At 46.0% G+C, this 461373-nt stretch carries 435 protein-coding genes, 7 tRNA genes, 18 pseudogenes and 1 riboswitch (2 of these 461 cut by a window edge); of the genes and pseudogenes, 213 read left to right on the top strand and 247 right to left on the bottom strand.

The annotated features are described in order from the left end of the window. Nucleotides 1-260 carry the 5' end (the start) of a methylglyoxal synthase gene (gene mgsA, locus HRE53_RS23650; RefSeq protein ID WP_235108190.1) on the bottom strand. The gene continues 1048 nt to the left of window position 1, outside the view, so only the first 260 of its 1308 coding nucleotides appear in the window; the start codon lies at nt 258-260; its stop codon lies off the left edge, out of view. 334 nt (nt 261-594) lie between these two features. Between mgsA and HRE53_RS23645 the strand changes: the two genes are divergently transcribed. Beyond that, nucleotides 595-1974, top strand: coding sequence for a pentapeptide repeat-containing protein (locus tag HRE53_RS23645; protein ID WP_235108189.1), 1380 nt, complete (start codon nt 595-597; stop codon nt 1972-1974). Next, nucleotides 1949-3739 carry a tetratricopeptide repeat protein gene (locus HRE53_RS23640; protein WP_235108188.1) on the top strand — a complete coding sequence of 597 codons (1791 nt, stop codon included), beginning with the start codon at nt 1949-1951 and terminating at the stop codon, nt 3737-3739. The genes HRE53_RS23645 and HRE53_RS23640 overlap by 26 nt, the downstream gene beginning before the upstream one ends. A 4-nt stretch (nt 3740-3743) precedes the next feature. On the opposite strand, the gene HRE53_RS23635 is transcribed toward HRE53_RS23640, so the two are convergent. From HRE53_RS23635 to HRE53_RS23600, 8 genes are all read right to left on the bottom strand, one after another. Then, nucleotides 3744-4475 (bottom strand): trans-aconitate 2-methyltransferase, encoded by a 732-nt coding sequence (locus HRE53_RS23635; RefSeq protein ID WP_235108187.1) that lies wholly within the window; start codon nt 4473-4475, stop codon nt 3744-3746. A 214-nt stretch (nt 4476-4689) separates the two neighbouring features. Beyond that, on the bottom strand, nt 4690-6030 hold the full coding sequence (locus HRE53_RS23630) for an adenylosuccinate synthase (protein ID WP_235108186.1): 1341 nt from the start codon (nt 6028-6030) through the stop codon (nt 4690-4692). Between the two features lie 169 nt (nt 6031-6199). Then, complete coding sequence (locus HRE53_RS23625; protein WP_235108185.1) at nt 6200-6952, bottom strand: BMC domain-containing protein; 753 nt, start codon at nt 6950-6952, stop codon at nt 6200-6202. Nucleotides 6953-7053: 101 nt separating this feature from the next. Then, nucleotides 7054-7599 (bottom strand): hypothetical protein, encoded by a 546-nt coding sequence (locus HRE53_RS23620; protein WP_235108184.1) that lies wholly within the window; start codon nt 7597-7599, stop codon nt 7054-7056. 72 nt (nt 7600-7671) lie between these two features. Then, the gene (locus HRE53_RS23615; protein ID WP_235108183.1) at nt 7672-10071 is read right to left on the bottom strand and encodes a ribulose bisphosphate carboxylase small subunit; all 2400 of its coding nucleotides are present in this window, start codon (nt 10069-10071) and stop codon (nt 7672-7674) included. A 226-nt stretch (nt 10072-10297) separates the two neighbouring features. Further along, on the bottom strand, nt 10298-10582 hold the full coding sequence (locus HRE53_RS23610; protein ID WP_235108182.1) for a EutN/CcmL family microcompartment protein: 285 nt from the start codon (nt 10580-10582) through the stop codon (nt 10298-10300). Between the two features lie 12 nt (nt 10583-10594). Beyond that, nucleotides 10595-10942: a carbon dioxide-concentrating mechanism protein CcmK gene (locus HRE53_RS23605; protein WP_212665525.1), complete on the bottom strand. Its 348-nt coding sequence runs from the start codon at nt 10940-10942 to the stop codon at nt 10595-10597. A 113-nt stretch (nt 10943-11055) separates the two neighbouring features. Then, nucleotides 11056-11364: a carbon dioxide-concentrating mechanism protein CcmK gene (locus HRE53_RS23600; protein WP_010469380.1), complete on the bottom strand. Its 309-nt coding sequence runs from the start codon at nt 11362-11364 to the stop codon at nt 11056-11058. A gap of 728 nt (nt 11365-12092) precedes the next feature. Here HRE53_RS23600 and HRE53_RS23595 point away from each other — a divergent pair. Genes HRE53_RS23595 through HRE53_RS23585 form a run of 3 tightly spaced genes read left to right on the top strand, consistent with a single transcriptional unit; the run spans nt 12093 to nt 16797 of the window. After that, complete coding sequence (locus tag HRE53_RS23595; RefSeq protein ID WP_235108181.1) at nt 12093-13994, top strand: NAD(P)H-quinone oxidoreductase subunit F; 1902 nt, start codon at nt 12093-12095, stop codon at nt 13992-13994. A gap of 44 nt (nt 13995-14038) precedes the next feature. After that, nucleotides 14039-15625 (top strand): NADH-quinone oxidoreductase subunit M, encoded by a 1587-nt coding sequence (locus HRE53_RS23590; protein WP_235108180.1) that lies wholly within the window; start codon nt 14039-14041, stop codon nt 15623-15625. Nucleotides 15626-15663: 38 nt separating this feature from the next. Continuing rightward, a complete protein-coding gene (locus tag HRE53_RS23585; RefSeq protein WP_235108179.1) occupies nt 15664-16797 on the top strand; it encodes a CO2 hydration protein in 1134 nt (377 codons plus the stop codon). A gap of 145 nt (nt 16798-16942) precedes the next feature. Here the strand turns inward: HRE53_RS23585 and HRE53_RS23580 are convergent, their stop codons facing one another. After that, the gene (locus HRE53_RS23580; RefSeq protein ID WP_212665521.1) at nt 16943-17200 is read right to left on the bottom strand and encodes a DUF3146 family protein; all 258 of its coding nucleotides are present in this window, start codon (nt 17198-17200) and stop codon (nt 16943-16945) included. Between the two features lie 198 nt (nt 17201-17398). On the opposite strand from HRE53_RS23580, the gene HRE53_RS23575 reads away from it, so the two are divergent. Then, a complete protein-coding gene (locus HRE53_RS23575) occupies nt 17399-18688 on the top strand; it encodes a hypothetical protein (protein ID WP_396133403.1) in 1290 nt (429 codons plus the stop codon). Between the two features lie 3 nt (nt 18689-18691). Here the strand turns inward: HRE53_RS23575 and HRE53_RS23570 are convergent, their stop codons facing one another. Next, complete coding sequence (locus tag HRE53_RS23570) at nt 18692-19846, bottom strand: murein hydrolase activator EnvC (protein ID WP_235111221.1); 1155 nt, start codon at nt 19844-19846, stop codon at nt 18692-18694. A gap of 382 nt (nt 19847-20228) precedes the next feature. On the opposite strand from HRE53_RS23570, the gene aroB reads away from it, so the two are divergent. Then, a complete protein-coding gene (gene aroB / locus HRE53_RS23565) occupies nt 20229-21347 on the top strand; it encodes a 3-dehydroquinate synthase (protein WP_235108177.1) in 1119 nt (372 codons plus the stop codon). On the opposite strand, the gene HRE53_RS23560 is transcribed toward aroB, so the two are convergent. The 3 genes and pseudogenes from HRE53_RS23560 to HRE53_RS23550 all read right to left on the bottom strand — a co-directional run bounded on the left by HRE53_RS23560 (nt 21340) and on the right by HRE53_RS23550 (nt 24388). Further along, a complete protein-coding gene (locus tag HRE53_RS23560) occupies nt 21340-22233 on the bottom strand; it encodes an alpha/beta fold hydrolase (protein ID WP_235108176.1) in 894 nt (297 codons plus the stop codon). The genes aroB and HRE53_RS23560 overlap by 8 nt on opposite strands. 201 nt (nt 22234-22434) lie before the next feature. Then, nucleotides 22435-22776 (bottom strand): DUF1815 family protein, encoded by a 342-nt coding sequence (locus HRE53_RS23555; protein ID WP_010471865.1) that lies wholly within the window; start codon nt 22774-22776, stop codon nt 22435-22437. 251 nt (nt 22777-23027) lie between these two features. Beyond that, nucleotides 23028-24388, bottom strand: a pseudogene (locus tag HRE53_RS23550) (ABC transporter ATP-binding protein). A gap of 108 nt (nt 24389-24496) precedes the next feature. Here HRE53_RS23550 and HRE53_RS23540 point away from each other — a divergent pair. Further along, nucleotides 24497-25969 carry a TM0106 family RecB-like putative nuclease gene (locus HRE53_RS23540; protein WP_235108174.1) on the top strand — a complete coding sequence of 491 codons (1473 nt, stop codon included), beginning with the start codon at nt 24497-24499 and terminating at the stop codon, nt 25967-25969. A 34-nt stretch (nt 25970-26003) separates the two neighbouring features. Here the strand turns inward: HRE53_RS23540 and proC are convergent, their stop codons facing one another. The 7 genes from proC to HRE53_RS23510 form a co-directional block, all read right to left on the bottom strand. Next, nucleotides 26004-26819 carry a pyrroline-5-carboxylate reductase gene (gene proC / locus HRE53_RS23535; RefSeq protein ID WP_255800948.1) on the bottom strand — a complete coding sequence of 272 codons (816 nt, stop codon included), beginning with the start codon at nt 26817-26819 and terminating at the stop codon, nt 26004-26006. Between the two features lie 123 nt (nt 26820-26942). Beyond that, nucleotides 26943-27539, bottom strand: coding sequence for a cell division protein SepF (locus HRE53_RS23530; protein WP_212665514.1), 597 nt, complete (start codon nt 27537-27539; stop codon nt 26943-26945). Between the two features lie 503 nt (nt 27540-28042). Continuing rightward, nucleotides 28043-28729 carry a YggS family pyridoxal phosphate-dependent enzyme gene (locus tag HRE53_RS23525; protein WP_235108173.1) on the bottom strand — a complete coding sequence of 229 codons (687 nt, stop codon included), beginning with the start codon at nt 28727-28729 and terminating at the stop codon, nt 28043-28045. After that, nucleotides 28729-28998, bottom strand: a complete 270-nt coding sequence (pipX, locus tag HRE53_RS23520) for a transcriptional coactivator PipX (RefSeq protein ID WP_235108172.1) — start codon at nt 28996-28998, stop codon at nt 28729-28731. The genes HRE53_RS23525 and pipX overlap by 1 nt, the downstream gene beginning before the upstream one ends. Nucleotides 28999-29515: 517 nt before the next feature. Then, a complete protein-coding gene (locus HRE53_RS23515) occupies nt 29516-30523 on the bottom strand; it encodes an anthranilate synthase component I (protein ID WP_396133402.1) in 1008 nt (335 codons plus the stop codon). A gap of 13 nt (nt 30524-30536) precedes the next feature. Next, the gene (locus HRE53_RS35280; protein WP_396133401.1) at nt 30537-30803 is read right to left on the bottom strand and encodes a hypothetical protein; all 267 of its coding nucleotides are present in this window, start codon (nt 30801-30803) and stop codon (nt 30537-30539) included. Between the two features lie 22 nt (nt 30804-30825). Further along, entirely contained in the window at nt 30826-31800 is a 975-nt protein-coding gene (locus HRE53_RS23510; RefSeq protein ID WP_235108171.1) for an energy-coupling factor transporter transmembrane protein EcfT, read from the bottom strand. A gap of 264 nt (nt 31801-32064) precedes the next feature. On the opposite strand from HRE53_RS23510, the gene HRE53_RS23505 reads away from it, so the two are divergent. The 4 genes from HRE53_RS23505 to HRE53_RS23490 all read left to right on the top strand — a co-directional run bounded on the left by HRE53_RS23505 (nt 32065) and on the right by HRE53_RS23490 (nt 37760). After that, nucleotides 32065-32661, top strand: a complete 597-nt coding sequence (locus HRE53_RS23505; protein WP_212665509.1) for a pseudouridine synthase — start codon at nt 32065-32067, stop codon at nt 32659-32661. Nucleotides 32662-32891: 230 nt separating this feature from the next. Next, nucleotides 32892-34988 carry a serine/threonine phosphatase gene (locus HRE53_RS23500; RefSeq protein WP_235108170.1) on the top strand — a complete coding sequence of 699 codons (2097 nt, stop codon included), beginning with the start codon at nt 32892-32894 and terminating at the stop codon, nt 34986-34988. A gap of 41 nt (nt 34989-35029) precedes the next feature. Beyond that, nucleotides 35030-36256: an FHA domain-containing serine/threonine-protein kinase gene (locus HRE53_RS23495; protein ID WP_235108169.1), complete on the top strand. Its 1227-nt coding sequence runs from the start codon at nt 35030-35032 to the stop codon at nt 36254-36256. Nucleotides 36257-36377: 121 nt separating this feature from the next. Then, nucleotides 36378-37760, top strand: coding sequence for a glycoside hydrolase 100 family protein (locus HRE53_RS23490; protein ID WP_315876649.1), 1383 nt, complete (start codon nt 36378-36380; stop codon nt 37758-37760). Between the two features lie 39 nt (nt 37761-37799). Here HRE53_RS23490 and msrA read toward each other — a convergent pair whose 3' ends face one another. Further along, nucleotides 37800-38411, bottom strand: a complete 612-nt coding sequence (gene msrA, locus HRE53_RS23485; RefSeq protein WP_315876647.1) for a peptide-methionine (S)-S-oxide reductase MsrA — start codon at nt 38409-38411, stop codon at nt 37800-37802. A gap of 185 nt (nt 38412-38596) precedes the next feature. On the opposite strand from msrA, the gene HRE53_RS23480 reads away from it, so the two are divergent. Continuing rightward, a complete protein-coding gene (locus tag HRE53_RS23480; protein ID WP_235108166.1) occupies nt 38597-38926 on the top strand; it encodes a hypothetical protein in 330 nt (109 codons plus the stop codon). A gap of 455 nt (nt 38927-39381) precedes the next feature. Then, entirely contained in the window at nt 39382-39834 is a 453-nt protein-coding gene (locus tag HRE53_RS23475) for an FHA domain-containing protein (RefSeq protein WP_235108165.1), read from the top strand. A gap of 703 nt (nt 39835-40537) precedes the next feature. On the opposite strand, the gene HRE53_RS23470 is transcribed toward HRE53_RS23475, so the two are convergent. Together HRE53_RS23470 and HRE53_RS23465 are read right to left on the bottom strand one after the other, a co-directional pair. Further along, nucleotides 40538-41269, bottom strand: a complete 732-nt coding sequence (locus HRE53_RS23470; protein WP_235108164.1) for a hypothetical protein — start codon at nt 41267-41269, stop codon at nt 40538-40540. A 460-nt stretch (nt 41270-41729) separates the two neighbouring features. Continuing rightward, nucleotides 41730-41960 (bottom strand): hypothetical protein, encoded by a 231-nt coding sequence (locus tag HRE53_RS23465; RefSeq protein WP_235108163.1) that lies wholly within the window; start codon nt 41958-41960, stop codon nt 41730-41732. A 112-nt stretch (nt 41961-42072) separates the two neighbouring features. On the opposite strand from HRE53_RS23465, the gene HRE53_RS23460 reads away from it, so the two are divergent. After that, nucleotides 42073-42474: a hypothetical protein gene (locus HRE53_RS23460; protein WP_235108162.1), complete on the top strand. Its 402-nt coding sequence runs from the start codon at nt 42073-42075 to the stop codon at nt 42472-42474. A 238-nt stretch (nt 42475-42712) separates the two neighbouring features. Here HRE53_RS23460 and HRE53_RS23455 read toward each other — a convergent pair whose 3' ends face one another. Genes HRE53_RS23455 through HRE53_RS23445 form a run of 3 tightly spaced genes read right to left on the bottom strand, consistent with a single transcriptional unit; the run spans nt 42713 to nt 44182 of the window. Further along, nucleotides 42713-43222 carry a hypothetical protein gene (locus HRE53_RS23455; RefSeq protein WP_235108161.1) on the bottom strand — a complete coding sequence of 170 codons (510 nt, stop codon included), beginning with the start codon at nt 43220-43222 and terminating at the stop codon, nt 42713-42715. Next, nucleotides 43222-43578: a hypothetical protein gene (locus HRE53_RS23450; protein WP_235108160.1), complete on the bottom strand. Its 357-nt coding sequence runs from the start codon at nt 43576-43578 to the stop codon at nt 43222-43224. The genes HRE53_RS23455 and HRE53_RS23450 overlap by 1 nt, the downstream gene beginning before the upstream one ends. Nucleotides 43579-43588: 10 nt before the next feature. Continuing rightward, nucleotides 43589-44182, bottom strand: coding sequence for a hypothetical protein (locus HRE53_RS23445; protein WP_235108159.1), 594 nt, complete (start codon nt 44180-44182; stop codon nt 43589-43591). A 370-nt stretch (nt 44183-44552) separates the two neighbouring features. Here HRE53_RS23445 and HRE53_RS23440 point away from each other — a divergent pair, with 370 nt between their 5' ends. From HRE53_RS23440 to HRE53_RS23425, 4 genes are read left to right on the top strand one after another with little or no spacing between them, the layout of a single operon-like run. Further along, nucleotides 44553-45680: a hypothetical protein gene (locus HRE53_RS23440; protein ID WP_235108158.1), complete on the top strand. Its 1128-nt coding sequence runs from the start codon at nt 44553-44555 to the stop codon at nt 45678-45680. A gap of 2 nt (nt 45681-45682) precedes the next feature. Next, the gene (locus HRE53_RS23435) at nt 45683-45868 is read left to right on the top strand and encodes a hypothetical protein (RefSeq protein WP_235108157.1); all 186 of its coding nucleotides are present in this window, start codon (nt 45683-45685) and stop codon (nt 45866-45868) included. Nucleotides 45869-45916: 48 nt separating this feature from the next. Beyond that, the gene (locus HRE53_RS23430; RefSeq protein WP_235108156.1) at nt 45917-46072 is read left to right on the top strand and encodes a hypothetical protein; all 156 of its coding nucleotides are present in this window, start codon (nt 45917-45919) and stop codon (nt 46070-46072) included. 2 nt (nt 46073-46074) lie between these two features. Further along, nucleotides 46075-46278 (top strand): hypothetical protein, encoded by a 204-nt coding sequence (locus HRE53_RS23425; protein ID WP_235108155.1) that lies wholly within the window; start codon nt 46075-46077, stop codon nt 46276-46278. A gap of 43 nt (nt 46279-46321) precedes the next feature. Here HRE53_RS23425 and HRE53_RS23420 read toward each other — a convergent pair whose 3' ends face one another. From HRE53_RS23420 to HRE53_RS23365, 12 genes are all read right to left on the bottom strand, one after another. Further along, nucleotides 46322-47008: a glycosyltransferase gene (locus HRE53_RS23420; RefSeq protein ID WP_235108154.1), complete on the bottom strand. Its 687-nt coding sequence runs from the start codon at nt 47006-47008 to the stop codon at nt 46322-46324. A 155-nt stretch (nt 47009-47163) separates the two neighbouring features. Then, the gene (locus HRE53_RS23415) at nt 47164-47307 is read right to left on the bottom strand and encodes a hypothetical protein (protein WP_235108153.1); all 144 of its coding nucleotides are present in this window, start codon (nt 47305-47307) and stop codon (nt 47164-47166) included. A 278-nt stretch (nt 47308-47585) separates the two neighbouring features. Further along, entirely contained in the window at nt 47586-48146 is a 561-nt protein-coding gene (locus tag HRE53_RS23410) for a terminase small subunit (RefSeq protein WP_235108152.1), read from the bottom strand. A 306-nt stretch (nt 48147-48452) separates the two neighbouring features. Beyond that, nucleotides 48453-48938, bottom strand: coding sequence for a Holliday junction endonuclease (locus HRE53_RS23405; protein ID WP_235108151.1), 486 nt, complete (start codon nt 48936-48938; stop codon nt 48453-48455). A 9-nt stretch (nt 48939-48947) separates the two neighbouring features. Beyond that, nucleotides 48948-49301, bottom strand: a complete 354-nt coding sequence (locus HRE53_RS23400; protein ID WP_235108150.1) for a hypothetical protein — start codon at nt 49299-49301, stop codon at nt 48948-48950. Next, the gene (locus tag HRE53_RS23395; RefSeq protein WP_235108149.1) at nt 49285-52191 is read right to left on the bottom strand and encodes a hypothetical protein; all 2907 of its coding nucleotides are present in this window, start codon (nt 52189-52191) and stop codon (nt 49285-49287) included. Before HRE53_RS23395 ends, HRE53_RS23400 begins: the two co-directional genes overlap by 17 nt. Next, a complete protein-coding gene (locus HRE53_RS23390; protein ID WP_235108148.1) occupies nt 52188-52340 on the bottom strand; it encodes a hypothetical protein in 153 nt (50 codons plus the stop codon). The genes HRE53_RS23395 and HRE53_RS23390 overlap by 4 nt, the downstream gene beginning before the upstream one ends. Nucleotide 52341: 1 nt before the next feature. Further along, nucleotides 52342-52626 (bottom strand): hypothetical protein, encoded by a 285-nt coding sequence (locus HRE53_RS23385; RefSeq protein ID WP_235108147.1) that lies wholly within the window; start codon nt 52624-52626, stop codon nt 52342-52344. Between the two features lie 221 nt (nt 52627-52847). Beyond that, a complete protein-coding gene (locus HRE53_RS23380) occupies nt 52848-53702 on the bottom strand; it encodes a hypothetical protein (protein ID WP_235108146.1) in 855 nt (284 codons plus the stop codon). A gap of 2 nt (nt 53703-53704) precedes the next feature. Next, nucleotides 53705-54805: a tyrosine-type recombinase/integrase gene (locus tag HRE53_RS23375; protein ID WP_235108145.1), complete on the bottom strand. Its 1101-nt coding sequence runs from the start codon at nt 54803-54805 to the stop codon at nt 53705-53707. 143 nt (nt 54806-54948) lie between these two features. Continuing rightward, nucleotides 54949-55020: transfer RNA gene (locus tag HRE53_RS23370), tRNA-Thr, on the bottom strand. Nucleotides 55021-55033: 13 nt separating this feature from the next. After that, nucleotides 55034-55115: transfer RNA gene (locus HRE53_RS23365), tRNA-Tyr, on the bottom strand. Nucleotides 55116-55311: 196 nt separating this feature from the next. On the opposite strand from HRE53_RS23365, the gene rplI reads away from it, so the two are divergent. Next, entirely contained in the window at nt 55312-55770 is a 459-nt protein-coding gene (gene rplI, locus HRE53_RS23360; protein WP_235108144.1) for a 50S ribosomal protein L9, read from the top strand. Nucleotides 55771-55840: 70 nt separating this feature from the next. Further along, entirely contained in the window at nt 55841-57199 is a 1359-nt protein-coding gene (gene dnaB, locus HRE53_RS23355; protein ID WP_212665503.1) for a replicative DNA helicase, read from the top strand. A 65-nt stretch (nt 57200-57264) separates the two neighbouring features. Here dnaB and HRE53_RS23350 read toward each other — a convergent pair whose 3' ends face one another. Next, the gene (locus HRE53_RS23350; RefSeq protein ID WP_212665502.1) at nt 57265-57738 is read right to left on the bottom strand and encodes a DoxX family protein; all 474 of its coding nucleotides are present in this window, start codon (nt 57736-57738) and stop codon (nt 57265-57267) included. A gap of 55 nt (nt 57739-57793) precedes the next feature. Beyond that, a pseudogene (locus tag HRE53_RS23345) lies at nt 57794-58262 on the bottom strand (DUF4079 domain-containing protein). 88 nt (nt 58263-58350) lie between these two features. Between HRE53_RS23345 and HRE53_RS23340 the strand changes: the two are divergent. Then, nucleotides 58351-59064: an HAD family phosphatase gene (locus HRE53_RS23340; RefSeq protein WP_235108143.1), complete on the top strand. Its 714-nt coding sequence runs from the start codon at nt 58351-58353 to the stop codon at nt 59062-59064. A 109-nt stretch (nt 59065-59173) separates the two neighbouring features. Here the strand turns inward: HRE53_RS23340 and HRE53_RS23335 are convergent, their stop codons facing one another. After that, nucleotides 59174-59443, bottom strand: coding sequence for a hypothetical protein (locus HRE53_RS23335; protein WP_235108142.1), 270 nt, complete (start codon nt 59441-59443; stop codon nt 59174-59176). 83 nt (nt 59444-59526) lie between these two features. Here HRE53_RS23335 and HRE53_RS23330 point away from each other — a divergent pair, with 83 nt between their 5' ends. From HRE53_RS23330 to HRE53_RS23320, 3 genes are read left to right on the top strand one after another with little or no spacing between them, the layout of a single operon-like run. Beyond that, nucleotides 59527-59931, top strand: a complete 405-nt coding sequence (locus HRE53_RS23330; RefSeq protein WP_235107816.1) for a transposase family protein — start codon at nt 59527-59529, stop codon at nt 59929-59931. Beyond that, nucleotides 59816-61048: an ISL3 family transposase gene (locus tag HRE53_RS23325; RefSeq protein ID WP_235108141.1), complete on the top strand. Its 1233-nt coding sequence runs from the start codon at nt 59816-59818 to the stop codon at nt 61046-61048. The genes HRE53_RS23330 and HRE53_RS23325 overlap by 116 nt, the downstream gene beginning before the upstream one ends. Beyond that, on the top strand, nt 61041-61196 hold the full coding sequence (locus tag HRE53_RS23320) for a transposase (protein ID WP_235108140.1): 156 nt from the start codon (nt 61041-61043) through the stop codon (nt 61194-61196). Before HRE53_RS23325 ends, HRE53_RS23320 begins: the two co-directional genes overlap by 8 nt. Nucleotides 61197-61237: 41 nt before the next feature. On the opposite strand, the gene HRE53_RS23315 is transcribed toward HRE53_RS23320, so the two are convergent. Further along, nucleotides 61238-61477, bottom strand: coding sequence for a hypothetical protein (locus HRE53_RS23315; protein ID WP_235108139.1), 240 nt, complete (start codon nt 61475-61477; stop codon nt 61238-61240). 61 nt (nt 61478-61538) lie between these two features. Then, a complete protein-coding gene (locus HRE53_RS23310; RefSeq protein WP_396133469.1) occupies nt 61539-61937 on the bottom strand; it encodes a macro domain-containing protein in 399 nt (132 codons plus the stop codon). Between the two features lie 86 nt (nt 61938-62023). Here HRE53_RS23310 and HRE53_RS23305 point away from each other — a divergent pair. Then, nucleotides 62024-63393 (top strand): annotated as a pseudogene (locus HRE53_RS23305) (ISKra4 family transposase). Between the two features lie 2 nt (nt 63394-63395). Here HRE53_RS23305 and HRE53_RS23300 read toward each other — a convergent pair. From HRE53_RS23300 to HRE53_RS23290, 3 genes are all read right to left on the bottom strand, one after another. Continuing rightward, nucleotides 63396-63551 (bottom strand): hypothetical protein, encoded by a 156-nt coding sequence (locus tag HRE53_RS23300; RefSeq protein ID WP_235108137.1) that lies wholly within the window; start codon nt 63549-63551, stop codon nt 63396-63398. Nucleotides 63552-63653: 102 nt separating this feature from the next. After that, nucleotides 63654-64001 carry a hypothetical protein gene (locus HRE53_RS23295; protein WP_235108136.1) on the bottom strand — a complete coding sequence of 116 codons (348 nt, stop codon included), beginning with the start codon at nt 63999-64001 and terminating at the stop codon, nt 63654-63656. After that, nucleotides 63926-64255 (bottom strand): hypothetical protein, encoded by a 330-nt coding sequence (locus HRE53_RS23290; RefSeq protein WP_235108135.1) that lies wholly within the window; start codon nt 64253-64255, stop codon nt 63926-63928. Before HRE53_RS23290 ends, HRE53_RS23295 begins: the two co-directional genes overlap by 76 nt. 158 nt (nt 64256-64413) lie before the next feature. Between HRE53_RS23290 and HRE53_RS23285 the strand changes: the two genes are divergently transcribed. From HRE53_RS23285 to HRE53_RS23280, 3 genes are read left to right on the top strand one after another with little or no spacing between them, the layout of a single operon-like run. After that, nucleotides 64414-64974: a hypothetical protein gene (locus HRE53_RS23285; protein WP_235107969.1), complete on the top strand. Its 561-nt coding sequence runs from the start codon at nt 64414-64416 to the stop codon at nt 64972-64974. Nucleotides 64975-65020: 46 nt separating this feature from the next. Next, entirely contained in the window at nt 65021-65152 is a 132-nt protein-coding gene (locus HRE53_RS34575) for a hypothetical protein (RefSeq protein ID WP_255800879.1), read from the top strand. Nucleotides 65153-65170: 18 nt separating this feature from the next. Further along, nucleotides 65171-65575, top strand: a complete 405-nt coding sequence (locus HRE53_RS23280) for a hypothetical protein (protein WP_235108134.1) — start codon at nt 65171-65173, stop codon at nt 65573-65575. Between the two features lie 393 nt (nt 65576-65968). Here the strand turns inward: HRE53_RS23280 and HRE53_RS23275 are convergent, their stop codons facing one another. After that, complete coding sequence (locus HRE53_RS23275; RefSeq protein WP_235108133.1) at nt 65969-66250, bottom strand: hypothetical protein; 282 nt, start codon at nt 66248-66250, stop codon at nt 65969-65971. A gap of 1080 nt (nt 66251-67330) precedes the next feature. Here HRE53_RS23275 and HRE53_RS23270 point away from each other — a divergent pair. From HRE53_RS23270 to HRE53_RS23230, 10 genes and pseudogenes are all read left to right on the top strand, one after another. Continuing rightward, nucleotides 67331-68992, top strand: a complete 1662-nt coding sequence (locus HRE53_RS23270) for a WecB/TagA/CpsF family glycosyltransferase (protein ID WP_235108132.1) — start codon at nt 67331-67333, stop codon at nt 68990-68992. A 6-nt stretch (nt 68993-68998) separates the two neighbouring features. Further along, complete coding sequence (locus HRE53_RS23265; RefSeq protein ID WP_235108131.1) at nt 68999-69346, top strand: hypothetical protein; 348 nt, start codon at nt 68999-69001, stop codon at nt 69344-69346. Nucleotides 69347-69392: 46 nt separating this feature from the next. Then, entirely contained in the window at nt 69393-71171 is a 1779-nt protein-coding gene (locus HRE53_RS23260; RefSeq protein WP_235108130.1) for a polysaccharide biosynthesis tyrosine autokinase, read from the top strand. Between the two features lie 153 nt (nt 71172-71324). Continuing rightward, nucleotides 71325-72083, top strand: a complete 759-nt coding sequence (locus HRE53_RS23255; RefSeq protein WP_235108129.1) for a bifunctional 2-polyprenyl-6-hydroxyphenol methylase/3-demethylubiquinol 3-O-methyltransferase UbiG — start codon at nt 71325-71327, stop codon at nt 72081-72083. Between the two features lie 287 nt (nt 72084-72370). Next, the gene (locus HRE53_RS35275; protein WP_396133400.1) at nt 72371-72838 is read left to right on the top strand and encodes an oligosaccharide flippase family protein; all 468 of its coding nucleotides are present in this window, start codon (nt 72371-72373) and stop codon (nt 72836-72838) included. 139 nt (nt 72839-72977) lie between these two features. Further along, nucleotides 72978-73811 (top strand): annotated as a pseudogene (locus tag HRE53_RS23250) (lipid II flippase MurJ); the annotation flags it as partial. Nucleotides 73812-73820: 9 nt separating this feature from the next. Beyond that, entirely contained in the window at nt 73821-74927 is a 1107-nt protein-coding gene (locus HRE53_RS23245; RefSeq protein ID WP_235108128.1) for a glycosyltransferase family 4 protein, read from the top strand. Between the two features lie 817 nt (nt 74928-75744). Continuing rightward, nucleotides 75745-76245: an O-antigen ligase gene (locus HRE53_RS23240; RefSeq protein ID WP_235108127.1), complete on the top strand. Its 501-nt coding sequence runs from the start codon at nt 75745-75747 to the stop codon at nt 76243-76245. Nucleotides 76246-76608: 363 nt separating this feature from the next. Continuing rightward, complete coding sequence (locus HRE53_RS23235) at nt 76609-77742, top strand: glycosyltransferase family 4 protein (protein ID WP_235108126.1); 1134 nt, start codon at nt 76609-76611, stop codon at nt 77740-77742. Between the two features lie 190 nt (nt 77743-77932). Next, the gene (locus HRE53_RS23230) at nt 77933-79045 is read left to right on the top strand and encodes an endo-1,4-beta-xylanase (RefSeq protein ID WP_396133468.1); all 1113 of its coding nucleotides are present in this window, start codon (nt 77933-77935) and stop codon (nt 79043-79045) included. A 374-nt stretch (nt 79046-79419) separates the two neighbouring features. Here the strand turns inward: HRE53_RS23230 and HRE53_RS23225 are convergent. After that, nucleotides 79420-81106: pseudogene (locus tag HRE53_RS23225) on the bottom strand (IS1634 family transposase). A gap of 266 nt (nt 81107-81372) precedes the next feature. On the opposite strand from HRE53_RS23225, the gene HRE53_RS35270 reads away from it, so the two are divergent. From HRE53_RS35270 to HRE53_RS23210, 4 genes and pseudogenes are all read left to right on the top strand, one after another. Further along, nucleotides 81373-81540, top strand: a complete 168-nt coding sequence (locus tag HRE53_RS35270) for a helix-turn-helix domain-containing protein (protein WP_396133467.1) — start codon at nt 81373-81375, stop codon at nt 81538-81540. A gap of 32 nt (nt 81541-81572) precedes the next feature. Continuing rightward, nucleotides 81573-82836 (top strand): annotated as a pseudogene (locus tag HRE53_RS35265) (type II toxin-antitoxin system HipA family toxin); the annotation flags it as partial. Then, complete coding sequence (locus HRE53_RS35260; protein ID WP_396133466.1) at nt 82822-83337, top strand: tetratricopeptide repeat protein; 516 nt, start codon at nt 82822-82824, stop codon at nt 83335-83337. The pseudogene HRE53_RS35265 and the gene HRE53_RS35260, both read left to right, overlap by 15 nt. Before the next feature lie 79 nt (nt 83338-83416). After that, entirely contained in the window at nt 83417-83761 is a 345-nt protein-coding gene (locus tag HRE53_RS23210; protein ID WP_315875893.1) for a tetratricopeptide repeat protein, read from the top strand. Nucleotides 83762-83806: 45 nt separating this feature from the next. Here HRE53_RS23210 and HRE53_RS23205 read toward each other — a convergent pair whose 3' ends face one another. From HRE53_RS23205 to larE, 3 genes are all read right to left on the bottom strand, one after another. Continuing rightward, nucleotides 83807-84733: a branched-chain amino acid ABC transporter permease gene (locus tag HRE53_RS23205; RefSeq protein WP_235108121.1), complete on the bottom strand. Its 927-nt coding sequence runs from the start codon at nt 84731-84733 to the stop codon at nt 83807-83809. A 287-nt stretch (nt 84734-85020) separates the two neighbouring features. Next, the gene (locus HRE53_RS23200) at nt 85021-85548 is read right to left on the bottom strand and encodes a hypothetical protein (protein ID WP_235108120.1); all 528 of its coding nucleotides are present in this window, start codon (nt 85546-85548) and stop codon (nt 85021-85023) included. Between the two features lie 231 nt (nt 85549-85779). After that, nucleotides 85780-86604: an ATP-dependent sacrificial sulfur transferase LarE gene (larE, locus tag HRE53_RS23195; protein WP_235108119.1), complete on the bottom strand. Its 825-nt coding sequence runs from the start codon at nt 86602-86604 to the stop codon at nt 85780-85782. 131 nt (nt 86605-86735) lie between these two features. On the opposite strand from larE, the gene rpsO reads away from it, so the two are divergent. From rpsO to HRE53_RS23175, 4 genes are read left to right on the top strand one after another with little or no spacing between them, the layout of a single operon-like run. After that, nucleotides 86736-87005, top strand: coding sequence for a 30S ribosomal protein S15 (rpsO, locus tag HRE53_RS23190; protein WP_212665495.1), 270 nt, complete (start codon nt 86736-86738; stop codon nt 87003-87005). A gap of 18 nt (nt 87006-87023) precedes the next feature. Next, nucleotides 87024-87647 carry a PAM68 family protein gene (locus tag HRE53_RS23185; protein ID WP_212665494.1) on the top strand — a complete coding sequence of 208 codons (624 nt, stop codon included), beginning with the start codon at nt 87024-87026 and terminating at the stop codon, nt 87645-87647. An 11-nt stretch (nt 87648-87658) separates the two neighbouring features. Beyond that, nucleotides 87659-88717, top strand: a complete 1059-nt coding sequence (gene aroF / locus HRE53_RS23180; RefSeq protein WP_235108118.1) for a 3-deoxy-7-phosphoheptulonate synthase — start codon at nt 87659-87661, stop codon at nt 88715-88717. 21 nt (nt 88718-88738) lie between these two features. Further along, nucleotides 88739-89338 carry a DUF924 family protein gene (locus HRE53_RS23175; RefSeq protein ID WP_235108117.1) on the top strand — a complete coding sequence of 200 codons (600 nt, stop codon included), beginning with the start codon at nt 88739-88741 and terminating at the stop codon, nt 89336-89338. A 28-nt stretch (nt 89339-89366) separates the two neighbouring features. Here the strand turns inward: HRE53_RS23175 and HRE53_RS23170 are convergent, their stop codons facing one another. Then, entirely contained in the window at nt 89367-90455 is a 1089-nt protein-coding gene (locus tag HRE53_RS23170) for a class I SAM-dependent methyltransferase (protein WP_235108116.1), read from the bottom strand. A gap of 261 nt (nt 90456-90716) precedes the next feature. Between HRE53_RS23170 and HRE53_RS23165 the strand changes: the two genes are divergently transcribed. Then, the gene (locus tag HRE53_RS23165) at nt 90717-92750 is read left to right on the top strand and encodes an NAD(P)/FAD-dependent oxidoreductase (RefSeq protein WP_235108115.1); all 2034 of its coding nucleotides are present in this window, start codon (nt 90717-90719) and stop codon (nt 92748-92750) included. A gap of 96 nt (nt 92751-92846) precedes the next feature. Here the strand turns inward: HRE53_RS23165 and HRE53_RS23160 are convergent, their stop codons facing one another. Next, nucleotides 92847-93077, bottom strand: coding sequence for a hypothetical protein (locus tag HRE53_RS23160; protein ID WP_235108114.1), 231 nt, complete (start codon nt 93075-93077; stop codon nt 92847-92849). 1084 nt (nt 93078-94161) lie between these two features. Next, nucleotides 94162-94305, top strand: a riboswitch (cobalamin riboswitch). A 576-nt stretch (nt 94306-94881) separates the two neighbouring features. On the opposite strand from HRE53_RS23160, the gene HRE53_RS23155 reads away from it, so the two are divergent. Beyond that, nucleotides 94882-96267 carry a hypothetical protein gene (locus HRE53_RS23155; RefSeq protein ID WP_235108113.1) on the top strand — a complete coding sequence of 462 codons (1386 nt, stop codon included), beginning with the start codon at nt 94882-94884 and terminating at the stop codon, nt 96265-96267. Between the two features lie 65 nt (nt 96268-96332). Here HRE53_RS23155 and HRE53_RS23150 read toward each other — a convergent pair whose 3' ends face one another. Then, nucleotides 96333-96485: a hypothetical protein gene (locus tag HRE53_RS23150; protein ID WP_235108112.1), complete on the bottom strand. Its 153-nt coding sequence runs from the start codon at nt 96483-96485 to the stop codon at nt 96333-96335. Between the two features lie 35 nt (nt 96486-96520). On the opposite strand from HRE53_RS23150, the gene HRE53_RS23145 reads away from it, so the two are divergent. The 4 genes from HRE53_RS23145 (at nt 96521) to HRE53_RS23130 (ending at nt 98721) form a co-directional block, all read left to right on the top strand. Beyond that, nucleotides 96521-96985: a hypothetical protein gene (locus HRE53_RS23145; RefSeq protein WP_235108111.1), complete on the top strand. Its 465-nt coding sequence runs from the start codon at nt 96521-96523 to the stop codon at nt 96983-96985. Nucleotides 96986-97233: 248 nt separating this feature from the next. Continuing rightward, nucleotides 97234-97533: a DUF1636 domain-containing protein gene (locus tag HRE53_RS23140; protein ID WP_235108110.1), complete on the top strand. Its 300-nt coding sequence runs from the start codon at nt 97234-97236 to the stop codon at nt 97531-97533. 85 nt (nt 97534-97618) lie between these two features. Beyond that, entirely contained in the window at nt 97619-98344 is a 726-nt protein-coding gene (locus HRE53_RS23135) for an IS1 family transposase (protein ID WP_235108109.1), read from the top strand. After that, the gene (locus HRE53_RS23130; protein ID WP_235108108.1) at nt 98257-98721 is read left to right on the top strand and encodes a hypothetical protein; all 465 of its coding nucleotides are present in this window, start codon (nt 98257-98259) and stop codon (nt 98719-98721) included. The genes HRE53_RS23135 and HRE53_RS23130 overlap by 88 nt, the downstream gene beginning before the upstream one ends. Nucleotides 98722-99063: 342 nt before the next feature. Here HRE53_RS23130 and HRE53_RS23125 read toward each other — a convergent pair whose 3' ends face one another. From HRE53_RS23125 to HRE53_RS34960, 3 genes and pseudogenes are all read right to left on the bottom strand, one after another. Next, nucleotides 99064-99600 carry a hypothetical protein gene (locus tag HRE53_RS23125; protein ID WP_212665484.1) on the bottom strand — a complete coding sequence of 179 codons (537 nt, stop codon included), beginning with the start codon at nt 99598-99600 and terminating at the stop codon, nt 99064-99066. 261 nt (nt 99601-99861) lie between these two features. Beyond that, nucleotides 99862-100779 (bottom strand): histone deacetylase, encoded by a 918-nt coding sequence (locus HRE53_RS23120; protein ID WP_235108107.1) that lies wholly within the window; start codon nt 100777-100779, stop codon nt 99862-99864. A gap of 93 nt (nt 100780-100872) precedes the next feature. Continuing rightward, nucleotides 100873-102103, bottom strand: a pseudogene (locus HRE53_RS34960) (RNA-guided endonuclease InsQ/TnpB family protein). Nucleotides 102104-102280: 177 nt separating this feature from the next. Here HRE53_RS34960 and HRE53_RS23110 point away from each other — a divergent pair. Further along, nucleotides 102281-102484, top strand: a complete 204-nt coding sequence (locus HRE53_RS23110) for a hypothetical protein (protein WP_235108106.1) — start codon at nt 102281-102283, stop codon at nt 102482-102484. Nucleotides 102485-102555: 71 nt separating this feature from the next. Here HRE53_RS23110 and HRE53_RS23105 read toward each other — a convergent pair. From HRE53_RS23105 to HRE53_RS23065, 9 genes and pseudogenes are all read right to left on the bottom strand, one after another. Further along, a pseudogene (locus HRE53_RS23105) lies at nt 102556-103493 on the bottom strand (IS5 family transposase). A gap of 62 nt (nt 103494-103555) precedes the next feature. Further along, nucleotides 103556-103963, bottom strand: coding sequence for a hypothetical protein (locus HRE53_RS23100; protein WP_235108105.1), 408 nt, complete (start codon nt 103961-103963; stop codon nt 103556-103558). A 42-nt stretch (nt 103964-104005) separates the two neighbouring features. Continuing rightward, nucleotides 104006-104212 carry a hypothetical protein gene (locus tag HRE53_RS23095; RefSeq protein ID WP_235108104.1) on the bottom strand — a complete coding sequence of 69 codons (207 nt, stop codon included), beginning with the start codon at nt 104210-104212 and terminating at the stop codon, nt 104006-104008. A 59-nt stretch (nt 104213-104271) separates the two neighbouring features. After that, nucleotides 104272-104511: a transposase gene (locus HRE53_RS23090; protein ID WP_235107289.1), complete on the bottom strand. Its 240-nt coding sequence runs from the start codon at nt 104509-104511 to the stop codon at nt 104272-104274. 174 nt (nt 104512-104685) lie between these two features. Continuing rightward, nucleotides 104686-105972, bottom strand: coding sequence for an ABC transporter substrate-binding protein (locus tag HRE53_RS23085; protein ID WP_235108103.1), 1287 nt, complete (start codon nt 105970-105972; stop codon nt 104686-104688). Between the two features lie 115 nt (nt 105973-106087). Then, the gene (locus tag HRE53_RS23080; RefSeq protein ID WP_235108102.1) at nt 106088-106852 is read right to left on the bottom strand and encodes a PspA/IM30 family protein; all 765 of its coding nucleotides are present in this window, start codon (nt 106850-106852) and stop codon (nt 106088-106090) included. 286 nt (nt 106853-107138) lie between these two features. After that, nucleotides 107139-108473: a TRAP transporter large permease subunit gene (locus tag HRE53_RS23075; protein ID WP_235108101.1), complete on the bottom strand. Its 1335-nt coding sequence runs from the start codon at nt 108471-108473 to the stop codon at nt 107139-107141. Further along, on the bottom strand, nt 108466-108930 hold the full coding sequence (locus tag HRE53_RS23070) for a TRAP transporter small permease subunit (RefSeq protein WP_235108100.1): 465 nt from the start codon (nt 108928-108930) through the stop codon (nt 108466-108468). Before HRE53_RS23070 ends, HRE53_RS23075 begins: the two co-directional genes overlap by 8 nt. A 182-nt stretch (nt 108931-109112) precedes the next feature. Beyond that, nucleotides 109113-110240 (bottom strand): TRAP transporter substrate-binding protein, encoded by a 1128-nt coding sequence (locus HRE53_RS23065; RefSeq protein ID WP_235108099.1) that lies wholly within the window; start codon nt 110238-110240, stop codon nt 109113-109115. A 353-nt stretch (nt 110241-110593) separates the two neighbouring features. Between HRE53_RS23065 and HRE53_RS23060 the strand changes: the two genes are divergently transcribed. From HRE53_RS23060 to HRE53_RS23045, 4 genes are all read left to right on the top strand, one after another. After that, nucleotides 110594-111157: a hypothetical protein gene (locus HRE53_RS23060; RefSeq protein WP_235108098.1), complete on the top strand. Its 564-nt coding sequence runs from the start codon at nt 110594-110596 to the stop codon at nt 111155-111157. 308 nt (nt 111158-111465) lie between these two features. Further along, on the top strand, nt 111466-112431 hold the full coding sequence (locus HRE53_RS23055; RefSeq protein WP_212665477.1) for a DUF1822 family protein: 966 nt from the start codon (nt 111466-111468) through the stop codon (nt 112429-112431). 37 nt (nt 112432-112468) lie between these two features. Continuing rightward, nucleotides 112469-115066 carry an ABC transporter substrate-binding protein gene (locus HRE53_RS23050; protein ID WP_235108097.1) on the top strand — a complete coding sequence of 866 codons (2598 nt, stop codon included), beginning with the start codon at nt 112469-112471 and terminating at the stop codon, nt 115064-115066. A 311-nt stretch (nt 115067-115377) separates the two neighbouring features. Further along, nucleotides 115378-116799 (top strand): sodium/glutamate symporter, encoded by a 1422-nt coding sequence (locus HRE53_RS23045; protein WP_235108096.1) that lies wholly within the window; start codon nt 115378-115380, stop codon nt 116797-116799. Nucleotides 116800-117064: 265 nt separating this feature from the next. Here HRE53_RS23045 and HRE53_RS23040 read toward each other — a convergent pair whose 3' ends face one another. The 3 genes from HRE53_RS23040 to HRE53_RS23030 form a co-directional block, all read right to left on the bottom strand. Beyond that, the gene (locus HRE53_RS23040) at nt 117065-117502 is read right to left on the bottom strand and encodes a peroxiredoxin (protein WP_212665473.1); all 438 of its coding nucleotides are present in this window, start codon (nt 117500-117502) and stop codon (nt 117065-117067) included. Nucleotides 117503-117546: 44 nt separating this feature from the next. After that, nucleotides 117547-119943: an HD family phosphohydrolase gene (locus HRE53_RS23035; RefSeq protein WP_235108095.1), complete on the bottom strand. Its 2397-nt coding sequence runs from the start codon at nt 119941-119943 to the stop codon at nt 117547-117549. A gap of 222 nt (nt 119944-120165) precedes the next feature. Next, complete coding sequence (locus HRE53_RS23030; protein WP_235108094.1) at nt 120166-121092, bottom strand: hypothetical protein; 927 nt, start codon at nt 121090-121092, stop codon at nt 120166-120168. An 86-nt stretch (nt 121093-121178) separates the two neighbouring features. Between HRE53_RS23030 and HRE53_RS23025 the strand changes: the two genes are divergently transcribed. Next, nucleotides 121179-121562, top strand: a complete 384-nt coding sequence (locus tag HRE53_RS23025) for a GFA family protein (protein WP_235108093.1) — start codon at nt 121179-121181, stop codon at nt 121560-121562. 18 nt (nt 121563-121580) lie between these two features. On the opposite strand, the gene HRE53_RS23020 is transcribed toward HRE53_RS23025, so the two are convergent. Beyond that, nucleotides 121581-122555: a CBS domain-containing protein gene (locus HRE53_RS23020; protein WP_235108092.1), complete on the bottom strand. Its 975-nt coding sequence runs from the start codon at nt 122553-122555 to the stop codon at nt 121581-121583. 57 nt (nt 122556-122612) lie between these two features. Further along, on the bottom strand, nt 122613-122966 hold the full coding sequence (locus HRE53_RS23015; RefSeq protein ID WP_212665469.1) for a recombinase family protein: 354 nt from the start codon (nt 122964-122966) through the stop codon (nt 122613-122615). A 406-nt stretch (nt 122967-123372) separates the two neighbouring features. Between HRE53_RS23015 and HRE53_RS23010 the strand changes: the two genes are divergently transcribed. The 3 genes from HRE53_RS23010 to HRE53_RS23000 all read left to right on the top strand — a co-directional run bounded on the left by HRE53_RS23010 (nt 123373) and on the right by HRE53_RS23000 (nt 124838). Then, entirely contained in the window at nt 123373-123672 is a 300-nt protein-coding gene (locus tag HRE53_RS23010) for a ferredoxin (protein ID WP_212665468.1), read from the top strand. A 14-nt stretch (nt 123673-123686) separates the two neighbouring features. After that, nucleotides 123687-124007, top strand: a complete 321-nt coding sequence (gene trxA, locus HRE53_RS23005; RefSeq protein ID WP_212665467.1) for a thioredoxin — start codon at nt 123687-123689, stop codon at nt 124005-124007. Between the two features lie 375 nt (nt 124008-124382). Further along, complete coding sequence (locus tag HRE53_RS23000; protein ID WP_212665466.1) at nt 124383-124838, top strand: CBS domain-containing protein; 456 nt, start codon at nt 124383-124385, stop codon at nt 124836-124838. A 22-nt stretch (nt 124839-124860) separates the two neighbouring features. Here the strand turns inward: HRE53_RS23000 and HRE53_RS22995 are convergent, their stop codons facing one another. Both HRE53_RS22995 and HRE53_RS22990 read right to left on the bottom strand, forming a co-directional pair. Further along, nucleotides 124861-126321 carry a tetratricopeptide repeat-containing serine protease family protein gene (locus HRE53_RS22995; RefSeq protein ID WP_235108091.1) on the bottom strand — a complete coding sequence of 487 codons (1461 nt, stop codon included), beginning with the start codon at nt 126319-126321 and terminating at the stop codon, nt 124861-124863. An 87-nt stretch (nt 126322-126408) separates the two neighbouring features. After that, nucleotides 126409-127947 (bottom strand): AAA family ATPase, encoded by a 1539-nt coding sequence (locus tag HRE53_RS22990; RefSeq protein ID WP_212665464.1) that lies wholly within the window; start codon nt 127945-127947, stop codon nt 126409-126411. A 176-nt stretch (nt 127948-128123) separates the two neighbouring features. Here HRE53_RS22990 and HRE53_RS22985 point away from each other — a divergent pair, with 176 nt between their 5' ends. Further along, the gene (locus HRE53_RS22985; protein WP_235108090.1) at nt 128124-129797 is read left to right on the top strand and encodes a TolC family protein; all 1674 of its coding nucleotides are present in this window, start codon (nt 128124-128126) and stop codon (nt 129795-129797) included. A 112-nt stretch (nt 129798-129909) separates the two neighbouring features. Further along, nucleotides 129910-130278 carry a hypothetical protein gene (locus HRE53_RS22980; protein ID WP_235108089.1) on the top strand — a complete coding sequence of 123 codons (369 nt, stop codon included), beginning with the start codon at nt 129910-129912 and terminating at the stop codon, nt 130276-130278. Here HRE53_RS22980 and HRE53_RS22975 read toward each other — a convergent pair. Further along, nucleotides 130238-131109, bottom strand: a protein-coding gene (locus tag HRE53_RS22975; RefSeq protein ID WP_235111216.1) for an IS630 family transposase whose coding sequence is annotated in 2 segments (ribosomal slippage) — nt 130238-130786 and nt 130789-131109 — 870 coding nt in all. Because the reading frame shifts where the segments join, the coding sequence is not laid out codon by codon here. The genes HRE53_RS22980 and HRE53_RS22975 overlap by 41 nt on opposite strands. Nucleotides 131110-131219: 110 nt before the next feature. On the opposite strand from HRE53_RS22975, the gene HRE53_RS22970 reads away from it, so the two are divergent. The 3 genes from HRE53_RS22970 to HRE53_RS22960 are packed head-to-tail and all read left to right on the top strand — an operon-like array spanning nt 131220 to nt 135370. Beyond that, the gene (locus HRE53_RS22970; protein ID WP_235108088.1) at nt 131220-133997 is read left to right on the top strand and encodes a CHAT domain-containing protein; all 2778 of its coding nucleotides are present in this window, start codon (nt 131220-131222) and stop codon (nt 133995-133997) included. After that, nucleotides 133957-134886 carry a tetratricopeptide repeat protein gene (locus HRE53_RS22965; protein ID WP_235108087.1) on the top strand — a complete coding sequence of 310 codons (930 nt, stop codon included), beginning with the start codon at nt 133957-133959 and terminating at the stop codon, nt 134884-134886. The genes HRE53_RS22970 and HRE53_RS22965 overlap by 41 nt, the downstream gene beginning before the upstream one ends. Before the next feature lie 52 nt (nt 134887-134938). Continuing rightward, nucleotides 134939-135370, top strand: a complete 432-nt coding sequence (locus tag HRE53_RS22960) for a hypothetical protein (RefSeq protein WP_235108086.1) — start codon at nt 134939-134941, stop codon at nt 135368-135370. Nucleotides 135371-135885: 515 nt separating this feature from the next. Here HRE53_RS22960 and HRE53_RS22955 read toward each other — a convergent pair. The 6 genes from HRE53_RS22955 to HRE53_RS22930 all read right to left on the bottom strand — a co-directional run bounded on the left by HRE53_RS22955 (nt 135886) and on the right by HRE53_RS22930 (nt 141955). Further along, nucleotides 135886-136563, bottom strand: coding sequence for a Uma2 family endonuclease (locus tag HRE53_RS22955; protein WP_235108085.1), 678 nt, complete (start codon nt 136561-136563; stop codon nt 135886-135888). A 75-nt stretch (nt 136564-136638) separates the two neighbouring features. Next, nucleotides 136639-138189: a lysine--tRNA ligase gene (gene lysS, locus HRE53_RS22950; protein WP_235108084.1), complete on the bottom strand. Its 1551-nt coding sequence runs from the start codon at nt 138187-138189 to the stop codon at nt 136639-136641. 195 nt (nt 138190-138384) lie between these two features. Then, nucleotides 138385-138720, bottom strand: a complete 336-nt coding sequence (locus HRE53_RS22945; protein WP_212665461.1) for a hypothetical protein — start codon at nt 138718-138720, stop codon at nt 138385-138387. Between the two features lie 513 nt (nt 138721-139233). Beyond that, entirely contained in the window at nt 139234-140475 is a 1242-nt protein-coding gene (locus HRE53_RS22940) for an ISAs1 family transposase (RefSeq protein WP_235108083.1), read from the bottom strand. A 543-nt stretch (nt 140476-141018) separates the two neighbouring features. Then, nucleotides 141019-141426: an ISAs1 family transposase gene (locus tag HRE53_RS22935; RefSeq protein ID WP_235111214.1), complete on the bottom strand. Its 408-nt coding sequence runs from the start codon at nt 141424-141426 to the stop codon at nt 141019-141021. Beyond that, nucleotides 141386-141955 carry an ISAs1 family transposase gene (locus HRE53_RS22930; protein ID WP_235108082.1) on the bottom strand — a complete coding sequence of 190 codons (570 nt, stop codon included), beginning with the start codon at nt 141953-141955 and terminating at the stop codon, nt 141386-141388. The genes HRE53_RS22935 and HRE53_RS22930 overlap by 41 nt, the downstream gene beginning before the upstream one ends. 239 nt (nt 141956-142194) lie before the next feature. On the opposite strand from HRE53_RS22930, the gene HRE53_RS22925 reads away from it, so the two are divergent. Continuing rightward, nucleotides 142195-143241, top strand: coding sequence for a hypothetical protein (locus HRE53_RS22925; RefSeq protein ID WP_235108081.1), 1047 nt, complete (start codon nt 142195-142197; stop codon nt 143239-143241). Here the strand turns inward: HRE53_RS22925 and HRE53_RS22920 are convergent. Both HRE53_RS22920 and HRE53_RS22915 read right to left on the bottom strand, forming a co-directional pair. Then, nucleotides 143225-144535: a CCA tRNA nucleotidyltransferase gene (locus HRE53_RS22920; protein ID WP_235108080.1), complete on the bottom strand. Its 1311-nt coding sequence runs from the start codon at nt 144533-144535 to the stop codon at nt 143225-143227. The two genes, HRE53_RS22925 and HRE53_RS22920, sit on opposite strands and share 17 nt — an antisense overlap. An 80-nt stretch (nt 144536-144615) precedes the next feature. Next, a tRNA-Leu gene (locus tag HRE53_RS22915) sits at nt 144616-144696 on the bottom strand. A 239-nt stretch (nt 144697-144935) separates the two neighbouring features. Here HRE53_RS22915 and HRE53_RS22910 point away from each other — a divergent pair. Next, entirely contained in the window at nt 144936-145556 is a 621-nt protein-coding gene (locus HRE53_RS22910) for an FMN-binding negative transcriptional regulator (protein WP_212665457.1), read from the top strand. A gap of 81 nt (nt 145557-145637) precedes the next feature. On the opposite strand, the gene HRE53_RS22905 is transcribed toward HRE53_RS22910, so the two are convergent. Both HRE53_RS22905 and HRE53_RS22900 read right to left on the bottom strand, forming a co-directional pair. After that, nucleotides 145638-147272, bottom strand: coding sequence for an alpha-D-glucose phosphate-specific phosphoglucomutase (locus tag HRE53_RS22905; protein ID WP_212665456.1), 1635 nt, complete (start codon nt 147270-147272; stop codon nt 145638-145640). Nucleotides 147273-147366: 94 nt separating this feature from the next. Continuing rightward, a complete protein-coding gene (locus HRE53_RS22900) occupies nt 147367-148362 on the bottom strand; it encodes a 2-hydroxyacid dehydrogenase (RefSeq protein WP_235111213.1) in 996 nt (331 codons plus the stop codon). 153 nt (nt 148363-148515) lie between these two features. Here HRE53_RS22900 and HRE53_RS22895 point away from each other — a divergent pair, with 153 nt between their 5' ends. Continuing rightward, nucleotides 148516-150429 carry an ABC transporter ATP-binding protein gene (locus HRE53_RS22895; protein ID WP_235108079.1) on the top strand — a complete coding sequence of 638 codons (1914 nt, stop codon included), beginning with the start codon at nt 148516-148518 and terminating at the stop codon, nt 150427-150429. Here HRE53_RS22895 and HRE53_RS22890 read toward each other — a convergent pair. Next, a complete protein-coding gene (locus tag HRE53_RS22890) occupies nt 150417-150893 on the bottom strand; it encodes a methylmalonic aciduria and homocystinuria type D protein (RefSeq protein ID WP_235108078.1) in 477 nt (158 codons plus the stop codon). The two genes, HRE53_RS22895 and HRE53_RS22890, sit on opposite strands and share 13 nt — an antisense overlap. 457 nt (nt 150894-151350) lie before the next feature. On the opposite strand from HRE53_RS22890, the gene HRE53_RS22885 reads away from it, so the two are divergent. Further along, on the top strand, nt 151351-153225 hold the full coding sequence (locus HRE53_RS22885; RefSeq protein WP_235108077.1) for a bifunctional diguanylate cyclase/phosphodiesterase: 1875 nt from the start codon (nt 151351-151353) through the stop codon (nt 153223-153225). Between the two features lie 63 nt (nt 153226-153288). Here HRE53_RS22885 and HRE53_RS22880 read toward each other — a convergent pair whose 3' ends face one another. The 19 genes from HRE53_RS22880 to HRE53_RS22800 all read right to left on the bottom strand — a co-directional run bounded on the left by HRE53_RS22880 (nt 153289) and on the right by HRE53_RS22800 (nt 176910). Continuing rightward, the gene (locus HRE53_RS22880) at nt 153289-155136 is read right to left on the bottom strand and encodes a VWA domain-containing protein (protein WP_235108076.1); all 1848 of its coding nucleotides are present in this window, start codon (nt 155134-155136) and stop codon (nt 153289-153291) included. A gap of 383 nt (nt 155137-155519) precedes the next feature. Next, a complete protein-coding gene (locus HRE53_RS22875) occupies nt 155520-155963 on the bottom strand; it encodes a YbjQ family protein (RefSeq protein WP_235108075.1) in 444 nt (147 codons plus the stop codon). 2 nt (nt 155964-155965) lie between these two features. After that, a complete protein-coding gene (locus HRE53_RS22870) occupies nt 155966-156313 on the bottom strand; it encodes a YbjQ family protein (RefSeq protein WP_235108074.1) in 348 nt (115 codons plus the stop codon). A gap of 291 nt (nt 156314-156604) precedes the next feature. Then, complete coding sequence (locus HRE53_RS35255) at nt 156605-156718, bottom strand: DUF6756 family protein (protein ID WP_396133399.1); 114 nt, start codon at nt 156716-156718, stop codon at nt 156605-156607. Beyond that, the gene (locus tag HRE53_RS35250; RefSeq protein WP_396133464.1) at nt 156687-156845 is read right to left on the bottom strand and encodes a DUF6756 family protein; all 159 of its coding nucleotides are present in this window, start codon (nt 156843-156845) and stop codon (nt 156687-156689) included. The genes HRE53_RS35255 and HRE53_RS35250 overlap by 32 nt, the downstream gene beginning before the upstream one ends. Nucleotides 156846-157024: 179 nt before the next feature. After that, on the bottom strand, nt 157025-158059 hold the full coding sequence (locus HRE53_RS22865; RefSeq protein ID WP_235108073.1) for a transposase: 1035 nt from the start codon (nt 158057-158059) through the stop codon (nt 157025-157027). A 94-nt stretch (nt 158060-158153) separates the two neighbouring features. Next, the gene (locus tag HRE53_RS22860; protein WP_235108072.1) at nt 158154-158408 is read right to left on the bottom strand and encodes a DUF6756 family protein; all 255 of its coding nucleotides are present in this window, start codon (nt 158406-158408) and stop codon (nt 158154-158156) included. Between the two features lie 201 nt (nt 158409-158609). Continuing rightward, the gene (ureC, locus tag HRE53_RS22855; protein WP_235108071.1) at nt 158610-160319 is read right to left on the bottom strand and encodes an urease subunit alpha; all 1710 of its coding nucleotides are present in this window, start codon (nt 160317-160319) and stop codon (nt 158610-158612) included. Between the two features lie 146 nt (nt 160320-160465). Further along, nucleotides 160466-162103 carry a response regulator gene (locus tag HRE53_RS22850; RefSeq protein WP_235108070.1) on the bottom strand — a complete coding sequence of 546 codons (1638 nt, stop codon included), beginning with the start codon at nt 162101-162103 and terminating at the stop codon, nt 160466-160468. Then, the gene (locus tag HRE53_RS22845) at nt 162093-163031 is read right to left on the bottom strand and encodes a response regulator (protein ID WP_235108069.1); all 939 of its coding nucleotides are present in this window, start codon (nt 163029-163031) and stop codon (nt 162093-162095) included. The genes HRE53_RS22850 and HRE53_RS22845 overlap by 11 nt, the downstream gene beginning before the upstream one ends. Continuing rightward, complete coding sequence (locus tag HRE53_RS22840) at nt 162973-163560, bottom strand: HAMP domain-containing sensor histidine kinase (RefSeq protein ID WP_235108068.1); 588 nt, start codon at nt 163558-163560, stop codon at nt 162973-162975. Before HRE53_RS22840 ends, HRE53_RS22845 begins: the two co-directional genes overlap by 59 nt. 13 nt (nt 163561-163573) lie before the next feature. Continuing rightward, nucleotides 163574-168391, bottom strand: coding sequence for a PAS domain S-box protein (locus HRE53_RS22835; protein ID WP_235108067.1), 4818 nt, complete (start codon nt 168389-168391; stop codon nt 163574-163576). 79 nt (nt 168392-168470) lie between these two features. Next, nucleotides 168471-171308 carry a GAF domain-containing protein gene (locus HRE53_RS22830; protein ID WP_235108066.1) on the bottom strand — a complete coding sequence of 946 codons (2838 nt, stop codon included), beginning with the start codon at nt 171306-171308 and terminating at the stop codon, nt 168471-168473. Between the two features lie 13 nt (nt 171309-171321). Then, nucleotides 171322-173190 (bottom strand): AAA family ATPase, encoded by a 1869-nt coding sequence (locus HRE53_RS22825; RefSeq protein WP_235108065.1) that lies wholly within the window; start codon nt 173188-173190, stop codon nt 171322-171324. A gap of 261 nt (nt 173191-173451) precedes the next feature. Next, complete coding sequence (locus HRE53_RS22820; protein WP_235108064.1) at nt 173452-173757, bottom strand: urease subunit beta; 306 nt, start codon at nt 173755-173757, stop codon at nt 173452-173454. A gap of 149 nt (nt 173758-173906) precedes the next feature. Further along, the gene (arsH, locus tag HRE53_RS22815; RefSeq protein WP_212665445.1) at nt 173907-174533 is read right to left on the bottom strand and encodes an arsenical resistance protein ArsH; all 627 of its coding nucleotides are present in this window, start codon (nt 174531-174533) and stop codon (nt 173907-173909) included. A 136-nt stretch (nt 174534-174669) separates the two neighbouring features. Continuing rightward, nucleotides 174670-175722, bottom strand: coding sequence for a hypothetical protein (locus HRE53_RS22810; RefSeq protein WP_235108063.1), 1053 nt, complete (start codon nt 175720-175722; stop codon nt 174670-174672). A 23-nt stretch (nt 175723-175745) separates the two neighbouring features. Beyond that, a complete protein-coding gene (gene ureA, locus HRE53_RS22805; protein WP_212665443.1) occupies nt 175746-176048 on the bottom strand; it encodes an urease subunit gamma in 303 nt (100 codons plus the stop codon). 13 nt (nt 176049-176061) lie between these two features. Then, nucleotides 176062-176910: an urease accessory protein UreD gene (locus HRE53_RS22800; protein ID WP_235108062.1), complete on the bottom strand. Its 849-nt coding sequence runs from the start codon at nt 176908-176910 to the stop codon at nt 176062-176064. Nucleotides 176911-177142: 232 nt separating this feature from the next. Between HRE53_RS22800 and HRE53_RS22795 the strand changes: the two genes are divergently transcribed. Continuing rightward, nucleotides 177143-177349, top strand: a complete 207-nt coding sequence (locus HRE53_RS22795) for a hypothetical protein (RefSeq protein WP_212665441.1) — start codon at nt 177143-177145, stop codon at nt 177347-177349. 77 nt (nt 177350-177426) lie between these two features. On the opposite strand, the gene HRE53_RS22790 is transcribed toward HRE53_RS22795, so the two are convergent. Further along, nucleotides 177427-178332, bottom strand: coding sequence for a D-hexose-6-phosphate mutarotase (locus HRE53_RS22790; RefSeq protein ID WP_235108061.1), 906 nt, complete (start codon nt 178330-178332; stop codon nt 177427-177429). A gap of 209 nt (nt 178333-178541) precedes the next feature. Between HRE53_RS22790 and chrA the strand changes: the two genes are divergently transcribed. The 3 genes from chrA (at nt 178542) to HRE53_RS22780 (ending at nt 181179) form a co-directional block, all read left to right on the top strand. Further along, the gene (chrA, locus tag HRE53_RS22785) at nt 178542-179771 is read left to right on the top strand and encodes a chromate efflux transporter (RefSeq protein ID WP_235108060.1); all 1230 of its coding nucleotides are present in this window, start codon (nt 178542-178544) and stop codon (nt 179769-179771) included. 285 nt (nt 179772-180056) lie between these two features. Continuing rightward, nucleotides 180057-180440: a pentapeptide repeat-containing protein gene (locus tag HRE53_RS34955; RefSeq protein ID WP_315875871.1), complete on the top strand. Its 384-nt coding sequence runs from the start codon at nt 180057-180059 to the stop codon at nt 180438-180440. A gap of 277 nt (nt 180441-180717) precedes the next feature. After that, entirely contained in the window at nt 180718-181179 is a 462-nt protein-coding gene (locus tag HRE53_RS22780) for a pentapeptide repeat-containing protein (protein WP_235108059.1), read from the top strand. A gap of 158 nt (nt 181180-181337) precedes the next feature. On the opposite strand, the gene HRE53_RS22775 is transcribed toward HRE53_RS22780, so the two are convergent. The 4 genes from HRE53_RS22775 to HRE53_RS22760 form a co-directional block, all read right to left on the bottom strand. Then, on the bottom strand, nt 181338-182987 hold the full coding sequence (locus tag HRE53_RS22775; RefSeq protein ID WP_235108058.1) for an L-lactate permease: 1650 nt from the start codon (nt 182985-182987) through the stop codon (nt 181338-181340). A gap of 173 nt (nt 182988-183160) precedes the next feature. Next, nucleotides 183161-183598 carry a DUF6918 family protein gene (locus HRE53_RS22770; RefSeq protein ID WP_235108057.1) on the bottom strand — a complete coding sequence of 146 codons (438 nt, stop codon included), beginning with the start codon at nt 183596-183598 and terminating at the stop codon, nt 183161-183163. Nucleotides 183599-183919: 321 nt separating this feature from the next. Beyond that, nucleotides 183920-184669, bottom strand: coding sequence for a response regulator transcription factor RpaB (rpaB, locus tag HRE53_RS22765; RefSeq protein WP_212665435.1), 750 nt, complete (start codon nt 184667-184669; stop codon nt 183920-183922). Nucleotides 184670-185039: 370 nt separating this feature from the next. Next, nucleotides 185040-186857, bottom strand: a complete 1818-nt coding sequence (locus HRE53_RS22760) for an S-layer homology domain-containing protein (RefSeq protein ID WP_235108056.1) — start codon at nt 186855-186857, stop codon at nt 185040-185042. 337 nt (nt 186858-187194) lie between these two features. Here HRE53_RS22760 and HRE53_RS22755 point away from each other — a divergent pair, with 337 nt between their 5' ends. The 3 genes from HRE53_RS22755 (at nt 187195) to HRE53_RS22745 (ending at nt 192596) form a co-directional block, all read left to right on the top strand. Next, nucleotides 187195-189402: an AAA family ATPase gene (locus tag HRE53_RS22755; RefSeq protein WP_235108055.1), complete on the top strand. Its 2208-nt coding sequence runs from the start codon at nt 187195-187197 to the stop codon at nt 189400-189402. Between the two features lie 214 nt (nt 189403-189616). After that, nucleotides 189617-189880 (top strand): hypothetical protein, encoded by a 264-nt coding sequence (locus tag HRE53_RS22750; protein WP_235108054.1) that lies wholly within the window; start codon nt 189617-189619, stop codon nt 189878-189880. Nucleotides 189881-189926: 46 nt separating this feature from the next. Beyond that, nucleotides 189927-192596, top strand: coding sequence for an ATP-binding protein (locus HRE53_RS22745; RefSeq protein WP_235108053.1), 2670 nt, complete (start codon nt 189927-189929; stop codon nt 192594-192596). Here HRE53_RS22745 and aat read toward each other — a convergent pair. Beyond that, a complete protein-coding gene (gene aat / locus HRE53_RS22740; RefSeq protein ID WP_315874877.1) occupies nt 192569-193150 on the bottom strand; it encodes a leucyl/phenylalanyl-tRNA--protein transferase in 582 nt (193 codons plus the stop codon). The genes HRE53_RS22745 and aat overlap by 28 nt on opposite strands. Before the next feature lie 293 nt (nt 193151-193443). Here aat and HRE53_RS22735 point away from each other — a divergent pair, with 293 nt between their 5' ends. Further along, nucleotides 193444-193773 carry a hypothetical protein gene (locus HRE53_RS22735; protein ID WP_235108051.1) on the top strand — a complete coding sequence of 110 codons (330 nt, stop codon included), beginning with the start codon at nt 193444-193446 and terminating at the stop codon, nt 193771-193773. Between the two features lie 30 nt (nt 193774-193803). Here the strand turns inward: HRE53_RS22735 and HRE53_RS22730 are convergent, their stop codons facing one another. Continuing rightward, a complete protein-coding gene (locus HRE53_RS22730; protein WP_212665429.1) occupies nt 193804-193950 on the bottom strand; it encodes a DUF2256 domain-containing protein in 147 nt (48 codons plus the stop codon). 238 nt (nt 193951-194188) lie between these two features. After that, nucleotides 194189-194261: transfer RNA gene (locus tag HRE53_RS22725), tRNA-Met, on the bottom strand. A gap of 211 nt (nt 194262-194472) precedes the next feature. Here HRE53_RS22725 and HRE53_RS22720 point away from each other — a divergent pair. From HRE53_RS22720 to HRE53_RS22705, 4 genes are all read left to right on the top strand, one after another. Continuing rightward, nucleotides 194473-195447, top strand: coding sequence for a cysteine synthase A (locus tag HRE53_RS22720; RefSeq protein WP_212665428.1), 975 nt, complete (start codon nt 194473-194475; stop codon nt 195445-195447). Between the two features lie 38 nt (nt 195448-195485). Further along, a complete protein-coding gene (locus HRE53_RS22715; RefSeq protein ID WP_235108050.1) occupies nt 195486-196490 on the top strand; it encodes a hypothetical protein in 1005 nt (334 codons plus the stop codon). Between the two features lie 261 nt (nt 196491-196751). Next, on the top strand, nt 196752-199019 hold the full coding sequence (locus tag HRE53_RS22710) for an EAL domain-containing protein (protein WP_235108049.1): 2268 nt from the start codon (nt 196752-196754) through the stop codon (nt 199017-199019). A gap of 87 nt (nt 199020-199106) precedes the next feature. Then, nucleotides 199107-199496, top strand: coding sequence for an MAPEG family protein (locus tag HRE53_RS22705; RefSeq protein WP_235108048.1), 390 nt, complete (start codon nt 199107-199109; stop codon nt 199494-199496). Nucleotides 199497-199606: 110 nt separating this feature from the next. On the opposite strand, the gene HRE53_RS22700 is transcribed toward HRE53_RS22705, so the two are convergent. Together HRE53_RS22700 and HRE53_RS22695 are read right to left on the bottom strand one after the other, a co-directional pair. After that, the gene (locus HRE53_RS22700; RefSeq protein WP_235108047.1) at nt 199607-200461 is read right to left on the bottom strand and encodes an SDR family oxidoreductase; all 855 of its coding nucleotides are present in this window, start codon (nt 200459-200461) and stop codon (nt 199607-199609) included. Between the two features lie 71 nt (nt 200462-200532). After that, the gene (locus HRE53_RS22695; RefSeq protein ID WP_235108046.1) at nt 200533-201306 is read right to left on the bottom strand and encodes a siderophore-interacting protein; all 774 of its coding nucleotides are present in this window, start codon (nt 201304-201306) and stop codon (nt 200533-200535) included. Between the two features lie 455 nt (nt 201307-201761). Between HRE53_RS22695 and HRE53_RS22690 the strand changes: the two genes are divergently transcribed. Next, nucleotides 201762-202646 (top strand): helix-turn-helix domain-containing protein, encoded by an 885-nt coding sequence (locus HRE53_RS22690; RefSeq protein WP_235108045.1) that lies wholly within the window; start codon nt 201762-201764, stop codon nt 202644-202646. A gap of 110 nt (nt 202647-202756) precedes the next feature. Here HRE53_RS22690 and HRE53_RS22685 read toward each other — a convergent pair whose 3' ends face one another. The 7 genes and pseudogenes from HRE53_RS22685 to HRE53_RS22655 form a co-directional block, all read right to left on the bottom strand. Further along, nucleotides 202757-203437 carry a TVP38/TMEM64 family protein gene (locus HRE53_RS22685; RefSeq protein ID WP_212665421.1) on the bottom strand — a complete coding sequence of 227 codons (681 nt, stop codon included), beginning with the start codon at nt 203435-203437 and terminating at the stop codon, nt 202757-202759. Further along, a pseudogene (locus HRE53_RS22680) lies at nt 203437-204190 on the bottom strand (TVP38/TMEM64 family protein). Before HRE53_RS22680 ends, HRE53_RS22685 begins: the two are co-directional and overlap by 1 nt. A gap of 29 nt (nt 204191-204219) precedes the next feature. Next, on the bottom strand, nt 204220-205215 hold the full coding sequence (arsS, locus tag HRE53_RS22675) for an arsenosugar biosynthesis radical SAM (seleno)protein ArsS (protein ID WP_235108044.1): 996 nt from the start codon (nt 205213-205215) through the stop codon (nt 204220-204222). Nucleotides 205216-205248: 33 nt separating this feature from the next. Further along, the gene (arsM, locus tag HRE53_RS22670; protein WP_235108043.1) at nt 205249-206217 is read right to left on the bottom strand and encodes an arsenosugar biosynthesis arsenite methyltransferase ArsM; all 969 of its coding nucleotides are present in this window, start codon (nt 206215-206217) and stop codon (nt 205249-205251) included. 357 nt (nt 206218-206574) lie between these two features. Then, entirely contained in the window at nt 206575-207786 is a 1212-nt protein-coding gene (locus HRE53_RS22665) for a glycosyltransferase family 4 protein (protein ID WP_212665418.1), read from the bottom strand. Then, nucleotides 207786-208706 carry a TIGR01777 family oxidoreductase gene (locus HRE53_RS22660; RefSeq protein WP_235108042.1) on the bottom strand — a complete coding sequence of 307 codons (921 nt, stop codon included), beginning with the start codon at nt 208704-208706 and terminating at the stop codon, nt 207786-207788. The genes HRE53_RS22665 and HRE53_RS22660 overlap by 1 nt, the downstream gene beginning before the upstream one ends. A 105-nt stretch (nt 208707-208811) precedes the next feature. Next, nucleotides 208812-209204, bottom strand: coding sequence for a hypothetical protein (locus HRE53_RS22655; RefSeq protein WP_235108041.1), 393 nt, complete (start codon nt 209202-209204; stop codon nt 208812-208814). Nucleotides 209205-209433: 229 nt separating this feature from the next. On the opposite strand from HRE53_RS22655, the gene HRE53_RS22650 reads away from it, so the two are divergent. Further along, a tRNA-Val gene (locus tag HRE53_RS22650) sits at nt 209434-209505 on the top strand. Between the two features lie 230 nt (nt 209506-209735). On the opposite strand, the pseudogene HRE53_RS22645 reads toward HRE53_RS22650, so the two are convergent. From HRE53_RS22645 to HRE53_RS22610, 8 genes and pseudogenes are all read right to left on the bottom strand, one after another. Next, nucleotides 209736-211152: pseudogene (locus tag HRE53_RS22645) on the bottom strand (ATP-binding protein). A gap of 12 nt (nt 211153-211164) precedes the next feature. After that, nucleotides 211165-212839, bottom strand: a pseudogene (locus HRE53_RS34950) (FAD-dependent oxidoreductase). 329 nt (nt 212840-213168) lie between these two features. Next, the gene (locus HRE53_RS22635; protein WP_235108040.1) at nt 213169-214071 is read right to left on the bottom strand and encodes a mechanosensitive ion channel family protein; all 903 of its coding nucleotides are present in this window, start codon (nt 214069-214071) and stop codon (nt 213169-213171) included. A gap of 87 nt (nt 214072-214158) precedes the next feature. Then, nucleotides 214159-214458 (bottom strand): hypothetical protein, encoded by a 300-nt coding sequence (locus tag HRE53_RS22630; RefSeq protein WP_212665412.1) that lies wholly within the window; start codon nt 214456-214458, stop codon nt 214159-214161. Nucleotides 214459-214688: 230 nt separating this feature from the next. Next, nucleotides 214689-215765, bottom strand: a complete 1077-nt coding sequence (locus HRE53_RS22625) for a HAMP domain-containing sensor histidine kinase (RefSeq protein ID WP_235108039.1) — start codon at nt 215763-215765, stop codon at nt 214689-214691. Nucleotides 215766-215803: 38 nt separating this feature from the next. After that, nucleotides 215804-217042, bottom strand: a complete 1239-nt coding sequence (locus HRE53_RS22620; protein ID WP_315876644.1) for a hybrid sensor histidine kinase/response regulator — start codon at nt 217040-217042, stop codon at nt 215804-215806. 8 nt (nt 217043-217050) lie between these two features. Next, nucleotides 217051-217482 carry a response regulator gene (locus HRE53_RS22615; protein WP_235108037.1) on the bottom strand — a complete coding sequence of 144 codons (432 nt, stop codon included), beginning with the start codon at nt 217480-217482 and terminating at the stop codon, nt 217051-217053. 212 nt (nt 217483-217694) lie between these two features. After that, complete coding sequence (locus HRE53_RS22610; protein WP_235108036.1) at nt 217695-218621, bottom strand: protein phosphatase 2C domain-containing protein; 927 nt, start codon at nt 218619-218621, stop codon at nt 217695-217697. A gap of 235 nt (nt 218622-218856) precedes the next feature. Here HRE53_RS22610 and HRE53_RS22605 point away from each other — a divergent pair, with 235 nt between their 5' ends. Genes HRE53_RS22605 through HRE53_RS22590 form a run of 4 tightly spaced genes read left to right on the top strand, consistent with a single transcriptional unit; the run spans nt 218857 to nt 222515 of the window. Beyond that, a complete protein-coding gene (locus HRE53_RS22605) occupies nt 218857-219297 on the top strand; it encodes a tetratricopeptide repeat protein (RefSeq protein ID WP_235108035.1) in 441 nt (146 codons plus the stop codon). An 8-nt stretch (nt 219298-219305) separates the two neighbouring features. Then, the gene (locus tag HRE53_RS22600; protein ID WP_235108034.1) at nt 219306-220268 is read left to right on the top strand and encodes a bestrophin family protein; all 963 of its coding nucleotides are present in this window, start codon (nt 219306-219308) and stop codon (nt 220266-220268) included. A 44-nt stretch (nt 220269-220312) separates the two neighbouring features. Further along, nucleotides 220313-221029 (top strand): response regulator transcription factor, encoded by a 717-nt coding sequence (locus tag HRE53_RS22595; RefSeq protein ID WP_212665407.1) that lies wholly within the window; start codon nt 220313-220315, stop codon nt 221027-221029. 37 nt (nt 221030-221066) lie between these two features. Next, entirely contained in the window at nt 221067-222515 is a 1449-nt protein-coding gene (locus HRE53_RS22590) for an ATP-binding protein (protein WP_235108033.1), read from the top strand. A gap of 15 nt (nt 222516-222530) precedes the next feature. On the opposite strand, the gene HRE53_RS22585 is transcribed toward HRE53_RS22590, so the two are convergent. Together HRE53_RS22585 and HRE53_RS22580 are read right to left on the bottom strand one after the other, a co-directional pair. Next, a complete protein-coding gene (locus tag HRE53_RS22585; protein WP_235108032.1) occupies nt 222531-223295 on the bottom strand; it encodes a sterol desaturase family protein in 765 nt (254 codons plus the stop codon). Between the two features lie 134 nt (nt 223296-223429). After that, nucleotides 223430-223672 (bottom strand): YqaE/Pmp3 family membrane protein, encoded by a 243-nt coding sequence (locus HRE53_RS22580; RefSeq protein ID WP_235108031.1) that lies wholly within the window; start codon nt 223670-223672, stop codon nt 223430-223432. 188 nt (nt 223673-223860) lie between these two features. On the opposite strand from HRE53_RS22580, the gene HRE53_RS22575 reads away from it, so the two are divergent. Next, nucleotides 223861-224262, top strand: coding sequence for a phage holin family protein (locus HRE53_RS22575; protein ID WP_235108030.1), 402 nt, complete (start codon nt 223861-223863; stop codon nt 224260-224262). A 204-nt stretch (nt 224263-224466) separates the two neighbouring features. Here HRE53_RS22575 and HRE53_RS22570 read toward each other — a convergent pair whose 3' ends face one another. Together HRE53_RS22570 and HRE53_RS22565 are read right to left on the bottom strand one after the other, a co-directional pair. Continuing rightward, nucleotides 224467-224676, bottom strand: coding sequence for a hypothetical protein (locus HRE53_RS22570; RefSeq protein ID WP_235108029.1), 210 nt, complete (start codon nt 224674-224676; stop codon nt 224467-224469). Next, nucleotides 224654-225760, bottom strand: a complete 1107-nt coding sequence (locus tag HRE53_RS22565; protein WP_235108028.1) for a phosphatidylserine/phosphatidylglycerophosphate/cardiolipin synthase family protein — start codon at nt 225758-225760, stop codon at nt 224654-224656. The genes HRE53_RS22570 and HRE53_RS22565 overlap by 23 nt, the downstream gene beginning before the upstream one ends. A gap of 550 nt (nt 225761-226310) precedes the next feature. Here HRE53_RS22565 and HRE53_RS22560 point away from each other — a divergent pair. Both HRE53_RS22560 and HRE53_RS22555 read left to right on the top strand, forming a co-directional pair. Continuing rightward, nucleotides 226311-227333, top strand: a complete 1023-nt coding sequence (locus HRE53_RS22560; RefSeq protein ID WP_235108027.1) for a transposase — start codon at nt 226311-226313, stop codon at nt 227331-227333. A 294-nt stretch (nt 227334-227627) separates the two neighbouring features. Beyond that, the gene (locus tag HRE53_RS22555) at nt 227628-228209 is read left to right on the top strand and encodes an HdeD family acid-resistance protein (RefSeq protein ID WP_235108026.1); all 582 of its coding nucleotides are present in this window, start codon (nt 227628-227630) and stop codon (nt 228207-228209) included. Between the two features lie 129 nt (nt 228210-228338). On the opposite strand, the gene HRE53_RS22550 is transcribed toward HRE53_RS22555, so the two are convergent. Continuing rightward, nucleotides 228339-228836 (bottom strand): universal stress protein, encoded by a 498-nt coding sequence (locus tag HRE53_RS22550; RefSeq protein ID WP_235108025.1) that lies wholly within the window; start codon nt 228834-228836, stop codon nt 228339-228341. A 261-nt stretch (nt 228837-229097) separates the two neighbouring features. Here HRE53_RS22550 and HRE53_RS22545 point away from each other — a divergent pair. The 10 genes and pseudogenes from HRE53_RS22545 (at nt 229098) to HRE53_RS22500 (ending at nt 239845) form a co-directional block, all read left to right on the top strand. Next, a pseudogene (locus HRE53_RS22545) lies at nt 229098-230338 on the top strand (IS256 family transposase). 268 nt (nt 230339-230606) lie between these two features. After that, complete coding sequence (locus tag HRE53_RS22540; RefSeq protein ID WP_235108024.1) at nt 230607-231707, top strand: site-2 protease family protein; 1101 nt, start codon at nt 230607-230609, stop codon at nt 231705-231707. A 138-nt stretch (nt 231708-231845) separates the two neighbouring features. Continuing rightward, nucleotides 231846-232223: a zinc ribbon domain-containing protein gene (locus HRE53_RS22535; RefSeq protein ID WP_235108023.1), complete on the top strand. Its 378-nt coding sequence runs from the start codon at nt 231846-231848 to the stop codon at nt 232221-232223. A gap of 320 nt (nt 232224-232543) precedes the next feature. Further along, entirely contained in the window at nt 232544-233152 is a 609-nt protein-coding gene (locus HRE53_RS22530) for a short chain dehydrogenase (protein ID WP_235108022.1), read from the top strand. A gap of 495 nt (nt 233153-233647) precedes the next feature. Beyond that, nucleotides 233648-235060 carry an MATE family efflux transporter gene (locus HRE53_RS22525; RefSeq protein WP_235108021.1) on the top strand — a complete coding sequence of 471 codons (1413 nt, stop codon included), beginning with the start codon at nt 233648-233650 and terminating at the stop codon, nt 235058-235060. 305 nt (nt 235061-235365) lie between these two features. Next, on the top strand, nt 235366-235947 hold the full coding sequence (locus HRE53_RS22520) for an Npun_F5749 family FMN-dependent PPOX-type flavoprotein (protein ID WP_235108020.1): 582 nt from the start codon (nt 235366-235368) through the stop codon (nt 235945-235947). Between the two features lie 167 nt (nt 235948-236114). Next, nucleotides 236115-236552: pseudogene (locus HRE53_RS22515) on the top strand (hypothetical protein). Nucleotides 236553-236689: 137 nt separating this feature from the next. Beyond that, on the top strand, nt 236690-237931 hold the full coding sequence (locus HRE53_RS22510; protein WP_235107866.1) for an ISAs1 family transposase: 1242 nt from the start codon (nt 236690-236692) through the stop codon (nt 237929-237931). Nucleotides 237932-238307: 376 nt separating this feature from the next. After that, the gene (locus tag HRE53_RS22505; RefSeq protein WP_235108019.1) at nt 238308-239093 is read left to right on the top strand and encodes an alpha/beta hydrolase; all 786 of its coding nucleotides are present in this window, start codon (nt 238308-238310) and stop codon (nt 239091-239093) included. 143 nt (nt 239094-239236) lie between these two features. Beyond that, on the top strand, nt 239237-239845 hold the full coding sequence (locus HRE53_RS22500) for an alpha/beta hydrolase (protein ID WP_235108018.1): 609 nt from the start codon (nt 239237-239239) through the stop codon (nt 239843-239845). A gap of 80 nt (nt 239846-239925) precedes the next feature. Here HRE53_RS22500 and HRE53_RS22495 read toward each other — a convergent pair whose 3' ends face one another. From HRE53_RS22495 to HRE53_RS22475, 5 genes are all read right to left on the bottom strand, one after another. Further along, a complete protein-coding gene (locus tag HRE53_RS22495) occupies nt 239926-241473 on the bottom strand; it encodes a metallophosphoesterase (protein ID WP_235108017.1) in 1548 nt (515 codons plus the stop codon). Between the two features lie 102 nt (nt 241474-241575). Then, nucleotides 241576-241863 (bottom strand): hypothetical protein, encoded by a 288-nt coding sequence (locus HRE53_RS22490; protein ID WP_235108016.1) that lies wholly within the window; start codon nt 241861-241863, stop codon nt 241576-241578. Between the two features lie 87 nt (nt 241864-241950). Next, entirely contained in the window at nt 241951-242487 is a 537-nt protein-coding gene (locus HRE53_RS22485) for a Dps family protein (RefSeq protein WP_212665392.1), read from the bottom strand. A 424-nt stretch (nt 242488-242911) separates the two neighbouring features. Then, nucleotides 242912-243145, bottom strand: coding sequence for a hypothetical protein (locus HRE53_RS22480; protein ID WP_235108015.1), 234 nt, complete (start codon nt 243143-243145; stop codon nt 242912-242914). Between the two features lie 14 nt (nt 243146-243159). Continuing rightward, nucleotides 243160-244107, bottom strand: a complete 948-nt coding sequence (locus tag HRE53_RS22475) for a transposase (RefSeq protein ID WP_235108014.1) — start codon at nt 244105-244107, stop codon at nt 243160-243162. A gap of 283 nt (nt 244108-244390) precedes the next feature. Here HRE53_RS22475 and HRE53_RS22470 point away from each other — a divergent pair, with 283 nt between their 5' ends. From HRE53_RS22470 to HRE53_RS22455, 4 genes are all read left to right on the top strand, one after another. Then, nucleotides 244391-244573: a CsbD family protein gene (locus tag HRE53_RS22470; RefSeq protein ID WP_212665391.1), complete on the top strand. Its 183-nt coding sequence runs from the start codon at nt 244391-244393 to the stop codon at nt 244571-244573. Nucleotides 244574-244949: 376 nt separating this feature from the next. Further along, a complete protein-coding gene (locus tag HRE53_RS22465; RefSeq protein ID WP_212665390.1) occupies nt 244950-245111 on the top strand; it encodes a DUF1328 domain-containing protein in 162 nt (53 codons plus the stop codon). A gap of 203 nt (nt 245112-245314) precedes the next feature. Beyond that, on the top strand, nt 245315-245572 hold the full coding sequence (locus tag HRE53_RS22460) for a hypothetical protein (protein WP_235108013.1): 258 nt from the start codon (nt 245315-245317) through the stop codon (nt 245570-245572). A gap of 82 nt (nt 245573-245654) precedes the next feature. After that, nucleotides 245655-246005: a hypothetical protein gene (locus tag HRE53_RS22455; protein WP_235108012.1), complete on the top strand. Its 351-nt coding sequence runs from the start codon at nt 245655-245657 to the stop codon at nt 246003-246005. Here HRE53_RS22455 and HRE53_RS22450 read toward each other — a convergent pair. Both HRE53_RS22450 and HRE53_RS22445 read right to left on the bottom strand, forming a co-directional pair. After that, complete coding sequence (locus HRE53_RS22450) at nt 245991-246275, bottom strand: hypothetical protein (protein WP_235108011.1); 285 nt, start codon at nt 246273-246275, stop codon at nt 245991-245993. The genes HRE53_RS22455 and HRE53_RS22450 overlap by 15 nt on opposite strands. Next, nucleotides 246272-247069, bottom strand: a complete 798-nt coding sequence (locus HRE53_RS22445) for a DUF1206 domain-containing protein (protein ID WP_235108010.1) — start codon at nt 247067-247069, stop codon at nt 246272-246274. The genes HRE53_RS22450 and HRE53_RS22445 overlap by 4 nt, the downstream gene beginning before the upstream one ends. 580 nt (nt 247070-247649) lie before the next feature. Between HRE53_RS22445 and HRE53_RS22440 the strand changes: the two genes are divergently transcribed. After that, a complete protein-coding gene (locus tag HRE53_RS22440) occupies nt 247650-248135 on the top strand; it encodes a response regulator (protein WP_212665386.1) in 486 nt (161 codons plus the stop codon). Nucleotides 248136-248193: 58 nt separating this feature from the next. On the opposite strand, the gene HRE53_RS22435 is transcribed toward HRE53_RS22440, so the two are convergent. Then, nucleotides 248194-248568, bottom strand: a complete 375-nt coding sequence (locus tag HRE53_RS22435) for a DUF2294 domain-containing protein (protein ID WP_235108009.1) — start codon at nt 248566-248568, stop codon at nt 248194-248196. A 284-nt stretch (nt 248569-248852) separates the two neighbouring features. On the opposite strand from HRE53_RS22435, the gene HRE53_RS22430 reads away from it, so the two are divergent. From HRE53_RS22430 to HRE53_RS22410, 5 genes are all read left to right on the top strand, one after another. Then, a complete protein-coding gene (locus HRE53_RS22430; RefSeq protein WP_212665384.1) occupies nt 248853-249035 on the top strand; it encodes a CsbD family protein in 183 nt (60 codons plus the stop codon). A gap of 176 nt (nt 249036-249211) precedes the next feature. Next, nucleotides 249212-250210, top strand: coding sequence for a TIGR00341 family protein (locus HRE53_RS22425; protein WP_235108008.1), 999 nt, complete (start codon nt 249212-249214; stop codon nt 250208-250210). A 99-nt stretch (nt 250211-250309) separates the two neighbouring features. After that, on the top strand, nt 250310-251329 hold the full coding sequence (locus HRE53_RS22420) for a YihY/virulence factor BrkB family protein (protein ID WP_235108007.1): 1020 nt from the start codon (nt 250310-250312) through the stop codon (nt 251327-251329). A gap of 61 nt (nt 251330-251390) precedes the next feature. Further along, the gene (locus HRE53_RS22415; protein WP_235108006.1) at nt 251391-252524 is read left to right on the top strand and encodes a TIGR00341 family protein; all 1134 of its coding nucleotides are present in this window, start codon (nt 251391-251393) and stop codon (nt 252522-252524) included. Nucleotides 252525-252587: 63 nt separating this feature from the next. After that, nucleotides 252588-255401, top strand: coding sequence for a hypothetical protein (locus HRE53_RS22410; RefSeq protein WP_235108005.1), 2814 nt, complete (start codon nt 252588-252590; stop codon nt 255399-255401). Nucleotides 255402-255406: 5 nt separating this feature from the next. Here HRE53_RS22410 and HRE53_RS22405 read toward each other — a convergent pair whose 3' ends face one another. From HRE53_RS22405 to HRE53_RS22380, 7 genes are all read right to left on the bottom strand, one after another. After that, nucleotides 255407-255907 (bottom strand): hypothetical protein, encoded by a 501-nt coding sequence (locus tag HRE53_RS22405; protein WP_235108004.1) that lies wholly within the window; start codon nt 255905-255907, stop codon nt 255407-255409. Between the two features lie 64 nt (nt 255908-255971). Continuing rightward, on the bottom strand, nt 255972-256226 hold the full coding sequence (locus HRE53_RS22400; protein WP_235108003.1) for a hypothetical protein: 255 nt from the start codon (nt 256224-256226) through the stop codon (nt 255972-255974). Between the two features lie 81 nt (nt 256227-256307). Beyond that, nucleotides 256308-256685, bottom strand: coding sequence for a hypothetical protein (locus HRE53_RS22395; RefSeq protein WP_235108002.1), 378 nt, complete (start codon nt 256683-256685; stop codon nt 256308-256310). Nucleotides 256686-256725: 40 nt separating this feature from the next. Further along, complete coding sequence (locus HRE53_RS22390; protein ID WP_235108001.1) at nt 256726-256959, bottom strand: hypothetical protein; 234 nt, start codon at nt 256957-256959, stop codon at nt 256726-256728. 984 nt (nt 256960-257943) lie between these two features. Beyond that, nucleotides 257944-258072: a hypothetical protein gene (locus HRE53_RS34545; protein ID WP_255800889.1), complete on the bottom strand. Its 129-nt coding sequence runs from the start codon at nt 258070-258072 to the stop codon at nt 257944-257946. A gap of 439 nt (nt 258073-258511) precedes the next feature. Further along, entirely contained in the window at nt 258512-259357 is an 846-nt protein-coding gene (locus HRE53_RS22385) for an IS4 family transposase (protein WP_235111169.1), read from the bottom strand. Beyond that, complete coding sequence (locus tag HRE53_RS22380; RefSeq protein ID WP_235107289.1) at nt 259339-259578, bottom strand: transposase; 240 nt, start codon at nt 259576-259578, stop codon at nt 259339-259341. The genes HRE53_RS22385 and HRE53_RS22380 overlap by 19 nt, the downstream gene beginning before the upstream one ends. 112 nt (nt 259579-259690) lie before the next feature. Here HRE53_RS22380 and HRE53_RS22375 point away from each other — a divergent pair, with 112 nt between their 5' ends. The 3 genes from HRE53_RS22375 to HRE53_RS22365 all read left to right on the top strand — a co-directional run bounded on the left by HRE53_RS22375 (nt 259691) and on the right by HRE53_RS22365 (nt 261571). Next, a complete protein-coding gene (locus HRE53_RS22375) occupies nt 259691-259897 on the top strand; it encodes a DUF1830 domain-containing protein (RefSeq protein ID WP_255801493.1) in 207 nt (68 codons plus the stop codon). A gap of 3 nt (nt 259898-259900) precedes the next feature. Then, complete coding sequence (locus HRE53_RS22370) at nt 259901-260302, top strand: hypothetical protein (RefSeq protein ID WP_235107999.1); 402 nt, start codon at nt 259901-259903, stop codon at nt 260300-260302. Between the two features lie 165 nt (nt 260303-260467). Then, nucleotides 260468-261571: a site-2 protease family protein gene (locus HRE53_RS22365; protein WP_235107998.1), complete on the top strand. Its 1104-nt coding sequence runs from the start codon at nt 260468-260470 to the stop codon at nt 261569-261571. Between the two features lie 489 nt (nt 261572-262060). On the opposite strand, the gene HRE53_RS22360 is transcribed toward HRE53_RS22365, so the two are convergent. The 5 genes from HRE53_RS22360 to HRE53_RS22340 all read right to left on the bottom strand — a co-directional run bounded on the left by HRE53_RS22360 (nt 262061) and on the right by HRE53_RS22340 (nt 268634). Continuing rightward, nucleotides 262061-263248 (bottom strand): peptidylprolyl isomerase, encoded by a 1188-nt coding sequence (locus HRE53_RS22360; RefSeq protein ID WP_235107997.1) that lies wholly within the window; start codon nt 263246-263248, stop codon nt 262061-262063. 260 nt (nt 263249-263508) lie between these two features. Then, on the bottom strand, nt 263509-263928 hold the full coding sequence (gene psbU / locus HRE53_RS22355) for a photosystem II complex extrinsic protein PsbU (protein ID WP_235107996.1): 420 nt from the start codon (nt 263926-263928) through the stop codon (nt 263509-263511). A 1164-nt stretch (nt 263929-265092) separates the two neighbouring features. Further along, complete coding sequence (locus HRE53_RS22350; RefSeq protein WP_212665373.1) at nt 265093-265479, bottom strand: VOC family protein; 387 nt, start codon at nt 265477-265479, stop codon at nt 265093-265095. 124 nt (nt 265480-265603) lie between these two features. After that, nucleotides 265604-267829, bottom strand: coding sequence for an ATP-dependent RecD-like DNA helicase (locus tag HRE53_RS22345; RefSeq protein WP_235107995.1), 2226 nt, complete (start codon nt 267827-267829; stop codon nt 265604-265606). A gap of 28 nt (nt 267830-267857) precedes the next feature. After that, nucleotides 267858-268634: a VOC family protein gene (locus HRE53_RS22340; RefSeq protein WP_235107994.1), complete on the bottom strand. Its 777-nt coding sequence runs from the start codon at nt 268632-268634 to the stop codon at nt 267858-267860. On the opposite strand from HRE53_RS22340, the gene HRE53_RS22335 reads away from it, so the two are divergent. Continuing rightward, nucleotides 268633-268806: a hypothetical protein gene (locus HRE53_RS22335; RefSeq protein WP_235107993.1), complete on the top strand. Its 174-nt coding sequence runs from the start codon at nt 268633-268635 to the stop codon at nt 268804-268806. The genes HRE53_RS22340 and HRE53_RS22335 overlap by 2 nt on opposite strands. Before the next feature lie 62 nt (nt 268807-268868). Here HRE53_RS22335 and HRE53_RS22330 read toward each other — a convergent pair whose 3' ends face one another. Both HRE53_RS22330 and recA (HRE53_RS22325) read right to left on the bottom strand, forming a co-directional pair. After that, entirely contained in the window at nt 268869-269243 is a 375-nt protein-coding gene (locus HRE53_RS22330) for a VOC family protein (protein ID WP_235107992.1), read from the bottom strand. Nucleotides 269244-269305: 62 nt separating this feature from the next. Further along, nucleotides 269306-270364 (bottom strand): recombinase RecA, encoded by a 1059-nt coding sequence (gene recA / locus HRE53_RS22325; protein ID WP_235107991.1) that lies wholly within the window; start codon nt 270362-270364, stop codon nt 269306-269308. Nucleotides 270365-270481: 117 nt separating this feature from the next. On the opposite strand from recA (HRE53_RS22325), the gene HRE53_RS22320 reads away from it, so the two are divergent. From HRE53_RS22320 to HRE53_RS22310, 3 genes are all read left to right on the top strand, one after another. Continuing rightward, the gene (locus tag HRE53_RS22320; RefSeq protein ID WP_212665368.1) at nt 270482-270685 is read left to right on the top strand and encodes a hypothetical protein; all 204 of its coding nucleotides are present in this window, start codon (nt 270482-270484) and stop codon (nt 270683-270685) included. A 101-nt stretch (nt 270686-270786) separates the two neighbouring features. Then, nucleotides 270787-271218, top strand: a complete 432-nt coding sequence (locus HRE53_RS22315; RefSeq protein ID WP_235107990.1) for a hypothetical protein — start codon at nt 270787-270789, stop codon at nt 271216-271218. Nucleotide 271219: 1 nt separating this feature from the next. Beyond that, on the top strand, nt 271220-276136 hold the full coding sequence (locus HRE53_RS22310; RefSeq protein WP_235107989.1) for a DUF5724 domain-containing protein: 4917 nt from the start codon (nt 271220-271222) through the stop codon (nt 276134-276136). Between the two features lie 113 nt (nt 276137-276249). Here the strand turns inward: HRE53_RS22310 and HRE53_RS22305 are convergent, their stop codons facing one another. Further along, nucleotides 276250-277290, bottom strand: coding sequence for a class I SAM-dependent methyltransferase (locus tag HRE53_RS22305; RefSeq protein WP_235107988.1), 1041 nt, complete (start codon nt 277288-277290; stop codon nt 276250-276252). A 471-nt stretch (nt 277291-277761) separates the two neighbouring features. Here HRE53_RS22305 and HRE53_RS22300 point away from each other — a divergent pair, with 471 nt between their 5' ends. Continuing rightward, entirely contained in the window at nt 277762-278700 is a 939-nt protein-coding gene (locus tag HRE53_RS22300; RefSeq protein WP_235107987.1) for a malate dehydrogenase, read from the top strand. A gap of 184 nt (nt 278701-278884) precedes the next feature. Here the strand turns inward: HRE53_RS22300 and HRE53_RS22295 are convergent, their stop codons facing one another. Beyond that, on the bottom strand, nt 278885-279283 hold the full coding sequence (locus tag HRE53_RS22295; protein ID WP_212665363.1) for a nuclear transport factor 2 family protein: 399 nt from the start codon (nt 279281-279283) through the stop codon (nt 278885-278887). A 408-nt stretch (nt 279284-279691) separates the two neighbouring features. Further along, nucleotides 279692-280169: pseudogene (locus HRE53_RS22290) on the bottom strand (hypothetical protein). A 344-nt stretch (nt 280170-280513) separates the two neighbouring features. On the opposite strand from HRE53_RS22290, the gene HRE53_RS22285 reads away from it, so the two are divergent. Further along, nucleotides 280514-280843 (top strand): DUF4112 domain-containing protein, encoded by a 330-nt coding sequence (locus tag HRE53_RS22285; RefSeq protein WP_235107985.1) that lies wholly within the window; start codon nt 280514-280516, stop codon nt 280841-280843. Between the two features lie 42 nt (nt 280844-280885). On the opposite strand, the gene HRE53_RS22280 is transcribed toward HRE53_RS22285, so the two are convergent. Further along, complete coding sequence (locus HRE53_RS22280) at nt 280886-281173, bottom strand: cell division protein SepF (protein WP_235107984.1); 288 nt, start codon at nt 281171-281173, stop codon at nt 280886-280888. Between the two features lie 96 nt (nt 281174-281269). Here HRE53_RS22280 and HRE53_RS22275 point away from each other — a divergent pair. Continuing rightward, nucleotides 281270-282326: pseudogene (locus HRE53_RS22275) on the top strand (IS630 family transposase). A gap of 175 nt (nt 282327-282501) precedes the next feature. Here HRE53_RS22275 and HRE53_RS22270 read toward each other — a convergent pair. Further along, nucleotides 282502-282765: a hypothetical protein gene (locus HRE53_RS22270; protein WP_212665359.1), complete on the bottom strand. Its 264-nt coding sequence runs from the start codon at nt 282763-282765 to the stop codon at nt 282502-282504. 267 nt (nt 282766-283032) lie between these two features. Between HRE53_RS22270 and HRE53_RS22265 the strand changes: the two genes are divergently transcribed. After that, on the top strand, nt 283033-284226 hold the full coding sequence (locus HRE53_RS22265; protein ID WP_235107983.1) for a virulence factor: 1194 nt from the start codon (nt 283033-283035) through the stop codon (nt 284224-284226). A 14-nt stretch (nt 284227-284240) separates the two neighbouring features. Here the strand turns inward: HRE53_RS22265 and HRE53_RS22260 are convergent, their stop codons facing one another. From HRE53_RS22260 to HRE53_RS22240, 5 genes are all read right to left on the bottom strand, one after another. Continuing rightward, nucleotides 284241-284711 (bottom strand): hypothetical protein, encoded by a 471-nt coding sequence (locus HRE53_RS22260; protein WP_235107982.1) that lies wholly within the window; start codon nt 284709-284711, stop codon nt 284241-284243. Between the two features lie 77 nt (nt 284712-284788). After that, the gene (locus HRE53_RS22255) at nt 284789-285172 is read right to left on the bottom strand and encodes a hypothetical protein (protein ID WP_235107981.1); all 384 of its coding nucleotides are present in this window, start codon (nt 285170-285172) and stop codon (nt 284789-284791) included. A 349-nt stretch (nt 285173-285521) separates the two neighbouring features. Further along, complete coding sequence (gene ubiG / locus HRE53_RS22250; protein ID WP_235107980.1) at nt 285522-286256, bottom strand: bifunctional 2-polyprenyl-6-hydroxyphenol methylase/3-demethylubiquinol 3-O-methyltransferase UbiG; 735 nt, start codon at nt 286254-286256, stop codon at nt 285522-285524. Between the two features lie 62 nt (nt 286257-286318). Further along, a complete protein-coding gene (locus tag HRE53_RS22245) occupies nt 286319-287020 on the bottom strand; it encodes a DUF547 domain-containing protein (protein WP_235107979.1) in 702 nt (233 codons plus the stop codon). A gap of 216 nt (nt 287021-287236) precedes the next feature. Next, entirely contained in the window at nt 287237-287392 is a 156-nt protein-coding gene (locus tag HRE53_RS22240; RefSeq protein ID WP_212665354.1) for a high light inducible protein, read from the bottom strand. Between the two features lie 142 nt (nt 287393-287534). On the opposite strand from HRE53_RS22240, the gene HRE53_RS34540 reads away from it, so the two are divergent. Then, complete coding sequence (locus tag HRE53_RS34540; RefSeq protein WP_255800885.1) at nt 287535-287663, top strand: hypothetical protein; 129 nt, start codon at nt 287535-287537, stop codon at nt 287661-287663. On the opposite strand, the gene HRE53_RS22235 is transcribed toward HRE53_RS34540, so the two are convergent. After that, nucleotides 287647-288057, bottom strand: coding sequence for a hypothetical protein (locus tag HRE53_RS22235; protein WP_235107978.1), 411 nt, complete (start codon nt 288055-288057; stop codon nt 287647-287649). The genes HRE53_RS34540 and HRE53_RS22235 overlap by 17 nt on opposite strands. A gap of 301 nt (nt 288058-288358) precedes the next feature. Here HRE53_RS22235 and HRE53_RS22230 point away from each other — a divergent pair, with 301 nt between their 5' ends. The 3 genes from HRE53_RS22230 (at nt 288359) to HRE53_RS22220 (ending at nt 291215) form a co-directional block, all read left to right on the top strand. After that, nucleotides 288359-289657: an FAD/NAD(P)-binding oxidoreductase gene (locus HRE53_RS22230; protein ID WP_235107977.1), complete on the top strand. Its 1299-nt coding sequence runs from the start codon at nt 288359-288361 to the stop codon at nt 289655-289657. Between the two features lie 277 nt (nt 289658-289934). Further along, the gene (locus tag HRE53_RS22225; protein ID WP_235107976.1) at nt 289935-290090 is read left to right on the top strand and encodes a hypothetical protein; all 156 of its coding nucleotides are present in this window, start codon (nt 289935-289937) and stop codon (nt 290088-290090) included. 108 nt (nt 290091-290198) lie between these two features. Further along, the gene (locus HRE53_RS22220; protein WP_235107975.1) at nt 290199-291215 is read left to right on the top strand and encodes a YihY/virulence factor BrkB family protein; all 1017 of its coding nucleotides are present in this window, start codon (nt 290199-290201) and stop codon (nt 291213-291215) included. 89 nt (nt 291216-291304) lie between these two features. Here the strand turns inward: HRE53_RS22220 and HRE53_RS22215 are convergent, their stop codons facing one another. Continuing rightward, nucleotides 291305-293047 carry a PAS domain S-box protein gene (locus HRE53_RS22215; protein ID WP_235107974.1) on the bottom strand — a complete coding sequence of 581 codons (1743 nt, stop codon included), beginning with the start codon at nt 293045-293047 and terminating at the stop codon, nt 291305-291307. Between the two features lie 300 nt (nt 293048-293347). On the opposite strand from HRE53_RS22215, the gene HRE53_RS22210 reads away from it, so the two are divergent. Both HRE53_RS22210 and HRE53_RS22205 read left to right on the top strand, forming a co-directional pair. Continuing rightward, nucleotides 293348-293665, top strand: coding sequence for an alcohol dehydrogenase catalytic domain-containing protein (locus HRE53_RS22210; protein ID WP_235107973.1), 318 nt, complete (start codon nt 293348-293350; stop codon nt 293663-293665). A gap of 2 nt (nt 293666-293667) precedes the next feature. After that, nucleotides 293668-294336, top strand: a complete 669-nt coding sequence (locus HRE53_RS22205; RefSeq protein ID WP_235107972.1) for an NADPH:quinone reductase — start codon at nt 293668-293670, stop codon at nt 294334-294336. A gap of 8 nt (nt 294337-294344) precedes the next feature. Here the strand turns inward: HRE53_RS22205 and HRE53_RS22200 are convergent, their stop codons facing one another. Together HRE53_RS22200 and HRE53_RS22195 are read right to left on the bottom strand one after the other, a co-directional pair. Further along, nucleotides 294345-294809 (bottom strand): N-acetyltransferase, encoded by a 465-nt coding sequence (locus tag HRE53_RS22200; protein WP_235107971.1) that lies wholly within the window; start codon nt 294807-294809, stop codon nt 294345-294347. Nucleotides 294810-294930: 121 nt separating this feature from the next. Beyond that, nucleotides 294931-295800, bottom strand: coding sequence for a methylated-DNA--[protein]-cysteine S-methyltransferase (locus tag HRE53_RS22195; protein WP_235107970.1), 870 nt, complete (start codon nt 295798-295800; stop codon nt 294931-294933). A 217-nt stretch (nt 295801-296017) separates the two neighbouring features. On the opposite strand from HRE53_RS22195, the gene HRE53_RS22190 reads away from it, so the two are divergent. The 9 genes from HRE53_RS22190 to HRE53_RS22155 all read left to right on the top strand — a co-directional run bounded on the left by HRE53_RS22190 (nt 296018) and on the right by HRE53_RS22155 (nt 304560). Further along, nucleotides 296018-296578 carry a hypothetical protein gene (locus tag HRE53_RS22190; RefSeq protein WP_235107969.1) on the top strand — a complete coding sequence of 187 codons (561 nt, stop codon included), beginning with the start codon at nt 296018-296020 and terminating at the stop codon, nt 296576-296578. A 46-nt stretch (nt 296579-296624) separates the two neighbouring features. After that, a complete protein-coding gene (locus HRE53_RS34535; protein WP_255800879.1) occupies nt 296625-296756 on the top strand; it encodes a hypothetical protein in 132 nt (43 codons plus the stop codon). Between the two features lie 18 nt (nt 296757-296774). Next, nucleotides 296775-297179, top strand: a complete 405-nt coding sequence (locus HRE53_RS22185; RefSeq protein ID WP_235107968.1) for a hypothetical protein — start codon at nt 296775-296777, stop codon at nt 297177-297179. Between the two features lie 390 nt (nt 297180-297569). Next, entirely contained in the window at nt 297570-297887 is a 318-nt protein-coding gene (locus tag HRE53_RS22180; protein ID WP_235107967.1) for a hypothetical protein, read from the top strand. Between the two features lie 85 nt (nt 297888-297972). After that, on the top strand, nt 297973-299358 hold the full coding sequence (locus tag HRE53_RS22175; protein ID WP_235107966.1) for a VWA domain-containing protein: 1386 nt from the start codon (nt 297973-297975) through the stop codon (nt 299356-299358). Nucleotides 299359-299633: 275 nt separating this feature from the next. After that, the gene (locus HRE53_RS22170; protein WP_235107965.1) at nt 299634-300251 is read left to right on the top strand and encodes an FHA domain-containing protein; all 618 of its coding nucleotides are present in this window, start codon (nt 299634-299636) and stop codon (nt 300249-300251) included. A 48-nt stretch (nt 300252-300299) separates the two neighbouring features. After that, nucleotides 300300-302435: a protein phosphatase 2C domain-containing protein gene (locus tag HRE53_RS22165; RefSeq protein ID WP_235107964.1), complete on the top strand. Its 2136-nt coding sequence runs from the start codon at nt 300300-300302 to the stop codon at nt 302433-302435. A gap of 110 nt (nt 302436-302545) precedes the next feature. After that, nucleotides 302546-303769, top strand: coding sequence for a serine/threonine-protein kinase (locus HRE53_RS22160; protein ID WP_235107963.1), 1224 nt, complete (start codon nt 302546-302548; stop codon nt 303767-303769). Beyond that, nucleotides 303727-304560, top strand: coding sequence for a tetratricopeptide repeat protein (locus tag HRE53_RS22155; RefSeq protein ID WP_235107962.1), 834 nt, complete (start codon nt 303727-303729; stop codon nt 304558-304560). Before HRE53_RS22160 ends, HRE53_RS22155 begins: the two co-directional genes overlap by 43 nt. Nucleotides 304561-304914: 354 nt before the next feature. Here HRE53_RS22155 and HRE53_RS22150 read toward each other — a convergent pair. Next, nucleotides 304915-305304 (bottom strand): annotated as a pseudogene (locus HRE53_RS22150) (IS1 family transposase); the annotation flags it as partial. A 678-nt stretch (nt 305305-305982) separates the two neighbouring features. On the opposite strand from HRE53_RS22150, the gene HRE53_RS22145 reads away from it, so the two are divergent. From HRE53_RS22145 to HRE53_RS22105, 9 genes are all read left to right on the top strand, one after another. Beyond that, nucleotides 305983-306735: a hypothetical protein gene (locus HRE53_RS22145; RefSeq protein WP_235107961.1), complete on the top strand. Its 753-nt coding sequence runs from the start codon at nt 305983-305985 to the stop codon at nt 306733-306735. Between the two features lie 195 nt (nt 306736-306930). Next, nucleotides 306931-307674, top strand: coding sequence for a hypothetical protein (locus HRE53_RS22140; RefSeq protein ID WP_235107960.1), 744 nt, complete (start codon nt 306931-306933; stop codon nt 307672-307674). 39 nt (nt 307675-307713) lie between these two features. After that, a complete protein-coding gene (locus HRE53_RS22135; RefSeq protein ID WP_235107959.1) occupies nt 307714-308619 on the top strand; it encodes a hypothetical protein in 906 nt (301 codons plus the stop codon). A 5-nt stretch (nt 308620-308624) separates the two neighbouring features. Further along, complete coding sequence (locus HRE53_RS22130; protein WP_235107958.1) at nt 308625-309662, top strand: hypothetical protein; 1038 nt, start codon at nt 308625-308627, stop codon at nt 309660-309662. Nucleotides 309663-309896: 234 nt separating this feature from the next. Continuing rightward, a complete protein-coding gene (locus HRE53_RS22125) occupies nt 309897-310187 on the top strand; it encodes a hypothetical protein (protein WP_235107957.1) in 291 nt (96 codons plus the stop codon). 836 nt (nt 310188-311023) lie between these two features. Beyond that, nucleotides 311024-311770: a hypothetical protein gene (locus HRE53_RS22120; RefSeq protein WP_235107956.1), complete on the top strand. Its 747-nt coding sequence runs from the start codon at nt 311024-311026 to the stop codon at nt 311768-311770. Between the two features lie 357 nt (nt 311771-312127). Further along, nucleotides 312128-313216 (top strand): vWA domain-containing protein, encoded by a 1089-nt coding sequence (locus tag HRE53_RS22115; protein WP_235107955.1) that lies wholly within the window; start codon nt 312128-312130, stop codon nt 313214-313216. A 338-nt stretch (nt 313217-313554) separates the two neighbouring features. Then, entirely contained in the window at nt 313555-314730 is a 1176-nt protein-coding gene (locus HRE53_RS22110; RefSeq protein ID WP_235107954.1) for a GUN4 domain-containing protein, read from the top strand. Nucleotides 314731-315015: 285 nt separating this feature from the next. Next, a complete protein-coding gene (locus HRE53_RS22105) occupies nt 315016-317571 on the top strand; it encodes an SPFH domain-containing protein (protein WP_235107953.1) in 2556 nt (851 codons plus the stop codon). Between the two features lie 635 nt (nt 317572-318206). Here HRE53_RS22105 and HRE53_RS22100 read toward each other — a convergent pair. Beyond that, nucleotides 318207-318575 carry a hypothetical protein gene (locus HRE53_RS22100; RefSeq protein ID WP_235107952.1) on the bottom strand — a complete coding sequence of 123 codons (369 nt, stop codon included), beginning with the start codon at nt 318573-318575 and terminating at the stop codon, nt 318207-318209. 72 nt (nt 318576-318647) lie between these two features. Between HRE53_RS22100 and HRE53_RS22095 the strand changes: the two genes are divergently transcribed. Further along, complete coding sequence (locus HRE53_RS22095; protein WP_235107866.1) at nt 318648-319889, top strand: ISAs1 family transposase; 1242 nt, start codon at nt 318648-318650, stop codon at nt 319887-319889. A gap of 11 nt (nt 319890-319900) precedes the next feature. On the opposite strand, the gene HRE53_RS22090 is transcribed toward HRE53_RS22095, so the two are convergent. Beyond that, entirely contained in the window at nt 319901-320887 is a 987-nt protein-coding gene (locus HRE53_RS22090) for a glycoside hydrolase family 113 (RefSeq protein ID WP_235107951.1), read from the bottom strand. Nucleotides 320888-321143: 256 nt separating this feature from the next. Here HRE53_RS22090 and HRE53_RS22085 point away from each other — a divergent pair, with 256 nt between their 5' ends. The 5 genes from HRE53_RS22085 to HRE53_RS22065 all read left to right on the top strand — a co-directional run bounded on the left by HRE53_RS22085 (nt 321144) and on the right by HRE53_RS22065 (nt 329079). After that, complete coding sequence (locus HRE53_RS22085) at nt 321144-321944, top strand: RNA polymerase sigma factor SigF (RefSeq protein WP_212665344.1); 801 nt, start codon at nt 321144-321146, stop codon at nt 321942-321944. A gap of 244 nt (nt 321945-322188) precedes the next feature. After that, nucleotides 322189-323595: a CHAT domain-containing protein gene (locus tag HRE53_RS22080; protein ID WP_235107950.1), complete on the top strand. Its 1407-nt coding sequence runs from the start codon at nt 322189-322191 to the stop codon at nt 323593-323595. A 72-nt stretch (nt 323596-323667) separates the two neighbouring features. Next, entirely contained in the window at nt 323668-324522 is an 855-nt protein-coding gene (locus tag HRE53_RS22075; protein ID WP_235107949.1) for a M28 family peptidase, read from the top strand. A gap of 831 nt (nt 324523-325353) precedes the next feature. Beyond that, entirely contained in the window at nt 325354-327156 is a 1803-nt protein-coding gene (locus tag HRE53_RS22070; protein WP_235107948.1) for a bifunctional diguanylate cyclase/phosphodiesterase, read from the top strand. Nucleotides 327157-327288: 132 nt separating this feature from the next. Further along, entirely contained in the window at nt 327289-329079 is a 1791-nt protein-coding gene (locus HRE53_RS22065) for an EAL domain-containing protein (protein WP_235107947.1), read from the top strand. An 83-nt stretch (nt 329080-329162) separates the two neighbouring features. Here the strand turns inward: HRE53_RS22065 and HRE53_RS22060 are convergent, their stop codons facing one another. The 5 genes from HRE53_RS22060 to HRE53_RS22040 all read right to left on the bottom strand — a co-directional run bounded on the left by HRE53_RS22060 (nt 329163) and on the right by HRE53_RS22040 (nt 334137). Further along, entirely contained in the window at nt 329163-330155 is a 993-nt protein-coding gene (locus HRE53_RS22060) for a diguanylate cyclase domain-containing protein (RefSeq protein ID WP_235107946.1), read from the bottom strand. Nucleotides 330156-331327: 1172 nt separating this feature from the next. Further along, the gene (locus HRE53_RS22055; protein ID WP_235107945.1) at nt 331328-331789 is read right to left on the bottom strand and encodes a GNAT family N-acetyltransferase; all 462 of its coding nucleotides are present in this window, start codon (nt 331787-331789) and stop codon (nt 331328-331330) included. Then, nucleotides 331786-332259 carry an ASCH domain-containing protein gene (locus HRE53_RS22050; RefSeq protein WP_235107944.1) on the bottom strand — a complete coding sequence of 158 codons (474 nt, stop codon included), beginning with the start codon at nt 332257-332259 and terminating at the stop codon, nt 331786-331788. The genes HRE53_RS22055 and HRE53_RS22050 overlap by 4 nt, the downstream gene beginning before the upstream one ends. A gap of 111 nt (nt 332260-332370) precedes the next feature. Continuing rightward, the gene (locus tag HRE53_RS22045) at nt 332371-332727 is read right to left on the bottom strand and encodes a Rieske (2Fe-2S) protein (RefSeq protein WP_235107943.1); all 357 of its coding nucleotides are present in this window, start codon (nt 332725-332727) and stop codon (nt 332371-332373) included. 219 nt (nt 332728-332946) lie between these two features. After that, nucleotides 332947-334137 carry a hypothetical protein gene (locus tag HRE53_RS22040; RefSeq protein WP_235107942.1) on the bottom strand — a complete coding sequence of 397 codons (1191 nt, stop codon included), beginning with the start codon at nt 334135-334137 and terminating at the stop codon, nt 332947-332949. Between the two features lie 531 nt (nt 334138-334668). Here HRE53_RS22040 and HRE53_RS22035 point away from each other — a divergent pair. Beyond that, nucleotides 334669-336390, top strand: a complete 1722-nt coding sequence (locus tag HRE53_RS22035) for a phosphatidic acid phosphatase (protein WP_235107941.1) — start codon at nt 334669-334671, stop codon at nt 336388-336390. Nucleotides 336391-336621: 231 nt separating this feature from the next. Here the strand turns inward: HRE53_RS22035 and hslO are convergent, their stop codons facing one another. Beyond that, nucleotides 336622-337521, bottom strand: a complete 900-nt coding sequence (hslO, locus tag HRE53_RS22030; RefSeq protein ID WP_212665337.1) for an Hsp33 family molecular chaperone HslO — start codon at nt 337519-337521, stop codon at nt 336622-336624. Between the two features lie 309 nt (nt 337522-337830). Between hslO and HRE53_RS22025 the strand changes: the two genes are divergently transcribed. The 3 genes from HRE53_RS22025 to HRE53_RS22015 all read left to right on the top strand — a co-directional run bounded on the left by HRE53_RS22025 (nt 337831) and on the right by HRE53_RS22015 (nt 341267). Further along, on the top strand, nt 337831-339567 hold the full coding sequence (locus HRE53_RS22025) for a hypothetical protein (RefSeq protein ID WP_235107940.1): 1737 nt from the start codon (nt 337831-337833) through the stop codon (nt 339565-339567). Between the two features lie 132 nt (nt 339568-339699). Beyond that, the gene (ctpC, locus tag HRE53_RS22020; protein WP_235107939.1) at nt 339700-340992 is read left to right on the top strand and encodes a carboxyl-terminal processing protease CtpC; all 1293 of its coding nucleotides are present in this window, start codon (nt 339700-339702) and stop codon (nt 340990-340992) included. 202 nt (nt 340993-341194) lie between these two features. Further along, nucleotides 341195-341267 (top strand) — tRNA-Phe (locus tag HRE53_RS22015). A 19-nt stretch (nt 341268-341286) separates the two neighbouring features. Here HRE53_RS22015 and HRE53_RS22010 read toward each other — a convergent pair. From HRE53_RS22010 to HRE53_RS21995, 4 genes are all read right to left on the bottom strand, one after another. Beyond that, a complete protein-coding gene (locus HRE53_RS22010; RefSeq protein ID WP_235107938.1) occupies nt 341287-343905 on the bottom strand; it encodes a CHAT domain-containing protein in 2619 nt (872 codons plus the stop codon). A gap of 128 nt (nt 343906-344033) precedes the next feature. Continuing rightward, nucleotides 344034-344366, bottom strand: coding sequence for a hypothetical protein (locus tag HRE53_RS22005; RefSeq protein ID WP_235107937.1), 333 nt, complete (start codon nt 344364-344366; stop codon nt 344034-344036). Nucleotides 344367-344928: 562 nt separating this feature from the next. Further along, nucleotides 344929-345843 carry a filamentous hemagglutinin N-terminal domain-containing protein gene (locus tag HRE53_RS22000; RefSeq protein WP_235107936.1) on the bottom strand — a complete coding sequence of 305 codons (915 nt, stop codon included), beginning with the start codon at nt 345841-345843 and terminating at the stop codon, nt 344929-344931. A 1035-nt stretch (nt 345844-346878) separates the two neighbouring features. Next, nucleotides 346879-347082, bottom strand: a complete 204-nt coding sequence (locus tag HRE53_RS21995) for a hypothetical protein (RefSeq protein ID WP_235107935.1) — start codon at nt 347080-347082, stop codon at nt 346879-346881. A gap of 655 nt (nt 347083-347737) precedes the next feature. Between HRE53_RS21995 and HRE53_RS21990 the strand changes: the two genes are divergently transcribed. Beyond that, a complete protein-coding gene (locus tag HRE53_RS21990) occupies nt 347738-349693 on the top strand; it encodes a hypothetical protein (RefSeq protein WP_235107934.1) in 1956 nt (651 codons plus the stop codon). A 1-nt stretch (nt 349694) separates the two neighbouring features. Here HRE53_RS21990 and HRE53_RS21985 read toward each other — a convergent pair whose 3' ends face one another. Then, complete coding sequence (locus tag HRE53_RS21985) at nt 349695-350285, bottom strand: hypothetical protein (protein ID WP_235107933.1); 591 nt, start codon at nt 350283-350285, stop codon at nt 349695-349697. Nucleotides 350286-350752: 467 nt separating this feature from the next. On the opposite strand from HRE53_RS21985, the gene HRE53_RS21980 reads away from it, so the two are divergent. Then, entirely contained in the window at nt 350753-351124 is a 372-nt protein-coding gene (locus HRE53_RS21980) for a cyclic nucleotide-binding domain-containing protein (RefSeq protein ID WP_212665326.1), read from the top strand. Nucleotides 351125-351138: 14 nt separating this feature from the next. On the opposite strand, the gene HRE53_RS21975 is transcribed toward HRE53_RS21980, so the two are convergent. From HRE53_RS21975 to psb29, 5 genes are all read right to left on the bottom strand, one after another. After that, nucleotides 351139-352224, bottom strand: coding sequence for a glycosyl transferase (locus HRE53_RS21975; protein ID WP_235107932.1), 1086 nt, complete (start codon nt 352222-352224; stop codon nt 351139-351141). Between the two features lie 9 nt (nt 352225-352233). After that, nucleotides 352234-352818, bottom strand: a complete 585-nt coding sequence (locus HRE53_RS21970) for a PAP/fibrillin family protein (RefSeq protein ID WP_235107931.1) — start codon at nt 352816-352818, stop codon at nt 352234-352236. Between the two features lie 113 nt (nt 352819-352931). Further along, entirely contained in the window at nt 352932-353567 is a 636-nt protein-coding gene (locus HRE53_RS21965) for a bifunctional 4-hydroxy-2-oxoglutarate aldolase/2-dehydro-3-deoxy-phosphogluconate aldolase (protein ID WP_235107930.1), read from the bottom strand. A 20-nt stretch (nt 353568-353587) separates the two neighbouring features. Continuing rightward, nucleotides 353588-354550 carry a DUF362 domain-containing protein gene (locus tag HRE53_RS21960; RefSeq protein WP_235107929.1) on the bottom strand — a complete coding sequence of 321 codons (963 nt, stop codon included), beginning with the start codon at nt 354548-354550 and terminating at the stop codon, nt 353588-353590. A gap of 25 nt (nt 354551-354575) precedes the next feature. Beyond that, nucleotides 354576-355319, bottom strand: coding sequence for a photosystem II biogenesis protein Psp29 (gene psb29 / locus HRE53_RS21955; RefSeq protein WP_212665321.1), 744 nt, complete (start codon nt 355317-355319; stop codon nt 354576-354578). A 375-nt stretch (nt 355320-355694) separates the two neighbouring features. Between psb29 and HRE53_RS21950 the strand changes: the two genes are divergently transcribed. Then, nucleotides 355695-356729 carry a hypothetical protein gene (locus HRE53_RS21950; protein ID WP_212665320.1) on the top strand — a complete coding sequence of 345 codons (1035 nt, stop codon included), beginning with the start codon at nt 355695-355697 and terminating at the stop codon, nt 356727-356729. A 36-nt stretch (nt 356730-356765) separates the two neighbouring features. Here HRE53_RS21950 and grxD read toward each other — a convergent pair whose 3' ends face one another. From grxD to HRE53_RS21935, 3 genes are all read right to left on the bottom strand, one after another. Further along, nucleotides 356766-357089 carry a Grx4 family monothiol glutaredoxin gene (grxD, locus tag HRE53_RS21945; protein ID WP_212665319.1) on the bottom strand — a complete coding sequence of 108 codons (324 nt, stop codon included), beginning with the start codon at nt 357087-357089 and terminating at the stop codon, nt 356766-356768. Nucleotides 357090-357146: 57 nt separating this feature from the next. Next, nucleotides 357147-357419 carry a BolA family protein gene (locus HRE53_RS21940; RefSeq protein WP_212665318.1) on the bottom strand — a complete coding sequence of 91 codons (273 nt, stop codon included), beginning with the start codon at nt 357417-357419 and terminating at the stop codon, nt 357147-357149. 98 nt (nt 357420-357517) lie between these two features. After that, entirely contained in the window at nt 357518-358162 is a 645-nt protein-coding gene (locus HRE53_RS21935; protein WP_212665317.1) for a hypothetical protein, read from the bottom strand. Between the two features lie 403 nt (nt 358163-358565). Here HRE53_RS21935 and HRE53_RS21930 point away from each other — a divergent pair, with 403 nt between their 5' ends. Genes HRE53_RS21930 through HRE53_RS21915 form a run of 4 tightly spaced genes read left to right on the top strand, consistent with a single transcriptional unit; the run spans nt 358566 to nt 362969 of the window. Continuing rightward, complete coding sequence (locus HRE53_RS21930) at nt 358566-359876, top strand: nicotinate phosphoribosyltransferase (protein ID WP_235107928.1); 1311 nt, start codon at nt 358566-358568, stop codon at nt 359874-359876. Between the two features lie 49 nt (nt 359877-359925). Next, nucleotides 359926-360558 carry a nicotinate-nucleotide adenylyltransferase gene (locus HRE53_RS21925; RefSeq protein WP_235107927.1) on the top strand — a complete coding sequence of 211 codons (633 nt, stop codon included), beginning with the start codon at nt 359926-359928 and terminating at the stop codon, nt 360556-360558. A 38-nt stretch (nt 360559-360596) separates the two neighbouring features. Then, nucleotides 360597-361250: an NrtR DNA-binding winged helix domain-containing protein gene (locus HRE53_RS21920; protein ID WP_212666205.1), complete on the top strand. Its 654-nt coding sequence runs from the start codon at nt 360597-360599 to the stop codon at nt 361248-361250. 9 nt (nt 361251-361259) lie between these two features. Continuing rightward, nucleotides 361260-362969: an NAD+ synthase gene (locus HRE53_RS21915; RefSeq protein WP_235107926.1), complete on the top strand. Its 1710-nt coding sequence runs from the start codon at nt 361260-361262 to the stop codon at nt 362967-362969. 39 nt (nt 362970-363008) lie between these two features. On the opposite strand, the gene HRE53_RS21910 is transcribed toward HRE53_RS21915, so the two are convergent. Further along, complete coding sequence (locus HRE53_RS21910; protein ID WP_212665313.1) at nt 363009-363437, bottom strand: phage holin family protein; 429 nt, start codon at nt 363435-363437, stop codon at nt 363009-363011. Between the two features lie 327 nt (nt 363438-363764). On the opposite strand from HRE53_RS21910, the gene HRE53_RS21905 reads away from it, so the two are divergent. Then, the gene (locus HRE53_RS21905; RefSeq protein ID WP_235107925.1) at nt 363765-364799 is read left to right on the top strand and encodes a TrkA family potassium uptake protein; all 1035 of its coding nucleotides are present in this window, start codon (nt 363765-363767) and stop codon (nt 364797-364799) included. Nucleotides 364800-364811: 12 nt separating this feature from the next. Here the strand turns inward: HRE53_RS21905 and HRE53_RS21900 are convergent, their stop codons facing one another. Together HRE53_RS21900 and HRE53_RS21895 are read right to left on the bottom strand one after the other, a co-directional pair. Beyond that, the gene (locus tag HRE53_RS21900) at nt 364812-365408 is read right to left on the bottom strand and encodes a biopolymer transporter ExbD (protein WP_235107924.1); all 597 of its coding nucleotides are present in this window, start codon (nt 365406-365408) and stop codon (nt 364812-364814) included. Between the two features lie 39 nt (nt 365409-365447). After that, nucleotides 365448-366119, bottom strand: a complete 672-nt coding sequence (locus HRE53_RS21895) for a MotA/TolQ/ExbB proton channel family protein (RefSeq protein ID WP_212665310.1) — start codon at nt 366117-366119, stop codon at nt 365448-365450. A gap of 300 nt (nt 366120-366419) precedes the next feature. On the opposite strand from HRE53_RS21895, the gene HRE53_RS21890 reads away from it, so the two are divergent. From HRE53_RS21890 to HRE53_RS21880, 3 genes are all read left to right on the top strand, one after another. Continuing rightward, a complete protein-coding gene (locus tag HRE53_RS21890; protein WP_235107923.1) occupies nt 366420-366722 on the top strand; it encodes a YkvA family protein in 303 nt (100 codons plus the stop codon). A gap of 42 nt (nt 366723-366764) precedes the next feature. Further along, entirely contained in the window at nt 366765-367202 is a 438-nt protein-coding gene (locus HRE53_RS21885; protein ID WP_212665308.1) for a thioesterase family protein, read from the top strand. A 485-nt stretch (nt 367203-367687) separates the two neighbouring features. Beyond that, entirely contained in the window at nt 367688-368989 is a 1302-nt protein-coding gene (locus tag HRE53_RS21880) for a hypothetical protein (RefSeq protein WP_212665307.1), read from the top strand. 149 nt (nt 368990-369138) lie between these two features. On the opposite strand, the gene bchI is transcribed toward HRE53_RS21880, so the two are convergent. The 4 genes from bchI to trxB all read right to left on the bottom strand — a co-directional run bounded on the left by bchI (nt 369139) and on the right by trxB (nt 373407). Next, nucleotides 369139-370152 carry a magnesium chelatase ATPase subunit I gene (gene bchI, locus HRE53_RS21875; RefSeq protein ID WP_235111211.1) on the bottom strand — a complete coding sequence of 338 codons (1014 nt, stop codon included), beginning with the start codon at nt 370150-370152 and terminating at the stop codon, nt 369139-369141. A gap of 149 nt (nt 370153-370301) precedes the next feature. Further along, complete coding sequence (lepB, locus tag HRE53_RS21870; RefSeq protein ID WP_235107922.1) at nt 370302-370898, bottom strand: signal peptidase I; 597 nt, start codon at nt 370896-370898, stop codon at nt 370302-370304. A 49-nt stretch (nt 370899-370947) separates the two neighbouring features. Then, nucleotides 370948-371919, bottom strand: a complete 972-nt coding sequence (gene sds, locus HRE53_RS21865; RefSeq protein ID WP_212665304.1) for a solanesyl diphosphate synthase — start codon at nt 371917-371919, stop codon at nt 370948-370950. Between the two features lie 117 nt (nt 371920-372036). Then, nucleotides 372037-373407, bottom strand: a complete 1371-nt coding sequence (gene trxB / locus HRE53_RS21860; protein WP_235107921.1) for a thioredoxin-disulfide reductase — start codon at nt 373405-373407, stop codon at nt 372037-372039. A 234-nt stretch (nt 373408-373641) separates the two neighbouring features. Between trxB and HRE53_RS21855 the strand changes: the two genes are divergently transcribed. Both HRE53_RS21855 and HRE53_RS21850 read left to right on the top strand, forming a co-directional pair. Beyond that, nucleotides 373642-373899 carry a DUF3082 domain-containing protein gene (locus tag HRE53_RS21855; protein ID WP_235107920.1) on the top strand — a complete coding sequence of 86 codons (258 nt, stop codon included), beginning with the start codon at nt 373642-373644 and terminating at the stop codon, nt 373897-373899. Between the two features lie 251 nt (nt 373900-374150). Continuing rightward, nucleotides 374151-375155 carry a phosphoribulokinase gene (locus HRE53_RS21850; RefSeq protein WP_212665301.1) on the top strand — a complete coding sequence of 335 codons (1005 nt, stop codon included), beginning with the start codon at nt 374151-374153 and terminating at the stop codon, nt 375153-375155. Between the two features lie 68 nt (nt 375156-375223). Here the strand turns inward: HRE53_RS21850 and HRE53_RS21845 are convergent, their stop codons facing one another. Further along, nucleotides 375224-375979 carry a metallophosphoesterase gene (locus HRE53_RS21845; RefSeq protein ID WP_235107919.1) on the bottom strand — a complete coding sequence of 252 codons (756 nt, stop codon included), beginning with the start codon at nt 375977-375979 and terminating at the stop codon, nt 375224-375226. Nucleotides 375980-376196: 217 nt separating this feature from the next. Between HRE53_RS21845 and folB the strand changes: the two genes are divergently transcribed. From folB to HRE53_RS21825, 4 genes are all read left to right on the top strand, one after another. Further along, nucleotides 376197-376556: a dihydroneopterin aldolase gene (gene folB, locus HRE53_RS21840; protein ID WP_235107918.1), complete on the top strand. Its 360-nt coding sequence runs from the start codon at nt 376197-376199 to the stop codon at nt 376554-376556. A gap of 225 nt (nt 376557-376781) precedes the next feature. Continuing rightward, a complete protein-coding gene (locus HRE53_RS21835; protein ID WP_212665298.1) occupies nt 376782-376940 on the top strand; it encodes a high light inducible protein in 159 nt (52 codons plus the stop codon). A 621-nt stretch (nt 376941-377561) separates the two neighbouring features. Further along, complete coding sequence (gene ftsH4, locus HRE53_RS21830; protein WP_235111209.1) at nt 377562-379457, top strand: ATP-dependent zinc metalloprotease FtsH4; 1896 nt, start codon at nt 377562-377564, stop codon at nt 379455-379457. Nucleotides 379458-379661: 204 nt separating this feature from the next. Further along, nucleotides 379662-380024 carry a hypothetical protein gene (locus HRE53_RS21825; RefSeq protein ID WP_212665296.1) on the top strand — a complete coding sequence of 121 codons (363 nt, stop codon included), beginning with the start codon at nt 379662-379664 and terminating at the stop codon, nt 380022-380024. Between the two features lie 125 nt (nt 380025-380149). Here HRE53_RS21825 and HRE53_RS21820 read toward each other — a convergent pair whose 3' ends face one another. Beyond that, the gene (locus tag HRE53_RS21820; protein ID WP_235107917.1) at nt 380150-380788 is read right to left on the bottom strand and encodes an FMN-dependent NADH-azoreductase; all 639 of its coding nucleotides are present in this window, start codon (nt 380786-380788) and stop codon (nt 380150-380152) included. A gap of 137 nt (nt 380789-380925) precedes the next feature. Here HRE53_RS21820 and HRE53_RS21815 point away from each other — a divergent pair, with 137 nt between their 5' ends. Then, entirely contained in the window at nt 380926-381342 is a 417-nt protein-coding gene (locus HRE53_RS21815) for a universal stress protein (protein WP_235107916.1), read from the top strand. On the opposite strand, the gene HRE53_RS21810 is transcribed toward HRE53_RS21815, so the two are convergent. Beyond that, entirely contained in the window at nt 381339-381731 is a 393-nt protein-coding gene (locus HRE53_RS21810) for a hypothetical protein (RefSeq protein WP_212665293.1), read from the bottom strand. The genes HRE53_RS21815 and HRE53_RS21810 overlap by 4 nt on opposite strands. A 557-nt stretch (nt 381732-382288) precedes the next feature. Here HRE53_RS21810 and HRE53_RS21805 point away from each other — a divergent pair. Continuing rightward, nucleotides 382289-382507 (top strand): hypothetical protein, encoded by a 219-nt coding sequence (locus HRE53_RS21805; protein WP_235107915.1) that lies wholly within the window; start codon nt 382289-382291, stop codon nt 382505-382507. 61 nt (nt 382508-382568) lie between these two features. On the opposite strand, the gene HRE53_RS21800 is transcribed toward HRE53_RS21805, so the two are convergent. Next, a complete protein-coding gene (locus tag HRE53_RS21800) occupies nt 382569-383063 on the bottom strand; it encodes a hypothetical protein (RefSeq protein ID WP_235107914.1) in 495 nt (164 codons plus the stop codon). 274 nt (nt 383064-383337) lie between these two features. On the opposite strand from HRE53_RS21800, the gene HRE53_RS21795 reads away from it, so the two are divergent. The 6 genes from HRE53_RS21795 to HRE53_RS21770 all read left to right on the top strand — a co-directional run bounded on the left by HRE53_RS21795 (nt 383338) and on the right by HRE53_RS21770 (nt 386623). After that, the gene (locus HRE53_RS21795; protein WP_235107913.1) at nt 383338-383559 is read left to right on the top strand and encodes an AbrB/MazE/SpoVT family DNA-binding domain-containing protein; all 222 of its coding nucleotides are present in this window, start codon (nt 383338-383340) and stop codon (nt 383557-383559) included. Next, nucleotides 383556-383969, top strand: coding sequence for a type II toxin-antitoxin system death-on-curing family toxin (locus tag HRE53_RS21790; RefSeq protein ID WP_315876638.1), 414 nt, complete (start codon nt 383556-383558; stop codon nt 383967-383969). The genes HRE53_RS21795 and HRE53_RS21790 overlap by 4 nt, the downstream gene beginning before the upstream one ends. A 145-nt stretch (nt 383970-384114) precedes the next feature. Further along, nucleotides 384115-384864, top strand: coding sequence for a class I SAM-dependent methyltransferase (locus HRE53_RS21785; RefSeq protein ID WP_235107911.1), 750 nt, complete (start codon nt 384115-384117; stop codon nt 384862-384864). Nucleotides 384865-384892: 28 nt separating this feature from the next. Then, the gene (locus tag HRE53_RS21780; protein WP_396133398.1) at nt 384893-385219 is read left to right on the top strand and encodes a DUF6984 family protein; all 327 of its coding nucleotides are present in this window, start codon (nt 384893-384895) and stop codon (nt 385217-385219) included. Nucleotides 385220-385309: 90 nt separating this feature from the next. Then, the gene (locus tag HRE53_RS21775) at nt 385310-386128 is read left to right on the top strand and encodes a TlyA family RNA methyltransferase (RefSeq protein ID WP_235107910.1); all 819 of its coding nucleotides are present in this window, start codon (nt 385310-385312) and stop codon (nt 386126-386128) included. A gap of 300 nt (nt 386129-386428) precedes the next feature. Continuing rightward, nucleotides 386429-386623, top strand: coding sequence for a hypothetical protein (locus HRE53_RS21770; protein WP_235107909.1), 195 nt, complete (start codon nt 386429-386431; stop codon nt 386621-386623). 228 nt (nt 386624-386851) lie between these two features. Here HRE53_RS21770 and HRE53_RS21765 read toward each other — a convergent pair whose 3' ends face one another. From HRE53_RS21765 to HRE53_RS21755, 3 genes are all read right to left on the bottom strand, one after another. Then, a complete protein-coding gene (locus HRE53_RS21765) occupies nt 386852-387310 on the bottom strand; it encodes a hypothetical protein (RefSeq protein ID WP_235107908.1) in 459 nt (152 codons plus the stop codon). A gap of 35 nt (nt 387311-387345) precedes the next feature. After that, a complete protein-coding gene (locus HRE53_RS21760) occupies nt 387346-387987 on the bottom strand; it encodes a DedA family protein (protein WP_235107907.1) in 642 nt (213 codons plus the stop codon). A 108-nt stretch (nt 387988-388095) separates the two neighbouring features. Then, entirely contained in the window at nt 388096-388422 is a 327-nt protein-coding gene (locus HRE53_RS21755; RefSeq protein ID WP_212665281.1) for a hypothetical protein, read from the bottom strand. A 406-nt stretch (nt 388423-388828) separates the two neighbouring features. On the opposite strand from HRE53_RS21755, the pseudogene HRE53_RS21750 reads away from it, so the two are divergent. The 5 genes and pseudogenes from HRE53_RS21750 (at nt 388829) to HRE53_RS21730 (ending at nt 395987) form a co-directional block, all read left to right on the top strand. Further along, nucleotides 388829-390248: pseudogene (locus tag HRE53_RS21750) on the top strand (IS4 family transposase). 1722 nt (nt 390249-391970) lie between these two features. Continuing rightward, nucleotides 391971-393017 carry a high light inducible protein gene (locus tag HRE53_RS21745; RefSeq protein WP_235107906.1) on the top strand — a complete coding sequence of 349 codons (1047 nt, stop codon included), beginning with the start codon at nt 391971-391973 and terminating at the stop codon, nt 393015-393017. A gap of 376 nt (nt 393018-393393) precedes the next feature. Next, nucleotides 393394-393609 carry a hypothetical protein gene (locus HRE53_RS21740; protein WP_235107905.1) on the top strand — a complete coding sequence of 72 codons (216 nt, stop codon included), beginning with the start codon at nt 393394-393396 and terminating at the stop codon, nt 393607-393609. Nucleotides 393610-393612: 3 nt separating this feature from the next. Beyond that, entirely contained in the window at nt 393613-395100 is a 1488-nt protein-coding gene (locus HRE53_RS21735) for a sodium:solute symporter family protein (RefSeq protein ID WP_235107904.1), read from the top strand. Nucleotides 395101-395123: 23 nt separating this feature from the next. Further along, nucleotides 395124-395987, top strand: coding sequence for an NAD(P)-dependent oxidoreductase (locus tag HRE53_RS21730; RefSeq protein WP_235107903.1), 864 nt, complete (start codon nt 395124-395126; stop codon nt 395985-395987). Nucleotides 395988-396014: 27 nt separating this feature from the next. Here the strand turns inward: HRE53_RS21730 and HRE53_RS21725 are convergent, their stop codons facing one another. The 5 genes from HRE53_RS21725 to HRE53_RS21705 form a co-directional block, all read right to left on the bottom strand. Next, nucleotides 396015-396305, bottom strand: a complete 291-nt coding sequence (locus tag HRE53_RS21725) for a cupin domain-containing protein (protein ID WP_212665273.1) — start codon at nt 396303-396305, stop codon at nt 396015-396017. 72 nt (nt 396306-396377) lie between these two features. Further along, nucleotides 396378-397607: a DUF1501 domain-containing protein gene (locus HRE53_RS21720; protein ID WP_315876637.1), complete on the bottom strand. Its 1230-nt coding sequence runs from the start codon at nt 397605-397607 to the stop codon at nt 396378-396380. A gap of 44 nt (nt 397608-397651) precedes the next feature. Beyond that, a complete protein-coding gene (locus HRE53_RS21715) occupies nt 397652-399127 on the bottom strand; it encodes a DUF1800 domain-containing protein (protein WP_396133397.1) in 1476 nt (491 codons plus the stop codon). A gap of 179 nt (nt 399128-399306) precedes the next feature. Continuing rightward, nucleotides 399307-401064: a bifunctional diguanylate cyclase/phosphodiesterase gene (locus tag HRE53_RS21710; protein ID WP_212665271.1), complete on the bottom strand. Its 1758-nt coding sequence runs from the start codon at nt 401062-401064 to the stop codon at nt 399307-399309. Between the two features lie 3 nt (nt 401065-401067). Continuing rightward, nucleotides 401068-401292 carry a hypothetical protein gene (locus HRE53_RS21705; protein WP_212665270.1) on the bottom strand — a complete coding sequence of 75 codons (225 nt, stop codon included), beginning with the start codon at nt 401290-401292 and terminating at the stop codon, nt 401068-401070. A gap of 276 nt (nt 401293-401568) precedes the next feature. On the opposite strand from HRE53_RS21705, the gene HRE53_RS21700 reads away from it, so the two are divergent. The 3 genes from HRE53_RS21700 to HRE53_RS21690 all read left to right on the top strand — a co-directional run bounded on the left by HRE53_RS21700 (nt 401569) and on the right by HRE53_RS21690 (nt 404097). After that, nucleotides 401569-402156: a pentapeptide repeat-containing protein gene (locus HRE53_RS21700; RefSeq protein WP_212665269.1), complete on the top strand. Its 588-nt coding sequence runs from the start codon at nt 401569-401571 to the stop codon at nt 402154-402156. A 346-nt stretch (nt 402157-402502) separates the two neighbouring features. Further along, on the top strand, nt 402503-403522 hold the full coding sequence (locus HRE53_RS21695) for a response regulator transcription factor (RefSeq protein ID WP_212665268.1): 1020 nt from the start codon (nt 402503-402505) through the stop codon (nt 403520-403522). Nucleotides 403523-403533: 11 nt separating this feature from the next. Further along, nucleotides 403534-404097, top strand: a complete 564-nt coding sequence (locus HRE53_RS21690) for a hypothetical protein (protein ID WP_212665267.1) — start codon at nt 403534-403536, stop codon at nt 404095-404097. Between the two features lie 18 nt (nt 404098-404115). Here the strand turns inward: HRE53_RS21690 and HRE53_RS21685 are convergent, their stop codons facing one another. After that, a complete protein-coding gene (locus HRE53_RS21685) occupies nt 404116-405363 on the bottom strand; it encodes a 4-hydroxy-3-methylbut-2-enyl diphosphate reductase (protein ID WP_235107900.1) in 1248 nt (415 codons plus the stop codon). Here HRE53_RS21685 and HRE53_RS21680 point away from each other — a divergent pair. Next, nucleotides 405362-405571, top strand: coding sequence for a hypothetical protein (locus HRE53_RS21680; protein WP_235107899.1), 210 nt, complete (start codon nt 405362-405364; stop codon nt 405569-405571). The two genes, HRE53_RS21685 and HRE53_RS21680, sit on opposite strands and share 2 nt — an antisense overlap. A 65-nt stretch (nt 405572-405636) precedes the next feature. Here HRE53_RS21680 and HRE53_RS21675 read toward each other — a convergent pair whose 3' ends face one another. The 5 genes from HRE53_RS21675 to HRE53_RS21655 form a co-directional block, all read right to left on the bottom strand. Continuing rightward, nucleotides 405637-406389, bottom strand: a complete 753-nt coding sequence (locus HRE53_RS21675) for an SDR family NAD(P)-dependent oxidoreductase (RefSeq protein WP_235107898.1) — start codon at nt 406387-406389, stop codon at nt 405637-405639. After that, the gene (locus HRE53_RS21670) at nt 406386-407120 is read right to left on the bottom strand and encodes a DUF4079 domain-containing protein (protein ID WP_212665263.1); all 735 of its coding nucleotides are present in this window, start codon (nt 407118-407120) and stop codon (nt 406386-406388) included. Before HRE53_RS21670 ends, HRE53_RS21675 begins: the two co-directional genes overlap by 4 nt. 61 nt (nt 407121-407181) lie before the next feature. After that, a complete protein-coding gene (locus HRE53_RS21665) occupies nt 407182-407634 on the bottom strand; it encodes a PilZ domain-containing protein (RefSeq protein ID WP_235107897.1) in 453 nt (150 codons plus the stop codon). Continuing rightward, nucleotides 407624-409279 carry a glycosyltransferase family 2 protein gene (locus HRE53_RS21660; protein ID WP_235107896.1) on the bottom strand — a complete coding sequence of 552 codons (1656 nt, stop codon included), beginning with the start codon at nt 409277-409279 and terminating at the stop codon, nt 407624-407626. The genes HRE53_RS21665 and HRE53_RS21660 overlap by 11 nt, the downstream gene beginning before the upstream one ends. 60 nt (nt 409280-409339) lie before the next feature. Further along, nucleotides 409340-409489, bottom strand: coding sequence for a hypothetical protein (locus HRE53_RS21655; protein WP_235107895.1), 150 nt, complete (start codon nt 409487-409489; stop codon nt 409340-409342). Nucleotides 409490-409784: 295 nt separating this feature from the next. On the opposite strand from HRE53_RS21655, the gene HRE53_RS21650 reads away from it, so the two are divergent. Then, nucleotides 409785-410198 carry a hypothetical protein gene (locus HRE53_RS21650; RefSeq protein ID WP_235107894.1) on the top strand — a complete coding sequence of 138 codons (414 nt, stop codon included), beginning with the start codon at nt 409785-409787 and terminating at the stop codon, nt 410196-410198. A 52-nt stretch (nt 410199-410250) separates the two neighbouring features. On the opposite strand, the gene HRE53_RS21645 is transcribed toward HRE53_RS21650, so the two are convergent. The 7 genes from HRE53_RS21645 to HRE53_RS21615 form a co-directional block, all read right to left on the bottom strand. Continuing rightward, complete coding sequence (locus HRE53_RS21645) at nt 410251-410634, bottom strand: N-acetyltransferase (protein WP_235107893.1); 384 nt, start codon at nt 410632-410634, stop codon at nt 410251-410253. Beyond that, the gene (locus tag HRE53_RS21640; RefSeq protein WP_235107892.1) at nt 410589-410852 is read right to left on the bottom strand and encodes a hypothetical protein; all 264 of its coding nucleotides are present in this window, start codon (nt 410850-410852) and stop codon (nt 410589-410591) included. Before HRE53_RS21640 ends, HRE53_RS21645 begins: the two co-directional genes overlap by 46 nt. A gap of 671 nt (nt 410853-411523) precedes the next feature. Beyond that, the gene (locus HRE53_RS21635) at nt 411524-412753 is read right to left on the bottom strand and encodes a transposase (RefSeq protein ID WP_315875807.1); all 1230 of its coding nucleotides are present in this window, start codon (nt 412751-412753) and stop codon (nt 411524-411526) included. Between the two features lie 146 nt (nt 412754-412899). Beyond that, entirely contained in the window at nt 412900-413109 is a 210-nt protein-coding gene (locus tag HRE53_RS21630) for a hypothetical protein (RefSeq protein ID WP_212665259.1), read from the bottom strand. 519 nt (nt 413110-413628) lie between these two features. Further along, complete coding sequence (locus HRE53_RS21625) at nt 413629-413862, bottom strand: hypothetical protein (protein ID WP_235107890.1); 234 nt, start codon at nt 413860-413862, stop codon at nt 413629-413631. Nucleotides 413863-414052: 190 nt separating this feature from the next. After that, nucleotides 414053-414556, bottom strand: a complete 504-nt coding sequence (locus HRE53_RS21620; RefSeq protein WP_235107889.1) for a TetR/AcrR family transcriptional regulator — start codon at nt 414554-414556, stop codon at nt 414053-414055. After that, nucleotides 414498-414692: a TetR/AcrR family transcriptional regulator gene (locus HRE53_RS21615; protein WP_235107888.1), complete on the bottom strand. Its 195-nt coding sequence runs from the start codon at nt 414690-414692 to the stop codon at nt 414498-414500. Before HRE53_RS21615 ends, HRE53_RS21620 begins: the two co-directional genes overlap by 59 nt. A 298-nt stretch (nt 414693-414990) precedes the next feature. On the opposite strand from HRE53_RS21615, the gene HRE53_RS21610 reads away from it, so the two are divergent. From HRE53_RS21610 to HRE53_RS21595, 4 genes are read left to right on the top strand one after another with little or no spacing between them, the layout of a single operon-like run. Beyond that, nucleotides 414991-415488, top strand: coding sequence for a hypothetical protein (locus HRE53_RS21610; RefSeq protein WP_235107887.1), 498 nt, complete (start codon nt 414991-414993; stop codon nt 415486-415488). Nucleotides 415489-415537: 49 nt separating this feature from the next. Further along, a complete protein-coding gene (locus HRE53_RS21605; RefSeq protein WP_235107886.1) occupies nt 415538-415981 on the top strand; it encodes a helix-turn-helix domain-containing protein in 444 nt (147 codons plus the stop codon). After that, entirely contained in the window at nt 415978-416673 is a 696-nt protein-coding gene (locus HRE53_RS21600; protein WP_235107885.1) for an IS630 family transposase, read from the top strand. Before HRE53_RS21605 ends, HRE53_RS21600 begins: the two co-directional genes overlap by 4 nt. 10 nt (nt 416674-416683) lie before the next feature. Beyond that, nucleotides 416684-417643 (top strand): hypothetical protein, encoded by a 960-nt coding sequence (locus HRE53_RS21595; protein WP_235107884.1) that lies wholly within the window; start codon nt 416684-416686, stop codon nt 417641-417643. 150 nt (nt 417644-417793) lie between these two features. Here HRE53_RS21595 and HRE53_RS21590 read toward each other — a convergent pair whose 3' ends face one another. Together HRE53_RS21590 and HRE53_RS21585 are read right to left on the bottom strand one after the other, a co-directional pair. After that, complete coding sequence (locus HRE53_RS21590) at nt 417794-418456, bottom strand: pentapeptide repeat-containing protein (RefSeq protein WP_235107883.1); 663 nt, start codon at nt 418454-418456, stop codon at nt 417794-417796. Between the two features lie 203 nt (nt 418457-418659). Beyond that, the gene (locus HRE53_RS21585) at nt 418660-419043 is read right to left on the bottom strand and encodes a VOC family protein (protein ID WP_235107882.1); all 384 of its coding nucleotides are present in this window, start codon (nt 419041-419043) and stop codon (nt 418660-418662) included. 162 nt (nt 419044-419205) lie between these two features. On the opposite strand from HRE53_RS21585, the gene HRE53_RS21580 reads away from it, so the two are divergent. Then, on the top strand, nt 419206-420309 hold the full coding sequence (locus tag HRE53_RS21580) for a hypothetical protein (RefSeq protein ID WP_235107881.1): 1104 nt from the start codon (nt 419206-419208) through the stop codon (nt 420307-420309). A 15-nt stretch (nt 420310-420324) separates the two neighbouring features. On the opposite strand, the gene dinB is transcribed toward HRE53_RS21580, so the two are convergent. Genes dinB through HRE53_RS21565 form a run of 3 tightly spaced genes read right to left on the bottom strand, consistent with a single transcriptional unit; the run spans nt 420325 to nt 422305 of the window. After that, nucleotides 420325-421386, bottom strand: coding sequence for a DNA polymerase IV (gene dinB, locus HRE53_RS21575; RefSeq protein ID WP_235107880.1), 1062 nt, complete (start codon nt 421384-421386; stop codon nt 420325-420327). Between the two features lie 16 nt (nt 421387-421402). After that, the gene (locus HRE53_RS21570; protein ID WP_235107879.1) at nt 421403-422020 is read right to left on the bottom strand and encodes an SOS response-associated peptidase; all 618 of its coding nucleotides are present in this window, start codon (nt 422018-422020) and stop codon (nt 421403-421405) included. Nucleotides 422021-422056: 36 nt separating this feature from the next. Further along, nucleotides 422057-422305, bottom strand: coding sequence for a hypothetical protein (locus HRE53_RS21565; protein ID WP_235107878.1), 249 nt, complete (start codon nt 422303-422305; stop codon nt 422057-422059). A gap of 58 nt (nt 422306-422363) precedes the next feature. On the opposite strand from HRE53_RS21565, the gene recA (HRE53_RS21560) reads away from it, so the two are divergent. Beyond that, on the top strand, nt 422364-423422 hold the full coding sequence (gene recA / locus HRE53_RS21560) for a recombinase RecA (RefSeq protein ID WP_235107877.1): 1059 nt from the start codon (nt 422364-422366) through the stop codon (nt 423420-423422). A 48-nt stretch (nt 423423-423470) separates the two neighbouring features. Here recA (HRE53_RS21560) and HRE53_RS21555 read toward each other — a convergent pair whose 3' ends face one another. Then, nucleotides 423471-424277 (bottom strand): RNA polymerase sigma factor RpoD/SigA, encoded by an 807-nt coding sequence (locus tag HRE53_RS21555; RefSeq protein ID WP_235107876.1) that lies wholly within the window; start codon nt 424275-424277, stop codon nt 423471-423473. A 209-nt stretch (nt 424278-424486) separates the two neighbouring features. Between HRE53_RS21555 and HRE53_RS21550 the strand changes: the two genes are divergently transcribed. Both HRE53_RS21550 and HRE53_RS21545 read left to right on the top strand, forming a co-directional pair. After that, nucleotides 424487-425698, top strand: coding sequence for a M48 family peptidase (locus tag HRE53_RS21550; protein ID WP_235107875.1), 1212 nt, complete (start codon nt 424487-424489; stop codon nt 425696-425698). A gap of 158 nt (nt 425699-425856) precedes the next feature. Further along, nucleotides 425857-427377: an SUMF1/EgtB/PvdO family nonheme iron enzyme gene (locus HRE53_RS21545; protein ID WP_235107874.1), complete on the top strand. Its 1521-nt coding sequence runs from the start codon at nt 425857-425859 to the stop codon at nt 427375-427377. Here HRE53_RS21545 and HRE53_RS21540 read toward each other — a convergent pair. The 4 genes from HRE53_RS21540 to HRE53_RS21525 form a co-directional block, all read right to left on the bottom strand. Continuing rightward, nucleotides 427372-428658, bottom strand: a complete 1287-nt coding sequence (locus HRE53_RS21540) for a serine/threonine-protein kinase (RefSeq protein WP_212665245.1) — start codon at nt 428656-428658, stop codon at nt 427372-427374. The two genes, HRE53_RS21545 and HRE53_RS21540, sit on opposite strands and share 6 nt — an antisense overlap. A 187-nt stretch (nt 428659-428845) precedes the next feature. Next, nucleotides 428846-430261, bottom strand: coding sequence for an undecaprenyl-phosphate glucose phosphotransferase (locus tag HRE53_RS21535; RefSeq protein ID WP_235107873.1), 1416 nt, complete (start codon nt 430259-430261; stop codon nt 428846-428848). A gap of 418 nt (nt 430262-430679) precedes the next feature. Beyond that, entirely contained in the window at nt 430680-430865 is a 186-nt protein-coding gene (locus HRE53_RS21530) for a DUF2949 domain-containing protein (RefSeq protein WP_010472536.1), read from the bottom strand. Nucleotides 430866-431000: 135 nt separating this feature from the next. Continuing rightward, nucleotides 431001-431198, bottom strand: a complete 198-nt coding sequence (locus HRE53_RS21525) for an electron transporter (protein WP_235107872.1) — start codon at nt 431196-431198, stop codon at nt 431001-431003. Nucleotides 431199-431482: 284 nt separating this feature from the next. Here HRE53_RS21525 and HRE53_RS21520 point away from each other — a divergent pair, with 284 nt between their 5' ends. The 5 genes and pseudogenes from HRE53_RS21520 to HRE53_RS21500 all read left to right on the top strand — a co-directional run bounded on the left by HRE53_RS21520 (nt 431483) and on the right by HRE53_RS21500 (nt 438628). Then, on the top strand, nt 431483-432106 hold the full coding sequence (locus HRE53_RS21520) for a class I SAM-dependent methyltransferase (protein ID WP_235107871.1): 624 nt from the start codon (nt 431483-431485) through the stop codon (nt 432104-432106). An 82-nt stretch (nt 432107-432188) separates the two neighbouring features. After that, a complete protein-coding gene (locus tag HRE53_RS21515) occupies nt 432189-435770 on the top strand; it encodes an eIF2A-related protein (RefSeq protein WP_235107870.1) in 3582 nt (1193 codons plus the stop codon). Nucleotides 435771-436163: 393 nt separating this feature from the next. Then, nucleotides 436164-437240: a phthiocerol/phthiodiolone dimycocerosyl transferase family protein gene (locus HRE53_RS21510; protein ID WP_235107869.1), complete on the top strand. Its 1077-nt coding sequence runs from the start codon at nt 436164-436166 to the stop codon at nt 437238-437240. Nucleotides 437241-437293: 53 nt separating this feature from the next. Next, nucleotides 437294-438350 (top strand): annotated as a pseudogene (locus HRE53_RS21505) (IS630 family transposase). Between the two features lie 47 nt (nt 438351-438397). Next, on the top strand, nt 438398-438628 hold the full coding sequence (locus HRE53_RS21500; protein ID WP_235107868.1) for a hypothetical protein: 231 nt from the start codon (nt 438398-438400) through the stop codon (nt 438626-438628). Between the two features lie 190 nt (nt 438629-438818). Here the strand turns inward: HRE53_RS21500 and HRE53_RS21495 are convergent, their stop codons facing one another. After that, nucleotides 438819-439130 carry a hypothetical protein gene (locus HRE53_RS21495; RefSeq protein ID WP_235107867.1) on the bottom strand — a complete coding sequence of 104 codons (312 nt, stop codon included), beginning with the start codon at nt 439128-439130 and terminating at the stop codon, nt 438819-438821. Nucleotides 439131-439460: 330 nt separating this feature from the next. Here HRE53_RS21495 and HRE53_RS21490 point away from each other — a divergent pair, with 330 nt between their 5' ends. The 4 genes from HRE53_RS21490 to HRE53_RS21475 all read left to right on the top strand — a co-directional run bounded on the left by HRE53_RS21490 (nt 439461) and on the right by HRE53_RS21475 (nt 442225). Next, on the top strand, nt 439461-440702 hold the full coding sequence (locus HRE53_RS21490; protein ID WP_235107866.1) for an ISAs1 family transposase: 1242 nt from the start codon (nt 439461-439463) through the stop codon (nt 440700-440702). Between the two features lie 184 nt (nt 440703-440886). After that, nucleotides 440887-441042 carry a hypothetical protein gene (locus HRE53_RS21485; protein ID WP_235107865.1) on the top strand — a complete coding sequence of 52 codons (156 nt, stop codon included), beginning with the start codon at nt 440887-440889 and terminating at the stop codon, nt 441040-441042. Between the two features lie 206 nt (nt 441043-441248). Then, nucleotides 441249-441716 carry an AAA family ATPase gene (locus HRE53_RS21480; RefSeq protein WP_235107864.1) on the top strand — a complete coding sequence of 156 codons (468 nt, stop codon included), beginning with the start codon at nt 441249-441251 and terminating at the stop codon, nt 441714-441716. A 173-nt stretch (nt 441717-441889) separates the two neighbouring features. Continuing rightward, nucleotides 441890-442225: a hypothetical protein gene (locus HRE53_RS21475; RefSeq protein WP_235107863.1), complete on the top strand. Its 336-nt coding sequence runs from the start codon at nt 441890-441892 to the stop codon at nt 442223-442225. A 246-nt stretch (nt 442226-442471) separates the two neighbouring features. Here HRE53_RS21475 and gltX read toward each other — a convergent pair whose 3' ends face one another. The 3 genes from gltX to HRE53_RS21460 all read right to left on the bottom strand — a co-directional run bounded on the left by gltX (nt 442472) and on the right by HRE53_RS21460 (nt 444549). Further along, nucleotides 442472-443929, bottom strand: a complete 1458-nt coding sequence (gene gltX / locus HRE53_RS21470; protein ID WP_235107862.1) for a glutamate--tRNA ligase — start codon at nt 443927-443929, stop codon at nt 442472-442474. A 104-nt stretch (nt 443930-444033) separates the two neighbouring features. Beyond that, nucleotides 444034-444107, bottom strand: a tRNA-Asp gene (locus tag HRE53_RS21465). A 94-nt stretch (nt 444108-444201) separates the two neighbouring features. Then, entirely contained in the window at nt 444202-444549 is a 348-nt protein-coding gene (locus HRE53_RS21460; protein WP_212665234.1) for a hypothetical protein, read from the bottom strand. Nucleotides 444550-444924: 375 nt separating this feature from the next. Between HRE53_RS21460 and HRE53_RS21455 the strand changes: the two genes are divergently transcribed. Then, nucleotides 444925-446040: an extracellular solute-binding protein gene (locus HRE53_RS21455; protein ID WP_235107861.1), complete on the top strand. Its 1116-nt coding sequence runs from the start codon at nt 444925-444927 to the stop codon at nt 446038-446040. On the opposite strand, the gene HRE53_RS21450 is transcribed toward HRE53_RS21455, so the two are convergent. After that, on the bottom strand, nt 446037-446714 hold the full coding sequence (locus HRE53_RS21450) for a hypothetical protein (RefSeq protein ID WP_235107860.1): 678 nt from the start codon (nt 446712-446714) through the stop codon (nt 446037-446039). The two genes, HRE53_RS21455 and HRE53_RS21450, sit on opposite strands and share 4 nt — an antisense overlap. 607 nt (nt 446715-447321) lie before the next feature. Between HRE53_RS21450 and HRE53_RS21445 the strand changes: the two genes are divergently transcribed. Next, nucleotides 447322-453441, top strand: a complete 6120-nt coding sequence (locus tag HRE53_RS21445; RefSeq protein ID WP_235107859.1) for a hybrid sensor histidine kinase/response regulator — start codon at nt 447322-447324, stop codon at nt 453439-453441. Between the two features lie 82 nt (nt 453442-453523). On the opposite strand, the gene larC is transcribed toward HRE53_RS21445, so the two are convergent. Then, complete coding sequence (gene larC / locus HRE53_RS21440) at nt 453524-454738, bottom strand: nickel pincer cofactor biosynthesis protein LarC (protein WP_235107858.1); 1215 nt, start codon at nt 454736-454738, stop codon at nt 453524-453526. 110 nt (nt 454739-454848) lie between these two features. On the opposite strand from larC, the gene HRE53_RS21435 reads away from it, so the two are divergent. Beyond that, on the top strand, nt 454849-455511 hold the full coding sequence (locus HRE53_RS21435; protein WP_212665230.1) for an L-threonylcarbamoyladenylate synthase: 663 nt from the start codon (nt 454849-454851) through the stop codon (nt 455509-455511). On the opposite strand, the gene cobT is transcribed toward HRE53_RS21435, so the two are convergent. The 3 genes from cobT to HRE53_RS21420 all read right to left on the bottom strand — a co-directional run bounded on the left by cobT (nt 455508) and on the right by HRE53_RS21420 (nt 458166). Further along, nucleotides 455508-456617 carry a nicotinate mononucleotide-dependent phosphoribosyltransferase CobT gene (cobT, locus tag HRE53_RS21430; RefSeq protein WP_235107857.1) on the bottom strand — a complete coding sequence of 370 codons (1110 nt, stop codon included), beginning with the start codon at nt 456615-456617 and terminating at the stop codon, nt 455508-455510. The two genes, HRE53_RS21435 and cobT, sit on opposite strands and share 4 nt — an antisense overlap. Before the next feature lie 3 nt (nt 456618-456620). Continuing rightward, entirely contained in the window at nt 456621-457268 is a 648-nt protein-coding gene (locus tag HRE53_RS21425; protein WP_212665228.1) for a DUF2232 domain-containing protein, read from the bottom strand. 196 nt (nt 457269-457464) lie between these two features. Further along, nucleotides 457465-458166: a Crp/Fnr family transcriptional regulator gene (locus HRE53_RS21420; RefSeq protein ID WP_212665227.1), complete on the bottom strand. Its 702-nt coding sequence runs from the start codon at nt 458164-458166 to the stop codon at nt 457465-457467. A 630-nt stretch (nt 458167-458796) separates the two neighbouring features. Here HRE53_RS21420 and HRE53_RS21415 point away from each other — a divergent pair. After that, a complete protein-coding gene (locus tag HRE53_RS21415; protein ID WP_235107856.1) occupies nt 458797-459219 on the top strand; it encodes an RNA-binding protein in 423 nt (140 codons plus the stop codon). Here the strand turns inward: HRE53_RS21415 and HRE53_RS21410 are convergent. The 3 genes from HRE53_RS21410 to HRE53_RS21400 form a co-directional block, all read right to left on the bottom strand. Continuing rightward, the gene (locus HRE53_RS21410; RefSeq protein ID WP_235107855.1) at nt 459216-459557 is read right to left on the bottom strand and encodes a 2Fe-2S iron-sulfur cluster-binding protein; all 342 of its coding nucleotides are present in this window, start codon (nt 459555-459557) and stop codon (nt 459216-459218) included. The genes HRE53_RS21415 and HRE53_RS21410 overlap by 4 nt on opposite strands. A 2-nt stretch (nt 459558-459559) precedes the next feature. Then, complete coding sequence (trpE, locus tag HRE53_RS21405; RefSeq protein WP_212665224.1) at nt 459560-461104, bottom strand: anthranilate synthase component I; 1545 nt, start codon at nt 461102-461104, stop codon at nt 459560-459562. A gap of 160 nt (nt 461105-461264) precedes the next feature. Continuing rightward, nucleotides 461265-461373, bottom strand: the 3' portion of a protein-coding gene (locus HRE53_RS21400; RefSeq protein WP_212666200.1) for a photosystem I reaction center subunit II PsaD. 311 nt of this gene lie beyond the right edge of the window; the window shows 109 of its 420 coding nt (coding positions 312-420); its start codon lies off the right edge, out of view — the gene reads right to left on this strand; it ends in the stop codon at nt 461265-461267.

The raw sequence follows: 461373 nt of genomic DNA, 5'->3' as shown, positions 1-461373 counted from the left end.
TGGGCATAGAGCGGATCGATGAGAAAAATAACGGCGGTAACTTTGCCCTCAGCCACCTGGGTTGCAATTTGGGCATCACCTCCCATAGGGCCTGACAGCATTCGCTCTACATCAAGGTCTGTAGCATCCTGAATCCGTTGCCCAGTCGTACCTGTGGCAATGATGCGATACCGACAAAGGACAGGTTGGTATTGCTTGGCAAATTCAACGATTTGATCTTTTTTCCGATCGTGTGCGATCAATGCGATCGTAGCTGCCATGCAATTGCCTCGTGCTCAAAACCTGTGTCTTTTGTTGATCATACGTTGTTCTATGAGCTTGACAGAATCGTTCAAGTGTCCAAGCTTATCAGTGGCTTATCTCCCGAAATTCGTATCAGTGATTCCCGCTTTACACAGCGATCATGCATGATCTGGTTGACCCATGATGAATCTAATTTTGTGTTCTTCCTGATGATGCTAGACCTTTGTCTAATCATTTGTAGCAAGCGAACATGCCATGATCTGTAGTTGATCTTTCCTAAAATCTGAGGTTCGGGTTTTGCGGATTAGCCAGATTGCAAAAACTTCATCAGGACTAGTGAGTGGAGTTTTTGTGCTCACCATTTTCGTGCAGTCAGTACAGGCTGCCAAAAGCGATCATGTTGATCAGCTAAAAGAAACACGTGAATGTGCCGACTGTCAGCTGGATAAGGCCAAATTAGGTGGAGCTGATCTTCGGAATGCCAACCTAAAAGGGGCCAATCTTAAAGAAGCAAATCTGCGGGGAGCCAAGCTAGATGGAGCAGATCTACTTCGAGCGGATCTCAAACAAGCCGATTTGCGGGAGGCGATCCTTTCTAGTGCCCAACTCACCCTCAGCAATCTAGAGGAAAGCCAATTGGGCGCAGCCATCTTATTCCGGGCTAACTTATCTCAAGCACGGCTGATACTCAGCAATCTGGAAAACGCTCAACTCCGTGATGCCAACTTGAGCCAAGCGAAATTAATGGAAGCCAATTTAGCTAGGGCTAACTTAGCTCAGGCACAGTTGAATCAGGCTGATCTGACCACTGCTACTTTATCTCAAGCTCGATTACAGAATGCATCGCTAGTAGGAGCAAAGCTGGTAAACGCCAATTTGGAAGGAGCATCTCTGAAGGGAGCCAATTTGATTGGAGCCGATTTGACTGGAGCCAATTTAGTAAATACTGATTTGAGAGACGCCAAAATTGATGACACCACAGTTTTAGATCCGAAATGGCGAGATGCTTGGGCGATTGTCAATCCGCAACCGATCAAGAAGCCAACTTCCACAGAAACATCTGAGGCACTCACTACGGGAGCATCTGCCGCACCGGTAAAAGGCAAAAATCTGAGTGGTGTGCATTGGGTGGGCATCAATTTAGAAGGGGCAGAGCTGGAAGAAGCGGATCTGTCCCAGGCTTATTTGTTTATTGTCAATTTGCAAGATAGTAACCTGCGAGCCACTAATTTTAGTAATGCCCGTCTCCGCTATACAAATTTTCGTCGAGCCAATTTAACCAATAGCAATTTACAAGGTGCCGATTTACGTTACGCCAATTTGGAAGGGGCCGATCTTAATCTGGCAAAGCTACACAAGAGCAAAATCAATATCAAAACTGTTCTGGCCGATAAATGGCGGCAGGTGTGGGAACTGGTCAACCAGGGAGGTAGAGAGCTAGAACTGAAAACGGCTGACTTAGTTCAAGCTGATCTCAGCCAAGTTGATTTTTTTCGAGCCCAATTGCCCGAGGCTAATTTAACCCAAAGCATTTTGGATGGGGCCAATATGACCGAAGCTAACCTGTTTCGGGCCGATCTAACGGGAGCCAGCCTCAAAGCCGTGACCCTCAAAAATGCCAACCTAGCAGAAGCCAATCTAGAAAATGCCAACGTTGAGGGTACCACCCTTACCGATGCCTACTTGTGTGGAGCCACGATGCCTGATGGAACAACCCACTCTTGTCCCTAAAAAAAGATTATTGATCATCTTTGGAAAAACTAGCCGTCAGTTGAATCTGGTACAGGGATATGGCATCGGGTCTAGTGCAAAATTACTGCTATGGGGAATAGCATCGCCCCTCCTACTGAGTGCCTTGCTACCCCAAAGCCTTCATGCCCAAGAAGGATTACAAGATTATGGTCATTGGGCAGGATTATGTCAGAGCCTGACCCAGCAAGCCCAAAATAACGAAGCTCTGAAGAAAAAGCAATATGATAAAAAGCTCAAAAATGAAAAATATGCAGAAGCTCTCAAAGCGTGTGATCAAGCGATTGCTTTAAATTCCAACGATCCGCAAACCTGGACCGATCGCAGCACGATTGTTTTTGCCCAAGCCAAGCATTCTGAAGCTGTAGCGGCCTTCAATCAGGTTCTAAAGCTTGAACCCGACAAACCTCAGATTTTAGCGAAGCGATGCATTAGCCTTTTTCAACTCAAAAATTATGAACCTGCTCTCAAAGATTGTGAATTAGCCTTGCAAGTGGCAGATCAACGGCTGCAATCGTTACCTGATCAGGCTTGGTATTACCGAGGAGCAGCATTATTTGAGTTGAAGCGATTTGACGAAGCCTTAGCTGCCTATGATTGGGCTACACATATCAATGAACATGATGGACGAGCATGGGCTGGCCACTGTCAGGTGTTGGCATCACAGAAGCAATATTCACGAGCGTTTCAATCCTGCGATCGCGCCCTCCAAGAAGACTGGCCAGACAACTCTGCTGCCATGGGTTGGTCCCAACTTGCCCAACTCCATCGACAATTAGGAGAGTATAATCAGGCCCTTGAAAACTATGACAAGGCTCTCGCTTTTGCCCCTGAGAATCCCAAGCTGTGGTCTCAACAGGGGATTTTGCTGGATCAATTGGGAGAACATCAACAGGCACAAGCTTCCCATGAATTTGCCGTTACCCTGGCCCCTAAATCTTCTGCGGCCCTAATTCAGCAATGTGCCAATGCCAATCAACTTCGCCAGTTTGAGACGGCCCTAGCCAGCTGCGAAAAAGCCTTCCAAGAAGGGGACGGAGATTGGGGAGAGGCAGGGCTGGACTTTGCCTGGAGCCAGCGGGGCACAGCACTGATTGGTCTTGGCAGGTTCAAGGAAGCCCTCACCTCCATCGATCGGGCGTTAGCCATCATGCCTAAAGATGCCCATGCTTGGAGTGCTCGGGCTTTATCACTGTGGCGTTTAGGGCGATTTGATGAGGCCTTGGATGCTGCGGAACAGGGCGTGGAGTATGATCCTCAATCTTCCCTAGCCTGGTTCAACCAAGGCCGGATTCTCGCGACTCTTGGCAAGTTAGAAGAAGCCGTTGCGGCTTACGATCGAGCTTTAAAGGGAGATGTCAATACCGGTAAGCAACCGACACTAGTAGAAATATGGATTAATCAAAGTGCAGCCTATTGGCGACTAGAAGACTATGGACAGGCCCTAGCTGCTGCGGATCAAGCTGTGGCTCTGGATGCCAAATCTGATCGCGCTTGGTATAACAAAGCTCTAGCTCTGATGGGCTTGCGGTCCTATAGTCGGGCGGTGGCTGCCTATAACAAAGCCCTCGCCTTTAATGAAAAAAATGCCGATTATTGGACAGGGAAAGGGATAGCCCTAAAGGCGCTGGGGAATTTTCCTGAAGCCTTAGCTAGCCTAGAACAAGCCCTTAGTCTCAATCCCAATCATTCCCTAGCTTTGCTGAATCAAGAGCGGGTCAAGAAGCGAATTCAGCCTTCCAAGTAGATGTTTAAGGTTTTCGAGCTGTGATAGCTTTACGTGCGATCGCAAGTTCGTATTCACCATAAGCATTGGAGATTTGAACTTGAAATCCTATCTGACTCAACTGTTCAGCAATCTCTTCGGCATTGTAGAGCTGTTGTCGGTGAATTTCTTCATCCCGCCGATACAGACTACCCTCTTGCCGAAAGGTGATGATCCGTCGCATCAGGATCATCTTTTCTAAATCCTCTTGTTTCTCAACCAGAACCATCCAGTCGTCCCCTTCTCGAAAGCCTTGACTAGTTTGTCCCACTTCCACCTGCCCAGACTCCACTAGATCAAACAGAAACAGTCCTCCAGACTCAAGGGCATCAAAGATTCGCTGGAATATAGGACCTAGGCGAGACGAATTGTGTTCTGCATCGAATAAATAATTTAGACCTTCCCCTAGGGCTGTCACCGCCTGACAGGTGGGTAGACTGGCCGTAAATAAGGACTCCACCCGAAATTCTGCAGTAGGAACTCGATTGCGGGCCAGCTCAATCATGGCTTCCGAAATATCAATGCCCACTACTTGATACCCTGCCTGAACTAGGTGATCTGCCCAGATGCCGCTCCCACAGCCTAAATCGACCACTAAACCCGATTCAATCTGATGTGCTTGAAAGCAGACCAAGATTTCGACAGCCGCTTGGTCAGCGAAATCGCCATATCCAATATCGTGGATATAGGCCAGGTCAGCTTTATACCAATCTCCCATACTATTTTCCTCAGGTATCTAACTCCTTAGGCGCCGAATCAGAAGGCACTACTGCCCAAAAACGATATAAACCGGATTCCTAAGTTATCCTCTTAGCCACCCAAAGGAGTAAGCCACTGCTTCTCAACAGTTCAAAAGATTCAGCATTGAGATCGCAGGCTAGTAAGTCTAGAGGTAATGGAGGGTGTTACTCAAGTAAGTTTTGGAGAATGGCCTAAGCAGACATTGCTTGGGTTTCACCATTGGAATAAAGTAAGGCTCGCTTCGGCCCATGAATGGGATCTTCCACGATAATGGTTTCGTCCCGCTCAGCCCCTAGAGACACTATGGCAATGGGAACTTCTACAATACCTGCCAAGAACTTGAGATAGTCCAGGGCTTTCGGGGGTAAATCGTCTAAGGTCCGGCAATGAATCGTAGATTGTTTCCAGCCGGGCAGTGTTTTATAAACGGGTTTGCATCGAGAAAATTGTCGAGCATTCGTCGGAAAGTCCTTCGACTCGTGGCCATCAATCTCATAGGCCACACAAACTTTAATCTCTTCCACTTCGTCTAGAATATCGAGCTTGGTCACCGCTAGACAGTCCAGACCATTAATGCGGACGGCATAGCGACCAATTACGGCATCAAACCAACCGCAGCGTCGTCGACGTCCAGTGGTCGTTCCAAATTCAGCGCCTCGCTCACAGAGGGCCACACCCATCTCATCGTGTAGCTCTGTCGGGAATGGACCTTCACCCACCCGAGTGGTGTAGGCTTTGGCCACGCCGATGACCCGGTCGATCATCGTTGGACCCACGCCCGTACCCACACAGGCACCGCCAGCTACTGGGTTGGAAGAGGTAACGTAGGGATAGGTTCCATGGTCCAAATCAAGTAACGTTCCCTGGGCACCTTCAAATAGGATGTTTCGGTGCTGTTGATAGGCATCGTAGATTTTTAAGGAACAGTCGGCAACGAAGGGGCGCAGACGATCCGCATAGACTTGATACTCGGCAATCACCTCTTCTGGATCTAGGGGAGGTAGATTGTAGAGTTTTTCCAGAATGACGTTTTTATAGTTAACGGTCCACCGCAACTGTTTTTTCATGCCTTCTGGATCCATCAGATCCAGGATGCGGATGCCGGTTCGCTCTGACTTATCGGCGTAGGTGGGGCCAATGCCTCTGCCAGTGGTGCCGATTTTATGGTCACCACGGCGCTCTTCCGAGGCCTGATCAATCAACCGATGATAGGGCATGGTGACATGGGCTGATTCGGAAATAAACAAATGGCTGGTACTAATTCCCAACCCATCCAACATATCTAGCTCTTCGATCAGAACTTTTGGATCGATCACAGTTCCAGAGCCGATGATGCAATCGGTGTTGGGGTAGAGAATGCCGGAAGGAATCAAATGTAACTTAAAGGTCTGGTCATCGACGACGACGGTATGGCCAGCGTTTACTCCGCCTTGATACCGTACGACCACATCTGCTGAACGACTTAGCAGATCGGTTATCTTACCCTTTCCTTCATCGCCCCACTGAGCACCAATTACAACTACGTTAGCCAAGGGATTATTAAAAAAACAACTATTTCACAAACAATAATTATCGGTAGTGGGGGAGACTTCTGTCAATCTCGCTGTCAGAATCTCTCCTGCCCACTGGGAGATAACCTTGCCTGCAGTTACAGATATATATTGCCCAAACCCCAGAGAGATTAATGCTTTAGACGCAAGTTCAAGCATCGGGTTCTTGCTCAATGGTGCGAGAGAGTTGTTCTAGATCCTCTAATGGCACCAACTCTTTTTCCTTCTCTTTAACCTTATTAGAGAAGATTAGGGGTAAGGGTTTTTCGACCCAGCAGCTCGCCACCGGTAACATTGCTTCGAGATCATCCATCACCCGAGGAATCACCATCACCGAATTTAGCTCGCCGATTCGCTCTGCTTCAAACATGCCCGCCTCAATAGCAACCGCAACATTGGCAACAGACCCTCGGACCATAGCAGTACATAATCCTGCTCCGATGGTTTCATAGGCAGAGAGTTGGACATTGGCCGATTTGAGCATCGCATCAGCTGCCCCCACCATGGCAGGAAAGCCTTTAGTTTCCAGAAGACCGATGGATTGGTTGCTCAAGCGAGAATAGCCCCGTTGCTGCTGAGCAATTTCCACCAGATGGCTGCCAATGGGAAACACCGCTTCTAAGTTTGGCATGGGTCGGGCAAGCACCAGTTTAGAGACGGTTTGCCCTAGCTTTTCGGCTAAGCGGCTGCCTTCTTCCACCGCCAGACGTACATCAGCAATATTGCCTCGCACAATCACGGTACATAGACCACTACCTATCTTTTCATAGCCCACCAAGGTTACTTCCGCAGCCTTGAGCATTGCATCTGCTGTCCCTACAATCGCCGGAAAACTTGGGGTAGACAACAAACCCAAGGCACTATCGGGTCTGCGTTTCCGTTTTAACTTTGATGCAGGAATCATATCGGTGAGCAATACTTTTGCGGAGACGTTGAACCTAAAAATTCTTCTGGTTTAGTCTCGTTCAGTTTAACAATAACCGCAATAGCTGATTTGCATAGGGATTACGGAGATGAGTTACGAGCAAACAAGACCTGCAGCATTTGCGTTACATAAGCTTGACCGATCACGTGAGACCTGGATTGTGGCCTGCCAGTTATCGGGGATGGGCTATGGCTTGGAGAAGGGCTTGACCATGCATAGATATTATCTTGAAGAGGTTGCGACGTCTCGCTGGCAGGAGCTTCTTCAAAGGAAGATCGGCCAGAGTCTCCCATTAATGAGCCTTCTGGAATGACCTGGTGGGCCACAACATCAGTATTGATAATGGTTGTGCAATCGCCAATACAGGCGTTGATGCCAATGGTGACCTTGCCTAGAACCAACACTCCCGCTCCTAAAACAGCATTGCTGTCGACGGTAATAGTGCCCTGAAACGCTTGAATGACAACCCCCGTCCCGATACAGGTCCCTGCTGCAATCACAATTTTGCTTTGGGGAGCAGCCTGCAAGATAGCACCGGGAGCAATTTTGGCGTGGGGATGGATGCTGACATCCCCAATCACACAAAAATGCGAGGTACTAACGGGTTGCGGGGGTGAGAGTTGCATTAGCAAGGAACCTTAGGTTCTTAGGCTATGAGTGGAAAAGTCGTTCAGACTAAGACCCTTTAGAAAGGACATCTAGCGAGCCGCCACAGGCTTTTGGATAACGGATTCTAAGACGCGTCGCTTGGCATCGGTATCAATACCGATTAAACGGACATATTCTTTTTGATGATCCGCCATACAGGTTTCTAACGCGGCAATGACCTGAGATTCTTGCTGGGTTTTAATAGGAGGACAGCTTTGCCAAGAACTGGTTTGGAACCGGCGCTTGTCCGCATATTCTGTACTAATTCGATAGCCTTGGGCCAAGAGCGATCGCACTTGCGCTACGGTATCAGCATCTAAACCACCACTATTTTGGGGGCTAAATCCACGTCCTCGAGAGCTTTGGGCCGCAGGGGCTTGATAAGAGCGAGAACTTGACGTCTTCACTGATGATTGAGTCGCAGTAGATCCGCCAGGACGTTGAATAATTGTTTCAGACATTCGCTTTTTAGCTCGCTTGTCGATGCCAATCAGACGAATATAATCATTGGGATGTTCAGCTATACAGGCTTCCACTCCAGCAATGACCTGAGATTCTTGCTGGGAAGCAATAGGGGTACAGCTCTGCCAAGAACTTGTTTGGAACCGACGCTTGTCTGCATATTCAGTGCCAATTCGATAGCCTTGGGCTAAGAGAGAGCGAATCTGATTCACTACCGTTCCATCCATGCCAACCGAAGGGGCAGGACGGTAGCTCGAACTATTACTTTCCACCTTGTAGCTAGAGCTGGAGCTGACTGATCTCGCTTTAGGAGCAGGTGTACTAGCCTTACTATTGTCGTCTGGGCGCTGAATGATGACTTCTAGGACCCGACGTTTGGCTTTCGGGTCAATCCCGATTAAGCGGACATAGTTGCCAGGATGTTCTGCAACACAGCTTTCCAAGGCGGCAATAACTTGAGATTCTTGCTTGGAATTGATGGGTGTGCAGCTTTGCCAAGAGCTAGTTTGGAATCGTCGCTTATCCGCATACTCAGAACCGACGCGATAGCCTTGAGCAAGGAGAGAGCGGACTTGAGCAATGGCATCTGCACCTAAACCAGTGCTGGCCCTACTGCTGGGGCTGCTGCTGGCATAACTTGTACTGGCATAACTGCTGCTTGAAGATGAAGCGGGTCGGGATGCTTTAGGGGCTGCAGTAGGCTGGTCACTTGGGCGTTGAATAATTGTTTCGAACACCCTTTGTTTAGCCTGGGTATCAATGCCCAGCAAGCGAACATATTCACCTTGATGTTCAACGATGCAGGCCTCCAAGGCTGCCACCACCTGCGACTCTTGTTGCGAAGCAATAGGAGAGCAGCTGTGCCAGGAGCTGGTTTGGAATCGGCGTTTGTCGGCATGTTCGGTCCCAATTCGATAGCCTTGACCGAGGAGGGAGCGCACATGAGCAATGATTTCCGCATCAATGCTGCCGCTGCTGCTGATATGGCTGGTAGTGTAATTTTTGATGGTCTTAGTTACAGAACTGATAGACGCCGACTTCACTGGACCATCCGGACGTTGAATAATAGTTTCCAACACTCGCTGTTTGGCTTGGGTATCAATACCAATTAACCGAACATATTCCCCTTGATGTTCCGACATGCAAGATTCTATCCCTGCCAAAACTTGTGATTCATTGGTACTAGTAATGGATGGGCAACTCTGCCAAGAGCTAGTTTGGAATCGGCGTTTGTCGGCATGCTCACTGCCAATTCGATATCCTTGTGCCAGGAGTGACCGAACTTGACTCACAATTGCAGCATCTAGGGTGGTATGGTTCATTGGCTTGGTATCAGTAGTAAAACGGTGTGATTGAGAAGGGCCGATATTGGTTCGGGCGGGTCGAATAGAGGTGTGTGGGCTAGCCCCGGAGACATCATCTTTTAGGGCTTCGTTAACGTGAATAATTTGCTGGGTAAATTTGCGATCGCTTGCCAATACGTCAGGTAGGAGGTTGGCCTGCTCCTGTTTCGTGATTACGGCACCAGAAGGCACATACTTGCCAGGTGGAATCTCTACCCCCTGAATCAAAGCGTGCATCATGATTACGCAGTTATCACCCACCTTGGCGTTAAAGATCGTCGAGCGAAAGCCGATAAAACAGTTGTCACCGATAAATGCAGGGCCATGCACCAGGGCCATATGGGTGACGCAACTGTTATTACCAATCCAAACTGCATAATTCTGGCCATCCTTACCGCGGACTTGCCCTGGCTCGATGGCATGAACGACTGCTCCATCCTGGATATTAACGTTGTCGCCAATGTGGAAGGGAAATCCTTGATCGGCCTGAATATTGCTGCCAGGCGCAATCAGCGCATTTGCCCCCACACGAACATCACCCATTACTTTTGCAAATGAGTGAACATAGGCGGAAGAATGCACCCGTGGATCGGGTAAATTCCCTGTCTGCATGGGTGCTGATGTCGATTGGCTATGGATTACCATAATGAACTCCCCTACACAAAACGCGATTGCGAGTGAGTAGTGACAAAAGAAGAGAAGGCTAACTAGGCTTAGAAATCAATCGAGATGCCTCAGGGACAACTTCAATGATCCAAACAGCCAAAGAAGTCAGCTGGGATGCCGACAATCTTATGTAAGACTTTAAGCAATCACACCTCCTAGAAGGTTGGAAAATGTATCCGAGCAACGGAATTCCAAAATAGATTACTTATTGTAGATACGTCCCCCCTGAGACCGAGACGGTATCAATAATGGCAATGACTAAGGCATCTAATGGCCGCCGTTCATATTCAGGCATTTGCCTAGCTGCACTGCCTTGAGTAATAAGTACCCACTCATCAACCCCTGCTCCTACACAATCGGCAGCTACATCATATTCAGGAAGCAATTGACCTTCATGATCAACTCGCTGTACCAACAAGAACTTGGTGCCCTGGAGGCTGTGAGCTTTTTGGGTACTAACTACGGTACCTAGAACTTTTGCGATTCTCACTCAGATTTGTGTCTAGGATTTACGAATAGGGAGCGCACGCGGTCCGTTTACACTTTCACGGAATTGCTCAACTTCCTCGGTATAGCGCATGGGCAACACATACTCGAGATTTTCGTGAGGGCGAGCAATGATATGAGTAGACAAAACCTGTCCACCATTCACACGCTTGACCGACTCAGTACCGGCAGCAACCGAAGCCTGAACTTCTGAAACGTCGCCCCGAACAATAACCGTGACCCGGCCACTACCGATCTTCTCATAACCGACTAAGGTGACACGAGCTGCTTTGACCATGGCATCAGCAGCTTCGACCACTGCTGGGAATCCGAGGGTTTCCACCATCCCAACTGCTATCGACATAGTTTATAACTCCATTCTTTCGCTTTTTTAAGGAATGATGTCTTGACCATAAAGGGGCAAGACTTTTATGAAATCACTCTGGGTGAATATTTACACCGAATGATTGATAGCTATTACGTTCGGAATTGTTCTACTTCTTCCGTGTAACTCATCGGTAGTACGTACTCGAGGTTCTCATGAGGACGAGCAATGATATGAGTTGAAAGAACTTCTCCCCCATTGACTCTTCTGACAGATTCTGTTCCGGCGGCGACCGAAGCTTGAACCTCAGAAACATCTCCTCTTACAATCACTGTGACGCGGCCGCTACCAATCTTCTCATAGCCCACCAGCGTTACACGAGCTGCTTTCACCATCGCATCCGCAGCTTCTACCACAGCAGGAAAACCTTTCGTCTCAATCATCCCAACCGCAATTGGCATCGCCACATCTCCTGTTATTGAACATTAAATATTATAGGTAGTTTTGCTACCTAAAAACTCTTACATGAAAGCTATTAAACAGCTTTATTTGGAAGCACTTTCAAGCTTGCAGAACTCAGCATATAGACCCGGGATCAGCTTTGTCAATATAAACGTGGATTATTTATCCAAATTGAATCAATAAATAAAACTGATATTCGATCGGGTCTTATAGATGAAAGAACTGGGATGTCTCCCTCGAAAAAATCAATGCATTGGAGATTTGTTTGTAGGGCATTGAAGAAAATCAATGGATAATCTGCAATCTTGAAAAAAGCCTATGGCAGCTAAATTGAGAGGTCATAGACTGCTTCTCTATCACCATACAGAAATGGTGCAAATTCACAGACAGTTTCTTCGAAATAAGACTTCAGCCATTGCTAAAAAGTGAGAAATACTATTTATAAATATCCATACATAGGATTGATAAAAAATATATTTATTGATATTTACCATATTTTGATACGATGAATGATATATGAAAAAATAAATCAATAATAGTCGTAATTTAAAAACAATTTTTATAAAGATTTTTTTTGCATATCTCTCTACTTCACAGTGCAGCAAAAATCTTTATGAGTCTTGAACTACTTTTATCTGAAATGCCTGACTATATCGCAGATAAAGATTTACAGTCTTAAAGGTTGTGAGTTAATCACCAATCGTTGCAAACCCTAATTGACTAAGTCGTGCTGTCGCAATTCCTTTTTGAACATATCTGGTGGATTCCCTTTTTTGGATTGCTAGGGGCTCTATTCTCTCTCCCCTGGTCAATGGGATTAATCCGGCGAAGTGGGCCCCGCCCAGTCGCTTATTTCAATATCTTGATGACGTTTTTAAGCTGCTTGCATGGCACGATTGTTTTTCAGCAAGTTCTAGGCCAACCTCCACAACAACTGGTCTATGAATGGCTGCAAGTTGCAGACTTAAATTTAACCTTTGCAATTGAAATTTCTCCTGTCAGTATCGGTGCCTTAGAATTAGTTACTTTTCTGAGTCTACTGACCCAGGTCTTTGCGATTGGCTATATGGACAAGGACTGGTCTGTCGCCCGATTTTTTGGACTGATGGGCTTTTTCGAAGGGGCGCTTGCAGGCATCGCCATTAGTGACTCGTTGATTCTTAGCTATGCCTTATTGGAAATGCTCACTTTTTCTAGCTATCTCTTGGTGGGCTTTTGGTATGCTCAGCCGCTGGTAGTCACAGCAGCTCGGGATGCCTTTCTGACCAAGCGAGTGGGTGACATTATCCTATTGATGGGATTAGTGGCTTTAACTAGCTATGGGGCTGGATTGACCTTTTCAGACTTAAGAGCATGGAGTGAATCCACTTCTTTACCTCCCCTAACGGATGCCTTACTGGGACTGGCCTTAATTGCGGGTCCTACGGGAAATTGTGCTCAATTCCCTTTGAACCTATGGCTGGATGAAGCCATGGAAGGTCCAAATCCAGCGGGGATAATGCGGAACACGGCTGTTGTCTCCATCGGAGCTTACTTCTTGATTAAGCTGCAGCCTATTTTTAGTCTGTCCCTCATTGCATCTGACACCTTATTGATTATTGGCGGCGTTACAGCTGTTGGCGCTTCATTGATTTCCATTGCTCAGGTAGATATCAAGCGAGCCTTATCTCATTCCACCAGTGCCTATTTGGGTTTGGTGTTTATTGCGGTGGGATTGGGGCACGTGAACATTGCCCTATCGTTGCTGCTAGCCCATGCGATCGCAAAAGCACTCCTTTTCTTCAGTATCAGTTCAGTCATTCTGGGCACGAATAGTCAAGACATGACAGAAATGGGAGGTCTGTGGTCACGGCTGCCTGCTACAACCACTGCTTTTATTGTGGGAGCTGGCAGTCTAATAGTGATTCTGCCGATGGGATTTTTCCGAATGATGCAGCAATGGCTTACTGGCGGGTGGAATATGCCGGTTTGGCTCTTTGTTTTGCTCCTCTTTGTGAATACCACCAGTGCCATCAGTCTCACTCGCATCTTTCGCTTAATCTTTCTGGGGCAACGCCAAGAAAAAACTCGACGAGTCCCTGAAGTACCCTGGTTGATGGCAGTCCCGATGGTGACCATGACCATTGCAGTGTTGGCTTTTCCATTGATGCCGTTGAAGTGGTCTTTGTGGCTCAACCCTATTCCCTCTGCTGCCGTCTTTAGCGAATCCTCCATTCCTTACGGCCTCCCTATTTTGGTAGCATCAGGTGTGATCGGTGTGGTATTGGGTTCTGTGTTTGAACTGAGACGTTCTTTATCACGACCGACCCAGTTCTTTTTACGCTTTTTTCAGGATCTGTTGGCCTATGACTTCTATATTGAGCGTGTATACGAATTCACTGTAGTTGCCGTTGTTCGCCTGTCTTCCGAATTCACAACTTATCTCGATAAATATGTTGTTGATGGAATAATTAATTTCATCGGTAAAGCCACCTTGTTAAGTGGACAAGGTCTCAAGTACGGTGTCTCTGGCCAATCTCAATCTTATTTGCTCACCATCATCGTCGGCATAAGTGCCATTTTATGGCTGTTACTGAGGGATGATTGGTCCACCATTGTTGGGTATTGGTCTGCACTCATCAGTCAATAGCAGTCATTCTCCAGTATTTCGTTTTAGGAGTTCGTCTTACCCCAATGCTCAGTGTTCTCGTATGGTTACCTTTGTTTGGAGTGCTGCTATTGGCGATTTGGCCCAAAAGCATCGATACCAAATATGCTCGCACCTTCACATTGGTAGTAGCAAGCTTGGTTCTAGCTTGGACAATTTATATCGCTATTCTGTTCAATCCGAAGCAAGTCACCATGCAGTTTGGGGAATTTGTGCCCTGGATTAAATCTCTCGGCCTCAGTTATCACTTAGCTGTAGATGGATTGTCTCTGCCCCTGCTGGCCCTGAACAGTCTCTTGACGCTGATCGCGATTTGGATTACGGAGCCTGATGTCAAGCGGCCCAGATTTTATTTCGCGCTGATGCTGCTGCTCAACTCCAGCGTGGCAGGTGCTTTTCTTGCCCAGGATGTCCTCCTCTTTTTCTTGTTCTACGAGTTAGAAATTATCCCCCTCTATTTCTTGATTGCGATTTGGGGTGGGGCACGCCGCAGTTATGCAGCCACCAAGTTCCTACTCTATACCGCTTTCTCAGGCATTGTATTGCTGGCAACATTCCTCGGCATTGTCTGGTTGTCAGGGGCCTCTAGCTTTGCCTATGAGCCTTTGCGAGCCATTATTGTGGGCGCTTCAGATACCCCTAGTGGCTTGACACTAAAACTCCAATTGATCTTGATGGTAGGAATCCTGCTGGGATTTGGTATCAAGATTCCTTTCTTTCCTTTACATACCTGGTTGCCTGACGCCCACGTAGAAGCCTCAACGCCCGTTTCTGTAATGTTGGCTGGCGTGCTGCTCAAGCTGGGAACCTATGGCCTGCTCCGCTATGGTGTGGGGTTGTTACCCGATGCCTGGGTGTATTTAGGACCCTGGTTAGCAATTTGGGCTGCGGTGAGTGCCCTTTACGGTACCTCTTGCGCCATCTCTCAGCAGGATATGAAAAAGGTGGTGGCCTATGCTTCCATTGCCCACATGGCCTTTATCTTGCTGGCCGCAGCTGCTTCCACTGAATTGAGTATGATTGCCGCCGTATGCCAGATGGTCAGTCACGGCTTGATTTCTGCCTTATTATTCATGCTCGTTGGCGTCGTTTATAAAAAAACGGGTAGTCGAGATATGTTTTTCCTCAGGGGCTTATTAAATCCTGAGCGAGGCTTGCCTCTGATCGGTAGCATGATGATTCTAGGTGTAATGGCCAGTGCAGGGATTCCTGGCATGGTGGGCTTTATATCTGAATTTCTCACCTTTAGGGGAAGCTATCCTATTTTCCCAGTTCAAACGCTGTTTTGTATGTTAGCAACAGGGTTGACTGCCGTTTACTTTCTATTAATGATTAATCGGGTCTTCTTTGGCCGGTTGCCGGATGAGTTAGACCGAATTCCTCCAGTTACATGGTCTGATCGCCTCCCGGCCGCAATTTTAGTGGCACTCATTTTCTTACTCGGGATTCAGCCCAACTATATTGTTCGTTGGAGTGAAACTCAGATCGCTGCTTTGATTCCATACAATCCCAGACCGCCACAAATTATGATCACCAATATCCCTGAACAATCAATGGCCAATGTCTCTAGCTCTATCGCGGCCTCTAGTCCACACATAGAGATTACTGATTAGCTTCTGCAACCTGTTTTTCCTTATATCCTCCATCAGCTATGGTAAGTACGCCTCAAATAGAGCCCTCTAAACACCAAATGGCAGAGTTCATTCATCGCTTGGAAGCGGGAGAAGCACTGCTAAGAGATTCCCCAGAACATGTCTTAGAAGTGGTGGGAATTCTGAAAAGCTATGGGGTTATTTTGGATGCCTATTCCAATAATCTGATATATATTGCCGATCACCAATTCTTGGTTCTTTTTCCGCTGTTTAAATATTTTAATGGTGAGATCAATCCAGGTAAGGTTTTGAAATTTCTCTGGCATGACCGGATTAATTATGAATATGCCGAATATTGCATGAAAGGTATGTTCTGGCACGGTGGGGGAGGGTTAGACACATACCTGGACTCCCCAGAGTTTATGGCAGCGATTAAACCTGCAATTAAGGCCAAATTCAAACTCAATCCAGTAATGTTGGGATTAGATCGTGCTTTTCCTGACTTTCTGCCCGAACAAATCCGACAGATGGCTTACTATAGCGGGTTAGGACAGTTTTGGCGGGTCATGAGTGATATGTTTATCACTCTCTCTGATCGCTACGATGCGGGTGAAATCAAAACGATTCCCGACGTTGTTGATCATATTTTGCAAGGTTTAGTGGCAGACGCGAGTCGCCCCATCACATATACGGTCAAAATTGGCGGTAAAGACTATGAAATTCTTCCCAAGTCTGCCAATCTAACTTTCCTAATGGATACAGCCGTTCCCTATGTTGAGGCAATCTTTTTCAGAGGTACTCCGTTCTCTGGAACGATTTCTTACAATGCCCAGGCCTATCAAATCCCCATGTTCCAGAGTGATTTTGCCTATGGCGCTCTCTATGCGGATCCGCTTCCGATTGGTAGCTCGGGTATTCCCCCGACACTGTTGATGCAAGATATGCGCCACTATTTACCTGACTACCTAATCGAGGTTTATCGCAAAACCTTGCGCAAGGAGGAAGACCTTAAAATTCAAATTTGTGAGACATTCCAAAAATCAATGTTTTGCGTGACAACGGCTGCTCTTCAGGGGCTAGCACCACATTCGTTGACCACTGATGATTTGGAAGAACAAAAAGCCAATCGCAAATATTTAGAAGGCTGGATGAATCGATTTACAAAATCTCGGATTCGACAGGCTAATGCCTAGTCCTCTTTCTCATCCCTTTAAGACTGAAGTCATCCTCAACCTGTTTAGGGGGTTGAGATTAGAGTACTCAGGTTGCAAGGTCGGCTAAAAATGCGACCATGCCTCTCGTCATTGATAGGAATATTCCGTTTGTTTGAGACTATTCCTAAATTTTGCAGCGCAATGTAAAAGAATAGTCACCACCAGGTTCTAATCGATAATCCTGCTGTTCGAGGAACCGGCCCAATGGCTCTTTAATCAAGGCTCGGCCTAGGGAAGGGGTAACCTTTAACTCACCTTGTCGGAAGCACCATTGAAACTGCCAAAGATAATTGCTGGCAGCAACTTCGCCTTCAATCTGTCCCTGTTGCCAGGATTGGTGAGTAATACGGACATGGGCAGTGGTTCGGGGAAGGGCACACACAAGTTAAGTCTGTTGGGTCTGGGGTTAAAGTCCAAGACTATTATCAATAAGTCTGGTGTGGCTGTCTACTGCGATACAGGGAAGCCGAACCTCAAACCGTACCTTTTGGCTAGAAAGGGTTTCTTATACTGAAGGAAGGGTGTCGAGAAGAAAACCATCCGTGCTGCATCAGTTGGCAGCTTCTTTATGAGGTAGGTCATGCCCCTAGATTCCAAGATAATGACCGCTGTTGAGCAACTCAACTATCGAGTGACCGTTGGCGATGTTGCTACCCAGGCGGGTCTAGATATTAATCATACAGAGCGGGGGCTATTGGCCCTGGCATCTGAAGTTTCTGGCAATCTTCAAGTCTCAGAAGCTGGAGATATTGCCTATCTGTTCCCCAAAAATTTTCGCTCAGTTCTTCGTAATAAATATTGGCGATTGCGTCTTCAGGCCCTGTGGGACAAGATTTGGCCTGCTATTTTCTACCTGATTCGGATTTCATTCGGGATTGTGCTGTTGCTGTCGATTGTGCTGATCTTTGTTGCGATCGCAATCATCTTAATTGCCATGAACAGCCAAGACGATCGCTCAAATAATCGTCGTTCCGGCAGTTTTATTCCCCGGTTCTGGATTACACCTGACTTGTTCTGGTTTTTTAATCCCAATCCTCGCTATCACCGGCAGCATGCCCGCAGTCAGTCTAAAGACCCTGATCAGATGAACTTCCTAGAAGCCATCTTTTCCTTCTTATTTGGGGATGGCAATCCCAATGCCAACTTAGATGATCGTCGTTGGCAGGAAATCGGAACCGTTATTCGCACTAATGGAGGGGCGGTCACGGGAGAGCAGCTTACGCCCTATCTGGAGGTCTCTGAAAGTCAGCGAGAAAGCGAAGACTATGTGATTCCGGTATTGACCCATTTCGATGGTCGTCCCGAAGTCAGCCCCCAGGGCGAAATTATCTATCATTTTCCGACCTTGCAAACGACGGCCAAGGTTCGTCAACAGCAGTCTAGTTCAACCTACTTACAAGAATATCCCTGGAAATTTAGTCAAGCTGGTTCCGGTCAGATCTTGATGGCGATTGGCTTAGGAAGTTTAAATTTAGTGGGAGCAGCAGTGCTCTGGTCTTTGCTGCGGGATGGCACTATTGCGATTCAACTTGGTGGGTTAGTGGGGTTTGTCTATTCCATCTTTGGTATTTTAGTGGCCTATGGTATCGGTTTCTTGGGCATTCCTCTGATTCGCTACTTTTGGGTGCAAATGCGAAATAGCAAAATCAACGAGCGCAATCAGCAACGCCAAGCTAGTGCAGTGTCCCTGTCTCGACCGGATGCAGCTTTGCAACAAAAAATGGGTTATGCCCAGACCTTTGCAACCCAGTCAGTAGTTTCATCAGAAAATCTGGCCTATACCACTGAAAAAGACCTACTAGAGCAGGAATATGAGCGTTCAGATGCCATTGATTCTGAATGGCAGGAGCGGTTGAATTCCTCAGAGTAGTGTCTACAAATAGGCCAATGGCTCCACGGGTTCACCCTGTTGTCGGACTTCAAAGTGGAGGTGGGGGCCAGTAGATAAGCCCGTTGAACCGATGGCGGCGACGGTTTGGCCTCGCTGTACGCCTTGCCCTACCGTTACGTACAGTTCACTGCAGTGGCCGTAGAGGGTGGTTAAGCCGTTGCCATGGTCGATAATAACCGCATTCCCATAGCCGCCATACCATTCAGCCACAATGACGGTGCCGCTGTCAGCGGCAAAAATGGGTGCCCCGGTTGGCGCGCCAAAGTCTGTTCCCGCATGAAATCGTCCCCTTCCAAAAATTGGATGAGATCGATAGCCAAAATTACTGGTAATGGGACCCACTACAGGTCTAACCATTTGTCCCGTCCCTAAAATACGCTGATAGCCCGGTGTATTAGAGCGGAAAGCCACTTGTTGTTCAGCGATGCGTTGGGCAATTACCTTAGAAATATTGTTGGCATCTTGGGATAATTGTTGCTCAGCCGCCTGTAAGGCTCGCCGATCAGTTTTTAACCGGGTTACCAATTGATTTTGGACGGAGGCCTGAGCTTTGAAATTGGCTTTTTGATAAAGGAGCTGTTCTGATAACAGGGAAATTTGGTTTTTCTGGATTTCTGCTAACAGCTTTTTGTCGTTAATCTTTTCTTTTTCATTTTTGAGGGCCAGTAGCGACGTGCGATCGGATTTATAAACGAGTTGCAGTTGATAGCGACGATCTAATAAGTCTTCTATGGATTTGCTCTGGAGTAAAGCAATCCAAGTGCTGGAGTCTCGCTGTCGTTGTAACACCCGGAGACGAGCAATGGTATTACCCTGCTTCTCCTTATAGGCCGTCTCAGCTTTGGTCAAATCCGCTTCTATTTTCTGCAGCTTTTCGTTAGCCTGCTGCAGCTTGTCTTCGTTCTCTTTGATTTGACCTTCCGTAACCTGAATATTACGCTCTAGTCCGCCTAATCGTCTTTTGGCTGCCCCTTCTAGATTCTCAATTTGCTGCCGTTGTTTTGTGACCTTCGACTTCTGTTGTTCAACTTGTATTCGGCGCTCCTGTAGATCATTTAGATCGGACGAATTTTGGGCTAAGGTCGGGTACCCGCCACGGGTGAAGAGAAATATCGCGAGGCTTATGCCCAAGATCACCCCCAAGATTCTGACCAGAGTTCTTGCAGCAGAGAGATTTCCCTTTCTGGAGCGAAAGTGGAGAGGAGGTCGCCGGTGCATTAGTTTTTGGAGAAGGAGTTTTAGCAAAATCTCTCAGACTTCGAATGCGATACGGGTAATCGGTGGAATCAGTAAAGATATTGCTCTTAGGCAATACTTATTCTTGGTTAAGGTACCCTAACTCTCTGATAAGTATTTAATGGATTGGGATTCTTTTCAACAATCTCATAGTTAGTTGCAAAATCAATTGACCTGTCCAATCCGCAATCGTTTAGATTGGAGATGAAATTTACCTCTGAAAGTTGCTAGTGACAGAAGGTGTTTCTGTAAGGCACACTGGCAAAGGAGTTCCAGGAGTGGCATGCAGCAGACATTTATTCCCGTCCCTTTACCGCAACAGACGTATCAAATTGCGATCGCATCCGGTGGCCTCACCCAACTAGGCCCCTGGCTCCAAGATCGATCCCTGCAGTCGGTGAAGCTGGGACAGAAGGTCCTGATAGTTTCTAACCCTCAGATTTGGAAACATTACGGGGATATTGTTCAAGACTCTTTAGCCAAGGCAGGCTTCCAGGTTGAGCATTTTCTCTTACCAGCGGGCGAACGCTACAAAACGCCTCGCTCTATTCAAAAGATTTACGATTATGCCCTTGACCTTAAACTAGAACGATCTTCCACCCTAGTCGCCCTTGGGGGAGGGGTAATTGGCGATATGACTGGTTTTGCAGCGGCTACTTGGTTACGCGGCATTAACTTTGTCCAAGTTCCCACCAGTTTATTGGCAATGGTGGATGCCTCAATTGGAGGTAAAACAGGCGTCAATCACCCTAAGGGTAAGAACTTGATTGGTGCCTTCTATCAGCCCCGGTTGGTGTTGATCGATCCCGATACCTTAACAACTTTGGCCAGTCGAGAATTTAGGGCGGGGATGGCTGAGGTGATTAAATATGGCGTGATTTGGGATTTGGAGCTATTTGAGCGGTTGGAGAGTTGCGATCGCACCCATCAATACCGCTACATGCCCACAGAAATCCTTACTGAAATTCTGACCCGCTCCGCTCAAGCCAAAGCGGATGTCGTCACCCAAGATGAAAAAGAAGCGGGGCTTCGTGCCATCCTCAACTATGGCCATACCATTGGCCATGCCATTGAAAGCCTAACGGGTTACCGTTTGTTTAATCACGGTGAAGCCGTTGCTTTGGGTATGGTCGCGGCTGCCGATATCGCCGTCCAGCTGGATTGGTGGTCTGCTGAAGACGCCCAACGCCAGCATCAACTGATTCAGAAAACAGGATTACCCACTGAGCTACCTGCTGACTTTGCCATCGAATCCGTGGCAGATGTGCTGCTGACGGACAAAAAAGTCAAAGATGGCAAAGTCCGGTTTATCTTGCCCACTCAATTGAGTGAGGTCAAAATTACGGACCAGGTGCCGGGTCAGGTGACCGTCAGGGCCTTAAAAGGAATGAAGGTTAGCTAAAAGCTGGCTTGCTCTGACGTAGAAAATCTAACAGTTCTCGATTCACAATTTTGGGGACTTCTTGCTGGATCCAATGGCCGCATTCAGGGACAAACTTGAGGCGAAATGGGGCCTGTACAAATCGTTCAAAACCCAATGCTAAGTTCGGACTCAAAACTGTGTCATCTTCCCCCCACAACACCAAAGTAGGGACTTGAATCGGCAAGAGTTTGCCATCCGAGTTGGATAACCAGTCTTGGGGAGATAGCAACTGCCGATAATAGTTAATCGCTGCAGACAAGACGCCCCGCTTTTCCAGAGCAGCCTGATAAATGCCTAAGGTCTCGGAGGAGAAGGCTGCTTTACGAATGGCTTGTTTCTGAAACCAGTCCTGAAGGAATTGGCGCAGGTTTGATTGAATTAACCATTCTGGCAACCCAGGGATTTGAAACGCCAGCAGATACCAGCTCCGCCGCAGCTGATCGAGGTTGCTAGAAAACTCCCGGAATAATCGCTGGGGATGAGGTGCATTCAGGAGAACTAAGTTCTGTAAATATTGAGGGAATTTTTGAGCCAAATTCCAGGCAATCATACCGCCGGTGTCATGGCCCACAATATGAGCGCAGCGATAGCCTAAATTCTGAATGAGGCCAACAATATCCTCGGTGAGGGTGTCGATGTCATAGCCGCTAGAGGGTTTGTCGGAATCGTTATACCCCCGTAGATCAGGGACCACAACCTTGAAGTGACGGGCTAAGACAGGGAGTTGGTATCGCCAAGAGTACCAAAACTCGGGAAATCCATGGAGAAGAATAACTAAATCGCCTTCACCTTGGGTGACGTAGTGGAGCCGAATTTTATTAGTTTGGATAAACTGGTGTTGCCAGCCAGAACTCTCAGTGGTCATACGTTACAGTGCAACCTTAATGGGTGGTAATTGAAACATGACAGCTTGCCATTGAGCCATTCTTGAATCCTCAAGATGACTACACAATTTACCCCCTGCTAACTAGGTATACAGCGTAACATTTCACCAACGAATTTGGACTAAATCATTGTTTAGACCAGCCCAAGGTGGGGACAAATTTGGCTAATTGGGTGAATAAGGTTATGACTCGGCCAGCACAGAAGATGGACTCTGAGCAGGCTGTTCATACTTGATTAAGTTGGCTAATTCTTGCAGTTGGCTAATGGCTTCAGCCCCTTCCAACTTCATGAGTTCGCGATCATCGCGCATTTCGGTCCAGGTGATTCCATAATCGGACACTAAAAACCGAATTAGATGGTTCTCTCCTAAACTCACCATGAAGGAGGCGCTGTTCATTTGGCCACCGCAGGTATAGCAAGATGCCACGTATCCTCGGCGCTCTAGCACAATGGCTAGGGCCTGAAGGTTCATGACTAAGTCTCGAACAAATTCACGGTGTTGATTGGCTAACCGGACAAACACAGGATTACCCTTCTGAGTGAGTACACATTCTAGCTTGGTTAATGGTTATTGACATACGCTATTTTTTAACTTGTCTTCTCTTGCTTATTGTTCCCAGGTTTGCAGGTTGCCCGATCGAGCAGTATTTCTGCTTTGTTTAGGTATAAATCGTTTACTAAAGATGCTGGAAGGTAACTTAATCGAGCCCAGCTTCTAGTTCCGTATAAAAACACACAGAGTCAAACAAAGTATGGATGGGAAACGAGCCATTTTTAATGGATTGGGGCTGGTGAATGGCTGGGGCGGATTGCCGCTTCGGTCTGTTCATCAAACAAATGAATCTTGTCCAGTTGAATCGAGAACCATAACTGTTCGCCAAGGCTGACTTGTTGATAGGGATTAATGCGGGCAATCAATGGGGCAGGTGAATGGGTCATTTGATGGTTCTGAGTCAACTGTAAAGAGAGAAAGGTCTCGTGGCCTAATGCCTCAACCAGTTCGACCTGGGTGGGAATATTGCTAGAGTTCGGAGAGGCCAAATCCAGATGCTCAGGGCGAATCCCCAAGGTGAGGGTTTGGCCTTGATAGTTTTGGAGAACCGTTTCCCATACTTCTGGCAAGGTGAGGGTGAATTGTGTGTGCTGTAAGCTGCGAGGCGACTTCACATGAACGGAGATAAAGTTCATGGGGGGAGAACCGATAAACTGGGCCACAAATCGGTTGATCGGCTGGTTATACAGGTCTAAAGGACTGGCAATTTGCTGAATTTGTCCGGCATTCATAACCGCAATTCGATCCCCCATGGTCATGGCTTCCGTTTGGTCATGGGTGACATAAACCGTTGTCGTTCCTAGCTGTCGCTGTAGCTTGACGATCTGAGCTCGGGTTTGAGTTCGCAGCTTGGCATCCAGGTTGGACAGAGGTTCATCCATCAAAAAAACCTGGGGCTCACGGGCCATGGCTCGCCCCAAGGCAACCCGCTGCTTTTGTCCCCCGGAGAGTTGCTTGGGTAGGCGATCTAATAAAGTCTCAATTTGTAAGACTTCGGCGACTTGATTAACGGTCTGCTCAATTAATTTTTTCTCGTTTGGAACGATATCTAAGGGACTTGGGTAGAATTCGAGTCGCGGATACCAAGCCAGATTCCAACTTTCTACGAAAAGATGCAGGAATAGAACGCCGTTTATGATCTCGTTGAGATTGGGTGCGACGGAGGCCAAAGGCCAAATTGTTGTAGACGCTCATATGGGGATAAAGGGCATAGCTCTGAAACACCATGGCAATGTCTCGGGCTTTAGGGGGGAGGTGATTGATTTTGCGATCGCCAATCCTGATACTGCCCCCAGTTAAGTCCTCCAAACCTGCAATCAGTCGTAAGAGCGTGCTTTTGCCGCATCCCGATGGTCCCACCAGCACCATAAACTCTCCATCGTCAACGGAAAAATTGATGCGGCGCAATACGGTAACGGTATCGTTTTTTGGTATCGCTCTCAGATGTAGTCTGGGTCGGTGTTGTTGATATTAAACTGGGCTCAACAGACGTGGTATTGGCTGTGCGATCGCCTTTACGAGCCGGGAAACTTTTATAGACATCCTCAAAGACAACCTGAGCCACGACAACATCGGTATCCATTACATCGCTCTCAGCCTATTGTGCTGCTCGATATCAGTCAAGGGAATTTACCGGTCAACCAGAAGGATTTGCTAAGATTCCTTCAGGGAAAACCATTATTGTGTCTGCATGCTGCTGACCGCCCAATTACTACTGAGTTACCAACGTTGTCATCGACAAGCATATCTGGATGTCTTTGAAGACAAAACTCAAAAATCTGCTCCCAGCGACTTTCTAAACAAACTTCGACAGGATCGCATTGAGCATCAACAGAACTTTTTTGCTCGTCAACCCTGGGTCCAACCTGACTATCCCAGATACGACTGGCAAGCAGGAGCCCAAGCCACGTTAGCGCTAATGCAAGCTGGCACTCCCTATATTCGGCGAGGTGTTCTATGGATGGATCAAGGCAACGGTGTTGCCTATCAGAGCATTCCCGATCTCCTTACTAAAATAGAGGGAACCTCTAACTTTGGAGATTGGCAATATGTGCCGACAGATATTCGCTTGAGTAAGCGTCCCAAGTTGGAATATCAAATTTTGGCAACATTCCATGCCCACCTGTTGGCGAGTATTCAAGGGGTCTGGCCAGAGGAGTCTTATCTGTACCTGCGGGAACGAGGGCTCTATGCCGTTAACCTGACGATTAACCAGCCAAAGCTAGATTTATTACTCCCTGAACTCATCAAGATTATCCAGACGCAACAAGAACCAGAAGTTTTTATTGTCAGTAATCGATGCAGCTTGTGTGGATGGCTACCCCATTGCTATCAAATTGCTCAACAAGATCAACATTTATCCCTTTTGCCAGGGGTAACCCCCAGTCGCTACCCCATTCTCCAAGCTCATAATTTAGCGAGTGTGGAAGACTTAGCGTTTGCCAATCCCACCCAATTAGCTGAGGTCACGGGATTTGGTCGAGAGGTTGCCAACAAACTGATTTGCCAGGCTCAGGCATTTGCTAAGCAAGCTCCTGTGATTTTCGCTGCCAGTGAGGTAAGTGTAATAGCCGCCCAAATTTCCCCTGCTCCCATCGAACTCTATTTCGATATCGAAGCAGAACCCAGCCTTAATTTGGCCTACCTACATGGGGTACTGGTTGTAGATCGAGAAAACCAGACCGAAACCTTTTATCCCCTTTTAGCCGATCAACCTCACCAGGAAGAGCAGGTGTGGCAGCAATTCTTAGATTTAGTGCTGACCTATCCCCATGCACCGATTTACCATTTTTGTGCCTACGAAGTGCAAACCGTTGAGCGCTTAGCGGCCCTATATGGTAGCCCCGATACAATTATCCAGCCTTTACTAGAGCGGTTTATCGACTTACATGCCCATGTGACCCACACGGTTGTGCTCCCAGTAGAAAGCTATACCCTGAAACTAATCGCTCGATGGCTAGGGTTTCAATGGCGAAATAGCGAAGCAAATGGAGCGCAGTCCATCTATTGGTATAGCGAATGGCTCTCTACTAGCAATCGTGATTTCCTCGATACGATTGTTGAGTATAACGAAGATGATTGCCAAGCCACCTATCACATCAAAAATTGGCTGGCTGATTTTTTGGCTTCCGAGTTGGCTGCTCCTGCTTTACAGTCTCCATAGTTTAGAGATTCGAACGAGGTGGAGCTATAGTTTCCTAGCCTTGGCCAAGTTCACAGGAACGATGGTAAGCGGCCTGAACGGCCTTGATTAAGGCTGAACGAAGTCCAGCTTGCTCTAGTGCCGCCACTCCAGCAATAGTGGTACCGCCCGGGCTCGTGACCTGATCCTTGAGTAGAGCTGGGTGCAGTCCCGTTTCATCCACTAATTTGGCAGTGCCTAACAGGGTCTGCAGGGCTAATTGAGCTGCAATGGGGCGAGGCAAACCCACTGAAACGCCACCATCAGTAAGGGCTTCCAGAACCAAGGCGACATAAGCCGGCCCCGATCCCGATAATCCCGTAACGGCATCCATTAATGATTCAGGTACAGTAACCGCCTGACCAACAGCGCTAAAAAACTGATGAGCGAGATCTAGATGCGTTTGATTCGCATGGTTACCAGCTGTGATCGCAGCCATGCCAGCACCAACAGTAGCTGGGGTGTTTGGCATTACTCGAACCACAGGGGATCCAGGAAAAGCTTTCTCTAACGCCGCTAAAGTGACCCCCGCCAAAATAGAAAGGACCAGACAGTCAGCGGGGATAGACGATGCGAGAGGAGCTGCTACCTTTGCAAATATTTGAGGCTTAATCGCCAACAGCAGTACTTGAGAGTTGGAGGCAACCGCATTGTTATCTGTAAACCCTTGGATCTGATAGGCCGATATCAGATCCTCTAATCGTTCTTTGGAGACATCACTAACCTGAACCTGCTCTGGCGAACAGATTTCTTGGGAAAGCAGTCGTGACAAGATAGCCTCAGCCATCACACCACCGCCAATGATGCCAAGCTGATCGCAAAACTGACTCACTAGAAAACCCCTAAGCCGAAGATGGCAGAAACAATGCACCAGTCTACCAAAGCACAGTCAAGATTCCTTGCAGTATTTAGTTTTGCGAAAACCTAAAATAGCCAGGGATAGCTATTGACTCACTTACTGAGCAATGGCCTGATTCATCTGCACATCATTTTTCCAAGATGCAGTGGCTGCAGGTCGTGAAAAATGGGGTGTAGTCGGTGCTTCATGAACAACACCAAGATGGGTGCTGACCTGAACACAATTAGGAGTGAATAGGAAGATGCTATCTCCAACACGCTCTTGATGACCGTCAATGGTATAGGTTGCACCCGCCACGAAATCAACGGCTCGCTGAGCCTGAATCGGTTCCATCATGGTCAGATTAAGAACCACAGACTTACGCTCACGTAGAGCTTGGATCACTTGGGGCATTTCTTCAAACGCTCGTGGCTCCATCACCAAAACTTCAGTGGTAGATCCCCATAAGCGACCCGCACCTGGCATACCCACAACATTACTAGTAGTAGAACTCACTTGAGACCCCTGTTCTTTTTCAGATTGACTTTTCAGTGCTTCACCCACTTCAACGGGGTCTTCGGAATACTCTGCTGAATAAGAATGATCCGAATACCCATCGTTTTGAATTTCGTCATATTCATCCACGTAATCATAATCGTCATCCGATTCTGGGATGCCGACGAAATCCTTTAATCTGCCAAATAAACTGCTCACGAGTTGGGCTCCATCTATGAAGGTTTTGAGGGTGTGAAGAACCTGATTTCAGAAAGACCGAACATTTGCTCAATCTAAGGTCATCAAGGAATTTTATTCGTAAAGATCTTTATTAAAATTAGATCTTCTCATCAAACTTGTATTTGTTTGATTTGTCAATACCACTGTCGCCTTAATTACCAAAAAGTGATTGTTATAGAAAAAAATCAACTCTTGGCGACAAATCCCATGGTATGGAAAATTTAGATTGAATTATACATCAAAGACCTAATTGCAAATCAGTAATTCGACTGTTGAAACTAAAATTTAAATTAAGAAATAATTTCCTTTACATAACCTATAAAATTTCCATCTTCTGCCAGGGACTTTATATCAACACTGTTATTTCAATAGATACTATCGCTATTCATAAAATAGTGATCAGCCCAGAAAAAACTTGTGAAGACGCTCTTGCTGATTGCTTCATCCTGAAAGCAATCAGCCTCACCCCCTAGAGGGATAGCTTAAGGCAGAGGTCGATCCCCAAAAAGGCTACGTCCTACTCGAACCATTGTTGCTCCAGCCTGAACGGCCAACTGATAATCCTTCGACATCCCCATGGACAGTTCACTCAAGGTGAAATTCTCCTGAGATGGCTGGGAAATATCTTGAGCTAGCTTTTGAATTTCGTGAAAAGCATTTAAGGTTTCTTGGCTCGTTAAACCCATCGGTAATATCGTCATTAATCCACGCCAGCGAAGATGGGAGCAGGCTTGTAAAGCGGGTAGATCTGTTTTGAGATCAGCAAACATCCACCCAAATTTGTCAGGATCTGAGAGGGGTTTGACTTGCAAACATAGCTGAGGTGAATGTTCTACCGATTCAACAATCCGATTGAGGCGCTGGGCTAAAGCTAAGCTATCCACAGAGTGAATCCAATCGAAGTGTCGAACAGCCAGTTTGGCTTTATTGCTTTGAAGATGACCGATGAGATGCCAAGTGAGCCCTGAGAGATCCTGCAACTCAGCTTGTTTCTGAATCGCTTCCTGTACCCGGCTTTCGCCAAAATCCCGTAGACCTGCGTCATAGGCCTCTCGGATCAAAGCAGCCGGCATATATTTGGATACAGCAATCAAACGAACGGATGGCGGCAAGGCCCCCTGAATAGAGATGACTCGATCCTTGAGAGTCAATGGCTGCGAAGAAGGCATTATTGAAAGGTTTGTTGGTGAACAAGCTGAAGTTGGTCATAGTCTTGGCGGGTACCAGACCGCCTCAGAAGTCTGAGACGACTTTCAACGGTGACTTTGGCCTCTTGCCGAGTGATGGGAGAAAATTCTAACTGCTCTTCAGAAGTGGTGACTATAAAAAATAACCGTTGGGCATAAAGTGTGGTGTACAACGCACTCCTAGCATCAATCATACACAGACTGTAGAGTAGACCAAAAGTTGGATGATTCAGATACGTTTCAGTGATCATTCGCGTATATAGGAGAGGCCAAAGCTATAGGAGTGATTCTATAGAACGATAACTACTGTCTAGAAAAATGCTGTGGACCCTGTCTAGGTAGCATTGTTTCTAAAGGATAGGGTAGTTTTAGGCGATGTCTATTTTTTCCTGAGGGTAAATCTTGATGATTGATGGACTAGGAATAGCTGAAGTTATTTTGTAGAAGTTAAATAGATCACTATTTCTTTAAGGATGACCGTCTCTTCTTAGTTAAAGTCCAGCAAGCTGAACAATCAACAAATTGTCGTCTATTATACTGGACGGCCTTCGCTAAGTTTTTACTGGTTTTTTGAGTATATTTACTGTCCCTTTAACTAAACCCCTGATACAACTCATTCTCAAGGCATTAATTAGAAGTAATCAAGCAAGATCTACTGACTCATCGCTTGAATTGCTTCCACCTGAGCTTTAGCTTTTTGTAAGGATTCTAACCATTCTTGTTTGGGGTCACTATCTGCCACAATTCCCGCTCCTACTTGCCCCCAAATTACAGAAGACAGGACAGAACTTTGTGAGGCTCGTGTTGGGGGGATGTATGGGGGGTAATCAGTAAGGTTCGGATCAAAATATTCAGATCTAGCTGTCCCCGGTAATCTAAATATCCGCAGGAGCCATAAAACAAACTCCGTCGATAAGGTTCTAACGTTTCAATAATTTTCATACAACGAACCTTGGGGCAGCCCGTGATGGTTCCTCCTGGGAAGACCGAACGAATCAACTCAACCGCAGAACGGGCAGGCTGCAGGGTACCAACAATATTGCTGACTAGATGAATCACGTGACTGTAGTATTCAAGGACTAGGAATTCATCTACAGTGACCGATCCCCAGGTACAGACTCGACCTAGATCGTTGCGTTCCAGATCGACCAGCATGGTATGCTCCGCTCTCTCTTTTAAGTTCTCACTTAAAGCTTGAGCTAATTTCTGATCTTCTTCGGGGGTGATTCCCCGGGCGCGAGTCCCTGCAATAGGGCGGGTCTCGGCTTGTGATCCTTTGAGCCGAACAAGCCGTTCTGGTGAACAACTGACGACCGCTCCCCATGGAGTTTGCCAGTAGCTGGCAAAGGGGGATGGGTTGATTGTTTGCAGTTGTTGATAGAGTTGCCAGGAATCGACGTTGGCCGTGACAGAAAACCGAGTAGAGAGATTGGCCTGGAAAATGTCCCCAGCTTGAATATGGGCTAGGGCCTGTCGCACCATCGCTTCATACTCAACTTGGCTAGTCAAAAACTGAAAGTCTGTCGCCTTAAACGGTTGATCGATGGGTTGTGGGGCATAGGATACTAACTGGTGTTCTAGTTGGTCTAGCTGGTGGGTATCCGTTACAGCTAACCAGAGAATCTGATGCTGATGATCCAAAATTGCAAAGTTTTCAGGTTCATACCAAAAGGCGATAGGGAATGGCAATGGATCAGGATTCAGTTGCGGTAAACGCTCGATTTCCCAAGCGAGGTCATACCCCAGCCAACCCAGCCACCCACCCTGAAAGGGCAAATCGTCAGGGATATCATCTGGGCATAAAGGCTTTTTTAATTTGTAACTGGTGTTCCAAGAACGGTAATATCTGCCCCAGTTCAGGTGTCCATAAGCGCAACGTGTCGGTATCGTTCCGAGGACCGCCTGCGCAAATTGAGTACTGACCGAGGGGATGGGGATAGGGGCTTTCGAGCAGGGTCGCAATCTCTTGATCAGCAAATAAGGCTGCAAAAATATCTGTACCACTGCGTTCGAGTAGTGGTTGAGATCGCCAATACCAAGGCTTTAATTCGTCCATGTAGAATATCAACGGTATGGGTTTAGGGAAGCATTCCGACCCAAATGCGTAAGCCGCAAACCAAGACCACTAAAACTAAAGCAAACTGATCCATCAACCGAATTTGGAGTTGATGCCACCTGACTTGGTGGTGATTAGGACTGGTAAAGCCCCGTACGGTCATGGCACTAGCCACTTGTTCTGCCCGTAAAAATAGATTCTCAATGAGGCGATCGGCCAACATCAGCCAGAGCTGGAAGGCCCCCCGTACCCCTAATTTCTTCCAATTAATGGCACGAGTACGAATAGCTCGAATCAAATTTTGGATTTCTTCCAGAACTAGGGGCATAAAGCGAAGCGCTAGGGTTAGGGTCAGGGTCACTTCAGTGATGGGAATACGCCACCGCTTCAAGGGTTGCAACAGAACCTCAATGGCAACGGTTATTTCTTCTGGAGCCGTTGTCAGGAGATATAGGGTTGTTCCATAAATTAAGGTAAATAGCCAAGTTGCCAACCTTAATCCTAATTCTAGGGATCGGCGAGTGATTCTGACGGGGCCACGATGAAAGAGCACATATTGATAGGGTGTGGGTTGAGGAAGAGAGGGAGGGAGATTTTCCTCTGAACCCTGCCAAAAAATCAGGGGTTGATACCAGGGTTGAGATTCTGTTGGAAGGGAAGAGGGTTCTTGCGTAAATGTCAGTTCTTGAGTCGGTAGTCTGGGTTGATAGGACACTGCCAGGCCATCTGGCATTAAGGTGGTAACGCTACAAACCAATAGACATAACAACAATAACCAGCCAATTTGCTTGCGCCAGACTCGCCATGGAATGGTCGCCGAAATGGTGAGTAGGATCAGTCCCAAGACTAAGGCAAACCGCCAGGGTAAATCTGCCAGTAATGGCGTGAGCAGGAACATCATCAGCCAAGCCAGTTTTACTCTGGGATCAAGCCGATGTAGCCAAGTTCGAGGTTGTTCCAGGTAAAGCCCAAGGGGAAGGGAGCGAAGCAGATCCATCTATGGCCTTCGAGACGCGTTAATCACCAGCCTATCCTAAGTGATTTCTAGGGTTAGGAGGTGTATTTACACTTTATAAATAGTGTTCTCAATCCAAATCTGGTGATATCCGGTACCAAGCCTCACTAAAGGATCCTAGGGATAGTGTGAGCTTGTGCCATTGCTTAAGATGTTTTGAGATAAAAGATGGCGTTCCCTATACATAGGGTAACCAGATGTATATCAGTGTGAACTGAACTTTGACGAACAGGATAGGAAACAGAAATGGCTTGGCAACATATATTGTTCTATAAGCCCTATGGGGTCCTTAGCCAGTTTACGGATCGGCAAGACACTGAGCATCCAACCTTAAAACAATTTATTTCAATCCCCGATATTTATCCGGTTGGTCGATTGGATCGGGATAGCGAAGGTTTATTATTGCTATCCAATCATGGTGGTCTCCAACATCAGTTGTGTGATCCTAAGTTTGGACATCCCCGCACCTATTGGGTTCAGGTGGAAAGAATTCCTGATACAGCTGCGTTACAAAAACTTCAGCAGGGAGTCACGATCCGCAACTATCGAACACGACCGACCCAAGCCTCACTCTTAACTGAGCCACCTTCTTTACCTCCCCGGACTCCACCGATTCGGGTTCGCAAGCATATCCCTACGGCATGGATAACGATGACCCTCTATGAGGGCCGCAACCGCCAGGTACGAAGAATGACAGCGGCTGTGGGTTTCCCGACCTTACGTTTGGTACGGGTTGCGATCGCACATTTGCAACTCAAGGATCTGCAGCCGGGCCAATGGCGTCACCTTTCGTCACCAGAAATCAATCAACTTCAATCCCTGACACACTTACCTCATCTCTAGCAAATGAAGCCAAAGCTGATCCATCGGCCTACTCAAAAAACATTTCAAATCTCAATCTACGGTTGAGGATAATTGTGAGTTGTATAGTGGGATCACCTAATAACGAGCTATATTTTGTCACAGCAAATGTAACGATAACTTCCGTAATTTAGCGGAGTGCAAGCTTCTCATTACTAGTTACCATTGCCATAGTTACTGTCCGCCACCCTAGGCAAACTGATTTTTTTCGGATGATTAAATGTCCCCAGTGTAATTACCACAACATTGACGATCATCGTTTCTGTCAACAATGTGGCACTTCCCTTACTCAAAAACACTGTGCAAGTTGTGGACATTTAGTAGATTTTGAAGTTACCCACTGTCCCCAATGTGATCATTTGACCGGAACCATTTGGTGGACTCTCATTACACCGCTCGTTAGCCTCGAACAATCCCCGAACCTTATAGAACTTTCTTCTATCGATACGATTCCCGTTGGAGAACCCGTTGCCCTTCTGGATGACGAACCCTCTACAGAAGAGCTGCTAGACTCCATTGAGCGTTTAGTAGGTGATCAGCCAGATCGATCAGACGCTGTGAAACTCGATCCACCTAGTGCCTCAACAGCAGTGTTACCGCAGCGGGGTGACTCAGATATTCCATCCATGTCTCCTGCTATCCAGAGTTTTGTGGATCAAAACCCTCGATATCAGCTCTTGGCATCAATGGTGCCTCAAGATCCGAAACTTGCGGAAAATGGCAACCTTGAGCTCACTATTCTAGATACGCAGCCGCTGCAGGTCTCGCCCCTGGCTATTATGTTGAACCAGTTAGAGGGAGCTATTAATCCTGCTGACATGGGTCAGCCAGAAACAATTAAAGATTTTTTAGAAGCGCAGCCTTTGCCGTTCCCGATCGTTCTAGAACCATACCTAGCCCTGAGGCAACAGTTTCCTCTCCTGCTACCCCATGTCCATGACGCTTGGCAGTCAGAACAACAGGCAGTCATTTTATTAGAGAACCGCGCTGATTTGCCGTCTTTAAAGGAAGTCATTGCCGAAGGTCAAACGAGTCCCACTCAAATTCTGTACTGGCTAGAACAAACTTTGAATTTTGCAGTGATTTGTTCTCCCTGGCAATGCTTGCCTAGCGTTCTCCACAAAGAAAACTTAAAGATCGATCAGGGACAAATCCTCTGCCTTCAGCAACTTCTATTTGAGCCCGGTCAGTTCTGGCCGGGTAAGCCTGAAAAGGGTAGTACCTCCATCCAATCCCCGACCTGGGACGATTTAAGGTATGTCTGGTTAGATTTATTGCAAGGATTGGGAGCTTCCCTCTCAGAGCAATTTCAGCCCTTGTTGATCAATTTGCAATCTGCTGAGAACGTTACTCAAACAGAGCTTCTGGAATACATAAATGAATTAAGTCAGCTTTTACCTAGTACCCAGCCTCCTACGACTCCTACACAGGTTCATCAATCTTCCGTTGCTGGAACGGGTGCTGTGCCAACCCTGATTTTGCCCAATCAGTTGGTTCATTTGGCAGCGGCAGGTCAAACGGATGATGGTCGAGATCGACATCACAACGAAGATTACTTTGTGATTGATCAACGGCTCCAACAAATTTGTAACCCCCACCAAAACCAAGTTTCTGGCCAAGGACTCTACATTCTCTGTGATGGTATGGGAGGACATGCTGGGGGGGAGATTGCGAGTTCTTTAGCGACAGAAACCCTAGCTCAATATTTTCAAGCCCATTGGCAGACTGAGTTTCCCGATACTGCAATGGTGAAGGATGCCATTTATGCTGCGAACCATGCTCTTTTTCAGTTGAATGAAGAGAAGGCTGGCAATAGTCGCATGGGCACCACCCTAGTGATGGCTTTGGTTCAAGATACTCATATTCAAATTGCTCATGTCGGTGATAGTCGTCTATATCGTCTGACCCATCAATCAGGATTAGAACAAATCACGGTTGATCATGAGGTTGGGCAAAGAGAGATTCAACGAGGAACCGATCCGACCGTGGCCTACGCCCGGCCGGATGCTTATCAACTCACTCAAGCTCTAGGGCCTAGAGAGAATGAGGCCTTGGAGCCCGATATCCAGCTCCTCACTGCCGCCGAAGATACTTTATGGTTGATTTGTTCGGATGGATTAACAGATAATCACCTATTGGAAGTCCACTGTGACCAATACTTATTGCCCATGCTTAACTCTCAAATCCCCTTGCAACAAGGGGTTAATGAGTTGATTATGCTGGCTAACGAACATAATGGTCACGACAACATCACGGTCATTGCCATCCTGATGAGAGTCCAACCTCAGCGATCTTCCCAGACCTATTAACGGGAACCTATTTAAAATCTTTGACTGATTAATTTTGCAATGTGGTTACATTAACCCTTCTTGACCCCACCAATAAGGCTCCTATCAAACAATGGCTGTTCACCACGTCTAAGCAGATTAATATTGGCCGTTCTTCCGATAATCACATTGTCCTCAGAGACATACTGGTGTCTCGGTATCATCTTGAACTGCGTCTGAGCAAACAGCTAGAGTCCTCCTTTACCTGGCAACTCCATAGTCTGGGCAGCAATGGAACGTTTGTAAATGGAAAACTGACGAACCAGGCAGAACTCAAAGATGACACAATTATTCAGCTAGGATTGACGGGGCCGATTTTGAGATTTCAGCAGCAACTTCCCTACCAGATTGGAGCCAAACGTCAATCGGCGACCACTCGTTCCCAGAATTCTTCCTGCTCCCATGAGGGTAATTTGCCAGGCAACCTTTTTTGCGTGCATTGTGGTCAATCCCTTAAGGTTCTCCAGACACTTGGTCCTTACGAAGTCATGAAGGTCATTGGCATGGGAGGCATGGGAACCACTTTCTTGGTGCGGCACCAGGATGATAAGAGTCAAAAACCTCAGCTTCAGGTGCTCAAGGAAATGAATGCCGATATGGAAAAAATTCCTAAGGCACAGGAATTATTCAAGCGGGAAGCTCGGATGCTGAGATCCCTCCAGCACTCTGGTATTCCCCGGTTATACGATTTCTTTACCGAGAACGATAAACAATATCTCGTGATGGAGCTGATTCACGGCCAAGATTTAGATCGGTGGGTAAATCAGCATGGCCCGTTACCACCGCATCAGGTGTTGCAGTGGATGATTCAGGCCTGTGACATTTTGGACTACATTCATTGTCATAATCCACCGATCATTCATCGAGATCTGAAGCCCGGTAATATTCTGGTGCGGAATCGAGATAGCCAAGTTTTTATTATTGATTTTGGAGCTGTTAAAGAAGCAAGCCTTGTCCCCGGAACCCGGATTGCGGTTGAGGGTTATAGTGCACCAGAACAGGGATTAGGTCGTCCCACGATTCAATCGGATCTCTACGGTATTGGTGCAACTCTTTTATTCCTGATTACAGGTCAAAGTCCACTGCAATTTTACAAAAACCTGGGTCATGGCTATCGGATTGAATTGGCGAATATCCTGAGCATTCCAACTCAGATCAAAGCCATTATTGAAAAAGTGACCCATCCCCATCCGGATCATCGCTTTCAAACTGCGAAGGAACTTCAGCAAGCTCTAAAAAACTGTCTATAGCTGCTGTTTACGCGGCTATAGTAATCCTCCTAACTCGATGGGTATCCTGAGTACTATCCAACGGGAGCATCAGTTTTGGAACCCTGTTCCCACCTAGACCAGCTGCGTCTGAGAGGGCATGATGTCTGAACTACCGATTATCCAAATGGCAGAAAAGCTCCATGAGTCTGCCATTATCTATTATCAGGATCGCCCTGTAGGTACGATTGCCGCTCAGGATTCAGACGCGGATGCCCTCAATTACGATCAGTGCTTTGTGCGGGATTTTGTCCCTTCCGCCTTCGTTTTTTTGCTGCAGAAGCGACATGATATTGTTCAAAATTTTTTGGTAGAGACGTTAGCTTTACAAAAGCAGGTTCGGCGAGTGGATGGTTTTGAGGTTCCTTTAGGACTGATGCCTGCCAGTTTTAAAGTGCAAACGGAAGCAGGGCGTCAATATCTCACTGCTGATTTTGGCGACCATGCGATTGGTCGGGTGACACCGATTGATTCGTGTTTATGGTGGATTATTGTACTGCGAGCTTATGTGAAAGCGTCTGGAGATACTGCTTTAGCAAAGCGGCCCGATTTTCAGGAAGGGTTACATCTAATTCTCAAGCTTTGCCTCAGTTCACAATTTGAGATGTCGCCCACTTTATTGGTGCCTGATGCAGCCTGTATGATTGACCGCCGGATGGGGATAGATGGCCATCCGTTAGAAATTCAAGCATTGTTTTATGGGGCCCTGCGGTCAGCCAGGGAATTATTGACACCCACCTCAGAAGGAGAGAATTGGATTCGCAAGATTAATGATCGCCTTCAGGCGCTCCTGTTTCGAGTGCGTAACTACTATTGGCTAGATCTAGACAAACTGAATGAAATTCATCGCTATAAAGGGGATCAATTTGGGGAGTCGGTGATGAATAAATTCAATATTTATCCGGATTCCATTCCTTACTGGCTAACGGAGTGGATGCCAGATTGGGCTGGCTATTTAGCCGGAAATCTAGGTCCTAGTCGGATGGATTTTCGCTTCTTTGCTTTGGGCAATTTAATGGCCATCATGACCTCTATGGCTGATTCCACTCAAAGCCAGCAAATCATGGATCTGATTGAACTACAGTGGGACGATTTAGTTGGGCGGATGCCGATGAAAATCTGTTTTCCGGCGGTTGAAGGGTTTGAGTGGCGGATTACGACGGGTTCGGATCCTAAAAATACCCCCTGGTCCTATCACAATGGCGGCAGCTGGCCCGTGTTGCTGTGGATGCTGATGGCGGCTGCCATTAAAACCAAACGTCAAAAATTAGGGGAACAGGCTTGGATGACGGCCTCCTACCGATTTGAAGAAGATGAATGGCCCGAATATTATGACGGCAAGAATGGGCGTTTGGTCGGTAAATCTTCTCGAAAATATCAGACCTGGACCATTGCTAGTTTTTTGTTGGCGACGTTGCTCCAAGACAACCCTGAGCAGATTGCTCCGTTTATCTTTGAGGAAGAGGATAGTACAGAAGCCAATTAGCTCTAATTGGTCTGATGCCTAGCTCCTATAGTTACTGTGCTAGCTATCTTCTTCTCCCCAGAGTTTGGTGAGTCGCTGATCTCGGCCACAGCTATACCGATAAAAGCGATACTTGTTGGAGTTGGTTTGATAATAGTTCTGATGATAGTCTTCTGCCGGATAAAAGGTTTGAGCTGTGACAATCTCCGTGACGATGGGCGTGGCAAATTTACCAGAGCTATCTAATTCAGCTTTAGATTTTTCGGCTAGGGCTTTTTGCTCATCTGAATGGTAGAAGACATTGGTGCGGTATTGGTCGCCGCGATCGCAAAATTGTCCCCCGGCATCTAATGGATCAACATTTTGCCAAAACGCCTCCAGAAGGGTTTCATAGCTGACTTTATTGGGGTCATATTCCACCTGCACAGATTCGGCATGACCAGTTTTTCCTGACGATACTTCTTTATAGGTGGGATTCAGTTTTTTACCGCCGGTATACCCTGATGTAGTGGATACGACACCATCGATGACATCAAAAGGCTTCTCCATGCACCAGAAGCATCCGCCTGCAAAGGTGGCCTTGGCGAGGTCTTGGGCTTCAGCCGCCATGCCTATGGGGCCTAGCCAAGTGATTAGAGACAATAATGCGATCGCAAACCAGCGTTTGATCATCTTTCGTTCCATCCGTCATGCCTTATCTATCGTAATCAGAACTGACCCAAGCTACACAAATTTGATCTAACTATCCTCAAGCACCAGCACGACCGAAGTACTGGTATTGTCATCCAGAGCAGCTTTCATGAAAGAATTTGAATTGAACCATTATGTAAATTGTCTCCTTCCCTCATCGAACTACTATGGAAAATCTTGAACAAGAACTAGAAGCTCTAAGGCAAGAAAATACACTGTTACAGGGGTTAATGACGGGAGGATACGCCTATTTCTTGCATCACTTTATAGTTGGGCATCAGAGTGAAATGGGGCTATCGGCAGAAGCCTGTGAGAAAATTGTGATAGATGCTCTACGGCGGGTCTTATCCACCCAGGATCGGTTTCAATGTGAATACCTGAGCGAGATTGAAGCTATTCTCAACAAAATGACAACTGTGGTACCCATGGAGCCTTATCTTCAAAAAGTTCCGCCGCCTGAAACGCCTGATCATCCAACAGCCAGTGACTCAAACTGAATAGGTTGTATAGAGTCGGAATCCCAACATAAATGTTGCCCATAATCTACAGACATGGCCATCGCTTGGCATTTGTTGATCATATTGATTTGCTCTTTCATGCTCTGCAAACTACAAGTGTTAGTGGAGTTGTACAGGGCTAATTTCAAGCCTATTGACCCTAAGAAATACACTATCCTATTTTTTTCGTATCATGGCCAGAATAAGCGAAATCATATGGATCTTGAGCTGAAGATTCCAAATGGGATAATCGTTTAACTTCTAAGAATGAATATAGTCTCAGTTTTTTTGAAGTCAGGCTTATATTTATGAGATGGCTTAAGAGTATTGACAAAAAATCTGTGATATAAATCACGTTCATTTTTGCTAAATATCACTGTAATAGAAAAACAGTTGTCTTACGTATTTCAAGCGAAAGAAAACTTAGGTATTTGGTATATACATATAGAAATAGTATGCGTCAGCAAACACATCACTTCAAGCAGCATCATTATCTTGTTGTTAATACAAAACCTAAAAAGATAGTCACATTAATGAATTGGAAATATACCATTGGTCGGGATTCATCTAATGACATAGTAGTGGCCAACGATATGATTTCACGTATCCATGCAACTGTAGAGAAGATATCTGATTTAAGTCAAGGAACCTATCAATATCAACTGATTGATGGAACAGTTAATGGTAAATCGAGTTTCAACGGTGTCTTTATCAATGGCAACCGTGTTCAGAGTCACACTCTAGTTAATGGCGATCGAATTTTATTTGGAGGAGTGGTCAAAGCGGTTTTCCATTCATCTAGTCGGCTCATAAATAAAGAGGAATTTTTTGCTGATTTTTCGCAGATCACTCAATATAGTTGCTCATCCCGATTAGACGAGAATGAGGCGACAACGATTATGTTGTAATTAGTAGGTAGAAATACATTAGGATAGATTTTTTTATTAAATTTACAATTATCTCTTTTGTGGTGACTGCCAGAAATTACAGTAATCAGCAAGTATTTTTCTATGTAAGAATTTCTTAATAAGCTCAAGGCAGGAATTAGACCAGTGTTCTTTTAAGCAAAAGACACTTTTTGGAATTTAATTCACCCAATTCCGAGACTGTCAATAACTCTTTTTTTACATCAATTGAAACCTATATCTTTTTATAGAAGTACTTCGGAGATGCTCTTAATCCAGGCTAGGATCTCATTATGAAATACCATCGCCGAAAGTGAGTATAGCTAAAGACAAACCCCAGCAAATACCACCTGCCGGGGTTCAGTGTATAAGAGCCACTTGCTTGAGACTATTTTATGTCCGGTTAAAGCTCAATCAGTTTAATACAAGGGTGTTTTGCCATTAAACTACCCGCTCAAGATTTGGGGAGCGGGACGAGAGTTGAACTCGTATATCCCATGTGTTGTTGAACTTTGGTTGATTCACAAGAGTGGATTTTAGATTAAGACTAGAGCAATAAACTGAGTTTGATTTTTTAGTCTTAATGCATCAAAAGCTGCTTTACCAATTAGCACACTCTCGCCTATCAGTGCGAGAGGGAGGATTTGAACCATCCAATCACCTTTAAGATACTGAATCTAAATCTATGCTCACACTCAATCTAACCTTACCTAAATAAATAGTCAAAAATGTTATTCGATATAGTTCTTTGACTTACTTCGATGCTATTTGCTTCTTCTCTAGCCTTGATTACAGCTTTTTGAAGTACATCAAGTCGAAGCCGCATTTCATCTAGTTCTGACTGTGGCAAAGCACCAGAGAACTTAACCAAAGACCAGGTCCCCTCAACCACATCGTTCGTAACTTCTTTGACTTGGGCAGGGTGATGTTCTGTTGCCTCAGCAGCAATCACAAACTCTTGCACCTTCTTTGTCTTAGTGGTCTCTCGGGGGCGAGTGACATAAAATCCTCGGTTAGAGTCATATTCCCAGTCCTCATCAATGGGCAAGGTAGGGATATGGCTGAGAAAGGTTCTGATATCGGTCAACTGCTTGTCTAAGAACATCAAGTATGTGACCGGGACATCGGATGCAATCACTGTGCCGTCATCCAAGGTTATGTTGGCTCTTGCTGAGGTATTAGCTTCATCTTGGGTTAAAGCACTATCAAATAAGTCCTGGCAGGCTTTTGAGAAGGCTTCTAGTGCCTCCCCTGCCTTATATGTGACTTTCTGAGATTCCGGGGGATAAACATGGCCTTCTTCATCCTTTGGTGAGTAGGTCCGCGATAAGCCTTGAAATAGTTCAGGTTTCTGAGTCTGTTTGTATATCTTTGTCTTCTCGTCTGCAGCTCTTTTTTTCACTGACTGCATGACAGCAATAAGCTGATTAAGCTTCATGAAATCACCTCTCGATTGTCAAAATTAAATATTTCTTGATTACTTCTGTAGGGATTAATGAAAGTCCCTGTTTCTGGAGACGCTACTAGTATTGCCAGGGCTAGACAACAAAACTCATGTACCTCCCGATAAATCTCAAGAGAGTATTGAAAAACTGATCAATTGCAGTCCTATACGAGGATCAATGTCATCTCGACAGCACTATGATGTTGACCTCGGGAGCAGCGTTTGAACAAATTAAAAAGAAGAACGACACCCAAGCCATTCATAAAAGCTGCTGAAACACTGAATCTATAAGGTTTGTAGTCAAAGCCCATGACCGGGATTGAACCGGTGACCTCACCCTTACCAAGGATGGCTCACTTTGGCCTAGGATGTTTACTCTATAAGGCTTCTGAGGATTTTCAATAAAGCGTCGGGGTAAATATCGGGGTAATTTGTGCTGTGTTAAGAGGATGATTCATCCCAATAATTCCTGCTGAGCCGCTTCAGTAATGACTCTACGCAACCATGTAGCCTTATGAGGTAGAGCCCTCACGGCTTGGTCCACCTCTACAGGGACAACAACCCCTAGAACCTTTTTTGATAGCTCTCCTTCATATCCATCCTGAGGCTTGTACTGCTTTGCGATGAACTCGGGAGTCTGCAAAGGGTTAGGGTTTCCCCCCTTATCTCCTTTTTTCTTGGGCATATGTCTTGCTCGAAAGATAGACATTCCCCATTTAAGCGGGTATTATTAATTTAAGCAAGCCCACCGTTTCAGTTTTGGGTTGCCTTCGCCACATATACAAAGATTTTCCACAATGCAATACACACTCTCAACGCTCAAGGCCACCGTTGTTGATGCCGCCATCGCTTCTGATAAGCAATGGACTGCTAAGGTTTGCGATCGCAAGTCCTTCGACAAAGCTGCTAAGGCATCCTTCCCTAACAGCAATATCGACTTTCGGGGTTATCATTCCTGGCTGATTGTTGCCCAGAACATGGGGGTTGATACTACCCCTTGGCAACAGCCTAAGACCACAGGGATGAAGCTCTCTGAGCTAAAGATCCAGGTCTATGCTCACTATCAGGTAAGTGATACCAAGGCCCTTAAGATCAAGCTGGATGAGTGGGGGATCCTATTTGGTAAGTTGACCTTCAAGGCTAGTTGGCAACAGCTATGGGATGAGGTGCAAAACACTCCGGCTCAGATGGCCGCATAGTCCATTATGTCTTGAGTACGACGCAAAACGGCTCGGGTATCCAACAGCAAAGGCGCTGCTAAGACTACTAATCCAGCAGCGCCCCCCTAGAACAAAAAGGAGTACCTAAGGTTATGCCTGAAACTAGGTGCCCCATCAGTAAGGGAGTCAACCTATGAGCAAGCTAAGTAGTGGGAATATCAGATACTAATATCTTGTTATAGGGTTTGTCTGGAAATATAGCTATATTTTGCTTGGCTCACAAGACAGGATAGCGGTCTAACGTCGCCTGTCCTAAGTCTTGGATATAGCTGAGATCATGTTGTAATTCAAATGCATTGTTGTCGCTCTTAGCGGTATTGCAAGCCCAGCAAATAACTTGAAGATTGTCTGCATCAAACATACGTTCAGGAAAACGTGCCTTATTCAATTTGTGATCTATCGACGCATAGTGAGGATGAAAATAGATAAACTGATTTTGATTTACTCGAACCTTATTGATAATCTCCTTGCCGTTGGCATCGGTATATTGATACCCTCGGGTGACTGCCTCATTTATAGTCCTAGCTCTATGCTCTGACCCGTGAGTCATCTTTTTGCCACAAAAAGGGCAAGGTTTACCTGCAAATTTAGCTCTCAATTGATTAGGGCTAATTTTCCCCCATTCCTTATGATTGATGCATTTTAGGTTTCGGCTATTGTGCCATACCTCGTTAATGTTTCCTCCGTTATAAAGAGCTGCGAGTTCTAGTTTTCTTTTTTTTGACATTACAAGAGTTGATATTTATTCAGGGTAGTTTCAGCTAAGTCCTTTATCTTTTGGCTTTTCCGGCGTAACCTAGTACGTCCCTCTTGGGCAGCCTGAGTAGCCTGCTTCGCTGACAGGAGTGACTGATCAATTGCTCCAACCAGATCACCTCTTTTAAGCTTTACCTCGAATATGGTTGTGGGTTGAGATGGAAGAATAATTACTTGCAAAATCTCCCAAGATTTTTGAACCCTTTCCCATCCAACGTTGTAGTAACCTTTATCGCGAATTGCCTTCTGGTTTTGCTTAGATAGATTTTTAAACGTGTCAGTATTCCGTTTTTGCCATTGGCGATAACTCAACCCATCGATATTCATGGTTCCGCTCCTATTGGATGTTGAACGTATCACGGATGACTTTCCATTTGTCAGGACCATAATTCATGGAAATATAATCCTTAACCTGAGATAAGTGGTGTCTCAATTCGTCAACTTTCTGTTCTAGTTCGTTAATTATTCGCTCAGCATCTTGTTCCATTGACTCGCTAGTATTTTTAATGGTTTTTATGGAGTCTCCCATATTAGAAATAGTATTGTTATAGTCTTCTTTATGGACTAAATCTTTCTCAAGAAGAACCTTCTTTCGGTCATCTCCTCCAAGAGAAAGGGCTCTCTTCAACCATCGGCCAGCTCGAACTATTTCTGACTTATCGATATTTAGAAATTCTTGCAGCTTAGTTTGTGCCTCTGTCAACTCATTCTCAACATCAGTCAATCTTTCGTTAATTCGCTGTGTATTCAGCCCTTGTTGACGTCGATTGTAGTTATTAGCTGACTTAATCAGCTCCAAAATATCTAAATGTTGTGATGCCTGAAATAGTTGCTCATCCGTCATTCTGGCATTTAAGGCGTACTGTGCAACTCCCGAAGCTTGCCTAATTTTCCTGAGCAGTTCTAGGCGTTCTTCCTTCGTAATTTCCACTATTTGAAATCCAAATCATGTGTGTCTGTGATGTTGCCCCCCTATACTCAATATGCCCATCAATTATGGCTTTTTAGTCAATTTAAGTGAACTCTTAGGTGGATTCTTATGAGAAATATGATTTTGAATATGCAACTCTTTTCGATTTTGGGCAACCTAATCATGAATCTCAAACTTGCTATATCTGGAATATCAGAAATAAAGCGAATTATTATATTTGGATGAATTTTTGCTGGTTTTTTTATACGTCATCGTGTTTTCTTCAATTAGTTCGATGTCTTAGGAGGCTTGTAATCTTACTGATTTATATAAGTTTGTAGTCCTGTCACTAAATAAAGAGAGAAAATCATTGGAGTCTATTACTACAACTTTGGAAATTCCTTTAGGGATTAAGGAAAAACTTGATCTTGGGATTTATGAACGAATAGGAGGAGTTATAAGACAATCTGGCAATAAGAAAGTAGTTGCTTGGCTTCGAGAGAACAGTAATAGCTCAAGTTCATTGCCACCCCCATTTCCAAACTCACCTCCATGTGTGTCTCACAGGCTTCTACAAGCTACAACTACAGTGAATGTTTTAAATTTAGGCTTATCAACAATGGGCTTCGCGGTAGTTTTAAAACAACTGCAAAACTTAGAAAAACGTTTGGAAGATACTCAAGATCTTCTAAGCAAGTTGAATCGCAAAGTTGATCTTACTTTCTATGCTAATTTCCGCGCAGCTCTTGATCTAGCTCTCAACGCCTTCACGATGTCCAGGGAAGACAATCGTAGAGATATGGCTATTCAAGCAATAAACCGGTTTTTAGAAGCTCAGCATATTTTCACTGGTGTACTTGATACTGAGCTTGCAGAAGGCAGTCAAATTGCAGATGAGTATTTGCTGACCTTGGGGTTAGCTTATGTTGCAGAAGTGAGGTGCTATCTCGAACTGGGCGAGTTTGATAGTGCTACACGTCGTTTCTATGAAGGGCAATCAGTGATTCGAAATCGTACCCAAAAATATGTAGAGCTACTGTTGACCTCTAACCCATCTGTTTATCTGCATCCAAAATTCCAAGATCAGATTGACTTATCAAAGCTGACCCAAATATATCGGTGGATAGATCCCACCATGGATGAAAATGCAGTCTTCAACTTATTACGCGATGGTATTTTTAAATGGCGAAACAACAGGGATAAATGGGTTGAATCTCTTCCGCCAGCTATCCTGATTAAGGAAGAAGTGGAAGGAAGTTGGTTTGGTCCCAACAACGCAGATCTCGGTCAAGAAGCGTTTAACCGGCTACCGAGTATTTTCGGGGTGATCGAGTCAACTATTGAAACTTGCCAAAGGTTTGCGACCTACCAGACAGAGATTCATGCAATGACTCAATTGGGAATTTCATTGAGTGATTGGGAGAAACTAGAACCGAGTGAAACAGACTTGAAGAATCATTCGGGAAATATCATGTTCCTTTTACCTGATGACTCTGTTCAAGTGACCTTAGAAGTTTGAGCATGGCACTCATTTCCAGACTCGTAGAGGCTTTTGATCAGGCCCGCGGTGTTGCGGAGAACGCCCAAAAAGAATTAAATAGGGCAGATAATAACACCCGCATGGATAACGGCAGCCTAGATTACGCCGACGATCGCGCCAGCCGAATCTTGTATACCTATCTCCATGAAGTGGGTCATCAGGTCTAGTTTTCAGGCTGGAATAAGACCATAGATCTAGGGTTTGATGCTAAACCCGTGTCTTGGTATGCCACATCAGACAATATGGAGCTGTTTGCCGAAGCTTTCGCAACCTGGGCCATCAATCCCACGGCTTACACTAAATACGATCCCAAAGGCGCAAGCCAGATCGAATCCTTGATCCAGAAAACCCGTAAGCGATACACACTTTAACCATGCCCTCAACCATTCAAGAACTAGTTGCAAACAGCGCTAGAATCCTAAACTCAAAAGACTATAGCCCCGAAAGTCGCCAGCGCTTAGAAGCGAATCTAGAGGCGGCTAAGTCTATCCCTAACGTGGGCACCAAAGGCCAGCTACTGGCAAATTACATCAATGCGTTTGACTTAGCCGCCGAAATTGCCAACGGGCTTGGATGAGGAACCAAACCCCCTAGAACCAACCCTAGGTCTGAGTAGCCACCTAATACCGTTCCACGGCCTTGGATCGGGCTAGTTGGCTTTTGCGGGCCTGGGCCTGTCGGTGAACTTGGGAGATCTGGCCCTCATGGATCCGGTAGTAATAAAGGGGGCTAGGCAAATGATAAATACCTAAATGCTCCCCCACTCTGAGACAAAGATCGTAATCCATGGCATAGGTGAACAGCGGATCGAGGCCCCCCACTTCCTCATAAATGGCCCGAGTGAATAAGCGGAAATGCTTCGTGATAAATTGCCCCATCAATCCCTTATAGGTGTATTGGTGGGGTAAATTTTGGCCCTTTGGTTCCCCATGGGGGCCGATCAGGTAGCGATCCGTGTAAACCAAATCAAAAGCCCCATCCGATAGGGTCGCCGCCGTCACCTCCACGGCATTGGGGGCGAGTAAATCATCATCATCCAGCCAGCCCACTAATTCCCCTGTAGAAAGCTCATGGCCCAGAATGAGGGACTGAACCCGCCCGATCCGTTCAGTGGCGCAAACGTCGATCCGATCGTCATAGTGGCCGTAACCTTCAAGTACCTCCATGGTGCTGTCCGTGCAACCATCGGCAATGATGACAATTTGCAAATTGCGATAGGTTTGGTTTACCGCGCTTCTCAAGGCTTGCCCCAAGTAGCGATCGCGGTTGTGAGTCGTCAGAATTAAGCTGATCTTAGGCCACGCCATAACCGCCCCCAAGCACTTCCACAATCGTATTGGTTCTAGGGGTACTGATCACCGGTTTAGCAGAGATCCGGCCCTGGTCGGATATCGCCCCCCAGAGCCATCAGCGCCACCCCCCCCGCCCCCCGGATCCCATGTAATGGGCTGAGGGTCCGCCGTCACCGTAAAGGAAAGGCTTTTCCGCTCATGTCCATGGGATTGGCCGTCAGCTCCGTGGCATTACTGCCAGAGGAATTGGCGTAGGTAATAGCCCATAGGTTATCGGCTACTTCTGGGCTGAGGGACCGAGCGACCCGCTTCATAAAATTCACTGTTTATTGCGGTATGCTTTTGTTATTTTGCGCAATTTTTTGTCAATTTGAAGTCTATGACGGTAGTTTTGGATCGAGCGCTGAGTGATAAGCAGTAGGACATAATTAATGTCACAACATTTTTGCTAAAACCCTGGCTTAGCAAGGAAATAGATTGTAATTACTTCTGCTTAAGTGCTTATTCCATTTTTTTGCTGCGTAGAGATCGCCAAAAATCATGGAATCACACAGCAACATTGCTGCTCGGTCGTGTGTTAATGCTATGACTCTCATGGGCTAAATTGGGCGCAATGGAATATATGGCCCGTCTCTGTTGGTTCAACAGTGCCGTACTGCTTTAACACCCCGATCGCTATGTCTAGTTCTCTAAACAACCCGAGATGATTTCCCAGCTCCTTCAAAGCACCCAGCTTTCCATGCATCTTAATTTGGATGCGTTCGGTGGAATGCGACCCTTGATTACTTCCCTGAGACCCTTTTGTCATAGTCATTGCCTGGATTGCAGCTTGGGCTTCTGGGGGAATGTCATCGCGAAACGTAATGTCTAGTCGCTCAATATTGACCACATCTGTGATGTTGGAAAATGCGATCGCACTCAGTTCTTGAAGAACTCTGTCAGCATCTACTCTGACACGTTCCTGCTGCTCTGCTCTCAACTCCTGTAAGTAGGCTTGTACCTTGTCAATACTTAACATTTGAGCAGATTGTTGCCGTACCGTTTTAGAGCTATACCCTGCTCTGATAGCGGCTTGAGTGCCATTCATATCTACAAGGTACTCTTCACAGAATCGCTTCTGTTTTTCGGTCAGTTTAGCCATAGTTTTTGCCATGGGGCTTGAAGTGGAGTTGACGCCTTTGACTCAGAACCGAGATCCGTTCCTAAATGACGACATTTATGGGACTTTGAAGAGCTTCAAAGCAATTCAATTTGGGTCGTTCCCAACCGCTGAATCATTTACTGAGACTAGGTAAGAGTGCTTCAAAGCAATTCTAGTACACCTAAAATTAGGTTGCGATCGCATGGAATTAATAGGTGTAAGATTCTATGTTCAGTGCATTACCCCTAGAACCACCAACGTCATGAGTCAAAGGGATGGTGTCGGTCAAGTGGTCTAGGATCCGGGGAGCTTGGCAACTCATTTCTGAAGCTCCCTAACGCCAAAGGCCATCAAGCACAAGGCATCAGCCATGCCATCATGGGGCTTCCTGCATCCAGGCTGGATTAACCCGATACCAGGGAATGCACGACGACAGTAGGCAATAGCGGCAGCTTTATCTTTTGAGGTCCCAGCCAAAACAGTTCGTTTCCATCGTTGGGGTGTGACCAATTCAACGGGAACTTTCAACGCCGCACAAACGCCCAGTAATCCACCATAGCCCAGCCCAAACTTGAAGGTCGAAGCAACACCCTGCTTAGGCATGGCACCGACTTTCTCAATGACGGCTAAGCGGGGGGCTGCTTCTTCAATCCAAGAGGCAAGGGTAACCAGGTCGAGTTCCTTCCCTGCAAGAGGCAGTGGTCGGGCAGTAGGTGAACTTCCACTGATGGCTATGCCTCCTTTGAGGCCAGGGTCAAGAGCGATGAGGGTAGGTTGTTCTTCGTATTGAGGATGCGATCGCATAGCAATACCTCACGTAACTTCTAACTGTTCAACTGGCCAAAAGGCAGCACCACATGGGCCTTCAAGCTCTGCCCAATCTTGATACTCCCCTTGACCACAATAGGTCTGATACAGACGTACCACTCGATAGGTCCGGCAAGTGCCTTTGAGTTGAACGGTATCGCCTACTTCAATGGGCTTGGTTTGTTCTAGAGGCTCTTGTGGTGGTGGTTTCCAGCGCTGAATTGCACTCAATGGCACTCGAAGTAATCCGTTCTTGGTTCGCAAAACAACCGACGCCCCCTCTAATCGAGTGATCGGATACCCAACGCCAGATCTTCCGTACGCGATCGCGCCGACTGGGGGGCTAGAAGGTATCGGCATCTCTAATCACCTCGTCAGCTTCGGAGCTTTCTACAGGCTGATCAGGCGTACTACAACTATCAGAGTCATCGTTTTCTGTAGTACGAAATTTTTCGTTTTGTTTTTCCCGGAAGTGTTCCAAAGTATCCTCAGCATCCTCGGCAGGATTGCCTGTATTTTTTGCTGGAATTGGGTTTTGGTGTGCCGAAGATAAATGTGCATCCTCGGCATTTTTATCGGTGGGTGCCGAGGATGTGTTTTTATCCTCGGCAAGCTTATTCCCTTGCTGTGTATAGTTTTCGCCGATAGGTGCCGAGGATGCTGAGGATGTTTCACCACACTTCTGAGTAAATTGAGTTTTTGGATTTTTGGATTCTGTGTAGTACGTTCGGTTCTTAGATCTTGTAACTTTCCATTCGACGTACCCTTTGCGGTCTTTGCCTGCTCGCTCGAACCGCAGGTGGTTTACAACCCGCCCTCTGTTTCTTCTCAAGTAATAACTGAGCAACCTGGAAGAAAGCTGCCCAGTCTTGCGGTCTAAGCAGATATCGAGCAACGATTCCCTCAAGTCCTGATGGGTTTCAGTGAGGATGGCTTCATTAATCCTTTTAAGGAGGCCCTTAGTCGTAAATGCATCCTCGTCAAAGTCGTCATACCAGCAGGTCAGTAACGCCTCTAACTGATTCTTGGATTCATCGCGGTTTGCCACCTCTGATTGGGTTTTTACGGGGTCTGCTTCCCCTAACCAGATCAATGCACCTCGGATAATGTCGGACCACTCCCCGAAGGTGACAAGCCGTTTGGGCTTGTCAGGGAGTCCAGCAAGGATGTAGGCCCTAGGAATCATCAGCAAAGCATCCACAAGCATCCCCCGGTTGTCGAGGGTGTATTGTTCAATCTCTCGCTCAAACTGGCGTTCTTCAGGCTTCTCTACTTGTGGGTCAAGCTCAGAGAGGATGACTCGGCGCGGCATATCTGAAGTGAACCCCAGGTTGTTACCACATGCGGTGAACAATGCTTGGGTGGAGACTTCGACCATCTTGGATGTTTGCAGCAATCTGTCCTTGAAGGTGGGTGCTGTTAAGACGGCCTCTAGTGAGTCGCCACCTAGCCTTGCGGTGACATTATCTAGATTGACGATCGGGCACCCCGTTGAGAGTATTCCTGTCAGCTTTTTACGAACCTCCTCACCGTCTGCACTGAACGGCACTACGCCAATGTCGTTGCGGCCCGTTAACAAGATGCTTGCGAGCGAAATCAAACATCCCTTCCCTGTCCCGGCAACGGTTGCACTGACGGCGTGAAGGGGAGCAAGGGCAAAGGTTTTACGCCAAATAGCGGTCAACAACATTGACAGGCCCGCTGACAAAGACGCATTGTGACCTGAGGTTTCCCCTTCGTTGAGCCGAAAAGGGAACTCCTTGAGTAAGTCTTTTAATACTGCCAAGGCACTAAGAGCGTCTTCTTTGGTGGGCTTTACTTTCTGCTCTGGGAATTCTGTGGGGTCAAACTGAAGCAGTAACCCGCTGCCAGGGTGATACCCTGGCTTGTCTATCACCTCGCCTGTTCGTGTGGGCGTCGGAGTGTAGCAGATACCCGAAATTTTCGGAAGCTTAGGCCATCCTGCTGCCTTGATAATGTGTTCGGCTAATGCCTGAGAACAATCGGTCGGTCGGTCATCCCACCAGGTCTCCTCCTTTCCCTTGCGAAGCGTCCACTTCGTAAATTTATATCGGCGGTTCGCCTCATGCTTGAGTGCACCCAAGTCAAGCGGGGATAACTCATCAACTTCCTTGCCCACAGAGATATGACGTTTTCGCGTATCGGGGACCGCCCTAGCGATTCTGACAAGCTGAGCATTGGCCCCGCGACCACTGACGTAAATCTTTTCGCGATCGCTTGAGGTCTCAGACAGCAAGGACAACAACCGATTCGCCGCATCGTCAATCCGACCTTGGTAGATGTCAATGTTTGGCTTGCTCTCGTTATCGGTGGCAGACTGGCCGTTTTGGCGATGCTTCTCTTGTTTCCTCAAGTCCCTCAAGGCAATATCCAGCGCGGCCTTAGCACATCTTTCTGTGATGATTTTGGCCTTGACCATCTCATCCCGACATTTTTTACACTCCGCTTCTGAGAGGTATCTGGGCGCAGAGCGGAGCCAGAATTTAGCCATCTGTCCTAAACGTTTTTTCCGGCCTGACCTTGCCTCGCCGGGAATCTCCCACTGCTGGGGAAGCTGGCGGAAAAAGTCAGCTAGAGATATGGCATCATCCATACTCAGCTTGATACCAGCCTTCAGAACTTCAACCCCGCCAGCTTTCGGCTCCCCTGGAATCTCTGGCGGCAGCAGGACTTTACCCGCCCCGGTTTTTTCAGCCAGCTTCACAAGGGCCATCGCCACTGATGGATTCGTCAAAGCATCTCTGTCAAATAAAGGAATCTGGTTACAGCCCTCTGCGATGGCCTTTGTGCAATTCACACCGATAATCGAGGCTGTGGGAAGCCCCATTTTGCAATAGGCAATCGCATCCTTAAACCCTTCAGTGATGAATCGAGCAACATTAGGGTCACCGTTGGAATACCAAACCTCGGCAGTTTGGCCTGCAACTGTAACGTACTTGACGGGCTTTATCTTCCCCTTTTCCCGCTTGAAGACGGGTGACTCGGGTCGAAACTGATATGATGCTGGACCCGCTGGCATTAATATTCCAGGTGGAAATTCAGGTGCCTCGATTGGGGTTCCATCCTCGTCTACGGCTCGATATCCTAGGTCGTAAGCCTCTTGCCCGGTAACGCTCCTAGGCAGTTGGTGAGATGAGTATTGGATTAGGTCGTCTAGCGATAGTCCTTCCGATTCAAAGTGTCTGATATGCTCTGGGAGAAGTTCGGGCTTGTGTGCTGTTTTACTCATTTTGCCACCCCCTCAACTTCAAGGATCACGTACCAAATCCAACGGTCTATCTGGAGGGAAGCTTTTAGGTTCCACGCCTTATCCAGTAATGCTTCTAGTTGTTCAAAAAACGGTGGGTTAGAATAGTTTTCAGCAGGAATATTTTTCATTTCAACCCCCCTTCGCTGCCCTTGCAGCTTTAGGGGGGTGAATTTGGGGCGGTTCTATTGACGCCAGATATTCTTCTATTAGTCGTTGGTGCTCTGGCCTATCACCACCGTGCAGAATATAGTCCCGAACCAGAACAAGATTCCAAAGGATTTTACGGGAACCAGGGCGGACCCAATACAAAGGACTGGGGAGCTTTTCACGCAGCTCTCGGTCAACATACTTGCCCGTCTCGAAGTGGCGTCTTAAGGTACGAGTCTCGACAAACGGGTAATCTGGACTAATCATATTCGTATCCTTTCTAAATAGTTGCTGCCTCTGTTGGGTAGTTGATTATTTGGTTAGGGGTTAGGGCCGATAGCTGGGACTTTGGCGAGACACGGCTATCGGCTTTTGGCTAGTAAGTTTTTTGGGATACCAGCAGGATAGGGTAGGTCTTAGATTTCGTTACCCCCCGATTTCGGGGCTTAGACTCTGAAACCCTTATTCTCAGGGAGTTATTTAGAATCTTAAGAAAATCCCTTTTTACGGCCTCGGCCCGACTTAAAACCTTGCTGTCCCTGGGATACACGGATTTCTCTGGGTAAATTCTTTTTAGGCTGAGCTGGACGAATATAGAGATTGCCCCCCTTCAAGTAGAGATAAGCTATTCCTGGCTGGGTTATCGCTTCCTTCAAATCCTTGTAACGCTCGATAAACTGCTGCCACTGAAAACGCCTAAAGTCTTTGCGGTCTCTCTTTAATTGATTAGACTCTTGGCGAAACTTCGCCAACGCCATCGCCGTTTCTAGCAGGCAAGTTAGGTGGGGGTAGCGACTGTGATCGGAGTCTGATGTCCTACTTTCGTATTGTTCCAAGGCAGCAATTTCTTGATCGAACTCTTTGCCTAGTGCAGTGGTGCCAACCCACTCAGTGGATTTAAAGTAGTGAAGCAAAAGCTCGACCATACAGAGCTTCCACCAAGACAACCCATCACTATAGGGCGGTATTTCAGTTGACCCAGACTTCTTGCTTTTATGGGCGAGGTCTAGAGTGTGGTGGGCCAAGTCAAACAGCGACAGGGCAAGTTTACCCCGCGCTTCCTCCTTCTTTACGAAGGGAAAGGTTTCCAGAAATTCAGTGCGGTTAATTTGTTTCGAGTGGTGAAAAAGCACCCAGAGTAAAGAGTTTTGAAAACTTCTTACGCAGCTTTTAAAGTAAATCTCCTCTCCTTCGCTCCTGGTAATAGAGGGCTTAAGGCGGATATTGGAGAGAGAAGCGGCTGCTTCTATTAGAGGCCGATCCGCAGTCCCAACAAAATTAATTTCAGCCTGTTCCACTTGCTCGTTGCCCACAATCTTGAAATTCAGACTAAGATGTTCCATGTTTAAAACTCCTGAAATACTGACTGGGACTGAATAACATGGGCATACGTGTCCAACAAAACACGCTTGTCGTGTCCGGTTTGCTCTGCTAAATCGATAGGATTCACCCCAGCCGCTAGCGCATGGCTAATAGCTGAATGTCTCATTGCATAGGGTTTGCGATATTTAACATGGCACTGTTCAAGTATTGTTTTCCAGGCTCGATTCCTGAAATTATGATCATCTATGGTTGACCCTTTCGGACTGGGGAATACCAAGTCTTTTGAGTTAGGCTGCATCTGCTCACGGCATTGGCGTAACATCTCAGATATCGATGGAGAAAGCACTATAGTCCTTGACTTGCCAGTCTTGGTTGATTTTCGATGACCCCGAGAGATAGACTCGCCAATCCAAACGCTCTTAAAGTCATCTGCTACTGAAGACCACCTTAGTCCTGCTGCCTCGCCTATCCGAACCCCAGTGTTAAACAGGAAAATCACAAAATTAGCGTAGTGGCAATAATACTTGTGCTCTATGAAGGCGTTGATAATAGCGGTGATCTCAGCTACCGTGAAAGGCTGAACGTGCTGGGTATCTTGAACTTTGACCTTGCTCAGGCAGTCTCCCCATGAATTGTCACTAACGTAGTACTTACCATTTGCCCAGTCCCAACAGCTTCTAAGTAAGAATAGGTAATGCTTAGCGGTCTGTCCTCCCATTCTCTCCAGTAACCAAGCCGTGAAATCTTGGGCTTTGGCACTGCTCACACTCAATCCACTGGCCACCCCAAAAAAGTAATCGAGGTGTTTTTGCAGTGCACTATACTTCTGCAAAGTATTTGGAGTGAGCGCCTTACCTCGCTTCATTGCACTAGTAAAGCGTTTGAACAGCTCGACCACGCTGATTTCTGTGGCTGTTTTGCCAATAGTTTTGGGTCGATACTTTAAAAGAGTGGTATCGAAATAGCCTGCATGGATGTCTACTTCGATCTGTGCGGTTCTTTGCTTAGCAATGGCTCGACCCGTGGGGGAATCAGGTACACCTACAGCCATGGTGTACCGCTTCCCTTGATAACGCCATCTCAGCCTGAGCCTTCCGTAATGGGATTCAATCGTTACTTTCATAGTCCGGGGTAAATATCGGGGTAAGTTTAAAACCCAAACAACCCTTAACGACCTATATTTGTTGCCTTATTGACATCAAAAAGGACTCTTAGAAGTTGTCTGGAACTCCCAAAAGCCTTACTAGTAAACGATTCCCTAACCAAAGCCCATGACCGGGATTGAACCGGTGACCTCACCCTTACCAAGGGTGTGCTCTACCACTGAGCCACATGGGCAAATTATTGACAATGGGCCGGGCTGGATTTGAACCAGCGTAGGCGTAGCCAGCGGATTTACAGTCCGCCCCCATTAACCACTCGGGCACCGACCCCTACTTTGTCAACAGTTTTGGATTCTAGCACATCTCCATTGCATCCACGCAACCAGTTTTTAAAAATCACCAGTTAATAGAACTCTCCAAATCAGTGGCTCTTACGATATTCGAAAATTGACATTGCCAAAGCACCTCCAAGTTGGGTATGATCAAGTGCTTTCACTGAAATTTATGTATCGACGCACTTAGGGCTATGGGAAAACGCGTTCAGCTCGTATTGAATGAAGATGTCAGAAAACTAGGTTATTCAGGAGACCTAGTAGAAGTTGCGCCTGGATTTGCCCGCAACTATTTAATTCCGAAGGGAATCGCTTATCGAGCCACTCCTGGTGTACTCAAGCAGATTGAGTATCGCAAAGCCGAAGAACTCAAGCGCTTAGAAGGCATTAAGGACGAGGCCGCGAAACAAAAAGTCGCCCTCCAAACCATTGGCACCTTCCGCATTGAGCAAAAAGCAGGCGAAGAAGAGATGCTATTCGGTCGAGTCACCTCTCCTGACGTTGCCGAACTCATCGCTAATGTCAGCGGTTTCGAAATCGATAAGCGGGGCATTGATATCCCCGATATCCGCAAGCTGGGAACTTACTCCGTGGATATTAAACTCCACCCAGAAATAATTGCTACTGTCAAAGTGGAAGTTGTTCCTCTATAAATACTAGGGTGCTGGCACCTCCCAAGTCAGATTATCCTCTAACTAAAGGGATTTACCTGTTGGCATACCTATGGTTTACGAGCTAGATTTTCAGCCTGCTAGCGATCGCTTACCCCCACAGAATGTTGAAGCCGAAGAATCCATTCTGGGGGGTATTCTTCTGGACCCCGAAGCCATTGGCCGAGTTGCAGATTTACTGCGACCCGAGACCTTTTATCTCAGTGCGCATCAAGAAATTTATCGTGCCGCACTGAATCTTCATGGCCAAGGCAGCCCCACTGATTTGATGTGTGTGACCGCTTGGCTGCAAGATCATGATCTCCTCGACAAAGTGGGAGGCCAAGGCAAGCTAGCTCAGTTGGTGGATCGCACGGTCAGCGCCATTAATATTGATCAATATGCGGCCCTGATCAAAGACAAGTTTTTGCGGCGGCAGTTGATCAAGGGAGCGACAGAGGTCATGCAACTGGCCTATGACACCTCCAAAACCTTGGAAACGGTTCTGGACGAAGCTGAACAACAAATTTTTAACGTTACCCAAGATCGGGTTCGGCAAGGATTGGTCGCCACGGAAGATATTTTGGCGAGTACCTTCGCTGATTTAGAACAGCGATCTTTAGGGCAAGTCTTACCAGGATTATCCTGCAACTTCTACGATTTGGATGCCATGACCCAAGGCTTCCAGCGGTCAGATTTGATTATTGTGGCGGGTCGTCCTGCCATGGGTAAGACGGCACTCGCCCTACAAATTGCTCGTCAAATTTGTGAAATCCATAATTTGGGCGTTGCTATCTTTAGTTTGGAGATGTCTAAAGAGCAGTTAGTTCAACGGATGCTGGCTGGAGAGGCCGGTATTGACAGTAACTACCTGCGGGCTGGACGGATTAATCAAACCCAGTGGGAACCCCTGAGTCGAGCCATTGGTAAGCTCTCTCAGCTCTCGATTTATATTGATGATTCGCCTAATCCCTCGATTACGGAACTGCGGTCCAATGCTCGACGCCTACAATCAGAGCATCCCGAAGGCTTGGGAATGATTTTATTAGACTATCTCCAGCTCATGGGCGGGGAGGCTACAGATGGGCGTGTGCAGGAAATTTCTAAAATTACCCGAGCTTTGAAAGGCTTAGCTCGTGAGCTAAATGTCCCGGTTGTGGCCCTATCTCAGCTTAGTCGGGGTGTAGAATCCCGGACCAACAAACGTCCTTTGATGTCTGACTTAAGAGAATCTGGTTCCATTGAGCAGGATGCAGATTTAATTGTTCTTCTGTATCGGGATGATTATTATGATCCTGACAGCGCGGAGAGAGGCATCTGCGAACTCAATATTGCCAAACACCGAAACGGTCCCGTGGGTACGGTAAAACTGCTGTTTGAACCCAAGCTAACCCGCTTTTTTAATTTGGCAAAATCGGAAGGAATGGGTTGATGCCTCAATGAAAAAGCACCCAGCTTAAGGACCGGATGCTTTTCAAATATTGGTAAAGGCTGGGATTAATCGTTAGATCCGTTGAGTTGCTTGCTGATCAGCGCATCGAGAGAATATTGCCCCCCGCCATTGACGAGAAAAAATAGAAACGCACAGGCATAAAGGGTGGCGGTTTCAAAAGACCCAATTTGCAGGCCATCGACTTTGAGGTGGAAGTAAATTGCCATGGCCATGGTGAAGAACAAAGACAAGGCTGCAGGCCGACTCAGCAGACCTAAAATCAGCAGAATGGAGCCGATGATTTCGGCATAGGCAGAGCAATAGGTGAGAAACACGGGAAATGGGAGGCCCATGCCATTAGCAACCACGTTGGTGGCAAACCCGTCCACATCGGCTAGCTTATCCAAGCCATTGTGAATCATGAAAAAGCTCACGACGACTCGCAAGATCGTCAAGGCTACTTGGAACCAAACGGTCGTGTCCGAGGTGGACTGAAATAAAAGTGTGAGCCAACGATTGGAACTTGCTGTAGAGGTCATATCTATTGAGGTTAGGTGAACTTATGTTAACAATATTATGTTGTGGCAAGGGTTTCTAGCCCTGTTCGATAATCCGTTGCACAATTTGCATACCGGTAAGCGCCTCCCAACCGAAGAGGCCTAGAATCAATATACTCAGCCATAAATGGACATTGCGAGCGGTTTGACTCCCCCGCTGCATCAGGGGAGTGAGACTGGCAAGAATTGCTACAAGTCCTGTCATGCCCAACCCTGCTAATAGGTGAGACTCCTACAAATAGCTTGCCGTTGTTGATATAGGTGACTCCCATACCGCCAATTGCCCCAAGGACCATGACTGATAGCAACAATGCCCCAATTTGGTGATGTTTGATATTGAACCGCTGCTTGATCAGGGATTTACGCAGATCTTTATCTGTGGTGGTGCGAGTGGTGCGAATCTTCAGCCCTAAAGTCATTGCATAGATACAGATGCCTAATAATGTCCACATCAGGACTGGATGAATGAAGGTATAGGTCCAGTACAAGAGTTTTGACAAAGTCATAGGGCAAAAGGCAGGCAGGATGCTTAAATAAACTTTATAAAAGTTAGCATGTTTTCTACGGTGTGTTCAGTTTTGGATCCTTTGCCTTATGAATGAACCAGCTTCTATTTCTCCTCAAAGTCAGGCCGTTGCGAATTCTACATTGCCTTTGCAAGCCCTAATTTTCGATATGGATGGGGTTCTTTGCGATACGATGCCCTATCACCTGGATGCTTGGCTGCAATATAGTGCGACGATTCCAGAATTAGCCGTGGCTAGCCGAGACCGTTTAGAGCAAATGGGGGGAAAACGGAATGAAGATCTGTTGCCTGAGTTGTTAGGACATCCTGTTTCTGATGCCGATATTCAGCGCTGGGGGTCTGAGAAGGAAGCCGTTTATCGCTCTTTAATCAAGGATGAGATTCAGTGGATGCCGGGGCTAATTTCATTTTTGCAACAGGCTCAGGCCGCAGGGCTCAAGCTGGGATTAGGAACCTCTGCCTGTCGGGAAAATGTGGACTTATTGATGGAGCAAGATCAACTCGGGGGCTTCTTTGCTGCCCAGGTGATCGAAACAGATGTGGAACGAGGCAAACCTGATCCTCAGTGCTATCTGTTAGTGGCAGAACGGTTGGGGGTTTCACCGGATCAATGTTTGGTATTTGAAGATGCGATCGCAGGTACGCAAGCGGCGCGAAATGCGGGAATGCGATGCTGGGGTGTCCTCACCACTCATTCAGCAGCAGAACTGAAACAGGCGGGAGCTGAGTACTGTATCCAAGACTTTACCGATCCAGCTCTTCTACAACTATTCGGACAATGAGCTTGGAGGGTTGATGAGATTATCAGTAGATGGAGAGAAACATCTGATATCGATTCGTAGCATGGATGTTTAAAAGTTTCGTTTCAGTCGATAACTTTTTGGCTCAGCGTCATAGGGATATGAACGCCCCTTTCTCGACTTGTGACCAATCGCCATCACCCCCCAAAATCAACCCACCTTTGTGCATCCCAAACCATCTAACAACTTCGTATGCAAAGACAATTCCCATATCGGATAATTGGCTTGCACCGAGTTCGATGCCAATCACAGCTTTGGTTTGCTCGATATGCTCTTTGAGATTAGGTTTCGAGTTGCCTAAGGTTGCTGTTGCTTCAGAAATTTCTTCAGACACTCTCTCTGTATTTGTCCAGCAACGCATGGTTAGGGCTCTTCCCAGCTTTTGGTGATGCGATGAAAAATCTGTGAAACCATTGAAGCTAGAGTCTTTGCAATATTCTGGCCATGGAATTACTCCAAGCTTTATTACCTAGCCCCAACGGGCTCCAATTGAACGACTATGAAATGGATGTAGAACACCAGCATTTGGAATTGAGTGTTATGTCCACCCAAACGGTGGCTCCATGCCCCTTGTGCGGTAGCGTGGCTCATCGAGTGCACAGTCGATATCAACGAACCCTTGCCGACTTACCCTGCTTGCACTTCAGCTTAAGCTTGCTCGTGCTAGTCTGCAAATTCTTTTGTCCGAATTCAGAGTGTCGCCGTCGTATTTTTTACCGAACGCATTCCAGAGGTGGCGGCACCTTGGGCCAGGAAAACCGTACGCCAGGTTCAGCATCTCCAGGAGATTGGGTTAGCCTTAGGCGGTGCTGCTGGTTCTCGTCTAGGCAAGTGTCTGGGCTATTTTAGCTGTGGCAGTACACTACTCAACCACTTAGAGCGCCTTCCCCTCCCTGAGTTCGAGGTTCCAAAAGTGTTAGGGGTAGACGACTTTGCGTTCCGAAAAGGCCATAATTACGGCACAATTTTAGTCAACTTAGAGACTCATCAACCTATTGCCCTGCTAGCAGATCGCAAAGCAGACACATTGGTCGATTGGCTACGAGAGCATCCAGGTATAGAAGTATTATCCCGTGACCGTTCCAAGACCTACAAAAGTGCCATGGATAAGGCTGCGCCAGACGCCAGACAAGTTGCAGATCGCTTTCATCTAGTCAAAAATTTGAGTGAAGCGCTTGAGCTTTCATTGGAAAACTACCATGCTGAGCTTAAAGCCGCTTCACGGGAGCAATACCCAGTCACTAGCTCAAATCTAGGGCATACTGCAACGGTTGTTGTAATTCCTCAATCGACTGCCACTGCAACCTTTCAAGAACGGGCACAGGCAAACCATCAAATTCGGGTACAACAGCAGCAAGAAATTAAAGCTCTCCGCGAACAACAATGGTCGACTGCAGCTATTGCAGACAAAGTCGGAGTGAGTGAATGTACTGTTCGCAAATATGGTACCCGACCTGATTTTCCAGAAACTTATAACCGACGTCCGACCTTGGGTAGGAGCCTACTCGACCCCTACAAACAGGAGGTTGTGGCTTGGTGGAATTCTGGAATAACGAACTCCAAAGTCTTGATGGTATTGCTCCGACAGAATGGCTATGAAGGCTCCCAACGCACTCTCCAGCGTTACCTTCGTGGGTTCCGCGAAGCTCAGAGCCTTCCTTCATATCGTGCTCCAGTGACAAAGTCCTTACCCACTGTCATTGATCCTCAAGCTCCTCCTTTTACACCTCGTCAAGCAGCCTATCTAATTGTGCTCAAAGAAGAGAATCGAGAACCCGAAAATAAAGAGTTGTTGGAATACCTGGTCAAACAACACCCGGACTTAGCAACCCTTGTTGATTTAGCTCATACGTTCCTTGAGTTGCTCAGACAACGACAGGCCGATGCTTTTGATTGTTGGTTGATGAAGGCATTGACCTGTCCAATTCAACCGTTGAAAAAAGTTTGCTGCGGGTCTCATGGATGACTATGCTGCAGTCAAAGCCAGCATGATGATGGAGGTCAGTAATGGTCCGGTGGAGGGACTCAACAACAAACTAAAAATGCTTAAGCGTCAGATGTTTGGCAGGGCAGGATTAACACTACTCGCCAAGCGACTAATTATGGCTTCATGAGAAAGAAGCAAATCTCTTTCTGAGTAAGGGTTTAAACCGAATCACCAAAAGCTGGGAAGAACCATGGTTAGTTGGCGTTCGCCTTCTGGACGATACTGTAATGTAAAACCGTCAGATGTTTTCACAATCTTGAATAGAGTTAGAGCAGGTGATACAAGATCATCAGCCACGTCATAATCTTCCGCCAATGACCAGTAATCATTTTGCTTAATCTCCCCTATGGATTCTGGGGTGACATCATCAATATCTTTAGTGCAGTAAATGATTACCCACGATGGCATATGCTTTTCCTACTAGATTTGAAATAAACGATGGGTCTGCTTAAAGTGACTACTAATTTCATCAAAATTGGTAGTCACTTTGCCACTTATTGAAAGCCACTAACATCTCCTGGGCTGCAAGATTAGGTTCAACACAACCGACACCTGTTCCCAGCCCTGGACAAAAGATTTTGCCAATATGTGGGTATTGTGAAGCTAAATTCAAGATGGCAATCATTGCATAAAAACAGTTGTTAGAAGGTATTGCTTCTGGCGTCACCATAGTTGGTGCAGCAATCAAATACGGTATGCGATGGTGATCTGTTTTTATGATTTCAGCACAACCAACGGGTAAATATCCTTCTGATCTTTTCTCGATGACCTTGTGCAGAATTGTCTGTATTTTTAATCCGAAGAACTTGATATATAAATCATCAATTCCTCCATCCATATATCCGTAACTATTGGCCGGGGAATCAATGGCGGGCGCTTTTGAAGGATGTAGGAGGGGTACTCTTCAAGAAAAAGGGACGAGATAATGATCCCGACCCCATTCAAAAAAGCACCATGACTTTACCCCAATTAGAGGCTCTATATCCAGAACATGCAGACTGGTCATCCTACTGCCAGCAATTGCACCAAGCCAGTAATCTGTCTGCGATGGTTCTCATTGCTCTGCAATTAGGACTCCTGTTTGCCCGCCTGACCTTAGAGAAAGCACTCAATACTCGTGCGCAATTTCCCACGATTTGGCCAGATTGTTCAGTCTGTGGACGACATATTCGCTCCAAAGGATTTCGGTCTCGCCAGATGAAGACGCTGGTGGGTCAGATCGCCTGAAAGCGAAGAGTCGGGCGTTGCCCCAATCAAACCTGTAAGGTGAGTCTCAGTGTGCCCTTAGATCAAGCGTTGGGTATTGCTCCTTATCAATCGAGTAGTGAAGAACTGATACGTTTGGGATGCTTGATGAGTATTGTCATGCCCTATGAACTATCGAGTTGGATGCTGCATCAATGTACCGGAATAGCGGTGAGTGCGAGTACCTTGTGGTCTTGGGTTGCGCATTATGGACAACAGTCTCAATCCCGATTAAGGCAACAACTAGAGCAGTTCCTCCGAGGAGTATGTCTGTCACCAGACACCTTGGAGGAGATGACCGCCATGCTCCGTCTTGCTATTGCTGCTGATGGGGTGATGGTGCCTTTTCGACCGAAGCCTAAAACCGCTAAAGGTAAAACTCGATGGCGGGAAGTGAAGGTCGGTCTATTTGCTCGCTTAGGACAGCATCTAACCCGGTCTGGAAAACAAGTGACTCGATTATGTCATCGTCGATTAGTAGCTGTTTTGGGGGGGATATTGATACCTTTATTCCTCTCATGCAGATGGAGGCTCAACGACAATCCATTGACACTGCTCCCCAAGTCATTTGGTTGAGTGATGGCGGACGGGGATTCTGGCGGGTCTACCGTCAGTGCTTTGCCCATTGTGCGATGGGTATTCTCGATTTCTATCATGCCGCTGGACATCTGTGGCGAGCGACTGTAGCCTTATTCGATTGTCGGTCCCCTGAGGCTAAAAATTGGTTCAAGAACTGGCGGTCTCTACTCAGACATGGGCAACATCACGCTGTACTTAAATCCTTGACTGCCCTGGTCACTACAGATATTCCGCAGGGCAAAGATTTAGAGACACTTATCCAGGTGCACACTTATTTCCAAACCCATCATCGACATATCCGCTATCAGGATTTTGAGAAGGACCAATGTCCACTTGGCAGTGGCATGATTGAGAGTGCTTGCAAGTGGCTGATTCAACAGCGCTTTAAGGGAGTGAGGATGCGATGGAGTGAGGATAGATTCAATCATCTCCTTCACCTGAGATTGGATTGGGTGAATCAACGCTTTGATACCTTATTCCCCCATGTCCCAACGAGGTAAATTCAGGTCTCCCACGACTGCCGAAAGCGCCCATCAATGGCCTCTTCAGCGATTAAGAGGATATCTCCGTAGTGAATAAATACCCCCTCAACATTGGCAAAAGAAGTTTGCCAAGCCGTGACTACAGCCGGATTTTGATCAACAAGATGGAGTTCCATAAGACAAGGGGCACAGAAAATTTTTTACCTGAATCAGTACTCTATGTTGTATCAGATGATGTAGGGGGTTAGACCGCCATCACCCTAAGAAGATGATGCTGGCTAGCGACTTAATCCATAAGCCCAATACATAAAATAGGCCGACACCGACAAGAGCAGACTGATAATTCCCCATCTCCACACGGATAGTCTTTTGTATTGACTGATGAGTAAACCACAACTTAAGGGAACCAGAGCGCCCATTTCAATGCCTAAGTTGTAATAAAAATAGTAGTTGGACAGGCTGGGCTTGCCTGCACTGGGAAGGAGACCGAAAGGGAGCTTGAATACATTGCTGGTGATGGGCCACTGTAGGGGCAAAGCAGTGACGCCAACTAAAATAAGCCGATGTGGGACAAACTTGCTAAGGTCAACTGTGCTGTTGCCTTGGAGAGGGATTTGCGATCGCATCCCAATACTCTCAGACAAACAATGGTGAGAGTGGGTAAAAGCAGAGCGCAGCAGAGGGAATGAGTAATGCGCAATCCTGCATTGGCACTGGGATATAAGAAAGGTACAACATAATCGAAGTCAGGTGCGATCGCAACTACAACTAGCCAGAACATCCACAGCAGTCTTGCCCAGACTGTTGCTAGAAAACAGGATTGCTTCTTTGTAATCCCCACCGTTAACCCAGCCAAGCTATGGCCAATTAATGAAGACATTATTTTTCGTCAATATACCGAGGTCTTACGGTGAAGTATGACTGTCGCAGATCTGATTGCCTGACAGAAGTAGGTCAAAGCCTTTATTTACATAGTTTATGAGAAAAGAGTGGAGAGACATGTGAGGCTAGATTTAATCACAAATCAGCGTTATTCAAATGTCAGGCCCCACCCAAATTTATCGTCAACTGTTTTCCTTTTTACGTCAACACAGCCATTATCGAGATTTGCGCCATCTCATTGCTCTGGGCTGGATGGTAAGCGCGTTAATCTGTAGTGAACGCTTAAGCTTATCTGCCTGGGAATCCTATGTTCCCTGCCGAGCCAGAAAAGCCCAAAGTGTCGAGCGTCGGTGGCAACGATTTATAGCCAATCAACGCATTGATATTAACAAGCTATATGTACCTCTAGTCCTGCTAGCACTTAAGAACTGGCACTCTCATCGTCTATACCTGGCAATGGATACAACGGTGTTATGGAATGAATATTGCATGATTCATCTATCCGTCGTCTGCTGTGGCAGAGCAGTACCGTTGTTGTGGAAAGTATTAGAGCACAAGAGTGCAGCTGTCGCTTTTGAGGAATATCAACCGTTATTGCGCCAGGCCCGTTGGTTATTGCGGCAGCATCCAGATGTCATGGTGTTAGCAGATCGTGGGTTTGCGAACCATCAACTGATGAGCTGGTTACAACAGAGCCATTGGCATTACTGTTTGTGATGTCCTTCTCCATGGTCCACGTCAATGTCCAAGAGAAGTCCGACAATTGTGGCCATCCAAAGGAGCAGCCCTCCTCTACCGCAATGTGGGGCTTTGGGAAGACGGCATCTATCGGTGCAATCTGGTGTTGGCTAATATCCGAGGAGTGAAAGAACCATGGGCGGTGATTCATCTGTAATCACCCACGCTACAGACCTTGTGGCAATATGCTTTGAGGTTTCGGGTCGAAGAATTATTTCTCGATAGTAAGTCTGGAGTGTTTGAGCTAGAAGAGTCGAAAATTCGCTGTGCTGATGCATTAGAGAGGCTTTATCTGGTTGCTGCTGTGGCACTGCTATTCAGCACGACTCAAGGAATGGCTGTTCACATTAAAGGGCTGCGCCAACAGGTTGATCCACATTGGCGGCGAGGCATTAGTTATCTCAAAATTGGATTGCGATGGCTCAAGGGGGTAGTCCATAAAGGACGGGAGTTGTTGATGCCAGTCCCCTTGCTCTGCCATGATCCACAACCGTGTTTTGCGTCTAAAAAAGCTCAAAAGAAACACTACAACAAAATCTGGTTCTCTCGCATCCGCTCTTTACAGTGCAAGGCTTTATGAGCAGGGGAAGGCGAAGATCTGTCAGGCAGTCAGGTCGCAGATACCCACCAATGACGAAGTATTTGTCCATCGTCCATATAGGTAGATTTTAGCCCAAGCAAAGAATCTAGAAATTTGGCCGTATTGATCAACTGCTATTTCCAACAACCGGGTTTGAGCATACTCAATCTCTTTTGAGTTGATGATAAACAGTAGAAGACAATTAATGATTTGCCGATAACTACTTTGACAGCAACCAGATACTCATTGCCCAACTCAACAATTTACTGCAGCGTTTTTTTGCATATGTAAGATATCCACCGTAATTAACTTGCCCTGTAACTGCAATGTCTCAAGCAGGATCTGAACAACATTGGATTCACTACTATCCTGCTGGATAAAGGCTTCAAATTTTCAGATGATGCTTGCTTCAATGGCAAAGAGACTGATTAGTCCTACAAATCTTTGCCTGCCCACTTCATCACTCAAACCTTTTCGATTACGCTTGCCATCCATGGCAGCGACATAATTATCAGGAGAGTGAGTTGGTTGCTGTACGAACTTCCAATGTTCCACGGTATGACACAAGAACACAAATTCTAAACCCATCATGACTCGTCGGAAAGTTGAGTGGGAAAAGGTTTTCAATCTTTTTACTCCTAAAACCCCACATAAAATCTGATAATGCTCTTCCAAAAAAGTTTGCAAGGGACGATACTCGATACCCTTGATAGCCTGCTAGAGTCTCTATCACCATGGGAGCATGTCACCTTTACAATCTAGTATTTATACTTATCCCAGAAATCCTTGCTAATCTTGCTTTCAGACATCAAATTTCTGATTACAAATTTTGTGCATCTGCAAAGGTGACATGCTCCCTATCACCATCAATAGCAGCAGCCAATAGCCATGGCGGAAATCAGGTACTTGATTGCAGATACCATTTAGGGTGCTCATCAGTTACACCACTACAAGGTTGAGTCGTCCTAATTTTTTTTTGCAGATAATTTAAAATAGCTCTACACTTACACAACATCATATTCAATTTAGACATCCTAGCTTAGCAGTCAAACCAGTTTTTTTTGAGCAATGCAACTGCCCCTTAGATCAGCAAACTTTATCTATACTGGCAGCTTCAATTCTGTAAAAAAACAACAAAGATATTGATATTTTTGTACTCTACAATACAAACAACAAAGTCATCTGCACTTCAAGAGCATCAATTTTTTTGTGACGAACTAGATTCGTTATTATAGATCAACAGTATCTTAGCTATCGTATGCATAAGCTATAGCTCCCAAAGCACGAAGTCGCCGTCTAGAATTGGAGGCAAAGCCATCTAGAATTGGAGATATAGTTGTCTCTGTTACAAGTTTAATTAGCACTTGATCCCTTTCGATGAGCTGATGAATTTCAAAGAGCTTTTCCCTCAATAGCATAAGCTTTATGTACAAATCCTTTGAAATCCTTTCCTGAAGGGATGAATACTGGTTTTGATTAGTCTTAATCAAAATCTTCTCCTAAATATACTGAACTTTAATTAGCTCAAAAATTCACAATGTGTTATTATCCTTTGCAAGGAAAGTTAATCATTCTTATATAAAACTGAATAAAATACTTCTAACTTCTAGAAGACTAGTTAGGGATTCATTTTCCTAAGTGTTCTGTCAACAGATTAGAGTTTCTTGAGCAGGTGGAGTGTGGCTAGGTTAAAGGGTTTATCTCATCACTTTAATTTCCTATTCTGCATCAATCTCCCCAAGGGAATTTCGCATTATGACAGAGAACACTTTGGGTCAAATTCTCGTACATAACCACTTAATTGATCAAAATACGCTCACTCGAGCTCTCAAACAACAGAAAAACTTTTTTGACCAATCCGATTGGAAACTCCTGGGAGAAATCTTAGTCGAATCTGGGGATATTTGCCGCACAGATTTGCAGGCAGCTCTAGATTGGCAATCTAAAGTATTTGATATTAAATTATTCGCACTTCACTCCCATCCTTCGGTGCAGAGTAGGTTAAAGCGATTACTTGATATATCAGGAGCCATCATCGGTATTACCTTGATGCTGATTTTGCTGCCCCCGATCACACTTGCTATCCTGCTTGACTCACCAGGATCAATTTTCTTCACTCAATATCGAGTGGGTTTGCGAGGAAAACAGTTTAGAATTTTGAAATTTCGCACCATGGTGCGAAATGCAGAACGTAAAAAGTTAGAGGTTGCTGGTAAACAGCATTACAAATTTTATGATGTTCGGAAAGATCCTAGGGTCACCAGAGTAGGCAAGTTCCTGCGCAAAACTCATTTGGACGAACTACCTCAATTTGTCAATGTGTTGAGAGGTGAGATGAGCTTAGTGGGGACACGTCCCCCCACATTGGATGAGGTCAAAGTCTACTCCAAAGAAGATTGGCAACGGCTATCCATCAAGCCAGGGATGACAGGACTATGGCAAACCAGTCAGCAGAAGTATCGTGCTGACTTTAAAAGGGTTGTCGAGTTAGATATGAATTACGTCAAACAGTGGCAATTAGGATTAGATCTTAAAGTCATTATCTACACTATTTTGCAGGTGGTATTTGGTCTTCAGTTGGGACGACACCTGAGCATAAGAGCCAGTATTGATCGTGATCAAGTAACGATTTTAAATCTGCCTATTGACAATCTTACTAAGCGACAATTTCTCCAACAACTGAACAGTGGAGTTGTATTTACTGCTAACGTTGACCATTTAATGAAGCTGCAGCACGACCAGGAATTTTGGCAGGCTTATAGCCAGGCCGATTTTAGAACTTGTGACAGTCAGATTCTCATGTATGCCTCTCAATTTTTAGGGCAGCCTATTCGTGAAAGATTATCTGGCTCTGACTTGTTTCCTGAATTTTGTAGTTTCCATAGAGACAACAAAAATATCAAAGTTTTTCTATTAGGTGGCACCAAAAATGTTGCCCAAAGAGCTCAAGCTAGAATCAATCAACGTTTAGGGCGCAATATTATAGTTGGGGCTCATTCTCCTTCTTTCGGTGTGGTGGAAAAGCCCCAAGAATGTTTAGAGATTGTTGACCAGATCAATCAACATCAGCCTACAGTCCTAGCTGTTTGCCTTGGTGCACCCAACCAAGAGAAGTGGATTTGTCGATATAAAGACCTATTACCTTCAGTAAAAATATTTTTAGCCATTGGCGCTACTGTAGATTTTGAATCAGGTAGCCAACAACGATCTCCACAGTGGGTTAGTAATTTAGGGTTTGAATGGCTTCACCGACTTCTGTCTGAGCCAGAACGTCTATGGAAACGATACTTAATCGATGATATGCCTTTTTTCTGGCTATTACTTAAGCAAAAAATGGGGTTCTATTCTCCACCCTTTTCTATTCACGAACAGAAGGAATATCCATTTAGGCCTACCACCTTAGAGAAGCGGATGTAACAACTGATGGAATCTAGAGAACAAGTCGATATTAATCTGAGTAAGTATTTAGAAAAGGCAAGGCAGAATTGGCGTCCTGTAGTCAGCATTTTCGGTGTGACGGTAGCATTTTCATTCCTCTATTCTTTCTTTATCAAGCCATCTTATATAGCAGAAGGGAAGCTTCGGTTCAAAGTTAATCCACCTCCCCTCTCAACAGAACTTGATGAAAAATCAGGAGAGTTAAGGCCTCTCGTTTCTACCCAAAATCCATTAAGTACAGAGATCGAAGTCATATATGCCAAGCCTCTACTACAAAATATGATTGATGTGCTTGGTTTAAAAGGATTCCCAGGGAAACACTCTTCGTCCTAAAGATGTCCTCCACAAACTCGATGTCGGCATCATTGCCGGAACAGATGTGCTGAAGCTCTCCTATGAAAGTGACCAACCGAAGGAGGCAGCTAAGGTCGTCAATACTCTGATGCGCCTCTATATCTTTAACAATATCCAAAGTCAGCGTTCACGAGCACTTTCAGCCAGAAAGTTTATTGCCGCACAGCTACCCCAACGAGAGTCAGTTGTCCGAGAAGCAGAAGAGAACTTAAGCCGTTTTAAAGAAAAGCATAATATTGTTGACTTAGAAGAAGAGGAAGATGCCACAGTTACTGCAATTTCAAAGCTCGACAGCGAAATTACGCTTGTACAGAGTGAGTTTGATGCAGCAATTGCACGCTCAGCAGCTCTAAGGAATCAGGTAGGCTTAAGCCCTCAAAATGCGATCACAGCGAATAAGCTAAGTCAATCGTCAGAAATCAAAGAAATTTTAAGGGAACTCCAAAGCGTTGAACGCCAGTTAGCTTTAGCTCGAAAAGATTTCCAAGAAGGGTTTCCTACTGTTGTTAACCTCAAAGAGAAGCGGTCTGCCCTCCGAAACTTACTCAGCCAAAAGAGCCAGAAAACCATTCAAATGGAATCCTTATCTGCAGCTGTGCGTGTAGACATCGATGACCCAGAACAAAATACGATACATGATTTTCTCTCAGCAGAAGTCCAGCGGCAAGCGGTTGCCAAAAAGTTAATCTCCTTAAGGCGTGGTCGCTCCTATTACGATCGTCGGACCCAAACTCTACCAAAACTGAGACAAATTCTGCGTGAACTTGAGCGAAAGTCTGAAGCAGCTCAATCAACCTATAAAACCCTATTGAAAAATTTGCAAGAACTCCAAGTCGCTGAAAACACGAATACAAGCAGTGCGCAGATCATCGAGCAGGCACTAACACCAACAGAAGGCACGACTCTCAAAAAGAAAGCTATAGTCATCGCTTTAGGGATTTTGCTAGGGACGTTTCTAGCCTCCGCTGCAATTCCTATATTAGCGATTCGTCAGCAATACCTTCTAAAGTCACAACGAAAAGTTCTTGAAGACACTATTGATTCTCTTCAAGGCCTTCTTGACTATCCCCTGTGGTCAGTCATCCCGCACACTGAGTTGAAACATCAAACTAGCGATCTCAACTCTGGTTCATTAATTTCCATACTGGGCGAGATGCATCACATGATCAGATCAAACCCTCAGTTATTGAACAATGATTCTTCACTTAAATCACTAATTGTCACAAGCATTGATGTTCAAGAAGGCAAATCAACAGTTGCCACCAATCTAGCAATCGCATTGGCTCAGTTAGAACAGCGAGTCTTACTCATTGATGCCAATATGCAGAATCCTAAACAGCACCAGCTTTTCGATCTCCCCAATGCACTAGGACTATCAACCGCTATTAAAGATACTTCGATTCGGCCTTCCGAAGTCAAGATGATTATTCATCGAGTATGGAGTAATCTAGATATTCTCACGTCAGGCTCCAAGCCAACTAGTCCCATGAGTACTCTCAGCAGTGAACGAATGAACCTGTTGTTACAGTATTTTGCCTGGCAATATGACTTCGTCATCTTTGATACATCACCATTATTGGATTTAGATGGCACTTCAGCATTAGCCACGATAGTAGATGGAGTACTTTTTGTAACTAATCCGACATTGACTCAATCAAAGGAACTAGAAATAGCTAAAGAAATTATCAACCAATTCAAACATAAAATTATTGGAACAGTAGTCAACAATGGAAAAACACAAGACTATTCCAAGGTATATTTACCAAGCTTTAAATTCAATTCATTCAAACATAAGGTTTATTAATTTAGCTAGTCAAACAAAATATTTAACTTCCAATCTCAAAAAGCTCTAAACCATTCTAATCAGGCTATTTATTTAATAAAAACTTAATTTTTTAACCTTTATATCTATACTCACTAATATTTATTTACTCCAAAAAAAAGGAGCTTCTTAACTATGGAACCAAAAGGGCATAAATTAATCCAGCGGTACAAAAAAAATTATAGTATCCCTCAAGAAGTTGAAATTTCAGAAAGTATGGTTTTATCTCATTGGGAACTAGAAAAAAAATTAACATCAGAACTTCTAAAATCATCCCCTGAAGAACGATGGTCCACTTTCGAACGTTGTTATACTCATCTATATTCAAACCTCAGTTGGCTGAATCAATGTACAGAACAAGATTCATCTCTTAAGCGGTCAGAAGAATGGAAAAATGTTATTGGAACTCCTCCACAACTAATTTACGAAATTGGTTCAGGGAAGGGAAAGCTTATTTCTTATTTAGCTAAGAGTGGTTTCATCTGCAAGGGAACAGAAATCACAAAAGAAAGAGGCAAAAAAAATTTAGCCACTTCTCATATAAATCTTTCTTGGGGCATATCAGACGGTATTCATTTGGATACATTTGAACCAAGCAAACAGTATGAAGCAGTAATTTCAGATCAGGTTATAGAACATTTACATCCTGATGATTTAGATGCACATCTTAAAAGTGTGTATAGCATACTAAAAAAAGGGGGAAAATATATTCTCAGTACACCACATCAATTTACTGGGCCACATGATATATCTAAAGTTTTTAAACATATTGAGCCCAAAGGTATGCATTTAAAAGAGTATACTTTCAAGAATTTATCAGATGCATTATCTCAATCAGATTTCTGTCAGATACATTATGCATTTACCCCCCATATTATTAAAGAGATTTCTTAGGGTATTAGGGTTTGCAGAAACCATAAAAATAGATACTTATTGTCTAAAATTTTTTCTTATTTGAAGAAAATATACTATCCAAAATACCCAATCATTTATTACGTCGCTTATTAAGTAAAATACTCAAGAAGCTAAATTTATTCTCTGACAATATTTGTTTAGTAGCCTATAAAATCTAGATACTAGTCCAATCCTACCCAGTCTATTTATTCAAAAGAGCTAATTATATTTCTTTTAGGCCAAAAAAAAATCTACTTTTAGTTAGTTTAGCAATAGTTTCCAAAGGCATGTTAATGGCAAAGAAAAAGTTATTAGTTAATTCATTTGCTCTTATAAGCAACAGAATTGTGCAAAGCGTAACTTCTTTCGTAGTCCTTGCTTTAATTGCCCGTATCCTTGGACCATTTTCATTAGGCCAGTATACGCTTGCATTCAGCTATTACTTTGTCTTCATGACGCTTGTTTCATCAGGCTTTAAAACACTATTTACTCGAGAATTATCTAAAGAATCTTCTGAAATATCTTCATATTTAGTGAGTGGTACATTCCTCCAATTCCTATTTAGCTTAATTGGCTATCTCTTACTTTTTCTAGTAGTTCACTTTATGCCATATACAAGTGATACTGAAAAAAATTTGCTATGTTATCGGGCTGGCCATCATCCCTTTTTTCTCTTTCAAATATTGTTGAAGCTATCTTTCAGGCTCAAGAGAAAATGCATTGGATTGCCATCTGTACAATCCCTGTCTATATAGTCCGGACAATCATCATCTATTTTGGATTAATATCTGGGCGTGGCATTATCCTAACGTCAGCTATTTTTTGTTATATCTGAATCTGCTATTTTCCTTCAGGAATGGTATCTAATACAAAAAATTCAACCGATTTAAATGGAATATAGACAGAGACTTTATTAAAAAAACGATAAAACTAGCTAGGACATTTTTAGCAATTGATGGAATCTCAGTGTTTAGGGAAAGGATGGAGATTTTTATAATCTCTCTCTTCAGCAATGAAAGTACCATCGGACTTTATGGCTCAGTCATGCAGCTAATTCAACCCTTCTCAATCGTGTCAGACAGTATCGTTTTAGCTGTCTTTCCAAAAATGTCTAAAATGTCATCGTCTCGCTCTAGAGCAAAAAAAGATTTAGCAGAAAAATACATCGAAATTCTACTGTTTTTAGCCATACCGATGTTTTTTGGTACATTATTTTTCAGTCGCCATCTCTTACTCTTTGTCTATAAAGATCTTGACTTTGCTAATGCATCAATTGCACTCTGTATCATTTCCTTTGGCATGGTAACAAGAGCATTTAACAAACCTCTTAGCTATACGTTAGTTGCGAATCACCTTGAAAAGGTCAACTTAAAAGAAGTCATCTATGGAACTATCTTGGGAGGGGTGATTAGTGTGATGCTGGTTAGTCAATTCCAATTAGAAGGTGCAGCCATCTCTGCCCTACTTGTTAAATTATTTGGAGTTGGGGTATATACATATGCCACATTTAAGCGGCTATTTCATCTAAATTTTTGGCAAGTTGCTAAACGCCCTCTTATCGTTGGCAGTTTAATGTTGATTTTATTTACGACACTAAATACAGCAAATATAGATTTTTTATCATCATTAACGATATCTATATTAGTTTATTGTCTAGTCATATTTTGCATTGCTTTTCAGTCTCTTAAAGCTTCTAATCAACTGTTTTCAAAGTTACTACATAAGTAATCAAGCATTATGAAAGTAGTATTCATTCATTTTTGTTTCGAAGACTATTCGATTGAACTCATCAATAGCCTAAGTGAATATGTCGATCTAACGGTTATCCAACCAGAGCATATCTATGCTAAGTGCCGACAGTATATTAAGTCCACAGTTAAAGTTGAGTATTTCAAGAAATATCGTATTCGAGATCCTCGCAACTTTTTTTCCATGACATCAATGATGAGAATGGTGAAAAAGATCAGCCCTGATATTCTTCATGTTCAGGAAACCAATGACCCCTGGTATGATTTAACCCTTTTCACCAATCGCTCTTACCCGTTAGTAACCACGATCCATGATGTTTACCGCCATCCAGGCGACCGTGATCTTATCCCTGGTTCAGATTTTACTCGTCGAATCGCTATTTTTCGGTCCAAGCAACTTATCGTCCATGGCGACAAACAAAAAAAACAATTACATAAACGATTCCCAGAATTGTCGAGTAGAGTCAATGTCATTCCTCATGGTGAACTTGGAACCTTATATAAGCAGTTTATAGATCAACATCACTCTATCCCAAGAGAGCAAAATTCCCTATTGTTCTTCGGACGTATTTGGCCTTACAAAGGCTTGAGCTACTTATTAGAAGCGATGTCGCTTGTTATTAAAGAGATTCCTGACGTCAAGCTGACTATAGCAGGCCGAGGAGAAAATTTAGACCAATATTCCCACATTTTATCTGACAAGAAGCATTTCACTGTACTTAATCGCTTTATTCCACCAGCAGAAGTCACCGAACTTTTCTTGCAGAGTACAGCAGTAGTTCTGCCCTATGTTGAAGCATCACAAAGTGGAGTGGCCTCACTAGCATTCGGGTTAGGTACTCCTATAATTGCCTCCAATATAGGAGGATTAAGCGAAGTGATTCATCATAGCAAAGATGGTCTATTAGTACCTCCTCGAGATGTTCACCAGTTGGCTAAATCAATTCTTTACTTACTTAAAAATCATCAGATTCAGGACCAAATTCAGGTTGCGACATCCGCTCGCTGCAAGACTGACTTGAAATGGTCAAATATCGCCAGCCAAACCCTTGATGTTTATCAAAAATTAGGCGGCGCAGCTACATTAAGTATTTAAATCAAAAAAATAAATTATAGATATTTTTCTACCAATATTTTGTAATTAGGCACCTCCTAACAATTCAAAAAACTACAAAAAGATATCTAATTTTATTCTAAAATTTTTCCAGATAATTCCATACAATCCTTACCAGAAAGAACCGAAAAAAATACTTCCCAATGAAAGACTATTTTATTGCTTTTGAAAAAAATATTCACAGTTTTTTTCCATCATAATTTACTCTGGCGGCTTCCTAAATTTAATATTTTCAGGTGGTGCAAACGAAGGAGATTTCAACCTTATTCAATCAACTAATTATTCTACACTCTTACTAGTATATAAGTTGATTTATGTCATTACTTTTGCTTTATTAATACTACGGTGGCGAAGAGTATTACTTATTCTTACTGAGGATAAACTAATTAGCCTTATAATCATTTTTGCTGTAGCATCTGTTTTATGGTCTTTTGATCCTCAGATAACCATTTTTCGTTCTATTGCTTTAGTTGGCACATCATTATTTGGACTCTATTTTGCTACTCGATATAGCTTAGAAGATCAATTACAGAATCTGGCTATAGCCTTTGGAATAGTCATTTTTTTTAGTTTTATCACTGCTATTCTTATACCTAAATATGGAGTCATGACTGGCGTACATGCAGGGGCATGGCGAGGAATATATATCCATAAAAAATGTTCTTGGAAAAAATGATGGCTCTTAGCTCATCAATATTTTTTGATTAGGACCAATAAAAAACAACTATAAAATAGCGAACTATTTAGGTCTATTTTTTATCAATATCTCTATTATTACTTTCTAAATCTTCTTCATCTATTGGTACATTCTTCTTTCTTTATATTATCTTTTTTAATAATAAGAGTTTTTCGATGGAAATATGAGTTAATGATTCCCGCTCTACTTGCCATTCTCTTAGTAGGAATGAGTGGATTTTTATTCCTAACTGAAAATATGGATTCACTTCTCATATCTGCAGGTAAAGATCCATCATTAACTGGTCGGACAGATTTATGGGTTTGGGCTCTTGATGACATTGGGAAACGCCCTTGGTTGGGTTACGGATATGGCGCTTTTTGGCAAGATTTCAGTAGCAAAGCAGCCCTAATTCGATACGCTGCTGGCTGGCAAGTGCCATCTGCTCACAACGGCTTACTAGATCTTTTATTAGATTTAGGAATATTAGGAGTTTTTATTTTGACATTAGGTATCTTTAGAACAACAATACAGTCTTTTTTTCTTACTGAGAAATACTTCATCAGCAACCTATATCTGGCCACTTTTATTTGTGATCAACATGATTTTGGCAAATATGACTGAAACAACTCTAATGGTAAGAAATGATCTATTCTGGGTGATTTTTATAGCTATTTCCTTTTCTGTACTTTCTCATCCTGAAGCGAGAAAAAAGAAAATCTTCATTTAGCAAGTTATTAGCCTAGTTACTAACTAATTTAGAAATAAAGATCCAAATTCTTCATAGTTTTTTTTAAAAACACAAATCATTCAAGAATTAATTAACATTTAAATCCTCCAATTCAACCAAAAGGATTTACCCATTATTTAGTAGGCTTGCAATTTATTTAATTATTTTTTACTCAGCCACTACTAATTTTGCATCGATAATTTAGCATCAAAAATAAATCCAATAATACGGATAAAAAACTTGGGGGAGTTGCAGTATTGAAATCTCAAAAAATCATGACAACAACATTCAATGGCATTCAAAAAAAGAGTCCTGTAAAATCCTGCCACCAAGCATTAATCCTCGGCCCAAGTCTTGAACAGAATGGCGGCATGGCTACAGTACAAAATTTGATTTTAGCCCATGCTCCTTCTCGATATACTCTCCGTCATATTTGTACTCATGATGAAGGCTCAGCTTTACATCGTGGGATCATTTTTTTTAGGGCCATAACTACTTTTTGGGGATCATTATTATCTAGAAAAGTCGATATAGTTCATATTCACGTATCCGAGCGGGGCAGCGTGTTGCGAACAGTTCTGCTTACAATCCTTTCATTTATTTTTAATCGACCTGTCGTTCTTCATGCCCATGGGGCTGAGTTCAAGCCTTTTTTCTCGAAAATGCCAGGATGGGTTCAAAACATTATCAGTGATATTTTTGGTCAATGTGATGGATTCATTGTTCTATCTGATTTCTGGCAAAACTTTTATATTTCCCAATTGGGTTTAATACCAGAGAGAGTTTTCACCTTACCTAATTCTGTTGAACTCCCTACTGAGATCCCATGTCGTCAGAATTCTATCCCCATTAATTTAGTTTTTTGTGGACGAGTTGGACATCGCAAGGGAACCTTTGATCTTCTCCAAGCTTTCGCTGGGCTGCCTCCTCATCTCCAATCCTGTGCCCATTTGATCATTGCAGGGGACGGCGAAATTGAACAAGGTCATCTTCTTGCAGGCCGTTTGGGATTGTCTGATCACGTTACTTTTTTAGGCTGGATTAATCCTAGTCAAAGAGACCAAATGCTAGCTAATGCCAATATCTTCATTTTGCCTTCCTACAACGAGGGGCTTCCTCTAGCAATATTAGAAGCCATGGCCTGGGGAATCCCTCCAATTACAACGCCAGTAGGTGGGATTCCTGAAGTCGTTGTGCCCAATCAGAATGGCTTACTAGTTACACCAGGCAATGTGAAACAACTATCTAAAGCAATACAATATTTATTAGAAGATTCTGAACTAAGGCTCAAATTAGGCAAATCAGCAAGAGCAACTGCTGAATCATTAGATATCAAAACTTACACTCATCGTTTAGGTCGCATTTACGATAGAGTCCTACAGCACTACTAAGCGATTTCAATGCAAATATTTCCTTTTCATCAAGGAAATATTTGCATTGAGTTCTGTAGTTTCATGATCAGTTTAAAACTCGTAACGTAATTGTAATTACATACTATCTAAGAGCCAGAAATGATTCCCTATTTAAAACAGAAGACGTCTTCTTAGGTTAGGTTTAGGGGCCTTTGCCACTCTAGGGACTATTTTAGGAAGTCGATCAATATTTCAAAATCACAAGCTATCAGCTCTGGATACTCCTAATCGTGATTTTTCAATCAAGGAGTGGCTCCCCCTAAAGGAGTTGGCTGCTGACAAAAACATCCTTTTTGGGGCATCGGCTCGCTACAACCAGGTCATTTCTGATGAACAGTTTGCAGCCTTATTTGCCCAAGAATGTAGTTTGCTAGTTCCTGAATGGGAGCTGAAATGGAGCGCTGGAGATCATCAGCTTCGTCCTAGTCCCAATGAGTTTGACTTTTCCGCTGCCGATGCAATGCTCAACTTTGCACAAACGCATAATTTACTTTTTCGTGGCCATGCTTTAATTTGGCATGAATCATTACCCAGATGGTTCCAGCAAGTTGTGAACCATCAAAACGCTGCGAATGTGATGAAACACCATATAGAAACGGTAGTGGGGCATTATAAGGGGCGCATGCATTCCTGGGATGTTGTCAATGAGGCAATTGAGTATGACCCATTAGCTAGTCAAAGGGCTGACGGTTTAAGACGAACGCCATGGTTTGAGTTTTTAGGCCCTGACTATATCGATCTTGCTTTTCGGATCGCAGCAAAGGCCGATCCTGATGCCTTATTGGTCTACAACGACTTTGGCATTGACTACAACACTGCAATGGATAAAGCCAAACGCCGTGCTATTTTAGGACTCCTAAAACGCTTAAAGGCAAAAGGTACCCCAATTCATGCATTGGGAATACAAGCCCATTTGCGAGGGGACTCCCTTGACTTTGATCCTAAATCCCTACGCCAGTTCTTGAAGGAAGTGGCTGCTTTGGATCTGAAAATTTTAATTACTGAGATGGATGTTAATGACTCAAAGCTACCTGCAGATATTCAGAGGCGAGATCGCATTGTCGCTGGGGTTTATGAGGACTACCTTTCAGTGGTGTTGGATGAGCCTGCTGTTATTGCTGTTATTACATGGGGGCTGAGCGATCGCTACACCTATCTATCTAAGTTTTTTCCTCGATCTGATCATCAGCCCGTACGCCCTTTACCATTGGACACTAACCTACAACCTAAGTTGGCCTGGAATGCATTGGCCCGTGCTTTCCAACAGACTCACAAGCGGTAGATCAACTTTAACCGTTAGGAAGCATATTACCTCAAATCAATTGAGCCATAAAGGTTGGAGCCTGACTGCCTGACATAAGTACCTCAAAGTCTTTAGATACGTAGCTTTTGGATGCTGAATAGCAGGGTGTATAAGGCTAGCTTTTGGCATTGTTCACACGTCAAACGCAACCTAAACGTATTACCAACTCTCTTGCCTTAGGGGCAGTGTTGCTATTCTTACAGTGCAAACCCTTACGAAGAAAAGGCTTTCAGAGATGTGTCAGGCAGTCAGGGTTGGAGCACTTACTCCAGACTCTCTAGCCTACTTATATTCAGTAATTTGCCAACACAACTCAAGTGCAAAAAGCATTTAACCTACATTCAGCAGGCTAGCTAGCAGAGCAGATAATATTTTTTACAGCCCTTCCCAAGGAACGGCAAGATAAGTTGCTGCCTGCTGTTGAGCTTGATGAGATGCTTGGCACCATCAAGCCAAACTAAATGGACGGCCTGAAAGCATTGGAGAATCCAACGTAACGTAGGTTTCGTAGTTTGTTTCCCCTTCTGATTAGGGAGAGTTGTTTGTACTTGTTCTAGTGCATTTCTTAACTGTCGTTGTCCTAAGCTGTAGACCATCAAACACAAGGCCATGATCATGGCTAAGGCAGCGATACGCCGAGGTGTCTTCAGGAAAACACTAGAGGCAAAGAAGAGTGGATCTTTGATAAAGCGAAAGCCTCCTTCACACGCCTGCTGGTTCTTATACTCGCGCAGAATATCATCATTGCTCCATTGCTCTTGTTCCAAGAGATTGGTGGCTAAGATGAAACGACCTGCTTGCCGCCGATAGCGTTCGATGACTGGCTCATTGAGGGTTAAGGTAGCCTCAATAGAATAGGTGTAGTGAGTCACAACCGTTGTTTTTGTCGGTCGTCCAGCCTTTGAATAATGAGGTTTTTTGTGGATTTTGAGATCGTCAAGGGTGTGATACCTGAGGATTTTGCCAAAATCTTGGGCTGCAGCTAAAGCATCTGCAGGGCACGAGAAGGTCTGTTTGCAGAGGGTTTTAAGTGCAGTAGTTTTTTGGCTAAACGCCTGATCAATCCGCTTTTGCACTTGTTTGAGTCCAGAGTCTCTGCGAGCTTTACTTTCAACCACCAGCCACCGTTGTTGAATCTCTCCATAGGTACTACATACTTCGACAAAGCTATAGCCGTTGAGAGCACTGGGGTGAAACTGTGAACCCGGCAGCCCTTGTAATAAGTCTTGGGCTGCCGTTGAACTTGCTGGAACTCGGCTAATCCAAGATGTACTTCCTAATGCTTGCAGATTGTCGGCACTGTAGAGGGCACTATCAGCAACAATCACCTCTGGCTGTTGCTGACTCCACTGTTGCTTAAATTCATGGATGATAGGCACAAACGTACTTTTGTCCGCATCATTACCGTTGCCCACTTGTAAAAAATAAAGGAATACCTCCGTCCCCACTCACCAGTAGGTTCAATACAAACTGCTTGAGATCATGACGATTGTCCCGTGAGTAGCCGTAGGTGATTTTCACGGGTATCGGCTCCTCTGATTCAGCCAGTGCAGGGGAGGGGGGACTCAGGTGCAGAGGGGGGGATTCGTCTGACGCCTCAACCTGTGGTTTATCTAAGTATTGCCCCTCAACACTAAGGCTTGTCGCATCTAGATGCGCACACCTTAGAGCTACATCGAATTTCTGAACGACTGCCATTGCCACACGGATAAATATCTGGGTCACACCATAGGCATAGAGCTTGTCGAGGACTCGACCGATACGGGTATCGTTGAGGTGCTCTGGCAGTACACCTTGACCGAGTAAGTGCTCGGTTGCTTTGCCTTCGAAAAACTCACTAAATAAGTACAATGGGGCACTCAAAAAGCCCATACCATTTAAAATCAGGGCTTTGACAACTTGACCACAACTAACATTCTCTTGCTCGTGAGTACCTAATAATCGATCCACTATTTCGACAATGCCGATCTCATCGACGATACCGGCGATAATACCGAGATGGTCAATATCCTGAACGTCTATCTCTTGAGGTGAATACATGGACTTGCGTTGAGGGACAACCTCAAAATTATCCCTTGATGGTTAGTACCTGCTGAATGTCGGATTTAATAGCTACAGCGCTTAAAATAATACATATACGCTTTAGTTACTATTTTTTGCATTCAATAACCACAGCGCTTAAAATAATACATATACGCTTTAGTTACTATTTTTTGCCAAAATGAATATTTCTTCGCCCACAGTACTGGCTGAATATGCCAGAGATCGCCGAAAAAGGATGGGACTCAACCAATCTGAAGTAGGAGATCGAACTGGGGGTCAGACAGGTAACCGTCTCGGCTTTTGAGAACCGCCCAGCCAGTACCAAACTGGAAACCCTATTCAAACTGTTATCGGCATTAGAACTTGAGCTGCAAGTCGTGCCAAAAGAGCAGGCTAGCAATGCCAGTCAAGGATGGGATGAAGAGTGGTAAAGGCCAAGGTGAGTGGAACTCTAAATGTCTTGATGAATGGTCGCTTGGTTGGTTTTTGGCATCAGAGCACAACGGGGGCGAATACGTTCGAATATGTAGAAGAATGGCTCGCAACCCCTGGTGCCCGCCCCTTATCCCTATCAATGCCTTTACGCAGTGAAGTGTACAAAGGGCAGCAGGTCTATAACTTTTTCGGAAACTTATTGCCGGATAGTACAGGCATTCGAAACAAGATGCAGAAGAGGTTTCAGACATCCACCAATCAACCCTTTGATTTGTTAAGTGCGGTAGGAAGTGATTGTGTAGGAGCAGTACAACTTTGCAATCAATTGCCGGGACTAAACATTAAGACGGTAACCAAGCAGGATCTCACAGAAGCTGAAATTGCCAAACATCTCAGGAAATATAAAATAGCACCTTTAAGCATGGCTAGGGAGAGAGACGATTTTCGGATCTCGATTGCAGGTGCCCAGGAAAAGACTGGGCTGCTCTGGCACAACCAAAAAATGGTGCTTACCCACTGGAACAACACCCACGAGCCACATTATTAAATTCCCGATAGGGATACGTGATGACGAGGAAGGCAAAGTCGATCTGAGCGAGAGCTGTGAAAATGAATGGCTCTGTTTGAAAATTGCTGAAGCTTTTGGGCTGCCTGTAGCAAAAGCTGATATCCAGACTTTTGAAGATGTCAAGGTCTTAGTGGTAGAACGATTTGACAGAAAGTGGTCAAGGGATGGGAGTTGGCTGATGAGGCTCCCCCAAGAAGATATGTGCCAAGTATTGGGGATCGCTTCTGATAGAAAGTATCAAGCAAACGGGGGACCAAGCATTGTCGAGATTATGAAGGTTCTGATCGGCTCCAAGCAACCCCAAGTCGATAGGGAGCAATTCTTTAAAACACAAATTTTATTTTGGCTATTGGCAGCAATAGACGGCCATGGCAAAAATTTCAGCGTTTACTTAGACCCCAATGCCAGCTATCGGTTAACCCCTTTATATGATGTGTTGTCAGTTTATCCATCAATGAAGACAAAAGAAATTCCTAAGCAAAAAGCAAAGATGGCGATGGCACTGAAGGGTAAAAAGAACCGCTATGTATGGTCGCAAATACAGCTTAGGCATTTTCTATTCACGGCTAAGGCTGCAGAGTTTTCCCAGAAGCAAGCAATCTCTTTATTACTAGAAATGCTGGAGAAGGCTGAATTCATTGCTCAACAAATTCAAAAGCAATTACCGAAAGATTTTCCTACACATATTAGCCAGCCGATTTTAGAGGGGATGACATCTCTTGCACAACACAATTTGCCAACTCTATACACATTAGTCGCAGATTACGCTGAAAAGGGAGAGTATGAAATTGCACTCGCGTTTTATACAAAAGCCCTCAACCTCAAAGCTGAAATTCGAGATAAATCGGGTACAGCTTCTCAAGTGGATACTTCTCAAATAGATATTTGGCATGGAATTGCCGACATCTATGCTCATCAAAAAGAGGGGGAAAAAGCACTTTCAGTCTACGAAAAAATTCTTAAACTCAATAAACAAATCGGGAACAGGAAAGATCAAGCAGTCACCTTACATCAAATTGCAAATGTCTATGTCAATGAAGGAAGGGAGGAAACCGCACTCTTAATTTACGAAAAATCCCTAAAGCTTGAAGAACAAGACATCAATCTACAGAGCAAAGCAGTTACCTTGCACTGCATGGCAGTTATCTTTGCTAAACAAGGAGCAATGGATAAAGCATTTGCTTACTTTGAAGAGTCTTTAGATATTAAAAAAACAGATAGGTGATTGGAAGGGAGAATTAGCAACATTTCACCAAGTCGCTAAGATTCACGCTGAACGCGGAGAGATAGAGAAAGCTCATTTATTGTATTTAGAGTGTTTAGACATTGAAGAAATCAACAAGGATTTGAGAAGTAAAGCAGACACTTTACACAGCATGGCACTCCTTCATATCCAACAAGGACGTGTAGAAGAAGCTCTCTCCCATTTTGAAAAGTCCTTGACTTTGAGTGAACAGGCCCAAAATTTAGAGGGTAAGGCTGTTACTCTCACGATGATGGGGCAACTATTAGCCAACTATCTATGTGATTTTGAAAAAGCAATACACTATCTCCAAGAATCTCTAAACATACTACGAGAACTGAAATCTTCTGATGTAGAAGATGTAAAGAGTATCCTCATAGATGTTCAAAAGATGGCTCAGATGTGAAAATGCTAGCCAACACTGTCACTGTGATTCAGATGATAATCCGACTCAAATTGTGCCTCTAAATAATCCTTGAGGGCGAACCAGTAGGACTAACACCATTGCTAAAAGCGCGATCGCAAGTTTGTATTCCGTGGGAAGCCAGTAAGTGCTTACTTCTTGGGCGATACCGATGACCATTGCACCTGCGATCGCACCATAGGGATTGCCAATACCTCCCAGCACAACCGACGCAAACATCGGCAAAATCAGAAACCAGCCCATATTCGGTCGCACCGCCGTAATCAGGCCATACATACCTCCACTCAAGGCCGTTAAGCCCCCAGCCAACACCCAGGTCCAGAGCACTACGCGACTGACATCAATACCTGAGACACTAGCAAGGTCAATATCATCCGCTACGGCTCGCATGGCCTTACCAATTTTGGTGTATTGCAACAGGCAGTGCAGACCCACCACCGCCAAAATCGCTAGACCAATCACGATCAAGCGGTAGTAGGGTATTTTGACCACGCCCAAGATTTCAGCAGCCTTGGCCACAGGCAAGTTATAGCTTTTATTACCTCCACCCCAGATAAAGATAATGCCGTTGCGGATAAACAGGGCAAGGCCAATCGAAATAATGATTAAAGTGGTGGATGTGGCTCTGCGATCTCGCATCTTGGACCAGATTAAAAACTCGCAGATCAAGAACCCACCAATCGTGACGATCGTCGCGAGAATAATCGAGATCCAAACATTGGCTTGGGCAAACAAACTATCTAACCAGTCCACCCCAAACACCACATGATTGAGAACTTGGGTATTAAACAGATAGGTCAGAAACGCCCCCGTGGTCATAAAGTCCCCGTGGGCAAAATTCGGCAAACGGAGAATGCCATAGGTTAGGGTCAGGCCAACTGCCGCTAAGGCAATAATGCTGCCCACGGCAATTCCGTTAATAAATAGCTGTGCCAGATCTAGAACTAGATCCATTCCTACTGTTCCTGCTATAAGTCCATGCTTATCGGAGTTCTTTGACTCGTTCCAGTTTAAGAACAAAGGCCATACTCACTAAGCAAGAAAATCATACAGCTTCAGGCTCCAGAACGGATGGGATTTGGATCTAGCTCAACAGTTAAAGACGCCAGACCAGTATCGTTTTTTCTGTTGACCCTACATAAAAGGGTGCAAAAAATAATGTATGGCAACCTATCGTTTTGACTACCCTTGGAGTAGCAGCTGAAACAGATCAGTTTACGCCCCATCAACAATGCCAGGCATCATGAACATCGATAGCGAACTAAAGGGCTATCGTCACTGATCGCAGTTAAAGTCTTTTGATCCTCCGAAAGCTGAAACTCTCTCTCAGTCAGCCATTTTTCGCCTTCACCGGATAATTCAACCTTCACTTTCAGGGTCGTCTGCCCATCACTGATAACCTCTTGAATTGGCCCTTGGCTTTCATAAAACTGAATCTGTTTAGGAGATATCTCAAGCCTAGTCTCACTGACCTGAGAACCACATTGCTCTAAGTCAGCCTGCCATACACCTTGAAACGCTTGAGGAACCTCCTGATATGGCTTTACTTGAGCCAAAGTACTGTTGGCCGTATCGGTCGTTTTTTCAGGTTGTTCTGGAACTACAGCATTGCCAGTACTGGGTGATTCAGTCCTGGGTGATTCAAGGCTTGGCGATGATGTCTCGGGGGTTTGACTTGTGGAACACCCTCCCATCAACACCATTAGAGAAGTGATACAGACGAGGGGAACTCCCCCAAAGTATTGGGATAAGCGTTTAGGATTCAGCATGGGTTGAAGATTTTATTTTTCCACCATAACAATATTGAGAAGAGTGATTGCAACTGTGATAACCAAGATTTTCTCAAAGGGATCTCGGCTGTGACTGTATCCTAGTGAAGAAAACAGGTGCAATACTGTCCCATAACTTTGGCATGAGAAATAAATTTCAGGTGCAATAAGTTAGGTGTAAACCACTATAAATTAGGTGCGAATATCTCTGTTTTTTGGAATTTAGAGCGTTTAAGGCATAGACGAAACTAAAGGCAGCTCCTGATTGAGTTTGCCACTGACAAAGCCTTCTAAATCAAGGGTGACGTAGATGAAACCATAGGTTTTAAACGCTGAAACCAATTGAGGGAGTTCGGTCTGATGGGTAAACGTTTGAATGTCAGCAGCGGGAAGTTCGATCCGAGCCGTATCACCTTGGGATCGCACCCTTAACGTCGACCAACCCAACTTGCGAAGATAGCGTTCTGCCTGGCCTACCCGTCGCAGCTTCTCAACCGTAATTTCTTCCCCATAGGGAAAGCGAGAACTCAAGCAAGGTTGAGCCGGTTTGTCCCACCAGGATAAACCCAATAGCTTCGAAATTTCTCGTACTTCAAGCTTCGTGATCCCCACCTCTGCCAGGGGTGATCTCGTGCCTCGCTCCTTCGCCGCCTGAATTCCGGGGCGGTAATCTTGGAGATCATCCGCATTCACCCCATCCACCACATAGGCATAGCCCAATTCTGTAGCCAGGGGCTTCAAAGTGTCATAGAGTTCGCTTTTACAGAAATAGCAGCGATTCACCGGATTCGTCGTGTAATTGGGATTATCCATCTCATGAGTCGCAACAACTTGATGGGGAATGCCCATGTCTGCCGCCTGCACCTGAGCATCTTCAAAATCTTCTGGCAGCAGTGACGGCGAATTGGCAGTAATGGCTAGAGCTTGATCTCCCAGCACATCAAAGGCCACTTTTGCCACTAAAGTGCTATCGATGCCCCCTGAATAGGCAATCAGGGCACGTTCCATTTGGGCAAAGAGGGTTTGCAGTTGTTGTAGCTTATCCTGAACCGTCATCAGCCCTATGTTATGACTCCTGTGTCTTCAGTCTAACGGTCCTCTAGGAAAAAGGTTATTTAGCAAAAACGGTTGAGATAACCAAGAGTGATTATGATAGAATTAGCGTTTTGAGAAATCACGGATCGCGTATGGCTTTGTTGCAAGAAAAGAAACACGAAATTATTGATGCCTATCAAGTCCATGAGACTGATACAGGTTCAGCAGACGTCCAGGTTGCCATGCTAACTGAGCGGATCAGCAAGCTGAGTGACCATCTCAAGACCAACAAAAAAGACCATTCTTCCCGCCGGGGTCTTTTGAAAATGATTGGTCAGCGTAAGCGCCTGTTGACCTATATCATGAAAAAAGATCAAGCCCATTACCGTGAGCTAATTAAACGCTTGGGTATTCGGGGTTAACGGTACTTTTTTTATCCCATGGCTCCCAAAACTGAAGGTAATAACGCCAATAACAAAACTGGCTTCGGTTTAGACTTAGCCGAGGCTTCGGCTACTGATAACAAGAAGAAAGCCAAATCTGCTCCTAATCTGTCTGCTAAAGCTTCTAAGTCGAAGAAAAAGCAGAAAAAAGCAAAAGGGTCAAAGCGAGACGCTCCTTCTTCTATTATTCCTAAAGTTGTTAGCAACCGGATGATTCGGCGTGTTGGGATCTTTTCTGGCATCCCCACACTATTCGCTTTTTTAACTATCCCAGCTAGCTATTTGGTCACGGAGCGAGGGTGGATAGATTTTCCCAGCACCGTAGTGTTATTTATTAGCATTACCTGCCTGGGACTCGGTCTCGTAGGCGTTAGCTATGGGATCATTTCTGCTTCCTGGGATGAAGGCCTCGACGGATCTGCCCTGGGGATTAGCGAGTTCAGACTGAACTTAGGCCGGATCCAAGAACGTCGCAAATTCCAAAAGGAAGATCGCAAGCGTCTCAAAGAAGAAAAAGCGCAAGCAGAAAAAGAAGCAGCCAAAGCAGAGAAGGCGTCTGCTAAAGCAGAATCAACCGAACCTACAGCCGAAGCCTCTGAAGAGGAGTCAGCTAGCTCGTAAGGAGTACCCCCATGATCATCGTCTTCAAAAGCGGTGCACCTGACGCAGAAATTCAGTCCCTCGATCAAGAAATGCGGGATTGGGGGCTGGCGCCAGAGAAAATTGTGGGGCAACATAAGGTTGTTATTGGCCTCGTCGGTGAGACGGCTGAACTCGATCCCGATCAAATCAAGGATTTAAATCCTTGGATTGAATCAGTGCTGCGGGTCGAGAAACCCTATAAACGGGTTAGCCGAGCATTTCGCCATGGAGAAGCTAGCCGCATAGAGGTACCGACCCCTAAAGGATCTGTGTTCTTCGGTGAGCAAGATCCAATTGTGCTCGTTGCCGGTCCCTGCTCTGTAGAAAATGAAGCCATGATTGTGGAGACAGCTCAACGAGTCTCTGCGGCCGGGGCATCTTTTTTGCGCGGTGGAGCCTATAAACCACGCACCTCTCCCTATGCTTTCCAAGGCCATGGTGAAAGTGCCTTAGGTCTGTTGGCTACCGCCCGTGAGGCATCAGGCCTGGGAATTATTACCGAAGTAATGGATACAGCCGATGTCGAGAAAGTGGCTGATGTAGCTGATGTGCTCCAGATTGGGGCCCGCAATATGCAAAACTTCCCTCTCCTCAAGGCTGCTGGAGCACAACCCAAACCCGTGTTATTAAAGCGAGGGTTATCCGCCACCATTGATGAATGGCTGATGGCTGCAGAATATATCTTGGCAGCAGGGAACTCCAATGTGATTCTGTGTGAGCGAGGCATCCGCACCTTTGATCGGCAACATTTACGGAATACCTTGGATCTCGCAGCAGTCGCCGTATTGCGCACCCTTACCCACTTACCCATCATGGTTGATCCCAGTCATGGCACGGGTTGGGCACAGTTTGTTCCGGCATTGGCAAAAGCTGCGATCGCAGTCGGTACTGATTCCCTAATGATTGAAGTCCATCCCAACCCAGCCAAAGCTCTGTCCGACGGCCCCCAATCTTTGACCCCCGATCAATTTGATGCCTTAACCCAAGAGTTAGGGGTGATTGGTCATGCAGTCGGTCGCTGGCCTCAAACCCTTGCAGCCAAAGCCTAAGACTGTTTTTAGGATGAAAAAATGGAATCTCCTAAAACCATCTACGAATTTTGGTTTGGACCCAGCCAGGATGACTTAGAAGTCGCCCAACAACAGTCCAAGCTCTGGTGGTCAAAAAATCCTGACGTTGATACGGAAATCAAAGCCCGCTTCTCTAGCTATCTAGCCAAGACTGCCAGAGGTGAACTAGAGGTATGGCAGCAGACCCCGCTCGGCACATTGGCATTGATTTTGTTGACGGATCAGTTCTCTCGCAACATGTATCGGGACACAGCAGAAGCGTTTGCTTATGATGCGATCGCAAGAACGCTCTGTAAACAAGGCTTAAAAGATGGGACCGATCAATCCTTACGTCCCATACAGCGAGTGTTTTTTTACATGCCTTTAGAGCACTCCGAATCCTTGGCAGACCAAGAACATTGCATTCAACTCTTCCAACGCCTTGCAGCAGAATGCGAACCACCCTTAAAGGATACCTTTGAGCGCTATATTGACTTTGCAGTTCGGCATCGAGATATCATTGACCGCTTTGGCCGATTTCCTCACCGCAACGCCATCCTTCACCGAAACTCAACCCGGACCGAAATAGAGTTCCTACAAACCCCTGGATCATCATTCTAGAAGTGTATGGTTGAGACCATCAGCCATACTAGGCAGGTTTACGAGCAGTAAAATATTTACTCATAAAATGTACGTCTGTCTCAATATCTACAAAACCCGCATTCTGAAGACGTTCGACAATATTATCGGTGCTGTAATGACGGTAGTAGGGTTCATGCATCATCGCTGGGAAGCCATCGATTGCTGTTTTAAGTTCTGGAGAATCATCTAGCTGAATGGAATCACAAATCACGAAAGTCCCTCCTGGCTGCAGTACTCGGAAACATTCATTCATCACGTTTTGTCGTGCTGGTGCAGGTAATTCATGGAACAGAAAAACGCTACTGACACCGTGAAAATAGTTATCCACGTAAGGTAAGGACTCGGCATTGGCCTGCAACAACTGAGGTAAACTGCCTCGATCCTGCGAGAGCAGTCGATTCGTTTTTTGCAAATAAGTGCGAGACAAATCTACACCAGATAAAGCGGCCTCAGAAAAAGTTCCCCGTAACTGCTTCAACGTCCGTCCAGCACCACTAGGAACATCCAAGATCCGAATCCGGCTGGCAGGAATAGCAGAGAATGTAGCTAATCCCTTTTTTAGCGGGGCCAGAATCCGACGGCGCATGGCATCAGCCGTACCGCCAAATAGGAGTTCAACCTGCAAATCATAAATTTCAGCAGATGTTTCACTCAGATAGCCATCGGTTTGGTGGTGAAAATTCTGAATATAGTATTGGGGATAGCTATCAACATCAATCCCAGGGGAAAAATCCTGGTAGTTTTTTTGATCAGCTCTTGCCCAAGTGTGAGGCGCATCTAACCAAACTTGAGGGTAAAGGCGAAAAAACTCTTCCCAAGGATTATCAAACAGCAAACTGATGGGATAGACCCCTAACTGGGCATCTTGCCAGTCTTTTTCCATCAAGTCTGCTTGGCGATGTTGGAGGTATGCAAGGGTCTCATCATCTAGGGAATCTACCTTACCTAAACCAGGATAGAGCGTGCTTTTTAGGTTGCCTAAGACTTGACGATGAACGGCACCAAATGCGTTCTTACCTCGTTGCATCGTCTCGTAAGCAAGTTTAGCTATAGGTTCAGCTACAGGCAGATCAAAAGGATTAGGTAAGGCTTGCATGGCTCTTCATAAAACTTTATATTTCTATTTATCATAATTCATTTTGCAAAAGCGAAATAACAAAGTACGCCAAGAGTCAAAATTAGCTTATGGTGTGGTTAGCTGTGCTATTTTATGAGCCTAGCGTCGATATCTCGTGGTTTTAATCCTTCACCCATCAGTGCAGAACAACCTATATTCTTGTTCTCAAACATCAATCTACAGCGCAGTTGCACATAAGGTTTATCGCCAATAAACCGTTTCTCTTCGATACATCAGGGTATGCAAGAACTTTCCTATTTAGAAATTCCCACGCCGAATACTGACGCTGTTAGACATTGGTTGCAATCTTCTTATACTTCTCCCTCAGGCCAAAAGCGGTCGACACCTTCCGGTTGCCGGTTACAGTTCCCAGGGCAGTCTAGCGAACTGGCCATCGTTGTATGGTCCCTGCAACGAACCACTTATCTCAAGGTGTTTCGCTGGGGTTCTGGGCCAATACCGCAGGAAAAGAAGCTGGTTAAAGGACTAGAGCAGGCGTTAAGAACCCACTTTCCCTATTACTACCCTAAGCCCCCCGCTATTGATTTAGAGCAAGAGTCGATCTTCGCAGCCTTAGCCAAGGATTATCCGCGTACCGTTCAATATTTTCAACGGTTTCCGAATGGTGAATATGATCTGACTCGGGCCTACTGGTGGGAGCAACGCTGGCGCGAAGGTGTCCAGCAACCCAAACAACCTCGGCAAGTGGTCTTTTCCAACGCCGAATCGAGTGCACCTGAGTATGATTTAGTTTATTTGGGCGGTGCCCTCGGGGTCATTCACGCTGCAGTCATGGCTCGCCTGGGATATCGCGTTCTCCTGATCGAGCGGTTACCGTTTGGACGGATGAATCGGGAGTGGAATATCTCCCGCAGCGAGTTTGCTAATCTAATTGACTTGGGATTGTTCACCCCTGCTGAATTTGAAAGTTTGATCGCCTCTGAATATGTAGATGGCTATCACAAGTTCTTTGATGCCAACAATCCATCCCAGTGCCAAGCCCCTGTCTTAACAACGCCGACGGTTCTCAATATTGCCATTGACTCGGAACAGCTGCTGCGATTATGCGGTGACAAGCTTAGACAAGCAGGGGGAGAAATTTGGGACCAAACCGAATTTCAGCGAGTGGATATAGGCGATGCAGCCTGTGTGCAGACCGTTCATCTTCCTAGTGGCACAGAGAAAACAGTCACAGGGCGCTTGCTGGTAGATGCGATGGGAACGGCCTCCCCCATCGCCTGGCAACTCAATGGGGGACGTTCCTTTGACAGCGTCTGTCCTACTGTGGGGGCAGTCATTTCTGGGTTAGATCGCGAAGTCTGGGACGCCCGCTATGGGGATGTGCTCAATAGCCACGGAGATATCTCTCGAGGACGGCAGTTAATTTGGGAGCTATTCCCTGGGAAAGGGGATGAGCTAACGTTCTATCTGTTCCATTACCATCAGGTCCATCCCGACAATCCCGGTTCTTTGCTGGAGATGTATGAGGACTTTTTTACAATCCTGCCGGAGTACCGCCGTTGCGATTTAGATGACCTGAATTGGATCAAGCCAACGTTTGGCTATATCCCAGGACATTTTAGTTTGGATAGTTCCGATCGCACCATCGCATTTGATCGACTCATTGCGATCGGAGATTCGGCATCCTTGCAATCTCCCTTGATTTTTACAGGGTTTGGCTCCTTAGTCCGCAACCTCCCCCGGTTAACGGACTTACTCGATACTGCTCTTAAACACGATTTGCTACAGGCAAAACACCTCAACCAAATTCGGGCCTACCAAAGTAATGTGGCCGTTACCTGGTTATTTTCACGAGGGATGATGGTACCCACGGGTAAACATCTGCCCCCTGAGCGCGTGAATTCTATGCTCAATACTTTCTTTGGCATCCTAGAGGAAGAAGATCCAGAAGTAACAGAGGCATTTATCAAAGATCGATTTGGCTGGCTTCCCCTCAATCGGATGGCTCTCAAAGCGGCTTTTATAAATCCCGCTCTACTCCTGTGGATTTGGATCGTAGTGGGTTCCAAAGACTTAATCCGCTGGCTTGGCAGCTATTGGAGTTTTACCGTCGATGCCTTCGGCAATGCATTGCTTCGGTCCTGGTTTCCGCGAATGATTCGCTGGCTGCAGCCTTTACTGGAAGAGCGTTTTCCCCAACTTTGGCTAAGCCTACTCGCTCGCAGTTATGCAGTGACCTATTCCTTAGGACAGGCCCGCGTGGAACAAGTCCTCAAGCCACAGCCTAAATCTGAACCTGCAATTGTAAAGTAGGTATTGACCGTAACAATTTCGCAGATATTACTCGATGAGCAGGGAGTATCTTAATAGTAATTTTTCTAATTTATATAACCCTAGTAAATAGGGAATTTAAGAGTTAAACTCACCTATAAACCAGCATCTTAGTTTCTTTTTTTTAACAGGTAATGATGCCAACCATAGGGTTGCAGAAATAGCACAAAACATCATCATTAGATCAATAGTTTTACACATTTCTGGAGGCCAAAACCCTTTTATCATTGCTATTAATAAAGCAAACTTAAAAGCAACATACTCTAAAACTACAATAGCAAATCCAACAACGGGAAGATGGGCTTTCATGTAAGCAATTCCAATAAAGATTCTGAATACGGTCATCCTGAATTACATATAGTCGCGAACCATAAAGGCCGACCAATTTGTACAAGAATGGCACCAGAACTAATACGCTGATGTATCAATTATTGCAATTCAGATACTATGAATAGTCTGACCTATTCTCTGAATAAAAACTAATTGAAAGTCAATAATGCTGGCTCAAAGAGATATAACAGAATTATTGTGCCATTTGATACTAAAAATAGCAGTAGAGAAAAATCTACAACCATTCATCTGCTCTTGAAATTCAGTTACCAGTATTGTGCCCTTAGTTTTTGGAATTATTACCTTTATAAGTTAACTTTTAAAAATAGTAATAGTATCTAAATAATTAATAGTTTTCGGCTCTCCCACAACCCAAGCGAGAAAAGAGATTCAGATAGATTGAATTTTTTCTTATAACAGGCAAGATTAATTTATTTAAGTCTTACTAGAGAAAAATTTATTATCAAATACATTCTCAAATACTTACCAAATATAAGATTGAGAGATTATTAGTCTTGATCAAAAAAAATATCAGCCGCAGCACCCATGCATCGGCCAAAAAAATCTGAGAGTTATATAGAGATATGGCAAAGATCCTAATAAAAACAGGTCATAGAGCTGAAATTCATGCCTGATATGGTCTTTCAGCGACAACTTAATTTCATTAAACGGGATGGAAGTCTATTTGGATATCTTTGCCAGTCTTTAAACTCAGTGTTTGATTGGAGCACAATCCTTATACTCTGTGGATGGAAAGCATGGGAACAGAACATAAATAGAGAGCCTAAAACTATCATCTAGATTCTCGACTTCACACTAAACAAGACCGATCTTGTACCGGAACTATTTTCTAGATTGGCCTTCAGTCTTGTGGCTTAATTCCGCTAGAGTCGGGATCATCGGCCATCACCTCATGGTAAGTTGTGGCACTCAATAGCCATTGGCAGCAGCTCAAATAAACATTGGGTAAAATGACCCAGAATACTTGAAAGGTGAAGCAGGCTAAAAGAACTCATCCCAGGCTAAAACATTTTCTAATCTTAATTCTTGTGGTAGTATTCAGAAACAATTTTATAGATTCGGTTCTAACGGGGTTCAGCCGTTAGAGGAAAAGGGGAAAGTTCGGTGTAAGTCCGGCGCTGTCCCGCAACTGTGATGAGGTGTTAGCCTCAAAGTCAGAATGCCCGCCGAGTTATTACTCACTTACAACATCTGCGAGGTATAGATGATGAATGTTTTAGTTTTGAATAGGTCAGGGTTTTATTGTCATTGGGGCATCACTCCAAAGCTTTGATGATGAAAAGGACCAGGGAATTGAACCAAAGTGTCATCCCTAAGTATCCAAGGCCGTTATTCTCAATATTTAACTCTTGAAAAGAGTTTTCCTGATATTTCAACCAGAGATCAGAATATTTAAGAACTAAATTTTTTCTAAAATATTCAATTGGAATCTTGGACACTCAGAGCTGACACTTTCTCCTATATAGCAAAAAAAACGGGAGCTACGGCTTAGGGTAATTTCGTAATTCATTACGACAAAAAGCAATGCATTTCAGATGTATTAGCGAGTTTTTTGAATAGTTATTCTCAAAAAAAACTTAGTTACTGAGAATAACTAAAAATTAGTCCTGCAAATATTTTGAGCTGTTAATCGTTCCATATCTATTTATAGATACAACCCTAAAAACTATTTTTTGATGACCTTAAGAATTCAAAAAATAGTTTTTAGAGTCATCAAACCATTGCATTGAAGTAAACATCAATTCTAATAAATATTTTTGCCATGACACAAACTCAACATCCACTCTCGGATAATCAAGTTATAGAACAGCATACAGATTCTGAAAGTAAACGAGCAAGCTCTATTTCTCAAAAATGCTTTCGGACTATAGAAACCACATATAGTAACAACATTGACTCGGATTACACCGAAAAGATTGCTGCACTTAGCCGTAACTTTCGCTATGCAGATAATCAAGAGCATTTTTGGACACTTCCTGCTCAATCATTGCTTTATGGCACGCCGCTATATGCAGAGGCATCTAGGACTCAAAAATTAGTGCTCAATCATTTAGGCTGGGCGGCTTCTTATATCAAAACAGCAAATACAGAATGCACTGCACTGGACTATAACCCAGTGACAGCTGATGTATTAGAACTGATGGGTGGCTATGACACGCTGGCAAAAGAAATTCAGATGGAAACTGAACAGGAAGTCGTCCACATCCGTGCTTTCCGTAAAATTGGCCTGACAACGATGGTGTCCTTGATTGATCGTTCTAGCCTGGATGAACTAGCCAAGTGGCGACCTCAAAGAACGCTGGCAACGACTTTTCAACTTAATATGGCTAAAAAACTAGCTATAAAACTTACGGACAGAAATCAGGCAAGCCATTACGCTGAAAAAATCAAGAAAAAGCAGAGAAATTCACGTGTTTTCAAATCTCCAATGGGAGGACTACTGGAAAATGCCATGGGGTCATTTACCCCCCTACACAGCCTGTATGGATTTGGGTGTGGGTCAGGTTCTCTCTTTATGGCTTGTCAATTTTACACATTACGGATGATGGCGAATTTGAAGTTGAAGGATATCGAACATCCCATTGCCAAATATGCTAAGCAGTTAGAAAATAATCATAAATTTGTGCCAGCTCCTACGGCTATCTCTCGGTACCATTTCTTAGATGAAGCTTTCCATACAACGATTTCTAAGCTATTGGGCAAAGACTTATATCAAGAATTTGAAGGTCCTAATCTTTACGAGAATTTGATTGCAAATTTTGTTATCTATATGATGCAAAGAAGCAGCTTTGGAAGCGTCTCTGCAGTCATTCCTGACAGCTCCTCTAGGGATGGATTAGATAATTTTGCACTTGTCTATTATTTACTCAGATCTCCTATCTTCGAATTTAGTCATCTGAACGCTAAACAGTGGATGAGACGTTGCTTCTGCGAGGAGCATGATGGATTTCACCAGAGCGTTAAAAACCGAACTCGATTGCTTAAAAGCTTGAAAATATTCTCTTCTGAGGTCAGCTATTTATGGCCTATTAACCGTGATATGACGGTTATGGGTAAACTTGGTTCGATTAACACTGCTCTCAAGCAAAATATCCGAACATTTGACCGCTTCTTTAAAGAATTAGAACAATTTAAGCAATCCCAATAAACTAGGCCAAAACGGCGATGGCTCACCCCCAACCCCAGATTCACACGTATCTGAACTAGTACAAGTTAGGCGACATCATTCAGAACATCAATCGGTTGGACGCAGATGTGATCGTCATCAAAAACAGCCATTTCAACAGCTGCACTCCGCAAGTGGTGATTGACTACAGTTTGAAAATACACCACGAGGAAGACGTGGCCACCTTTACTCAAAAACATAGTGGCTGTGGTCCAACAGTGACAGGAGGAAATTCATGTATCTATCAGTTGATGTTTGGCAGGGCTATACAGGCTACTGGCAGTCAGCATTTATTCGAGAAAATTTTCTATCTATAGGTCATGCTGCCTGGCAAGGATACCTGACTCAGTGGCGAGGACTAGTGGCCTGTGATGTGGAGGTTGTTGATGTCTCTACTCTAGACTGGCGTAGCGATCATGTGCGCTACAGCATTCAGTACATTCCAGTGCCTGAGGTACAACCCTACCTGAAAATCCATAACCTGGATACAGATTTCGTGCATCACTTGATGGAAGTGGTTAGGACCTACCCACCGGGTCAAGATATGCTCGTCGCCGTTTTTGGCAATGGGCAAGTAGATATCAATTGGTTGCAGAATTTAGCGATCTCCCCGCCCAATTGCTATCACGAGGTATGTAACCGCAGGTCAGAATTTACTCTGGAACCAAGCTCTGACAGGAGGTGTAAAGATGGTTGCTGACTAAATCATCATATCAATGGCCATATTCTCCAAGCAGTCGATCACGATGATCCTGCAACGGATACCATTTTTCTGCTGAAATCGGGTGATCGAGTTTCGTTGATATTTTTGCGACATTTACCCACTGCTCCCCCATGCAGCTATGAAATTATTTGCAAAGGTTGAGAAGAATATCACCTGCCAGCAGCAGACTTCTGTGAAACCAGGCTACTTCAGTTTGATTTGCCCTATCCTTCAAGGAGTGAAACATGACCCAAGCCACATTATTTATCTGTGCACTATGTCGCTTTTCTGCCACCGAGAAAAGTCGTGATGGAGTCTCAGGAGGACAGTACCTGATTGACCAGATGCAAGCTGCAATCTCTCACAATAATCTACAAGATGCCATTGATTTGCAGCCAGTGCGATGTATGGCCCAGTGCAGTCAACCTTGCAATGTGACTCTGGCTGCTCCTAGCAAGTTGACTTTTATCCTTAGTGGGATGTCACCGATTGAGTCAGTAACCACACTATTAGAGTTTTGCCAGCAATATACCGCCTGCCGGTAGTTAGGTGAGATTATCTCAGCCCCTCTAGCTAAGGGAGGCTCGAAAAAGGTATTGCTGAAGGGAGTTATTGAGCCAAGATACTCCCATGGAAGAGAAAAAAAGGCCATTACTTTCAGAGCTAGCTTGCGTGAACTCTAACTGTGAAAGCTATGGTCAAGCGGGCCTTGAGAATTTAACAGTACGTAAAGTCTACGGACAAGATCGAATACGGTATCTGCGCTGTCATAGCTGTGGAGCAGAGTTCAGTGAACGCAAGAACACTGCCTTTTGGAATACAAAAATCCCTGAATCTCGAGCAATAGAAGTAGGTCGTCAAATTGCAGAAGGAACGTCTATCAAAGGAACATCACGTCTGACCTACACCCATCCGGATACGGTGAAACGTTTGACCCTCAAGTTTGGTCAGCATGCCCAGGACTTTCATGAGCAGGAAGCTCAGCAACTGGATATCGACATACTAGAGATGGACGAACGTCATGGATACGTCGCCAGCAAAAAGCAGCAGTGTTGGGATGCGGTATCCATTGATGCCGCCAGTAAATTCATTGTCCACGTGGCAATTGGTCCCCGTAACACAGACCTGATAGAAAGGCTGATGCAAGGCAGTCACAGACGACTAGCTCATCCCCAAGACCTGGTGCTGATGACCGATGGAGAAGCGAGTTATCGCACTCTCTTTCCGGTCATCTTCGGGGTGTCTTACCTCCCCCCCGTCAAAGCACGATGGGTCGACCTCCCAACTCCAAGTATCGGATTCCTCGAACCCTTGCCCACGTCCAAGTCATCAAGCATCGTCAGGGACAAAAGTTAGAAGCTGTAGAGGTGAGCAAAGCTCATGGGAGCTGGCAACGGATCAATCAAGCGCTAGATGAAATAGGGTACAACATTCCCAACACCTCAACTGTGGAGCGTTTCAATGGCACTGCACGACGGATGAATGCTCATCAAGTCAGACGCTCACTTGCTTTCGCTCATCGCAGTAATACTCGTCAGGCCGTTGCTTGGTGGAGTGCTACAGTTTACAACTGGGTGAGAGTGCATCGCAGTTTACGAACTCCTCTAGAAGTAACCGAGGGTAAAAAGCGCTTTCAACAGAGAACTCCTGCCATGGCAGTTGGATTAACTGAACACATTTGGACCGAAGCTCAGATCCTCAGAGCACCGGTTTATATAGCTTCTCAAGAATAGGGGGCTGAGATAATCTCACCTAACTACCCGCCTGCCCTGATGGCAAAGTACCTTACCGAGAGCGATCATCAACCATTCATCAGGCGACAGCATTCATCTTGCCATCGCTACCTGGTGAATCAGATCAGGTTTAACGATGATGTTGAGGCTCAATTTCAAGTTGTTCACTGTATTCAAGAGGATATTAGAATATTCCAATGATCTGTTTTCACAAGGTCCTCGTGAGTTGGCGAAGGTATTAACAAATCAATAGTTCATAGCAAACCCAATATAGAAGCAAGTTTCGGCATAGATTTTTTATTTGTTCACTACTAGACCAAAACAATCAAGATTGTATGCTCATTATCTTAAATCCTTGGAAATAACGATGGTCTTGATGCGATCGCTATCTCGTACTGGATCTTGATACTTCTTATCAATTTCAAAAGAAATACCTTTTTTAGGATAAGACCACTGCCACGTATTAGTCGGTGAGCGCTTGGGGTTGCCGTAAACTTCTTTGATTTGTTTGCGTGTATCCCCTAACCCGATCCCTTGCTCTGTCTTACCTTTATAAGGGCAATTATCTTTGATGCAATTTACACGTATCTCTTTTAACGGCAAAGCTCCTTCTCGTTGTAATTGATTGCCCCGTTGTTCAAACAAAAATTGAAATCCTTGGGATTTATAGTTAATGGTGATGAGTTCCAAGGGGCTAGATGTACATACTCCGTTATCACATTTTGATTCAGTAAACCCACGCACTTTCCGTTTATAGTTCCGTCCTAGCTGGGCAGTGATTTCTCTCAGGGTAGTAGAGCGCAGGTTAATATCGCCAAAGCCAACTCCAGGCTTTAGGGTTGCATTGAGATACTTATTTTGAGCTTGAATTTGGGTCATTTCTTTGCACGAACTGATTAGAGGGATGCTGAGCAACGTGACAACGCAGAGTAAAGCTTTAGAATATTGCATCACTAATATGGCTGTAGAGGCAGCTTAATTCTTTGGGATTAGGATACCCATGTTTTTACTTGGATAAAGAATGACAAGTAGATCAAGCATTTTAGATAAGAAGCTCTGCTACTGCAAGTCACAGCAGGATCAGATTCAATTTAGAAAAATCTACCCTATTTCCGTTCGTTAAAAACAATGGCCGCCCAGTCATTTCAAACAGATTTCAATAGTGGAAAACACAGACTGAGCTAAAGCAGGTAAGTCATATCCGCCCTCTAAACCAAATAGTATCTTGGAGGTCAGTTGTAGGCAGTACTGAGTAAAAACACCATAATCTTGGGGCGCTAAATTAACTCCCGCTAATGGATCGGCGGCGTTGGCATCGTAACCAGCGCTGACCAACAGTAGATCTGGCTTAAAAACCTCAAAAAAAGGCATAATTTTGTTTCTAAATTGTGGCTCATAGTCCGCTAGGGTGCTGCCTGCCTGCATCGGTAAATTCAAGATATTGCCATGTAAACCGGTTTCACCCGCAGTCCCTGTACCGGGATAGCAAGGGGATTGATGAAGGGAGCAGTAGGCAATTTGGGGATGAGACTCAACAATCGCCTGAGTGCCATTCCCGTGGTGAACATCCCAATCAAGAATGGCGACTCGTTCTATTCCGGGTTGAGTGAGGGCGTAGTGGGCTGCGATCGCAGCATTCGAAAACAGGCAAAAACCCATGCCCGTCTCTTGTACAGCATGGTGTCCTGGGGGCCTTGCCAACACAAAGGCGGGGGATTGGTGGGCTAGCACCTGATCCACTCCATCTAACCAAGCATTCACTGCCAGCAAAGCCACTTCATAACTTTGAGGAGACACCACTGTGTCGGGATCGAGATAACTGCCCCCCGCTTCAGCCAAGGATTGAACTTGCTGGATATAGTCGGTGGTATGAATACGGTTGATCCAATTTAAGGGATCTCGTTGAGTTACAGGAGTTGGCGGTAGCCACTGTAATTGATCAGCCCAGGGTGCATGCTCTAGTGCTGTTTTGATCGCCGTTAAGCGTTCTGGTTTTTCTGGATGATAGGGACCCGTCAAATGCTCAAGAAAGCGATCTGAATAGACAATGGGTAGCATGCAGCTCATCCTTGATAAAAAAGGGGACCGAGTTGGGTAGTTAGGAATTGACATCCTCTCCCAGCAACCCTATCGGGTATGCAAGGAGATTCTTTAGATCGCTCCAAAGATTTCCTGCTTCAAAGCCAGTTGACTAGAATTCATTACTGAACCCCCCGTCACCTCGACTCCACAGGCATTTTCTATTCCCCGTTGCCCACGGGTACAAATGACTTGAGCCGCCGCAATATCTCTCGGCTTAATTGAGCCGCACTCTAAACAGTGAGATATCCTGACACTCAAATCCTTTTTCACCGTTGCTCCACAATCTGGACACTCCTGGCTAGTTCCTCTAGGATCAACCTTGCCGTAATAAACATTACGCTTCCAGCACACCCAAGGAAGGATCTGGTTGTTAAACTGCCCAAGGCCAGCATCTAATGTGTGTTTACCCAAAAACCCTTTCGCCATTATGCGGAAATCCAAGTCTTCAACGAAGATGGAATCTCCTTGGTCACAAAGCTGATGGGCGGTCTTGAAATGCCAGTCCTTACGAGTGTCGGCAATCCGTTGATGAACTCTGGCGATCTTCCTCAGCAGTTTGGACCGGTTAGTACTCCCCTTTTGCTTGGTCTTGAGTCTACGTTGCAGCAATTTCAGCTTGCGGTGCAACTCATTAAAAAAAGCGGGGATGTTTGATCTGTAAGCCATCTGAAGTAGATAGAAAGTATTCCAAGCCCACATCAACTCCCACCGGATGGCCATGAAAGGGCACCTCTGGAATATCCACATCAGCCTGTAAACTCAACATGACAAAGTACCCCGACGCCTTACGGACAATACGAGCTTGTTTGACTTCGCATATCTGGGGTATATCTCTAGACCATCTCACTTTGACCCAGCCCAGTTGCGGAAGCTTGATGCCTCTTACACTGAGAGGATGCTTGAGCATCTGAGGAAATACAAAGCTTCGCAGTCGAGCTTGGTTTTTGAATCTAGGTAGACCCGATTGCTTGGTCAGCCAACGCTCCCAGGATGCATCCAGTTGTCTCAAGACTTGCTGAAGCATTTGAGCATTGACGCTTTTGAGTTCGGCAATCTCTTTCTTAGCAAGGGTTAAACGTTTGGCTTGAAGGTGATAACTAGGAAATGGCTCATCACCTGACATGATGTACTCATGCCTAAGAGAACAAGCATTCACTGAGCATTTACGAGAATTAAGCCAGTCCTTACGCTCACGCAAAGCAAAGTTCCAGACTTTTCGACACATCGTTAAGGTGTGTTCAATTTCTATAACTTGCTCAGGAGTGGGTTCTAGTTTGAATTCCCAGGTCATGTTAAGCATGCCTACATAATACTATTTACTGTGTAGATACTGCACCTAGGCTCCTGAGCTTTGCCGAAGGGTTGTTCCTTTCAGTCACAATCCGCTACACCACCAACCAAACTTTTAGCTATGGTTGGAGTACTGCGAAGACTTTTGATAGGAACGGAAATCAACAATCCATCCTGAGGGGGCGACATGAAGGCTACAACCCAGCACAGACAAGCTCCATCGCTCTCATACCCCGTTGATATTCAGGCAGCTTATTGGGAGAGAGTTTCATTAGCTCATCCACCAATCGAGCCAGAACTCCATCCCCCGTTATGGCCCACAGATGAGCAGATAGTCCGACTCGGAATGCACTATGACGCTTGTTCGGTGAAGTGGTGGATTCGGGTCTAGTAATATAGCGCTGTAGGGCGTTGTTGCATAAGTGGAAGTGTGGACATCAATCCCCCCTTGTTGAGGTTGAATTAAGCAGCGACTGGAACACTGACAGGCTTACCGAGTTGAATCATTCGGTTCAGCATCGCGCATTGACACAATAATTCTGTCGCTTGATTTTCAAATTTACGGGACTGCACTTTACCTCCAAAAGCGGTTTTATGTCGAAACATCGTCGTTTCGGATAACGACCGACGGTGATAATGAGACTCCTGTTTCCACTTTTTGCGCCCCTGTTTATGGATAGCGCGTAAGGCTTCATCCCTCGGGTGTGGTGGTGCTTTACAGTTGCCATGCTGCCAAATCACCGCATTTTTTTCGCGGGGGGGATTACAGGCTGGGCTCCTCGCCCTGTGATGGTGTCATAGCATCCGCTTGTGTCATACGCCCCATCAGATGAAACCTGTTCAATCTCTCCGCCAATCTGCTCGAGTAAGTCCGGCAGGATCTCTGAATCCCCCCAGTCATTGGTGCTCACAACTGCGGCCAAGATTTCTCCAGTGGTTTCATCCACAGCCAAATGGAGTTTTCGCCAAGTACGACGTTTGCTAATCCCGTGTTGACGGACTTTCCACTCGCCCTCTCCATAAACTTTGACCCCGGTTGAATCAATCACAACATGACGGGCTTGCTCCCTGTTCAGAATCGGCAATGTGACCTCGAGTTTCCCCATGCGCCGAAAAACCGTGCTGTGGTCTGGCACGGGCAGTTCCAACCGCATCAACTCAAACAATGATGCGAGCAATCCAGTCGCTTGACGACCCGCTAGCTGAAACAGATTTTTTATCGTGACCACGCTCATAATGGCAACGTCTGAGTAGGTTCTGGGTGCCCCTAATTGCTCTGAAGGTTTAGTGTTAAGCCAGTGCTCTGTGGATGCTTCGCTCACCCAAAAGGTCAGGCTACCCCTTTGTCTCAAGGCCAGGTTGTACTCACTCCAGTTGCGGACACGGTATTGCTGCTTCATACTTCTGGCCCTGAACTTAACGAGTTTTGGAGACCCTCTCATTACACATCAGGGAATCCGACTTATGCAACAACGCCGCGCTGTAGTCCTTTTTGCTTGAGATTTTGCCCTTGCAGTGCCGCACTGGTATAGGCAATGGCAATCACAATAACGATAGCCACCAACCGTTCTTGCATGGCTTGAGAGCCTTCGAGACAATAGCCTCCTTGCTTGAAGTCCCGAAACATTTCTTCGATAGAGAAGCGTTTTTGGTAGCTGACGATAGCACTATTGAGGTCACAGAAGTTGGTGAGAATAAACCATGCTTCATCAGGTGCAAAGCCCTGATACCGTCGTTTCCACTTGGCTGCCACATTGAAAGTTCCAAAGCCTTTAGCCTGAGTGACGTGCACATCATTGAGAAATAGCTTTTGACCGGGGGTAAGGCCAAACTGTTGGAGTTGTTGAGTAAACTGCTGGGCCAGAGCCACTTCGGTATTGCGCTTGAGTCGCAGACAAAAGTAGACCTTCTGTTAGCCTAACCACTGCCCCAGCTTGACGGAACAAAACTCTCGGTCACCGAGGATGACCAGACGATAGGCTGATAAATGGCGGATAACTTTGCTTAAAACAGCGGTTTGCTCGTCATAGTTGCTGCTGCCTTTTTTGCAGAGGGCTTCACACCATACGGGAATAGTGCGATGTTGCCAGACCACGCTGACCATCAATAGATTAATCACTCCCCAACTCGTACGGTCGATGACGACATAAAGCTGGGAGCCTTGAGAATACTGCTGGCTCAGCCACAGCTTAACCAGCGGTAGCCAAAGCGTTTCAAGCTCAAGGGTCGGTAAGGATAAGAACCGTTGGATTTTTTTCGGCGACTGTCAAAAAGAATCGGCAGTGGCAGCCCTTCTGCTAGCGTCTCGATTTTGACGCAGCGAAGTGTTTGTAATAGATGAACGAGGATCTCTAGGAGAAGATACTGGGCAGGAGACAGTTGACGGCGTAAATGGGGTTGGTATAGTGGCAATATCATTGTCAATAAGGTGAGCTGGAGATACATCATTTGCAGCCCATCTTTTTTCTTGTCTATCGGGTTATTGCACGAATAGCAAGAAGTTTACGGCGCATGTCGCCCCTTCAACAATCCATCCTAATGTACCTATCTCTCGACTCATCTCTCAGAAAAATGACAGTCTATGAATCTGAGTTATTTCAAACTGATCAGGCGAAAGTGATATCCCTTGGCTGCGGGGCGAATTTGAACTAAGACACCGTTCCCGATCCGATCACCGGAGGGCAAGAATCGGACGTCTTCTGCAGATCCACTCATCTTGAAGTTGGCTGACCGCAATCGTTGCTGAAATTGCGGTCGACGGGTGGAATGCTGCCCCACTTTTAGAATGGCACTGAGGGCATCCATGGAGGCAAAGGTTCGCCAGGTGGGAACAACCTCAAACTGAGCTTTGACCTCCTTGGCAAAGGCTTGAGCAGTTGGCATCTCAGCATGATAGGGAACAGGAATAACAACGCCATTCAAATCTCCCTGACCAATTTCCAAAATCTTTCGGGTTTGTAGACTGGGGCTACCCATTAACACCATTCGCCATTTGTTCTCACGGGATAGATCTATCAAGCGATCCAATCGATCGATATGAGGGGTGAGGAGAACGGCATCTGCACCATCACTAATCAGCTTTGCGACCATATCCTTAGCATCAAAGGCAGGAGATGAAAAATCACAGTCTGTGGGAATATGTGTTCCCCCTTGCTCCAGTAGAGCAGCAATAAACTCATCCTTAAAAGAAAGGTTGTCGGCGGCATCCGAGTCATAACAAACTGCTACCTTTTTTCGCCGAACTTGGTGGACTGAATAGTGGGCAAGGGTATCGGTGAGATGCCGAATCTTGGGAGTGGTTCGAAAAATATATTCTCCAAGCCCCGACAGCTGGTTGGCAAAACTAGTAGGCGTAATCATCACCACTCCAGCCGCATTGAAAATAGGACCAGCATGCAACGCAGCATTCGAGGCATTCGGACCAATCACGGCTTTGATACTGGCATCTTTAACAATCTGCTGGGCAATGGTTTTTGCTAACTCTGGATCATTCTCATCGTTAAATATTTCAATGACCACCTTATTGGGGCCACGGTTATGGTCTTGTTGGGCCATAGCTAGCCCCCGTAGCATCTCTAGGGCAACTTCTCGGTTGCTCCCCAGGGGAACCATGGCAGCTACATGCAGCGGTTTTTGGTTTATCCACCGAGCATTTTCACCATAGATGAGGGGAATGGGATCAGAGGGAGAAGCCTTGCTGGCAAAAGTGAAATAAGTTGAAGCAGCATTATAGTTCCCGTCCGCAAATGCTTGAATACCTTGGCGTTCTGCTTCACTGGCATTGGCTTGACTAAAGCTAATTTGTCCCAGACTACGACGGTTCGCTAGACTATCTGGTTGCCGATCAAGCCAGTTGGGGGCATTAAGAGAAAATCCCATAACTCCCCCTATGCCTAGTAAATAGAGGATAGGTGGGATTTTAGGCAGGGCAGCTTTAAATTGCATCATATTCACCTACAAGGAGTTTCATTATTTTTTTCTGCGATGGGTGGCGTTATCCTGGTTCTGGCTCAGATTTTGCGGGACGGGTTTGCCGAATATCTGGGACTGCTTTTAAATGCGCCTCTTTTTGTCGACGCAGTTTTTGCAGCCGCTGCTCAATGGCATCAGCTTGGCTGGGCTGGTTTAGTTGTTGTTCAAATTGCTCGTGGGGATTTCGCGATAGTTCGAACTGGCTATTAATCTGGAGATGACGATTTTTGATGGCTTGCTCAGAATCATCAAACTGAGATCGAGCAGTGTCTAGGCCAAATTCACTCGTTAGGGTCATGACCTGGTTCAACGCTTCATTCATTTCTGAAATAGCTTTGAGATTTCCCATCTCCAATTTGCAAGCCTCTAGCTTTTCTCGCTCTGCTTGCAGTTTTTGTTGGGATTCCCGCTTCATATTCTGGGCTTGTTCAACTCGCTCTTGGAGTTGCGGCAGGAGTTGCTCTAAGGAGATCACTCTTGCGATCGCAATTCTAGTTGCCTCATCATTGCCCTGATCCATAGCCAAACCGGCTTGTTCTTCAGCATGGCTAAGTTCCTTTTTCTTGACTTCGTATCGCCCCTGAGCCTGCTGGTAAACAGCCATCACTCTAGAGACTGATTCAGTTAATTTTTGGACAGAACCCTGCATTTGAGCCAGGGATTCTTTTGCTGCTTCTAGGGTCACTTTCCCCCCAGACTCCAGGGGCTTTCCCCACAACCAATTCCACCAAGCTACAATCGTTCGCCCAGCAGTATCACCTAAAAACCAATAGAGGAAGTGCTTCATTATTTGTCTCCATATTTTTGATATTGGTAAGTTCCACTGCATTGAGCAGACGGCTAGCTTATTGATCTATATGGAAAAGATCTCCAGTTTCTGCAAATTTCTAAAATCAATAACTCAGGGCTTAAATCGATTTCAAATCTAGAGTACCGCCCATTAAAGCTAGCTATTCAAAGAGTGACTAAATACACGATCAAGCATCTACCTCAAGCAATTAAGACAAAGCACTAAACCAACTTCAAACTACATCAAGAATGAGATCTATTGACTCGTTATAGTTCAAGCAAATTCAACTTAGAATTGAAGGCAAAAAAGTGACTGTACTTGGAAAGATAATGATTAGAGCCAGGATGATTAGCTGCACACAGATAAACGGAATGGCACCCCGATAGATATCTTGAGTGGTCACTTCTGGTGGCGCAACCCCTCTTAAGAAAAACAGCGCAAACCCAAAAGGTGGGGTCAAGAATGAGGTCTGCAAATTAGCTCCAATGACGACACCATACCAAACCAAATCTAGCCCTAACGACTCAGCAACTGGAGCAAAAATGGGCATCAATATAAAGGCAATTTCAAAGAAATCAATAAAGAATCCCAACAAAAAGATGACCAGCATATTGACCAGTAGAAACCCGATTTTTCCACCCGGCAAATTGACCAATAGATCAAACAATAAGCGATCACCCTGTAAACCTCGAAAGACAAGTGAAAAGGCAGTGGAGCCAATCAGAATAAAGATCACCATGCAAGTAAATCGCAGGGTGGATTGACAGACCTCTTGCAGAGCAGGCCCATTCAATTGGCCATAAGCTTGGGCGAGAACCATGGTGCCGATACATCCCACAGCCCCTGCCTCAGTTGGGGTCGCAATCCCAAAAAAGATGCTGCCAAGGACCAATATGATCAAGAAAAGAGGGGGCAATACGGCTCTCAACACTTGTTGTCTAAGCCAGATACGATTCACTTTTGATGCTTCAGGAGGAAGCGCTGGAGCCATTTCTGGTTTTAAGTGAACCATGAGAAGCACATGGCCGACAAAAGCACCCACCATCATGAGACCGGGAATGACAGACCCCATAAATAGGTCTCCAACGGATATTCCTAGTTGATCGCCCAGCACAATCAGTACCAAACTGGGGGGAATGATTTGCCCCAAGGTTCCAGAGGCGACAATCACGCCAGCCGCTAATTCTTTGCTATAGCCGTGCTCCAGCATGATCGGCATCGAAATAAGGCCCATCATCACCACAGTGGCAGCAACAACCCCTGTTGATGCTGCCAGCAATGCGCCAACCAAAATAATAGCTATGGCTAACCCACCTCGGACACGTCCTAAGAGTAGTCCAATGGTTTCCAGTAGGCGCTTAGCAATCCCCGTTTTATCCAACATCGCTCCTAGAAAAATAAAATAGGGAATGGCCAGGAGCGTGTAGTTTTCCATAATGCCGTAAATGCGATAGGGCAAGGCTGTCAAAAAAGATGGGATCGAACACCCCCAAACCCCACCCCCAATAAAACCAAAGCCAATGGCAACCCCTCCCAAAGAGAAGGCAACGGGGTACCCCAAAGACAGAAGTGCCAAAGCCCCTGCAAACATCAGTAATCCAAATCCGCCTTCAGCCATGACGTTTGTCCTCGCTTGTGGGCAATTCAGCGCTGATGATTTCCCAGCTTTTAATCGCTTCCGAACATCCCTGGGCCAATAAGAGCAAGAAGCCAAGGATCATCAGTACTTTCGGGGGACATAGGGGCAACCCACCAGGGTTGGGCGAAACTTCCCAAATAGCACAGGCATTCCAGACGGAACGCCAAGAGACATAGATAACGGTGATGCTAAAGGGCACTAGAAATACCAGCGTGCCCAAGAGATTGGCAAGACCTTTTTGTCTCGGGTTTAAGTCCTTATAAAACACATCCACCCGGACATGCTCGTTCTGCTTTAAGGTACAGGCAGCCCCTAGAAATACGACCGCTGCAAATAGCTGCCACTGTAGCTCCAGAAGTGTATTCGACGATAAATTAGTGCCAATAATACGGCCCACATATCGACCCACTACATTCCAGGCTCCAATCAAAATCATGCATAAGACGAACCAGGAACTAAGCGAGCCAATACGGGTGCTTATTCCGTCAATTTTAAGTGACCAATATTTGAGTAATTTAAACACAGGGGTATCCTTCTCAAGTCCATGCCTTGAGTGTTCGATGGGTTGATTAAGCAATTAGCTGCGGTAAGACCCTTAGCTTCTAAGTCCCAATGTGGCTAGGGGCTAGCGACAAACTGGCTAAATTTCAATTCGTTGAGTTGATGCCATTGTGTGGCGCGATCGCAAAACCGTTTCCAAGGTTCATAAATTTTTCTAAATGTCTGATCCCGTTCTGCTTTTTCCTGGTACAGCTCAAATGTCTCTCTGCGAGCCGCCTGCAAAATATCATTGCCATAGGTCAAGACTTGAGTGCCGTCCTTTTGCAACTGGGAAACAGCTTTTTGGTTGAGAACCGTATATTGAGACAACATGCTGAGATTAGCTTCGTAGGCGGCTGTCTTAAAAATTTGCTGGTAGTCTGGAGGCAGTTTGTCCCAGGCTGAGCGATTGACCAGAGCATCAAGAGTCGCACCAGGTTCCCACCACCCAGGTGAATAGTAATATTTAGCAGCCTTGTTTAATCCCAACTTGGTATCGTCATACGGGCCAATCCAATCTGCCGCATCAATTGCCCCCTGCTGCAGAGCTAAGAAAATCTCGCTACCTGGAATCACTTGGACATTAACGCCAAGACGACTCATAATTTCCCCACCTAAACCAGGAATACGCATTTTCAATCCTTGGAGATCAGCAGTCGAGTTAATCTTGCGTTTGAACCAGCCCCCCATCTGCCCTCCCGTATTGCCCGCTGGAAAGTTAATCAGATTGAAGTCTGCATAAAGAGCCTGAATGGCCTCCAATCCTCCATGGTGATAGAGCCAAGCATTCTGCTGTTGAGCAGTCAGGCCAAAAGGCATCGTGGTGCCAAAGGCCAAAGCGAGTTGTTTTCCCAAATAGTAATAGGAAGCCGTATGGCCACATTCAACTGAGCCATCACTGACCGCATCCATCACCTTAAGAGCCGGGACCACTTCATCCGCCGCAAATAGATCGATCGTAAATCGACCATCGGTCATCTTGCTGATCTGCTGGGTAAAGGTCTGCAAGGTTCCAAAAATAACATCCAATGACTGGGGCCAACTGGTGATCATCCGCCATGTAATGCTCGGATTGGGAATCACCCTTGGAGAAGAAGCTGGTTTTCCACAAGCCGTTACTAACGTCAACGATGCCGCACCAGCCAGAAGATGCCGCCGATTTAGATTTTGGTTTTGAATACATGAAGTCCATTTTTTATTGAACATGATGGTTACAGTATCAATCGAGTTGAAAAGAATTTTCACTTCTGTATTTAGATATTGAATATGAGATATTTTTCTGCAAATTCTTTTCTTTGGACTCCTCGATATGAACTCAGAACATAAGCCATATTTCCAGGAGACTTAGAAACAGCTTTAAGTACAAAGTGCATTTCTTAAAACAGCACAGGTACGGTATGTTCATAATTTCTGATGCATGAATTTAATTTTTTTCTGCTCTACACAATTAATGAACTTTTGTAAAAAATGCAGAAGTTCTAGTTTATGAGAGCTAATAACTTACAGCGATGGCTGACATAGGCCTCTAATACATATTCTTAATTGCAGGACGCGACCCTATGCACACGAAATCTAGCCCCCAACCATTGCCCAGATTTCGTGTGCAAGAAGCCTCCCATCAAAGTCTGAATATCTCTATCCCAATGGATCAACAATTATTAGCATTACTTTTGCAAGCTCGCAGCCATTTACCGGGATCGATACCCCAACAGCAAGCATTAGCCCAACTCGCGCAGTTAACGGGGCGAACTCATGAGGATTCACTGGAGCGGCAGTTACTAGAACTAATATTGGAGGCTCGTAGCCATCCATCAGAATCGGTCAGCAGACAGCAAAGGCTGACAAGACTTATTATCATCATTGAGCAGTCAGGGCGACTCACTCGCTTAAGGAAGTATGCTCACAGCTATCCAACCTCCATGTTTACAGACCTCTACAACGAAGCTAAGCAGAAAGCATGGATGTATATCTGTAATAACCCTGAACTCTATCGACCCGAGAAACCTATATTGGCTTGGGTAAATAGCAATTTTAAATATAAATTTTTGGATGTTCTCAATGAACAAAAATTTCGACGCACCTGTTTCTATGACCCCTTCGTGCTAGAAAAAATTAGACTCTAAAGTTGACATTGAAGATTTTGAAACAACGGATTATTACAATCTCAGGTTGTTTCTAGAGACCGATCCAGAGCAAAAAACTTGCTGCCTACTGGGTGAGAAATCATCCTGATATCACATTCCAATTCCTAGCTATTTCTCGCCATATCCAAGGAGAAACCTGGACAGATTTATCGGCTCAAACGGAAATCTCATTTAGAACCTTATCCAGTTTTTTTCAACGAACCTTAAGAAAATTATTGCCTTATTTCAAACGATATCTTTAGAGCGACTTATCCTGCTCAAATTGTAATTTACTGTCTCAGCATCCTATGACCTCTGCAATTCCCTCCTTTGGCTTTCCAGTACCCTTGACATCTAAAGTCTGGGCAAAAGCACAAAGCCATATCCATCCAAAATTTGATGCGGATCACAATCAGCAAGAATTTCGGAAAAGATTGGCGCTCTACGCGGTCGATTTTTACCTGCGATGCATGGCTTTTAAAATTAAGCCTGAGGCAAGTGATAGTAATGACTCCATTCTCTCTCAATTCCTAGAGAGTGCAGATCTAATGGTTCAGGGCTATGGCAAGTTGGAATGCTGCCCAGTACTGGCTGGGGACACTAGCGTTCAAGTACCGATTGATGCTCAAGATGACCGCCTAGCCTATGTCGTTGTTCGACTTGAAGAGCACTATCAGCAAGCTCAAATTTTAGGCTTTAACTCTCAACCTGTCTCCTCCGATGGAGAAATTGATCTCCACCAAATTCAGCCCATTGACGAATTACCCCAATTCCTATTTGACTGCAAAACGACTGTTCTCCAAACAATATGGAGTTGGGCTCAGGAGCAAAGACAACAGCTTGCTGCACTGTCAGAACCGCTTAGAAATACTTGTTCAGATTGGCAGTTATCTCAGAATTTGAATTTAGCCTATATGCGTTTTGAAAGTGATGATGTGCCAGAACCTCTTAAGAGTCATAGTGAAGCCCCTGTATTCGTCTCCAAAATCGTGCAAGTACAAGACCTTGATTTAGAACTGGTGATGTATCTGGCCCCCAAACAAGAAGGCAAATTCCAAATCGAAATCATGGTTGAACCTGTAGTTGAGCAAGAATTACCAGATACACTTCAGTTAGCAGTTATTGATGAAGATGGACAAACCTTCCAACAGCTTTCCCTCTCCAGCCACGAAGGTGATCTAGTGACTCGTCCCTTTCTTGCTGCCCCTTGCGAACATTTTTCAGTAGACCTCATCTATGGCAGCGCAAAGCATACCGAGAATTTTGTGATCTGAATAAGGGGACTGATGTCATTACGAAAGTGTAGGTGAAATGATGCGGGTTGTGATATTGAGACTCCAAGGTCAGTTATCTCAGGGAATACAAGCCACCCTTGAATGGAGACAGGAGAATAGCCTCCACATTGAAGGCACTTTGCAAGGAACACTCCCCCCTAAAACAGATCTAGCAGCCCTCTATACAGACTGGCAAAAACACTATTTAGATTTGGGCTCAGCAACACGATTGGAGTTTGTGGCGGAGTCAGACCAGCACCTGTCTCAATTGCGAAACGCTAAAAAACAGTGCGTTCAGACTGCCCAGCAGCTTGAAGAACTCATGAATCAATGGTTAAACCATGATTCAGCCGACTTTCAGCGAATCACCCGTCAACTCGCTGAACTTTATGGCTCATCGAAAGACTTACGCCTGCTGATTCGCACCGATGATACTGAACTACAACGTTTACCTTGGCAGCTCTGGGACCATGTGCAGCGCAATCCTCAAATTCCAATTTCGTTAGGCCCTCTAGAATATCGGCAGGCCCAGCTCAAGGCTCTGGAAATCCCTGTTCGAGTATTAGCGATTCTTGGAAGTGATCACAATATTGACCTTGATCATGAGCAAGATATTCTTATGGGCATCCCTGATATTGACCTAACATTCCTCAAACAGCCAAGTCGAGATCAGGTCGCTAGGGCATTGAAGGATGAGAAAGGTTGGGACCTTCTATTTTTTGCTGGACATAGTCGTACAGAAGATCACCAGGGCGTGATTTCAATCAATGAAACCGATAGCTTAACGCTGAAGGACCTCCATCATCACCTCAGCATCGCAGCCCATCGAGGATTGCAAGTGTGTATCCTCAACTCTTGTGATGGCTTAGGACTAGCCCACCATCTTTCGGGTCTCAGCATTCCCTATATTGTTTATATGCGAGAGCCTGTCCCCGATCAAGTCGCTCACAAGTTTCTAGCCTCTTTCGTTCAGTATTTTTCCCAAGGCAATTCAGTGCACAATGCGGTGCTCTCCGCACGCCACGATCTAGAGTCAATTCAAGACCAGTTTCCCTACGCGACTTGGCTGCCCATCATTTTTCAACAACCTGGGGTGGAAACCCTCACTTGGCCGACGCCATCTTTTCCTAACAAACAAAGATTTTCGTTTCTAGGTTTCCGATTGAAATATTGGATTCTCTTAGCGTTAAGTCTTAGTGCCATGGTGGTCAGTATCTGGGCAACCAATGTCTGGACAGATACATCCCCACAACTCGGTGACTTTACGAGTATGGGTGAGGAGGTTTTAGGTCTTCGTCCGGGTCACAAGAGAAATGCTGCTGATGCCATAGCCCAAAAAAACTATCCGCAAGGTATCCAGAATCTGCTGGAGTCCTGGCAAGATGATGGCAATGATCCTGAAACGCTCATTTATCTCAATAACGCCATTCTCGATAACATGAACGCTGAATACCGCACTATTGCGATAAGTGTTCCGTTCTTGCATGATGCCAACATCCAAAAACTGACTAGCCATAAATTGGCCTATCGTCTGCTTAGGGGAGTCGCTCAAGCCCAGACAGAAGCGAACTTGAATATTTCAGATCTATCCACTCAGTTGGATATTCCGTTTCTCACCCCCAATCCTATTGGCAACAAGATCGGCCTGAAGGTTGTGATTGCAGATGACTTCAATAAGATTAAAAATGCTAAAGACCGAGCAATAAAGTTATCAAAAACTTCAGAAGTTTTAGGAGTTGTGGGTCACTATGCCAGTGACATGTCTAAACCTACCCTTGATATCTATAAACAACATCAATTACCCATCATTTCACCGGGTTCAACAGCCAAGGAGCTGGCAATCAAGGGGGATGGTTATTTTTTTCGAACTGTTCCTACCACCTCCGTGGAAGCAAGATCCGTAGCCAATTATCTTCTCAAGGTGATCAACAAACGCACCGTGAAGGTTTTTTATAATCCTGAAAGTCCTTTTACTCATTCATTCTGGGATGATTTCAAGGAGATCTATGAACAGGCAGGGGGGAAAGTGATTAGTCCTGTTGTACAAAATGATCCACTCTCAGATTTAGCCTCTTCCGAATTTGACCCAGTTGGAGCCATTGCTGCTCTAAAACAGTATGGAGATCCAAATGACATCCCGCTACTGATCGTCCCAGATGGTGAGGTATCTTTAGCTCAAGACAATGCATTCAAACTGATTGAAGAAAATTCAGGTCAACATCCTATTGTTGGTTCATGGGGATTAGACAATCCAAAGACGCTATCTGTTCTCCCCCAGTCGCTGCCACAATCCTTAGCTGTCTCTGTCCCTTGGCACTACGACGCAAGTCCAAACCCAGACTTTTCGAACCATGCAGACAGCCTATGGGGTCAGCAAGTCCAAGCCCAAACGGCATTGGCCTATGATGCGACTCGGGTCTTAATTCAAGCATTACGTTCACAAAAAGCGCCTAGCCGTCAAGGCACCCAATCGACGCTAGCAGCCCCAAACTTTAAAACCTGGGGAGCAACAGGCAATATTGAATTCGAGCCGAATGGTAATCGTAAGAATCCTCCTCAAGTCTTAATTCAACCCATGCAGTGCAACTCCAACAGTCTCGAGATAGAGTTTGTGCCCATCGACCAACCATGTTGAACCTTAAAGTCAAAACAAACCGATGGAAAAGTATCAAGCAATCTCGAAGTAATCTTGATGTTCTTTCCCGATAGAGAGAGGCCAATTTAGGAAACGATTGACGTTACGAGACTCGTACTTCGTCATAGAAGATATGCAAGATTCTATAAAGGTGGAAATCTTTTAGTCTCAAATAATTTGCTTATCGCGATGCTAATGGGACCTCTGAAGCACAGCACCAGTTATAGCTGCCCCAAACAATAAGTTCTAAAAAATAGACTGCCACTTCTTAAAACTTCTGAGCACCCAACTCATTCGCTAGTAGAGACGCCATGTTTAGTCTAAAAGACGTATTTTTTGCATTCGTGATTTTATCATTGCTATTACTAGCAGGTCGATACCTTAAACAGAAGATTCGTTGGCTCCAGCAACTGCACCTACCGGAATCGATTGTGGCTGGATTCTTAGGGTTGCTATTAGGCCCGCAAATATTAGGTGCACTAGTTCAGATGATTCTGGGAAAAGGCGCTTTCTTTGCGGATGGAATTTTCTCAGAACCGATCCGTGCCGTTTGGTCCCAGTCTCCTGGCCTATTCATTAATATCGTGTTTGCTGCCCTCTTTTTGGGAGAACAGATACCTAGCCTCAAGGAAATTTGGCGCAAAGCTGCCCCGCAAGTTGTTTTTGGCCAGAGTCTCGCTTGGGGACAATACGTTGTCGGGCTTCTAGTCACACTATTGGTACTTAAGCCCGTATTTGGTGCCCATCCTATCTCTGGAGCATTGATCGAGATTGGTTTTGAAGGGGGACATGGCACTGCTGGTGGAATGGCTAAAACTCTAGGGACGCTAGGATTTCAGGACGGAGGTGACTTGGCCTTGGGGTTAGCGACCGTAGGAATTGTTTCGGGCATTATTTCGGGAACTGCTTTAGCGGGTTGGGGACGTCGGCAAGGGCATATTCAATCTGTCACTAGGCGAGTTGGGGATGTTGAGGATATTCCAGAACTATCTGCCACGGAAACACCTGAAATCAGAAAGCGTCGAGCCAAACTGATGCAAGGATTATTGATTGATCCGCTTTCGATCAACTTTGGCATTGTGGGCATAGCCATTGTCTTCGGCTGGCTAATTCTGAATGGATTGACATGGCTAGAAGCTGCAACTTGGGGCCGATCCGGTGTTGAAGTCATGATCTATGTCCCCTTGTTTCCAATGGCTTTAATTGGGGGGATTTTAGTTCAGACGATTTTGAACCGATTAAACTTGAGTCCACTGATTATTAAGCCTTTAATGAAGAGTATTGCGGGCTTGGCTTTAGACGTTGTGGTCGCCACTGCTTTAGCCTCTATCTCATTGCAGGTTCTTGGCAGTAATTTAGGGGTTTTTGTGATTCTCAGCCTAGTCGGTATTACTTGGAATATCGTCTTTTTCCTTTACTACGCCCCTAAGATTTTTCCTGATCATTGGTTTGAACGAGGTATTGGAGATTTGGGTCAATCGATGGGCGTTACCGCAACGGGGATTCTGTTACTGCGCATGGTGGATCGTGACAATCGCTCTGGTGCCTTTGAAGGGTTTGCCTACAAACAATTATTTTTTGAACCTATTGTCGGAGGGGGACTCTTTACGGCTGCGGCTCCTGCTCTGATTGCTCGTTTTGGCCTGGTGGCAATCCTATTATTAACTACAGGACTACTCTTATTTTGGCTAGGGACTGGCTATATTTTGATCAAGCGTCGTCAATTGGAGTGATTCCTGGAACTAAGTCCCTATAGGTACTCATTAGAACTTAATTTACCAAATTAGGATATTTACTCCCTTCCCGCCATAAGATCGTGCATCTAAATATCATTGAAATTCTTATTTATCAAGAATCTGAATACCCAATCTTATGCTGGGATGGGATGGGAGTAAGCGAGATACAAGAAAAACGCCAAGAGCAAAGATGCTGTTTTGGCGTTTTTCTTGTATCACTGATAGTCTTTGCTACCGCAATATCATGGCCTTAAGCCAGACCTTAGAGACCTAAGTCAGCCAAAATATCAGTGGCATGGGTGTCTGTCTTAACGGAGTTATAAACTTTGTCAATTTGGCCTTGGCCATTAATCACATAAGTGACCCGCTGGGCGTACCCACCACCATCAACGTCGTAGGCTTGCATCAGGCTATTGTCAACGTCAGCTAATAGAGGAAAAGGCAGATTGAACTTACTGGTAAAGTCTTGGTGAGAACTTTCATCGTCACCACTTACACCGAAGACCACAATATCTTTGCCTTGGTAAGCACTGTAATTATCGCGAAAGCTACAGGCTTCTTTGGTGCAGCCTGGTGTATCATCTTTGGGATAGAAATACAGGACCACAGTCTTCCCGGCATAATCGGCAAGGGAAACCGTGTTGCCATTGGTGTCTTTAGTCGTAAACGCAGGAGCGGCAATGCCAGCGGTTAAAGCCATAGGGTTTCCTCACAAAAAACAGGATAAATATTTGGATGGTTCATTTATCCCTGGTTAAAAACCAGAGATACCCAAAGTAGTGTTACATATTTTTTTCTTACTTGGGGGGGGATGGTTGCCGTGGGGTAGGGAATGCGTTTGTGATGAAACTGCATCCATACTTCCACAAACACCTCTGCTAATACATTTAACTCGTCACGGGTCAGCTGAGAATCCACTAACTGATTATCCTGCCAGCGCCCTTTGAAGATCTTGTTAATGGTTTTTAAGGCTAAGTCGGGAGTGGCATCTTTGAGGGATCGCAACGCCGCTTCACAAGAATCCGCCAACATCACAATCCCTGTCTCTCGGGATTGGGGCACTGGGCCAGGATAGCGAAAGTCAGACTCTTGAACCGCATCAAGGTCAGGATTAGCAGCTGCCTGCTGTTGGGCTTGATGGTGGAAAAACGCAATCACCATTGTGCCCTGATGCTCGGGGATAAACGCTTGCACGGCTGCGGGCAAACGACATTTACGGGCCATTACCAACCCTTCAGAGACATGTTTCTTGATAATCTCAGCACTCTGCCAAGGATCATTAAGCAGATCGTGCTTATTGGTGGTGTCACGCTGGTTCTCAATAAAAAATTGCGGGTCATGCATTTTGCCAATGTCATGGTAGAGGGTTCCCGTTCTCACCAGTTCGACATTACAGCCTAAAGCGCTGGCCCCTGCTTCAGCTAAAGTGGCCACAAACATGGTGTGTTGGAAGGTTCCAGGAGCCTCCTTCGACAGACGCTTGAGCAAAGGTCGATTGGGATTAGCCAATTCTGCCAACCGAATGGGCGTCACTAGGTCAAACACATGCTCGATATAGGGACTGATACCCAAGGCGACAATAGTCCACCCTAATCCCACTAAGCCCTGAATCAGAGACAAACCCAAAATGCTATAGACTGGAGCCCCAGCTAGAGTCATCAGGATAAATAAGGCCACCCCTTGAGTAATGGCGACAATCACCCCCAACAGGGCAATCTCTTCCCGAGAACGCCGTTGACGAGCAACTAAACTGGCCACCAAACTGCCAGCAGCAATGGCCCCCAATTCGATAAAGCCACTATTGAGCCCTAAGGGAATCAGACCCGTGAGAATAACGACTACCGTTGCCCCTAAAACAGGCCCATAGAAACTGCCTACTAGCAGACCGACCGCAGGCAAACTGGTATATCGCAGAGCCGTCGTCCAAATCAGTAGGGATGCACTGGCCGACAGCATTAACACCAACAGATAGTCTCGTCGGTCAAATGCAAGACGACAGCGTCGTTGCACGACTAAAAACACCGCAATCCCCCCGCTGACTGCTGCCATCGTCCCAAACAAGCCCAGTAAGTTGATGCCCCGACGACTCAGGCCAAAATGTTCCAGTAAGGCAAAGTCAGCTTGGGAAATTCGCTCACCCGAGTTAACAATGACCTCATCTCTATTGATGGGAATCAGAATTGGGGGAATCTGCTCAGCAATAATTTCCCGCTGCCGCAAGGTGCCAGTGGGGTCAATACTGAGGTTGGGCTTGAGAACAATCGGCAATAATTTAATGCCCAGGGCTTGGACTTTGGCGGGATAGTCCTGGAGCTGGACCTTGATGGCACTCCGCATCACTGTCCCTGGCAATCCTGGCGGAATCCCTTGGGTAAGAATGCGTTTTAACGCAGTCCGCAGCCTTCTCTGAGCCATAGCCCACTCAGGTTCTGTAAATTCTAAGAGGGTCCGACTGGAGAATCCCTGTAAGCGGGGAGGAACAGCACCTAAAGCAGCCTGATAATCTTGCTGGGCTTGGGTGATGCTACGCATCAGGGCAGACCACTTCACCCCATCTTTTTCTTTGGCTCTATAGGTTCGCAGCGCTCTAATCGCCGCCTGTGCATTCTTAGTCTTCAACCAGGCCGTAGAGGTGGGAGTGGTCGCATTGACCCGCTTTAGCAGCGTCTGAAAGTCCCCGGTATTCTGTTGTCGCAGAAAATGTTGAACGGCAGGGGACAACGTCTGAATCGCTGTATAGGGAAATTCTCCCGCTGACCCTCGAAATTTTTGCACATCTGCCAAATAAGAATCCAAATCCGCTTGAATAGCAGCGGTTTGAGATGGGTTCACCATATACACGCTCACCGCATTCCGAAAGGCGGCTTCACGGGCTGCAGACGTCGCAATGGGATCGGGGGCTTGAGCAGACTCTGGGGCCTTAATCGTTTCCGGGGCAACGGTACCAATCATCAATTGCGGCTCGTTGTAGAACCGATGGCCGATCACGCTCGTTAAAGCGGCCACAGACACTACAAACAACAAGGGCGATTGCTGCTTGAGAGAACGACGAGCAGAACGGTTCGAAGGAATACGTGACGCGGCAGAGGAAGATAGCCAGCGGCTCAGACGCACCTGCTGAGAACGGAATAATTTCTTCATTGGATGGTTAGGCAACTAAGGCATACAGTCCATTCAATTGCGAAATATCCTGAAGTCAGAAGTCAGTAGTGCTCGCATAACGGTGTCCTTGATTTGTCCACAACTGTTGTTCAAGTCCTTCAATTATAGTCAAATCACTCTTTAATACTACGGTCGGCGGTTTTTGTGCCCCTAGACTGGAGCTTTGGTCAGCTTCAAAACCTGTGGGCCGCAAAGGCGGAACTACCCACGAGGCCGAAGGACACCCGGCGCAGACACCGCCGTTTTATCTAGTGGGAGGGTAGAGGCTTCATAGCTCAAATAACCTGACCAAGCCCCCAAAAGTTGATCCGCTTGGGCAAGGATAGATGCACGAGAACCTGAATGAGTCGAGAATGCCCTTTGCCAAGCCAACGGAATGCCATGTACACCGTTGAATACGCTAGATAAAGCACCAGCAATCAAGGCTGCAATCGTAGGGGATTGGGGTAAGGTCAGAGCCCGAGTCACCGTCAAGGCAAACGTATCTGCTGTACTTGACCAGCAGTAGCAGGCCATTGCTAGGGCAGTCCCCAAAGGTGAAATCCCTGAAGCGGGTTCTGGGTTGACCTCACGCCAGACCACCGAGAGGCTGGATTGTTTTTGTAGAAGAGTTTGCACTTGTTGAAGCTGACCATGCAAGTTCGTTCCCGAGAGGAAATCATGGGCCAGCAGTTGGGGAATCAGGGTTTGGGGACTGGCCTGTTCCTTGCAGAGGAGTGCGATCGCAACTCCAATACCCAACATCTCGGCCTGCAAGTCTGGCCTAGCTCCCCTCAGTCGATGGCCACAAATATATTCTTCGAGGCGAGGTAAATTCTCATGGTAAAACAGAGCTGCTGGTAGCATCTGGGCCATCAAGATAGCTAATTCAGTATCACCCTCAGAAGAGGGAGGGTCTAAAACAGGAACTGGAGGTTCATTTTGCCCTTGACTTGAATGGGCAATTACCTCAGACTTCCCGATGGCAAGGGCTTCGCACCATCTCCATGGCTCGCTTGGCAACGGAAGATCCTGCCCTTCAGCCAATGTGCTATTTCGGTGTGAATTGCCCTGTCTATGGCAATGGGCTTCTAAGACAGCGACTCCCAGAAACAATCCTCGAAAACGGTCAATCAATAACTGCTGCATGATCATCTGGGCAGCAAAATGCTGCCATTACTCAATCTTTGCACAGCATAAGATAGATCTATCGCCAGTAGACTGGGGAACGTTCCATGAAATATTTAGGCAGTTGCCATTGTGGCGCGGTTCAGTTCGAAGTTGAGGCTCCCAAAGACATCCAGGTCGATGAGAGCAACTGCTCTATCTGCTCAAAAGCGGGATTTTTGCATCTCATCGTCCCTCAATCCAAGTTCAATTTACTGCAAGGGCAAGATGCCCTCACGACCTATCGATTCAATACGGGCATTGCTCAGCATACCTTCTGCCGGATCTGTGGCGTCAAGCCGTTTTACATTCCTCGTTCTAACCCCGATGGCTACGATATCAACGTTCGTTGTCTCGATACTCAACCCAACTCTATGGAAGTGGTGCCCTTTGATGGCGTGAATTGGGAGCAAAATGCCCAAAAAGTTGCCCATAAATCCCAGGACAAGTGAGCCTTATCCCCTTGTTTACTAGCTCACTTCAGCGTCTTGATGACGCCAATAGGATTCTTTTTCCGTCTCTAGTTGTTGAATCGTTTGTTGCAAGGTTTCAATAATGCCGTACATCTCCAGAGGATCAAACACCTTTAATAGACTGGTTTGAGTCACAATTCCTAAATCTTGTCCCCAATTCCAGGACACCACTAAGCGCCGGACTCGTCTGCGCTGCATTTCTTGATGGGCAGACCAGAGAGAATCTCCAGGATTCAGTAAAAACAGCGGAGAACTCATGACCTCTGTCGCCATAATTCTGCCAATGTCAAACTGCATTGCCTGAAATTGAACGATATCTCGCTCTGTGACGATGCCAATCGGTTTAAGGCCATCATCTGGTGCAGGCTCTACAATGACGACGCAACTCACCCGATGTTTAGCCATCAATTGGGCCAGGCTCAACACCGAACAATGGGGAGGGGCGTGAATGACGGACTGTGACATCACCTCAGACACCCGGCGAAGCTTTAAAAGGTTAGCGGGCCTCAACACTCGTCGTAGACTACTGGGTTCCGTGATGCCCACTAGCTTGTTCTGATCATCCAGGATCGGCAAATGGCGAATTCGATACCGCCGGAACAGGAACATGACCGCAAAAATATCCTTAAAATCAGCCAAGGGTAAGGTCTTGACTGGATGGGCCATGACATCGGCAGCAGTGATGAGATCGCAATCCATTCCTGCGGCAGCAAATCGGACAATATCTCGCTCCGTCAAAATCCCCAAAATCTCCTGATCCTGCATAATCAGAGCACAAGTGGGTCGAAAAGCTTCCGTTTCTGAATCCGAAGAAGCTTGTGGAGGTGCTCCCAAATCGCAGGAACTGAAGGGAGTTTGGCTCATGCGAGCAATCACATCCACTAACGCCGTTTCTGGTGTCAAGGTTAAGGGCTGGTAATTGATGGCCTCCTCCAAATTGGGAGTACCCACCATCGGCTCATTTTGCTGCATCAGTACACACACCCAACTGGACAAATCCAGGTAACGAATAGGGGTTAAAAAATAGGATCAATCTGGTTTACGTTGCTTAGTCCCTCCTGAAATCCGAGCCGTTTTGCCATACAACCGATCTAACACTCGCTTCACAGAAATACGCTTCCACAAACGCCCTCGCTTGGTCTGATAACCATTGTGATTCAGCCAATCAGCAATCTGCTGTAGAGATTTACCAGATTTGTGGTGACGGCGAATCAGATCAATAATCTCCGTTTCCCGAGGATTAGCAACCAACTCCCCTTTATGGGAAAGCTGGCCAAAAGGGGGAGAACCATATCCTACATACCCACCCTGAGCCGCCTTCGCTTGGCGGCCTTCATTGAGCCGACGGCTCACTTCATTCACATGCCATTGTTCAGCAGACATAAGGGGTTCGATAGATCCAAAAGGAATGTTACAAGGAAACAGATTTACATTCTATAAGACAATGAATATACGCCCTAAAGGTGTATACTAAGGAAATGTTACAAGCCTTTCGCCAGAAACCTTATTGGTTATGAGCTTTAGAATAAAAAGGTCTTAATATTTTTTGGCTTCACACCTAAAGCAAAAGGCCAATACCCCTGGTGACATCTTAATTCAAGTTGAGTAACATCACTCCTCCATTCGCCGTATAGACGCAGTTAGAGCCTTTTTTCAATCAAAACCTAGGTGAAACCTTATGGGCACCCCAGCATCATGAGCTGCAGTTTCCATTATCGGCTCATGATACGACAGCAACCCTCTTGATCGTTGTTCACCTTAAATACCAAACTTACAAGGATTTCATTTAATGGCAACCTATAACGTCAGACTGATCAATGAAGCAGAAGGTATCGACGCCACGATAGCCGTTGAAGACGATCAGTATATTTTTGACGCAGCAGAAGAGAATGATCTTGATTTACCTGTATCTTGTCGATCAGGGGCTTGCTCTAGTTGTGCAGGCAAGGTCGTCTCAGGAAAAGTAGACCAATCCGATCAATCCTTTTTAGATGACGATCAAATGGATGCTGGATTCGTCCTAACCTGCGTTGCCTACCCTGTATCAGACTGCACCATTCAAACCCACCAAGAAGACGCACTACTTTAGGTTTTGGAAAGATTATGAGTACCGTAACTTATATACAAGACAACGAGTTCGAACAGTTACTCAAGGATGAGTCCATCATTGTGGTCGACTTTACAGCCACCTGGTGCGGGCCTTGCAAACAAGTCAGTCCAATGATGGACCAATTGGCAACCGACTATGACGGTCGGGCTAAAGTCACCAAAGTTGACGTTGACAAGAATAAAGGTATTGCCAAGCAATATGGCATTCGCAGTATTCCAGCAGTGCTAGTTTTCAAATCCGGCGAACTGGTCGAAACCCTAGTAGGCATGAGTCCCTACGAGAAATTTACCAGCGCCGTGGATAAACACCTTTAAACCGTCGATCCATCATCATCGACCCAAAAATAAGTATGAGTCAAATTAGAACGAATACGACCCAAACCGTTTGCTGCCCTCAATGTGGCTCCCCTGCACGGCGGCTACATTTTACGAGTTCGTATTCGACTCATCTTAAATGCCCTGACGGACTAGTTAACCAGGTTGAGTGTCCCAGTTGTGATTATTTGCTGGTATCTTGCGCTGTCAATGGTCAAGTCGTCGAGGCCTATGCAGAAGGGATATCAACCTATCAACACTCTACTCAACGCTCCCTAGACAAGCCTCCCTTGCCGATGAACTCATCTAGATGAGCAAGTTCAATAATCCTAGATACAACCTCATTGAATCGCAATTTTTCAGGAGTCTATAACCATGATGAAAGCCGAAGAAATCATGACCCGAGATGTCGTCGCTATTAGTGGCTCAGCGACCATCGGCGAGGCAGTCAGTAAGATGAAAGAGAAAAGTCTTCGAGCCTTAATCGTTGAGCCTCGATATGCAGGTGATCCCTATGGGATGGTGACCCAAACCGACATTGTCTACAAAGTCGCAGCCTTTGGTTATGACCCCAAAAAGATGAAGGTCTATGAAATCATGACCAAACCTTGTATTGTTGTTAATCCTGATCTAGGGGTTGAGTACGTCGCTCGTTTATTTGCCAATACAGGCATTCGCCGAGCCCCGGTTGTCAAAGATCATCTCCTCGGGGTTATTTCCATTAGCGACATCCTCAAAAAGAGTGATTTCGTTGAAAAACCCAAAAGCAATTTTGAACAATATTGTGAAGAGTTTCCCAATGCACCTGAAGCTCGGATGTACGACGATTAATCAGGGACAATACTCACAAAACTTATCGCCGCGACAGCTTTAAGATCATGGCACGGATAATCTCATTCAACTGATTATCCCCTTCCCGTTGAGCTTTAAACCCAGCAGTTTGTAGTAGGCGAAGGCCCGTTTGCTTATCGCCTCTCAAGCTGCTGAGTAGCCCCTTATGAATATCGGTGATTGCTGAGTTAAAAGGCAGTTGTCTAATTCGCTCCAGCTCGGCAATTGTTTGGGCATAGGTTGCCGGGTTGCTTCCGTTTGACTTATCCTGCAAAACCTGAACGGCACCTTTCATCACCTTCGCTTCCGCCAATCGGGGATTGAATGCGATCGCACGGTTCAGAGCAAACATTGCTCCCTGGTATCGCCAAAGCTGTATTTCTGACAAGGCTTGCCGATATAGAATTGTGGCATCCAAGGGACTGAGTGTTAAGGCTTTCCGGTAATCATTGAGCGACCCCGGAGTGTCTCTAGAATTGGCTTTCACCACTCCCCGCTGTACAAAGGCTTGGGTATAATCTGGATTTAGCTTGATCGCCTGAGACAGGTCTTCAATCGCCTTGAAAGAATCTCGCTGCCGATAGTGGCCAAGACTACGACCATAGTAAGCTTCCACATATTCAGGGTCTAGCTCAATGGCTTGAGAGAAATCAGCAATCGCCCCCTTATAATCTTTTCTCTTAAGTTTATCCCCCCCTTGTAAATAGAAATCTGCAGCAGAAGGTTCATTCGCATTTGGCCGCGGATCAAGGGTCCCTAGATTTAGGGATGTGAGGGTTGAGGGCAATGAATTGAGAAAAGTATTGATAGGAATCCCTAGGTTGAAGCCGGTTTTGATATAGATGTCGGGATTGGTTGCTTCATCTTGGGGTCGGATCGTTGCGGTGTCTGCCCGGCCGTGAATGGCCACCAATCGCCCTTGCTTATCCAAGACAGGACCACCACTCATGCCAGGTAAGGTGCTGTTGGAATAAACCAGTGCATATCCATCGGCCAGGGGCTTAGTCGCATTAGCCGTCACTTTCCCTTCTGTGAAGTTATAGATCGACTCCGTCAGAGCCAGGGTGAGTGCTGGAAAACCTGCAACGTAAATAGGGGTGCCTTCTGGCGCATCATTGACATTACCCATTGTGGCGACTGCATAGGTCTGGGAACTGGCAAATTGAACCACCGCAAGATCCACCCCTTGAAATTTTTGGATGCTGGAAGACGTGACTGTATGAGTTTGCTGATCAGGGGTTTGAATGTCGTAAGTATTGGGTAGGTCAACCACATGGGCCGCAGTCGCAACAGTGTAGGTATCACCTTCTTTTTTGACAATCACCCCTGATCCTAAACCGCCAGGACTGCTAATCCGAACTGTGACGTTCTTGGCCAGCTTACTCACTTCTGCTGCACTCAATGCTTGAGCTTGCGGCTGAACCCAGACTAATGCAGCTGTAGTACCTAAAAGGATGGTGGAGAGGTGAAGGGATTTATGCATACATCCAACAGACGAAAACGATAGAGAAAAGGTTCAGATGGGGGCTATCAGACCTGCAAAAGGGAAGGTCAAACTGATATTCAAGGGTTATCTCGCACTCATAAATCGATCTTGAGCTAGGTTGCGAAGCTGCTTCAAATGTTCTTGTCGCGAAACAGATAGCGGAATCATGCCTTGAATTTCCTGAACCAGTAACTCAGTATCCAACGGTTTTTCTACATAGAGAGCACGATAAAGGGCTGCCACGACGGCCTGCTCTATTTCAGCACCACTATAGCCTTCCGATGCCTGCAATAGGGTGGGCATATCAAAATGGCTGGGATCCTGTTTACGCAGCATTAGATGAATGCGAAAAATTGCCCCTCGTTCTTGCAAATCCGGTAAATCCACATAAAAAATCTCATCAAAACGGCCTTTACGTAAAAGCTCTGGTGGAATTTGGGAAATATCGTTGGCAGTGGCCACCACAAAAACCTCTTGGGACTTTTCCTGCATCCAGGTCAGGAAGAACCCAAACATTCGCCGACTCAGACCACCATCCGAATCAGACCCAGTTGCCCCTAAACTTTTTTCAATTTCGTCAATCCAAAGCACAGCAGGAGCCATGGATTCTGCTAAAGAGATGGCTTTGCGAAAATTCTTCTCAGATTCCCCCACAAATTTATCGTAGAGACGACCTGCATCTAACTTCAGTAATGGCATTTTCCATTCTCTAGCAATCGCTTTAGCTGCTAGAGATTTGCCACATCCTTGAATCCCCACAATCAAAATGCCCTTCGGCGGCGTCAGATTCAAGGCTTTAGCGGCGGGACTAAATCCGACCTTGGCCCGCCCCAGCCAGTTCTTGAGATTGGCAAACCCACCCCATTCCACACGATTGCCTTCGACAGGAAGATAATCAAGCACCCCACCAGCCCGGATCAGTTGGGCTTTTCGGTGGAGAATGCGTTCCACATCATCTGTGGTCAATTTGCCATCATCGAGAGCCGCATAGGCCAGCACTTGTCGGGCTTGTTTCAAGGTCATACCCGTCATGGCTTGAACCAGGGCCTGCATATCCTGATCTTCTAATTCGACGATGGTGCGGTGTTTGTGCCTCATGGTCCGCACCACTTCTTTGACGGTCCGAGAGAGTTCATCGCGATCAGGCAGCTTCAGGTCATACACCACAGCATCATGCTCAATTTCCCTGGGCAACTCGATATTGTCCCCGGTAAGAACAAAGGCAGAGCGTTTTTGGGAAAAGAGCTGAGCCGCTTCGCGAAAGTGGCGGGCTGTTTCTGGATCTTCAAAGTGTTTGCCAAAATCCTTAAGCCAGAACAAAGCCTTAATGGACATATCCTGGACATGTTTAAGGACGGCTAAGGGTTCGGCGGTATTCCCAATGGCGGCAGGTTTGAGGGTGCCTGGGGGAGCATATTCATTCACCCAAGGCGCATCAAAGGTGCCAGGAGAACGAATCAGTCCCTGAGCAATGCTCCATTCAAACATCGGAATAGACATTTCCTCTGTCGCTTTTTTAAGAAGGGTTTGGACTCGATCTTCCTCTAAGGTTTCAATCACAATGACGGGGTGATAGGACAGGATTAAGGTCTGAATGTCTCGTACACTTACGGATAAGGGCATAGCCAGAGCACCAACCAGAAAAGGATATTATTCTCAAGATTCCCGGATATCGCGGTTTTACTAAAGTTAAGCCGATGCAGCTTACTTGAATAAATGGTTTTCTGGCATATTTGCAACGCCAGCCAGAACTAGATTTGGTAGAGTACTAAACGGAGACAGCAGGTCTGGGAGCCATTATGCAACACCTATCGTGGATAAAATGGAGCAAAGTCGGTTGCTTGAGTGCAGCATTGGTGATGGGTGGATCGCTTGTTCCAATCCAGGCTCAAGAGGATATCCCATCTGCGAGTGATCTGAAGCCTTCGGAGATCAATGAGCAACCCCTGCGTCTACCCACAACGGATCCCAAAATACTGAATCCTGATCCAAAAGTGCTGGACGTACCCACAGCACCGGAAGATGTCACCATTGACCCGGACCTCGACCAGGCGATTACGTTAGAACAAGCCTTAGAGCTAGCTAAGCGCAACAATCGAGATTTGCAGGTGGTGGAATTGCAGGTACGCCAGTCCAGAGCAGCGTTAGCAGAAGCCAAAGCCGCAGAACTCCCAACCATCAGTGCTCAGGCGAGTCTCAATCGAACAGATTCGGCCACATCACGGATCATCAACAAGCAGCAGGTAGAAACCCAAGTCGAAGGGATTGAAGATCAAATTCAGCAGTTACAGGCCCAATTACCTGGGGCCAATGCAGCTCAAACAGCGATTTTGAATCAGACCATTCAAGGATTGCAGGCTCAAATTCAAACGGTTCGAGATCAGCCCTCTCTTTTTCCTTCTGTGAGCAATCTGTTCAACACTAGCGTTCAGCTGGATTACGATGTATTCACTTCCGGACAACGCCCAGCTAGCATTCGTGCTGCCGAGTCTGCCCTCAAGGCCGCTGAGAAGTCCCTAGAAACCCAGTTGCAGCAGCTACGCCTAGACGTCTCCAATGACTATTACGATATGCAGCAGGCGGATGAGTTAGTTCAGATTGCCAAGGCAGCCGTGAGAAATGCCGAAGAAACCTTGGATAATACTCGGGCTTTGGAACAGGCTGGTTTAGGCACTCGGTTTGATGTCTTGCGTTCAGAAGTGCAGCTGGCGAACCAACAACAACAGCTCTCTCAAGCCCAAAGCCAACAGCTCACTGCTCGGCGCCAATTGGCTCAGCGTTTAAGCCTTAATCCCAGAGCCACCTTATCGGCAGCCGACCCTGTCAAAATTGCAGGGTTATGGCCCATTTCTCTCACGAATACGATTGCCAAGGCCCAACAAAATCGGTCTGAACTAGGAGAAATCTTGGATCAGCGACAAATTGCCCAGCAGAATGAACGACTAATTAAGGGAAGTTTTGGGCCCCAGGTCAGTGTGGCTGCTAGTGGTAACTTTGCGGTTGATTTAGATGACCTGACAGAGGCTTTTGGTTATTCCCTAGGTGGGCAAGTCACCAAGTTGCTATTTGATGGAGGCGCAACCAAAGCCAACGCTAGACAGCAAGCCTTGGGTGCGAAAATCGCCGAAACTCAGTTTGCCAACTTTAAAAATCTGGTTCGTTTCCAAGTCGAGCAGAACTACTTTACCCTGCAATCCAGCTTTAAAAATATTGCAACCAATGAATGTGCGGTGATCCAGGCGGAGCAAAGTTTAGAGCTAGCTCGATTGCGCTCCAAAGCCGGGATTGGAACTCAACTCGAGGTCAGTAATGCTGAAACAGAACTGACTCGCACCCGTAGCAATCGTTTACAAGCGATCATTGATTACAATCGGGCTTTAATTGCATTGGAGCGATTTGTCGGTCATCGGCAACAGCAGGCCAGAGTCGGTGAAGTTCCCTCCCCTGGCGCACAACTTTGCAACCAGGCATAACGGGAAAACCCAAATTTCTTCCTCATTACTGCGTAATTTCACAATATTCATCAGATAACTAGACAAATGCGGGGTAGGTGCCGTATTGGATCTGCATGAATGAGGGTTGGGGATGATTCATAATCGATTGCTGGTGTCTTTGAATGGAGACAGGCTGCAGTTGTCATGGCAACGGGGACAGGAATATCCTCGTCAGGCCCCCGAAGTAGATTTCAACCATCCGTTTGAACCCAAGGTACTTGCAGATTTGCGCTGGTATCTAGAGCAATATTTGAGCTTTCCCTACGGATTAAACCCAGATAAAGCGATAGCCATTGAACAGAAGTTCCAGGACTGGGGACAGACTTTATTTGAGCTAATATTCCAAAGCACTGAAGAAGGCCGAGAGTTTTTTCAAGAAGCGACACGATCTGGGTTAGATATAGCATTCGCCACTCTAATTAGGACGCTAGGTACAACACATGTTCCATTGCTTCTCTAAGTGAACCGAAGTGCTCTAATTGGTGTCTAATTCGACTTTTAATCCAAGCCCACGACCGTTCAATCTTATTCAAATCAGGAGAATAGGGTGGCAAGTACCACACTTCACATCCTGCGGCTTCTACCAGTTGCTCAATTCGCCCTCCCTTATGGAAGGTGGCATTATCAATGACTAACTTCTGCCCCGGTTTGAGCATCGGTATCAAACAAGTCTCAAGCCAAATTTCAAATACGGTGCGATTGCAAGCCCCTTCAATCGTGAACGGGGCCATGAGCTGCTTTCCTCTCAAAGCTGCAATCATATTGACTCGTCCACTTCTGCTACCAGACTTTAAAGCATAGACCCGCTCACCTTTGGGACCATAGCCATAGTCATAGTCATACTCATCTCGATTGTCCATCCCTGACTCGTCAGCATAGACAATATCGTCTGGGTCTACTGTTGTTAACTTTTGGACGAACTCAGCCCGTTTGTGCTCATCACGTTGGCGGTAGCCATAGGTCTTTTTTTTCGAGTAAATCCAATATTCTTCAGCGCTCTTGAAATAGTACGCTCACTGATTTGCCCCTCCCACAACTCGGCCATCTGAGCTTGGGTTTTATAGCGATGTTCTTGAGCAAAAGCTCGAAACTTGTCCCAGTCTGTGATTTTGTGGCTATGGCCAAGGTGTTGTCTAGGGATGGGATGAAGATCACCTGTTTCTGCTTTGAGACGTTGCCATAGATTAATGGTGTTACGACTGATATGAAAGGTGTCACTCGCTTCTGAGGGAGGCATGCCATCAAGTTCAATAGCATCGATCACTTTGCAACGTAAATCGTAGCTGTAGATTTTAGGCCTCCATTGAAAGACATAACAGTATCTCTAGTTTATTATGTCCTGAATAAAATGGCGCTTGCTATACTTGCGAACTGGGGATCTCTTCAGACAATCCCCAAGTGTTGAACTTGCCTTGGGAATTGCTGTATTCCCCCAAAGATTTGTTTTTAGCACCCAAGCTGTCCGGGATGTACCGAACCTTAAGCCATCAGAAGGTACGAGCGGAAATGCCTGAATTGCCAAGGGATCAGCTCAATATCTTACTTGTGATTGCTCGTCCCTATGAACAGGATGTGGGGTTCCAAACAATTGCCCGTCCCATGCTGGACGCGTTGCGCCCCTTGCAGAAGTTTGTGAATCTGAAGGTGTTACGCCCCCCTAGTTTTACGGAGTTTGAAAAAGAACTAAACGCCAATCGACAGGGGTTTTATCACATCGTCCATTTTGACGGGCATGGCTCCTTTAATCCCAATGCTGGGCGACAATTTAATCTGATGGACGCTTCTGGCCAAGGGGAATTGGTGTTTGAAACCTTAGAAGGCAAAGCAGAGGTGGTCAGCGCGGACCGCATTGCCCAAAGTTTGACAGATTGCCGAGTACCCGTGTTTGTTCTGAATGCTTGTAAGTCGGCCCAAGAGGGGGAAGAGGAGTTTACTTCCGTGGCAACCCGGTTTATTTTCGCTGGGGCCAAGGGGGTCGTGGCTATGGCCTATAGTGTCCATGCCGAAGCTGCCAAACATTTTATGGCCCGATTTTATGGTGAGTTAGTCGGAGGGGCTAGCCTATCAACTGCCGTTGCAGCAGCCCGCATTTCTGTTTTAAACCAACCCGAACGGCTAAGCCCCCGTGGGCAAAGAACCCTAAAGGATTGGTTGGTGCCTGTGCTTTACCAACAGGAAGCCTATACACCCTTTACATCCCAAAACCCTACCCTTAGCTTTGCGGACTTGATGGCTGAGGCAGAGCAGGAGGAACAGGTCGAAGCCCAGGCAACAAATCTACCCGACGCGGGCACCTATGGATTTGTGGGTCGTAGTGCCGAAATTCTGGTACTAGAACGAGCCTTTCGGCAAAACAATGTGGTGCTGCTCAAAGGCATGGGCGGAGTCGGCAAAACTCAGTTGGCTTTGGGGTTTGCCCGCTGGCTAGCCGAAACTCAAGGCCGTGATGACGGTATTTTCTTTACGTCCTTTGAGCAGGGAGCGACCCTAAGCAATGTGGTCAATGAGATCGGACGTCAATTGGGAGGTGAACGCTTTGCCCAGTTGATGACAGACCAACAAGAACAAATAGTTCTGGAGTACCTAAAAACTAAGCCCTGTTTGTTGATTTGGGATAATTTCGAACCCGTCGCCGGATTTCCCGCCGGGAATCAGCCCCTTTTGCCAGACCCAGAGCGGCAGCGACTCCAGCAGTGGTTGAAAGCTTTACGAGGGGGAAAGTCTTGGGTGTTAATTACCAGTCGGCGGGAGGAGCCTTGGCTAGACTGTGGCTATCGGTTGGTACCCTTGGCTGGATTATCAAGGCCAAATAGCCGCTATCCGGGGTTATCAGACTCGGAAGCATTGGCGACTAAGATTTTGCAGACCGTCAATGTAGAACTCAAAGACTTAGCACCAGAATATTTAGAGTTATTGAAACTACTGGGGGGACATCCACTGTCTTTGCGAGTGGTGTTGCCTCATTTGCAGCGGCAAACTCCGGCAGCTTTAATAGAAGCACTACGACAGGGGCTAGATACCTTTGCCGGGGCCGAGGAGGAAGGTCGAGAAAAGTCTCTAACGGTGTCCTTGGACTATTCCTTTACGGCTTTATCAGAGCGAACTCGCCAACATCTACCCTTTTTGGCCCTATTTTCGGAACGTGTCGATGCAGATTGGCTGCATCTATTTTCTAGTGACCCTGAGAATGAATGGGGGCAGGTCTATCGGGCAGTATTTGGAGAAAATTTGCAGAAGACTGACTGGATAGCTATTTTTCAGGAAGCCGCCGCAGCTAGCATTGTAGAGTCTTTAGGGTCTACGATTTTTCAGATTCATCCAGCATTGCCTTGGTATTTACGGCAGCGTCTGAGTCAACAAGCTGCCAAGGTTGGTTTGGATGTAGCAGATGGAGGGATTGCAAACCTAGAAAAAAAGTTGCTCAGTTTTTACGGTGGTTTGGCAGACTACTACCGTGAGCAGTTGATCAGCAATGCTGAAGCAGCAAGCTTCGTCCTACGAGTAGAGGAACCTAACTTGTTGCAGCAGTTACGATTGGCTGAGCAGCAGGAGGATTGGGGCAATGCACAATCCCTATTACAGGCATTAGGAGAACTGTTCGAACGAATCGGACGTAAAGCAGAGTGCCGAGCATTGTGGGAAAGAGGATTGGCGGTGCTTGGCCATTCTTTAGCGAGTTCGAAATCAAAAGGTAAAGCAGCATTTGAGTTCTGGATGTATATCCGAGGTGAAGATGCAAAAGAAAAATTACTTGCTGCCCAGCTAGACGATGGAGCCGCTATTCTGCAAGAGATTTTGGATGAGTTGAATAGCCTAGATGATTCCTCAATAAATAGCCAAATTGCGAGTATCAGCCATAACCTCGGCTATGTAGCCGAGGAACAACGGCGATTTGACGATGCGATCGCACTCTACCAAAAATCTCTCAAAATCTGTGAAGATGCCGGGGACCTATACAGCGCGGCCCGTGATTATCACCACTTAGGCATCGTTGCCCAGGAACAACGGCGATTTGACGATGCGATCGCGTTCTACCAAAAATCTCTCAAAATCAAAGAAGATGCCGGGGACCTATACAGCGCGGCCAGTGATTATCACCAATTAGGCATCGTTGCCCAGAAACAACGGCGATTTGACGATGCGATCGCGTTCTACCAAAAAATCTCTCAAAATCTATGAAGATGCCGGGGACCTATACAGCGCGGCCCGTGAGTATCACCACTTAGGCATGGTTGCCGAGGAACAACGGCGATTTGACGATGCGATCGCGTTCTACCAAAAATCTCTCAAAATCTTTGAAGATGCCGGGGACCTATACAGCGCGGCCCGTGAGTATCACCACTTAGGCATGGTTGCCCAGAAACAACGGCGATTTGACGATGCGATCGCGTTCTACCAAAAATCTCTCAAAATCAAAGAAGATGCCGGGGACCTATACAGCGCGGCCAGTGATTATCACCAATTAGGCATCGTTGCCCAGAAACAACGGCGATTTGACGATGCGATCGCGTTCTACCAAAAATCTCTCAAAATCTATGAAGATGCCGGGGACCTATACAGCGCGGCCCGTGAGTATCACCACTTAGGCATGGTTGCCGAGGAACAACGGCGATTTGACGATGCGATCGCGTTCTACCAAAAATCTCTCAAAATCTTTGAAGATGCCGGGGACCTATACAGCGCGGCCCGTGAGTATCACCACTTAGGCATGGTTGCCCAGAAACAACGGCGATTTGACGATGCGATCGCGTTCTACCAAAAATCTCTCAAAATCTATGAAGATGCCGGGGACCTATACAGCGCGGCCCGTGAGTATTACCTACTAGGTAGGGTTGCTGAAGCACAAGAAAATTACTCTGAAGCCCTGAAGCAATATATTCAGACTCTCGCAATCACTTTAGAACACAATCAAGACTTGATTAGTTTTAGTCTTACAGCTCTAGGGGGAATGTTGAAGCAATTTGGTACAGATCAGTTTAAGTCTCAATGGAGAAAAATTACCCAAGCAGAATGCCCAGATGAATACTTCTCAGCCATTCAGGCTGCAAGTCAACAAAGCGAAACTTAATCAGGCTTTCAACGCAACTTGATTACACCAAATCTCTAAATTCAAAATACTTATGGACCATCAACTAACCACAGCCGAACTCCAAGAAACTAGCCAGCTTCTTCAAAATTACGCACCCGCTCAAGAAGCCCTCAACACCCTCAAACAACATCAGGGTAATCTCGACGCGAGTTTCAACGAATTATGGACCTCTGCCGTCAGCACCCCCGAAACCTTTGCTCGCGACGGTCAATCCCTCTGGCAAGCCACCCTTAGTGTCCTCCGCGATGAACTCTGCGGTGATGAAAGCTTTCGGTCCAAAATTTTGGACTACAACAAAAACCCAGGTAGCGCTTCCCTGTTAACGGGAGCCGTGATCACCTTAATCGAGCTAACCACTCTCCCCCTTAACCCAGCCATGGCAACAATTGTTGTCCTTTATATTCTTAAAGTGGGCCTTAACATTTTTTGCAAATACACAGAACCCAGTCCTAGTAAGACATAATTGGTGACTCACTCCACCTCTTCACCCGTGACTCCAATACCTGAAAGCATTAAATTAGTCGCCCATTTCTTCACATCCTTGTGGTTGAGATGGGCATAAAAAGTTAAGACAATGGATTCCACCACTCTAGTCCAAGAAGACCTTCTCAAGAGAGCGGAACCGGGCAACAAGTCTTACATCCAAGCCAAAAACCATGCTACTCACCACAAAGTTAGGAATGAAAATTGATTAATATCGAGATTTTCGCCATCTCATTTAGCAACCATCAGCGTTTGCACTCGCCCCCTAAATCCCCCATTCTGGGGGGACTTTGAGTCTATATCTAGGCTGAGTATAGAAATTAAAATCTCTAGGGCTGCTGAGGTTTAACTCTGTTGCAGGACTTGTGCGGGTTGATCAGGTAAGTCCCCCACTGGTGGGGGATTTAGGGGGCCATCAGTGGCGTTAAAGCTGTGGAAGATAGAGGGCAGAGCCGTGTTCAACCATAATTTCCGGTGTTATTGAGTTCATTATCCTTAATTTAGAACTTGACCCACAAAGTCCTGATACTCAACGGTACCTAATCCTTGCTGCAACACCGCCAATACTCGCGCCATATCGCCCGCCAGCAGAGCTGTTCTATCCAGCCATAGCCCTGGAAATACATGACTGCAAAAGATGTCCCGCTCATTCGTAGCCAAAGGGACATACTCATCTGCCGTTAAAACAAACCAATCAAGCTGCGCTTCCAGCGTCCGCCACACAATATATTCCTGAACCCCATTGCGCCGATACGCCCGCTTCTTATCATGCAAACCAATGGCAGCACTACTTGCTGCAATCTCAATCACCAGCTCTGGTGCTCCTTCAATATAGTCATCCTCACCTATCCTGGCTTGTCGCCCCGGTACAAACAGAACTGCACCGGGCTGCGGCTCATTATCAGGATCTAGACGTACGGTGGGTTCCACCCCCATCACCGTTCCAGGCGTTAAAGCTTTGTAGGTTCCTAACCAAGCAATAACATCACCATGAGGTTCACCATGGCTTTTAATTCTGAGGGGGGATGACATGTTGTAAACCACTCCTTCAATTAGCTCCGCTTTTCGCAATTGCGACATGGCCTGATAGCGGCGCTCAAACTCAGTTCGAGATAGGCGATCACCATTCTCCAAAGGCGGGATAACTAGTCGTTGTTGAGGAGTTGATACCATCTTTTGGGAGTTGGGAAGAAGGTCTTACTGTCTTCAGTTTAGCCTGGACAAAGACTTGGCAATTATCCTCGACAATTATTCTTCTTCAGATTTTTCGGGTTTTAAGAGAGGGAAAGCAATCACATCTCGGATGCTAGCAGCATCACTGAGCAGCATCGCTAAGCGATCAATGCCAATTCCTAATCCACCCGTGGGGGGCATGCCATATTCCAACGCCGTGATAAAGTCTTCATCAACTCCATGGGCTTCTAAATCCCCTGCTTCTTTACGAGCGGCCTGGGCTTCTAAACGCTGGCGCTGATCCACTGGATCGGTCAATTCTGAGAAACTATTAGCCGTCTCCCGACCGACGATAAATAATTCAAACCGCTCCACCAATCCAGGCCGTGACCGATGGGGTTTCGCTAAGGGAGAAATTTCGACTGGATAGTCAAGAATAAAGGTGGGTTGAATAAGAGTCGCTTCCACCTTTTGCTCAAAGGCTTCATTGAGGACATGGCCCACACTCTCGCAATCTGCCACTCCAGTGATGCCTGCCTTCGTGGCTGCTTTTTGGGCTGCTTCTACTGTCTTAAAGGTGGAAAAATCTAGTCCTGTTTTCTCTTGTACCGCATCATGCATGGTCACTCGTCGCCAAGGTGAAGTGAGATCGATGGTTTCACCTTGATAAGGCACTTGCAAACTGCCCACGGACCGTTCTGCCGCCGTACAAATTAACGCTTCCGTTAAATCCATCATGTCGTTGTAGTCAGCATAGGCTTGATAGACTTCGATGGTGGTGAATTCAGGATTGTGGCGGGTAGAAATCCCTTCGTTACGGAATACCCGTCCTAGTTCAAAGACTTTTTCAAAGCCACCGACAATTAACCGCTTCAAATGCAGCTCCGTCGCGATCCGCAGATAGAGATCCATCTCCATCGTGTTGTGATAGGTGACAAACGGACGCGCTTCAGCTCCTCCTGCTTCAGAATTCAAAACGGGGGTTTCAATTTCAATAAACCCCTGCTCATCTAAATAACGGCGAATACTGGCGGTAATTTGAGCCCGTCGTCGGAAGGTCTCCCGCACCGTGGGGTTGACGATTAGATCCACATAGCGTTGGCGATATCGCTTGGCAATATCTGTAAGGCCATGCCATTTATCGGGCAGGGGTAATAAAGACTTGGTAAGAACAGTGTATTCCCTGACATAGACAGAGAGTTCACCTTTATCAGTACGTTTGATCGTCCCTTGAACACCGATAAAGTCACCGACATCTGTCAGCTTTTTCAGGAGGTTAAAGGCTTGCTCGTTTTGCTCACCCATCTGCTCTTGGATACGCTTTTTTTCCAGGTAGAGCTGGATGGTCCCCGTTTCGTCCTGGAGTTTGAAGAAGGCTAACTTTCCCATGACTCGACGGGCGAGGATACGACCTGCGATCGCAACGTCAAAACTCTCCTCTTCACCATTAGCCAGATCTACAAATTTCTCTTGTAGGGCCTGGGCGGTATGGGTAGACTGCCACCGATAGGCATAGGGGGTTAAGCCTGCTTGTTTGAGCTGCTCAACCTTTTGCAAACGATTGGCTCTCACTTCTTCTAAAGTGGAGCCCTGGTTGGGTGACTCAGACGCCCGATCAGCAGCCATAAATAATCCTTAAATGAAAAACTTCAAACCAAGTTCTAGATCAAATCACAACTCATCCCTGTGGGATGAGTGCAATACCAGAGTCTCGATTATAGAGGAAGGATGGACTGCAGCTTTACCTAATCAATAACGGATGGTTTTTGCTCGTGAGATTGCTGCCCCCCTCTCAAATCATAGGGGGCTAGTTGCTAAGTTTTAGATAAAGCTGGCTATGTAATTGCGGATTTCTTCATCTGAACTCAGCCGCATTTGGTCGGAGTGATCATAAAAGTCAATCTGGGTAGTTGAGCCATCCTTCCGTTGGACCGTGAAGCCGAAGTCTTCCAGGCTAACGTCACGATGTTGCCATTGGTCAATAATGCTTAATTCAGGCGTCTCTAGGATAATTCGCTGAACCTGATGAAATTTACCGTAATATCCAAATTCAGCCCATGGAGCAGTAATAGGCGCAAATGCATATAGCCATATACCAAAGATGGATAGTATGGTGAACCCACACATCAACCTGAGTAAAACTCGTACCGTTTTCATGGTCAAAAACTAAAATTTTTTATCCCCATATATTCTTTAAAATAGCTTTTTTTTGATTGAAAAATATATCAATTAAACGGCAGAGCAATTTCTATCAGTTCATCCACAATTAATACAGACACTGCAAGAATCGGAATATATAGCTGATTTTGAACGCTCTCAGCATCCTATCACTGACGTTTTTTTAATATAGCCAAAAAACAAGCATAAATATCCCATAGAGAACACTACAAATATCAAAAGTCGTTGTCCCCCAAGCACCACTACCTGAACTATTGAAATGTTGGCTGAAAAAAGTCATGGCAATTAGCCAGCTGCCAGAATATATCAACACATCACATTGCGTGATTCTTTTCTTGCTTTTTTTTATTAAATGTATTGTTAATATACACGGCAACTTTATTCGCATTAGTGATAAACAGTAGAATTACTAATGTATAGACTAATAATATGATTCCAATACCTAGTATATTCATCCGTTTCTTATTTACCCCCAGGGTAAGCGCAAGAAAATCAAGCCTCTGAAAGGCTAGACTGTAAAGGAAGAGAAGCGCCTAGAACTTTGAGCATATACGCTTCATCCATGCTCGCCCGTTTTAGTTTTTGACGGGTACTTCGCTTAAAGGACGTTTCTTGATTGAGAAGGTTGATGCTCCAGCGTCTCAGGATGGCCATGTTTTCCGGCGCATGTCCTGTGCGAATGCGGCTAGCATCTTCGCCAAAGGTCACGTCTAAGACCCAGTGGAGTTGGTTCTCAATCGACCAATGCTGGCGGATGGCTTTGCCCAACTGCTGAGCATTTGGCGGTAGAGAACTGATATAAAACATCACCTCATAGGTGGTTTTGTTCCACAAGTGACGGGTTCGAGCGACCTTGACGATGGTTTGCAAGCCCTTCCACTGCGCCTGCTTGTACAGAGGACCCATCTGTTGAAGGGACACGGCCCAAACTTGTCGTTTTTCGCGACGATGGTGCCCTGCTTCCACCCGCGCATCATAGCTGTGCTCAATGCACTTAAACTCATTCGCTTCAGCCGTTTCAAACCATTGCTCAACCTGCTCAAACAGCGTGGGATGATTCTCCTTGAGGGCCAGCACATAGTCAGCCTCTTTAGCTTGAATGTGGCGGGCAATCTCGTGCTGAGTTCCCATTGCATCAATGGTAATAATGCACCCGGCAATGTCTAATAGCTCTAGCAGTGCTGGAATAGCGGTAATTTCGTTACTCTTGTCTGCAACTTTGACCTGTCCTAGAAATAACCGATACTCACTGGCCCAAGCACTGACCAGATGCAATGCGGATTGGTCTTGATTGCGATCATAGGAACCTCTGAGTTGTTTGCCGTCAATCGGTATCACTTGAGCGCCGAGGGTTGTCACTACCTGATCCAACCAGTGATTGAAACTCCGCTCAAAAACGGAGGGGCAAATACGCTCAAACACTCGTCGATAGGTGTCTGCTGTCGGCATCCCAGACGGTAGGCTCAGAAAACTCGACAACCAATCTTGATGGCTTAGACCATAGGTTTCAATGTCTTCCCACCCTTGTGCGCCACCTAAACTTGCCAATAGTCCAATCACGACGATGCTGACAAACGGATGCTGGACACCTTGGCCTCCCCGTGGATCAGGCAAATCTTCAAAACACTCGGACAACTGTTGATAAGCCTGATCGCAATCACTGGCAGGCAGGAGTGACGAGGATGAGTCAGTGGAAGCTGGTGAGGAAGGCGGCTTGCTGAATCCTGTAGCCATGGGGAAACCCTTTTAACAGAATGGAGTTCCATAGCATATTACAGCTTCATTTTTCTTGCGCTGCCCCTGTATTTACCCCTAATTCAATAGATTGCTTTTCTTAACACCCTAAACTTCTCACATCTACTAAAGGCACCACCAAGGCTGATGCAGAAAGAAGTAGAGATTTCTGGGATAGTCAATAGAATCATCAATCAAAAATACTCAATCACCTATTTCGGTTGCTGACAATATATTGGTCAATCAATTCAATTAACCAGAGCTATTCCCAAACCATATTGTTCCCTATATCTTTAAAAAAAATTCTGCTAGAGCAAAATTTTTTCTTCCAACTTCCAAGAATCTTTGAATCACCTCTGGCACACTTAAACCCAGGGCTATTTCATTCTAAAAACATCCATCAGAACTTCTAGTGATTGTTCACATCGCCGCTTTGCCTGAGCCATATTGGTAAATCCATATTCTCGATAAAGATTGAGTGATAGATTACGCGCTTGTACGAACAGGCCAATAAGGGGTGTGGTCCGAATCCTTGAAGCATCTTCACCTTGGGTGACATCGCGAACATAATGGACCTTGTTTTCTACTCCCCAATACCCCCCGAATTCTTTGTGCCAAAGGTTCTACCTCCTCCAGCAGTGACGTGATGTAATAGCGAGTCTCTTGGGTATCGACAATCATGTCGTTATAGATTTCAGAGCGTTGTGATTCAACCCGAATGAGTGTTTTGAGACCTGGCCATTGTCGAATATTACTCAGGTCACGGCAGATACTAACGGTTCGCTTTTCAATGCGGCCATGCCCTTTTTCCAGGGTTTCAACCGTTGATTCTGGCTTAAAATGCGCTTTCACATCAGTCAGTAATCCTTTCTGGTTGCCTTTGAGCGCCCCGAGATACTCATTGCCACTGTCAACAATGAGCTGAGCTGTTTTTTTGGGTGTTGATGGCATCAAAGGCAAAGACCACTCCTTTGAGAGCAAGCTGCTCAATCATTTCAGGCAAGGCCTTGATTTCATTGGTCTTCTGGTCCACTTCATAAGGGGGCAAGATTAAACCTCTCTCTACCACATAGCCTGTGACCATCATGATTGCGGGATGGGGCTGACAATAAGGATTGTCTGTTTCAGATAGGAACGAATGCTTGAGAACCTTGCCATCGGTCGCGACGGTTTCTCCAGACTGAGGAACGATCTCAAAGAAGTGGCTGAGGCATTGAGAAAATCGTTCTTCATCTGTTCGAAGCAATACCCGCCGAATCGTACTGTAAGACGGTAAGCATTGTTTGGGGGGATTGAACAATACCAACAATGGGTCATGGTAAGACTTGAGCCAATCACCAATGGCAAGAAAGCCTCGATTCCCTGCTGCAACGGCAAGGGTGAACAAGGCTAAACACAAGGTCTGTTTATGGCGTAAACCTGCGGTGCGACGAGTGTCTGGTAGGTCTGAAAAAGCATCTACAATAGCTAGCGATGACATAAGTTATGAAAGAAGTGCAGCCTGCATATCATCCCTCATTTTTGAATGAAATAGCCCTGCACTTAAACCTATCCTCCAGTAAAGTCTTAAATTCCAATAACTCATAAAGATTTACTACTGAATCTAGGCTATAGAGGCACTCGTTTTAGTAGCCTGAGAAGGTTGGATGTTCAGTAGGGTTGCAAGTGATGACGAGGGTATGGCGATGGTTTGGATGGATGATAGTCGTAGGAATGCTCATGCCAATCGCTTGGGCCAATCTAGGACCACCATCCTATGGAGGGCAGGTCACTGCCGAACCGATTGGTATTGAAGACATCGAAATCACCCGTGAAACCCTGACCATCGACCTCCGCCCCATCGCCCAAAAAGACTTAGCCCAGGTAGAAGCGGTCTATCATCTCCAGAATGAAGGGGACGAGAAACAGCTCGACTTACTGTTTGCCCTAGGAACATTAGGCACTGAAAACTTTCAGGTCTGGCTAAACGATCAAGTCATTACCAGTCAGCCTGCCCCTAATGCTCCATTACCTCAAAATTGGGAAGCACCAGAGTACACGCCAGGAATTGATCACCAGCCCTTAGATTATCTGCGCCATTCTACTCAGGTCACCCCAATGGCCTTAAGCGTCACGATTCCTCCCAGGAAGCAGAACCTCAAGGTTCAGTATTCAGCCCAAACCGCCACCCATTTGTTAGGCAAACCCACGATTTATCACCAATTTGCTTACGTCCTTGCCCCTGCTAAAGCCTGGTCAGCCTTTGGCGGATTAGATGTCACTATTTACCTACCCCCGAAGTGGCAAGTTGCGACAACACCTGAGTTCACGAGAAAAGGGGATGTTTTGACGGGTCAGTTTACTGAGCTGCCGGGTAATGAGATCGCACTCACAATACAGGCCCCCGTAGGATGGGCCTATTACCCCGTCAAATACGGCTCTCAAGTATTACTGGGCTTAGTTTGGTTAGGAGGCTTAGGCTTAGGCTGGCGTTTAGGACACACAAAGGGAAAGCAACTGACATCCCCAAAGCCTGCTCGTCTACAAGCATGGCCCTGGTCCTTGGGGTTTGGACTTGTTTGGGGCATGACCCTCTTAGGAGTCGGCTGGCTAGCCATTTACAGCCCTAATTGGATGCTACCGGCAGGCCAAATTAGCCGCTATGGATATGGTCAAGGCTTTGCCCTCTTAGGCGTAATGGGGTTAAGCCTACTCTCCGTTGTGCTTGGTTTTATTGTTGTTTGGGTAGCGGCCAACCGTTCTCAGCCATTTAAGAAGGCGAGCTAACTAGGGTTTGGGCCAACTTCAATGCTTCTTCTGATGTGGTGATGCTACCTTCTGCTTGAGCTAGGGCCAGTTGTGAGAGCAAACGCCCCACTTCTGGCCCCGGCGATAAGCTCAGGGACTTCATCAAGGCTGACCCCGATAACAGCGGTTGAGGGTGGGCTAAAGGGCTAAGGGGATTGAGATATTCTGCAATCCAAGGCTTTAAGGCTTGCAGACAAGCAGGAGTCTCAGCCCCTTGTAAGGGTTGCTGCATCAGTTCAGCCGCTAAAGCCACCATCACAACGGCGGGGAACGCGGCACCCGCGTCTTGGAATAGATAAAACTGATCAGCACGAAGGCAGTGTTCCTGCTGCAGAAGCTGTTTTAAACGGGGCCAACCATTCAACACCCGAGTAATCACATTGATTTCTCCTCGGCTGAACTTCATTTGTTTCAGGTTTGTTTCTGCCTGAGCTGGATGGTCAGATAGGAGTGATACCCATTTGGTAGTGGACAGGAGGGTGCGTTGGGCAGCTTCTTTTCCTTGGGCCCGTTCATTGAGTTCTTGAGACAAGGCAGTGGCTAAGTCCGGGACATATGTTTGGAGGAGTTTAGCAGACTCATCGATGACAGGTAATAAAGCAAGGCCCGTGGCTGAGGCCTGGGGAAACGATGTACTTAACAAACCATCTTGCCAAAGCTGGTGAACCCAAGGTGACGCCTTAGAATCGCTCAGCAGATAGCTCAGCTCCACTTTGATCCGCTCGGCAGCGATACCCTTTAATTTTGGAGTCAGTTGGCAAATGTGGGTTTGAGTCTGGGACTCGATGGTAAATCCCAATTGGGCTGCTTGCCGATAAGCCCGAAGCAATCGCAGGGGATCCTCTCCCAAGTTTTTGGCTGCGATCATGCGGAGAACACCAGCTTCGAGATCCTGCTGTCCTCCTAAGGGATCAATTACCGTATCGGAAAAGGGATGATATGCGATCGCATTAATCGTATAGTCCCGTCGCTGCAAGTCCTCTTCTAAGGAATCTCCCACCTGCAGCGCAAAATCTGCGGTTGCATCCGGGAAAACCACCCGAGCAATATCTCGCTCGGCATCGAGAAGCACAAACCCCGCATTGCAACTTTGAGAAACCCTATGAGCCGTTTCTACCGCAGACTCAGGCAAGACAAAATCCAAATCTAAATAGGCAGTCTGTCGATTCAGTAACGCATCCCGAACACATCCCCCCACTAAACAGGCAGATTGGGGCAAATCGCTAGCTGGAAAGGGCCAAGTTTGAGGAGCAAGGACTGATTGGATAGACATGCAGAATTAGTAATATGCTCGCAAGCGCCACATACAGAAAGCTCCAATAAGGAACTTACGAACAGACAATCAATTTTGAATGGGCAGGGAGAGACTCGAACTCTCATGACCGAAGTCGCCACATTTTGAGTGTGGTGCGTCTACCATTTCGCCACCCGCCCTGGGCCTTGAAGGCAAAGTTCCACCATTATACAAGAACCCATCAGCAATGCAACGGTTTTATGAAATTTATCCCAAACCCTGTGGGTGTTGGTATCTCAAGCCCTTGATGTACCAGCTAAAAATCCTCTGGTTATATCAGTATTCGTCATGATGTCAGAATACTGATATAACCAGGCTAAAATCTGCCATCTATGATGGAGCAGTGGCTATTCTTTTGCTGAAAAACGGCAATATTGACATGCACAGGCCAACTGCCTTTCAAGAAGACAATATTGATAAGTTAGTCGCCTTTATGCAAGCTCACAGCTTCGCGACCCTCGTATCAACCGTGGAGGGTGTACCGTTTGCCTCCCATATTCCCCTAGTTGTCAATGAATCAGACGGTGTAGTGACCTTAGTGGGGCATCTGGCAAAAGGGAATCTCCACTGGCAAGCCTTTGACATCGCTGAATCCCTAGCAATTTTTTCTGGAGTCCATGCTTACATCTCTCCCACCTTGTATGAGAAGGATGAGAGTGTGCCTACGTGGAATTATATTGCAGTCCATGCCTATGGCACCCCTAACATCATCACCTTCAAAGATGCACCAGAGCTAATGGATCAGATGATCGATGAAATGGTAGATACCTACGAAGCCAGCTATAAATCTCAGTGGCACAACTTGTCTGAGGCCTTTCGCACCGGCATGATGAAAGGGATCGTCGGCTTTGAGATGGTAGTGACCCGACTAGAAGGCAAGTATAAACTTAGCCAAAACCGTAGCTTAATTGAGCAGCACAATGTCTCAGATGCCCTGCTACAAAGCTCTGATCCCAATGCTCAGGCAGTGGGGCAGGAAATACAGCAAAACCTTGAGTAAGTCCATCGCTCAAAGCGACTCTCTCAATGGGCAAATCGCTCCAAGGACAACTCATGGCATTGGAGCGATTAGACACATCACTTAGGTAATCACCGTCGGCTTATCTCGTCCTGTAAGGGTACGGATCTGAGCCACTTCATCAGCCAGGGTAATTAATGGAGCCAGGGCATCTTGCGGGTCCAGTCCTTGCTTGCTGACATCGGATTCATAGCTTTCTACATACAACCGTAACGTTGCCCCTTGAGTGCCTGTACCGGAGAGTCGAAAGACAATACGAGAACCATCGGTAAAGCCAATGCGAACCCCTTGCTTTTTGCTGACACTACCATCTACCGGGTCTGTATAGCTAAAGTCGTCCGCATATTCCACTTCATATTGGCCCAGCTTTTGACCTTTTAAAGTGGCCGTCTTATCCCGTAAATTCGCCATTAAGGTATTGGCTTTTTCAGAGTCAACTGCTTCATAATCATGGCGCGAGTAGTAATTACGGCCATACTCCTGCCAGTGCTCCTTGACGATGTCCTCCACCGACTGCTGCCGAACGGCCAAGATATTTAGCCAGAACAGCACCGCCCAGAGACCATCCTTCTCACGCACATGATTCGATCCCGTGCCAAAGCTCTCCTCTCCACAGAGGGTTGCCTTGTCAGCATCCAAAAGGTTACCAAAGAATTTCCAGCCCGTAGGAGTTTCATAGCAGTCAAAGCCTAACTTGGCCGCCACCCGGTCCACCGCCTGACTCGTTGGCATAGACCGCGCCACCCCTGCCAGACCATTCTGATAACCTGGCACAAGCTTAGCGTTGGCCGTCAGAATCGCCAGACTATCGCTAGGGGTCACAAAGAAGCGTTGCCCCAATACCATGTTGCGATCGCCATCCCCATCCGAGGCAGCTCCAAAGTTAGGTGCATTCTCCCCAAACAGTTCTTCAACCAACTCATGGGCATAGACCAAATTAGGATCCGGGTGACCGCCCCCAAAATCTTCCAAGGGTTTGCCATTCATAACGCTATCTGCCCCCGCCCCAAGCCGATCGGCAAATAGAGCATGGGCATAAGGCCCCGTAACCGCATGCATGGAATCGACGATGATGCTAAATCCGCCGGAGGTCAACAACTGTCGAATCCGATCAAAATCAAACAAAGACTCCATCAACTGGGCATAGTCTTGGACCGCATCAATCACCTCAACCGTCATCTCGCCTAATTGAGACGTTCCCAATTGATCGAGATTGACATCATCCGCCTCGGTGATGCGATAGACATCGATTTCCTTACTGCGAGCATAAATCGCCTCGGTGACCTTCTCGGGGGCCGGTCCACCATTGCCAATGTTGTACTTAATACCAAAATCACCATCCGGGCCGCCGGGATTATGACTCGCGGATAAGACAATCCCCCCATAGGCTTTGTTCTTGCGGATCACACACGAAACCGCAGGGGTCGACAAGATGCCGTTTTGCCCTACCAGTACCTTGCCAAAGCCATTAGCCGCAGCCATTTTCAAAATAATTTGAATCGCATGTCGATTGTAGAAACGACCATCACCACCCACCACTAGGGTCTGGCCTTGGTAGTTTTCTAGGCTATCGAAAATGGATTGGGTAAAATTCTCTAAATAATGAAACTGTTGAAAAACTGTTACCTGCTTTCGCAGTCCTGAAGTTCCTGGTTTTTGGTCCGAAAACGGTTGGGTATAGACGGTGTTGATACTCATGAATATTGGCACTAATGAGAGTTGATTAAATCTAGATAGCGCTAGTTGATAGCCGCTGAAATATAGGGGTAACCGTTGATTAGGATACCCCGGTCTAGGTCAATTTGACCTGATTGATGCAAGGATGCCCTGCTGCAAAATCTGCAATATTGCTCAATGTGGTGCTAGCAATATTTTCTAGAGCATTCCGAGTAAAGAAGGCTTGATGGGCCGTGATCAAAACATTGGGAAAGGATTGTAGGAGTTGAAAGTGATCGTCCTGAATCACCGTATCAGACAGATCTTCAAAAAATAGGTTTTCTTCTTGTTCATACACATCAATCCCTAAATAGCCCACTTGCCCAGATTTAATCGCATCAATCACAGCGGGGGTATCAATCAGTCCACCTCGGCTAGTGTTAATCAACATCGTTCCAGGCTGAAATGCCCCTAAGGTCTCAGCATTAATGATGTGGTAGGTTTCCGGCATCAGGGGGCAATGCAAAGAAACTATCTTGGATTGGGCCAGTAAATCTTCCAGCGCCATGTAAGTTACCCCCAGCTCAATACAAGTTGGATTTGGATAGGGATCATAGGCCAATAGCTGACATCCAAACCCCCTCATAATTTGGGCAAAACATTCACCAATTTTGCCCGTTCCTACAATCCCTACTGGACAGTTATGGAGATCAAACCCAAGCAGCCCTTCCAGAGAGAAATTATCATCCCGAACTCGGTTATAGGCTCTGTATAGCTTCCGATTAAGCATCAAAATCATGCCCACTGCATGCTCAGCCACGGAATAGGGTGAATAAGCAGGGACTCGGACAACAGTAATCCCCAGTTCAGTCGCCTTGGCTACATCAACATTGTTAAAGCCTGCTGATCGCAGAGCCACGAGTTGGGTGCCTTGAGTTGCCAGAATTTCAAGGGTTTCCGCATCCAAATGGTCGTTGATAAAAACACAAACCACGGGAAAGTCTTTGGCCAGAGGAGCAGTTGCAGTGGATAACCGAGGTTCAAAAAAAACAAGCTCATGACCATACTCGATATTGGCAGCTTGAAGAAACTGTTGGTCGTATCGTTTACTGCTAAAAATGGCAATTCTCATCATTCTCTCCCTCAGAGACCTATCTGCTCCAATCGTTGTCTCTGCTTGTAACTTAGCAATTAAAAAGCCTTTCCAGGTTAAGGGCATCCAGGACAGAGCCATTGACCTTTATGAATGTGCAACTTCGTAACATTGCACCCTACACTGTGACGTATGACCTCTTCCTCAGCTTCCACCTCATCCCCAGGATCTAAACGTCGCCCTCAAGGCGATTGGCGACTGATTCTAAGGGTCGTTCCCTATGCTCGACAGTACCGCCGGGAACTGTTAACGGTGTTTAGTCTGTTGATTCCCTTATCCGTAGCGGGAGCAATCCAACCCATCCTGGTGGGTCAAGCCATTTCAGCCATCCGTAGTGAATCTCAGCTCTATGATGCAGTGGCCTGGTTTTTCAACGGATTAGCCAATCTTGCATTGCCAACTTTGATTAATGGCTGGGTTGAGGGACTTGCCGTCTTGGTACAAGGATTAACCCTACCCGAAACCATTAACCTATTGACCCTACTGTTACTGATCACGGTGGTTATCCGGTTTGGACTCCAGTCAAGACAAGGGTATTTAGTCCAAAAGGTGGGGCAAGAGATTACAGCCGATATTCGCAATGATTTATTTGCCCATGTCCTGTCTTTAGCGGTCCGCTTCTTTGATCGCACCCCCGTTGGTCAACTCATTACCCGCTTAACCAGTGATGTGGAAGCCTTAGGAGATGTATTTTCGACCGGCGCAGTGGGGATTGTCAGTGACTTATTCTCCATCTTCGTCATTGTTCTTTTTATGTTTCTGCAGCAATGGCAATTGGCATTGATGCTGGTGCTATTGATCATTCCAGTCACGGGGCTGATTATCTTTTTTCAACATCGCTATCGAAGCGCTAATTACAAAGCTAGAGAGGAATTATCAGCCCTCAATTCCAATCTGCAAGAAAACATTATGGGCATTAGCATTGTCCAATTGTTCCGGCGCGAATCCTACAATTCTGATCTATTTCGTACAATCAATCAGCGCTATGTCTCCGCTATTGATCACACCATTTTCTACGACTCAGCGGTTTCAGCGACCCTAGAGTGGATTGCCTTTATTGCAGTAGCAGGCGTGCTCTGGATTGGAGGGATTCAGGTGGTGGGGGAAACCCTTACCCTAGGGACCCTATCTACCTTTATCTTGTATTCCCAACGCTTATTTTTCCCTTTGCAGCAGTTGGCAGAAAAGTTTACTGCCATTCAAGCGGGTCTAACAGCAGTAGAGCGCATCAATGATTTAATGAACCAGCCCGTTGAGATCCGCGACCCAGAACATCCCAAGATTTTGCCCGCCCATTCCAACCATCAGCCTTTGGGGGAGGTCAAGTTTGCGGATGTATCTTTTGCCTATAAAGAGGAAGACTGGGTACTCAAAGACTTGGATTTTTGCATCCATCCCGGCGAGAAAGTAGCCATTGTGGGTCCCACAGGTGCAGGAAAAAGCTCTATCATTCGTCTGCTATGCCGTTTGTATGAGATTTCCAAGGGCCAGATTCTAGTGGATGGGGTAGATGTACGGGACTTACCCCAGGCAGAGCTACGACGCCATGTCGGTGTCATTCTCCAAGATGGATTTCTATTTGCGGGGGATGTCAAAAGCAACATCTCCCTAGGAGAAGAGTATTCCCTAGAGGCAGTCAAAGCAGCAGCCGAGCAGATGAATGTAGCTCGGTTTATTGAGGCGCTGCCGGATGGCTATCACACCCTGCTGCGAGAACGAGGGACCAATCTTTCGGGGGGTCAGAAACAACTCCTAGCATTTGCCAGGGCTGCCATTCGGAATCCACGAATTCTCGTACTAGACGAAGCGACGGCTAGTTTAGATGTAGGTACAGAAGCGGTGATTCAAGAGGCATTGGAACGCCTACTCGAAGGGCGAACCGCCATTATTATTGCCCACCGATTATCGACCATTCGCAATGTTGATCGCATTCTGGTTCTGAATCGAGGGCATTTGGCGGAGTCAGGCAGCCATGACCAACTGATGGAACAGGATGGACTCTACGCCAGCTTGTATCGGTTACAGCTTCTAGGTCAGCAGGTGTAAGCAGCTAAGACTTTTTCCACCACGGACTGGGTCACCTCTGGGGATGCAGACGATAGTAACACTGACGGGAATACGGCATTGCCCCAATGAGGATGTTGAATAATCCAACATCCTCCTGTTTCTATCAGGGGATATCCCAAACTCGTTTGCACAACGGCAATATCATCTAATCGTACAGGCCCCGGCTGGGAAAGGATGGGATAGCCTGTACGGGGATCGAAAATCTCAGCTCGATATCCCAAATGCTGCAATGACAACACAATCAATCTTCCTATTTGCACAAATTGAGATCGCAACTGCTGTTTATGAAATTCTGTTTCTGCTGTTTTCTCTACTAAGAGGACAGGGCAGTGTTGGAATACAATTAGGACCGATAGGACAGGGACTAACCAGTCGGGAAGCAGCTGACAGACATTTGAGCTAATAAATTGACTGGGAATATGGACGGAATATTCGATGCCCATAGGAAGAAACGGTTTGCATCATTTCTATTAGCATACTTCCAAACCTAATTCATTGACCTCAATCGTTCACAAACTGTCTATCTCAACAATTCTTGCCAGTGATCAGATAGATCTAAGGTCGCTGTGTACCGTTATTCAAATCTCCTCAAAGTCACTAAAAAACGATATCGTTCAAGCTTGATTATGCGGCTTAAGTTAGCGATCTAGGCTAAAACACTTGAATATTAATTGGCAAAATATTATTTTTTAACAAGTGGATAAAACTTTAGCGAATTATCGTGGGCATCATTATTTGTAACGACAACTCACGTTTAAGGGCATCCTTTACACTGTTGTTATGGATAGCTTATTTCTATATGCATGCTTTGCTATTCAGTTGTGGATCTGATCGCAGAATATCGACATGAGATATTTTAATCAACACAATAGAGTTGGGTAGCATTGCTTCGGTAAAAGTTTGAACCATTCCAATCAACCACATCTTCAGACGATTCAAGCCGCTCTCCAACGAGATGTAGATCGGAGATTGGTGAGTGAACGATGGCGAATTGTTCAAGGCTCAATTGCATTGATGGTGGCCTTCACCGTCGCTGTTTGGCCTCAAGTCGACACGAATCTGTTCATCGTTTGGATCAGTGGCTATGTCATTTGGATAGGTGTCACCTTTTTTGCCCATTCAGGCCGATGCTTGGTGGGCTGGCGAGATCGGTACCAAGCCCCCATCTTAGTTAATGTGATTAGTGCTAGTCGAGGGATTTGGATCTGTGGAATAGCATTAGCAAACTGGCCAGCCTTTATCCAGGGAGAGGAATTTTTTTGGACGTTAACAACCTTGTGGGCTATTGTGCTGGCAGCTCAGACCATTATGGTGACTGTTGCTAATGAGTATTTCATTCAAGCAGTGCTAGCAACTGGGATTATCCTGATGGCTGCCTCTACTCAGTGGCTTCTGAGTATCAGTACGATTTTTTTTCTAATCCCGGCAGTCAAAGCATTAGATTCGGCTCGGCAGGTTCGCATGAATGAGGTGGAGTTACGCACCACGCTGACCTACCAAGCTCGTAACGATAGTTTGACGGGATTGCTCAATCGCGTGGGGCTCGCAGAACAATTTTCTGGACTCCCCCCCGGACCTAAAGCAGCCATGTTTGTTGATCTCGATCGGTTTAAAGAGGTCAATGATCGGCTCGGACATACTGTAGGTGACGAACTGCTAGAACAAGTAGGTCATCGAGTACTGAAAGTTATCAGCCATCGCTCTCATTTACTAGCCCGGTTAGGGGGAGATGAATTTTTTCTAGTGTTGCCGGGATGTCCTTTGCAAGACTTACTTGCGATCGCAGACACTATCCTCCAAACCCTAGAACAACCATTCACCGTAACGGCTGGCCAAGCCTACATTTCTGCAAGTATCGGGACAGCCACGGCGAGTGCAGATGTTGCCGACTTAGAACAGCTCATTAAAGATGCGGATCAGGCCATGTATCGGGCCAAGCAAACTGGGCGAAGGCGGGTCATTTACTATGATGAGTCTTTGCATCAGGATACTCAGGAACGTTTAGGACTAGAAAGTAGCCTCAGACAAGCGGTAGCAGAAAAAAAGATCGTAGCTTGGGGACAACCGATTATTGACTATCAAACTGGTTCAATAGCCAAAGTTGAGCTACTGGCCCGCTGGCAACTTGATCAAAAAAATATTCCTCCTGATTTATTCATTGGCATTGCAGCCAATATCGGTCTAACTAGCGACATTGCCAAGCAGATGGTTAGCCAAGCGCAGAAATGTCTGCATCAGTGGCAAAAGATTCCAGCATTGAAAGAGACCTGTATTACCGTCAATGTGGAATCGCAGGATTTAGTTGAAGGACTGATTGTTGATTATCTGGAAAACTTAGTTTTTACAGAACAAGTTGATCCAGCCAAACTGATTCTGGAAATCACTGAGCGAGGACTGATTGAAGCCGAATCTAAAGCCAGATTCCAAATCGATCGACTCCACACTCTGGGTGTTCGGGTCGCCATTGATGATTTTGGGGCGGGGTATTCCTCTTTGCGCTCCGTAATGACGCTTCCCGTCGATCTACTCAAATTTGATCGATCCCTAGTAGCAGGTGCGACTCAAGATCAGCGTATGAAAAATGTATTGTCCGCCATGGTAGAAATGGCGGATAGTTTCAAAATCACAGTAATTGCTGAAGGAATTGAAAAGCCTGAAGATATCGAGGTGATGAAACAGCTTAAGGTCCATCTCTTGCAAGGCTTTTACTGTGCTAACCCCATGCCTTTAAAGAACTTTTACCACTTTGTGGAGAGCTTTTCGCCTCGTCAATAGCTGGCAGTTTCTTTTATCAAACAGATTTCTATACATTTGAGAGATTGGTACGGTTATCAAAGCCTAACTGCTGACAGCAGGTTGAACAAATCGCTTAATTTCACCGCAAGCAATATAGGATTTTCCATTCGGGCCAACCTTAATTTCATCCACCACATAAAGCATGCCTTCCTCACGAACAGAACGAGGAAATCTCATATTCCAATCTGGCTCATAATTATCGGCAACAACCCTAGCTCGCAACTTGCTGCCAGCTTTCACGCATTGCACCAGCACGCCATCCCCCACAACATCAGTGGTTGGCAAATCTGCAGCACTAGCTGGCCCACGAGAGGCCTTACCGGTCTTGGGGGGGCTGGATCGATAAGACGTTGCAAAGTTATCCACTTCTCCAGCTTTGGTTAAGCGGACAATTTTTCCTTGGACTCGATAAAAACTACCATCCTTAGATAGTTCCAAGCCTTCAACAACATAACGAGCACCCTCCGCTCGGATTGCTCTGGGGAATTGCACATTCTTATGGGCATCGTAGCTGTCAGACAAAGCTTTGATTCGCAACTTCCCGCCCTGCCGGAAGCACTGCAGCTCTACGCCAGACCCCACTTCATTCACCACAGTCATGGCAGATACTTCATCGCCAATCTCTACCCCTCGACCGACTAGATCTTTGCGGTTACGAGTGAGGGTCTGATAGCTCTGGTCTCGAAGTTCCTTACGGCCTGAATTTCCCAAGCCTCTTTGGGCAATCCGACTGGCGAAGTATTTCAGTTGCTCAATTTCTTCAGCAATTTCAAAATTCTCGTTCAGCCCTTTCTCTTCCAATTCTTGAGTCAGGGTCTGGAGTGCCTGTTCTGCATCTTGGACTTTACCCTGTTCTGCAAGCTCTAGGGCTGTTGCCTTCGCCCTGGCAATCATCAGATGACTCAGTTCTAGGATGATATTGCTAGACGCCGCCATGGCGGCTTCCTCAACAGTGCCCAGCTTAGCGACAACCTCGGCAGATCCAGTTACCTGCTGCACCTCACCATTCTGAACAGTATTGGCGCTGTAGTGCAGCGTCATCACCGTAAATTCCCCTGGAGGAATGGCAGCCAGAGATAGACTCAGTCCAAGGCATCTATCCTCGCCCTCATATAGGTCTCCTAGGGTAATTTCTGTGTTTCCGCCGTCAGTCTGATTCACTTTTGCCAAGCTGAGGGTGTCCACTAAACTCACCCCATCCGCGAGTTCAAGGGTAACGACGAGGTCTTGCCCCACAACGGACCGCAAACTCGCCAGTTCAATGTTAAAAACCTCTGTGGCCTCATCAATACTCTGAATAAAGTAGAAGTTGCCATTGGCCGCTCTGGCCATGCTAATAAGGAGATCCTCATTGAATCTTTGACCAAATCCCAGCGTTGAGGTTACGACCCCTTCAATCGCCTTTTGTCCGGCTGTGGCGGTTAGGACTTTGGGATCGCGAATCCCCATATTGGCCAGGCCATCAGTTAATAGTAGAACCCGGTTAATCTTCTGGGGGTCAAAGTTATCCTGCACATACTCACAGCCCTTCAACCATCCACCTGAAAGGTTAGTAATACCGCCAGCTCGCACCTGTCGAATCGAGGTTTTCAAAGCAGTTTTATCGTCCACAGCATGTGGAGGGACTGGAGTATCGACTTTGTCGTCATAGACAACCACCGAAAGGGTATCCGTAGGTTCTAACTGATCCACCACTGATTCAGCAGCATTGAGGGCATGGTGCAGGGGCCAACCCGCCATGGAGCCAGACCGATCGATGACTAAGGAGAGATTGAGATCACGACGAGGGGATTGAGGCAAATCAGCCCCAAAACGGAGGAGTACATTAGCTTTGAGATCAGTATTTCCTGGCAGAATCGCCTGTTCGAAATCGTAACTCAACTTAAGCATTAGCTATTTCTCTCCAAATTTCTGACGCGATTCTGTAGGCAAATACACTGCCATCATGCTTGCGGGCATAGGTCTAAGATACCCAGCTATGGGAGAGTTTCAAGCCTTTTGGACAGTTCCAAGCAGACGAAAACGATTCGTTGGCAATATTTCTAGCAATATGGAGCTGGTCCTTAAACACCAATCCCCAAATCAGATTGGAGCCCCATAGAGCATCTTTAGACTTTAGATATGTCTATGTTTCACCCAAACGTAGTGAAACACATTTGAATCTTTTATCTGATATTTCTCATGAAGTAGGGTCATTATGTATCTCTTTGAATCACCAGAGATCAGGTCATTCAAGAGAACATCACTTGGCAACACATTATCCCCCCACGGTTTTATCTCAACCCAGTCCCGTAGGCAAAAACTTCAATCGATAGAATACCCGCATCCCCATGGCTATTGCCAATCGTCGCAGTTTCGATCCGCACATTAACCACTTTTTTAGCTCCCCAGCGAATTGCATCTTCTTTCATTCGCAGTAAAGCTTCACGCCGTCCTCGATCCAGCAAGCTGTCATAAGCAAAAATTTGCCCACCCAGCAATTTGCTGAACTGAGCTAGAAAGGATTTGTAGTAATCCGATGAGATAACAACACTCCCAACAAACAACTTCGCTCCCTTGGCATCGGGTAATGGCTGCTTCGCTCCGATGTTGTAAATAGGCACGCGTTGGGTTCGATGCTCGCGCACCTTGATATTCGCATAATGATTTTGCTCAATAATAGATCCTGCGACATAGCCTAGAAGCAACAAGCCAAGTAGGATAAATAGTTCAAACATGGTTAGTCCACTCTGACGGCAGTGCCATAGGCAAACAGTTCAGCTGCACCTTGAGCAACTGAGGAGGTGGAATAACGAACGTTCACGACTGCATTTGCTCCCATTTGGGCCGCCTGCTGCAACATCCGATCCGTGGCTTCTTGGCGGGCTTCTTGCAGCAATTCGGTATATCCGTGCAATTCGCCGCCGACCAGGTTTTTGAAGCCAGCAGCGATATCTCGACCAAGATGCTTGGCACGAATGGTGCTACCTTGAACGAGTCCAAAATGCTTGGTGATGTCTCGACCTGGAACTCCTTCAAGAGTCGTGATGATGATTGCACCACGGGATGATGGGCGTTGGTAAGTCATAAAAATAAGTTTTAGAGCGTTTTGATAGGTCTTATCTACGATCCTTAGACAAACAACAAGACCCATCTCAATAATGCCCATGGGACAAGTTATCCCATCAGTAGAGGCTCTCTCTGGTATATCTATCACATTAAATTGGGTGGACGTTTGACATCACACTCGCATCAAGTACTCAGCCCGAATTTCAAATAAGAATTCTGTACCAATAAATTTGCAGCAAAGGTTGATCATCTAGCATTTTCTCTAAAAAATACTACACTCAATAGCTGCTAAATAAATACCTTTTCACGACTACTTTAAATTTTTAATTTTGTTACTCATAATCTGTCCTACTCCGATCAAGCTGCCATAGCGATTCTCACACAAAATCCACTCATATTTTTTTTGAGACGATGTAATATTCAAAACAATACATTTCCTCTAGAAGATCGACAATTATATTAATCTTTCCATCGTACAGCCAATAATTTCCTTTACGCTTTGTCCTATGCCAGTCTTCAGCCATGAACCAGACCCACTCATCTTGAGAGATCAGTTCCTGACTGCCTGACAGATCTTCGCCTTCCCCTGCTCATAAAGCCTTGCACTGTAAAGAGCGGATGCGAGAGAACCAGATTTTGTTGTAGTGTTTCTTTTGAGCTTTTTTAGACGCAAAAACACGGTTGTGGATCATGGCAGAGCAAGGGGACTGGCATCAACAACTCCCGTCCTTTATGGACTACCCCCCTTGAGCCATCGCAATCCAATTTTGAGATAACTAATGCCTCGCCGCCAATGTGGATCAACCTGTTGGCGCAGCCCTTTAATGTGAACAGCCATTCCTTGAGTCGTGCTGAATAGCAGTGCCACAGCAGCAACCAGATAAAGCCTCTCTAATGCATCAGCACAGCGAATTTTCGACTCTTCTAGCTCAAACACTCCAGACTTACTATCGAGAAATAATTCTTCGACCCGAAACCTCAAAGCGTATTGCCACAAGGTCTGTAGCGTGGGTGATTCATCTGTAATCACCGCCCATGGTTCTTTCACTCCTCGGATATTAGCCAACACCAGATTGCACCGATAGATGCCATCTTCCCAAAGACCGACATTGCGGTAGAGGAGGGCTTCGCCTTTGGATGGCCACAATTGTCGGACTTCTCTTGGACATTGACGTGGACCATGGAGAAGGACATCACAAGGGACACGCAGACAGTAATGCCAATGGCTCTGTTGTAACCAGCTCATCAGTTGATGGTTCGCAAACCCACGATCTGCTAACACCATGACATCTGGATGCTGCCGCAATAACCAACGGGCCTGGCGCAATAGCGGTTGATATTCCTCAAAAGCGACAGCTGCACTCTTGTGCTCTAATACTTTCCACAACAACGGTACTGCTCTGCCACAGCAGACGACGGATAGATGAATCATGCAATATTCATTCCATAACACCGTTGTATCCATTGCCAGGTATAGACGATGAGATTGCCAGTTCTTAAGGGCTAGCAGGACTAGAGGTACATATAGCTTGTTAATATCAATGCGTTGATTGGCTATAAATCGTTGCCACCGACGCTCGACACTTTGGGCTTTTCTGGCTCGGCAGGGAACATAGGATTCCCAGGCAGATAAGCTTAAGCGTTCACTACAGATTAACGCGCTTACCATCCAGCCCAGAGCAATGAGATGGCGCAAATCTCGATAATGGCTGTGTTGACGTAAAAAGGAAAACAGTTGACGATAAATTTGGGTGGGGCCTGACATTTGAATAACGCTGATTTGTGATTAAATCTAGCCTCACATGTCTCTCCACTCTTTTCTCATAAACTATGTAAATAAAGGCTTTGACCTACTTCTGTCAGGCAATCAGGATCAGTTCTCTCAAAATTTTAGGTACATATTCTGGGTGTATGCTAAAGCATTCTCCCTTAAAGGAATTCCACAGCCATTTCTCATAAATCCCTTGCTTTCCCAGTACAGTAAATTTATTGAGAATATTGATGAGAATATCCTCACACTCATATATGCCAAACGCTTTAAAATCTTCAACAGAAATATTTAAACGATTCACAGCTTGTTCTATATCTAATCGAAAATCTTTTCGCTTAGCCATGCTGATCATTCTAAAAGTCTAAATACTAATAAGAATTAACTAAAAGCAGGAAAATAAATATCTTCAAAGCAACAGCAAGCTAAAAATAAAATTGAGTTTGGGGCGTCAAATCTTTATCATTTCGAGGTTCAACACAACAACAAAAATCACTCTCAAAAAAAGGTAAAGCTTCACTCTTGAAAACTCCACTCTAATCCTGATTTAAAACAAAAAGTACCGTTGTGCCATTGGCAACACCGTAGCAGGCTCACAGGTCAGAAGCTCTCCATCGGCCCTCACCTCATAAGTTTCTGAATCTACATCAATTTTAGGAAGTGCATCATTCAGCTTCATGTCCGACTTACTGAGATTGCGCGTATTAGAGATGGCAACAACGTTTTTCTGCAAGCCAATCTGATCAGGCACACCTTCCTCTAGAGCAGCTTGGGAGACAAACGTAAGAGACGTGGCTGCAATAGCACCTCCAAATCCACCAAACATTGGTCGCATATGCACAGGTTGCGGTGTAGGAATACTGGCATTGGCATCCCCCATCTGAGACCAGGCAATAAAGCCGCCTTTAATTACCATTTCGGGTTTGACGCCAAACATAGCAGGCTTCCAAAGACAGAGATCGGCCAGTTTACCCACTTCCACCGAACCGACATGGTCGGCAATGCCATGGGTGATGGCAGGATTAATCGTGTACTTAGCGACGTAACGCTTAGCTCGGTGATTGTCGTTACGGTCTGAATCTTCCGAGAGTGGCCCCCGCTGCACTTTCATTTTGTGGCCCGTCTGCCAGGTGCGAATAATCACTTCGCCCACCCGGCCCATGGCTTGGGAGTCGGAAGCAATCATACTAAACGCCCCCAAGTCATGGAGAATATCTTCAGCAGCGATGGTTTCCCGACGAATTCTGGATTCAGCAAAGGCCACATCTTCAGGAATACCAGCATCAAGGTGATGGCAGACCATGAGCATATCTAAGTGCTCATCCAGGGTATTGACGGTGTAGGGACGGGTCGGATTAGTGGAAGAGGGAAGGACATTGGCTTCTCCACAAACCTTGATAATGTCAGGAGCATGACCTCCACCAGCGCCTTCCGTGTGATAAGTGTGAATGACCCGGTTTTTGAAGGCTGTAATGGTGTTTTCTACAAACCCCGCTTCATTGAGCGTGTCCGTATGAATAGCCACTTGAACATCGAACTGATCGGCCACATTCAAACAAGTATCAATAGCAGCAGGGGTCGTTCCCCAGTCTTCATGGAGTTTCAGGCCCATGGCTCCGGCTTTGACCTGTTCCACTAACGATGCAGGCTGGCTAGAATTGCCTTTTCCCATAAACCCCAGATTCATGGGAAAAGCATCGGCGGCTTGCAACATGCGGTGAATATTCCAGGGGCCAGGGGTGCAGGTGGTGGCGTTGGTGCCTGCTGCAGGGCCTGTTCCACCTCCGAGCATGGTGGTGATACCAGATGCGATCGCAACTTCAATTTGCTGAGGACAAATAAAGTGGATATGGGAGTCAATCCCTCCCGCCGTCAGAATCATCCCCTCTCCAGCGATTGCCTCTGTTCCCGGACCGATCACAATATCAATATCATCTTGAATATAGGGATTGCCTGCCTTACCAATGGCAGCAATCCTGCCCTCTTTAATGCCAATATCAGCTTTAACAATGCCCCACCAGTCCAGAATTAGAGCATTGGTAATCACCGTATCCACCGCACCATCAGCATTGGTAATCGGGGATTGGCCCATACCGTCTCGAATCACCTTACCCCCACCGAACTTGACCTCATCACCGTAGGTAGTGTGGTCTTGCTCCACTTCAATAATCAGCTCAGTATCAGCCAGACGAATGCGATCACCCACCGTGGGGCCATAGGTTTCCGCATAGGCGCGGCGGTCCATTCGATATGCCATAGCTGCCCTTTATGAAGACTGATTCAGTAAATTCTAAATCGAACGGTAACGTTTGATCGCTGCAACCTTTACAAATATCGATATTGGGCTGCACTGACAAAAGCTTTTTTCCGAATTAGACCCTCTAACCAGAGGAGTTAGTCAATCTAGGACTCGTAGGGAAGCACAATCCTAAACGTTGTCCCTTGTCCGATCTGGCTATCAATCTTGATGGTCCCTTTCAAAGATTGAGTCACAATATTGTAGACAATATTGAGCCCCAGTCCAGTGCCCCCCCGATTGCGAGCAGTCGTAAAAAAGGGTTCATACACCTTAGGAAGATTTTCAGTAGGAATCCCACAGCCATCATCACGATAGGTCAACAGGACTTGATGGTCCTGCTGTTCAATTTGAATCTGAAGTTGTCCAGCCTCTCCGGGCTGATACCCATGTTTGATGGAGTTCGTGACTAGATTTGTAATGACTTGGGCAAACACCCCCGGATCATGAGTGAGGACAATAGAATCATCCCCTGCCAAGTCCAAGGTGAGTCCTGACCGTCTTGCTTGGGGCTGTAAGCTAGTCACCACTTCTCCCACATAGTCTTTCAGATTAAACGTCCGCAATTCGCGATGGGATTGATCCACCGCAACTTGCTTAAAACTTTGAATCAAATCGCCAGCTCGACCCAGATTACTATTAATTAACTTTGTGCATCGACTGACAACATTGAGATAGTGACTGAGGGTTGACCGCTTAAGTTGACCGTTTTCAGCAGCATCCACAAATATTTCACTTTCATCAGCAAGGGTTGAAGCAACCGTGATGGTATTGCCAATCGGCGTATTAATTTCATGGGCAACCCCTGCCACTAGCGCCCCTAAAGCAGCCATTTTTTCGGCTTCAACCAGACTAGCTTGAGCTGACTTCAGTGTTTCTAGAGTATTTGAGAGTTCTTGAGTACGGTCTTGAACCCGCTGGTCTAGTTCGGTATTGAGCTGATGGAGTTTCGCTTCTGCTGCTTTACGATCGCGAATATCCCGACAATGCATCACGTAATATTCACGATTAGAAAATTGAAGATGGTTAAGAGCAATCTCCACAGGCAGCCCTTGGCCATCCTTGGTGAGTAACTGAGCTTCAAACCTCAAATACTGTTGTTCTCTAGCTTTCTGTTGAAAGTCGTTCCATTCAGATTCATTACAGTCGGCCTTTAAGTCGGCGCTAGATAGTTGCAATAGCTCCTCTAAGGAGTAACCCAGCAATTCACAGATTGCCCCATTAGCATAGGCAATACTCGCATCCAGGTTGAACCAGAGAATGCCATCTACAGAATGATCCACCGAGAATTGGGTGAGGGACAGTTGCTGATTGAGCTGCTGAAGTTGTTCTGCTTTTTCGTGCTCCACATCATAGAGCTGACTGACATGGCAAAGCTGTAAATGCGTCTTGACTCGGGCTAAGAGTTCAGCTTCTTGAAAGGGTTTGCTGATGTAATCAACGGCACCGATATCAAACCCGCGAAGAATGCTCTGGGTATCTGAGCGAGCTGTAATAAAGATGATGGGAATGTTCACCGTGGCAGCATTCGCTTTGATTTGCCGACAGACTTCAAATCCATCCATCACCGGCATTTGAATATCCAAAAGGATGAGGGCAGGAGGATGAGTCTGGAGGCGTTTGAGGGCCCGCTCCCCACTAATGGCAGCGGCAACCCGATACCCTGCAGAAGACAAGGTTTCAGAAATCACTTCTAAATTGGCGGGGGTATCATCCACCACCATAATTTCAGCACTACTCTCCATCTGTTTGCTCCTGGACCAAGTATTCCTGAAGTAAGGTTTCTATTTCTTCCGTACGATACTGTTTCGCTAACTTCAGCATAGGTTCAGCAAAAGGGAGATACTGAACATCTGTTTCAACCAAATGCTCCAAGTGTTCCCTTAGATCACTGACATTATCCATCTGGGCAAAAGTAAGCAAGGTTTGCAATATTTGTGATGAGGGCATCACCATTTGAGAAGCAGCAATCGCCTGCTGCTCAAAGCCTCCAGGGTGATCCTCATAGACCCAATCCAAACTTAATTGCTCAGCCAGCACTTGGAACAATGCCTGAGCATCAACCGGCTTAGTCAGGAAAGTATCCCCCCCTTGTTCTAACGACAGTTTCTGATCGGTTGGTCCGACAGATGCCGAAGAAACGATCACTGGAATCCGTTTAAAAGAAGTGAAAGCTGCATCATGGCGCAAGTGCTGTAGAAATTCAAAGCCATCCATCACCGGCATTGCCAAATCTAGAATCACCGCATCGGGTTGACAGACTTGAAGTTTTTCTAGGCCATCCTCTCCATTCATTGCTTCCACAATTTCAAAATCCAGCTGGGCCAGCAAGTTCTGAATAACGGCTCGATTTTCCCAGCGATCATCAATCACTAACAGGGTACGACGATCTCCTAGATAGCTAACGATTGGCTGGGAAGGCAATTCAGTCACTTCAATTGCACCCTCTTGAGCCAGTGGAAGCGTCACACAAAAGGAGAATTCACTGCCAACCCCCAGCTGGCTCGATACTTGTATCTCTCCACCCATGAGTTGCACAATCCGTTGGCTAATCGCTAATCCCAACCCAGTTCCTTCCGTATGATTTCGTGAATCACCAACCTGTTCAAAAGCCTTAAAAAGCCGAGACAACTGTTCGGTAGCAATCCCAACCCCCCGTATCAATGATTGCAAATCGGAGCGTTGCTTGACCCTCATGAGACTCAAGCTGCAGCACCTGAAACGTTACACTGCCTTGTTCAGTGAACTTCAGGGCATTTCCCACCAAATTAATCAACACCTGCCTAAACCGCTTCTCGTCTATCTCTACTCCTTTGGGAAGGTTGTTATCCAGTTGAAACAGAAGGTCAATGCCTTTCTGGGTCGCCTTGAGATGGAAAATATCTACCACTGAGGATAGCAATGTCAACAAATCCGTAGGATGCGGGTTGAGTTCTAACTTGCGGGCTTCTATTTTTGATAAGTCGAGGATGTCGTTGATGAGGGTTAATAAATGCGATCCACATTGATAAATCACCTCTAGGCCTCGCTGATCCTTGGGAGAAATTTGGTCAGAACGATTGAGGATTTGGGCATAACCAAGGATGCCATTTAGAGGCGTTCTCAGCTCATGGCTCATGTTGGCTAAAAACTCGCTTTTGGCCTGGTTCGCACTATCTGCTATTTCCTTAGCCTCTGCTAAAGCAAAATTGGTTTGTTCCAAAGCTGCCGTTCGTTCAGAAACCCGTGCTTCTAGTGCTTCGTTGATATTTTTTTAAGGTTTTTTCAGCTTCTTTGAGCTGAGTGATATCCTGAATCGACCCCAAAATACCAATCACATTGCCTTCTGCATCATTTAGGGGAGATTTGTTAGTTTCAAGCCAAGTTTGTTTACCTTCTGCATTCAATTGGGGCTCAATAATACCAAGCTCTGCTTGGCCGGTACCCATGATCCGGCGATCACATTCTAAGAAAAAGGCGGTCTCTTCTGGCTTCCACGGCAAATCTTCATCTCTTAATCCGTTAATTTCATCTGGATACTTCAATCCAGCAACCCGAGCAAAACCTTGGTTACACCCTAAATAAACCGACTGTCGATCTTTCCAAAACACTAATTGTGGAATAGTATCCAGAACCAATTTCAATAATTGTTTGGATTCATAAAGCTCCTGCTCGGCGACTTTTCGATCTGTGATATCAGCAGAAATTCCAACCGTCCCCGCTAGCATCCCCTGGTCGTCTTGGAAGGGAGTTTTCGTCGTTTCTAGCCAGCCTAGAGAGCCATCTAATCGGAAAAACCGTTCCTCGACAATTTTGCGCTGTCCAGAGACCATAACTTTGAGATCATCATCTCGATAATGGATAGCCAAGTCTTGGGGCCAAACCTCAAAATCGGTCTGACCAATAATGTTTTCAATCGGCATCCCACAGGCCTTTGTAAAGGGGGTGTTCACAGCAATAAATCGGCTATCCGCATCTTTTAGCCAAGCAATTTGGGGAATATTATTCAGCAAGGCTTTCAGCTGAGCTTGCTGTTGAATCAGGGCTTGTTCAGCCGCTTTGCGATCGCTAATATCTACTGCAATTCCGACAGTCCCGGCAAATTGTCCTTCAGGATCACGGAACGGTGTTTTTGCCGTTTCCAGCCATCCCCAGCTGCCATCTCCCCGTCGAGCCCTCTCTTCCACTACTTTGCTGACACCTGAATTTAGGACCTGGAAATCGTCTTTCTGGTAACCCTGGGCAATCTCTACGGGAGAAAAGTCGAAGTCAGTTTTGCCCACCATCTCAGCTGGGGAGGAATTGAGCATCTGCGCTAAGGGTTCATTTACAGCAATAAAGTGACTTTCTGCATCTTTGATCCAGGCAACATGGGGGATATTATTGAGTAGGGCTTCTAAGTGATTTTGTTTGAGAATGAGTTCCTGTTCCGCAGCTTTACGAGCACTAATATCTCGTACTCGAACAAAGTTATATTCTTCTCCTTCAAACTCTAAGTAATTGGCAACTATTTCCACCGGGAACAATTGCCCATCTCTAGTTTGATGGTGGGACTCCAAACTCACACTCCCCTGTTCTTTGATTGCCTGCCAATGGGGCTGCCAAAATGTTTGAGGGATGGTGGGATTAACATCAAATACGGACAATAACATCAGCTCATCACTGGTATAGCCATGCATGCGTGAAGCAGCATGATTGGCATAGGCAAAGCCACCCTCAGGCTTAATCCAGAAGATACAGTCGGCAGCATTGTCGACAGAATATTGGGTGAACTGCAATACTTTCTCAGCTCGTTTGCGATCGCTAATATCTTGAACTTCTGCAAAAACGTAGCCAACTCCCTCATACTCCAGGTAGTTACCCATAATTTCTACTGGAAAAGTTGAGCCATCTTTGGCTTGATAAAGGGATTCAAACCGTTCATATCCATTTAGACTGAGCTGTTCCCAACGATTTGGCCAGGTCTTTGCAGGAAACGAGGGATCGATATCCCAAATAGACATCTGCTTCAGCTCCCTAGGGGTATAGCCTAAGATGGCACAGGTCGAGCGATTAACATTAATTAGACCGCCCTCTTGATTAATCCAGAGAATGCTAGTAGCCGTATTCTCTGACGCAAATTGAGTGAGGATACGCTCTTTTTCAGCAGATTTACGCTCACTAATATCTTGTACTTGAGCAAACAAATAACCAATGCCCTTGTACTCTACATAGTTACTAGTGACTTCTACTGGAAAGATAGTTTTATCTTTAGCTTGATGAAAAGATTCAAATCTTGAATAGCCTTTATTGCTAACCTCAGCCCAATAACTAGGCCAATCTCTTATAGAAAACTCAGGTGTAATATCCCATACAAAAATATTTTTCAGCTCGTCTTGGTTATAGCCTAAGTGAATACAAGCAGCCTCATTCACATTGACAAACTGCCCATCTGAATTAATCCAAAAAATGCCAATAGCTGTATTTTCAAGAGCAAACTTTGTGAGAATCAGTTCTTGTTCTTTAGCTTTGCGCTCACGAATATCTCTGATAATTTTAGAGGCTCCGATCACCTCTCCCTGACTATCAGTCAATGGAGAAATAGTGACTGAAATCTCAATCGGATACCCTGCTTTATGCATTCGAATCGTTTCAAAATGCTCAATACACTCTTTATTCTTAAGTCGAGCAATAATTTCGATTTCTTCCTCTAGCCGATCCCGTGGGAAAAGCATCACAATGGGCTGGCCAATCGCTTCGGCTGCGGTATAGCCAAATAAATCGATGGCCGCTTGGTTCCAACTAGTGATGGTGCCATCTAAGTCTTTGGTGATAATGGCATCCTCAGTAGACTCAACGACTGATGCCAATAGCCGAGAGTTTGCTTCAACCTGTTCGCGCTCAAACTCTAGCCGCTTTTTCTCGGTGATATCTTGGATCATCCCCAAGCAATATTGGGATTTTCCATCCGGTAGCTTTACGAGAGTAACCGTTGTTAAAGACCAAACAATCGAGCCATTTTTGTGGATATATCTTTTTTCTATAGAGAAATCTTGAATTTTCCCTTGATATAAGTCCTGAATTAACCGCTTCGATTCAGGCCGATCTTCTGGGTAAGTTAACTCTGAAACGGACATTTGTTCCAGTTCCCTGTGCGTATAGCCAACCAGATCACAATAAAAATCATTGACTTGCAGCAGTTTCCCAGTCTTCATTTCACTTTCAACAATACCCAGAGCGGCTTGATCAAACCCTGCATTCGCTCTCGCCTCACTGATCTGTAGAGCGAGCTCAGTCTGTTTTCGCTCCAGTTCCAAGCGTTTTTTCTCGCTAATATCATGCACTAGCCCAACGCTATAAACGGCTTCGCCATCTTGCAGCTCAACGGAAAAGACCGTTGTCTCAGCCCAAAAGTAGGTACCATCCTTCCGCAAATAGCGTTTTTCCAGAGTGAATTTCTCAATTTCCCCTGAATAAAGCTTTTGCATCATCTCTTTAGATGCAGGGATATCATCTGGATGAGTCAGCTCAGCAACCGTCATACCCAAGAGTTCAACCCTGGTGTAACCGATAAGCTTACAAAAATGGTCGTTCACTCGAATACATTGTTTGGTGCTCACCTCTACTTCTAAGAAACCCACGGCTGCTTGCTCAAAAGTAGATTTGGCTCGGGCTTCACTTAGCTGGAGCGCCGTCTCCATTTGCTTGCGATCGCTAATATCTCGCATAATAGTCGAGAAATTTTCTATTTCCCCTGCCGGATTTTGATGGGCAATGATAACTTGAGAAACAGGAACTTCTCTACCTTTGGCATCTATAACGACCGTTTCTCCTAACCAGGTGCCTTCTCTGGCTGCGGTAGGAAATGCCTCTTCTGTAAATATTTGGTGAACCCACTCTGGATGAAAGGAAGCGAGGGAAATTTGTTCTTTTTCTAGCTCTGAAGCATCAGGCAAATCCAGTAATTCCGTGAGCCTTTGATTGTTCCAGATGGTATTTCCCTGAGGGTCAGCAATGCCAATATAATCTGGAGTGGCTTCTAGAATTGCATTGAGTCTTGCTTGTTCCTGTTCACGTTGTTTGCGATCGCTAATATCAAAAATCACTCCTTCGAAATATTGGAGTTGATCGGTTTCATTAAAAATGCCTTTCCCCTTTTCAGTGACCCAACGGGTTGAGCCATCTCGATGGATGATCCGATACTCCATCGTGAAGGATTGGTGCTCAGCAACGGCTTGGGACGCAAGTTGATCCACTAGGGCAACGTCTTCAGGGTGGATAATGCTGGCGTAGCTACGATGTCGGTTATTGATAAAGTCAGCAGCAGGATAACCGGATAGGTCGGCAATGGCATCACTGACAAACTCTAGCGTCCAATCGATATCATACTGGCTGCGGTAAACTGCACCATCAAGGTTGGAAAGTAGGTTACGGAATTTAGCCTCACTTGCCCGTAAAGATATTTCAGCGGCCTTGCGAACGCTAATATCTCGAATAATGCTGTGAACGATCAGTTCTCCCTGATACTGAATCGGCGTCAGGGAAACTTCTGCCCAAAAGGTTTCTCCATCGACACGTTGATGGAGCCACTCAAATTGGGAACTTCCCTTTTGGAGCGTTTCCTGCATGATGGTTTCAACCTTATCTGCTGAGCGTTGACCGTCGGATTGTCTCTCCGGTGAAAGCTGGTGGGGCTGTAGTGCTACTATTTCAGTCTTATTGGCATATCCGAACAGATCAATGGCTGCCTGATTGCAATCGATAAACCCTTCTTCACCGAGTAATACGACAGCATCCACTGCTTGGTTGAATAACGTTTGCAGACGTTGTTCTGACGCGGCCAGTTGGGCAGTGCGATCTTGAACACGGACCTCTAGTTCTAAGTTAAGCTGTTCTAACGCCTGCTGCGCTTGCTGACGCTCTAATTCAGCCGCTGCCCGCTCCCCAAAAACTTGCAGGACCATACGGGCAAATTCTATATTTTCAATGGTTTCATAGTCTAATACACAAATCACGCCAATCACTTGCCCTGTGCGATCTTTCAAGGCAACGCCCAGATAGCTGTCAACCCCCATCTCGACTAAATCAGGGTCAAGGGGAAAGGCCTCCTGTACCCCACAGGGACAATAGTGATTGCCCTGCTGAATCGAGGCTTCACAGGGGGGTATGAGCCCTGGGATAGGTCAATTTTGCCTGTAACTGATTATTGGTATACCAAGCTAAGGTTTCTAAGGTATCTCCACGGATTTGGGATATCAACACATGGGCACATTTCAGGGCATTTGCCATTTGTTCTGCCAGAGTGGGAAACACTGCTTCTCCCGTCACTGACCCAGTGCTGAACAGTAGGTTTTCCAAAATATATTGATTTTTCTGGAGCGCTTGAGTTCGCTCATCAACATGGTGTTCTAATGTTTGATAAAGTCGAGCATTTTCTAGCGCGATGGCAGCTTGAGAACAGAGAAAATTGAGTACGGTGATGCGATCGCGCGTAAATACACCAGACGTAGATTGATTCTGCAAATACAGCAACCCACTGAGTTCTCCCTGATACCGAATCGGTAAACACACAACACTCCGAGGCTGATGCACCTGAAAATAATCGTCCACGATCGGCAAGTCAGTCTTGAGATCATCAACGACCAGTACTTCTTGGGTATTTTTGACATACTGAATCAATTGAGTCGGTAAATCAGAATCCTCTGCCAAAGGAACAGAAGACAGATGAGTATGGTCAGGGGTAGCCGTGGCCCGAATCTGCCAGCTCCCCTCTGACTCAGGCAACAACAGAACCAGCTGATCTGCGCCAGAATTTTGCAGCATCATTGGCGCTAGTCGTTCTAGCAATTCATCAAAGTTGAGACTTTCCGAAAGGGCTTGGCTGCTTTTGAGGAGCGCAGTTAAATCAAAAGCTGTATTGATACTGGTGGAAGGAGACTGAACCGAAGCAGAAGAATGAATCGAAAGGTTCAGCCGAGCCAGACTCGCTAAAGAGTCCCAAGGATTGATGGGCTGAGGAGTAGGTTGCAAGATCGGTTTCAGTAAATCAGGGTAGCGCTGTTCCAGGGCGTTCGTTTTTGCTTGGGCTCCCCAACGGGCATAGCAACCGTAAGCATCTTGCATAAAGCCTGCAGCTACCTTTTCTTTACCCCAGTTGAGATAAAATTTAGCCGCTAGCTCATGGGCAAGGGCTTCGTCCTGGAGATATTGATTCTCTTTAGCCCCCTGAATGGCTGCTTCATAACCAGCAATGGCTTCAGCATAATTTTGTGCTAAACGATGCTGCTCCGCCAGCACCAGCTGATATTTGTGCTGAAAGTTTTCGGGGGCAAACTTGGCCAGCTCAGATAAGAACTCCTTCGCAGCATTAATGCGGGTGTGGTTCGACGTTCTATCCAGGTTGGCGGCTGTTATTCCCCGATAGAACGGCAACAGCTTCGCCTGATAGCCAGCAATAGAAGATTGATAGGTTGCAGCTTTCTGAAAAGCACTCTCTGCTTTTTCCCATAGGTCTAGATAGACAAACAAAATACCTTTTGCCAAATAGTAGGCATATAGAGCCGTCCCTGCCTGGACTTCTTCAAGTTGAGCGACGACCCCAGACTCATCAAAGTCTTCTGACTTAAACTCGGTAACACGACTGGATTGACCCGAGAGATTGAGGGACAACAGGTGCCAAAACTGTACATAGGCCCATGAAAAAAACAGTCTTTTTGATTGGAGCCAACTAATATACGTTTTTTGAATGTCTAGGATCTCTTCCAGAGGTTTGCCACTCATCCAAAGATACGTGCAATAGTTATTGGCACAATATCCTGAGAATTCTAGATCACCCACGTCTAAGCCGTTCTGATAGCCTCTGGCCAAAGGCTGCAAACAGTTTCGTAAGGGGGTTTGAATAGATGCCACATAGGAGAAGTGCACCATATCGACCTTGGTACGCAAGAGCTTGCTATTGAAGTGGTTCAGCAAGACTTGAGAGACTTGGCCCGCTGCATCAGCAGCCCCATAATCCTCCATATTGCCTAACAGCATGCCGTAATTCGCAAAGCCAAAGGCCGACAGTTCCGAGTAGCCAAACTGCCGGGAAAGATCCACCAAGGTCAGGATAATTTGGAAGAATAGGGGCGGATTGGTAAAAATGGCAGAGCTACACATCTCCAGCAAAATTCCCATCTTCAGGGTGATGTTGCCCTCCATCGCTGGAATTTTCTCAAGTTGACTTGTGAGCAACTGAGCTTTGATGCGATCATTTTCGGCAAGGCTGACTAGATGGATTCCTTGGCTAGCCAGAACAGACACTCCCCGATCCAGCGCCTCCACAAACCGCTGTTGAGCAACCCACACTCGAATGGTTAGGGCAGTGATATGAAGCTGTTGATGTTCATTCAGGCGGGACAGGGGAAGTGTTTCCAGTAGTTCTGTCGCTTGATCCCATCGACTATTGAGATATTCAGCTTCAATCGATGCGCAATCAAGCTCGAACTTTAAGTCTTCATGGGTAATGCCGTAGTCTTCATAGAGACTCCTTGCTTTAGAGAAATAAAGGCTCGCAGTGTCATAGGCAAGGGTAGAAAGTGCCTGTTGACCCGCCTGAAGATTCAGAGAAAAGAGTAGAAATTTCTCCTCTGGTGTACTGAGGATAGATGAACCCTGGTTATAGTTCTCAACAATCAGAAATAGCTGCCGCTGGTCCTCTTTAGAGCCATGCTTTTGTAAGAGTTTACGGGCAATCTCTAGTCTGAGTAATAGGGCATCCTGTTCATGACTGGCCAACTCATAGGCAGCTTGCTGAACTCGATCATGGAGAAATTCATAGGCGACAGGAACCGTTGTAGAGGGTTCCTGTGGAGTACCCTGAAAAAATTTGTAAGTGCTATTTTTCGGGATGACGATTCCCATCTGCAAGCTGGGCCATAGGCTATCGGCCAGATCTGCATGGGATTGCTGAGTGATAATCCCTAAGGTGGATAAATTAAACGAATCTCCCAAACAAGCTGCGATATTAAGTATTTTTTTGATTTTTTTCAGGTAATTGTTTTAATCTTTCGATTAAGAACTCTACAACATTATCTGTTAAGGCTAGTTGTTGAACCTTTGCTAAATGACAGAGCCAATGGCCAGCATCGCCATCAAAGTAAATACAGCGCTGATCGTATAGCTCCAATAAAAATTGAGTCGTGAAAAATGGATTTCCACCTGTTTTTTGATACAGCAGCTGAGATAAGGGCGTAGCAATGTTAGGCGCACATAGGAGCGTCTTCGCCACTAACTGATTGACATCAGATTGAGCCAACGGTCCCAGGGTTAATGTATGCAGGAGTCTTTCCTGTTCTTGCAGCCCCTGCAATGTCAGCATCAAGGGATGGGCTGAACATACTTCATTGTCCCGATAGGCCCCCAGCACCAATAGATGGCCCGACTCTGATGCATCAAACAGCAGCGTTAACAAATTCAAAGACGCTGAATCTGCCCACTGCAAATCATCCAAGAAAATCACCAAAGGATGCTCTGCACTGGCAAAAATCTGCATAAATTTGCCGAACAGCACATTAAACCGATTCTGAGCGGCCATACCCGATAGCTCAGTCACCGCAGGTTGTGCACCGATGATCTGCCCTAACTCTGGTATGACGTCGATCAGAACCTGAGCATTCTCTCCCAAGATATTTAAAATTTTGGCTTTCCAATCTGCCAAAGCCGTATCCGATTCACCCAGTAACTGCCCCACCAAGCTCTGAAACGCTTGCACAAAAGCTGAGAAAGGAATATTGCGGTTGAATTGATCGAACTTACCCTTAATAAAGTAGCCATTTTGGCGGGTAATGGGTTTGTGAACTTCGTTGATCACAGCGGTTTTACCGATGCCAGAGAAGCCAGCCACCAACAGTAGCTCTGAACTACCCTGAGCAACTCGGTCAAAGGCATCCAGCAGGGTTTTGACTTCAGCTTCACGGCCATAAAGTTTTTCGGGTATCAAGATGCGATCGCAGACATCCCGCACCCCCAATTCAAAAGGCTCAATCTCTTCTCCCTCAGTCAACTGAGTCAGACAAAGTTCCAAATCATGCTTCAATCCCAAGGCACTCTGATAGCGATCTTCTGCGTTCTTCGCCAACAACTTCAGAACAATATTTGCAATGGGTACTGGCACTTTAGGATTGATGTCTGTTAGAGGAGTGGGCACCCTAGCAATCTGGTCATAAACCAACTCCATCAAGTCTTCTGACTGAAACGGTAGCTGTCCCGTTAGCACCTCATACAGCGTTACCCCCAGACCATAGAAATCGGTCCGATAATCTACACCTCGATTCATGCGTCCCGTTTGTTCAGGAGCAAGATAAGCCAAGGTCCCTTCTAAAACATTAAGGCTCTGAATTTCTTGGGTTTCCCTGGGAAGTAAAGAGGCAATTCCAAAATCAGTGAGCTTTATCTGTTTGCTTTGAGGATGAATAATGATATTTGCAGGTTTAATATCCTTATGAATAACCCGTTGTTGGCATAAATAGTGGAGCACATCAGTGAGTTGAAGAGCAATGTGCAAACCATCCGTCAAGGAAACAGGAGACTTGAGAAAATCGGCTAAAGAAATGCCTTGCATATCCTCCATCACCAAGGCATAGGTGCTATCAAAAGAGTCCAAGCTCAGCATCTGGATAATGCCAGGATGCTGAAGATTACGACCAATCGTAAATTGATTGCGAAAAGCAACATGCTCAGCAAACGGCCAAGGCTGAAATGGAGCCGTAGTTTTAATGACCACAGGCAACTGATCCGCTATCCTAATCCCTCGATAAACTCGCGTTTGCTTACTGTCGTACAAAACTTCCAAAAATTTGTACTGAGGTAAGTATTGGGAGATAGCGGGCTCCATCTGGAACTGGCTCCTTAACAATGCACCGTTCTATTGAGGATGCCCCACAAAAAACAATTCTGTTAGGGGTTCCACCAACAGAATAACGAATCATGAGAGGATAATGGTTTTCCTCTGGCTAATAACTTTAAGTCTGAAAAACTAGTTGAATTCAAACTCAGATAGGCAAGGAAATCTTTATCAATCTCTATTTGTCAATAAAGAGATATAAAATAGAGAGTTAAAGACAATTTGATATCTAATAAATTCAACCGAAATAGACTATAAACTACCTTGAATTTCGCCATTAAATCCGAACACTTTTCGTTGCCCGACCAAAGGCACCAAAGTAACATCCCGCTGGTCGCCTGGTTCAAAGCGCACGGCTGTTCCCGCAGGAATATCTAGCCGCATCCCTTTCACTTGTTCCCGATCAAATTCGAGAGCTGAATTCACTTCATAAAAGTGAAAATGAGACCCTACCTGCACCGGGCGATCGCCGGTGTTTGCAACAGTCACCTTCTCCGTTGCCCGGCCTGCATTAAGTTCGATATCGCCTGTTTCAGGAAAGAGTTCACCAGGAATCATGATGGGGCTGCCTGAAGTATACTTTCTAGCTACTTTACGGTACTTTTTCCCTGAGGTCTAGAACTTGTTTTAGAAACCTGTTCTATATTTTTTGAGCCATTCGCAAATGGCGTTGGAAGTTTGCTCAAGCATATGCCAATGGAATGTAATTAGATTTTAGAGATGTCTGCCTGTTGCTGAGCCTTGCGTTCACTGTAGCGATCCGTGAGGTCATCCACTTTATCGCGAAGCAGCAAAGTAAACCGATACAGTTCTTCCATCACATCCACCACACGATCACGATAAGCCGAGTCTTTAAACCGTCCATCCTCATGAAATTCCTGATATGCCTTGGGAACAGACGATTGATTAGGGATGGTAAACATTCGCATCCACCGACCCAGCAGCCGCATTGTATTGACCGCATTAAAAGACTGGGAACCCCCGGAGACCTGCATCACTGCGAGTGTCTTGCCTTGGGTTGGCCTTACAGCTCCCAACTTCAAAGGAATCCAGTCAATCTGGGTTTTCATCAACCCAGAAATATTTCCGTGGAGCTCTGGACTAGACCAAACCTGACCCTCTGACCATTGGACGAGGGTCAGCAGCTCCTGAACTTTGGGATGGGAATCGGATTCAGCACCATGTAATGGCAGTCCCCGAGGGTTAAAAAAGCGCACTTCTGCCCCCATCTCTTCAATAATGCGAGATGCTTCTTCTGCCAGAAGACGGCTGTAGGAACGCTCTCTTAGAGAGCCATACAGAAATAAGATCCGAGGTGGATGATCAAAGCTCATCTGTTATCTAAACCTGAAGAATATAAAAGTTACAGAGATCCTAAAGTTTGAAAGCCCACCTTTGAAAACGGTGGGATGAAGAACGAGTTTGTGCGATTACGCGCCATCAGTCTTTCCCTTCAGACTCAATATACATTCAGTGCTGACGCTTTCTTTTGCGGCGCTGCTTTTCTAACCGTTGCAGGATCGTCGCAATGCCAAACACACCACAGAAACTGATCGCCAACAAGATGCCAAATAGCTGCCAAGGGTTAGGTCCAGCGCTGGATAGGTTTGCAGGAATGACCGTTTGGCATAAGGGATAGAGGAAATTTCGGCCGCCCAGATCATCTGGACTAAGTTTCGGCAGCGGCTCAGCAGCATCCCCCAAACTGCTATTCATAATGGCTGCCGAGTCAATTTGGGAGACTAATTTCAGGGTCTTGGTAGGCTGTTGACAGTCAATCAGCATCGAATTGCCAGGGATCTTATCCGTATCAAAGTTACGTTGGGGAAACTCGTTCGGGTGATCTAACGCTAGAGCATGACCCACCTCATGAATGAGCAAAGACTCAAAGTGGTTACAGCCGGAAATAGGGGTTTGGGTATCGAAAAAGTAGCAACTACGATTGTTGAAAACGATATCAGCACTGGTAATGGTTTTGCCAGAAACGGGCTGTCCCTGCATACCAATGGGAGTTTCATTGGTGAACCAAAAGCTAGTGTAGGCCCCAAAGTTTGCAACTAGGGGATAGTCTTCAGGGCTGCGGACAAACAGATCAATCTCTGCCCCAAACCCTCGCCACGGCTCCCGCGCTCCATCTGGGGGGATTTGGGCAGCTAGGCTGGTCACTGGCGTAAATTGAAGGACAGGATGATTGTCTCCCCAGTGATCTAGGGCTTTTTGAATCTCCGCTTCGATTTGGGCACAGGTCGGCGGTTGAGGATCTTGAAATAGGGGAATGATCTGGGAGCAAAAGTCGGATGCGATCGCATATTCCAATCCCTCTCCCAGTCCTCGCACGTTAGACAAAACCGAACCCGGCACATTACTCCAGCGAGCCGCATCCTGCAGATCATCCGCAAAGTTATTGGGCGTATTGTTGGTAAGGGCATTATCCGTGACAAATCCAAAGGCTGGCCCACTGAGTAGAAGCCAACAGCAAAACATGATGCTTAACCAACGTTTCCATCCCCCTTGATTGGGCATTGTCCCCCTCGTTAGCCGTCAAATTAAGGAATAGGATGATGAACCGTCACGAGCTTGGTTCCATCAGGGAATGTGGCTTCCACCTGAACTTCAGGAATCATCTCCGAAATTCCATCCATAACATCGGCCCGACTGAGCAGCGTGGTGCCATAGCTCATTAATTCAGCAACGGTCCGTCCCTCTCGTGCCCCTTCTAAAATACCCGCAGTAATATAGGCCACCGCCTCAGGGTAATTGAGCTTTATCCCTCGGTCCTTCCGCCGTTCTGCTAGCAGTGCCGCTGTAAACACCAGCAATTTATCTTTTTCCTGGGGAGTGAGTTGCATGGATTACCTCGTTTTAGAGTGGCCAAACACGGGGGGGACAGGCAGGGCGTCCCAAATGGGTGGATCGCAAGAGATTCCACACCTGTATAAACCATTGGCGGGCCGCTTGACTAGAGGGACCACGATATCGACAGATCAACCCCAAGGGTAAGCGAGTGATCCCCCCCTCAGCAGCATCTGTGGGCTGCCAAAGTTCACGAGCTGCCTGAATCGTCTTGGGTTCTACCGCCTGCCCGACCCAAAGAAAGCTGCCAACGACCGGTTGTCCAGCCAATCCATGGGGGCTATACCAAATCTCTGGTTGTCCCGGCAACCACTGGCGATCAATCCAAAGAGGAGTGCCTTGCTGCCAGATTTCAGTCTGGGATCGCCAATCCCCCTGGGTAAACTGTTCACCTCGGGCACTGCGACCAAATCGAGTCATCTCCCAACCGCAGTAAATAGCGTCTGGCCCCAGATCAACTCGAAAGGATTGGCGAAACTGCGCTTGATCAAAGACGATGGTTTCTAAGGGCAGCCATTCTAGAACTGCATTGGCAGCCAGCTCACAGTGAATCGTTTGTTGAGCAGCATACCCATTAGAACGATAGACTTTGCCAGCCGATGTTGTCGTCAGCAAGGCGTGGGATTGGGGCTGTAGATCAACATGAATGGAGAGACGATCTCCTCCCACCATTCCCCCTGCGGTATGCATCATCACACTATGACAAACTGGCCCTTCGGGATAAAAAGGGCGTTGCAGATTGAGAGGAGCTTGATGATAACTACTTTGAATCTGAGTTTGGTGAGCTGTTTTCTCATAAGTCAAATTCAGGCGACCATGCCAGCTCGCTGAGTCTGGCTGTCTAGCAAGTTGCTGCATTCAATGATTAGGGCAAGATTTATAACTATCAAGATAGATAGGTTTTCAATAACTTATCACTAAATTTATATGACCGAATCTTTTCTATTTGAATGATGGGACAATCTCATCCTCAATTTAGTTCTTGAATGGAGTTATTACGTTTTCTAAAACCTATCCCTTCTTGGTTTTAACTCTGATCAATAACTGTCATAATGCTTACGCTCACGTTGTCTTACTAGTCCGTCTGTCTATGTCAGATCAAGATAAATACTCTGTTTCGCCTGCCCGAGATACTGAGAATATTCGTAAGAATTACAATGACGATGCCCACAAGATGCGGGCAAAAGCGGCTAAAGCACGAATTAAAGCCAAGCAGAAGGAGGAAAAGGATGCCCGGCAAAGAGCTGCCATTGAAAAGATCCCTCCAGAGCATCGCATTTTGGAAGATTCCCTTTAAATCCATGACATCAGCAGGGGAAGTGTGAATGCGATCTCATTCACACTTCCTCAAGTTTTAGCGCTATCCTCAACCCGTTAAACTTGGACGATTCGATAGTCTGCAGATAGGCTGTTGGCAGTCCCCGGCTGAATCTCAATCACCTCATTCGCTGCATTTGCGGTCTCTACACAGACAAATTTTTGATAATCATCATCCTGTAAGTCAGCCATCTTGGCGGCATTATCCACCCAAGGATTCCAAACCACAGCCGTTTGACTCCCTGAAGCCGTAATTTCGATGCGGCGGTTAAGAGCTGGATCTGCAATCGCTAAGTCTGAGGAAGCCCCTAAATAAATCCGATCCACCTCTTCAGCGATCGTAATCTGGCCAGCTTGCTGTTTTTGCAGTCCCCCATCGACTTTATCAATGTAGGCCTTATCCTCCAGACCTTGAATACTGAGGGGCGCAATATCTCCCACTTGAAAATAGGTATGAAGGGCCTGAGTAATCGAAAACGGCTGATCACCTGTATTGCGAGTTACCAGTTCAATAGTAAGGGTGGAACCTACCGTAAATTCAATGGATAGTTCGAAGGATTGGGGCCAAATCTCTCGGGTTTCAGGGGTATCCACTAATCCCAGTTTGACCTTGGTCTCTTGATTGGGTGTGGTAGACGTGGATTTCACAGCCCACAACCGATTGCGCACAAATCCATGACTGGCTCGCCCTAAACCCTCGGGGTCAGGGCCAAACCAAGGCCAACAGATGGGGGCTCCTCCTTTAATGGCTTTGCCTGCCTGGTAATAGGCTTTCTCGCTGAGAAACATCAAGTCTTCAGGGGCAGAAGCAGGTTTGTAGGACAAGACTTGCCCAGCATAGATAGAGATCACCGCTTGGGCATGAGTGTTATTAATCTTGATGACGGGAAGATCGCCCTTGCCAAGGCTGAACTGAAGTTGATCGGCAATACCATAGTCCGAATTGAGCTGCTCAATATTCATAGGGGAATGCTGTCGAAGTTGCTAAAAAATATAGGGAATGTCAGGATTGTCAGGCTCACCAGTCGGCTTAGTGAGATCCTGGTCCTGGCACTAAGACTGTACCGGACTTTCACCTCATTAACCGTAATTTAAGCTGACCCTTGTACAAGTGGAAATGGCTTTTTATAAGCAATAGTTACAAGCAGTTTTCACAGTAGTGGTGTTGCCAGATGATTCAGTCAGAGATCGAGTCTGTTCCTGTACAACCCCTATCCCAACGCCTGATTGAATTAGCCAAGGTGTTCTTGAAACTAGGAACTATCGGCTTTGGCGGCCCCCAAGCTCATATCGCCATGGCCAATGACGAAGCGGTCGTTCGCCGCCAATGGCTGACGCCGGAACAGTTCACGGAAGGGTTGGCCGTTTGCGAAATGCTGCCTGGTCCTGCATCAACCCAGATGGGTATTTATATTGGCTATGTTCGGGCAGGGCAACTAGGAGCATTAGTATCCGGCTTCTGCTTTATTGCACCTGCCTTTTTAATTGTGGTGGCTTTAGCTTGGGGTTATTTTCGCTTCCAAGGACTGCCTCAGATTAATGATATTTTCTTGGGGGTTTCACCGGTGGTGATTGCCATTATTCTGGCCTTTTGCTGGAAGTTGGCGAAGAAAACCCTAAAGGATTTTGTGGGGATTGGCATTGCGATCGCAATCTTTATCCTCACCCTCACCACCTCCATCAACGTCTTAATCCAATTTATTTTGGCTGGACTTATAGGGCTCTGGTGGTTCCGCCCCCGAGGAACGGATCATTCTATCCGGGGTTGGTGGATACCGCCTACTCCTTTGTTACTGGCTACTCTACCAGTGGACACCCTGACCCTCTCTAGCTTTTGGGGACTCGAACGAATCGGTGAGTTCCTCCTCCCTCTAACAACCTTTTTCCTTAAGGTGGGCAGCTTTATCTTTGGGGGTGGTCTGGTCATCATTCCTTTACTGGAATTTGAAGTGGTCGAAAAGTTGCACTGGTTAACCCAAACGGAGTTTATCAACGGCGTTGCCATTGGTCAGTTATCGCCAGGACCTGTGGTGTTAACAGCAGCATTTGTCGGCTTTAAGGTGGCAGGTGTATTGGGAGCCTTGGTCTCAACGATTGCCATTTTTGCCCCTTCGTTTGCCTTTATTATGTTGGCGGCTCCTTTGCTTGTGCGAGCCCGAGAGAATCCCTGGATTCGGGCTTTTTTAAAGGGAGTTACGCCTGCAGTACTGGGTGCGATCGCAGCCGCCACCATCCCCCTCCTCAGAACAACCTTGACTCAACCAACCCTGTTCTATTCCATCACTTCTGGGGTAATTGGACTCCTCGCCTTAGAGGCCTTGATCCGCTACAAAGCTCCCACCTGGCTTCTAGTCCCCCTCGGTGCGGGTTTAGGATTAATAGTGGGAGTCATGCCTGCCTAGATTAAGACTGCTTATGGAAGATAAGGTTTTGGGGACAAAGACCTTTGAGTAAGGTTTATGACAACAGATACGGCTATTCAATCCAAAGACTCAACAGGGTTTAGTCCAGAAAAAACCAACGTTCTAAGCATCAACAAAAATTAAACCAACAGAAAAATCGACGGTAATTGGCTCAATATCAATCAAAATAAAGATAGAGCTAATATAAAACCTCTAAGAATATGAAAGCCAAAAAAACTATTACAGCTCTATGAGGCTGGAGAACGAGATTTCCAAGACATTAATTTGCACGGAGAATCGCTTAAAGGCCAGAATTTATCAGATGCGAACTTTTGTGGTGCAGATATTCGGGGTACAGACTTCAGTCAGGCATGCCTTAAAGGTTCAAGTTTCAGACTAGCAAAAGCTGGCTTGCAAAATAACTGGCTTCATATCTTCGGTATCACTGCATACTTATTAACAGGCTTAAGTGGCCTATTAGCAGAAGGAATTAGTGCTTTAGTTTTCACTAATTCTTTTGGGTATTGCCTAGTAATTTATATCATCCTAATCACTCTTTGGATATTCGAAATTCAGAAAGGATTTAAAACATTTCTTTTTAGCTTTATTTCATCTTTATCTATTTTTTATCAATGTTTTTTATCTTTGTCTATATTTTCTTACCAGTAGTAGATCAAGAGACAAATAAAATCTCGATCATCATTCTTTTGTCAAGCACTATTCTCAGCTTTTGTATTTTCTTCGCGTTCATTAAATTCAAGTCCTTGAAGACATACCATCGAAGACTGCATGAGTCGATGTTTTTGTATGCTTTCTTGCTCCTCCCTACTTTTTTTTGAACTGTTTACCAAGAATCCTGACAAATTCATCTTAGGTTGTATTTATTTTTTTTAACAGCTTTTGGATATCATTTTTAATCTCTACTGCCATTACATGGATAATTTTTTTGTATGGGCATTCCATTCTTTTTTTTTCCTATATTCTTCAAGATGATATTGGAGTTGCAACCGCTATTTTAAGTAGTTGTATAGGTATTGCCGTAGCATTTACTGCCATTGATAATGCAAGTTTGTTTTCACTACTTCTTCCATTAACAGTAATTACTCTTAGTATTTATATGACAAGGGGATTCCTATCCATACAATACAAAGATTCCCCTATTGAATCTCTTGCAGTTGCGATCGCTTGTATGGGTGGTACCTCTTTCCGAAAGGCTGACTTAACAGATGCGAGTTTTAGCCAAGCGGATTTAGGATGTACTGATTTTAGGCAGGCAAAATTAACACCTACAGTTCTCACTCAAACAAAGAATCTAAATCGGGTCCGTTCTTCAGATTCTTATTATCAAATTTGTCAAAATTACTTCGGTCTATTCATACAGATATTGACAGACCAAAAAACTCCCTAGCAGTGGGTGATGACTAGTTTTGATTATTGTTTGTTCAATCGAGTGCAGCCCACTTCACTAAATGCCCATATACTGCCAACGGCTGAGGGCTTAACATTTTAGATTGAGCTATAACTCTCTCTAACAAGAGATTTGAAGCTCATGAAAAAAGTAAACTTTCAACTCGTTCTGAGTATAACAGCACTTACTAGGGGAGATAGCAGAACAATTAGTCCACCTAAAATACCCGCAAAAATCAAATAGTACAGCGTTGGAAAAAAGACTTTTCGAATCAGCAGTCCTTCACATCCTGCCAGACCAACGGTCGCTTCAGCCGTGACAATATTGGATACACAGATCATATTGCCAGCGGAGGCTCCTACACACTGCAGCCCTAGGATGATCGCCGTAGATACATCAATTTGGGATGCAACCCCAAATTGAAACAGCGCAAACATCATATTGCTAACGGTGACGCTCCCGGCCACAAAGGAACCCACCATCCCCACCATCGGGGCGAAAAACGGCCAGGATTGTCCGGCAAGGGTTGCCATACCGTCCGCTAGGGCCAGTGGCATACTCGCTAGACCAGCAGAATTGATACCTGTATTGATAAACACTCGCGCCATTAAAACTGCTGAACCCAGAGCCAAAGCCGTCTTTTGCAAGATCGGTAGAGTTCGCATCACAGCCCGCTGCATTGATTGCATAGACATCCGATGCAGGAAAAAAGTGATCATTACCACCAGGATAAAGACCGTCGGGGGAAGGTAGAGAGGCCGGGTCGCAGCACTGACTTCTGTCCCCAAAATATGGGTCCAGGTTAAGGACAGAGACTGCAGCCCCCTGCGAATGGGCAAAAACTCCAGACGCGACAATAGCAAAAACAACCCCAGTAACCCATAAGGCAACCAAGCTTGGCGAGCAGTCAGCATACTTTTGGGTAGGGTGTTAGACAAGGACACAGCCTCTGATTCGCGGGGAAAACCCCAAAGGGTTTTAGGGGTAAACAGCCCCCTCCGAGCAGCGGGAATCACAATCCCCAAACCAACTAACCCCCCGATCAAGGTGGGAAATTCCGGTCCTAGAAAGTAAGCCGTTAGGGTATAGGGAACGGTAAACGCGAGTCCTGCAAATAAGGCAAACTTCCAGGCCCTTAAGCCATCTAGAACAGATCGACCCTCTCCAAATCCAGCTGTTAGCACCATCACTAAAACAAGGGGTAGAAAAGTGCCGACCACGCCATGAATCACACCCGCCCATTGCCCAATTAAGGTCAGATACTCCGGTTGAGTTAACCCTAAATCAACCAGCTGTTGATTAACTGCAGGCACACCGTCTAAGCCCGCATCAATACCAATAATGATCGGCGTCCCCACGGCGCCAAAGGTCGAAGGTGTACTCTGAATAATTAACGCAGCCACCACGGCTGCCATCGCCGGAAAGCCAATGGCAACCAATAACGGCACGGTAATCACGGCAGGAGTGCCAAACCCGGAAGCCCCTTCAATAAAACTGCCAAACAGCCAGGCAATGACAATCACCTGCACCCTGGGATCTCGGGAGATCCCTAATAGACTTTGGCGAATGGTTGCGATCGCACCCGATTCTTGCAGGGTATTGAGCAACAAAATCGCACCGAAAACGATATATAAAATCTCTGTCGCTGCCACCAATCCCTGAATACTAGACGCGGCAACTTCCACTCCAGGAACTCGCCAAACTCCCAAAGCAACACCAACCGTCACCAGATAAGACAAGGGCATGGCTTGACTCGCAGGTCGTCGAGCAACCACTAACAGCAAGAATACTGTTGCAATGGGAATCAACGCGACCAACGAGTATAAGAAATATCATTTGGGTTTATCCAACCCATGCTGGGTTGGATGACATAAAGGGCTAAGCACCTAATAAAGCAGATGTATCTGTCTGCTCACCGTCTTGAATAAATAGGTATGAAGTCATTAAATAGGTATGATATGGAGCCACAAAAGCGACCGACCTAATTATGGGCGTAATTGCCTAGAATTTCGGCCAACCCAGGAACAGCTGCTTCCACATCACCTTTCACCGATTTTCGAACTTTTTTATAGGTCGCAATGACAATCTTATTCTTAGCCACACTCAACTTGTGATCCGTCACGCCTAGCAATACATCTGCAGTCTCAGCAGAGTTTTGACTCAAGTGCCCCACCGGATCTCCAGATTGTAGTCCTGCAGCCCACATTGGATCAAGCGCGTCTAAAGCTTGAGGCACTAAGCTTTTCAGGGCTCGAGGAATATACCCTGGTCCAATTCCTTTTAATGCTTTATAAGCAGTCTTAATGGCTAGGCCAGACATTCCCTTTTTGGCTGCGACTTGCTGATCCATGAGTTGAGCACAATCGGCAGCAATACTAGCCTGAGTTTCTTCGTCTTGGACTTGATCTCTCAGCGTCATAGTTGCAATTCCTTAACTCCGAATTTTTCTTTGGTAAATTTTGCCTAGGATAACAAACCGTTGTCTATTCTCAGAAAACTTTGCAGTTAAGCTCAATATTTTTGAGTCAATTCAAAATCGGCCCTTCCTGTTTTAAGCAAGTTTACCCAGTATAGCCAAGGCCCATCATGGCCTTCAAGCCAATATCTAGAGGCAAAAATTCGAACCATAGTTCATTTTCAGAGAAAGAACTAATCGCCTTGAAAACCGTTTTTAGGTATACAGAAAAAATTCCGTCACACCACTATCGATACAACGGAGCAACAGGATGAACTAAATCTATCAGCACATCACTTGTTCAGGGGATTTTTTTCTCATTTTTTGAAAAAAATAGCCAATCCCCCAATCTGTATGAATGTACTCGGGTTGTTTGGAACTATCACCGATCTTGGAACGCAGCCGGGACACATTCACATCTACCACCCGTAAATCTGCATAGTGGTTGGCAGAATAGCCCCACACTTGCTGCAAAATATCTGAGCGAGAAACGGTCTGTCCAGCTTTGGATACCAATAGCTTGAGGACATCAAATTCGATGCCAGTTAGCTGAATTCTTTGGCCGTGTAAGTACACCTGTCGCTTATGGGTTTCAATCCGCAATGGACCAATTTCCATAATCACCTGCTCAGCAGCATGACTTGCACCTGCTTTGCCTTGACCGGGAACTGTACGCCGTAAAATAGCCTGGATTCTACTTTCTAGCTCCTTAGGAGAAAAAGGCTTGGGTAAATAGTCATCTGCACCTAATTCCAATCCCTTGATGCGATCGCTCACTTCCCCTAGAGCCGTCAACATAATAATAGGAACGCCGGTTGTTTCGCGAAGAGTCTGGCAAACCTGCAGCCCATTCATTCTGGGCATCATCACATCTAAAACAATCAAATCAGGTTTTTCAGCTTCAAATTGCTCTAGTGCCTCAATCCCATCAGCAGCAACCACAATTTCGTATCCCACCATCGATAAGCGGGTTGCCAAAATACGACGAATCGTTGCTTCGTCGTCAACAATCAAAATTTTATGTTGCCTACCCAAGGGACCTAAATCTCCAGACTATTTTAAAAACAAATTGATAAGCGCAAAAACGAACGACACGTCAGCAACTCCAATGGATGTTGCTTAAAAACATGCTGACTAGGTGAACAAAGTGGAGAACCGGTTATAAATAATTATAATTTATAATATAAGTTAACATTCTGCAAGAATAAATGCCTCCTTTCATATTGACCCTAAATACACTAGAACCCTTTCCCCAAAAGAAATTCAGGGCTGATCTGCATTATTTGTAATGTAGATCAGCCCTGATAGCTTCAATGTTCAATTATGAAAATCTTGACAAGGTAGCTGCCCAAGCCACCACAGGGATTGCCCCCTATCGAAAGGCAGATTGAGCAGCCAATTAACTCTAGTTATTGAAGTTATTTAAACTCAAGGGAGCACGAAACTCCATTTGTACAGATGTTGGGTTAAACAGGATTACTGATTTACCCGAACCTTTGCCGCCAAGCAGGCTCCCCAGCCCTAATAGGCCGCCACTTGACTGCTCTTCGCCAGAAGCACTGACACCACGAAGAGATTGACTTGCCTCGGAAGACGCAATCACGTTCCCCTGAAAATCAGTTGGACTTAAAGAATTTAAGGAGGATGGAGAAATCCCCTTCGAAGCAGCAGTGATGGGATAAGTTTGAGTCCCAATCACAATTTCATTGGCAACAAATTGAGCACCTTCTTTGCCATTGACAGTCATAGGTATGATTTGGCCTCTGACTAAACTTCCTTCCGGCACCAAAACTTCATTTTGATTGTTATAAAGAGATCTCCCCGTTTTCAGTTCAACTGGAACCGTTTCACCCGGAACCATGATATACCTGGCGTTATCTGTCTGGGAGGCCAGGTCAACCTTGGTCCCGGTATCAACCAGATAGAGATTGGTAGAGTTAGGATCTACAAATGCTGTGGTTGAACCGGGTAAAAACTCAAAATCAGCATTGAGTTTCATGCCAATAAGATCGGGCTCGACCAGAATGACTTCGTCCGTGTTGTCAGACTGACCCAGAACTTGTTTACCTAAGGTTTGTCCCGTCTGAATCACACCCGGAAGTAAACTACCTGCCCCAACTTCACCACTAATTGCTAAATCTAAAGCAGCTGATGCCGCTACGGTGGAAATACTTCCAGTTAAGTCAGCGACGCTGAGAGAACTCTTTTTACGGGCCGCAATGGGGACTGAAGAAGCATTGACGGTATAGGGCGTATTACCAATGAGTATTTTGTTGGCGGTAAATTGAGTTCCTGTCGTCTTATCGATGGCAAAGGGCTGGAAACGACCAACAATCTTACTGCCTTTTGGAATAACAACCTGTTGACTAGTATTCACCACATCTTCGGCGACAATAAACGTGGTTTCCACATTTTCGCCCACGGTCATCACTAGATTGGCACCCGAGTCTGCCCCCTCTAGCTCAACGGGAATTTCAGTACCGACGGCTAGGGTGCCTGTCCCAGATTCTGTAGGTGTCGCAGGCAGAGATCCGCCCTGAACGATATATTGCGACGCGGGGAAGTTGCTGCCAATCGGTGCCAAGCGTCCCTGACTCACTAACGCTTGATAAATAAAGGCGGCAATATCGGCCCGAGTTGCTTGTTGATTCGGGTTTAAGTTAGCTGCATTCGGATAATTAACAGGAATATTGCGTTGCGTCGCCGCAGCAACACCCGGTTTAGCATAGTTAGGAATTTGGGCTGCATCGTAGAAACGGAGCAAGGTGCTATCCACCCCCCCCACGGGTTGAATCTTTAATCCACTGGCAATGGCCACCAAAGCCTGGACCTTAGGAATTTCCTGATCCGGTTGGAAGGAGCCGTTGGTATAGCCCGACAAGAACCCAGTGGTATAAGCATAGTCAATGGCGGGTGAAGCCCAGTACCCATAGCTCACATCCTTAAAAGGGCGTGAGGGGCGAGTCGCAGGAGACTTAAAGGCTTGGCGGACAATAGCAGCAAACTGAGCCCGTGTCACTGGCTGGTCAGGTCGGAAGGAGCCATCGGGAAAGCCGCTAATAATATTTTTTTGAGCCAGGGTATCGATGAACGGTTGAGCCCAATTGCTACTAACATCCGTAAATTGGGACTGAGCAAAGGCAGAGCGCGTAGGAACAGGAGCAACAGCGATCACTGAAGTTAGACAAGCGACAGCCACTGCACGCTGAGGAGCACTAAACATGTTTCTAACACCTTTTTTAGGACTGGATTGAACAGGTTGAACTGTGTATTCCCCAGGTCAATAAAATCCCATTCCAGTTTTGACGAAAGGTAATGCAGGGGGTTCCTGCATTGTTGTGAAATCCATACTCAAGTTTCATGACTACTCGTGGGACGTATTTTTTCAGACCGCAACACCATTTTCTGTTGGAACAGAGTCCAGTAAGCTGAGTGACAAATTCCAATATCCAAAGCTGTAGTCTAAAGAAAGGATCGCTATCTTTAATAGATCAGTGGCCTTGGCATAGTTCCTCGGTGGACAAACTTGAATCACATCCTTTTTACGGGGTTCTGTTGCAATGGGTTCCTCCATTCCTCACAACATCATTCCCAATGGGTATGAACTCCTCGAAATTCTGCATGAGGGGAAAAATACGCTGGTCTATAGAGCCCGGCGCTTGAAGGAGAAAACCTCCGTTGTCATCAAAACGACGCCTCCTCAGATGGCCTTGAGGTTTTCAGATCACCTTGCTTTTCGGAATCAATTCACCATCGGCCAGACTCTGAATCATCCTGGGATTATCCAGATTCTGGCATTAGAGCCTTGCCACCAAACCTATGCCTTAGTCATGGAAGACGTGCAGTGGACTCCCCTGTCTGAGATGCTGCAGTCTTCTATCTCCTTAAAGGATGGGTTAACCATTGCCCTGCAGCTCGCAGATATTCTGCATTATCTCGGTCAACAGCGTGTCCTCCACAAAGATATTAAGCCCGGTAATATCCTGCTTCATCCCCAAACCCTTCAGGTTAAGCTGATTGATTTTGGGATTGCCTCACTTCTACCTAAAGAGACTCAAGAGATCAAAAATCCCAATGCCTTGGAAGGCACCTTAGCTTATATCGCTCCTGAACAAACAGGACGCATGAACCGTGGGATTGATTTTAGAAGTGATTTTTATAGCTTAGGCGTCACACTATTTGAACTGTTTGCCGGGCAGCTGCCTTTTCAGGCGGATGAACCCGTGGTTTGGCTGCATTGCCATATTGCTCAGATCCCCCCTTCCCTAACGGAATTTGGCGTGCCAGGGGCTGTGGCAAATCTTGTTGCTAAGCTACTGGCTAAAAATGCTGAGGATCGCTACCAAAGTGCTTTGGGATTGAAGCATGATTTGGAATGTTGTCTGACTCAGGTGACTGCAGGAGAAGAAATTGAGCCCTTTAAATTGGGGTTGCGAGATGTTTGCGATCGCTTCTTGATACCGGAAAAACTCTATGGCCGTAAAGCTGAAGTCAAAACCCTGCTGGATGCCTTTGACCGAGTTGCTCAGGGGAGTTCAGAGCTAATGTTGGTGGCAGGCTTTTCTGGGATAGGCAAAACAGCAGTCATCAATGAAGTCCACAAACCGATTACCCAAAAAAAGGGCTATTTCATCAAGGGAAAATTTGATCAGTTCAACCGCAATATTCCTTTTTCAGCCTTTGTGCAAGCGTTTCGTAGTTTAATGGGCCAACTGCTAGGGGAATCAGATTCGGATTTAGCGCATTGGAAGACCCGAGTTCTAGAGGTTGTGGGGGAAAGTGGCCAAGTTCTGATTGATGTCATTCCTGAACTAGAGCACATTATTGGCAAGCAACCCACCGTACCAGAACTCTCAGGAACCGTAGCCCAAAATCGGTTTAATTTACTTGTTGGCCAATTCACTCAAGTATTCTCCACTCAAAACCATCCCCTAGTCATTTTCTTGGATGACTTGCAATGGGCAGATTCAGCCTCCTTAAACCTTCTGAATCTATTGATGGGTAAATCAAAAACAGACTATTTGCTAGTACTTGGAGCCTACCGAGATAATGAGGTATTTTCTGCCCATCCACTGATGCTGCAATTGGATGAGCTGAAACAGCAGGGTTCTTCGTTCCAAACATTAGCTCTAGCGTCCTTAAGCCAAAATGACATCAATCATTTGGTAGCGGATACACTTCTGTGTGCGCCTGACATTGCTTTACCACTATCTGAGCTGGTGTATCAAAAGACCCAAGGAAATCCCTTTTTTACTACCCAATTTTTACAAGGACTGCACAGTGATCAGCAAATCACTTTTGATACTGAAGCTAGATATTGGCAATGTGACCTGACTCAGGTGCAGCAGTTAGCACTCACAGATGATGTAGTCATGTTTATGGTGGGGCGATTACAGACTTTACCAGCGTCCACGCAGGAGGTGTTAAAAATTGCGGCTTGTATTGGCAATCAGTTTGATTTGGATACCTTGGCTTTGGTCTGTGAGGACAATAAAGAGCAGATAGCGACAGATTTATGGCCAGCCTTAAATGATGGCTTGATTCTTTCACAAAGCGAAGACTACAAGTTCTTCTCAAACAACAATAATGATACTGACATCGGAATTAAACAGGACATAACCGTCAGCTATCACTTTATGCATGATCGTTTCCAACAAGCTGCTGATGCTCTGATTCCTGAAGAAGATAAAAAGGAATATCACCTAAAGATCGGTCAGCTTTTATATAAAAAGAGGATCGATCAAGATCAAAAAAATCAGCATTTTTAATATTGTTAATAGCCTCAATCAAGGGATTAACTTAATTGATGATCCATGCCAACGACAACGGCTAGCCCAACTCAACCTAGAAGCAGGTCAAAAAGCAAAAGCATCAATTGCCTATACAGAAGCTGTCTCGTATTTTGAGAGTGGGATTAAACTACTGAGTGATCAAGGGTGGAAGACTCAATATGTTCTCATCCTTTCTCTCTATTCAGAGTTGGTGGATGTTCATTATTTAAGGGGCGACTTTGAAGCCGTCGAGACGATCAGCTCTAGTGCATTAGAACATGTTTCTGTGATTGCGGATACGCTTCCCATTTACATTGCCCAAATTGCGAGTGACCAAGCCCAGGGAAAGATGTTGTCAGGTCTAGAGTTGTCCCTCAAGGTCTTGAAGTCACTGGGCATTCAGATGTCAACAGAAATCAGTAACGATACTATCCAGAAAAAAACTGAGTCAAACTCTATCAGAATTTCAGTCTAGAACGATTGATGAGTTTATTGCTCTACCCCAAACAAGCGATCCTCAGTTGCTAAGAACTCAAGATTTGCTAACCCTGATGGTGGGATATGCCTATAAGTCAAAGCCTGAACTTTTACCGATCATTATTTGCAAGCAAATTTCGCTCTTACTACAACACGGTAATATCCCAGCTTCTGCTTCAATTTATGCACTTTTTGCCATGCTGTTGTGTGGCTTTCAAAAGTTTGAATCCGGTTACTTTGCAGGGGAAGTAGCTCTAGCAGTAATGGAGGCTTTCCCTACTAAGCAATTTGAAATGCGGGTCAGGAACCTGATTTATGCCTATGTTACTCCTTGGAAGGGGTTGCTCAAAGACTGCATCCCTCCGTTAAAAAATGGATTCAGCATTGGTATTGAATCTGGAGACATTGAATATACAGCCTATGGTATCCAACACTATGTTCAATTCCTCTTTTTTTCAGGTGTTAATTTAGCCACTATCGACCAAGAGAACCAGACCTATAGCAAAGTCCTAGAAACCTATCGGCAGGACGGAATATTATGGAGTCTCCAAATTTTCCATCAAACAGCCCTAAATCTTATCAACCTTAGCGAGAAACCTTGGGAACTTGAGGGAACTATTTTTCGAGAATCTGAATGCCTACAAAATTGGCAGGAAAACAATTTCGACGTTTTGATTGCAGCACTCTACATCAATAAATTAGTTGTCAGCTATCTATTTGGCAAGCCTTTATTAGGGATTGGCTTTGCAGAAACTGCCAATAAATCGAATAGCGGATTAACAGGGGAATTTCAAATCTCTTACTTATACTATTTTCGAGCACTCTGTTGTCTAGCTATCCTCAATCAAGGTACTGCTGAAGAACGCACCCATAGCTTATCTCAAGTTGATAATGACATCAAAAAATTGGACCTGTTTTCGCACCATGCTCCGATGAATTTCAAGCATCAGGTGGACTTGGTTAAAGCTGAAAGACATCGAGTATTGGATCAAAAGCTGGAGGCAATTGATGCCTATGAGCTTGCTATTGCCGGTGCGAAGGAAAATGGTTATGTCCAAGAAGAAGCACTAGGGAATGAACTAGCAGCAAAGTTCTACCTCGATTGGGGCAAAGATAAATCTGCCACAGCTTATATACAAGAAGCTTACGGCTGCTACGCTCGCTGGGGAGCAAAAGCCAAAACTGATGATCTTGAACAGCGTTATACTGATTTGCTCCAACCTATTCTTCAGCCAAGATCGCAGTCGCTCAATCCACTTGCGACCTTGGCCAGTCTTGTTGATACCAATCTATCGATTCATTCTTCAGCTACTTCGAACCGAACCAACCTCAATACTAGTCTCGACTTTGCAGCTCTTCTTGCAGGAGCCCAAGCTCTCTCAGAAAGCTTGAATCTAAGTGAACTACTAGAAAAACTCACCCAGATGATGTTGCAAAATTCTGGAGCAGATAGCTTAGTATTGCTCCTACCAGAAACAGATGACTCCTGGCATATCAGAGCCACTGCTATCCCTGAGACGACGCAACTCACGAACGAACCTCTCGTTGGCAGCTCCAACTTACCCGTTCAACTCATTCAATACGTCCAACATACGCAAGAGGTTCTGGTTGTTGATGACTTAGATATCGACTTACCCATTCTTGATGATTATCTACAACAACATCACCCTTGCAGTGTTCTCTGTTTACCTATTCGATATCAAGGCAATCTCAGTGGCTTGTTGTATTTGCAGAACCAATCTACGGCGGGGGTATTTACTTGCGATCGCATCACCGTACTCAACTTCCTCTGTTCCCAAGCAGCCATCGCGCTAGAGAATGCTCGACTATTCTCCAAAAGACTAGACATAGAAGCTGAACTGCAACAGCTGAATGCCCAACTGGATCAGCGGGTCAAAGAGCGCACCCAAGAACTCTCAGAAACCCTAGAAACGTTAAAGTCAGCTCAAGTCAGTCTGATCGAAGCAGAGAAGATGGCTGCGTTAGGCACTTTAGTTGCTGGGGTAGCCCACGAAATCAATACCCCCATTGGCACTAGCATCACCGTTGCCTCTACCCTCGCAGCTGAGAGTGAACAATTTCTGCAAGCAGCTGAGAACGGTCAACTCAGGCGGTCGACTCTCAATCAATATCTAGAGGTGGTCCGCCAATGCACCCAACTACTGAACAGTAATCTCAGCCGAGCTGGAGATCTGATTCAAAGCTTCAAGCAAGTCGCGATTGATCAATCCCATCAGGAGTTACGCACCTTCAACTTGAAAGCTTATGTGGAAGAAGTGGTGACCAGTCTTCAGCCCCAGGTTAAGCATTCTGGTCACCAACTGAGGGTGTCTGGAGATGAGTGGATCACCCTCATCCATGATCCAGGAGTAGTAGCTCAACTGATTACGAACTTGGTAACTAACTCCATCAAACATGCCTACGCCGAAGGTGAAACAGGGCAGTTACAGATTCAAATTAAACAGCAAGAACAACGGGCCTTTATGACATACAGCGATGATGGCTGTGGTATTCCGCCAGCAAATCTTTCTAAAGTGTATGAACCCTTCTTTACCACCGCTCGTCATCGAGGGGGGACAGGATTGGGACTCAATATTGTCTACAACATTGTGACCCAGTCTCTTCAAGGCACCATTCAGATAGATAGTCAGGTCGGGCAAGGCACCACATTTACAATCGCAATCCCCTATAAACCCGACTTAAAAGCCCGCTGAAGCTGAATCGCAGCTTGAAGGTTTTGCTGGTACTCTTTTTCAGAAATGGTGTAAGCCCCAAATCGTTCCAAATGAGGATTGGTGATTTGGACATCAAACAAGGCAAATTGTTGCGATCGCAAATGATTCACCAACATCACCATCGCGGCTTTGGAGCCTTCGGAGATATGGAAAAACATCGATTCACCAATAAATACCCCACCAATCACTAATCCGAGGATGCCCCCTGCCAATTGATCGTCTTGCCAAGTTTCATAGCTATAAGCCCACCCAGCTTTATATAGCAACATGTAGATCATCTTCAGTTCATCAGAGATCCAGGTCGAGTCACGATTAGCACAGCCTTCGACCACCCCAAAAAAATCGCGATTGATCGCTGACGTAAATCGGTTTTGGTTCAGACTCCGGCGGAGGGATTTTGGGTAGCGAAACCGATCATCCAACGGCATAACGGTCCGGGTCTGACTGGAATACCATCCCAACCCATCACCGTTATCCATCAGAAAATAGCCTTGACGGTACCCTGCAATGATCTCAGCCGGATCAATCTGCATCATCTTTGACATCGAATCAAACTGAAGTCACCTGCTACGGACATTTCCTCTTCAACATTTTAAGGAAATTACCGAAGGACATCGACTGATTCAGCATTTTTTGCCGACTCTTTAGATGAATTTCAGAAATGAGAGACGAACTTATACAACTTAAACCCAGACTCAAACAAGAACAAAAAACTGACCCTGCAATACTCAGAACATCACAAAAGCCTCCACCACGATTAGAACCCTTATAGCAGCCTGATTCAGGCTCCATCTCGTCTTCATCCACCTCTACAGGACTGATTAGCATGATGCCTCAACACCAACTTTTAGCCACCACCGGTTATTACATTCGTCAGTTGATTAAACAACAGGGTCAGGAGTTCAAATCCGCCGTTGCTCATGGGACTCAGCTTATTGCTGATACCACCGCCGATATCAATCGCATTATTGCCAGTCTCTACCCTAATGAGACAGAAACCACTCAAATGATGAGTGAACTAGAACTGCTAGTCAAAGTCCATCAGCATCTTTGCAGCCAAAACAGCCTCTATGCCAGCACAGTTGAACAGCTCCAAGACATAGAAGCCAGAATCTTTCGTATTCTAGGACTCAGCCGAGTGGGTTATGCCCACTGAATTTCTCAAAGAATTGGGTAACCCATGGAGTTAAGACGATGACTGACGATTTCTGCGGCATCTCTCAGAACAGTAAATAACGTCGTCCCAGCAATTTCGCCATTTTTTGCGCCAGGTAAACGGCAATCCACAAACTGGGCAAATCTTAGTGGGTAAGTCGCGTTTTTGGGGTGCCATGCTGAGTTCATCACAAAATTGAATGGGGTTCAATCCTTGAGAAGTTGCCGACGGATCATTTCCTTCTCTTTGATGGGGCAGGAGTTCAAACCCGAATCAGCGAAAACTGTAGAGTAGGAGTCTTGATACTGCCTAGCCTAATTGTAATGAGAGAAGCCTCACAGAACGATGATTTCTGCTGAACCCTATCTGAAAGCAATCTTCCAAACAAGCCTCCAGCTCATACAAATTTTAGAAATGGCTCAAGGCAGATTTGAACTGCCGACCTTGGGCTTATGAGTCCCCTGCTCTAACCACTGAGCTACTGAGCCAGATAGTCGGTTGGTGAGAATGACTGAAACGGGTTAGCTTTCATCAAACACCGACAGTTTAGTAGCGTAACATACACAGCAGACCCTTTGCACCCTCGGTTTGGGGAATTTCTCAATTTTGGCAAACACCGGGGTAGCAGACCCATAACCCTTGGTCACAGCCGTGCATGTCGTGGGAAGATAGGCAAATATGTAAATCTTTTCCGCGACCATGGACATTAAACACGGCTTTGTCGGCGCAGTTGGCAACACTCCCCTCATTCGCCTCAATAGTTTCAGTGAGCAAACCGGCTGTGAAATTTTGGGCAAAGCTGAGTTCTTAAATCCAGGCGGTTCCGTCAAGGATCGAGCGGCTTTGTTTATGATCAATGACGCCGAAAAAAGAGGGGTGCTTAAACCCGGCGGTACAGTTGTGGAAGGCACGGCAGGCAATACCGGAATTGGCCTCGCCCATATCTGCAATGCCAAAGGCTATAAATGCTTAATTGTCATCCCTGAAACCCAGTCCCAAGAGAAGATGGATGCGTTGCGGCTATTGGGGGCAGAAGTGCGGGCCGTGCCAGCGGTTCCCTATCGTGATCCCAATAACTATGTCAAACTATCGGGTCGGATTGCCGATGAGCTAGACAATGCCGTATGGGCCAACCAATTCGATAATTTGGCCAATCGTCTCGCCCATTATGAGGGCACAGGCCCCGAAATCTGGCAACAGACCGATGGCAAGATCGATGCCTGGGTCACTTCAACTGGAACTGGCGGCACCTATGCCGGGGTAGCCCTCTATCTCAAAGAACAAAACCCCAATCTCAAAACTATTTTGGCGGACCCCATGGGCAGCGGTCTCTATAGCTATGTCAAGACTGGAGAAATTAAGCCGGAAGGCAATTCCGTCACTGAGGGCATTGGCAACAGCCGGGTCACGGCTAATTTGGAAGGGGCTCCCATCGATGATGCAGTTCAAGTGGATGACCCTGAAGCGCTGCGGGTCATTTATCAACTTTTGAGAGAAGATGGCTTGTTCCTAGGGGGATCTGTAGGCATCAATGTGGGCGCAGCGGTGGCCCTTGCCAAGGAGATGGGACCTGGGCATACCATCGTCACGGTGCTGTGTGATAGCGGCACTCGCTATCAGTCTAAGTTGTTTAATCCAGACTGGCTGCAGGCCAAAGGACTCAGTCCTGATTAAAAGACTAGCGGTCTAAACCCAAGTTAGAGCATATCTTCATGGATCAGCGTTGGAGCTGGATTAAGCAGCTATGGACGAGCTATAAGGCCGTCTTTTTTGCCGGATTGCTGATGGCGGTTTTGGCCTTTTTAGGGAAAGCCTTATTTGAGCATTGGCAGGCGATTGCAGCCATTCAAATTACCCTGTCGGCTTGGGCTAGTGTTGCGATCGCAACCGGTATCACCCTGTTTGCCTTTACCGGGACGGGATGGGTCTGGGGATGGATTCTAGAAGATTTGGGGCATCCCGTCAGCAATGTTTGGGCAACCCAGATTTACCTGACCACCAATATTGCCAAATACTTACCCAGCAATTTGCTCCATCTCTATGGTCGAACCTTAGCTGCCCAAAATATAGGTATTCCTCTAACCGCTGCCTCCCTCAGTGTCATTCTCGACACCCTCTTAATGATTTCAGCAGGGTTAATTCTCGGTTTGTTAAGTGTGCCTCGGGGCGGTCTATGGACTGCAGGCTTGGGACTGCTAGCCGCATTAATTATTGTCCATCCTAGAATTTTGCGGTTTCTGATTCGACGGCTGTCTCAACTCGGAGCCGTTATTTCTAAATCCAAACCCAAAAGGAAAGCCAAGCCCTTCCTGCTCAAGCACTATCCCTGGCGGCCTTTACTCGGTGAGATTAGCATTATTGTCCTTAGGGGTCTTGGATTTGCCCTCACCGTCCAAGCCCTCACTCCAGTCGAGATTGAAGCCATTCCGCGTCTGATTAGCATTTTCAGTATTGGCTGGCTGCTAGGATTTGTCACCCCTGGAGTTCCAGGCGGAGTCGGCGTATTTGAACTCACCGTCTGCCAACTGATGATTCGTCCCGGCGTCCTGACTGAGACCTCCACCCTGTCCTACGGATTGGCGTTGGGCAGTGTCGCTTTGTATCGATTGATGAACACCCTTGCCGAAGCCTTGGGGGCAGGTCTAGCGTGGTTAGACACTAAGCAATCTCAAACTGCAACAGCCCCTATTCTCCGTTCTAATCCTAAAAAACCATAGCTCCACATAGCTTTGAAGCCTTAAAGCTCTTATTAAAAAAGTGGTTCAATCGGGCAGATTGCTAGTTCTAGAAATCGAGCTTAACAATACGAAATATTCTGTTTAAACATGTCCGTATATTTGCTGAGGACAACCACCTAAATCAACTCGTACCCTTTGAGGGAAGACGATTTATTCAGCCAGTATTCAGAAATATGCGTGAATTTACGCTATTTCAATCGGTATAAATCATCGTTTATCTGTGCTTGGAGTAAATTCGGTGTGACGTCCCCTCCGCTCTACGAGATCGTGAAAAGCGACCAACAGGCCAACTTAGATCATCTGACAGCTGCCTGCCCTGCGGTCATGTACAGCAGCTGTCCCGGTGCCTTTGATTTAACGGCTGTTTCCCAGAGCGTTACATCCCTATTTGGCTATACCGATCAGGATTTACTCGCAGAGCCAACCCGCTGGCTATCCCTGATCCATCCTGACGATCGGTCCCTGGTATTAGCAACCCTCAGCCAAGGCACGTTAGATATTTGGCAAGAGTGCGAGTACCGCTTTTTTCATAAACAGTTAGGGTATCGCTGGGTTCAAAATATCTTTCAGCTCGTGTCTAAACCGACAGGGCCAGGATTAGAGCTGATTGGTTGTTGGCTGGATCGCACCGAACACCTCCAGCATCGATTAGCCCAACAACAGCGGGATGCCTTACTAACCGCCGTAGCTGAAGCCAGTCAATATCTGCTCACGGGCTCCCACTTCAATACAGCGGTCACCAAAGCCCTGGCCGTGACCGGTAATGCAGCGCAGATCGATCGGCTCTATGTTTGCGAACTCCATACGTCTAAGACTGGCGTGCTCACCCCCCAACTGCGCTATGCCTGGGTGAAGAAGACCGAGTCGGCTTCCAGTTTACAGCTGCCCTGGACCGTTCCCGCCGATGTGATCGGGCAACGACGTTGGTACCAGTCCTTGGTTCGCCGTCTACCTTTTTCCCAGCTGACTCGAGATTTTCACGAAATTGAGCGATCGCATCTGAAACGAGCCGACATTTGCTCTGTTTTTCTCCTCCCCATCTTTATCGAAGATCAGCTCTGGGGATTTATGAGCTTTGAGAATCGCCATATTGAACGTCAATGGTCTGCCCCAGATATTTCTCTGTTACAAACCTTGGTGGCGAGTCTCAGTGGGGCTTTAAAACATCATCAGAAAGAGAGTGAACTCCTCCATCATGCCTTCCACGATCCCTTAACGGGCTTACCGAATCGCGCCCTGTTTACGAATCGATTAGAACAATCCCTCAAACAGCTGAAGCGCTATCCCGACTATCTGTTTGCCGTACTGTTTTTGGATTTAGATCGGTTCAAAATCATTAATGACAGCATGGGCCATGGGGTTGGCGATCAGTTGCTGATGGGCATTGCTGAACGGTTGCTGTCCTCTTTGCGTCCAGGCGATACGGCCTCTCGTTTAGGAGGAGACGAATTTGTGATTTTGCTCAATGGTCTCCAAAACCAAGAAGACGCCTCTGCGACGGCAGAACGTCTCCGCCAACAGCTGACCTTACCCTTTAATCTGGGGGTACATGAGATTTTCATTGACGTTAGCATTGGCATCACCCTCAGTAACTTTGGGTATCAAGATTCCGAGCAAGTGTTGCAAGATGCAGATGTGGCCATGTACCAGGCTAAGTCAGCGGGTAAAGGCTGTCATAAGGTCTTTAACACCGGCATGCAGTCCCAGACCATGGCGAGATCGCAGCTAGAAACAGAAATGCGGCGGGCCATTGAACGCCAAGCCTTTGAGATCTACTACCAGCCCATTGTCTGCCTGAAGACTGGAGCGATTGACACCTTTGAAGCGTTAATTCGGTGGTACGACAGCAACCATCAACCCATTGCTGCCTCCGATCTAATTGGCATTGCCGAAGAGTCTGGGATGATTCAGGATTTGGGATTATCGGTATTGCAGCAGGCCTGTAATCAGCTGCGTCAGTGGCAGCGCCTTCCAGATTATGAAACCCTGCGAATTAGCGTGAATTTATCGGCTAAACAGCTGTTTCACAGTGATTTAGTCACCAAGGTAGCGGATATCCTGACTGCGTCTCGCATCGATCCGACCCATCTCAAGCTAGAGCTGACGGAAAGCACGATTATTCGCAATGATCAGACGACGATTACTTTACTGAAACAGCTGCGAGATCTGGGATTAGAACTCTATCTCGATGATTTTGGGGCGGGATATTCTTCTTTAAGCTATCTGTATAGCCTGCCCATTAAGGCCTTAAAGATTGATCAAACTTTTGTCCAACGAATCGATATGGGGGCAGAGGGACAAGCGATTATTCGTTCGATTCTCTTACTTGCCAATAATTTAGATCTGAAGGTAGTTGCGGAAGGAGTGGAGAATAAAACCCAGCTCAATTACCTCAATTCCCTCGACTGCACCCACGGCCAAGGCTTTTTGTTTGCTCCACCCCTAACGGCGAGGGGCGCGACTTCCTTGTTGCGATCGCAAGATCGATTCGAGTATCAATCCGCCTAAAAACCAACCCTTCTCTTGGCATAGAACACAAATATTCCATTGCTCAGTACCATTAGTGCTATGGTATTTGGCTTAAATTAACCTGCGATGACAACTGTACTATTTTGTGCCCTGGCTCTCGCCATGTGGTCTCTCCCCCTCAATTACATCCCCACCCTGGCACGGTTTGCAAAAGGTGGAATGGAATGGGCCGCAAGCAATCGGGACACCATGCCTGAGATTCCACCCTGGGCTCAACGGGCAGAGCGGGCTCAGCGCAACCATTATGAAAATTTACCGATGTTGGTGGTGACGCTACTCGTTGTCCAGTTATCTGGGGCAGCCAACCCATTGATTAATCTGGCAGCAATAATTATGGTTTCCTGCAGGATCTTCCATGCCTTTGCCTATATTATTGGCGTACCAGTATTGCGTTCGTTAGGGTTTGTAGGGGCTATGTTGTCCTTATTTGTAATTCTGTGGCAGCTCTTGGTGTAGCCCACCATCGTCAATCACTCGCTTCATTGATTTTCTAGATGGCAATTAAACTACATCGCCAACCTACTCTTAAACCTGGTAGGGTAACAAACCCTTGAATGATTCCAGGTTTAAGACATTTGCTTTAAGCCCATAAAATAATCTCTCCAACTTTGGTGTTTTCTACCTGCAGCGGCAGAGAAATCACTGGGATTATCCGCCTTACCGTCATGAATACCTTCATAAATTCCTGCAATCACAGTCCCCATAAACTCACCTAATTCAGCCATGCGATCGCATCGATAGTCCTCTATGGTCATGGCACGGTAGTTCAGTTGAGTACCGAAGGCCCAATTTAAATACCCAGCTAGTTCAGATTGGGTAATGGCTTCACCATGCAAATTATAGATTTCGCCATTGTGCTTGTCCTCAGTCAACATGCGGGTATAGGCATAGGCCAACTCTGAGCGAGTGGTATAACCACACTTACCCTCTCCAGCGCAGTTCGTAATCTCCCCGGCTTGTTGATAGGTCTCGATGTAGTCCACATCAGGCTCAATGTAAATGCCATTGCGGCCAATGACCCATTGCAAACCACTATTGCGAACATCTTGTTCAGTTTGGCGATTACTTTGAATAACCGGACTAAAGGTTGTGCCTTCATCAGCACCCTGAACACTGGTGTAAACAATTTTGGTAACACCTGCTGCTTTAGCCGCTGCAATGACATTACGATGTTGGCCAATGCGTTTATCAGGGGCATCCATACCGGAGACTAGCAGTAACTTATCTATCCCCAGCAGCGAGGATTCTAACTCCGCTAGATTATTGTAATCGCCCTTGCGAACCTCTACGCCTAGATGAGCTGCCCTAACGGGTGTCCGTGCCAGACCCACAACGTTTTCCTGACCCATCACTAAGCCCGTAGCTTTAACAATTTCGCCACCTAGTTTTCCACTGGCTGCTGTGATCGCAATTTTTGTCATCGCTCTTCCTTCTCTTAAAATCCTTCGGAAACAATGCTCACGCTTGAGCCGTTTGGTAGCACTTTTTGTATCTAAGATTCACCATAATCATGGTCTGGGTGATTGCTTGTATCTAATTTCCAATATCCTCGGGAAACAAGTCTATCTTTACTAACGCCCTGTTGATTCAATAGGTGTGAGCGCATCCGGCGCATCGCATTCGCTTCACATGCAATCCACCAAAAGACATCATCCAAGTCTTCTATACCAACCAACACATTCGGTAGATACTTTTCCAGGAGTAGGCCTGGCTCTGCAGATTGCTCTTTGCGAAATAGCCAGGTTGGCTGAACCCCAATTTTGGAACTGAGGGATCGCTGTTCATGAACATCTTCGACTTCGCAAATGACGATGGGGCTACAGTTGGCCGGAAGTGATTCCAACAGGATACCTGCAGCAGGCATAGCAGACTCATCCACCAACATGACCATTACTGCGGCATCTGGAATATCCATTCCTCCTCCTGGTCCAGCCACAGTGATGGTCTCACCCACCTGGGCCTGGGCTGCCCAAGTCGAGGCCAAGCCGCTGCCATGAAGCACAAATTCCACCGTCAGTTCATGAGTCTCGGAATTAAAGTGCCGGGGGGTATAGGTCCGCATCTGGGAGCGCATTTTCTTGGGGTCAACGGGGTCATTTGGATCAACGCCAAACAGCAGCTTAATATGTGCCCCCGGACGAGGGGTGTTAAAACCGACTAGGGGTTCACCACCCAGCACGATCCGTCGCACTCGAGGCGTAACTTGATCAATTTTTTGGACAGTGACCTGCCGCATCTGACGGCGATGTTTTGGGTTAAGGATCATATTTTTGGTTTACGAATTAACAGTTCTAAGAAGCAGTCGTTATCTCAGGCACACGATTATGGTGTTGGCGAGTCAACATCATGCTTTGATAAAGCGGGCGTTTTGGAACTTTGCAGAGTTATGAAATCAGGGCCCATTCTGGCGACAAGAATGGTCGGTAGATGTCCTCTCATCTGTTGGCTATCACTAGCCCTCAAAACATCATTACCGAATCCAAACTTGCCGTTTTTATTGGTCCTGAATATATTGATTGGGATTAATGCAAGGAATAGGTGCTTGATCTCCAGAATCTAAACTGTTTAGGAAGGCAATACCCTTTTCTTTAGGTGTTAGCGATTCCAGGTCAATGCTCTAATGGATAAACCTGAGACTGGCGTGGGCTTGATTTAGTTACCATCATAAATAACCGAGCCAGTATAAGAAAGAGTCAAATCTGCTAATATTTAGGGTCAAAAATGGACATACTGTCCCTGGCGAATGTGCAATGGTCGCCTGCGGTCAACAGTCACTTTGAAGTACTGCGCTTGCAGAATTTATACAACCGAGAGCTGCCAGAGGATCACGATCCTTGGCAACCGCACCGCCTTCACTTCCATGCTTTAATTTTGTTTACCCAGGGCCAGGGCACCCACGGCATTGATTTTATTGAATATCCCGTCAAGGCAGGGACATTAATTCATGTTTGTGCCAATCAGGTACACTATTTTGGTCATGCCCCAGAATTAGATGCCTTTATGGTCGTGTTTGTGCCTGCTGCCTTGCCGACCCATTTATTAGGACTATCCACCAATATTTCCAGTCCCTTATCCTGGTCTACCATTCAGCATGTTTGGCCATCCATTACATCTCTTGAATTGAAGCAAGCCCAGATGCTCCAACAACACATTGAAGTATTGGAAACTCATCAAACAATGGACAGCCAACTGCGGCCCGCTGCGCAATATCTATTGTGGTCTGTCATTGCTTTTGCATCCCAGGCGGCAGTGGAATCAGACAAACATCACTCGGCAAAAACAATAGATCCGCGATTTCTAGAGTTTGTTGAGTTGCTGGAGCAATCCTATGAGTCCTGTCGCAATATGAAATGGTACGCGGCACGGATGAATTGCTCGGCTAAAACGCTGTCTCGCATCTGTAGGACAGCGGCTGGCAAATCACCTAAGGCGATTACGGACGAACGGGTGGCTGTTGAGGCCCAGCGACGCTTACTGTTTGGTCAAACGACGGTGAAAGAGGTGGGAGCTTCGTTGGGATTTGAGGAGACGACCAATTTTATTAAGTTCTTTAGACGACTGGTGGGTCAGAATCCTGATGAATTTCGGTCAGCTTCAAGATTTTAGGCTCTAGCTTATGCCTTTGGATGAGGAAAGCTACTTAATCCTTTACTGATCTCGAACTCAAGTTACTGACAGCTATCTTATGAGAAAAATTAGGCGGATGTCGAAGCCCTTCAATTAAACGATCGCTTCTGGCGGAGTAGCAAAGGCATTGCCGACAATATCGCTAGGCAGGTACAGGCAATCACTAAGGGCCAAGGGCCTTTGCCATGCATCGCCTCATTACCAGCGACACCGATCCAGGTATAGGCAATCACACCGGGGATAATGCCAATAAGCGTTCCCAAACTGTAAGGAAACCAGTGAATGGTGGTCATGCCAAACAGAAAATTCACCAAATTAAAGGGTGAGATCGGGGCAAAGCGGACGATCAGGACAAAGCTAAACGGATGCTGGAGGACCGCCTGATTGAAGGAGCAGAGAAGCTTGCGATCGCGCACGCGTTTCTGTGCCCAATCTAAGAAGAGATAGCGAGCCATCCAGAAGGCTCCCAGGGCTCCCAAGGTAGCTCCGACTAGGGATAAGACACTTCCCCATAGCAGGCCAAACAAGATACCGCCCACAATCGTGAGAATAACACCAGGGACACCCAACATCGTGGCGACGATATGCAGCAGAAGAAAGATGATGTAGCCCCATAAACCATGGGATTGCACAACCTCTACTAAATGCATCTGGTCAAACAGCAAGGGACCATACCGAATGACTAGGGGAAGCAACAACACCCCTACCACCCCTGCTAGTAATCGTCTGCGACCTTTCACTTGCCGTTGGCGTAGTCCTTCTTGCAGCATTAGCTTAATTCTTGCTCTACCACAGAGCCGGTTTCAGGAACGGCTTCTGCCAGCGCTTTTCGGGCAACTTTAGTCACATAGACCGTCACTAAAACCGTGGCAAGAAAACCGATAATGCGGATGGCCCAAGTAATGGTGGGGTTAGAGGGTTGATCTCCTGTACCGATTGTGGCGATATTCCCCGCTAGAGATCCTAGATAGACATACATAATGGTGCCAGGAATCATGCCCACAGAACCAAAAAAGTAATCTCTTAAAGAAACCCCCGTAACCCCCATGCCATAGTTGAGTAAGTTAAAGGGGAAAATGGGGGATAGCCGGGTCAGTAGAACAATCTTGAACCCTTCTTTGCCTACTGCCTTATCAATCGCTGCAAATTTATCATTGCCTTCAATTTTTTTAGAGATCCAACCTCGAGCGGCATATCGCCCCACCAGGAAAGCGAGAGTGGCCCCAATCGTGGCCCCAATAAAGACTAAAAAAGATCCTTGAACCACTCCAAAGACAACCCCCTGCTCCTAGAGTCAAAATGGACCCCGGCAAAAAGGCAACGGTGGAAACAATGTAAATCCCAATAAACGCGATCGCACCGACAGGACCTAATTCTTTCACCCATAACAGGGCATCCCGAAGCAGTTGCTGGGGATTGAAACCACCCCCATCTGCGGCCCAAGCAGGAGATGCCGTAATCACCAAAAAGGCTAAAGCTGCTAATAAAACAGGTTGGATTTTTTTCCAGTGACGAACATTCATAGATTTACCTTTAAAAAATGTGTGTGATGTCATAACAAAGAACCGCCACAGCTCGAACCACTACCCGCAGTGCAGCCATAGCAATAGGGCGCCGTTTTTACGTCCTCAATTAAATCGAGACTGCCAGCGTCCAACAGCTTTTTCACCGTTAACCGCTCCCCCTTAGGGGTGGTAGCTGGAATCTCCTCCATTTGGTTGAAATCGCAGTCATAGATATTGCCCAGATAATCGACGGATAGCTCATTGCGACACATTAAATGCTCTATCGTCGAGTCATTAAAATGGCCTTCCAAAAACTGAAGATAGGGCTGATGAAGCTGACGATGTTGCAAATGAAACTTGGTGCGACCGATGGGGAGATTGGTAATCGCAAATAGATGATTAAAGGTAATTCCGAACTGCTCCCCTAAGTGCTGTTTATAGGCCTGTTCTAAGGGCTGCTGATCCGGGGCTAGGGCAAAGTCCAGGGTGGCGGGCACCTGGGGGTTATACACCAGGTCCAACAATAGATTCGGATCCGAGCCATAGCCCAACTGATTCAACCGCTGCAGCGCTTTGATTGAGCTGTCAAAGACGCCATCACCCCGCATTTTGTCTACATTTTGCTCCAGATAACAGGGCAGGGAGGCCACCACTCGCAGTTGATGCCGGGCAAAATATTCGGGTAAATCTTCAAAACCCGGTTCAAAGTAAATGGTTAAATTCGAACGGACGATGACTTCCTTGTTGTGGGAGCGAGCTGCCTCTACTAGGGGACGAAAGCCATAATTCATCTCCGGGGCACCCCCCGTTAGATCCACGGTTTCAATCTGAGGGAATTGATGAATCAGTTCAACCAACTGATCACAGACGTCTGGGGATAACTCCTCTGTCCGTTTCGGACTGGCCTCCACATGGCAATGGCTACAGGCCAAGTTGCATCGTCGCCCCAAATTGATTTGCAGCACCGTAATGGGCTGCTTGATGAGGGGAGCAGCTAACTTCTGGGTAAACGGAGTGAGAGAGGGGGTAGTTGAAACAGTCATATCAGCTCGATCCACAACAACAAACGGCTTAGCTTAGCAACATCCTCCACCGTCGTAATACCAAGTGGACTCGGTGACCTTAATTGCTTGGGGATGAGCTTTCGCCAATTTAGCTGCTGTTTTATCGCAAACGGCCAGGGGGATCCCTAAACTCAAAATGTGACCAGCTTGATCATCGAAATACTCATCGGGTCCTGTATAAACCGCCATCTTGCCTGTGAAGACACAAGCTCCATCATCGGCAATATCGACTTTAAAGGAAACGGAATCTAGGCTTTCTAGGAGTAAATGCTGGTCTAGCTTGTAGTTGGCTTGATCGAGTAAGCGGTAGGGGCGACGGGCTCGGATCTCAACTTGTCCAAATCCAGCATGGATAATTCGCTGAACGTACTGTTCATAAGTTAAGGCACCGGACAAGCACATGGCCCGCAGCCGATCATCTCGCTGCAGATGCTCTGGAATAGGGCGAGTGGAAATGGGGTCACTCATGACTAAGCGGCCACCGGGCTTCAGGACTCGATAGGTTTCCTGGAGGGCACGGGATAGATCTTCGGGCTCAAAGATATTGAACAGACAATTCTGAGCCACCAAATCTACGGAGTTATCTGGGACGGGCAGGGCAAAGGCATCCCCTTCTTTAATCGTGACAAAGCTGGGGTCAAACCACTCATTATCTTTAGCAGCAATCTCTAGGTTCCGAGCAGCCGCTTTACGCATTTCATCCACTGGATCCACCGCAACCACGGCTCCAGGGCGACGGGAAAAGTAGGAAAATTGCAGGGCTTCCAATCCTCCCCCGACACCGACATAGAGAACCGTTGGATCACCCGACAATTCAGTGGGATGGACGGTTGTGCCACATCCATAGTTCATTTCCTGCATTTGCGGAGGCACCACCAGGCCCGGCAGTTGCAAAGGAGTGCTTTGGACACAACATAAGCCCACGTCTGGGGTTTCAGCGACTTGACTGTAAAACTCTGCTGCGGATTCTAAATACGTCATAGTGGTCAATGATGGATTTGTAATGAATGGTCATTCATGGGCACTATGCCATGTTTATCTGTTTTTTGCAGCTGCCAGTCATCAAACAAGAGAATTTCAGCTGGTCGATAAGATGGATAGAGTGCATGGGCCATTCGAGTTAGGGAGCTAACCCTTATGTTCTCAGACCCATTAAAACTAAGCGGCATGAGTTTTCCCTGAGAGTTCCCCTATTCTTGGATAAAAGTCTGGTCCGTTTGCCTGCCACGCTTTTTGCCCAGACATTGTCACGATTGCGGTTCCAATGCCAGGGACAGTTCTCACTAGGCTCTCCAGGCCAAATGTCTACCGAAAATCTCTTCGCTTTTGAACTGAAATCTAACGGGTTAACCAGTCGAGATGCTGGGGTAAGAGCTTCACCAAGTCATAGGTTTTCTGAATGGTCCGACGGGCATTGGCTCGGAGTTCGGCCATGCCGTCTGGGTGATTGAGGGCTTCCTGGATGCGATCGCACACCTGTTGCGGCGAGAAAAAGTCCACGAGCAGGCCATTCTGGCCATCTTTAATCACCTCTTTGACCGGAGCTGTATCGGAAGCCACCAGTAGGCAGCCAGCGGACATGGATTCCAGCATGGACCAAGACAGCACAAAGGGCCGGGTTAAATAAACATGTACCGAAGAAGCTTGTAAAACCTGCAAATACTGGTTGTAGGGCAACCGACCCGTAAAATGTAGTCGCGATAAATCGAGGGACAAGGTTTCCAGCATATGCTGCTTATAGGTTTTGCCATTCGGCAGCTTTTTACCGTAGGCCACTCGGTCAGCCCCTACCACCACCACATGGCAATTGGGCCGCTTTTGCTGCAGCAGGGCAATAGCCTCCATAAACTGGGGAAACCCCCGATAGGGCTCCATGCCTCGGGCGACATAGGTAACGATTTCATCCACCGCCGACAAATCCAGATTCACGTCGGGTAAAACCAGCTTGGCACCCGGTTTAGGCTGAAAATACTCCGTGTCGATGCCGTCATGTAAAACCTTGATCTTGCTGTGAAATTCTGGCGGAAATTGGTGGCGCTGCCATTGGGTGGGAGAGAGGCCATAATCACAGCTCGCCAAATCTAAAAGTATGGGTGCATTCTTGATGCGAATCCGAGCCTCCGCATCGGCGTCGAGGGGATCTGCAGGGTCAAAATCGGCATCGGTGCCGTGGGCATGGTAGTACCACTCAAAAAAGCAGCAGAACTTGGCCTTGGGGAAAATATCTTTTACAAATAACCCCGGTCCCCAACCGGAATGGGCATAGACCACATCCGGTACAAAGCCTTTGTCACTGAGCTGCTGGGCAATTCGATAAACGGCCTGTCCCTCCAACACGGCACTTTCAAGGGGACGGACATAATGGTGGGTTTCGGGTCGCACTTCCCGAGACGGTTTGTACAAAATTTTCTGTACCCCTTGAATCTGCCCCTCCTCCCGAGCCGTCCCATACACCACTTGATGCTTTGGACTTTCGGCTAACACCATCGCCAAATGCCGAAACTGAGCGGGAAAATTGGGATGGAGGAACAGAATTCGTTGAAGCGCCATTAGGTCAATATCTGTTGAAGGGCCGAGTCAATCGTCTCATATTTATATTGAAATCCATCGGCCTGAGTTTTCTCTGGTCGTACGTTTTGTCCTTCCAGAACTAGCTGGGCCGCTTCTCCCAAAAGCAACTCCAGGGCAACGTCCGGGACGGGTAACCAGGAGGGACGATTCAGGACTTTTCCCAGAGAATCACACAGCTCAGTCATGCGCACAGGATTGGGAGCGGTGGCATTATAAATTCCAGACTTACTAGGATCAGTGAGGGCCATAAGGATGAAATTGACCAAGTCATCTAAATGCACCCAAGAGAACCATTGCTTACCACTGCCAATGGGGCCACCGGCAAACATCTGAAACGGAGGTAACATTTTGGCTAAGGCTCCGCCATCCCCCAAAACAATGCCGATCCGAAAAATCACTAATCGTGTGCCAGCATCCGTAGCGGTATGGGCCGATTTCTCCCAGGATTGACAAACCTCCGCTAAGAAATCATCGCCAGAACTGCTCGATTCATCAAAGGTGGCCGTTTCACTGGTGCCATAAAACCCAATGGCAGACGCGTTCACCAAAACCGATGGCTTATCTTCCGCAGCGGCAATAGCCTCCACCAGTTTCTGAGTGCCCACCGCACGGCTGTTAATAATTTCTTGCTTGCGGCTAGTCGTCCAGCGATCGCCCACAAGGGGTTCTCCAGCCAGATTAACCACCCCGTCCCACCCCGACAGGACTTTTTGCCAATCGCCTGAAGCTTGGGGCTCATAGCCGTGAATTTCTACGTTAGGGAATGTTTGGGAGGGGAAAAGCTTAGCCGCTTTATCGGGACTCCGGACCAATGCCAAGACCTGATGGCCTTCTTCTTTCAACCGTTCAATAAGGCGTTGACCTACGAATCCGGTTGCACCTGTTACGACTACTTTCATGGGGATGCCAGCTGCTTGTTCCCTCTGATCATACAGAAGGCTAGCCCTGAGAACACAAGTCAGATAAACCTCAAATTTTCAGCACTAGGCTCTCTGGTACCGCGATTAGTGGCCTAATCGATTCCGCTCAATCCAATGCATAGCGACACTCCAGGATTCAGCATTAAAGGTTTTACCAGAGCAAGGATCGGCAACATGCCACCATTCCTCACCCCTAGAAGTGATTCGACGCTCTAAGCTGAGCTGTCTTCGAGAGGCTATTCCCTTAGCTATGCGTTGCCAAAACTGCCTAACATTGGGTGGCCGATGAGAGGGAGGCGAAATATCAGGCCCATGAGATTCAAGCTGGATCCGTTCATGGGTGAGTAGTTCCAGCAAATGTTCGTCATGGTTGGCTGCCGCAACATCCATCCGATTTTGTAAATTTGCCATTATGTTGGCTTGTCGCTGGGTAAATGCCGACGATAAACCTTTTTTTTTGGAGATTTCAGTATTCATGAGCTAAATCCATCACAAGCCGCTTCTTTATAGGCTAATCAGTCTCTTTGTATAATCCAATACACTTCAACAAAAACTTAAATTAATTTACCTATCCTTAATTTAACTAGCCAAAGAATTTTTTACCCTTAAACTCTATTGAGTTCAAAGGCCAGAGAATGATGCTTTGGAGCAATCGTTGCTGGCTATTGCTCTTTAAGGAATGACTATGTTAGATTTGTTGACCCAAGGGCGATTAGCACAGGGGTAGCGCGCTTCCTTCACACGGAAGAGGTCACTGGTTCAAATCCAGTATCGCCCATTCCCAAAACCAGTCGGCATAAACCACTGTTATCGGAAGTTAGGTCCACCTTTTTCTGTTGGGCTTATACTCAATCTGGATTGCCTAATTGTGTTGTTGCTGACCTGTTTGTCCATAACTTTTGCGCTACAGACTTTTTCTTCTAGCTCTATCTACAACGTAGAGAAGCCTATCAGAAGACCCTGCAATCCCACTAGGGCAAATTAAGCAGTGAAGGACTCATAAAAGGTTTATTGAGGGAGTGGCAGTGCGATCGCAAAGCAGGTACGCCCTACCTCAGATTCCACCATCAGGCTGCCGCCATGACGATTTTCAACGATCCGACGGACGACATCCAGCCCTAAACCTGACCCTTTACCCATAGGTTTGGTGGTGAAAAAAGGTTCCAAAATGCGGGTGTTGATCTCGGGGGGGGATACCCGGACCATTATCTTCAAGCTCAACTCGGATACAGCCATTCTTTTGGCACGTCCGAATCGTAATTTGGGGGGGGGGAACAGAAGGCGATGGGTTTTCTGCTAAAGCATCGACTGCATTGTCCAAGAGATTGGTCCACACTTGGTTCAGTTCACTGCCAAAGGCCATAATTCTAGGTAGGTTTGGGTCGTAGTGACGCTCAACCTTAATGCCATGCTTGAGCTTAAAGGCAAACAAGCGTAGGGTATCCTCAATACCACCGTGGATATTTACCTCCTGCTGTGCCGCTCTATCCATATAGGAGTAAGATTTCATGGATTGCACGAGGGTCGAGATTCGCTCTGCGCCATCTAAACCTCTGGCAATCATCCCCATGACATCAAAGGAGAGGGCTAACCACCTCAGCCCCATATCCCTTAGTTCAGTGTCACTGTCGCGCCAGCGGTCCATGAGTTGCTCAAGCACTTCAGGCTCTACTTCGCCTGCTGCTAGGGGTTCAGCCAACTTCCAAGCTTCATCCACTCCATAGTCCTCTAGCCAGTCCGTCAGCGCATCTTCCCGATCGCTCAAGACTAGGGGATCGTTTTGAGGGTTGGCAATGGCATCAAACCCATGATCTCGTAATGTTAACCACTGCTGAGTATGTTCATCGTTCACCTGGTGTTGGCCATACACCATATTCATCCGCTGTAATTCTAGAATGGCTGGCTTCGCGTCCTTGAGTACCCGCACAAGGGCAGCTGCAGGGTTGTTAAGCTCATGGGCAAGTCCTGCAGATAGCGTTCCTAGGGCCGCCATTTTTTCTCGGCTTTGAATAAAAGATTCTAGACCGCGCAAGCGTTTCCCCATGGTGCGAAAGATGGCTTTTTCAAAGTCACGACAGCTATGGAGAACCTCTAAAAAATCAGGACAATTGAGTCGATACAAGTCGGTGTTGGTATCAGCCGTTAACGTGACCGGGACGATATCCTCGGTCAGGCATTGAATTTCTCCAAAGAAAGAAGGACTCTCATGACGGCCCAAAGGCATATTTGCGCCATTGCTCGTGCGGCTAATGGTGATTTGACCACTCAGTTGAATAAAAAAGCCCTGGGGAGGCTCACCCTCACGCACGAGAACTTCACCTGGCGTAAGTTGGATGTGTTGAGTGCGATCGCAGATCCAATTCAACCGCTCCGGCGGCAACAACTGAAAGGGTTTGATTTGCAACAAAGCTTGTGAACACAACATGGCAATCCCTAGCTATACATTGGCCAAATGACGGTGAACAAACTGGACACAGATGGACCCTTCTCCCACGCCAGAGGCAACCCGCTTCACCGAACCATGCCGAACATCCCCCACGGCAAAGATTCCTGGCACATTGGTTTCGAGTAAAAACCGATCTCGATCCAAAGACCACGGGGTCTCCTGAGGAATATCTGGGCCTGTGCAGATAAAGCCCCGCTGATCGCGATGAACCATTCCCTCTAACCAATCGGTACTGGGCGTTGCACCAATAAAGATGAAGAGAGAATTGGCATCAAAGGTTTTGACCTCATCCGTTTGAGAATCTTTGATCAGAAGCTGCTCTAGGCGCTCATTCCCTTTGGCCTCTACTACACTGTGAAACGGCAATACCTCAATATTTTCAGTGTCTGCAATCTGATCGATCAGATACTGGGACATACTCTTCTTTAAGGACTCCCCCCGCACCAGAATATGCACTTTGCGAGCATATTTAGAGAAATACATGGCTCCCTGCCCTGCTGAGTTAGCTCCCCCGACGATATAAACTTCCTCATCTTGGCAAGCGGCAGCTTCTGTCTGAGCCGCACCGTAATAAACCCCCGCCCCAGTGAACTGATCAATTCCAGGAACAGTCAGTCGCCGCCAAGAAACCCCCCATGGCCAAAATGAGGGCATGGCAGCTAATCTCGCTGCCATCGGCAAGGGCAATGATTCGATAATTATCTTGGATGCGAATCCCCGTCACTTCCTGAGGCGTGAGGATTTCTACTCCAAAGCGTTTGGCTTGGGTCACTCCGCGACGGGCTAAGTCGCCCCCGCTCAATCCGACGGGAAAACCGAGATAATTTTCGATGCGAGAGCTAGTGCCCGCTTGTCCTCCTGGCGCTTCCCGTTCAACCATGACAGTATGTAAGCCCTCCGATGCTCCATAGACGGCTGCGGCCAAGCCAGCAGGACCACCCCCCACAATCACCAAATCGTAAAAGGGTTTCTCAGCCTCTGTTTGCATCCCCACAGATTGGGCCAGCTTTGTCGTATCAGGTTTGATCAGCTGCTCGCCATTGGGGAGTAACACTAAGGGTAGGCATGGAGAATCTGCTTTTCCAGCACAAGAGACCAGTTGCTGAGCCTCTGGATTGTTCTCAACATCCAGCCAACGGTAGGGGATTTGGTTGCGTGCTAAAAAATCCCGTAGGGCATGGGACTGGGGAGACCAGCGATCGCTAATCACCTTCACCCCTTTGAATTCTGGCTTAAAGGTTGCCAGCCAGTCCCGAATCAAATCATCTAAGACTGGGTAAAGTTTTTCCTCTGGCGGATCCCAAGGTTTGAGGAGGTAATAGTCTAGCTGAGCCTGGTTAATGGAATCAATGGCCGCATTGGTATCGGCATAGGCCGTCAGGAGTGCGCGCTTCGCCAGGGGGAAAAGCTCACTGGCTTGTTTGATAAATTCCACCCCGCTCATGTGGGGCATTCGCTGATCCACCAAGAAGAGAGCGACAATATCACCCCGCAGCTTGAGCTGTTGAACCGCATCTAGAGCGGTCCCCCCTGAGTCAGCCCGAATAATTCGAAAACGATCGCCATACTGTTTACGGAGATCCCGAGCAACGGCTTGTAAAACCGCAGGATCATCATCCACAACCACGATGATAGGTTTTGAAGTCCCAACTTTTTGTTCAGCCATTTCAAAGTTTATGCTGATGTTTACAGAGTCTTAGATACATTCAGCCCCCTTAATCAAGAGCAAGAGGGAATGAAAAGGTTTGCCGCGACAGCCCAGTACTCATAAAGCAGGGGCATCAACAGTATAAGTTGGCTGTCTTTCATCCAAACTGACTTTTTCTATCTTCCGCCGAGCAGATACTTCAAGCTTTTTATGACAGCAATACGTCAAAGCCAAGGCAAGATAGGGCTTTAGCTCTTTGAGATTGAGACCTCAGTACAGGACAAACACTCCACAAAGGATTGTGGAGTGAAGGAGTTACTAAAACCAGGGCATTTGAGAGCAGCAACTTAAACTTTGGATAACATACGGTTATTGCTATTCTCGTTCGTTGGCATGTAATCGTTATAGTGATCTTGGTTGTAGTAATACAGGGTTCGAATCGGATAGGGAATGCTGATATCGGCTTTGTCAAAGGCTTTTTTAATCGCAATAATGGCCTTGGTTTGAATCCGTCTGACCTGAGCTTGTTGAGGTTCTGTCCAGTAGCGAACGATAAAGTCAATAGAACTGTCTCCAAAGCCCACCAAGTCAATTTCAGGTGTCGGCGAAGGCAGCACTCCTTCCAACTGTTCTATGGTTCTTTGTAAAAGGTCAGCTGTATCTTCCAGGGAAGTATTGTAATCAACCCCAACCCCTAGATCTGTTCTCCGACTGGCATAGGCTGTCTGCACTTGCACCGCACTGGTAAACACGTTGGCATTGGGAATCAGAATCCGTTCCCCTTGATAGGTGCGAATCTGGGTCGTTCGGAAATTGATTTTCTCGACGGTGCCTTCAAAGGTATCAATAATGATTTGGTCATTGATACTGAAGGGTTCTTGCAACAGTAATAAAATACCTGCAAAAAAGTTCTTGATAATGTCTTGAAAAGCAAAACCAATCGCCACAGAACCTAGACCAAGGGTGGCAATAATATCTCCTAAATCTAAGCCAGGAAATGCCAAAACACCGGCAAACACAACCCCAATCACCCAGGTCATCACATAGGCAGATTTTTCTAGGAGAATTTGAATGGAATGACTGCGAAAGGCAGTCTTGCCTGCTTTACCCGCTACCTGATGCGCGAACTGGGCCATGTACCGGGTGAGGAACAGAACAATGACAGCCGTTAACAACGCCGGGAAAATTTTTACTGCACTTGCTAGCAGCTCTTTTAAGCTTGACTCAATAGTCTTAAGAATATCGGACATTATCGTGATTGACGTCTACCTACATATTGCTTGCATGGGGGCTGCTGATTGATCCAGAAGCGACTAATAATTGATACTGTAATTCTTCTACTGAAAATTTGCTAAAGCAGCTTCAAAAGATTTTTGCAATTCATGTCCAGCTTTTTCTAAACCATGCTGAATCTCTTCCCAAGCACTTTCGCTCGAACTGTGAAGTTCGGTGAGTTGGGCCTGCATAGCATCGCGTTTGACCAGGGCTTCTTCCATCATGGAGTGGTATTCCACTTGGGCACTTGCAGCCACTTGATCAGCTTTCGCTTTCATTTCTGCTAACTGGGCATCATATTGATTCAGTTGCGCTTTAACTTTTTCGATATAGGCTTGTCGGGTATCAGTCGTCAGTGGCATGTGAAAAGCTCCTGTTGATCATAAATTTGACATCCTTTCTTGTCTCAATACTGACAACTCATCGATGAATGCCTTAATCAGAACTGATCGATCAGCAGTGAGTTTTAGAGACTTTGTTAAGAACCAGAAAGGGTTATTACTACCGTATCAACGACGACTGGGAAAGCCTTCTATCTCTAGATAGACTCAGAACTATACCTATAGGCATAGATTCCAGATAGCGGCTCTCCCTAGGTTGAAGGGAGGGGTAAGGAAATTGTGAAGGTACTGCCTTGGCCAGGTTGCGATCGCACTGACAATTCACCCTCATGAGCTTGAACCACTTGTTGGCACAAATGCAGTCCGAGGCCATGACCAGAGCGATTATGTTTGGTCTGTTTGAATCGCTCAAAAATCTGGGCTTGATCGGCTTCGGCAATCCCAGCTCCCGTATCCTGAATCTCGATCAGCAAAGTCTCTGGATCAGAAGTACCTGACACCGTCACAGATCCGGTGTCCGTAAATTTGATAGCGTTGCTGATTAAATTGGTGAAGACCCGGCGAAGCTCCATGGGATCGCAACGCAATTCCCTTACCTCCGTCTGCCAATCGCAGGTTAACTTCAGCTGCTTTTCTAAGGCCAGGGGATTGAGTTCTGTAACCACCTCAGTTACCAGCGCCTGCACATCAACGGCGATAAAGCTGAGGGTCTTTTCTCCCATTTCGTAACAGTAGACCTCTAACAAGTTGTTGAGCATTTGCAGCAGATTTTGGTTGCTGCTGCTGACCCCAGCTAAGGCTTCCTTGACTGACGGAGGGATCTCTCCAAACACGCCCTGCTGAACCAAATCCACCATGCGATCGCAAGCTATTAACGGCGTCCGTAAATCATGGGTGAGACAGGAGATAAAGTTCTCCTGTTGGTCAATGGACTGTTTGAGGCGCAGGAGCGATCGTACCCTTGCCTGCAGTTCGTCTAGCTCTACTGGTTTACGAATAAAGTCGTCGGCCCCAGCATCGAGTCCCTTGACTACGCTTGAACGCTCATGGGCAGAAATCAACAGAATGGGAATGTAGGGGAGCTGAGGATCATTGCGAATTTCCTGGGTGACCTCATAGCCACTCATCCCCGGCATCATCACATCCAAAATCACTAAATCCGGTTGGGATTTTTGGATTTGTGCCAGGGCTGCAGGACCATTATCCGCCAGCTCCATCCGATAGCCAGCGCTCTCCAACATCATTTTGAGCAGCATCAAATTATCGGGCCGATCATCAACGGCCAGAATATAGCGATTAGACAATGAGGCAGGCGAAGGTGGCGGCATAAGATTAGCAAACAGTTATTTCTCAAAAAGCGCCAGCCCTAAATCATAGGCGATTTGGCTTTGGGCAAGGCTCGCACTTGCAGGGGCAATTGAACGGAAAAGGTTGACCCGACTCCGGATTGACTGATGACTGAAATCTGACCCTGCATCGCTTTAACCAGAGATTCAGTGATCGCGAGGCCTAGCCCCGTGCCGGAATGATGGCGAGTTAAGGATTGATCGGCCTGGCAGAAGGGATCAAAGATGGTGTCTAACTGCTCAGGTGTCATGCCAATACCCGTATCAATCACCGCAATGGTGATCTGGTCAGGATGGGGCTGTTGCAGTTGGAGGGTCACTTCTCCCGTTTCTGTAAACTTGATGGCATTGGAAATTAGGTTCACCAACACCCGCCGTAGACATTCCGGATCATTGGTTAATTGGATAGATTGCAAAGCATCCGGAATGTCCGCCTTTAAAGTCAGAGCCTTTTCTACAGCCAGGGCTTGGAGTTCTTGAACCGTTGCGAGGATTGGAACTGCAAGCTGAAAGGTTTCCGGGTGCAGTTCTAGGCGATTCGCTTCAATCTTCGAGAAATCCAACACTTCATTGACCATAGTCAACAGATTACGGCTGTTGTCAAAAATCCGCTGCACCATATCCAACTGCTGCTCACTCAACGGGTCCGGGTACTGGCGCAACAGTAATTGAGAGAATCCCATAATCGCATTCATGGGCGTCCGCAGCTCATGGGAGATCGTGGCAACAAATTCAGATTTGAGGCGATAGGCTTTCATCAGTTCTTGGTTTTGCGATTCAATCTGCGATCGCTGATGGGCCAGTTCATCATTTTGCTGCCGTAATTGATCATTGGTAATTTGCAATTTCTGCTTCGCAGCTCGGGCAGCATGTTCAGCCCGATGGAGACGAATGGCACTGCGAATCGTTCGAGCCAAGGTTGCGGGTGAAATCCGATGTTTGGCTAGATAATCGGCGGCTCCAGCTTTCATCACATCCACGGCAATTTGCTCATCCCCTTGTCCCGTTAACACCACAAAGGGGGCATCTATCTGAAGCTGTTGCAGTTGCTTGGCTAGGACTAAACCATCCTGATCCGGCAACAAGTAATCCACAAAGATACAGTCAAACTGATGGGTTTTGAGAATGGACAGAGCCGTTTCTCCATCTTCCGCTTCAGACAAATCAATCTCTAAATCCGTCTTGCGCAAGGCCCGGCGAACAGCCATCCGATCAACCGTATCATCATCAATCACTAGGATTTTGAGGGTCTCGTCCATCACGCTCACTACAGCATTTCGCAAAGGGTCCAGTATTTATTGAGGGTGGTCATCACCTCTGCAAAGTTGGAGAACGTCACGGGTTTAAGGATATAGCCCGCCACATTGTAGTGGTAGGCCTCAATGCGATCGCGATCTTCATCCGAGGTAGTCAGTACCACCACTGGAATCGATTTCAGGTCCGGATCGCTGCGCAAAACTTCTAAAAATTCCAACCCATTCATTTTTGGCATGTTGAGATCCAGCAGAATGAGGCGGCGATGCTTGGGTACAGGCGGTTTCTCCCCTTCCTTCCCTCGCAGCATGGACAAGGCTTCGAGTCCATTATTGGCGACATACAAGGGATTAGAAATCATGCCTTTCTTAAAAGCTCGTTTGACGTTCATCACGTCTACCTCGTCATCTTCTACGAGCAAAATATTGAGTGCTTTGTCATTCATCTCTGGCTCAAGCCACCTTGTACTATCAATTCAGTTGTAACAGACCTAAATTATAGGAAGTTCCTTTTAGACTATAGGACTGCTGCTGGGTTGTAACTCTACAAAAAGGTAGAGATTCGTGGTTTTGCCTGGCGAACAGAACGAAAATCCTATTTGCGGGGTTTTTCAAGCACGACCCTCATTGTTAAGTTCTCTATCCAAGAGATGGGGGTTCAAACCGATGATTGCTGAGGTCGTAACCGAACAGCAACCGCGGTGATGTTGTCGTGACCATTTTTCTGGTTGGCTAATGTCATCAGTTGATCTATACCATGGGCCAGATCGGTACGGAAATCTAACAGTCCCATTAAATGACTATGGGTATGGTTTTCCAATAAATCATGATCGCTGAGGCCATCAGAGCAAAGGAGAAATACCGTATCTTCTTCCACCGCTAGGGTTTGAGACTGAGGGCGGAGGGACTCTCCCGACCAAGGTCCTAGGGCTTTGGTGAGTTGCGGCCCATAGGCTTGCGCTTCTTCTAGGGAATAGCCCCGCTGCAACGCCCGCTGATAGGCGTTGTGATCGGTGGTTAATTGCTGCAATCCCTTTCGGGTCAATCGATACAGACGACTGTCACCGATATGGACATATCTAATGTGGGAGTTATTCACCATCACCACAACGGCAGTCGTTCCCATGCGGCCCGACCCTGCCCGCTGCTCTCTCTGGTTGCGTTCATACACTGCTTTATTGGCCGTATTCATGGCCAGTTCTAAACCAATTTCAGTGGGTAAATGACGCTGCCAGCGGCTATTCAAATAACTTCGTAGGGTTTTAGTGGCCAGTTCACTCGCCACTTCCCCTTTGGCCATGCCCCCCATGCCATCACAAAGGATATAGAGACCTCGATAGCTGCCATCTGGTAGATCAGGGGTGCAAAAATGTTGCTGATCAATCGAAAAATAATCTTCGTTGTGGGTGCGCTCACGCCCAACATCAGTCCGGCCAATGGACTCTAAACTTGACAAAGACTGGGATGAAGATAATAGCTGCGTCGGCCGTTCTGACCATTTCTTGAGTGCCTCCTGATAGGAAACGCTCCCCATTTTAGGTGTAGATTTCTGAGGATGAGTCAAGAGCTGATTGTTATCTTTCATAAGTTAAGGCCAAATTTGATACTTCTATTCAACAAGAGTTGCCGCAGAATCCCATCTACCTCCAGCCATAACTTGTTGTCTGGTCTATCCTCCCTAAGGTAGAGATCTCGATCAAAGAAGAGTTCAAAATTATTCCCCGTCTCTATCTCCAGAGAGAGGCCTACTCCTATCTTCCAGTGGATGTATTGAGTGGCAGATTTTTCTAAGGTTGTATCAGTAGTTACACGACCCATTTATGCCTTTGAGATTATTACCGACTTTGTGTTTAGTTATTTCGATCAACACTGTCTTGCCTGCTGTCGCAACTGCGACACCGAGTGAGCAGCATCGCCAGTTTGACCTACCCACCTATGTTCATCAGCCTTTACCCCATACCCTACAGACAGCTCAGGACTGGCAAACGGTGGGTATCAATGCCTTGATTGCTCAAGATTATATTAATAGTCTCCAAGCCTTTAACAAGGCCGTGGATTTATCCGCTGGACAAAACCCCGAGATTCTGGAGCAGCAAGGGTGGGTTAACTATTTGCAGGAGCGATATGAACTTGCGATCGCAGATTTAAACCAAGCCGCAGCCCTCTACCAAGACCAATCCCAGACCACCCACTCTCGTAACGTCCGTCGAATGCGGTTGTTTATCGAAACCCAAGCCGCACAACAGGATATTTCCAGCTAAACGAAACTATGGACACTCCCACCCAATCGAATTGGCTAGCTACCACCTTCAGACTCGACGGCTCCGTTGCGGGCATTATCCTGCCTCGAATCCTGGCCTTTGCCGGGTTCACCTTCGCCATCTGTAGTCTTGACTATTGGGACTACCCCATTTACCTAAAAGAGATTGGTAACCTCACCACCAACGTGGTCTACAACCTGGTCTTGGGTTTACTGCTCGTGTTTCGCACCAATACGGCCTACGATCGTTTTTGGGAGGGTCGCAAAGCCTGGGGAATGCTGGTGGTTAACAGCCGCAACTTTGCTCGACAGGTTGCCTTACTTTGGCCCTCTCCCAAAACGACCCCCTCAACAGATCGAGATACCTTACTCAATCTACTGGTCGCCTTTGCCCTAGCCACAAAACTGCACTTGCGATCAGAGCCCATCGGCAACCAACTGCAAGACCTGATTACACCTGAGCAGGCTCAAATTTTGGCAGATGCCAAACATCCTCCCTTACAAATCACGTTTTGGATCGGGATGCACCTACAGCAGGCCCTACAACAAGGTCATATTGATAGTAACCAAGCCTCCAATCTTGATCAATCTTTGAGTCAAATGATTGAAGGAATGAGTAGCTGTGAGCGCATTCGTTCCACCCCCCTCCCCATTGCCTATCGAATTTATTTGAAACGGTTGATTCTGATTTACTGTATCGGTTTACCCTTTCGTTGGGTGCCTGACATTCATGGATGGGCATTGCCCATGGTGGCAGTGGTTAGCTTTATCCTGCTGGGCCTGGAAGAAGTAGGACGAGAACTGGATAACCCCTTTGGGCAAGATGCCAATGATTTACCCATCGATGACATTTGCCAAACGATTGCTGACAATGTTGATCAAGCCAAAGCAATCAATGCCACAATCAGCGAATCACCTTTGATTCCTCAAGACCGTCCCAATCAGTCTGACCTCTCCTTAACAGCTTCCTAGTCCGTTTCTAGCTCCTCTTATTCATCCATTAACAAGGCGAACTAATGACTAAAATTCAGGTTGTTATTATTGAAGACCATGATCTCAGCCGTGTGGGACTGACGGCGGCGCTTCAGCATAGTGGGGTAGTGGATGTACTCGGATCGGCGGCCAATGGTCGCCAGGGACTGGAGATGATTCAGCAATATAAACCCGATGTCGCCATCTTGGATATTGGCCTACCCGACATCGATGGCATTGAAGTAACCCTACAGCTCAAACAAGTACAGCAGGCAGACGAAACCTTGCAAACCAAGGTGCTGATGCTGACGGCTAATACCAGTGAAGATGCCGTACTCGCAGCCTTTGCCGCTGGCGCAGATTCCTACAGCCTTAAGGAAGTCAGTGTCGAGGACTTACTCAGCGCTATTCAGCTCACCCATGAGGGCAACGCTTGGATTGATCCCAACATTGCCCGGATCGTTTTGCAGCAAGCGAAAGCGTCAAAAGAAAATCTTCAAGATGTTGAAGCCGAAACCACGGTAATTAAAGCCACTGATCCGGAATACCAAGCCATCTTAGAAACAGAACCGTTAACGGATCGCGAATTAGAAGTTTTAGAACTGATTGTGGCAGGATGCAGTAATGCCGCCATTGCCGACAAACTCTATATTTCCGTGGGCACCGTCAAAACCCACGTGCGCAGCATTTTGAATAAACTATGTGCCGATGACCGCACCCAAGCTGCCGTCAGAGCTCTCCGCTCAGGCTTGGTCAATTAACGATTCTCCAGCAGGACTGATCTAACGTTGCAAAACTATGGCAAAAGCTGAGCAAGCGCCTAAAGCCAAGAACCCAGCCAAGAGAAAATCCATTCTCCACTACTGGACTAATCTGTCCCTAACTCGCCAAGGAACGGTTATTTTAGCCATTCCTTTAACCTGTCTGCTGATTACCATGGCAGCCTGGATCGGCACCCGCAAGAATGAAGAATTTACCTATCAGCAAATCGTCCATACCCAGAAAGTCCTGCGGACCAGCGATCAACTTTTAAACGTTTTGATCAATGCGGAAACAGGAATTCGGGGCTATGGTCTCACCGAAGACCAAAAATTTCTGACGTCTTATCGAGAGGCATTACCCGACATTGAACCGACGGTGCAGGAATTATTTCAACAGGTTCAGGGCAATCCAGAGCAACGCCAACAGGTTACTGGGCTGAAACTTTTAATCCAACAAGAACTCGATATTCTTGCTAAAACCCTAAAACAAATCGAAAACGATTTCCGATTTGCGCCCCAGGCCCCTCGACTCGGGGTTTTAGTGGAACAAGGCAAAGCTCGTATGGATGCGGTCCGACAATCCCTTCAAGATTTTAAAGAGACTGAACAGGAATTATTAGTAAGACGCCGCACTCGTCTGAACCAAGCTAGATTTGTCAATGATGCCCTATTGGGGGTGTCTGGGGTGATTAGCCTATTGGGATTTGCTGCCGCTTTATCTTTGTATCGGCAAACGGAAAAACAAATGCTGCGCCGCGGGAATGAATTGGCGGCCACTAACCGAATTTTAGCCACAGCAAATCTCACTTTAGCTGAGCGCAATAAGGAGCTAGACCAGTTTACCTATGTGGTTTCCCACGACTTGAAAGCACCTTTGCGGGCAATTGCGAATCTCTCGGAATGGATTGAAGAAGATCTTGAAGAGAAACTAGATGAAGAAAATCGCTACCAGATGAACTTGCTGCGTAAACGAGTTCATCGCATGGAAGCGTTGATTAATGGGCTGCTGCAGTTTTCTCGGATTGGGCGACGGCAATCCACTATAGAAACGATCAGGGTCGAAGACCTGCTCTCTGAGATCATCGATTCGTTGGCTCCCCCTACCGAATTCAAAATTGAGATCATGGGGCCAATGCCCACCCTACAGACGGATACCCTCCAATTACAGCAAGTTTTTAGCAACCTCCTGAGCAATGCCATCAAACATCATCACCAATCCGAGGGGCATATTTGGGTCTCAGGGACAAAGCAGCCTGATTGCTATGAGTTTGTGGTTAGTGATGATGGTCCAGGGATTGCCGAAGATTACCACGATAAGATCTTTAAAATCTTTCAAGTCTTAGATAGTCGAGATACCACTGAAAATACTGGCATTGGTCTATCAATTGTCCAAAAAATCGTCAAGTCAAAAGGCGGAAGGATTCAAGTAGAGTCGAAACCCAATCAAGGGACAACCTTCAGGTTCACTTGGCCTAAAAGGGAATAGTCTAGGGATATCTGATCAAGACTCTAATCGTTGCGCTTCGTAATTATCATCCTGAGTGCCTAGCAGTTTATCCCAAAAGGTGAAATACAAACCATAGTGCCGTGTGTATCGGTTGTGGTGAACCAAATGGTGGGTTGAACCAATGCACCATCCTCCCCACCAACGGCTGAGGCGAGAATCTGGAATAATTTGAAACCCCAGATGATTCCCCACAGCCCAAACCGTCATTGTGGTCAAAAGCGCCAGGAGAACACCGTAATGCAAGGGAACTACGAAGGTAATCGCAAACAAGAACAACGCTTGAAAGACTGCTTCTAGAGGATCAAAGGCAAAAGAGGTCCAAGGGGTAGGGATTTTAGACTGGTGATGTCCTTGGTGAAATCGCTTGAACAGGGATGGTAGATGAAATAACCGATGCATAAAGTAGAAGTATGTATCTTGAAGGATCAACACTCCCACATAGCTAGCCACCAAGTAGGCTAAATCTTGAACTTCTAAATGGGTATAGACTTTTGTCAGTTTCAACTGGTAGCAACCCATAAAGCAGGCTGCACTCAGTGCAAAGAAAATAGCTGACAGAGTAGAAAGCTTAATATCTTCTGAAATGGCTTTCCTTATTTGTTGCTTATTGCCAAACCAAGACTCGAAAAGCTGATTGCCCAACAGCAAATGTAATAGCCAATGGGTGCCGCCTGCGACAATGAAGTATCGGCCTAGGATAATGCCACAAAAGACAAACCAATAAACCCAAAAATTTAACTGTAAATTCAAACTATTCAATAGTATTGTTTAGCTCCACGCTGATATGCCTCATAGGGCAAAGATTCGTTAATAGCCAGATTTCATTTTCCACAACGGAGGGGTTGAATCTAGCTGAGGCATTCGGTAGATGCATTGTGCAGAAAATTCTGTTGCTAAATCCTGGCTCTCTCCCCTTGTTTGGAGAGAACCCAAACAGCATGGATTGAACCAGGAACCCATCCCACGAGGGTTAGCAAGATATTGATGAATAAGGTGCCACCCATACCTTCATTCAAAAAAATGCTGACTGGAGGGAAGACGATAGCAAGAACAACGTTTAAAAGACTCATGATTTTTAGGATGTAAGGAATATTTTCAATATCCCGAGTATCCAATTTTGAACGCCCATCGGGCATCTACCTAAAGACCGACCTCTCTCTATTCCTCAAGGATAGAAAGTGACTTCAGTAGTCAGACTATTTCTTGCGGACGAGCCACCGAAAATAGGTTCACTCTCAAGGTAGATACGGGAATAACGGTTGCTCTCCTATGCTGACAATCAAATCCCGTTCATATCCTTCATTCAAAAACAAGGAAATAAATTATGCTCGCTCGTTATGATTCCAAAAATATGCTGATCGGCTCTGCCCTGACCATTTTGGCTACAGCCCTCAGTTTATTAGTCGTGGATATCGTTTTCCCGGGGATTGATCTCTCTACATTTCCAGCCGCACTCGTGGGGGGAGGGGCCATTGGCATTGTGAACGCTGTCGTTAAGCCAGTGATTTCCTTATTGTCTCTGCCCTTAACTTTTTTGAGCTTAGGAGCGTTTTCACTGATTGTAAATGGCTTCTGCCTATGGTTGGCGGCTTTATTGGTGCCTGGATTTAAGGTCAGCGGGCTTCTTTCCTTCCTCCTGGCACCTGTCTTGCTCTCCTTCGTTAATACATTGCTCAGTAAGTACTTTGCTAATAAATTTCCCAGTTATGTAACGGATGAGAAGTAATGCATCCTGGTCAACCTACTGAGTAACTGCTTTTCCCAGGATTAGTCCTGAACAAGCCTGAAGACTTATCAAGGCAACTTTTACAGCATGGCAAGAAACTTCTTCTTATTCATGCCGTCCCGGTGGCAGTAGAAGCAAGGACGAAGCAGGCGACCTCAAACTAGACAGCGGCAGTCCCCCTATCGGTAATGGTTTTGCCCACCTCTAAAGTTGCCATTGAATAAACCGAACCAAACTGCCGAACAACCGATGCCGCCACCAAGAGCGCTGTTGCCAATCCTTAAAGCTCATGGTCTGACTTTGGGCAAATGCGTCTACAAACACTTGTTCAACTGACTGTTGAAGCCTGGGCTCGGCAGTGGAAATATCTAGTTCCTCATTATGAAAGAAACTACGGGGGGTCGAAGTTAGCACTGCCAATATTGACCCATCGGTCATCAATCAGCAGCAGCTTGGCATGGGTCATATTGGGAAGATATTCGTAAATTTCAATGCCGTTTTTGAGCAGATCGCCACATAATTCATAAGCGGCATAGTAAACGTATTTTTTATCGATATTTTCAAGGGTGGATGTGAGGATGCGAACATCCACGCCAGACTGTTTGGCTTCGATCAGGAGTTCACGGGTGTTTCGATCTGGAATTAGATAGGGACTCGCTAACCAAATCCGCTTTCTGGCAGCCACAATCGTATTTTCTTTCAGCGCTCGAATCGGAGAAAAACGGTAGGTGGGATTATTCCCGGGTGTCACCAGCATCAATGTTGGGTCCTGAGCTGGATCAGTCTGAAAGATCTCGGCTCTGAGATTGGCCTCGCCACCGCTGTAGGTCCAATGCTGAATAAACATGCCCTCTAAAATGGGTACGATCTCTCCTTCTAAGCAAACCTCAATGTCTAGCCAGGGAGAAGTTTGTTCGTCTCCGTCCCAATGATCAGAGATACCTGCACCGCCAATCAACCCAACATTTCCATCAATCAGCAGTAACTTTCGGTGGGTACGACCGGCAAAATTAGAGGGTGCCCGCCAGTCCAATCGATTGAAGAATTCCACCTGCACACCCGCGGATTGGAGTCGCTGCCAATAACGCTTGGGTAGGGTATGGGCACCGTAAGCGTCAATCACGAGCTGTACTTGTACACCTGCGGTTGCCCGCTCCGCTAGGGCTGCGGCAAAATCATTGGCTCGACGCCCCGGTGTCATAAAAAACGTCTCAAAATGAATCGTCCGTTGGGCAGTTTTAATGGCCTCTAACCGAGCCGCCTGAATCTGATCGGGTTTGGACCAGAACTGGGTGATCGTTCCTGAGGTGATCAAAGAGGTAGACAAACTAGCCAGCACCATTGGAAATCTAGATTCTTCTGGGCTGGGACCGTCTTCGACTCGATAGGTTACGGGTGTGCGAAATGCCCCTCGAATATACAAGCTGACTAATATCACCCCGGTCAATCCGAGGAGAAACCATAAGAGCGATCGCAAAATCAAAACCAACGTTGACATATAAGGTATTGCTAGCAACCAACCCTAACAGTCTCTACCTCTTGACGTACAAGAACATCCGTAGACTTGGGCTTATTCCTAGGGCCAGACTGCAGTTAACCAATATTCGGAAATCGATAAACTGTAGCCCTCTCTAAGGCTTTAGTTAAGAGCAATAAAACGAATGCCCACCTAGAAAAGGTCCTGGACGGATAGGGCTTCGCATTTAAGCTATAGAACTTTTCGCTCCGACCAATCTTTAGCCGAGGTCTGATCTTGATACCAAGCTGTGCCTGAAGGTGTAACTCTCAAACCTGATTGCCTGACAGAAGTAGGTCAAAGCCTTTATTTACATAGTTTATGAGAAAAGAGTGGAGAGACATGTGAGGCTAGATTTAATCACAAATCAGCGTTATTCAAATGTCAGGCCCCACCCAAATTTATCGTCAACTGTTTTCCTTTTTACGTCAACACAGCCATTATCGAGATTTGCGCCATCTCATTGCTCTGGGCTGGATGGTAAGCGCGTTAATCTGTAGTGAACGCTTAAGCTTATCTGCCTGGGAATCCTATGTTCCCTGCCGAGCCAGAAAAAGCCCAAAGTGTCGAGCGTCGGTGGCAACGATTTATAGCCAATCAACGCATTGATATTAACAAGCTATATGTACCTCTAGTCCTGCTAGCCCTTAAGAACTGGCAATCTCATCGTCTATACCTGGCAATGGATACAACGGTGTTATGGAATGAATATTGCATGATTCATCTATCCGTCGTCTGCTGTGGCAGAGCAGTACCATTGTTGTGGAAAGTATTAGAGCACAAGAGTGCAGCTGTCGCTTTTGAGGAATATCAACCGCTATTGCGCCAGGCCCGTTGGTTATTGCGGCAGCATCCAGATGTCATGGTGTTAGCAGATCGTGGGTTTGCGAACCATCAACTGATGAGCTGGTTACAACAGAGCCATTGGCATTACTGTCTGCGTGTCCCTTGTGATGTCCTTCTCCATGGTCCACGTCAATGTCCAAGAGAAGTCCGACAATTGTGGCCATCCAAAGGCGAAGCCCTCCTCTACCGCAATGTCGGTCTTTGGGAAGATGGCATCTATCGGTGCAATCTGGTGTTGGCTAATATCCGAGGAGTGAAAGAACCATGGGCGGTGATTACAGATGAATCACCCACGCTACAGACCTTGTGGCAATACGCTTTGAGGTTTCGGGTCGAAGAATTATTTCTCGATAGTAAGTCTGGAGTGTTTGAGCTAGAAGAGTCGAAAATTCGCTGTGCTGATGCATTAGAGAGGCTTTATCTGGTTGCTGCTGTGGCACTGCTATTCAGCACGACTCAAGGAATGGCTGTTCACATTAAAGGGCTGCGCCAACAGGTTGATCCACATTGGCGGCGAGGCATTAGTTATCTCAAAATTGGATTGCGATGGCTCAAGGGGGTAGTCCATAAAGGACGGGAGTTGTTGATGCCAGTCCCCTTGCTCTGCCATGATCCACAACCGTGTTTTGCGTCTAAAAAAGCTCAAAAGAAACACTACAACAAAATCTGGTTCTCTCGCATCCGCTCTTTACAGTGCAAGGCTTTATGAGCAGGGGAAGGCGAAGATCTGTCAGGCAGTCAGCTCTCAAACTCGTGAAACCCAATACTGAGTTGGCTTAGCAAATAATTAGAATTACACTCTTAGGTGGTAATTGGTATGAGGAGCCCAATAAGCCACCCCAACGACTGCTTATCGAAGCTTAATCTCCTTCTTAGGTCAGACCCTTAGCCCATAGCCTGTCTCTCTAGGGGTAGATTCGAATCCAAACCATTTCAGAGATGATAGTTACAGCTTGTTAAGCGGAATTGAAACTCAAATTTCGCAGTACAAAAGGATTTTTACATGAGTAACCAAGATATACAAAACAACGACCCCTCATTAGGGAAATGGTCTATTGCCCTGGGGGCATTGCTCGTCGTCTTAGGAGTTGTGGCTATTGCCATGCCCTTTGTCAGCACCCTAGCCACTGAGCTAGTCATTGCGAGTGTCTTTTTTAGCAGCGGTATTATTCAACTGATTTATGCCTATCGGTCTCGCGCGAATGTCAAAAGCTTAGTCTTTAAGCTCTTGCTAGGTGCAGGCTACATTGGCTCTAGTGCATTGCTGCTGTTTTATCCCCTTCAAGGTGTCCTCAGCCTGACCCTTGCAATTGGATCTTTCATTCTCGTAGAAGGTATTTTGCAAGCCATCATGGCCATCAGAATGCGCGAAGAAGAGTCTGGCTGGTATTGGACCCTCGGTAGCGGTTTGTTTGCTGTGGTGTTTGGTGTTTCCATTATGTTGGGCTGGCCTGCTGACTCTGCCTGGATTTTAGGTCTCCTCGTGGGCTTAAACCTGATCTCTGATGGTTGGCCTATGGTGATCTTTGGCCTAGCTGGAACCGATCTGTTTGGTTCAGGTCCTCAGCAACCCCAAGCTAGCTAGGAAAGGGCTGATGTCATGCATCTGTTAAACTCTTCCCTTCTGTCTGCCACCAACCTTCAAGGTTGGTGGCAACGAACTATAGCACCGGAGAATCCTACTGAATCACCTTAAGACTCCCAAAGGCTACAGTTAGTCGGACACGTCCACAACCGTTTCTTCTCCCTGAATCACCAAGACGGAACAAGAGGCATGGTGAACGACGTGATTGCTGACACTTCCCAATATGAGTTCAGTTAAGCCAGTGCGGCCATGTCGTCCTACAACGATTAAGTCAGCCTGCCAATCCCGAGCGCGATCGCACACTTGATACCCTGGATTTCCCAACTCAGCTTCAAAGGTTGCCTTCACACCTTGCTGTTCTGCAATTTGGCAAAATTCCTGGAGCCATTGTTTTGCGTCTGCAAGTTGCACCTCCCAAGCTTGCTGAGCCATCTGCAGATCCACCACAGATGGAGAGATGTAACCAGTATCGAGAGGCGTTCCCGACGATGCACTAATATCCGCTTCAATAGTATGCAACAGCAATAACTCAGCTTGGTGAAGTTGAGCCGTTTCCAAAGCCTGCTCATACACAATCGATCGCAAAGATGAAGCATCTATTGCTGCCAGAATGCGAGTGTATCCCATCAGGATTTCTCCCTTATAGCAATACCAACAGTCTACGAAGTTTTTTGGAGGCAATCGATAAAGTTGATCAGTCTAGGATTGGAGCACAATTCTCTAACAGGATTAGCTGGCAATGTAGCCAAACTGAAAGCTTGACCGCTAGAGCCTGAGATATTTACAGGGGAAAGTCCTCAATTCTGATCAACGGATTGACTTTCTGCAGAGACTGATCAGAGTTTTGTGTAAGCGGTCTAGAATCCAAACACACCAGGAGACCGCATCATGTCTAGAAAGAAACAAGTACCCAATCGAGTTGATGAGCTATTGGATGAACTCATTGGAGAGAATCCACAGCCAGAGGATATTCTGGGCGAATCAGGACTGCTCAAACAACTCAGCAAACGCCTAGTGGAACGAGCCTTGGCAGGTGAATTGACTCATCACCTGCATCAATCCTCCGTCGATGAGCGTTCTCATGGCCCTAGAAACAGTCGCAATGGTTACTCGAAAAAGACCGTCCAGACTGAACAAGGAGAGATGGACCTATCGATTCCTCGCGACCGTTGCAGTGAGTTTGAGCCTGTCCTCGTGCCCAAAGGCCAGCGACGTATCGCGGGACTCGACGAGAAAATCATCGCCTTATATGCTCGTGGCATGACCACTCGTGATATTCGAGTCTCAATTGGTGGAGCTGTATGGGGGCCAATATCTCTGAGGGTCTGATTAGTGACGTCACCAATAGTGTCATGGAGGAGGTTAAAGACTGGCGCTCAAGACCATTGGATGAGGTGTATCCGATTGTCTATCTCGATGCCCTGTATGTGAACATCAAAGTCAATGGCCAAGTCAGCAAGCGAGCCGTCTATGTCGCGCTAGCGGTAACTGTGGAGGGAAACAAAGAGCTGTTGGGATTATGGATAGGGGCTGCCGAGCGGGAGGGAGCAAAATTCTGGCTTTCAGTGCTCACAGACCTTAAAAACCGAGGCGCTCAGGATATCTTGATTGCTTGCTGTGATGGTCTCAAAGGCTTTCCCCAGGCGATTGAATCGGTCTATCCCGATACTCAAGTTCAAGTTTGTATCGTTCATCTCATTCGCAATAGTTTGCGCCATGTGCCTTGGAAGGAAAGTCGAGCCGTAGCTGCAGACCTCAAGCCCATTTATCAAGCGGCCACTTTGGAGGAATCTGAGGCTGCCTTGGATGCGTTTGCCAACAAATGGGACCAGACGTATCCTGGCATCAGCCAAATCTGGATACGGCATTGGGATAATATTGCTCCGTTGTTTAAGTACCCAATGGCCATCCGAAAGGTTATCTACACCACTAATGCCATTGAGTCGCTCAATCGCTCACTGCGAAAGGTGATTAAGACCAAAGCTGTCTTCCCGAATGAAGAGTCTGTCTACAAATTGATGTTTCTGGCGATGAGGAATATCTCGAAGAGATGGACCAGACCGATTTTGAATTGGAAGGCGGCGCTGTCCCATTTTGCTATTCTGTTCCCAACACGATTCAACTATTGAATACGTTACGGCTTACACAAAAATCTAAACACTCTCTTCTGCACTCTGCTCAACCCATTGATTGGCCCAGTACAGTCTGGCAAGTCTCTCTTAAGGGCGTTGAGTTAGATCAGCGCTGGGCAACTGAACCACCCCACAGGAGAACCGAACGCTTCAGGGCGGTTACTACGGAACAGTGAAAGTTTACACTTCGTTACAATTGTAGGTAAGGAGCAATACCGCAGACCTTTCGAGGAGGATTGCTCATCCATCGATTAGGAGTCTTTACATGAACAGTAACTTTAGATTAGGTAGCCTCTTTGGCATCCCTTTCTATCTCAATGCATCATGGTTTCTGGTGTTGCTATTTTTTTCCTGGACCTACGGCAATGGTCTAGCAGCACAGTTTCCAGAGTTAATCGGGATTGGACCCTGGCTCCTGGGCTTTGGAACAGCAATTCTACTGTTCAGTTCAGTACTCGCCCATGAACTCGGTCATAGCCTGGTGGCGATGCAGCAAGGGATTGAGGTTAAGTCCATCACCCTATTTCTGTTTGGTGGACTCGCTAGTCTAGAGGAAGAATCTAAAACACCTGCAGGGGCATTTGCCATTGCGATCGCAGGTCCTGCCGTCAGCGTCCTCCTTTGGGCTCTACTCTCTTATGCAGGCCTGCAGCTACCTATTAGCGGCCCGATTGCTGCCATCGTTGGGTTTCTCGCCACGATTAACCTCTTTCTAGCCTTGTTCAATATGATTCCAGGCCTACCCTTAGATGGTGGCAATGTCCTGAAAGCAGCCGTGTGGAAGATTACGGGCAATCGTTATCGAGGTATCAGAATTGCAGCTCGCGCTGGACAGGTTGTGGGTGGCGTTGCGATCGCATCCGGTATCCTAAGCCTCAGTGTCTGGAATGCCCTGATTGGTTGGTTCTTGTACCAAAATGCAGGGCAAGCATTCCAATCTTCTAAGCTTCAAGAAGAGCTGAGTCGATACACGGCAGCAGATGTGGTGACTGAAGGTGAGTTTGTGATTGGCCAAGATGATTCCCTCCGACAGCTTGCCAATCAGGCTATCCCTTATCAGGGTAAGGTTTCTAAGTTTCTCGTCGTCGATGAGCAAGGACAGCTCGTGGGGTCCGTCAACTTAGAAGATCTGAATACTGTTCCCACTATGCAATGGCCCCAGGTGTCAGTCCAAGAAATCTTACAGCCAACGGTACTCCCCCCAGTTGTACAGTCCAATCAATCATTGCTCGATATTGTGGCTCTTCTGGACAAGGAGAAACTGCAGACCATAGCGGTGGTTAACGACAGTGGGGCGCTGATGGGTTTGCTAGAAAAAGTAGCCATCCGTCGTCTTCAGCAAGGTATGGCTGCAGCATCAGCTTGAACGCTCTCCTCTACTGCCCGGTACGGTTACTGCAACAAACCCATTTATCTCCTTTGGCTGAGTCGTCAACTCTAAACTCAAACAAAACAATCCCTTTAGGAACGGTTTAACAATGGGACTACAGGCTGAGGGGGCGACATGAAGGCTACAACCCAGCACAGACAAGCTGGAATGCATGTCCAAAGTCTGGGCAAGCTAGAGAGAGGAAAAACCAGTAAGCTCAATCGCAAAACGATCAATGGCTTGTCCTATGCTCTACAAGTCCCTGGAGAATATTTGGATAGCGTGTGCAAGGGAGCTTCAATTGACACGGTTAATGCTGTCAAATTTTGTCCGAAGTGTTGGGTCCCAGGAACACCTCCTGATGCTTTGTGGACCAATGTTAGAGCTAAGTTCTGCTTTGAGTGTGGTGAGCGTTTACGGAATCGCTGTGATAGCTGCAATGAGCTAATTACATCGCGAAAACATCGGTTTTGTCCGTTTTGTGGTCAGACGTATAAACTCACAAAAACTTAAATTCTTAAGTCTGGAAAGTACTTCTAAATATAGTTCACAGCGATTCTGCGGTGAAAATTGTGCTTATGTCGGCAAGGGGGTAACCCCCCATTACCCCTTGCATCTTTTAGCAACTCATTATAGACTACCTACATACAGGTAGGAAAATAACCTCAAGCCTATCATCTAGCTGTTCAATGAGTCTTGATGTTTCCATTCATGATTAAGTTGGGCAGTATATTTTTTGGTTATATTATCTACATACATATAGGTCAGTCTTGATATACTCTAGTTAAGAGCTGATCTCACAATCGAAACAAAATCTAAAGGAAACTAAAACAATGAAAACGGTAATTCTGATTGGTGCCAATGGCAAAATGGGACAGGCTGCACTAACGGGCTTAGGTAAGCATCGTGTTATCACAGCCTCCCGCTCTGGCAAAGGTTGTGACTACAAAGTTGACATCACAAGTGAAGAATCCATCAGGGCACTATACCAAGCAGTCGGCGGCTTTGATGCTGTTGTGAATACTGTTGGATTCTGTGAATATGAGATGTTCGTAGACATGACAGAACAGCAGTGGATGACTACTGTGATGAGTAAGATGATGGGACAAATTAACTTAGTCCGAATCGGACAAGAGTATATTGCGGACGCTGGATCATTTACGCTGATTAGCGGCATTTTGAATACTAAACCGATTCCATTTGCAATTGCAGATGCAACGACTAGCGGTGCAATAGACACTTTTGTGAAGTGTGTCGCCTATGAGATGCCTAGAGGAATCCGTATCAATGTCGTCAATCCCACGGTTCTGGTAGAGGCTTGGGATGTATACGGTGAGATAATGCCAGGTTTTCAACCTGTTCCTGGGAAATTGGTTGGCAAAGCTTTTGAACGCTCTGTTGATGGGTTTATTACTGGAGAAGTTCTCTTTGTTGATGCCTAATAAGCGTCAACAAAGCTTACTCTTTTGGATGTCTAACCACCTTTCAAACAATATCAGTTTATGGCAGTTACGATAGTTTCAACCTATAGTCCAACCGCAACAAGCCAAGGAAAAATGGATTAGTCAACTGCCTGGATTCATGCAGTAAATCTAGACAGTTATATAAACGCACGGTTGTAGATCGAGGCAATTGAGTCTTACCCAAATTATCTCTTACGGCTAGGGTGACGCTCGATAAAAAATGAAAGGTCCTGAACCTTCCATAATCTTGAACAATCTACTTCTTTGGAGACATATTAACTATGGCTATCACCAGCTTCAAAAACAACTTAAAGAGTTTCGAGCCATTATGAGCCAAGGTTTGAGCTAAAAGAATATCAACATTTTGCAGACACTCTCATTCTGATCAGCCAATCCTGGCAGTTTTGTACAGACCACTATTTGTGATTTGGGTAGTCAAAAATTTTCTAAACTGTTTATCAAGAATCTACAGTAATGACCAGCAATGTAATCAATAAATCGAGTATTAGCCTTGAGGTAAAAGAATTTTTGAAACTATCTGTCCCGTTAGCGTGTGCACAAATTGCTCAGGCTGCCGTTGGCTTCGTGGACACGATTATGATGGGGCATTTAAGTATCGAGAGCTTAGCAGCAGGTGGTTTAGCAGCAACAACGTTTCAATTGATCCTGAACACTTTCAGCGGTCTGGTCATGGCTGTTAGCCCTTTAGTTGCGGAAGCATATGGGGCGCGCCAAACCCAGAAAATCTCACATATTGCACGCCAGGGTCTATGGCTATCGATTTTCTTGGCAGTCCCCTTAATGATATTAGTTGGAAATTTGGAATCATTTCTGTCTTTATTTCAGCAACCTTTGGATATTATTTCACTGGCGAATCCTTATCTAAAATGGATTTTATGGGGAATTTTTCCAGCCTTAGGTTTTGCCATGTTACGAGGATATGTCTCGGCTCTTGCCCATGCTCATATTGTTACTCCCATTGTCATTATTGGAACAATATTCAATATAACGGGAAATTATGTCTTAGGATTTGGGAAATTTTCGTTTCCAAGAATGGAACTAGCGGGCTTCGGCTTAGCCAGTGGATTAAGTTTTTGGTTAATATTTGCTATTTTCTTAGCTTATACCTTGAAACAAGCAGACTTGAAAAAATATAATTTCTTAAACGATTTTGTTCATATTAGTCCTTCATTAATTTTACGTTTAATACGCATTGGGAGTGGCATTGCCGTAACGCTTGCGTTGGAGTATGGGTTGTTCGCAATAATCACTTTTTTCATGGGACTTTTAGGTGCTCAAGTCCTAGCTGCGCATCATATTGTTTATCAAACAATGCTTCTTCTTTTCATGATTCCTTTAGGAATGTCCTACGCAGTAACGGCACGGGTAGGACAATGGGTGGGGAAAAAAGATTTTAGAAGCGCACGTCTGGCAGGATATATTGCTATTGTAGCTGTTTCACTTCTAATGCTTTCTACTGCAGTTATATTAGTGAGCTTTCCTAAGCAGATAATTAGCATATTTATAGATGTTAATAATCCTGAAAATTTAAGCACTATTCTCATTGCATTGCCAATGCTATATATTGTTGCTTTATCTCAATTGTTTGATGGAGTTCAGCGAGTTGCAATGGGAGCACTGTATGGTCTTCAAGATACTCAGGTGCCAATGTTACTCAGTGGCCTTTCTTTTTGGGTTGTGGGTCTAAGTGGAAGCTATGTATTAGGATTCACATTACAGCTAGGAAGTATTGGCTTATGGATAGGACAGACTATTGGAGTTGTGTTTGCGAGTATCCTATTTACATGGCGGTTTACGCGATTAACTCAACTGATAATTGCTTCCAGTGACGAGCGTAGTTCAGGACCTGATGCTCTCGTAATATAGGTGAATTGTTATTCCCGACAGCAATGGTGACGATAGCTATAAGCTACTGATGCCCACCACCTATGTCATAGAGGAGTCTGGTCAGATTCGCTATGCGTTTGCTGAGGCTGACTATTCTTCAAGATGTATTGGCTGTCGTTAAAGTAATCACATTATAGCCAGACTACAAACTTAAATAATGACAACCTGTTTGCTATTAGAACCGAAAGAATTGCGATCGTTGCCTTCTGTTAATTTCTAATATTGTCGAACTTACCCTAAGACAAAAATCGTTTTTCATTGTCCATTGTTCGTTATCAACTGTTATGCTTCCTCCCTATAGATCGCATTTGTCCAGTGCCATTGACGGCAATCGTTCCAACCCCTATTCTCGCTTTTTTCAGCTAGCTACCGTAACCCCAGCGGGCTATCCTAGTAACCGTACGCTAGTGTTTCGGGGCTTTTTAGAAGACGATAACAATAGCCTAAAAATCGTTATCGATGTACGTAGTGCTAAGGTTCAAGATATTGAACGGCAAGCAGTAGGGGAAATATGCTGGTATTTCACCGAAACCCGCGAACAGTTTCGGATTCAAGGTGTTCTACGCTTGGTGAAAGCTCAAGATAAAGATTCAGATTTACTTAAAGCCCGTAACATAGCCTGGCAAGAGCTTTCTGACGCGGCGCGATCGCAATTTGCTTGGTCAGATCCAGGGCAACCCGCAGCGGACCAGTCAACCTTTGATATCGAACCACCTGATCCTATTCTGCCCCCAGATACTTTCGGCTTGTTGTTATTAGTTCCCCAAAAAGTAGACCATTTAAAATTAAGAAGCGATCCGCACCAACGCTGTATTTACCAGTTAGAAACAGATACTACCTGGTCGAGCCAATGGGTTAATCCTTGAGGGACTATAGGTCATAGATTCAGGGGTTATGCTATTTGTCCAATTTCTATTTCACCTTCCAGATATTTTGATATTGTTTCGTCAGTCAACTAGTACGCACAGTACCCAGATAATTCTAAGTAAATAATTCTAACTATACGTCCAGTGTTGTTTTCTGTCCGTTTGCTATCTCAACGCCTTGGTGGTGCGGACATCACGATGACCATCCTCAGATAGAGGGATTAGAAATTAACCTTGATGGCGGCTCTGCAGTGCGCAGTAACCGCACACAATTTATCAAGCGTATGGTTGAGTTTGTCCAAACGACGCGATTGTTGGTTCATCTGATTTATTATCCGCCCTATCACAGCAAATACAATCCGATTGAGTGATGTTGGGCAGCCTTGGAACACTATTGGAATGGCACTATCCTCAACTCCATTGATGCGGCTGTCCAGTGGGCATCGAATATGACCTGGAATGGATTGAAGCCTTTGGTTCATGTGGTTGAGGAAACCTATGAAAAGAACATTACTGTGCCCTCAAATGAGCTAGAAGTCTACAAACAACAATGGCTATGTTCTGAAACGTTACCCAAATGGGATATCAAGATTGCGCCTAATTGATGGGTACATTATTTCTTTGTAGATCCCTTAAACCTTTGTTTTCTATTCGGGGATAGAGTGTAATGGATCAGGGGCAGCGCAAGAAAAATGAAGCTGTAATATGCTATGGAACTCCATTCTGTTAAAAGGGTTTCCCCATGGCTACAGGATTCAGCAAGCCGCCTTCCTCACCAGCTTCCACTGACTCATCCTCGTCACTCCTGCCTGCCAGTGATTGCGATCAGGCTTATCAACAGTTGTCCGAGTGTTTTGAAGATTTGCCTGATCCACGGGGAGGCCAAGGTGTCCAGCATCCGTTTGTCAGCATCGTCGTGATTGGACTATTGGCAAGTTTAGGTGGCGCACAAGGGTGGGAAGACATTGAAACCTATGGTCTAAGCCATCAAGATTGGTTGTCGAGTTTTCTGAGCCTACCGTCTGGGATGCCGACAGCAGACACCTATCGACGAGTGTTTGAGCGTATTTGCCCCTCCGCTTTTGAGCGGAGTTTCAATCACTGGTTGGATCAGGTAGTGACAACCCTCGGCGCTCAAGTGATACCGATTGACGGCAAACAACTCAGAGGTTCCTATGATCGCAATCAAGACCAATCCGCATTGCATCTGGTCAGTGCTTGGGCCAGTGAGTATCGGTTATTTCTAGGACAGGTCAAAGTTGCAGACAAGAGTAACGAAATTACCGCTATTCCAGCACTGCTAGAGCTATTAGACATTGCCGGGTGCATTATTACCATTGATGCAATGGGAACTCAGCACGAGATTGCCCGCCACATTCAAGCTAAAGAGGCTGACTATGTGCTGGCCCTCAAGGAGAATCATCCCACGCTGTTTGAGCAGGTTGAGCAATGGTTTGAAACGGCTGAAGCGAATGAGTTTAAGTGCATTGAGCACAGCTATGATGCGCGGGTGGAAGCAGGGCACCATCGTCGCGAGAAACGACAAGTTTGGGCCGTGTCCCTTCAACAGATGGGTCCTCTGTACAAGCAGGCGCAGTGGAAGGGCTTGCAAACCATCGTCAAGGTCGCTCGAACCCGTCACTTGTGGAACAAAACCACCTATGAGGTGATGTTTTATATCAGTTCTCTACCGCCAAATGCTCAGCAGTTGGGCAAAGCCATCCGCCAGCATTGGTCGATTGAGAACCAACTCCACTGGGTCTTAGACGTGACCTTTGGCGAAGATGCTAGCCGCATTCGCACAGGACATGCGCCGGAAAACATGGCCATCCTGAGACGCTGGAGCATCAACCTTCTCAATCAAGAAACGTCCTTTAAGAAAAGTACCCGTCAAAAACTAAAACGGGCGAGCATGGATGAAGCGTATATGCTCAAAGTTCTAGGCGCTTCTCTTCCTTTACAGTCTAGCCTTTCAGAGGCTTGATTTTCTTGCGCTTACCCTGTGTAATGGATGCCCCCAGCAGAAGTAAACACTGCAGAATTATTGACCCGTCACCTTTTGGAATCACTTAGTTTTAAGCGGCTTTAGCCAAGGTGAGAAGGTTCTCTCGTCTATGATTTCCCGATAGGAACTGTAATCCTCTCGTTTCAGAACATCACTCTTCATAAAGGTTACGTTGATACATCTTCCCAAAGGCCGAATTTGAGAGAACGTATCCTAGCCCCAGAGAGGATTGAAATTCCTAGGCAACCCATAACAATGAACAACAGATAAACCGGATCGAACCACAGTTGCATTGCTAGCAACTTAGATAAATCTGTTCGCTTCAGAAGCTAAGCTCATTGTAAGGAGTCTCCATATGAAAACTGCGTTCCAAGCCCTACTCTCTTGGGGAGTGATCGGTCTAACAACCATTAGTACTTCATTTTTTGCGACTCAAACACAAGCTGCTGAGAGTATATTTGTCCGCTATAAAAACACCGAAGTAACAGTGACTCGCAGCGAACTGGATGACTTCAGCAATACGGGAGAACTTCCTACATCGTTGAAAAAGCTACTAGAAACCGATCTAGAACTCCCAGGAATTGTCCGTAAAGCACTTTCTGAACAAATCACTGTACCTACTTTTTTACAAAGTTTTCTGGAAGGCTCTAATGGAGAATTTCTACTCTTCAAGCTTGATCAGACTATTTCTAGCACATCTGGCAGAACAGAAGATGGGCTCGAATCCCTGAAAACAGCGGTCCTTAACTCCATTGAGGATGAGCGAATTTCCTTTATGGAAATTATCGATAAATATCCCCAGAACACCATTCGAGTTGATGTAACCAACTTAGAAGGCACTTACACCCAAGTCAGCGGTTTTGTCGAAAAAACATTACCGGCTCTAGAGGTTGCAAAAGACGTATTGTCAGACTTTGTTTGCGATTGTAAAACAACACAAGCGTCCTCCAGCAAAGATTCACAAGCAACCTATCAAGCCGAGAAGGTGTCTGATAATTGTGCAGAAGAAAAACCCACAATGACTGTGTCGGTAAACAGCAATTCACCAGAAGAGCAATCCAGTGCCAAGCCTACTCCGTCAATGCCTCAAGCTCCGACCTCCACAACTCAAACACCTGCTAGTTCAGCTCAAGCTCAATAGATCTTGAAGGGAATATTTGAGCATCGTCCCCATGAGTGCTCTTCTTATTCCCCTGTTTTGTTGCTGAAAGGATTCACTACTGTTTACGGAGTCGATTCATGACCACTTGGCATTCGGTATTTCAAAAATTTAGGCGTTGGAGGATGGTTAAAGGTCTCACTTTTTCTGCTGTCGCCTCCATCTCGGCGACTGGTTTGATCGCACCGACTGCATCTGTGCAGGCTGCAGAAAAAGTTGTCTTTACTTACAATCAGTTTGGTCAATCTCTGAGTATTGATGAGTTAGAAACCTTTGCTGAGACTGGCAAAGCATCTTCCAAACTCAAATTCTTCCTGAATGTATCAGGGCAAGATCCAGAAACCGCCCGCCAATTTATGACCAAAAGTCTCAAGGTCAACTTGCGTACGGCTGATAAAATTTTGACGATATTACCTGGAGAATATGCCCTCTTTCAAGCAGGGCAAGTCATTCATACCCCCAGCCGCAAAGCCAATATGCAGGCCCTTCGGTCAGCTATCCTGCTCTCTCTAAGTGATGATAATCAAATTTCTTTTTTAGAGTTTTTGCAGAAGTACCCCACCTCCCAACTCACCGTTGATGGTGTTCGAGTGGCTAAAGTGGCTGGAACCATTGATGGCCTCATCGGCACTGCCGAACAAGCATCGGATGGCACCGGACCTCTAGCTGTGGCGAAAGATATTTTGAGTAGTTTTATCTGCGACTGCCAGACTAATCCAGCGGCGATTCGCTAACCCAGCCGGTTGCAATAAGCCCCCAAAGAAATAGCCGAATATTGGTTATTCCTTTGGGGGGCTTGGTTTAGCAGTTAATCTCAGCCGATTTCAATTGCATCCATGACATGATTTTGCCACTGATGCTGAAATCGTTCAGCAACTAGAGGTTGAAGGATGATTTTGGGAGGTGTTCCGGCTTTGACATCAATCCGCAGGCCAGAATAGGGTCGATGTTTTTGAGAGCCATGTCCATATCGTCCGATGTAGAATTGCGATCGCGCCACAATACGCTCTGTTTCTCCATCTAGTTTTTCCGTTAACTCAGGCCCTTCAGACCGCTGACGGCGCAGACTAAAACCGCTACCACCGCAAATCACCCAATTGAGATGTGAATCTGCATGCCCCGTATTTTCCGTCTTCAGGTACTCCAGGCAATGGGCATGTCCATTGATAATCAAATCGACTAGAGGTCTACCCTTTATAAGTTCAGTCACCTCACTTTGGACTTCATTGAGAACCCACCGGAGATTTTGCCGCACGGCTAAGGTTTGTCCCTGATACCACTTTGTGGCTTCGGTCACATAGGGAGGATGGTGGAAAAACAAAATTCGGCCCCGGACCTTCGGATCCTGCCAGGATTGAATCAGCTGCCGCTTCAGCCACGTCAATTGCTCAATATCCACAACAGACTCGGTATCATTCGTTAACTGCTTATCAATATCTAGAAGTTGCTCTTCAATTTGTTCGACCTTGCTATAAGCTTCCTCAACATCTAAATGGGCTGCTTCAACTGCCGACCTCAATGCTTCTGTCTTTTTCTGCATCAGGACTTGGCGGGTTTTCAGCAGTTGTTCCTTCAGTAACTTTCCCGCTGGTGTATTGGGTAAACATTGGGGGGCATTAAACGTATTGGAATCAAGGGCAAAAAAATCAATCCCACCCTGGCGAAATTGATAGTACCGATTGGGGAGCCGTGTGAATTCGCCTGGTCGATATCGCAGACATTTCTCAGACTCTGAGGAGGACGTGTAGTGGGTGTCCAGATGTTGTTGTATGTCCGAGTCACTCAATCCTTGCAGGTAATCCAAAAAAGCTCTGGCAAAAACATCTCCCTTATGTGAACCATGCCAACCCACATCTAAATCAAATTGGCGCTGGAATAGTTTGCGCAGGGGCGAAGTCACCTTCGACATCAACCCCCATATCCAGGGCAAATCATAATAATCGTGATTACCTGGTACAGGGAAGAATGGGAATTTAAATACCATCTGGTCGTAGTCAATCGTGTCGGGTTGATGTCCCCCCACTAACCACTCCCGATAGGGATCGATAAAATTCTCGGCATATTGCTCGTTGGAACCCACGAGATAGACAACATCTCCGGTATGCAGGGCAAAGTTAGCCCCTTCTCCCTGATCCAACAGTAGTTCCATGACTCGTCGTTGGGGACTATCCCCGCGATATTGGCCTGTGCCACTATCTCCGAGTACCAAGAACGAGAAATCTTGATGATCCGATTCCTCATTCTCCAACACCACTTTGGTTTGGTCGATATTTTTACTCGAAATTAAAGGGTGTTGCCAGCACACCCTTTTCTTCATTTCATCAATTTTGAGTTCAATCGGTGGATCAGAAACAAACTGCATCGGTTATTTTTTGGGTTCCTTTCCTATCAAGGAGAATATTCAGGTTTTAATATTGGGCTATTCCAGCACCTGCGAATCTAAGAGGGGAATACTCGGAGCATCTTAGCCAACCAGGAAAGAGTGGATCTGATGTGCGATCGCAACCAGAAATACGACGAGTCCCAACCCTCTACGGAAATAGTTAACCCCTTCAAAGGACTCTTGCAAGGCCCAAATCACTATTGCAACGAAAGCCACTAACTCTAATCCCAGATTAATCGGCTCACTCGTCAATACCAATTGCAGCAGGCTGGCTCCAATCCAGACAGAGAGGGTCAAATTTGGAGGCTGAGCAATCACAATTTCACCGTTCTGATCACGGAAGATGGTGTCAAAGAGTGCAGTATCCATGGGTTTCGAGTATCTATATCAAAAAACTTCAGCAGGCTTAGTACTGTCCCTATGCCTGAACGTCAAATCAAGCATAGGGACATCAATCTATTGGACGCTAGCATGCAGATCCAAACCAGAACGAGAACCGCTTGCATCGACTTGTTCTCCTTCAATAAAGGATCTCAGCATCCAAGCCATCTCTTCATGCTCTTCCATTAAACCCGTTAAGAAATCAGCCGTTCCCTCATCATGGAACTGCTCAGAGCACTGATCGAGATGCTCTCTTAAATTACGAATAACCTGCTCATGATCATTCACCAGGCGAGCCACCATATCCGTTGCTGTAGGTAGGTCACCAGGATGTTCATTGAGGGTTGAGTTATCGAGAAATCCTTTGGCAGTCCCTAGAGGGTATCCTCCTAACGCCCGAATCCGCTCAGCACAAGCATCAACATTGGCGGTAAGGATTTCATAATGTTCTTCCCAAAGCTTATGTAGAGTCATGAATTGGGGGCCAACTACATCCCAGTGATATTTCTTGGTTTTGATCACGAGTAGATATAAATCAGCTAAGTCTTGATTTAAAAGTTGAATAACACCTTGACGCTGTTCAGTAGTCAAACCAATGTTATAAGAACGCATATTTATTTTTTCCTTTGTTGTCTCTAGTAGCTAGTAAATCAAGAAAGGCTGAATCATTCTTCTCTCACAGGGAAGGTATTGATTCTCTAGCTACTCTACCGAAAGGTATAGAGCGATTGATTAGGATGTGTGAGAAGTGATTAGAGTTTCAGAGATCAGGCTAAACGTTTAACCATGAGTATCGGAATAAAAGCTTTACTGAGCCTTCCGTAACGTATTCAGACACACGACTTGGCAAACTTCTTTATTTTTATAGAGGGATAATTAGGTCTAGGCTGGCATTATCACCTCCACAACTTGCTCGACAGATTGGCCTTGTTCAAAGAGTGATTGACAAAACTGTACGAGCGGATGCAAAACCTCACGAGTCAATCCGTAGAGCTTCTGGCCAATGCTTGGCGTTTTACTTGCAAAGCTAAATTTTTCAGATGTTCCCCCCAGCGACAGGCGCATCCTGGAGCAACGACTGCGCCAGACAACTTAAAGCGATGTGGCGTTTGACCGCATCCTCGTTGCGTAGCTGAGCCGATTCCAGGCCACAGATGCCTTTGGTAAACTCATGAAAAACTTCACAGGGCCAGCGATAGCTCCAGGTGATGGCAATGCGCGAGACATCCCAGTGCAGCGCGTCAGTCACTAAAAAGCGAGGGGGTATCATTCAAATCCTCCGTTTCATGAACAATGACAATCCGTTTGCGTCCGATTTTTTTTGAGGCGTACGACTTTGCTAAAGGCCCAAATCTCCTTCACTTCGCCATTGCGTTGATGAATGCGGTAGTGCCGAAACGACTGGCCAGAGGTGCTACGAAGTTGTTGAGCCACTGCGTCAATGCGAGTCCATTGGTTGAACCAAAGCACGGAACGATTACACGCCAGCTCACTCACCCAATGCTTGCCGAATCCTTCAATGACGGTCGTTAAGTCCGCTGCGCATACGCCTGCATCAAAAGCATAATCCGCTGTCGGAAACTGCCCTTCCCCTTCAATTTGCTCAATCATGGCACTCAGCAGTTCCGTTCGCGTTTGATAGGCGTCACGATTATGCTGGTAGGCCACCAACTCACTCAATCGCTCCATCGCCGCTGCGATAGTTTCATACTCGCCTTGACGGGTCATCTTCAGATACTCCAGTTCTGCGGCTTCCCACTGGGCCGCTTGCACGGCGACGCCTATCCCATCTTGTCGCACTCGATTTGCCGCCACTGCGGTCAGAATCGTCTGATAACAGCTCATGCAATTATCAACATAATCGTACTGACGTTTGACCCCAAAAATCTGTTTGCTCCGTTCGTGATGTCCCAGTGTCCAATCTAGGCTAATCACTACACGTGCTCTGGGGGCATAATGCTGTGATACCTGTAGACGGTGGCGCACCATCAATGCCTCCTGCTCCCATGGCGATTCAAACACCCCGGCGTGCATTGCTCGACGACCTGAAAGGGGCTGCTCGGTTGTCGAGACAAACTGACTGTGAATCCCTTGCAATGTTTTGTTCTCACTGAGTAGTAAGCCACTGAGGTATCGGCTCACATGCTCAAATCCGGCTTGTCGAGGAAATAAGTCGCGGTAAGCGCTCATGCCCTGCTTAATCGTGTTGGGGATGCCGACAAAAGGAAGCATTGTTGACGTTGCTCATTACGCTACAAACCTGAAACAAGCATGACGCAACTAACACCATTAGCGACATAAATTGATGGCCTCAATGGGAAACTTTGCCAAGTCGTGCAGACAAACGAACTCAAGCGAAAATCCTAGAGAACTTGAATCGCCATTAATCCCTCTATAGGTAGACGTTCTTGCTTATAGCAACCGTCCTTTAGGCAGACGAGTTTTGGGGTGAGCTTCCCTAGTATTGAAGGTGTTCACACCCACAACGACACAGCCTTTAGGAGGCACAACTATTATGAGTACCGAAGATAGAGCTAAAGCTACAGCTAAGAACATTGAAGGAAAAGCCCAGGAAGCTCTGGGAAACGTAACTGGCGATCCTGAAGACCAAGCAGCGGGTAAAGCTAAGCAAGCAGAAGCAGGCGTCCGCCATACAGCAGAAGACGCTAAGGACAAAGTAAAAGAAGCCATTGACTAACGGTTGCTTCCGTTTAGTTATTTAGTTTCTGGTATTTAGGTCCAGTGTGCCAAACCAGCCTCTGGACCTTTATTTGATAACGGTTTATCACTCACAAAATATTACTTGATTACACATCTGCCTCACGTCTTACATTTCGACAAAACGTCATGAGGCTCCAATCAAGTTATTCGCAGCAATTCTATCAGCGATCACAATATAGTCGTTGAGCTGTGCTGCATAGACACGGGGGCAAGGACAAAAGCTATTTTGGCACACCACGATGCTGATAGTTATGGGGGAATTGTTGAGAGTCCAGAATGGGGTCATGCATTGGTATCAGACTTCATCTAGATGGGCCTAAATTCACTCACATTTAACGACAGGAGAACATTTCATGCTTAGTTGGAGCCTGACATTTTTAATCATTGCCTTAATTGCAGCCTTTTTGGGATTCGGTGGCATTGCTGCGGGTGCAGCTTCCATCGCTAAAGTTCTTTTCTTTGTTTTTCTAGCCTTATTTATCTTTTCTCTTATCACTGGAAGAAGGCGTGTCTAGACTGCTCCAGCCAAAGTTTCTAGACGTAATGGGTTATCTAAAGACAGTTTAAACTCTGCCTTTTGGCAGACCACAAAGGGGGACAGTATCTCCCCCTTTAGGCAGATACCCATCAAACATCCCTCCCCTACAGTTGAGTTATATCTTTGAGGAAGAAATAATGAGTCAATTCGATAGAGAAGAAGCTCGATACGAGCAAGGTTATGCAGCAGGAAGTCGAGCGAGTCGAAGCAATCCTGCCACAGGAATTTTCATCGGTGTTTTTGCCGTCGCGGTGCTCGGTATTGGTGGATGGATGGTATTTGCCCAAACGAGTCAAAAAATCAGGTGGGGATACCGACATCATCAACGTACCTAAGCCTGATGCACCTGAAATTAACATCGATGTTCCTAAGCCCGAAATCAACCTACCCAAGCCAGACATTGATGTGTCTAGCCCCAGCAATGAAAAGTCTGAATAGAACCAACAAGCTAAATCAGTTTGATCAAATCTAAATTGTGTTCCCCATTGATTTAGTGATTGTTTTTTAAGGAAATACCCCTATGTCTAATACCCATTTAAACCAGCCTCGAACAACGTCTACCGATGAAGAAATCATCATTGATCAAGAAGTTCGCCATACTGATGGGACCGTGCGTCGTCGACGAGAAACACTACGCAGTGATGATCCAGCAGTAGAGGAGCGTATCGAGCGGGCTCGATTACAAACGGAGCGCCAGCTCCAAATCCGAGATAACGATAATGCGGCGCGGGGCCTTCTGGTTGGCATCATTGCCACAACCTTCCTAGGTTTAGGCATTTTAGCCTGGTACCTGTTTACCAATAACCAGAATACTGAGGTAACGCCAGTTGTGGTTCCGGCCCAACCCTCTGAACCCTCAACACCCCCCTGATATCAATATCACCTTACCTAACCCACCTGCGGCGGAAAGCACCACGGAAACTGCGCCGACCCAGCCCACCATTATCCAAACCCAACCCGCACCTCCCCAGCCATTACCATCAACGCCGCCTACTAGTGAAGTCGCTCCGGCAACCAACTCCGAATCCACTGCCCCAGAGCCAGCGAATTCCGCCGCCCCCCAATGAACCCACCAGTAATGAACCCACGAGTCCTGCGCCTGCTGAATCCTCCACCACCGCTCCATAGTGATTGAGGTCAAGGTAGTTCAATCTGACGATACCGGGCTTGGAGTCCCATATGGACCCCGTAAGCTATCAACCCTACGGCCACCAGTGACAACAGCCCTGGTCCGTAGGGTTGTTGTTTAATGGTTACCAAAGCCCCCTCTGATGATCTGACTTTGTCTGCATCAAAGGCATGGGCCGCTTGCATGACATACCCGCCAATAATGGCAAAGATGATCCCTCTTGCTAAGTATCCTGCCCGACCAATCGCTACAACAACGGTACGCTGCTGGGTATTCATGGTGCCCAGCTTGAGTCGCTGGCGGAAATCAGCCTTCAAGGTTCGATAGAAAAAGGTGATACCGATGCCCAGGACACCGATGCCGACACCGCCCACCAGCCATTGACCAAAGGGCCAGGATAAGACTTTTGCGGTCCAGAATTGGGTCTGTTCTGACTCCTCCTTCACCCCTTGAATAATCTCCACGGCGGTATAGGCCAACGCACCATAGGCCAGACTACTCATGCCACAGCCCGCCCGCTTGAACCAGTGCTTGAGGCTCTTGCCGTCAGACTCTGGGTAAAGTACGGCTTGGATCAAACGCCCAAAGGAGTATCCAGCTAGCCCAACGGCAACAATGATCAGTAAAAGGTTGCCTAAAGGTTGATGTGCGATCGCACGTAGGACTCCCTGGGTATCCTGGGCTTGTTGACGATAGGTTAAGGCAGCTTGAACTGCCAGAATGCCTAACAAAATATAGACAAACCCTTTCATCAGAAAGCCAAAGCGAATCCACCTTTCAATCCAGCGAGCGGGTTTACCTTTCATGAAGGATGGATTGGTTTGTCAATCAAGGGGAAAGGAACAAAATTCATCTCAGTAGAAAAGCGACTGTTGAGTATGTGGATTGAGATATCTCTGTGGGAGAGAACATTCTCCGTGATTTCTCCATCCACTATATCCTCAGAAAGATGTAGAGATTGCCTAGGCTCTCTAATTCAAGAAGAAGATCGCATCGTTTTCTGGAGAAGAATCGTTATGGCAAGTGGAGAAATCTAGCAATAGCTAATAACCTTTCCCTCATTGCCCAAGTATCAACCGAGACCACAGAAGATAAAGGCTTCCAAATGTTTTAGCTTCTATTTTTTTGTTGGAGTGTGGCAAATACTATAAAGATATTCACCAAGTATTTTATAATTAATTTATAATTCAGATAATCAGGCTTTGGCTTTGCTAGCTTGATTCTCTCTTTCCTCATTACAGTCAGAATATTTTTGAGCAAAGAGCCTTCGCCCAGTAAAGCCTAAAACGGACCAATCCACCCTAAGTGCCTTTCTGCCACTCATGGAATGCTTCGTTCTCCTATTTGAGGAGACAGTCATTCTCGGTACTTGTCCCGGTGGAGCATATGGATTTTCTTTCTTCTATCCCTGATCAAGATATTGCCTCTAGTACTGGCAGCAGTTTCTCTAGGAAGCGGCGCCCCTTAATTTTGGTTGTTGAAGACGATCAGGATAATCTATTGCTGCTATATCATCTGGTCACAAGCTTGGGGTGCAATGTGTTGCTAGCCCAAGAGGGACGGGCTGGTCTGGCTATCATTCAAGAAACTTGGCCAGATCTGGTGCTTCTTGATATTGTTATGCCTCACATGAATGGCTTTGAAGTTCTCCAGCACCTGCGGCAGCTTCCTGAAGCTCAATCCGTCTCCATTGTTGCAGTCACGGGTCTGGCGAGTTCAGAAGAGAAACATCAACTGTTGCAATCTGGATGTTGTGACTATCTCTGTAAACCCTATCTTATTGATGATCTACAATCCTTGATTTGCCGACACTTGGGGTTTCAGACCATGCCCCAACTGATTGAGCCATTCAATGTAGCGATTAGAGCTTAATTCTGACCAGAGGGAAAAATGTATGTGGGAAGAAGATCAGGGTTAACCTCCGCCCATCTTAATTTGAACTGCGGAGAGTGGGCATTTCCTCTAGCACCGCAATAATACCTGTTAGTCCTGACTCTAGAGTCACATCGCTGAGCAAGTCTGTGACATTAACCCCTGCAATGTCTTCTACCAAACTTTTCAGTTGTGGCTTCATGAAATCATCCAGATTAGTCCGCACCTTCTCAGCTAAGTCCTCTTGTCCACCTTGGGCCAAGATTTGCTCAGGCTGGGTCAAGGAATCTTCCAGAATAATGATAAATTTCTCCCCACAAAGCTGGCAGCTGACTTTGCTAGGTTTCTGACCTAACTCATGGCGATATAACGCCTGCACTTTTTGGGCAAGAGAGCGCTCTAGTTGTCCTCGCGTGGGTGTGTCTGATGCCATTACCGATTTACCTCCAAAGCAAGTTGAGACTTAGAACGCTACTAGTCACTGATACGGATTAATTCAAGCTGCTAGATGATGTCCAGTTTAATTGTAGAGACAACCGTAGCATCTTCGATCAGTTTGGGTTGAGGAGAGGGAGCCAGTAGGGGTGAGAGTCTCTCAGGATCGATATCTACCTTTAGGAATACTCATCAACCCATCTTGGGGTAGAGTCCCAGCCAGTGGACCGACTGATAGATTAATGACATCGCCAAAACTACTGACAATAAAGGAGTTCCACAATGAGTATTGAAGATAGAGTAAACGCCACGGTTAAGAATCTAGAAGGTAAAGGCCAAGAAGTCATGGGTGACCTCACCGGCAATCCTCAAGACCGTGAGGAAGGACGAGCCAAGCAGTCTGAAGCTGCAGTTCAACATACCGTTGAAAATATCAAAGATGACATTAAGCAAGCCATCGACTAGCAGATGTGGCTGATTTTAGATGACAGTTTTATGTCTGTGTCTCTCAATTCTAGGTAGCACGATGCTACCTAGAATTTTTATATCGGGGCGATCTGCTTATGGGGTCTAAACCCCATCAACATAGAGCAGCTTTTTGAGTCCTCAACACTTTTCTAAATTAATTTAAGTGCTTTTTTATGAACCTGCGATTGCTGGAAATTGATACCTCGAACACGCAACAGGATCAGGTCTTGGCCTTGTTAAAAGCGTTCCCTTGCCTAGACGTTTGGCAAAGTTCAGGATCTGAACAAATCAGTATCCGAGTCACATTGCCAACGACTCAAGTGGAAGCGGTTCTCAATCAATTACGGGAGCATCTACCTGAATTGGGTAACCCCAGAGTAATGATTTTGCCTATCGAAACAATGTGGCCAATGCCAGACTTAGATGCTCCTTGCAACCAAGCGACTGCACGACTCAGTCGAGAGGAAATCTATACCAATGTTGCCCAACCGCTCCAATTATCTTGGACTCAGTTGGGTATGGTGACCTTGTCAACGCTGATTGCAGCCATTGGACTTTTAAAAAGTAGTGAAGCCATTATTATTGGGGCGATGGTTTTAGCTCCTTTGCTCCAACCGATCTTAGGGGTGGCAGTGGCCGCAGTGTTAGGGGACTCTGTCTTGGCCAAACGGTCGATCAAGATTGGCAGCATCAGCATCGGTCTCGCTTTAGGTCTATCGATACTGCTGGGAATCGTGTTTCCCATCTCAACCGATCTGCCAGAGATCATGGCACGGGTGAGTGTTGGTCCTTTGGATGTGGGGTTAGCGATCGCAGCCGGTATCGCCAGTGCCCTGTCGTTGACAACGGATAATCAAAACGCCATCGTGGGGGTGATGGTGGCTGTCGCTTTACTACCACCGCTAGTTGTCTTGGGGTTACTCTTAGGATCCGGTGAATGGACCTTAGCCCCAGGCGCACTCCTATTAGTGGTGACCAATATAATCGGCTTGAATCTGGCAGCAACCACAACTTTGATGGCCCAAAATATTCAACCCCAGTCCCAGCGATGGCAGGCGCAGCATTATACCCAATGGGTGATCGGGATTGGTATGGTGTTCGTTTTAGGGATTATGAGTATGGTGACTTGGCAACATTCTTCGATTTTGGGTGCGTTCTTGCAAAGGATCTAATTGATTCAGTCTTGTTAGAACTGTCAGGTTCGGCCTATGGCCTAGGTAAAAACAGGTAGTAATCCTCAGTACCAACTTCTATACATCAGGGAATCAAGCATGTCCGTCGATAGCATATTTTGGCTACTCAAGATGACCGGGCTAGAGTGGCAACGGGATAAAGCCTCCAGATTAGCCGCAGCCTTGGCTTACTACACGGCATTTTCACTGGCCCCTGTTTTAGTAATCGTGATTGCGATCGCAAGTTTAGCCTTTGGCCAACGCATGGTCCAAGGAGAAGTGATGGAACAGTTCAACAACTGGCTAGGACCTGATGGGGCTGCCGTCATTCGCGTGATGATTCGGGGAACCCAAATGCAAGGATCAGGAATTAGGGCCACTCTGAGTAGCCTGGCATTACTATTTGTGGGGTCAACGGGATTATTTACCAACCTCAAGGATGCCCTGAATACCATTTGGCGAATTCAGCCCAAACCGGATCGAGGTTGGCAGGGATTTATTCGCGATCGCATCTTGGCATTTGTGATGGTTCTCGGGGTAGGGTTGATCTTGATTCTGACCCTAGGGATAAGCACGGGGCTGACTGCAGTTGGCAATAGCGCTAGTACTTATATCAGTCATTGGGTTTATATCGGGCGGGCGTTAGATGCTGTTTTTTCATTTAGCATCATTACCTTGATCGTGGCCTTAATCTATAAAATCTTGCCAGATGTCAATATTCAATGGAGCGACGTTTGGATTGGGGCATCCCTGACCTCTTTATTGTTTGCTTTAGGCAAATTCTTAATCAGCCTTTATCTGAGTAAAAATAGCCTCAGTTCGACCTACGGAGCCGCAGGGTCTTTGGCTGTCACCCTGTTATGGGTTAATTACTCCGCGCAAATATTCTTTTTTGGTGCCGAGCTGACCCAAGTGTACACCAACCGATTTGGCTCTCAGATTCGTCCAGCACGCTATGCCACAGCCCTGCAAGCCCCAACCGATTGGGTAGAGTCAAGCCGCTCCCAGGCCAAACGGCAGAAGTCTCAATCACCTTCTAAACATGGACCCATCCGCAATTTGTCTCTATGGGGAAAGACGTTCTTTAAAAAACTATTGAATCGAAAGACTCATCGATAGCATCACGGTCGATCGAGTAGAGATATGCTCAAGGTTAAGCCCCCTTAAGGATCTTTGATCCATGACTAAATTCCCATCAAAGCTACGCACCTATTTCTATAAAAGTCGTAGAGGACTAGTCTTAGCAAAAAAAGAAGTCTTTGAATTTTGGAATCAAAATAGCGGTGATTGGAGTTGGGCTGCCGAGAAACCCAGACCCATAGCAGCCGTCAATCGGAGTTTGTGGAAAACCTCCGTACCTTCCCTCAGCTTCTATGCCATGTTGGGATTGTCGAGTGTGATTGCCACCCTTGGACTACTGTCAGGTAGTGCCGCCGTGATCATCGGAGCCATGATCATTGCGCCATTGATGGGATCTATCCTTGGCATTGCCTATGCCATTGTCGTCGGGAATCGTCGTTTATTAAAGCGATCTGCTCTCACAACCTTCAAGGGGATTTTGCTGTCAATTCTAGCCGCAGTCTTGATCACATTATTGTTTGGCCTCACCCAATCTAATGCAGAGATCCTAGCTCGGGTGAGACCCACACTGATCGATCTAGGAGTAGCGATAGCTGCTGGAGCCGCCGGAGCGTTTGCCATATCTCGTCGTCAAGTCGAAAATGCCCTGTCTGGGGTTGCTATTTCCGTGGCGCTGGTCCCACCTCTCAGCGTGATCGGCATTGGGATTGCTTGGTGGAATCCCCGAGTGGCCTTGGGAGCTAGCGTTCTCTTTGCCACCAATTTGACGGGCATTATTTTTAGTGGGGCGTTAATCTTTCTATGGCAACAGTACGGTTCCATTGAACGGGCAAAAAAAGGGTTAGTGGCAGGTTTTCTGACCCTATTTATACTGGGTATCCCGTTGGGCTGGTCACTGCGCAACATTCTGATTGAGGAGCGGGTACATCGGCAAATTGTTCTCATTCTTAGCCGCCAAACCCTAACCTTTGCAGATACAGAGATTAGAAAAGTGGATGTGCAACCTCAGCTCAATGGCGTCTATGTGGAATTAGAGGTGGCGGCCAAAGCGAATTCTATCTCCCAATACCAAGTCACACTGGTGAGGAACTTATTGACCGAGCAGTTGGGCCAACCCATTCAATTGAAAGTACGGGTGGTCCCCATAGAAATCTTTGAAGAACTATCCAACACGCCTACCCAAGCAACTTTTGCAAGTTCAATCTCGGCATGTCCCTCAGACGGCATCGGATGATTAACCCTCGTTTACACAATCCCCTGGCATCGCCTGCGTCACCAAAGAACTTTAGAGATAGACATGATGAATAGATTAAATATAGTCTCGCCTATCCCACCCATAGAAACAGTTACTGTACTTTCCAGTGGACGGATCATCATTGTGATCTTGGCAGGACTTCTATTTGGTCTGGCCTTCCAGTTATTACTGGCCAACTTGGGCATTGCCATTGGATTATCTGTCTTTAACCTCCGCCCTAATTCCCAACCTGCAGATAAGTCTTCTGAAGGAACTGGAGAATCTAGCTTTGAGGTGATCGCCATTATCGGTATAGCCGCAGGCTTAGGGATTATGCTCTCCATCGATGGGGTATTGTTTGCCGCCTGTTTTCTGGCTGTCAAGCTCAGTCAGATTACTGACCCCTGGTTAGGTAGCGTGTTAGGGGGATTAATTTGGTCTGTTTATCTGATTTTGCTGACTTGGCTGAGTACATCGGCAGTAGGCACCATCGCTGATGCCGTATTGGGGTATACCCGGACGGGATTGCGGCGGTTGTTTGGGGCGGTGAGTCAGCTATTCACCCCTGAAACATCCGGCTCCAGCCAGCCAGATTCAGTATCAATCGAAACGGCTAGGCAAGCCTTATTCCAAACCATTGAAGAGATGGATGTGACCCTGATCTTGGAGAATGCCCTAGCAGAGCTAAACCCCAAAAGTCCCTCACAACAAGCACATCTCTCGCAGATAATAGAAGAGGTTATCGCTCAGTCTGAGCGTAACAATGGCATCGATCTCGATCAGATCATCCAGTCGCTGCAGGCGCACATTGAGCTACCCGAGACTGATCTGGAGCAACTGCGCCACCAGATGCAAGCGCTAGAGCAGGATCTAAACGATCGCACCCTGCAACCCGATGCATTGGCTGACTTGAAACACTTCCTGGCAACTGCTGATCCATCCGACCTAAAACCAGAGTCACTAGAGACCAAGCTCGTCCAAATCGAAACGTCTGATTCTTCTCAGCCTTGGAGTGGGCTGAAAAATGTAGACGTCAAAGGACTGTTCCGTACAGCCCTCCGACGGGTCGATTTGTCTGATTGGGATGTCCAGCGAATTTGGCAGTTATTGCAATCTACCCAAGAAAAGCTGACAGGGTCTACGCAGCCTGAGCAGCCCGTGAACATCATTCAGCTTGATGTTGAAGACTATCTCTTACATACTCCGGTTTGGAATTTGAAACCAGAGGTGATTGACGTTGATTTTAAAGAAGTGATTTATGACCCTGAAGCTGATCCAGTGCTGATTCACCAGCAATTGACGCTCCTCAACCCTAATCAAATGCGGTTGTTTCTCCAGGAACGAAAAGATCTATCCTCTGTTCAACAATCTGAAATTGCTGATGCTTTAGATCGAGTCCGACAAAGTGTTTTAGAGCAGGTGCAGCCCTCTCCAGAGCTGAATGATGCTTGTCCAGATACATTACATCAACTTCAACAAAAACTGGAATCCTATTGCCGTTATACGTCTATCAGCAAACTGAGTCCAGCAGGCATTGCACAGAAGTTGCCAGACCTCATCGAAGAGATACAGATTCCCGCGACAGTTCTAGCTCAGGAAATGCCAGAACTAGATATCAAACCCTTACAAGCAATCCTAAAACGACGTAAAGGCTTAAAGCCAAACCAGAGAAAGGCACTATTAGCAGCAATGACTGAGACATGGCAACGGCTCTTGCCAGACTCCGGGGTATCTCCCACTTTGCCCCCTCCATTACAAAAGCAGATCGGGGCAATCATTGCAGAACGGTTGCAAAAAGCGGAGGCAGAATCTATGACGTTAGAAGACCTAAAGCCTCATCTAGTGGAACTCATAGATCGGCCTGCATCGGGTTTAACGACCCTCAATCAATATCTAGGTCAACTGGATTGGATGGCTTTAGCCCAAGACCTGCGCCAGGAGTATTCCCTCAACCCCCAGCAGCTTGACTCAATCCTGACTGAATTACAGGAAGAGTGGCAGCAACTCGCGAAGGTTCCCCGTCGGTGGGCTAGGCGCACCCAACATACCGCCCAAGATTGGCAAACCCAACTGCAGCGATATCTCAAATATCAAGATCGATCTGCTTTAACGGAGATCGAATCTCTAGAACAAAACTTACGGACTCTAGTGGATGGGATTAAAGATGGGGTTGTAGATTCTAACAGGAAAGAACAATCCTCCGGGACATTGCCCCAGCTTCCTAAACAGTCCGATATCATTGCCGTTCTTGAAGACCGAAAGGATTTGACGGTTGCCGAGATTGAGCAAATTGCTGGGCGAGTAACATCAACCTGGAAGACAGTTGACGACGAAGTCCACCATCTACAGGAAAAAGCTCAATCATCTCTGAATACTGTTGCGACTAAAGTCCAAGAGATATTGAACTCGATTTCTGATTCAACTCCTGACCCAGAAAAGCTGCAAGAAAAACTGAGTCAATCCTTGCCCAATGTAGAGATAAAACCATTAGGGGAGAGTCTCCAATCTTGGGTTCAAAAAGCGCCAGTGGCACTGTTAGAAGAATCATCTTGGCAGCAGATTCGCGATCGCATCACCCATACCACCCAAACCACCTACCACAAACTCATCCACACCCGTGACGATCTAGAAGATACGGTCAAACATCAGCTTTCTCAGCAAGCCGATGCCCTCCAGGATCAATTATTAGAGCAGGTCGATCAACTGCAAACCGATCTGCAACAACAAGCCACAGAACTCAAGCGGGAAACACAACGTCAGGCCGATAAAGTGCGTCAGTCAGCTGCGATCGCAGCTTGGTGGCTATTTGCCATTGCCTTAACCTCAGGGATGACTTCAGCCCTATCAGGTTTTTTGGCCATCAGAGGGTTCAAATAAAAGTCCTACTGTTGTAACCAGGCAGAAGGGACACTCTGCCATTGGGCAGGGAGCTGGTCTTGGCGATTCACTGCAACTTGTTTACAGGTCGCCAATAGACGCTGGTCATTTTGGCTCAAGGTATTAATTGGATGCAGAGAAGATAAATCGATATTAACGGTCGCTTGCTCCGTCTGCATTGCCGCTAGCATAACGCCAGACAACGCTTCTGACTTGGAGTTGAAGTTACCAATAAGGCACCGGAACTCAGAACGAGGATAATAGGAAGCGCCCACTACCGTATCTCCAAACTGTTCGAACACCACATAGCCTTGTTGCAGTTGATTAGGCTGCTTGACTTGCCCATACAAATAAGACTCATCGCTAGTTTCGACCATAGGCTGATTGGGCTGAACTGCCTGACTAGGAAGAGCTTGAGCACTTGCCATGTTCACTCCTAAGCTTAGAGCGATGAAGGTTTTGGTTAGGGTATAGCGCTGGGAATTCATCAGAGGGAAAAATTGCATGATTTGAGAAGGACGGATTTATCGGTACTTTTTAGAGATCGTTGGCATCAGGGAGTGACCGCGACTACAAGCTAGAAGGGCTCTCTGGGGCAATCTCTATACCAGGTAAGACCATGACCGTCTGCTGATCTGCGATCAAATCACGCAATTCATCAATTTCTACACCAATACTTTGGCAGGCGTCTTGTACGGCTGCTATAAATTCCTCAGTCTTCTCGGGGTAACCGCATCGTTGAGCTGCAAGTTTAGACCCTTTCTTTGCATTTGCTTTGGCACAGTTAATGAGTTCAATGCCTGTTAACGGTGATGAGGCTGCCATATATTTTCTCCTAGAGGACGACAATGCTCCCAGCGGAATAGCTTGGGAAACTTCGAATGATTGAAGGGGGGTGAAAGATGACTATGCAGCCGCTCTTAAGCTAGCTCCAGTCATGATTTCCACTTCTGACTCAGATAAGTAAAACCAAGGCTGTTCAGAAGTATCCAACGTCATTCCTTCTCGCTTGTTTTGAATGGGTATTTTGCGATATTCACCCAGTAAATTTAACGGTTCAGGGGTTGGCATTAACCAACAGGTCCGATCTGGATCAATTTGATAGTCTTGCGTTACACCTGCTGCGATCACTTCCAATTTTTTAATGGGTAAGGTTTCATCTACCTGATCAGAGTTTTTGATGATGACCACATCAAAATCAGGCCTGCGACAAATCGTCAAGGTACAAGATGATATCCGCTGATCTATCCCCATAAATGGATAGGTTATTTGTTCAAAAAACATGGAAATTTCTATCTCTAATTTAATAATCAGTTGCTTATGATCACGAGTTAATTTGAGGAATGATGAGTGCAGTCGTGGGTGGCTCCTGAAGCACGGGTGAAATTTCAATAGCAACCTCTCGGTGCTTAAAAATGTATTCACCACAATCTGCCAGATCATCTAAACCTATCCAGGTCAATCCAAGTTCTGAAACAACCCAAACGATGATTGAGATCAATAATCTCTTCCACCGAATATGGGTCATTGCCATCGAATATTGGATTCCTAGTTGCACCTGGATTTAACTCCATTCATACTGTTGCCCTTTAAGACTAAGCGTTTTGCTTATGCTCTACATCAGGCCCGAGAGGGAGTTGATGGAGAAGATATCTCTATCTAAAGACTTAGAACTAAATAAGTTGAGGGGAAGAAACAGTGTCAGTACTAATTGCGATTTGGATCGTTGAATGAGTATTTACTCAGTAGTGAGATCGCGAAGAGAGGACTGATCCTTGGCAATGGCATTCTCAATAAAAAAATGGCTCTGAAGCATTGATGTCTATGCCATTTAGGGCTTTTTATGATAACTGCGATCGCAAGTCGTATTCTTATCACACCTTTCCCCATAGAAATGATTCCAAGGGTATCAACAGTGTATTTTGCAAACTTTTGCGATGAATTTGGCCCCGGTAGTGACCCCGATGTATTGTTGAGAACACCTAACAGAACTACTGTCAGGCGGATCTAACTACAAGTAACACTTCCTTCACACGGAAGAGGTCACTGATTCGAACCCAGTATCGCCCATCATTTTTGAACTATAGCTGCATAGGCTTTCAGACAGAACACCCCACAAAGAATTGTGGAGTGTGCAGAATGTCCAAACAAGGATATAAGCGAGAAGCCACTTAAATCTTGGATAACAGATGATGATTGCTGTTCTCGTTGGTTGGCATGTAATCGTTCAGGGTCTTCACACAACTACAAAGCGCATGGAATACCGTATGGAAAGTTGAGGCAAATCTAGGAAAAGGTTTATGGGGATTTCTGCGTCAGCGGTTTTTATCCTTCTTCAGCAGATAGATGGGGATAATCGGAGCGGACCCACTGTCAATGAAGGGCTAACCCTCTGATAGGGTGGAGGGCCCTATGAGCTTATTTTTAATATGTACCAGGATGAGGTCATACCGAAACTGATGCGCAAGTTGATTGAGGACCACTTTCAGGGGCTTATGCTTGGATGAGATCTGCACCATCAGCATCAAGATAGCTTGAACATCTAGATAGGTGGCGCGTTATACAACTGTTGAGTCCAATCGATAGGTTGGAACTTCTCCTTGTCGGCGACCCATTGTTCTATGGCACGATGGATGAGGCTCTCTGCGCCAACTGGATGAGATCTTTTCATGGATGGAAGCGTATCGCGCTTCGGTTCAGTGTTGTGGCTACAAGATGAGCTTGCTAACTTTACTTTACTCATGGAGTGTTGTCTTTTGTGCTCAAGGGATCGCTTGTTATCCGTTTATGGGCATCATTGACATTGGTATTGAGATCGCTGCCGTGATTCCTTCCTGCCTGATTTACTCCAAAGCCACAGCTACTTAGCCATGCATCCGTCTCCATCCCCTCGGTATCGTCGCTCCTTGCACAAACCCGTTCGACGAAAGACCAAACCCAAAAGTCATCCTATTGAATGTCTGTATCGGAATGAGACAGCGCAACCTCAAATTCTCAGAATTAGCAATCTGCCCTGAGGGGGCGACATGAAGGCTACAACCCAGCACAGACAAGCTCCATCGCTCTCATCCCCCGTTGATACTCAGGTAGCTTATTGGGAGAGAGTTTCATTAGCTCATCCACCAATCGAGCCAGAACTCCATCCCCGTTATGGCCCACAGATGAGCAGATAGTCCGACTCGGAATGCACTATGACGCTTGTTCGGTGAAGTGGTGGATTCGGGTCTAGTAATATAGCGCTGTAGTCCTTTTTGCTTGAGATTTTGCCCTTGCAGTGCCGCACTGGTATAGGCAATGGCAATCACAATAACGATAGCCACCAACCGTTCTTGCATGGCTTGAGAGCCTTCGAGACAATAGCCTCCTTGCTTGAAGTCCCGAAACATTTCTTCGATAGAGAAGCGTTTTTGGTAGCTGACGATAGCACTATTGAGGTCACAGAAGTTGGTGAGAATAAACCATGCTTCATCAGGTGCAAAGCCCTGATACCGTCGTTTCCACTTGGCTGCTACATTGAAAGTTCCAAAGCCTTTAGCCTGAGTGACGCGCACATCATTGAGAAATAGCTTTTGACCTGGGACAAGGCCAAACTGTTGGAGTTGTTGAGTAAACTGCTGGGCCAGAGCCACTTCGGTATTGCGCTTGAGTCGCAGACAAAAGTAGACCTTCTGTTGGCCTAACCACTGCCCCAGCTTGACGGAACAAAACTCTCGGTCACCGAGGATGACCAGACGATAGGCTGATAAATGGCGGATAACTTTGCTTAAAACAGCGGTTTGCTCGTCATAATTGCTGCTGCCCTTTTTGCAGAGGGCTTCACACCATACGGGAATAGCGCGATGTTGCCAGACCACGCTGACCATCAATAGATTAATCACTCCCCAACTCGTACGGTCGATGACGACATAAAGCTGGGAGCCTTGAGGATACTGCTGGCTCAGCCACAGCTTAACCAGCGGTAGCCAAAGCGTTTCAAGCTCAAGGGTCGGTAAGGATAAGAACCGTTGGATTTTTTTCGGCGACTGTCAAAAAGAATCGGCAGTGGCAGCCCTTCTGCTAGCGTCTCGATTTTGACGCAGCGAAGTGTTTGTAATAGATGAACGAGGATCTCTAGGAGAAGATACTGGGCAGGAGACAGTTGACGGCGTAAATGAGGTTGGTATAGTGGCAATATCATTGTCAATAAGGTGAGCTGGAGATACATCATTTGCAGCCCATCTTTTTTCTTATCTATCGGGTTATTGCACGAATAGCAAGAGGTTTACGGCGCATGTCGCCCCTTCAGCAATCTGCCCCATATGCATTGGGAACGAATGGTAATGCCAGGGCAATGCACCACTTTTCAAACCTTATCCACCGCAGAATTAGAAGTGATTGCCGGACCCATGACAGCAATGATTGCTGATCGAATTCCCTGCCGGGTATTGAGTTTGCGATCGCTAAAATCAACACCGCCTCACCTGGTATCTCAGCCTGTGTCTTGTGAAAGTTCATGAAATATGACGACCTTTCCACTCAAAACACACCTAGCACTTCTCCTCATGAGCTTTATTACGTGGGGATTTTTCGTTCTACTCGGTTTACCTGACTATTATCAAAGCTGGCCCTTCTCTGCAAAGGTTGCTATCTGTATTGCAGTCACGCTTGTTTACTTGCCATTAGCACCCTTCATTTTGAAGCGAATTGATAATCAGGATTTCGTCAAGAATTCTCTCTGGCTGGCTCTCTACCTAACCTTGCCACTATTTATTTATGACTATGTGTTGATCGTCTTAATCGGTGGAGACAATCTGTCGTTTGTGTTTCGATACTGGTATCTCTCTTTCTTTTATTTCTCGTTCTGGATTCAGTTTCCTTTGACTGCTCGCTACATCATGAATGAGCGATTAGACAGCCCTTGAATGGGGAAATAGTGGTCCTTGATTAAAACCGAATAGGACAACCGAACGATCTAGGGTGGGTAGTACGGCAAGACAGAAATTTACATTTCGTTACAATTATAAATAAGGAGCAATACCGCTGACCTGGCGAGGGGTGTTGCTCATAAATCGATTCGGAGTCTTTTCATGAACAGTAACTTTAAGTTAGGTAGCCTGTTTGGTATCCCTTTCTATCTCAATGCATCATGGTTTCTGGTGTTAGCGTTTTTCTCTTGGACCTATGGCAATGGCCTAGCAGCTCAGTTTCCAGAGTTAATCGGGATAGGACCTTGGCTTCTAGGGTTAGGAACAGCACTTTTGCTGTTTGGTTCGGTACTCGCCCATGAACTCGGTCATAGCCTGGTAGCGATGCGGCAAGGGATTGAGGTTAAATCCATTTCACTCTTTCTGTTTGGCGGACTCGCTAGTCTTGAAGAAGAATCTAAAACACCCGCAGGGGCGTTTGCTATTGCGATCGCAGGTCCTGCCGTTAGCGTTCTCCTTTGGGCGCTACTCTCCTATTCAGGCACGATGCTATCCCTCAGCGGCCCGATTGCCGCCATCGTTGGGTTTCTCGCCACGATCAACCTATATCTAGCATTGTTTAATATGATTCCAGGTCTACCTCTAGATGGTGGAAATGTTCTAAAAGCAGCGGTGTGGAAGATTACAGGCAATCGCTATCGAGGGATTAGAATTGCAGCACGAGCTGGACAGGTTGTGGGTGGTGTTGCGATCGCATCCGGTATCCTGAGCCTCAGTGTCTGGAATGCACTGATTGGTTGGTTCTTGTACCAAAATGCAGGGCGAGCGTTCCAATCTTCTAAACTTCAGGAAGAGCTGAGTCGATACACTGCAGCAGATGTGGTGACCGAAGGTGAGTTTGTGATTGAACTCAATGATTCCCTCCGACAGCTTGCCAATCAGGCTATCCCTTATCAGGGTAAGGTTTCTAAGTTTCTCGTCGTCGATGAGCAAGGACAGCTCGTGGGGTCCGTCAACTTAGAAGATCTGAATACTGTTCCCACTATGCAATGGCCCCAAGTGTCAGTCCAAGAAATCTTACAGCCGACAGTACTCCCTCCAGTTGTGCAGTCTAATCAATCATTGCTGGATATTGTGGCTCTTCTGGACAAGGAGAAACTACAAACCATAGCGGTGGTTAACGAAAGTGGGGCGCTGATGGGTTTGCTAGAAAAAGTAGCCATCCGTCGTCATCTTCAGCAAGGTATGGCTGCAGCATCAGCTTGAACGCTCTCCTCCGCTATTTGCCCGGTACGGTTACTGAAAAATTACAACCCTTCGCTAGTCATATAGCCCAGCCACAGTTCCCCAGCCAGCTCTTTCGTAGACCTGCCTGGGGATTGCCCTTAGCTAGTATTTAGCACTTGGCATTCTAATATCCGCTCAAGCCATTTCTAAGTAGATTTGCAACTTTGGTATAGCTTGAATCCTTTATGCACAGGGACGACAGGCTATACGCCAAATATCAAAATAGGTTCCCGTCGTCTCACAAGAACAAGATGAAGCTGAATAGGCGAGTATGGTGATCACTATTGAAACCAAAACAATCCAGAAAACGACGATACTCACAACAGTAAAAACGGAAGAGTAACTATTATCACCGCTATAAATGATTGAAAAGTTTGATTGTTGATTATTCATGATTAAAGTTATTGATTATGGATAACGAATAAATTTTGATGTAATCAATTCAGGTCTTGGCAATGGCAAAAGGGATTAAGCCAAGGACATAGGGGTGTTTTGCACTAGAATCCAATCCAGATAACGTAAAGTGAAACCATTGGGTGGAGAAATATCAACGACCCTAGCGGAACGCAGATGATCGCCATGTTGTAATTGAGCCAATACGTCTTGACCAGCAACCACATAGCCAAAAACGGCATATTGACCATCCAGCAGATTTAATCCTGCAGGAGTCAAATCGGGCTCAAATAAGTGAAAGAAAAATTGAGATGACCCACCGTTCGGGTCACCAGCAGGATGGCCCATAGCAACCGTCCCATAAGCAGAAAAAGGAAGCACAGGATCAGACAGCCCTAATTCTTCTAAAGTAGACCCATAGACTGGTTCAGAAACTCCCTTGACCATGACCTCCAAAGGAATAGAGCGATACTGACTGGTCTCCGGATCCACAAATCCAGCTTGTGGTCCTTCTGGATTTCCAGCTTGCACCACATAAGCCTCATCTTCACGGGTAAACGTTAGATCGTCATAGAACTCTCGCTGGACGAGATCCAGAAAGTTACCTGCAGTAATGGGGGCGTTATAGCCATCCACCATCATGGTGATGGGTCCCTTGCTAGTGTCGAGAACCACGACGGCTCGGCCGTTTAACTGGGGTAGAGTTTGATAGTCATTCGGTATGTTGACAGGAAATTGTGACTCCATAGAAGCTGCCAGTAAATCTATCGAATTCCAGGCTTGTGTACGTTTAGCCACAAATTGTTCTTTATTTTGTTGGTCAGACAGGATCTTTAGATCCGCTAGAGCTGCGTTAATTTGATTCATGCGGACCAAAGCCTGGGGCCAAAAGGGAGTAGGAATCGCGGCAAGAAAATCGGATGCGTCTTGATTAAAGGTTTTAATCGCCTTTGTGACCTTATTCTCAATCTCAAACCATTGTTTGGGTTGTAATCGAGCTTCTGGATCATCAAGCTGTTGAGGCATCTCTTCTAAGTATTGATGAAGGGTTTGAATGGCCTCGTTATCCACAGGTAAAGCCAGCCTCAGAATACTCATGGGATTCGTTGTTGCATTTCCGGTCGGTAAAGCCGCCCAACAAAATTCTGAAGTATGATTCAGCCAGCCTAAAGAAAGAACGGTCCCAATCAAAATGATGCCGATTACAAGTCTCGTCAGTTGATGGCAGATGACTTGCCAACCTTGCCTAGAAAATACTTGCATGGTGGATTGCCTCCACTATTGGAAACAAACGGGCAATAAAGGCTTACCCGTGCTCAACCGTTTCAAGCGTTACTTTCAGGGGTGAATGCACGGATGGAACTGGGAGCATGTCACCTTTGTAAGCTAGTATTTATACTCATCTCAAAAATCCTTGCTAGCCTTGCTTTCAGGCATCAAATTTTTAATTCCAAACTTTGTGCATTTGCAAAGGTGACATGCTCCCGATGGAACTCCCCTAAATCCCATCCGTACATTCACACTTAGGAGCGACGAACAGGATAATAAGCTCCTGGGTTATAACGATCTTGGCCGCCGATTAAAGCTGGATCTGGGGCCGTAATCGTAAAGTCACCGAGGTGCTGCTGCAGCATTTTCTTTTGAGTATCCGTTAAGCCATCAATATTTAAAACTTCTTCGACACTACTGTAGGGAGCGTTCTGAACCACTTTACCGGCGATGGTAGGGTAAAGCCCCTTATATTGGCTAAAAGCAATGACGTTGGTATTATTCAAGTCAATTTTTTGACCAAAATCTGTTTCCAGTTTGGCATCAACGGGATTTCGGTAAGTCGTAGCTAAATTAATATCCAATGCACTGGCAGGTTGTAGCCAACCCGTCAAACTCAAACAACTGGCTAAAACTAAAGCCAATACAGAAAAACGGCGAATGAATAGTCGCATATGAATAAATTCCTTCCTATTAAACAGATGTAAACGAGCGAGCAAAACTGAACAACTCAAAATCTAGATGTTCGGAAATATGAGCATTTAAACTGTCTTGGTACTGAATAAGATCAGTAGAAGGTCTGCAAGACTATAGATGAAGCAAGGTTTTCACTAACTTCGAATAGTCTAGGATGGAATATTTTTTCGTGATAATTAACCGAAAAATATTCAGATATGAATAGGGAATATTGCATAGAAATACAACATTCTCAAGCGCTTACTTAAGGAAAGCAAACTATGTTCAGCACTTCCTGATTGCTATAGGGGGGATATAACAATGGCAGGCAGAAATCCTATGAGTAATTATGATTGGCCTAGACTATCAAGTTTAAATCCCAAAGCTTGCACTAAAATGGCTGCTGGATTTTGGGAGAATCCTTAATGGAGAAACAAAGCCATTTCCTCAAATAGAATAAGCAATTGCCCATGAGATCTATTCTCTAGAGGATAGGGCCTATTAACCTAGATAGAGCCAAGGTTTGACTATAGTTGTTTTCTCTTAAGTGCTGTAAAAAGGGGAATCTATAAACTTTTTAAGAATACTACCAAAGGCATGGCTATTATTTTTCATAAATTATCAAAATTAAAAAACTGAAAATAGTTTTCACTCATATAAAAAATTTACATACTAGAATCAGTAAACTACCTGACTGCCTGACATAAGTACCTCAAAGCCTTTAGATACGTAGCTTTTGGATGCTGAATAGCAGGGTGTATAAGGCTAGCTTTTGGCATTGTTCACACGTCAAACGCAACCTAAACGTATTACCAACTCTCTTGCCTTAGGGGCAGCGTTGCTATTCTTACAGTGTAAACCCTTACGAAGAAAAGGCTTTCAGAGATGTGTCAGGCAGTCAGGTAAACTACTTGCCATATCGTTATTTGGGGTCAATCCTAGTCTGGAAAGCTTAATTTATTCTGACTAGGTATTATTAGTGAAGAATCTACATGCGTCTTCAATCCCTAACCCTTAGATCAGGAAATTTAATCTGACGATACTGAGTCTGGAGTTCCATATGAACTTCCTAAGCCGCTGCCAACAATCCCGGTCCGTGGGGTTAATAAAGTGATGAGTGATTTAAGCTTTGCCATGGATGGACGATTAGCTTATTTCAACCATTAATGAATCTCCTCACGCACCTGAAAAATATTCCCTTCTGGATCACAAGCATTACAAACATGAAAAGCTGGGCTACTCCATTGCTCAGTGAAGACTTCACCCCCTAACTCTGCTGCGGCTTGCCTTGCATCAGAAAGACTGGAAACCGTAAAGAAAAACTTGAGTGCTGTTTGTTCTCGTGGTTCTGGAGGAGAAGAAATAGTGATGCCCTTCGCAATATGCTGAGGTATGGCATGAATAATCAGCTGAATATCAGAAGACTGCAAAACAACATATTCATCTGACTGATGGACAGCAGATATTTTTAAGACCGTTTCATAGAAATTCGCCAGGCACTTGAGATATTTGGCATATACAAACAGACCGGCTTTTGATGGACCTGGCATACAAAATCCTCCAACTACAAATGGATCAATCCGATGAGACACCAACCTTCAGCAATTATTCCTCCTCTGATAAAAAATTTACTGGTAAAAGCTCGTGCTGTTCTCTCCAGTTACACCTGATGCACTACCTAAGGCTTAACCGTTGATCTAGCAAGGTATATCGCTGCTTATCCTTGACCTGTCGAATCGCCATACTGATCGCATTCTTGGGGCCAACTAGAATCGCCAGTTTCTTAGCCCTCGTCAAGCCCGTGTAGAGCAGATTGCGGCTTAACATAATGTAGTGCTGCATATACATTGGCAAAATCACCACGGGATATTCCGACCCCTGGCTTTTATGAATTGTGACGGCCCAAGCCAATCCGATTTCATTTAAGTCCGCCAGATCGTAGGCAACAGACCGCTCTCCATACCGAACCGTCACGGCTACCTCTTCCAGATTAATCGCCTCGATCACCCCCATATCGCCATTGAAGACCTCGCGGTTGTAATCATTGACCTGCTGAAGCACCCGATCACCCACCCTGAGAGTCAATCCCCCTCTCGATATTTCAGCTTTATTAGGACTGGGGGGATTGATCAAGCATTGGAGAACTTGGTTGAGTCTGCGAGTTCCCACCTCCCCTCTAGTCATGGGACAAAGGACTTGCACATCCTGCACCGCCACATACCCCAATTGCGGCATCAGGTCGTTGATCAGTTCTTGGATGGCCTGCTGACCATGTTCTGGTTCAGGTGCCCCAATCCACAAACAATCCGTCTTTGGGGTCAGACTCACGGACTCTAGATGGGGGAACTTGCCTTGGTTAATCTGATGAGCATTTTGAATGATGTGACTGGCTTGGGCTTGGCGAAAAACCTCCTTTAGTTCCAACACGGGAATCCGCTGAGACGTCATGAGATCCAGCAGAATATTGCCGGGTCCCACACTGGGTAGCTGATCCGTATCACCGACCAGCAACAGTTGAGCGTTGGTATCAATCGCTTTAATTAAGGAATTAGCGAGGAATAGATCCAGCATGGAAGCTTCATCAATCACCACTGCATCGGCAGGGATAGGGCAGTCTGAATCCCGCTGAAACTTCATTGTTTTAGGGTCAAATTCCAGAAGACGATGGATGGTTTTCGCTTCATGGCCCGTCACTTCACTCAGTCGCTGTGCGGCCCGGCCCGTAGGAGAAGCCAAGACAATTTCTTTTCCCATGGCCTTCCAGAGGGCCACAATGGTCCGAGTGGTGAAGGTTTTCCCTGTCCCTGGTCCTCCGGTGAGGATCACGACTCGCTGGCTAGTAGCTAATTCGACTGCCTGCTGCTGTTGTTTCGAGAGAGAAACAGTTGTTTGAGCCATAAAGCGATCGAGCCAACTGCGAACTCGCCCCTGATCTACTTCAAGGGGATGAGCCAGCATTTGGAGTAATCGTCGGGCAAGATGAAACTCAGCTCGAAAGAAGGAAGGTGCATAGCAAAGTAGCTCTACTGAATCATCCTGTTCGAACTGTTCAACAATCAGCTCAGCATCCGCGATCATGACCTGGATTAGGTATGCCACTTGATCAGGCTTGGGTTGATATTCGGGAAGGGTCAACCGCTTCACGGCTCGATCGATCAGGTCGGGTTGAGGTAAATAGCAATGCCCTTCATCGGCGGATTCGCTCAGGACATGTAACAGACCACTACGATAGCGATACTCTGAATGGGGAGAGATACCCAGGTTACGGGCAATTTGATCGGCAGTGACAAAGCCAATACCATAAACATCGGTTGCAAGTCGGTAGGGGTTCTGGGTAACGATGTCGATGGCTTCGTCCCCATACTGTTTAAAGATTTTGACGGCATAGGTTGTGGAGACGCCATGGCTCTGGAGAAAGACCATCACCTCTTTAATGGATTTCTGACTATCCCAAGCCGTCTGAATCAGTTTGACTCGCTTCTTGGCAATGCCGGGGACTTCAACTAGGCGCTCAATCTGATTCTCGATAATATCCAGGGTCTCTAGGCCAAAATGAGCCACGATGCGCTTGGCGGTCACTGGACCAACGCCTTTGATTAAGCCACTCCCCAGGTACTTTTCAATCCCCGTAAGGGTAGCTGGTTTGGTTTCTTGATATTGTTTGACCTGAAATTGGGAGCCATACTTAGGATGGTCCCGCCAAATCCCCTGAACTTGCAGGGTTTGGCCCGCTTGGATATTGGCAAAGCTGCCCACAATCGTAATCAATTCGCGGGTTCTAGGGGCTTTGAAGCGGGCCACGGTATATCCCGATTCGTCGGAATGATAGGTTAGCCGCTCTACGACCCCTTGCAGCTGTTCAGTCGGGGGATTGTTAGGATGGGCGACCTCGTAGGACATGAATCAAACACGCTGACGTGCTAAAAGTTTAACGGGTCAGCTCAAATAAATAGGAATGGGCACCGGTTGGATCTTCTATGCAGGCAAAAAATCCCGTCTCTGGTATTTCCGTTTTGGGCATCACAATCTTTCCTCCCAAGGATTGGGCCTTTTCTGACCATTGTTCCACTGAGGTGACGGAGAAATAGTTCATCCAGAGGGGAGGCATCTTGGGCACATCCGGCGGTCGCTTCATAATGCCGCCCACATCCTCGCCATTCACCTTGACGGTGTAATAGTCGCCACCATTCATGGACATGGGCGCAGAAAACTGCCAGCCAAAGAGTTGGGAGTAGAACGGTAAAGCGGGAGTTGGATCATCGACTAGGAGTTCCATCCAGCAAATCTCTCCCGGCCCCTTGCCCATCATATTCAGATCATCACTGTCCTGCTCAGGGGTGAACACGTGAAAGGCGGAGCCGACCGGATCATTGATCACGGCTGTGTGGCCCACGGAGGGAATCTCAAAGGTGGGGACACTGACTTTGCCCCCCAATTTCTCTGCCTGCTGACAGGCTTGATCGACATTGGCAACGGTGATGTAGGCGATCCAGTGGCTGGGAAATGGAAAGTCGTTCTCGATGGGAACTGGATTGGCAAATCCACCTTTCCCCGCAGCATAAATCGTGGCATTGTCATGGCCTGGAATTTCCATTTCACTCAAATGCCAATCAAAGAGCTGATGATAAAAATCATTCGCTTTTGATACGTCCTTCGTCATTAAACTCCACCAGCAAAAACTGCCGATTTGATCCTGTAAACCCATGGAAGTCTCCTTTTACTTTTTTAGTAAGGGGAAAATACTGTGGTTTGCTTGTGTGATTGCGAATGATGGGTGCCGTAAATTCAGCCAGAATGATGCTGCCTTCCTGATCTCTACAGCCGTCGTTGATATTTACTTCAGCTCTTCAGCTTTGGGTAGAACTCAACATCCTTAAGAGATTCGGGATTGTCTTCTCAATGTCGTTTTCTCTTCTTTGGCTTAATGGATGGCCTTAGGCTAAGGCATATGAAAGACATTGAGTTTATTGCCGTCTAGATCCCGGAAGTAGCCCGCATAAAATCCCTCTAAGTCTCCCCTCGGACCTGCTGGACCTTCGTCTTGGGCACCCAGTTCAATGGCTTTTTTGTAGATTTCATCCACTTTGTCATTACTTTCAGCCATTAGGGCGATCATGACGCCGTTCCCGACGGTGGCAGGCTTGCCATTGAAGGGTTTGGCAATACAAACACCAGCCTGCTCGGGTCCTGCACTCCAGGCAATAAAACTGTCGGATTCCATAAACCTTTTGCCGCCGAGCAATGCTAGCAGAGCATCATAAAACTCGGCTGCTTTAGCGATATCGTTTGTACCTAAAGTCACATATCCAATCATTGAATTTTCCTCAATGTAAGAATCAAGTGGAATAAATTGCGCTTCGAAATAATAGCCAGAGATTAAGTAGCGCTTTCTTCCTCGACCTCCACGGCTGTGATTGAATTTGCAGAGACTTCAGCCCCTAACTCCAGCTTCTGGCGCACCTGCTGCTCGATATCTTCGGCGAATTCGGGATTCTCGATAAAGTACTGAATCGTGTTTTCTCGTCCCTGGCCAATATTGTTGCCATCGAAGCTATACCAAGCTCCTTTGCGAACAATCACATCCGTTTCTTCGGCCATATCAACCAAACACCCGGTGGTAGAAATCCCTTGGCCGAACAGAATGTCAAACTCGGCAATCCGAAACGGAGGGGCAACCTTATTCTTAGCAACTTTTACTTTGGCTCGGATTCCAAACATATCCGTGCCTTTTTTCAAGGTTTGAATGCGACGAATATCGAGGCGAACGGAAGCGTAGAATTTGAGGGCATTCCCGCCTGTGGTGACTTCAGGATTACCGTAGGTAACACCGATTTTTTGACGCAGCTGATTCAGAAAGATAACAGTACTGCCAGACTTGGAAATATTGCTAGTGATTTTGCGCAGGGCCTGACTCATTAATCGGGCCTGCAAACCCATATGGGAGTCACCCATATCTCCTTCAATTTCTGCGCGGGGGGTGAGGGCAGCGACGGAGTCGATCACTACGAGATCAACGGCACTGGAGCGCACCAGTTGATCGACAATTTCTAGGGCCATTTCTCCCGAGTCGGGCTGACTGACCAGGAGTTCCGAGACATCTACTCCTAGGGCAGCGGCATAGACGGGGTCTAAAGCATGTTCAGCATCGACGAAGGCAGCGACGCCACCATTTTTTTGGATTTGTGCGATCGCATGTAACGCTACGGTTGTTTTTCCCGAACTTTCAGGGCCATAGATTTCGATCACCCGGCCTCTTGGCAGTCCACCACCCAAGGCTAGATCTAGGGTTAAAGCCCCTGAGGAGATGGTTTCAATCTGCATCCGAGTGGCATCCCCAAGACGCATAATCGCCCCTTTGCCAAAGGTGCGTTCCACATTTTTCATCACCAAGTCCAGGGCTTTTTGCTTTTCCGAAGCGTCAGTATGGGTGGCCATGATCGGGATCTCCAAAGGGATAATTTGAGGTTGTTCGACTAGTATAGTATACTTGTACTAATTCTGTGTCAACAGAACAAAAAAAGTTTCTCTTTTCCTCCTCGTAGGGAGGGTTGAATGGCAATAGACTCCATAACAGATTTATTTGGATTTCCGGGTGGATGGCTGGTGGGTATCTCCTATGCATTGGAATGGGGATATCAATGTTGGGTGATCACCCCTGAAGGACAGGTCCATACCGATGGTGAATTCTATGAGAGCAATCTGGGAGCATTATGGGCGGGGCGGTTCTTGGTTGAACATTCCTTGGAAGTAGATTGAGCACTTCCATTTCCTAGCAATATTCTGTGTTTTCCACTGATGACAATTTAATTTGTGTTAGCTATAGTACATTTGTTTCATTCATTCTCCTTCTGATCACAATGACCTTCTGTATCAACGTTGAGGGCAAAGTTATTGGGAAACGTCGCCCCATCTTCTCAGACTGGTCCGTTCCTATACCTCCGTCTCAACTAAACTCGCCCTTCACTTTACGTGTTCTGATCACCTGCGTCGTCAGAGCTGAAGTACAGGCCTTCCAACAGCGGCAAACGGAGCAGAAGCTGCAGCAGTTCCTGAGTAAGGATGCGATCCATCAGAGCCTGGTTGAGGGCAAAGTAACCCTAGGCGATCGCGACTTTGAGCAAGTCGTGGATCAAGAAGCGGCTATCGAGACCGCCATTATGGGCTTTATCGACGGGTTGTACTACGTGTTTCTCGATGATGTACAGCAGGAAGAGTTAGATGCCACTGTGCATCTCAAGCTCGATAGCCGCTTAACGTTTATTAGACTCGTTGCACTGGTGGGTGGATAACATGCTTAAACGTGAACTTGCTCAGGAGTCTCTCAAGAAATTCCGGGTTGAAACCTGGCTGGATCGTCGCAGAACGGAACTGGCTGCATTACCTGAGAACTTGAATCATATTGGGCTAAGAATGCTCCACCTGGAAATCTCCCCCAACGAATCGAGCAATCCCTATGATCGAGAACCGTATTGGCAACCGTTTCAGGACGCGGTTGAGCTGGCAGAAGTAGAGCGCAGCCAACTTTTTGAGGTGTTATTCCCTCAAATTAGTGACTATGTACTGCGGGCTTACGACCTGATTCTCTATCAGGTGGGTTACACTCGCAGAGGCTTTCGGTCGGACCATCCTGAGCACTATAAGATTGCCCATCGAAATTTTATTCAGTCGTTACTGGGAGTTATCCGAGGTTTTGAACAGTCCCTGGACTGGTATGCGGCTTGGGCACCTTATCTTGGCTATGGTAATGATCTCGGGTACCTGTTCGCGGCAGCCATCAACCAAGGCGATACCTTAGGCGATCAGATTTTCGAGATTCTCTGTGACTCTGCTCGGGGTGATCATGAGATTGGTGCCATGGGACGGCACGTGACTCGCGCCCTGCTAGTCGCCAATCGGCCCGACGGCTGGGAGCTGATTGAAAATCTACTAGTGGCTGCCCAACGCCAAGAAGGGCTACGACAAACCATTTTAGAAACCATTGACGAAGCTCATTCTCAAGCCTTTCAGCGTATCGTCCGCGTTATCCTAGACCATAATCTTGTGCGCTTTAGCGCCACGGTTCGGGCCGTGGATGTGTGGTTTGGCCTGGGTTGGGAGGTGGAGCACCAGCGTCGGGTGCAAGAGAGTTTAGAACTCCTTCTCCAACTGTTGGAGTATCCCAACCAACGAACTGAGTTGCTCCAAAGTGACGACCCTAACCAGGTTTACATCGCCCTCTGGTCTCTGGCTTTTGAGAATGTCGATCTAGCGATTCCACCTGCGGTTGAACTCTTAGAAACGGGGACCGTCGAACAGCGATTTGTGGCGGCTTACCTGCTTCGTCAATTGGATATCAGTCAAGCCCGAGCGGCCATCACCCCGAGTCTTGACGACTTGAATATCCAAGTTGCGGTTCAGGCCTATCTGTCGTTGAGAGGAAGGGCTGACTTTGAAGCTTTAGAAGCGTTTGTCAGTCGCTTCTCTGCCAAGGAAACACTCGTTGAACCCTTGGTATGGTCATGGATGAGTTACACCATTACCCTCCAAGGGATAACGGCTGACCTGCTTCGCAGTTTAGGCGATCGCCCGGTTGAACGTCTGATCCCTTATCAAACAATGATGGGGGAATGGGGTCGCATTCAAGTGGGGAAACTGCTGATTGCCAAACAGACTTGGGATGATCAGGCTCAGGACGTTATTTTCGAGCTGATTCGCGATCGCAGTAGCTATGTCCGGGAGCAAATCATGAAGGCTCTTAACGCTCACCGCTACTGTCCGACTTCCACTGAGGCCCAAACCCTAGAATCTATGCTGCATCGCAAAGCAGCAGACCTGAGAAGAGGTGTTCTGTCCTTGTTGTTGAAACAAGAAGATGATGCTGCTATTGAGAGTGCCCAACGTCTTCTGAATACGTCTAAAGCCCCTCAGCGAAAAGCCGGGTTAGAACTGCTTGTTCAGCTCCAGCAAGCGGAGCGGGGCCAGGTCAAACCCGTCGCTGAAGCCTATGCCAGCCAGCGTCCCAAACGGACGGCGAGTGAGCAAGAGTTGCTTGATCAGCTGATGGCGGATCAACAGGATATTCCTACCTTGGATGATGCCTTAGGTTTGGCGGCCTGGGAGTTGCGATCGCATCCCCAATACCCCGAGCAACCCGAACATCCCATTCCCTTAGTGTCAGAGGCAGCCCAGGAAATACTGACCGCTTTAAATGCGCTGATCCAAGCGCATCGCACTGACGGGGTTGTGCTTGATCACGACTACCCTCAGGAAGAATTATTGGGGAATATTCACTGGTTTCCATCACCCGATTTAAAGCTATCTCAGGAGGAGAATCTGAAAAGATTTCCCCTGGCAGAGGTTTGGCAAACATGGCTAGAAAACCGCCCAGAATCCCTACGAGATCCAGACGAGTTGGAAATCATTCGGGCCATTGCGGCTTGCCATGGTGCGGGCAGCATGGCATTTCACTACAACTTTTGGATGGATCAAGGATGCAACGAACCACCCAAATGGCAACTTAAACTTTTTGAACGTTGGGTTACCCCGATTAATCTAACCTACCCGTGGATATCCGATCTTCTATCTTGGCTCATTTATCTGGAGCCACCTCAAAATTTAGTTGATGCCCTGTTAAATGCCGCTCAATATACCCTCGCCATCATCCATCAACAGAGGGCAGGCAAGCAGAAGGAGTGGCGTAATTCACGATTGTTGGTATGGCTGAATTTAGCCAGAGCCCATTTCCATGATTATTCAACGCAATGGTCTGTGGCCCAGATTCGACACCTATGGCAGCTCCTGCGCTGGATTGATGAACCTAGGGATGATAGTGTCCCTCATTGGCAAGTCAAATCTGGAGAAACGCACTATAGTTATGACCGCTTCGAAACCACTAAAGAAGAGGGATTTATTCAGCGCCTTCGACCTGAGTTGCGAGAAATTTCCCTAGCCTATGGTGCTGAAGCTGCCACGGATGCAGATTTCTGGGATTACTTAATCGGGGCGCGCCCCATGTCTTTACAGTTTCACGAACTGCGAAAGTTGACCCAACGGAAGCCGCATCGATACATTCAGGCTAATCAAAAGATCGGTCAGATCGTGAATCAATGTTGCGATCGCATCCTTACAATCGAACTAACCCGAGGAGAACTGCCCACAGCAGCCACTGAAGTTGTCAAGAATCTAAGTTCAATCGAGGGCATTGCAACTCTAGTGAGCCTCCTCCAAAAGTTTGATCATGAAAAATTTGTCCGAGGCTGGGTGTCTGACAGCAAAAGTCGAGCTGCGGTATTTAGCCATCTTTGTCGGAATTCTTTTCCAGGAGAAGACGAAACCCCCCAGGATTTTGCCAAGGCCATTAAAGCCACCTCAATCCCCTCCCAGCAGCTTGTAGAGCTGGCCATGTATGCACCCCAATGGGTGAATTACATTGAACATGCCTTGCGATGGAAAGGATTTGCCGAAGCGGTTTGGTGGTTTCATGGCCATACCAAAGATGAGGCTTGGCAGGTTGACGCTGATATTCGTGACCTATGGGCCGCTCAAATAGCAGAACGGACCCCTCTTTCTAGTCAAGATTTGTTAGATGGTGCCGTAGATGTGGCTTGGTTTCAGCGCATTCGCAAAGGCATGAAGTCGGATCGCTGGACAGCCTTAAATGAAGCAGCCAAGTACACCTCCGGCGGCGGTGGCCATAAGCGAGCACAACTCTTTGCAGAAGCCATGACCGGGGCAACAGATCGAACTGATCTGATTAAACGGCTGCAAACCAAGCGCCATCAGGATAGTGTGCGGGCCTTGGGCCTACTGCCTTTAGCGAGAGGAAAAAAGCGAGACAAAGATCTCCTGGAACGCTATCAAATTATTCAAGAATTTCTGCGGGAGAGCCGTAAGTTTGGCTCCCAGCGTCAAGCCAGTGAGAAGCTAGCAGCTCGAATTAGTATGGATAACTTGGCGCGCACGGCTGGGTATCCTGATCCGCAGCGACTGGAATGGGCCATGGAAGGGATGGCGATTCAGGATTTGGCCGCTGGTGCTGTTTCCGTAGATGTTGATTCGGTCGCCGTCAGCTTAAGCATCACCCCCAATGGCAAACCCCAGATTTCTGTCCTAAAAAATGGCAAATCCCTAAAATCGGTCCCGGCTAAACTCCGCAAACATCCAGAAATTAAAGCCCTGCAGCTTCGCAAGAAAGAAATTACCCAGCAGGCTAGTCGCATCACTCAATCCCTAGAACAATCTATGTGCCGGGGCGATCAGTTTACTGGCACTGAGCTAAAGCAACTCCTAACCCATCCCCTGTTAAAACCCGTATTGCAGCGCCTGGTTTTTATTGAGGTGGATACCGGGGTCGCGGGATTACCCCGAGTGGACGGATTACTCAACCATGACGGTCAAACCGTGGTCATCAAAGCGTCCATGAAGCTACGTATTGCCCACCCTGTTGATTTAGCCGAACGGGATGATTGGCATCTCTGGCAGCAATACTGTTTCCAGTCAGAGCTAGTCCAACCCTTTAAGCAGATTTTCCGAGAACTCTATGTTTTGACTACGGCGGAACAACAAGGCCGTGGTTCTGGCTCTTGTCGATATACGGGGCATCAAGTCAATCCCCGTCAATCCTTGGCCCTCCTGGGCAAACGGGGCTGGGTCGCCCATCCTGAAGAAGGGATTCGGCGCACTTACCATGATGAGCAGATCGTGGTTTGGCTCGAATTTGAAGAGGGATGGTATACGCCGACGGAGGTGGAAGGGTTTACCCTGGATCAGATTTGCTTTTGCGATCGCACCACCTACAAGACCCTGGAATTATCCGCCGTTCCCTCCCGTCTCTTTAGCGAAGTGATGCGAGATATGGATCTAGTCGTCAGCGTGGCTCACCAAGGCGGCGTCGATCCAGAAGCCAGTGCCTCAACGGTCGAGATGAGAGCTTCCCTTCTGCAAGAAACTAGCCGCCTGCTCCAGCTCAATAATATTCAACTGAAAAATGCTCACGCCTTAATTGAAGGGAAGATTGGCAGCTATAGCATCCATCTGGGTAGCGCAATGGTTCATCGTCAGCCAGGAGGTGCAATTTGTGTGGTGCCCGTTCACAGTCAACATCGGGGGCGACTCTTTTTGCCCTTTGCCGATAATGATCCGAAAACGGCAGAAGTGATCTCCAAAGCAATTATGCTGGCTAAAGATCATGAGATTAAAGACCCAACGATTTTGGAGCAGATACTCTGATTAGACATTCCCCTCGACCTGAGAGGGCGAAGAGTTTTGCTTCCGTAAATCAGATATAACTGCTCCTCTTTTTGAGGTTATGGCCCATGTGGTCTCTGACCTTTACGATCCTCTCATTTGTGTTTTACAGTCTCTGGTTTCTCCATCACGACCCGATGGAGTTCAGCTTCATGCTGCTGGAAGAACAGCCAAGCGGTGGGAAAAAAAGTCATATAACGATTGAAGATTTCTAGCCCCACTAACTCAATCGCTGTATCTTGTTTTTTGGCTAGTCGTTGATACCATGCTTGCAAGGTCGGTTGGTAGTCATGGATTGAGTCATGGGTAATATGGAATCCCACCTCCTGAGCCATTTGAAGATGAGTTTCATGCATAGACAATAGAGAGCCTGGAAAGAAAAGTTGCATCAAAACCATTGATGTTGGATAGGGCTCACGCTCAAGAGAGAAGAACTGATGTACAGCTAAGCCACCAGGGACCAAAGCATCATAAATTTTTTGGTATAGATCTTTGAGTTCATGGGGCCGGACATGCTCTAAAGCCCCAATCGAAAAGATGCGCTCATAAGGGGCTTCTACAAAATCATTCGTAATGAAATTAGTGAGAGAAACATTCAGTCCTAACTGTTGTTGACCATAGGTTAGCTGCTCTTTTGACAAGGTGTAGCCCGCTAATTGCCCCTGATGTCCTGAATCTTGGAGAAACTTCAGCATTGCCCCCCAACCACACCCTAGATCTAGAACACTCTCGGTCCCCTGCAGTTGCATCAAAGATAAAAGATATTGGGCTTTATTCGTTTGTGCCTCTTCTAAAGAATCTTGTTCCGATTGGAATTCCGCACAGGTGTAAAACCGATATCTTTCATCTAAAAACAGGGCATAAAAATCATTAGAAACATCGTAATGAGTTTCAATACCGCTGGCATGATCGTGATCCAGCATTCTATTTAGATAGGACATGCGTTGTGTCTTGAGCGGATACGTTCTGGCAAGCCACTCCATAAATGACGATCGGGGTTGGGTCCAGAAATCCCAACTCTCAGACTGAGTTAAGGGTTGAGGAGAATGAATTTTATATTCTGCGACTGCATACATCAACCCACAGGTGAAGAGATCAGAAATACACTTGGGATATTGCTTAAGAGTAATAGTCATTATTGCTTACCTAAATACTTCAGACGGTGAAAAACCAACTTAGAAGCCAAGCAATTTGCAATAGTCAGGAAAAAGTTTAGAAAAACGTGAATTTTATAGTTTTAGCGGTTCTGATTCCAAAGATTCAATTCAAGATCTGAACAGGTTGTTAAGACTGGATTGTCTCTAGGATCAAAGGTAAGCCAGGCTTCTCCAATACCGAAAACTGTCATGGTTTGATCATCTCTCAGCAATGCTTACGGCAGCAATTGCCATTCTTTCAGGCCATCCGAGAGCCTTTTCTCTCTGACGGACTGACCCAGCGCATTTGTGAGACTGCATCGTCCGTGCAGCTATAGTCAAAGTTATGGAGATAATCATGTCAGTTTCGATCCCCTCTATAAATTCATCATCTTTTAATTGCAGAATTATGCAGTTAACGAATCGATTCAAAGCTGAAATAAAATTACGTTCCCACCGCAAAGTTGTTGTATGAAAATTTCTGTAATCGGTATCGGTAAAGTTGGTTCAACCATCAGTTTTGTCCTAGCAAAAGAGGGTCTAGCTTCTGAGTTAATTCTCTATAACCGCACCAGGGATATTGCCCATGCCGAAGCCATTGACATTCAGCAAGCAGTAGCGCTGACGCCCTACAGATTAGAGGTCCGAGATGGTGACCTGGAGGATACGGCTGAGTCCGACATTATTATCATTGCGGCGAGTGCGCCCATGCCCAAGCAAATGCAGGCCCGCAGTACATTGCTGGTAAAAAACACTCAAATCATGCACACCCTGATCCCACCTCTTCTCCAGCACAGTCCGAATGCCATCTTTATCAATATCAGCAACCCCGTGGATGCGCTAACCTACGAGATTCTGCAAATTATCCAGCAGCAAACCGATCACAACCCTTGGCAACGTGTGATCGGCACCGGCACCTTGATAGACTCTGCCCGGTTTCGTGACCTGTTATCTGCCCAATTGGGAATCCATTCCTCAGATATCAACGCCTATATTTTGGGGGAGCATGGAGACAGCCAGTTTGCTGCCCTCAGTTCTGCCATGATTGGCGGTGAATGTATTGATGCCAATCCATCACGCCAACAGATGGTAGTCGATGCCAAGCGATCTGCTTGGACCATTTTCCAAGCCAAAGGCTATACCAATTACACCGTATCTTTGGCAGTCGAAATGATTGTGACCAGCATTGTCGAAGACTTGCGACACACCCTACCCGTTAGTGTCTTGATTGATGGGTATTGTGCTGTTGCAGATTGCTGTCTTAGCGTTCCATGTATCGTGGGTCAAGAAGGGGTGCATCGTCGGATTAAAACCCAACTGAATGACGAAGAAGTCCTGGCCTTTCAGAAATGTGCCCATCAGGTTAAACAGCAAATCCAAGCGTGTCACCGACCTTCAGCAGAGGATTGAACGACCTCCAAAGACGATGACGTACTGATGGGAGATGGTAAGAATATATCGGGAACTGGAAGCAGGCGGAGCTGATTAGAACGCTGACCACTATCTAATTAGGTGACGGCTCAGACTAAAGAATTCTCCTGACTCTAAGCTACGTTAATATCACACAGCACCTGAGATCTAAAACAGTCACAAATTACTCAAATAGCAAACTATTATCCGTATGAAGTCGGACAGAAGTAACATCCCCTGAACTATTCCGATCCATTAATGCAATCGCCCGGAGGGAAAATGCCTTGCCATCCAGTCGTTGATAGTGGTTCATGGCTTCAAGCATGAAGGATGAATCAGTCCCATATATATTCAGAAGATCATGTTCTAAGTCACTAAAGAACTGCCAATATCTGGATAAACCGTTTAGAACAGCCTTTTTACCTTCAATAGGTGCTGCGTTATTCATGATCAAAACGCAATCTTCAGAGAGGAAGGTCTTATATCGATCGACATCCCGTGCATCAAGGGCATCGAGGTAGGAAAGATACCACTCATAACATTTGGTCGAAAGCTGGTTAATTTTTAGATTGTCAGTCTTCATGAACGATCTCCAGACGACTTTTGGCCTCACCAGCATTTTTATCGATACTGATTCAGGCTGCAGTGATCTGCATCTGTGTCCAAGATTTTATGAAGTTGAAAAATTTCTTGTTATAAACCGCGTCCAGCTCGAAAGCAGGAGTTTCTTTAGATGTCTATAGACCTTTAAGGGTTATGGTTTAGGCTACTTAAATGAACGTGGTTTATTTTCTTATTCTCAGTATTTTATTCCTATTTTTTAGCCACTTTAAGCGTTCTAAAGAGAACGAATTCTTAAGCACACCCATTCCCTTCTTTTTCTGCTTCTGCCCCATAGTCAGGTTCTTTCTCCATAGGGCCACTGCGAATCACCTTTCCAGCACAACAGCAACAATGTCGGAGAAATACTCGGTGGCAGTTTGTCTAGTTTTTACTTGGATTGCAACGCATGATCCAAAGTAGCTCTTGCCGATTCAGCTTGCATTCGGGTTTCGCGATATTGAATATTGGCTTGAGCGAATTTTTTTCAGCACCTTAAACCCTTCCTTCAGCTGCAACACGTCTTCCTCTGAAATAGGGGCATCCGAAAAGAGTAAGTCGACGATTGCCCGAGTTTCTAATGCCTTTTGCCGCAGCTCCTGCATCTTGAGTTTTGAAGTGGCTAGGAGATTCAAGATTTGCACGGCTTGCGCAACTTCATCTTCTTGGGGAGAAAGCTCTGTCGGAATAGTCTCCTGTACCTCAATAAAATCACTAGGACTAAACCCTTGCTCTAGAGTTGTTTTAAGTTTTCCACTATCCATCAATTCCATCAGTTGAGTCATGGCTTTCTCCCGGGCCTTTTTTGAATCCTTCCCGGAAATTTTGATAACTGCTTCAGGGTCTTCTTTGAGGGTATATTGCACCATGCCAATTCTATCTCCATAAACAATACATGCGTACTATTTTACTAGAAAAAAAGTATTAATTACGCAAAAGAGTGCGGCCTTATGGCAGGAGGATGATAACAAGCCATCCAACATTGATGAGTCAGTACTTTGAGAAAAAGCTGAGAACAAGAAGTTCACACAAATAATTGTATGTCCGAATCCAACCCCCTAAACTCCAAATCACAACCCGTATCAGACAAGGTCCAGAAACTTCATCGTCTGGCCTTTTTACTAGACAACTCCATCTCTATCCCTGGTACCAAACTCCGGTTTGGTCTTGACCCCTATCCTAGGTCTGCTAGGGATTGCAGGGGGAAGTGGTGATGTTGTGGGGGGGGGGTGCGGTCGGAGCCTATATTATCTATCAAGCGGCCCAGATGGGAATGCCAAAGGACGTAGTTTGGCAAATGGTGATTAATATACTGCTCGATTCTTTAGTTGGCATTGTGCCAGGAATCGGTGACCTCCTCGACTTTACCTGGAAAGCCAATACTCGAAATATGGCTTTAGTCGATCAACACCTAGTGGTGTCATCAACACCCAAGAAAGGCAATCCTCTGTTTGTATTAGGCATTACCCTGTTGACTGTTCTTATTGTGCTTGGATGCGCTTTTTTGACGTTGCTGTTGATTAAAACAATTTTTCAGCTTTAGAACTACTTTATAAATGGCCTCTGAGAATGTAGATCTAAAAGTTTAAGCTGCTAGATGTTTTCTAAAAGCTGACACTTCAATATCAGAAAGGCTATACAAAAAGACACCATTACCAACATTTACGACTTGTCCAGATAGAATATCGACGCTTCCAGACAGAACATCAATAATACGTTGGGCTAGGCAGGGAGATACTTCAGACACATTTAGCATAATTAACTGACCGTGCTTCAGTTGTTCAATAACCTGTTGAACCTCTTCAAAAACTTTAGGTTTAACCAATCTAATCTGTTGCGTAGAAGAACCGAAGAGAGGAATAACGTTACTCATGATCAGAGTTGTTATACTGCAGACGACTTGTGACTTAACATAGTAGCGGAGAGATTTGGCACACTGGGAGTATCCCCCACCTACTCTCTTACTTGCATGATTAAAATTGATTTCACCGCAGAGGAAATCCAACACCTCAACTACGAACGCTATCATCATCCTCACCCACGGGTGCAGCGACGGATGGAAGTGCTCTACTTGAAAAGTCAGGGTCTTCCCCATGCCCAGATTTGTCAGCTTTGTCAGATTAGTCGTCCGACCTTAGCTAAAACCCTTCGTCAGTATCAACAAGGCGGAATTGAAGGACTGAAGACCCTGGAATACAAAGGTCAACCTAGTTCACTCAATGCTCATAGCGATAGTGTGAGAGCCTACTTTGAGCACCACCCGCCCCGCACCAGTGCAGAAGCCCAAGCAGTCATTGAACAATTGACAGGCATTAAGCGTTCTCCAACCCAGATCAAAGCCTTCCTCAAGCGCATTGGTTGTCGCTATCGAAAAGTGGGGTATGTGCCGGGAAAGTCGAGTCTGCCCGAGAAAATTGAGGAGCAAGAGCAGTTTCGACAAACTCGCCTTGAACCCTTATTAGAGGAAGCTCAACGCCAAGAGCGTCTTGTCTTTTTTGTGGATGCTGCTCATTTTGTTCACCGGGCTTATCTGGGGTTTCTCTGGTGCCTTCGTCGGATCTTCATCCCGTCTCCTTCTGGCCGTCAACGATTCAATGTTCTGGGTGCACTCAACGCTGTCACCAAAGAAGTCACCAGTATCACCAACCACACCTACATCAACTCTCATAGCATGTGTCTGTTGCTAGCCAAGCTGGCACTACTCGACCCAGTCATACCCATCAGCGTCATTTTAGACAATGCCCGATATCAAAAAATGCCAGCTGGTGACTGACTTTGCTGAGATCGTCGATATTGAGTTAGTCTATTTGCCCTCCTATTCACCCCATTTGAATTTGATTGAGCGGCTTTGGCGCTTTGTGCGCAAGGAATGTCTCTACTCGAAGTATTATGCCGATTTTCACTCTTTCAAAGGGGCCATTCAACATTGCATTGATCAATGCAATGGAGAGCACAAGGCGAAACTAACAAGCCTTCTATCACTCAAGTTTCAGTCTTTTAAAGAAGTTAATATCTTAGCCGTCTAGAGTATACCTGAATAATATAAGTATTAATGTTCCCGTTCTATGACTCACTCGCCTATGAGCTGTAATTCTTGCATCATAAATTCATTCTACGGCTCTCGCTAAGTATTCCATCACTTCACCCAATGAGTTATTTAACTTGATGCCGACATTCTTAAACTCCCACCACAAGGGCAAGCTATGAGGTTTGTTGGGTCGCCGATCTCACCGAAATTTCTTCAGTTTTAGGGACTTTCTTTTTACGAGTCTTGGACTTCAGGTATTTTGGTATCTTGAGAGAACGCTGAATCGTCAAAGGTTTAGGCTGGTTTACTGTGAAACGATGATAGCGAGTGGGTAAATCATAGGGAAACTGTTCGCGGCAGTGATCACAATACCAATGCAACTGGTTTTTATGGATGTGCAGCAAAAGATCGCCTGAGCAAATAATGCAGTCAGACATAGTGAGAACCTGAGTGGAAAAAGCTTGTAGGACTCCACCCTAACAAAAGCTTACAGAATCTGCATTAGAGCTTTTTTCATCTCATCAAATATATATTCTGATGGGTTGCCATTGAGGGAACTTAGGTTGTTTGGACGGCTCAGATCACGAATGCATCTGATATCTGTCCTCAGTAACAGCAAGTTAGGATAAGGCTGAATGCTCCCTCTACTGAAATCGAAGCAGTACCCTGCGGTTGCTTGCAGTGGATAAGTTAAGGATGAGAATATGCAACTGCTCTCTATAGAAACCACTCCCAGCCCAAATTGCATCAAGCTCAACTTGAATGAATGTGTCAGTGATAAAGCATTAACCCTCCAGAAAGGTGCAGACCCAATAACGGCCCCATTCGTTGCTCAACAATTATTAGCCATAGAGTTCGTCCAATCTGTCTTTCTTATCCAGGATTTCATCACCTTAACTCGCAAGGGAAATGCAGATTGGCAGACTATTTTGGCGAAGGCGGCTCAAATCATTGGTGTTTCAGAGGAAGCTGATTCAAAGTTATTAGCTCAGGTTTCACAATCCCAGGAATCCACGATTGGCAACAGCCCTTCTCCTCCCCCCTCAGACTTAGGTCATGTCGAGGTTGCTGTTCAGATGTTTCGTGGTATTCCAGTGCAAGTGCGAGCGACTGCTGCAGATGGTCAACAATCACGGGTGGCTCTGCCAGAACGATTTAACCAAGCTCTGCAACGAGTGATAGGGAAGACTCAAGCCGATTATATTGCTGAGCGTCACTGGGAACCATATCAAGCCCCAGCTGGCCTTGCCAACGAGGTAGCAGTGCAGGTTGCAGAAGAGATTACCCACCTGATTGACCCAGAGGATCTAGCTCAGATTGAAGCTGTCGCTATTACGAATACATCTCCAACCGCATCAGTCAACCTAGCGGAAGCACAGAAAACCCTCTTAGCCGAACTGAGTCACTCGAACTGGAAACATCGGCTCAAAGCCCTCCAACAAATCGAGGTAACTCCAGAGACGTTTACGGCTGTAATAGCTGTCCTTGATGACGAACAGAGTACAGTCCGTCGCTGGGCAGCGGCGCTCTTAGGTGCCAGTGGTATGGCGGTTGCTGTGGAGCCATTGAGTCAGGTTGTCCTTACTGACCCCAATGCTATGGTGCGTCGAATAGCGGGGGATGCCTTAAGTGACTTGGGGGATAGTACTGCCATGTCAACCATGTGTCAGGCCCTAGCAGATTCCTCAAAGTTGGTTCGTTGGAGAGCAGCTCGATTTTTGAATGAACAAGGTGATCGAACTGCGGTTGATGCTTTACACCAAGCAGTTGAGAACGAAGTGGAATTTGATGTGCGTGTGGAGATGATGGCCGCATTGGATCGGATTGAAGGGGGAGGTGAGACTCAATTGCCAATGTGGATGCGAATCACGCAAGGAGAGGCGACAAAATCTACATAACGAAATATCCAGGGCTATCTGTATGGTTTGTTGATCTTTCGGGTCGGTTCTTCCCAAATCGATTGGAGTCGTTTTAGACCTTTCCCATTAATTGTGATTTCGCCATCTATCAGCTTGAATTCACCGTTAGCAAAGGTCGAACCAGCAGCCCAAAGAAGACTAATGAAACTGTCACATTCAAGAAACGAAGGCACATAATTCACCAGACCATCATTGGAAAATATCTCATGAATTTTCGTCATAGTGTCAGGATACTGAGCTTCAAGTGCCTGGATGTAGAGAGAAAGTAAGGGCATGGGATCATCGGCCCTAAAAATGGCATAGCAATTGCAGGTGGAGGTCGTCACCATCCAAGTGGCAATCTTCTTAGGATCTGTGGTTTTGTCTCGTGCCATCTCCAAAACGAGATCAACCATATTTTGTCTGAAGGGAACATCAAGCTGAGTCTCTAGATTTTTCCAGACGGCTAGGGTATTTGGGTCCATTAAAGGTTAAGTTTGCCTGTCCTATAGTATTGAGTTCATCGACTCAAGAAGCAAGATCCTGAGCCTGAAGTGGATTTCTAAATTTTAGTAATAATTTCAGCACCCGGAAATTTATTCAGAACGGGTGTCTTTCCTTCACTATTGGATATCCAGCCCAGTAGCTTGTCGTGTTCATACTGTGGATAGTTTCTACCTGGATCAACCATCACTGATATGGGATTGAGGTAATAGCGGAGTATTGTTTCGTTAGAGCTTGCTGGAAATAGCCAATCTGGTTCATTGGATACTTGGAGATCGTCTAAGAAGTCCTCTAGCTCAGTAGTCCAGTCTATTGCATCATCATTTTCGAAGTTATCTAGTCTCGATGCACCCATAGTTATGCCGTTGTGTGGTTCAGAGATAATAACAGGAATAATCCAAGTAAGCCGCCTATTCCTCCTCAACACCCTGCCAGCATCCAACTCATTTCGGGTTCAAACTATAGGCTAACTTATTTGAAATTTTTTCCCTGCATGGTATTTAAACGATGCAGACTAAAATAACTCCAGCTTTTAGTTTGAGGTTCGATTAGGAGTACAGATATCTCAATCTTAGAAATGGATTTCAACAAACATAATCCTTGAGCAGTTTGAGACATTCGTCTTCCCCCACTTGCACATCGGCAGTCGAGGACCTCAGCCAAAGCTCTCTTTGTATATATTTCAGGTCAATTAGACAGAAACTCAAAATCGGTTGTGTGAATAAAATGGGAATAATTGCAGATAGCGCCCCTATCTCTCCTAGCCAATATCTTCCGATTACGAGACATCTCTAACTGATTTGTGCAGTACCGATATACATTACTTCGGTGTTGTGATCAAACTGAACCTGAAACCCACCCGTCTTCAAAAAGTGAATCAAATTGGATATTTGAGCTAGGGGCGTTCGGCCAAATAGATCAAATCCCTGTAGGGTTACTTGAGAAAACTCAGCTTGGGTGAGCAGATGATGCAGTTCCTCGGGGGGGACAAACTGATGCCAGTCATGAATGCCTCGGGGAATTTGCCGCAGCACATCCTCCAGCAGCCAGATCATCAACCAGCGAGACTGCCAAGTCCGGTTAATCGTGTCAAAGCAGAATAGCCCTCCTGGCTGCATAACCCGACTAATCTCCGTCACCGTGGCGATAACACTCTGGACATGTTCCAACACGTCCACACAGACGACAACGTCAAAGGAATCATCTTCAAAGGGCAGGGTTTCCCCTAATCCAACATGGTAATCAATGGTCAGCCCCATCTCTTCTGCATGGCTCTTCGCCACTTCAATGCAGGCGGCAGACGGATCCATTCCAGTCACCCTTGCCCCTCGCTGGGCCAAAAATTCACAGGTATAGCCGCCACCGCAGCCCACATCTAAGACCCTCAATCCCTGCCAGTTGGGGATAAAGCGATCAAAATACTCAAACCGCAGAGGATTCAGCTTACTTAGGGGAAAGATGGTTGCCGTCTCGCTCCACCATTGAACCGCCTGTTGGTCATAAAAGGCGAGGTTGTTGCGCTCCATAACTCTCTGTCACTCAGGTCCTTAATAATATTTGATCTTGAACCCAGCTGAATGAGCCATCTTTACGCAGACTGACATTGATTTAAATCCCAGCTATAGGGTAGGTAAGCCACGGTTACTGAAGTGGACATCTGGGCTTTGGAATAGCGAGAGATATAGGTAGGAATGGAGTCCGCCACTGCCAGGAAGTCCGTCTCATACCATTTGAAAATTTTGCTGCAGAACAGGGTTTGGCTGGCAGCATCGTAGCGGACTTTGTCGGGGTTATTGATAAACCGTTCGCCGTCTGCTTCCAATTGAGCGGTCAGCCTATCTGGAACATAGGCCTCTGGTCTCAACAACGGACAGCCTACCGATGCACAAACTAAGGCAAAGTGCATACGTGATTCGGGATATTGCTGGCGGAGAATCCTATGCTCAATGGTATTGAGGCTAAGGGGGTGATCGTTCAGGGTATAGACCGTTTGAGTGAAAAATCGTAGAAAGGTTAGCCAGTTGGGAATGCCTAAAACTTTAGGCCGAATGGAGTCGATGGGGTATTGATAGAGCACCTGTCGGATGGTCAAGGCATTGTATAGATTCAGGAGAAAGGCAATTGCCTGGGTTGGGTCCAATTCCTGCCAATCGACGTTACTGACATCCGTTAGCCACTGTTCGAGTTCTGAGAGGGATTCTTGCTGCCAGGAGCCATAGGCGACTTGGCCTTGGTCATTGACATACTTCCGCAGCAGGTTGTCCCAGGTTGCCAAATTCAGTGGGGTCATGGGTTATGGGTGTCCTCGTTTAGTGGGGTAGCTTCAACTGGCCTACTGCAATATTGTTGTGAGGACAGTATCGTTTTTCTTAGATCATTCAGGGGAGGAGGATGCGATCGCACATACAATACCAGCCCAGGGACAATAAAATAGCCCCAGCTCAAAACTGGGGCCATATAACAAGGAAGAAGAAATTAAAGACTATTAGTGACAGTCAAATAGAAATTAATTAACGAAGAACCAAGCAGAAAGCTGGCCAATGATTCCTTTGCCTGTTACAACTTCGGTGACCAAAGCGATGAAAAATCCATACATCGCTAGACGACCACTGAAAGTCTCTGCATAACTGGTGAAACCCCAAACTGGATTCTTAGTGCTCATGTGTTTGACTCCGTAAAAAAAATGCTTGTATAAATTAATGTAACACAACGTAAAGTTTTATCAACACCTTATCGAACTTTCTTTTTTGCCCAATCCATTTGAAAAGCTCTGATGACGCTAGAGCAAGTCTGCAACCCTTTGAATGCAGGATCAGAAGCATACTCAAGCCGATGGCCGTCCGCCACGACAAGCCCGCTGTACCTCGAAACAGCCGTTATCCAAGTCAGAGGTGGGTATGAAATACGGCAGATTGCCTAGCTATCAATTATGAGTTTTAAGCCATGAACGGGACAAACCGGAATTTCTGCTTCTCGACTCTGGCGATACCAATCCTGATTACAGTTTTCGACTGGGCAGACATACCGAGGACTTTCAACGGAATGCTCTAGCCCTGAAAGAGGGTAATAAATTCTCAGGGCTTTGAGAATATCTTCAGCAGGATAGCTTTCTTCTAGATATAGCCGAAGCCAGTCCCGAGTTGATTCATGCTCAGATAAAAGCTGGGAGAGTTCAGTATGACTCCCTTGCTTGAGTGAAGCCTCAGACAGTAACCCTTCCAACTTCCTCTCTAACCGCTGAGCATTGGGAGCATTCAGGAGGTCCACCAGATAGGGTTGGATTGCTCTAGCTGCTCGATAAATCTCATCTGCTGAATAGTTCATCATTCGCTATGCTCGACGATAGTTGAATGGTTCAGATAGCCTCAAATTGGCAACGCTGATGGAGTGATTGAGAACTGTATTTTTTTAACAATGAAGATGACAAAAATATTGTCAGACTAACTTACTTCTGCTGATTCTCTACAGAAAATAACGAGTCAAGACACTGCTCTCGAATATATCAGATACCTAGGCTAAACCAGGATTCGCCCCAAATAGAGATATGGAAAACATTAGGTAGCTCTCGCAACTCAGCAGAATTTATCCCGGATAATGGCCACGATGGCTATCTCAGGGACATAACACGATGACGGCGATCCAAACCACTGCAGAAACGACCAGTCAACCCTCCATTTCCCATCAAATCGTGATTGTGGGGGGTGGTTCTGCAGGCATTACGGTTGCAGCCCAGTTACTACAGCATCTGCGGTCCCTCGATATCCTCATTATTGAACCCTCTGATCAGCACTATTACCAACCGGGTTGGACCCTAGTTGGGGGTGGCTGCATTCCCTTTGAAGCCACCGTTCAACCTCAGCAAAAACTGATTCCACCGGAAGCAACCTGGCTTCAAGATACGGTAGACCAGTTCGATCCTGAACATAATCGCCTACATACCCAACAAGGCACACAAGTCACCTATGACTACCTGGTGGTTTGCCCTGGGATTCAGATCAATTGGGATCAGGTCAAAGGGCTGCAAGAGGCACTTGGCAAGGGCGGGGTATGCAGCAACTATGCCATCGGAGGTGCCGCCTATACCTGGGAAACCATCCAACAATTCCAAGGAGGCAACGCCATTTTCACCTATCCTGCAACCCCCATTAAGTGTGCAGGAGCGCCCCAAAAAATCATGTATCTAGCGGAAGAAGCCTTTGGCCGCAGGGGAGTACGACAGAAAAGCCAGATCAGCTATTGCACGGCAACCGGAAAAATCTTTGGGGTCGATGCATTTGTGCCAGCGTTGATGAACGTTGTGGATCGTAAGGGCATTGATCTAAAAACCAAGCATAATTTGAAAGAAATTCGTTCAGATGAGAAAGTTGCCATCTTTGAGGTGAGTCAAGATACAGAGACAGAAACGATCTCCATGCCCTATGACATGCTTCATGTGGCACCCCCCATGAGTGCCCCAGATGTGATCAAAAATAGTCCTCTGGCGGTGGAAGGTCCTGGAGGCTGGGTTGATGTGGATAAATACACCACCCAACATCATCAATATCCGAATATTTTTAGTTTGGGGGATGCCTCTTCCTTGCCCACATCCAAAACCGCAGCCGCCATTCGCAGAGAAGCCCCGGTATTGGTGCAGAATTTGCTGGCCCAGATGAATCAAACCCCACTCACGGGTCAATACAATGGCTATAGCTGTTGCCCGTTAATCACCGGATATGACAAAACGATCCTGGCGGAGTTTGATTATGAGGCTCAACCTTATCCCAGTTTCCCCGTAGATTCGACCAAAGAACGCACCAGTATGTGGTTATTAAAGCGACATGTTTTGCCCTGGGTCTACTGGAATCGGATGCTCAAGGGACAAGAACATGAAGGCGATATCCTCCGCCGCGTCCTACCCGAGCAAATGTTCGATCACAGCAAGAACTGAACGACCCCAAACCCTAGCCCCCCGCCCAACCCAAATAATCCTCAATTCGCTTCAACCTTTTCCAGGATGCGCTTCAGATTGCTGCGTATCGGTGGGTTCTCCTGCAGTTCGTCGGGATAAGCGGGGGCAAGAGGCTTAAAGGCCGACTGTGGTAGCAATGGAAGTTACCCCTGCCAAACATCCAAAGAATCAGGGACGGTTTTCTTCCAATCTGCCGGGGATGAATGGGCGTTAGCGCCTGGAGTCTGGCTGTTAGTCTTCCCCCCATGTCATCGAAGTGAACCGGACAGCAATCGTCACATGGATGGCTCAAAACCTGGAACCTCCCCTCCAAAGGCGGCGGCAGATTCAGGGCCATACCCAGTGGCTCTTAGGTATGAGGATAGTTCTGATTTTGGGAATTATGGGTGTGGTGACTTGGCAGCCAATCTGAAAAATGTTCTTGCCCAGGTAAGCTCAGCCCCCCCCGTCCCCAGGGATAACCATTTGGCTCCGGCCTTCCCTTGCTCTAACTGTCGTCAACTCTCGCAGGAAACACAGCATGCCCTTTGATAGCGTATTTTGGTTGCTTAAGGTGACCGGGCTAGAGTGGCAACGAGATAAAGCCTCTAGGCTGGCAGCAGCCTTGGCCTACTACACCGCTTTTTCCCTGGCTCCTGTTTTAGTGATTGTGATTGCGATCGCAAGTTTGGCATTTAACCAAAGCACCGTCCAGGGGCAAGTCATGGCAAAATTCACAGAATGGTTAGGACCCGATGGTGCAGCTATTATTCGGGTGATGGTGCGGGGAACCTACCTACAAGGATCTGGGATTAGAGATACCCTAGGGAGTCTGGTTTTACTATTTGTCGGATCCACCGGACTCTTTACCAACCTCAAAGATGCCTTGAATTCCATCTGGAAAATTCAGCCCGCCCCAGATCGAGGCTGGAAAGGATTTGTGCGGGATCGACTCTATGCCTTTGTGATGGTTCTCGGTGTCGGGGTGATCTTAATCTTGATCTTAGGACTGAGTACATGGCTGACGACGGTGGGTAACAGTGCCAGCAACTACCTCAGCTCTTGGCTCTATGTGGGGCGACTCTTGGATGCAGTATTTTCCTTAAGCATCATCACGTTTATCGTCGCCTTAATCTATAAATATTTGCCGGATGTCGATATCCAGTGGAGTGATGTCTGGATTGGGTCGTTCCTCACCTCTCTACTCTTTTCTGTGGGTAAATTCTTGATTAGTTTGTACCTGAGCAGAAACAGTCTCAGTTCCACCTATGGCGCAGCAGGCTCCCTGGCCGTCGTTTTATTATGGGTCAACTACTCAGCTCAAATTTTCTTTTTTGGCGCAGAGCTGACCAAAGTCTATACCAATCGTTTTGGTTCCCAGATTCGACCGGCCCCTTACGCCACCGCACTGCTTGACCCTATCCGTCAGCAGGAATCTTCTCAACCCAATCCTCAAACAGCATCCTCAACGGCTGGTAACGCTCCCCTCCAGCCGTTGCCAGACCTTGGCAAGCGGTGGTTAAAAAAAATATTTCATCGCAATGCGTCCCGTTCTTAGGCTAAGAAATTCTTCCAGGCATCACGTCCGGCGAGAGCAGGAGTTCGCCTCTTCTCAGCCTCTTCTGAAAGAAGTAGAAATCTAAACCTTCACCCCTCCACCCAGGAATCGGCTGTGGGTTCAAATGCAATGCCGACACAAGCATCTGGCAAGGGAAAGGCCCGCAAGCACAGAACTCGTGTTGCCCCTGTCGGTAGCAAAATACTGGCATTGCCCAAGGTGCGGGGTTGCTGACTCCGCATCACTTGCAAGAGTGCTAAGAGGTCATTGGGATGATTTTGGACATAATCTGGAAAAATGGAACCCATTGAATCACCGATTTTGTCCTGGAGTTCCACCTCTAACAACCGCTCTGCTGCTGGATTAGCCACAAGCAGCTCAAAGGCGTCGATGGAGGTTAAATTTTGAGAATGCCAAACGAGGAAACCGACTTGAATACTTTTGATAATTTTTTCGTAGAGTTCAGTTTCTGCTTGGGCATCCTTGACCTGCTGGCGAGCCGTCTGTTCTTGGACCACTAACGCTTCGTTCTGGTGATTGGCTGCTGTCAACTGGGAGTCTTGGGTGTTGACACGAGATTCTAACGCTTGGTTTATTTCGGCGAGCTTTTGTTCTGCCTGCTTTTGACGGGTAATATCCTGGTGCAACCCCAACATGCGAATAGGTTGTCCATTCTTATCCCGTTGGGTTTGCGCCCGAGACAAAATCCACTTATAGCTGCCATCCTTACATCGCATCCGAAATTCAGATCGATACAGATGCTCCTTTTGCTTAAAATGGGCTTCCAGAGCCGCCGCTGCATGCTCTAAATCATCTGGGTGCACCAAGGACCGCCAGCCTTCAAAGCTGTTCTCCACCTCATGTTCTTCGTAACCTAGGGTCTGCTTCCAGGGCAGGGAGAGAAACGCTTTATTGGTGATGAGACTCCAGTCAAAAATACCGTCTCCAGCCCCTTGCAACGCCAATTGCCAGCGCTCTTCGCTTTCTTGTAGTTCCCGCTCAGCTTGTTTGCGTTCAGTTATATCCTGGAGAACAACCACGGCTCCCAAAGTCTGACCATCTTGGGCCACGATGGGATCTCCACTCGCCAACACCGTATGGGGTGGTCCGTCTTCAGGCTTGATCACAACCTCGACATTTTGCACCGACTCCCCTAACAGCGCTTGATACAAAGGGTTCGCATCCCGTTCGAGGGGGGTAATGCCGTCCGTTCGATACAAATGATAGTAATCCGCCCATTGTTCTGCCGGCATTCGACGAAAGGGTCTTTGATGGATTTCTTGGGTGGCACGGTTGGTTAGGGTCAAGACGCCTTGGGAATCACAGGCCACAATGCCATTGGAAAGATTATCTAAAACGGCTGCCAAAAATTGCTGACCATAATCCAACTCAGGGGGAACCGTTGCTACCGCTTCTACTGACTGCATCGTCCCCACCCAGCCGATCTGCGGGGATTGCTCATCTTGTAGCGGCTCCCCCATCACTAGCACTCGGCTAACCGTACCGCATCGTCGCACCAAATTAAGATGAAGGGTAAAGGGCTGCTGTTGTTGGCAAGATCTTTGCCACTGTTGCCGACTGTCCTCATCGTCTTGTTCGGCAACCTTGTTCCAAAATGCTTCTCCCAGGGACAGTTGGGGAGAGTATCCGGTCAAAGTCTGCCACCGAGCACTCAGGGAAATAAGGTTTCCTTGGCTATCTGCTTGCCACACCACAACGGGCAATGCATCTAGGATTTGTTGTTGCGGGTTGGGCTGAGTTTGAGGGTTATCTTGCCCTGGCTGTGATGGGTCTGGAGGCGAAGAGGGAGGGGTTTGAGAATCGGAGGTCATATTCTTATCGAGGCGCTAGTTAAAATTCTCCATCCAAACCCTTCACCCTATGGGAAATTACCTGAAAATTCTTTATCTTCTAGAGTCAATTAGTAACATTAAGCAACACAACAAAATCTCTCTCCTTAGGTTCATAAAGCAAAAGTGATATTGTCATGGGGATGATATAATTTCCCTCGATTTATAACATCAAGTAAATAGAATTATTCCGGCAAAAATGCACATTTACACCGATTTATTGAGTCTTTATTCATTAAAATCAATCTCAATAGAGCATCAAAGTCAAGGTCAAGAGATGATATGAAGGCGATTTGGTACGAGGAACCGGGAGAGGCAGCCGCCGTTTTGCAATATGGCGACATTGAGCAGCCCCAACCTGGCCCTGGTGAAGTCCTTGTTCGAGTCCACGCTTCTGGGGTGAATCCTTCAGATACTAAATTTCGTAGCGGCTGGATGGGGGCTGAAGCAACCCTATCCTCGAACGATTCCCCCATAATGATGGAGCAGGCATCATTGAGGCAGTGGGAGAGGGGATTCCAACCTCACGAGTCGGAGAACGGGTCTGGATATATGAAGCCCAAAGAGGTTCTGCCTGGGGAACTGCAGCGGACTCTGTAGTGGTGCCGACCCATAAAGCCGTGCCGCTACCGGAGTCTTTCGGCTTTGCAGCAGGGGCCAGTTTGGGTGTACCAGCGATGACGGCTCACTTTTCGATCTTTAGTGACGGTCCCATTGCGGGCAAAACGATTCTGATTCATGGCGGTGCGGGGGCAGTGGGAATGTATGCCATTCAGCTGGCTAAATGGGGAGGTGCCCAAACGATTGCCACGGTGAGCAATGAGGAGAAGGCTGAGACTGCAACCCAATACGGTGCCGATCATGTGCTCAATTATCGCCAAGAGGATATCGTCACGAGGGTGCAAGAATTAGTCGGCAAACGGGGGTGTGACCGGATTGTCGATGTGGCTCTGGCGGCCAATATGGATATCAACGCCAAGCTTGTGGCTCGCAATGGGGTGATTGCGGCTTACGAGTCGGGAAATGCTCCCCAGGTCACGATTCCCTTCTACGATTTGCTCTACAAGAATGCAGCCCTGCGAACGGTGTTGGTCTATGCCATGGATGAGGAAGCCCATACCGCAGCGGCCAGAGATATTAATCGGGCTATGGTTGACGGTGCCCTTCGGGCTAAGATTGCAGCCCACTATCCCTTAGCTGAAACGGCTCAAGCCCATGATGCTCTGGATAGCGGCCAACTTATCGGCAAGGTTGTGATTGATGTGGCCTAAGTGCTGTCCTAGTTCACGGTCTTAAGGGCCTTGCGAAACACGATTTTGTCATCCCCTGCATCATAGAATTCACGAATTCTGGCTTCTTCTTCGTAACCGCAGTGGCGATAGAACTGGCAAGTGGGTTCAAAGTCAGGAACACCGGATGTTTCGACTAGGAGCAAACGCACGTCTTGGGCGGTCAGGGTCTGCTCGACATGGTGAATCAGGGCGGTGCCTCGGTCTTGCCCCTGTCTCTTCGGGTGAATCGCTATAAACAGCAGGTTCCAGGTTCCGGTGGTCATCCGTTCGGGGGCGCAGTAAGCCACTCCTACTGGACCCTGATCATCGTCGGTAAACCACAGTTCGCTATTGCCGTTGAAGTGGTCCGCCAGCATTTCTCCCAGGGTCTCTATTTCGTCTGGCTGAAACCCAATGGCTGCGGCAATGGCCAGAATTGCAGGTTTATCTTCAGGCTGAGTTGGTCGAATCATGGCAAGCTCCGGTTGAGTTGAGGTTTACACAAAGGCCCACGATTTCTTTTTGCCAAGGTCAATGCGGTCAAAACACGCTAGGTCTTCCCTACATCATGGCAGGGTGTGGAAGATGTCAGGTTTACCCCTCTATTTGACTGGCTTCCCAGCCGAGCAGGGCTGCTTTTCGATCGCATCCCCAGCGATAGCCGCCCAGTTCTCCTGTTCCCCGAATCACTCGATGACAGGGAATCAGGTAGGCGATGGGATTGCGACCGACGGCATTGCCAATGGCGCGAGCGGCGGTGGGTTTGCCAATGGCGGTGGCTAAGGTTTGATAGGTGGTCAGGTCACCTAGGGGAATTCTTAGGAGGGCTTGCCAGACTTGCATTTGAAAGTTGGTGCCTTTGAGATGAAGGGTTAAGGGTGAGGGTTGAGAGGCATGGAAGATTTGATCGCACACGTTACCCGTTGCGGTTTGATCACGGGTGATTTGGGCCTGGGGCCAGTCTGTCTGGAGTAGCTGGAGGGCGGTGTGTTTATCGGCATTCTGCAGAAACTGGATGTTGCAGATGCCACGGGGGGTGAGGGCGATTAGGCAATATCCAAAGAGAGTTTTATGGATGCCGTGGCGGATCTGTAGCCCCGCACCACCGGCGCGGTATTCGCCGGGGGACATGGCTTCTAGGGTGACAAATAAGTCGTGGAGTCGTCCTGGGCTGGATAGTCCTGATTCGGCGGTTAGGGCTAGCAGATTTGGAGACTGCTCGATTTTCGATTTTGCATAGTCTAGGGTCAGGTATTGGAGAAACCGTTTGGGGCTGATGCCTGCCCATTGGGTGAATAATCGCTGAAAGTGGTAGTCGCTTAAGTTGACGTGCTGGGCGATGGTGGAGAGGTTAGGTTGCTCTAGGTGATGTTGGCGGATAAAGGCAATGGCATCGGAGATGCGATCGTAGGTATCTACTTTACTATCAACTATTGCTGCTGAAAAAGCAGGGTGACTACACATAGTTCTTCATACCCAAACGTGAGTTCGATGCTAAACAATAGCCGCAGGCAAAGATTTTATTGCTAAAGAATTAAAACTTATGGACGGTTTCATTGGATGGTAGGAGTAAGCCTGATTGCCTGACAGAAGTAGGTCAAAGCCTTTATTTACATAGTTTATGAGAAAAGAGTGGAGAGACATGTGAGGCTAGATTTAATCACAAATCAGCGTTATTCAAATGTCAGGCCCCACCCAAATTTATCGTCAACTGTTTTCCTTTTTACGTCAACACAGCCATTATCGAGATTTGCGCCATCTCATTGCCCTGGGCTGGATGGTAAGCGCCTTAATCTGTAGTGAACGCTTAAGCTTATCTGCTTGGGAATCCTATGTTCCCTGCCGAGCCAGAAAAGCCCAAAGTGTCGAGCGTCGGTGGCAACGATTTATAGCCAATCAACGCATTGATATTAACAAGCTATATGTACCTCTAGTCCTGCTAGCACTTAAGAACTGGCACTCTCATCGTCTATACCTGGCAATGGATACAACGGTGTTATGGAATGAATATTGCATGATTCATCTATCCGTCGTCTGCTGTGGCAGAGCAGTACCGTTGTTGTGGAAAGTATTAGAGCATAAGAGTGCAGCTGTCGCTTTTGAGGAATATCAACCGTTATTGCGCCAGGCCCGTTGGTTATTGCGGCAGCATCCAGATGTCATGGTGTTAGCAGATCGTGGGTTTGCGAACCATCAACTGATGAGCTGGTTACAACAGAGCCATTGGCATTACTGTTTGTGATGTCCTTCTCCATGGTCCACGTCAATGTCCAAGAGAAGTCCGACAATTGTGGCCATCCAAAGGAGCAGCCCTCCTCTACCGCAATGTGGGGCTTTGGGAAGACGGCATCTATCGGTGCAATCTGGTGTTGGCTAATATCCGAGGAGTGAAAGAACCATGGGCGGTGATTCATCTGTAATCACCCACGCTACAGACCTTGTGGCAATATGCTTTGAGGTTTCGGGTCGAAGAATTATTTCTCGATAGTAAGTCTGGAGTGTTTGAGCTAGAAGAGTCGAAAATTCGCTGTGCTGATGCATTAGAGAGGCTTTATCTGGTTGCTGCTGTGGCACTGCTATTCAGCACGACTCAAGGAATGGCTGTTCACATTAAAGGGCTGCGCCAACAGGTTGATCCACATTGGCGGCGAGGCATTAGTTATCTCAAAATTGGATTGCGATGGCTCAAGGGAGTCGTCCATAAAGGACGGGAGTTGTTGATGCCAGTCCCCTTGCTCTGCCATGATCCACAACCGTGTTTTGCGTCTAAAAAAGCTCAAAAGAAATATTACAACAAAATCTGGTTCTCTCGCATCCGCTCTTTACAGTGCAAGGCTTTATGAGCAGGGGAAGGCAAAGATCTGTCAGGCAGTCAGGGAGTAAGCAATCAAGCCTCTGAAGTCATAAAAAAAATTATTAGCATAATTAATCTGGTTTGAATATTAATGGTATTAAGAAATTAGTAGGCTGTTTTTCTCATAAAGATTCTTTACACTATATTTAGTGTAATTCTCTCAGATTTATTGTATTTGTCTGAATCTTCACTTACTAGATAAAGTCAAACTGAAATATTCCTGTAATAATTACACTGCTATATTTGCATTTCAAAACATAATAAAGTTGTACTTCTCATCTACTTTCAAAGCCAATTCAGCAAAAAAATGGTTAAATATTATTTCGAATTAAAGATAAATAGCAGTACACCTCATGAAGGATTCGTCTATGGATTAGACTTGACGAACTACCAAGAAGATAATGTTGACACTATTTTTTCTCCCGAGATCCGATTGAGTATGTGTGATGCTTTACAGAAAAAGTCATCCTGCAAAATCAGTAATGAACATCTCAATTCAATGATCCAAACCTGGAAAAAAGATATTCGTGAAGGTTATCGAACAACAACTATGACGATTGAATTACCATCTTTGCTCGCAGATCAGCTAAGAAACTTAAAAGACAACGGTAATCAAGAAAAACCAAAAATTTTACAACCGAATATCTCCACAGTAAAACCTAAGTTTGGAGCATTACCTCCACTAGAGTTCACATAAGTTATTTCACCAAATAGCTTTACCTAACTCCACGTGAAAATTTGTGGATATCAATCAGCAAACATAGGAGCTAATCTAAATTCTTATGCTAAATGTTCAGCTCAGTTCTCATCGAGAAATGTTACCAGCAGAAACAGCTGACCAAAAGCTTTTCGTAATGTTAAAGTTACGGCCTACCAATGAAGCCTCTGCTGCTAAACCTTCTACAACGTTTGTTTTCCTTATTGATACCAGTGGCTCGATGTATGAGGTAGTTGCAGGTGACAGAAAGCCTACAGGCAAAACCTTAACGATGGATGGTCAGAAATATTCTGAAGTTGTAGGTGGCAAAACTAAAATTGACATCGTCATCGAGTCGTTATTGACTCTAATTAGGTCAAGCAAGCTTGATGAGAATGACAAAGTTGCAATTGTCCAGTTTGCTGATGAAGCAACAATATTGGCGGGATTGACGCCTGCAACTCAGATCTCTAAATTAGAGTCTGCGATAAAAAGGTTGCGTGACTTTTCCGGAGGAACTGTTATGGGAGAAGGAATGCGTCAAACCTTAGACATTTTTTCTAATCAGCAAGGCATGGCTAGCCGACGTACGCTGATATTTACTGATGGGCAAACTTTTGATGAAAAAGACTGTAAAGAACTAGCTCGAACTTTTGCAGCTCAAAATATTCCAATTACTGCATTGGGGGTGGGAGATTATAAGGAGGATTTATTGATTGACCTTAGTGATGAATCTGGAGGTCGTTTATTCCATGTGGTGGGTAAAAATCCTGCAGGTACCCAAGTTTCCATAGAAAGTTTACCGAAAGAAATTATTGAGGAGTTTAGCCGAGCTCAAAGAGATGTCATCACTAATCTTGGGCTAACTGTCAAAACAGTAAAAGGTGTTGATTTGATACGTGTGTTAAGGGCTTATCCAGATCAAGCTGAATTTTCAATCGGGAAAGCGCCACACATTATTGGCAATGCATCTGCAAATGATGAAACGGTTTTCATTTTGGAATTTAATATTGCAAGTCGTCAGGCCTCTCGGGCAAGAATTGCTCAAATAGGTCTGACCTATGATGTTCCAGGTCAGAACCGTCGTGGCGAACTTCAGCCTCAGAATCTTATTGTCCAATTCACTTCTGACCAGGGAGGGATTACGCAGGTAGATCAAGAGGTTATGGACTATATGCAGCAATGTAATATTGCCAACATCGTTGGGCAAGCAACAAAAATCGCTGATAAAGAACCTCAAAAAGCTCAAGAGCTTCTTGAAACTGCACATCGCATGACTGTGCGAATTGGGAATAAAGAATTAATGGAATCTTTGGGTAATGCTCAAGATGAACTTCGTAAAACTCAGAAAATCTCATCTGGAACGCGCAAAACTATAAAAATGGGTTCTAAGGGAAAAACAGTTCGTATGGGTGGTGATATAAATAATGAACTTTCAGACGACCAAATTCGTGAGGCGTCAGGTACTTGATACTATGATTTATGGGATGTCTTTTTCTGATTAAAATCAAAGTTAAACATAGCTTTTGATAAACTCGCTAGTTGCTTATTCTGTTTATTGTTAATAGCCTTTATTACTCAAAAAGCAAAAAAATTAGTCAGCAGTTTATTAAATACTGAATTAGGTTGTTGGTTCCTTAAGATAAGATTTTACATTGTTAAATTTTATTGCAGCAAAAAAATTAATACCGAAACTGTTGAACTGACTAAAGCTTAAATATTTTCCTTAGAGGAGCATTTTGAATTATGTCCGTTACTTGTTCCGCCTGTGGATATGATAAGAACCCTGATGGCAGTGAATTTTGTGATGCCTGCGGCTCTGAATTAGTTACTGATGATACTCCTGAGATATTAGATGAGAGTTTTCCTATACCGCCTACGCAAGAGATTGATTCAGTAGATACGTCTTCTACCACCCCAGAGTCTTCTGTCATTTCACCTCAGATTCCTAACCCTGGTATACCAAGCCCTTCCATACCTACCGAACCGAGTTCCATACCTACCAAACCGAAGCCTCTAGGAGGTGGTTTAGCTAAGTTATTGGCTAAACAAGTAGGTGCACCTGTTCCAGAGTTTGCCATTGATAATGGTAGTGCCATGATTGGTATGTTTGATCCTGATATAGGGCCGGTGGAGATTGATTTAGAAGGCTTTTTGGGGAACGAGACAGTTTCCCGAAACCATGCAGAAATTTACCAGGAGGCTGGTGAGTGGAAGATCAAAGATTTGGGTTCTACAAACGGCGTATTTATTAAGCCATTAGGACAAAGCCGCTTCAATTCTAGGATCACTGTACCTACAGAGATTAATTCAGGTGATGAAATCGCGATTGCTAAAGTAAGATTTCTCTTTGAATGCCCATAAGTGATAGTGGCTACTTGTAACTTAATTTAGTATGTAGCGTTTTATCTCATGCCACCACAGACTATTTCCCAAAATCCCCCGCTGACTATTCAAGTAGGACAATGCTTTTTTATTGACACCTTTGAAATAAATGTATTGTCATATTTAGGGCAGCTTTCTGATAAAGTCTGGTTTTTTAAGGTCAGATTTAAGTATTCAGGAGAAAATGATTTTTCTGAAGATACTGGGCTCCTACGAGTGGGGGAATTAGATAGTAGTCTCTCACAAGAAGTCAATATTAGAGAAGCGCTAGAAAATTACCAGATGATTGCACCTTTATTAGTATATAAACAGCAGGATGCAGTTGTTTTGACTTCGCCAATGTCTACCGCTTCCTCTTTAGACGATCATGTTTTTGACAACTTAGGTATTTTAGATACAGCTTCATCACCTGAGACTTCCGAATCTACATGTAACTTTACTTCGAATAAGAACCTAAGCAAAGTTGAGGAACCTTCTTCCGCTGTAAAAGCTTTAAAGACTCAAATACAAAGTCCAGAGCTTTCAAGATTGGAGAATTTTGAACCTATAGAATCCAGCCCAGAATCTTTAAAACCAATTGCCTCTGGTCCAGAATTTTCTGATCCAAAAATATCTTCAAAGGCGAACATTGAACAGCCTGAGCGTGACCATTATTCTTATCAAGAAAATTCAGAATTCTATGTAACTGCTGATGACATAAAAACTAGTGTTGATCAACTACTTGATGATCGAAAACTTCCTCTATCTGAGATCGAGAACGAAAGCAAAGGTGAATCAACAGGTTCTGTTCATTCTGATCGGGAATATCTTGAAGAGGAAGAATATCCAGTCGAAGATACAGTTATCGATACTCTTAACCAAAAGTTAATTTTACTTAGTTTATATCCTGAAGATTGTGGAACATTAGATGATTGGTTTAAAAACCAACATTCACTCGATGAAAACTTGTCAATCATCATCCAGATATGTCAGTTTTTTAGGCATATTTATCAACGAGGCTGGTGCTTTATTCATCTTTCACCTCAGCTGATTGAAATTTCAAAGCCTATAAAATTCTACGACTTAACGGGTGCATATGCGATAGATCAATATCTGGATTCTGGATTACAAGGCCCCTACTGTGCACCTGAACTTTGCTACAAAAAAGTTCCAGTTAATGAATCATTGAGTAGTTATGCAATCGGAGCATTACTTTATCAGCTGCTTTACAATCGGCCCTATTTCCCCGAACAATCTGAAAAATGCATACTAGAACCTATTCCTCGAGTTTACCAATTACTAAGAATTTGTTTGTCCTGTACCCCAGAGGAGCGTTTTTCGCTTACACAACTGATTGAACTTTTAATGAAAACTCGTCAGATTCTTCGCTTAGGGGGAATTACCTGGGAAATTGCTCACCGTTCAACTGTGGGGTTGTCGCTAACCAGACTACAAAATGAAGATAGTTATGGTGTAAAGCAACATCAACTTGGAAATTCAACGACACTAATGCTGGGTGTTTTAGCAGATGGAATGGGGGGTATGGCCGGAGGAGATATTGCCAGTAAGTTAGCTGTGCAAACGTTTTTAAAAGCACATGTTCCAGAGGAGCTGAACTCTGACTTTGACCAAGCTACTTGGTTAGATGAACTATTCCAAAAGGCTAATGATGAGATAGCAGAGACTGTTCGTGATGGTGGTTCAACTTTAAGTGTAGTTTTAGTTATCAATAAAACCTTGACACTGGCCCATGTTGGTGACAGCCGAATTTATCTACTTCGCAAGGGGCGAATTTGCCAGTTAAGTGAGGATCACTCTTTGGTTTCTATGCTAATCGCTAGTGGCGAAATTACTCCTCAAGAAGGCCTAGAGCACCCAGAGAGGAATGTTCTCACCAAATCATTGGGTTCAAATAGGAAACTAGCAAATGGATATATTCAAACTCTGAAGCACTGGGGAGGAAATATTTCAATATCGCTTCAAGATGGAGACACTCTATTATTATGTTCAGATGGTGTGTGGGATTTGATTAAGGATGGAGATCTTTTGGACATGTTTGGAGAACAAAGTGCTCTTCAACCAAGTGTCAATAGTGTCATTGATACGGTTCTTAAAAGGGGGGCTTCTGACAACGCAACTCTACTTGCACTAAAACTAAATCATAGAAAAACTACGCCAGACTAAGACTAGTTCAAGCAATTATTGTGGCTTTATTAGGAATACTTCCATTAGAAAAAAATATTGAATACAACTTAACTCTCTAATGTGGAAAGGGTCTAATGTCTCTTATATGCTTGGTTTGCGCATCTTCTAATGATGATCACTTAAAAACGTGTCAAACCTGTGGTGCACCTTTACAATCTAGCGCTAACAGCTCTATTCTACATTGCTTACCTAGTGACTCATATTTACTGAACGGTAGATATCGAGTAGATAGTCAACTAGGTGAAGGCGGTTTTGGAATTACGTATCGTGGGACCGACTTAAAAACTTCGCAGAAAGTTGTAATTAAGGAACTTTGGCCTGAAAAAGGTGGGAGACACGAGAAAACCGTTATTTGGCCAATGTCCATATCGCCTAAAGAAAAAAAGCAACAGCTTAAAAAATTTCAGATCGAGGCAGAATATCAACATCAATGTAAGCATCCCTGTATTGCTGAGGTTTACTCTTGGTTTGAAGAAAATGATACTGCCTACATTATTATGGAGTTTATTTCTGGTCAGTCTTTATTCCAAATTCTGCAAGCAGATGGTGCTCTACCAGAAGAAAGAGTAAAGCAATATTTCCTCCAAGTAGGAGAAGCTTTAAAAGTCGTTCATAACCATAACTTCTTACATAGAGATATAAAACCCGATAACATTATAATTAACACCGATGATAAAGCTGTATTGATCGATTTTGGCTCTACGCGAGAATTTATTGCTGGGCAAACCCACGAAATGAGCCAGACTTTGACAAAGGGATATGCTCCTCTAGAACAATACAGCTATCGAAGCAAGAGGTGGCCGGCTACAGATTTTTATTCTTTGTGTGCATCTATGTATGAGCTTCTCACGGGTAACCTCCCTACTGAAGCAGTCTTACGAGTACAAGAAAAATCAGACCCTTTGATTCCACCGAGTAGGTATTGTCCCAGTATTAGTCCATTGATGGAGAAGGTGATCTTAATCGGCCTAAATATGAAGGTAGAACATCGCTTTCAGGATGCTGATGAAATAATTGCAGCTTTGAAAGGTCAGTTTATTGCACCTATCCACAAAAAAGCTCGTGAGTTAGCGAACAAAAACAAAATAATAGAGGCTAATCGAGCTTATGAAACATTTCTTTCTAAAGAGCCAGGCAATGCTGAAGCAATTGTTGAAATGGCAATGCTTCAACTCTATTTTGATATTTCAAGAGCTGAGCAGACTGGGCATCGAGCGATTAAAGCTGCTCCTAATGATGGCAGAGGGTTTGGTGTTTTGGGATTAATAGAATGCCAAAAAAAACAACTGGGAAAAAAGCATCTAAATATTTAAAGAAAGCTGTTCAATTAAAACCAGACGAAGTTTGGATGAGAGCGAATTTAGCTTGGGCATTAAGTGAATTAGGGCTTTTGCAAGAGGCAGAAGCAATGAATACTCAAGCCTTGATAATTGAACCAACAAATATTTTTGCCATGGGGGTACAGGCTTGGATAAATAGTCAGAGCAAGCAATGGAAAACTGTTATCCGCTATGCTAAACCCGCTATTTTTAAAACTAAACAATCAGCACCTGATCATATTCGCGCTCATCAGCAGTGGATCTATCCCTTGCTGATAGTGGCATTGAATAATGTAGTCACATCTAAATCTAGAAATAATGAAGTTGATAGATTTATACAGGATTTTATTACTCAAAATCCCAATAGTGCTCAAGCTTGGAGCTTAAAGGGATGGCGAGATTTTTGTAATAATATAGACAGCGCCAAAGTCGATTTTGAAAGAGCATATCACCTTGATGATACACCTAACTGGGCAATTGCCAATCTAGGTATTGCCTATGAGAGAATTGGAGACCTCACACTTGCAATTCTAGCTTATAAAGCATTAGTTCAATTAGAACCAGGTAATGATTTTGCCTATCTTAGGCTTGGAACTGTTTATGCTCAGAAAAGTAATTGGCAATTGGCATGGAATTTTCTAAGCCAAGCTATTCAACTTAATCCAGATTCAGCCATTGCTCACCATAACCTAGCTTGGGTATCGCTTCGATTACCAAAGATAAAAACCAACAAAAATTCTCAAGATATTATTTCTTTATATAAAAAAAGCAGCTTCTTTATATAAAAAGGAACAGAATTTTCAAATTGCAGATTTAGTTAGAAAATCATTATTTGAAGTGGGTTTAGAGGTGTAAATTGAGGGTACTGTTCATTTAAGAAGTGACTGCTAAGAGGATTGTGCCTGACTGCCTGACATAAGTACCTCAAAGTCTTTAGATACGTAGCTTTTGGATGCTGAATAGCAGGGTGTATAAGGCTAGCTTTTGGCATTGTTCACACGTCAAACGCAACCTAAACGTATTACCAACTCTCTTGCCTTAGGGGCAGTGTTGCTATTCTTACAGTGCAAACCCTTACGAAGAAAAGGCTTTCAGAGATGTGTCAGGCAGTCAGGGATTGTGCATCAACAAAGTGTAGGCTAGGAAGCTAAGTCTCGCCATTTCCACTCATGCTCCGTCAGTCCAGCACGTTGGGCAGCCGTATTCTTGAATCGTAAGTGGCACTAGATCCAGTTGAAATAGGTCAGCACCAGTCCTTGCATCATCGCACTCTGTTGCCAGACTTTGCCAAATTTATTCTGTCGTCGATGCCAACACCCGGTCTGTTGACGCACTATTCCATTGGGCCGCTCTAACCGTTGAGTCAAGACTTTACTTACTTGATGAATCGCCTCATCGGGTAATTGTCGTGAATACCCTTCCCAGTCATCGGTTTGCCAATGGTGAAAGGCGCTTTTACCTTCAGCATTCTCAATTAATTCTTGAGCGAGTTCGTTGGTATGCTCGCCAATATGGCTACTGAGCATAAGCCTATCAAGTTATAGGCTTGAAGGAAATTCTCTCTCTGATGTTGATGCGCTGTTATAAAAAATAGGCAATGATTGAGAACGTAATCATAGGAGTTGCAGCCGATGCATGTGTACCATTAACCACTGGTTGATAACAGTAAACGAGCTGACTGCCTGACACATCTCTGAAAGCCTTTTCTTCGTAAGGGTTTGCACTGTAAGAATAGCAACGCTGCCCCTAAGGCAAGAGAGTTGGTAATACGTTTAGGTTGCGTTTGACGTGTGAACAATGCCAAAAGCTAGCCTTATACACCCTGCTATTCAGCATCCAAAAGCTACGTATCTAAAGACTTTGAGGTACTTATGTCAGGCAGTCAGGTAAACGAGTTTGCTTCTCTCCTTTCGCAGAGAAAAATTTAACAATTATCAGACTCTTTAAGTTAGTGCCATTGATCCAAAGTTTTCTGCACCACAAATCGCAATCTCAGTTGATATATTTTTTTTATGTTTAAGATAATCTATCGTTTTTTTTCAATATTTATATTTCGAGGTAATTTTTTATTTTAGTGATGCAATTCAACTATGAAAGTAGTGTAGCATCTTAGTTAAAACTATTCGTGCATTAAATATTTTAAGGTTTCTAAGCGAGATCTTTTGCACATCTAGGAAAGCTGCTATTTTTTGCTTGGGGATAATAATTTGGGAGTTGTTTATATTGGTGACCGTGCAGCTGGTAAAACCCACCTAGCAATGGAGCTTACAAATCCTAATTATCAGTTCGTCAATACCACTAACTTGGATTATGAAGTACTGAAGGCTAGTCTATATAACGAGGATTATGGTGGAACAAAGCCAACAGACGCAGCACAACCAGCCTATGACTATTATTTAGAAATCAATGTCAAACTACCAACTGGAATCAAACAAATCAAAGTGGACTGGATCGATACTCCAGGAGAAATCTGGCGCAAATCTTGGCAAACAGGTAATCCAAATCAGTGGCAATCTTTTCTAAAGAAAGTACAAGTTAGCGAAGGTATTGTGTTGGTGATGTCTCCTTATCGAGAAATAATTAAACCAGATGTTGGTGACATTGATGACTTTATCACACGCCATCAATGGTGTACACGGTTCGCTCGTTGGGTAAAGTTTTTTCAGCAAGATTGCCCTCGAGCCAGACATATCCTACTCTGCCTTAATAAAGCAGACTTAATAAAAGGAACTAATCTTACTGAAGAAGCTCAAAAATTATGTTACTACCCAGATGGGTCTCGAATGAATTGGCAGTCTCGGCACATGCATGTCTTAAATCGATATTTTAGGCTTGTAGAGCCGCAAATAAAAGCGATAAACCAAAGCACATCTGGCTTGTCTGTCCGCTGCTTTATTACTAGTGTTTATAATCGACAGTTACTAGAGTTACCTTGGATATATTTAGGTAGCTATATTTAGAAAATTTTCTATGAAAATATTTGGTTTTAAATCCCTCAGTGGCTACTAGTAATAACTTAATATTTAGCACTAAATACTTTAGGTTTAATTTAAGTTGAGGTATGCATGGGGAATATACGAGTTATTGGGCCAAGGAGTTCAGGGAAAACAACTTACCTAGCAGGCTTAGCGTACTGGCCTCAAAATAAAAGTGCTGTGGGTGATCGTCGTCTTTTTGAAGTTGTCCCCCTAAACGACGAAACCGAAAAGCTAGGCTCCATCGCTGAAGATTTAATTGTACAAGGCCTTGATTTAGAACCAACCAGAGTAAAGGACGTATATGGCTTGAATTCCTACTCCTTTCGAATTGAGGTTAAACAACGTTTCAATGCCGACAAAGAAATAAACTTGGTCGCTAAAGATTATCCTGGAGAAATCTTTGAACTTCTTGAGTCTGGTCATCTTGATGGGCTGTGTGAACAATTTCTTAAAGAATGTTTGGAGAAAGATGTAGAAGGATGCCTCATCTTGCTCAATGACTGGGGAGCCAAAGCAGATAAGTTTTATTGTCGAGCCTTATCACAGTTTTTGAAGTTGATGGATCAATACGAAAGACGTCAAGATTTGCGTTTAGCTGTCACCATGAGTAAGTGTGAACGAGGCGAGCTTTGGCCAGGAAGGCTCGATCCAGAAATAGATATTTTTGATTCTCATTTACCTGATACAAAAGACTTGTTGCAAACAAATATATCCCGGAAAAATCTTCAGTTTTTTGCTTTATCAACTTTTGGTGTGCTGGACCGCAATGACCCACGACCTAACCGAATAGAAATGATTGGAACAGATGGGAGTAGAGCTGTTTTGCGAGAAACAGGTCAAAGAAAAAGCTGGAAACCCTACGGCATGTTGGATCCACTCTACTGGCTGAATACGGGAATCCGAAAAGAGTTTAAATACTAGTGCCTTATCGATAATTACTCTACCGTAAAAAATGAAGTCATGACAGCCGATGAAAAGAATTTTGAACCTCAATTATCTCAACAAGAAAGTATAACTATTCGCGTAATTGGAGATCGGGGATCGGGTAAGACAACATACATGGCCTCTTTAGCATATTGGCCAAACGCAAGCTCGAAAAGCACTGTTCAAAATGTGATTCCATTTAATGAAGAAAGTAATGAACTAGTCAGAAAAGCTCAAAACATATTGGAGCAAGGTTTATCTCTAGAGCCTACACCCCTAGATGCTGATGTTAGCAATGTCAAAGACTATACCCTCGTTATAAACTTACAAATACCCACTCGTTTTAGTGGTTTTAAATTAAGGGGGAAGAAACTTCTCCCTTTAATGATTAGCTGCAAAGATTATCCTGGTGAGTTTTTCTCTGACTTAATTCAAAAAGATAGTCACAATCCACAGCTCAGAGCTTATTTAAATGACTGTACAGAAGCTCAGGGAATTTTATTTTTGGTAGATGGAATGGCTCATCGGAAAGATGTGGAATATGCTAAAGAGTTAGGCTCTTTCTTAAGACTAATAGGAAATCTTGATAACGCTGAGCGAAAGCGTCGAATCGCATTTACGCTTGGGAAGTGTGAACAGTCTGAACTCTGGGTCAATATTCATAAACCTATCTTTTTAGCATCTAAACGCTTTCCAAAAACTTATCAGGTTCTGCAAGATTGGCAGAACAACGGATTTGGGGATTTTGAATGTTTCACAACTTCTGCTTTTGGAATGTTAGGTACTGCCTACCCCAAGCCTAATGCAACGTTAGTGAATCGTCATCGAGATGGTGTTGTTTGTGTGATTAAAGAGCCTTCTAAATGGAGACCTTTGGGGCTAGTTAACCCAATTTACTGGCTTTACACCGGAAAACATCATAAAGAATTACTTGAGGGTTGAAGCCTATGCCGTTAGTTGAAATACATGAGTTTAGTACAGGCATACATGTGCAAGACCTGGGCGATGGTCAATGGGTTTCACGTGGTTTCACTGGTAGCTATATGGGCAATACCCTTAAAGCGAAAGGAGAGCAGATCCCAATTGAGGTTGAGCAAGCAATCTCCAACCGAGAATTTGCAGTATCTGAAGGTGCATTTACGAATGAACCCGCCATTATCGCTAGGGAAATCCCTGAAAGCCCGTGGTCAGTTGTTGCAGTTATTAGTCGGGGTGAAGATGATAAAGGTCGGAGTGCATCATTTTACCGATATTTTCTATGCTGTGAGCCTGAAAATGGCTATGCACATAATGAAGATGGGATCTCATTCATTTTAGAGTGGATGAAGCGGCAGAGAATGAAGCTTAAGAGATGGCCTCAATTCGCTCCATTAAATACAAGGATAGACATTGAGCATGATCTAGAAATTTCTCATCAACTCAGTGAAGAAAAGAGTTATTACTATTCCCAAGAGCTATTAAACACATCAATTCCATACATTTGGAGACCTAATCTAGATTGCGTGCCGATTATCCTACATGTTTTATCGAAGTTGAAAGCCCAAGAGGCAAAAGCTCCAGTCTCGTGGGCCTACAGGGTAAGTGCATTAGAAAAACCCTGGTCCTTTACGATTGTTTTTCCTTCAAGTACTAAATCTGAGGAGATTATTAAGCGAGCTATCCTTAATGCACCAGCTGATAGGACAACAAGAAATGTAAATGAAGATGCTTTGAATAAGGCAATTAAAGAATTAACTGACTCATCAAAAGTTAAGCTAGAAGATATTAAAACCATATTAGAAGCAGCCACAAACAAAGATATTCCAGAGAAACTTTGGTCTAGTTTGTTTGACAAGCGTGGTGCTCATAAGGCTATTAGCCTAAAAATTCATAATCCTAATACGTTGCGACTCATTTGTCTGAGGGCAATTATTCTCCCTAAAACGCTCCCCAATTACTTACAGTGGGTAAATTTCACTGACTCCAACAACAAAAAAATTAGATGAAGATAAATGTATTCTTGCTGAATTTCAAACAAAAAATTTCAACCATTGCGAGAGAAAATCAGCTGAATCAGGTATTGGAAAAATTAATAGATAAATCTATAATTGAAGTTGTAATACCAAACTTGCTCAACAGAAATTTGTCTCCAGGAGTAACATGTAAGTTATTTTTAGTCAAAGACAGTTTATGGGGTAGCAGAGTTCCACATTTTTTAAAATGAAATACTTCTTCAAGATGTGAAGTTAATCCATCATTTCTACACCCCAGATTATCAGAAAAAAAAAGATTTTCCTGCTGTTCAACTTAGCAAAGACACTTTCTGGAAAGGTGTTCGCAATTATTATCTAAGCCTTCAAAAGGATCGTTTATATAAAGATGCAGATTACACCTCACTTATTGAATTACTAGTATTAATAGGTAGTGATAAATCTACAAAATATAATTCTCAAGATCGATTTTTAGCGTATAGACTAGCCGCATATTTTAGTCAAATAACTTCCAATGAGGTTAAGCAAAATATTTTTTAGAAAAGCATTTCCAGATCTGTCTGGAAATACTACCGCCTTTATAATCCCTATAAGAAGAAGACCCTCTCGACATAAGGTTATCCTAAAACTTATGATTGACTTCTTTGTGGCTATAGGGAAATTTATTTACAAAATTCATAAGTTTTTTTATGGTAAAAATTTCTAGATACAAGGCTTTATTAATCTCTTTTACAACCTTCATTATAGGGATAAGCCTTCCTGTCATTTCCCCAAAAAATCTATTCATTCCTTTATACTCCTTCGCTAAAGGATAAGGCGGCAGTATCTCCTGACGCTTCGCCTGGTTCTAACAGACAAGATTCTATTAGCAATCAATGGAAGCAAAAGGCGCTCCAAGATTACGATAATACAATTACATCACTGAAAACCATCATTGATAATATTTATGATGACACCAGCTTGGCGAGTAAATACCCAGGGGATGAAAAAAGCTGCAAAGGATAAGATTGTATTAGAACTAAAAAAAAATATTATTTAAAGAGAATTCAAGTAAAGTAAACTTTGCTCAAATAGTTAAAAAATGAGAACAAAAGAGGACGAGAAGTTCTAATTAAGGCTATTTGGGACTTCCAAAAAAACACTAAGTTAGAGGCTGATGGAATCATTCAATTAAATAGTTCCACCATGATAATACTTGAACGGGCCTTAGCAGATTTAAACAAATAGTAAATTTCATGATGAGAATCTACCTTTATTGCATGGCTGGAATATGCTCCGCTCTATGTGGTTGGAACATTGGTCAATTTTTTCTCACTGATCTCAAGCTATTCACCTTAATACCGGAAGTTATCCTATTTCCTTGTATTGCTGCCTCTTTGGCTGTTGGTCTTATTACTAATGAGGTATTCATAAGTAACCCAACACGACCTAAACTTAACTTTCGTATTCTCAAAATTTGCATTATTATTGCAATTGGTTTAGGGCTGTCCATTGGCCTGTTTGCTGGTGGGCTAGTACAATTACTTTTCAGTCCTTCTTTAAACATTCCGAATAGCATTATTCGTATTTTTGGGTGGTTTGTAATAGGTATTGCTGTCGGCTTCTCAGAAGCCCTAACTTGGCGATGGAGAAGCATAGAGGCCGGTAATAAATCGCGTTTCAAAAAAAGGCTGATCACCAGTGTTGTGGGAGCAAGTGCCTCAAGTGTTATTGCTGCACTTCTCTTTGAAATACTCCGATCTCAGGTTGGTGAAGTTACGGATACACTTAGAAACTTAGAAGATCCTGTTGGGTTTTCAATTTTAGGACTGCTACTAGGACTGACCTTTAGCTATACTAGTTCTCCGAGCTACATGGCTGCCTTGAGAGCAGGAGCGGGTTTCGAATATCGACAAATTAATGACGATGTTGTCGACACTGTTGGACTTGACCCCTCTGCAATAGCCTATCCTTATATTAGTAGTTCCTCAGAACTGAAGTTTGTTAGCCAAGTTGCTGACAAAGACCGCATAGAAGAAGGCTTATCCATTCAGCTTCCTGATTCTGGAACCATCCGCATTGGCTCTGCAACTAAAAAAAGAACCAGACATTTATTTGCCAGGCATCCCATTGCATATAGCTGATATTGAAATTTATCCTCGTTTTGCCATATTAGAACCAAATCAAAAGTTCTACAACACTATTGAAATAAATGGTAGCTTTCTAAGATCTCGGCAAAAAATAAAGCTCAAGCACAACAGTATACTAACTTTTTATACTCTCGATAATTCAGGAGATTATGTTCAAAAATTATACAGATTGGTTTACTACAACCGCTTTTTGGATCCTCAAGCTTAGCATCCTGTCATCTACATGGACGGTATATTTCTCAGGAGGTGTCCTAGCAAAAGTTCAGGAAGCTAAGATTATTGGTTCCCCCTCAGGTTCAGCAAAATATCGTTACCCTTCGAGTCAGCGCTACGCAAGAGGAGCAACGCCCTATGTTGCTCTTAAATCGCGACAATTTTTCCATCACCTTAGATGACCAAGATATCCCAATTCATAATTGGAAAAGCCCTGAAGAAGCTGCCCCACCACCCGCTTGGATAATTTTTTTAGTAGACTTTAGTGGCAGCATGAATAGGGAAGATGGCAGCAATATTACTAAATTAGATGGAGCCGAAAGTGCTATTAAGCAATTCAACCAAAGCCTGGTTGAACGCGCTAAAAATGCAGATATACATGTTTCATTGGTCCCCTTTGGTTTGTCTAGCGATAAATGCAGCCAGGGATATCCTGTTAACGCAAAAACCCTCGATAAATTCGTAAAAGCAACTCAAGGTAATCTTAAAAATCTACTTTTAGAAAGATTTTCTACCAATGAACCTTGCGCTTCGACTGATCTTTACAGTCCTTTATTAGAAGCAACCAAATTTTTAACTAATCCTGAAGAAGAACGTTTTAACCCATCTGATGGCTCTAATAAACCTAATCCTAGACTGTCAATCATTTTGCTATCAGATGGCTATCATAATAATGAGGAAGTCGACAAAGACAAGACATTAGAGGCACTCAAAAGGCTCACTTCCCAGAAAACAAATTTTGTTATCCATACTTTGGGGTATGGGCTTACACCAGAAGAACTCCAGAAGAAATATAAGCTGACACAGCCTGCCAACATTGATCATGTTAGAAGCGGAAAAGTTCCAGAACTGGAGTTTGTTGATCGTGGAGCTCTGGAGCAAATCGCTGATCTAACAAAGGGTATTCATGAGTTTTCAGGTGATGCCAAGGAAATATCTGAAGAAATGCAGATATTTCTAGATTCGATATTAGGCGAGTATGAGATTAGCTATATTCAATCCAATCCTGAACGAGGAGCTCGGCACGAAGTACAAGTGACCATTGACGATGATCAAGGAGAAGCCATAGCTTCTGTTCCCAAGCCATATCGCATTAAGGTGTTTGGTAGATCCCCCACTGCATTAACTCGGCTAAGCATATTAGGTTTAACTTTAGCAGCTATTGGACTCTTAGGAGTATTACCATTTTGGATATGGGCTAAGAAACTTAAAAACAGTTTAGAGTAAGAAGGCAATTGTTACAGTCTGCTTAGGGTGGTAATCAGAAATAATGTAATCACTATCTACAAAAGTATGGTTAAAAGTCTATAGAAACTAAGCCTCTCACAATTAAAGCCTCATCATACTGCAGTTGATAAGATGAAAAAAAAGCTTTTAGTAAGATCTCTCAAAGACCTATTTAGAATGTTGGAATAGATTTTGTTAAATATGATTTAAATCGCTGAGAATTATCTCTAAAAAGGGTAGCTAAATTCTCTCGATTTTCTTTAATTTTTTAACCTTTCTCTCTATATTAGTTCCATATATCAACAGCCTTACATTTTCAATGAGTGGAATTTTAATCTGTGTTTCCAGCTAGTATAAGTAACCACCTAAGCTCCCCACAAAAAATATTGATTCTTACAGCAATTCCTAAAGGTCTGAGATTAGGTTTAGAGGTACGTGAAATTGAAGAAGCAATTCGTAGATCTATACAAAGAGATCGCTACAGTATTTCGGTTCGCACAGCTTTACGCCCTAAAGATTTGCGCCGAGTAATCGCAGAGGATCAACCCAATATAGTCCACTTTTGCGGCCACGGACTCGCAAATGGCTGTTTACTGTTAGAAGATGATGCCGGCCGCTCCAAACCCATTACTCCTGCATCTCTTGCTTCATTATTCAAACTTCATTCTCAGTATGTGTATTGTGTGATCCTTAACGCTTGCCATTCCGAAAAAGCAGCAGCTGCCATCAGTCAGCATATCAGTTATGCAATTGGAATGAATCAATCTATTCAAAATGACGCTGCTATTGCATATGCCCAAGGTTTTTACGATGCAATTGGATACGGTAGCTTAGATAATTCTCAACTAATTGAGCGAGCTTTTCAGGAAGGCAAGGTCGCCGTTCAACTAGACGGAATAACCGGACATATAGCTCCTGTCCTAAAATGCAAATCTCACAATCCTATTTCTATCGTTAAGCCTCTAACTCCTGAAAGAGTAGACACTCCATCTCTTGAAATTCCTGCTAACGAGACATCCCCTTCAAAAACATATAAAATAACATCAAGGTCCTATTCTAAGCTGCGTCAGTATCTAGAAAACGCTAATTGGAAAGCAGCTAATGAAGAAACCTTCAACATTCTTCTTGCGATTGCTAAACGAGATGCCGAAGGATGGCTCAGAAGCCATGACATTGAAAATATTCCTTGCTCAGATCTGAAGAGGATAGATCATTTATGGTGTAAATTTAGCCTTGGCAAGTTTGGACTAAGCGTACAAAGAGATATTTGGCTAGCCCAAATATCTTCCTCAAGTGACTTTAATGGAAGCCTTTTCAGAGCATTCGGACACTTTGTTGGTTGGCGAGTAGGTGAAAGTTGGCTGACCTACAAAGACTTAAATTTTTCTCTTGAAGCACCTGCTGGCCATTTCCCCATCATGAGATCTTCTTACGGTGATGGCCAAAGCAATTGGTTTGGTTCATGGAGAGACAACTTCAATGAATTTATTCATTTAAGTAGTAAATGTTTGTGACCACTACAGATAACAATATGTTAAATAAACCAACCAATTTTTTTATTAATATTTCATATTTAGAATCAAGGCTATCATAGGAAAAATCCAGTACATTCAAGGGTACCTACAGATATAGATTTGCTTAATTATCTTGAAGACAAGAAAAAAATCCCCCCCCTGATAGTATTGTTAACACAGTCGAACTTCCACCAATTTAGGTTGGGTTCTGAAGTGCCCTTAGCAAAAAAATATATTAACCTTTAGAAAAAATCATTTTCAAGATTTTAATAGGGAGATTAAAATATGGGTGTTTCTATCCCTGGCATCGTTGAAATTGATGCAAACGAAGTAGGTATTGTTCGAAAAAAATTTGGGCCTAAACTTTCTCCTGGGCAGTACATTGCTTTGATGGGAGAAGCTGGATATCAAGCAGATGTCTTACCTCCTGGCACACACTTTGGGTATTTATCTGTAAAGTATGAAATCCACAAAGTCCCGGTAGTTAGTATTGCCCCTGGAGAGATCGGAGTTGTTATTGCTAAAGATGGAATAGCTATCCCACAAAGGCGAAGTCTTGGGAGAGTGGTTCAATGCAACAATTTTCAAGATGCCCGTGCGTTTTTAGAAAATGGTGGGGAAAAGGGACGTCAGCTTGGATTCCTACCAACAGGCAATTATCAAATTAATACTGAGTTATTTACTATCGTCACTTCTGAAAATGCTATCCAACACGGAATGGATCCTTGCAGCTTGAGGGTATGCGTTGTCGAACCGGACAAAATTGGTATTGTAAGAACATTTAATGGATTACCCATTCATACAGATGAAATAGCTGGCCCCAAAGTACCTGGCCATGACAATTTCCAGAACGGACAGCAATTTATTGAAGCTGGTGGATATAATGGCCTGCAGGAAGAGACTCTTCCTACAGGTGAGTGGAATATTAATCCTTGGTTTGCTGAAGTTGAGCAAGTCCCAGTTGTAAAGATTGAACCGGGTAGAGTTGGAGTTGTTGTTTCTCACACAGGGAAGACCTCTGCCACGGCTAGTGATGAACCTGTTAATGATGGATGCAAAGGAGTTCAAAAAAATTACCTACTTCCTGGTAAACACCGAATCAATACTAGAACCAAGGACGTAATTATTGTTCCTACTCATGATATTACTCTTGATTGGTCAAATAAATCTAAATCACCAAGCAATTATGACTCTAGTTTACGTTGTTTGAAATTACGCTCCCAAGATGGTTTTGGTTTTGATATTGAAGTAACTCAGGTTGTAAGAATCGATGGGGCAGATGCTCCAAAAATGATTTCTCGCATTGGTTCTCCTGCTACTCGGATAGGTGACCCAGCAGACATCATAGAACCTAGCTTGATCAAGCTTTCATCGATCAGAAATTTGGTGGTTAGGGTGCTGGAGCCCATGGTAGGGAACTATTTTCGAAATTCAGCCCAATACTACAAGGCAATTGATTTTCAAAGTAAGCGCACAGAGATTCAGAAAAATGCTGCAGATCACATCAAGGTCGAACTGAATAAATACGGTGTTCAGGCCGTTGGAACCTTTATTAATGAGATTGATCTTCCTGATACTTTAGAAGCCATCCTAACTGAGCAGGAAGAAACTTATGTCAGAATACAAGGCCAGAAAATAGCGTTAATTGAACAGCAAAATCGCCAGCAACTAGAATATCACCGAGCCTTAGCAAATAGCCAAGCACAAATTGTTCAATCTCAAATTGAAGCCAATTCTATTCGGCAAATGGGTGCGGCAAAGGCAGATATTTTAAAACTTGAGGTTGAAGCTGTTGGCGGCTTCCGCAATTTTTTAGAACAAAAAAAAGTTGAAAATTGGTCAAAAATTCAGTTGCCAAGCGTTCTAGTCAATTCAAGTGGTGATCGCGCAAATTCGTTAGATGCAGTCATTACTCCAATGCTTATGGGAGCTACTACTACGGCTACACACTCTACAAGCCATTCTCAGCCTCAGTTACCCAACTCCTCTTCATCCCCCCCCCGGTTAGGTGCCTCATTAACGCGCTGCCCTATCGTGATACTTATTGACACGTCTTTATCTATTTCAGATGATTATCTTGAACGTCTAGAAAGAGGTCTTAATATTTTTGAGCAAGAGTTGGGCGAGGATAATATCACTCGTCGATGCACTGAAGTTAGCATTATTACATTTGGTGGTAGCGTTAACATTTTGCAGTCTTTTTCCAATCCTGGAAGCTTCTTTGTACAGAAACTGGAATCTCAGGGCAGTGCAATTGTCGGTCATGGTCTCGAAATAGCATTGAAAAATATTGAGCATCGCAAAAGTATCTATAAAAATCAAAACGTTCAACATTATCAACCTTGGTTGATACTTATTTTAGGTAGTTCCTCAACTGATGATTGGCAAGGTCCGGCACAAGAAATTCGCCAAGCTGTCTCAGCAAATGAACTCAACTTTCTCTGTATAGGAACACAAGAGGCTAACATAGATATTCTAGAGCAAATTTCACCTCCATCATTACCTCCATCAATACTTGAAGAGTTGAAGTTTGAACCACTTTTTTATGGCTTAGCTGATCTAATGAAGCGAATTTCAAACCATCAACGGAAAAACCGTCTACTGGAGCAGTTAGCTAATGCAGCAAAACAAGCTGCCGATAATTTACCACCCGATCAAGCTGCAGAACTATCTCAATGCGTCGCAGAACTAATGACCGAAGCCTCACAAATTAGACCAACAAAAGAAGGTTATAGTACTAGTGCCGCTGGATTATACAAAACTGCCAGTAAACTAGGAGAAACAACATTTGCAATTTCAGAACTTATTCCGCATATTACAAAATCTTTGGGGCTTAGCTAAGACGAGAAATATAGTCAGCTAATCTACAGAACTCTCCGATACTTGAATTGAGAATATGGTCCATTACCTAAATAATTCTTCTCTATAACATTGAGTCAAAAGGTATTTTTCTATTAAATTAAGAGGCTTTAATAAAATCAATCAGCGCAAAGCTAAACTATGGAACTGATCAGTTACTAAGTGGTGAATTCAAAAGCTCAGCTTTGTTCAGAGCTGGTCGAGAATAGGTAACACTTGCATGATAAACCAGGCCATTTTTAGAAATGTCCCATTCAGGGTTTATGCCTTTCCCTAAGCTCTTTTGCAGAGTTTGAACTCTAGCAGTTCTATCCAGTGAGGCTGCTTTTCTTCTGTCATCATTTCTCTAGGACTTATACTCATCCTATCTTTACAACCACTATTCATGAATTTTCTGTGGTTAAAAAAATTGGAGAAGTCCTGAATAGGGTGTGCCAAGTCAATTGCTCATAGAGAAATAATTGCGCAGCCTAGAGTTGAGATTCTTTACCAAAGAACTTACTCTGGGTTTATGTTTCATACCTCTTGGATCGTTTCATGGAACAAATATTGATTGTAAGAGCCCCACTGAAGTTGGAGGTTCTGTCCTTATGCTCCTCTCTCCCCTAATTTTGAATCTATTTCAAAAATTTCTGTAATGTCTTTTGCAATGGATCGACTGGCGAATCGTTCAATATCAAAACGAATGGCTCCAAAGACTGGTGATCTGGTTGGGTAGATATTTTCCAGTACAGAATGCCCTGTAACAATTTGGGGTAGTGCTTTTTAACAGTTTGATAGAGGGCCTGCACCGCCAACACCCGTTCCTGATCATTCGTGGGCTGCATCGTCCATAAAATCACCTCTTGTTGCCCTGGCTTTCCGACTAAGGAAAAGCCGCGATAATTCCAAGGAGCGAGAGTATTTTGGTCCCAGCGAGTATAGCCCAACTCCGTAAAGATCACAGGTTTTTTCCGAATCGACTGGTCTCGGCGAAAGGCATCCATATCCAGGGGCAGCGCAAGAAAAATGAAGCTGTAATATGCTATGGAACTCCATTCTGTTAAAAGGGTTTCCCCATGGCTACAGGATTCAGCAAGCCGCCTTCCTCACCAGCTTCCACTGACTCATCCTCGTCACTCCTGCCTGCCAGTGATTGCGATCAGGCTTATCAACAGTTGTCCGAGTGTTTTGAAGATTTGCCTGATCCACGGGGAGGCCAAGGTGTCCAGCATCCGTTTGTCAGCATCGTCGTGATTGGACTATTGGCAAGTTTAGGTGGCGCACAAGGGTGGGAAGACATTGAAACCTATGGTCTAAGCCATCAAGATTGGTTGTCGAGTTTTCTGAGCCTACCGTCTGGGATGCCGACAGCAGACACCTATCGACGAGTGTTTGAGCGTATTTGCCCCTCCGCTTTTGAGCGGAGTTTCAATCACTGGTTGGATCAGGTAGTGACAACCCTCGGCGCTCAAGTGATACCGATTGACGGCAAACAACTCAGAGGTTCCTATGATCGCAATCAAGACCAATCCGCATTGCATCTGGTCAGTGCTTGGGCCAGTGAGTATCGGTTATTTCTAGGACAGGTCAAAGTTGCAGACAAGAGTAACGAAATTACCGCTATTCCAGCACTGCTAGAGCTATTAGACATTGCCGGGTGCATTATTACCATTGATGCAATGGGAACTCAGCACGAGATTGCCCGCCACATTCAAGCTAAAGAGGCTGACTATGTGCTGGCCCTCAAGGAGAATCATCCCACGCTGTTTGAGCAGGTTGAGCAATGGTTTGAAACGGCTGAAGCGAATGAGTTTAAGTGCATTGAGCACAGCTATGATGCGCGGGTGGAAGCAGGGCACCATCGTCGCGAAAAACGACAAGTTTGGGCCGTGTCCCTTCAACAGATGGGTCCTCTGTACAAGCAGGCGCAGTGGAAGGGCTTGCAAACCATCGTCAAGGTCGCTCGAACCCGTCACTTGTGGAACAAAACCACCTATGAGGTGATGTTTTATATCAGTTCTCTACCGCCAAATGCTCAGCAGTTGGGCAAAGCCATCCGCCAGCATTGGTCGATTGAGAACCAACTCCACTGGGTCTTAGACGTGACCTTTGGCGAAGATGCTAGCCGCATTCGCACAGGACATGCGCCGGAAAACATGGCCATCCTGAGACGCTGGAGCATCAACCTTCTCAATCAAGAAACGTCCTTTAAGAAAAGTACCCGTCAAAAACTAAAACGGGCGAGCATGGATGAAGCGTATATGCTCAAAGTTCTAGGCGCTTCTCTTCCTTTACAGTCTAGCCTTTCAGAGGCTTGATTTTCTTGCGCTTACCCTGCATCCATATCCCCCAGAATTTTCCGCCATCCTGACGAGAGCTGCTGCTTCAACTGTCGTTGATTTCGGAATTGAGGTTGCGATCGCAACGGGAAATACGCATTCACCCCAATCACATCCAGGGCATCCCAAAACCCCACCGACTGATATTGATCAAAGTTTGCTGCATAGGTCAGTTTGCCAGAATAGATCTGGCGAGTATGCTGAATCAGTTGCCGCCAGTGCTGATCTAAGCGTTGACGACGACGGTTGATCACATCGGTCTGATCCGTTTCCCCTTGATAACTCACCTGCTTTGCCCAAGTCTGCCAAGCCAGTAACCGCTCTTCCAAAAACGCCTCCAGAGTGGGAAATTGATATCCCCCCTTAAGCTGTAGTTCCGCAAAAGGAATCCGGTCTTTATACTTCAACAGGTTATGGATCAGCGCTCGCTGCTCAATCGGATCGAGATAGTAACGTTCTAGATCGGGTAAAGACCGAACGGGCAACGTAGAGGTTAGGGCATTCATTTCACTGCCCAGTCCCAGCATATCGACCCCTTCCGCTTCGGCAATCTCAGCCCATTGGGTCACAAAAGCAGTGTAGGTCTCAAACCAGTCAGCCAGTTGGGCGTCCGTCTTTGGCATCGTCAGTCCATGCCAAATAAAATTATTTTGGGGATAGGCATGATCTAAGGCAAGCCGCAAAATCAGTACGACATTCAGTCCTGCAGCTTTAGCCGCCCGAATCTCTTGCAGCACCCCCTCATCTTCAGGGTCATATCTAAGATTGGCCGAATTCCATTCGCCTTGGGTGGCATAGACCGTCACCTCCACTGTATTCATTTCCGCTGATTTCAGTTCCTGTACCCAGACCGATGCATTCGGCTCATTCACCTGTGTTCCCCCCAAATAAAATGACCAGACCGGACTAGGCTGGCTCAAAAAAATCACAATGGGCACTAAAAAGGCCAGAATTAACCAGCGAAACCTAAACTTCATTAAAAATTTTTTTTCCTTGCGTCTCCTTTATTCTATACAAATAGAATTATTTGCTGATCCCTCTATGCCAGTTCTCATAAGCTTTTCAGGATTCTCTTATTTTCAGCTCATGATTCATATGCATGCAAAGCTCCGTAGAAATGCGGAAAAATCAAAACTCAAAAAGTTTGATATTCCCGTGTTTTAACGATGGTTTTCCGAGTTCAAGATCTTCATAATGATTTTCAGATACAGGAAAACAGGACTTTATAAAACGATGGCTTATCAAACTTCTCTTCAATCGCAAACCATGGAACTTTTGGTCGCTTATCGTCAAAAGCCTTCCGTTAAATTAAGAAACCGTCTTGTGCGATTGAACATGGGTCTGGTTCGCAAGGTTGCTCACCGTCTAACCCATCAGTGCGCTGAGCCCTACGAAGATCTAGAACAATGCGGATTTCTAGGTTTGATTACTGCCATTGAGCGATTTGACCCCTCCCAAGGATATGCCTTCAGCTCCTTCGCAGTACCTTACATTCGCGGCGAAATTCTCCACTTCCTCCGGGATCGAGCTAACACGGTTCGTATTCCCCGCCGCTGGCAACAGCTCAGCCGCGATGCTGCCAAAGCCAGACAAGCACTCACCATGGAATTGGGTCGTCAGCCTAACGATCAAGAAATCGCTGATGCCCTCAAGCTCTCCATGCAGGAATGGCGCTCTGTTAAACTCGCCACCACCAATCGCGTCCCCCTCAGCCTCAATGCTCGGGTCTCCTCTGGTCACTCCCAATCCGATTCTGCCATGACCCTGGGTGACACCCTTATGGATGTCCACAGCCAAATTCTTCAGGCTAACCAAGAAGACCGCATCGAACTCCAACAAGCCTTAAACCAGCTTGAAGATCGGACTCGGATCATGATTGAGTCAGTCTTTTTCCAACAGCTCTCCCGCCAAGAAGTCGCTAAGCGCATCGGCGTCAGCTCCGTCACCGTTACCCGCAACATGAAAAAGGGTATCGACAAGATGATCGATTTGCTCCAACAGCAACAGCCCAACGCACTGCAAGCTGAGCACTAAACTTTCCCTCTCTAAACTTTAGGACATGTTTCCCTATAGGCTTAAAGCCTATAGGGAATTTCTTTGTGTCCATCCACAATCCCACTCCCACTTCGTGTCCTTCCTAGATCAAGATTTTCAGGGGTATCCATTCCATCCATTGAACACCCACGATCTGGCAATTCCCGCACTATCAGCTTTTGGATCGTCTAGCCCTACCTTTACCCTTAAACTGAGGAGTACGACTTTTTACGGGGTGTAGAATATGCCGAGACAGAATCCAACCCTTGCTAAATCCAGACTAGGGGGGATGCGATCGCACCCACGTTTCTTCCAGTGCCAAGGTAAATTCCCCCACCTCATTGGACTGATCAGCCTCTGCAGTATCTGGGCCTATTCCTTGCCAAGTTCTGCTCAATACAACCGCCCAGTTATCCCTCCCAAAGCGACCCAAAACTTCTTAGCTATGGAGCGTAGCTTCGAAAAAGAATTTGAAGCCTATTTTGGCGAAGATCTAGCAGAAGTCACCCAAGATCCCGCCGATGTTGCCCAAACCCTTAGCCGCATTAGCCAAACCACTGGAACCCATCCAGGGGTATTGTGGATCATTCCTCGTGAGGATCATCTACATCTAGTCTTGCTATTACCCGGCGGCCAGCCCATTGTCCGCGACCTATACGATGTCCCTCGCTCAAAACTTCTAAAAACCGTCGCTACCTTTCGAGATCAAGCACAAGATCCTGGCAAGTGGGATCTAGAATCGGCTCAACAACTTCACCAATGGCTGATTGCCCCCTTTGAGAAAGATCATCTCCAAGCTGCCAACATTGATACCTTATTGTTTTGCTTAGGCAGTGGACTCCGAGGCTTACCTCTAGCTGCCTTACATGACGGTGAGCAGTATCTGGTCGAACAGTATAGCCTCACCAATATTCCGGCATTCAACCTGATTCAAACCGAATATATCCCTCGTAAGCGGGGAAAAATATTAGCAGGTGGAGCTTCCGAGTTCTTGCAACTAGAGTCTCTACCGTCCGTCCCCACGGAAATTTCAGCCATTTTGACCTTCCTTCAGGAACGTCTACCAAACCAAGCCCAGTGGCAGGGCCAAGCCTTACTCAATCGCAATTTCACCCTCAAAAACCTCAAAACTCAGTTAAACGAGCAAACCTACAATATTATTCACCTCGCCACCCATGCCGAATTTAATCCTGGCCAGCCCCGTCAGTCATTTATTCAATTCCGGGATACCCAACTTCGACTAGACCAAATGCACACACTGGATTGGTCCCGACCCAGCCTCGATCTCTTAGTACTGAGTGCTTGTAAAACAGCCTTGGGCGACAAAACCGCTGAGTTAGGATTTGCTGGTATCGCCCTCAAAGCAGGCGTTAAAACAGCCTTAGGAAGTCTCTGGTATGTCAGTGATGTCGGCACCCTAGCCATTATGAGCGAGTTTTACCAACAACTCCCCCGCCACAAGACCAAATCAGAAGCTCTGCGTCAAGCTCAATTGCGAATGCTTCGAGGTCAAATTCGGGTCCAAAATGGACAACTCACCCTTTCCAACACTCCCTTACCTCTACCGAGTGAAGTCTCCGATATTACCGATATCGACTTCACCCATCCCTTCTATTGGTCAGGCTTTACGATGATCAGTAGTCCTTGGTAATTGACATCCTCTCCCACCAAGCTTTTAGCTATGGTTGGAGTACTGCGAAGACTTTTGATAGGTTGATGGTCTATGGGTAGTCCTTTACAAGAACGCCTCTCACAACATTTATCCCACCTAACCCGGGAACGCGACCCCTATCTCTCAACAGCCGGACATTTTTTCGTCAAAGAATACATCTACCAAGAACTCAGCCAATGGGGGGCGGTGCGTCGGCATACCTTTAGAACACTCAAAAAAGTTGCCAAAAGCGTTCATGAAAACCTAATCTTGTCCTTACCCGGCACCCAGTCCCTACCTCCAATTCTCATTGGAGCCCATTTTGATGGCGTCCCCGGCTCTCCCGGAGCAGATGATAATGCAACCGGGGTCGCAGTCCTTCTAGAACTAGCCCAGCATTTCCATCACCATCCGGCTCGTCATCCCATCCAGATCATTGGTTTTGACCTAGAAGAATATGGACGATTAGGGAGTCAAGCCTATGCCCAAGAACTAAGGCAAACCAAAACCCGCATCACCACCATGATCAGCTTAGAAATGCTGGGCTATATTGACTCAAGAGAGCATACTCAGCGATATCCGGCGGGGCTTGAGTATTTTTATCCTTCCACTGGTAACTTCATTGCCCTACTCGGCAATCTTCGCTCCATTCCCACCATGTTTAAAATGTCCACTCACCTAAAGCGCAGTGGCGCTCCTTGTGAATGGCTTCCCGTCCCCTTACGCGGCACTCCCATTCCAGATACCCGCCGTAGTGACCATGCCTCCTTTTGGGATTATGGGTATTCCGCGTTGATGGTGACCGATACGGCTGATTCAAGAAATCCCCACTACCACAAACCCAGTGATACCATTGCCACCCTCAATCTAGATTTCCTCGAGTCAATCTACAATGGCTTGGTTCAAGCTATCCAAACTGGAATATAGACAAGTCATTCTTGACCAGAAAATTTGACTAAATGGATAAAGCAGCATGAGAGTGAGATTATTTTTTAAACTCGTTCTACAGATAAATTCAGAGCACAAAGAGCCAAAGAAAATCTTAAAACAAGCATGCATAGATCTATTTTTATTTGAGCGCTTGAATTTCATACTAGCCATCTAACTAGATTATACAAGGTGACTTGTTGTCGTAGCCTCACACAATAAAAAAGCCCAATACGAAGGCAGAAAATGCAGTTCAAAACTATAGAAAGAATCTCGCCAAGTCAGTCAAAATTCTCCGAAAAGCTAATATTCAATCCTTAGTTTTGGTGATTTTCATGCTACTCATACTTTAAAAAACAAAGCAAGTAACTCCCTAAAATCTAAACACCACACAGCAATATTCACATCTCTATTTAGCTACATAAAAAATCAAATAGATTCATTGCCTTATAGCAGTTTCCGAGATCTTTTCGAACCATTTTGATCATTAAATCTCAGAGTCTTACTAGAATTTCTCCTTCACCCAGAAGTAATGGGGATGCTCTAGCGATAGGAATACTGTGAGAAATATAGCTTGACCGGTAGCCGTTCTATCACCATTCAATTTGATTCTTAATCTGAAAATTTCTTGTCAAGCTATCAGACTAAACAAAATAAGTAGTATCACTGAGGCCAGCTAACTATTTTTATGAGATCAAGCGACTAAAGTAGTTGCTTCCACGGAGAGAATGGCGAGGAAGCAATATAAATAATTGCGTACTACTTCGGATATATTCCTCTTGATATTGCGTTATACCTTAAGACATTATTACGAAATCTAGGTTCATTCCAATGTATGCAGGCGGAACTCAAATTTTGATGATTGAGGATGATGATCAAGATGTAGAAATTGTTAGAGAATTGCTGAGTATCAATCAAAATTCAGTCACCCTCAAACATCGTCGGACACTTTCCACAGGGATCACGTTTCTGCATGAAACCAACACAATTGACTTGGTCTTATTGGATCTGTGCTTATCAGATACGCAGGGTCTCGAAACATTTCATAAGATTCACGAGATGTTCCCAAGTATCCCACTAGTCATCCTTTCTGGGAATACAGATGAAACGATAGCCATAGAAGCAATGCAGGATGGGGCTCAAGACTTTCTAGTCAAAGGGCGATTTAACAGCACCCTCCTCTCCCGCACGATTCAATATGCGTTAGAAAGACAAAAACAACAATTAGAGCTGCAGTATAAAAATGCAACATTATTAGCCCTTTCAGAACAACTAGAAGTTGCCAATCATGAACTAGAACGCTTGGCGACCATGGATGGGCTAACACGGGTTTATAACCGACGCCAGTTTGATTCTGTTTTTCAAAGAGAATGGCATCGTTTATATCGCGAGGAACAACCGTTATCAGTGATTCTTGGCGATGTGGATCACTTCAAAGCCTATAACGATACTTACGGTCATCAAGCAGGAGACCAGTGTTTACAGCAAGTTGCTCAAGCCATTGCTAGAGTTGCTAAACGCCCCGCAGACTGTGTAGCTCGCTACGGTGGTGAAGAATTTGTAGTGCTGCTTCCTCACACGGATTTATCAGGAGCAATACACGTTGCAGAGGCTGTTCGGACAGAGGTTGAGGAACTCAATATTCCCCACCGTAATTCATCAGCTAGTCATCACATCAGCCTCAGTTTGGGCGTTGCGAGTCTTGTTCCAAGCGAAGATATTCCCCCCTCATATCTGATTGAATCTGCAGATCAAGCCTTATATGCAGCTAAGGATCTCGGTCGCAACCGGGTCACTGCTCATACATCTGATTGCACAAATCCCTTACAACCCACTAACCACACATTGTTGTGGACCAGAAGGATAGAGCAAGCTTTAGAAAAAGATTATTTCCGGCTCTATGCTCAACCCATCCACCCACTCAATCAGAATCGAGAGAAACAATGTTTTGAGATTTTACTTCGCTTATGCGATCAGCCTGGCACAGTCATTACTCCAGGTGTATTTTTACCCATCGCAGAACAAAAGGGCTATATGAATCAAATTGATCATTGGGTCATTGAGCATTTATTTGCAGATCTACATGAAATTCAAGCAAATATGCAGCAAAATGCTCAATTTTTCATCAATTTATCCGCTATAAGCTGTAATAATGGCCAGCTTATGGAATTTTTACAGCAACAGCTTACCCGCTTCGATTTACATCCAGAAGAATTTTGTTTTGAAATTACTGAAAGCGTTGCACTGAAAAACATATCCAATGCAGCTAAACTCAGTAACGAGTTGAAAGCAATCGGCTGTCAAGTTGCTTTAGATGATTTTGGCAATGGATTATCCTCATTCATGCATCTCAAATCCATTCCTGCAGATTATCTCAAAATCGATGGCTCTTTCGTCAAGGATATAGACTCTGATCCAGTTGCCATGGAAATTGTCGGAGCCATCCATAGACTAGCCAAAAGCATGGGGATGCAAACGATAGCAGAGTATGTGGAATCTGAGCCTATCCTCGACAAAATATCCAGTTTTGGTATCGATTATGCTCAAGGTCATTATTATGCCCAAGCCCAACCACTTATTGAAACCTTAGTGGCTTCCCAATCTATTCCATATCGCCAAGGAGCTGAAAATTAATCGTTCCAGTGAGGAAGGATTAGTATCTTACTGAAAAAATGCATCAAAAAAACTGAACAAAAAAAGAAAATAAAATCCAAGTCTTTTTAATTTTTTTAATTAAATGCAGAGTTGCATTTAAGGGGGGAGCAAATGCGATCAACAAAAACACATGTATTAATGATTGAAGACGACGAACAGGATGCAGAGATCGTTCGTAGTTTTCTAGATAACTTGCCTCAACTACCATTAATACTTCAACATAAGCATACTTTATCGGAAAGCATCAATTTCTTACACAATAATGAGTCCATTGATCTAATCCTACTAGATCTCACGTTATCTGATGCTAAAGGTTTAGACACATTTCATCAGGTCCATCAAGCTTTTCCGCAAAAACCTCTCATTATTCTGAGTGGTAATTCAAACCAAGCCGTTGTTCAAGAAACACTGAAAGAGGGAGCAACAGATTTCTTAATCAAAGGTACTTTCGATAGTTCTGCTTTGTGTTACTCCATTCAACATGCTTTAGAAATTCAGAAACAAAAACTAGAACTAGAGCTCCAGAATAATGCCCTTCAAGCATTATCAAAGCAACTAGAAATAGCTCAGTCTGAGATCAAGAAGCTTGAAACGATTGACTCTCTTACCAATTTTTATAACCGAACTCAGTTTGACGACGTTTTCCTATCTGAATGGAAAAGACTACAGCGCGAAGAACAACCATTAGCCCTCATTCTCTGTGAGCTAGATCCGATTGAAGCTGAGATCGATCCAGTTTCTACAACCTGGGAAGATCATATTTTGCATCAAATCGCTGAGGTGATGTTCCACATCATTAAGCGTCCAGCAGATTGTGTCGCTCGATATAGTGAAAATCAATTTGTGATCTTGTTACCCAATACCGATATTTTGGGAGCAACCTTCATTGCTGAAGCCATCCGCATTCAAGTCCAAAAACTGGGTGCAGATTATCTCTCAACCTCACACCATCAACCTACAACCCTCAGTTTTGGCATCACAGGCCATGTCCCGAGGTATCTAGAAGCACCCTCTTTATTGATTGAAGCTGCGCACCAAGCATTGATAGGAGCTAAAGCCCGCGGACGACATCAGGTCAATTGGCAAACGATTCGGGATGCTAAGTCTGAGTTATACACTCGCCAAACATTACATTGGGTGGGCAAGCTACACCAGGCATTACAAAACGATCTATTTAAGCTATATGTTCAGCCCATTCATTCATTGAATAGAGTAAGTAGCATAGAGAGTTTCGATATTTTACTGCGACTCTGCGATCAATCCGGTCGAGCTTGTGCTCCCGAAATGTTTCTACCTATGCTTGAACAGTATGATTTTATGGCTCAGATTGACCAGTGGATGATTGAGCACTTGTTGTTAGAACACACACAGATTTATGCACATAAGAAGTTTGAAGCTATTTACTTTATCAAGCTCTCTGCTGCAACCTGTAAGGCGGGAAATCTATCTGAGCTGGTCCAACAACAGCTCAATCTATACGACTTTCCAGCTAGTCAACTTTGCTTTGAAATCTCAGAATCAGTTGCATTGAAAAATTTATCCTCGGCAGTAAAACTTTCACAATCCCTTAAAGCGTTAGGTTGTCAGATTGCTTTAGATGATTTCGGTGTAGATTTCAAAACTTTTAAACAGTTGAAACCTATAAAAGCAGATTATGTAAAAATCAATGGAGAGCTGGTTGAAGGTATTACTGAAGATCCCATCTTGCATGGAATTTTAGAGTCAATCAAGCGAGTAGCTGATGTCATGAATTCCAAAACCATCGCCAAGCAAGTTAGATCAGAAATGACCCTTAACGCACTAGATAACCTAGGAATTAACTATGCCCAGGGAAATCATTTTGAGCGAGCCCTTCCCCTCAAACAGTATATGAGCATGCAACCTTCATCTATGGCCCACTAATTTACTTAGAATGTCTTTCACCCTAAGAGATATTTAGAAGGCAGCCCAGTTATCCCCTTTCAATTCCAAAGAAAAGTCAAAAATTATGTTTGGATCAATTCAAGAGTATGAGTTCGATTACGGCCTTGTTTTTTTGCTACATATAGAGCTTGATCTGCCAGCTCAATCAACTGAGATGGGGCTGTCGCTTTGCTTGGAATGATACAAGCTACTCCTAAGCTGAGGCTAACATAATGACTGACAGAGGAAGAGCTATGGGGAATACTGAGGGCTTCGATTTCCGATCTAATGGTTTCAGCGACATGAAGCGCTCCAGCTTGATCGGTGTTAGGTAGCACCACCACAAATTCTTCTCCACCATAACGAGCTACACAGTCTGCAGAACGCTTAGCTACAGCAGAAAGGGCTCGGGCAACCTGCTGTAGACATTTATCACCCGCAGGGTGCCCATAGGTGTCGTTATACGCCTTAAAGTGATCGACATCACAGAGAATCAGGGATAGAGGTTGCTGTTCTCGCATCATTCGAATCCATTCTGCCAGAAATATCGAATCAAATCGACGTCGATTATTGATGTGAGTCAAACTATCTATCGCTGATATTTTTTCGAGTTTATGGTTAGCTACTTTGAGCTCTTTTGAAATTTTTTCTAAGACCTTATTCTTCTCTCTTAATTCCAACCAAAGATTCTGTCTTTCTAGAGCAAATTGAATTGAGCAACGTAGGATGGTAGCATCAAAATGCCCTTTAAATAGACAATCTTGTGCACCTTGTTGCAATAGATATAATGCTCTAGATGGATCTAAATTACCACTGAGAATGATCAGAGGCATTTCTGGAAAATTCAGTTGAATTTGTTGAAAAGCTTCTAGATTACTGGCATCCGTTAAAGATAAATCAAGAAGCACAAGGTCAACGGCAGGTTCATGATGAAGTCGAGCTATCCCTTCTGCGAGTGAACTCCGATGCTCAAGAGCTGTAGGGAAACTATGACGGCCCTCTAGTAATTCTCTGATGATTTCTACATCCTGCTCATCGTCCTCAATCATTAAAATCCGGGTATCACTGAGCTGCACCACCTTCCCCCTTGAATTAAAAATGACACATAGATAGCTGGGTGATTTCCCAAAAGGAACTATTTACTCACCATTCCTTTCACTTTAAGACTCAAACAGTTTTGACGCAATGATCGTTATTAACTATTCATCGAAAGTTATACTAAAGTTTTTAACTTTATAATTACCATAGGCTAGAGAATTTACCATTCAATTACAACATCGACAGTATTTAAAATTACGATTCTCAGAATCGCCATGATTAGATTTTCAAACACTACTGCTTACACTTTTCTGCTGTCTATACTCACTCAAAAAAAACTTATGGATCGATCTCTACTATAAATCCAAGAAGACTCTGAAAACAATAAAATTACACGACAAAAAATTGCAACTAAATCAAAAGCATTCAATAAGATTAAACAAATTAAATAGGCTCAGAAAACCAGCCTATACTGCAAAAAACAAAACACTCCACAAAAAAAATCTATAGCAAACAATATAGACTCGACAAATATACCAGCATATATTATTGAAATTCATTTTCATTGGTTAAATTGTACAGAAAAAATAAACTCTTTATATATCTCAGAACAGATATAATCATCTACTTTATAGCAAAAGATAAGCAGCTAAAAAACTAATCTAGCTGGCTACATGTCAGATGAATACTCTTTCTTGGGAATCTTACGACTACTACTCATGTAGAGCAATGTAAGTTGATATAGCGATCTGACGTGAGTTGTGAGAATTATATTCAACCTAAATGGATACTGGTAAAGATTTCAGCCTCTCTACATCTCACGATTGATTTCAGATTGCTATAGTTACTTCCCCCACCTAAATGAAGAGAGAAAAGGAAGCAGAATTACTAAGTGAATTTCTTAAGCAGCTAAACAAGCCAAATTATGGCATCCGTTCCCATACCAATATTGTCATCTCATGCTACGTTGTTGCGTTTGCACTTTTCATCATTAGTGGATATGTTTTCGAGAGAGGAAGTTACATAGCTAATTTAATGCTTGTTTTCGGTGGGCATTTTTGGGGTACAGGGTGGGTTTTTCACAGAAGTATCTCCCAATGGAAAGCACTGGCTCCTCATATTTCTACAACATCCATTGATGAGCGAATGCGTGAACTGGAGTTATGATCCACTACTTCACGCGATGCTGTTGAATCACTCACTGATAGATTCACAGGTTTAGCTCCACTAAATACCGTTGAAACTCAACACCTTGACGATCCACTACTTCCATATCGTAAATTTGAAAACCTAATTTCTGAAATAGTCCCAAACTGAATGCACTCGCTTCGGCATACAATCGCTTGAGCTTAAACTCACGAGCCTGTTCCAACACTGCTTGCATCAAAATTGACCCCACACCCCGACGAAGATAGTCTTTCCGCACATAGGTCGACACCACATGCCCCTCTTCTCCAATCCCTGCAAATCCTAAAATTCCAGAGTCATCTTCAGCAACAAAGGTAGTTACCCCCAAAATAAACTGCTTAAATTGGTCAGCATCCCTGGAAAAAGAAGCCCATATTTGAGTTTGAGCATGGGTGTAGTATTCAGGTGCATTGACTAAAACAGTTTGTCGATAAAGCGCTGCTAATTTTGGTAAATCAGACCCTTGAGCATAGCGAACAATCATGATTGAGGCTGATACACAATTTGAAATCGCTCGTAAATCAGCAGCATGTCGAGGGAAGGTTCTTTGCCAATTTTAGGTAACACTCGAGAAAAATACTGCCAATGATCTCGCCGCCATGATGCTAAGGTACGGTCACCTTCTCCTTCGGCAAAGGCCATTGGTTCATCAATTTCACTGAATACTTTCACTTCCACTGCCGTTGTTTCAATAATACAAATAGGTGTTTGATTACCGTCTAAGACTACAGTGTGCAACCCAACTTCTGGGAGAGCACTATGTTCAGCTTGCCATTCCCATAATGCACAGCAAGTTGCGGTTTTCACCCCATCCAGTACCAATTGTCCCAGTTCATTGGCTAGCTCCGGAGTATCTCCAAACTGTTCCACCAAATAATTGGGGTTGATCTGCTCACTTGAAGACGATGTCTCTAGATACTGTCGCCAATAATGCTCAATACTTGGCTTGTTCATACTTTGACGATTTATTTAGATCCCGTGTAAGAAGCTGGCAAGCTAAGTATTGAGCCCGTTATCTTTCAACACAATTTAGGTTACTGAAATATGAGAGCCTAACCTAGAAATTTATTCAGCTACTTCTACCCAAATATCTCCTTCTTCCACACGGGTCGGATATACCTGTACTGGCTTTTCCTTGGAGATAGCCCCCAGGAGCTTGCCAATCCCTGGTGGCCAGGGAATCCAAGATTTGGGTGCCCCCGTGGTGAGATCAAACGCACTCCGATGTAGAGGGCAGACAATTGCCCCATCTGCAGTAATTTTTCCTTTATTGAGTGGGGCTTTTAAATGTGGGCAAGCATTCTTAACTGCACAAATGATTCCACCATAATTCACCAGAAGAATCTTTTCTTTCCCAACTTTAACGATTTGACGCTCCCCCTGGTCGAGTTCGCTTTCCGACAAAACCTTAACCCAACTCATAACAGCCTCCAGAGATTAAACAACAAATGTCTAGGGAGTGATGTGGTCTTGAATCCGCACGAGGTTATAACTCTGACCTGATTATCCCAGCCAGATCGAAAATGAGGTTTTTACTGCCATAAAAATCAATAGAAAGCTGTCACCCATTCCGTCTCATCTGTGATCGTGGTTAACACCAAGGTCTTGTTTGCAACGATCAAGGAATTAATAGGTATGAAGTCAGGAACGAGCCACTCTCAGACTAAATAGCCGATTGATACTATAAACAATCCATCGCCAATATCGGTGCATTCCCCAAATCACCAAGGGAGTCAACAGCGTTGCCAACAACATCCCACCTGCCACTAAGCTCAAATCAACGTTAAACACATCCCGAGCAATGCGAACGAGATCATGATCAATCCCTGCTTTACCTTGGTTATAGATAGCACGAGTCGTTTGGTCAAAAATGAGTCGCCAACTGAATTGAATATCGTAGAAGGTAACATAGGCCGCCAGCATGGCATACAGCGGTCGCTCGACAGAATAACGGCAGGCATATCCACTGATTGCCCGGGCCAAAAAGATTCCGGCAAAAATTAGTTCAAATCCATGTCCCATCGCAACAACAAAGAACTCATGGATACCTGTGAACGCAAAAAGCGTATATGCGATCGCAACTCCCAACAACACTCGCGCCGTCAAATAATTCTGCCAATACATATAAAACAGATACCCAAATCCGCAGTAAATCAAACCGATTAAAAACGGCATCCGCTCAACATTGAAAGTAAAACCACCTCCATGCATAAAATCGAATGCAGGAATCGCCGGATATCCAAAGATCCAGTTGGTTAAGGTGTGGCCCAACTCATGGACTAACGTGATTACAGGGCTCAGAAGAAAGGTCACTTGCTGAGATGCAACAATAAGAAGTGCCAAAACGATACCAGCTGCGATCGCTTTCCATCCTTCCGGCTCAATAGATTGTGGTACCCACAGATCATCTGACGAGTGGGTTGGCTCCCAACTCGTTTTATCCAACCTAGGCCGTCGCCACAGCTCCCCATTCGCCGCTTGATGCAGTGTTGGCATCTGTTCATCACTCGTTAAAAAGCTTAACTGCCAACACCAGGAAGACTCTCTAGCCCCGTCCTCTTGACCGGATATCAACAGAAATTGTGCTCCCGGCAAATGCCACTGAATAATTTCACGGCAGCACAGCATCACCGAACTTTTTTCATCCGGTGACCGTTCTCCTTGTAAATACACATGTAGTTCATCTCCTTCCGACCAAGTTTCAGATTCAATCTGCTTATGAGCCAAAGTCTGATTTAAGAGCTGGGTCATCGCTTCTACGGATCCACTAGCAGCAGATGCTCTTAAATCAGCGAGTGACTCGGAAGACTGTAAACCATCAGTAGAGGACATAGGTGTCTGAATAAATGCTGCAGTTAGTATTCCCCAGACAGGCTATACCAGTGCTAACGATCACAGCTTTGCTGTCTAGTGGCTCACGAATTCATGCGATGGGTGTCACAGCAAAACAATATAAATAGCTAGAGAATACAACTTAATTCAGTCAGTAACAGACAAAATTATTTCTTGCGTAAAATGACTATTTACCACCGATAATTCCATAGAAGTCTTAACTACGTCAATAAATAATCAATCATTCTTTTCTCACTAAAAAAGAGAAATATTCAAGTTTTTGTGTACTATCTTATACCTGACTTCAACTAAATAAAGAATGCCTTTAGCTAGGAAAGAAGAGAAATATTCTTTACCCGACAGCGGTCGATTTTCACCACTTCGACCTAGCTATACCCTACTCAATCTCCATATACAAAAAGGATAAAAGCCAAGGCTAGGCCAACACATGAAAACATCAGAAATTTCTTCATGGAGAAATCTATTCTTCGCAAAATACATCTATTTCTTGAACATACTTTGAGGGTAATTATGACAAACTACCAACCTGGGCAGGACTCTGATACACAGCCTGATCAAAGCTCTAATGTAATATCTGAGCGAGACTTCGATACAAGACGACACAAAGTCGGAAAGATCCGTGATCTTGCTCGTGACAATGCCCTATCAGAGTTCGCAACAGGGCAACCACCCGCAAATGGAGATGAAGCTAAATATGAGGCTCTTGGTCGTCCCGGCTTTGCATCTTTTTCGAAAGCTTTAAGTCATAATGACAATGGTTTAGTCCAAGAACTATCTTTTAATTCGCTACTTTCAGCCATTCAAACAGGCACGCAAGATGCCTTCGAAAGCGTGCAATTGGGGGGAGGTATTCGCAAGCTTGCGAACCCTCTCAATGCTTATTCATTCCAATTAATTGGAAATGATTCAAATGGAGCAAGAATGGCTGCAGCGCCAACTTTCTCCAGTCGAAATTCTGCAGTTGACTTAGTCGAACGCTATTGGATGGCGTTATGCCGGGATGTCCCTTTTGATCAATATGCCAGTAATTCCGTAATTGCTGACGCTTGCCAAGATTTGAATGCCCTAGGCTTTGAACAACAATTTGGGTTTTCATGCACTCCGCAAACTGTCTTCCGAGGCCCATATACCGGATGCGCTATCGGTCCTCATGTTTCTCAGTTTCTCCTGCAAGACTTCGATTTTGGCAATCAACCAATTCGACAACTACAGCGCTATCCCCAAAAGAAACTGGATTACCTCACTGACTTTGATAGTTGGTTTCAAGTGAATAATGGCAATGTTGATCCTACTGGAAGCGACCTTTTAGTGGGCGAACGCCGTATCATAACTCTCAGAGATGCAGGGCAATGGGTTCACATCGATTTTCCTTACCAATCAGCTTTGTGGTCTACTATTATTTTGCTTGGCTTAGGAACTGGTATCTCCAACGCAAGTCCCTATGTAAATGGGGGAATAACCACCGCTGAGCCATTTGGGAGTTTAGGTGGCCCAGACGTAACGATTCAGCCAGCTTTAGCATCTGTATATGCCTTAAAACATGCTTGGTTCCAAAAGTGGTGTGTCCATCGCCGCCTTAGGCCTGAAGTTTATGCCCAGCGTCTCGAACTATTCCGCAGAGGTTTATTGGCACCGTCTGCAGCCGACCCACTCAACAACGATTTATTCAACCAACTATTTGGAGAAGGCGCAGAGGTATGGAGACAGTCTCAAGTGCTGGATCGCATCTTGGCGCATAACCAGACACAAAATAGAAATAACTGCCGTTCTGATCAAGAGGGTACTTGGTTACTTCCTATTGCTTTCCCTGAAGGCTCTCCAACCCATCCCGCGTATCCAGGTGGTCACTCAGTCTTTATCGCAGCCGCAGCCACTACTGCCAAAGCTTTATTCCAAGATGGTCCATTTCCAAACCCAGTGATTCCCATCGCTCAGGGTCAAGACTTAATGCCATACAACGGAGAAGATTTGACAATTCATGGAGAGTTAAACAAATTAATTGCAAACATTACCCTGTTTCGGGATGCAGCAGGGATGCATTGGCGCACAGATGGTACTGCCTCTGGTGTTAATACCCCACCAGATCGTGACGGTTTAGGCATACCAACAGGTGGAAACCTATTGGGTGAACAACTAGCAATCAGTATGCTAAGGGACATCAAACAGACCTATCGCGAGGAACTAGGTTTCTTTGAGTTTCAAGGCCTAAATGGCAATACTGTGCAGATCTAAATTTACTTGCTTGGCCAGGTACTACCCATTGAACAAACTCTGGCCTTATTGAAGTAGGTACTTCACACCAAAATTGTCGTCCTACCGATTCTTCCCTTGTAGATAAACTACAAGGGATTTTTATGAATAAGTCTATTCTTAGAGTTGGTGGATACAGGCTTCATCACCAAACTGACTAATACGTCCAGGCCAGGGAAACCTGCTGTTGGCAAACAATCATGTCTCCGAAAATTAGGCTTCTGCTTCAGTTTTCAAATCATCAATTAGTTTTCCCAGCTGATCACTAGTAGTCTGATAGACTTCACCACAAAAATCGCAGGTCGCTTCTGCCCCATCATCTTTTTCGATCATGTCCAACAATTCATCTTGACCCAGCATTTTCAAAGCTCCTAGTACTCGCTCAATTGAGCAGCGGCACTGGAACTGAACCATTTGAGTATGGGGAAAGATTTTGAGCCCCATATCTCCTAACAAATCAGCCAAGATATCGGGAAGGGTTTTACCAGCCTGCAATAGGGGAGTAAATCCTTGTAAATGAGCAAGGCGAGACTCTAGCAATTCCACAAGGGCTGGATCTTCGGCTGCTTTAGGTAAAACTTGGATCAAAAGTCCTCCAGCTGCAGTTACCCCCTGAGCCCCAACAAAGACCCCCAAAGCGAGAGCAGAAGGGGTTTGTTCTGAAGTGACTAGGTAGTGAGTGACGTCTTCTCCTATTTCACCGGAGACTAATTCAACCGTACTGGAATAGGGGTACCCATATCCCATATCCCGAACCGCATAAAGGAATCCTTTGCCTACGGCTCCCCCCACATCCAACTTGCCCTTCGCATTGGGGGGTAATTCTACTCCAGGATTTGTAACATATCCACGTACCGTACCGTCTACACCTGCATCCACTAAGATGCCTTGCAATGGCCCATCCCCACGGATACGAAGATTAATCCTTGCTTCCGCTTGTTTCATACTGGAAGCCAGCAATAATCCGGCAGACATGGTCCGGCCTAATGCAGCTGTAGCGACATAGGAGAGATGATGGCGTTGCCTTGCTTCTTCTGTTAAGCGAGTGGTGATCACACCCACTGCTCGGATACCATCGTCGGCGGCTGTGGCTCGAATAAGTTGGTCGGCCATAGAATCTCTACAGGCTCTTAATAAATCTTTTTAATTGTACTGCAATGAATCCAAGTCAAGTCTTGAAAAGTAGATGTACTGGAGAGTTTTGTTTCCAAGATCACCATAGATGATGTTTACATTGGTTAACATGGGAGAACTGAATACAGGGTAAAAACGAATCGACTTCTTTTTTGCTGCATCAGGGCACATTATTAGTTAGTGATTAAATCAGCGGGGTTCATTTGGACATCATCCTTAGCAAAGTTGTAGGATCGCAAGGTGATCTGTGTTGTTGGGTATTGCAGACCTTAGTCTTGTAAGTCCAGGATGACGACTGATTCTAAAACCAATCTTATTGCCTCTTCCATCAGCTCAGAAGCTGTGAGCCATCGAGGTGCCAGCAGATTTAAGTTTTTAAAATATTGGCCCATTTGGGGCATGGTTGCGATTGCGCTATCAGGCGGGGTTGGTTTTGGATCCTACCGATTGCTCTTGCATCAGCCAGCAAAACCCAACTGTGCTCAAGTCTTTTGGCCCTTCGCATCCGGTTCGTTGCGGGTTTACTGTGCCCAGGAAAAAGCGAGTAAACAGACCTTAGAAGATTTGTTTGCTGCGATCGCATTAGTGGATGCCCTCGATACCAACCATCCCCTTCGCCCAGCGATCAATCCTTTAATTGAGCAATGGTCCACCCAAGCACTGGATTTAGCAGAAAATGCCTTTCATGCGGGCAAGTTAGACCGCGCCATTGAATATGCCCAACGCATCCCCGCTCAAACCACCGCCTACAAAGTCGTCAAAGAGCGTGTAGAGGAATGGCAGCAGATTTGGGCCGAAGGAGAAGACATCTACAATCGAGCCGAGGCTGCCCTCGATAATGAGGAATGGCGAAAAGCCTACGGCATTATGATCAAGCTGGTTCAGATCGATAATCGCTACTGGTCCGGCACTCAGTTTGATTCCATGACCGAGAAGATTATCGTTGCCCAGAAAGATGAGCGCAAATTGGTCAAAGCCAAGCGTTTAATGCGGCGAGGAGGACTAGATAATCTATCGGAATCCCTAGGACTCGTCCAAGAGCTGATTTCAGATAGTGTCTATCGACGATCTGCTCGGAAGACCCAAAACACTATAGCCCGCAAACTCATAACGATTGCGGAATATTCATTAGAGCGGCGCAACTACCATGCCAGCATGGATGCATTGCAGCTGATTCCGCAGGATACGCCGGTCTGGACGCAAGCCCAAGACTTTATGAAAATTGCTCAAGCTAGCGCCTCTGCTTGGAATGGCACCATCGTGAATCTAGAAGAAGCCATTAACCAGGCTAGTAAGCTGGATATCAACAGTCCTCTCTATGGAAAGGCCCAAACCTTAATCTCCCACTGGCAAAAAGAAATTACCAATATTCAACTGCTGCAAACGGCCCAGATGCAAGCCCAAACCGGAGACATCGGCGATTTATCCTCTGCAGTCGCTCAAGCCCAGCAAATCTCATCCCAGAGCGACCGTTGGCAAGAAGCCCAACAAGAGATTGACCAGTGGCAATCTCAAATTCAGTTCCGGGAAGATCAGCCCATTCTCGACCGAGCCGATCAATTAGCTTTACAGGGTGGTCCAACCGCTCTACAGGCCGCTATTCAAGAGGCCCAAAGAATACGGCCCGGGCGAACGTTATACGATGAAGCTCAACTTCGGATTTCTGATTGGCAATATCAACTCCAACCCCCAGAAAGTACTCCTTTAAATGAGCCTCTGCAAACGGTGCCTGCAAATGGTCCTGATCAACTCCTTAAAAGTGCAGAAACCATTGCCAACAAGGGAACCCCCAAAGCCTTAGCAGCAGCGATTGAGCAAGCCAATCAAATTGATCCAGAGTCACCGTCCCAGTTTCAAGCCAAAGTTTCCATTGATAACTGGTCTGAGCAGTTGCTAGATATGGCCCGAGGACAAGCGCTGGCTGATCGGGATGCAGCAATTGCGATCGCACAAAAAATACCCAGTAATAGTCGCGTCTATGACTCTGCTCAACTCCAAATTCAGACTTGGCAGCAGCAAGAATAAATCCCATCATTCAAAACTCATTTCCAACTCATGTAGCCTTCTAGAAGCTTGTGCTAGAGTGGGCGTACCTCACTGTCCCTCTGTTGTACACAGAAGGGGATAGTGCCTCACGAAACCAATTGGGTTAGGCTTATGGCGAATTCAAAAGACGGACTAGTATTAGGAACAACAGCCCTTGTTGGAGCGGGTGTTGTCGTCATTGGTGCAAACCTTTGGCAGTCCAGTTGGGCCGTGTTCAAAGAAAGTCCGAAAGAAGTGGTGGACGAGGTTTGGCAAGTCATCAATCATGACTATGTTGACGCCACATTTAACGGCAATGATTGGCGTGATATTCGCAACAAATATTTAAATCGCAACTATACCTCTCGGGATGAAGCCTATAAAGCAGTCCGAGAAATGCTGGACAAGCTTGAAGATCCTTACACTCGCTTCATGGATCCAGAGCAATTCAAGAGCATGCAAATTGATACCTCCGGGGAGCTAACCGGGGTCGGGATTCAAATTACCCAGGACGAAGAAACCAAAAATATCACCGTCATTTCTCCCATTGAAGGTAGTCCAGCCGCCGACGCTGGGCTTTTGTCTAAGGATGTCATCATCAAAGTTGACAACAAAAGCACCAAAGGGATGGATATTAATGGTGTCGTTAGCTTAATTCGAGGTCCCGTCAACACCGACGTTACACTCACCGTTCTGCGGGATAAAGAGAAGCTAAATTTCAAGATTAAGCGAGCCCGAATCGAGATACATCCCGTCCGCTTTTCTAACCAAAAAAACCCAGCCGGTAATGTGGGCTATATTCGCCTCAATCAATTCAGCAACAATGCCTCCTCGGAAATGCGCGAAGCGATTCAAGCCTTGAACAAACAAAAGGTTGAAGGCTTTATCCTTGACCTGCGTTCTAATCCAGGGGGGTTACTCTACTCCAGTGCAGAGATCGCTCGCATGTGGATGGGTAAAGGCACCATTGTTTCCACAGTGGATCGCAAAGGCGGTGAAGACAAGCTCACTTCTGGTAAAAACACCCTCACAGATAAACCCCTTGTAATCCTTGTAGATGGAGGATCAGCTAGTGCCAGCGAAATTCTGGCTGGGGCCTTGCAGGACAACAAACGGGCCGTTCTTATTGGCACTAAAACCTTTGGCAAAGGGCTGGTCCAATCCGTGCATCCTTTAGAGGATGGTTCAGGTCTGGCAGTGACCGTTGCCAAATACTTTACCCCTAGCGGTCGAGATATCAACAAAAAAGGGATTGAACCAGATATCGAGGTCAAACTCACAGATGATCAGCGGGAAGCCCTGTCTCTGGACCGAGAAAAGATTGGCACCCTCGCCGATCCTCAATATGCCAAAGCGCTCTCTGTACTGAACGAAAAAATTCTGGCCAATAATAACGGCAATCTGCAATCATCCTCTTCCCAGTAGCAATGTTGTGGCATTCCCTTTTTATCCCCCTATTAGAGGCACCAAATTCCTCCGATGGGAGTGTTGTGGTGCCAATGCTTCCATGTTGAGGGTCAACCTATACAGGGAATGGGCTGGGCCAATGTCGAAGTTAAGAGAAATTTGTAGTTGCCAAGTGGTAATAAGTTCGCTACGATGACAAAGGTCAAAAGTTACTAACCGCGCCGGGATAGCTCAGTCGGTAGAGCAGAGGACTGAAAATCCTCGTGTCGCCAGTTCAATTCTGGCTCCTGGCATTTTTTTATGAAAGCTAAATTACAGCCAGTTCCCCACCAGCACAAATGCTGACCAGTGGGCAGGGTGACGGAAGTCTGGATCCTGGATCATAGCGACCTGAGCTTTTTGTAAGGCTTTGGCCTTGGAGACTTTAGATTGAACGAGTTCGTCATAGAACTCTCCAATGAGGGAGGCTGTGGATTCATCATCCAGACTCCAAAGAGACGCCAGGGTACTCCGGGCTCCAGCTTGAACTGAGACACCCGCTAACCCTAAGGCAGCCCGGTCATCTCCAGCAGCCGTTTCGCAGGCGCTTAGCACTAGAAGCTCAATGGGTTCTGGCCGGACTTGTTCACTGCTACGCAATAGCTCATTAAGCTGATTGACGTTGATTTCTTTGTCCCAAGCCAGCAGTATGGTTTTCTCTGCTTCTGAGCTAAATTTACCGTGGGTGGCAAGATGCACAATGGGATAGGGCAAGGACTGGATCTGTTCTCGTAGTGAAGTACTAGTAAAATCACGATTCAGCAGCACTGTACTAGTAACCAATCGGCTAATCTTATCTAATTCTTTTTTGACATTTTCCAGGGGTGGATAAAAACCTCGTGCTTCGCTAATCCCCGCGGCAATCACTTGGAGTTCTCGCCCTTGCAGAGGCTCAGTATTGATCAGCTGCATGCCTGGAGCCAAGGCGAGGGCATACTTCTCGATCAAATAATTCTCGCTATCGTATAAGGCAGCGAGGGGTAGGTTACGGAGGGCCCCATCCAGAACAAACACTAAGGTATCGGCTTGGCTTTCTTCTAAACCAGATTGAAGGGGTTGAATCAGCCAGTTATAGACAATTTGACCCAACTCCTTACTTTCAATAAAGGTGTAGGGTTTTTCTATTTCCTCACGGAATAGCTGGATGGTCTTTTCTACCTCAGCTTGAGGAATGGGAATCGACTGATGTTTTAAGTCTTTCTGCTGGGGCAAACTGGTAATCAGCTCAATGCGGTCTTTGAGCAGAATGGGATACACCACGGCTGCAGACTGCTGGTCAATATCTTCAATACTGATAATTTGGCCATCCAGGCAAGCAGACCGAAAGAAATTATCTAATTCTGTTAATTGCAGGGACTCCATCACTGCACGGGCCTGATTCAGGTTCTCCTGACTCGGATTGTCCCCCCGCAGCAATAGATCTACTAGCTCTCGATACACAGGTTCCACACTTTCACGGAAGGAGAACTGAGCTTCTGGATTGGTGGCAACTAGATCTTTACGTAGATATTCCAGGGTCTGATAAGCTCCTTGGTAAGCAGAGGTGGCTTGTTCGGTTTGCTTTTGGGCATCCATAATGCGCCCCAATTGCCATTGCCACTGGTAACTGATCTCGCTGGCGTTATTCGCCTGGGCAATGAAAAGAGCTTGCTCCGTCAATTTGCGAGCTTCTGACCACTGTTCATCTAGTTCATATAAATTTCCTAAATTTCCTAAAGCATAAGCTTGGGCACGCGGATCATCAATGTCATAGGATTGCTGAACTGCCTTTGCCGTAATATTGGCAATGTCAGGGATAGAGGGAGTCTTGCTAGGTGACTCTTGATTAAGCTTTACGAGGCTTTTGACGAGGTTGACCTTGCTATAAATATTGCGGCGACTGGGGGGTTGCCCACTTAATTCCGTGTCAATTTGTGGCCAAAGCTGTTGGGCTTGGGGCCAGTCCTGTTTCTCGATTAAGACGCTAAGTAGATTTAGGCGAGCCTGTTGCTGTGTGGAGGGTATAGGCGACTGAGATGCTTTTTGGTAATAGTCTATGGCGAGGTCAAAGGACTTACGGGCACGAGCAGTATTCCCCAAGCTCAGTTGAGTCATACTTACTTCTTGGGGAGCATCGGTTACTTCGGCGTTTTGTAAGCTCAGGAGTAGAGATCTTTCTGCTTCTTCCAGATCTCCGACCAAGCGTAAGACATTGCCTAAGCTGCGATATCCGGTGGCCCGAATTTCTGGATTAGCCTGTTGGTCCAATTCAGCAGTAACTTTTTCTAAGGTTTTACGAGACTTTAAGTAGAGTCCCATTACTTGCTGGGCCTGAGCCTGATTAATCAAGCTACCAATGCGACCAATTTCATCCCCTAGTTGGGCATAAATTTCTGCTGTTTCCCCCCAAGTGTCCATAGCACTTTTGGGATCACCCTGAGATAGATTCAAGCTGCCTTGAGCATTAAGAGCCTGGGCATAAATAGATAAGTTTTCAGGGGCTGGAGGGGCGCCAACTATTTCTAAACTTTGGCGAAGACTATCTTGGGCTTTTAACCATTGACCTAGTTCTTGTTGGGCAAGGCTGAGCTGATTCAGAACGATGGCTTGATTCAGGGGTTGACTTTTATAACCTTGTGCAGCCTGAGACCAGGCTTCTGCGGCTGCGGCATACTGTCCCCCTTGGTAAAAGGCTTTCCCTTGTTCCACCAGTTGGGCAGGATTGTTTGCAAAACGCTGACTAGAGGCTGCTGGAGTGCTGGAAGTAAGTTGGTTGGCAAGGAGGGTAGAATGGGCGGGACGTTGCCCAAGGCTTAGACCAAGGACTAGGCAGGCACTGCAAAGGGCCACTCCAACCCAGCGTAATCTTTTACGAGTAAGAGGCAGTAGTCGTCGAGCCTTTCTTCGAAGCATTAATGTTCCCTTCCTCACGGTTGTTGATGGTACAGTGCTTTCCCCAATTCCTTTGCCCATATTCCAAAACGAACAATAACTGCCCAATTTAGCGATTTAGACATTTATTCTCGGTCAATCTGGGATGTCTAGCAAGTTGCGATGGGTTGGGGGCTTTGGGTAGGTTGGGGAATGTTGGCAGTGAGGTAAATGCGACCCTGGGAATCTTTGGTCCAGCCTTTTGCTTCTACGATATCAGGACCCACTTTAGAAGTTAAAAACGTAGGCAAAGTATCTGTAGCGGTTGCATAAGAGGGTTGGAGGTTGTGGGCACGAAGGTCTTTCCAAACCGTGGATGGAGTTTGGGCTTCGTGTGGACCTGGGGGGAAGACCACCACGCCCAACATGAACGAAGTTACTATCACCGAGAGTCTGACCTGGGCGACATCCCTTAGCAATTTCTTGAGGGGGCTCAACAACATCTGGTTGTTCAGAGAGATTCTCACTGGGATCAACGTTAGGACTATTTATTGTTATTTGACCCCCTAAAGTTGGACCACCGGCCTGAGAAAACGCTGTAATATCATTAGACTTTAAAGCACTAGGTCTAGGATCATCAGGACTGAGATCTCTTAGATCTTTTAGGGTACGAGGTTTGAATCCAAAGAAGCTACGCCGAGCTGCAATATTGATCTTCCCACCTTGCCCATTAACAGAATTAGCAGTAATGTCACTGTTTGTATTAGGCTCAGAAACTACAAAATCTGCAAAAAACACTTATATTTCCTCCGTCACCAAATTCTCCAGAAGATCCTGCATTTGAAGAAATTTCGCTTTGCCCTCTCATAAATAAAAAAATTATCTAAGTTTAATACAATATTCCCTCCATCTGCTCTAGAAGAGTCAGCCAAAATAGCTGCTTTATTGTCTAATATTACTTCCTTGGCTCGAATGTTAATGTTGCCAGAAACACCTAAGCCATTACTATTAACAGAAATCTTTGCTTCATTATTTAAGCTCAAAACGTTCGTTTGAATACTAATATCACCTGCCGACTGAGCAGATCCTGAGGTCGTAGTCGCAAATAAACCAGTAAAAAAATGAGTCATCGGGGAAAATACTATCAATTTCAATGATATTAGCTTTAATACTTATATTCCCACCAGCTCTATCTCCAAATGCTCTTGTCTGAATGCTGGCTCTATCTTTTAGAGTTAGCTTTTCAATAGCTCTGACACGAATATTACCTACTTGGGGATTATCTCCATTAAAAGCTGTGATTCTTGTTTTGTTAGTCAATGAAATATTTTGGCCATGAATATCAATAGAACCACTACCACCTGATAAACCAGTTGAATTTATTTGAGTATTTATAAGCTTTAAATCTGAAAAAATGTTAACTCCGTTGTAGCTTATTTTCCATTGATTAGAAGATAAGAGTTTGAGATTAACTGTCGAATATCCTCCAATACTACTTATGTTAATAGACCCATTCCTGGTAGTAACAAATGCTTCTCTCATATCAATATCTCCTCCTAGAAAAGCTAAAGTAAAACCAGATTTAGCTTCAAGACCAACAAAGCTAGGAGGTATTCCAGGAAAAGGGAATAAAGGACGCTGAAATGACGAACGATTTACTATTGGACCAGGACTTCTACCAAATCTCAAACCAATAGGCAGACTCGAAGTTAACATAGGATTACTATCCGATTGGTTAACACTAAATGGCAAATCGTCATCGTCAAATAAAATACTTTCAGCAGTAGTCGCAAAAAAAGAGCCATTTACATTTAGGTTAGAATTTGGTCCAAAAACTATTCCATGAGGATTTAATAAAAACAAATCCGCATTGAGCCCTTGAGTCTGCACTAGGCCGTCTATATTAGATATCTTTCCACCTAAAACACGAGCAAAAAATGAGGTCAATAGAGGAATCACCTCTAAAGGTAAGGGATTCATTTTTAATTAAACTAAGTTCTTTGAAGCTATGAAATAGTTTACTTCCAATTATTTTCCCATCTGTTTTTTTGAACTAAATATGCTGGCCCTTGCAACACTCTTATATTATCTTGTTTTTTTTAAAAACAACATTTTGAGCAAGGCAAAAACTTAGATTGAAAATTACAAAAAGAAATGGGGATAGAAATATCTTAAAAGGCTTTAAAAAAAAGCAACAAACAACCTTTCTTCTTGATTCATGATAGGTGAAGCCTCAAATATATCAAAAACAATTTCTTACCTAAAACCAGCTACTGATTATAATTTCCATCTAATTTTTTTCAAAAATACCAAAAAAACAAGAATATATAATTGTCATTCCTAAAAAAAACATCAACTAATATTTTCTTTGCAGGTTTATAGTGCAGATTAATACTGACATATAACTAATTAAGCTTGAGTATATATTCATTAATCCTAAATGCACAATCTTTAGTAAAAATTAGAATTTTTTAAAGCAAGTTTAAATTCACAGATATAACGAGGATAAACCTAATAGATTTTGGCCAAAGAAGTAGGCAAACAATAAGAAACTCCTATTTACAAGAACTAAAGGTATTAATTTTTAATGACCTTTACAAGGAAGATTGCGGCTTTCTCCAATCCTTACCTACTTCTAATTTTTTCTTGCAATAATATCTTGACTAGTTGCAACTAGGATGGCTGTCAGGACACTCTACCGTACCGCAACATATCGCCTTAGCATTTGCTAGAGTATCATGAGGAGGTTGAAGTGCACTTAGAGTACGATTTATACAAGTTTGACATGCATCACTAGAGATAACTGAACTACGGAAAAACAGTTGTTTCTCAACTTGAAAGTCTTTCGAAATGATCTTGATAGATCGTATTAAACCTCCTGAGATCTTAATAAGTAAGGAGTGATTATAGTTTAATGAATTCCAGAAAAATTTGTCAAAAATATCTAGATTCTCAGTCAAAATAGCTTGGTGATCATTATTATCTAACTTCAATATATCAAGACGTGCTTTTTCATTAGTTAAAAAAAGTAAATCCAAATAGAGTTTCAAGAACTATCTCTTTTGAAGAATCAATATTCGTTTCTTGACTAAGAATATGGCCATAAATTGTCTGAATCTTTTGTTTAGAAGTCATGTTTACTCCTTTAAGCTCATAGTTAGAATAAGTTCGATTTTCTTGAGAATTTTTAATTACATTAGATAAAGCCTGATTGATCATTTGCAAACCTCAATAAATACTCACTAAAGACAAAGAATTAAACCAAAAAAAAATACTGACTAGAATTCATACATATTTAATATAAATGATTAAGTATATATTTAGAATTAATACACTAAAATTACGATAAAAATCTCGGAGAAAAAAATAATCCATCAAGAGTTTGATATATCGGGAGCATGTCACCTTTGTAAGCTAGTATTTATACTCATCTCAGAAACTTTTGCTAGCCTTGCTTTCAGATATCAAATTTCTAAAGACAAATTTTGTGCATGTGCAAAGGTGACATGCTCCCTGATATATCGACATAAATCATTATGAGTTATTTCATTTACTAATTTCACTTTTCATTGATTTTTTTAAAAAATTTGGCACAAGTACTTTGAAGATTTTTTTTCAATCAAACCACTTAAATCATCTTAATGTTTTCCAATATTTATGCAGGTATTAACATAAATTAATAATCTAAGATTAAGGTTGCTTCTAAAAAATTTATATGAGCTTGATAATATGATCAATTACTTACCTGCTTGTGATTGCGTTAATGATAATATGAGATCATGAATCATTTGACCATAGTTCAAAATTCAACTGAGTAAACTAGAGTCTTAAATATGCAGCTTTCTGATTGACAGCCTTTCTGCTGATCATCAATATGCCTTCAGCACCTGCCACAACTCAGCCCCTTGGAACCATCCTCCAGCAAGCCGGATTAGTCTCTGCCGCTCAGGTCAGTCTTGCCCTACAAGAACAAACCATTAATCAACATCGCCTCGGCGACCTCCTCTGCGAACATGGCTGGCTCCACGAACCCACTGCCCACTTTTTCGCCGAGCAATGGCCTACCCTCTTTCACGATCCGGACCTGTTACCCATTGGGCAATATCTACGCCAAGCCCACCTACTCACCGATACCCAAATTGACTACCTTCTAGAGCAACAAAACCTAACCCAACTCCGATTTGGCGTCCTTGCCGTAGCCAACGGTTGGATCAAACTCAAAACCATTAACTTTTTCCTGACCCATCTCCATCTTCAGGACATCCCCCAATCCCAGGAATCTGAAACCGATCAGGCCATTAACTTTGATACTCCAGAATATTGGCAACATCTGCGAGAGTATTTATTAGAGAATGAACTCGCCAACCCTTACTCCCTCCTCCAAATTTACGAACAAATTCTCACCCAGTATGACATTCCCTTCACCGGAGACCTAGAACAAACAGCACTGCTTAACCTAGAACTAGTCACCCTGCGCAATAACCGCCTCATCATTGCCCATCCCCTCTTTCGGTCCGTTTTTAACCCTAAGTGGATTCAGAGAGAACGGAAAAAACTCCATCCCTACGATAAAATCAGACTCCAATTTCTCAATCTGAGTAAAGCTGGAGCCTATCCCTATCGACTTTTAGAAGCCATTCTCACCTGGACCAATAATCACTCTGTACTTAACCAAAAAGTCGCCCACCTCGTCCGCACCAGTTCTTTTGTTGAAGCTGGAGAAGAATCCGCTATTGTGGAACAGCTTGTTCAGAACCAAATTATTCGCGATTGGAGATCTGGGTTTGCCACCAAACATCTCAGCAGCCTTGAAGAACAAGTTCTTCAGAATTCGAACTGTGATCCCATTGATTTATTGACCTACTATCAAGTCGTTTGGCATCAGTTACAGGCCCAATCCACCCAAGCAGAAGAAGAAACCGAATTGCTGCGTTTGGGACTTCTTGTGCAGGACGGTCAGCAAATTCAAGTGGCCAATCAAATCTATAGACTGGTATTTGATCAGACTTGGCTTGAACAACAAATCTCCCACATCCTCAATCCCCTAGATAACGAAGATTCCGCCCCAGCAGAAACAGCCTCTGAAGAGGTTTCCCTGCAGTATTTCGAACAACCCCCAGTCGCTGATTCAGCGAGCCCCATCCGTAGGTATGGGAAACTCATCGGTCTCTTTCTTTTGGGTGGATTGGGAATTAGTATTGCTATCTGGGTCCTCTCCAGCGATCGTCAACCCCAAACAGATCTGCCTCCATCACCAGAACAAGAAGTTCAGGTCCCAGCTAACCAACCTTCAACATCTCTTCAATCTCCACCAACCCAGACGGAGGCGCGTCCATCCGCCTCACCTAAACCAACCCCGGCACCAATAGAAACAACGCCTCCCAATGCTTCTGGGGGCGTTGTGTTGGTGGCTGAGACCAAAAGCGTACCCGTGTTTAGCGTCGGGGCAACGGATAAAGATATTCAGACTGCATTAGGTCCCCCTACATTGAAAAGTCCAGGTTACTGGCCGAATAGTTATGGGCTGTTGTACAAAAATCTCCAACCCCATCGAACAGACTTTGGCTTCTTATTGGATACAGATACCCAACGACTGCGACAAACGGAAGCTGCCTTTGCCCAATCAGCCGGACTCAGCACTCTCCGATTAGCTCTACAAGGCATGCTCAAAGAACGTCCCCCAGCAAAAGTAGTAGAACAACTGACTTTGATTTACCAAAGACAGGTCCAGGAATACGAATTTCAGGTAGGTGAACTAAAGGGAATTATTCAGCGCAATGAAAAAGATCGGATCTATATCGGGGTATGGGAAGCCGATTTTCATGAATGATTTAACCTCGATGCCGCTCCAGTAAAATCATCATTAGCAAGCTTAAAACCGCCATTTGCTGCTCATCTTCAGTCATCTGGTCTACCTGCTTGATCGTAAAGATGCGAGACAAGAAAGCGGGTACTTTACTAAAGCGCATCACCACGGTGCCATCGGGTCGAGTCACCAAATAAGTGGGGTTAAAAAGATAGCCCGTAAACATACCAATAATGGGAATTTCCGCAAATAGGGCATCCATGATTTTGACCCAGGGGTTCTCTTCATGAATGGATAACGCCGGGACTTCTGACTGCCCTGCAGCAATATCGTAATGGGCTTTCCAAATAGACTTCATGCCTTTGCGCTTCACGGAGCCAAGTTCTTGGCCTGTGCGATCGCGGAAATGATACCGAGCCGAGAAATCGATAATCCGATCGGCACCAATACTATAAAGTTGCTGGGTTTGAGCCTCATCTGCACAGACAGTAATTTGCTCTTTTAACTTAAACAACTTCTGTTTAACATAAAGGACAAGACTGCCCGTATTATCAGTTACAAAAATCTGAGGGGCGAAGGCCCATAGCTTGAATTTAAGAGTTAAGGGGTATTGCATGAGTTGATAGAGATTACGCCAGCAGAAACAATCCAACAAACTTGGAACTGAGATAGGTCAGAAAAAAAGCAACTATCTCATCCACATTCCAATAAGGATTCGGCTCTATTGGTACCATCAAAAGTGATAAAAATGTGGACGTTTAGAGTATGCCCGCAATCATGTTGGGACTAAGCATCAGCGTGAGCTGCCATATTTGCCCCTTAACCAAACCTAAGCCAATCGATCACGGTTCTCCTGGTGTGGAACATGCTATATCTCTTTTGACTTCCAACAAGTTTTGGTTTGTTCAATTAGACCTTGAGACATGCTGAGAAAAATATTTCTTTTGGCTCTCCGACAGTGAAACATACAGAACTCAATAAAATTCATTGACATTTAATTTATGTAATTAACTCAATGGGTACAAAGCAGATCTGAAGATTTTGACGTACCCTTGAAATAATCTAAGGAGATTTAGCGTTCCTATGGCAGAACCTGCAAGAACCGTCAGTATCTTTCATAAAGCCGATGCTCCCCTGTTTAAGAAAGCAGGAGACACCATATTTGCAGAAGGCGAAGCCGGTGAAGTCATGTTTGGGCTATTAACTGGAAAAGTAGATTTAGTCGTCAAAGGCAAGGTCGTCGAAACCATTCAGGCCGGAGATGTCTTTGGAGAAGGAGCGTTAGTTCAACCCTCTGGAACAAGAGCCTCGACTGCTATTGCTCGAAGTGACTGTAGCCTGGTGTACTTAAATCAGGAGCGATTTCTTTTTGCGATCCAAAATACTCCTATGTTTGCTATTGAAGTAATGCGGAGTTATTCCGATCGACTTCGTCGTCTGAAGCATTTAATGTAAAACCAATTCCAGAGCTAGTCCTGATACAGATAATTGATCACAGCCGTTGCCAAAGTATGTGTCCCATCTTTGGGCAGGGATGTTTCTTTCCGCGGTGGCAGTAAAGGCTGAAACAAAAACTCCCACTGGCTTTCAGTAAACTCATTTTCTGCCAGTAAATAATGATGGTTATGGTCTTGTAGCCCCGTTAATAAAAATTGTGCTTCGGCAAAATCATCCCGAGGGATGGAAATAATGGGAATGTCAAGCCTACAGGCTTCAGCAAAGGTGCCATAACCCGGCTTGCTGATAATGCGACTACATAAAGGCATCATATCTACGGGTCGATATTTGCTATCCGTAACCTTGATTAGGTTGGTATAGATATCTGGGGCAAGGCGGTCAAAGGTAATAAATTGCCAATCTGGAAACTGCTGAAGATTGCGGTAGGGAATTTTAGCGAGCCCCAGTCCACCAAAGCTGAGCAGAACGGTCTTTTCTGGGTTAGCTGTAAGGCCAAAAACACGGCGCAATTCAAGGGTGGTATAGCGAGGTGAAGCCCCTGTCAGGCCGATATCTGTAATATTGGAGAATGCTGACATGGGCTCGTGAAACGGGAGGCGAAATAAGCGATCGCATTTGCCGAAACACTCTCGCACCCATTCCACAATTTCCGCAAAATCCTCTCCCCACTGCTCATAGATCAAATCCCAGCCAAAGTTGCTGGCCATCCAGCAGGGAATCCCTGCTTTTTCAGCAATCACACTCGCCAATGGGGGAATATCGGCTAAAACAAGCTGGGCGCCGGTCTGCTTGATATAGTCCACTTCACCAGCAACTAACCGTTGTTGATAGGTACGAATTTCCTGCAGCTGCGTCAGGGTGGCAGGAATATTCATATTCAGACCATCCTTCTGAATCACTCCTACATCAAAGACCCGAGAACGGTAAATAAAGTCTCCAGGCAGATAGGACTCAATCAGCCATCGAGGGGCACTCGTGACCACAATCAGGAGCACATCGGGGACCAACCGCTGAATTTCTGCTAAGACCGCTGCAGTGCGAGTGGCATGACCAAAGCCATGGTTGGTAATCGCTGCATATAAAGTGGGTCGGGCCATCCTCAACCTTTAGACTCTTGTCAACACAAAGAGGCTATCATTATTGCCCCGGCCAATGCGCAAGTCCTCGTCTAAATAGGTCGTTTCTAGCCAGCCTGCTGAACGATCGGCATCTAAGGGCATCGAGAGGGCTGCAACTGGGCTCTGAGTCTCCAAACGAGAAATCAAGACATCCAAGGAAGGATAATTCATTAACCCCTTCACCCCCAAAATAGAGCGCTCAAAATTGACTTGGACCCGTCGCTCTGATACGGGGGTCAGCCGAGCTGCCACACAAAGCACACCCTCTAAGAACGGGATACCCTGCAACTCCAAAACGTTATACAGCTTTAGTTCCTGACCTCGAATACATTGATAAATCGGCCCTGCAGGCACCACGGGTAGTCGTGCCAAGCCCAGCAAATCAGGGCTCGTTGTATAAATTAACCGCCAGACACCACTGAGTAGTTCTTGTTCGCTTAAGGGTTGTGGCGTAGGATTTTGAACTTCGAGCTGAACGACTTTATCCAGAACTAAACTGCGATTGGCCTCTGTAGTGATCACACCTCGATTTGTACCTGCGATCGCAGCCAGTAACTCTGCTTTGACAATCATGTCTCAGCTCCCCAGTATCAACACGATAGTTATTCATTACCCAAGATATCGCTCCCCGTCATTGTAACCAACCTCACCAGCGCACTGTTTGACCCGATAAGCTCCACCATTAATCACGGCAGCAATTGATGCAATAGCTGCTCTGTTCTGCGGGTAATTGCTGGCCAATCCCCAGATTGGAGGGCTCCCTTGGGAAATAAGTAACTCGATAACCCCACCCCCACAGCCCCTGCTTCAATCAGGGCCACAGCATTCTCTAACGTCACACCACCCGTGGGTATCAAAGGGATATGTCCTAGGGGACCTTGCAAACTCTGGATATATTGGCTTCCTCCCATCGTTTCTACCGGAAAAATCTTGACACTACTAGCCCCGGCCTGCCAGGCCGTGACAATCTCTGTAGGTGATAAAGCTCCGGGAATAATGGGAATATCGTTAGCCACCGCCGTCTGAATAATATCCAGGTTGACATGGGGGCAAAAACAAAACTGTGCACCCGCTGCGATCGCAACTCGTAACTGATCAACTGTCATAATTGTTCCCACACCAATTTGACAGTCTGGTAGAGCTTCCCGAAGCTGAGTCACCAAGGTAGCGGCTTGGTCACTATTCCAGGCAATTTCGATTAGCGTCATACCGGCTTGGGCAATCGCCTCAGCCATGCGAAACCCCAAGGCCAATTCAGAAGCCCGAATCACACCAATGGCCCGATGATGTCTCACCGTCTTTAACCAGCAGATCTGCGTCAACGTTATAAAGCTATCGTCACCTACCGCTGAGCATAGGCTGTCATGGGTTCTTTAATCCAGCGGATATAGAGATGCTTGAAAGTCGACCGCAGAACCCGAGGTGCCCCAAAATCAATGGGCATCAAATGATCTGGCAACCGCCAGTCTGTGACCTGCAAATCATGGGGATGGCCCAAGGGAAACTGAATATCTTGCCAATCTGGACAATATCCCAGGCGAAGAGCTGCTGCCATCGTGGGCACTTGTTCTGGTTCCACCTGCAACATCTTCAAAATAGCTCGGTCTAACGCAAAGACATCCTCAGAAGCCGCCATTATCCCTAAGCGCCTAGGATCACCGTTACTAGGGCCATTGCCTTCATGGGCAATGATGCCATCCACAATAGTCAGGTTAGGAGCTAGGGTTCGGGCTGTTTCGACCAGCATTTCCCCAAACCGATCCACATCCTTCCCCGCCTCCATATGCCACCAGGCTTTCATTTTGCCGGGAACACAGCCAAATAAATTCTTGACCCCCAACGTCATCGTGAGCTGGACATGGGACTTCACCTTCGGCAGATTAATAATCACATCCGCTTCCATCGCCTCTTTCGACAGTCTCAGATGATCAAAGGTCTGGCTCTCTGTGGGATAACGACCGCCATGTAATTCCACAATGGGGATATCGAAGGCCGTTAACAGAGGTTCGTAACCATTGGCCTCTGCAACACCCCGAGCACTCCCAAAAGCCGGACTATCACCAATAAAAGGATGACCACCAGCTGCTATGACCATCTCCGCCACCCTCGCAACTAATTCAGGCCGAGTCGTACATTCGTTCTGGGGACGTCCCCCCGTTAACAAATTAGGTTTAAGTAAAACCCGATCACCTGGAGTGACAAATTTTGTCATCCCTCCCAAAGGGGCAAGAACCGATTCTAAAGATTCCTTTAGAGAAGATTGCTCATAGCTATGGGCCGGAATAAGGCAGACAGATGCGGTCATGGTATTACTCCGTTAAGACAGAAAATTAACTGGAGACCTCAGACGTAGGTTCAGAATCTGGGGTACTAGCCTCGGCAGCAGGTGTATCATCAGAACCTTCTTGCTTAGCCTGGTCTGCATCTCTACGCTTCTTTTGAGCTTCCAAAATATCATCCATGGCCTGACGAACTTGGGCAATTTTGTCCAAATTCCCTCGATAGATTTCTAAATCCTTTTGCAGCTTACTCTCAGAAATATTGAGCACTGTACAAATATTAGGCAGAAACTCTGCCAAAGATTCTTCATCTTGAGTTATGTTCCCTTCACTGAGTTCTAAAAGGGTAAACAACCCAATCGCAAACAGGCGGCTGTACTTAAACTTAGGATTTTGAGCAATATTCCTTAGCTGCCACTGCAGCTCATCGCCCCCGGAATTAGCCGCTTGGGTAATCCAATCCAACATTTCCTGGGCAGATTTCGACTGGGCCAATTCTGTTAAACGCTGGCCATCCTTCTGCATTTGCACTGGATCGGCTTCCTGGGCCTTACACAAAGCGCTAAAAATTGTGTCTTTATCATTCTCAGGCTGATACCCATCCATAAACCGGTCAAAGGAGGTGGTCACGCCCAAGGCAAAAATAGGATCGTAGCGAAAATCTTCATTTACCCGCAGTAGATGCATCTCTACCATGAGCTCCTCCACCACCCTTCGATACACTGAATTCACGGGACGGGTATGGATAGAGTAAAAAGCTCGTTTTGTGTCAGAAACAGTACGCAGGTTATTCACAATAAGGGAAAAAAGAAAAACTACAAATATTAACTCAGCGAAATCGGTGGATCGCTAGCCGAGAAGAAAACCATGAGGTCTTAAAATAATAAAACTTCAGTCTTTCTACATCAGTGTGGTCAATAACCTAGATTGGCTTTAGAATCTGGACATACAGAGAACTAAATGTCCATTTATTCTTGTTGGCTATCGTCTGTTAGGTTAACAGATACTTGTGATTGAATGTTTAACCTCTCGAGGGAAACTAACCCAAGGCGGAATTCAGTCACCATGACCCACCATATTGATGATATTTCAAGAACTAAGATATTTCACACCCTGTAATGGGTAGGATAACTATAGGTGAGAACAGCAAATCTAGGGTAGAAATTTGTAGTGGACGTTGATCAAACAAAAATTCTGAAGCTCGCTCAACAAGGAAATCAACAAGCTATTGCTGTCGTACTCAATCGTCACCTGATGCCCAAAGGTGCTCACATCAAAGTGAAGCATAAAGACGATTGCTTACAGATTCTCTTGCATACCCCTCAAAAGGCACAGCAATCTACGTTGATCCAAATGCTCCGGGATCAGCTATTAATGCTCCATCCTGCTGGGTTTAGTTCAGTCAAGATTTATAACCCACATCCTGGGAAAAAGACAGCCAGCCTCATTCACGAGTTTAGATTAAGTAACTCAGCTCCCTCACCCACCCGTAACGCCGCTCGTCCAGATATTCCTGCCCCTTCTCAATCTGTTCCACCCCATCGTCAGGCTCCACCAGCACCCCAGAGATCGTCTGTCGCTGAAGTATTGCTCCATATGAGCAGCTTGGAGGATCTCAAAGTCCTCAAGGATCATCCGTTCTTTACAGGCAAGTGCCCCCGGTGTGGCAGCCCCTATATTCAGCAAGACCCACCTCCCGTTTATTGGGATTGCCAAGAATGCGGCTGGGAAGATAATTTAAGCCAGCTCGTCCCTCAAACAAACTCAGATAACGCCAACCAAAAGAACTTTGCCGATAGTAAGAAACTCGGTAATTATCTTATGGAAGCGGGTCTATTAACCTCAGCACAGATCGAAGTAGCCCTGGCTGATCAGCAAATTACCGGTATGCGACTAGGAGAAGTACTGGTTCGTAGAGGCTGGGTCAAAGAAGAGACTATTGAGTACCTCATGCAGAAGGTCATCTTACCGGAGAGAACCTCTTCGCAGGATCAATCTACTTCCTATATGGAACTCAGTCGGAAGCTCTTAAAAACGTTGATGAGCCAAGCAGGACCCACTTCTAGCGAAGCACCAGAGCAAAACAACACCCCTGCACCTACCCCTGAAAAGCCCAAAGCGCCCATTGCCAGTGAACGGGCGACTTTAGTCTTACCAGATGCCGATGTCAGCGACTATCTCGATGACTTCCCATCGATGAGCTAAGTCTTGCTACGGTAAAGAAAGACCTGCTGAAATAATTTAAGAGGCTAAGGCAACCTCGACCAACTGCTGCAGCTCACCCTGCTGATATAGCTCGATCAAGACATCAGAACCACCCACAAACTCCCCATTGATATAGACCTGGGGAATGGTTGGCCAGTTGGAATACTCTTTAATTCCTTGGCGAATATCGGAGTCTTCTAGCACATCTACCGTTTCGTAGGGTGCGCCAAGACTATTAAGGATCTGAACCGCATTATTAGAAAATCCACATTGAGGCATCAGCTTAGAGCCCTTCATAAACACGAGGACTTTGTTGGTTTGAACTAAATTATCAAGGCGTTCTTTCAATTCAGGTGTCATAACAGGATCCAAAAATTACTTCTAATCAGGGGGTTTATGATTGATGTGATTCAGCCGTTAGGAGGACTGCACCACATCTGCTTGTTGGGCCTGCCACTTTTCAGGCGTGAATGTTTTCAGCGCTAAGGCATGCAACTGCTCACTGGCCATCACTTGATTGACTGAGCGATAGACCAACTGATGTTGTTGAACCAGGGTTTTGCCTGCAAACTCGGCAGAAATGATCGTTGCTTGATAATGATCACCACCCCCAGTTAGATCCTGAACAAAAACTTCAGCCCCAGGCAAACCAGCTTGAATCATTGCAGTAAGGTCATCCGGGTTAATCATCTAGATGCTTGAAGAAAATAAGAACGTCACTAGTTTAGCTTTAAACTATGAGTCCGTTATGCAACCTCAATACTTCAAAAAGCAGATGAGAAGAGGATTTACTTGGGCTGTGCAGGCGCTTCTGGAGACGTTTCAGGTGAAGTGGAGGTTTTAGCACCTGGAGTGCGGGGGTAGGGAATGTCAGAAAAACCTAATTCCACCAACTGCTGGTAGGATTTCTTACCCAAATTTCGAGACGGGTTTTGGCTACGGATAATCTCAATTAACAAAGGAATTGCTTTCTCGGGCTTATTTTGGGCTCGATACACCAAAGCCAGCTGATAGGTTGATTTATCTCGAAGTTGTGCCGTTTCTAGTGCTTTTTTCCGGTGACTTTCGGAAACCCGGCGGTCAACGCCTAGAAAACTAGAGGTCAGGGTTGAATAGAAGTTGGAAAGCTGGTTCATGATTTGACGGGCATCTTGAAGCTTGTTGGCCGCCAAATCAAAATTTTGAGAACTGTAGGCGCTTTCGGCCTCAGTCATCAAGCGTTTTCCCGCTGGAATACTAAATAACCCCCCTGTAATACTGGGACTCAATACTTCAACATTATCTAAATCAGAGGACTGGCTAGCACCAGAGCCATCTAAATCTCCTGCGCGTTGAGCTTGAACTGATACAGGCAAGAAGGAGACAAAAGAGACAGACGCAACCAATAGGGCTAGATATCGGTTACCGGGGATGAATGAGCGGGAAGGTTGCATAAACACTGTTCGATAAACTCTGTAAGGACGCTGACGTAATCAGTTCAGGTTCTGGCCATCTTATCATTTGCCGTCGTAGCAAAGATCTCTTGAATCCTTGACCCTGCACTTCAACAATCTGCTTGACGATCTGGGTCTATAGAATTGTTCCGAACGGAGCAATTCAGTTAAATACAATTACCAACCTATTCTTGAGGTGACTTTGCAATTATGGTAATTTTTTACTATAATTAAAACAAGCGCTTCTAAAATGAGTTTTAGTTCATCTTTAGACAATCGCTGCTCCCTGATTTCACAGGGGTTTCATTGATATTTACTAGGAGTTCAGCGATGTTAGGACTGGTTAAGCCCCCCTGAGGTAGCCGATCAATCTTTAAACCTCTCTGCCAGTGACTATAATCTCTTGACCGATTTATATCAAGCCACCATGTCTGCTTGCTATTTGAATGAGAATCTTGCAGAAATACCTGCAAGCTTTGAATTAACGGTTCGGCGCTTACCTGCCAAGTTTGGCTATTTAGTCGCGATGGGTTTAGCACAGGTTTTAGATTACCTACAAAACCTAAAATTTACGGATCAGCAAATTCAGTATCTCCAAGAAACTGATTTATTTAGTCATGCCCCCACCCAGTTTTGGAGCATGTTAGAACAGGGTCGATTTACCGGGGATGTCTGGGCTGTCCCAGAGGGAACACCGATCTTTGCCAATGAACCCTTTTTGAGGATTGAGGCTCCTTTGTGGCAAGCCCAGTGGGTAGAAACGTTTATCCTTAATACCATCAACTATCAAACCTTAATCGCCACCCGTGCAGCTCGATTGCGAGACGTGGCTGGCCCCGACGCCACGGTCTTAGAATTTGGTACCCGCCGAGCATTTGGGCCCCAGGCTTCGGTCTGGGCAGCCCGAGCTGCCTTAGCTGCCGGATTAAATGCCACTTCCAATGTCTTAGCAGCCCAAAAACTGGGCCGAACACCCAGTGGAACCATGGCCCACGCGTTAGTTATGGCCATGACTGCCACCCAAGGGACCGAACTTCAGGCCTTTACTGCCTTCCACCGGACCTTTCCCCAGGCCGCTTTGTTGATTGATACCTATGACACCCTCGCAGCAGCCCAAACCCTGGCGGAGAAAGTTAAAGCGGGGGAACTAGAGGTACCCGCTATCCGCCTTGACTCTGGAAATTTAGTGGAATTATCCCAACAGATTCACCAACTTCTGCCCAAGGCCAAAATTGTGGTCAGTGGAGATTTAGATGAGCAAGAGATTCTCCGACTCCGCCAAGCTGGAGCTTACATCCATGGCTATGGCGTCGGGACTAAGCTCGTGACAGGCAGTCCTGTCAACGGTGTGTATAAACTCGTCGACATCGATGATAAGCCAGTTATGAAAGAGGCCAATGGCAAAATCACCTATCCCGGTCGCAAGCAAATTTTCCGCCAGTTTCATCAGGGGCAGGTGATTCAAGATCAGCTGGGCTTGATCAACGATGCGGCCCCTGTGGGGCAACCCCTCTTACAACCTGTGATGAAAGCAGGGCAACACCTCACATCTCCAGAATCTTTGGAGACCATTGCCCAACGGACCTTGGCTTCCGTGCAAAGCTTGTCAGCAGAGGTTCGTTGTGTGGCGAATCCGGTCTCTTTGCCCATTCACTTATCTACCGATTTGCAAGCCTTAACAGCAGCTACTCGCCGAACATCGGAAGCTGCCTAGCCCTCAATTCCCCCGCCGTCTCGCCCCGTTCCCTTAGATGATTTGCTCTATGAAAAAAATTGCACTTTTCGGCACTAGTGCTGACCCACCCACAGTAGGACATCAATCCATTATTGAATGGTTAGCTGGGCTTTACGATTATGTGGCCGTCTGGGCATCAGACAACCCCTTTAAACAGCACCAGTCTGTCTTGTCTGAACGTCAGCGGATGTTGGCATTGCTTATTCAGGATTCGCAACAGCGCTGTGAACATGTGGGGTTACAGGCTGAGTTAAGTCATTCCAAGACTCTGTTCACGGTGCAGCAGGCCCAACAGCTCTGGCCCCATGCTGAACTAACCCTAGTGGTCGGTTCAGATGTGGTGACAACGTTACCCCATTGGTATGGAGTCGAAACCTTATTCCAGCAAGTCCAGCTCCTGATTTTGCACCGACCGGATGCTCAGCTCCATTCTGATGCCTTAACAGCCCTCCAAAGGATGGGAGCACAATTGGCCATCGCCAATTTTCAAGGCCCACCCGTATCATCCAGTCACTATCGCCATACGGGGGATATTAACGATGTCCCCCCCGCTATTGCTGCCTACATTCAACAACATCATCTGTACTCATGGAACGCGCCCCATCCTCATCTCGACGAAACTCCACAACCTCTACTCTTGACTACCCCACCCCAGCCCTAGCAGAGTTCAAGGTCGGCGTAGACAATGTCATTTTTTCCGTGGACACGGCTCAAAATCGTCTGCTGGCCCTGCTCGTCAAGCGCCACAGTGATCCCTATTTAGGAGACTGGGCTTTACCCGGAACCTTGGTGCGAGAAGGCGAATCCCTGGAGGCCGCTGCCTATCGAATTCTGGCGGAAAAGTTACGGGTGGAGAACCTGTATCTTGAACAGCTCTATAGTTTTGGTGGTCCCCATCGAGATCCGCGGGAAGCGCCGGACAGCTTTGGGGTGCGCTACTTATCCGTCAGCTATTTCGCTCTCGTCCGTTATGAAGATGCCATGCTGATCGTGGACGAAGGCTGTGAAATTGATTGGCATCCCGTCGAGGCATTACCCAATCTCGCCTTTGATCACCCAGACATTCTCAACTATGGTCATCAACGGCTATGTAACAAGTTGGAGTACAGTCCTGTCGCCTTTGAGGTGTTGCCAGACTGCTTTACCCTGGCAGATCTCTATCAGCTTTACAGCACTGTTTTGGGGGAGAACTTCACAGATTACTCTAATTTCCGATCGCGACTGTTGAAGTTAGGATTTTTGGCCGATACGGGGGAGAAAATCTGCCGCGGGGCGGGTCGCCCTGCCACTTTATATCGCTTCGATGTCGAAGCCTTTGCACCTTTTCGGGATAAACCGCTAGTTTTTGTGTAGGAACGAAAAATGAAGATTGCGATCGCACAATTGAATCCCACCATTGGTGATTTAGTGGGAAATGCTGCGGCTATTGAAGCGGCGGCAACCACAGCCGAACAGCAGGGGGCGACCTTACTCTTGACCCCAGAGCTGTCCCTTTGTGGTTATCCCCCAAGAGACTTGTTGCTCGACCCTAGCTTTGTGGAGGCGGCCCAAACCGCATTAGAACAGCTTGCCACCCAGTTGCCAGCCAAACTTCATGTGCTGGTGGGCAGCGTGCAGCAGAACAAGGCTCAGGGGGGTAAACCCTTATTCAATAGCATTGTCCATTTGCATAAGGGCGAGATTCAACAGTGTTTTCATAAGCATTTGTTGCCCACCTACGATGTGTTCGATGAAGATCGCTATTTTGAACCTGGCAACCAACCCAATGTCCTGGACCTGAAAGAAGGCAAAATTGGGGTCACCATCTGTGAGGATCTGTGGAACAATTCAGATTTCTGGGAGAAACAAGCCTACGCGGTTGATCCGGTTGCAGAACTGATGAGCTACAACGTAGATTTGATTATCAACTTATCCGCCTCTCCCTTCTGCGTAGGCAAGCAAGAACTACGAGAAGCGATGTTGCGGCACCATGCTCAGCAATATCACTGTCCCTTGATCTATGCCAATCAGGTGGGAGGGAATGATGACTTAATTTTTGATGGCCGCAGTGTCGCCGTCAATCGCCAGGGAAACGTGGTCGGTCGAGCTAACGGCTTTGCCCAGGATTTATTATTCCTCACCTACGAAGCTCATGATTTACTGTCCAGTCGAATCGAACCTACCGTTACTGATATCAATGCTGAAATCTGGTCAACCTTGGTGCTGGGATTGCGGGACTATGCTCAAAAATGTGGGTTTAGCCAAGCGGTTCTAGGGCTCAGTGGCGGCATTGACTCTTCCTTAGTCGCCGCCATTGCTGCTGCCGCCCTGGGTCCGGAGAATGTCTTGGGCGTATTGATGCCTTCACCCTATAGCTCTGACCATTCCATTAAAGATGCGGAAGATCTGGCTCAGAACTTAGGAATGCCCACTACGCAGTTAGAGATCGCACCCGCGATGCAGACCTACGACGATATCTTAGGCTCCGTTTTTGCGGGGACAGAACCCGGTGTCGCCGAAGAAAATATTCAGGCCCGGATTCGGGGCAATTTACTGATGGCCATTGCCAATAAATTTGGTCGTTTGCTGATCTCCACCGGTAATAAATCGGAAATGGCCGTCGGCTACTGCACCCTCTATGGGGATATGAACGGGGGCTTAGCAGCCATTGCAGATGTACCTAAAACCCGTGTGTACGAGCTATGCCGATGGCTTAATACCAACACCCCGCCTGAACTGGGAGAGCAGAACATCATCATTCCCGAATCTGTGATTACCAAGCCCCCCAGTGCTGAACTCAAACCCGGACAAGTGGATCAAGACTCCCTGCCTGACTATGACGTTCTCGATGATATTCTCTATCGCTATGTCGACAATCATCAATCTAGCCAACAAATAATCGCAGCAGGTCACCCTGCTGCGATCGTGGACCGCATTATTCAAATGGTAAAAAGGGCTGAGTTCAAACGTCGCCAAGCACCGCCGGGACTCAAGATTACGGATCGAGCCTTTGGCACGGGTTGGCGCATGCCCATTGCGGCTCGAACCACCCGCCCAACCGTAACGGCTCATCCTGTGTCCGTTGAAACCTAATGGCTAGCCAGCGGAACGAATAAACCGTTGACAGGGAAACTAACCAATTCCAGCCATAACCAAGGCTGCCTTTGCTGTTCCACCAAAAGGTAGGAGATGATTAATCACTGTATTCAATATGGTGAGTAGGATGGATCCGACGATGGGATCTAAAATCTTATTTTTCAGGCTAAACCCAGGCACCAATGCGGCGGCCAGGGCAAAAATAATGATATTCAGGACAAAGTGAATGGGGCCAGCAATCACAATATCAGTCAGTTTTGGTCCTAACTCCAATAGGCCAAACAAAGGCACGACCAAAGCATTCAGGATGCCGAAGATAAAAGCAGAAAAGACAGCCTTACCCGGGCTATCAATTTCTACACCCAAAAATGGCAATTTGGAAATGATGAAGAGACTAATGGCGGTCACAATCAGTTTTAGGACTAATCCTAGGATTGTGTTGACGCCCCATGCTAATGGAATCACTTGTCTATCCTCCTCGGGTAGAGTATTGGTTGATGACTAGCAGAGTCACTCGTAATAAGTCCCCCCGTGGATTACTCCACACTTAGTGACTACCGTTTTTGATTCAGATTCCTAATACTCCTACCGTATTATTTGCTACTAACCCCCAGAATATTTAGATTTGTTTATAAAAAAGCGAAATACTTCGTCATACTCTGAAGCCCTGAAATTATCGAGATGCAACTCAATCCACTCCCATCTGTAAACACACCGATCTAGACCTACTATTTAGAGGCGAATATCTTTTTCCCCAGATGTTCAGGTCAATTTCTTCGACGGACTATTGCCGTGTACTCGATTTTGGAGAAAAAGTATCAGCAGATTCAACGAGAATTATTTTTAGGAATTGGGGCCTTCGGAGGCGTCATTGTCTTAGGCACCCTTTGGTATTGGTTGGTTGAACATTGGCCCCTGACCGATGCCCTCTATATGACGGTGATTACCCTCTCCACCGTTGGCTTTATGGAAGTGAACCCCCTCAGCGATCGCGGTCGGTTATTCACGATTGTCTTGATTATCATCGGGGTGATTTGGCTCGGCTATATTGCCAATCGCTTTACAGAAGCCGTGATTCAAGGGTATTTCCGAGACGGAGTCCGTTTACAACAACAGCGACGGCTCCTAGAAGATGTCTCAGAGCACTTTGTACTCTGCGGGTTTGGTCGCACCGGCCAACAGATTGCCCAAGAGTTCACCTCAGAGAATATCCCTTTTGTGATTATTGATCAGGATGAAGAAGGGGTTGAAATGGCCCAAAATTTGGGCTATGTCACAGTTCAAGGTAGCGCGATCCAAAATCAAACCCTATTACAAGCCGGTATAGAACGAGCCTGCGGTATCGTCACTACTCTGGCATCCGATGCCGACAATCTATACGCCGTGTTGTCCGCTAAAAACATCAATCCCAACATCAGAGCCATTGTCCGGGCCAATAGCGAAGATGCCCTAGCCAAAATGCAGCAAGTCGGAGCAGATGCTGTAGTTTCCCCCTATATGACCGTTGGCAAACGGATGGTTGCAGCGGCCTTACGGCCCCAAGTCGTCAACTTTATGGATGTGGCTTTAACGGGCAGTGAACCGGATTTTTATATCGAAGAACTGCTGATCGATACGGAGAGTTGTCCCTATATTGGTCAGACCTTGGGGGTATTGGGGGTGCGATCTCAGACCGGTGCCTCCATCCTCGCCATCCGTCGGGACAACGGTGAACTCATTGGCGCTCCATCAGCACAAACTGAATTTCGCAGCCAAGATCTACTGATTTGCATGGGAACGACCCCACAACTTCAAGCCCTAAACCAAGCCTTATCACCTCAGAACTAATTGATTGCGTACTTACGGTGCAGCAGGGCTGGGTTGAGGCTGAGAACCCGGTAAAGGAGCGAGAGGTTGTCCTGGTAACGGGGTAATCGGTTGAGTAGACGGCTGATTGGGCGCAGCGGGAAAGGTCCCTGGATTAGGGCCATCTACAGATGGAACGGGTAACACGTCATTTTGACCTGGAACCTGACCAGGAGGGGTCACTGGATCACTTTTAACGGTCTCTAGAGCCACCCGCTCTCCCCCCACAGACCGCAGCACATCCAAAACCGTAATCACCTGATCGTAAGTAGCACCTCCATCAGCCTTCAAAATGACAACACCTTGAGGGGTCGTTTGCAGATAGCGACTCACTAACTGCTTCAGCTGAGTTTGATTAACCGGTTGATTATTCGCCAACAACTCTCCGAGAATGCCAACTTGCACTCTGAATTTACTGCTAAATTGGGGCGTCCCTGTTTCTGCCTTAGGAAGATTGAGATTAATCCCTTCAGGCCGACTCAACCCTACCGTTCCCAAGATAAACACCGCCAGGAGACAAAAAACGACATCTAATAGCGGAATTAGTTCAACTTGAATCTCTGCTTCTTCATTTTCTATAAATGTTTTCATAGGACTTCATACTGGCGATCAACGGGCAAATCAATATCCTTAAGGATTGGGAGCATCGTTTTGAGGGGTCAGGGCAGGTCGTGTTTCTGTAGGTTGCAACCAAAACTGTCGATAGACCAGCTCTAGCTCATTCCCCGTCCGTCGAAAAATACGTGCCTGATTAAATACCAACCCTTGAAACAGCCGATAAAACGTCAATGAAACAATCGCAATGGCCAATCCTACCAAGGTACTCGTTAAAGCCTGGTCAATCCCTAAAGCTGGATTACCGACAATTTGACCAAATTCTTCAAAATTCAATTTTCCTAGAGAATTTTGCAAACCTAAAATTGTTCCAAATAATCCCAATAGAGGAGATAAAGCAATCACAGCTTCTAGGACTTTGCTGCCCCTGCGCATTGCCGTCAGCTCTTCATCAGCAGACGCCTCTAAGGCTAATCTAAAAATTTCTGGTTCTTGATTTGCTAACCGTAGGGGGGTGAACAGAAATCGACCAATGGGTTGATTGCTAAATTGTCGAGCTAGGTGAGTCGCTTCATCCCAATCTCGGCGGGCAGCATCCAGAATTTGCTTCGCTGTTTTTCGTTCTCCTCTGAGAAGATTGCTCCAGAACCATAACCGCTCAAAAACAGTTCCAATCGCTAATATGGAAAGTCCGAGTAATGGCCATATTGTGGGCCCTCCCTTCTCAAATAGCTCGATAATATTCACGATAGTTCCTTTGCCCAATCCGACGATGAGATCAATAATGTACGACGTTTTCTGTCTATTTCTATCTCATCATGAAGTATAAGATATAGCATGACTTATTCATTTATAAAATAAATCTAGTCGCCCCTCAATTCACTGATATTGCTCTATTAGAAGAACAAATATAAGTATTACCGATTTAACGAACTAGATTAAGCCAATTTTGTCTGATAAAGGATAGAGAGCCTCTTTGGCGGGAATCCACACCAGATCTGTTATCTAAGTTCTGACAAAATAGAAGAGCAAAGGAGATCCAAGCCAATGAATTTTTCCATCAAAGCAATTTATAACTGGTATCGAAATAGCCTACGTAATCCGAAATATCGAGGATGGATTATTGCTGGCACCTTGGCATACCTCTTAAGTCCATTCGATATTTCTCCAGATATCTTTCCCATCGTTGGTCAAATTGATGATCTTGCCTTGCTGACGCTCTTTGTTTCAGAACTCTCTCAGGTGTTAATTGAAGGCTACAAAAAACGTCAAGTAAACACACAACCCGACAGTAATGAATCTGATAGCCAGGAAACCGTTGATGTTGATGCAGTGCCCATTCAGGACTGATGTATCTTAGTTGGGGCAAGCCGTTATTTGCCATGACATTTCATGAATCCTTCCCCTCAATGTTCTAGTCCATGGTTTGAATATCCCATTCGTGTTCAGCCTTGTCATACGGATTATGCAGGAGTAGTCTGGCATGGTTCCTATCTAGAATGGATGGAAGCTGCTCGCATTGCCGCTTTTCGCACCGTAGGCCTGGAATATGCAACATTAGTCCAATTGGGCTGTGATCTCCCTGTCATTGACTTATCTCTCCAATATCGAAAAGCCATCCAGATGGGAAACGAGGTCATCGTTAAAACCAGACTGAGCAAGCTAGACAAAGTTAGGCTCTTCTGGGATCAAGATATTTTCTGCATCAATACGGAAAAGCCCTGTGTGTTGGGGCGCGTTACTCTTGTACCGGTTAATTCTAAAAATGGCCGAATTCTCCGCACCTCTCCTCAAGTCTTGCAAGATGCCATTAATCAACTCATAAGTTAAAGAAATGTAATCTTATGCCGCCATTAATAGAAAATAATGAGGGTTTTTGAATTTTTTTTTCAGATTCTGATCAGCTAAAAAACAAGGAGAGCTGACGTTGACGCTATCATAAAGCTCATTTTTCGAAACGTATAATTTATGTAGAACTTATATATAATATATGACATTTCAGTCTTTTTTTGATGTATAAAAGGTCTCTTTTTTTTATACAAACAAGTTAATAGCAAATCATCATAATCAGCTTGGTAATTATAAGCTTGTCATTTACAAGCTATTACGGTGATTTAGATCACTTTTCAATGTGCTTTTGATCACACCTCAATTAGAGAGATATTTTGTAATTTGGTTACAAGTTTGGGCATACTAATCACACGCTACATAATTCAGGAAGTTGGGGAGCACCTTGAATTAGGAAGCAGTTAACTCAAACACCAGTGGTTGTTGTTCGGATCACTTAACTGTAAGCCCTACTCTCTAGAAATCCAGTGAATACCCAGTTGCCTTATCATCATCAGTCCCGCTCTGTTTCTAATGAGCAGAGGGTTTATGATCATCTTCTTGCTTGTGTACGCTCTGAATCTCCACAAGATGTCTTACACCGATTCCAGTCTTTATTTCTAGGCACATCAGGATATCAAGAACCAGAAATTAGGCAAGCAATAAATGCCATTGTCAAATCTACGACAAAACAAGATGAGTTTTGTTTATTTCTCAATCGATGTTGCTACATTTTGGTCAACCGTTGGCAAACCCAATTTGATTGTCGTTATGCCATTTCACAACTCATTACTCTCTTAGGCCAGGCAAGCGGTATGCCAGCCAGCTTAGGTCGGACTCAGACGAAGACCCGGCTCCGGTTACTCGTTAAGCATTTTGCGAAAAGCCAACACTTTCAAAGACTACGCCGATTCGCAGACTTTATGAATCCGGGGGGAGCAGCGTCTGGGCAGCAACCCCTTGTCACTCTTTTACAGCGATATCCCTACTTATACAAGCATTGCTTGGTCTCGCAAGGAGATACTCAAGAGCATCAGCAAGTGATTCATCAAGCTCAGGCTCAAGCCCAGCAGAAATTTGAAGTGGATTTATCTCTATATATGACGGATCTCTTAAAGCGGCAAACTAGAGATCCTCAACCGTTAATTCAAACTGTAGGACAGCCCCATTCAGCGGGAAAAATTATTCAGCCTGTTCATAACCCCACCCTATTAAGTGATTCAGACCTGCGCGGATCCCTAAAGCATTTTGTCGGCAAGGTGGACTCGCGAAATACCCATCAGGACTTAGCCAAGCATTTTCTGATGCAGCAGCATGCAGCCACTTCAACCTATAAGCATTTCAAAAATGACTTTTATGAGTATTTAGCCTCATCCATCGACACCAAATTTGGTCAATGTCGGTTTAATAATCAGCTGTATCAATGCTTACAGCACATGTTCCCTGAAAGCAACGATCGCACCATGAACGACTTCTTGATGGTTAGAACTTGCCAACAGGTCTTAAACTTCTTAGTCATTGAGAGTCGACAAAAACCCAAACATTGGATTTTCATGGATTTGATTAACAATGTGGGCTCCACCTCTACCGTTAGCTTAGTGCTCAAAGTGGTCTTAATTTGCAAGAAAATCAAGCCCTACCTAGAAAAACGATTCGCACTTCTGTTTAATCACTACGAATCCCAGAAGCAAGCTTCTGTTCAATGGTTAGTTCACTGCTTCGAGAAGTTGAATCTAGCTTGGTGTGGTCTTTTCGGTAAGTTTGATTATTCCTACGTATCCGTTCTTTAGTCGCAAGTACCGACTGTTGAAGGCTCTTCAGCCCAGGCCAATAATTGCTCTAAAGGGCCAACTTTCATACCCAAACAATCACGGGTTCAGCCCGTGCTGCCCTCATTCCATGCATCAAGAGGCAGTCGTCAAACTTTGATGGGTACCATTTAAGCCGCAATATCAGCTTCTTCTTCATCCGGCAAACCAAAAACTTGACGGAAAACCTTACTCACTTTGTAACCAGAGTCAATAGATTCTAGGGGATCTTTTCTCAGGCGGTGGCGCAAACAAAGGGTGATCACTCGACGAATATCATCGACCGTGACTTCTGTACGTCCTTCAAACGCTGCAATGGCTTTAGCTGCACGGTTAGAAACAATATCGCCCCGTAGGCCATCGACATCCAGTTCTGAACAAACCTGAGAAATATTGACCCGTAACTCATGATCAATATTGACGCTAGGGAGATTGTTTTGGGCACTAATAATCTGATCTTGGAGTGCCTTTTGGTTGTCCGTATGATTGTCCAAATAAGAGTGGGGCTCTTGATCGAACTGGGAGCGCTCTTCCACGATTTGCACTCGCAGGGTCGGATCTTTCACCGTATGAATTTCAGCATGCATCCCAAATCGGTCGAGGAGCTGGGGACGCAACTCTCCTTCTTCAGGGTTGCCGGACCCCACTAACACAAAGCGAGCAGGGTGACGAATCGAAATTCCTTCTCGTTCTACAGTGTTCCAACCCGAGGCGGCTGAGTCTAACAACACGTCAACCAAGTGATCATCTAACAGGTTGACCTCATCCACGTAGAGAATGCCACGATTAGCCTTTGCCAATAAGCCGGGTTCAAAGGCTTTGACCCCTTCTGCCAAGGCCTTTTCAATGTCGATGGTGCCGCAGACCCGATCTTCGGTCGCACCTAAGGGTAAATCCACCATAGGCACCTGCATTTGAGTGATGGCTGGTGTTTGGCCGCTTGCTGTTAATGCTTTGACCTCATCACTCATGAGTTCTGGATCAGCGGGGTCACTATTGAAGGGATCTTCAGCCACTACATCAATCTCGGGCAACAAATTGGCCAAAGCTCGAATGGTTGTGGTTTTTCCGGTACCGCGATCACCCATAATCATCACTCCACCAATTCGAGGATCAATGGTGTTGAGGATCAGCGCCAGCTTCATTTCTTCTTGGCCAACGATGGCTGTGAATGGGAAAACAGCGCGAGTAGGCGCTTTGGTCGCAGTAGAACTCACAGAAATACCTGATTTAGTAGCTTATATATGCAGTGTTTCCCATTGTGCCATATGGTTGTTCAGGGGCGCTAATCCGTTCAAGGCAATGAACTACGAAGCCAGTTAATATGCTCCAGGGGCCAGAATCGCAGATTCGCTCGACCAATTAAATTCGATAGGGGTAAAAATCCCCAAATGTGGGAGTCGTTGCTATTGTTGCGGTTATCTCCCATCACGAATAGGTTACCCTCAGGCACTGTAACGGGAGCTAATTCATACTGAGGGGCTTCTGCAATGTAGCGTTCAGTTAGGGGCTGACCATCCACATAAACTTGGCCATTCTGGACCGCAACAGTTTGCCCTTCAAGACCAATCACTCGTTTAATAAAGGCTTGCTCAGGCCCATAGCCAACGGCTTGTAAGGGTAAAGGCGTGTGGAAGACGACAATATCGCCCGCTTCAGGCTGACGCAGCCGATAGGAAAGCTTTTCAACCACGATTCGATCACCGGGTGTCAAGGTGGGCTCCATCGAGACCGAGGGAATATAGCGAGACTCCGCCACAAATCCTCGAATCAGTAGGGCGAGGAGGAGTGCGATCACAAGGGTGAAAACGTTATCTTTCTGGGATTGCCACAGTTTGCGCCATGCTGGAATGGGGTCTGCCTCAGGTGTGGGCCGATCCTCTGAGGTCATAGCGGTTCTCTCGTGAAATGGACAATCTTCTAGATCACTAGAGTACTCCTCAGTAGAGTCGTTTGAGGATATATTCCGTTAAATCAATCAGCGCTTGACGGGAATCAGAAGCGGGGAGGAAGTCCAGATGGTGAACGGCCTGATGGGAAAATTGTTCGGCAAGGGCTCGGGATTTAGGAATCCCTTGACTGTCATTCACAAGGGCAATGGCTTCTTCTAAGTCTTCTTCCTGCTCCAAATGCCGATCAATTAATACTTTCAGGTAGGGCTTTTCTGCGATCGCAAACAGGACGGGTGCCGTTAAATTACCGCTGCGCAGATCTGAACAGGCCGGTTTGCCCAGGGCATTCGTCGACCCTGTGAAGTCCAAAATATCATCAACAATTTGGAATGCTAAGCCCACACAGCGACCATAGGCATATAAATCCTGGTTCACTTGCAAAGACGTACCGCTCAAAACCCCTGCAGCTTTAGCGCTATTCGCCATTAAGGAAGCAGTCTTGTAATAGGACTTCTCTAAATAGGCTTCTAGGGTCAAGGATGTATCAAAGCAGTTGATGCCCTGCTGGATTTCTCCTTCAGCGAAATCCTTAATCACTTCAGACAGCAGTTTTACCACCTCTAGGTTGTCTAAGTTCGCCAAATACCAGGACGCTTGGGCAAACAGAAAATCACCGGCTTGAATGGCAATGCGGTTGCCAAAAAGGCTATGGACAGACGGTACTCCACGACGAACCCCTGAATCATCTACCACATCATCATGCAGCAGGCTGGCGGTATGAATCATCTCGGTGATCTCTGCCAACCGTCGATGTCGAGGGGTGAGATCTTGAGCCGGGAGCAGTGCTCTGGAGAGGAGGAGGACAATGGCTGGGCGCATCCGCTTCCCTCCAGCTTGAAACAGGTGTTCAGCCGCAGCGTAAAGAACTGGATGTTGGGCACGTACCAGGTCTTTGAGGTTATCAACCAGGATGACTAAATCGGCTTCAACTGGATCAAAAAGGGATGTTACTGAGGTCATTGATTTGCTTATCTCAGACGGTTATGAAATAAAGATTACAAAATTTTACATATGCTTATCACATTGTAACTCTCTTCGTTTACATGAGGGTTTCTAACCCATCAGGAATTCAAATCTCTAAGATGTCGCGGTCAGCAGTCCGTTGATGGTGTCCCGGTATTCTTGCTTCGCTTTAATCCCTTTGAACTCCCGCAATAAGGATTTATCCTGAAACACCTGAACCGTTGGGGTGCCTGTAATCGAGGCAGATTCAGCGATATCTGGATCTTCGGCAATGTCAATTTCTACATAGTGCACCTGTCCTTCAAATTCATCAATCACGCGACTCAAGATTGGCTGCAGGATATGGCAGGGGCCACAGGTGGAAGACGCATATTTCACTACGATGATGCGATCGCTCTCATGAAACAGCTTCCGCAAGGCAAACGCACCCTGGTGACGAGTGGTGTTGGGATCAAACTCTGCAGACAACTTATACTCTGGCGGATGGCTTCCATCTTCTGTTGGTTCAGACGCTTCTGATTGGTGAAATTCCTGGATCAAGTCTTGGGAGGACAACCAGCGTTCTGCCAATAAGGCCGCCATACATCCCGTTCCAGCTGCTGTAATTGCTTGTCTGAACTCATGATCTTGGACATCTCCAGCAGCAAACACACCCGAAATATTAGTGCTGACTGAATCGGGCTGAGTCAGGATGTACCCCGTCCCATCTAAATCCAGTTGCTGGGTGAAGAGTTGGGTATTGGGCTGGTGGCCGATGGCATAAAATAGCCCCCGCACCTGCAATTCTTGAACCTCAGAAGTCTGACAATTTTTGATTTTGAGTCCCTGGAGCTGTGTATCGCCAAAAACATCCATCACCTCGGTTTGCCAATGGACGGTGACTTTAGAATTTCTGATCACCCGGTCCTGCATGGCCTTGCTAGCTCGCATATGCCCTGAGCGAACCAGTAGATGTACGTGAGAGCCATACTTCGTCAGATAGACGGCTTCTTCGGCAGCAGAATCTCCACCCCCGACCACAGCGAGTTCTTCATTCTTAAAAATAGGCGTTGCCCCATCGCAGATAGCGCAGGCAGAAATCCCCCGACTCCAAAACGCTTTCTCTGCAGGTAGGCCCAATCGTCTTGCGGTTGCCCCCGTCGCGATGACCACGCTATGGGCCTTTACTATTCTTTCTTCCGACTGAATCACGAATGGAAACTGCTGAAAGTCAACAGACGTTACATCTTCGGTGACAATCTCGCTTCCCCAGCGTAGGGCCTGTAGCTTCATCCGATCCATCAACTGCGGTCCGGTAATCCCATCTGGGAACCCCGGGAAATTCTCCACTTCCGTTGTCGTCATCAATTGCCCACCCGGAAGTCCTCCAGCCTGATATCCCGCAAACATAAAGGGCTTTAAGTTTGCTCGGGCGGCATAAATAGCCGCAGTATATCCAGCAGGCCCTGATCCAATGACCACCAAGTTTTCGATCGTTTCACTCATAAGAACAGTAAGGTAACGGCTAAGAATAACTCATGGAGCATTAGCTTTTTGAGAAGTATTCGCGATGGATCTAAGCCATTGACTCAAAAAATCTCCAACGCTTTACTATAGTGAAATTATTCCCCTGCCATCATCCGCTGAAAAAGTTTGCCCATGTCTGAGTCACCATCCACGAACAAGCCTAATCCTCCCAGCATTTGGCGAACCATGACCGGCGCTGTTATGGCTGGAACCATGGCTTTCCCTCTGGCTAAACTTTCATCTAAAATTGCCCAGTCTTTTGCTGAACATCCTTTCACATCGGATAATCAAACGGCCGTTAAAATCGCCATTGCCCTCAAGACCCTAGTAGTGGGGTTAAGCACCTTAGCCACCGGAATTTTCTGCATGGCAGCATTGGGCTTAAGCGCTTTATCCGCCCAGATCCTCTGGCAGAATCTCACATCGTCTCCTACGCCTCCTGAATCTGACCCCGTAGATCAGCCTGAGTAATCATCGTGAGTTAACCGCTCTAATCTTGGTAGCATAGGAACTACTAAAGAAATTTGCGCTATCCCCAGTCTCTGAATGGACGGCCACATGATTGGGGTCTCTTCTAGGTTTGGCTATCCAGAGGGTACAAACGCCTAGTAATATCAGAAGGGAGCAATATTAATGCTCTATCTGTGCAAACCCCTTCTCATACGGGTTGGTGCCTGGGGTTAGTTGCTGTTGAGATAGGATGTATAAAGGAAATCGTAGTTATGACCACTAAACCAGACCGTGTTGTTCTAATCGGCGTTGCCGGTGACTCTGGATGCGGTAAATCTACTTTCCTGCGCCGACTGGAGGATCTATTTGGGGAGCAATTCATCACGGTTATTTGCCTAGATGATTACCACAGCTTGGATCGTTATCAACGGAAGGAAACAGGTATTACTGCTCTAGATCCTAGAGCCAATAACTTTGATTTGATGTACGAACAAATCAAAACTCTCAAAAGTGGTCAATCAATTGATAAACCCATTTACAACCACGAAACAGGTCTCCTTGACCCTCCTGAACGGGTCGACCCCAACCATGTGATCGTGATTGAAGGTCTGCATCCGCTTCATGATGAGCGGGTTCGAGGACTGATTGATTTCAGCGTTTATTTAGACATCAGTGATGAAGTCAAAATCGCCTGGAAAATTCAGCGAGATATGGCTGAGCGGGGTCATACCTATGAGGACGTTCTCGCCTCTATCAATGCTCGCCGCACTGACTTTGAAGCCTATATTGATCCCCAAAAACAACATGCTGATGTTGTGATTCAAATCTTGCCGACTCAGCTTCTCAAAGAAGAAAAGCCCGGCAGCATCCTGCGGGTGCGACTCATTCAAAAAGACGGTGTGCCTGATTTTGCTCCGGTATACCTCTTTGATGAAGGTTCAACCATCAACTGGATTCCTTGTGGCCGTAAGTTGACCTGTTCTTATCCAGGTATCAAGATGGCCTATGGTCCTGATGACTATTACGGTAACGCCGTTTCTGTTCTAGAAGTGGACGGTCAGTTTGAGAGACTGGATGAAGTCATTTATATTGAAGGCCATCTCAGCAATACCTCTACTAAGTTTGAAGGTGAGATGACTGAATTGCTGCTGAAGCACAGAGATTACCCCGGGTCTAACAATGGCTCTGGCTTGTTCCAGGTCATTGCAGGGCTAAAAATGCGTTCGACTTATGAGAAGTTGACCGCAACCAAGGTCTCTGAGCCGGTTGGCGTGTAACACATTCCTATCTATAAACTTCTAGAATCAGGTGTTGGGGCTTCTCTCAACACCTGATTTTTTATGTTTTAACTGGAGAGTGGCATCGACAGCGTATTCTGGCCATGGGGTAAAGAAACCAATACATCTGCAAGGGGCTTAACCCGAGATGCATTGCTATGGACATTGATTTGATACACGGTAGAGGAAGAAAGTTCTAGAGCCGTTAACCAGCCACTCCCTGGATGGTAAGCACCTGTATCAATCCCTAACCAGCCCGCACCTTGAACAATTTGCCCAGGTTCCACTCCTGAAAATGTAAAGGTCATTGTATGGCCGGTAATAATCATTCTGTCGGGGAAGTATGGCTGCGGCATGTTGTGAAATTCTCGCCGAATCCAACAAAATTCCTGGGCAGTCTGACGTTCTAACGGCAGTTCTGGGTGAAGCCCGGCATGTACTAGCCAATAATCTCCTAAATCGAGGTGATTAGGCAGAGTTTTAATCCAACTCAAATGCTCCCATAAATGCTGCTTGGAGCTATAGCTTTGTAGCGTTTCACGCCCCCCTGCTTGCAGCCACATTTGCAGCACAGACGAATTAGGCGAAAGATTCGCCAGAGCCGCCACCATCAGCTGTTCATGGTTTCCTAATAAACAGGTGTAGGACTGCTCTCGGACAAAATCTACGACCTTAGAGCTATCAGGGCCTCGATCAATGAGGTCGCCTAAAAAGTAGATTTGATCAGATTCGTTGAGTTCCAGTAGAGATACTAGATCAAGTAATGCTTGATAATGACCATGAATATCCCCAATGACGAATCGACGCAGTGGTTGAGCAATCATTCACAAATGCTATGCAGGGTCAAGGGGTAACGATAGCCATACTGTACGTTGAAGGTGCCGAAGACTAGGGTTAGAAAGTTGTTAAAACTATAGTTACCTCTACTCATAAGTATGCCTGATTTGAGGTTAAATCGAGTAGTTATTTCCTCAGTTGATGATTCATCTATCAACTTTATGGCAATGAGCAATTGTAATTCACACCTTCAGGGGTATCCGGATGGATTGTATACACTTAAATGGCATCCGCAGCTACGGATACACAGGATTTTTGCCAGAAGAACAAGTCCTGGGACAGTGGTTTGAAGTGGATTTAGTTCTGTGGGTAGATTTAGCAGCGGCCGGTAGTAGCGATCGCATCGAAGATACGGTGGACTATCGCCAGATTATTGACCAGGTAAAACAGCTAATTCACCAGTCTAAATATGCGTTGATAGAGCGCTTAGCAACCGCCATCGCTGAACAACTCCTCCTCCACTCCAGCCTTGAGAAGGTCAGCGTCAAACTCACGAAAGTTGCTGCTCCGATTCCTGACTTTTCAGGCCGCATCACCATCGAAATAACGCGAAACCGGTCTTAAGCAAGATTGATCGATGGATATGATACCTGTTTTATTTTTATAGAATAGCTAAGCTCAAATCTAAGATTGGCGAGGACCAAAGGCTATCGTTACCTTAAGGAAATTGATATTATTAACTTCAAGCGTGAATAGTTAAAGTTGCTTGTGCTCAATCCACAAAAAACTTACGTAATATCATATACTTAATATAAAGTTACATTAAGGTACTTACGGAGCCTTGACCCTATGAACCCATCAGATCCAGAACCAATGTGGGGCTTCACTGACTTTGCTGAAAATTTCGGCGGTCGCCTAGCAATGCTTGGCTTTCTCCTAGGCTATGTTACTGAAGTCATTTCTGGCGAAGGAATGCTGGCACAAATTCTTTCCTTGTTTAGTTACTAAAACTCAGCAGCATATCGATTGTGTGCCCCTTCTCATTGAGAAACAGCACTGCTGCCATTCTCTAGCTTATTAGCCCAATTTCTATCAAACTTCCAATACCCTTGCTCAAAGCGAGCAAGGGTATTTTTTATATGCTTCTAGCGCAAATATCCATTTCCTAGACTGAGTCCCAACCAATGCTCAACAGAAACACCCTCCTCTACAAAGAAAATAGATTGGCACTTCATAAATAACGATTAAATCCCAAATAGTCTTCATTTTCAGGAAATATAACCAATAAATCGACGATTTTGATCTAGATATATAAACGGTCCATCACCATCTAATCCATGCATATACAAATTCGATTGACGATTTGTAACAAAAAAAGTTAACATAGTTTACATAACGTTACAAAAATCATTTTAATGTCTTGCAGTTTATGTGAATCCACTATTCCACTCTAGTCAAGGCAACCGTTTCATCCTGGTTCTAATGGTTCCGCTATCGAGTAAACCGCAATGATAGCCAAGTGTGAGTCAAACCTTATCTGAGCACCATCAGAAAACCCCACCTTTTAGTAGAACCCTTTCAATCCTCATCAATCAGACCGTTAACTTTATTACCCAAAGGAAAGCCACAATGCCAGTCAATGAAAAACCTCAACGCCCAAGACCGAATCCCATCACCAGTATTCTGCTGTTTGTCCCTGCAATTCTCCTAATAGTGAATCTGGTTGTTCCTTTTATTACAGGACCACGAGTTCCCAAAGTGCCCTATAGCTTCTTCCTTGAGCAAGTTCAAGATGAAGAAGTCTCTCGGGTCTCCGTTGGCCAAGACATCATTCGGTATCAAATCAAAAATGCCGATGATCAGGCAGGGCAGCTATTAGAAACCACTCCTATCTTCGACTTAGAACTCCCCAAACTCCTCGAATCGAAAGGCGTTGAATTCGCCGCTACCCCTCCTGCGGGCAATCGCTGGTTCACTACCCTACTGAGCTGGGTCATTCCTCCCGTCATCTTCGTCGCCATCTTCCAATTCTTTAGTCGTGGTGGCATGGGTGGCGGTGGTCCCCAAGGTGCCCTCTCTGTGACCAAGAACAAAGCCAAGGTCTATGTCGAAGGCGATGACAATAAAGTCACCTTTGATGATGTTGCTGGTGTAGAAGAATCTAAAGCTGAACTCGAAGAAATTGTAGAGTTCCTCCAGTCTCCTAAGCGCTTCACTGATATCGGAGCCAAGATTCCTAAAGGTGTCTTACTCGTAGGACCTCCTGGAACCGGTAAAACTTTGATGGCTAAGGCCGTCGCCGGTGAAGCTGGGGTTGCGTTCTTCAGTATCTCGGGTTCTGAGTTTGTGGAACTGTTTGTCGGTACCGGTGCCGCTCGCGTTCGTGACTTGTTTGAACAAGCTAAAAAGAAAGCGCCTTGCATTATCTTTATTGACGAACTCGATGCCATTGGTAAATCTCGGTCTGGGGGTAATGGCTTCGTTGGTGGTAATGATGAGCGTGAACAAACTCTCAACCAACTCTTAACAGAAATGGATGGGTTTGGGGCAGGAGATGCCACGGTTATCGTCTTAGCTGCAACGAACCGTCCTGAAACTTTAGACCCTGCCCTATTACGTCCCGGTCGATTTGACCGTCAAGTACTGGTAGACCGTCCTGATCTCACAGGTCGTCTGGCTATCTTGGAAATCTATGCCAAGAAAGTGAAGCTGGGTGAGAATGTTGACCTTAAGGCCATGGCCACTCGTACTCCTGGTTTTGCTGGGGCTGACCTAGCCAACTTGGTGAATGAAGCTGCACTACTCGCCGCTCGTCGCGGTAATAAAGTCGTCGAGACTCAAGATTTTGCGGAAGCCATTGAGCGAGTGGTAGCTGGGCTAGAGAAGAAGAGCCGTGTGCTCAATGAGAAGGAGAAGAAGATTGTGGCTTACCACGAGGTCGGTCATGCCCTTGTCGGTGCCAAGATGTCCGGTTCGGATCAAGTGGAGAAGATTTCTATTGTTCCTCGCGGTATGGCTGCACTAGGTTACACCCTGCAAGTCCCTACGGAAGACCGGTTCTTGTTGAATGAGGCTGAGCTGCGCGGTCAGATTGCCACTCTACTCGGTGGACGGGCTGCAGAAGAGGTCATTTTCGGGAGTATTACCACGGGTGCTTCGAATGACTTACAACGAGCGACGGATCTGGCGGAGCAGATGGTAACGTCTTACGGCATGAGTGAGGTGTTAGGTCCCCTAGCTTATGACAAGGGGCAGCAGAATAACTTCCTCGGTGGGGGGATGAATGCTCGCCGGGCCGTGAGCGATGAGACGGCGAAGGAGATTGATAAGGAGGTTAAGGGCATTGTGGAGACGGCTCACCAAGAAGCCCTCACTATCCTGAAGGGGAATAAGGAGCTGCTGGAGATGATTTCTGAGCAGTTGCTGGAGAAGGAAGTGATTGAGGGCGATGGTCTCCGAGAGATGCTGGCTAAGGTCCATCCTGAAGTCCATGTCCAGACTGCGGATGAGCCTGTAGCGGTCTAAGTTGAGATAGAAAAAACCATTCCTTTGGGTGGCCCCATGCTAGGCATGGGGCCTTTTTCGATCGGTATATTATTCAGAAAACTTTTTCTGTTTTCAGTATTGGCAGACGATTAGATAGATCTATGCGAACACTTTACAGTTGATTCCACAAAGTGGTAACCCATAAATAGGCGCGTGCATTACTTATAAAAAAGGAAGGTTAATATGACTGCGAACGATACCATGGCTCCAGACTTTCTGTTCCTCGCTTTCATAGCAGCTATTATTCTCATCATTTTTTTACAGTCTCGTTCAATTGTTAAACAGCAAGATACGGAGAAAGAACTAGAAGAAACCCAAGATCAAATTTCGTCATTAACCCACCAAATCGACAATATTGCGGAAAATCGAGAGCAGTTAGCGGAGGCAGTGCAGAAAACCCAAGAAAAACTAGTCGTTATGTTTATGGCGTTGGAAGAGTCGAAACAACTGGCAGGTCTTTTGCCACAGGTTGATGGCGACCAACCCAATCTGTTGGAAGGTGTGAAAGAGCAATTTGCAGGCATTCTTGAGCAACAAGACGATTGATCGAACCGTCCCATTCAGTCTGTTTCACGATTGTGCTGGCAGGGTGATGGGTACAACTTACTGGAATCCCAAAGATCATTAAGGCTGGAAAGTATCTACTTTCCAGCCTTAATGTTGGATAGCCATTAAAAGGTCAAGGCCAGTTGGTGAATCGCTTTGGTCGCATTCGCCAGAGATTGCTTTCGTTCAAGTTCTAACGCTAGCTGGTCAGCATGAATATACGAAATATCAGTCAGCCCCAAAACCTTAAAAATGGCGCTGATATACGGTTCTAGGAAATCTCGATCTTCCCGTCCTGAACCCACTCGGTAATTATATTTTCGAGTGGTGATCACCAATAGCTTTTTGTCTACTAGTCGTCCTTGGGGGGTTCCATTGACGATTTGCAAGGTGCGATCACGTCTAAATACCTGATCCAGATACGCTTTAAAACTAGACGGCACCGTTAGGTTGTACATAGGCATACCCACCACATAGCAGTCTGCCGCGAACAACTCATCGATGAGGGTATCGGAAAATGCGATCGCACCTTGCATCTCCGCAGTTCGTTGTTCTGGCTCAGACTCGTAAGCCGCAACCCAACCCTCATTAATATGTGGGATGGGAGAACTGCCAATATCCCGATAAATGATGTGGCAATTGGGATTGGCTTGTTGCCATTGGGAGACAAACGCCTGGGTAAGCTGGCGAGAGTAAGAGTCTTGGATACGGGCACTCACATCCATATGGAGTAAGCAACGGGGCTTGGAGTCTGGAGAAATCATACTTAACAGTCCACTTCTCTAGCCAAAATTAAGAATTGTAGTCAATAGAACCTGAAGATGTCGAGACAATGCAAGTCTATTGGATGGGATAACTAATCTCAGAGTAGGAATCGTTGGTTCAACAGGAGTGACGTTGAGTGTTCAATACCATCCTGGTCGCCTTAGATAGCCCTGAAATTTCTGGACGGGTTATGCAGGCCCTCAAAAGTATTCAGTTGGATACTGTGGGGAAAGTGATTCTCACTCACGTAATTTCTACCAACGAAACAGGAGAAGAACAGCCTGCAGATCGCCCTTACTCCGACCCGCAAGGGGTATTTCGGCATATCGAAGAAGAACTCCAAACATATAAAGCATCGCTACCCTGCGACAGTAACTTAGAAATCGTGACAGGCGATCCAGCCGAAGAAATCATCCGGGTCGCCAATATCTATGAAGCTGATTTAATTCTCATTGGCAGTCGGGGACTAACGGGAGTCACTCGAATTCTCCAACGGTCTGTCAGTAGTCAGGTCGTTAGTGATGCCTCCTGCTCAGTGATGGTGGTGCGTTAGAGGCCAGATTGCTGCCACTCTAAGAAAGCTTTTAGCCGCAAAAGCGTCAAACTCTGGCCAGCATTGAGGGGCAATAAGGAAACACCTTCCAGGCGGGACTGTACCCACTTTTCGCCCCAAGACCATTCTTGAAAACCATCTACCCCTTTGCTCAAGATCAAACGCAGGGTGTTGCTATCCACTACATCGATATGGTGCTGGATTTCAACAGGGCCAAGCCAGCTAGTAAAGACAGCTCCTGGTTTAAAGGTTGTTGGCAAATCATTTGAAAAGGTCTGGGGCCATAGCCACTGCTTAATTTGTGCCCCTTGGGTTAAGGCATCTCGCAAGGCTGCCTCGGAGGCATTAATTTCAATTCTGAGCTTACTGGTTTGAAAACTGCCAAACATAGGGTTGATGTCAAAAATAGAGACGGTGGGTTGATCTAACTTGAGTGATGGAAATGGACAGGACGAACAATAGGCTACAAAGTAATTAGTCCTCTCAATATAGGTTAACCCTATGCATTGTTCAGAAGCTCTACTCCGAACAATATCACTAAGTCTTTTAACCATTTTGGATTCAGCTACAGTAAGAAATACTAATGTTTGAACAGACCCGCTTCGTAGAGTTCAAGGAGCTATCAACTAGTTCCGTTTTAGTAAGATCTTTGCCTTAAATGAATGGTGTGTAGTAATTGACTTCAATCCAATGGGACTAAATCACGGTTTTGTACTGGCTGATCACAGGACAGATAATGAGTATTCTCTTGGCAGGTTTAATCACGATCCGCACGCTGTTTACTTGCACGATGACTTCATCTCTTACGTTTGGGATACGTTACTCTGGATTCCGACCATGAACCCATCAACAAACCAATCAAGTTATGGCTTAAATAGATGGGGGCATACATTGATCAAGTGTGAAGGTGCCCAAATTGCATCACATGTCTTTAAGGCATGGTCACATGCTTCTTGCAATTGGCCCTTTAGAGCTAAAACTCACAGGTCCATTTATTCTTCTTCCTAAGAAAGAAATCAGAATGCCAAATGAACCCTACGGCTACTATGAAAAACTAAGCTATGATCGCGACAATCTGCTCACAGTAATCAATCAACTGGTTGTATGGTGCAATCTTGTCTCCAATAGTGCTGGAGAGAGATATCTTCATCATGGTGGGATCTGAGTCTATTAAGCAACATCGCAAACCCCTTCGTATTTGGCTAACTGCTTTCGACTCAATAGCATTACTCAGTCAGTAGAAATTTTTGCACAGGGATATCTGACCAAACTTGGACTTCAATATATTTCTCAAAAGGTTCTTGAGCGTAGTTGGAGTAGTCAGGATTAGGAGCATCTTTTGGGATTCCAAATTCTCCAATCAAGTCAGAAAGCTCAGATAACAGGTAAATTTTCTCGTGGTATGGCTTGAGTGATTCCAAGGGTAGGCCAAAAGTTTCACCGAGTCTCATCGCTGTAAAGCTGTCTGGGAAGGTGATGCTAGTCGTTAAACTGTTCAGCTCATCCAGAGGAAGTACAATGCTTTTTGTTGAGGGATAAAGCCCTTCGAACCATTTCGAGCTACCCAAAACAAAGTAGTGAGGCGCTTTGCGCTCTGGTCTACCCCCAGCAGCCAAAAATAGTGACCTCAATTTTTCTTCAGTTGCCAGTCTGAGCGAAATGTACTTTGCGCCGAATACTCTACGGAACCTTGGCTGTTGTTGTCGACGTTCGGCCAGCATGGAAATTACCTGGTCACGTTCTGGTTTTGGTACCTCCGATAAATTCCTGAAGGGTGGATCCTCAACAGGATGGTAATGGGTAACAAAACTCGGTATGTTCATGGCAGCCTTGATGCTTCAAAGTGGGTTGCCCAGGCGCACGGCAGATAGCTGGTGTGCTTCCTCGTAGATACTGAGTACCAGCTTACCCAAGTGTATTTTTCGGAAAAAGCTTGCACGTTGCAACATTTGTAGTAACGTAGGGGTATAAGCACAGTCTATTCAGGAGGCAATTATGCTTCTCAATGTGAAAAAGCGCGGCAATTCCCTAAGTGTCATCGTTCCTAAAGAAATGGCAGCGAATATGCAGGTTGAGGATGGAGATAAGCTGTTTGCAACAAAAACTCCTTCTGGGTATGAAATATCAGCCTATGACCCTAACTTCGAGAAAAAAATGGAAGCCGCTCGGCGAGGCATGAAAAAGTATCGTAACGCATTGATTGAGCTGGCTAAATAATGGAACCTTATTGGCTAGACATGCATGATGTCTGTGCCATACAGGGTGAAATCCTTGCCGAATCGGGTGGTACATCAGGTGTACTGGATATGGGAGCCTTGGAGTCAACTCTAAGCAAGCCCATAAACCTTTATAACTATGGTGATGATGTCACCTTGTATCAACTGGCAGCATCTTATGGTTATGGGCTGGTTAAAAATCATTGTTTTGTAGACGGTAATAAAAGGGTTGCTCTTATTGCTGTTTATACGTTCTTATCAGTGAATGGAATTGAGCTGACAGCCTCAGAAGTAGATGCAGTAAAATTTTTCCTCGATTTGGCTGCAAGTTCTGAGACACAAGAGGACAGTATAGAGAAGCTAGCTTCTTGGTTGCAGCATAACAGTGAGATTCTCCCTAGTGAAATTTAACCACTGCGGGGCATTTAAGCTGCTCGAAGTCTAACCAAGCCTGGCAACAGAACGGAGACCACATTATGCTCTTGATTCCAAATGAAACTCTGTGCGCTCAAGCCTGAACAGTTAGGATTACTACTGAAGCACTCAGAAATATTCGGTGGAGAATCTAGAACTTTTAATCGATCTGCATCAGCATAATGACCGTCAAGGGCCGGGTGGCATACCCGAAACAGAACGTGCCATCACTCTGGCCGCTCTCGACAAATCGCAACATTTGAAAATTGCGGATTTGGGTTGTGGGACTGGGGCATCTACGTTGTGTTTAGCACACAAGCTAGATGCAGAAATTATTGCAGTAGACTTTATACCTGAGTTTATTGAGATATTGCGGCGGAACGCAGAAGCAAGCAATCTGAGCCAGCATATCCACCCCAAAGTCGGTTCAATAGATGATCTGGCATTTGCAGACAATGAATTAGACGTCATCTGGTCTGAAGGGGCGATTTACAATATCGGTTTCGAACAAGGCATTAACGATTGGCGGCCATTTCTAAAACCCAAAGGGGTGTTAGCTGTATCAGAAATCACTTGGCTGACAGACCATCGACCTGATGAAATCCAATCTTACTGGGACTCTCAATACCCTGAGATAGATACTGCTTCGTCGAAAATTAAGCTTCTGGAAGAAGCGGGATACGCTCCATTGGGTTACTTTGTACTGCCAGAGCACTGTTGGTTGGACAACTACTACCATCCGCTGCAAAGAAGATTCGACGCGTTTCTCAGTTGCCATGCCAACAGCGATGTTGCTCAAACCCTAGTAGAGGCTGAGATGAAAGAAATTGAAGTGTTTGAAAAGTTCAAAGCGTACTTCAGCTACGGCTTCTATATTGCGAGCAAGCGTTGATAGAGTCTCCTTAGCCAGTTTTTACACCATGAGGCCACCAACGGAGTTAGAGCTTCCTATTCTTGAGTATTTGTTTACTATGGCAGGACTTAAACAAATCCCATGTAGCCTTCGTCTCAAATCTATGAACGATGGCGAGATGGGCAGTCTGCTATTCGAGAATCTAGACAGGATTGATCGACGGCTCGGTGAGACGGTCGCCCAATGTTATTTCGAGGACTCGGACGGTACATTGGTTTCAGCTACCTTGAATCTCGACCAGCATGGAGCGCTGTTTGAGCTTGATATGTGGAAAGCGGATTTCAGCAAGTTGCAGCGGTGGCCTTTAAAGGAAGAAATTCGCACCCTTCCATAGCAACAATCCTAAATCCCCACCTCGTTTTGATGGGCAGAGGTAGGCAGGCTCTTAGAATTGGGGAAGTAGTATTAGCAAATCCTCCCTGCCTTGGCTAAACAGCGACTAGACACCTTACTTGTTTCATTAGAGTTATGCACTTCTCGGCAGCAGGCCCAACGGGTCATCCGAGCTGGGGAAGTGAAGGTCAATGACCAAATTATTGATAAGCCAGGGACAGAAATTCAATTAACGGCAGAGATTCAGGTCAAACAAAAATCGCCCTTTGTCTCTCGCGGTGGCCATAAGTTAGAAAAAGCCTTAGCTGAGTTTCCTATTCAAGTACAGGATCGGGTTTGCCTGGATGGCGGTATCTCCACTGGGGGATTTACAGACTGTCTGTTGCAGGCCGGAGCGAAACAGGTCTATGGCATTGATGTGGGGTATGGGCAGGTGGCATGGAAACTCCGCAATGATCCTCGGGTCATTCTCAAGGAACGGACGAATCTCCGCCATCTTCAGCCTGCTGATTTATACGCCGAGGATACCTCTATGCCAGATCTAGGCGTGATTGATGTCTCGTTTATTTCCCTAACGAAAGTTTTGCCTGCCCTCTGGCAGCTCTTACAACCGCCACGGGAAATGATTTTGCTCGTTAAACCCCAATTTGAAGTGGGAAAAGACCGAGTGGGAAAACATGGCGTGGTGCGGGATTCCCAAGCGCATCGAGATGCGATCTCACAGGTCTGGCAAGCTGCATCAGCGTTGGGCTGGCAATATGCAGGCGTAACCTGGTCTCCCTTACCTGGCCCGAAGGGCAACATCGAGTTCTTGTTATGGCTACAGCAAGAGGGCAGTGGTCCTTCGCCGCAAACATTTTTAGACGTTGCTGTGGATGCCCAAAAAACGCTTTCCCAACCGCCAAAGTGATTCCTCTTCAATAGGTTGGGATCTAATGGCATTTCCCTCACCATGGCATTGATGGGATAGTACTAATCGTTTTCCATCCAGAGTTTTTTAGCCCTATACCAGGCCATATCAGACAATGCTTTACCAAAGACTGGAGCTTTTAAGGTTGGAGCTGGTTATTGTATCGAGTTTTACAAGATAACTAAAACAAATCGATTTTGCCCCTTCACATTGATCAGTTCAGAAAAGGAGATAAATAATTGAGTTATCAACTATTCTCTGTTTAGAATGTAATTGTGTTGTTACACCCTTTCACTCAATATGTCTGAGCAAGCAGTCTTTCCTCATCATGATCTAACTAAGGAAGCCGCTGTGCTGAAAAAGCAGTTAGCCATTGCTCTCAAATTTCATCACAGCAAGACCATTGAGAAGCTCCCCAAAGAAATTGCCATGCAGGTGATGGGGGGAGGTTTGGGCATCTTGCCACCCAGAAGCAGCAAAAGAAGCGACTTATAATCCTAAAACAACCTATAGCGTGCCTGAACCTGTGATTTGTGATGAAGTACCCATCACAAACAACGGAACGATTTATCTCTAAATTCCGACCTTGATGCCTTTAGCTGATCCTAAATGTGGGCTATGGAGCAGTTGAGTTCGTAATACCAATTAGCACCTAAGAGTGTAATTTTGATTATTTTCTAAGACACTTCAGTACTGGGTTTTACGAGTTTGAGAGTTACACCTTCAGGCACAGCTTGGTATAACAAAGGGTTTAAGCCATCCTCGTTGTAGGGACTGATCAAGGACGATGCGATCGCAACTAAATACAACCCAACTCTCTACGGCCATTAACACAAAGGGCAATACCGTATCAGTGATACCAAATCCCGTATCAACCTGAGCAAGTCCTCGCACCAGACTAAAAGCCAATACGACTCCTGATTTAAGTTGGGGGTTGGTATCTTGGCGAATGGCATAGCGATAGGTCACCCCAAAGAGCAATCCAGAAATAGCTACGCTAACCAGAGAACCACTCAGGCTAATCCAGCTTCCTATCAATCTTGAATCCGCAATCGGCCATTGAGCCAGTCCCTCATTAATGGCCAGCAAAATCGCAAAAACGAATGTCGCCACACCAGCTGACAATCCCCCAGCTTTGAGTGACTCAACCCGTTCTTGTGGGGTAAAGGGGGTGTGTTCCACGGGGATTACTAAATAGCCGTTCTGGTCGATGTCATCTAAGGCGTGTCAGACTCACTCGCCTCTTGCAAGGCCATTCGGCGAATCAAATTGTGAAGGCGAGGCCAAAGGAACCAGGCCCCAACTGCCAGCAATACAAAAAGTCCAAACTGAGACACGCTGCTCACTAGGCGGGATAGAGGAATGATTTCGCCCGCAAAGTAAGCCAGGGTAACCATCACCAATGCCCACAGGAATGCACCCAGCGTGTTAAAGAACGCAAAGCGGGGAAAAGGCATTTCGGCAATACCCGCTAGCGGGCTGGCAAAAATTCGCAGCAGGGCCACAAAGCGGCCCATCAAGACGGTGCGAGCAGCGTTGGTACTGAACCCTTCTTTAATTTCCAAAAGGCGCTCTTCAGACATATTGACGAGGCGACCGGCTCTCGACAGTAAAGGCCAACCGCCAAAATGTCCCACCCAGTAGCCACAGGTGCCGCCGATGGTTGAACCTGCGATCGCAGAGGCCAGTACCCCAAAATAATTTAAGTCGCCTTCTCCTGCCAGGAAGCCGCCCACTAGGACAATCGCTTCCCCTGGTAAGGGCAATCCCAAGTTTTCAAATAATATGCCGAAGCAGACAACCCAATAGCCGTATTGGTGGGCTAATGTTTGCAAAGTGTCTAACGAAATCCAGTCCATAGACCTTTATACAAACTGTTAACAATTTTACGTCTCTCAATCTTGGCTTGTGGACTTTAACTTTGTCAATTCAAGTCCATGCAAGCCTTAAAGCCACGTTAACTAATTTTACGAGATCCGGCGATAGATCGCACAAAGTCGACTGGGAGAAAATACTTTGGCTTGGAACATAAAGTTAGGCGGCACGTTGATGATCACGTAGTCATCAGACTCATGATATTGCTCAAACAGTTGGGGCATCCCTTTAGGCGTATTCTCGCTATACGGGACGGGCTGAAAAATTAACTCGGTAAATTCAATAGCGTCTGATTGAGACTCACGAGCGACTTGCTGGAGAAACCCCTCATTGTTGAGAAGCTGAAACAAGGCTGCTTTGATTTCAGGATCAAGAGTGAAACTACCATCAAAATTATCAATGATTTTAAGGTTTGCCATGGGATTGGATAACAATTATTACGTGGCTCACTCTTCCAGCCTAGAAGATTCCTGGATCTGTGTCAGCTTATTGCTGCGGAGACCTGATCTTCTTTTAGCCAGTTCCCTGAATCGTTATATACGTCGTCTAGGACCTACGAATAAATTGACCATCAGCCTGGCTGCCGAACCTGAACAACAGTTAGCATGAATTCGACTGCAATCCGGGTGAGTGCAGTTAAGAGATTGCTCAAAGAAGACTGGCTCAATCTCGATTCAAATCAGACTTTCCTAGAAAGGCAGAGAAAGCGCCCCAAATCTTTGCAGCGAGATGCATCTTCTGATGGATCGGCAAGAGCGGTTCGAAAATCAGCCATCTCAAACACCAATGTCACTGACTTAAGAAAGCAGAAAAGGGCTGCAAGTCTTGATAGATATAGAATCAAGACTTGCAATCCATCAATAATCTGCCTTCCACTATGTCTGAGTCAGCCGAAATTCTCAAGCACCAGTTTTCCCAAAGCCTGGGATTGCCCTGGACGGATATTCTTCCTGCTTCAATGCTGACCGACATCCTAGCAGAGGAATCAATCTCTTATCGCAACCGTGTGTATACGCCCATCGTTACGTTGTGGGCCATGCTCTACCAAGCATTATCTGCAGACAAAAGCTTGCGCAACACAGTCAAATGCATCACCACCTGGCTCACTGCCGCAGGACTCCAACCCCCATCATCAGATACAGGAGCCTACAGTAAAGCCCGAGGAAGATTACCTGAGTCCCTGCTGCAACGGTTAATTCCCGAAACTGCTAATCACATAGAGCAAAGCATTCCCCAAGAACACCACTGGTGTAATCGAACAGTGAAAGTCTATGACGGCACGACAGTGCTGATGGCTGATAGTGCGGCGAACCAAGGGGAGTATCCTCAACATGGCAATCAGGCTCCTGGCTGTGGATTCCCCATTGCCCGTTTAGTGGTGTTTTTTTGCTTAATCACAGGGGCAGTGGTCTCAGCCTGCATTGCCCCCTGGAGCATGAGTGAAATCGTCATCAGTCGGCTGCTTTATGAGGATCTGGAGGTTGATGATGTGGCCATAGCAGATCAAGCCTATGGCAGCTATGTTGCTCTAGCCCTGATTCAACAACAAGGAGCCGATGGGGTTTTACGTAAACATCATGCCCGTCATACAGACTTCCGTAAAGGACGTAAGAACGGGATAGGAGACCACCAAGTTCAATGGCAAAAGCCCACACGGTGTCCCGCCCACATGAGTGCAACGGAGTTTGCAGAGATTCCCAAAACGTTGACAGTCAGGGAGGTATCGCTACGTCTATCGCGTCGAGGCTTTCGAGACCAGTTCATTATCGTCGTCACAACCTTACTGGATGCTCAGCGCTATAGTGCTAAACAATTGACTCGCTTGTACGGATGGCGATGGCAGGCGGCTGAAGTCAATTTGAGACACCTCAAAACCACCTTAAAGATGGAAATGCTCACGGCAAAGACACCTGAAATGGTGCGCAAGGATATTTGGTCTCATTTGCTAGGCTACAACTTATTGAGAAGTCTCATGGAACAGGCTGCCCCATGGGCAGAATATGACCGCTCTCGACTCTCTTTACAAGGGGCTCGACAACACTTTAATCAGATGCTGGTTTTGTTAGCAACGGCCACACAAGCTATACGTCAACGGTTGTATGCTCATCTGCTTGAAAATATTGCTACTGACCTTCTGCCTGTTCGACCCCATCGGCTCGAACCCAGGGTCGTTAAACGAAGACCTAAGCCCTTCCCCAGAATGCGACAACCGCGCTCTGTCCTCAAAGCCAATCTGGCTGCTTGATTAAGCTTATCTCAGTGCCATTGATCTCAAACACCGGTATTCATGACTGACCATCTCTTGATGGTGATTAACCGTGGGCCAGGGCTGTTTCAAATCCTCCAGAGCTAAATCAATGCCCCAACTGCAAGCGGACGGGGTATAGAAGAAGTTTCATTCCTAAACCTGTCGTTTAAATTGTGAGCTAATCTCTTCGCTACAAGCAGCAGTGAATCTGTCCGTACTAAATATAAAAAACAAATTCTTGCAATATCTATCAAAAGAACTATATGACCTGAATGTCTAGCCAGTAGTTATTTAATAGGGCCGATTTAGCTACACCATCCGTTGATCTGATGATCTGATCTGAAACTACTATTGAAAGCTTCTGTAACGCATTCATCTACTGCAGCAACGTAAAACTTTACTAGATTGCATCGATTTCCAGCAGAGATAATCTACAACAGGAACTACAGAATTGGAGTGCCATTCCTGTAGTTTGCTCTTCAACTAGGCCAAAAGGTTCATTCAGTTGGATGGGTGGCCAAAATTAGATAGCACTGATTTTGGCACGCCACACTGAGACTCATTTTTGATGTCGGTACAGAAACGATCACAAAACATCAGCATGAAAATTTTCCGCAATGGATGGTCTTGGCTATCACTTGCTTTTACATATTCCATGAATCATTAGTGCAATAGTTTTCTAGTTGACAACTATTGGATTACGTTCTCGTTACTTACTATCTCCATTTATTCAATATTTTAAATCCATGCCAGACTAAGCACCATAACCTAAAACCCATACACGGCAATCTTTTTATCAAAAAATAAAGACGATTCACTATTAACCCATTAATGAATCGAACAAACTCAGTTATCTTTTTCCTGTCTAACTTAAATATGTCATCTAAAAATATTTTTTATAGGAAAAACAATTTCCAGAAAATCGTTCTAATTTTTTGATTTACTAGAACTTAATAAATAAATAATCTTTCAAAAAGCGTATTTATAATAATTCAGAAGTCATTTATTTGTATTTTTTAAACTTATGTAAATTTATATTTGAGTGATTGCAATTACATTAATCAATTTTCAATAATCGTTTATAAAACTAATCAAAAGTTTCGATAGGTTCACAATATAAATCCTGTAAATTCACATTTATAAACAACTAGAGACAAGAATAAATGCCAAAAAAAATAGACGACAAAATTCTGCATATCCATAGTTGGTAGGGAATACGTACTATATAGATTTATAGTGCGCAACTTCTTGCAGGCCTGGCTCTAATCCCATTTCAGGGAGACAGGTAATTGTAACGGACTACAAAGATTCCGTAATTTTTGTATGACCTAAATCAATACCGGCCGGAGCTAAAAACCTTTACCTGCTTAAACTTGAAGCTTCAATAGACCAATAAAACCTTAAAACAGGAATATTTCCTGCCTTCATTTCAAGCTTGAAAAAACCTTATTTTCCCTCTGATTGTCAATGCGTAAAAGCTTAAAACAATAGCCAATCGCTAGTTCAGGAAATCATTAAACTTCTTCAGCCTGAATTTTTGTTGTCGATCTTGGGAATATAGCAGCTCAAAATCGAGAATAATTTTTTAGCTGTAGAACTAATTAGCGAGGGAAATTATCTCAGAATTTAATATTTCTTGAACCCTAGACAATCAATCATCTCGATACTAATTGAAAGTATTTTTTAAGCTTTCAATCTTAGATTAATAGGATAAATAACATGACAAAATCTTTGCAAAAACAAGATCCATTGTCGTTGAGAACAGCTGACATCAGCGGATATGAATACGATTGGTGGGCAGGCAATGTCCGCAACACTGACCTTTCAGGTAAACTCTTGGGGGCTCATTTATGCCATGCGGCTCTTATGAGTTTTGTCCCTGGTGCTCTTGTTATTCAAGAAGCTGCTTATTTTCAATCAGGGGTACCTGTATCTGAACAGAGCCTGGCCTTCATTCCTCACCTAGCCACTCTAGGGATTGGTGTAGGGGCAGGAGGAGCGGTTCTTGATACCTCTCCGTTCGTCTTGGTCGGAGTCTTTCACTTTTTCATCGCTTTGGTTTGCCTTGCAGGCGGACTTTTTCATACTTTCAGCGGTGAAGCTAACTTAGGCGATGCTCCTGAGGGTAGTGTGGCTGCAAGAGTCGATTACGATTGGGAAGTTTTTGAATCCACTTCTTATGTCATGGGATTCCACATCCTCTGTCTTTCCATCGCTTGTTTCTTGTTTGCAGGTAATGCTGCCTTTGGTAATGGCTTATATGATCCATTAGTGGGCGAAGTTCGTCAGATTAGCCCTAATCTCAATCCCATTACTCTAGTGGGTTACATCTTCGGTTTTGCCAATGGAGGCTGGACACCGATAGGTATGGCTGCCGTAAACAATATGGAAGATCTGGTAGGGGGTCACTTTCTCGTTGCGACGCTTACTGCTATCGGGGGAATCTTTCATATCCTTTACAGAAAGCCTACGCCTTTTTTCCTAAGACGTCCGGTCTTCTCTGTCGTCAACGGTGGTTGGGTGCGACAAGGCTTTTGTAATAGCGAATCTATCCTCTCCTTCAGTGTCGCTGGAGTAGGATTTATCGCTGTCAGTTCCTCGATCTTTGTTCGCTATTGTGATTTAGCTTTTCCAGCAGAATTCTATGCACTTGATCGCTCTGGGTCTGCAGCCATTCAGCTAGCTCTCGGGTTAATTTTTATGCTTGGGGGTGGTCTCTGGCATAATGTCCGAGGAGAAAAACTCTATGCTCTTCGGGGTAAGTAGGGTACACAGTACCTAAGTACAGTTGAAACTAGCAGGGCTGAGTATCAGAATCGATCACCTCTATTCTGATACGGTGAGTGCCATCCCTAAGTCATACTCTGCCTATATTTAGTGGATTTTCCTCACTGTCACTCAATCCGATTTTCATTTCTACTGTATAAAAAACCCATCTTAGATATTCCTTGTTTTAACGATTATGAGGTCTGCCATAATCTGTTAAAACAAGGAATTTTTAGTGGGATTGTCACCCTCGACAGCAATTTCAATATCTATCTTTCAACATGCCTTGATACCGGAATAAGGGTTGATTCTCGCCTAGCGAGAAAGATTAATCCCCCAACAGGTTAATCTGATTGGGTATGAATTGGATGGATTGATGAGCCTCCTGAACCGTCCCTATTTTTGGTTTTTCTCGTTTACGATTCTGTTTTTGCTATCCCTCGATTTTTGGCGATGGGATCAAGGGATATCCCTTTCTTTGTTCCAGTTACCGAGCTGGCTTTTTTACTTTGTGATCTTGCAAATGGGGCTAGTCCTGGCCGTAGCCGGGGTATCTTCCACCCTTTGGCAAAAGTCTGAGAGGGACCAGTAGGCAATGGAAACGCTCATTCCCTATGTTGCCATTACAACTTACTTACTCATCACCCTAAGCATCGGCCTAATTGGGTATCGCCAACAAAGCAACACCGTCGAAGATTTCTTTTTGGCCAACCGCAACATTGGCCCTATCCTCCTCTTTTTCACCCTGGCCTCCACCAATTTCAGCGCCTTCTTTTTCCTCGGATTTGCAGGAGCAGGCTATCGCATTGGCATTAGCTACTATCCAATGATGGCCTTTGGCACTGGGTTTGCAGCCCTCAGCTTCTACTACATTGGCTACAAAGCCTGGTTGCTCGGCAAACAGAAAGGCTTTATTACCCCCTCCGAACTGATTCAAGATCGCCTGCCTAGCCAGCCTCTCAAACTCCTATTTATGGCCGTGATGGTCATTTTCACATTGCCCTATCTCACCCTCCAGCCCATTGGAGCCGGATATCTCCTAGAAAGCCTAACGGGCGGAGCCATTCCCTATTTCTGGGGAGCCACCTTACTCACCATTGCCATTGTTTTCTATGTATTTCTAGGCGGGATGCGAAGTGTGGCCCTCACGGATATGCTGCAAGGGGTACTAATGTGTGTACTGATGTTGGTGGCAGTTTTTGCCATTGCCCAAGGGTTAGGGGGCTTCTCCGTTGCCAACCAAACCGTCTATGATCTGGAGCCAGCCTTATTCTCGCGTAGCGGCTTAGATCAGTCTTTTACACCCAAAACCTGGTTTAGCTACATGTGCCTGTGGTCCTTTACTCTGCCGATGTTTCCACAGATGTTTATGCGGTTTTATAGCGCCAAGAGTGCTCAGCCCTTAAAGATCTCGGTCTTGCTTTATCCGATTGTTGCCGGGGTGTTATTCATTTGCCCAGTGCTGATTGGAGTCTGGGGTCACATTGCCTTTCCTGATTTAGTGGGCAAAGCAGCAGATCAGATTTTCCCCATGATGTTAACCCAATACACTTCTACCGGGCTATCTTCTCTAGTAATGGTGGGAGCGCTAGCCGCTTTTATGTCCACCATGGACTCGCAGCTTTTGGCCTTAAGTTCCATGCTGACCCGTGATGTATACACCGCCTATTTCCGCCAAGACGCCTCTTTAACTGAACAGACGCTGGTCGGTCGAATTTGGGTAATCGTTTTAGCGGGTATCGGCTTAGGGATTGCGGCCAACCCTCCAGAGACAATTTTGGCCTTTGCCACCCAAGCCTTTACCGGATTATCGGTGCTGTTCCCTACAGTGATCGCGGCTTTATATGGCCGCAACATCAGCGCTTCGAGTTGTCTCGTCTCCATTGTCATAGGTGAGTTGGCGGTATTAGGGGTTCAGACCAAAATAATTCCCAGTAGCTGGATGCTGGGATTTTTGCCCGTCGTGCCCATTGTGGCGCTATCCGCTCTGATCATCATCGCCGGGTCAGCCTTCTCCCCAACACCAGCACAACAGCCCGTGCTCAATGACAATCACTACACACCCCAAGAAAAAACATACTGAAATCCCTATATAGAGGCAGAGCAATGCAGGTCGGATTTATCGGTACAGGATTGATGGGGGCTCCCATGGCAACCCGGTTAGTGGAAGTGGGGCATTCCGTCATAGCCTACAATCGCACGGCTTCTAAATTGGAACCTTTGCGTGGTTTCGGAGTTGCGATCGCAACCTCCCCCAACCAAGTCATTCAATCGGCCGATGTCATCATCCTGATGCTCACCAATGCTGCCGCCATTCAGGAACTGTTAACACCCACGGCATCCGCTCTATCAGGACGAGCCATTATTCAAATGGGCACCATTGCCCCCGCTGAAAGCAAATCCATTCATGAACAGGTCCAGACAGCCGGTGGCATCTACTTAGAAGCCCCGGTATTAGGCAGCATCCCCGAAGCCAAAGCCGGAACGTTGCTGGTGATGGCCGGAGCTGCCCCCCAAGACTTTGACAACCAACTTCCCCTGCTCACAGCCTTTGGTCCAAAGCCTTTATTAGTGGGTCCTGTGGGTACAGCTGCCGCTCTCAAATTAGCCCTCAATCAACTGATTGGCGGACTGACCACGGCCTTCGCCACTAGCCTATCCTTCTGCCAAACCTATGGTGTAGAAGTTGAGACCTTTATGCAAATCCTCAGAAGCAGCGCTCTCTATGCACCGACCTTTGATAAGAAACTGACTTGGATGCTGGACCAAAACTTTGAAAATCCCAATTTCCCCACCAAACACCTGCTTAAAGACATGACCTTATTTCAGCAAGCAGCCCAAGCCGAAGGACTGCCTACCGAAAATACCACCGCCATTCAAACCATTATTCAAAGAGCAATGACTCAATTTGCAGATGCGGATTATTCAGCCCTCTACACAGCCGTGCAGAAGGCTGAGTCCAATAGGTGATTAACCGCAGGTACACAGCTAGAGGAACTAGCCAAACCGATAATGTTTGCGCACGGCACTTTGAATCTTCCAGGTACAAGACATTCCAGCTGGGAAAGTCACCAAATCCCCTTTGGCCATCGTCACGGGTTCACCGTCATCAGGGGTCACCACAACGTCGCCTTGTAAGAAATAGCAAGTTTCCGACTCATCATAGGTCCACGGAAATTCTGATGCTTCTTTGGACCAAATCGGCCAATTCAGCACCCGCAACTCTTGCAGGCGTTCCACACTAGGCTGACTTTCGACCTGAATTTGCGTCTGTTGCTCCGTATTCATTTACATTTCCCTTCAAACATCTCACCAAAGCAGCTTAACATTCTGATTTAGTCAGATAGGCCACCCCCTCAGCTAGATAAGAGGAAGCGCTTTCTGGGAAGAATACCCTGGGAAAATTTGGTTGAGGTGCTTCGATTCAATGCCCATTCCTTTCGTGAGCAGCGGTGCGATCGCAGCTCTAAAATCCGTCGTAATCGCCAAATCTCGCCCCTGATAGCGCTGAGATTCAGCCAGCCCCGGCCACTCGCCATAGACCTTGCCCCCTTGAACCTGTCCTCCCAACACCCACAGAACATTGCCATGGCCATGATCCGTACCACCATTGCCATTTTCGGCCACCGTGCGGCCAAATTCAGACATCACCACAATAGTGGTGTCATCAAAGGTGTTTCCCAGTTCCGCTTTCAGTTGGTTCAATCCCTGCCCCAAGGGCTTCAGCAGCCGTGCAAGACGCCCCTGGGTGGACCCTTGATTGACATGAGTATCCCAGCCCCCTAGAGAAACAAAGGCAATTTGGGTCTCAGCATTTCCACTCAACAGTTGAGCAATGCGACGACCATTCGTCTTGAGGCTAGAAGGCCCTGGTGCTCCCCTAGAAGCCTTCATCATTTCCGTATTCAGTTCAGCCTTAAGAATCTCTCTCGCTTCTAAACCTTCCTGATAGGCACGACCCAGATTGGTATCACCTTCATATAAGCGATCAAAGGCAGATTGAATCGGCGGTCGATCCAAAGGCAAAGGCCGAATGGCCTGTCGCCCAAAGGCTAAATTCGCAACTGATTTTGACCCCGACAAAATTAAGGGAGTCTGATTGCCCAGGTTCAGCGCTTGGGTCGGTCGGCCTGCAGGCAAATGGGCTAATACCCGATTTAACCAGCCATCTCCCTGTTTTTTATTCCCCGGTGTTCCCAGCTCCATATAGTCTTGAGCATCAAAATGGGAACGCGTCGGATCTGGCGATCCACAGGCCTGTACAAAGGCCAGCTGCTTCGACTGCCACAGGGGCATCAAATCTGCCAAAGCCGGATGCAAGCCAAACTGTCCATCCAAATTAAGGGCCGCTCCTTTCCCCTCACCCGGTTTCGATATGGCTAAGGTAGGACGCACATCATAATATCCCGCCTCTCGATAGGGAACGACCACATTAAGGCCATCGACGGCTCCCCGCAATAGAATCACAATCAGCTTGGGTTGCCGTCCGGAAGAACTTTGGGAATAAACCGGTTGCTTCCCTAACCAACCCAGCCCCATTGCGGTCACACCAGAGGCAGTTGCATACTGTAAAAATTGTCGGCGTCTCATCATTAGTTCCTATTCTCAGGGGTGTCAATCCGTTCAAAATCGATTTAGCGATACATCATTTCAGGGCTTCCTAGCATCAATGCCGCCCGCAGATTGCGAGGACTGCCGTCAATCACAGATTGCGTTTGTGCAGAAAAACGGTTTCCTAAAGTCTGCTCCAGTAGGTCTAGTTGCACAGGCGTCTTTTGCCGTCCATATCCCCGAGCAAATGCAGTTGCTAAACTGATTCGACGAATGGTGGTATCCGGGTTGAGCCAAGCCGATTCAGTGTTGGCATAACCGTTAGGGGTTTGGCATTCATACAGCGGCATACTGAACTGCCGCAGCGCTCCAGCCACCAAGCGCGGTTTCACAGTAGGACGCCCCGTTGCTCTAGCCATTGCAATCAGATATTCATAGGGAGTTTTAAATTTCTGTCCATAGTACTGAGGATCATTAAACTCTTCACTCTCAAACAAAGTTTCTAAAACGGATCGAATATTGCCATCGGTTGCCAGGAATCGTTGAGCCAAACGATCCACTAAAGCTGGGGGAGGCGTATCCGCCACAAAATACTGAGCTAGCTTATAGCTAATATGCTGGGCAGTTGCCGGATGGGTCGCCAATATATCCAGCAACGCTTCCCCTTCTGCCATGCCTTGCCCTCGAATGGGCTGTCCCAGGAATGTTTTACGGCTATTGTCATGACGTCTAGCATCAAAGATAAACGCCTGTTTGGCTTGTAATCTCTGGCGACCTCGGGGTAACCCCCACCCGGTTAAAACTTTTGCCGCTGACACCACATCAGTCTGAGAATACCCGCCCTTAACCCCCATCGTATGGAGTTCCAACAACTCCCGAGCATAATTCTCGTTTAATCCCTTAAACCGACCGCGGGCTCCAGGACTATTAGGGGCAGTATTCTGCCAATTATCGAGGTAAAACAACATAGCAGGATGCTGGGCTGTTGCCCCCAATAAATCTCGAAAAGAGCCGAAAACATAGGGGCGAATCGCCTCTTGCTCATAGGCACCGACCCATAACCGGGTTCTGCCTTTTTTGGCCGATACGTTGAAGTGATTGAACCAGAAGTTAACCATCACTTCTTCCAGTTGATTCGGACTAGAAATCGCCCGCACCAGCCGGGCTTCAGACGCCTCACGAAAGGGAATACGGGATCGACGTCGGCGCTGCTTGCGTTCTTGAGAGCTAAGTTTAGGTTTTCCCTTACCCGGTCGCCGAAAACCATATTGCCGCTCTAGCTGCATCGGTGTGAGCAACAAGGTTGGATATTGCTTCAATTCAAGTGAATCTCTACGAGGTGAAAGCTGTTCCTGAATATAATCATCAATCCCTACAGCCTGAACATGTTGAAGATCCCCTGGGCTGGAGCCAAAACTAAGACGATTGATGACATGCACCCTGTCAGCCTCCACAGAGGCAGCCAGCACGGGTTCCCCGGTGGTACTCCTCATCCAAATCCCGAATACCAGCATGAGGCAAAGGAAAACGTTAAAAATTTTGCCGGAAAATTTCGCCATATCGAATGATGTATCTGAACCTAATTCTTAGACAGAACTTATGTGAATTAGGTTCAAAGACAACACCACCAATATTTTGTTTCTGGCCGCAATCATCCGATCAATATCAGCCCATCAGTTGAGAATAGGCAATATCCCCATTAGAGCTTTGTCCAGGCAAATTTGGGCAACCCCAGAAGTTAAACTCTAACGGCTTCAAAAAGAGAAGCAAAATTTTGATAGAGCACTTTTTCCACGTCTGCAGGCGCCATTGGTTTAGCAAACAAGTAGCCTTGAGCATATTCACATCCCAAGGTTCTCAGGCGGTTGGCCTGCTCTACGGTCTCTACCCCTTCAGCAACCACGTCGATGTTCAAGCTATGGGCCAGCTGCACTACAGCTTGAATAATCTCTGATTCCGTGCCAGAGGTATCAATGGTTTCGACAAAGGATCGATCGATCTTGAGATTATCGACCGGTAGTTGATGGAGATAACTTAAAGAGGCATACCCCGTGCCAAAGTCATCCATACTCAGTTGAATCCCTAAACCTTTAATTTGCCGCAGCATTGACGCCGCATATTCTACGTTGTTAAAGACCATCGTCTCGGTAATTTCTAGCTTTAAACCCGAGGGGTCAAGCTGTGTTTCGGCCAAGGTTCCTCGGATTGCATCCAGCAAATCCAACTGATCCAGCTGCCGGGCCGATAAGTTGACATGCATACTCAAAGGCAAATTGGTTTGGCTGCGCCACTGCTGGATCTGCTCGCAGGCTTCCCTCAAGATCCAGGCACCAATGGGAATAATTAAGCCACTATCTTCTGCGATCGCAATAAACTGACCAGGAGACAACAACCCTAATGTTGGATGTTGCCATCGCACTAACGCTTCAAAGGCCTGCAGCGAACCGTCCGCTAAGGAAATGATGGGTTGGTAGCAAACCCGTAACTCATTTTGCCAGACAGCCCGGGACAGATCATGCTCCAACTGCATTCGGGTCAGAGATTGCAAATGCATCGTCTGGTGAAAAATGGCATAATTCTCTGTGCCATGACTTTTGGCATATTCCAATGCCGTACAAGCATCACGGATCAAGTCTTCCGGTTGTTGATACAGAGCCGAGCCCATGGCAATCCCCATATCAAACTGGATATGAATGTCTTGAGAGTGAATTGCGTAGGGGGCCAAAAGATGGCGCTGAATTTTTTCGGTGATTTTTCGAGTCTCTTGCTCACCATCAACCGGCCGCAGGAGAACCACAAAATCATCTCCGCCGAAACGAGCCGCAATATCATCTGGCCTTAAAAGCTCAGACAGTCGTTGCGCAACCATCATCAAAAGCTGGTCACCCGCCCATAATCCTAAGCGAGTATTGATGGCCTTAAAGTGCTTAATATCAATGTAGAGAAGCGCAAAAGAGCACTCTGGCTGAGTTTTAGTCTGGGATAGAGCATCCACCAATCGCAGTCGAATAAAAGACTGGTTGGGTAATTCCGTGAGCCAATCATAAAAAATACTATGGCGTAGCTGCTCAGCGGCTCGTTTACGTTCAGCACTTTGGGCCAGAGCATTTTCTCGACCTTGCTGAATTAAAACTGACTTTTCTGTGTAAGTAGTTTGGGATAAAGCAATGAGTATGATTCTTTGATCCCCCAGGCCCAGGGCCGATGCCTCCAGGGGAATGTCAGAACCCGACTGATCCACTTCAACCCACAAACCAGATTTTAGAACTTGTTCTCGCCCAGTTTGCCAGAACTGAGCAGCATCTTCCAAAAAATAAGTCAGAAAAGGGAATGCATCCGCTAGATGAATCACCGCCGTTGGCTCTTGATCAGTCCCCATTAAAGACAGATACCATGACGGAAGATTACCAATCACCTGAAAAGACTGATCACCTTGGTCTTCCAGAACTAAAATCTCGAGAGCCGATAATACCTTTGCTAAAGCAGCCTGTGACATAGTTCAACTATCCGCATGCCTTCTGGCACCATTCTTTCTGGGACCACTATTCCGGTTGCATGCATCCCACACTTCTGCCATGACTTGGACGGCAACCTCAATGGGGAGCCTTTCTAAGGTACTGCTATGGTGAAATTTAAGGCTGATTGCCAGTTGTTTACGCAAGACTGACACTTCATCAGGAACATCAGGTTGGAAATCAGACTGGAAAACAGTTTCATTTTCCATAGGTTTTAAAGATACTCTATTCAGGTTTTCCCTAGTGTTCCCCAGTTGACTCCTCTTTTTTGCGATGGAGGCCAAATTCTACGTTCTATTCAATTGAGTCAAAGCAAAATTTGAGTCTTTTGGCTATCAATCGCTCATTCCTACTCCCGCTCAAGGCATAGCCAAACCCTACAAATTGTCTCCAATTAGAGATTAAGCACTCGACAGAGTTCTATAATTGACGGCGGTCAATCTGCTGAGGTTTGGCATACTCCCCCGGATTATAGAGGTCTATAAATGTTAAAAGCTGTTGTAAAAATTGCAGTCCTAGTGGCTGTATTGTGGTTCGGGGTTCTCCCCCCAGATCTTGCCCATGCCCAGATGAGAATGGCCCCCTTATCCAAAGAAGCCATTAAGAATGTGCCTGAACTCCGTAAAACCAAGATCTGTGAAGGCTGTGATTTAGCCGGTGCCACAATACGGAGTTTCGAACTACAAGACGGCAATTTGAAGGATTCTAATTTGAAGAATGCCACGATCCAATTCAGCGATCTAACAAATGCCAATTTAGAGGGAGTAAACCTCACCAGTGCTCGTATCGAAGACACAATCTTAACGGGGGCGAATTTCTCTAAAGCAGATTTTTCTGTGGCCAACTTAAACGGTTGCGACTTTAGTGGTGTCAATCTACAGGGGGCAATTCTTCGTGCTGCAACCCTAAACAAGACCAATTTTGCCAATGCGGATCTACGAGGGGCCATGCTGCGAGCTGCAAACTTGAATGGCGCAAATCTTGATGGGGCAAATCTTGATGGAGCCAACATCTGTAATACTGTCATGCCTGATGGAACCCTCAGTTTTCGCAATTGTCGCCCCGCGGAATAATGATATTGGAGATATCTCTCCTCTTATCCTTTGATGTTGAATGGGTATACGCTTAACAACTGAAACAATTGCATCAAACACATCACACTCCAGGGTTTGCATTCTGGAGTTTTTTTGTGCAGTTTTTAGCAAATTTCGATAGAAGAATTAAAACTTGGCAAGTTTATTGGAACAATCAAGATTTTATAGATAGTATTTTCTAGAGGGGGAGTTAAATGATCAGCATCTTCATCCACTCATTCAACCTAATTTTGATTAAGATGATGATCATTTAATCTGGTGGTCCATAATATGTGGACCCGACCAGTTAAAGTCGCCTGCTCTTTTCATTAGAATATCCCCAACAATGATCCGCATTCTTCTAGTTGATGATCAGAAAGTAATCCGTCAAGGGCTCAAAGCCTTATTGGAATCTGAATCTGACTTACAGATTGTAGGACTGGCCGAAAATGGCAAAATAGGTGTGTCAATGGCAGAACAACTTCAACCTGATGTCGTTTTGGTTGATATGTATATGCCTGTCATGGATGGTGCTGCTGCCACAGAGATTATTTGTCAGCGCTGTCCTAATACGAAGGTTTTACTGTTGAGCAGTGCAGATGATGATAAATGCATTGCGGATGCCTTACGCGCAGGAGCAATGGGATACCTGCTCAAAAATGCGTCTTCAGAAGAAGTCGCCAATGCGATTCGCTCTGTCCATAAGGGGTATACCCAGCTGAGTCCTGGCCTCTTAAAAAAAGTAATGAATCGCAACCCCACCACAACAGAAGCTGCAACCCCCTCTTCAGACCTTACCCTTGTGGAAAAGCGGTTGCTACGAATTCTGAAAGAATCCGATTCAATCGATATTGCCACAATCGACGCATTTAAAAGCCTGATCTCTTCTCCAGCTGACGCGAAGAAACTGTTACCGCACCTGAAGCAAAAATTGGAGCGACAACCGGATCATGTTCTCGCTTACTATATTTTGGGAATCTTACTGTACGAGTACCAACATCAGGCCAAAGTCGCTCTAAACTGCTGGCGCAAAGGATTTAAGCAAGCGCTGTCACAAGGGATTTCTCTAGAAGGACTATTACTCTTTTGTCAGTCCATTTCTTTAATCAGCCCTGATGAAGCTTATATCGGCATAAAGCAGGTTCTAGACAGCCATGGAAAACATGTGCCTGCCTCCACTCTAGGAGCAATGGCAGAACGAGTGTTTGGCCCTAAATCTGAGTGCACTCAAGTTCTAACAATTGCGTGGCAAATTAGACAGATGAACACTTTACTTGATGAACATTACCCCTTAAAGTCAAAGCTTGACGACTTAAATATTAGGTTTGCAATGCCTGGAAGTAAAAAACAAGTTTATAGCCTTTGAGGAGAAGGGTTTTGAGTGCAATTGATCAACTGGAGAAAGAATTAGAGAGTTTGCGAAGTCGGTTTAGTCAAGCTTTTCAGGTATTGGATGGCTTTTCTGAACTGCAAACTCATTTTGAGCAACTCACCCAAACCCAGCAAGAATTGGAACAATCTCTGAGCCAAGCTAAAAACTCCTTGGAGGAGGCTTCGGTACCATCACAATTACAAGAACAATATGTAGAGTTAGAATCGCAATTCGACACCAAATATGCCCAATTACAATCAGAGATTTTAGACTTAAGGCATAGTTTTGAAGCCACAACCTATGACCTACAAGAGCAGCTTCATCACGATCGCAGTCAACTCCAACAATTGGAACAAACAACAACTCCAGCCCCTGGTGCAGATACCAACAAGCTGGACTGGCTCGAAAATTCCATGCAGGACTTGAGCAACTTAATTTACGCCGACCGTTCTGCCCTGCAGCATTTAGATCGACGCCTCAACCACGTCAAACGAGTTACCGACATCATCACGATTGTGGGTGCTAGCGGCTTCTTTGTGATGACCATTATTATGGTGGTGACTCGTTAGTCAGGGTTTTAGTGGTAATTAACCAACTCCCACAACTTCTACAGAAGCGCTTTTAATTGCGAAGATTTTTTCGACAATATCAGACACAACTTTGTCAGGTGTTGAGGCCCCTGACGTGATCCCAATGGCAAGGGGACCCTTCGGCAACCAATTTTCCGTGACCGTCAGATCAGCATTAAGGGGTTTATGTTCAACCTGATTGCCTGGGCCAATGCGTTCGACACTATCAATATGATAGGACGGAATGTTTTTATCAATAGAGATCTCTTGGAGATGAGTCGTATTGGATGAATTAAAGCCACCAATCACTACCATTAAATCCAAGGGTTCATCGACCAATTGAAAAATTGCATCTTGACGTTCTTGGGTAGCATCACAAATGGTGTTGAAACTGAGGAAATGCTCGTTGACCTTGGCAGGACCATACTTACGCATGACAGTACGTTCAAAAAGCTTACCTATTTGCTCAGTTTCACCTTTAAGCATCGTCGTTTGGTTGGCAATACCGACCCGCTCTAAATCTGTTTCTGGGTCAAACCCAGGTGAGTGAGCGTTGGCGAACTTCGCCATAAAATCCGCACGCTGTTGTTCCCGTTCAGACGGCGTTTCTCCTGGATTCAAGATATAGTCCGCCACATATTCCGCTTCTTCCAGGTTGAGTAAGACTAAATAGGTCCCCGCAAAGGAGCTCGTGGCAACCGTCTCTTCATGCTTATACTTGCCATGAATAATCGAAGTATAAGACCCTTTTTTATGTTTTTCGACAGAGTTCCAAACCTTCGATACCCACGGACAGGTGGTATCCATGATGGTGCAGCCTTTATCATTAAGCAACTGCATTTCCTGGACACTAGCACCAAAGGCCGGCAGGATCACTACATCATTTTTGGCAACCACTGTAAAGTCTTTCTGGCCGTCGGGTTGGACCGGAATAAACTCTACTTTCATATCCCGTAAGTTCTTATTAACCGAAGGGTTATGAATAATTTCGTTGGTAATCCAGATTCGCTCTTGGGGAAACTGGCGACGAGTTTCATAGGCCAAGGCAATGGCCCGCTCCACCCCCCAGCAAAATCCAAATGCTTCGGCTAAGTGAATGGTGACGTCACCCTGCTCAAGGCGATACCCATTATTTCGAATTTGTTGGATGAGCTGGCTATTGTACTCAGACTGCAGCAAGTTCGTCACTTCTTCTTCGTGACCAAATCCCTTCCGATGATACTGCTCAGATTTATGCAGCGTTCGCTTAAAGGCTTTTGTATCCATGAATGTATTCCTGCATCTACGGGGGAAAGCCCTTCAGATGAGTCCCCAAGAGGACTATAAGACACTGAAAGAGACCAATTCAATCTTGCTGCAACAAGGCAACCCTTTCATCATACTGGGAACAGATCACCTATACACAGTCGGCCTGGGAGTAAAAGCCTATTCCTTCCTTCATAACATGGCCAGTATGACTCATGGCATTTTCTAATAGGGATACCTTCATACCCCAGACATTAAGAGATCCAGCCAGCAGCAACCTCTGCATACCATCACTTACCAAGGTAGCTTGCTGCCATCCCAGGAAAAGAACTGGCCGCTGTCTTCTTTGTTCACTCCGTCAAGAACGGCCAACAGCTGAGTAACAGTCCGATCGACAGAAAATAATTTTTCGGGTGGGACGTTCCGCTGAAAGGGTTTTGAGAGTTGGGTGTCTGTGGTGCCTGGATGCAGCGTCACCACAATGGTTTGGGGGCTGCGGCGCCGATACTCAATTGAGGCGGTTCGCATCAACATATTCAAGGCTGCTTTGGAAGCACGGTAACCGTACCAGCCGCCTAGATGGTTATCGCCAATACTGCCAATCTTGGCAGAGATCGTGGCAAAGATACTGCGATCATCATGCTTGAGCAACGGTAAGAGATGTTTGGCCCACAGGGCCGCCCCGATGCTATTGACTTGGAAATATCGCGTTAACTGTTCGGCATTCAGTTGCCGCAATCCTTTCTCGGGCTGTAGATCTCCTGCATGGAGAATGCCCACACAGTTAATCACCCACTGAAGCAGATTACCCTCAGTTTGAATCTGATCACAGCAGGCTGCAATTTGCACTTCTTGAGTAATATCAACGGCGATGCAGGATATTCGCTCTGGATGTTGCGCTGCCAGAGCCAGCAATCCTACGGCGGAGTCTTTAGAGCGATAGGTGGCATAGATTGTCTTAATTTGTGGCTGTTGCAACAGGTGGTGAACAAAGCCCAAGCCAATACCTTGACTGGCCCCAATCACCAGGGCATTGGACTCATTCATACCAACGGGGGGCTAACGACAGGAAGCTGGCTACTAACATCAGGACAGGTCTGATTGGCAAAATCACAGCGATACAAATGGGGCTTTTGCCAGCTTAACGGAATTTCCAGTAGATCGCGGGTGCCCGTGATCCCTTGTCCCAGGAAGAGTAAAGTTGCCAGACAGTTGAGGAGGATATGGATTCGTCGCAATACTTGGGTGCGATCGCGATAAATATCTTGCACCATGGCCAAAGACACAATCATCAGTACCGTGGCAATCAGTCCATAGTAAAAATGAGACACAAACCATTCATCATCCCGGCGAAATACCCCATCTTGGAACCCCAGGACAATCACCCCCAGGCTCGTTAATCCAGCGAAGGTTGCTCGCCAATACCAGGGCTTAGCCCGATAGAGCAGGATAAGAGAACCAATCGTGGCCAGGAACATGCCCAAGATAAATACCACCTGAAAAGGGTTGGTAGTCCACAGCTTCGTTTCCAAAATCTTGCCACCAATGGGATGGGCCAAGCCCAATAGGGCTAAACTCACCACAGATCCAGTCAGCCAACGCCCCAGCTGCACATGTTCGGGTCCCACTGTAGGGGGAATTTTGCTTTTCCCCGGAGACGTCTTCAGTCGTCGGCGACGGGTCAAAATCGATCGGTTCAAAACCATTCCAATCAGTGGGAAGACCACAACCACAGCCAAAACAGGGTGCAGCAACAGAATTACATCATCGAGGGTCATAATTTGCTCCAATACTATCGGTCCGAAATCCGGCCGGTTTTCGAAATAAGGGTTGAGAGAATTAGGTTTTGGAAACTTCTACCGGGCTGATCTTCATTTGTCGATCAAACAGAATCCGGGGGGTGAAGAAGCTTTTCACTAATAAGTAGAGGGATTGCAGCTCTCCAGGAGCCTGGGGGCTTTTCCACTGACCGGGGCGACAGAACAGCATTTCTACTAGCCTGCGGTATTGGGGAGTTGTCACCTCCGCAAATTTCAGTTGAACAATCGGGTAATCATCTTCCCGCTGCTGAATCTGGGTGATGACCGCCTGTAAACATAAGTTCTCTTCCTGGATCTCAATTTGGATCGACTCTCCAAAATAATGTCTGGGCAATCCAGCTTGGGTCAAGGCAATTTCTGCACCGCCTTCCGAAATCATGGTGGTAATGCCCCATAGCTTGAGGTCACCTAAGGTGAGTCGGACCGTACGTCGCAAATCGAACCATTCGTAGAGATCGGGTTTAGGGGGCATCCAACAAAATTAATAGGGCCACTCCCAGAACAATTAGGTTGTAGGTACTCCAAAGCCAACCCAGTTCAATGCCTTTTATTTGCAACGCCACTTCCGGATCAACCGTCGTTGACCAAGCTCCCTTGACCATACACATGCCCAGGTTACGCCAGAGGCTAACGGCGGTGAAGAAAAACAACACCACTAAAGGAGAGGCTAATTTCCAGTTAAAGGTATAGCGATTACTAGAAACCCCTTTGGGAGTTACCTTAAAGCCTTTGGAAAAGGGATTGAATAGGGTTTGTAAGACTGTGAGAGCCACCGGGAAGCATTGGGACACCGCATAAATATCGGAGATTAGAGCCGAGCGACTACGCTGATTCAGCCAAGAGAAGGTGAGGAGCTGCACCAAATAGTAGGGCACAAAGAAATACAGCATTTCTTGAGTCGTCGCCCGCCAAGGAATAACGCCAAAGAAGGCATAGGCCAGGGGCATGAGCAAAAACCCAACCCTAGACACACTGGTGAACCACTGCAGTAAGCCATCCAGATGGGCCAGGCGCTGAATCAACTTAAGTCCTCTAATTCTGAGGGGATTGGCTTCGATAAAGAAGGCCTGTAAGGTGCCCCTAGCCCAGCGAAGTCGCTGAGTAATATGGGCCGACATATTCTCTGCGGATAACCCCGCACTCAGGCTCTCACCCAAGAAGATAACGCGCTTGCCTCTAGCAGAGAGGCGAACCCCAGTGAAGTAGTCTTCGCTCAAGGTACCTGTGGCAAAGCCGCCCGCCTCGGCTAAGGCACTACGGCGAGCCACAAAGGAGCTACCGTAACACAGGGCTGTTTCCACCCCATCCCGTAAGGGCTGGTAGTAGCGGGAAAAGATCTCGACTTCTTGAGGCAGAATATTTTCCAGGCCAATATTGCGAGCGACTGGATCGGGATTAAAAAAGCTTTGGTGGGTTTGCAGCAGGGCAATGCTGTTGTCCTGAAAGAAGCCCACAGTGCGTCGGAGAAAGTTTTGGGTGGGCACAAAGTCTGCGTCAAAGACCGTGAGCAGTTCCCCCGACGTGAAATTCAGAGCATGATTCAAGTTCCCGGCTTTGGCATGGAGATTATCGGGACGGATAATGTATTCACACCCTAGCTCTGTAGCTAAGGCTTTGATTTCAGGTCGCCGAGTATCATCCAACAGGTAGACGGTCTTGCGGGGATAATCCATCGCCTGACAACCAATAATGGTTCGCTTCAGAATAAAGCTGGGCTCGTCATAGGTAGGAATCATCACATCTACCGTGGGCAGATAGTCCCCATCGAGAACGGCAACTTCATTTAAGTCCGCTTCGCCCAGCCGATTGGTCGAGCGAGACACGAGAATAAGCTGAATAATATTGGTGACGATGGTAATAATTTCTAAGGTCAGCAGACCGATACTAAAGATGCTGTTAAATGTATCTGAAAGATTGAGGGTCCAGAAAATACGCCAAACCATATACTGCACAATCAACAGCAGTAATGACGTACCCACGACTAAGCGAGACCAAGGTCGAGGCGAGGACGATACCTGCATAACGACGAGGACAGCCACCAGCAAAAGCACGGAGGGCACAGCCAGATAATTGCCTGCGGCGACGGGGGACAGCGAGCCAGAGGGGTGGGTTGGCAAAGAGCAGCTCCACCTGCTTAACAATGGCAGTGACTCGATCTTCCCGGATAAACCACAGGCTCACCCCCCCAGCCCAGTGGCTAGAAAAATTCCCAGCATGGAGAATAGGGTGAGCCGAATCCGTCGAATAAATAGATGGGGAGATTGGGCAGATTTCTGGGGGAGGGGGTAGGTAAATTTCGGAGGGGCGGCTTCGTAACAGTCATACAAACTTCCTTCACAATGGCCATAGCTGATACGGGCAGCCTTGCGTTTTATCCGCTCCTGCTTAGGGGGGGGGGACTATTTAGGAGCGGGCGCAAGGCTGTTTGTACTTTAATCGAGGAGAATTCCCCGACGCGATGACCCAGAAACCAAGGATGGGTGAGCGATACACACCACTGGATGTGACTCCCATCACGTCTGTTGCGAAGTGAAACGGAATAGGCTCTTAAAATCAGGCAAACCAGAGCTGGCAATAGGTGAAACGGCGGTATCAAGACTTCCTCGATAGAGACTGGCAAGAATGGTAGAAAAAACAGTTTTTTTCTCAGAAATTAGCCCCTCAGATCAGAAGGTTAATTTTTGGGGGCCGCCCCAGGCCCATCAGCAGCGTCAGGTGCTTGTCCTGTCCATCCCCTATGCAGATCAAATCTTTGGTGCCCTGCATAACAAGTATCGGCACTGGCCAAACGTAACAATGGCAGCTGTGATACAAGATTGGGCAGATATGGCTGGATGGTGGGAGGCAGAGGGTAGCTGTGCGATCGCACCCGACGATACGGCAATATTAATTGATTGGCTTGCCAGTCTGCGGGTAGAAGAGATTGACTGCGATCAGCCCTCACCAGCGGAACTAATGGCTTGTATCCAAGCCTTGCAATCCTTTCTATATCGCCATTGGGTCCAAGGAGAGCTGGTTTATATTGAGCATCATTAGGGTCTTAAAAAAGATCCAGTTTCTCCACGTCATGTCGTTCTCTCTAATAGACTTAGGCCAGCTCCTTAGACAGTAGCCAATATCGGAGACCACTCCCCACCGGAAGATCCGTATGAATCTGCTGAAAGCCAAGATGTTCGTAGAGGGCAACATTGTTAGGGTTTTCTGTTCTTAGGAGACAAGCTGAGTACCCCTGGCACCGCATAGTATCCAGTGCAGATTGGATCATCTGCTTGCCAATACCGCGGCCAACAGAGTTGGGATGAACGCCGACAACCCAAAGATAGGCAAAGTGTTGAGGCGCTTTTGCCTTCAGGGCATGTTCGCAGGCTGCCTCATGAATCTGCAACCGTTTAAAGGCAGATAAACCAATCAGGAAAGGGGCCAAAATCAGCCCACTTCGTACCATTTGGGACAACTGAAAGGGGACACCCATAACAATGATCCTCCTCCTTCTGGAGCAACCTCAACCCCGCCATAGCGAAGGCACCAACGGATCATGGGCAGAAAGAGTTTTGTTGTGTGTTGTGCTCGTGTTGTGGCATTTGGCATTAGGTAGGCCATGAAGGGGTCTTGGGAAAAGGATTGCCCCAGCATTGCAGCAACAGTCTTTTGTTGAGCAACGGTTAATACGCCCACAGGGTCATTAAACATATTTCTCTCCAAAGCTTTTAGTTGAGAACAATGAATGGAAATGCAGAACGGCAGCCACTCATCTTGCTTCTATGAGCAGCCGAATTTCTCCTTCACAACGTCCTTAATCCCTGACTTAGTGAAGCTTCAGGGGTATAGACTTTGCAGAAAGACATTCATAAAATATGAGCATTACTCACTTTATAGATATATGAGTATTGCTCATATATTGTCAAGATAAAGCTGAAAAATTGGCACAGAAAATGTTTGGAGCTGGTAAATGCAGCCCCACTCAGACGCTAAATTGGGTGAATATTTCTAGCCAGTATGCTGGACTTCTTCAGCTCAGCATGGTGTTCAAACAGCTGTCTGCCAGAGATCCTCTTGGGCAGATTATTCAGAGTTACCCATATGGATCAATTCAATACCTATCGAAAAGGCAATGTAACATGCCTAACGCCCAGATATAGCCAATATCAGTTCAAGAACAACCCATTCTTGAATTGAATCGATGAAGGGAACAAGAGAGCAGGCAGCAATAGGATGAAGACTTCAGTCTGTCTCAAACCCAGACCAAACAACACCATCTTGTCAGCAACACATTTCCTGGAGTGGAGACTATGCGTTACTTTACTGTTCAATTTTGTTGACATCCTCTCCCAGCAACCCTAGCGGGTATGCAAGGAGATTCTTTAGATCGCTCCAAAGATTTCCTGCTTCAAAGCCAGTTGACTAGAATTCATTACTGAATCCCCCGTCACCTCGACTCCACAGGCATTTTCTATTCCCCGTTGCCCACGGGTACAAATCACTTGAGCTGCCGCAATATCTCTCGGCTTAATTGAGCCGCACTCTAAACAATGAGATATCCTGACACTCAAATCCTTTTTCACCGTTGCTCCACAATCTGGACACTCCTGGCTAGTTCCTCTTGGATCAACCTTGCCATAATGAACATTACGCTTCCAGCACACCCAAGGAAGGATCTGGTTAGTGAATTGCCCAAGGCCAGCATCTAATGTGTGTTTACCCAAAAACCCTTTCGCCATTATGCGGAAATCCAAGTCTTCAACGAAGATGGAATCTCCTTGGTCACAAAGCTGATGGGCGGTCTTGAAATGCCAGTCCTTACGAGTGTCGGCAATCCGTTGATGAACTCTGGCGATCTTCCTCAGCAGTTTGGACCGGTTAGTACTCCCCTTTTGCTTAGTCTTGAGTCTACGTTGCAGCAATTTCAGCTTGCGGTGCAACTCATTAAAAAAGCGAGGATGTTTGATCTGTAAGCCATCTGAAGTAGATAGAAAGTATTCCAAGCCCACATCAACTCCTACAGGATGGCCATGAAAGGGCACCTCTGGAATATCCACATCAGCCTGTAAACTCAACATGACAAAGTACCCCGACGCCTTACGGACAATACGAGCTTGTTTGACTTCGCATATCTGGGGTATATCTCTAGACCATCTCACTTTGACCCAGCCCAGTTGCGGAAGCTTGATGCCTCTTACACTGAGAGGATGCTTGAGCATCTGAGGAAATACAAAGCTTCGCAGTCGAGCTTGGTTTTTGAATCTAGGTAGACCCGATTGCTTGGTCAGCCAACGCTCCCAGGATGCATCCAGTTGTCTCAAAACTTGCTGAAGCATTTGAGCATTGACGCTTTTGAGTTCGGCAATCTCTTTCTTAGCAAGGGTTAAACGTTTGGCTTGAAGGTGATAACTAGGAAATGGCTCATCACCTGACATGATGTACTCATGCCTAAGAGAACAAGCATTCACTGAGCATTTACGAGAATTAAGCCAGTCCTTACGCTCACACAAAGCAAAGTTCCAGACTTTTCGACACATCGTTAAGGTGTGTTCAATTTCTATAACTTGCTCAGGAGTGGGGTCTAGTTTGAATTCCCAGGTCATGTTAAGCATGCCTACATAATACTATTTACTGTGTAGATACTGCACTTAGGCTCCTGAGCTTTGCCGAAGGGTTGTTTCTTTCAGTCACACTCCGCTACACCACCAACCAAGCTTTTAGCTATGGTTGGAGTACTGCCAAGACTTTTGATAGAGGGTTAGATGACCAAAGCCATATCACGCATCAAAGTCAGACGGCTTTGAATATAAGCTTTAACCGTGTCTAATTCATCATCAGTCAGCTCTTGCCGTTCTGCCAACTGCTGACTTAACTGATCAACCAAAGCATGATCAGTTAATCCTAAAAGTTGACCTTGGGGGAAGGTGTCAACCAACTTCCAGACTTGATTTAGAAGAACTGGGGACATTGTTCTTAACTTTGTGTATTAAAGGATGAATTGAAAACTATAATCGGCATTTTTGGAAAAGTAGACTGTTTTCTTTGTAACGAAGTGAACACTCCATCACCAGAAGTTAGTTAACTCTCCTTATCCAGACTAAACGGTTCACGATCCCTCTGAAGTAGTTGTCATATTTATTCCTAAAAACAACGGTTCTAGGTTAATGTTTCTTGATTAACAGACCATAGCCTGCAAAATTCTACTGCGCTAGAAACCTGACTATAAGTGCTTTCCAGCTTCTTGCACCAAATAGCATCAGGAAGGATGAATTAACGTTCTCTTCTCATAAATGCAACACAAGTTGTCAAGATAGATAGCGTTCGAGACATTCAATCTCACAAACCGCATTCCATCTCCATAAGACAAGTAATTGCGATTAAGCTAACAGCTAGATCAAAGTGCCACCGTTTTCAAAGGTATAAGGACAAAACCTTTTGGGCATCTCCAGAGTATTGAAGAAAATGCCCAAAAGGAGAGTCTCACTCGTCATACAGCAAGAGGATGGTATTCCTCAGATTCAGCCATTTCTCGAATCAGCAGCAAATGGGAGTCGAGGTATTTCTCAATGCTTTTGTGGTCTTCTGCATTCAATCGACAACGATGCTCAATATGCTCTAGCAGCCACGATGCTAGACGGATATCATCCCATCTGATCAGGGCATAGGTCGGCAATTCTTCAATCAATTGCCAGAGGTCATGGAGCAGGGCAGGAGACAACACAATAAAATACCAAGCGAGTTAGATATGCATAAATTTGGTCATTGGACATTTACTTAAGTTTTTCTTTAGATTTATGCTGAACTGATCCTAACGCTGGCTTCTGATGTCGTTGGCAAAAGACACACATCTTTACAAGGCAAATTGAGGGTTAATGCTGCTATAGCGATATTTTCTGTGGTAGGTCATGCTCCTATCCCTGTTCAGGCCAGTAGCTTAGAGCGTAGGACTGCACTAATCGTTTCGTCTCATCTAGCAAACGCTGTCGACAATCAGGGGGTTGGCTTCGAGACAACCACAAAAACGTGCCAATACTTTTGACGATGACCATAGCGATCACCTGATAGTGATCAGTGTCTAACCCAGGGAAACGCTGAGACAAAAAATCAGCCGTTGCATCAATGATCTCAACATCAGCCGCCTCTTCAATCGCTGCAAGTTCTGGTACGGTTGCCTGCATCTGCATATAGATGGCTTGATAGCCAGGATAATCCGCAAAGAATTGATCATTGGTATCCACCACTAACGCTAAAACATCCGAGAAGGGAAGTAATGCAATTTCAGGACCCATCGCCAATATTTTCTGGCTGTGCAGAGCTGTATAGCGAGCTGCAAGAGCCTGAACAATCGCGGCTTTGTCAGGGAAAAAACTGGTAGAGAGAGCCGATCGGGACCTCGGCTTTGGCTGCGATCGCATTCGTCGTTACCGCATTACAGCCCTCAGCAATAAACATTTCTTCTGCAACATCCAGAATCTTATTGACCCGCTCTCGACTACGGGCTTGCTTAGGCTGGCGGTGCATCCCAGGGATTGGATCTACTTTTTTAGCCATTCATTTTTGAGCCTTCATTGCAGAAATATGAATATTACTCACATTACGCTTAACAAAACATGAGCACTACTCATAAAAACATCATAAACCGTCCCATGACTCAAAATTTTAAGAGAGCCGACTATGCTGATGATTAAGGAACTGGTTAGCAGCCAAAAGGTCTGGGTCAATCAAATGAATCGGGAATAGACTGATAGGGTAAGGAAGAAAGCCATTCTAATCCTTATTGGCAGGGCATCAGATGGGTCACTTGTGTATTTCTATTGGTTGGGTTGAAGACGATTTTCCCTCATCCCCAATGAGCGAATTGAATCAAATTCCTATCCCTACCTTGGAAGTAGATGAGTCGTCTCTGGGGCGTACACTGGACACTCTAGAGCAGCAGACTATCACGATTGGTCAACAGATGATACGTCATTTATTATGCCTTCATTGGGATCTTCTCGACCAACAGCAGGTCGATGAGTACTGTGCTCAATTTGATTCCGATATTGTGGAGTTTGATGGCTACGCCAGTCAAAAGATTGCCTGTCGCTTGGGTATTTTGCACTTACAACGGCAAGTATGTTTCAATCTGCAGACTGACAAACACCTCATGCCCGGGAACGACCTATTACCCGAGCACCATGGAACGATTATTACTAGAACGCTGCAAGAGTGGGCCTGCTTATTCCCGCAAGACTTACCTTTCCGAACCGTCGAGCGGTTACTGAGCTGGCAAACCCAACAGCCCAAAGTGATTTCTAGAAGTGAAGTGAGCGTCCTAGTACAGCGTCAAGCTAAAAGATTAGGGTAGGTAACAATGGTGGCAGTATTGCAGTCAGACCGAGAAAACACCTATCCCTATGCCGAAAAAATATATTGTCCGACTGAGTGAAGATGAGCAGAACCATCTGCAAGCCGTCATCAAAAAGCTCAAGGGCAGCAGCCAAAAAGTACGACGTGCTCAAATTCTTTTGAAAGCAAATGCCGACGGGCCAAATTGGACCGATGAACGCATTTCAGATGCTTATTCTTGTCGAGTTAAAACAGTTGAGAACATCCGTAAACGTCTTGTAGAGAGAGGATTTGAGGAAACCCTTAACGGTGCCCAACGTGTCAGAGCACCTCGCAGTCAGTTACTCGATGGTGAGCAGGAAGCTCAAGTCATTGCCATGCGATTAGGCAGCCCTCCTAAGGGCTACGGGAATTGGTCATTGCGCTTGCTGGCACGCAAAGTTGTGGAACTAGGTATCGTAGAATCTGTCAGCCATGAAACGGTTCGTCAGACTCTGAAAAAAACGGGATGACCAACCGCAAGATTGAGTACTGGGTGATTCCGCCTGAAGCAGATGGAGAGTTCGTTGCTCAGATGGAAGAAGTGCTGGAAGTGTATGCTCAGCCTTATGACCCAAGTTGTCCGGTGATTTGTATGGACGAACAGCCTGTCCAACTCCACAAAGAAATCAAGTGCCCTATTCCAGCCACCGCTCAACACCCTAAGCGGGTTGATTATGAGTATGAGCGTGCAGGTACCGCCAATATCTTCATGTTTAGCGAACCTTTAGCGGGGTGGCGACAAGCAACTGTTCGTGAGCGGCGAACAAAAATCGATTGGGCCAGTGAAGTCGCAGTCTTAATGGAAGGACGCTATGCACAATGCCCACACGTCATACTCACCTGTGACAATCTCAACACCCATACCAAAGGGGCTTTCTATGAGGTGTTCGAGCCTGAGCGTGCCCGGCGGTTCGTTCAACGCATCCACTTTTGCTACACCCCTAAGCATGGCAGTTGGCTGAACGTGGCCGAAAACGAACTGAGTGCAATGACGCGACAGTGTATTGATAGGAGGCGCTTTGGGACGATTGAAACTCTAAAAGATGAAGTTCAAGCATGGGCGATTGATGTGAACCACTCGCAACGCGGTGTGGATTGGCAAATGAAAATTGAAGATGCCAGGTGTAAGCTCACTTCTATCTACCCTAAAATTAAATATTGACGATGCACTAGTGAAACGGCATGGCGACATAATCCGAGCTGTCGAAGCTAAGGAAGTGGAGCAATGGAAGGACCAAAGTGACTTGAGCAAGTTCCAGGTCAATCTCATTGATGCTAAAGCGCCTCGTCATCGAGCCGCATGGCCAATCGAATTGACGGCTGCAGTGGAGCAAGCTCTAGCCAACCCCAATCCTAAAGCGCCTGAAGGGGTCACCCATCAGGATTGGCAACGGGTTCTGCAAGCCCGCAATAATGAAGCAGCCTACTGGTCAGCCGAAAAGCTCAGATGTTTGGGGCCTGAAATTCAGCCCGGACAGACCATCGCGGCAATGGATGACATCTTAGTTCGTCAGCCCCAGGCGAGTAAGTGGTTGACGATGCGGGTAGCCCGGATTGCGACGACCAAGGGGTGTCGTTATTTGAGTGGGACTGGCTCACGGGTGCTTAGACAACTTTCGCTGATGCTATTCTTCTGTGCTGGATTAGATGACTGGGTGACACTTTTAGGAGATGGCGCTGAGTGGCTACGCAATTATTTCGAGACCGATCTGAGCCAGTTTACTCACAAAGAGCTGCTCCTCGACTGGTATCATCTTCGTCGAAAATGTGCCGATTTTGCGGGGATGATTTGCTCGACTCGTGACGAGAAAAAAGCACTCAAAAGGAAGCTAAACTCTTCTCTATGGATAGGACAAATAGGCCCTGCTATAAAAGCTTTAGAAGCCTGCCGACCTCTTACCAAGAACGAAAGCAAACTCCAAGAATTAATTGACTATCTCAAGGCTCGAAAAACCTATATCGTCAATTACAATGAGCGTCGTCTCCAACGACAATATATGGGTAGTGCTCATGCAGAGAAAGCTTGTGATTTGATTGTGGCCAAACGACAGAAGAACCGAGGGATGCATTGGTCAGAAGCCACTGCTGATGCTCTTGCTGCCATGAAGACGGTTATGTTAAATCAGGTATGAGATCTCTACTGGGTTGACCAGCAAATTCTGCCTCTCGCTACAACCCCTTAACCCAGACCTTTTAGTCGCTAACAGTTCCGTTAGCAGTTCTTGTAACTCAGCAGGGCCTATATCTGAGTCAGGGATTCCAACCCGAAAAGATTGAAAATTCTATTTTGGCGAAGATGTTAAATTTTTTAAGACAGACAGGGCCTTATCTTGCAGTAGTTTAACGGCGTTGATTAGGCCGGAGTCTGTTCCGTTGAGGTCTGCCCCACTCAGGTCTGCTCCGTTGAAGTCTGTCCCATTGAGGTAGGCACGGCTGAGGTTTGCCCCACTTAGGTCTGCCCCGATGAAGTCTGCATCAATGAGGTCTGCCCCACTCAGGTCTGCCCCACTCAGATCTGCCCCACTTAGGTCTGCATCTGTGAGGTAGGCCCCATTGAGTTTTGCCTCTTTGAGGTTTGCCTTTATCAGTTTTGCTCGGAGGAGTTTTGCCCCGGTGAGTTCTGCCCCAATGAAGTTAGCCCCATTGAGTTTTGCACTGCTGAGGCTTGCATAGTTGAGTTTTGCATGGCTGAGGTCTGCCCGCCTGAGTTTTGCCCCAGTGAGGTTTGCACGGTTTAGTTCTGCTCCAGTGAAGTCTGCCTCGATGAGGTTTGCACCACTCAGGTCTGCAAAATTTAGTTTTGCCCCGTTTAGTTTTGCACCCTTTAGGTTGATCTCAACACCTTGATTATTCTTACGCCATTGATTCCAATCGTCAGAACCACGCAGTAAAATCTTCAGTAAATCAAAATTCTCAGAATCAATCCCGATCGCAGTTGTACCCATGTCTTATAACCCTCAGTAGCGATTTGTCAGCATTGACTCTCAATACTCAATAGTAAACCCCATCCACTACAGGTATCTCTAGCCTCTTCGTTCATCGTAAAAATCACCACAAAAATATCCCATGACCTCAGAGGCCAGGGGTTTGAAACGCTATTTTAAGATTGTCATGGAGCAACGGCTTATGGCAGGAAGTAATCTGCGTTTCAAATGGGTTCATTGAAGCAATAGCAAAGCCCATCCGGTGCCACAACAAAGAACACCTGGAATCTTTTCCCATCCCGTTCATCCACTCGCCAGTTCCCAATCTCCACGCCCTTTGACTCCAACTCTGCTTTGATGCCCTGAATATTAGCAACCCGGATTGCAGCACCCTCTTGAGAGGCATCTCCACCATTGATGGCAAAACCGATTTGCACATCATCTCTTTCTAAAATAACGGTGGGATTGGGTTGAGCCTTACGCTCCACCTCTACCATGTCAAAGGCTTGAGCATACCAGTCAGCAGTGGTATCAAGATCGACTACTGGCAAGGCCAACACATCCTCTTGAAATGGAAATGCGGCTTCGAATTTGGGTTGATTAGACACTGAGAATCACCTTCTTTTAGTTTTTGGCAACTGCATCAAGCGGACTTAAATAAATCCAATCGATAACTGTTTGGTAGTTAGGTGAGATTATCTCAGCCCCTCTAGCTAAGGGAGGCTCGAAAAAGGTATTGCTGAAGGGAGTTATTGAGCCAAGATACTCCCATGGAAGAGAAAAAAAGGCCATTACTTTCAGAGCTAGCTTGCGTGAACTCTAACTGTGAAAGCTATGGTCAAGCGGGCCTTGAGAATTTAACAGTACGTAAAGTATACGGACAAGATCGAATACGGTATCTGCGCTGTCATAGCTGTGGAGCAGAGTTCAGTGAACGCAAGAACACTGCCTTTTGGAATACAAAAATCCCTGAATCTCGAGCAATAGAAGTAGGTCGTCAAATTGCAGAAGGAACGTCTATCAAAGGAACATCACGTCTGACCTACACCCATCCGGATACGGTGAAACGTTTGACCCTCAAGTTTGGTCAGCATGCCCAGGACTTTCATGAGCAGGAAGCTCAGCAACTGGATATCGACATACTAGAGATGGACGAACGTCATGGATACGTCGCCAGCAAAAAGCAGCAGTGTTGGGATGCGGTATCCATTGATGCCGCCAGTAAATTCATTGTCCACGTGGCAATTGGTCCCCGTAACACAGACCTGATAGAAAGGCTGATGCAAGGCAGTCACAGACGACTAGCTCATCCCCCAAGACCTGGTGCTGATGACCGATGGAGAAGCGAGTTATCGCACTCTCTTTCCGGTCATCTTCGGGGTGTCTTACCTCCCCCCCGTCAAAGCACGATGGGTCGACCTCCCAACTCCAAGTATCGGATTCCTCGAACCCTTGCCCACGTCCAAGTCATCAAGCATCGTCAGGGACAAAAGTTAGAAGCTGTAGAGGTGAGCAAAGCTCATGGGAGCTGGCAACGGATCAATCAAGCGCTAGATGAAATAGGGTACAACATTCCCAACACCTCAACTGTGGAGCGTTTCAATGGCACTGCACGACGGATGAATGCTCATCAAGTCAGACGCTCACTTGCTTTCGCTCATCGCAGTAATACTCGTCAGGCCGTTGCTTGGTGGAGTGCTACAGTTTACAACTGGGTGAGAGTGCATCGCAGTTTACGAACTCCTCTAGAAGTAACCGAGGGTAAAAAGCGCTTTCAACAGAGAACTCCTGCCATGGCAGTTGGATTAACTGAACACATTTGGACCGAAGCTCAGATCCTCAGAGCACCGGTTTATATAGCTTCTCAAGAATAGGGGGCTGAGATAATCTCACCTAACTACCAACTGTTTAGGACTGCGGTCTTTGTCGACAAGATTGGCGAGTGTCAATCCCAATAGCCTCACTGCCTGTTGTTCATCTATATGGGTTTGTAGCAACTCATTGCCTAACGTTAAAATTTCATCCACCTCATATAAGGGATTGTCTACCGTCCGACTGCGGGTGATTTGTTGGTAATTGGCATACTTTACTTTCAGAGTCAGGGTATAGCCAGACCGTTGATTTTCAGCTAATCGTAGGTGTACTAGGGTTGCGATCGCATCCAGTTCTTCCATCAAAACGGACAGCCCAGAGATATCCGGAAAGAAACTGCGTTCCGCTCCAATGGACTTGCGAATCCGATTAGCAATCACCGGGCGATCATCCTTCCCCCTGGCAATGCCGTAATAATAGTGGCCCACCTTACCAAACTGGCGCACCAACGCAAGCTCGGACCACTGGCGTAACTCTGCTCCCGTTTGAATGTCCAGTTGGTGCATTTTAGCGGCGGTCACCTTACCAATGCCATGAAACTTTTCAATGGGGAGCTGCTGGACAAAGGTTTCGGCCTGGTCCGGAGCCACCAAAGAAAGGCCGTTGGGTTTCTCCAATCCCGACGCCATCTTGGCTAGAAATTTATTGACCGATATTCCAGCCGAAGCCGTTAAGTGGGTTTCTTGATGGATCAAATGCTTAATTTCTCGGGCAATCGCCATTGCTGAGTCTATTTGGGGCTTATTTTCTGTCACATCCAGATAGGCTTCATCTAGGGAGACGGGTTCCACCAGATCTGTAAATTGATGAAAGATGGTGCGAATCTGGCTTGAAACCTGGCGGTAAACCTCAAAGCGGGGTGCAATAAAAATTAAATCCTTACATTTAGTGGCAGCCACTCGCGACGGCGTAGCGGAGAAAATACCGTATTTCCTAGCTTCATAACTGGCGGCGGCCACTGCGCCTCTCTGCTCCGGGCGTCCGCCAACAACGACAGGCTTGCCGCGCAGGTGAGGATTGTCTCGCTGCTCAACAGAAGCGAAAAAGGCATCCATATCGATGTGCAGGATCTTACGCATCGTCTTTAGCTAGAAACTACAGCATTGGCTCAATACATTCAGGTCGATCCACCGTCGGACTGTTGACCAGAGTGGACACGGGCAGAGCCGACAGACCTTGGACTAAATCAGGATCGAACAGGTGAAACAGATAACTCGGCGTTTGAATATCAAAGTCTAACCACACCTTATAGTTATCGGGTGAAATAATCACCGGCATCCGCTGATGAACCGGGGCAACCACTTCATTGGGCTGGGTCGTCAGGATAATGCAGGTTTCAATATCATGCCAAGATTCCCACAGTCCGGCAAAAGCAAAGGGCTGCTGCATGCGGAAGTAATAGGGTTGCTTGGTACTTTTATCTACCTTTTGCCATTCATAAAAGCCGCTCGCTGGAATCAAACAGCGACGATATTTGATGGCCGATCGAAACGAGGGCTTTTCATGGGCCGTTTCACACCGGGCATTAATGAGATTGTTACCAATACTCGGATCCTTCGCCCAACCGGGAATGAGTCCCCATTGCATTAGCCGAAATTCACGAGGCTGATGCTGCAACTGTCGAATCACAGCGATGGGCTGGCTGGGAGCAATATTGTAGCGAGGGGGGAAAGGGGGGAACGTTTTGGAGACCAAAAGCAGTGGCGATCTCATCTGGGGTTGCCGTCAGGGCAAATCGACCACACATAACTACTCCACCTCCAAAGAATGTTCAACAAGGTAACGACCAGCAGCCAAAGCCATCAGATGACTTTCATAATACTCACCATCCGTATAGGCTTGCCGTTCTGGGGTAATCACCCAACATTGATACCCCCCATCCAGGGTAAAAGACACACCCACAAGCCAATCGCCTGTGAACCCAATTAATTCAGAAAGAGTCTCCATCGCAGCCTCCCGTGCTGGAGGTAAATTTTTACCCTGGTGCCAAGTTGACACACAAGTAGTACAAGTATACTATATTAATCAAACACCCCCCAAATCTCTGGAGAGATGTATGGCCGCCATCACTGATTCAGCCGAAAAGCAAAAAGCCCTGGACTTGGTTTTGAAAAATGTGGAGCGCACCTTTGGTAAAGGGTCGATTATGCGCTTAGGTGATGCCACTCGGATGCAGATTGAAACCATCTCTAGTGGTGCCCTAACCTTAGATCTTGCCTTAGGCGGTGGCCTGCCCCGAGGCCGGGTGATCGAAATCTATGGCCCTGAAAGTTCAGGCAAAACCACCGTAGCGCTACATGCGATCGCACAAATCCAAAAGAACGGTGGAGTCGCCGCCTTCGTCGATGCCGAACATGCCCTTGATCCAGTCTATGCCGCTGCCTTAGGGGTAGATGTTTCTGAATTACTCGTTAGCCAGCCTGACTCTGGAGAGATGGCTCTAGAAATTGTCGATCAGCTGGTTCGCTCCAGTGCCGTGGATCTCGTTGTTATCGATTCCGTCGCCGCCCTGACGCCTCGCGCTGAAATTGAAGGCGATATGGGCGACTCCCACATGGGTCTGCAAGCTCGACTGATGAGTCAAGCCCTGCGCAAAATCACTAGCAATATTTCTAAGTCCGGCAGTACCGTTATCTTTTTGAATCAGCTGCGCCAAAAAATTGGCGTTACCTACGGTAATCCTGAAGTCACCACAGGCGGTAACGCCCTCAAATTCTACGCTTCCGTTCGTCTCGATATTCGTCGCATTCAAACCCTGAAAAAAGGCACCGATATGTACGGCATCCGCGCCAAGGTCAAAGTAGCGAAGAATAAAGTCGCGCCCCCCTTCCGCATTGCCGAGTTTGACATCCTATTCGGTCAGGGGATTTCCACGTTGGGGTGCTTAGTAGATATGGCAGAAGAAACCGATATCATCGTTCGCAAGGGAGCCTGGTATAGCTTTGACGGCAGTAATATTGGTCAAGGCCGAGATAATACCATCCAATATTTTGCCGATAATCCTGAGTTTGCCGAAAGCGTGGAACAACAGGTGCGTCAACGATTAGAGTTGGGAGCTGAAGTCTCTGCCAATGCCATTACGGCAGTAGAGGTAGAGGCAGAAGAAGCCGCTTAATTTTCACCACAGACACGAATCGGGGTATGGGCCTTCCATGCCCTTTTTTTAGGCCGATAAAGCGCATTTCTCTAGGGTTTGCATCGCCTTTTTGATGATTTGTCGCACCCGTTCACGGCTGATACCCAGCTTCTGGCCAATTTTTTCCATGGACTTGGGTTTGCCATCGTCCAACCCATACCGCTCAGAAATCACGAATCGCTGGCGATCATCCAGCAACGCCATATACCCTGACAATTCCTCATCCTGCAGGAGCAGATCGAGGTAGGACTGGGTGGAATCCCCGCCTTCAATCAGATCTCCTAGGGTCGTATCTTGTTCGTTGCCCACAAACTTGTCTAAAGACACCGTTTCTTGCAGGCTATGGAGATACTTTTTCAAGCGGGTTAGATCCATCTCCATGGTGTTAGCAATTTCGACGATGGTGGGTTCTCGACCCAGCTCTTGACTCAACTGATGGCGAGCCCGTTTGATTTGATTGCCCACTTGCCAATGTTTAACAGGCAACCGGACCACACGGCCTTTGTTTTGCAACGAGCGGGTGACCCCCTGCAAAATCCACCAGTAGGCATAGGTACTAAACCGATTGCCTTGCTCGGGTTCAAATTTGTCTACAGCAATACTCAAACCCAAATTGCCTTCTTGAATCAAATCGAGGAGGGGCAGACCCCGATTCTGATGTTTTTTAGCGATCGAGACCACCAATCGCAGGTTTGCCTCAATCATCTTGCTTTTTGCACGAGGGTTACCCGTCTGGACTTTCCGAGCCAGGGTAATCTCTTCCTCATGGGTCAGCAGCGGAAACCGCCCTATCTCCTTCAGATAGTAATGCAGACTGTCATGTTGCGTCGCCAATTTCTTTTCCCCACAAATAGCTGTTGTAGAGGTAGTACCCCAAAAACAGATCAATAGGAAGATAACTTCATATTTCTTAAAAAAACTGCGGTTTTCATCAACCCTGTTCGATCGGGCACATGAGTGGGTAACTTATGAGGGTTGTTAATCACCCTTGAAGCGCTTAACGGTTCTGCTATTCTGCTCATGTCCATACTGATAAGCCGTTCATGAGAATTCGCGGATTAGTGAAAGCGTCAAATCGAGTGAGAGATCAACTCAAGAGTGGCATCCCCAGTCACGAAGTCTCTACCTTTCAACAGTATGTGGTGAAGACCATTCAGACCACAGACCAAATTTGTGCCCAGGCCCATATCAAACCCAGTCAACTTCCAGTACCGTCTCGCAATGCCTACAAGTTTTTGAAAGGGGTTAATCTCAAGCGTTTACCCATCGTTGAATTCGATTCTAGAAACCAAGGCTCACCCCAGGGCCAAATGGAAATTTCCATCCAGCGAATTCGGAGTCAGCTCCAGTATTTTCAAGACCGAATTGCCGATCTACTTCCCGACGATACCGATGCCGAAAACAGACTGATTCAGCAGCTGGGAGAACGAACGGCACAAATTGAGCAGTTATGTGCCGCCCAGGGAGCAACACCCGGAAACTTAACTCAACAATCTCAACAAATTTACGGTTGGATGAAATTTCTCCAGAGTGACGATCATCTCCACCTGCATGCTTATGCTGTTCGCCAAACAAAAGCCATCGCTGAACAAACCTTGGCAAATCAATCGTCTGCTCGCAGTGCTCGTCCATTCAAAGAGCTAAAGCATCTCAGGCTTGAATTCACACCCATGAGTGCCCTATATCGCTGCCAATTTAAGCCTCCCCAACTCAAAATTAGGATCAACGAAGGATTTATTTTGGCCGAACCGGATGTCATGCAAGCGGCGATCGACTCCATGTTGCTGGGCAAAACTCCGAAAACCTCGACCATCATGACGGAGTACTCCCTATCGGAAGAATTTTCTGAGCTGCTGTTAGCCCTGGATCTGATGGTGGATGATCTGAGAGATATGGCTCAAGGCAATGTCTACAATCTGGATGATGTTTTTGCGCAGGTGAATCAGGCGTATTTTAACCAAGAGGTCGAAAAGCCCCGTCTTTGCTGGAGCAAAGTTTACAGCAACCGCAAATTGGGTCATTATGAGCCCAGCCGGGATCGGGTAGTCATGAGTCTGAGTCTGGACTCGGACCAACTGCCCAACTATGTGATTGAATTTGTGATGTACCATGAGCTGCTGCATAAAATTCATGGAGGTCGGACTCAAAATGGGCGTCGGTGGGTCCATACTCCAGAATTCCGACGGGATGAACGACAGTTCAAGTACTACAGTCAAGCCCAACAGCATTTAGAACAATTAGCCCGAAAACTTTAGAAAAAAGCGGTTTATCAGCTAGGGTGGCTGCCGCCTTAAAAAATCGTGACAACAGCTACTGATGGGAGATTGGCGAAGGGTTGGCATAGAATAATGGTGCCGCAATCGAGGCCGCTCACGGCCAAGGTCTACCGTTAATCACCATTAAACTCAGGGATATGGGAATCAAACGCAGGGAATTTCTATTATTTGGTGGAACCTTATTGTCTGCCGGATTGTGGCAACGCTCGCTCCTGGCCCAAGATCGTCGGACCCTGAAAATCCTGGCGAAAAAAATTACCGTGCGGGTGATTACCCAAGGCGCTGCTGGGTCTGGGGTATTGGTCAGTAAAGCCGGGAATACCTACTACGTCTTAACCGCAGGTCATGTGCTCAAAGACACCAATCCTGGGGAAGAAGCTTACATCGAAACCTTTGATGGTCAGCAACATCCGATTGACACTTCAGGGATGCAGTCAGGTGGAACAGTAGACTTGGCCCTGGTCACCATCAACAGCAAGAATAATTATGCCGTGGCCAAGCTGGCCGGGAAGAATGCCTTAAGCGAACTAGACGAAGTTTTTGTAGCCGGATTCCCACTACCAGGGCTAGCAATTACCCAACCCCAATATACGATTTCCCCTGGACAAGTCACCTCGATTGGCACCCAAGCGGGGGGCTATGGCATTACCTATACCGCTGTTACCCAGCCGGGCATGAGTGGCGGCCCCGTTCTCAACCGCTTAGGTCAAGTCGCAGGCATCCACGGACGAGCCGAAGGCCAAACCGTGGGGAACGTCGCCGTCAAATCAGGCTTTAATCTGGCCATTCCCATTCACACTGCCGTATCTCTGTTTTCCCTGAAGCAACAGTCAACGGATGTCGCCACGACGGCACTAGAGTCGTCTTTTGCCTATGTTGAGGTCAATCCTCAAGGCAAAATTGTGCAGCGAACGGAAGGAAAAGTCCCGGTTTTTCAAGACAGCTTGGGAGATGACGTCACCCTGGAAATGGTGAGCCTCCCCGGCGGAGCTTTCAAAATGGGCTCTCCTGCCCAGGAGCTAGAAAGAGAAAGGGGTGAAGGCCCCCAACATCAGGTCACGATTCCGGCCTTTTCCATGGGGAAATTTGAAGTCACTCAAGCCCAGTGGCGAGCGATTATGGGTTCTAATCCTTCTAGGGAAAAAGTGTTGACTCGCCCCGTGGACAATGTGTCTTGGGAAGATGCCGTTGCTTTTTGTCAGCGCCTCTCCCAGAAAACAGGGCGGGATTATCGCTTACCCAGCGAAGCCGAGTGGGAATATGCCTGTCGAGGGGGCACCACAACCCCGTTTCATATGGGAGAAACCATTACGCCGGAGTTGGCGAATTACTGGGGGGTCTATGCCTATGGCACAGGCCCAAAAGGACAATACCGCAAAAAAACCGTAGGGGTAGGGAGTTTTCCAGCCAATGCCTTTGGTCTCCATGACATGCATGGCAATGTGAGCGAGTGGTGCCAGGACACATGGCACGAAAGCTACCAAGGGGCGCCGACCAATGGTAGTGCATGGGTGAAAGAAGGGGATGCTCGACGAATCAACCGAGGGGGTTCCATGTCAGCCAATCCGCAACTCTGCCGCTCCGCTCAGCGGCGTTACAACAACTCTAGCTTCCTCACCTATGATTTGGGATTCCGGGTCGTTTGTTCAGCCTTATAAGGTCAGCTCAAGGGTGATGCCCGCTAGAGCTGGGTTGGGATAGGCGCTGAGATAAACCTGACTCATTTGTTGCAGGGCTTCAGAATAACTAAAGGCATAGACCAACTTATCCCAGGTGGGTGTGGTCGCAAACTTAATGCCGTTGGCTTTCGCGACGGTACGGCACTCGTTATAGGAACCATATCGACGCAAAAGTTCTTGCTTGTCGAGACGTTTAGGAGCCGTGGCTAAAGCCGGTGAAGCGAGAGGAGATTCTTTTTCCTTCGGGGTATCCGCTTTGGCAACAGGAGAAGCAGATTTCTCGACAGATACGTTTGTCTCCGGGGTGGGAGGGTGCTCTGGGGTGGGAGCTGCAGGAAAAGGGGAAGATGGCTTGCGATTGGGGAGTTCCTGGCTGAGGGCGGGATAGGCCATGCCTGTTCCCAGTAATCCCATCACACTTAAGCCTGCTGCTTGCAGCAGACGTCGGCGCCCCGAGGCTGGCACTTCACCCAGTTGACTAACGGCTTGCAGGGCCTCCTGGGCTGAGGGGTAACGATGCCGATGATCCTGGCGGACCATAGTGTTGAGAACTTGGGCTAGTTCAGGGCTGACGTCCGTTTTATGTTGCCAAAGGAACTCGCCTGTATCAGGATCGGTGGGAAATTCAGTTTTTACCGGATTAATGCCTGTGAGACCTCGCAAAGCGATCATGCCGACAGCATAAACATCACTATTCAGACGCGGTTTACCCAGAAGCTGCTCGGGAGGCATATAGCCCTTGGTACCGACGATGGTGGTCTGACCAGACTGCTGGCGACTTTTAACGGAGCCAAAATCAATCAGGACAATCCGCTGATCGTGATCGCGTCTGATCAGATTTTCAGGTTTAATATCCCGGTGAATCACCTGTTTGCGATGGACAAACGCGAGGGTTTCTAAGATATCCTGCAAAAAAGCGACGGTCTTAGCTTCGGTCCAATGCCACCAAGTCAGCTCCCGACTAAGCCCTTGGCCTGTAATATATTGCTCGACTAAATAAAACTGCCGATCCTCTTCAAAGGAGACAAACATCTGGGGGATGCGGTCATGGCTACCTAGCTTTTGGAGAACATTGACTTCCGTTTTGAAGAGACGTCTGGAGGTTCTGACCGTGAAGGGATCATCGGATTTGGGCTGCAGCTTTTTAATCACACATCGACGGTGATCATCCCGCTGTAAATCTTTAGCCAAGTAGACTTGGCTAAATCCACCTTCGCCGAGATTTTTAATAATTTTGTAGCGATTGGCTAACGTGCTCATCACTCTGCCTATTTGATTGGTGCTTGCGAAACCGGACTAAAAAGGGCAGTTAACGGTCACTGACCCGATACACTCTAGCTCAAAATATTGCTTTGGAATAAAGCCATTTGAGTCACGAGCATTTTTGGGTGCAAGCTTAACGCAGGTGTTTGGCTGCTGGAACTTTTTTCAGGAAAACTTAACAGAGCTAGTAGGCATTTTTGTCGTTAAAAAAGACGAGAGCCGTACGCAGAATAATTTTGATATCGAGCCACAAGGACCAGTGGTTGAGGTAGTGGATATCGAATTCAACCCGCTTTTCCATTTTGTCCAGGGTTTCAGTTTCGCCTCGATAGCCATTGACCTGGGCCCAACCCGTGATACCCGGTTTGACCTTATGGCGGAGCATATAGCCCTGAATCAGTTTGCGGTAATGTTCGTTGTGGGCAACGGCATGGGGCCGAGGACCGACTAAGCTCATGCGGCCTTGCAGCACGTTAATAAATTGGGGCAGCTCATCTAGGGAGGAACGGCGCAGAAAAGCCCCAACTTTGGTGATGCGTGGATCGCCTTGGGTGGCTTGGGTGACTTTTGCCCCATCTTCCATCACCCGCATGGAGCGAAATTTATAGACGACGATATTGCCACCATTCAGACCATAGCGCTGCTGTTTAAACAGAACGGGGCCGGGGGAGGAAAGTTTAACTGAGATGGCAATCAGAACCATCAGGGGGGAAATAGCAATGGAAATTAGAGTTGCGATCGCAAAATCAATACCACGCTTAACCCATGCCTGGACCTGAGAAAACGGCACTTCCATGACCGCGATCATCGGCAGTCCATTGAGGTCGTGAACCCGAGCCTGCATCAAATTCAGCATCATCAGATTGGGGACAAAATAGACGCAGGCCGTTGTATCTTGCAGAGCTAAAATCAGGTTTGAGATGGCTGCTTCTTCCCTCAGGGGCAGAGTGATATAAACCACATCAATGCAAGAACGACGGACAAAATCAGGTAATTCATCCAGGTAGCCAATCAGGGGTCGGCAGCTTTCGGCTTCGAACTTGGCATCCCGATCAGCAAAGTATCCACAGAATTTGATACTTGACTTAGGGCTTTGGCCAAGCTGATCGGCCACTCGCTGGCTCATATCTCCCGTGCCAGCAATAATGGCGGTACGGGTGTAGTCCCCTGATACTCGTTGCTGTAAAGGACCACTGATGATCGGATTGAGGAGAGATAGTCCCAACGGGGATAAGACAAACCAAAGACGAGCCCCTGGGCTGGCAACATAAGCGGTGTGGCTCATATATCCCAGAAACAGTAAGGCTGCGATGACTAATCCCCATCCCAACCAAATTCTTGAGTAGTCTAGCTTAGGAGGATTAGCAGGCTGAAAGGTATAGCGCCCCACTCCCTGAAAGATCGTAGGCACGATCAACATCAGCAGCGCACTTAGGGCCTTTAACCCATCGGGGCTGACGGGTCCAAATGCAAAAGTCGTCATCCACAAGAGACTGAGGATGACGAATAAATCTAATCCGCAAACCAACCCACTCAATAGGCGTTGATTGCGCGGCAAAACATTCAGCGGGCTGAACCGGATCAAATTTTCAGCATCCATGGTCAAAAGGTTCTGCGAACAGATAAATTGCGGGAATAATGGTGCCGGTTATAAATATTCAATTTTTATAGAGAATAGGAAGACGAATAACGAGGTTGAGTGGTTGAGGGCAAAACAATGAAATGGGGGGGACACAAAAGGAAGGACTGGGGAGTGATTCAGATATGTGCTTATTGTCGCAAGTCTTTACTGGAGAGAACAATCGTGAATTTACGGAGTGATTGTATGGGGAACTTGGGATAGCGATTATTGAGGGGATAAAAATAAAATAGTCAGTATTATTACGGTCGTGATAATACTGACTATGGATGGTTGGTTCGAGAAGAATGAAGTAAAAAACTAGAAAGCAGTTAGGGTAAAAATAATGTTTAGGGAGTCGTCAAGATACTTCTAAAACGCGGCAAAAAAGTATGGCTATTTAGACAGAAGCCAACCAGTCATAAATTTGGCCCAATTGATCAATATTGACTAGACCATACTGCCAAAGAATGATCGGAATCTGAGTAGCCGTGCGATCTTGAAACCGAGTGGCCAAAGAAAGTGCATCCTGGGGAAGGGCTAGTTCATCTTGCAGATATTGGATAAGTCGAGTTTGCCGATTCATAACAGAAGGTCGGGCTCAGAGGAGGATTGAACTTGATGCTATCTATGGTGGTTTAGATAAAGGGAAATAGCCGTGATCTGATGCAAATCAGGTTGTGATGCCTATGGATGAACTGAGTGATGGGTATCACAAGGGTTAGGCGAGCAACCCCAGTTTTTGGCCGTTGTGATGGGCGACTTTGATCAGATGTTGGCGACAAGGCCGCTCTAGCCCGACTGAATCACAAAACTGATTGATGATTTGGGTATGGGTTGCTATGGCTTTTCTCCGTAATCGGATAAAGCGCTGATGGCCAAGGACATGGTCTAATCTGACAATAAGTGGTGCAAACATGATCGGTTCCTAAATGGATTTCATATCTGCACTATCACGATGATGATTAGGCTTCTCCAGGGAAGATCGGAAGCCTAATCTGGAACTTAAGGAACTAAGGTGATCAGGATCAAGCTAGGGGAATGGCTGAACGGTCATCCTTTCCAATACCAACCCCTCCTCAAAAATTTCTCGACAACATCTGTGCCATCTGTCAGTGGTGGGCATGGGATCTAGAATAAGAACAGCAGCGAATCGCTGTCGGCAATTTGCAACGATCTTCCGTCAATCAAAGGAGAACGGGTATGGGGCAGTCTGCGAAGTTTTGGGACAAAATTGCTGACCGATATTTGAAACAGCCCATTACAGATGTTGCGTCCTACGAGAAAAAACTACAGGTTACCCAAGAATACTTTCAGCCCAACATGGAAGTCTTGGAGATTGGCTGCGGTACTGGATCAACGGCAATCGTCCATGCTCCTTATGTCAAACATATTCGAGCCGTTGATTTCTCTGCCAATATGATTGACATTGCCCAGACTAGAGCCGCTGCTCAAAATATCCCAAACATCACCTTTGAACAATCTAGTATTGATGAATTGGATATCTCCTATCAGACCCTGGATGCAGTCTTAGGTCTGAGCATTTTGCACTTGCTAGAAGACAAAGAAGCAGTCATTGCGAAGGTATTTGACATGCTCAAGCCCGGTGGCATTTTCGTCACCAGTACGGTTTGTCTGGGAGATAAGATGGCCTGGTTTAAATGGATTGCCCCCATTGGCAAGTTCTTAGGATTTTTCCCGTTGGTTAAGGTCTTTACGGTAGAAGAACTTGCAAACAGTTTGACTGATGCACGTTTTAAGATTGACCACCAATGGCAGCCCGACAAAGGTAAAGCCGTATTTATAGTGGCGAAAAAGCCCTCCTAAGAACAGCGATTGGTTTCACACCACAACCCAGTGAATAGGTATACCCTGGTGTTTGAAGGGAATTGTTGTGCAATGCAACCTCATGCCGCAAGCACCGCAAAGGCGAAGACGAGGCGTTGTTCTAACCAGCATTGGTTTAGAGCGGTTACGAGCCGCCATCCAGGACAGCGAAGCTCAGGACAATCAGGAGATTCGTTATACTCTGCAAGACCTGAGCGACCGCACCCAACTTGATGCCAAAACTGTTGCCAAAGTCCTTGACGGAGAAATAGGACTGGATAAACGCACGTTGTCGTTGTTCTTCACCACCTTTGAATTACCCCTGCAAGCAGAAGACTTTCGCCGTCCCGAAGCTAAACCCAGTCCAGCAAAAACCCTAGCAAATTCAGCATCCGCTGATCACCGACTGGATTTAGGAGAAGCGGTCGATATTTCCAACTTCTATGGCCGCATTCAAGAACTCGCCACCCTCAGTCAGTGGTTAGGCACCGAACGCTGTCAGCTCGTGGCCCTGCTAGGTATCGGCGGTATCGGCAAAACCTCTCTATCGGTAAAGCTGGTTAAACATCTGCACTCTGAGTTTGAAGCGGTCATTTGGCGCTCAGTTCGCCATGGCCCCAAAAATGAAGACTTGCTGGTGGATATCTTGCAATCTCTAGATCCGGAACTGACCCGCATCAGCCCACCCCAAACCCTGCTATCGCAATTGATGACCTATCTGCGGCAGCATCGCTGTTTATTAGTGTTGGATAACTGGGAGACCTTGCTGGAGAGTGGAGCGGACTATGCTCACCCCCAGGCAGGCCAACATAAACCGGACTATCTAGGCTATGAAACCCTGTTGCGATCGCTAGGTGAAACCCCTCATCAAAGCTGCCTAGTAATCACCAGTCGCGAAAAGCCCGCCACCCTAGCGGAACTAGAAGGCCCCACTGTCCGGGCCTTAGCCATGGCCGGACTGGAACCGGAAAAAGCCTTACCCTTGCTCACCCAAAAAGGATTAACAGGAAATACGGATGGCTTCCACAAGCTGATCCAGTTTTACGAAGGCCATCCCTTGGGCCTCAAAATCGTGGCCACGGCAATTCAAGATATTTTTGCTGGAGACGTACAAGCCTTTTTAGCAGAAGGCATCACTGTCTTTAACGGTTTTCGCATCCTCCTCGATCAGCAGTTTCAACGCCTGTCTCCCCTAGAACAGGACGTCATGTACTGGTTGGCCATAAATCGTGCCCCCCTGGCCCTGGCGGATCTGCGTCATGATTTGGTGTTTCCTGTGGCCATGCCGAAATTACTGGAAGCCATGGAGGCCCTCCGACGACGGTCTTTATGTGTGGTGATCAAATCTGGCATTGAATTACCCCAATTCACCCTGCAACCGGTGTTGATGGAATATGTGACCCAGCGATTAATTGAAGACATCGGCCACAGTCTTTTGCAACCGGAGGGGGCAGCGCCATCCCGCTTACATAGCCATGCCCTGCTCAAAGCCCAAGCCAAAGATGGCATCCGACACAGCCAACGCCAGGTGATTCTACAACCCGTAATCCACCTACTCTTGTCAAAACTGCAAACCACCACCGCCATCGAGACCCAGTTGCGAGACCGATTGAAGCAGCTTGCCAACCACAGAGATTATGCCGCCGGAAATTGCCTCAATTTACTGGTGCAGCTGCAGGTAGACTTAACCGGCACCGATCTATCCCAGCTCGCCCTCTGGCAAGCCGATTTCCGGGATACAGCCCTGATCAAAGTGAATATGACTGGAGCCGACCTCAAGGATACGGTTTTTGCCACCGCCTTTCCCCATGTAGCCACCGCCGCCTTTGATCCCCAAGGTACACGATTGGCAACGGGCCATTTCGTCAACATGATCATGCTATGGGATGTGGAGAATCCCAAGCAGGGCAGTCAAGCCATTGGTATGTTCAAAGGCCATGAAAATAATGTGTGGTCCGTTGCCTTTAGTGTCGATAGCTCCGTTCTAGCCAGCGGGAGCGAAGATCAGACCATTCGACTGTGGCAGGTAGACACGGGACAATGCCTGCGCATCTTAACGGGCCATACAGACTGCATACGATCGGTGGTGATACATCCCGATGGCCAGCGACTGATCAGTGCTGGGGAAGATCGGACCTGGCGCATCTGGAATCTGCAAACTGGAGACTGTTTGCAAATTATCAAAGGTCATGAGCAAGGGATCTGGGCAATCGCCCTCAGCCCCGATGGCCACACCCTAGCCAGTGCCAGTCATGATGCCACCGTCAAACTTTGGGACCTAGAAACAGGTCGCTGTCTGCGTACTCTTAAAGGCCATACGGATTGGCTGCGGGCAGTGGCCTTTAGTGACGATGGTCAGTGGTTGGTGAGTGGAGGATGCGATCGCACCCTCCGTATCTGGAAAGTCAGCTCCGGTCAATGCGTTCAGGTCCTCACCCCCCATACCCAAGCCATTTTTTCCGCATCGTTCCTTCCCCATCAATCCGCTGTGGTCAGTGCGGGGCTAGACAGCACCATCTGTATCACCAATTTAGACACAGGCATCTGCCAGCGTCGCCTGCTTGGACACCACAGCTGCATCTATAGTGTGGCCTGTCATCCCCAGGGAGACCTGTTAGTCAGTGGGGGAGATGAACCCATGATTCGGCTGTGGGACTTAACCACGGGTCAGGCCCTACAATCCTGGCAGGCGCAAATCAACAGCACCTTAAGTATTCGCCATAGTCCGGATGGCCAAACGGTCGTGAGTGGGAGTACAGATGGGGCCATTCGCTTTTGGCAAGTAGAAACAGGGACCTATCAAACCTACTGGCAACATCAGGGCTGGGTCTATGGACTAACCTTCCATCCCCAGGGTCATCTGCTAGCGAGCGCGGGCAATGATCAGCAAATTCGGCTGTGGGATGTCGCCACCAGAGAAGTCCTGCGGGTATTACCCGGCCATGGAGCCACCATCGCCTCCCTCGCCTTTAGTCCAGATGGTCAGTGGCTCGCCAGCGGCAGTTGGGATGGCACCTGGCGACTCTGGGATGTTGCCAAGGGGCAGGTGGTCCAGGCCATCCCCGGACATTTTGTCAGTGGTTTAAGCTGGAGCCCGAATGGTCAACAGATCGCCATTGGTTCATTTGATGCCAATGTACAGATTTATGATGTTCCATCTGCAACCTTATCCCAGACCCTAGTTGGGCACCCATTTTGGGCTTGGTATGTAGCCTGGAGCCCCCAGGGCAATCGCATTGTCACAGGTGGAGCAGATCAAACCGTCCGAATCTGGGATGTGGACACGGGGAAATGTCTCCATGTCTTAACCGACCATACAGATTGGGTGATGGGGGTTGTCTTTAGCCCCGATGGGCAAACCGTGGCGAGCTGTAGCAAAGATGAAACGGCCCGATTATGGTCGGTGGAAACGGGTCAATGCCTGGCTAAGCTATCTGGACATCCGAGCTGGTCCACGGCTGTTGAATTTAGCCCAGACGGTCAAACCTTGGTGACAGGGAGCAGTGACTTGGAACTCAGGTTTTGGGATGTGCAGACCGGAACTTGCCGGGAGACTTGGCGGGCCGACCGTCTCTGTGAAGGCTTAAACATTTCCAACTGCCAAAACTTGACGCCTCCCCAACAAGAAATGCTGAAATTCCTCGGTGCAATTAGTCAGTCTTGATCATGTCTCCCAGGGACATTAGCGATAATTTCAGTCCATATTTTCTTCACCAGGTACACCCCACACAGGCTCAATGCACCTATTTTTTGCCAGCCTTGGTTTGGAGTTAGTCTTTGAATCCTAGATTTCTTGCAACGGTTAGTAGACTTCTTACATCATTAAGCTGCCAATGGGGCAGAGGACAAAAATCCCAAGTCAGATCACAGCACAAATTGAGTGAGTAGCTCATCATGAAACGAATACTACAAGCGGGTTAGTAGATAAGACGTTTAATGAATGAACTAAACCGGTATTAGGGGTCATTGAAGGGTTATCCCCGCGAACAACTCTTCAAGCACTCAAGACATTTTCATTCTGCCCAAAGTTTTTCTTCTGAGAGGAGACTGATTAACCATGAAACTGATTCGCCCCCTATCACCTCTTGAAGAAGGGTTCGAAATCTTTAATCAGATTGCTAGTTCCCTCAATGTAGTGACAATTAGTAAAGTCAAAGGCTCTATCTCAAGACAAACACTAGAACATGCCTTAAAGATAGCTGAGCAACATCATCCTCAGCTCCAGTGCTGTATTGATGGCCCGGTAGGTCAGTTGGTTTTCAAAAAAAGGGTTGAGGGGAGTGTTTCCCTTCGGGTAATAGAAGCTGTTGATCAGGAAACTTGGCAGCAAGTGGTTCTCGAGGAACTCAATCAATCCCTTAACAGCAGCCAATCTCTCTGGAGAACAACATTAATTTGTCACGCCGACCACAATATTAGTCATCTCATTACAACCGTGCATCATGCCATTAGTGATGGAATATCAACGACTTCACTACATTCAGAGCTACTCCGTTATTGTGGGGACATACAAGACGGAAAAGCACTTCCATCCCAGATCCCAGCGCTCCCCTTCCTGCCCTCTCTGGAAGCAATGCTCCCCGATGAATATAAGGGATATAGAGGAAAGTTTTCTGGTGTGCTGTGGTTAATGAGAGCCGTACTAAAACAGTTTTATTTCAGACCGAAAGCACTTAGTTTCGAAAAATTTGTGCCCGTAGAAGAACGAACTTGTAATATTATTCACAGGCAAATTGAACCTAGACTGACCAGAGCCCTCTTGAAGAAATATCGAACTGAAAAGACAACCGTTCAAGGAGCCTTATGTGCCGCCATGTTGTTGGCAGTGGCGAACCATTTAAAAATATCTGAAATAAAGAATTTATCTTTCGCTTGTCGTTCCATGGTGGATTTAAGAAGGCGTCTCTCGCCTGCCATAGGGGATGAAGACCTAGGAGGGTTAGCATCTGCGGTAGCAACCTTTCACTCCATCACTGATCGTACTGATTTCTGGCAATTAGCCAGAGAAGTAAAGCAAGCCATTGAACAAAGTCTTAACCGTGGTGAGATGTTTCATATTTTGACTATGTTTAATGAGATGTTCAACGATCTACTGGTTGAGCCTATACTGCAGACGACTTGTGACTTAACATAGTAGCGGAGAGATTTGGCACACTGGGAGTATCCCCCACCTACTCTCTTACTTGCATGATTAAAATTGATTTCACCGCAGAGGAAATCCAACACCTCAACTACGAACGCTATCATCATCCTCACCCACGGGTGCAGCGACGGATGGAAGTGCTCTACTTGAAAAGTCAGGGTCTTCCCCATGCCCAGATTTGTCAGCTTTGTCAGATTAGTCGTCCGACCTTAGCTAAAACCCTTCGTCAGTATCAACAAGGCGGAATTGAAGGACTGAAGACCCTGGAATACAAAGGTCAACCTAGTTCACTCAATGCTCATAGCGATAGTGTGAGAGCCTACTTTGAGCACCACCCGCCCCCGCACCAGTGCAGAAGCCCAAGCAGTCATTGAACAATTGACAGGCATTAAGCGTTCTCCAACCCAGATCAAAGCCTTCCTCAAGCGCATTGGTTGTCGCTATCGAAAAGTGGGGTATGTGCCGGGAAAGTCGAGTCTGCCCGAGAAAATTGAGGAGCAAGAGCAGTTTCGACAAACTCGCCTTGAACCCTTATTAGAGGAAGCTCAACGCCAAGAGCGTCTTGTCTTTTTTGTGGATGCTGCTCATTTTGTTCACCGGGCTTATCTGGGGTTTCTCTGGTGCCTTCGTCGGATCTTCATCCCGTCTCCTTCTGGCCGTCAACGATTCAATGTTCTGGGTGCACTCAACGCTGTCACCAAAGAAGTCACCAGTATCACCAACCACACCTACATCAACTCTCATAGCATGTGTCTGTTGCTAGCCAAGCTGGCACTACTCGACCCAGTCATACCCATCAGCGTCATTTTAGACAATGCCCGATATCAAAAATGCCAGCTGGTGACTGACTTTGCTGAGATCGTCGATATTGAGTTAGTCTATTTGCCCTCCTATTCACCCCATTTGAATTTGATTGAGCGGCTTTGGCGCTTTGTGCGCAAGGAATGTCTCTACTCGAAGTATTATGCCGATTTTCACTCTTTCAAAGGGGCCATTCAACATTGCATTGATCAATGCAATGGAGAGCACAAGGCGAAACTAACAAGCCTTCTATCACTCAAGTTTCAGTCTTTTAAAGAAGTTAATATCTTAGCCGTCTAGAGTATAATCAATCTTCTTTAACTCAAAAAGCCCCTTTAACTGTTGAAGTGACTAATAGCGGAAAAATTAATATTCCTGTGAATTATGGCCCTCTAGAACTCGAAGAAATCAGTTTCCTGCCATCTCAAGGAATATTTGGAGGGTTATTCTTTGCCGCAGTCGCTACTTTCAGAGATAAGATGATCTTCAATTTTGCTTACTCTGAACCCTCTTTAAGTCGTGGGACTGTAGAGACCTTAATCGATGATGCATTGTCTTATCTAGTGGGCAGTGAATAGGATATTACTCTGAATCATAGTGAGTTAGTTCTGCAAGCTCACTTTCAATATCACTTAGTCTTAATGAGGTTAATAGCCCCAAATCACAAGAACCTGGGGCTAGCTTCACCTTTAGTGTCATTCTATTTTCTGTTACGTCATCCTCCTAATTCATGCAATTTTCAAGCGGTTGGGTAGACTGCTATTAAAATTACCACCACCCCCGACGACGACGAAGGAAACGACGACGCCAAAATCGGAAAAAAGCGACTTTTCCTTGGCCTTCAATCTTATTCACAGCTTTAGCATCTTGCAAAGTGTTAGGGGCAAGCCTATTCTGCTCAAAGTTTACGGCAGAAAGATTTTGATGTTCTAGTGTAGTGGGAGCAATGGTTGTTAGCAGAGGTTGTATCGGTTCTGTCGTTTTACTCAGTGCCTTTTGTGTTGAAGCAGTCATTAGACATACAGAAAATAAACCTGCGCTCAGTAGTACTTTGGTGGGAGTGCTTTGGTATTGAGTCATTGTTCAGAACCTCGTTTAGTTGAAGGAAGTAAGTTGTTTAACTTGTCCTCACTATCGCGAAACTCTCAAGCCGAAACAATCCTGTTTTATTCAGGAAAATTCAGGTCTTTGAATATTGCCAATAACTCCACACCTGTTCAAGTCCTAGATCCACTGCTTGAACAAATCGCCTTGGTTCTGACTACTGAGCTGACTGGCCATGTCAAACCTGATTTTTGTATGTGGAGCGCTTAAGTCATGCCTTGGGTCGGCATCTATTATCAGGGGCAGCGCAAGAAAAATGAAGCTGTAATATGCTATGGAACTCCATTCTGTTAAAAGGGTTTCCCCATGGCTACAGGATTCAGCAAGCCGCCTTCCTCACCAGCTTCCACTGACTCATCCTCGTCACTCCTGCCTGCCAGTGATTGCGATCAGGCTTATCAACAGTTGTCCGAGTGTTTTGAAGATTTGCCTGATCCACGGGGAGGCCAAGGTGTCCAGCATCCGTTTGTCAGCATCGTCGTGATTGGACTATTGGCAAGTTTAGGTGGCGCACAAGGGTGGGAAGACATTGAAACCTATGGTCTAAGCCATCAAGATTGGTTGTCGAGTTTTCTGAGCCTACCGTCTGGGATGCCGACAGCAGACACCTATCGACGAGTGTTTGAGCGTATTTGCCCCTCCGCTTTTGAGCGGAGTTTCAATCACTGGTTGGATCAGGTAGTGACAACCCTCGGCGCTCAAGTGATACCGATTGACGGCAAACAACTCAGAGGTTCCTATGATCGCAATCAAGACCAATCCGCATTGCATCTGGTCAGTGCTTGGGCCAGTGAGTATCGGTTATTTCTAGGACAGGTCAAAGTTGCAGACAAGAGTAACGAAATTACCGCTATTCCAGCACTGCTAGAGCTATTAGACATTGCCGGGTGCATTATTACCATTGATGCAATGGGAACTCAGCACGAGATTGCCCGCCACATTCAAGCTAAAGAGGCTGACTATGTGCTGGCCCTCAAGGAGAATCATCCCACGCTGTTTGAGCAGGTTGAGCAATGGTTTGAAACGGCTGAAGCGAATGAGTTTAAGTGCATTGAGCACAGCTATGATGCGCGGGTGGAAGCAGGGCACCATCGTCGCGAAAAACGACAAGTTTGGGCCGTGTCCCTTCAACAGATGGGTCCTCTGTACAAGCAGGCGCAGTGGAAGGGCTTGCAAACCATCGTCAAGGTCGCTCGAACCCGTCACTTGTGGAACAAAACCACCTATGAGGTGATGTTTTATATCAGTTCTCTACCGCCAAATGCTCAGCAGTTGGGCAAAGCCATCCGCCAGCATTGGTCGATTGAGAACCAACTCCACTGGGTCTTAGACGTGACCTTTGGCGAAGATGCTAGCCGCATTCGCACAGGACATGCGCCGGAAAACATGGCCATCCTGAGACGCTGGAGCATCAACCTTCTCAATCAAGAAACGTCCTTTAAGAAAAGTACCCGTCAAAAACTAAAACGGGCGAGCATGGATGAAGCGTATATGCTCAAAGTTCTAGGCGCTTCTCTTCCTTTACAGTCTAGCCTTTCAGAGGCTTGATTTTCTTGCGCTTACCCTGCATCTATTATGACGATATACGTCCTACCTGATCTGAAATGTCAATGTTCCAGGAGGAAGTTTCGAGATGCGATCGCATATATTCACGACCACCTTCAAGATCCCATTTGCCTAGCGGATCTCGCGAGGGTGATACATATGAGAACAGTTCAAGCAAACGATGGGAATGTCTCCCTATCGATATGTCACTCAATGTCGGACTCAAACGGCCCAAAGACTTCTACGCAATCAACACTTAGCCATCTCAGAAGGTGCCTACCAAGTCGGAATTTCCAAAATAACCTCCATCCTGAAAAGTAATTTCAGCATTAGTTTTACTTAAAAGGTTATAAATACCGTCTTTAGAGACAGACGTCATGACTTTTAAAATATATCGAGGAAGATGCCTCATAATATATTTACACTTCAAGCTATCAAGAGAATAAGCTATTTAAATTCCAACAAAGATACCTATAGTTTCAAGATTTTAATTTTCAAAAAAAGCTTATCATTTCAAGCCAATTCAATCTATTCTTTGAGGTCATTTAGTTGGCACAATTAGTTCTTCTTGGTGGCCCCCCAGGGATAGGAAAATCTACCGTCCTTAAAAGCTCACTTTTAAATGGCTTTAGCTGTTTGGAAGCAGATGATATTTGGGCACCCAATAAAATAGGTACGAGACAGGAAGCAATCAGTGAAGTTATTAGAGCCGTTAAAGCAAATCTCAGCTCATCCAACGCAGTCATCTTATCTTGGGTCTTTGCTAGATCAGAACTATACACTCCTTTCTACAACTATTTCGCAGACCTAACCTCACTTCAATCGATCTACTTAGTGTGTGACTCAAAAACCTTAGCTTCGCGCCTAGAAGCCCGAGGTACCGCAACTCAAGAGCACTATTCCCTAGAAAAACTCAGGCTAATTCACGCATTACCATTCAAGAAAATTGATACTACTGGAAAGGCTCCTGAAATTGTCGCACAAATACTCATCAACACAATCCAAGACTCTATCTAAACATATCTTTTAAATCATCACTACAGGCTTACAGAAGGTATCAGTATTCGGCTGACTAGGTAATAAAAACTCTATTGTCTAGTTTTTTAATCGTACAAAGAGGACAAGAACTGCTAAATAATTTCAATGTATATATGCCATGAAGATACAGAAAAACAAGCTCAGATCTGACAATGCAAATGGATGATAGCAAGGAATACAAGCTCTCAATTCGGATCGCTGGCAACACGCAGATTCCATGTTTACAAGCACTCCACTCTAAAGGATATGTTCTCTCGCACAACTACTTGAACGATACACCTGGCAAATGGGAAGATCCACAATGGGATGCAGAAAAGAATGGTCGAAGATTCAGTGCCACGTCACTTGAAGAGCTTCTAGGTCTCATTTCTATGTGGGAGATTCGTGGTGATGACTGGCGACATAAAAGCTGGGAAGAAGAACTCTATGATCAGCTTATAGAGTCTGCTTCCATGTATGACAGTGAAGGCAACATCATTGACAATTAAACGACAAAAAAAGCAAAAGCTGAAGTTCTGCAAAGTTTTCCTATCAAGACTGAACGACTGATTCTTCCTTCGTTCACCAGAAATTAGGTTATCAAGCGCCAGTCTCCATAGCTCCCACCACAGGTAGAGCCCGCTAAGGAGAATTCCAAAACTCCACACTCACAGAAATTCAATATTCTGCCAATGCATTAGTCTTACAAGAGCTAGAAACAGAAGATCGAAATGTTGCCACTTCAGACCAGTAGTTTATGCACTAGCGATTTTTAGCGCTTGTTGGAGCCGCTTTAAATCTTCTCCTCGCTGATGGAGCAATAACCAAGACTCCATCAAATCAGGCCCCTTCATATCTCCCGTTAGTGCAGCACGAAGCGATCTCATCACCAATCCCTTCTTCAGCTTGTTCTCTTTCACCGTCGAATTAATAAACGATTTCGCCGTTTCTGCCGACAATTCAGCTCCTTCCACAGCAGCGAGCGGGTCGATCACCCCTTGCAAGGCTACAGCCACCCCTTCTTGACTCAACTGCTTTTGAGCATCCTCCGTCCAGGTCAGCTCATGGGTAAACAGAAACTGCGTCATCTCAGTCACATCCTTGAGTCTAACCAAACTAGGCTGAATCAATGCCGTCACTTGGTCCACCCAAGGTCGATCTGCAACCGGATCAAAGTCATAATCCGCAGCTTGCCAATAGGGAATCAACGCATCAGCCAACTCAGCTAGGGGCAGCTCATGCAGATATTGACTACTGATCCAATCCAATTTATCCCAATCAAACTTGGCTCCCGCCTTATTCACCCGTTCAAAGTCAAACTGGGCTGCCGCATCACTAAGGCTAAAAATTTCTTGGGTCGCATCAGGGGGAGACCACCCCAACAGCGTCATATAGTTCGCTAAGGATGGAGCCAAAAACCCCATCTCCTGAAAATCAGAGATAGAGGTCACCCCATCTCGTTTCGAAAGCTTCCGCCCCTCCTTATTCAAAATTAAGGGGGTATGAGCAAATTCAGGAACCGTACCGCCAAAGGCTTGATACAGCAAAATCTGTTTGGCTGTATTGGCAATATGATCTTCTCCTCGAATCACATGAGTGATCTTCAGATCCATATCGTCCACAACCACCGCCAAGTTATAGAGGGGTTGCCCCACTTCGCCAGAGGCCGTGGCTCTCGCAACCACCATATCGCCCCCTAGATCTCGTCCCTGCCACTGCATCGGGCCACGAACCAAGTCCTTCCAGGTAATCGACTGATTATCCTCAATCTTGAAGCGAATGACGGGTTGACGGCCTTCGGCCTGAAAAGCAGCTTCTTGCTCCACCGTTAAATTTCGATGGCGATTGTCATAGCGAGGGGCTTCATTCCGCTTTTTTTGAGACGCTCGCATCTCATCTAGCTCTTCTGTCGTGCAGTAGCAGCGATAGGCCAGCCCTTGATCGAGCAGCTTTTGAATCGCATTCCGATACAAATCCAGGCGTTCAGACTGGAAATAGGGGCCTTCATCCCATTCCATCCCCAACCAGCGCAAACCCTCCAGAATATTTTCGGTGTATTCCGGTTGCGATCGCTCCTCATCCGTATCTTCAACCCGAAGGATGAAGGTGCCCTGGTGGTGGCGAGCATATAGCCAATTAAAGACTGCAGTTCTAGCAGTGCCAATATGAAGGTTCCCCGTTGGACTAGGGGCGATACGAACTCGAACGGTCACTAAATCTCTCGGTTACACTACAAATTCCATCCTACCGATAAAGCCACCCGAATAGAGATCCAAAAATCTCCCAGGTGGCTTTGCACGGAAATATGGGATGAGAACGGGACTGACGGGATTCGAACCCGCAACTTCCGCCGTGACAGGGCGGTGCTCTAACCAGTTGAACTACAGTCCCTTGCGCTGAGCAATCTTTATTGTGCTTATAGAAACGGCATTTGTCAAACAAATTGTGTGAAATGCCAGAAAATCATCCGACTGGAGATGATCCGTTAGTGCACACGCTGAGCAATGAGCTGCTCCTCTAAAGCTGCAATGCGGTTATAAGCAGCCGTAAGCTGGGCCGTCAATCGCTGAATTTGAATTTCAGGCGTGATGGGTCTCTCACCATGCTGTTCTCTTGAGTCAAAAGAATTATCTTCTGCTAGAACATCCTTATGGCTCAAACTAGGGCTGGTATGTAGCGAAGATTCATTAATGATTGCCCCAGACAGCGGACGTTGTTGAGATTCTTGCTGAGAAAGGGTTGTTGTCAGTTTATGATCAAGCTGCTCTATCACCTGGTGCAGGGTATCAACCTTATTACTCACCAGCGTGAGTTGTTCTTGCATTGGATCCATGGTCTTTCCCTACTGATTTGACTTTATTCCATGTTAAGGACTTTTGGAGGTAAAAGGAGTCTTTTTGAAGGCACAAAACGGAATTAAATCTAAAGTCTCGTCGCCATAAATTGAGGTTTAGATCCGCATTTTTACCTATCCGACATTACCAAATCCTTGGAACATCTACCGGTCTTGAAAGTTGAGTACTTTTACCCTCAAAAAACCTACAGAAGGTATCATTCCATGTTTGTTGAACAGGGGCTCGAATAGTCATAATTCGTTAGAAAATAAGAGCCACTTCCCTGATGGCATGTATTCTCGACCGTTTGAGTCCTCCAATATGGGTTTTCAATCAAGCAGCGTTATCTTAATAGAGGTGATGAATAAAAAGTGATGGATCGACGTTCTTTTTTACAGACCTTAGGTGCAGTAACCTTGAGTCAATTATTAGGGGCCTGTCAACAGAACAACCGCACCGCATTACAAGTGAATTTGTTGCAGAAGACACTCCCTCCTCAATTGGTAGATAAATTCCGCTCAAACTCTAATATTCCTTTACAAATTTCGTTAAAATCCTCTACCCAGGAAATTTTCACTCAGCTCCAAAAATGGCACCGGGAAGATCAAAAACAACCGTCTGAAAAATCGGCCGCAGAAGATCAGCCCAAGCTCCCATCCCGATTAGCCAGTCTAGGGGATTATTGGTTACCCCAGGCTATTCAACAAAACTTGATCCAACCTCTATCTGCTGATGATCTGAGTCGATGGTCTGACTTACCCCCTCGATGGCAACAGCTGGTTCGTCGCGATCTCCAGGGCAATCCTAGCGACGAAGGTAAGATTTGGGGGGCTCCCTATCGGTGGGGGGCCACCTTGATTGCCTATCGAACCGACAAATTCAGAGATTTAGGGTGGCAACCCAAAGATTGGTCAGACTTGTGGCGATCTGAACTGAAGGGGCGCATTAGCTTGCTCGATCAACCCCGAGAAATCATTGGCCTGACTCTCAAAAAGCTAGGCCAGTCCTACAACTTAGATGACTTAGACTCCATCTCAGAACTCTCCCAAGCGCTAAAGGCCCTCAATGATCAAACCCTCTTTTATGCCTCTAACCAATATCTAGAACCCTTAATTTTGGGAGACGCCTGGGCTGCAGTGGGGTGGTCATCAGACATATTGCCAGCTCTAGCACGGGAACCCGAGTTAGATGCAATCTTTCCTGCTTCAGGCTCAGCCTTGTGGGCTGATCTATGGGTCCAGGCCCAGCCTAGTCAAGCGATTAATCAATGGATTAATTACTGGTGGGAAGACACCGTCGCCAATAATTTATCGGAATTTACAGATACCGTCTCACCCCTGTTATCCGCCCAGCTCTCAATCAAATCTCGAAGCCATCGCCTCGTTGCAACCCCTGAGCAGTTCGAAAAAAGTGAGTTCTTGTTACCCCTCTCTACCCTGACCTTGCAACAATACAAACGCCTATGGCAAGCCATGCGGATACAGGCCTAAAAAACACTCCGAGGATAATTAGGATTTAACCAAAGGCGGCAAGGCAAAGCCTGGGTAGACTTAGGATCTACATAATCTGGAATCGGTTGGGATCGTCCATCCAGCATGCTAGGAATAAAATGTGGATCGCTTTGGGCAAAGTCACAGGTATAGGCTCCCAAGACAAAATCTTGGGAATCCAGCACCATCAACTGATAGCCGAAATTGCTAGCATCAGACCCGAATTTGAGTACAAAGGCATACCGTTCAAAGTAGGTATAGCGAGTCCACAATTCTGGTCGAACCATTACATTAATTTGTTGGTTGCCCACCTGCCCAACCCCATAGGCTTTCCAGTCCGAGACTAATTTTTCACCAAATTGCTCATTGGTCCACCATAGACTAGGCACCGTAAACCCTTTCTGTGACGGAGTATCTGCAGAAATAATCGGCCCATTTGGACGATTCTCTAGCAAGGTTTGTAATTCTGTAGGTAGGGCATTCGTAACAGGTTTACGCCGGGGTTGAGCAATAGCCATGTCGCTGATCAATCCAGCCAAAAACAGCATTCCCCAAAAGCAACCCCCTCTCATCACAGCCCTCCGATCTGGCTGTGGGGTCCCAACATGCAGCTTACGGGAAGTTTGCCAGACTATCGCTTGCCATACTTTTAATAGGAGGAATAATCTTGACATAACCTGCACTCATTGGGATAGATAGGGTTGCATTCACTTCCTATCTCAAAATATCGCCATACAACCTTAGCCAACTAGGCCAGAGTCGCTTGTAATCAATAGTGAACAGTTGAGGCTTAAAAAGTCAATGCAATCCACTTAAGTGCTTCAATCAATCCTTTCCATTGACTAAAGCCTTTAGGCATTGGCGAGATTTGCGAAGTCATCAAGAAATAGGTGCAATCAACTCATAGCCGCCACTACAAAAAACTAAAAACAGGATTTCCTCGTCAAATAAGTCTACTTTTTTTAAAAAACAAGATGAAGGATATAGCTACAAAAACGAATACAGAAATATTTTAATTGCTAAAGAGTAAAAACTATAAAGAAGCACAAGTCTGCTTCCATTACTCCTCAATAAAAATGGTAATTTCTTTCCTAAAGTAGAGGAAATTTAACCGTCAAGAATATCTAATGAGCCCTTTTGGAGATTAGTACCCAGCCTAGAGAAAGCTATTTTTGAGAATGAAATATTATTTTCTTGAAAATATTTAAATAAGGGAGCTGAAAATGATACAGTTTTTTTTCTAAAAAGGAAAATCTTTTCTTGATCTAGATACCATTATTAATGGGCATATTCAATATATTACTTTCCTCCCAAGCTAACGACAGCCCTACCCTCTGTGAAGACACTATCTATACATTTGACGATGACGTGACCATGACGGTTGACCACATCACCCTGAGCCGATACCAAATTCTAGAGCAACTATACGAAAGCTCTAGAACATTGGTTTATCGCGCCCAAAACCAGGTCACTCAGACTGATGTAGTCCTTAAGATACTTAAAACCCCCTATCCCACCGCTCAAGAATTAGCTGAATTCCGACATGAATATGAAATAGCCTGCGGTATTGATGTCCCTGGGACCGTTCAGCCCACCACTCTTTTGCCCTATAACAACGGGCTGGCTATTGAGATGCCAGACTTTGGCGGTATTTCCCTCTCCAACTTTGCAACCCACACCGGGAATGGCAAGCCCCATTCTCCTATGGCTGTCAATGTATTTTTAGACATTGCCCTTCAGCTGGCTAAAGCATTGGAGAGTTTAAGTCAACACCATATTATTCACAAGGACATTAAGCCTCAAAATATTGTTGTCCACCCCCAAACCTTAGAAACAAAACTGATTGATTTCAGCCTGGCATCTCTATTGCCTCGGGAAAGTACCGCTTTACTCAGTCCTAATTTGCTAGAAGGAACGCTGATCTACCTTTCCCCAGAGCAAACGGGACGAATGAACCGGAAGGTGGACTATCGGACAGACTTTTACTCCTTAGGCATTACGTTTTATGAGTTGCTGACAGGCCAACTTCCATTTCAGGCCCAAGATCCAATGGAGTTGGTGCATTGCCATATTGCTCAAGTCCCCGTTGCGCCGATCATTATCAATCCAAATATTCCTGAAGTCCTCAACCAGATCGTACTGAAGCTGATTGCCAAGATGGCTGAGGATCGGTATCAGACGGCCTATGGACTCCATTACGACCTAGCCTACTGCCGTCATTTGCTGCAGGAGCAAGGGCAAGTTAGTTCTTTTGCGATTGGTCAAGAAGATCAGCCGACGGAGTTTATTATCCCTGAAAAATTGTATGGCCGAACCCAAGAGGTTGAGGTGCTACTCAATACCTTTGAGCGGGTTGCTCAAGGGGCTACCGAACTGATGTTGGTATCGGGACATTCTGGCGTCGGCAAAACAGCCGTAATCAGCGAAATCCATAAACCCATTGTTCGGCGACGGGGCTATTTTATTCAGGGCAAGTTTGATCAACTGCAGCAAAGCATGCCATTTGCGGCTCTTTTGCAAGCCTTCCAAGATCTGTGTCAACAGTTATTAATGGAAAGCTCTAAGAGCTTAAAGCAATGGCAAACCAAAATCCTGGCTGCAGTGGGTGACAATGGCCAGGTCATTATTGATGTGATCCCAGAAGTTGAACTACTTATTGGTCCCCAACCTCCTGTGGCTGAACTCGAGCCCGGGCCTACCTTAAATCGGTTTAATCTTGTTTTTCAGCAGTTTTTCCAAATCTTTCCAGGGGTCGATCATCCCCTGGTTCTATTCCTAGACGATTTGCAATGGATTGATTCTGCTTCCCTAAAGTTCCTACAATCCCTATTAGAAGAATCAGAACGAGGGTATCTATTACTGATCGGGACTTACCGTGACAACGAAGTCCTGGAAGCTCATCCTTTGATGCAGACCCTGAGACGGCTCGAACAATCAGAACTAACCATCAGTCGACTACATCTGACCGCTTTAAACGCCAAGGATTTGAATGAACTGATCTCAGACACCTTGGCTTGCTCACCCGAGCAAACCTGTACCCTCACCCAATATTTATTTCAGAAGACCCAGGGGAATCCCTTCTTTAGTCGACAATTCTTGCAAACCCTGGAAAAAGAAGGGCTGATTCGGTTTAACAACACCCTGCGATCTTGGGAATGGGATATTACTGAAATTCAGGCATTGGCTCTAACAGGAGATGTCGTTGAGTTCATGCGACGCCAGTTACTGAAGCTCTCGCCGAAAACCCAGGAAAGTCTCAAACTCGCGGCCTGCATTGGTAATCGTTTTACCTTGAAGACCTTGGCCATTGTTTCTGACACTAGCGAGGAGGAAACCACCCAAATATTATGGGAAGCATTGCAAGCCGGATTGTTAGAAGGCGTTAAAAATGTCAGTCTGCAAGAACAAATCCAAGCAACCGTAGATGAGGATCAGCCTCCTGCGATGGAGTATCGCTCGTCAGGGTTAGCCCCCTCCATCAGCACCTATATATTCCTCCATGACCGGATTCAGCAAGCGGCTTATTCCTTAATTCCGTCGGGCCACAAACGAGCCACTCACTTGATGATTGGTCAACAGTTACTCAAGCTAATTCCAGAGATGGAGCGGGATGAGCAGATCTTTGAGCTAGTCAATCAGCTCAACCGTGGAGCAACGCTACTCCCGACGTCGGCAGAGCAGGTGAATCTGGCTGAACTCAACCGAGTCGCAGCCCAAAAGGCACGGACCTCTACGGCGTACGATCTCGCTGCGGAGTATGCCTCTATGGGCTTGACCCTATTAGGAAAAAATGGGTGGCAGCAGCACTATGATCTGACCCTGGCATTATCTGAGCTAGCAGCTGAGGCTGCTTACTTGCATAGTGCGATTGGGACCATGGAATCATTAATCGAGTCCATTCTGACCCACGCCTCTCATCCCCTCGATCAAGTGAGGGCGTATGAAATCCAAATCCAAGCCTACACCTCCCATAACCGACTGTTAGACGCGCTCTCCACAGCCCGCCAAGCCCTTGCCCGTTTTGGTATCCATTTCCCAGGGTCCCCTCAGCCTGCAGATATCCAAGCAGCCTTTCAAGAACTTGCCCAAGAAACAGCACTGTTCAAGGTCTCAGAGTTTGGCAATTTGCCAGTAATGCTCGATCAACAACAACTAGCGGTGATGGGGATTGCAGCCAGTATGATCCCAGCAGCTTATATTGCTGCACCTGATTTATTCCCCTTAGTGACGGTGTTAGGAGTTAAAACTAGCATTCGCCATGGCAACTCCCCTCTGGGTGCATTCTTTTATGCCACCTACAGTATTTTACTGACCGGGGTGCTGCAGGATATTGACCTGGCAACCGAGTATAGTCACTTGGCACTCCAGGTAATGGAGAAGTTTGATGCCAAACCCGTTCAACCCTCTGTACTATATAGCTTAGGAGCATTTGTCGTTCATGATTCGGCGCATCTCCAAAATGCGATCGCACTTCTGCGCGAGGGCTATCAAATTGCGTTGGACACTGGAAATTTAGAATTTGTCGGCTACTGTGCTAAAGATATTTGCCAATATTCCTATTTCTGCGGTCAAGACTTAACCAGCTTAACCCAGGACATCCAAGCCTTTGTCAAGATTTTAGACAAATTCCAAATCGCCACCACTTCCTCTTTTACCCGACTGTTTTTGCAAGTGGTCCTTAATCTCCAAGGCCAAAACCAGGAGCCCACACAGTTAGTGGGAAAAGCCTATAACGAAGTTGACGTCTTACCTCAGATGGTGAGCACCAGCAATTTAGCAGGGCTGCACTTTTACAGTGTGCATAAACTCGTTCTCGGCTATTTATTCCATGATCGTGATCATCTCCTAGACCTTGCGGATCAGGCCCGTTTCTACTTAGACGGTGGTCCAGGCTACTTTACAGGATCCATTTTTCACTTTTATGACTCCTTAGCCTTACTAGCACTCATTCCCACCGGATCAATTATTTCCGAACCCTGGCAAGCCAGAATTGAGCAGAACCAGGCTTACCTACAGCGACACGCTCAGTATGGCCCCATGAACGTCAAGCACAAGTATCATCTTGTGGAAGCGGAACGCTATCGAGTCTTAGGTGAACATATTGAGGCCATTGAGGCCTATGATCTCGCCATTGCCTTAGCAACAGAACATAATTTTACCCAAGAAATCGCCCTAGCCCAGGAACTTGCTGCCCGCTTTTATTTGCAATGGGGCAAAACGACCATTGCCCAGACTTATATGGTCAATGCCTATTACGCCTATGAGCGCTGGGGAGCAACCGCCAAACTAGCGAACCTAGAAAGCAACTATGCCCAGTTATTAGCCCCATTCCTGAATAGTGGACTGCGGATTCAGGCGTTAGAATCCTTTAGTTTGGCACGAACCCAACCCACCCACTCCAGCCACCAAAGTGGCTTTAAAGGCCTTGACTGGGCTGCGGTCATGAAAGCATGCCAAGCCCTATCTGAAGAAATTGAACTTGAGCGACTCCTGGCCACCACCATGCAAGTCGTCATCGAGAATGCTGGAGCAGAGCGGGGCTGCTTGTTGCTTTACCAAGACCAGCAGCTCTGCCTAACGGCTCAATATCCTGAGCAAGCAACGCAGCTTCCCATTTCTTTGCACCATGTCGGGATTAATGGCCACCTGCCTCTATCCCTCATTCACTATAGTGAACGAACCCGAGAAACCCTGGTCATTCAGGATGGTCGCACCGAAACAAAATTTGCCGGTGACCCCTATCAAATTGATCGGGCTCCTCTGTCTCAGCTTTGCATGCCGATTCTGCGGCAAGGGGACCTAGTCGGATTACTCTATCTAGAAAATAATTTAACGCCCGGGGCCTTCACCCCTAATCACTTAGAAGTACTCCATCTGCTAGCCGCCCAAGCCGCCATTTCCATCGACAATGCCCAGCTCTATGCCTCAGTTGAGAAAAAAGTCACCCAACGGACCCAGCAACTCCGCACAGCCCAGCTAGAAGCAGAGCAAGCAAACCAAGCAAAAAGTGATTTTCTGGCCAGCATGAGTCACGAATTGCGCACACCCCTCAATGCCATTTTGGGGTTTAGTCAGTTGATGGCCCAAGATGTGGCGTTACCGCAGCACCTGGATGAATCTCTTGCCATTATCAACCGCAGCGGTGAACATTTACTCGATCTGATTAACGATGTGCTGGCCCTGTCCAAAATTGAAGCAGGAAAAACCACCCTTCAACTCGATACCTTCAATTTTCATGAATTTTTACAGGCCATTCATGGCATGTTACAGCTGAGGGCTAAATCCAAGGAGCTAGACTTTCAATTAGAGCAATCACCTGATGTCCCTGAAGTCATCCAAGCAGATGAACGCAAACTTCGCCAAATTTTGATTAATTTATTGGGGAATGCCATTAAATTTACAGAACAGGGCGAGGTGACGTTGCGAATCACAACCCCCCACTCCAACTCTGATGAATTCACTCCTCCCAATATTAGTGTCCTCCAATTCGAAGTCGAAGACACGGGGGCTGGAATTGCCGAGGATGAGCTAGATAGCGTCTTTGAAGCATTTGTCCAAACCCAAGCAGGTGTAAAATCCCAACAGGGCACTGGGCTGGGACTCCCCATCAGCCAAAGCTTTGTACAGCTCATGGGCGGCCAGCTACGAGTTCGCAGCGAAGAGGGAATCGGAACCTGCTTCTTTTTCAACTTACCGGTGTTGGTAACGACCACTCAGGTCACCCACAAACCATCCCAACAGAGAATTCTGCGGTTAGCTGAAGATCAGCCGAACTACCGTATTTTAGTGGTGGAAGACCAAGTCGATAACCAACGACTCTTAATTGATCATTTATCTCCCCTCGGTTTTGTGATGGCTGCCGTCAGTGATGGTCCAGCAGCCATTGAAAGTTGGCAATCTTGGCGTCCTCATTTAATCTGGATGGATCTCCAGCTACCTGGGATGAATGGGCTAGCCGCTGCCCAGAAGATTAAGGATTTAGCCGCTGCGGATCACAGTCCTCCTCCAGTCATCCTGGCCCTCACTGCTAATGCATTTGATGACGTTCGCACCCAAGCCCTTGCCAATGGTTGTGACGGATTTGTCAGTAAGCCCTATATTCTGGCTGAGATATTGGATTTAATGGCTGATAAGCTCGATATTAGCTGGATTACCGAAGAATCTACGCCTTCTCAACCTCAGACTATTCCCCTTCGGCCCCTTGACCCTGAACACCTCAACCGGCTGCCTTTAACTTGGCGAGAGCAACTCAATCAAGCCGCCCTATTTTTGGATGAAGGTAAAGTCGTTGACCTGATTTCAGAAATTGAACCAAACCATCAAGAAATTGCAGCAAGCCTATACCAACTCGTCAAGGACTATCAGTTTGAAAGATTGATTCACTTAACTGAATCCAGCTAGCTTAGATGAACATCGCTAACCATCCACCTATTTCAGGACATTACACCTATTAATTGCTGTTCACATTGCACCTATTAATTCCTTACTGTTGATACCAAGCCAATAAAGCAGTCTGATGAACGTGTTGCCAGGACAAATGATGGGTTTGGGCAATCTGGGCACAGTCTTCATATTCAGGCTGGACGTTGACCAGCTGCTGATGATGATACGCCAGCTTGATCTGGATTGGACCGTAGACCGTATCAACGGCTTTAATTTCCCGTTGCAAGGTTGTTCGTTGCTGTTGCGATCGCCGAATTCCCAGCGTGCTTGTTTCTTTGAATATCACCGTTTCACAAGCCGGGGCAATTTCAGGCTGGCAAATCACCGTCAACAGAATGCCAGGGCGGGATTTCTTCATTCCCACTGGCTGGGTAAAAACATCTAAGGCCCCTGCCTGAAATAGAGCCTCAAAGACATATCCAAAGGCTTGGGGATTAAGGTCATCGATTTGTGTCTCCAGCACAACTACGGTTTCTGACTGGCTCGATGAAGATGGAGAAGCTACAGATTCACCGAGCCAGAGGCGAAGAACATTAGGCAAAGATAAGTCCAGGGTACCCGCCCCCAACCCGATCTGGTGTAGAGACATGGGGGGTGGAGGTCCAAAGGATTGAGCCAGAGTGGTTGCGATCGCAGCCCCCGTCGGCGTGACCAATTCCTTATCAATACCATTGTCATAAACCGGCACTTGTCGCCTTTGCCATAACTGTAAGACCGCTGGCACTGGCACCGGCAACTGCCCATGGGCCGCTTTAACCGTCCCACCTCCAGTCGGTAGAGCAGAACAGAACAGTTCCTCAACCCCCAACCAATACAGCCCTACACAGGTTCCCACAATATCCACGATGGCATCCGTTGCCCCAACTTCATGGAAATGCACCCGATTGGGTTCAATGCCATGCACCTTGCCTTCAGCAATGGCTAAATTCCGAAAAATGTCTAAACTCCAGAGTTCTGCCTGTTTAGGCAATTCAGCTCCCAGAACCAGGCGTTCAATTTCTGGCAAATGCCGGTGATGGGAATGCTGATGTTCAGATGATTGCCCAGCCTCTTTCTCCAGTTCCACTCGAACATAGGTGGCTTGTTGGCTTTGACGGTGAACGGAGCTGACCTGTAATTCAAATTCCTGCTCAATGTCCAAACGCCTGAAATAGTCTTGGAGAAAGGAAAGCGGCACCCCTAAATCTAAGAGCGCTCCCAAGCACATATCCCCAGCAATGCCTGTGGGGCACTCAAAATAGGCTAGTTTGGTCATAGAGGGCAGTCCCCGCACGGGAGCATCGAATTTCAGTGTACCTGTCCTTATGGCTGGAAAGCCAACTGGTCCCACTCATAGACCAAGGCCAGATGACAAAGGAGAAGATCATGGCCCAAATTTATACCGTTCATCCTCAAGACCCTCAACCACGAACGATTGACGCGATTCGGGCAGATTTACTGAACGGAGCGGTCATGCTATATCCCACGGATACGGTTTATGCCATTGGCTGTGATATGAACTCCAAAGCCGCGGTTCAACGGGTCAGACAAATTAAACAAATGTCAAATGACAAACCTTTGACGTTTCTCTGCTCGTCCCTTTCCAATATTGCTCAATACGCTCGAGTCAGCGATCCAGCCTACAAAATCATGCGCAAGCTGATTCCCGGCCCCTATACCTTCCTGTTACCGAGCACTAAGCTTGTTCCTAAATTGGTACAAAATCCGAAGCGCAAAACCACCGGTATCCGCGTCCCGAATCATCCTGTTTGTCTGGCTCTTTTGGAATCCCTGGCCAACCCGATCATCTCTACTTCTGCTCATTTCTCTGATCAGGTCAGTGTTTATGGCTGGTCTAAAAACCAAGAACCCCTTTCTCCGGCCGAGCTCTTTGATCATTTCGACAAACAAGTGGATCTGATTATCGACAACGGTCAAGATCTCAGCGACAAAGCCTCAACCATTTTAGATCTCTGTCAAAATCAGCCCACAGTGGTACGAGAGGGATTAGGTTGGGATGAGATCGCGTCCGAATTCGCCTGGGTTTAGCCTGGGTCCCGCAAACGGCAATAGTCTTCTAAGGTTTGTTCCACAGCATTCAAGATGTCGTTTTGCTGCCACCCCTGGAAAAGATGAGCTGCGATCGCACATCCGCCTGCACCGACCCCTTCTTTCACAAACCCCTGCTCAAATATCTGTAACTGCGGATAGCGTGAGGTTGCGAAATTGAGCTGGGTCGCCACTAAAGGCACCTCGCCTACCTGGTTCGCCAGGGCAACCGTATCCCCTGACGGATCCTCAACCACCCAGCGGGTGGTCCCCACAAGCATATTGTCAGGGTACCAAGGGAGTCGAAATATCTGTGAAATCTGCCTCGCCAAAGCATACACCGCCAGCATTTGTGTCCCACCCGCCAACATAACTCCACAGGAGCGACTGGCCGTAAGCATCATCCCCGCCACCACAATCTGCATTGGATCGCCCACCGCAGCCACTAGCCCCAACGGATGGGCCAGCCAGTCCTGCCGCCCCGCTTTAGCTAACCCTTCCTCGACCAGCTGATGCTTTTGCTGATGATTACAGACCGGATGGCTGCTATTCACCTGGCCTGCTACCGAGTATCCTAATCCCGTTAATATCCCTTGAGCCGTCGTTGTCCCCCCCACCACGCATTCAGCCAAAATCAGATATCCATCTGCCGCTTGCTTAGCTAGGGTTTCCCCCCACGCCAACCCTTGATTAAATAACAGCTCAACAATGGGCAGGGGCAAGGCCATCCCCGAACTGAGGCAACGGGCAGCTTGTCCACCCAAATCCACCGTCGGAACCGTGGGCAGATGCTGTAGCCCGGCATTGAAAAGCCGGAAGGGAAAGTTTTGATGGGTATAAATGGGCCATGAAATCATGGCTGGAGACACGCCTTGAGCCAAGTCAGGTAAAGGATAGGTTGGCTGAGCTTGTGGACCATTGAACAAGAATTCTGCATCTGCAAGGGCCGTTACACATCGAGCCGTGGGGGTTGCCCCCGCCGTCGAAATATTAGGAATCAATCCTGTCTCTGTAAATCCCAAGACACAGGCAAAAATCGGTGAACGTCCTTTGTATTGCTTCAGCCACTGATTACCCTGCTCTAGCTGGGTATACACCCGCAGCATAGGTTACTCGTCCTGGTATTCAAGAAAGGTTTGCAGCCATAGGGGCGGATCAGGGATGGATACCCCGATGCGATCGAAAACAAGCCAAGCCACTAAGTGCACCAACAAGATATATAAAAAAGCATTCAACAGAATCAAACCAACGGCAAAGAGTTGTATGACGATCACATCGGGCTGCAGCAGAAGACCTAACTTAATCACAACCCAATCTAAAAAGCCCGTAATTTGACGGTTGATATAGATCCAAAGATTGGTCCCGACCAGTAACGAAAGCAAATTGAGCTGGAAGAAAAATCCAATCGCCATGATCAGGATGCTCCAGCCCATCGAAACGGCCCAACTGACTTGCCGTTTCCACAACCCTCCCAGAATGACCCCCACCACACCATAAGGCATTAAAAACTGAACACTCCGAGGAGGTCCCATCAAAACGGTAATCAAAAGCGTGGTCACCCAAGCACTCATCCATGCGGAACGATTGCCCCACCGCAGATAGAGCAAAGCTGTGGGGATAGGGAAAAAAATCCGTAACAACGGTCCCAGGGGGAAATAAGTATTGATATACCAGATTAATGCTGTTGCACTAGCCAAAAAAGCCGTCTCTACCATGGGTAGTGGCTTATTGGCTGGGTTAGGAGGAACCTTGGACATTACCAACGTAAACTGAGGGTGAAATTCTTCTGACGCTGAAGATTCAAATAAATCTGGCTCATTTAATTGTGATTGCGAACGCCAGGATCATAAGCAGTACGTCCCCATTGAAGATGGAAATACACATCAATGCTTCAACTCCAATGGGACAGGTCAGTCTAGATGAGCACGGATAGGATGATTCACCTAACAGGAATTAAAGAATTAAATCTTCTAGGGCATCAGTATCAATGATGCACAGAACATCCTGATTGCGTTGAATGAGGCCTTTATTTTCCAGCTTACCTAATTGGCGGGTTACTGTCTCTCGGGCCATCCCGCTGAGACTACTTAATTCTCGATGGGGTAAATTGGGAATTTCTATGCCACCTTTCCCCTCAATTCCCTGACCTTCCGCTAAGAATAAGAGAATATCTGCAACGCGGGATTGAGCATCTGCCTCTCGCAATCGCAACCGCCGATTAAGCTGCCGCAAACGACGAGCCATCAGCTTAGCCAGACGGATGCCAGCTTGAGGCTGGGTCTGCATCAGGTTCACAAAATCTGTAGAAGGCATATTCGCTACAGTTGTGGGGGTGAGGGTAATCACATCTGTAGAGCGGGGCACTTCGTCTAAGGGAGCCATTTCGCCAAAAATCTCACCCTTACCCACAATGTTTAAGGTGACTTCTTTGCCATCAATGTTATAGGTCCGGATTTTAACCCACCCATTCAAAATGAAGTAAACCGAACTTCCCCAATCATTTTCTAGGAGAATCACCCTATTTGCAGGGTGTTCGCGGGTTACAACTTGAGCAACCGCTTGATCAACGACTGGATCGGGTAAACCAGCAAAAAACGGAGTTGAACGAAGCTGAATTTCTAGTTTGTCGTCACGGGAACTGTGCCGATCATCCATAGACGTTTGGGGGGAGAAATGAGACGGTATCAAAAGGAGTGAAGCACAATTACTGGCTTGAAGCAACCATAACAAACAAACTTCCCCCCTTGAGAAAATCTTGAAGGAAAGTTGCAGACCCTAACATTGTGTGTTACATTTCTTAATATTGAAGAACTTCTGGATTGCTGAGCTATCTTCTCCCTCTACATATCAGGCCTTCTTCTCAACACAGCTTATTGAACCAGTCGATTTATTCCGACTGCTTCTTCCCAGCTCATGAATATTACCTGAGCAAATAACAGTTGTTTAGATTTCATCACTTTGCGGTCGTAGACCGTGATACCTTAAAAGCTGGTGCGCTTTGTAAAAGAGGCTTTTTTCAAAAACTTTTACACAAGGCTGTGGCTAGATTCGAAGTCTGTGAAATCTACTTTCCTGAATATTCATCTAAATTTTTCGCGGCAAGTTGTCTGCAAGATTCAAAGCTGTTCTCATATTTACTAGGCTTATCAATAGAGAGTGCAGTGGTAATCTACAGCAGAGTAGCGTGGCGGTGGAGCTTGGTTTGTGCCAAACAACCATCCAGTTCAAATCTAGTGTCCTTTCAATTTTTTTAACTCATATATCAATCCCCTGGAGGTATTCTCAATGTCCATCCGCCTATACGTCGGTAACTTACCCAAAGAGTTGGACCGGGACGAACTAGCTGCATTATTCACTGCAGAGGTGGGTGAACTCACTTCCACAAAAGTTGTTACCGATCGGAAGACCGGTAAATGCCGTGGGTTTGGGTTTGTCACTGTGGAAACAGATGAGCAAGCAGACCAAGTGATTGCTAAGTTAAATGGGCATATGTTCAAAGACAGTGCCTTGAAGATTGAGAAAGCTTTACCTAAAAGCAAGGAGGCTACTAGCAACCCAGGGACCAGTAATAATGCTCCTCGCCGTGGCAATGGTAATAAAAGCAAATCCCACTCTTACACTCAAGCAGAAGCAGCTCAGCCTGATCCAAGATGGGCTGACGAGTTAGAAAAGCTGAAGGAAATGTTGTTTGCTCAAACCCAATCTTAAGTCGTCTTGATATCTACAGACTTTTGATAGAGAGACGCTTGATACAGCGTTTGTTCTTGGTGAGTTTCTAACACGCAGTCTGAACGGGGATAGGCCACACAGGTAACCGTATAACCTTGGCCTATTTCCGTTGAGTTCAAAAATTTCTGTTCTGATTGCTCGACTGTTCCACTGATGAGTCGAGCAACGCAAGTTGAACAATCTCCCTGTCTGCAAGCAGAAGGGAGATTTATATTATTTTCTTCCGCGATATCGAGAATATATTCATCATCTGGAATATTAATTGTGTGATCTAGATTAAGTTCGGGGTTGATAAATCGGACTTGGTAGGTTGTCATGATCAGGAAGAAGCACCTTGTACGCAATGAATGGCTTGTAACAGCCCCTTAGCCTTGTTGAGTGTCTCTTCATATTCTCGAATAGGCTCAGAATCTGCCACAATCCCTGCTCCTGCCTGCACCGTTACAAGATGTTGCTCATGAGATTGTTGTTGGACAACCATCGTCCGGATCGAGATGGCCGTATTTAGCTGACCCTCAAAATCATAGTAGCCATACACCCCTGAATAAGGCCCCCGTCGACATCCTTCTAGTTCATGGATGATTTCCATGGCTCGAATCTTAGGCGCACCACTGACTGTACCGGCAGGAAAGCAGGCTTTGAGTAAGTCCCAGGCAGTTTTGTCCTCCTCAAGTTCCCCCACAACATTGCTCACAATATGCATGACATGGGAGTAGCGTTCGATCACCATCAGATCCTCTGACTTCACCTCCACCGACCCTTTGCTACAGACTCGTCCTAAGTCATTCCGCCCTAAGTCGACAAGCATGACATGCTCTGCAATTTCTTTCGGATCTTGGAGGAGTTCTGCGGCCAAAGCAATATCCTCTTGGGGCGTTTGCCCACGGGGACGAGTCCCTGCGATTGGTCGCACGGTCGCTGCTAATCCTCCATTCCCATAGGTGCTATGTTCCGCTTTCACCATCACTTCTGGACTGGAGCCAATAATTTGCCAATCACGAAAGTGCAGGTAGGACATGTAGGGAGATGGGTTGATCAAACGCAAGGAGCGGTAAAGCTCAAACGGGTCGCCTTGATAGGCTGTAGATAACCGTTGGGATAAAACAACCTGGAAAATATCCCCAGCTTTGATATAGTCTTTCGCCTGCTGGACATTGCGACAGAATCCAGCTGGGGTCGTATTACTGGTAAAGTCAGCCGTAACGGACTGGGTGGGCGTCATACCCGTCAGCTCTAAGCTTTGTCGATCGAGGGGCTCTTGTAGCTTTTGGACCAGATGTTCAACGCGATCGCATGCTTGCTGATAAGCCACCTTCAAATCAGGCGTTTGTTGTAAATCAGCATAGGCAATGACCCAAATTTTGCGCTGGACCTGATCAAAAATCATTAAATTATCCACCTGCATCCAGAGCCCATCCGGTAAATCTGAGCTAGAGGCGGGATGAATCGGTACCCGTGATTCAATCCAATTAATTAATTCATATCCCCAGAAACCCACAAGACCACCAATGCCAGCGGGCAGCTGAGGAAGCGTTACCGGTTGATAGGGTGCTAAACAATTTTGGAGAATTTGAAAAGGGTTACCGGTAAAAGGCACCACCGACCCATCACGATAAGTCTGGGTTGTTTGCTGGCCTCGAGTTTCCAAAACCCAGACTGGATCGCATCCCAAAAGACTATACCGGGCTAGATGTTCTCCCCCTTCTACAGATTCCAGCAAAAAACTATAGGGTTGATCCGCACAGACCCGATACCAGGCAGAGACAGGTGTATCTAGATCCGCAATCCATTCTCGATAAACAGGGATAAAATTGCCCGATTGGGCCAACGCTTCAAATTGACTAAAGTCAGGCAAAATCGTCACTGCAATAACCTATCTATTGAGGAAAACGGCCAAGAAATACGTTAATGGCAAAACAATATCAAAAAAAATTTGAACCCCACCAATGGAGGGGTTCAGGCATAGAAGAAAAAATATACAACGCCTAATCTAAATCAAAAGCGTTGTCTTGATAGCAATCAGCCTAGTCGTAGGCTTGCTTACCTGTGTATTTGATGGCGCCAGGGTTAGGATTTTCGCCAATGGAGCGAGCTACGCTGTTAACTGCAGCACGACCTTCATTGGATTTCTCA

The organism is Acaryochloris sp. 'Moss Beach', from assembly GCF_021497025.1.
GTDB lineage: Bacteria > Cyanobacteriota > Cyanobacteriia > Thermosynechococcales > Thermosynechococcaceae > Acaryochloris > Acaryochloris marina_A.
Note: the sequence above shows the minus strand (reverse complement) of the source record. Positions and strands in the feature narration are given on the sequence as shown.

Coding starts and splice junctions, on each gene's coding strand:
- HRE53_RS23640 (WP_235108188.1), top strand. CDS start 1,949: ATGGAACAACCCACTCTTGTCCCTAAAAAAAGATTATTGATCATCTTT.
- HRE53_RS23635 (WP_235108187.1), bottom strand. CDS start 4,475: ATGGGAGATTGGTATAAAGCTGACCTGGCCTATATCCACGATATTGGA.
- HRE53_RS23625 (WP_235108185.1), bottom strand. CDS start 6,952: ATGATTCCTGCATCAAAGTTAAAACGGAAACGCAGACCCGATAGTGCC.
- HRE53_RS23620 (WP_235108184.1), bottom strand. CDS start 7,599: ATGCAACTCTCACCCCCGCAACCCGTTAGTACCTCGCATTTTTGTGTG.
- HRE53_RS23615 (WP_235108183.1), bottom strand. CDS start 10,071: ATGGTAATCCATAGCCAATCGACATCAGCACCCATGCAGACAGGGAAT.
- HRE53_RS23605 (WP_212665525.1), bottom strand. CDS start 10,942: ATGTCGATAGCAGTTGGGATGGTGGAAACCCTCGGATTCCCAGCAGTG.
- HRE53_RS23600 (WP_010469380.1), bottom strand. CDS start 11,364: ATGCCAATTGCGGTTGGGATGATTGAGACGAAAGGTTTTCCTGCTGTG.
- HRE53_RS23590 (WP_235108180.1), top strand. CDS start 14,039: ATGCTCAGTGTTCTCGTATGGTTACCTTTGTTTGGAGTGCTGCTATTG.
- HRE53_RS23585 (WP_235108179.1), top strand. CDS start 15,664: ATGGTAAGTACGCCTCAAATAGAGCCCTCTAAACACCAAATGGCAGAG.
- HRE53_RS23575 (WP_396133403.1), top strand. CDS start 17,399: ATGCCCCTAGATTCCAAGATAATGACCGCTGTTGAGCAACTCAACTAT.
- aroB (WP_235108177.1), top strand. CDS start 20,229: ATGCAGCAGACATTTATTCCCGTCCCTTTACCGCAACAGACGTATCAA.
- HRE53_RS23560 (WP_235108176.1), bottom strand. CDS start 22,233: ATGACCACTGAGAGTTCTGGCTGGCAACACCAGTTTATCCAAACTAAT.
- HRE53_RS23540 (WP_235108174.1), top strand. CDS start 24,497: ATGCTGCTGACCGCCCAATTACTACTGAGTTACCAACGTTGTCATCGA.
- HRE53_RS23525 (WP_235108173.1), bottom strand. CDS start 28,729: ATGCCTTCTTCGCAGCCATTGACTCTCAAGGATCGAGTCATCTCTATT.
- pipX (WP_235108172.1), bottom strand. CDS start 28,998: ATGATCACTGAAACGTATCTGAATCATCCAACTTTTGGTCTACTCTAC.
- HRE53_RS35280 (WP_396133401.1), bottom strand. CDS start 30,803: ATGGACGAATTAAAGCCTTGGTATTGGCGATCTCAACCACTACTCGAA.
- HRE53_RS23510 (WP_235108171.1), bottom strand. CDS start 31,800: ATGGATCTGCTTCGCTCCCTTCCCCTTGGGCTTTACCTGGAACAACCT.
- HRE53_RS23505 (WP_212665509.1), top strand. CDS start 32,065: ATGGCTTGGCAACATATATTGTTCTATAAGCCCTATGGGGTCCTTAGC.
- HRE53_RS23500 (WP_235108170.1), top strand. CDS start 32,892: ATGATTAAATGTCCCCAGTGTAATTACCACAACATTGACGATCATCGT.
- HRE53_RS23490 (WP_315876649.1), top strand. CDS start 36,378: ATGTCTGAACTACCGATTATCCAAATGGCAGAAAAGCTCCATGAGTCT.
- msrA (WP_315876647.1), bottom strand. CDS start 38,411: ATGATCAAACGCTGGTTTGCGATCGCATTATTGTCTCTAATCACTTGG.
- HRE53_RS23480 (WP_235108166.1), top strand. CDS start 38,597: ATGGAAAATCTTGAACAAGAACTAGAAGCTCTAAGGCAAGAAAATACA.
- HRE53_RS23475 (WP_235108165.1), top strand. CDS start 39,382: ATGCGTCAGCAAACACATCACTTCAAGCAGCATCATTATCTTGTTGTT.
- HRE53_RS23470 (WP_235108164.1), bottom strand. CDS start 41,269: ATGAAGCTTAATCAGCTTATTGCTGTCATGCAGTCAGTGAAAAAAAGA.
- HRE53_RS23465 (WP_235108163.1), bottom strand. CDS start 41,960: ATGCCCAAGAAAAAAGGAGATAAGGGGGGAAACCCTAACCCTTTGCAG.
- HRE53_RS23460 (WP_235108162.1), top strand. CDS start 42,073: ATGCAATACACACTCTCAACGCTCAAGGCCACCGTTGTTGATGCCGCC.
- HRE53_RS23455 (WP_235108161.1), bottom strand. CDS start 43,222: ATGTCAAAAAAAAGAAAACTAGAACTCGCAGCTCTTTATAACGGAGGA.
- HRE53_RS23450 (WP_235108160.1), bottom strand. CDS start 43,578: ATGAATATCGATGGGTTGAGTTATCGCCAATGGCAAAAACGGAATACT.
- HRE53_RS23435 (WP_235108157.1), top strand. CDS start 45,683: ATGGCACTCATTTCCAGACTCGTAGAGGCTTTTGATCAGGCCCGCGGT.
- HRE53_RS23425 (WP_235108155.1), top strand. CDS start 46,075: ATGCCCTCAACCATTCAAGAACTAGTTGCAAACAGCGCTAGAATCCTA.
- HRE53_RS23420 (WP_235108154.1), bottom strand. CDS start 47,008: ATGGCGTGGCCTAAGATCAGCTTAATTCTGACGACTCACAACCGCGAT.
- HRE53_RS23415 (WP_235108153.1), bottom strand. CDS start 47,307: ATGAAGCGGGTCGCTCGGTCCCTCAGCCCAGAAGTAGCCGATAACCTA.
- HRE53_RS23410 (WP_235108152.1), bottom strand. CDS start 48,146: ATGGCAAAAACTATGGCTAAACTGACCGAAAAACAGAAGCGATTCTGT.
- HRE53_RS23405 (WP_235108151.1), bottom strand. CDS start 48,938: ATGCGATCGCATCCTCAATACGAAGAACAACCTACCCTCATCGCTCTT.
- HRE53_RS23400 (WP_235108150.1), bottom strand. CDS start 49,301: ATGCCGATACCTTCTAGCCCCCCAGTCGGCGCGATCGCGTACGGAAGA.
- HRE53_RS23395 (WP_235108149.1), bottom strand. CDS start 52,191: ATGAGTAAAACAGCACACAAGCCCGAACTTCTCCCAGAGCATATCAGA.
- HRE53_RS23390 (WP_235108148.1), bottom strand. CDS start 52,340: ATGAAAAATATTCCTGCTGAAAACTATTCTAACCCACCGTTTTTTGAA.
- HRE53_RS23385 (WP_235108147.1), bottom strand. CDS start 52,626: ATGATTAGTCCAGATTACCCGTTTGTCGAGACTCGTACCTTAAGACGC.
- HRE53_RS23380 (WP_235108146.1), bottom strand. CDS start 53,702: ATGGAACATCTTAGTCTGAATTTCAAGATTGTGGGCAACGAGCAAGTG.
- HRE53_RS23375 (WP_235108145.1), bottom strand. CDS start 54,805: ATGAAAGTAACGATTGAATCCCATTACGGAAGGCTCAGGCTGAGATGG.
- rplI (WP_235108144.1), top strand. CDS start 55,312: ATGGGAAAACGCGTTCAGCTCGTATTGAATGAAGATGTCAGAAAACTA.
- dnaB (WP_212665503.1), top strand. CDS start 55,841: ATGGTTTACGAGCTAGATTTTCAGCCTGCTAGCGATCGCTTACCCCCA.
- HRE53_RS23350 (WP_212665502.1), bottom strand. CDS start 57,738: ATGACCTCTACAGCAAGTTCCAATCGTTGGCTCACACTTTTATTTCAG.
- HRE53_RS23340 (WP_235108143.1), top strand. CDS start 58,351: ATGAATGAACCAGCTTCTATTTCTCCTCAAAGTCAGGCCGTTGCGAAT.
- HRE53_RS23335 (WP_235108142.1), bottom strand. CDS start 59,443: ATGCGTTGCTGGACAAATACAGAGAGAGTGTCTGAAGAAATTTCTGAA.
- HRE53_RS23330 (WP_235107816.1), top strand. CDS start 59,527: ATGGAATTACTCCAAGCTTTATTACCTAGCCCCAACGGGCTCCAATTG.
- HRE53_RS23320 (WP_235108140.1), top strand. CDS start 61,041: ATGGATGACTATGCTGCAGTCAAAGCCAGCATGATGATGGAGGTCAGT.
- HRE53_RS23315 (WP_235108139.1), bottom strand. CDS start 61,477: ATGCCATCGTGGGTAATCATTTACTGCACTAAAGATATTGATGATGTC.
- HRE53_RS23300 (WP_235108137.1), bottom strand. CDS start 63,551: ATGGAACTCCATCTTGTTGATCAAAATCCGGCTGTAGTCACGGCTTGG.
- HRE53_RS23295 (WP_235108136.1), bottom strand. CDS start 64,001: ATGCGATCGCAAATCCCTCTCCAAGGCAACAGCACAGTTGACCTTAGC.
- HRE53_RS23290 (WP_235108135.1), bottom strand. CDS start 64,255: ATGTCTTCATTAATTGGCCATAGCTTGGCTGGGTTAACGGTGGGGATT.
- HRE53_RS23285 (WP_235107969.1), top strand. CDS start 64,414: ATGTCAGGCCCCACCCAAATTTATCGTCAACTGTTTTCCTTTTTACGT.
- HRE53_RS23270 (WP_235108132.1), top strand. CDS start 67,331: ATGACAGAGAACACTTTGGGTCAAATTCTCGTACATAACCACTTAATT.
- HRE53_RS23265 (WP_235108131.1), top strand. CDS start 68,999: ATGGAATCTAGAGAACAAGTCGATATTAATCTGAGTAAGTATTTAGAA.
- HRE53_RS23255 (WP_235108129.1), top strand. CDS start 71,325: ATGGAACCAAAAGGGCATAAATTAATCCAGCGGTACAAAAAAAATTAT.
- HRE53_RS35275 (WP_396133400.1), top strand. CDS start 72,371: ATGTTAATGGCAAAGAAAAAGTTATTAGTTAATTCATTTGCTCTTATA.
- HRE53_RS23245 (WP_235108128.1), top strand. CDS start 73,821: ATGAAAGTAGTATTCATTCATTTTTGTTTCGAAGACTATTCGATTGAA.
- HRE53_RS35260 (WP_396133466.1), top strand. CDS start 82,822: ATGACATCTCTTGCACAACACAATTTGCCAACTCTATACACATTAGTC.
- HRE53_RS23205 (WP_235108121.1), bottom strand. CDS start 84,733: ATGGATCTAGTTCTAGATCTGGCACAGCTATTTATTAACGGAATTGCC.
- HRE53_RS23200 (WP_235108120.1), bottom strand. CDS start 85,548: ATGCTGAATCCTAAACGCTTATCCCAATACTTTGGGGGAGTTCCCCTC.
- larE (WP_235108119.1), bottom strand. CDS start 86,604: ATGACGGTTCAGGATAAGCTACAACAACTGCAAACCCTCTTTGCCCAA.
- rpsO (WP_212665495.1), top strand. CDS start 86,736: ATGGCTTTGTTGCAAGAAAAGAAACACGAAATTATTGATGCCTATCAA.
- HRE53_RS23185 (WP_212665494.1), top strand. CDS start 87,024: ATGGCTCCCAAAACTGAAGGTAATAACGCCAATAACAAAACTGGCTTC.
- aroF (WP_235108118.1), top strand. CDS start 87,659: ATGATCATCGTCTTCAAAAGCGGTGCACCTGACGCAGAAATTCAGTCC.
- HRE53_RS23175 (WP_235108117.1), top strand. CDS start 88,739: ATGGAATCTCCTAAAACCATCTACGAATTTTGGTTTGGACCCAGCCAG.
- HRE53_RS23170 (WP_235108116.1), bottom strand. CDS start 90,455: ATGCAAGCCTTACCTAATCCTTTTGATCTGCCTGTAGCTGAACCTATA.
- HRE53_RS23165 (WP_235108115.1), top strand. CDS start 90,717: ATGCAAGAACTTTCCTATTTAGAAATTCCCACGCCGAATACTGACGCT.
- HRE53_RS23160 (WP_235108114.1), bottom strand. CDS start 93,077: ATGAAAGCCCATCTTCCCGTTGTTGGATTTGCTATTGTAGTTTTAGAG.
- HRE53_RS23155 (WP_235108113.1), top strand. CDS start 94,882: ATGACACAAACTCAACATCCACTCTCGGATAATCAAGTTATAGAACAG.
- HRE53_RS23150 (WP_235108112.1), bottom strand. CDS start 96,485: ATGTTTTTGAGTAAAGGTGGCCACGTCTTCCTCGTGGTGTATTTTCAA.
- HRE53_RS23145 (WP_235108111.1), top strand. CDS start 96,521: ATGTATCTATCAGTTGATGTTTGGCAGGGCTATACAGGCTACTGGCAG.
- HRE53_RS23140 (WP_235108110.1), top strand. CDS start 97,234: ATGACCCAAGCCACATTATTTATCTGTGCACTATGTCGCTTTTCTGCC.
- HRE53_RS23135 (WP_235108109.1), top strand. CDS start 97,619: ATGGAAGAGAAAAAAAGGCCATTACTTTCAGAGCTAGCTTGCGTGAAC.
- HRE53_RS23130 (WP_235108108.1), top strand. CDS start 98,257: ATGGGTCGACCTCCCAACTCCAAGTATCGGATTCCTCGAACCCTTGCC.
- HRE53_RS23125 (WP_212665484.1), bottom strand. CDS start 99,600: ATGACCCAAATTCAAGCTCAAAATAAGTATCTCAATGCAACCCTAAAG.
- HRE53_RS23120 (WP_235108107.1), bottom strand. CDS start 100,779: ATGCTACCCATTGTCTATTCAGATCGCTTTCTTGAGCATTTGACGGGT.
- HRE53_RS23110 (WP_235108106.1), top strand. CDS start 102,281: ATGAAGGCTACAACCCAGCACAGACAAGCTCCATCGCTCTCATACCCC.
- HRE53_RS23090 (WP_235107289.1), bottom strand. CDS start 104,511: ATGATATTGCCACTATACCAACCCCATTTACGCCGTCAACTGTCTCCT.
- HRE53_RS23085 (WP_235108103.1), bottom strand. CDS start 105,972: ATGGGATTTTCTCTTAATGCCCCCAACTGGCTTGATCGGCAACCAGAT.
- HRE53_RS23080 (WP_235108102.1), bottom strand. CDS start 106,852: ATGAAGCACTTCCTCTATTGGTTTTTAGGTGATACTGCTGGGCGAACG.
- HRE53_RS23075 (WP_235108101.1), bottom strand. CDS start 108,473: ATGGCTGAAGGCGGATTTGGATTACTGATGTTTGCAGGGGCTTTGGCA.
- HRE53_RS23070 (WP_235108100.1), bottom strand. CDS start 108,930: ATGATTTTGATTGGAGCCTGGAATGTAGTGGGTCGATATGTGGGCCGT.
- HRE53_RS23065 (WP_235108099.1), bottom strand. CDS start 110,240: ATGTTCAATAAAAAATGGACTTCATGTATTCAAAACCAAAATCTAAAT.
- HRE53_RS23060 (WP_235108098.1), top strand. CDS start 110,594: ATGCACACGAAATCTAGCCCCCAACCATTGCCCAGATTTCGTGTGCAA.
- HRE53_RS23055 (WP_212665477.1), top strand. CDS start 111,466: ATGACCTCTGCAATTCCCTCCTTTGGCTTTCCAGTACCCTTGACATCT.
- HRE53_RS23050 (WP_235108097.1), top strand. CDS start 112,469: ATGATGCGGGTTGTGATATTGAGACTCCAAGGTCAGTTATCTCAGGGA.
- HRE53_RS23045 (WP_235108096.1), top strand. CDS start 115,378: ATGTTTAGTCTAAAAGACGTATTTTTTGCATTCGTGATTTTATCATTG.
- HRE53_RS23040 (WP_212665473.1), bottom strand. CDS start 117,502: ATGGCTTTAACCGCTGGCATTGCCGCTCCTGCGTTTACGACTAAAGAC.
- HRE53_RS23035 (WP_235108095.1), bottom strand. CDS start 119,943: ATGAAGAAATTATTCCGTTCTCAGCAGGTGCGTCTGAGCCGCTGGCTA.
- HRE53_RS23030 (WP_235108094.1), bottom strand. CDS start 121,092: ATGCAGCAGTTATTGATTGACCGTTTTCGAGGATTGTTTCTGGGAGTC.
- HRE53_RS23025 (WP_235108093.1), top strand. CDS start 121,179: ATGAAATATTTAGGCAGTTGCCATTGTGGCGCGGTTCAGTTCGAAGTT.
- HRE53_RS23020 (WP_235108092.1), bottom strand. CDS start 122,555: ATGCAGCAAAATGAGCCGATGGTGGGTACTCCCAATTTGGAGGAGGCC.
- HRE53_RS23015 (WP_212665469.1), bottom strand. CDS start 122,966: ATGTCTGCTGAACAATGGCATGTGAATGAAGTGAGCCGTCGGCTCAAT.
- HRE53_RS23010 (WP_212665468.1), top strand. CDS start 123,373: ATGGCAACCTATAACGTCAGACTGATCAATGAAGCAGAAGGTATCGAC.
- trxA (WP_212665467.1), top strand. CDS start 123,687: ATGAGTACCGTAACTTATATACAAGACAACGAGTTCGAACAGTTACTC.
- HRE53_RS23000 (WP_212665466.1), top strand. CDS start 124,383: ATGATGAAAGCCGAAGAAATCATGACCCGAGATGTCGTCGCTATTAGT.
- HRE53_RS22995 (WP_235108091.1), bottom strand. CDS start 126,321: ATGCATAAATCCCTTCACCTCTCCACCATCCTTTTAGGTACTACAGCT.
- HRE53_RS22990 (WP_212665464.1), bottom strand. CDS start 127,947: ATGCCCTTATCCGTAAGTGTACGAGACATTCAGACCTTAATCCTGTCC.
- HRE53_RS22985 (WP_235108090.1), top strand. CDS start 128,124: ATGCAACACCTATCGTGGATAAAATGGAGCAAAGTCGGTTGCTTGAGT.
- HRE53_RS22980 (WP_235108089.1), top strand. CDS start 129,910: ATGATTCATAATCGATTGCTGGTGTCTTTGAATGGAGACAGGCTGCAG.
- HRE53_RS22965 (WP_235108087.1), top strand. CDS start 133,957: ATGCGATCGCGTTCTACCAAAAAATCTCTCAAAATCTATGAAGATGCC.
- HRE53_RS22960 (WP_235108086.1), top strand. CDS start 134,939: ATGGACCATCAACTAACCACAGCCGAACTCCAAGAAACTAGCCAGCTT.
- HRE53_RS22955 (WP_235108085.1), bottom strand. CDS start 136,563: ATGGTATCAACTCCTCAACAACGACTAGTTATCCCGCCTTTGGAGAAT.
- lysS (WP_235108084.1), bottom strand. CDS start 138,189: ATGGCTGCTGATCGGGCGTCTGAGTCACCCAACCAGGGCTCCACTTTA.
- HRE53_RS22945 (WP_212665461.1), bottom strand. CDS start 138,720: ATGAAAACGGTACGAGTTTTACTCAGGTTGATGTGTGGGTTCACCATA.
- HRE53_RS22940 (WP_235108083.1), bottom strand. CDS start 140,475: ATGGCTACAGGATTCAGCAAGCCGCCTTCCTCACCAGCTTCCACTGAC.
- HRE53_RS22935 (WP_235111214.1), bottom strand. CDS start 141,426: ATGCCATCAACACCCAAAAAAACAGCTCAGCTCATTGTTGACAGTGGC.
- HRE53_RS22930 (WP_235108082.1), bottom strand. CDS start 141,955: ATGTCATCGCTAGCTATTGTAGATGCTTTTTCAGACCTACCAGACACT.
- HRE53_RS22925 (WP_235108081.1), top strand. CDS start 142,195: ATGCCAATCGCTTGGGCCAATCTAGGACCACCATCCTATGGAGGGCAG.
- HRE53_RS22920 (WP_235108080.1), bottom strand. CDS start 144,535: ATGTCTATCCAATCAGTCCTTGCTCCTCAAACTTGGCCCTTTCCAGCT.
- HRE53_RS22910 (WP_212665457.1), top strand. CDS start 144,936: ATGCACAGGCCAACTGCCTTTCAAGAAGACAATATTGATAAGTTAGTC.
- HRE53_RS22905 (WP_212665456.1), bottom strand. CDS start 147,272: ATGAGTATCAACACCGTCTATACCCAACCGTTTTCGGACCAAAAACCA.
- HRE53_RS22900 (WP_235111213.1), bottom strand. CDS start 148,362: ATGAGAATTGCCATTTTTAGCAGTAAACGATACGACCAACAGTTTCTT.
- HRE53_RS22895 (WP_235108079.1), top strand. CDS start 148,516: ATGACCTCTTCCTCAGCTTCCACCTCATCCCCAGGATCTAAACGTCGC.
- HRE53_RS22890 (WP_235108078.1), bottom strand. CDS start 150,893: ATGGGCATCGAATATTCCGTCCATATTCCCAGTCAATTTATTAGCTCA.
- HRE53_RS22880 (WP_235108076.1), bottom strand. CDS start 155,136: ATGCTTAAGTTGAGTTACGATTTCGAACAGGCGATTCTGCCAGGAAAT.
- HRE53_RS22875 (WP_235108075.1), bottom strand. CDS start 155,963: ATGTTTGAACTATTTATCCTACTTGGCTTGTTGCTTCTAGGCTATGTC.
- HRE53_RS22870 (WP_235108074.1), bottom strand. CDS start 156,313: ATGACTTACCAACGCCCATCATCCCGTGGTGCAATCATCATCACGACT.
- HRE53_RS22865 (WP_235108073.1), bottom strand. CDS start 158,059: ATGTCAGGCCCCACCCAAATTTATCGTCAACTGTTTTCCTTTTTACGT.
- HRE53_RS22860 (WP_235108072.1), bottom strand. CDS start 158,408: ATGGCTAAGCGAAAAGATTTTCGATTAGATATAGAACAAGCTGTGAAT.
- ureC (WP_235108071.1), bottom strand. CDS start 160,319: ATGGCATATCGAATGGACCGCCGCGCCTATGCGGAAACCTATGGCCCC.
- HRE53_RS22850 (WP_235108070.1), bottom strand. CDS start 162,103: ATGGAGAGTAGTGCTGAAATTATGGTGGTGGATGATACCCCCGCCAAT.
- HRE53_RS22835 (WP_235108067.1), bottom strand. CDS start 168,391: ATGGGGGTTGACAGCTATCTGGGCGTTGCCTTGAAAGATCGCACAGGG.
- HRE53_RS22825 (WP_235108065.1), bottom strand. CDS start 173,190: ATGGAGCCCGCTATCTCCCAATACTTACCTCAGTACAAATTTTTGGAA.
- HRE53_RS22820 (WP_235108064.1), bottom strand. CDS start 173,757: ATGATTCCTGGTGAACTCTTTCCTGAAACAGGCGATATCGAACTTAAT.
- arsH (WP_212665445.1), bottom strand. CDS start 174,533: ATGAGCTTTGATCATCCACCTCGGATCTTATTTCTGTATGGCTCTCTA.
- HRE53_RS22810 (WP_235108063.1), bottom strand. CDS start 175,722: ATGCCCAATCAAGGGGGATGGAAACGTTGGTTAAGCATCATGTTTTGC.
- ureA (WP_212665443.1), bottom strand. CDS start 176,048: ATGCAACTCACTCCCCAGGAAAAAGATAAATTGCTGGTGTTTACAGCG.
- HRE53_RS22800 (WP_235108062.1), bottom strand. CDS start 176,910: ATGCAGCAACTTGCTAGACAGCCAGACTCAGCGAGCTGGCATGGTCGC.
- HRE53_RS22795 (WP_212665441.1), top strand. CDS start 177,143: ATGTCAGATCAAGATAAATACTCTGTTTCGCCTGCCCGAGATACTGAG.
- HRE53_RS22790 (WP_235108061.1), bottom strand. CDS start 178,332: ATGAATATTGAGCAGCTCAATTCGGACTATGGTATTGCCGATCAACTT.
- chrA (WP_235108060.1), top strand. CDS start 178,542: ATGATTCAGTCAGAGATCGAGTCTGTTCCTGTACAACCCCTATCCCAA.
- HRE53_RS22770 (WP_235108057.1), bottom strand. CDS start 183,598: ATGACGCTGAGAGATCAAGTCCAAGACGAAGAAACTCAGGCTAGTATT.
- HRE53_RS22760 (WP_235108056.1), bottom strand. CDS start 186,857: ATGTTTAGTGCTCCTCAGCGTGCAGTGGCTGTCGCTTGTCTAACTTCA.
- HRE53_RS22755 (WP_235108055.1), top strand. CDS start 187,195: ATGGGTTCCTCCATTCCTCACAACATCATTCCCAATGGGTATGAACTC.
- aat (WP_315874877.1), bottom strand. CDS start 193,150: ATGCAGATTGATCCGGCTGAGATCATTGCAGGGTACCGTCAAGGCTAT.
- HRE53_RS22735 (WP_235108051.1), top strand. CDS start 193,444: ATGATGCCTCAACACCAACTTTTAGCCACCACCGGTTATTACATTCGT.
- HRE53_RS22730 (WP_212665429.1), bottom strand. CDS start 193,950: ATGGCACCCCAAAAACGCGACTTACCCACTAAGATTTGCCCAGTTTGT.
- HRE53_RS22720 (WP_212665428.1), top strand. CDS start 194,473: ATGGACATTAAACACGGCTTTGTCGGCGCAGTTGGCAACACTCCCCTC.
- HRE53_RS22715 (WP_235108050.1), top strand. CDS start 195,486: ATGGATCAGCGTTGGAGCTGGATTAAGCAGCTATGGACGAGCTATAAG.
- HRE53_RS22705 (WP_235108048.1), top strand. CDS start 199,107: ATGACAACTGTACTATTTTGTGCCCTGGCTCTCGCCATGTGGTCTCTC.
- HRE53_RS22700 (WP_235108047.1), bottom strand. CDS start 200,461: ATGACAAAAATTGCGATCACAGCAGCCAGTGGAAAACTAGGTGGCGAA.
- HRE53_RS22695 (WP_235108046.1), bottom strand. CDS start 201,306: ATGATCCTTAACCCAAAACATCGCCGTCAGATGCGGCAGGTCACTGTC.
- HRE53_RS22690 (WP_235108045.1), top strand. CDS start 201,762: ATGGACATACTGTCCCTGGCGAATGTGCAATGGTCGCCTGCGGTCAAC.
- HRE53_RS22685 (WP_212665421.1), bottom strand. CDS start 203,437: ATGCTGCAAGAAGGACTACGCCAACGGCAAGTGAAAGGTCGCAGACGA.
- arsS (WP_235108044.1), bottom strand. CDS start 205,215: ATGACTGTTTCAACTACCCCCTCTCTCACTCCGTTTACCCAGAAGTTA.
- arsM (WP_235108043.1), bottom strand. CDS start 206,217: ATGACGTATTTAGAATCCGCAGCAGAGTTTTACAGTCAAGTCGCTGAA.
- HRE53_RS22665 (WP_212665418.1), bottom strand. CDS start 207,786: ATGGCGCTTCAACGAATTCTGTTCCTCCATCCCAATTTTCCCGCTCAG.
- HRE53_RS22660 (WP_235108042.1), bottom strand. CDS start 208,706: ATGAAAGTAGTCGTAACAGGTGCAACCGGATTCGTAGGTCAACGCCTT.
- HRE53_RS22655 (WP_235108041.1), bottom strand. CDS start 209,204: ATGAATACTGAAATCTCCAAAAAAAAAGGTTTATCGTCGGCATTTACC.
- HRE53_RS22635 (WP_235108040.1), bottom strand. CDS start 214,071: ATGTCCGATATTCTTAAGACTATTGAGTCAAGCTTAAAAGAGCTGCTA.
- HRE53_RS22630 (WP_212665412.1), bottom strand. CDS start 214,458: ATGCCACTGACGACTGATACCCGACAAGCCTATATCGAAAAAGTTAAA.
- HRE53_RS22625 (WP_235108039.1), bottom strand. CDS start 215,765: ATGCCGCCACCTTCGCCTGCCTCATTGTCTAATCGCTATATTCTGGCC.
- HRE53_RS22620 (WP_315876644.1), bottom strand. CDS start 217,042: ATGGACGAGACCCTCAAAATCCTAGTGATTGATGATGATACGGTTGAT.
- HRE53_RS22615 (WP_235108037.1), bottom strand. CDS start 217,482: ATGAATGACAAAGCACTCAATATTTTGCTCGTAGAAGATGACGAGGTA.
- HRE53_RS22610 (WP_235108036.1), bottom strand. CDS start 218,621: ATGAAAGATAACAATCAGCTCTTGACTCATCCTCAGAAATCTACACCT.
- HRE53_RS22605 (WP_235108035.1), top strand. CDS start 218,857: ATGCCTTTGAGATTATTACCGACTTTGTGTTTAGTTATTTCGATCAAC.
- HRE53_RS22600 (WP_235108034.1), top strand. CDS start 219,306: ATGGACACTCCCACCCAATCGAATTGGCTAGCTACCACCTTCAGACTC.
- HRE53_RS22595 (WP_212665407.1), top strand. CDS start 220,313: ATGACTAAAATTCAGGTTGTTATTATTGAAGACCATGATCTCAGCCGT.
- HRE53_RS22590 (WP_235108033.1), top strand. CDS start 221,067: ATGGCAAAAGCTGAGCAAGCGCCTAAAGCCAAGAACCCAGCCAAGAGA.
- HRE53_RS22580 (WP_235108031.1), bottom strand. CDS start 223,672: ATGCCCGATGGGCGTTCAAAATTGGATACTCGGGATATTGAAAATATT.
- HRE53_RS22575 (WP_235108030.1), top strand. CDS start 223,861: ATGCTCGCTCGTTATGATTCCAAAAATATGCTGATCGGCTCTGCCCTG.
- HRE53_RS22565 (WP_235108028.1), bottom strand. CDS start 225,760: ATGTCAACGTTGGTTTTGATTTTGCGATCGCTCTTATGGTTTCTCCTC.
- HRE53_RS22560 (WP_235108027.1), top strand. CDS start 226,311: ATGTTCCCTGCCGAGCCAGAAAAAGCCCAAAGTGTCGAGCGTCGGTGG.
- HRE53_RS22555 (WP_235108026.1), top strand. CDS start 227,628: ATGAGTAACCAAGATATACAAAACAACGACCCCTCATTAGGGAAATGG.
- HRE53_RS22550 (WP_235108025.1), bottom strand. CDS start 228,836: ATGGGATACACTCGCATTCTGGCAGCAATAGATGCTTCATCTTTGCGA.
- HRE53_RS22540 (WP_235108024.1), top strand. CDS start 230,607: ATGAACAGTAACTTTAGATTAGGTAGCCTCTTTGGCATCCCTTTCTAT.
- HRE53_RS22535 (WP_235108023.1), top strand. CDS start 231,846: ATGAAGGCTACAACCCAGCACAGACAAGCTGGAATGCATGTCCAAAGT.
- HRE53_RS22530 (WP_235108022.1), top strand. CDS start 232,544: ATGAAAACGGTAATTCTGATTGGTGCCAATGGCAAAATGGGACAGGCT.
- HRE53_RS22525 (WP_235108021.1), top strand. CDS start 233,648: ATGACCAGCAATGTAATCAATAAATCGAGTATTAGCCTTGAGGTAAAA.
- HRE53_RS22520 (WP_235108020.1), top strand. CDS start 235,366: ATGCTTCCTCCCTATAGATCGCATTTGTCCAGTGCCATTGACGGCAAT.
- HRE53_RS22510 (WP_235107866.1), top strand. CDS start 236,690: ATGGCTACAGGATTCAGCAAGCCGCCTTCCTCACCAGCTTCCACTGAC.
- HRE53_RS22505 (WP_235108019.1), top strand. CDS start 238,308: ATGAAAACTGCGTTCCAAGCCCTACTCTCTTGGGGAGTGATCGGTCTA.
- HRE53_RS22500 (WP_235108018.1), top strand. CDS start 239,237: ATGGTTAAAGGTCTCACTTTTTCTGCTGTCGCCTCCATCTCGGCGACT.
- HRE53_RS22495 (WP_235108017.1), bottom strand. CDS start 241,473: ATGCAGTTTGTTTCTGATCCACCGATTGAACTCAAAATTGATGAAATG.
- HRE53_RS22490 (WP_235108016.1), bottom strand. CDS start 241,863: ATGGATACTGCACTCTTTGACACCATCTTCCGTGATCAGAACGGTGAA.
- HRE53_RS22485 (WP_212665392.1), bottom strand. CDS start 242,487: ATGCGTTCTTATAACATTGGTTTGACTACTGAACAGCGTCAAGGTGTT.
- HRE53_RS22480 (WP_235108015.1), bottom strand. CDS start 243,145: ATGATACCCCCTCGCTTTTTAGTGACTGACGCGCTGCACTGGGATGTC.
- HRE53_RS22475 (WP_235108014.1), bottom strand. CDS start 244,107: ATGCTTCCTTTTGTCGGCATCCCCAACACGATTAAGCAGGGCATGAGC.
- HRE53_RS22470 (WP_212665391.1), top strand. CDS start 244,391: ATGAGTACCGAAGATAGAGCTAAAGCTACAGCTAAGAACATTGAAGGA.
- HRE53_RS22465 (WP_212665390.1), top strand. CDS start 244,950: ATGCTTAGTTGGAGCCTGACATTTTTAATCATTGCCTTAATTGCAGCC.
- HRE53_RS22460 (WP_235108013.1), top strand. CDS start 245,315: ATGCAGCAGGAAGTCGAGCGAGTCGAAGCAATCCTGCCACAGGAATTT.
- HRE53_RS22455 (WP_235108012.1), top strand. CDS start 245,655: ATGTCTAATACCCATTTAAACCAGCCTCGAACAACGTCTACCGATGAA.
- HRE53_RS22445 (WP_235108010.1), bottom strand. CDS start 247,069: ATGAAAGGTAAACCCGCTCGCTGGATTGAAAGGTGGATTCGCTTTGGC.
- HRE53_RS22440 (WP_212665386.1), top strand. CDS start 247,650: ATGGATTTTCTTTCTTCTATCCCTGATCAAGATATTGCCTCTAGTACT.
- HRE53_RS22435 (WP_235108009.1), bottom strand. CDS start 248,568: ATGGCATCAGACACACCCACGCGAGGACAACTAGAGCGCTCTCTTGCC.
- HRE53_RS22430 (WP_212665384.1), top strand. CDS start 248,853: ATGAGTATTGAAGATAGAGTAAACGCCACGGTTAAGAATCTAGAAGGT.
- HRE53_RS22425 (WP_235108008.1), top strand. CDS start 249,212: ATGAACCTGCGATTGCTGGAAATTGATACCTCGAACACGCAACAGGAT.
- HRE53_RS22420 (WP_235108007.1), top strand. CDS start 250,310: ATGTCCGTCGATAGCATATTTTGGCTACTCAAGATGACCGGGCTAGAG.
- HRE53_RS22415 (WP_235108006.1), top strand. CDS start 251,391: ATGACTAAATTCCCATCAAAGCTACGCACCTATTTCTATAAAAGTCGT.
- HRE53_RS22410 (WP_235108005.1), top strand. CDS start 252,588: ATGATGAATAGATTAAATATAGTCTCGCCTATCCCACCCATAGAAACA.
- HRE53_RS22405 (WP_235108004.1), bottom strand. CDS start 255,907: ATGCAATTTTTCCCTCTGATGAATTCCCAGCGCTATACCCTAACCAAA.
- HRE53_RS22400 (WP_235108003.1), bottom strand. CDS start 256,226: ATGGCAGCCTCATCACCGTTAACAGGCATTGAACTCATTAACTGTGCC.
- HRE53_RS22395 (WP_235108002.1), bottom strand. CDS start 256,685: ATGTTTTTTGAACAAATAACCTATCCATTTATGGGGATAGATCAGCGG.
- HRE53_RS34545 (WP_255800889.1), bottom strand. CDS start 258,072: ATGAAAAGATCTCATCCAGTTGGCGCAGAGAGCCTCATCCATCGTGCC.
- HRE53_RS22380 (WP_235107289.1), bottom strand. CDS start 259,578: ATGATATTGCCACTATACCAACCTCATTTACGCCGTCAACTGTCTCCT.
- HRE53_RS22370 (WP_235107999.1), top strand. CDS start 259,901: ATGACGACCTTTCCACTCAAAACACACCTAGCACTTCTCCTCATGAGC.
- HRE53_RS22365 (WP_235107998.1), top strand. CDS start 260,468: ATGAACAGTAACTTTAAGTTAGGTAGCCTGTTTGGTATCCCTTTCTAT.
- HRE53_RS22360 (WP_235107997.1), bottom strand. CDS start 263,248: ATGCAAGTATTTTCTAGGCAAGGTTGGCAAGTCATCTGCCATCAACTG.
- psbU (WP_235107996.1), bottom strand. CDS start 263,928: ATGCGACTATTCATTCGCCGTTTTTCTGTATTGGCTTTAGTTTTAGCC.
- HRE53_RS22350 (WP_212665373.1), bottom strand. CDS start 265,479: ATGCCAGGTCCATCAAAAGCCGGTCTGTTTGTATATGCCAAATATCTC.
- HRE53_RS22345 (WP_235107995.1), bottom strand. CDS start 267,829: ATGTCCTACGAGGTCGCCCATCCTAACAATCCCCCGACTGAACAGCTG.
- HRE53_RS22335 (WP_235107993.1), top strand. CDS start 268,633: ATGGAAGTCTCCTTTTACTTTTTTAGTAAGGGGAAAATACTGTGGTTT.
- HRE53_RS22340 (WP_235107994.1), bottom strand. CDS start 268,634: ATGGGTTTACAGGATCAAATCGGCAGTTTTTGCTGGTGGAGTTTAATG.
- HRE53_RS22330 (WP_235107992.1), bottom strand. CDS start 269,243: ATGATTGGATATGTGACTTTAGGTACAAACGATATCGCTAAAGCAGCC.
- recA (WP_235107991.1), bottom strand. CDS start 270,364: ATGGCCACCCATACTGACGCTTCGGAAAAGCAAAAAGCCCTGGACTTG.
- HRE53_RS22320 (WP_212665368.1), top strand. CDS start 270,482: ATGGCAATAGACTCCATAACAGATTTATTTGGATTTCCGGGTGGATGG.
- HRE53_RS22315 (WP_235107990.1), top strand. CDS start 270,787: ATGACCTTCTGTATCAACGTTGAGGGCAAAGTTATTGGGAAACGTCGC.
- HRE53_RS22310 (WP_235107989.1), top strand. CDS start 271,220: ATGCTTAAACGTGAACTTGCTCAGGAGTCTCTCAAGAAATTCCGGGTT.
- HRE53_RS22305 (WP_235107988.1), bottom strand. CDS start 277,290: ATGACTATTACTCTTAAGCAATATCCCAAGTGTATTTCTGATCTCTTC.
- HRE53_RS22300 (WP_235107987.1), top strand. CDS start 277,762: ATGAAAATTTCTGTAATCGGTATCGGTAAAGTTGGTTCAACCATCAGT.
- HRE53_RS22295 (WP_212665363.1), bottom strand. CDS start 279,283: ATGAAGACTGACAATCTAAAAATTAACCAGCTTTCGACCAAATGTTAT.
- HRE53_RS22285 (WP_235107985.1), top strand. CDS start 280,514: ATGTTGTGGGGGGGGGGTGCGGTCGGAGCCTATATTATCTATCAAGCG.
- HRE53_RS22280 (WP_235107984.1), bottom strand. CDS start 281,173: ATGAGTAACGTTATTCCTCTCTTCGGTTCTTCTACGCAACAGATTAGA.
- HRE53_RS22270 (WP_212665359.1), bottom strand. CDS start 282,765: ATGTCTGACTGCATTATTTGCTCAGGCGATCTTTTGCTGCACATCCAT.
- HRE53_RS22265 (WP_235107983.1), top strand. CDS start 283,033: ATGCAACTGCTCTCTATAGAAACCACTCCCAGCCCAAATTGCATCAAG.
- HRE53_RS22260 (WP_235107982.1), bottom strand. CDS start 284,711: ATGGACCCAAATACCCTAGCCGTCTGGAAAAATCTAGAGACTCAGCTT.
- ubiG (WP_235107980.1), bottom strand. CDS start 286,256: ATGGAGCGCAACAACCTCGCCTTTTATGACCAACAGGCGGTTCAATGG.
- HRE53_RS22245 (WP_235107979.1), bottom strand. CDS start 287,020: ATGACCCCACTGAATTTGGCAACCTGGGACAACCTGCTGCGGAAGTAT.
- HRE53_RS22240 (WP_212665354.1), bottom strand. CDS start 287,392: ATGAGCACTAAGAATCCAGTTTGGGGTTTCACCAGTTATGCAGAGACT.
- HRE53_RS34540 (WP_255800885.1), top strand. CDS start 287,535: ATGCAGGATCAGAAGCATACTCAAGCCGATGGCCGTCCGCCACGACAA.
- HRE53_RS22235 (WP_235107978.1), bottom strand. CDS start 288,057: ATGATGAACTATTCAGCAGATGAGATTTATCGAGCAGCTAGAGCAATC.
- HRE53_RS22230 (WP_235107977.1), top strand. CDS start 288,359: ATGACGGCGATCCAAACCACTGCAGAAACGACCAGTCAACCCTCCATT.
- HRE53_RS22220 (WP_235107975.1), top strand. CDS start 290,199: ATGCCCTTTGATAGCGTATTTTGGTTGCTTAAGGTGACCGGGCTAGAG.
- HRE53_RS22215 (WP_235107974.1), bottom strand. CDS start 293,047: ATGACCTCCGATTCTCAAACCCCTCCCTCTTCGCCTCCAGACCCATCA.
- HRE53_RS22210 (WP_235107973.1), top strand. CDS start 293,348: ATGAAGGCGATTTGGTACGAGGAACCGGGAGAGGCAGCCGCCGTTTTG.
- HRE53_RS22200 (WP_235107971.1), bottom strand. CDS start 294,809: ATGATTCGACCAACTCAGCCTGAAGATAAACCTGCAATTCTGGCCATT.
- HRE53_RS22195 (WP_235107970.1), bottom strand. CDS start 295,800: ATGTGTAGTCACCCTGCTTTTTCAGCAGCAATAGTTGATAGTAAAGTA.
- HRE53_RS22190 (WP_235107969.1), top strand. CDS start 296,018: ATGTCAGGCCCCACCCAAATTTATCGTCAACTGTTTTCCTTTTTACGT.
- HRE53_RS22175 (WP_235107966.1), top strand. CDS start 297,973: ATGCTAAATGTTCAGCTCAGTTCTCATCGAGAAATGTTACCAGCAGAA.
- HRE53_RS22170 (WP_235107965.1), top strand. CDS start 299,634: ATGTCCGTTACTTGTTCCGCCTGTGGATATGATAAGAACCCTGATGGC.
- HRE53_RS22165 (WP_235107964.1), top strand. CDS start 300,300: ATGCCACCACAGACTATTTCCCAAAATCCCCCGCTGACTATTCAAGTA.
- HRE53_RS22155 (WP_235107962.1), top strand. CDS start 303,727: ATGCCAAAAAAAACAACTGGGAAAAAAGCATCTAAATATTTAAAGAAA.
- HRE53_RS22135 (WP_235107959.1), top strand. CDS start 307,714: ATGACAGCCGATGAAAAGAATTTTGAACCTCAATTATCTCAACAAGAA.
- HRE53_RS22130 (WP_235107958.1), top strand. CDS start 308,625: ATGCCGTTAGTTGAAATACATGAGTTTAGTACAGGCATACATGTGCAA.
- HRE53_RS22115 (WP_235107955.1), top strand. CDS start 312,128: ATGTTGCTCTTAAATCGCGACAATTTTTCCATCACCTTAGATGACCAA.
- HRE53_RS22105 (WP_235107953.1), top strand. CDS start 315,016: ATGGGTGTTTCTATCCCTGGCATCGTTGAAATTGATGCAAACGAAGTA.
- HRE53_RS22100 (WP_235107952.1), bottom strand. CDS start 318,575: ATGGATGCCTTTCGCCGAGACCAGTCGATTCGGAAAAAACCTGTGATC.
- HRE53_RS22095 (WP_235107866.1), top strand. CDS start 318,648: ATGGCTACAGGATTCAGCAAGCCGCCTTCCTCACCAGCTTCCACTGAC.
- HRE53_RS22090 (WP_235107951.1), bottom strand. CDS start 320,887: ATGAAGTTTAGGTTTCGCTGGTTAATTCTGGCCTTTTTAGTGCCCATT.
- HRE53_RS22085 (WP_212665344.1), top strand. CDS start 321,144: ATGGCTTATCAAACTTCTCTTCAATCGCAAACCATGGAACTTTTGGTC.
- HRE53_RS22080 (WP_235107950.1), top strand. CDS start 322,189: ATGCCGAGACAGAATCCAACCCTTGCTAAATCCAGACTAGGGGGGATG.
- HRE53_RS22075 (WP_235107949.1), top strand. CDS start 323,668: ATGGGTAGTCCTTTACAAGAACGCCTCTCACAACATTTATCCCACCTA.
- HRE53_RS22070 (WP_235107948.1), top strand. CDS start 325,354: ATGTATGCAGGCGGAACTCAAATTTTGATGATTGAGGATGATGATCAA.
- HRE53_RS22065 (WP_235107947.1), top strand. CDS start 327,289: ATGCGATCAACAAAAACACATGTATTAATGATTGAAGACGACGAACAG.
- HRE53_RS22055 (WP_235107945.1), bottom strand. CDS start 331,789: ATGATTGTTCGCTATGCTCAAGGGTCTGATTTACCAAAATTAGCAGCG.
- HRE53_RS22050 (WP_235107944.1), bottom strand. CDS start 332,259: ATGAACAAGCCAAGTATTGAGCATTATTGGCGACAGTATCTAGAGACA.
- HRE53_RS22045 (WP_235107943.1), bottom strand. CDS start 332,727: ATGAGTTGGGTTAAGGTTTTGTCGGAAAGCGAACTCGACCAGGGGGAG.
- HRE53_RS22040 (WP_235107942.1), bottom strand. CDS start 334,137: ATGTCCTCTACTGATGGTTTACAGTCTTCCGAGTCACTCGCTGATTTA.
- HRE53_RS22035 (WP_235107941.1), top strand. CDS start 334,669: ATGACAAACTACCAACCTGGGCAGGACTCTGATACACAGCCTGATCAA.
- hslO (WP_212665337.1), bottom strand. CDS start 337,521: ATGGCCGACCAACTTATTCGAGCCACAGCCGCCGACGATGGTATCCGA.
- HRE53_RS22025 (WP_235107940.1), top strand. CDS start 337,831: ATGACGACTGATTCTAAAACCAATCTTATTGCCTCTTCCATCAGCTCA.
- ctpC (WP_235107939.1), top strand. CDS start 339,700: ATGGCGAATTCAAAAGACGGACTAGTATTAGGAACAACAGCCCTTGTT.
- HRE53_RS22010 (WP_235107938.1), bottom strand. CDS start 343,905: ATGCTTCGAAGAAAGGCTCGACGACTACTGCCTCTTACTCGTAAAAGA.
- HRE53_RS22005 (WP_235107937.1), bottom strand. CDS start 344,366: ATGTTGTTGAGCCCCCTCAAGAAATTGCTAAGGGATGTCGCCCAGGTC.
- HRE53_RS22000 (WP_235107936.1), bottom strand. CDS start 345,843: ATGAATCCCTTACCTTTAGAGGTGATTCCTCTATTGACCTCATTTTTT.
- HRE53_RS21995 (WP_235107935.1), bottom strand. CDS start 347,082: ATGATCAATCAGGCTTTATCTAATGTAATTAAAAATTCTCAAGAAAAT.
- HRE53_RS21990 (WP_235107934.1), top strand. CDS start 347,738: ATGCCTTCAGCACCTGCCACAACTCAGCCCCTTGGAACCATCCTCCAG.
- HRE53_RS21985 (WP_235107933.1), bottom strand. CDS start 350,285: ATGCAATACCCCTTAACTCTTAAATTCAAGCTATGGGCCTTCGCCCCT.
- HRE53_RS21980 (WP_212665326.1), top strand. CDS start 350,753: ATGGCAGAACCTGCAAGAACCGTCAGTATCTTTCATAAAGCCGATGCT.
- HRE53_RS21975 (WP_235107932.1), bottom strand. CDS start 352,224: ATGGCCCGACCCACTTTATATGCAGCGATTACCAACCATGGCTTTGGT.
- HRE53_RS21970 (WP_235107931.1), bottom strand. CDS start 352,818: ATGATTGTCAAAGCAGAGTTACTGGCTGCGATCGCAGGTACAAATCGA.
- HRE53_RS21960 (WP_235107929.1), bottom strand. CDS start 354,550: ATGACCGCATCTGTCTGCCTTATTCCGGCCCATAGCTATGAGCAATCT.
- grxD (WP_212665319.1), bottom strand. CDS start 357,089: ATGACACCTGAATTGAAAGAACGCCTTGATAATTTAGTTCAAACCAAC.
- HRE53_RS21940 (WP_212665318.1), bottom strand. CDS start 357,419: ATGATTAACCCGGATGACCTTACTGCAATGATTCAAGCTGGTTTGCCT.
- HRE53_RS21935 (WP_212665317.1), bottom strand. CDS start 358,162: ATGCAACCTTCCCGCTCATTCATCCCCGGTAACCGATATCTAGCCCTA.
- HRE53_RS21925 (WP_235107927.1), top strand. CDS start 359,926: ATGAAAAAAATTGCACTTTTCGGCACTAGTGCTGACCCACCCACAGTA.
- HRE53_RS21915 (WP_235107926.1), top strand. CDS start 361,260: ATGAAGATTGCGATCGCACAATTGAATCCCACCATTGGTGATTTAGTG.
- HRE53_RS21900 (WP_235107924.1), bottom strand. CDS start 365,408: ATGAAAACATTTATAGAAAATGAAGAAGCAGAGATTCAAGTTGAACTA.
- HRE53_RS21890 (WP_235107923.1), top strand. CDS start 366,420: ATGAATTTTTCCATCAAAGCAATTTATAACTGGTATCGAAATAGCCTA.
- HRE53_RS21885 (WP_212665308.1), top strand. CDS start 366,765: ATGAATCCTTCCCCTCAATGTTCTAGTCCATGGTTTGAATATCCCATT.
- bchI (WP_235111211.1), bottom strand. CDS start 370,152: ATGAAGCTGGCGCTGATCCTCAACACCATTGATCCTCGAATTGGTGGA.
- lepB (WP_235107922.1), bottom strand. CDS start 370,898: ATGACCTCAGAGGATCGGCCCACACCTGAGGCAGACCCCATTCCAGCA.
- sds (WP_212665304.1), bottom strand. CDS start 371,919: ATGACCTCAGTAACATCCCTTTTTGATCCAGTTGAAGCCGATTTAGTC.
- trxB (WP_235107921.1), bottom strand. CDS start 373,407: ATGAGTGAAACGATCGAAAACTTGGTGGTCATTGGATCAGGGCCTGCT.
- HRE53_RS21855 (WP_235107920.1), top strand. CDS start 373,642: ATGGCTTTCCCTCTGGCTAAACTTTCATCTAAAATTGCCCAGTCTTTT.
- HRE53_RS21850 (WP_212665301.1), top strand. CDS start 374,151: ATGACCACTAAACCAGACCGTGTTGTTCTAATCGGCGTTGCCGGTGAC.
- HRE53_RS21845 (WP_235107919.1), bottom strand. CDS start 375,979: ATGATTGCTCAACCACTGCGTCGATTCGTCATTGGGGATATTCATGGT.
- folB (WP_235107918.1), top strand. CDS start 376,197: ATGGATTGTATACACTTAAATGGCATCCGCAGCTACGGATACACAGGA.
- HRE53_RS21835 (WP_212665298.1), top strand. CDS start 376,782: ATGAACCCATCAGATCCAGAACCAATGTGGGGCTTCACTGACTTTGCT.
- ftsH4 (WP_235111209.1), top strand. CDS start 377,562: ATGCCAGTCAATGAAAAACCTCAACGCCCAAGACCGAATCCCATCACC.
- HRE53_RS21825 (WP_212665296.1), top strand. CDS start 379,662: ATGACTGCGAACGATACCATGGCTCCAGACTTTCTGTTCCTCGCTTTC.
- HRE53_RS21820 (WP_235107917.1), bottom strand. CDS start 380,788: ATGATTTCTCCAGACTCCAAGCCCCGTTGCTTACTCCATATGGATGTG.
- HRE53_RS21810 (WP_212665293.1), bottom strand. CDS start 381,731: ATGTTTGGCAGTTTTCAAACCAGTAAGCTCAGAATTGAAATTAATGCC.
- HRE53_RS21805 (WP_235107915.1), top strand. CDS start 382,289: ATGCTTCTTGCAATTGGCCCTTTAGAGCTAAAACTCACAGGTCCATTT.
- HRE53_RS21800 (WP_235107914.1), bottom strand. CDS start 383,063: ATGCTGGCCGAACGTCGACAACAACAGCCAAGGTTCCGTAGAGTATTC.
- HRE53_RS21795 (WP_235107913.1), top strand. CDS start 383,338: ATGCTTCTCAATGTGAAAAAGCGCGGCAATTCCCTAAGTGTCATCGTT.
- HRE53_RS21780 (WP_396133398.1), top strand. CDS start 384,893: ATGAGGCCACCAACGGAGTTAGAGCTTCCTATTCTTGAGTATTTGTTT.
- HRE53_RS21770 (WP_235107909.1), top strand. CDS start 386,429: ATGTCTGAGCAAGCAGTCTTTCCTCATCATGATCTAACTAAGGAAGCC.
- HRE53_RS21760 (WP_235107907.1), bottom strand. CDS start 387,987: ATGGACTGGATTTCGTTAGACACTTTGCAAACATTAGCCCACCAATAC.
- HRE53_RS21755 (WP_212665281.1), bottom strand. CDS start 388,422: ATGGCAAACCTTAAAATCATTGATAATTTTGATGGTAGTTTCACTCTT.
- HRE53_RS21745 (WP_235107906.1), top strand. CDS start 391,971: ATGACAAAATCTTTGCAAAAACAAGATCCATTGTCGTTGAGAACAGCT.
- HRE53_RS21740 (WP_235107905.1), top strand. CDS start 393,394: ATGAGCCTCCTGAACCGTCCCTATTTTTGGTTTTTCTCGTTTACGATT.
- HRE53_RS21735 (WP_235107904.1), top strand. CDS start 393,613: ATGGAAACGCTCATTCCCTATGTTGCCATTACAACTTACTTACTCATC.
- HRE53_RS21730 (WP_235107903.1), top strand. CDS start 395,124: ATGCAGGTCGGATTTATCGGTACAGGATTGATGGGGGCTCCCATGGCA.
- HRE53_RS21725 (WP_212665273.1), bottom strand. CDS start 396,305: ATGAATACGGAGCAACAGACGCAAATTCAGGTCGAAAGTCAGCCTAGT.
- HRE53_RS21720 (WP_315876637.1), bottom strand. CDS start 397,607: ATGAGACGCCGACAATTTTTACAGTATGCAACTGCCTCTGGTGTGACC.
- HRE53_RS21715 (WP_396133397.1), bottom strand. CDS start 399,127: ATGGCGAAATTTTCCGGCAAAATTTTTAACGTTTTCCTTTGCCTCATG.
- HRE53_RS21710 (WP_212665271.1), bottom strand. CDS start 401,064: ATGTCACAGGCTGCTTTAGCAAAGGTATTATCGGCTCTCGAGATTTTA.
- HRE53_RS21705 (WP_212665270.1), bottom strand. CDS start 401,292: ATGGAAAATGAAACTGTTTTCCAGTCTGATTTCCAACCTGATGTTCCT.
- HRE53_RS21700 (WP_212665269.1), top strand. CDS start 401,569: ATGTTAAAAGCTGTTGTAAAAATTGCAGTCCTAGTGGCTGTATTGTGG.
- HRE53_RS21695 (WP_212665268.1), top strand. CDS start 402,503: ATGATCCGCATTCTTCTAGTTGATGATCAGAAAGTAATCCGTCAAGGG.
- HRE53_RS21680 (WP_235107899.1), top strand. CDS start 405,362: ATGAATGTATTCCTGCATCTACGGGGGAAAGCCCTTCAGATGAGTCCC.
- HRE53_RS21685 (WP_235107900.1), bottom strand. CDS start 405,363: ATGGATACAAAAGCCTTTAAGCGAACGCTGCATAAATCTGAGCAGTAT.
- HRE53_RS21675 (WP_235107898.1), bottom strand. CDS start 406,389: ATGAATGAGTCCAATGCCCTGGTGATTGGGGCCAGTCAAGGTATTGGC.
- HRE53_RS21670 (WP_212665263.1), bottom strand. CDS start 407,120: ATGACCCTCGATGATGTAATTCTGTTGCTGCACCCTGTTTTGGCTGTG.
- HRE53_RS21665 (WP_235107897.1), bottom strand. CDS start 407,634: ATGCCCCCTAAACCCGATCTCTACGAATGGTTCGATTTGCGACGTACG.
- HRE53_RS21650 (WP_235107894.1), top strand. CDS start 409,785: ATGGTAGAAAAAACAGTTTTTTTCTCAGAAATTAGCCCCTCAGATCAG.
- HRE53_RS21645 (WP_235107893.1), bottom strand. CDS start 410,634: ATGGGTGTCCCCTTTCAGTTGTCCCAAATGGTACGAAGTGGGCTGATT.
- HRE53_RS21640 (WP_235107892.1), bottom strand. CDS start 410,852: ATGTTTAATGACCCTGTGGGCGTATTAACCGTTGCTCAACAAAAGACT.
- HRE53_RS21635 (WP_315875807.1), bottom strand. CDS start 412,753: ATGCTTAACATGACCTGGGAATTCAAACTAGACCCCACTCCTGAGCAA.
- HRE53_RS21630 (WP_212665259.1), bottom strand. CDS start 413,109: ATGTCCCCAGTTCTTCTAAATCAAGTCTGGAAGTTGGTTGACACCTTC.
- HRE53_RS21620 (WP_235107889.1), bottom strand. CDS start 414,556: ATGCGATCGCAGCCAAAGCCGAGGTCCCGATCGGCTCTCTCTACCAGT.
- HRE53_RS21615 (WP_235107888.1), bottom strand. CDS start 414,692: ATGGCTAAAAAAGTAGATCCAATCCCTGGGATGCACCGCCAGCCTAAG.
- HRE53_RS21610 (WP_235107887.1), top strand. CDS start 414,991: ATGAGCGAATTGAATCAAATTCCTATCCCTACCTTGGAAGTAGATGAG.
- HRE53_RS21605 (WP_235107886.1), top strand. CDS start 415,538: ATGCCGAAAAAATATATTGTCCGACTGAGTGAAGATGAGCAGAACCAT.
- HRE53_RS21600 (WP_235107885.1), top strand. CDS start 415,978: ATGACCAACCGCAAGATTGAGTACTGGGTGATTCCGCCTGAAGCAGAT.
- HRE53_RS21590 (WP_235107883.1), bottom strand. CDS start 418,456: ATGGGTACAACTGCGATCGGGATTGATTCTGAGAATTTTGATTTACTG.
- HRE53_RS21580 (WP_235107881.1), top strand. CDS start 419,206: ATGGAAGAGAAAAAAAGGCCATTACTTTCAGAGCTAGCTTGCGTGAAC.
- dinB (WP_235107880.1), bottom strand. CDS start 421,386: ATGCGTAAGATCCTGCACATCGATATGGATGCCTTTTTCGCTTCTGTT.
- HRE53_RS21570 (WP_235107879.1), bottom strand. CDS start 422,020: ATGAGATCGCCACTGCTTTTGGTCTCCAAAACGTTCCCCCCTTTCCCC.
- recA (WP_235107877.1), top strand. CDS start 422,364: ATGGCCGCCATCACTGATTCAGCCGAAAAGCAAAAAGCCCTGGACTTG.
- HRE53_RS21550 (WP_235107875.1), top strand. CDS start 424,487: ATGAGAATTCGCGGATTAGTGAAAGCGTCAAATCGAGTGAGAGATCAA.
- HRE53_RS21545 (WP_235107874.1), top strand. CDS start 425,857: ATGGGAATCAAACGCAGGGAATTTCTATTATTTGGTGGAACCTTATTG.
- HRE53_RS21540 (WP_212665245.1), bottom strand. CDS start 428,658: ATGAGCACGTTAGCCAATCGCTACAAAATTATTAAAAATCTCGGCGAA.
- HRE53_RS21535 (WP_235107873.1), bottom strand. CDS start 430,261: ATGGATGCTGAAAATTTGATCCGGTTCAGCCCGCTGAATGTTTTGCCG.
- HRE53_RS21530 (WP_010472536.1), bottom strand. CDS start 430,865: ATGAATCGGCAAACTCGACTTATCCAATATCTGCAAGATGAACTAGCC.
- HRE53_RS21525 (WP_235107872.1), bottom strand. CDS start 431,198: ATGTTTGCACCACTTATTGTCAGATTAGACCATGTCCTTGGCCATCAG.
- HRE53_RS21520 (WP_235107871.1), top strand. CDS start 431,483: ATGGGGCAGTCTGCGAAGTTTTGGGACAAAATTGCTGACCGATATTTG.
- HRE53_RS21515 (WP_235107870.1), top strand. CDS start 432,189: ATGCCGCAAGCACCGCAAAGGCGAAGACGAGGCGTTGTTCTAACCAGC.
- HRE53_RS21510 (WP_235107869.1), top strand. CDS start 436,164: ATGAAACTGATTCGCCCCCTATCACCTCTTGAAGAAGGGTTCGAAATC.
- HRE53_RS21495 (WP_235107867.1), bottom strand. CDS start 439,130: ATGACTCAATACCAAAGCACTCCCACCAAAGTACTACTGAGCGCAGGT.
- HRE53_RS21490 (WP_235107866.1), top strand. CDS start 439,461: ATGGCTACAGGATTCAGCAAGCCGCCTTCCTCACCAGCTTCCACTGAC.
- HRE53_RS21485 (WP_235107865.1), top strand. CDS start 440,887: ATGTCTCCCTATCGATATGTCACTCAATGTCGGACTCAAACGGCCCAA.
- HRE53_RS21475 (WP_235107863.1), top strand. CDS start 441,890: ATGCAAATGGATGATAGCAAGGAATACAAGCTCTCAATTCGGATCGCT.
- HRE53_RS21460 (WP_212665234.1), bottom strand. CDS start 444,549: ATGGATCCAATGCAAGAACAACTCACGCTGGTGAGTAATAAGGTTGAT.
- HRE53_RS21455 (WP_235107861.1), top strand. CDS start 444,925: ATGGATCGACGTTCTTTTTTACAGACCTTAGGTGCAGTAACCTTGAGT.
- HRE53_RS21450 (WP_235107860.1), bottom strand. CDS start 446,714: ATGTCAAGATTATTCCTCCTATTAAAAGTATGGCAAGCGATAGTCTGG.
- HRE53_RS21445 (WP_235107859.1), top strand. CDS start 447,322: ATGGGCATATTCAATATATTACTTTCCTCCCAAGCTAACGACAGCCCT.
- larC (WP_235107858.1), bottom strand. CDS start 454,738: ATGACCAAACTAGCCTATTTTGAGTGCCCCACAGGCATTGCTGGGGAT.
- HRE53_RS21435 (WP_212665230.1), top strand. CDS start 454,849: ATGGCCCAAATTTATACCGTTCATCCTCAAGACCCTCAACCACGAACG.
- cobT (WP_235107857.1), bottom strand. CDS start 456,617: ATGCTGCGGGTGTATACCCAGCTAGAGCAGGGTAATCAGTGGCTGAAG.
- HRE53_RS21425 (WP_212665228.1), bottom strand. CDS start 457,268: ATGTCCAAGGTTCCTCCTAACCCAGCCAATAAGCCACTACCCATGGTA.
- HRE53_RS21420 (WP_212665227.1), bottom strand. CDS start 458,166: ATGGATGATCGGCACAGTTCCCGTGACGACAAACTAGAAATTCAGCTT.
- HRE53_RS21415 (WP_235107856.1), top strand. CDS start 458,797: ATGTCCATCCGCCTATACGTCGGTAACTTACCCAAAGAGTTGGACCGG.
- HRE53_RS21410 (WP_235107855.1), bottom strand. CDS start 459,557: ATGACAACCTACCAAGTCCGATTTATCAACCCCGAACTTAATCTAGAT.